We start from the raw sequence: 336,217 nt of genomic DNA, 5'->3' as shown, positions 1-336,217 counted from the left end.
AATTGAGGAATTGAGGAATTGAGGAATTGAGGAATTGAGGAATTGAGGAATTGAGGAATTGAGGAATTGAGGAATTGAGGAATTGCAGCCATCTGGTGCCGGCGTGCAATTCCTAATTTCTCCAGTTCTCCAGTTCTCCAGTTCTCCAGTTCTCCAATTCTCCAATTCCTCAATTCGGCCGGTCATCCAACCCGCGCACGCGCCTCCAGATACCGGCTGATTGCGGCATTGAGCTCGCCGCCGAGGATGAAGATCGCCGAGACGATGTAGAGAAAGACCACCGCGATCATGATCGAGGCGAGGCCGGCATAGGTCGTCACATAGGACGAGAAATGGTCGAGATAGGTGGCAAACATCGTCGAGCCGATCAGCCATGCCGCCAGCGTGAAGATGATGCCCGGCACCAGCGAGACGAAACGGCGCTTGCCGGCCGGCAGCCAGTAATGGACGGCAAACAGGCCGCCGATGATGACGGTCGAGGCAATGACGTAGCGCCACAAAGTGATCGTGCCGGTATAGGGTTTGATCCACTCGAAATGGGCTTCCGCCAGCCGCGCCAGCAACGGCGCGAACACCAGGAGCACGCTGATCGCCAGGAACCCCGCGGTCGCGATCAGCACGAAAAAGATGCTCTGCACCCGGCGATAAATGATGCCGCGCGTCTCCGTGACCCGATAGGCACGGTTGAGCGATGTGCGCAGCGCCTCAATGCCGTTCGAGGCAAAGTAGGCGGCAAGCAGCACGCCGTAGGTCAACAGGTCGGTGCGCCTGACGGTCAGCACGTTGAGCACCTCATGCGCGATCGGCTTGGCGATCTGGTCCGGCCAGGTGTCGAAGACCAGATGCACGGCCGTGTCGGCGAAGGCCTGGGCGCCGAGGAAGCTGCCCAGCGTCGTGGCGAAGATCAGGAACGGAAACAGCGCCATCAGCGAGGTGATCGCCAGATGGCTGGCCATCGCCCAGCCGTCATCGGTGTTGAAATGGCCGAGCGCGTCGTAGAGCACGCGGCGCAGGGCGACAATATTCCGCAGCAAGAACGCGCGCTCCCCTTCGATTGTCTCGACGCCGCGAATATGGGAAGGGAATGCGGCAAATGGCAACCCTTCGTCAAACCACGAATTCGCAAGCAGCAGAGTTGCGCGCCATCATCGTCACCGGTGCTTCTTCCGGCATCGGCGCCTATTGCGCCCGTGCTTTGAAGGCCGAAGGCTGGCGGGTGTTCGCGACGGCGCGCAAGCCGCAAGACATTGCCGCGCTCGAAGCGGACGGCATCGAGGCTTTTTACCTTGACTATAGCGAACCGGATTGCATCGCCGCCCTGGTGGCGGCGGTGCTCGACCGCACCGGCGGCAGGCTCGACGCACTGTTCAACAACGGTGCCTATGCGCAGGCCGGCGCCGTCGAGGATCTGTCCGTTGCGGCGCTCAAGGAGCAGTTCGAGGCCAATTTCTTCGGCTGGCACGACCTGACCCGCCGGCTGGTTCCGGTGATGCGCCGCCAGGGTTATGGCCGCCTCGTCCATTGCTCCTCGATCCTTGGTCTGGTGCCGGTGCGCTTTCGCGGCGCCTATTCGGCGTCCAAGCATGCGCTCGAAGCTCTGATGCTCTGCCAGCGCCAGGAACTGGCCGGCAGCGGCGTCCATGTTTCACTGATCGAGCCGGGGCCGGTAAAATCCAGGATCGCCAGCAACGGCCTGCCCTGGTTCATGAAAAACATCGACATCGAGAATTCCGTGCACAGCGCCGACTATGCTGCGCAACTGGAGCGGTTGCGCGCCGGCGGCAGCCAGTCGGTGCTGAAACCCGGGCCTGAGGTGGTCTACAAGGTTCTGCGCCATGCACTTCTGTCGCGGCGCCCGCGTCCGCACTATGTGGTAACAGTGCCGGCCAGGATCGGCGCTGCGCTCAAACGCATCCTGCCGGCATCGATACTCTACCGCCTGATGGCCAAACGCGCCTGAACGCGAAAACAACTGGAAACGCAAAAATGGCAACCGTCTTCAACATCCTCGCCATTCTGGTTATGGCCGCCGTGGTGATCGTGCTGGTCCGGGGCCTCATCAACATGATGCGCGGCGGTTCGGGCATCACCTCCAACAAGCTGATGCAGGCACGCGTCATGCTGCAGGCCGTGGCGCTGGTGCTGATCCTGCTGGCCGTGTATTTCACCCGCAAGTGAGGATGTCGGCAGCGGGGAGACGACGTGGTCAAGCTCAACAAGATCTACACCCGCACCGGCGATGACGGCACCACGGGCCTCGGCACCGGCGAGCGGCGGCTGAAATCCGACCTCAGGGTGGACGCCTACGGCACGGTCGACGAAGCCAATGCCTGTATCGGCCTGGCCCGGATCCACACGGCGGACGGCCATCCGGCGATCGACGCCATGCTGTCGCGCATCCAGAACGATCTTTTCGACCTCGGCGCCGATCTCGCCGTGCCCGATGACGGCAAGCCGCTCGGTTACGAGCCGCTGCGGATCACGCCGGCGCAGACCGACCGCGTCGAGAAGGACATCGACCTCCTCAACAAGGATCTGCGGCCGCTCAAATCCTTCGTGCTGAACGGCGGCACACCGGCCGCCGCCGCCCTGCATCTCGCCCGTACGGTGGCGCGGCGCGCCGAGCGGCTGATGGTCGCCCTGGCCCAGGACCCTACCGAACACGTCAACCGCGACGGGCTGAAATACATCAACCGCGTCTCGGATTTCCTGTTTGTCGCCGCCCGGGCGGTCAATGACAATGGAAATGCCGACGTGCTATGGGTGCCCGGCAAGAACCGCTGAACGAACCGGAAAGCGGGAGGGGACCAGCGACCGATGTTCATCCCGCTTTACGACACCAACAGGCTGCGCCACATCAGGCTGCAATATGTGACGATCGGCCTGATCGTCGCCAACGCCGTGGTCTATTGCGCAACAGCGCTCGGCGGCGAGAATTTTACCAACGCCGCCGTGCTCGGCCTCGGCTTCATCCCCTCCGTCGTTCACGACACGGCCGAACTCGACCCTCGCTTTGTCATCATCCCCGAGAGCCTGAGCTACCTGACCTACTCGTTCCTGCATGCCGATATTTTCCATCTCGGCGGCAACATGCTGTTCCTCTGGGTGTTCGGCGACAATGTCGAGGACGCGCTCGGCCATATCCGCTACCTGATCTTCTATCTTCTGTGCGCCGTCGCCGGAGCCGCCTTCCAGGGGCTCGTCGCCTGGGATTCGCAAGTTCCGCTGATCGGCGCCTCAGGCGCCATTGCCGGCGTGGTCGTCGCCTACCTCATTCTCTATCCCAGGGTGAAGGTGTGGGTGCTGGCCTTTGCCCGCATCCCCTTGCGCATTCCGGCCTTCATCCCGCTCATCCTGTGGGTGGCGTTCCAGGTCGTCATGTTCGCGGCCGGCGGCGAGGATCAGATCTCCTGGGCCTGCCATATCGGCGGCATCATCGCCGGCGCGGTTCTGGTGCTGGTCCTACGCAGCCGCGGCGTGCCGCTGTTTGCCCCTGCCGACGAGGACACCGTGGTTCCCACGCCGGACCAGCCGCCGGTTGCCGCTGAACCAGCCGCGTCCGAACCGTCGGCCACCACGACGCGCTGGGGCCGAGGAAACCCTTCTGGCCCAAACTGAACCGATTTGAGCCGCTTTCTGCGTATTGACGTCAAGGGTTGCCCCAACTACGGAAACGTCTCCGTCCGAGCCCAAAGGCTGTTAAGGAGCGGTCCACGATGGGCAAAGGCCAGAATTTCCATCCTGCCAGAATTCCGTCTGGCCGGAATTCAGTCAGGAATGTCGGCTTTCGACAACTCAGAGCGAGCGCAGGCTGCTATAGCGCGCCCAACTAGCGTGAAGAGGTGACAGGCAAATGAAGATCCTTGTGCCCGTGAAGCGGGTTGTGGACGCGAACGTCAAGGTGCGCGTGAAGGCCGATGGTTCGGCGGTGGAGTTGGCCAACGTCAAGATGGCGATGAACCCGTTCGACGAGATCGCGGTCGAGGAAGCGATCCGGATCAAGGAAGCCGGCAAGGCCGAAGAGATCATCGTCGTGTCGATCGGTCCGCAGCAGGCACAGGAAACCCTGCGCACCGCGCTCGCCATGGGCGCCGACCGGGCCATCCTGGTCAAGACCGATGAACAGACCGAGCCGCTGGGCGTCGCCAAGGTGCTGAAGGGCGTCGTCGACGCCGAACAGCCTGGCCTCGTCATCCTGGGCAAGCAGGCGATCGACGACGACTCGAACCAGACCGGCCAGATGCTGGCCGCGCTGCTTGGCTGGGCGCAGGGCACCTTCGCGTCCAAGGTCGTGCTCGAGGGTGACCATGCCAAGGTGACGCGCGAAGTCGACGGCGGCTTGCAGACGGTAGACTTGAAGATGCCGGTGATCGTCACCGCCGACCTTCGCCTCAACCAGCCGCGCTATGCCTCGCTGCCCAACATCATGAAGGCCAAGAAGAAGCCGCTCGACGAGAAGACGCCCGCCGACTACGGCGCCGACGTCAAGCCGCGCCTGAAGGTCATCAAGACCGAGGAGCCGAGCGGCCGCAAGGCGGGCGTCAAGGTCAAGAGCGTCGCCGAACTGGTCGACAAGCTGAAGAACGAAGCCGGCGTTTTGTAAGCGATCGGGAAAGGAACAGACATATGGCAATTCTCCTCATCGCCGAACACGACAACGCCACCCTTTCCGACCAGACCGCCAAGGCGCTGTCGGCGGCGCTCCAGATCGGCTCGGACGTGCATGTGCTGGTGGCCGGCAAGGGCGCCAAGGCCGCCGCCGACGCCGCCGCCAAGCTGAAGGGCGTCGGCAAGGTGCTGCTCGCCGACGCTGACGAACTGGCCGAGCGTCTCGCCGAGCCGACGGCGGCACTGGTCGTCTCGCTGGCCGGCGCCTACGACACCATCATCGCCCCGGCGACATCAGCCGGCAAGAACGTCGCGCCGCGCGTCGCGGCCCTGCTCGATGTCGCGCAGGTCTCCGAGATCATCGAAGTGGTGTCGCCTGACACCTTCAAGCGCCCGATCTATGCCGGCAATGCCATCCAGACCGTCCAGTCGACCGACACCAAGAAGGTGATCACCGTGCGCACGGCTTCCTTCCAGGCGGCGCCCGAGGGCGGCTCGGCCTCGGTCGAGACCGTCCAGGCGGCGGCCAATCCTGGCCTGTCCACCTTCGTCGAGAACAAGCTCTCGGAGACCGATCGTCCCGAACTGACCTCGGCCAAGATCATCATTTCGGGTGGCCGTGCACTTGGCTCTTCCGAAAAGTTCCAGGAGGTCATCCTGCCGGTCGCCGACAAGCTCGGTGCCGCGGTCGGCGCCTCGCGCGCCGCCGTCGATGCCGGCTATGCGCCGAACGACTGGCAGGTCGGCCAGACCGGCAAGGTCGTCGCTCCCGATCTCTACATCGCGGTCGGCATTTCCGGCGCCATCCAGCACCTTGCCGGCATGAAGGATTCCAAGGTCATCGTTGCCATCAACAAGGACGAGGAGGCACCAATCTTCCAGGTCGCCGACTACGGTCTCGTCGGCGATCTCTTCGTCATCCTGCCGGAGTTGCAGAAGGCGCTTTGACGCTTCCGAGCAAACCGTATTAAATTGCGAGGGGTGGGGTAGACGAAGTCGCCCCGCCCTTTTAGTTTGCACCGCACAATAAGCAGGCCACAAAAGGCTTAAAGCAATTCCAGCAGCAGTGCGCAGGGGTTTTTGCGCCGGGAATTGCAGGAAAACAAAAGAGATGGGGCGGTTCGCTTTTCCAGCGAAAAACGCTCCGGACGGGATCGGGTAATGAGCAAGATCGAGACGATCGGCATCATTGGTGCGGGCCAGATGGGCGGCGGCATCGCCCACGTCTCCGCGCTTTCGGGCTACAAGGTCCTGATCTACGATATATCACCCGACCGCATCGAGAAGGGCATTGCCACCATCAGTGGCAACATGGCCCGTCAGGTGGGGTCCGGCAAGCTCGACGAGAAGCTACGCAACCAGGCGATGGCACGCATTGCCTCCGCGCCCACGATGGCCGATCTGGCAGGCGCCGATCTGGTGATCGAGGCGGCGACCGAGGACGAGACCGTCAAGCGCAAGATCTACGCGCAGCTCTGTCCGCAGCTCAATCCCGAAGCCATACTGGCAACCAACACCTCGTCGATCTCGATCACGCGGCTCGCCGCGCAGACCGACCGGCCGGAGCGTTTCATCGGCATACATTTCATGAACCCGGTGCCGGTGATGAAGCTGGTCGAGCTGGTACGCGGCATCGCCACCGAGGATCAGACCTTCGAAGCCGCCAAGACCTATGTGAAGCAGCTCGACAAGACGATCACGGTCTCGGAGGATTTCCCGGCCTTCATCGTCAACCGCATCCTGCTGCCGATGATCAACGAGGCGATCTACACCCTCTATGAGGGGGTCGGCTCGGTGGATGCCATCGACACCGCCATGCGGCTTGGCGCCAACCATCCGATGGGGCCGCTGCAGCTTGCCGATTTCATCGGCCTCGACACCTGCCTGTCGATCATGCAGGTGCTGCATGACGGCCTGTCGGATTCGAAGTACCGTCCCTGCCCGCTGCTGGTCAAATATGTCGAGGCCGGCTGGCTTGGCCGCAAGACCGGGCGCGGCTTCTACGACTATCGCGGCGAGCACCCCGTTCCGACGCGCTGACGGGGTCTCAGCACAGGGTTCGGCGTTTCCGTCAGCCGGTGAACCGTGCTGACGTGATTGCCCCTCACGAGGCCGCGGCGAGCGGCTCAGGCGGTTCTGACCGGTCGTCGGTGATCCTGCCGTCCGGCGCCACGCAAACGCATCCGCGGCCGGCGGCCTTGGCCGCGTAGCAAGCGGTGTCGGCCCTTGCGATGATCTCGTCGGCTTCGCCGCAATCGGCATTGATCGCCGCAAGTCCGATACTGGCGCCGATCACGTGCGGCCGGCCATCCCAGGTGAAGTTCAGGCCGGCTATCGCATCGATGATGGAGCGTGCCGCGATCCGGGCGCCGGCCGTCGAGCCGGATTTCAGGATGACCGCGAATTCGTCGCCGCCCAGACGCGCGACGATGTCTTCGGGACCAAGTACGCCGCGCACGGCCTCGGCGACCCGCTTCAGCAAGGCATCTCCGGCGGCGTGGCCGCCCGTGTCGTTGACCAGCTTGAAATGGTCGAGGTCGATGAACATGAACTGATGGCCGCCGCCTGCCGTCGTGCCGTCCTTGCGCGCCTGGCCGACAAGGTCCTCCATGATGCGGATGAAGCTCGAACGATTGGCCAGCCCGGTCAGCGCGTCATGCGCGGCGGCATGGGCGAGCTGCCGCTGCAGGGCGCGCGCATCGGTGAAGTCCTGGAACACGATGACCAGGCCGCAGAATTCGCCGCGCTCGTTCACGATCGGCGACACCACCTGGCGGATGCTGCAGCGCGTGTCGTCGCGCCGGATCAGCACCGCACGGCTGTTCTGGTCGGAGGGCGCCCCGGCGCCGATCGATGTGCGCGCCACGCCTATGCGCTGCCCCGTCTCCTCGTCGACAGCCCAATAGACATGACCGAGCGTCTTGCCGAGTGCCTCGTCGCCACAAACGCCGGTCAGCTTCTCGGCCACCGGATTCATGAAGGTGACGCGGTTCGCGGCATCGGTGCAGATGACGGCGTCGCCGATCGATTGCAGCGTCACCTTCAGCCGCTCCTTCTCGTCGGCCAGCAGCGCCGCCGAGACGGTGAGCCGTTCTTCGGCCTGCTTGCGTCGGGTGATGTCGGTCAAGCTGCCGATCGCTCTGATCAGTTGCCCATCCGCGTCACGCTCGATAGCCTTGCCGCGGTCGAGGATCCAGATCCAGCGGCCATCCTTGTGGCGCATCCTGAACTCGGCCTCGAAGAATTCCGTCTCGCCCTCGAGATGGGCGCGATCGGCCTCCGCGACGGCAGCGCGGTCGTCCGGATGGATCATCGTCAGCCAGCGGTCGGGGTCGCCATCCAGCTCGCCGTCCTCGAAACCGAGCATCTTGACCCAGGTGGAGGAATAGGTGGTGCCTCCCTTGCGTATGTCGAGGTCCCAGACACCCTGACCGGCGCCGGCCAGCGCGAAATTCCAGCGCGTTTCGGCCTCGGCGATGCGTGCCTCGGCCTGCTTGCGCGCGTCGATATCCTCGATCTGCGAGACGAGATAGAGCGGGTGTCCGTTCTTCTCATCGCGAATGGCGGAGCCGGCAAGTTGGGCCCAGACGGGTGTACCGTCCTTTTTGAGATAACGCTTCTCGAAATGGAAAGCATCGACGGTGCCGGCCTTCAGGCCGGCCATCGTTTCGCGTCCGATCTCCAGATCGTCGGGATGCGTGATCTGGAAGAAGGTCAGCGCCTCTATCTCCTCGCGGCTGTAGCCGAGCATGGCGGCGAACGCGGGGTTTGTCTGCAGTATACGCCCGTCGAGGCTGACGATGGCGATGCCGATGGCCGAGTCCTCCATGACCCGGCGGAACCGCTGTTCGTTCTCGGCAACCTGCCGGCGGTCGCCGGGGATGCGCGCGATGAACAGGGCCGCGAGCATAAGCGCGCCGGCCGTCAATGCGCATGACACCTGAAGGCAGAGCTCGAGCGCCTGTGCGCCAAAGTCCAGCCTCGGCAACATGATCGAGGCCGCCGCCACGGCAAGACCGGCCACGGCCAAGGCCAGCGCCGCATGTCTGTGAGGCCTGATGAGTGCTCGTAATCTCACGATTTATGCCACCCCCGTGGGCAATCGCTTTTTCCCGTTAAAACCCTGAAGGATCGATTTTAAGGAAAGGTTGCGCCCGAGGTACCGGCGATATGGGAAACCGGCAAACAATTGCCGGCATGATTAAGGATCGGTGTGCACGGCGTATGATCCCGGGCTGGCGCTACCAGCGCACGAAAAACCGCCCGCCGAGCGCGCCTAGCAAAGCGAGTGCCGCGATGGCGATCGTGTACCAGGTGGCAACGAAAAGCGGCGAGTCGTCGAAGCAGTGCGCGGCATAGAAGGTCGCCGCCAGCCCGCCGGCGAGCAGCCCGGCGACCGTTCCGGCAAGAACCGGCCGTGTCGGCGCGCCATAGCGCAGCATCCACAGGAAGATGGCCAGCGGGCCGATGCCGATCAGCGGGATGAACCCCATGCAGATCATCATGTTGGAGCCGACCATGCGCGTGCCCCACAGCGCCTGCGGCACCATGAACAGCTCAAGAGCCACCGCAACAGCCACCAGCAGGGGCGCCGCGGCCATCCAGGCCAAGGCCCGCGCCGTCGAGGCGCCAGGCGTCGACAGGACGCGTATAAAAGCGAAGGCGCTGGCGGCGAGCACTATGGTGAAAACGAACTTTGCGAGGAAGCGCATCGTATGCGCGGCCGCCATGAAATCGGGGCGCGGACCGATGGTCATCCAGAAGACCGCGGCAGCGACCACAACGGCCATACCAGCCGCCAGCCACCAGGCCGAACGCAGCGGCATCGCCTTGCTACTGATATCGGCGTCGAGTGCCTTGATGAGATCTTCGGTTCTCATGTCACTGCCGTCCAAACCGCTTGGCTATCGCGGCAAGTCCGCGGTGCAGCGACACCCGCACCGCTGTTTCGCTGATGCCGAACTTGGCCGCCGTCTCCCCGATCGAGTGGCCCTCGACCGATATGGCCGAGACCACCGAACGCTGCGCCGGCGGCAAGGTGTCGAGCGCCCGGTGGACGTCGCGCTCGCTGACCGTCTCGGTCTCCGGCTCGGCGAAAGTCTCGGCGATGTCGTCGACATCGATCTCGATGCGCCGTCCGCGCCGCCGGAATGCGTCGATCAGCTTGAAACGGGCAATCGCATAGACCCAGGGCAACACCGGCGCGTCCTGGCGCCAGGTATGTCGTTTCACATGAATGGCCAGCAAGGTTTCCTGCACGACATCCTCGGGATCGACTCCGCCCTGCACGATCTTGCGCCGGACAAAGCCGCGGATCAGCGCGGCAATCCGGTGGAGAAAATCGGCATAGGCCTTTTCATCTCCCGCGATCGCGGCCCGCATCAGCCGGGAAAGCTCGGCCTCGTCCTTGCCGCTCACAAGAGTTCACTCCCCCGATCTTCGCGCCTCGGCACTGATTTGTTACGTGGCCGGCGAAATAATGTCCAAGCCAATCTACGGGCAAATCACGAAAGTTTGCGGGATGGGCCACGAAATTCTCTGACGGATCCTCTGGTTCCCAGATCGGGCGATGCCATCGGCCTCCGACACGCGAAACCGTGATGGAGCCAAGCACCTTTCAATCTTGACTAACCCATTCATGAATTGCTACTCGGACGCACCCGCAATGCGGGCAACCCGAGGAGTCCCTTATGAAATCCCCTTTTCTTGCCCTGGCCAGCGTAGCGGCGCTTGCAATCAGCCTCACCGCCGGTCCGGCGACGGCCGAAGATGCCGGCATTATCGTCTATAACGCCCAGCATGAAAGCCTGGCCAAGGAATGGGCTGAGGGGTTCACCAAGGAAACCGGCATCAAGGTCACCTTGCGCAATGGCGGCGACAGCGACTTCTCCAACCAGATCGTCGCGGAAAGCGCCTCCTCGCCCGCCGACGTCTTCCTGACCGAGAATTCGCCGGCCATGGCGCTGGTCGAAGCCGCGGGCCTGTTCGCGCCGGTCGATGCCGGGACGCTGGCCCAGGTTCCGCAGGACTACCAGCCGTCGAGCGGCAAGTGGGTGGGCGTGGCCGCGCGCAGCACCGTCTTTGCCTACAACAAGGACAAGTTGAAGGAAGACCAGTTGCCCAAGTCGCTGCTCGACCTTGCCGATCCGAGCTGGAAGGGCCGCTGGGCCGCCTCGCCTTCGGGCGCCGATTTCCAGGCGATCGTCAGCGCCCTGCTGCAGCTCAAGGGCGAGGCCGCCACGGCCGACTGGTTGAAGGCGATGAAGGAGAACTTCACCGCCTATAAGGGCAACAGCACCGTCATGAAGGCGGTCAATGCCGGCGAGATCGAGGGCGGTGTGATCTACCACTATTACTATTTCGGCGATCAGGCCAAGACCGGCGAGAACTCCAAGAACGTGGCGCTGCATTATTTCAAGAACCAGGATCCGGGCGCCTTCGTATCGGTCTCCGGCGGTGGCGTGCTCGCCTCGAGCAAGCACCAGAAGGAGGCCCAGGCTTTCCTGAAATGGGTGACCGCCAAGGGTGGCCAGGACGTGCTGAAGGACGGAACCTCCTTCGAATACGCGGTCGGCAAGGACGCGCAGTCCAATTCGAAGCTGGTGCCGCTGGCCGATCTGCAGGCGCCGAAGGTCGACGCCGCGACGCTGAACTCCAAGAAGGTCACCGACCTGATGACGGCAGCTGGCTTGCTTTAGTTGGCTTTCGTCCTAATAAGGACACCGACCGTGCTCCCGCGGTAATCCCGCGGGAGCGTTTTGTTTTTGAGACCTGTCGATGACGACATGCTCCCTGTCCGGCCACGATCGCGGCCGCTCGATTGCCGCTGCGGCGGCAGCAACGGCCTGGCGTCTCGCGTGATGCAGTCCGCGGTAGACTTTGCGCGCACGGACCTGTCGCCGAAAATACGCCGACGGGCACGTCGTCGGGTCGCGCCGTGGATTGTCATCGCGGCCATGTCAGTCTCTCTGCTCGCCCTGGTGCCGCTCGCCTTCATCATCTGGATCGCGGTGCAGACCGGCTGGGAGACCGTCTCGGCCCTTGTCTTCCGGCCGCGCGTCGGCGAACTCCTGGTCAACACCGGACTGCTGGTGCTGCTTTCCGTGCCCATCGCCATCCTCCTGTCGGTGACGCTGGCCTGGCTGACCGAGCGCAGCGACCTGCCCGGTGCCCGGTTCTGGTCCTGGCTCTGCGTGGCGCCGCTCGCCATTCCGGCTTTCGTGCATTCCTATGCCTGGATCACCCTGGTGCCGGGGCTGCACGGTCTGTGGGCCGGCGTACTGGTCTCCGTCATTGCTTATTTTCCTTTTCTCTATCTGCCGGTTTCGGCGGCACTTCGTCGCCTCGATCCTGCCTTGGAGGACGCCGCGGCGGCCCTTGGTCTCGGACCCTGGCGCGTGTTCTGGCGTGTCGTGTTGCCGCAGCTCAGGTTAGCGATATGCGGCGGCTCGTTGCTGGTCGGACTGCACCTGCTGGCCGAATACGGTCTCTACGTCTTCATCCGCTTCGACACCTTCACGACCGCGATCGTCGACCAGTTCCAGTCGACCTTCAACGGCCCGGCCGCCAACATGCTGGCCGGCGTGCTGGTGACATGCTGCTTCATTCTTCTCGGCCTCGAAGTGCTGGTGCGCGGCGAGGAACGTTATGCCCGCGTCGGCTCCGGCGCCGCGCGGTATCAGCGGCGGATCAGCCTCGGCCGCGCCACCCTGCCCAGCCTGCTGTTGCTTGTCGTCACCACGGTGCTGGCGCTCGGCGTTCCGTTCGTGACCATCGGACGCTGGCTCGCCGCCGGCGGAGCCGACGTCTGGCGCTTCGATGAAATCGGCCTGGCGCTAGGCCAGACGCTGTTCCTGTCACTCGCCGGTGCGCTGCTTGCCACCGTCGCGGCGATGCCGATGGCCTGGATATCGATCCGCGCGCCCGGACCGTTGCAGCGCCTGCTCGAGGGCTGCAACTATATCGTCGGCTCGCTGCCGGGTGTCGTCATCGCGCTGGCACTGGTCACCATCACCGTGCGCATCGCGCTGCCGCTCTACCAGACCCTGTTCACCATCCTTGTCGCTTATGCGCTGATGTTCCTGCCGCGTGCTCTGGTCAGCCTGCGCGCGTCCATCGCCCAGGCACCGGTCGAACTCGAACGCGCCGCGTCGAGCCTCGGCCGGCATCCCCTCAACGCGCTGTGGTCAACGACAATCCGCCTCTCGGCGCCGGGCGCGGCGGCCGGCATGGCGCTGGTGGCGCTGGGCATCATGAACGAATTGACCGCGACCCAGATGCTGGCGCCGAACGGCACCCGCACGCTGGCCATGGCATTCTGGTCCTACAGCGGCGAGATCGATTATGCCTCGGCGGCCCCTTACGCCTTCATCATGGTGGCGATGTCGCTGCCCCTGACCTGGCTGCTCTATGTCCAGTCGAAGCGGATGGCCGGACGATGAGCTTTTTGGAACTCGGCAATCTGCACAAGCATTATGGCCCGGTCGCGGCCCTTGCCGGCGTTGACCTGAACGTCGCCAGCGGCAGCCGCACGGCCATCGTTGGACCTTCCGGCTGCGGCAAGACGACCTTGCTGCGGCTGATCGCCGGCTTCGAGGCGCCGGACCAGGGCCGCATCGTGCTCGACGGGCAGGTGCTGGCCAATGGCGGCGCCGCCGTCCCGGCGCATCGCCGCGGCATCGGCGTGGTGGCGCAGGACGGCGCCCTGTTCCCGCATCTGACCATCTCGGACAATATCGGCTTCGGCATGGGACGGAACGACGACAAGCGCGCCGAGCGCATCGTCGAACTCGCCTATATCGTGGGCCTGGACAAGGCGATCCTAAAACGTCGTCCGCACGAACTGTCCGGCGGCCAGCAGCAGCGCGTGGCGCTGGCCCGCGCCATGGCGATGAAGCCCAGGCTGATGCTGCTCGACGAGCCGTTCTCGGCACTCGACACCGGCCTGCGCGCCTCGATGCGCAAGGCGGTGGCCGAACTTCTGGAGGCGGCCGGCATCACCACCATCCTGGTCACGCACGACCAGGCGGAGGCATTGTCCTTCGCCAGCCAGGTGGCGGTGATGCGCGATGGAAGATTTTCCCAGGTCGGCACGCCGCGCGAACTTTATCTCAAGCCAAAGGACAGGATGATCGCCGAATTCCTCGGCGATGCCATCATCCTGCCGGCGAGCATTTCGGGCGGCTTCGCCAACTCGCCGCTCGGCCGCATCGCCGTCGACACGGCCGACAGCCGCGATATCGCCCGCATCATGCTGCGGCCGGAGCAGATCGGGCTCAAACGCACTTCGCGCGAGGGCATGTCCGGCACGCCCGACATGTTGTTCGGCGAGGTGACGGAATGCGAATTCGCCGGCTCGACATGCACGATCGCGGTGCGGCTTCTGAACAATGCCGATCCGCCGGACGCCGCCGCGATCGGCGGCACGCCGCTGATCCTGCGCAAATCCGGCATGGACGCGCCGGCGGTCGGCGAGATCGTGCGGCTGACCGTGTCGGGCAAGGCGCACGTCTTCGCCTGAAGATCTGACGGTGCCGCACCCGGGCTGCGATGGCGAGACGCGTTTTTCGGATTCGGCCGCGTAGAGCGGCCACTGCTCAACGAGGCTAGCTAGAAAATCAAAGCGCCGGCTCGGGCACTGAAGTCTTGAACACATCGAGACGGGTACCCGTCTCCGACGAGAAGAAGTGCATGTCGTCTGGCGAGATCTTCAGGCCGACGGTGCTGCCCGGCTCGGGGTGCATGGCCTCCGAGGTCATCACCGAGAACGGCGCGCCGTCGAGGTCGACATAGATCACCCGCCCCGCGCCCAGTTCCTCGACCAGATCGACAGAGGCATCGAGCGCGCCCGGCGTTCCCGGCGCCACCAGCCGGACGGCTTCCGGCCTGATGCCCATCGCAACCTTGGTGCCGACCGGCAGGCCGGCGCGAGCCATCGCCAGGCGCCGGCTGCCGCCGAGCAGCGACAGCCCGTCGAGTTCGACAGTGCCTTCAAGGATGTTCATCGCCGGCGCGCCGACGAAGGTGGCGACGAAGCGGCTGGCCGGGCGGGTGTAGATCTCACCTGGCGTGCCGACCTGCTCGACGCGTCCGCCATTCATCACCACCAGCCGGTCGGCGAGCGTCATCGCCTCGACCTGGTCGTGGGTGACGAAGACGGAGGTGGCGTTCAGCCGGCGGTGCAGCTTGCGGATCTCCGAGCGCATCTGCACGCGCAGCTTGGCGTCGAGATTGGAAAGCGGCTCGTCGAACAGGAAGACTTTCGGCTCGCGGATCATGGCGCGGCCCATGGCGACGCGCTGCCGCTGGCCACCGGAAAGCGCCATCGGCTTGCGGTCGAGCAAATGCTCGAGTTCCAGCGTGCGGGCCACCGCCTGGATGCGCTGGTTGCGCTCCGCCGAGGGAACGCCTGATACCTTCAGTGAATAGCCGATGTTCTGCGCCACGCTCATATGCGGATAGAGCGCGTAGTTCTGGAACACCATGGCGCAGCCGCGCTCGCGCGGCTCGAGCTTGTTGACGACGGTGCCGTCGATGGCGATCGTGCCGTCGGAAATCTCCTCCAGCCCGGCGATCATGCGCAGCAAGGTGGACTTGCCGCAGCCGGACGGCCCCAGGATGACGACGAATTCGCCAGAGGCGAAGTCGAGATCGACGCCATGCACGACCTGCGTCTTGGCGTAGTTCTTCTTGACGCCGCGTATTGTGATGGAGGCCATTTTTCTGTCTCCCTGCTATTTCTCGGTGGCGATCAGGCCGCGCACGAACCAGCGCTGCATCAAGACCACGACAATCATCGGCGGCACCATGATGATGAGCGTTCCGGCCATGGCAATGTGCCATTCCGGGGCGCCACCGACATTGGGGATCAGTTGCTTGAGCTCGGTCACCGCCATCGCATGCGACTGGTCGGTGGTGATCAGCAGCGGCCACAGATATTGATTCCAGGCCCACAGGAACATGATGGTTCCGAGCGCGGCCATGTTGTTGCGCGACAGCGGCAGCAGCACGTCGATGAAGAACCGCAGCGGGCCGGCACCGTCCATGCGCGCGGCCTCGGTCAATTCGTCCGGCACGGTCAGGAAGAACTGGCGATAGAGGAAGGTTCCGGTGGCGGTGGCGACAAGCGGCAGGATCAGGCCGCTATAGGAATTGAGCAGCCCCAGGCTCATCGAGACCCGCACCCCCGATACTTTCTCGATCAGCCAGGAAAGCCCGGTCAGGTCCAGAATCGTCTGATAGGGCTCGAGCACGTTGGCAACCACCGCGTAGGTCGGCACGATGCGCACTTCGAGCGGCAGCATCAGGGTGATGAAGATCAGCCAGAAGATCAGCATGCGGCCAGGATAGCGGAAGTACACGAGCGAGAAGGCAGTGAGCGCCGAGATGATCACTTTCCCCGCCGCGACGCCGAACGCCATGATGAAGCTGTTGAGCAGCTTGGGACCGAGATCGGCCGTCACCCAGGCCGTCTTGATGTTGACCCAGAAGTCACTGCCCGGCAACAGCGACATCGGCACATCGTTGACGTCCTTGAGATTGTGCGACGCGGCGATCGCCACGATGGCGAAGGGCGCGACACAGAAAACGAAGCCGGCGAACAGGATCAGATGGGTGAAGAAGTTGAGGAACGGGGTGCGCTCGACCATGTCAATATCACCTGTAATGCACGCGCCGCTCGATGAAGCGGAACTGGACGATGGTGAGGGCGACGATGAGTACCATCAGGATGATGCTCTGTGCGGCCGCGCCCGAATAGTCGAGGCCTTTGAACCCGTCGGAGTAGATCTTGTACACCATCAGATTGGTCGCATTCGCGGGTCCGCCTGATGTCATGATGTCGACGATGCCGAAGGAGTCCTGGAAGCTCTCGGTGATGTTGATGACGAGCAGGAAGAAGATCGTCGGCGTGATCAGCGGGAACTGGATATCCCAGAACCGCCTGAGGACACCGGAGCCGTCCATCGCCGCCGCCTCCATCAATGAGCGCGGGATGGCCTGGAAGGCGGCGAGGAAGAAGATGAAGTTGTAGCCGACATATTTCCAGGAAAAGGCAACGATGATCGAGGCCATTGCATCTGCGCCGTCGAGGCCTGGATCCCAGAAGCCGGGCCAGACCCGGTTGACGACGGCCATGAAGCCGGCTTCCGGCGCCAGGATAAAACGAAACGCCAGCGCCAGCGCCGGAGCGGCGATGCCATAAGGCCAGATAAGCACCACGCGATACAGCCACGAGCCGGCAAGCTGCCGATCGGTCAGGGCGGCTAGCACCAGAGCGATGACCATCGCCAGGCCGGTGCTGATGGCCGCGAAAATCAGGCTGGCGGTGATCGAGTTCCAGTAGTCGGCGTTGGACAGGATCGAGCGGAAATTGTCGAGACCGACCCAGATGTTGCCGCCACCCCAGGGTTGCTGCAGCGTCAGCGACCAGTACACCGCCTGGCCGGCCGGCCAGTAGAAGAAGGTGAAGATCAGCAACAACTGCGGCACCGCGAACAAGATACCGATCGTCGATCTGCTGAAGGTAACGCGTTTTTCCATCGGTCCGCCGAGGCCGCGGAACGGCCAGCCTAGAGCAAGATGAGATTAATACATGAAACGGCCGCCCGTCGAATCTCGCCGGGCGGCCTCGGTATAAGCTTCGCGATCAGGGCAGCGTCTTGCCCGGATAGGTCTGCTGGAAGCGGTCGAGGATGGCGTCGCCATTCTTGACCAGCGTGTCGAGGCCTTCCTGGACGCTGACCTTGTTGGCGAAGATCGCCTGCATCTGCGTGCCGAACTCGGCGCGGATCTGGGTGAAGTTGCCCAGACGCACGCCGCGGGTGATTTCGGTCGGCTCGGATGCGGTCAGGCTGGCGATCGCGGTTTCGCGGCCCTTATAGGGAGCCTTGTCGTAGAAACCCTGGGACTTCAGGTATTCGAAGCCCGACTTGGTGACCGGGATGTAACCGGTGTTGGTCGACCAGAACAGGGCGGTCTTGGGGTCGTGGATGAAGTTGAGGAACGCGGCCGCGCCCTTGTATTCGGCGTCCGACTTGCCGGAGAGCACCCACAGGGAAGCGCCACCGACCAGCGAGTTCTTACGCTCGGTTCCGGCATAGACCGGAAGTTCGGCGACATCCCAGTTCATCCCTTCCTTCTGCGTCTTGCCAACCGTGCCGTGATCGCCGACCGAGGTCATGATCACCTGGCAGGTGCCGGTCGCGAAGGCCTGGACCATGTCCTGGCCGAGATCCTTGGACTTGATCTTGATCAGGCCGGCGTCATACCACTTCTTGAGATCGGTGACGTACTGGACGAATTTGGTCTTGTTGACTTCCAGACGCGCGTCGAGGCCGTCATAGCCGTTGTTCTTGGTCGCGATCGGCTGGTTGTGGATGGCCGAGAACTGCTCCATGATCTGCCAGCTTTCGTTGGCGGAGATGTTGATCGCCATCGGGCACTCGTAGCCGGCGTCCTTCAACGCCTTGAGGTCGGCGCCGACATCTTCCCAGGTCTTCGGCGCCTCGGTCTTGCCGATCTTGGCGAAGGCGTCCTTGTTCCAGTACATCAGCGGGGTCGAGGAATTGAACGGGAAGGACAGCATCTCGCCCTTCGAGGTCGCGTAGTAACGGGCAATGCCGGGGAAATAGTCGGCGTAGTCGATCTTGTAGCCGTTTTCTTCCATCAGCTTGTCGGCGGGCTTGTAGGCGCCCGACAGCATCATTGTGGCGGTGCCGACGTCATAGACCTGAACGACGGCGGGCTGCTTGCCGGCGCGGAAGGCGGCGATGGTGTTCTGTAGCGTGGCGTCGTAATTGCCCTGGCTGGTGCAAACGACTTCATAGTCCATCTGCGAGGCGTTGAAGTTCTTGCACAGCGTGTCGACGACGCGGGCGAGGTCGCCCGAAAGGCCGAACCAGAAATCGAATTTTACCGGCTCCGCGAAGGCAGGAATCGCCAGCGCGGTGCTGAGCGCGCCTGCGGCAAGGGCAGCGAGGCCCCGCTTGATGATCGTCATGGTTTCTTCCCTCTTGAATGACTGTTGACAAGGGTCTTGCGCAAGTCCTTGCCCGCTCTCTTAGAGAAGGTATGTGACAGTTCTGTTGTGGCCTCCCGGGCCTTCTGCCAGTTGGTCTTTCCTCCCCCTCGGCGGTGGCCCCGGCATGAAAACGTCACGCCGGCGCCTTAGCTAGCTAGGGCGGCTGTCAAGGACGTAAAGGTCGTCATGGTTATCCGGCTAAAGAACGATGAAACGCTGATGCGGCAGCCGACGCACATGCCCATCGCCGATAGGCAGGCGATGCGCGGCGGCCCTCGCGACTGCGCCATATATCCGCGGCACGGGTCTCACGCGCCGCCTCGCGGCCAGCCCCTCCCGGCACTCAAAGCCAGCGGCCATTCTGCCCCAGGAGGGCACGCTGTGGTTGCAGGCGGCTTTATCGATCCTCAACGGCCAAGCCTTAATCAGTCATATTTCCTTTTTTATTTCCTGTGGGCTAGGGGGAAATAAGGTGTTGACGGTCTATAATTGCATCGTGAACCAGCACGACTTGAGACTGGTCGTACTCGCCGCGCTGATTTGCGGGATTTCCTGTTTTTCCGCTGTGAACCTGCTTCACCACATCAGCCGCTCGACGGACCGCCACCGGTTGGTCTGGCTGATGATATCGGCGACGTCGACCGGGTTCGGAATCTGGGCCACGCATTTCATCGCCATGCTTGCCTTCACGCCGGGCATCCCCAGCGCCTACGATCCGGGGCTTTCCGTGCTCTCGCTCGCCGCCTCGGTCGCACTGACGGCGGCTGGCATGTGGATCGCCACCTTGCGGGACGAGATCGATTACCATCTCGTCGGCGGCGCCGTTCTGGGTGGCGGCATCGCAGCCATGCACTATGTCGGCATGGCGGCGTTCGAGGTCCAGGGCCGGATCGAATGGAACCTGCTGCTTGTCGCCGTGTCCTTGCTGGCCGGCGCGACGCTTGCGGCAATGGCGCTGCACGTCGTTCTGCGCCGCCCCTCCCTGTCGGCCACATCGGCCGGCGCCGTATTGCTGACACTGGCGATCTGCACCTTGCATTTCATCGGCATGGGTGCGGTCTCGATCTATCCCGATTCCTCTATCGTCATATCCGAATACACGATCGAGCCGACGTCGCAGGCTTTCGCGGCCGCGGCCGCCACGCTGGTGATCCTGGTGCTGTCGGCATCGGCGCTGTGGATCGATCTGCGCTTCCGGCGCCAGAAACTCGAGGTCGACCGCATGCACGGCCTGGCCAATGCGGCCGTGGAAGGCCTGATCGTCTGCGACGGCAGCCGCATCGTCAGCGCCAATGACAGCATGGGCAAGCTGACCGGCACGCCGGCAACGACGCTGAACGGTATGGAACTGGGCGAACTTTTCGACGAACGCGCCGCATTCGACGCGACCAGTCTGGAGGGCCAGCCGCGGGAGGCGGAGCTGAGGGGCCGCGATGGGACCAGAATTCCCGTCGAATTGATCGCCAGGAGCATCGACTATTGCGGCAAGCCGCACAACGTCATCGCCGTGCGCGACATACGCGAACGCAGGAAGGCCGAAGAGGAAATCCTTCGCCTTGCCCATTTCGATCCGCTGACGGGCCTTGCCAATCGCCGCTCCTTCTCCAGCCGTCTCGAAGCCGAAATCGCCTCCATGAACCGTGTCGCGACCAACGACGCGAGCGCCAAAGGCCGGCATCTTGCGCTTCTGCTGCTCGACCTCGACCGCTTCAAGGAGGTGAACGACCTCTACGGCCACGGCGCGGGCGATGCCATGTTGCAGAAGGTGGCAAGCTGCGCGTCCGGTGTTTTGCGCCACGGTCAGATGCTTGCACGCCTGGGCGGCGACGAATTCGCCATCATCGCCCCCAACCTCCCGGACCCGCAGGCGGCGGGCCGCATCGCCAATGCGGTGCTTGCCGCCATGCGCGAGGAAAACCGGGCAGCTGTCGGCGGCGGTCTGGTCTCGGCCAGCATCGGCATCGCGGTCTATCCGCTCGATGCCGAGGACCAGACGAGCCTGATCAGCCATGCCGATACGGCACTCTACCGGGCCAAGACCGAAGGCAGGGACACCTATCGCTATTTCGAGGCCTCGATGGGCGCCGAGGCCCGCGACAAGCGCGTGATGGAACATGAATTGCGCCAGGCCGTCGTGCGCGGTGAATTCTACCTCGTCTACCAGCCGCAGAAGGAGATCAGCAGCGGCAGGATGGTTGGCTTCGAGGCCCTGATCCGCTGGCGCCATCCTGAGCGCGGCGAGGTTTCCCCGGCCATTTTCATCCCGGTGGCCGAGGACAGCGGTGCGATCGGCCAGATCGGCGATTGGGTGCTCGAAGCGGCCTGCGAGGAAGCCGCGCGCTGGGAAAACCCGCTGACGGTCGCTGTCAACGTCTCCGCGGTCCAGCTCCACAATCCCAATTTCAGCCGCAAGGTCCACGAGACCTTGATGAAGACGGGCCTTGCCCCGACCAGACTGGAACTCGAGATCACCGAGACCGCGCTGGTGAAGGACATGCCGCGTGCGCTGGCAACCTTGCGCCAGGTCAAGTCGCTCGGCGTGCGCGTGGCCATGGATGATTTCGGGACCGGCTATTCCTCCCTCTCCAACCTGCGCGCCTTTCCCTTCGACAAGATCAAGATCGACGCCTCCTTCATCAAGGCGGTCGACACGAACGGCCAGGTCGCGGCGATCGTGCGCGCGGTGCTTGGGCTGGGGCGCGGCCTTGGCCTGCCGGTCCTGGCCGAAGGCGTCGAGACGCTTGGCGAGTTGAAGTTCCTGGACGCCGAGGCTTGTGAGATCGGCCAGGGCTACTATCTCGGCAAGCCGGCGCCGATCGAGGCGTTCGACGACCTGACCGGCCACGGCAAGCGCACTCCGGTGCCTGTTGGCCGTCAGGATGGCGGCCTCGTGCTGCTCAACCCAAAGGTGCGCTCGGCCTAGCCTGGGGAAAGCGCTACGCGCTTTTCCATTTGCGTGTCCTGCATTTGCTTGGGTTTACGATCCGAGCGCCGTCTCGACCAGCCGCTTGGCGTCCGGCCCCGACCATTCGGCCGGGCCGTTCATATGGGCGATCAGGCAGCCCTCGCCGTCGATGAGCATGGTGACGGGCAGGCCGAGCGCCAGCCCGCGCGTCTTGAGCTCGTTGAACAGCGTCATCGTCGAATCCCGGTAGTAGCCGAGCGTATGCACACCGGTATCGGCGAGAAACTTCTTCGGCTTCACGTCGTCGCCGGCATCGACATTGACGGCGACGACCTGAAAGGCGTCGCTGCCTTTCTCCTTCTGCAGCGCATCGAGCGCCGGCATTTCGGCACGGCATGGCGCGCACCATGTCGCCCAGAGATTGAGCAGCACCGTCTTGCCGGCATGATCGGCGATCGTCATCGGCTTGCCGTCCGGACCGTTGAAGGCAAGGCTTCGCATCGACTGCGGCGGGTCGGCCGGCAAAAGCGCCGCGACCTCACCGGTGGCCGCGGCCGCGACCTTTTTGGCGCGCTCGCTCTTGGCGGTGCAGGCGACATCGTCCTTGCTCTCGCCGGCGGCCGCCTGGGCCGGTGCGTTGTTGCCAGACCGGCTCTCGCTGACATATACCGCGACCGCGCCGGCCAGCGCTCCCGCCACCAAAGCGGCGAGGATCAGGCGCGGGGCCGGGAAAAATCTGTTTCCGTCTGCCATTTTCTCAAAACTGCTCCGAAGCACGGGTTATAGCCATGAGCGACAAGAAGACCAGCAACCAGATGTGGGGCGGACGATTTGCCTCGGGTCCGGCCGCGATCATGGAAGCCATCAACGCGTCGATCTCGTTCGACCGCAAACTCTATGCCCAGGACATAAGAGGCTCGATCGCCCATAGCGAGATGCTGGCGCAAACGGGCATTATTTCGGCGGCCGATCAAGAAAAAATCGCGCACGGGCTGAACACGATCCTGAAAGAGATCGAAGCCGGCAGCTTCGAGTTTTCGACGAAGCTGGAAGACATCCACATGAATGTCGAGGCCCGCCTCGCCGACCTGATCGGTCCTTCTGCCGGCCGGCTTCACACCGCCCGCTCGCGCAACGACCAGGTGGCTGTCGATCTGAGGCTCTGGGTCAAGGACGAGTGCTTTCGCGTCGCCGAAGCCCTGAAAGGGCTGATCCAGGCCCTGCTGGAACGGGCCGAGGAACATGCGGCGACCGTGATGCCGGGCTTCACCCATATGCAGGCGGCGCAGCCGGTAACTTTCGGCCATCATTGCATGGCCTATGTCGAGATGTTTTCGCGCGACCTCTCGCGCGTCCGGGACGCCATCGAACGGATGGACGAGAGCCCGCTGGGTGCTGCCGCCCTCGCCGGCACCAGCTTCCCGATCGACCGTCATGCGACCGCCAAGGCGCTTGGCTTCCGCGAGCCGATGCGCAATTCGCTGGACAGCGTCTCCGACCGCGATTTCGCGCTGGAATTCCTCGCCATGGCCGCGATCTGCGCCACGCACCTGTCGCGGCTGGCCGAGGAAATCATCATCTGGTCGACGCCGCAATTCGGCTTCATCAGGCTGTCGGATAGTTTTTCCACCGGCTCCTCGATCATGCCGCAGAAGAAGAACCCGGACGCCGCCGAACTGGTGCGCGGCAAGACCGGCCGCGTCAACGGCCATCTGGTCGGCCTGCTGACGGTGATGAAGGGCATGCCTTTGACCTATGGCAAGGATATGCAGGAAGACAAGGAATCGGTCTTCGACGCCGCCGAGACGCTCGACCTGATGCTGGCCGCGACGACCGGCATGGTCTCGGACATGACGGTCAATGCGGCGGCGATGAAGAAGGCCGCCGGCTCCGGCCACGCCACCGCCACCGACCTCGCCGATTGGCTGGTGCGCACGCTCGGCCTGCCGTTCCGCGAGGCGCATCATGTCACCGGCCGCGCGGTGGCGCTGGCCGAAGACAAGAGGGTGAGCCTGGAGAAGCTTTCGCTGGAGGATCTCCAATCGATCAACCCCGGCATCACACCAGACATTTTCTCGGTGCTGGCGGTGCAGAATTCGGTCAAGAGCCGCACAAGCTTCGGCGGCACCGCGCCGTCGGAAGTGAGGAAGCAGATTCGCGCCTGGAAAAAGCGTATCGCCAAGGCGTAATGCCGGATATTACGACAAGCAATATCTGGATATTGCGACCAGCAATTCCGGGGTGCAATACGCCGAGAACTCGGCTAAAAGCGGCGGCTGGCAAAAGTTTCGGACGGATGGATCGATGACCGGAAGCAGGATTTTGGTGACGCTGACGCTTCTGGCTGCGATGGCCGCTGTGACCGCCTGCGGCCGCAAGGCTGGTCTCGACACCCCCTACGAGGCTGCCGTCCAAGCGCGCAAGGACGCCGAAAAGGCCCACCAGCCGGTGCCGCCGGAACCGGAAAAACCGGTCGTGGACAAGAAGTTCATCCTCGACCCGCTGATCTAGCGCCCGCCAACTTCCGGAACCACTCTCGTGAACCATTTCGACTACCGCGACGGCGTGCTGCATGCCGAGGACGTGGCAATCCCTGATATCGCCGCGCAGGTCGGCACGCCGTTCTACTGCTATTCGACGGCGACCCTGACCAGGCACTACCGTGTCTTCACCAAGGCCTTTGCCGGTCTCGACACGCTGGTCTGCTACGCCATGAAGGCCAATTCCAACCAGGCGGTGCTGCGCACCCTGGCCAAGCTTGGCGCCGGCGCCGACGTGGTCTCGGAAGGCGAATTGCGCCGGGCACTGGCCGCCGGCGTCCCAGCCGGCAAGATCCTGTTCTCGGGTGTCGGCAAGACGGCGCGCGAAATGGACTTCGCGCTCGAGGCCGGCATCCTCTGCTTCAACGTCGAATCCGAGCCGGAACTCGAACTCCTGTCGGCCCGCGCCTCGACGCTCGGCAAGGTGGCGCCGGTGTCGCTGCGCATCAATCCCGATGTCGACGCCAGGACCCACAAGAAGATCTCAACCGGCAAGGCCGAGAACAAGTTCGGCATTCCGTGGCAGCGGGCGCGCCAGGTCTATGCCCGTGCGGCAACGCTCCCGGGTATCAAGGTCACCGGCATCGACACCCATATCGGCAGCCAGATCACGGAACTGCAGCCTTTCGACGACGCTTTTGCCTTGCTGGTCGACCTGGTCGGTGCGTTGCGCGCCGACGGCCATGCCATCGACCATGTCGATCTCGGCGGCGGCCTCGGTATACCCTACCGCGTCGACAACAACCCGCCCCCCTTGCCCGACGCCTATGCGCAGATCGTGCGCAAGCATGTCACCAAGCTGGGTATGAAGGTGATGTTCGAGCCGGGCCGGCTGATCGTCGGCAATGCCGGCATCCTGGTCTCGGAAGTCATTTTCGTGAAGGAGGGCGACGCCAAGAACTTCCTCGTCGTCGACGCCGCCATGAACGACCTGATCCGGCCGACGCTCTACGATGCCTTCCACGAGATCAGGCCGGTCGTCCAGCCACCGGCCGACACGCCGCGCATGATGGTCGATGTGGTCGGCCAGGTCTGCGAGACCGGGGACTATCTCGGCCTCGACCGCGACCTGCCGAGACTGAAGGCCGGCGATCTCGTCGCCGTTTCCACCGCCGGTGCCTATGGCGCGGTCCAGGCCGGCACCTACAACACCCGCCTGCTGGTACCCGAGGTGCTGGTCGACGGCGACCGTTTCCATATCGTGCGTCCGCGGCTGACCTATGACGATTTGATCGGGCTGGATTCGATGCCAGACTGGCTGGCATAAGCCGGTATCTCTACACGAGGAGAAAGTCATGCCGCAGAGCAGCCCGGTCACACGCGAGATCATTGCCGCGATGGAACCGCGCATCCGCCCCTATATCAGGCACACGCCGGTGCTGCGCGTCGACATGGCCGATTTCGACCGCCCGCCTCTGGCGGTCGATCTCAAGCTCGAATGCCTGCAGCATTCCGGCTCGTTCAAGGCGCGCGGCGCCTTCACCAATCTCCTGGAGCGGCCGGTTCCCGAGGCCGGCGTCGTCGCCGCGTCTGGCGGCAATCATGGCGCCGCCGTCGCCTATGCCGCCATGCGGCTTGGCCATAAGGCGACCATCTTCGTTCCTGAAGTGAGCCCGCAGGCCAAGCTGGACCGCATTCGCGGCTATGGCGCCGACCTCGTCGTCGGCGGCGCCCGCTATGCCGAGGCGCTGGCCGCCAGCGAGCGTTTCGCCGAGGAAACCGGAGCCTTGCAGATCCACGCCTTCAACCAGCAGGAAACGCTGGTCGGCCAGGGCACGCTTGGGCTCGAGATCGAGAACGACCTGCCTGAGATCGACACGCTGCTGGTCGCCGTCGGCGGCGGCGGCCTGATCGGCGGCATCGCCGCCTGGTATGCGGGCCGCATCCGCATCGTCGCCATCGAACCCGAGGGCGCGCCGACGCTTCATCGCGCCTTCGAGGCCGGCCATCCTGTCGACGCGCCGGCCGAAGGCATCGCCGCCGATTCGCTGGCGCCAAAGCGCGTCGGCGAAATGATGTTCCCGATCGCCGAGGCCTTCGTGGAACGCTCCATCCTGGTCAGCGACGACGACATCATCGCCGCCCAGAAGGCGCTCTGGAACCGCGTGCGCATCATCTCGGAGCCGGGTGGTGCCGCGGCCTTCGCCGCGATCCTGTCCGGCCGCTACGCGCCGGCGCCGGGCGAACGGGTGGCCGTTCTGGTCTGCGGCGCCAACGCAAACCCCGCCAATTTCTGATCGCAACCATTGCGGCCGGCTTCACGTTTTTTCAAACCGCCTCGCCTTTGCCGTGTTTGCTGGTATTCTTCGAGTCGCGGGGCTTGGGCTATCCTGCCCGCCCTACGGCATGATCCCGAAAAATGGTATCCCGTTTTCGGGAACGGATCATGCCCAGAAAAGATAGAGCCCCATCCTAGGGTTTCGGGATGGAACCGGCTTTGGGAAGGGCCGATGACGCAACGACCCATCTTCAGCAACGACCGCGGCCTGGCCGGACGCCTTGCCTTGAGCCGGCTGGCGACGCGGGTCTCGATGACGGTCGAGCGTGGCTGGCCGCTGCTGCTCCCGCTCATCATTGTCGTCGCCCTCTTCCTCAGCGCCTCCTGGTTCGGCATTTTCCCCCGGCTGCCGGATGTCGTGCGCATCGGCCTTCTCGCCCTGTTCGGCCTCGCAGGGCTGGCCACGCTCTATCCGCTGCGCTTTTTCCGCATGCCTGCCGCGGCCGAGATCGATCGCCGCATCGAGGCCGCCAACAAACTGCTGCACAGCCCCGTACAGGTGCAGGGCGACCGGCCCAGCGGCCAGGAAAGCAGTTTCTCGCAGGCGCTCTGGCGCGAGCATCAGAAGCGCATGGCTGGAAAGCTCGACAGTCTCGGCGCCGACCTGCCGCGCACGCGCGTGCCGGAGCGCGACCCCTGGGGACTGCGCGCCGTGGCGGCGCTGCTGCTCGTCACCGCCTTCGCCTTCTCCTTCGGACCGACCGGTGGCCGGCTGAGCGACGGGTTCAGCGCGCACGACAGGCTCGACATCCTGCCGCCGCGCATCGACGCCTGGGTGACGCCGCCGGCCTATACCGGCAAACCGCCGGTTTTCCTGACCGCCGATGCCAACCAGGCGACGCCGACCTTCACCATTCCGGAAGGCAGCGATGTGTCGCTACGCGTGACCGGTGGATCGGGGGAAGAAACGCTTTCCTATGCAGACAAGGACGGCAACGCACGCGCCATCGACCCGTCCGTCCCGCAAGCCGCCGCCACGGCCAAGCCGGCCGCAAGCCCGACACCGTCCAATGTGCGCCAATTCACCGGCAAGCTGACTGGCGACGGCACGCTGACGCTGAAATCGGGCGACGATCAGCTTGGCCGCTGGGCCTTCGCCGTGCTGCCGGACAAGCCCCCGCAAATCCGCTTCGTCGGCGAGCCCAAGCGCGCCGCCAACGGCGCCTTCGAGCTCAACTACCAGATCGACGACGACTACGGCGCCGCCACCGCCAAGGCGGTCTTCGCGCTGGCCGATCCGCAGGCGCCAGGTGCTCATCCGCTCTATGGCCCGCCCGAGATGCCGCTGTCGCTGCCGCGCCGTGGCGGCAAGTCGAACGCCGCCAAGACCACCAAGGACCTGACCGAGCATGTCTGGGCCGGCAGCAGCATCAAGCTGACGCTCGTCGCCACCGACGACGCCGGACACACCGCGTCCAGCGAGACCAAGACGCTCGTAATGCCCGAGCGCCCGTTCGCCAACCCGCTGGCGCGCGCGGTGATCGAACAGCGCCGCCTGCTGGCGCTCGACGCCAACGCCAAGCCGCGCGTGCTCGACCTGATGGATGCCATCACGCTGCGGCCGGAAGATACGTTCGACAATATGTCCCATTATCTCGCCATCATGAGCGCGATGAGCCGGCTGAAACTGGCCGGGAATGACGATCAGTTGCGCGGCGAGGTGGCCTATCTCTGGGAAATCGCGCTCGGCATCGAGGAGGGCAACCTGTCGGCGGCCGAAAAGCGGCTGCGCCAGGCGCAGCAGGCGCTGCAGGATGCCATCAAGAACGGCGCCAGCGACGCCGAGATCGAGAAGGCGATGAAGGAACTGCGCGAGGCGATGAACCAGTTCCTGCAGGAATTCGCCGAACGCGCCAAGCAGAACCCGAATGCACCACAGATGCAGCAGAATGGCCAGGAACTGCGCCAGAGCGACATCGACCGCATGATGGACCAGATCGAGAACCTGGCGAAATCGGGCGATCGCGACAAGGCCCAGCAATTGCTGTCGCAACTGCAAGACATGATGAACAACCTCCAGGCCGGCCGCCAGCAGCAGGGCGGTGAGCAGGACAGCCAGATGCGCCAGCAGATGGACAAGCTCGGCGAGATCCTGCGGCGCCAGCAGGAAATGATGAACGACACCTTCCGCATGGACCAGATGCAGCGCGGCGAGCGCCAGCGTGGCCAGAATCGCGACGAGCAACTTGGCCAGAACGGTGAGCAAGGCCAATCGGGCGAAAACGGCAAGCCTGGCGAGAATGGCGAACCAAAGCCGATGACGCCGCAGGAATTCGCCGATGCGCTGAAGCAGCTGCAGGAAGGCCAGGGCCAGCTGAAAGGCGATCTCGAGCAGCTGAAGAAAGGCCTCGAAGGCATGGGCATGGAACCCAATGAAGGATTTGGCGAGGCCGGCAAATCCATGGGCAGCGCCGAACAGGCGCTTGGCGAGGGCCAGGGCGACGAAGCCGTCGGCCACCAGGGCCGGGCGCTCGAGGCGCTGCGCAAGGGCGCCAAGGACATGATGAAGCAGATGCAGGCCATGCAGGGCGACCAGGGCGGCAGCCAGCAAGGCGGCCGCCAGCAGGACGCCGATCGCGACCCGCTCGGCCGGCCGCGCGCCAGCCAGGGTCCTGATTTCGGCGACTCGGTGAAAGTGCCCGACGAGATCGACGTCCAGCGCGCGCGCCAGATCCTGGAAGCGATCCGCAAGCGGCTGGGCAACGCGCTCAGCCCCGATATCGAGCGCAGCTATCTGGAACGGCTGCTGGAGCTGAAGTAGCGATCGCCGTCCCCCATCCGCTACTCCCGAACGGTTGCAACACCATGCCGAAACTTGGTCCTGTCACGCCCATCCTGCGCATCTTCGATATTGCCAAGGCGCATGAATTCTACGTCGGATTTCTGGGATTCGAGGTGCAGTGGGAACATCGCTTCGACGACGGCGCACCGCTTTACACAGCCGTCGCGCGCGACGGCTGTGTCCTGCATCTGAGCGAACATCATGGCGACGGCACGCCGGGCTCTCACATCCGGATCGAGACGGCCGACATTGCTGGGCTGCACCACGAGTTGACCGCCAGGAAATACCGCTTTGCCAGGCCGGGTTTGGAGCAGACACCCTGGAAGACCAGGGAGGTCACGGTCGGCGATCCGTTCGGCAATAGCCTGACTTTCTATGAGGATGCGGGGGACTGACCCTACCGGTTGACAAATGCCTCGCGGATCGCTTCCTGCATGCCATCGATCGCTTCCCCTGACGCATTCGGGTTGCGGTGCATCACCACATTCGAGGAATCGATATCGCCGAACCCGTCGGCGGGGGTGAGCTCCCGGCAACCGTCCGGAATGTTGCTGCGCGAGATCGGCGCGATCGCCAGTCCCGAGGTGACGGCAAGCTTCAGGCCGCCGGTGGTGTCGCTGGAATAAGCGACACGATAGGCAAGCCCGCGTTGTTCCAGGGACCTGATGGCGAAGTCCTTGCACCAACTGACCCGGTTGTAGAGCGCGATGGGCACGGGACGCTCCTCGTGCATACGGTGCAGTGCCGACGTCACCCAGACGGTCGGGTCGTGCATCAGCACTTCGCCGCCCAAAGGATCCTGCCATTCGAACACCACGCAGAGATCGAGTTCGCCGGCGGCGAGCGCGGCGATCTGCGCCTCCGAATGCGCGTAACGCACGGTGACCTCGACCTTGGTGTGGCGCTTGGCGAATGCGCCGAGCGCGCGCGACAGGATGGCGTGGCCGTATTCCTCGGGAATACCGATGCGCACCGGCCCGCCCAGCGGCGCCGCCGCCATCGACGCAGCCGTCTCGTCGAGCAGCGCGACGATGCGGCGGGCATTGACGATCAGTTCGCCGCCGCGCCGCGTCAGTGCCACGCCGCGCGAGCCGCGCTCGAACAGGCTGTCGCCGACCAACTCTTCGAGCTTCTTCATCTGCATCGACACGGCCGATTGGGTGCGGCCAGCCTGCTCGGCCGCCCTGGTGAAATTGCCGGCTTCGGCGATGGCCACGAAGGTGCGCAGGAGATCGCTGTCGAGGGTTGGGCGCATGGAATCCGCCATAAGAAAATCTGATTGCTGGCATCATTCCAATTCGTTTGCAACATGTCAAACGCCAGTGGATAGTTGCCGCACCCACTGGATATGCGACCGCGAAATCGGCCGCGGACCAATCAAAGAGTCCTCACTCGTGCCCGCTACCCGAAACGGTGGCGGGTTCTTTTTGATCTGGACGGTCGCCGGATCGTACGCACGGGAGCCTGAACGCATGCAGAATAGGATGGTGCGCGGCGTCCTGAGCCTGTGCCTGGGCGTGCTGGTGTTCTCGCTGCAGGATCCGCTGGTCAAAGCCGTGTCGAGCGGCTATCCGGTGACCGAGGTGATGGCGATCCGTTCGATCGTCGCCTTGCCGATCCTGATCCTTCTCGTCCACGCCGACGTCGGGCTGCGGGCCATCCTGTCGCGGCGCTTCGGCCTGCTGACGATACGCGCCTTCATCCAGTTCACCTCCTACACGGTGTATTACCTGGCCATCGCCGCCCTGCCGCTGGCCGACGCCGTGGCGCTCTATTTCATGGCGCCGTTGTTCATCATGGCACTTGCCGGGCCGTATCTCGGCGAACACGTCTCCTGGCGGACGCTGGCGACCGTGCTGATTGGACTGTTGGGTGTGGTCGTGATGGTGCGTCCAGGCGCCGGGCTGTTCGATTGGGCGGCCTTGCTGTCGCTGGGCTCGGCGGCGCTCTACGGCTTCTCGCAATTGATGGCCCGCAAGATCGGCGACACCGAATCGTCCACCGTCATGGCCTTCTACCAGAACGGCGCCTATCTCGTCGGCGCCGCCGTGGTCGCCGGCTCGTTCCATCTTGCCGGCATAACTCACGCCGTCCACCCCAGCCTCGAATTCCTGGTGAGGCCGTGGATCTGGCCGACACCGCCGGATTTCCTGAAGATGGCAGCGTGCGGTTTCGTCGCCTCCGCGGGCATGATCCTGCTCTCGCAGGGCTACCGGCTGGCGCCGGCCAACCGCGTCGCCACTTTCGAATATACCGGCATCCTGTGGTCACCGTTGTGGGGCTTCCTCTTCTTTGCCGAGGTGCCCAGGTCGACGACGGTGATGGGTGCGGCCCTCATCATCGGCGCCGGTCTGCTGGCGCTCAACACTGGGCGGCGCGGGAGCGCGGCACCCGTGCTTGTCGCCAGGGATCCGGCCTGATCAGGCGAAGCAGATCAGTGCCTGCTCGACACGCGAACGGATCTCGGCCAGCGTGAAGGGTTTTTGCACGACATCGAGGATGATTCCGTTCAACTCCTCGGCGCGCTCGCGCTGGTCGGCATAGCCGGTCATCAGCATGATCTTCATCGCCGGGAAAAGTGCCGCGGCCGCAATCGCCATCTCGATGCCGTCCATCTCGGGCATGCGGATATCGGAGACGACGAGATCGTATCCGCCGTTCGCGGCCCGGATCAGCGAAAGCCCCTGGGCGCCGTCGGCGGCGATATCGATTGCGTGGCCGGCGCGTTCGAGCGCGCGGGCTGCGAGGGTACGGACGGACTCATCGTCCTCGACGATCAGAAGCTTTGCCATGGCCGGCATATTTGGCGGCCAAAAGTTGACTTTTCCTGAAAACCGGGGCGCCAGGCCAGGCTAATTTTCCTGAAGCCGTTAAGGCCTTTTTCAGCATTCACCGGTGCGGAGTGCTGGCCTCACACATCGCCTTTCACGACACCCACGAACGGCAATTCCCGAAAGGCGTGCGCGACGTCCATGCCGTAGCCGACGACGAAATAGTCGGGGCAGTCGAAGCCGACATAGTCGGCGTTGAGCGCGGTCTGGCGGCGCATGCGCTTGTCGAGCAGCACGGCGATGGAGCAGCTTTTCGCGCCGCGCGACAGCATCAGGTCGCGGGTGAAGCTCAGCGTCTTGCCCGATTCGAGGATGTCGTCGATCAACAGCACATCACGGCCGGCAACCTCGTTGTCGATGTCGCGCAGCACCCTCACCTCGCCGCTGGTGGTGCCGGCGCCATAGCTGGAGATGAAGATGAACTCGACTTCCGGCGACAAGCCGACATCGTGCATGGCGCGGATCAGATCGGCGGCGAAGATGAACGAGCCTTTCAGCACCGAAATCACCAGCAGATCATGGTAATCGTGTTCGGCGATCTCCTTGGCGAGTTCGAGATTGCGGCGCGCGATCGCCGACGCGGAAAACAGGACTTCGATGTCCTTGTCGCGTACGATGGGCATTGCTGGTCTTCCCCAGTGGTCGCCTACTCGGCGAAAGTGACCAAAACGGTCTTGACCCCGTTCTTAGGCACGTCGAGCCGGCTGGCAAAGCCGAATCTTTCGCCCGATGCCAGCGAACGGCCGGATGTCCCCAACGTATAGCGGATTGTTTGCCCGTCATTGCCCGTCACCCGGATTTCGAGCGGCGGCATGGTCGCGAGGCCCGTTCCGTCATTGGCGGCCTCGCCATCGACGAACAGCACCGGCTTAGGGCCCGAGGCGTCGACGCGGGAGGTGACGCCTGAAATGGTCAGCGCCGACGCTTGCGCGCCGCCGAGGAACGGCGCCTGGCGCATCAGCGCATGGCCGCCCGAGACCCAGAAGGCGGCAAGGGCGGCACCGACGCCGGCGATCCAGAAGATCGGACCGCCGCGCGAGGCCGGCGGCCTCTCCGCCGGCGCTTCCGGCTTGCGCAGCATGTCCATGCCCTCGATGGGCGGGGTGACAATCAGGCGCGGCGGGGGCGAAGCGTTTTCCACCGGTGGGACGGGCCGCGACATGACGACGTAGTCCGCATCGATGACATCGGCCGCCGGACCGCGCACGATCCGCTCCGCCATGGCAATTGCGGGCGGTTCGGTCATGATTTCGCCGGAAACCGGGCGCGCGGTTCGTTCCTCAGCCATGATGGCCCCAGCATTGCAGCACGTTCGCTTTTCGTTTCTTTTGCGTAAACACAAATGGTTAACGCTTCCCCACCGGAGCCCTCGTGACGAGCCGAAACAACCCAGGAATTAACCGCCGGTTAACCATGCGGGCCGATGGTCTTTTTCCAGAACAGGCTGGCTCGCCGCCACCCGGAATCTCAGGTCGTCGAAATTGATTCGCTTCGAAAATGTCGGCCTCCGCTATGGCATGGGTCCGGAAATCCTCCGCGACATCTCCCTGCACATACCGGAGCGCTCCTTCCAGTTCCTGAGCGGGCCTTCGGGCGCCGGCAAGTCGACGTTGCTGCGCCTTTTGTTCATGTCGCTGAAGCCGACGCGCGGGCTGATCACCATCTTCGGCAAGGACCGCTCGCGCATCTCACGCACCGAACTGCCGCACCTGCGCCGCCGCATCGGCGTGGTGTTCCAGGATTTTCGCCTGCTCGACCACATGACAACCTACGAAAACGTCGCGCTGCCGCTGCGCGTGCGCGGGCGCGAGGAAGCGAGCTACCGCACCGACGTCACCGAGCTGTTGAAATGGGTGGGGCTGGGCGAGCGCATGCATGTGCTGCCGCCGGTGCTGTCGGGCGGCGAGAAGCAGCGCGCCGCGATCGCCCGCGCCCTGATCGAGCAGCCCGAAATCCTGCTTGCCGACGAACCGACCGGCAATGTTGATCCGCCGCTGGCGCGGCGCCTGCTCAGGCTGTTCATCGAGCTCAATCGCCTCGGCACCGCGGTGGTGATCGCTACTCACGACCTCGGCCTGATGGAACAGGTCGACGCGCGCCGCATGATTCTGGCCGGCGGAAGGCTGGATACCTATGACTGACCTATCGGCGGACCATTTCGAGGAGCAGGATGCCGAGGCGGTCGAGGCGAGGCCGCGCGCACAACGCAAGATGGCGCCGATCGTGCCGGCGCAGAACATTGCCGGTCGCGCTTTGGTGCTGGTCATCGCCATCATGACCTTCCTGTCCTGCCTGACCTTCGGCGCCGTGACGCTGGTACGCGACACAGCCTCGGTCTGGGAGAACCAGATTTCGCGCGAGGCGACGATCCAGATCAAGCCGGCCGACGGACTCGACATGGAGGCGGCCCTTACCCAGGCCTCGCGGATCGCCGGCGAATTTCCCGGCGTGAAGTCGACCCGGATCATCGACCGCGAAGCGACCGCAAGGCTGCTGGAGCCGTGGCTGGGTTCGGGCCTCAACATCGACGACCTGCCGGTGCCGCGGCTGATCATCGTCACCATCGACGAGACCAGTCCGCCCGACTTCGCCGCCATGCGCGCCGCGATCACGCCGAAACTGCCGAGCGCATCGCTCGACGACCACCGCACCTGGGTCGACCGGCTGGTCGCCATGGCCCGCACCACGGTGACCATAGGCATCGCCGTTCTGGCCCTGATGCTATCGGCGACCGTGCTGACGGTGGTGTTCGCGACCCGTGGCGCCATGGCCGGCAATGGCCACATCATCGAGGTGCTGCATTTCGTCGGCGCCGAGGCGGCCTTCATCGCGCGCGAATTCCGCCGCCATTTCCTGGTCACCGGCATGAAGGGCGCGGCCGCCGGCGGCGCTGCGGCGGTGCTCGTCTTCATCGTGTTTTCCTGGTGGTCGTCGCGCAACATGGCAACGCCGCAGGCCGATCAGGCAACGGCTTTGTTCGGCAATTTCGCCATCGGCTCGGCGGGTTACGCGGGTGTCGTCCTGATGGTGCTGGTGATCGGCGCGCTGACGGCGGCGACCTCGCACGCCACGGTCGTCGCCTATCTCAGCGACATCGACGTTCGCCAGCCCGACGCATGAAAAGAGATACGTTCTTGCTTAGACGGCGTCGATGAAAAGGGGGCGATCACGGATGGAGAATTCGCGTAACGCAAAGTGCATCTTTCACCTATCAAAGGCCGTATTTCGGGATTAACCATATGGTCATGGACGTGCGGGATTCGACCGGAACGGCTGGACAGATGCCAGTGGTGGTTGCCCGTTGGCGCGGCCACCCCCGGATTAGCCGTTTAAAGACCGCTCTGCGGATGTCCGCTCTGTCACTCCTCATTCTCGCGACCTTGTTTGCCGGTGGCTTTGGCTGGTTCGCCAACAAGGTCAGCCATCTGGCCACGCCTGCCAATCCGGCCAAGGCCGATGCCATCATCGTGCTCACCGGCGGGCAATCGCGCCTCGACGCCGCGATGGAGCTGCTGGCGTCCGGCAAGGGCGCGCGGCTCTTGATCAGCGGTGTGCATCCCTCCGCCAGCCGCCGCCAGCTTCAGGCGGCGACCGGCGGCGACAAGAAGCTGTTTTCCTGCTGCGTCGACATCGATCGCGCTGCGCTCGACACGATCGGCAATGCCGAGGAAAGCGCCAAATGGGTGGAAAACCATGCCTATGGCACGGTGATCCTCGTCACCAACAACTATCACATGCCGCGCAGCCTGCTGGAGATGGGCCGACTGCTGCATGGTGCCAAGCTGGAGCCCTATCCGGTGGTCAATTCCAACCTCGACAATGGCGGCTGGCTGACCAAGCCGCAGGCGTTGCGCGTGCTGTTCACCGAATACACCAAATATCTGCTGGCGCTGGCACGTGGCATCGTGCCGGTGAAGCCGACGCCCGACGGCATCGCGCTGGCCGAAACCGCGGCCGGCGGCTGATCCCGCGTCATTCCTTGGCGGCAGCCCCCGAGATTCCCTTGAGACGTGCGATCTCCTGCTCGAGGTGCTGAATGCGCCGGTCGCGCTCGCCAAGTGCCGCTGCCACATCGGCTGCCTCGAAACGCTGCGGTATGTGCTGCGGGCAATTGGCATCCCAGGCCGAGGCGGTCAACAGGATGACCTGCTCGGGCCGCGCTCTGTAGTCCTGAGGCATCAGCCTCGCCGTCAACTCAGGGTCATCCTCGACGACACGGGCCGTACCCCAGATCTTGATGCGCTGGCGCGTCATATAATCGATCAGGAACAGGAAGGCCCTCGGATTGTCGGCCAGATTGCCCTGGGTGATGAACTGCTTATTGCCTAGAAAATCCGCGAAGCCGATCGTCTTTTCATCCAGCACCCTGAGAAAGCCGGCAGGCCCGCCACGGTGCTGGATATAGGGCTGACCATCGCCATTGGCGGTCGACAGGAAGACGCTGGTCTGCATTTCGATGAAAGCGGCAAGGTCCGGTGTGATCGCCGATTGCCAGCCGCCGCGCTCCTCGACGCGGGCATAGGACTGGCGCGAACCCTTGCGCGCCTGGATCGCCTTGATCGTCGGCGTGAAGGCGACATCGCTGGCAAAGGCGTGCATGTTCATCGAAACCTCCTGGCATGCGACATCCCCGGAGCCCGAGCTCCGACGGCGCGAATCATCGCTCGCCCACTGGCGGCGTTTGCACCCCACCCATATGCGACCTTCCATATTGCGAATGTAGATGTCATACTCGCAACCCTCCCTTCCATTTTCCGGAAGAACGATGGATCGCCTCGAAGCCATGTCCCTTTTCGTCGCGGCGGTGGAAGATGGCAGCCTTTCCGCTGCCGCACGCCGTTCGGGCGTTCCGCTCGCAACGGTCAGCCGCAAAGTCTCCGAACTGGAGCGGCATCTGAAGACCCGGCTGTTGAACCGTACGACGCGGCGGCTGACGCTGACCGACGCGGGCCACGCCTATCTCGCGGCCTGCCGCCGCATTCTCGACGAGGTCGGCGACGCCGAACGCACCGCCGGCGGCGAATACAGCGCCCCGACCGGAGAACTGATCATCACCGCGCCGATCGTCTTCGGCCGCCTTCACGTGCTGCCGGTCGTCACCGAATTCCTCGCCGCCTATCCCCTGGTGGATATCCGCCTCACGCTCGGCGACAGGATAAGCCAGCTGGCCGAGGATCATATCGACCTCGCCGTTCGCATCGGCAGGCTGCCGGATTCGCGCATGGTCGCCATCAGGGTCGGCTCGATCGGTCATGTCGTCTGCGCAAGCCCGGCCTATCTGGCCGCGCACGGCATTCCCCGGGTCCCGGGAGATCTTGAGACCCATAGCTGCATCGCCTTCGAAAGCCTTGGCTCACCCGCCACCTGGACCTTCGCGGTGGACAGGGCTGATCTTGCCGTGCCGGTCCGCTCGAGGCTCAGGGTCAACACCGCCGAGGCGGCGATCGATGCGGCGATCAACGGTGTCGGATTGACGCGGGTGCTTTCCTACCAGATCGTCGCGGCAGTACGATCAGGAACACTGCGCTCCGTGCTCAGGGAGTTCGAAGCCGAGCCCTGGCCGGTAAACCTGGTGCATGAGGGCCAGGGCCGGCTGCCGGTGAAACTGCGCGCCTTCCTCGACTTTGCCGCCCCACGCCTGAGGAAACGCCTGGCTCGCGCGACCTGGTAGGATGGGCAGCATCGCACCGTTTCCTTTTTTTGCGCGCTTAGTGTAACCAACGCACACCTCCTCACCGGACCTCCCCCATGCTCTATGTCAGATCGCTGGCGTTCAATTTCGTCTTCTACGTCAATCTGATCGTCCAGATGATCCTCTGGACCCCCTACTATTTCCTGTCGCCGCGCCACCGCGCCTGGTTCGTGCCGAAATTCTGGTCGCGCACTTCGATGTGGCTCTACGACAAGATCGCCGGCACGAAGAACGAGATCACCGGACAGGAAAACCTGCCCGAGGGGTCCTTCATCCTGGCGCCGAAACATCAGTCATTCTGGGACGCGATCGCCTTCTTTCCTTTCCTTCAGGACCCGCTCTACATCCTGAAGCGCGAGCTGACCTGGATCCCGTTCTTCGGCTGGTACATCCTGAAGATGCGGATGATCCCGGTGCATCGCGGCAGCCGCTCCAAGGCCTTGAAAGCCGTGGTCGCCGCGACCAGGGAAGAGATGGCGCGCAACCCGCGCCAGCTGATCATCTATCCCGAAGGCACGCGCCGGGCGCCTGGCGACGAACCGGCCTACAAATACGGCATCGTCGAGATCTACGCGCAGCTTGGCGTGCCGGTGGTTCCGGTAGCCCATGTCGCCGGCCTCTATTGGCCGCGCCGCAAATTCCTGCGCTATCCCGGCACCATAAAGGCGCGGTTCCTGCCGCCCATTCCGCCAGGTCTGGGCAAGGACGAGTTCATGGCGCGGCTGATCGGCGAGACCGAGGCTGCCTGCGACCAGCTTCTCGTCGAGGCATCGCGCGCACCAAACCCACCGGCCTTGCCACCGACCGCGGTCAAGCGCCTTCGGGAGCTCGGCGCGAAGACCTGAAGGCCCAGGCCGTCAACCGTACACCGCCAGCACCGTGGTCAGCACCAGCGTCGCCGCGAAGAAGAGGTTGATGATCCGCGAGGCGACGGGCCTGCGCAGGAAGCGCGCGAACGCCGCACCGGCAAGAAGCCACACGGCGTGGATGACGACGATCATCGCCGCGAGAACCGTCAGTTTCGTCCGCGCGTCGAGTTCGACACCGCCGTCTCTCGACGAGGCGCCGGCGAACACGGCGGCGATCGCCACATAGGCCTTGGGATTGGCGACCGCCAGCAGAAACCCGGCCAGCCATGTCGGGCGCGAACCCTCGGCGGCACGTGCCGCCAGCGGCGGCGCCGTGGCGATCTTGAAAGCGAGATAGAGGATGTAGGCCGCGGACGCGACAACCAGCAACGGCGCCAGCTTCGGCATGGAGGCAAGCGCCGCCATGACCCCGGTCGCCACCACCAGCAGCACGGCGATCGTGCCCACGACGATGCCGCCGGTGTAACGCAGCGAATCGCGCAGGCCGAAGGCGGCGCCGACGGCGGTGACGCTTATCGTCGCCGGCCCCGGACTGCCCATGACGACGGTGGCGGCCAGCAGCAACGCGAGCAGTTGGCGCCAAAGCTCGGGTTGCGAAACAAGCAGGCCGGCCATCCGATCCTCCGCCCATGAGCCTTTCGTGCGAAGGACGGTATGGCAGGGCGTGAGGATCGTCTTGGACGTTCGTGCGTGCTGTCGGCCTCAGCCGCTGGCTTTGTCGAGTTCCGCCATGTCGTCGGCGCTCAACTTCAACGACACCGCCTTGATCAGGCTGTCCATCTGGCTGGGCTTGGTGGCGCTGGCGATCGGCGCGGTGACGCCAGGCCGCGCGATGGCCCAGGCAAGCGCAACCTCCGCCTGCTTGGCCTGGTGCCTCGCCGACACCGCATCGAGCGCCGTCAGGATGCGCATGCCCCGCGCATTGAGGTAGTCTTTCACCCCGCCGCCGCGCTCGCTTTGGCCGAGATCGGCCTCCGTGCGGTACTTGCCGCTCAAGAAACCCTTGGCCAGGCTGAAATAGGTGATGACGCCGATATCCTCGGCCACGCAGAGGTCGCGCAGCGGCCCATCGAAGGAGGAGCGGTCATAGAGATTGTATTCCGGCTGCAGCACCTCGTAGCGCGGCAGGCCGCGCAGGCTCGCCACATCGAGTGCCGCACGCAACTGGCCGGCATCGAGGTTGGAACAGCCGGCATAGCGGATCTTGCCCTTGGCGAGCAGCTTCTCATAGGCGCCGAGGGTTTCCTCGTAAGGTGTGGCCGGATCCGGCCAGTGCGACAGATAGAGGTCGATTGCGTCGGTCTGCAGTCGCTTCAGCGAGGCGTCGACGGCCTTCTCGATATAGGCGGCGGAGAGGTCCTTGTGGCCCTGCCCCATATCCGAGCCGACCTTGGTGACCACGATGACCTTGTCGCGGTTTCCCCGCTCCTTCATCCACTTGCCGATGATGCTTTCCGATTCGCCGCCCTGGTTGCCTGGAACCCAGCGCGAATAGGCGTCGGCCGTGTCGATCGCATTGAGGCCAGCCCCGACGAAGCGGTCGAGCAGGTCGAAAGAGGTTTTCTCGTCGGCGGTCCAGCCGAAGACGTTGCCGCCCAGAACCAGCGGCGCGATGGAAAGGTCGGTGCGACCGAGACGGCGTTTCTGCAAGACGGATCTCCGTGATGATTGGGGCCGGGCGATGCCGCCCGTTGGCTGGGTTCGAGCCTAACCTAGGTCTTGCCAGATCGACGTCAAAGGCCTGGCCGCCTTTTTCCGCAAAGCCAGCGCTTCACAAAAGCGCTATCCGGCGCGCCACATCCTCCAGCCAGTGGTCGCGGATCCCGAGCGCTTGGAGATGTTCCAGCGTGCTCAGCACATAGTCTTCGTTGTTGCCGGATCGGCCAACGGCGCCGCGCACGACGGCCGCCGCGTCAGCCGCATCCAGAGCCCCGGCATATTGCTCATGCTTGCGGTCAACGATATAGGCCACCGCCTCGACCGCGCCGCCGCCGTCCAGACGAACCTTCAGCGTCCGTTCGAGATAGACGCTGGTCACCAGCTCGCGCTCGCGCAGATAGGCGATGACCTCGCCGCGCACTTCGCCCGGCACACGGAAGGCAAGACCGATGCAGGAGCCGCCATGGTCGAGGCCAAGCACCAATCCGGGCCGCTGGCGCGTGCCCCGGTGCACGAAGGAATAGACACAAAGCGAGCGGCGGTAGCCATGCAGGTGGGCGCGCCGTGTCTCGACATGCGCGAAACCCGGCCGCCAGATCAGCGAACCATAACCGAACACCCAAAAATCGCCCATATCGCCGCGCCTGATTGAAAAAGAATGGCAACACCCCACCGGAAACCGGTGTTTTTTCCGTCCGTCCCCGGCTACCTATTCGTCACCGTCGACCTCTGTTGTCGCAACCCGAGAATCCGTACACGACATCCCTGCGTTAATGAGAGCCAAAGCATGACGTCAAGTGACGAACGCCAACCGGGTAACCGTCGCCGCCTGTGGTGGCTTGCCGCGTTCATCCTCGTGCTGTTCGCCATTTACAGCGCCGGCTGGTTCTATCTTGCCGACAAGGTCAGGTCAGAGGCCGATAAGACCGTTGCCACGCTCAACAAGAACGGCATCGAGGCCGGCTGCGCCAATCTCAAGGTCAGCGGTTATCCTCTGAGCTTCACGGTTTCCTGCGACAACCTTGCCTACGAGGACGATGCCAAGAACATTGCCGCCTCGGCCGGTTCCTTCAATGCCGTCGCCCAGATCGTCCAGCCCCTGTCGCCGGTCGCCAATCTGCGCGGTCCGCTCAGAACCTCCGTTCCGGGCATGACGCCGCTCTGGATCGACTGGGACAATCTGCAGGCCAATGTCAAATTGTGGTACCCGCTGCCGCGGCGTATCGCGCTGCAGGCCGAAGGGCTGTCGGGCCAGACCGACCCGGCCGACGACACCGACCCGGTCGAGCTGTTCAGCGCCGGCAAGGCTTCTGGACAATTGCAGCCCAACAACGGCGATCTCGACTATGTCGGCAGCTTTGGCGATCTCGAGATCGATGCCGACGCGATCGGCGGGCGCGTCCTGCCGGCGCTCGATGCCAGCGGCGACGTGTCCCTGAAGAACGGCGTCGCGCTGGTCGGCACGCAGGTCAAAAGCCTGCGCGGCCAGAGGATCGAAATCCGCAACCTCGATCTGTCGTCGGGGACGGCGCGTGTCACCCTTTCCGGGCCGCTATCGGTTGACGTGGACGGCCTGGTCGACGCCGATCTGATGATCAAGATCAAGGATCCCAAGGCCGTGGCATCCATCCTTGCCGGCGCCATACCCGAGCAGAAGAATGCGATCGAGCAGGGTTTTGCCGCCCTGGCGCTGCTCGGCAGCGAACCGTCGATGCCGCTGAAAGTGGTCAAGGGCAAGGCCTCGCTCGGCTTCATTCCGCTGGGCAAGATCAAGCCGGTGCAATAGCACCCATGGCAAGATCGGCGAGGCTCCTGAGTGTTGGCGCGCTGACGCTGGACACGATCCTACGGGTCGACACATTGCCCCACCATCAGGGGAAATTCATCGCTTCCGAAGGCGTCCAGATCGCCTCGGGCATGGCCACCAGCGCGGCCTGCGCCGCGCATCGCCTGGGCGCCGAGGTGTCGCTATGGGCGAGCGCCGGCGACGATCCGGTCGGCGACCAACTGATTGCCGGAATAGGAGCCGAGGGCGTCGATTGCAGCCATGTGCGCCGCGTCAGCGGCGCGCGCTCGGCACTGGCCTCGATCCTGGTCGACGCACATGGCGAGCGCATCATTGTGCCCTTCTACGACCCGCGCGCGCAGGCTGATCCCGCGGCTTTGCCGTTTCCCGACATCACGGCATTCGATGCCGTGCTGGCCGATGTGCGCTGGCCGGGTGCCGCGGCACTTGCCCTGAAGGCGGCGCGCGCGGCCGGCCGGCCGGCGATCCTCGATGCCGACACCGCGCCGCTGACGGTGCTGGAGCAGCTGTTGCCGCTGGCCTCGCACATCGTCGCTTCCGAGCCGGCGGTCCGCATCGTATGCGGCCACGCGCTGGATCTGCAGACCGCCTGCACCGAACTCGCTTCCCGCACCGATGCCTTCGTCGCCGTCACCGGCGGCGCGGCGGGCACATGGTGGTTCGATCGCAAGGCGGGATCATCCCGCCATGTCGAGGCCCCGAGGATCAAGGCGGTCGACACGCTGGCCGCCGGCGATGTCTTTCACGGCGCCTTTGCCGTCGGGCTGGCGGAAGCCATGCCGGTCGAGCAGGCGCTGCGCTTTGCAAGTGCCGCCGCCGCGCTCAAATGCCTGCGCTTCGGCGGCAGGCTGGGCGCGCCGGATCGGGCGGAGACGCTCGCCATGATGGCAGTGACCTGGCCGACACTCTAACAACGCTAAGGGAGTTAAGATTCAGGTCAGGCCGAGTCGAAAATGGCTGATGCCGAGAACCGGAGCGGAGCGTACCTTTGTACGTGAGCACCGGAAGCGCAGGTATCAGCCATTTGCAGGCCGGCCTCACCTGAATATCAGCTCCCTTTGGGATGCTCGACCGCCTGGCGGCCAAAGTCGGGTACGTCGATGTCCTGCCCGGCCTCGATGATCGAGCGGCGCACGGCGCGGGTGCGGGTGAACAGGTCGAAGAGCTTGTCGCCGTCGCCCCAGCGGATCGCGCGCTGCAGGAACGCCAGGTCTTCCGAGAACCGCGCCAGCATTTCCAGGATGGCATCCTTGTTGTGCAGGCACACATCGCGCCACATGGTCGGGTCGGAGGCGGCCAGGCGCGTGAAATCGCGAAAACCGGAGGCGGAATACTTGATCACTTCCGTCTTCGTCACCGATTCCAGATCGTCGGCGGTGCCGACGATGTTGTAGGCGATGATGTGCGGCAGATGCGAGACGATGGCGAGCGTCATGTCGTGATGCTGCGGGTCCATCGTGTCGATGTTGGCGCCGCAGCGGCGCCAGAATTCCGACAGCCGTTCCAAGGCACCCGCATCGGTGCCCGGCACCGGCGTGAAGATGCACCAGCGATTGTCGAACAGGTCGGCAAACCCGGCATCCGGGCCGGATTTTTCGGTACCCGCCAGCGGATGGCCGGGAATGAAATGGACGCCATCGGGCACATGCGGCTGCATCTGCGCGATGACCGAGGCCTTGGTCGAGCCGACATCGGTGAGGATCGCTCCGGGCTTCAGCGCCGGCGCGATCTCCTGCGCCACCGCCCCGGATGAGCCCACCGGCACCGAGACGATGATCAGATCGGCATCGCGCACCGCTACCCTGGCGTCGGTGGTGTAGGAATCGCCGAGCCCCAATTCCTCGGCCCGCTTGAGCGTTGCCGCGCTGCGGGTCGAGATCGCGACATGGCGAGCCAGGCCTTCGCGGCGGATGACACGGGCCAGCGACGAGCCGATCAGGCCGATGCCGACCAGCGCGATCTTTTCAAACATCGGTGATGTCATGGCGTTCCAGCTTCTCGGACGTTCTAGCTTTCAGGCGTTCTGGCTTTTCAGGCGTTCTGGCTTTTCAGGCGTTCTGGCTTTTCAGGAATGTCGTGAGCGCGGCGACGACACCGCGATTGGCCTCCTCGGTGCCGACGGTCATGCGCAGCGCGTTGGGAAAGCCGTAGCCTGAAACGCGCCGCAGAATATAGCCGCGCGCGCTCAGATAATCGTCCGCCGCCGCCGCCGAATGCTTCTGGTCGTCGGGAAAATGAATGAGCAGGAAATTGCCGACGCTCGGCGTCACGCGCAGGCCGAGCCTGGTCATCTCCTCGCTCAGCCAGGTGAGCCAGGTGTCGTTATGCGCCACGCTGCGCTCGACATGAGCGCGGTCGCGGATCGCGGCGATGCCGGCCTCGATCGCCGTCGCATTGACGTTGAAGGGACCGCGCACGCGGTTGATCGCGTCGACGATGTGCATGGGACCATACATCCAGCCGATACGCGCGCCGCCGAGGCCGATCTTGGAGAAGGTGCGGGTCATCACCACATTCTCGGCGCTGCCGGCCAGCTCGATGCCGGCCTCATAATCGTTGCGGCGGACATATTCGGCATAGGCCGCGTCCAGCACCAGCAGCACGTTTTTCGGCAGTCCGGCATGCAGGCGGCGCACCTCCTGGAACGGCACATAGGTGCCGGTCGGATTGTTGGGATTGGCCAGGAACACGATTTTCGTGCGCGGCGTCACCGCTGCCAGCATCGCATCGATGTCGGCGCGCTCGTCGGTCTCCCTGACCACGACCGGCGTGGCGCCCGCCGACTGGATGTAGATCTTGTAGACCATGAAGGCATGTTCGGTGAACATGGCCTCGTCGCCGGGCGCGAGATAAGTCTGCGCCAGCAGCCCGAGGATCTCGTCGGAACCGTTGGAACAGATGATGTTCCGCGCGTTGAGGCCATGCACTTCGGCGATCGCCTCGCGCAGCCGCCTCGCGGTGCCGTCGGGATAGATGTCGAGTTTGGCGGCAACCTCACGCGCTGCCTCGATCGCCTTGGGCGAAGGCCCGAGCGGATTCTCGTTTGACGATAGCTTGTAGACCTTGGCGACACCGGCCGGTGCGGCGCTCTTTCCCGGCACGTAGGCGTCTATCTCCATGATGCCCGCACGCGGGGTTGGACGTGCCTGATCCGGTATCTGGTTCATGTCTTGCAAAATCCGTCGAAAGCGCCTCCATCCGGAAGCCGCAGCGGAAATACAAGCCATGGCCGGCAATGTCGAGAGCCGGCTGTGGTGGCAGCGGCCGCCATTGACGGCGAGCCGGGCGGGTTCTAGAAGGACGAAGACAGTTCCGTGGTGATTTGGCCGGTCGGCTTGCAGCCACGTTAAACAATTCGCTAAAGGGCCGTTTGCGTGACGTAACCGGCTTTGCGAAGGCAATGCCGGTTTTTTATTGTCCGCTGCCGGCCGGACGACCGCATCGGCGCCGCGAATAAGCGGCGACTTCGCAAGAAACGATGCAGCAAGAGAGATTGAGAATGGCCGCTCCGCGCGCAGCAAGGACCAACAACGAGGTCGACAATCCGTCGAGCCTGGTGTTGCGTTTCGGACCCGACAAGCCGCTCAAGCTCGATGCCGGCACACTGCTGTCGCCGTTCCAGATCGCCTACCAGACCTATGGCGTTTTGAACGACGCGCGCTCCAATGCTATCCTCGTCTGCCACGCGCTGACCGGCGACCAGCATGTCGCCAACACCAATCCGGTGACCGGCAAGCCGGGCTGGTGGGAAGTGCTGATCGGCCCGGGCAAGATCATCGACACCAACCGTTTCTTCGTCATCTGCTCCAATGTCATCGGCGGCTGCCTCGGTTCCACCGGGCCGGCCTCGACCAACCCCGCCACGGGAACGCCCTATGGGCTCGACCTTCCGGTCATCACCATCCGCGACATGGTACGCGCGCAGCAGATGCTGATCGACCATTTCGGCATCGAGAAGCTGTTCTGCGTGCTCGGCGGTTCGATGGGCGGCATGCAGGTTCTGCAATGGGCGTCGAGCTATCCCGAACGGGTGTTCTCGGCACTGCCGATCGCCACCGGCGCGCGCCACTCGTCCCAGAACATCGCCTTCCACGAGGTCGGGCGCCAGGCCGTGATGGCTGATCCGGACTGGCATGGCGGCAAATATTTCGAGCACGGCAGGCGCCCGGAAAAGGGGCTGGCGGTGGCGCGCATGGCAGCCCACATCACCTATCTGTCGGAAGCCGCCCTGCACCGCAAATTCGACCGCAACCTGCAGGACCGCGAAGCGCTGACCTTCGGCTTCGATGCCGATTTCCAGATCGAGAGCTATCTGCGCCACCAGGGCATGACCTTCGTCGACCGTTTCGACGCCAACGCCTATCTCTACATGACACGGTCGATGGATTATTTCGACCTTGCCGCCGACCATGGCGGCCGGCTGGCCGACGCCTTTGCCGGCACCAGGACCCGCTTCTGCCTGGTGTCCTTCACGTCGGACTGGCTTTTCCCGACCGAGGAGAGCCGCTCGATCGTGCACGCGCTCAACGCCGCCGGCGCCTCGGTGTCCTTCGTCGAGATCGAGACCGACCGCGGCCACGACGCCTTCCTGCTCGACGAACCGGAACTGTTTGCCGCCATCAACGGCTTCATCGGCTCCGCCGCGCGCGCCAGGGGACTCGCATCATGAGCGTCAACGGCAGCCAGCGTGTCGACCTCGAGGTCGTCGCCAATCTCATCCCGCCGCAATCGCGCGTGCTCGACGTCGGCTCCGGCGACGGCTCGCTGCTCGAATTGCTGCAGGAAACCAAGCAGGTCGACGGGCGCGGCCTGGAACTATCGCAGCGTGGCGTCAACGAATGCGTTGCGCGCGGGCTAAGCGTCGTCCAGGGCGATGCCGACACCGACCTCGAATTCTATCCCGACAAGGGTTTTGACTTCGTCGTCCTGTCGCAGACCCTGCAGGCGACCCGCAACCCCAAGCTGGTGCTCGACGAACTGCTCAGGATCGGCAACCGCGCCATCGTGTCTTTCCCCAATTTCGGCCATTGGCGGGTACGCCTGTCGCTGTTCGTCGAGGGCCGCATGCCGGTGACCAAGGACCTGCCCTATTCCTGGTACGACACACCCAACATCCACTTCTGCACCATCCGCGACTTCGTCAACCTGTGCGAAGAGCTTGGCGCGACGGTGGAAAAGGCGACCGCGCTCGACGCCAACGGCCAGAAGATCGGCTTGTCGATGCCTTGGTGGTTCTGGAATTTCTTCGGCCAGCAGGCGGTGTTCTTGCTGAAGCGGTAGGGCTGTCAGCCCAATCCTATCCAGCCCAATCCTACCCCCAGGACATCCGTCGCCTTGTGCGGATGTTCGACGCCGTCGGCGAACACCACATCCGACAGCGAATTGTTGGTCCGCAGCGCCAGGATCGCCCGATATGCCGGCGAAGCATACCAGTCGCGCACATGCGCCCTGTCAGGGAATTCGATGATGATGAGGTGGCCCGGCCAGTCGTTCTCGACCACCTCCAGATTGCCGCCGTGGATCAGGAAACGGCCGCCGAAAGGTTCCAGCGTGGCATCGATCCTGTGCAGGTACTCGACGATCTCAGGACCCATCGTGGTTTGACGCATATGGGCAATGGCGTAAGCGGTCATGGACGAAACTCCTTTCGATCAAAGCTGAGTTGCCAGCTTCACGATCGCAAATTGCCAAGGAGCACGACGCAATTCGATTACTTCCGAGATAATAAGAACGACATATGCGAATCAGCGTCGATCGTGCGGGCTTTGCAGGTCTCCTGACGCGCGAGGAGTGTTGCGATTGGGGCGCCAAGTCAGAAATTCGTCATTTCGGAAGGTGTTGAACGTCGCATCATGTGATGACACAGGGACATGTTCTTTGTAGCGTCGCGCCGAATAGATGCTGGGCGGGAGCATGGAACCGAAGAATCAGACGTATTCGATCGTTGTTGAAATGGAAAATGCCAAGTCCATCAACGAGGACGAAATTGGCATTTCGTTGACTGCCTTGGCGCGGGAAATAGAACGCACGACGACGAACGGCCATTATCCCAAGCCGCAGCTTATTGTCGTTCACAGCGGACAGAGCACCGACACGCCGCTTCTCCAGCACCGTATCCTCGAACTTGTTCCGCAACTTGCCACGGCCGCGACTATGCTTTTCAGCGCCTGTCCCGGAGGCCGGTATTATGAGGTCAAGAATGCCGGTGCTGCGTTGGCAAATGGCGACGTCGTCATCTTCTGCGATTCCGACACGGTGATCGAAGATGGTTGGCTGTCCGCGCTCCTCAAGCCGATGGAAGACCCCAAGACGATTGCCGTAAATGGCTACACCTATCTCGGCCATGACGATTTCGCCTCTCGGACCTTTGCCCTCCTATGGTTCTTCCCGCTGCGCGACGGTGATCAGCGTTTCGCGTCCAGGCGAGCGATGAACGCCAACAATTGTGCCTTTCGCAGAAGCTGGTTGGCTAGCCACCCCTATCCCGCCAGCAATGGCTTCAAGGTTTCCTGCACGCTGCTGACCAGCCAGTTGCGGGAAAGTGGACATGATTTCGTCAGGGTCAATGCACGGGCGAGCCACTATCCCCCGCGTGGCTGGCGGTTTTTCTTCTGGCGCGCTCTGGTCACCGGCCGCGATGCGGACCGGAAATATGTGGCGCTGGAATCGCCGTCACGTCCCGGTCGCGTGCTGAAAGCGACGAGGCGCTGGTTTTCGATGTCCCGGCGCGTAAGCGGGCGCATCCTTGCGCATGCGTCGCAACTCGGAATGCCGGTCTGGCAAATTCCGTTCGCCCTGGTCGTCGGATTGGCCTTTTGCACGCTGGTTTTTTTCGGCCAGGCGGCCATGGCGCTTGGCCTGGTCCGGGACGAGCCGGAACTCGTGCCTGTTCATGTGGGTCATAGCTGACATGGCCAGGGCTGTGGACATGGCACCCCTCATCACGGTCATCACACCGACCCACAACCGGCGCGAAACGGTGCTCCGCGCCGTCGAAAGCGTGCTTTCCCAGAGCATGCCGCGTTTCGAGCATATCGTCGTCGACGATGGTTCGACCGATGGAACCGCGGCCGCGCTGGCCCGCATCAGCGATCCACGGCTGGTCTATGTCGGCGCGAAATGGCGCGGTGCCAACGCCGCCAGGAATGCCGGCATCGAGCGTGCGCGGGCTCCGGTGGTGACATTTCTCGATTCCGACGACGTCTACCTGCCGCACCGGCTCGAGCGGACCCTGGCCTGGTTCGACGACAATGCCGCGCTTCAGGTGCTGCTCAGCTCCTTTGTCTCCCGGAAGGGCAGCCGCAGCACCAACTGCGTCAATCCCGAGACCTTCGTCAGCCCAATGCTATTGGAGCGGACGCTCGTCGCCCAGACGATCTTCATCGCCGGCTCCGCGATATCAGCCCGCCGCGAGGCCTTGCTGGAGATTGGCGGCTACGACAGCGACATCAACCGGATGCAGGACCGCGAATTGCTCCTGCGTCTGGCGCGACGGTTCGGCGCGCAACTGTCGGGAGATATGGACTGGACGAAATACAATTCGCAGAATTCGATTTCGGGCCGCCGGGCGGGCTACGTCGAGGCCTATGCGAACCTGATGGGCAAACACCCGCATATCGCCCACTCCTACCCGCACATCCCGCCTTACATGATCGCACGGCAGATCATCGCCGACATTCTCAGGGGCCGGATACCGGAGGCGTTCGAGGGTTACATGGCCAATCGCTCTTCGAAGGCGCTCGGCTACTCCTTGCCGGAACTGGTCAGCGGATATGTCCAGGGCCGGCGCTGGCGGCGCGACCTCTCCAACAAGTTCCGCGACGAACGCGGCGCCCGGCCTGCCTGAACCACGGCCAGGCCTAGAGCAATTCCAGGAAAAGCGTGTAACGGTTTTCCCGGGAGAAGCGCGTAGCGCTTCCCCTTGGGAATTGCGTGGAAACAAAGAGTTAGAGCGGTTCGGCGTTTCTATTAAACGCTGAACCGCTCTATCGATCCAGCTCCGGGAAATAGGGATCCGACAGGAACCGCCGGTCCCGCTCACCCAGAAGACAGTCGACCGGCGCGTCCATGTTGACGGGCGTGATTTTGGGCGTGTCCTGAATGCCGCTGACCTCGAGGATCAGCTTGCGCCGGATCGCCGTCGAGAATTCGGCGGCGGCGTGGATCGGCAGCACGAAGGAACCGGGTCCACCGGTCACGCACTGGGCATAATACTGGTCGAGATGGCTGAATGTCGGCGATGGCTTGATCAGGATCGGCAGGCCGTTGATGACGATGCCCTTGGCAATGGCCGCATCGCGCGTCGCGGTGACCGGCGGCCCGATATTGTTCGGCCCGTCGCCGGATATGTCGATGACGCTGCGTTCGCCCACGAAACTGGTGCCGTCGAAAAGCTCGGTCCCGAAGGCAAGCGCAGTTGAAATCGAGGTGCCGCGGAAACTCCGGAAAGGGCGGGTCGCGAGCTTGTCGGCAAAATCGTTGGCACTCTTGGCGCTGTCGATGATCTGCCAGCCGATGACCGCGTCGTCGCGCACCGTGCCGGCCCACTCGAAATAGGCGAGCGCGATGCGCCCGGTATGGCCGGAACGGACGGCCTGGATGAAATCGGCGTGCCGCAGCGCCTCGACATAGCCGGCGCGTTGCAGGGCGAACTCGGTCTCGTCCATCGACAGCGAGATATCGACCGCCAGCACCAATTCGACGTCGACGGCCAGCCTGTCCGGCGCCGAAGGAACCGGAGCGGCCTCGGCGCAAGTCAGGCAGGCAAGCAGGCTCATTGTATCAAGCATGGCCAGCACGAGCGATGTTTCGATCGCGACCGTCGCCTGCGATCACGGCGAAATAAAGCTTGCGGCTGCGCGCCCGGTCGGTCCGAGTGCCGGCCGTGTTATTTCTTGCGCCGGGCAGCGACCGGCGGCGGTTCGATGGCGCCTGCCCTGACGCGGGCGGGTCTAAGCGCCGGCGCCCCGGTATCCTTGACGATCGTCAGCGAGCGCGGAAAGAACTGATTGTTGTGCAGGCCGCGCCCGATATTGATGATCGCCGCACCCTTCAGATGTTTGTCCATGAGCGACAGCACACGCCTGAGGGACGGGCCGTCGAACGCATCCATCGCTTCATCGATGATCACCCATTTCGGCTTTCGCAGCGCAAGCCTGGCAAAGGCGAGCGATCGCTGTTCGTCATCGCCCAACTCACGCTCCCAGCGGGCCGACCGGTCGAGCGAGGACGACAGCCGCTCGAGGCCGACTTCGGCAAGCACCGCCGAAATTTCGGCATCGCTTGCGGGAGCGACACCATAGGGATGGGCTAGCACTTCGCGCAGCGTGCCGACCGGGAAATACGGGACACGAGGCACGAAGATGGGGGCTTCTCCCCCCGGCATGCCGATCTTCCCGCTTCCCCATGGCCACAGTCCAGCAATGGCGCGGAAGAACAGCGTCTTTCCCGCGCCCGGCTCGCCTGTGATCATCACGCGCTCGCCGACGTGGATTTCGACGTGCTGGTCGGAGAGCGTTGTGCAGCCCTCCGGCGAGGCCACCTGGAGTTTCTCGAAGGTCAGGCTGCCATTGGCGTTTTCATCGAAGGCGATACGCTTCTCCTTGTCGTGCAGCACATCGGTTTCATCGAGTGCGATGCGGAAGTCGGCGACCCGCATCAGCGTGGCACGCCAGTCGGCGATGCTGCCGATGTTGTTGATGAACCAGCGCAACGACGAATGCACCTGATTGAAGGCGCCGACCGCCATCATCAGCCCGCCAAAGCTGATATCGCCCGAGAAATAGACCGGCGAGGCAACCAGGATCGGCGCCACGACGGTGATCCAGCCATAGGTGTCGGTTACCCAGGACAGGTTGATCTGGGCGGTGTAGATGCGCCGCATGGCACCCAGCACCGTGCCAAGGTCGAGTTCGAGCCGTCGCCTGGCGTCATTCTCACCCCGGTACAGCGCGATGGCATCGACGTTCTCGTTGACGCGCACCATCGAGGAGCGCAGCTCCGCCTCGCGCGTATAGCGGTCGCTGTTGAGACGGATGAGCGGCCGGCCAACCAGCCAGCTCAGCCAGGAGGCGGTGCCGGCATAGATAAACGCCGCCCAGACCATGTAGCCTGGTATCGCCAGCGCCCAGCCGCCGACATGGAACACGAAGCCCGAAGACAGCTCCCAAAGCACTCCCACGAAAGACACGAGCAGGATGAACGACTGCAGCAGGCCGACACCAAGATCGGTCGACAGGTCCGACAGATGCGCGGCATCCTGCTGCATGCGCTGGTCGGGATTGACGCCGATGGCGCCGGCATTGGCCAGCCGGAAAGCACGCGCTGGCCGCATCCACTGGTCGATCAGGTCCAGCGTCAGCGCTTCGCGCAACTTCAGCCGGATCATCTGGTTGAGCCAGGTCTGGCCGATATTGAGCACCAGCAATCCGCCGGCGATCATGGCAAAGACCATGAGCTGGTGCAGGAAGGCCGCCATGTCGCGGCGCGCGAGCGCGTCGTAGAAGGGCTGGTTCCAGCGGTTGAGCAAGACCTGGCCGATCGACGTCGCGATGATGACGGCCATGATGCCGAGCGACGTCCACAGCAACCACTTGCGAACCGGCGAGCCGATCAGCGCGCGCCGAATCGTCGCCACCTGATCGCGCAGGCTGCTGGCCACGGCCGGCTGAACGGCGGCCTGATTGTCCAATTGATCAGCCATGGCCGAGGTCCTTGCGTTCAGGAGCGAAGCTGAAACCGGATGAAGAGAGCCGACGGCGGCAGCTCCTCAGCCACTTTGCGAGCCCAGCACGACAGATAGGTCGGAAAGACGCCGGGCGATGCAAGTTTCCATAGCGATCACGAAGGTGTCACTTGCCGAGCCGGCAATCCCTCGGTCCGACGGCCAAGCCGCGTCGCGCCATGTGGCGACAGCACCGGCACGAAGACGCGACGGGACGCACGCTGGACCACCGGCACGCCCTGATAAAGCCGCTTCTGCGCCTCCACGACGATGACACCGGAAAAGATCGGCCACAGCCGTCGGCCGGCGCGCTCCAGCACATTGTGGAAGCGCATCATGAAGCGCCGCCGCGATGGCGGGAAGAACAGGGCATCTGACCAGGCGGCCGGCGTGAAATTCGCCTCGCGCAGCAATTCGGTGAGTTGCCCGCGTGAGAAAGGCCGGCCGTTGCCGAACGGCGTGTGTTCGAAGCGCGCCCAGACACCGCGCCGGTTGGGCACGACGATGACAACGCGCCCGGCCGGCGACAACACCCGCCAGATTTCGTTCAGCGTCTCGCGCGGATTCTCGACATGCTCAAGCGAATGGACAAGCAGCATGCGGTCGATGCAGGAATCGACCAGCGGCAGTTCCTCGTCGAAGACCAGCGCCGTCGCCGCCGGCCCGGTCGCCGGCCAGACCACGGCGCCCTGGGTCGCCGGCATGAAGGCGAAGACGCGCTCGGCGTCGGTGCCGAAGCGCTCCAGCCAGGGCAAGGTATAGCCAAGGCCGACCAGCCGCTCATTGGGCACCGTGGCCCATATCGACGACAGCGCCATGGTGATCGAGCGCTCGGCGAACCGGCCGAGCGCTGTCGAATAAAAGGAGCGGAGGTCGACGATGTCGGAATGCATGTCAGGGATGTAGCGGTGATATCGGCCGGATTCAACAAAGGCGCGCCGGTGTGCTCGTCATCTCAAATGACATTCTTCATCCCGTGGTGACATCCGCGCGCCGGCGCCCTATGTCTGCGGCGACAAGCTGGAGTGACGCAATGCCGGTCGAGATCGAACAATTCATGTGCCGCACCGATAATTTCGGCGTGCTGGTGCATGATGCCAAAAGCGGGCAGACCGCGATCATCGACGCGCCCGAGGAAGCGCCGATCCTGGCCGCCGTCAAGCGCACCGGCTGGACACCGACCGTCATCCTGACCACGCACCATCATATGGATCACGTCGAGGCCAACCTGGCGCTCAAGGAGCGCTTCAAGCTGCGTATCGTCGGCCCGGAAGCGGAAAAGGCCAGGATTCCCGGCATCGACGAAACGGTCGAGGAAGGCTCCGTCCTTCATCTCGGCGATGAGCGCATCGAGGTGATCGCCACGCCCGGGCATACCGCCGGCCATGTCTCCTATTATCTGCCGGCATCGAAAGTGGCGTTCACCGCCGACACGCTGTTTGCGCTGGGTTGCGGGCGGCTGTTCGAATGCAAGCCGCCGGTGATGTATGAATCCCTGAAGAAGCTCGCCGCCCTTCCCGCCGAGACCACCATCTATTGCGGCCACGAATACACGCTCGCCAACGCCCGTTTCGCGCTGACCGTCGACCCCACCAATTCGGCCTTGAAGGAGCGCGCCGCCCGGATCGAGGCGCTGCGGGTCGACAACAAGCCGACGCTGCCGACGACGATTGGCGAGGAACTGTCGACCAACCCCTTCCTGCGCTGGCACGACCCGGCAATCCGCAAGCATCTGGGCATGGAAAAGGCCGGGGATGCCGAGGTGTTCGCCGAGATCCGCAAGCGCAAGGACAATTTCTGAGCCTCATGCTAGCCTTCGCCCGATGAACAGCTCGGCGGAAATCATCGCGACACTGGGACTGCAACCGCATCCGGAAGGCGGCTGGTATACGCAGACCTTTCGCGATGAAGCCGGCGGTGCGCGCGGACATTCGACCGCCATCTATTTCCTGCTGGAACAGCACCAGGTTTCGGCCTGGCATCGGGTCAGGGATGCCGCCGAGGTCTGGCATTTCCACGCCGGCGCGCCGCTGGCGCTGTCGATTTGGGAGGAAGGCGGCGCCATCATCGAGCAGGTTCTCGGCATCGAACTCGCGGCGGGCGAACGGCCGCAGATCGTCGTGCCGGCGGGCTGGTGGCAATCGGCGCGCACCTTGGGCGAATGGACGCTGGTCGGCTGCACCGTCGCGCCGGGTTTCGATTTCGCCGCCTTCGAACTGGCCGAGCCGGGTTGGCAGCCCTAACCCAGCAGGAAACCCAGAGTAATCGCAAGCTGGGCGGCGTAATAAAGCACCCAGACGGCAAGACGCATCCAGGCGCGGTGCGGCGAGATTGCGGCTATCAGGAATTTCTCCGCGGCAAGCACCCCGTCGGATGCCATGAACAGGATGGCGCCGCCGATAAGCCAGACATTGCCTGTCGTTAGCACCGACATGCCCATCGACAGGATCGCCACGACGTAGAAGGCGATCGGTATACGCAAGCCGGGACCAACGCGGCGCCAGAGCGCGGCCAGCATGACAATCGCAAACACGGCCATCGCCAGCGCGATTGCCCCACGCCAGGGCTCGGAGCCGAGTACCGACATCCCCGCGCCGCTGCGCAGGAACAGCGCGATATAGACGATATGGGCGAGGAGAAAGCTGCCCAGCCCGCCCAGAAACGCCTTTTCACCGTCCCGCGACAGGAAGGCGTCACCGATGGCGCTGAGCGCAAGCGCGGCGATCAGCAGCAGCGGACCGCCTTGCATTGCCGAGAGCACGGCGAGCATCGTCACCGAGAGCGTCTTTGCCGCCGAGCGGGCAAGCGTTGGCGGCATGCCCGAAGTGAAGGCGTAGATCACCGCCGCCACCAGCGAAAAGATCAGCGTCGCGTTGGCATTGGCATCGATGCCACCCGGGAACGGCATCATCACGCCTTGACCCCACTCTCGGCGACATCCGGCTTGCGCTGGAACAGCGACTTTGCCGCGAGGACCGCGCCCCCGGTGATGAGCAGGCAGGCGGCGAGGATGCGCGGCGACGGCTCGGCGACGCCGGCCGCGATCAGCACCAGCGTCGACAGAAGCGGCGCCGCGTAGCTTGCCGCGCCCAGCACCTGGATGTTGCCGCGCTTGACACCGATGTCCCAGGCATAGAAGGCGGCACCCACCGGCATCAGGCCGAGCCCGAGCACGGCCAGCCACTGGCCGACGCCTTCAGGCAGAACCGTTTGTTCCAGAGCCAGATGGCAGACGAGCGACAGCACGGCGGTCGCCGCGCAGAACCAGGTGACGATGCTTGTCGGCACCGAAGGAAAGCGCCGCGACAACAGCGAATAGGACGACCACAGCACGGCGCAGACCGCGGCCATGGCATAGCCGAAGACATAGCGGGCATCGAAAGCGATGCCGCCCCCCTTGGTGACGATCAGCACGGTGCCGGCAAGGCCGAGCAACGCGCCGACGACATGGTTCCAGGCCAGTTTTTCGCCCGGCATCAGTGCCGACCCAAGCACGATCAGCAGCGGCCAGAGATAGGCGATCAGGCTTGCCTCCACCGCCGGCGCGTTGCGCAACGCGGTGAAATAGAAGAAATGGTAGCCGAACAGGCCGGCAATGCCGATCAGCCACACTTGCGGTGGGATCTTCTGGCTCTTGCCGGCAGCCGGCATGACCAGCCGCGCGATCAGCCCGACCCCGGTGCCGATCGAGAAGGTGATCGCCGATAACAGGAAAGGCGGAACCTTTCCGGACGCGTCGGTAAGCAATGCCAGCAGCGCCCACATGGCGACCGCCGAAAAGCCGATCAGTGTTGCGCGCCCCATCTTGTCTCCAGTGGCGCGCCCCATTCTGTCCCTGTGGCGTGCCTTATTGTACCGCTTCGAACCGTCCGGCGCTGATGGTCAAGGTGCCGATCTGCGTTCCGACCGTGGCGTGGATCGGCGCATATACGCCGGTTTGGCCGAGCGGTGCAAACGTCACCATCATGCGGCTTTTGTTCTTGAGATAGTTGAGCGCCTTGCGGCCCTTGCGATAGCCCGCCACCGGCTCGAAACCCATCTGGCAGGTGACGGTGTCGCCCTTGTAGCCCGGCACCGAGATCGTGCCCTTCGAGACGTAGGTCAGCGTCAGGTCGGCGCGCATCTCGCCATCATAGAACTTGACCTTGCGGCCGCAGACCTGGTCGAGACTGTCGGCATGGATGACGGTGGCGGCCATCGGATCGAGTACCGATGCCAGATCGCCGGCACCGAGCGGCACCCAGGACTTGGGGTCGCGCTTGCCCGGCGCGGGGATGACCTGCGTCGACGTCACGTTGCCATTGGCAAAGCGAATGTCGATCGAGGATGCCTTCTTGCCGGATGTGTAATCGGCTCGGAACGCCTGCGGCACCATCTTTTGCCCCGAGATCGTCCCCTTGGACGAGATCGTGCCACGCGTATCGTCGAACAGCTTGGCCAGACCCGCCGCGGAGACGGTGCCATTGATCGCATAAACGCCATTCTGATAGCTGCTGGAGAAAGTCGATCTGGCGATCGAGAGGCCCAGGAACGACACCGTGTATTCGCCCTTGAAGGATTGCGGCGAGGCCGCCGACGCGGCGGACGGCAAGGCGATGGCAAGCGCGGCGGCAAGCGCGTGAGACGAACGAGGCATGGCGGGATCGAATCCTTGATTTTTGGCCGGAGGCGGGCGACTCCGGTCTGGCGTGTCCCTGTCAGACTGCTTATAGGATGAAATCCGGCCTTAATATGAAACGCCGGGCGCTTCCGTGGGGAAGCCGGAGCTTGACGCCCCGGTGAAATGCAACTATGGAACGCCAACTTTTTCCATAAGGCCGCCTGACCAGAACCGCGCGCCACCCGGCGTGGGCACAAAGGTTTGGCAGTCCCGAGAGAACTGAAGGTTAGAACCATGTCCCGCACCTGCGAACTCACTGCCAAGGCAGTCATGACCGGCAACAATGTGAGCCACGCCAACAACAAGACCAAGCGTCGCTTCCTGCCGAACCTCGTCAATGTGACGCTGATTTCGGAAGCGCTGAACCAGAACGTGCGTCTGCGCATCTCGGCCAACGCGCTGCGTTCGGTCGAACATCGTGGCGGTCTCGATGCGTTCCTGGCCAAGGCCGACGTCAAGGAGCTGTCGCAGCGCGCGCGCCTCTTGAAGAAGCAGATCGCCAAGAAGCTGGCCGAACAGGTCGCCGCGTAACATCGGATAAAGGCGGGGGACGACCGCCCTGGCCAACCTCTCGTTGGCCTCTGGCCAACCTCTTGTTGGCCTCTGGCCAACCTCTTGTTGGCCACTGAGCATCGGCTGGAAACCGTAAGGTGCGACATCCGATGCTCAAAGACGAAGCGAGCATTGCCTCGATCGGTGTGATGCTCCGCTGGTTCCATTACCCAGGATAAAAAAATGTCTTCCTTTTCGCGATACCTGCCTTTCGTGGCCGCCATGGCGCTTGTCGTCGTGGCATCGAACATCCTCGTGCAGTTCCCCATGCAGGGCCAGATCGGCGGCCTGTCGCTGGCCGACCTGCTCACCTGGGGCGCTTTCACTTATCCCTTCTCCTTCCTGGTCACCGACCTCGCCAATCGCCGCTACGGGCCCGCCGTGGCGCGCAGGATCGTCTTTGTCGGCTTCATGACGGCGGTGGCGTGCTCCATCCTCATTCCGCCCTTCCTGTTCCGCCATGGCCTGATCGAATTCGAGACATCGGCCGACCGGCTGGTGCGCATCGCGGCCGCTTCCGGCGCCGCCTTCCTGACCGCGCAGCTGCTCGACGTCACCGTGTTCAACCGGTTGCGCCGGCAGAGCTGGTGGCGGGCACCGATCATCGGCACGCTGGTCGGATCGGTGTTCGATACCGTCGTGTTCTTCAGTGTCGCCTTCTCGGCCGCCTTTGCCTTCGCCGGCCCGAGCGACAGTTTTGCGCTGGAGAGCGCCCCATTGATGGGCGTGTTCCATCTCGACGCCATGCGTTGGGTGTCCTGGGCGCTCGGCGACCTCTCGGTGAAGTTGATCATCGCCGTTGTCGCGCTGATCCCCTATCGGCTGCTGGCCGCCCGCTGGAGCCAGCCGGCCGTTGCCGCGGCCTAGGCCATGATCCCAAAAAGTGGATTCCGGTTTTTGGGAAAGATCATGGTCAGACAAAGCACATGATTCCCTGGATCCAGCTGGACTCCGCAAAAACGCCTGATGGGCAACAGGAACTGCGGCTGAAACGGCGCGGTGCCGAATTCTCGATCATGCTCGGCACCAACGAGTTGATGAACAGCCGCCTCAGCGGCTCCGAGGAGGCGCTGGCGAAACTGTCTTGCCAGAGGATTGCGGGCCATCTCCAGCCGAGGATCCTGATCGGCGGGCTTGGCATGGGTTTTACGCTGCGCGCCGCTCTCGCCGAACTGGGCGGCAATGCGGAAATCGTCGTCGCGGAACTGGTGCCGGCCGTCGTCGCCTGGGCACGCGGCGCGATGGCCGAGATTTTCGCCGGCTCGCTCGATGATTCCCGCGTTACTATCCGCGAGGCCGATGTCGGGAGTTTGATCCGGTCCGAGCACGCAGCCTGGGACGCGATCCTGCTCGACGTCGACAATGGCCCCGAGGGGATCGTCCACAAGAGCAATGACGCGCTCTACAGCGTGGCTGGCCTTTCCGCCGCGCGCAGCGCCCTGAAACCGGGCGGTGTGCTGGCCGTATGGTCGCAGGGGCCGGATGCCGGCTTCACGCGGCGGCTGAAACGGGCAGGCTTCGCCGTCGAGGAGGTCAACACGCGCGCCAACGGCAAGCGCGGCGCGCGCCATGTCATCTGGATCGCCATCAACGGCCGATGACCTTGACGTTGGGTCAGACAGCGGGTCGGCCTCAGGCAATTTCAGCGGGACTTAGTTCGACTGCTGAAGTTCCGCGCCAAGGGCTTCCAGCAGCCCACGGGTCCCTTCCTCCCGTCCCTGGACGGAATCGACACCGTCGAAGAAGGCACCCTGCTCGGTGTAAGTCAGCCTTGTGCCATCCCCTGAAGGCGTCAGTTCCACGGTGGTGAGCGATGCCGACATCGGCTGCGGCCCGACCGCGATCCTGTAGGAAAACACGATACGCTGGTCGGCAACGATGTCCTGGAATTGCGCGTCGAGCCTGATCTCCGGACCACCGCCATAGCTGAAGCGAGAGACCTCGCCCCCGCCGACACGAAAGTCGAAGCTGAACTCGGCAACAGCAAAACCGTCGCCTTCGATCCGCCAGCGCCGCACCGTCGCCTTGTCGGCGAAGGCGTGGAAGACGCGCGCCGGCGATTGCGGATAGGTCCGTTCGATGGTGAAGGTGGAATGGATGACGGAATGCTCGTCTTTCACGGGGCCTATCTGGTTCATTGCTGCTCGTCCTTTTCCTGATTTTTCTTGGGGGATTGGCTTTTTGGGGATGGGTCTGGCTCGGCCAGGATCTGGCCAAGACGGTCGAGATAGCGTTCCGCAGGGATGCGGCGTTCGGCAATCCAGTCGGCGAGCGGGGCAAGCCCGCCCGGTTCGATCCGGCAGGTACGCACCCGCCCGATCTTTTCGCTGCGGATCAGCCCGCAGGCCTCCAATGCCTGGAGATGCTGCAGCACGGCGGCGAAGGTCATGCCGAACGGCTCCGCCAACTGGCTGACGGTGGCCGGTCCGCCGCTCAACCGTTCCAGGATCCGCCGTCGCGTGGGCTCGACAAGAGCGCGAAGAATGCTGTCGATCTCGGAATGGTTAAGCATGGACTTGAGTATTGCACTGGTCGCGCAAACAGTCAAGTCTAGACTAAAGTGTTTTCGTGAGCGTCATCGAGTGACGAGCAGTCGACCCCCACTCCGCCCCTTCGGGCCGGAGTGGGGGAAGGCGCCCGACCAAATCCACACCCTCTGTTGAAAACCCTCAACGTCAGGCTCGTAGTGGAAGCGCCACTCAATCCTGGTGTAGGATAAATTCCAGGTAGAGGTTGCGCTGCAGGATCGAGTGGTTGTCGTCGGAGACCAGCGACACCATCAGCGCGCCGTCATCGCGGGTCCAGACGTCGAGCCCTTCCATATTGTCGATCTGGTAGCCCATGTCGGCTTGCAGCAGCACCGGCCCGTCGGCGACGGCGCCCTTCTCGACGCTCTCCCCATAAATGCGCCGCAGCCGCATCTTGAGCCCGCCCGCCATGGTGAAACTGCGCTCCAGCAGCAACAGGTCGCCATCCGGCAGAAAGGCACCGTCGGTGATGTCGAAATCGTCGTTGCGCTTGACGGTGAAGACGCCCTTGCGCGGGCCACCGATGATGGCGGCGTAGATGTTGCCTGATTTGTCGAGGCTCTTTTCCGAGACCACGACCAGGCCGCCCTGATGCTGGCCGTTGGCATTGGCATGGGTGACGGTCTCGAAGCCGCGATTCTGCCGCAGCTCCCGTGCCGGCACCAGGAAATCCAGCTGCCGGAACGGCGCCTTCATATCCTGAGGATCGATCCTGAACTGGGCGACGCGGTGGTTGCGCTCGAAACCCACGGTGGCGATGCCGTCCTTGACCGCGAGGCCCTCGGCGTCGACTTCCCATTTTTCGTCGATCGGCTGGCCGCTCTGGTCGACCATCTGCTGCATGCGGAAATTCTGGATGCCGACGGGCCGCCTGTCGGCATCACGCGCCACCGTGCCGAAGAACCAGTACCCGGTGTCGGCCACACCGATGAATTCGCTGCCGGCTTTCAGAAACCGGAAGGCCGACAGCGCCCCGAAATCACGCGATGGCGAGGTCATTTCCAGCCCGCCGACGAATTCGAGTGGGCCAAACTGCTTGTCGGCACGGCCGATATGGAATTCGGTGATCGGCCGAGCCGAAACTGCGACAGGTTCGACAGGAGCCGAGCCGGCTGGCGCCGAAGCCATGCCGGCGAGCAGGGCGATGGCGGCGAAAAGCGTCCGCCGAAACCCGCCGCCCGAAAAGATCATCCGGCGCGCCGCATGCCGCCGCGCCGGGTATCCTTCGCGCTTTCCTCGGCAAACAGCGAAGCCAGCTGCTCGGTCATGGCGCCGGCCAGTTCCTCGGCATCGACGATGGTCACGGCGCGCCTGTAGTAGCGCGTGACGTCATGGCCGATGCCGATGGCCAGCAGCTCGACCGGCGAACGCGTCTCGATCAGTTCGATGACGGCGCGCAGATGGCGTTCGAGATAATTGCCCGGATTGACCGACAGCGTGGAATCGTCGACCGGCGCGCCGTCCGAGATCATCATCAGGATCTTGCGCTGTTCGGGCCGGGCAATCAGCCGGTTGTGCGCCCACAAGAGCGCCTCGCCGTCGATGTTTTCCTTGAGCAGGCCTTCGCGCATCATCAGGCCGAGATTGCGCCGCGCACGCCGCCATGGATGGTCTGCGGACTTGTAGATGATGTGGCGCAGGTCGTTGAGCCGGCCGGGATTCGGCGGCTTGCCGTCTTTCAACCACTTCTCCCGCGCCTGCCCGCCCTTCCACGCCCGCGTGGTGAAGCCGAGGATCTCGACCGAGACGCCGCAGCGCTCCAGCGTGCGCGCCAGAATGTCGGCGCAGGTGGCTGCGACCGTGATCGGCCGGCCGCGCATCGAGCCGGAATTGTCGAGCACCAGCGTCACCACCGTGTCGCGGAATTTGGTATCGCGTTCCTGCTTGAACGACAGCGGCTGCATCGGATCGATGACCACGCGCACCAGCCGCGCCGGGTCGAGATAACCCTCTTCCAGATCGAAATCCCAGGACCGGTTCTGCTGCGCCATCAGGCGGCGCTGCAGCCGGTTGGCCAGCCGACCGACGACGCCCGACAGATTGGCGAGTTGCTTGTCGAGGAAGGCGCGCAGCCGGTCGAGTTCTTCCTCTTCGCAGAGTTCCTCGGCGCCCACCGTCTCGTCGAAAGCCGTGGTGTAGACCTTGTAGTCGATTTCCTTCGGCAGATTGGTGAAGGGATTGTCGTTACGGCGCGCCTCGCCCGGCGTCTCGGCATCGGCATCGTCGTCATCGGACAAATCGTCGGCGGTGGCGTCGGAGGCTTCCGTCTCCGCCGATTGCTCGTCGTCGGCTGACGCTTCCGCATCCTCGGACTGCGACTGCTCGGAGCCGGAATCGTCTTCGCCGCCCTCTTCGCTCTGTTCCTCGCCTTGCGGCTGGTTATCGTCATTGTCCTCGGAGTCTTCGGTCTCCTGGTCGTCGCCGAGTTCCTCGGCCATTTCCATGGACGCGAGCATCTCGCGCACGACACGGGCGAAGGCCTGCTGGTCCTCGAGCTTTTCTGACAGGCCATCGAGGTCGGCCTTGGCCTTCTCCTCGACCCAGGGCCGCCAGAGTTCGACCAGCCGCTCGCCGCTCTTCGGCACCGGCCGGCCGGTCAGCTTTTCGCGCACCATCAGCGCCAGCGCTTCCTCGATGGGCGCGTCGGCCTTGTCCTTGACGTCGACGAGATTGGCCTTGGCGTATTTGTCCTCCAGCATCGAGCCGATATTGTCCGCGACGCCCTGCATGGCGCGGCTGCCGATCGCCTCGACGCGGGCCTGTTCGACCGCATCGTAGATGGCGCGGGCAGCCTTGCCTTCGGGCGCCAGCTTGCTGTGGATGCGCACGTCGTGGCAGGCGCGCTTCAGCGCCATGGAATCGCCGAGCCCGCGGGTGATCGCGATGTCGGCCTTCGATGCCTTCTTGGGCAGTTCGGGTAGCCGCGCGCGGCTGCCGGCCAGCGCCGGCCTGTCCTTGGCGAAGCCGACTTCCATTTCCTTGTCGCCGGCAATGGCGCGCATGCAGACGGTGACGGCACGCTTGAAGCTGTCGGCTTCAGACCCCGTCTTCGACTTGTTGCGCGTGTTGTCGCCCGGACCCGCCATCGAGGCTCTGCTTAGCCCAGCACCACGTTGGCAGCACTCTCCGGCAGATCCTGGCCGAAGGCGCGCTGGTAGAACTCGGCAACCACCGAACGCTCCAGTTCGTCGCACTTGTTGAGGAAGGTCAGCCGGAACGCCATGCCGACATCGCCGAAGATTTCGGCGTTTTCGGCCCAGGTGATGACGGTACGCGGGCTCATCACCGTCGACAGATCGCCATTGATGAAGGCCGAGCGCGTCATGTCGGCGACACGCACCATCTTGTTGACGATGTCCTTGCCCTTGGCGTCCCGATAGTGCTTGGCCTTGGCCAGCACGATGTTCACTTCATTGTCGTGCGGCAGATAGTTCAGCGTGGTGACGATCGACCAGCGGTCCATCTGCGCCTGGTTGATCTGCTGGGTACCGTGATAGAGGCCGGTCGTGTCGCCCAGCCCGACCGTGTTGGCGGTCGAGAACAGGCGGAACGCCGGATGCGGGCGGATGACCCGGCTCTGGTCGAGCAGCGTCAGGCGGCCAGACGATTCCAGCACGCGCTGGATGACGAACATCACGTCCGGACGGCCGGCATCATACTCGTCGAAGCACAGCGCCACATTGTGCTGATAGGCCCAGGGCAGGATGCCGTCGCGGAATTCGGTGATCTGCAAGCCGTCCTTGACCACGATCGCGTCCTTGCCGACGAGGTCGATACGGCTGACATGGCTGTCGAGGTTGACGCGCACGCAGGGCCAGTTGAGGCGGGCGGCGACCTGTTCGATATGGGTCGACTTGCCGGTGCCGTGATAGCCCGACACCATGACGCGGCGGTTGTAGGCGAAGCCGGCGAGGATCGCCAGGGTCGTCGCCTTGTCGAAGAGATAGTCAGGGTCGATGTCGGGCACATGCTCCGATGTGACCGAGTAGGCCGGCACCACCATCTTGGACTCGAAACCGAATTTCTCCTTCACCGATACCGTCGTGTCGGGCAGGTTGGCGATGTCGCGATCGACCTTGTTCATATCTCTCAACGTCTCCACGGGCGAAACGTCGCGTTTCGCCGGCAACCCATTTTGTTCGGGGGCGGTCTTAAAGCCTTTTCCAACCTTATGAAAGTTGGAAAACGACACAAACCGTAGGGTCGCTCAGCACAGGCCTGCCTGTTTGAGCACGCGATAAGCCTGAAGCACATCGCGGAACCGGTCTTCCGAACCTCTGTCGCCGCCATTCGCATCCGGATGGTGACGTTTCACCAGTTCCTTATAGCGCGCCTTGATATCCTTGCCAGTCGCCTTTGTATCAAGGCCAAGCGTTTCCAGCGCCTTGGCCTCAAGCGGCTTGGCCTTGCGCTCGCGCGCCTCGCGCGGATCCTTCGGCCCCTTGAACAGGTCGAACGGGTCGCGCATGCGGTTGTAATAGCCGGCGCGGCCGGAGCGCATCTGCGCCATATCGGGCGAGGAGCGCGTCGAGGCGCCGTTGACGCCCATCTTCCAGGTCGGCCGGTGGCCGGTCATGGCTTCCTTCTGGAAGCGCGCGACCTCGGTGTCCGGCACGCCGGAGAAGTAGTTGAAGCCCTTGTTGTACTCGCGCACATGATCGAAGCAGAAGCGGAAATACTCGCCCTCCTTCATGCGCCCGACCGGCGCGCGATGGGTGCCAGCCTCCTTGCAGCCATCCCACTGGCAGATCGGCGCGTGCGCCTCCACCTCGACATCCTTCTTCGGGCGGATGCGAATCTTCTCGAAATATTTGGGATACGGCTTCATCTCACCCATTTATGGGGCGTTCGCAGATGCGAAACAAGAATTGACATTTTCGCGATCATCGCCCTAACCGCTGAATCGCGGCATAAAGCGGGCGACTGGCGGATTTTGTTGCGCGGCGGCGTCCCCTGGTGAAACCGATTTCCGGTTTTCACGCTGGGGCGCCCGCCATATGTGGTGAAGGGAGACGGCGATGTCCATACAGGCGACCATGGAAGACAAGTTGAACAAGGCGTTTGCGCCGCAGCGGCTGGTCATCATCAACGAAAGTCATCTCCACGCCGGCCATCACCATCATGGTTCGGACCATCACGGCAGCTATGACGGCACCGGCGAGACGCATTTTCGCGTCCGCATCGTCTCGCCGAATTTCGCCGGCATGAGCCGCATCGACCGTCATCGCGCCGTCAACGAACTGCTTGCCGACGAGTTGAAGGCCGGCGTGCATGCGCTGGCGATCGAGCCGGCGGCGCCGGGCGAACAGACGCGCTGGTAAGAACCGGTCAGATCACCGCTTCGATCAGGAACGGGCCCGGCCGCGACAGAGCGCTTCCAAGCAGGGCGTCAAACCGCTCGCAAGTGTCGGCGCGGGCGGCTTCCACGCCCATTCCCTTGGCCAGCGAAACCCAGTCGAGTGCCGGATTGTCGAGGTCGAGCATGCGCCTCGCATTCTCGCCGATGGCGTTCACACCGACATTACGCATCTCGCCATGCAGGATCGCGTAGGTGCGGTTGGAAAAGACGATCGTCACCACGTCGAGATTTTCCCGCGCCTGCGTCCACAAGCCCTGGACCGTATACATGCCGCTGCCGTCGGCCTCGAGATTGACCACCTTGCGGCCGGGACAGGCGATTGCCGCACCTGTCGCCAGCGGAATGCCGCCGCCGATCGATCCACCCGTGCCCATCATGTAATCGTGCGGCGCGGCAAAGGCCGACAGTGCGAAGAACCGCCGCGCCGAAGTGACGGCCTCGTCGCAGACGATCGCGTCGGCCGGCAGCCTTCTCGCGACCGACAGTGCGATGGCGTCTTCCGTCAGCCGGCCGTTCGGCGTTGTCTCGTCGGGAAAGGCGCTGGCAGCCACCGTCGGTTGCGACGGCTTGACGCCAAGTTCACCGCGAAGCGCGTCCAGCGCCGCATGCAGGTCCTGGCCATGGGCGGCAAGCGTCAGCACCTGGCAGTCATCACGGACAAGCCGTCCCGGCTTTCCCGGATAGGCGAAGAAGGCGACCGGCTCCTTGCCGCCGACCAGCACCAGAACATCGATATCCCTAAGCACTGCCGTCGCCGCGTCGACCGGATAGGGAATGCGCGTCGGCGCGACATGCCCTCGCCCGCGCTGCATGCGCGCGATCAGGACCTCGCTGAACAGCCTGACATCGCAGGCCGTCGAAATCTGGCCGGCGACCTCGAGCGCATTGGCCCGTGCCGCCCGCCCGCGAACGATCATGCCGACGCGGCCAGGCGTGGAGCGGATCGCGGCGGCCACCGCGCGCACGCCATCCAAGTCGATGGCAGGTGCCGGTGAAAGGACGACCTTGCCGGGCGAGGCTGGGCTGGCATCACCCCAGGCCGCGTCCGCCGGCAGGATCAGCGTGGTGACGCCGGGCGGTGTCAGCGAGGCGCGAAAGGCTGCCTCGGTGGCCGACTGAACGTCGGCCGGGCCTTCGATCCTGCGCACGAAGCTCGACATCGGCGCCGCCAAGCCTTCAATATCGCTGGTCAGCGGCGCGTCGAGCGGCAAATGATAGGAGGCATGGTCCCCGACGATGTTGATCATCGGGCTCCTGGCGCGCCTTGCATTGTGCATGTTGGCGAGCCCATTGGCGAGGCCCGGCCCGGTATGCAGCAACGTAGCGGCGGGACGGTCTGTCATGCGCGCATAGCCGTCGGCCGCACCCGTCACCACGCCCTCGAACAGGCCAAGCACGCAGCGCATCTCAGGCTTGCGGTCGAGCGCGGCGACGAAATGCATTTCGGACGTGCCGGGATTGGCGAAGCACACCGTCACATCATTGGCCAACAGCACGTCGCACAGGACATCGGCACCGTTCATGCAATCAGTCTCCCACTCACGAAGAGCAATTGCACCCACGGATGTCCACACGACAATATCCCGCAACCGCTTTTGGCATGATCCAGTTACAGAAATGGGCGAGCGTAAGCCGGTCAGCCGACCGATTTCAGGAACGCCAGCGCCGCGGTGGTCAGCGCATCGCCATCCCTGCCGAAATCGCGGTTGATCGACATATGCGTATAGGCGCTGCCGTCGAACAGCGTCACCTCGGTGCCTGTGGCGCGCAGGCGCTCGGCAAAGGCCGTGGACTGCTCGCCGCGACCGTCGGCGCGCGAATAGGCGATGAAGGTCGGCGGATGCTTGCGGTCGTCCACATGGCTCGCCGGCGACAGCGCCGCCCATTGCGAAGGATCGGAAAAGACCCGCGCATAGGCCCGCACCATGCCGCCATTCCTGGCGAGCGCGGCGAGATCATAGGCCCGGGTATCGTCGAGGAGCAGGCCGGCGACGCCCGGCAATCCGCCGCGCATGCCGGTCAGGGCAATCAAATGGCAGCCGGCCGAATGGCCCATGCCGACGATGCGGTTGGGGTCGCCGCCATGTTGGGCGATGTTGGCCCTGACATAGGCATAGGCCTTCTCGACGTCGCCGGCCTGTGTGGCGACATCGGCCTGCGGCAGCATGCGGTAGTCGATGGAGACGAAGCAGAAGCCGTTGGCGAGCAGGAAGGCCGGCTTGGCGCCCACCTGGCTGCGTTTGCCGAACTCCCAGGCGCCGCCATGGACGAAAAAGACGACAGGCAGGTTTCTCGCGCCATCGGGCGCGTAGATGTCGAGCTTGGCGGGACCATAGTCGAGAGTTTCGGGGGATGGCTTATCCCGCGCCTCCGCCGTGCCGGCAGGCAACAGGGCGGCCATCGAAGCCAGGAGCAAAGTTCGCCGATCGATCATCATTGGCGAAGAATGCATCCTGGCCGACGACAGTTCCAGTGAAGGATCGGTAAGGTGACGGCTTTAACCGCCGCCGGCCGGCCGGATCCTGACCCTGGCAATCCGGTTCTTGTCGCGTTTCATGACGACGAAGCGCTTGCCATGGAACGTAAAAGCCTGCTTCTCCTCGGGGATCGATTGGGCTTCGTGGATGACGAGGCCGGCGATCGTGGTCGCCTCCTCGTCGGGCAGGTTCCAGTCGAGCGCCCGGTTGAGGTCGCGGATCGGCACCGTGCCGTCGACGACGACGGAGCCGTCGGCCTCCTGCTTGACGCCCTGAATGTCGACATCGTGCTCGTCGGCGATTTCGCCGACGATCTCCTCGATAATGTCCTCCAGCGTCACCAGCCCCTCGACCTCACCATATTCGTCGACGACGATGGCAAAATGCGCCTTGCGGCGCAGGAAGGCGTTGAGCTGTTCCTGCAAGGTGGTGGTGTCGGGCACGAACCAGGGTTTTGACGCGATCTTCATCACGTCGATTTGCGAAAAATCGTTGCCGACTTCGTTCAGCGCGCGCAGCAGGTCCTTGGCGTGCAGCACGCCGACAATGTTGTCGAGCGAACCTTTCCACAAGGGCATGCGGGTGTGCGGGCTCTGCAGGATCTCGCGCACCACCGCTTCCGGCGCATTGTCGGCATTGACCGAGCGCATATTGGTGCGGTGGACCATGACGTCGGAAACTTCGAGCTCTTCGAGGTCGAACAGGCCGCCGATGCGGGCGCGGTCCTCGCGCACCACCAGGCCGTCGCGGCGGAAATCGTCGACCGCGCCACGCAATTCGTCCTGGCTGGAGCGCTGCGGTTCGATGCGCGACAGTTCATAGCCGAACATGGCGAGGAGGCGGGTGCGCACGGCAACGACCAGCACGACGAGAATGGCAAGAACGGCGACGACGACCCAGCCGGTGTCCATCTCAGCCGGCTTTCCGGTTGGCTGGATGGTTTTCCCTGAGGAACGACAGCACTTCCGAGCCCGGCACGTCCTTGGCGATGAAGGCCTGGCCAATGCCGCGCGTCAGGATGAAGGTCAGCGCGCCGCGCGACACCTTCTTGTCCTGGGTGATGAAGGCGAGCAGCGCCTCCGGATCGGGCAAATCGCCCGGAATGTCGGCCATCCGCCATGGCAGCCCGACGGCACGCAAATGCGCCTCGACGCGGGCCGCGTCGTCGGGGCTGGCCAGGTTGAGCCGTGACGAGAACCGGTGCGCCAGCGCCATGCCGATGGCGACCCCCTCGCCGTGGACGAGACGGGTTCCGTCATACTGCGTGGCGGCTTCGAGCGCGTGGCCGAATGTGTGGCCGAGATTGAGCAAGGCGCGGTCACCGGTCTCGAACTCGTCGCGGGCAACGACATCGGCCTTGGCGCGGCAGGCCTCGGCAATGGCCTGCGCCCTCTCCGGTCCGCCGGCGAACACCTTTTCCCAGTTCGCTTCCAGCCAGGCGAAGAATTCCGGCCGGTCGATCAGCCCGTATTTGGCAAGCTCGGCATAGCCGGCGCGGAATTCGCGAATCGGCAACGTGTTGAGCACTTCGGTGTCGGCCAGCACCAGCCTGGGCTGCAGGAAGACGCCGACAAGGTTCTTGCCGCGCGGGCTGTTGATGCCGGTCTTGCCGCCAACCGAGGAATCGACCTGCGCCAGCAGCGAGGTCGGAACCTGCACGAAATTCATGCCGCGCCGCACGATGCCGGCGGCAAAACCTGTGAGATCGCCGATGACGCCGCCGCCAAGCGCGATGACGACGTCGCCGCGCTCCAGCCTGGCGGCCAGAACGCCATCGACCACCTCTTCGAGATGGGCAAAGCTCTTGGTCTTCTCGCCGGGCGGCATGGTGATGACGGTGGGCTGGATGCCACCCTTCTCGAGCCCCGCCTTCAGCGTATCGAGATGCGCGGCGGCGACGTTCTCGTCGGTCACGACGGCGGCGCGCGTGCCGGGCAGCCGTCGTGAAATCTCGGCGCCGGCGCGCGACAACAGGCCGGAGCCGATCAATATGTCGTAGGCCCGGTCGCCCAGCCCGACCTCGACGATGACGGGTTGTTCCGCGCTCACGATTCGACCTCGCCTGCCGCCGCAATCTCGTCAATGCCGAAATGCCGGCACAGCGCGGACACCACTTCGGCCGCGATGATCTCCTTGCGGTCGTCACGGGTCGGCACGGTGACGTCAGCCGTCGCATAGACCGGATAACGTTCGCTCATCAGCCGCTCCAGAACGGCACGGGGATCGGCGCTTTTGAGCAGCGGCCTGTTCTGCTTCTTCGAAACGCGGTCCATCAGAAGGTCGAGTTCCGCTTTCAGCCAGACCGAGACGCCATGGGCGGCAACGGCTTCGCGCGTCTGCGCGTTCATGAAGGCGCCGCCGCCGGTCGACAGCACCTGCGGCCCGTTTTCAAGCACGCGCAGGATGACGCGCTGTTCCAGGGCCCTGAACTCGGTCTCGCCATAGCGCTCGAACAGCTCGGGGACGGTCATCCGCGACACGCTCTCGATCTCCTGGTCGCTGTCGATGAAGGGCAGCGAAAGCATCGACGCCACCTTGCGGCCGATCGCCGTCTTGCCGGCGCCCATCAGGCCGACGAAGACAATGGACCGGCCGCCCAGCCGGCCAAGCAGCGCGGCATGGGTCTCGCCTGGAGGATTTGCCTGTAGCGCGTTCATCAGCTGTTTCTTGGGCCCTCTTTGCCGGCGTATCGACATGAAAAGCCGGTTTGCGTCAAGCTTGCCGAGTGCCTTGGGCTGATATGGACAGAGCACGCTTGCATCAGAAGTTGCTAACAGGGGTCCGCTTCTTCCTTGAATTGGCCGGATTGGCGTCCCATAAGGGCACAGGGTTTGGAAACGCAGAATAAGAAGACGGGCGAGAATTGATGCCGACACTGTTTCGCTTTGTCGTGATAGCAGCGATTCTGGCCGGCATTGCCTATGGTACGATGTTCGCCCTGGTGATGTTCGTCGAGCCGAAAAAAGCCGAGATGAGCGTGCGCATCCCCCAGGAAAAGCTGAACCCCAAGAAAAACTGATCTCGAAACCAAAAACTGACCTCGGAACCTGACCCTTGAAGGCAATGAACAGCGCCGCCCGCATCGAGGCCTTCCTGGAAATGATGAGCGCCGAGCGGGGCGCGGCCGAGAACACGCTGTCGTCGTATCGCCGCGACCTGGAGGATGCCTCACAAGAAATCGGTGGCGGGCTCGCCGGTGCGGCTGCCGCCGATATCCGCGCCTATCTCGACGACATCGCAGCGCGCGGCTTCGCGCCGACCTCGCAGGCGCGCAAACTGTCGGCGATCCGCCAGTTTTTCAAGTTCCTCTATGCAGAAGGCCTGCGCGGCGACGATCCGACCGGCACGCTGGACAGTCCCAAAAAGGGCCGCCCGCTGCCCAAGACGATGAGCGAGGCCGAAACCGGCCGGCTGATCGACCGCGCCGCGCACGAGGCCGGCGATGCCGGGCTCGGTTATGCCGACAGGCTGGCGGCCTTGCGCCTGCACGCGCTGGTCGAGGTGCTCTACGCGACAGGCCTGCGCGTTTCCGAGTTGGTCGGCCTGCCGGTGACCGTGGCCCAGCGCGACGACCGTTTCTTCATGGTGCGCGGCAAGGGCGACAAGGAACGCATGGTGCCGCTATCGGCCAAGGCGCGGGCGGCTATGCGGAGCTGGCTTGACGCTCGCGCCAAGCTGCCTGCCTTCGCCGACAGCCCGTTCCTGTTCCCGGCGGCATCCGACAGCGGCTATCTTTCGCGCCAGGTCTTTGCCCGTGACCTGAAAGGGCTGGCGGCGCGCGCCGGCATTGCCTCGGCCAAGATCTCGCCCCACGTGCTGCGCCATGCTTTCGCCAGCCATCTCCTGCAGAACGGCGCCGATCTCAGGGCCGTGCAGCAACTGCTTGGCCATGCCGACATATCGACGACACAGATTTACACCCATGTGCTGGAAGAGCGGCTGGTGCGGCTGGTCAACGATCATCATCCGCTTGCCGACTAGGCCTCATATCGCTATGTGAGGACGACATTTCACCGCCCGGAGCCTTGGTTTCAACGGTTCCGCGGTCCTTGCCTTCCGACGTATCGGTCCGCTCACGCATGTACAATTACCTCGATTTCGAAAAGCCGGTGCAGGATCTCGAGCTCAAGATCCTTGAGCTCAAGAAGCTTGCCGAGAACGGCGAGGCGGTCGATGTCGCCGATGAGATCACCAGGCTCGAGAAGCGCTCGCGCGACGCGCTGCGCGAACTCTACAAGGCGCTGACGCCATGGCAGAAGGTGCAGGTGGCGCGCCACTCCGACCGGCCGCATTGCGTCGACTACATCAAAGGCCTGTTCAGCGATTTCACGCCGCTCGCCGGCGACCGCAATTTCGGCGAGGACCAGGCGATCGTCGGCGGCTTCGCCCGTTTCCGCGGCGAACCGGTGGCGATCCTCGGCCAGGAAAAGGGTTCCGACACGACAAGCCGGCTGAAGCACAATTTCGGCTCTGTGCGGCCCGAAGGCTACCGCAAGGCGGTGCGGCTGATGGAGCTTGCCGACCGTTTCAAGATCCCGCTTCTGACCCTGGTCGACACCGCGGGCGCCTATCCCGGCGTCGGCGCCGAGGAGCGCGGCCAGGCCGAAGCCATTGCCCGCTCGACCTCCGCCTGCCTGGCGCTCAAAGTGCCGTCGATCTCGGTGGTCATCGGCGAAGGCGGCTCGGGCGGCGCCATCGCGATCGCCACCGCCAACCGCGTCTATATGCTCGAGCATGCGATCTATTCGGTGATTTCGCCCGAGGGTGCCGCCTCGATCCTGTGGCGCGACACGACCCGCTCCAAGGATGCGGCGACCAACATGAAGATCACCGCCCAGGACCTGCTTGAGCTGAAGATCATCGACGCCATCATCCCCGAGCCGATGGGCGGCGCCCAGCGCGCGCCCGAAACGGTGATCGCCGCGACCGGCGACCTCATCGCCAAGACGATGCAGGAATTGGCCGGCGCCAACACGGATTTCCGCGAACAGCGCCGCGAGAAATACCTGGCCATGGGCCGTAGCCTCTGAATTCATGACGGCGGCGAAGCCTTCGGACCCCGTCTGCCCGCGTTAATGTGGCGGCAATGAGCAATTTCGCCACAAAAATGCCGCCCCATTCGGGTCAATGAAAATGCCGCGAGGGGTTGGCCAAGGCTTGCGGTAAGGAATTTTCAAGGTTAACGGGCTTACGGTCCGTGGGTGTTCAGCATGCGGGTCCGGCTGTTTTCAAGCCATGGGCTCGAAGGAAAGACATAGCCGTATCCATGTTTGCCAAGCTCGCCCGCACCGGAGTCCTCATTGCCTCGATAGTCGTTGCCGGCTGCAATGATTCGTCGATGAAGGATTTCGCCCCCGAGGCCAACAAGCCGCTGCCCGACAAGATCCTTGCCGACATGAGAGCCAAGGGCATGGTCCGCACCTCCTCGGTGATGGCGCGCATCTTCAAGGAAGAAGGCAAGCTCGAAATCTGGAAGGCCAAGACCAACGGCCGCTACGACATGGTGGCGAGCTACGATATCTGCAAATGGTCGGGTAAGCTCGGGCCGAAATACACCGAGGGCGACCGCCAGGCGCCGGAAGGTTTCTACACGGTGCGGCCATCGCAGATGAATCCGCGCTCGAACTACCATTTGTCCTTCAACATCGGCTTTCCCAACGCCTATGACCGTGCCAATGGCCGTACCGGCCAGAACCTGATGGTGCACGGCGCCTGCTCGTCGTCGGGCTGCTATTCGATGACCGACGCACAGATCGAGCAGATCTATGCCTTCGGCCGCGACGCCTTTCAGGGTGGGCAGACCGAGTTCCAGATCCAGGCTTTTCCGTTCCGCATGACCGCCGCCAATATGGCGCGCTACCGCAACGACCCGAACTACGAATTCTGGAAGATGCTCAAGGTCGGTTACGATAATTTCGAGGTCACCAAGGTGCCGCCGAAGGTCGACGTGTGCGAGAAGCGCTACGTCTTCAACCAGGTTGCCGCCGACGGCCAGACCTTCGATCCGACCGGCGCCTGCCCGGCGACCACGCAGCCGGATTCGCTGAAGAGCGCCTACAACGCCTATCAAAGCACCTATGACGCGGCCTTCAACAGCGCGCTCAAGGCCAGCGTGCCGCCACCCAAGCCGACGATTGCGGGCATCAAGGAAGCCAGCATCGTCTCCGACTGGTCGAAGCGGCGCGCGCGCGGCGAGCGCGTGCCGATCGATCCGCCGTCGCTCAACACCGACGGTTCGGTGACCGAGACGGCGCGCATGGGCCGCATCGATTCGCCCGCCGGCCGCAAGATGGCGGCACTCGACGCCGAAAAAGCCGCCAAGGAGAAAGCTGAGCGAGAACGGCTGGCGGCGATAGAAGCGGCAAAGGCGGCGAAGGAAGCAGCCAAGGCGCAGGCGATAGCAGAAAAGGAAGCAGCCAAGGCGCAAGCGGTGGCCGCAAAGGAAGCCGCCAAGGCCGCCAAGGAAGCTCCCGTCGCCACCGCGACCATCGCTGCTCCGACGGAAGCCCAGCCGGCCGAAACGCAGGCCGCCAGCGCCGATGAGAGCCGGGTGACGAAGCTGAAGAACAAGCTGCTCGGCATGTTCGGCGGCTGATCGCCGTGGCCAGCGACACCGTCTATGATCTGAAGGGGTTGAACTGCCCTCTGCCCGTGCTGAAGGCGAAGAAGCGGCTGGCAGGCATGCGGCCGGGCAGCCGGCTCTGGCTGGAAACCACCGACCCGCTGGCCGTCATCGACATCCCCGCCTTCTGCTCGGACGCCGGCCACCAGCTGATTGAAACAGCGGCGATTTCCGGTGGCCATCGCTTTCTGGTCGAGCGCGGCGGGCAATAATCGAAAAAATTACAGCCCGGCGATCGCCAGCGGGTTGTTTTCCAGCGCCGCGCGGTCGGGCGTGTCGACCGACGGCCGGTTGGTGAAGGCGGCGAACAGCCGGCGCACATAGTCTTCCGGCATGTCGAGCGTGATCAGCACCAGCCGCGTGCCGCGCTGGCTGTCCGGCCAGGACGGCAGCCGCGCCGGCGGATGCAGGATCTTCTGGACGCCATGCACGACCAGCGGACGCGACGGATCCTCCTTGAGTTCGATGACGCCCTTCATGCGCAGCAGGTGCTCGCCATGTGTCGAGCGCAGCAAATCAAGGAACATCTCTATGGCCGAAAACGGCACCGCTCCTTCATGGACCAGCGAATAGGAGCGTACGCGCTGGTCATGCCTATGACCATGATCGTGGCTGTGCCCATGATCATGGTCTGCATGGTCATGGACGCCATGGTGATGGTCATGGTCGTGCGCGGCTTCCTCGCCGAGCCAGCGCCGCACGTCGGCCGATTTGGTCGCCGGATTGTAGAGCCCGCAGTCAAACAGTGCCGCCACCCCGGTTCTCGTCTCCCCGACATCGAGCAGTTGAGCCGAGGGATTGATCTGCCGCAGGCGCGTCCGCAGCATTTCGAGATCGCCGGGATCATCGACCAGATCGGCCTTGGAGAGCACAATGCGGTCGGCCACCGCCACCTGCTTGACGGCCTCGACATGGGCATCGAGCGTGGCATTGCCGTTGACCGCATCGACCAGGGTGATGACACCATCGAGCCGAAAAGCCTGGACCAGCGCCGGATGCGCCATGATGGACTGCAACACCGGCGCCGGGTCGGCCAGCCCCGTCGTCTCGACGATGACGCGGGCAAGCCGGGCGATACGGCCGGTCTGCAGCCGGTCGACCAGGTCGGCCAGCGTGTCGACCAGCTCACCACGCACCGTGCAGCACAGGCAGCCATCGGAAAGCTGGATGATGCCGTCCGAGGCCTGCTCGACCAGCAGATGGTCGATCGCCACCTCGCCATACTCGTTGATGATGACCGCGGTATCGGCCAGCGCCGGATCCTTGAGCAGCCGGTTGAGCAATGTCGTTTTGCCGGCGCCGAGGAAGCCGGTCAGCACCGAGACAGGAATCGGAAAACCGCTCATTGGTTAATTCGCGACCTTGACCGGCTGGTCGCCTTGCGCGGCGGCACCCACGACTTTCGGGCCCGTGCCGGCGGGTACCGGCTTGTCGGGCCGCCAGGTCGGGATCGGCACGTCGGCATATTCCTGCGTGCCCTCGTCGAGGATCGCTTTCGGCGCCGGACCGGTGGCGCCGCCAAGGCCGACGGCAACCAGTGTCGGCACGTGATCGAGCTTCTCCCGATAGGGCGATTTAGGCTCGTTCTTGGCGGCGGCGGGCGGCGCCTCGGACTGCTCCGCCTTCGTCTTCTTCTTGCAAACCTCGTCATGCATGTCGTTGGGCGAGATCAGGTCACCGTAAGGAGCAAGCGTGGTGACGGTGGCCGGGCCGGCAGCGGCAGGCGCGTCAAAGCCTTCGTCGAGCAGTTTGGCCGCGGTTTCGGCACGGCTGACCGCCGACTTCTCGCCGAGCACGACCGCCACCAGCGTGCGCCCGTTGCGTGTCGCCGAACCGATCATGTTGAAGCCGGACGGGCAGACGAAGCCGGTCTTCATGCCGTCGGCGCCGGGATAGCGGCCGATCAGGAGATTGTAGTTCGGAATGGCTTTCTTGCCGACAGCAAGCCCCTCGATCGAGAACCATGGCGCATATTGCGGAAACTCGCGGCGGATCGCCATCACCAGGATCGAAAGGTCGCGCGCCGTCGTGTACTGGTCGGGCGAGTAAAGGCCGTTCGGGTTGACGAAATGGGTACCGTTCATGCCGAGCCGGGCCGCCTCGGCGTTCATCCTTTCGGCAAAGGCTGCCTGCGAGCCGCCGACATTCTCGCCGACCGCCATGGCTATGTCATTGGCCGATTTGACCAACATCATCTTCAGCGCATTGTCGAGCCGCATCACCGAGCCGGGCTTGAAACCCATTTTGCTCGGCGGTTCGCCGGCCGAGTGTTTTGTCACCTTGATCGGCGAATCGAGCTGGACTTCCCCGGCCGCGATCGCCCGGAAGGTCACATAGGCGGTCATCAGCTTGCTGAGCGAGGCCGGGTACCAGCGCTTGAACGCATCCTGATGCTGCAGGATCTGGCCGCTTTTGAGGTCGAAGACCACCACCGGATTGGCCAGCGCCGGCCCCGCCAGGACCGACAGCATGATTGCGCCAGCCGAGAATAATTTGAGGAAATGCCTGTGCCGCATGATCGAATCCGAAATCGCCTCTTGCCGTGATTGCCCCTGGCTCCGTAAGATTTCGTTACGTGACCGCCAGCATAAGGATCCGACCCTCAAAAACCGGACCGCATTATTGCGGTGCTATTTACCCTATGTGACGCCAACATGGCAAAGCGCCCGACAATCACAATTCCAAAACATCGGGCTGAAGCCGGCTGCACCAACAACGAAATGGAACCATCATGCCAATCCTGAACCGCGCCGCCGAAATGCAGGACGAAGTCGCCGGCTGGCGACGGCATCTGCATCAGACACCAGAACTGAACTTCGATGTCTTCAAGACGGCGGCCTTCGTCACCGAAAAGCTGAAAGAGTTCGGCTGCGACGATGTGGTGACGGGCCTCGGCAAGACAGGCGTCGTCGGCATCATCCGCGGCCGTCAGGGCGAAGGTCCCACGATCGGGCTGCGCGCCGACATGGACGCATTGCCGCTCAAGGAGATCACCGGCAAGCCCTACGCGTCGACCATTCCGGGCAAGATGCATGCCTGCGGTCATGACGGCCACACCGCGATGCTGCTCGGGGCGGCGAAATATCTCGCCGAGACGCGCAATTTCGCCGGCTCCGTGGCGGTGATCTTCCAGCCGGCGGAAGAAGGCGGCGGCGGCGGCAACGAGATGGTCAAGGACGGCATGATGGAGCGCTTCGACATCGCGAAAGTGTTCGGTATGCACAACATGCCGGGCCTGCCGGTCGGCCAGTTCGCCATCCGCCCGGGTCCGATCATGGCGGCGACGGCCGAATTCACCATCACCGTGAAAGGCAAGGGCGGCCATGCGGCGATGCCGCACGGCACGATCGACCCGATCGTCATCACCAGCCAGTTGGTCGGCGCCTTGCAGACGATCGCCTCGCGCAGCACCGATCCGGTCGAGGCCGTGGTGGTGTCGGTGACCAAGTTCCACGCCGGCGACGCCTACAACATCATCCCGGAATCGGCCGAGATCGCCGGCACCGTGCGCACGCTGAAGAAGGAAGTGGCCAAGAAGTCGGAAGAACGGATCCGCGCGATCTGCGCGGGGCTGGCCACCGCCTATGGCGCGACGATCGAAGTCGACTATGACGCGAACTATCCGGTGACCTTCAACCACGCAAATGAAACGATCTTCGCCAGCGATGTGGCCGCCGACGTGGCGGGCGACGCCCAGGTGCATCGCGAGATCCAGCCGGTAATGGGCGGCGAGGATTTCTCCTACATGCTGGAAGCCCGGCCCGGAGCCTTCATCTTCATCGGCAATGGCGAGACCGCCGGGCTCCACAACCCGGCCTATGACTTCAACGACGAAGCCATCCCGCACGGCATGAGCTATTGGGTGAAACTGGCGGAGACGGCGCTGGCCGCCTGACGCCTGTGACCAGGACAGCCGGCCGAATTGCCTTCGGCCGGCCTCTTGGCGAAACGATCCGAAGCGGCTATGTGTCGGGCCGCGTGGTCCCGTAGCTCAGTAGGATAGAGCGGCAGATTCCTAATCTGTAGGTCACAGGTTCGATTCCTGTCGGGATCACCAATGCTTTCGAGGACTTACTGGAAAATCCCGTACTTTTTCAGGCTGGGAATAATTAGTACGGCGAATTCCGCAGGCTCTTGTGGCTTGGGCAGGCCTCCTCGATAATTCGTGTGTTCGCACCGCTTTAGCCCTCGGCCCTTCACGAACAGCGGAGGGCCGACACCAAGACACGTCTGCGACCTATTGCCCGCTCCGAGCGGCAGGCGTTCCTCTCGGGGGGAGACTGGCCACTTCACAGCCAGGTAGCGTTCTACGACAACGGCGATCGTGTTTGGCGCCACCGCCACCATCGCCGGGACACCGTCATCGTGACAAGTTCCGTCCACCGTCACCACCACAACCGCCCCGTGGTCATTCAGCAGAACAACGCGACAATAACCGCCTGCCGACCCCGGCTGCGTGCGGCCGGGTGTGGCGGGCGACTGTCGATAGCAATGTGCATGCCAGCGGATCGAACTGTCGTTCCGCTGGATCAAGCAGCACCTGAATATCGGAAATTCCTCTGCAACAACGACAACGCCATCTACCCTGTGGCTCTTCGCAGCGATGATCGCCTATGCGCTGCTACGCGTCGCAGCCAGTGCATGCTGCATCGCAGAATATCCTGCGCTCCCCCATTGCCTGTTCGAGCGCACGATCCAGGCCATCACCAAGCCGCCACTGGTCAATTCAAGCCGACGAACGGACCGAAGATCCCCAATGGGACGGGCTTCCAATATGTATAAATCTCCTTGCGCAAGAGGCGTGTGCGGCAACCGGCGGGTACCTCGAGCGCGCCGACCGCGCGTGAATATGGAACGAAAACGATAGCGACTTAGCGCTGGGCGCGCCGCCCAACCCAATCCGATACGCCTGCGCCGCTAGTGTCGCCTCGGTGAAGAAGCGAAGAATCGGCGGTCCAGACGTCGGCCCAAATATCGGCTATGATTTTTCCTCTGAAGGAAGAGAGACCCGTTCACGTATGGACTGCTCTGTCTTGCCGACCGCGGACTTGACGATGTCACCGATCTGGTCGGCCACCGTGCCTGCACCGCCGGCTTCCTGCTTGACCGTATCAAAGGCGTCTGCGGCAACCTGCCTGGCCTGGTCGAGACCTTGGTCGAGCATCGCCTTCGAGGTGTCGCGGAGCTTGTCGCGATAGCCACCCAGTTGCTCATCCTCCGTAGCGGTATGAGGCAACATGGCACCTATCGCCGCGCCGATGGCAAGGCCGACCGCCGCAACGGCCAAGGGCTGATCGTTCAACAGCTCTTGTGCCGAGCGGCTGGCTTTCGCAGCCATGTCGCCAGCGGTCGATCCTGCACTGGCAGCATTGCTCGTCAGTCCTTCGGCGGCGCCGCTTGCTGCGCCTGAAATGGCTGCGCCAACGCTGCTTGCGGCCGACGAGAGCGATTCAGCGGTTCCGGAGAGCGTGCTGCCCAAGCCGCCGCCCTCGGCCTCGTCACGCCCGCTGGACGGGGTTGGCGCCGTATAGCCAGTCCGGCCACGGCTGCCGTTCGACGCGCCGCTGCCCAGCATCAGCCAAGCCAGACCCGCGCCCACCATGGTCACCGGCAACGGATTGTCCCTGACCTGTGTTCTCAGGTTGTTGAGCATGGCCGAACTCTCTCCTCCGGAGAAGATGCCGGCGAATTCGTCAAGCAATTGTCCCGGTGTCATTTTGCCTCGAATGGATTCGGCGGTTTCCACCACCCTGGCGCGCGCGGCCTCAGCCTCGCGTTCGAGTTCGGCTGCGGATTTCTCGGTCATCTCACTTGTTCCTTGATCACAGTCGCGTCGCGCCTGAGCTGTTCCTGGGTACGATCGGGAGTAAGTTCGGAAGGCGCCATGCTTGCCATGCCGGTACGCAACAGAATGACGCCAAGAATTGCCACCACCACGCCGACCAACAGGGAGGACCACCCCGCGCCCAGCCCTGCCCGCGTCAATGCGATGACCAGCGCCTGGAGCAGCACGAGCAGAGCCGCGAGCAGGCAGATGGCCCCTCCAAGCACCTCGGCGGCGCCAGCTCCCGTCTTGGTAAGCTTTTCAGAGAGTTCCGCCCGCAGAAGCCTGGCTTCGGTTTGCACAAGCGTGGTGACGTTTTGCGCCAGATCGGTCACCAGAGTGGCGAGGCTGGGATTGTCTTGAGGGTTCATCTGTCTTGCTCCCCATACCGCGTGTCCAGATCGTCAACGCCGCCGCCGAGCCCTTGGACCCCGTCGGGCGACCAGCCAGCAGTTTCGCCGGTCTGGGAGTCGGCACCACCTGAGGCATTTCGAGATGCTTTGGGGCTACCCGGCGGGGAAGCTTTGATGAACCGACCCAGCGCCAATCCGGCCAATACGGACCCGGCAAGCAGGACACCCGGGTTTTGCCGGCCGAAGGACTGCACATCCTCAAGCACTTGGCCGAACGGCTTTTGTTTCAACGAGGAAGAAAGCCGCTCCAGGCCGCCGGCGGCATCCAAGGCGAATTTCGATGCGGTCCTTTCATCGTTGTTGGCCAGGTGATCGCTGGCCGCACGTAGGGCGCCGCCCAACGCCGCCAAGCTCGATCCGATGTCGCGCTGCGTTTCCTCCGCCTTATCGGAGACGACCTGCGTGGCTTCTGCAGCGTACTCGCCAGCCTTGCGGGTCAGTTCGTCGCGAGCATCGTGAAGCAACTCGCTCGCGCGCTCTTTTTCCTGGCTAAGCCGATCGGAAACGTCACTTGTATCCCTGTCGAAATCGGTGGGTTTACGGCCCTGGCCGTCATTGCTTTGCATGGGTCACCTAGTGAAAACCGAGGAAGGAGAGGACCGCGAGCACGACAACGACGAGGCCGATGAGATAGATGACACCGTTCATGGGCACGTTCCTCCTTGGCAGCCCAACTTCATGGACCCTGCGATGTTCCGTCGACGCAGAGCTTTTTGCGATCCAGGAACAATGCAGGAAGATTGGTCCGGAGCGCCGCCAGTCCGTCATCGAGATGAACTGCTTCGGCCCGAAAGGTCTCCTCTGAGCACGCATGCCTTCCAAGTCGATTCTACTGAGCCACCGGCGAAGTACGCTTGAGAGAAATCGTTTGATCAGAGTAGGGTCCATCGTTCCCATCCGAACGCAGGACCGAAATGACCCGCAACCCTATCGAGACGCTGTCCAGCCGCGCGCGGCGCTGGGCGATCGGACTGACCGAGCAGAAAAGCATCACCGGCACCGACGGCGAAGCTGCGTTCGGGCCCTGGTTGGCGGCGGAACTGCGAGAGGAGACGGCATTTCAGAACGCCGAGGTCTGGACCATCGAGGTCGCACCTCAGGACGGCCGTCACTGCGTGGCGATGCTTCTGCGCGGCACCGGTCGCTCGACCGTGCTCTTGACCGGTCACTACGACACTGTCGGGACAAGCGACTACGGACAGTTGGAACCCTTGGCCACGCGGCCCGACGCCCTGACAAAGGAATTGCGCGATTCTCTCGCCGCCGCGAACGCTCCAGCCGCCATCCTGGCGCACCATGATTTCGCGGGTGGCGAATTCCTTGCCGGACGCGGCCTTCTCGACATGAAGGCGGGCCTTGCAGCGGGGCTGGCCGTATGCGCCGAATTTGCCGAAAGCGCAAAGCCGGCTGGAAATCTGCTTTTTATCGCCGTGCCGGACGAGGAGAACAATTCCGCCGGCGCCCGCAAGGCGGCACAGATGCTGCCTGGACTCTGTAAAGAGCGCGACCTTGATTTGCTCGCGGTGATCAATCTCGATGCGATCGCGGATGATGGCGACGGCAGCAAGGGTCGCGTCATCGCTCTGGGAACCGTCGGCAAGCTGCTTCCAGCCGCCTGCGTGGTCGGTGTTCCCACACATAGCGGCTTTCCCTTGAATGGCCTCAATGCCGGCGCGATCGCCGCGGCAATCGCCGCGCGGATCGAATGGGCGCCCGAGCTCACCGACATGTGCGGCACCGGAACCGGCACCCCGCCCAGCCTGCTCGGGATACGGGACGGAAAGACCGGATATGATGTCACGACACCGCGGACCGCCCATGCCACGTTCAATGTGCTGAGTTATCGCCGCGCGCCCAGTGAGGTGCTCGACCGGTTCGACAGCCTATGCGCCGAAGCGGCCTCGCGTCTCTTACAGGAGCTCCGGCGCCGCGTCTCTGGTCAGCACGAAACAGGTCTGCTTGAGGTGGTGCAATCTATCCCCGTCCATCGCTATGACAGTCTGCTGGCGCGTCTCGAAGAACCGGAGCGGCTGCGGCTCGAAGCTGTTTCCGCGTCGATCGCCGCCGGCGACCAGCCCCTGCCCGAGAAGTGCCGGCTGATAACCGAGCAAGCTTGGGAACTCAGCCGTTTGGCCGGGCCAGCCATCGTGTCCGGCTTCGGATCGATACCCTATCTGCCGACGAACCTTTCCGCGCAGCCGGCAGCCGTCCGGCTGCGAGCCGCTGCCATCGAAGTGGCCGACGAGGCAGCGGCACGCCACGGCTGTATGGTCACCTGCGCGGACTATTTCGCCGGGATTTCAGACATGAGCTTCTTTGGCGAAGCGGCCGAACCCTCCCTCGATATCGTCGCCCGCAACACGCCAGCCTGGAAAGACAGCGTGCGCTGGCCTCTCACGCGAGCCCTGGCCAACATGCCGACGATCAATATCGGTCCGTGGGGACGCGATTATCACACGCCGCTCGAGCGATTGCATGTCGGCTATGCGTTCGACGTCTTGCCGCAGCTCATTCGCGATGTCTGCGCCAGGCTCCTTCGGCCCGACGCGTCCTGACGAGCACGAAGCGCACAAAGCTGAAGCGGCCGCATTCGCCGCCCCTTCCGCCCGCGGCCATGACTATTCGGCTGCCTTCCTGTCGAACATCTGCTCGCTCTGCGCGCCAGAGCTTGGCCGCGGCGGCGAAAGCATTGGCTCCTCGCCCATCGGCGCACCGGGCACCAGGGAGAACTCGCCCTTGCCGTCCATCGACGGGCCTTCGCTCCAGCGTCCCTGCGCTGGTGCGACACCTTCGACGAAGCAGTTGATGAAGGCATAGGATACGTCCTGATGCTCTTTCTCCTGCGGGAAGGAATTAGGCACCGGCAGAGACGCGGTCAGGCCGCCCATGTCCTCGATCGCCGCCAGCCACTGCTGCTGATGCATGGTGTCGCGCGCAATGAGGAATGACAGCATATCCTTCATTCCGGCATCGTTGGTCATGTTGTAGAGGCGGGTCGCGAGCACGCGGCCGCTACCTTCCGCGGTAACGTTGGCGACCAGCAGCCGATTGCCTCGTGTCAGCGGAGCTCAATTGGGCGACGGCGACAGCCGCTCCGGCCGGTCGAGGTGGTTCTGCCGACCGGCAGCCCGGGATCATGCAACCTTGGAAAACAGGGCTACGTCACATCGGGCCAAGCCGTAGCGCCACCGGTGATCGGTCGCGGCAACCCGGCTCTGGTAAAACAGGGAAAGCTGGCTGCCTTCGATCATCACCGTTGAATGACCATTCTCGCCTGGCTGGCCTGGTTCGAGCACCGGGCCAATCGACACGTAAGGTCCGGCAACCTCGTCAGCGATGGCGAAAAATACCCGCTGCCGGTTCCCACGAAGGCCGTTTGGCAAGAAGCAAGTGGCGTTCAGAAGCACGCGGCCATCTGGCAACTCGACCAGTTGCGCACCTTCAATGCCCCATTCATAGTCGGGGTCCTCTCTCGTATTGTGATGAGGAACATCAGTGTGATCGAGGATCTTGCCGATCCGCTTCCACGGACCGAACCACGAGTCCGATTGGCTGCGTGCGAGATAGATGTCGGGCTGCGGCACCCTGTTGAATTTCGGCATGGCCGAGTAAACGAGATAGCGCTTGCCACCAATGACCGCCGGATGCGGATCGTAGATGCCATCCTCCTCGGTATCGGGGATCGCAAGAATGGCCGGGCTGAGAACCACCCAATGGAAGCCGTCATTGGAAACCGCGTGCTCGCAGCGGCCGCCGGACTTCATGAATTCGGTCTGGATGAACATGTGGAAGACGCCACTTTCGTGAATGACGCCAGGAGCCGCGACCCCCGTCCCGTTGATGGGAAGCTCGATTGCTTCATGCTCGGCCCAAGGCCCATAAAGGTCGGGCGCCGTCGCATGCAGGATCCTCCACGTCTCGGTCGTCACCGTGCCGCTTGAGCCGAAGACATGCCACAGCCTGCCATCGAAGACGGGACATGGGTCCTTGAGGTCATCCACGCTTTGCGGATGAAACAGCGGAAACACGTTGGTATCGAAGTCGATCTTCATCTTAGCCCCGGAATTTGCCCTTGCCCCGAACCCCGCCCGATGCCGCGGGCGAATCAAATTGGTGTCCGGCACATTTTATAGCCAGCAAGTTCAACACAAATACGGCAAAGGCGGTTCTCCACCAGCAAACCTGTTCGGGGGCAGTTTCGATGACCCCGCCATTTGACACAGCCAGTCTGCCTCCGCACAGCCAGCGCTTTGCATTCGTCCAGCCAAGCGGCGACCGAGGCTCTTCTTTTCACCTTGGAACAACTCACCTGCCCGAAAGTTAGGAGCTGAAACCGAAGTCTAATTCCCCCTCATCCGCGATTAACAAATGTTATTCGCAACACAAACGACCGTCTATAAAAGGAATATCTCAATGGAAGCAGCCTTGGGCAGGGTAACCGTCAGTAAACAAGCTGGCAGGCAAAATCTACTGGTTTGCTTCTCTCACTTAAGGTGGAATTTCGTTCATCAGCGCCCGCAGCATCTCCTCACCCTCGCATCCATGCAGCAGAGGGTTGTCTACTTTGAAGAACCTCTCTTCGAAGAACTTTCGCAGCCGCTATTGCGGACGAGCGAGGTCTCGCCAAACATTCTGATTGCGACACCAGTGCTCCCGGTCGGCACGTCGGCCGCGAAGGCAGATGCCGCGCAGCGGAGATTTGTTCAGCAGACAATCGCTTCCATGCCGCACAGCCGGCTGATCGCTTGGTATTACACGCCGATGGCTCTTCGTTTCACGGAGTACCTCGAGCCAGACATATGCGTCTATGATTGTATGGACGAACTCTCGGCGTTCAAGAATGCGCCGCCCGAACTGGGGCAGATGGAAAAGGCGCTTCTGAACCGTGCCGATCTCGTTTTCACCGGCGGCCTGAGCCTGTTCGAGACCAAGCGCCACCTGCATCACGCGATCTATCCCTTTCCAAGCAGCATCGATGTGAACCACTTTCACAAGGCCAGGAAGCCGGGAAAAGACCCAGTCGATCAAGCCGACATTCCTCACCCCAGGGTGGGTTATTTCGGTGTCATTGACGAGCGGCTGGACGTCAGTCTTGTGGCTCAGGCGGCGGACGCCATGCCCGACGTCCATTTCGTCATGCTCGGCCCGGTGGTCAAGATCGACCCTGCTAGCCTGCCGCAGGCGGATAATCTTCACTGGCTGGGCGGGAAAGCCTACTGCGACCTGCCCGACTATCTGCGCCATTGGGATGCCGGCTGGATGCCGTTCGCGCTCAACGAAGCGACCCGGTTCATCAGCCCGACCAAGACGCCGGAATTCCTGGCGGCGGGGCTGCCAGTAGTCTCGACGGCAATCGTCGATGTGGTGCGCAGCTACGGCGCTGCTGGACTTGTGGAAATCGCCGATAGCGATGATCTGGAAACCAAACTCCGCTCGGCCCTTTCGCGACCGCGTCAGATGCTCCTGCAGCAAGTCGACGCCTACCTTGCGGACACCTCCTGGGAGCGAACATGGAATGCCATGGCAGCTCACATCGAGCGCGCCCATGAACGCAAGAAAGTCATCCCTCTTCGCAGGAGCGCATAGCATGTTCGATTGGCTGGTCGTCGGAGCAGGTTTTGCCGGCAGCGTGCTTGCCGAACGAATAGCCTCGCAGCGTCACGAGAGCGTCCTGCTTGTCGATCGCCGCGGCCATGTAGGCGGCAACGCGTACGATTGCTACAACGAAGCCGGCATCCTGATCCACCGCTACGGTCCGCATATCTTCCACACCAACAGCCAAGCCATCTTGGACTACCTGTCGCAGTTCACCGAATGGCGCTCATACGAGCACAGGGTGTTGGCGGCGGTGGACGGGAAGCTCGTTCCCATCCCGATCAATCTCGACACGATCAACCGCCTTTATGAGCTGGACCTGACCTCGGCACAGTTGGAGGAATTCTTTGCGTCGCGACGCGAGACGGTAGAAGACGTTCGCACGGCCGAGGACGTCGTTGTCAGCACGGTGGGCCGCGAGCTCTATGAGAAATTTTTCCGTGGCTACACAAGGAAGCAATGGGGCGTCGATCCCGGTCAACTGAGCAAATCGGTGACCGCACGAGTGCCGACCAGGACCAACCGTGATGACCGCTATTTCAGCGACAGCTTCCAGAAAATGCCGGCCGGCGGATACACAAGGATGTTCGAACGCATGCTCGACCATCCGAACATCAAGATCATGCTGCAGACCGATTTTCGCGAAATTCGTGAGAAGATTCCGTTCAGGCGCATGATCTATACTGGCCCAATCGACGAATATTTCGAGTGGCAGCTCGGGCATCTTCCCTATCGCTCGCTGCGTTTCGAGCACGTTACACTGGACTGCGAACAGTTTCAGCCGGTCGCCGTCGTCAACTATCCGCAGACGCAAGATTACACTCGCATCACGGAATACAAACATCTGACCGGCCAGCAGAACTCGCGGACCAGCCTGACGTACGAATATCCCACGAATATCGGGGATCCGTATTACCCGGTGCCGCGCGCCGAAAACGAAGCACTGTACAAGCGCTATGAAGCGCTCGCCGCAACTTGTCCCGACGTATGGTTTGTCGGCCGCCTGGCAACATACCGCTACTACAACATGGATCAGGTGGTCGGACAGGCTCTGGCCACTTTCGCCCGCATCCAAAAAAGTGTCCCCGAATGGACGAGCAAGAGGGAGGCGCCGTTGACGGATCTCTCAGTAAGCTCGTCTGCACACGGGAGCTAGAGATTGGGCGCAATTGCCGTGCAATCACGTGTTCGAAGGCATGATCGGCTCTATTTCAGAGAGAAGCGATCCACGCCGTTTGAGCCATCGCTAGTGGGGTTCGACGGCGGGAGACTTGACGAATTCGACACCGGCGACGGGCTCGACGATGACGCAGCTGAACGCGTGGTTAGAACGCTTCGCTCGCAGGGACAACAGCCCACATGGAAAGTTGGGCCTTAGCTACACCACCGGTGGGCTGGTCGGCGCCGCCCAAGCAGTTGGGCTTTCTGAAATCGCGCACTACGGCACGTTGATTGCCTGGGCCGAACAGCTTGGCAAAAGCGATCGTCAAACTCCTCAACGAGACACTGAAAGAGGAAGGTGGCGACGGATGAAGCGCTTTCCAGTTTAAGCGAAGGCGGTGTGAATGAGCGCGCCTTGGAGCAAGCCGCCTAGGTGAAATCGCCCGGCGCTGGGTCGCCGGGCGATTTTCGGCCCGTTGGCCGGTCGGACAACGACGTCGTCGCCGCTTCCATGGTTCGGTCGTGCAGGTGGGTGCATTCGTCGCTGAACGAATTTGCGCAGATCGATTACTGTATTCCAGTTTCGCAGTAGGATCAGACCCTATTATTCCCACCTCTGGCGCGACCGTCGCAGCCAGAGAGACGGAATTCGCCTTAAGGCCGATTGATTGCGCGGCCGTCGTCGCGATCAACTTCGGGTACGTATTCGCCTGCATCGGCATCGAAACCGGTCCACCCGTCGGCCTCGTACATTCTGCGGCGTTCAGCCACATCGACCGATCGGGATTGACCCAAAATCTCCTCGGCATTCGGCACGAGTTCGTCCTCCACCTTGGCCGTCACCAAGGTGCCCCCGCGGCGTACACCTTCCGCATACACGTGTGCATCCCGCTCGGACACGCCCGACTCCGTCAGAGCGCCGATAATGCCGCCGGCTGCTCCGCCAGCCACGGCACCGGCAACCGCCCCGGCGGCGGTGGCGGCGAGCCATCCGGCCGCGACCACCGGGCCGACGCCCGGAATGGCCATGATGCCCAGTCCCGTGAGCAGGCCACCGGCACCGCCGATCACCGCGCCGATTCCCGCACCGCTCCCCGCATCCTCGGCGGCCTCGGAACGGTTTGCGTCATACCAGTCGTCCGAGTTGTTGGCGACGATGCTGATATTGGAATGCGGAACTCCCGTCGCTTCAAGCTCGCCGACCGCATCGGCCGCGTCTTCATAATTGTCGAACAGTCCGGTTACAGTCTTCATGTGATTTCTCCTGATCCATGCTCACTTGCTTGCGGCAACGACGTTGCCCTGGTAGTCGAGCCCAACGTTGAGGTTTTCGCCTCCTTTGGCCGCCTGGCCGCGCCAGATGCCCTGATCGTCCTTGGTAAGCTTCGACACGTTTGAATAGCCCGCATCCTCGATTCGGCTCTTGGCCTGGGCTTCGGTGAAGCTGTTCGCGCCGGGAACGAGAGCGGCGGCGTTGGCAGTGTTGTCGGTCTTCGCCGCCGGCGTTGTCGCTCCCGTGACGGCATCTTGCCCGGCGGCGATCTTTTCGATCGTCTGCTGGTGCATCTTCAGCGTCCCCACAGTTTCCTGGGCGAAAGTCTTGAGCGCGGCGTTGTCACCGCCGCTGGCATAATCTTCAAACAGCTTGACGGCCTCGTCATGTGCCTTGCGCTGCGCGTCGACATAGGCCGGATCGATCGGCGCCTGGGCGTTCTTGAGCTTGTCCAGATCGCCCTGGTGCTTGGCATCGAGCGCCGGCGGTACTTTCAGTTTCTGCTGGCCCGCGACCGCCTCCAGCTTGGCATTGGCTGCGCCGTGGTCCCGGATCATCATCTGGGCAAAATCCTTGATGCGCTGGTCCTGGGCCTTGTCCAGTGCAATCTGGCTCGAGTCGACTTCGAACTTGCCGCCGACGGCGGCCTTGTCGACAAAATCCTGCGCGCTGTCGGCAGCAAATGCAGGCATTGCAAAAGCGACGGAAGCAACTGCGAGAGATGCGAGAAGATATTGTGTTTTCATCAGCTTTGTCCTTGTCAGTGAGCAAATTTGCGTTGCGTCCTAACAAGACAGGATGCGCTTTGTTCCCCATCGAGACGACACGCCGGCCGACCAGCAGCGCCACAATCCGTGAAGAGCCGCCGGGCGTGGGCGAAAAAAGCAACCATGGAAACGAGTGGCTTCGGGACGCCGCCACTCCAACGCCGGATACGCTGGAACAAATCCACGATCGCGGCGTTGGAGGCCGGTCTGCGCGCCTCGGCCTACTCGGGCAGGATTTGTAGACCACGGGGCAGGTATTGGAGGGGCATGTGCGTACGGGCCACTTTAGAAAGCCGATCATCATTCAACCTGGCCGCATCGACCGCGACAGGGTCGTGGTCTCTGTGTCCGATGCCGCCGAAGTGCTGCTGCGGGACTGGCCAAAGCCGAAATCCGAAATGCGTCTTGCCGCGATCAAGGCATGCCTTGCCGTGATGCGTGGCGAAAAGCCTGCCAAGGTCGCAAGACAGGCGTTCATCGTTGCGGCTAGGGACGCCAGGATTCTGCTCGAGCACATCTAGCCTTGCAAACCACCGCCGCGGATCTGGCAGAGTATGGTTCGAAGGAGAGAGGTCATGGCCAAGATTTCAAACCCCACACCTGCCTCTGCCAGAGGTGAGATTCAGGCGGGAACGACGCAAGACAAAACGCCGGGCTTCGATCCCTCCGTTGCTCCGTTGGAAACCGACGCCGAGGCGGCTGACACTAGAAATCCGACCACTGAAGCAGACCCGCCACGTTCCCGCCGGCCAAAATTCGAGAACGAGGCCAGCTTCGCCAACGCGATGCTGCCGGTCGAAAGCGAACCGGAATTACGGCCTCAAAGCAACTGGCCGCTGTTAATCATCGCGGCCGTCGTTTTGGTTGCGGCAGCGGTGTTTCTGCTCGCCAGCATGCTGCGCTGAAAAAGTTCACGACCATCCGAAGCGACGACCTAGTCGCGAAAATCGGGCGCGCTCTTCATGCTGGAAAGTTCAGTCATCGGGCACAGCAGGCGCGGCCGCGCAGGGTCGGAGATGTCGAGCTTGTCCCAAGGGATTCGGTATAGCCCATCGCGGCGGCGCAACCGGAAAAGATCAAGCACCGCCACACCTATAGCCGAGGCCGAAAGACGTTCGAAAGCGGCGTAGATGCCGACGTGGAATTCGGTAACGACGAAATCGTCGCCATCCGGTTCGGCGCGGATTTCCTCGATATAGCCGATACTCTTGCCCCGCTGCGAAAGCACGCGTCGCCCGGCCAGATGTTCGAGGTTTACCATGGTCATCGTCAAGCTCCCGGAATGCGTCCGATGACACGGTCGCGCAGCCAGTCCTGCCAGGCAAAGATCGACGTCTGACGCACATCCACATCGAACTCTATGTCGATGCCGATATCCTTCACCTTGTGCCAGGCGATCCGATGCGGCTCGCCATGGCGCTTGCCACCCAGCCTTGCCGCGAGTTGCGCCATTCGTCGGCCAGGCCATGTACCGAGGCGACGCGCCAATGTGATGGAGCCGAGTTCAATCGCAACGATCCTTGGCGGCTTGCCTCGCCGCAGCTCCGCCACCAGCCCGTCGACCTTGCCGATCTTGACCTGTTCGCGATCGACCACCTGCTTGTCCAGCAGATCACGCAGCAATTTCATCATGTGCCTCCGAGTATCTGCAGCGGGATCGTCACCACGGCCAGCACAAAGCCGAGGGCGATGATGAAGATGACCGCGGCGTTGGAAAGAATGCCGTTGCGATGCTCGCCGACGTAGCGTTTGTCGTTCAGCAGAAACAGGAAGGGCACCACGGTCAGCGGCAGGCTGGCCGCCGTCAGAGCCATGGAAAAGATGGTGAGCCTCAGCGGATCGAGACCAAGCATGATGGGGATAGCGGCAAGAAACAACGATACCGTGTACACCGCGCTGAAGCCTGGATTGTCGCGCGGCTTGCGATCCTCGCCCCATGTCCAGCCGAAACCTTGAGCCACGAGGTAAGCCTGTTGCAGCCCGACTTCGAGCGCAGCGCCGAAACAGGCAACGGCGAGAGAGGCTATGAACAGGACGAAACCCCAAAAGCCGAATACCGGGATCAGCATCAATGGCATTTGATGATAATCGTCCACCTGGTTGATGCCCTGCGTCGCCAGCACGAGAGCGGCCACGATCAGCACGCCGACCGAAATGGTGCCGCCGAAAGTCATCCCCAGTCCCGCTATGGCTCGATTGGCGCCGAGATAGCTTTTGTCCCACTGGTCCTCGATGGCCCCCGAAGAATAGAACATGAACAGGTACGGCGATATCGAGGCGCCAAGAATGCTGACCGCCATGAACCAGTAATTGGCGGCATCGTGGGCCGGCAGCGAAGGCACGGCACCAGCTGCGACCGCTGTCCAGTCGGGCTTCAGCATCACGGCCGCGACGACGAAACACAATGTTACCAGACCGAGGATCGACACACCTTTCTCGATGAAACCGAACGTACCTTTCCAGAGCAGCAGCCATGCCAAAATGGCCACCGGCAGCGCCCACCACCGGAAGCCTATGCCGGTGGCAAATTCGAGTGCGATGGCAACGCCGCCGATCTCGGCGGAGAGCACCATGAGGCTGAGCAGCAAGGTGGCAAGCAACGGCCACACAAAGACGTTGAAGCCGAATCTCTCGCGGATGCCGTCGCAGATCGTGTGATGGCTCACAGCCGCGAACCGGCCGGCCATCTCCACCAGAAAGATGATGCAGATGGTGCCGAGGACCACGGCCCAGATCAACTGGAAACCGAAGGTCGCACCCGCCTGGGCGGCCGTCGCCATTGATCCGACTTCGAGGAAGCCGCCAACGCTGGTGACGACGCCGAGCGATATTTCCACGAGCTTCTTCATGGCTTCGGCGCGAAATACTCTGCATAGGCGGTGGCCAGCGAGCGCGAGGCCAGCCGAAGGTCCTGCTTTGCATTTTGGACCTCCGTTCGATTGCCCGCCTGCAATCCCGCTTCGGCGCGAGCTACTGCGACCGACAGCCCCTTAACCGCTGTCGCCAAGGCAGCTTGCTCGGCAGGTTCGGTCGCTCCGGCCGATCGGATTTGCGCCTCGGCATCAGCCAGCGTCTTGCCGACGGATTGCAGCGTGCCGGCTGTGTATGCGGACGGCGCCGCCCCGCTTCTCCACGCATCGAGCACCATCGACACGGTCTGTGCGGCAGAGGCCGCCGTTTGTGATTGCTGTTCGATCCGTTCGGAAGACGAGCATCCCGCCGAAACGCCCAGAAGCACCATGGCGCACAGATAATCCAGCCTGAGATCACGGCCACTGAAGGTCAAAGCCGGATGCACCACAAGAATAATCTCCCTGCAGCCGAAACAAACCTGGTCGGCATGAATTGATCTAGCGTGCCCCGAGTGCCCGTCAATCGAGGCCGACCGCACGGGTGCCGATCGCAAGAAGAACCGTGACAGGGAACCGCTGGCCACGACGGAAACCAACTCATGGGGAACAAAGGTTGGCTTGTAGGATTGAGCAGGAGGAGCGGTGGGCCGACGTCAGCCCGTCCTGATCTGGATAGCGGTCGTGGCGGTCGTAATCATCGCGGCTTGGTGGTTTGGCAGTCATAGACCGGGCAACGACCGCGGGAGCCAACCGGCGCCTCACGCGATAGACCAGAACGGCTAATCCTGCGCGGCCGAGCCTGAAGGGTTCTCGATCCTGTATTCGTGAACCAGGCCAAGAACCTGACTTCTCACTGCCTCACGCGCTTCGGGCTGAATGAAAGGCATCAGCCGGTCAACGGTTTCAACGACCGCCCGTGGCAGATCCGAAACCGCGTCGGTGAGTTCACTGCCATGCTCATACATATTGTCGGTCAGCTTCTTGTCCAGATCGGAAAGGATGCCCATCACCACACTCCATGTCTGCTCTCCCGCTCTGATAATGGTCGGTCCGGCGGACATGTTCCGCGACGCAGGTGCCGTGGCGGTTGGGCATCGTTCAAGACGAGTGCTTCACCGCAAGGTCGTCTGGCCCGGGTCGTTTCGTCTGGCTTTCGCCGGAATCAGCCTGCCGGCATTGGCACGTAACCCCCTGACGAATTCTTCCAGATAAGGGAGCAATTCGAAAAGCAGGATCACGGCCATGACGCATAGGATATAGCTCACCGGGAGCTGCTGCGATTTCCAGGCGATGTCGAGGTGCGCGGTTTCCTGTCCTGCCCCGAACAGCGCGAGGAACTGTCCCCAGTGGAGGGACACGACGCTGACCAGCCCCATCAGCGGGATCATCTCCAGGAAGCTGTGCACATGCTGCTCGATCGGCGTCACCGTGCGCGCCGTAGTGGCGTAGCGCACGTCCCACATCGCCGTCGCTTCGTGAATGAAGAAGGTGACGATCATGATGGCTATGACCAGGGCGTTCACGTCGAGGAACATGGCAGCGAGTAGCGGTATGCCGACCTCGGCGAACATTAGGAGATGGATCAACGATTCCTTGGCGCCCGTGGTCGATTCGATATGCGAAGCGCGATGGCAGAGCCAGTCGGCAAAACCGGCGACCAACCAAACCGGGAGAAGAAAATACATCAGGATCAGAACGGTGGGATCCGACAGCACAGGAACACCCTCTCGTCTGCGTTCTTGTGAAGATAACGACCCTGCTGAGCCAGCTGCTGCAATTGCGCCGGCTACTATCCAGAGCTCAATCCGCTGGTGCCCCTCTGGCATCGCGCCAAGAAGGCTCACGTTCCGGCCGCGAAGTCGGATCCGGTCAGGATTATTGGCTGACCACCAGACAGGACACGTCGCTTTGCAGTTCGCCTCATGCGCGGCTCAAGGTTCTCGCCGGCGTCACGAAGCTGTACCAGCAACGCCGCTCATCCTAACCGCCAGACGGTTTGGGCGATGCCGGCTGCGTCGGCTGGGTGCCTTGCTGGTCCCCGCCAGTACTCGTCTGTGGTGTCGGATTGGTATCCGTCTTGGGATTCTTGTCGACCGGCTGGCTGTTCATCGTATCCGTCTTGGATTTGACAGGGTCGGCATTGTTGTTGCACGCCGCCAAGGCAAGCAACGCCGACGCCGCACACAGTGACCACAAGGCTCTCATGCTGACTTTTCCTCAATGAGTTCGGGTAAAGCAGCCGACAAGTGACCTATACGGTCGAACCGTACGGAAAGCCCCTGTTTGACCGCACTTCGGGCCAGCAGATGATCCAGTTCCGTATCTTCGATAGGGCTGCGGACCACCTGGCGGATGGCCCTGCACGCCAGCTCGGTCGATACGAAATCATACCTCCTGCCTCTGGCGAGAACATATTGTTCCACCAGCATCTTCACGCGCCTGAGCGCGATTTCATCGGCATAGTGCATTTGGCGGTTCCTCCTGCGCCCGAACTGCCGAACGGGGAGGTTGTTCCAGCTGATTCGAAACATGGCCGTGGCGACACGGAAAGCCCGCGGCTCCCGGCCGGGGAGCGCGCGGGCTGATCAGGCTGAGGGGAACCCGATCGCGCGGCGTCAAACAAGGGGAGCGACGACGCCGCACGGCCCCGAACCTGCATCGAGGCCAGTTGTTCCACTTCGCCATCTTCGCGTTGTTCACGCCCGAAAGCACATCGGAGATTACCTGCGACGGACAGCTAGCAAACCGACCTTACCGCACGGAACAATCGGGCACCCCGCTGGTTCGGCCGGAACGAACTTCGGAGAACACGATGACCAATGCAAATCTGGCCGTGGTGACGGGCGCATCGAGCGGCATCGGCAAGGAACTTGCCAGACTATGCGCAAAGGACGGCTACAACCTGGTCATAGCCGCCGACGAACCTGCGGTCCAACAGGCGGCCGAGGCTCTGGCTTCGCATAATGTAATGGTTGAAGCCATCGAGGCCGATCTGGCATCCCTCGAGGGCGTCGATCAACTCATCACGCGGATCGGCGATCGCGACATCGACCTTCTGTTCCTGAACGCCGGACGCGGACTTGGCGACGGCTTTCTCGACCAGGATTGGCAGAAAGTTCGCCGCGTCATCGACACCAACATTACCGGCACGGTCTACCTCGCGCATGAACTCGGCGCCAGGATGGCACGCCGCGGCCGCGGTCGGATTCTGTTCACCGGATCGATTGCCGGCTTCATGCCCGGCACCTTCCAGGCGGTCTACAACGGCACCAAGGCGTTCATCGATTCCTTCTCGATCGCACTGCGCCATGAGATGCTGGACACCGGCGTCACGGTCACGGTGCTGATGCCCGGCGCTACGCAGACACGGTTCTTCGAACGCGCCGAAATGATGGACACCAAGGTCGGCACCGACGAGAAGGACAATCCGGCCGACGTGGCCAGAACCGGCTACGACGCCATGATGGCTGGCGAGGAACAAGTGATCAGCGGCTGGAAGAACAAGCTGCAGGTCGCGGCCGCGCACGTCACTCCGGCGGGCACTCTGGCTGAACAGCACCGCAAAATGGCAGAGCCGGGTTCGGCATCCAGAGACTGATCTTCCGCTGCCGAGACAGATCGCCAGCCAGTTGAGGGATCGCGGACCAGTGACCGCCACTTCGTCCGAAAGAACCGGCACTACCGATATTTCAGAACGTCCAACTCAGGAGCAACATGATGAAAGCCCTCACATGGCACGGCAAAGGCGACATACGCTGCGATCAGGTGCAGGATCCGACCATCGAGGATGACCGTGACGTCATCATCAAGGTTACCTGCTGTGCCATATGCGGCTCCGATCTGCATCTGATGGACGGGTACATGCCGACCATGGAATCGGGTGATGTGCTTGGACACGAGACCATGGGAGAGGTCGTGGAGGTCGGCCGCGGCCATTCGAAGTTCAAGAAGGGCGATCGCATCGTGGTGCCTTTCAACATTTCGTGCGGCGAGTGCTGGTTTTGCCAGAGGGGGCTGTTCTCGCTTTGCGACCGGTCAAATCCCAATGCCAAGCAAGCGGCCGAGGTGATGGGACAATCGCCGGCCGGCCTGTTCGGCTATTCGCATCTGGTCGGCGGCTATTGGGGCGGCCAGGCTGAATATCTGCGCGTCCCATTCGCCGATGTCGGCCCGATCAAGGTGCCGGAAGGCATGGACGACGAGCAGGTGCTGTTTCTTTCCGACATCTTTCCGACCGGCTACATGGCGGCCGAGAACGCCGGCATCGAGCCGGGTGACACGGTCGCGATCTGGGGCTGCGGTCCGGTCGGTCAATTCGCCATCCAGAGCGCCTGGATGCTCGGCGCCGGACGCGTCATCGCGATCGACAAGGTTCCGGAACGACTTGCCATGGCTCGCGAACACGGCAAGGCCGAGACACTCGACTTCAGCAATTCCAACATCTATGACGCGCTGATGGCGATGACCGATGGCCGCGGCCCGGATCGCTGCATCGATTGCGTCGGCACCGAGGCCGATGCCGGCGCCAGCGCCGACTCCATGCTCGACAAGGTCAAGGCGGCTGCGTTCCTCGGCACCGACAGGCCGCATGTGCTGCGCGAAGCAATCTACTGTTGCCGCAAGGGTGGCACCATTTCGATCCCCGGCGTCTATATCGGCCTCGTCGATCATATCCCCTTTGGCGCCGCGATGAACAAAGGCCTGACATTCCGCATGGGCCAGACCCATACGCAACGGTATCTCGAACCGCTTTTGGCCAAGGTCCAGACCGGCGAGATCGATCCATCCTTCGTGATCACGCACAGGGCCGACCTTGAAGCCGGACCCGATCTCTACAAGGCGTTTCGCGACAAGCAGGACGGCTGCATCAAGGTGGTCATGCGGCCGCATGGCTGAGCATTCATCGGGACGCTTCATCTTCGCTCGTGCCCTCACCTTGACGGGGTCGGTGCCGTCGCGGTTGCGGAACTTTCAATAGCGCCGGCGATTGACCCTGCCGATGAGATGTTTGCCGTTTTCATGAAAGGAACCATCATGGCCAAGGAAGATTCCATCTCGAAACCCGCCGTCCGGTCACCGAACACAGAGGGCTTGCCGCACCCGAGGAGGGATGCCAGCGACACGGATGCCGGCGCAAAGCCGCCGACGCCAAAGACCGCAGGCGCGTCGCGCCCGTCGAGCGTTCCATTGGACAATCCGGTCGCCAACCGAAATTCCGGTCGGCCGCGCCAGGCGGGCACCACACCCCGGCCTACCGACAAGCCGCTGGATTGATCGCGACGGGTTGTCCCTATGTCATGATCTCTTGGTGTCGCGAGGCGATGATGCCAGGCCCGCGACCGCAGCGAGTATGGCAGCTTCGCTTGCGGGTTTTGCCACGAATTTGCAGTTTCGAAACGGGGCGGGAACATCGCGCTCCCCAAAACCCGTTACAAACGCGAACGGTGTGCCGCGAGCCATCAATATCTCAGCGACCGGCAAGCTCGTTTCGCCGTTGAGTTGAATGTCCAGCAACGCCATGTCGACCTTGTCCGCCTCGACAAGCCGAAGCGCGGCGGCAACCGACGAAACAGGGCCGACCACAGGATAGCCCGCCGCTCGCAAGTCAGACGCGACGTCCTCCGCGATCAGCCATTCGTCCTCGACCACCAGAACGCGCGGTCTTTCGCTCACGGTGTGTCCCCATGGTTTGCCGAAAAAGCGATCTGGACCTCAAGACCGTCCTTGTGGAAGGAGGTCTCGACATGGCCGCCGAGCCTGTAGCCGATTTCTCCTTTCAAAAGGTTCAGGCCAAAGCCGTTGTGCAACGGCTCCTTGACGGGAGGGCCGTCCTTTTCGCGCCAGCCAAGCGTGAAACTGTCGCCATCCATCGCCCATCTGACGCCGATCTTGCCTTGGGGCTTGGACAAGGCGCCGTACTTGGCCGCATTGGTGGCCAGTTCATGGATGGCCATGCTGAGAGAAAGCCCCTGTTGCGGGCCAAGTTTTACGTCGTCGCCATCGAGTTCGATACGTTCGATGCCGAACGGTTCGAGTTCCTGATGGAGTAATTCCTTGACCGAAGCCTCCTTCCACCTCTCGCGGGTCAGCAGTCCGTAGGCCCGGGACATGGCATGCAGCCGGCCGATCAGCGCGTCCGCGAACGCTTCCTTCGTATCGGAACTGTCTCGCGTGCGATTGGCGATGCTGGCGATCACCGCCAGCATGTTCTTGACGCGATGGTTGAGTTCCGAGATGAGCACCTGCTGATGCTCTTCCGCCCGCGCCAGGGTAGTAACGTCGACCAGCGTCACCACGACGCCCTGTATCCGATTGCCTTTGTCACGATAAGGGTTGATGCGGACCATGTGAAACAGGCCCCGCGCATCGCGCGCAAGATGATGGTTCAGAGTCTCGCCTGTCTCGAACACCTTGTCGATGTGCTGCTTCAACTCGGGATAATCGAGCTGGCTCGAAAGATCCGTCAACGGCCGGCCGACGTCGGAGGGGCGCAGGCTGAAGAAGGACGAGGCCGCCGGCGTGAAGGTTCGCACCACAAGGCTGCGGTCGAGGAAAATGGTCGCGATCTCGGTGCTTTCGAACAGGTTGCGCAGATCGCTGTTGGCATGATCGAGCTCGTCGATCTTGCTGGTCAACTCCGCGTTGATCGTGTTGAGCTCTTCGTTGAGCGACTGCATCTCTTCCTTGGACGCTTCAAGCTCCTCATTGGTGGATTGCGCCTCCTCATTGACGGAGACGAGCTCCTCGTTCGACGATTTCACCTCTTCGAGGGCCGTCTCGTATTCCTCTATGGTGGATTGGAGACGCTCTCTTGTATCGCGCAGTTCCCGCTCGAGATCGGCGGTGGTATCGCTGTCACGGCTGCCATCGTCCTCATCGGATCGGGCCTGGGTCGGGCCCGACGGCTCGAAGAGGACAAGGTAAAGCGGCTCACCATTGCCCCTTTCGGCCAAGGGTTCGATCGTCAGCCTGATCGGTTGCACGCGTTCGTCTTCTTCCTCGACGGCGAGATTGTCTCGCACCACGGTGCGGCGTGTCGTCGTCGCCTCCCTCAATGCGGCGCGCAGGTCCAGGCGAAGTCCACGGCGCGCCATCGTCAGCAATTGCCGGCTGGGGATGCCTTGCGGCGCTTCGAGGTATCTGCCGGTCCTGGCCGAATAGTAGACGACGTCGCCCTCGGCGTTGACGAGGACATGCGGCGGCGCGAACCGCTCCAGCACCTGCGCCTCAACCGCCTGGCGCAGCGGATAGCCGGCTGCTCCCTTCTTCAAGCCGGCGGCTTCGGCGGGAAAGACGCCGGAATGCGTATCGCCGATCAGGGCCGGCAGCCTGATATGCGGCGAGGCATGCTCCCGTGCCTGGAAGAGGCGATGTTTCTTGTCGACGGTGGCAAACAGGTTTTCGTGCTGCCCGACGCTTTCGGACGTGCCGAGGAAAAGATAGCCACCCGGCTTCAGCGAATAGTGGAAGACAGGAAGAACGCGGCTTTGAATGGCAGGACCGAAATAGATCAGGAGGTTGCGGCACGAAACCAGATCCATGCGCGAGAAGGGGGGATCGCGGATGACGCTGTGCGGCGAGAAGATGCACAGTTCCCGGATCTCGTTGCTGATGACGTAACTTTCGCCATCGCCGTTGAAAAACCGCTGTTTGCGTTCCGGGGAAAGACCCTGCATCAAGGCCTCGGGATAGCGTGCGGCGCGCGCCACCGCCAGGGCCGGCTCATCTATGTCAGTGGCGAATATCTGGACGCGCGGTACGGCCGAAAGCGTTTCCATGTGTTCACGCAACAGGATGCCGATCGAGAACACCTCCTCGCCGGTGGCGCAGCCGGGAACCCAGACCCTCACCGTATCAGTCGCGGTCTTGCCCTCGAACAGCCGCGGGACGATCTTTTTTTCCAGCAATTCGAACGCATCGGGATCGCGAAAGAAGTTGGTGACATTGATCAGCAGATCGCGAAACAGGTTCATCACCTCGCGAGGGTCCTTCTTCAGCCAGTCGATATAGGCGTTGATGGACTGGAGCTGGGCGATCTGCATGCGCCGCTTGATCCGGCGCAGGAATGTCTTGGTTTTATAGCCTGAAAAGTCGTGGCCGGAGTGGCTGCGCAAAATGCCGTATATCTGTTCGCGGACCTCATCCATGTCGGCCGTATGGTCGTCCTCTTCATTTATCAGCCCGTCCAACGAGTCGAAACCGCGGGCGTAAGCCTCGAGCTTCGCCCCAATCTCCTCGGCAGGCACGGCAACATCGACGAGCCCACTGGCAATTGCGCTCTGCGGCATGTCGGGATTGCGCGGACCGTAGCCGCCGGGCGTTTGCGCAACGGTGAGCCCGCCCCGCTCCTTGATGGCCTTGGCGCCCAAGGTTCCATCGGAATCACCTCCCGACAGCACCACACCGACCGCGTATTCGCCCTGGTCTTCGGCCAGTGCGCTGAAGAAGATGTCGATGGGTTTGCGCTCTTGGGTTAGCCCGTGAGGCCGCCGCAGGTGCAGCATGCCATCCTCGATGACCAGAGTGACGTTTTCCGGCATCACATAGACGTGGTCGGGTTCAACAGCCACGCCGTCCTCGACCACCACGACAGGCATCTCGGTGTAGCGGTCGATGACCTCGTGCAGCAGGCTGTTGCGCTTGGGACTGAGATGCGTGATGATCACGAACGCCATGCCGGGCCGGCCGGTGATGCCCTTGAAAAGCCCTTCCATTGCGGGAATTCCACCCGCGGACGCACCGATGCCGACGATGGGGAACTTGGTTGATCGGGCTGTCACGGCATGTCCCCCTTTCGCCCGACCGACATGAAGTCTCTCAATGTCGGATCGGACAGGACATGACCATATAGCGCGCGAGGCCGATGGAACAAGACAGCATGGATGACGTTGACCCCAATATCCGTGGGTGGTTCAATGACAAAGCGATCTGCTGGCTTGAAAATCCTGGCACCGACCGTGCCGGGAGCGCCTCGATTAATCGAAGGTCTCGATAGGCCCGTCCCGGATCGCATGCTGGTGCTTGCGAAACGATTGCAGGCGGCGTTGGATGACAGAAAATTGGAAGGGCCTCCTCTCCATCCTAAACTCCATTCGAAGAAAGGATGACGACGTGCGCGATCTGCGAGGGCTGCGTATTCTGATTGTCGAAGATGAATGGACGATGGCGGGAGATCTCGCACGATTTTTCAGCAACATGGGCGCCATCATCCTTGGCCCCGCTGCAACCGTCGAGCAGGCTTCTGAACACACCGACCAGGCCGAGGCCGCGATCCTTGACGTCAATCTCAACGGCCGGCGCGTGTTCCCGATAGCGGATAAGTTGATGCGCCGCGGCATTCCCTTCGTGTTCTTCAGCGGCGACAACGACATCGCCATTCCCGAACATCTCCGCTACGTCAGCAACTTGCGAAAAGCTTCGGGCAGCAAGGCCGTGTTCAATGCCCTTTTTCCGCCCAAGGCATCTGAACAAGCGGGCATCTCCGTGCTCCCTCCGCCAGATGACGTCTTCACCCTCTTGCCCAAACTGCGCCTCGCGGCGCGTCTTCTGCTGGGAGACGTCAACGCATCGGACCGGCTGGTCGAGAGGACACTCGAGCAAGCGATTCGCACCATCGACCAGAGGCAGCTTGGCCAGTCCACCGAAAACTGGCTCAACGACATCATGCGAGAGGTGGCGAAAGCCCGCGGCGCAGACCTCATGCATTGATTTTGCTCCCGGCCCGAGGTTCGACCAATCGCTTAAGGGCCGCCGCGCCCGCCCACTGCTCCGTAGACCTGTCCCGTGGCGTAGCTGTCTTCCTGCGACGCCAGCAGCACGTAGATCGAGGCCAGTTCGCCGGGTTGTCCTGGCCTGCCCATCGGCGTATCGGACCCGAACTGCGGCAGCTTGTCGGGAAATTGTCCGCCGCTCGGCTGCAAGGGCGTCCAGATCGGGCCTGGAGCCACCGCATTGACGCGAATGCCCTTCTTGGCCACCTGCTTGGCAAGGCTCTTGGTGAAGTTCATTCCGCAAGCCTTGGTCATGGCGTAGTCGACGAGCGACTCGTCCGGATCATAGGCATTGACCGAACTGGTGATAATGATCGAAGACCCCGGGTCCATGTGCCTGAGGGCGGCCTTGGTGATCCAGAACATGGCATAGACATTGGTCTTGAAAGTCCAGTCGAACGCTTCGGTGGTAATGTCGGCAAGGTCCTTCTGAGGATGCTGGCGCGCTGCATTGCTGACCAATATGTCGAGGCCGCCGAGTTGCGTGGCGGCGTCATCGACCAGCTTCTTGCAGAACGCCTCGTCGCGAATATCGCCCGGCAGGGGCACCGCTTTTTGCCCGGCCGCCTCGATCAATTGGACAACTTCCCTGGCATCGGGCTCTTCAGCCGGCAGATAGCCGAATGCAACGTCGGCTCCCTCGCGGGCAAACGCTATGGCCGCCGCACGCCCCATGCCGGAATCGCCGCCCGTGATGAGAGCCTTGCGACCGGCGAGGCGGCCTGACCCCTTGTAGCTCTTCTCGCCATGATCGGGCCGCGGATCCATCTTGCCGGCAAGCCCCGGCCATTGCTGCTGCTGAGGTTTAAAGGGCGGTTGTGGATATTGCGTCGTCGGATCCTGCTTCCGAGGCGGCGCAGCGACCGCGGCATTGCTCGCGGCACTGGCCTGTTGCACCTGCGCGGGAGTTGCAAGAGCCGCCAGTACGCCTGTCGCCATGCCGCCAACCAACTTGCGCCGGGATGGATCCGCGGGCTGCGGGTTGCGATCGTCCGTCATCTGTAACTCCGTGTTCAGGTGGCTGATCCTGCCCGGATCGCTGTTCCGGCCCAGCCCGAAGCAACGGGGCCATCGATTGTTCCAGCGCATGTCAAGATTTTCTGCCACCGGCAAGCCGCCGGGCTGGCGTTCTCAGTCCTTGCGATCGCGCTCAATGAATTTGTTGAAGCGGCTGGCCTTTCCGTCGCTGGTCTTGGCCTGATAAAGGAAGGCTAGGTCATTCTCGTCGAAAATCCGGAAGAACTCGTCCCAATCGATGGGCTCGAATGCTTCCTCTGGCTCGCCGAAGTCGATCCGCAAGATACCGCCCTCGCCTTTGGTGCGGACCACTGCCGGTCGGCCATCGCGCTCCTCGGCCCATTTGCGAATTTCGTCATGATTGATGGTCGTCTCGGACTGCGACATCGAAACCTCCTTTGATCATCGGCCTCGCCCATTGGCGTCATGGCAGGTGCCGGGCGCCCTAACAGCACACCGGCGGCAATGTTCCAGTCATCGTGGCCGACGGCGATACGCGCCTTGGTTCGAAGCCCCGCGAGGGGAACTTTGTTGAAGCACAGGGAACAAACCTTTTGCCGAAAAGTTCGGGGCGCCGAGGTCACTTGTCCGAGGAGTCGTCGTGAAACGCATATTGGTTACCGGAGGCTGCGGCTTCATCGGCCGCTACGTCACACAAGAACTCATCTCCCAGGATTATTCCGTTCGCATCCTCGATGCCCTGCTGGAGCAGGTGCATGCGGGCGAGGCTGTCGCGCTCCCTGCCGGAGCCGAACTGATCAAGGGTGACATCCGTGACCGCGAGGTCGTCATCGAGGCGCTGGAAGGCATTGACGCGGTCATTCACCTTGCGTCTGAAGTCGGCGTCGGACAATCGATGTACGAGATCGCGCGTTATGTCGGCACCAACGATCTCGGCACGGCTACCCTGCTCGAGGCGTTGATCAAACACCCGGTCGAGCGGATCGTCGTCGCCTCCTCGATGAGCGTCTATGGCGAGGGCCTCTATGTCACGCCCGGCGGCCGGCGTATCGAAAACGCCCGGCGCAAGTCGAGCGATATCAAAAGCGGACAGTGGAATCCGCTGTCGCCGGAAGGCGAACCCCTTTCGCCGGTGCCTACGGATGAAGAAAAGCCGGTCGATCTCGCCTCGATCTATGCGCTGACGAAATACGCCCAGGAACGCGCCGTGCTGATCTTCGGCGAAGCGTACGGCATCGATGCGGTGGCGCTGCGCCTGTTCAATGTCTTCGGTGCCGGCCAGGCGCTGTCCAATCCCTATACCGGGGTGCTGGCCAACTTCGCTTCACGTCTCGCCAATGGCCAGCGGCCGATGATCTTCGAGGATGGCGAACAGAAGCGCGATTTCGTTCATGTGCAGGACGTCGCCCGCGCATTTCGCCTTGCGCTGCAGCAACGTCAGGCAAAGGGCCACGTCATCAACATCGGCAGCGGCCGGGCCTATGCGATCAGCGAAGTCGCGCGATTGCTGGCCGAGGCCATGGGAACGCCGAACCGCTCGCCCGAACTGCTCGGCAAGGCGCGCTCCGGCGACATACGCAACTGCTTCGCCGATATTTCCAAGGCACGTGAACTGCTCGGCTTCGAGCCCGGGCAACGATTGGAGAATTCTCTGGGCGATTTCGTTTCCTGGGTGCGCAACACGGCCGCGGTCGATCGTGGCGCCGAAATGAAGCGCGAGCTCGAAGAGCGCGGATTGGTGTCATGAGCCCGGGTGCGCGCAACCGTCGCGAAGCGCCGGTCGCCATCGTCGGCGGCAGCGGCTTCATAGGGTCAAACCTGGCCGACAGCCTGTTGTCGGACGGCGAGCCGGTGCTGGTGATCGACAATCTCAGCCGTCCCGGCGTCGAACAGAACCTTGAATGGCTGGGCCAGAAACACGGCGGCCGCCTTACCGTCGAGACCATCGACGTGCGGGACGCCAATGGCATGGCGTCGGCTCTGATGAGATCAAAGGCGATCTTCCATCTGGCCGCGCAAACGGCCGTTACCACGAGTCTTGTCCGGCCGGACGAGGATTTCGACATCAACCTTCGGGGAACGTTCAACGTGCTGGAAGCGGCTCGACGGAGCGGTGAGCGCATCCCTGTGATCTTCGCCAGTACCAACAAGGTCTATGGCAGCCTTCCCGACGTCGCGGTTCGCGAGGACGGCGATCGCTACATACCTTGCGACAATGCCATCCAGGCCAGCGGCATCGATGAAGCCCGCGGCCTGGATTTCTGCACACCCTACGGCTGCTCCAAGGGAGCGGCGGACCAATACGTGCTCGATTATGCCAAATCCTACGGCATGCCGACAGCGGTGCTGCGGATGAGCTGCATCTACGGACCCCGCCAGTTTGGAACCGAGGATCAGGGCTGGGTAGCGCATTTCCTGCTCAGCGCCCTGACCGGACGGCCAATCACCATCTATGGCGACGGCAGGCAGGTGCGCGACATCCTGCACGTCTCCGATGCGGTCTCCGCCTATAGGGCCGTTTTGGACCGTATCGAGACCACCAGGGGCCAGGCATTCAATCTCGGCGGCGGACCTGAAAATGCGCTCAGCCTGCGTATGCTGTTGAGCGAGATCGGCGACCTGACAGGCCGTGAGCTTTCGATCCGCCACGATGGGGAGCGGACCGGCGATCAGCCCTTCTTCGTCGCCGACACCCGCAAGATCGAGAGCGCGCTTGGCTGGAAGGCACGTGTCGCGTGGCGCGAGGGCATTCGCGACCTTGCCGACTGGCTGCAGCGCCACCGGCTTGAGTCCCGCCCCGAAACCGTGAGGTACGTGGCATGAGAATAGCCCTGGTCAACCCCTACTGGACATATGACGACAGCATATATTTCGGCTGCCGCCAACCGCATCTGCCGCTGGAACTCGGCTACTCGAAAGCCCTGCTCGAAGCGGCCGGTCATGAGGTGCTGCTGCTGGACGGGCAATTGCAGAAGCTTGACAATTCCGGGCTCTGCGACCGTGTGGCCGATTTCGCGCCGGCTATGACGGTCGTCAGCACCGCGCCGACTTACCTGTTCTGGCGCTGCGCACCGCCGGAGTTGCGCGTACCCGCCGACTTTCTCAATCGTCTCGCCGGGCGCGGCGGGCGCACGGTCGCGGTCGGGCCGCATGGATCGGCAACACCGGCGCCGACTTTGCGCAAGCTTGGCGTCGACATCGTCGTGCGCGGCGAATGCGAGGAGGTCGTCGCGGACCTTGCCCGACGCGACGATTGGAGTGCGGTGCCCTCGACCGCCTATCTGCGGGACGCCGAGCTGGTTTGGACCGGCGGCGTCCATGCCAGTTCGTTTGTCGATCACGCGCCGCTGGAATGGCCGTCCGACTGGATCGCCGCTCATTCGCATCACCATCACAGGTTCGACGACCAACAGCATGGGTTCGGCGCCGAGGTCGAGGCGTCACGCGGCTGTCCGTACAATTGCAGCTTCTGCGCCAAGATCGATTTCCGCGACGCCTATCGCCGCCGCAACCACGAAGCGGTGGTGAGCGAAATCGATCGGCTGATCGCCCAAGGTGTCGGCTACATCTACTTCATCGACGAAATCTTCCTGCCGCAAAAAGCGTTGCTGGAGGCATTGGTCGATCGCGACGTGAAATTCGGCGTACAGACCCGCATCGATCTGTGGAAACCCGAGCTGCTTGAATTGCTGGGCGAGGCCGGCTGCGTGTCCATCGAAGCCGGCCTCGAAAGCCTGACGGTGGAAGGGCGGGCGATGTTGGCCAAGCGCTGCCGGCTCGGCACCGAGGAATTGGCCGCGCTGCTGGTCAAGGCCAGACGCCACGTTCCCTTCGTCCAGGCCAATCTGATCGGTGTGGTCGAGGACGACCCTGCCCTTGTCGATCACTGGCGAGCCCACCTGATCGACAATGGCGTGTGGGCCAATGAACCAGTACCGCTTTATCCATATCCGAGTTCGCCCAGCTATCGCGAGCTTTGGGGCGAACCCGACGATCTTGCCTGGGAGCGAGCCCATGACCACTACCTCGCATCATTCCAGAAGTTCAGCGATATCCAGGAAAAGCGCCCGCGTCCTCTGGCGGAACTGGAGGCGGCATGTTGCGGACACTGAGGCCGCGCAAGCGCCGCATCCTGATGACCGTCGACGCCATGGGCGGAGTATGGCGCTATGCGCTTGACCTCGGCCGGGAACTGGTCAACGGCGGTGACAGCATCGTGTTCGCCGGCCTGGGGCCGCAACCATCCAGGCAACAGGCCGAGGAGGCGCAGTCTTTCGCGACACTCATCTGGCTTAATACGCCGCTGGATTGGATGACCCGTGACGCCGGCGATCTCGACGGCTTGCCGCGGGAATTGCGTGCGCCAATGCGTGACCACGGCATTGACCTCGTCCACCTCAACGCGCCGTCGCAAGCGGTGGGATTGGATGCGCCCTGCCCAGTCATAGTGGTTTCGCATTCATGCGTGACGACATGGTTCCATTCGGTCAAGGGACAGGCGTTGGACAGCGCATGGAACTGGCAGAAAGAGCGCAACAGGCGCGGCTTCGACAGGGCGGACGCGGTGATTGCGCCGAGCCGTAGCCATGCCGCGTTGCTCGAGACATGCTATGGGTCAATCGCAGGCCTCCACGTCGTCGGAAATGCCGCACGCCCGGTCCCGAAAGCCGAAAACCGCCAGCCGGTCGTCTTCGCCGCCGCCCGCTGGTGGGACGAGGCAAAGAACGTTGTGGCGGTCGATCAGGCCGCCTCGTTGACGCAATGGCCCATCTTCACAGCCGGTTCGGTTCACGGCCCGAACGGCGAGCGTGCCACCATCAACCGAGCCGTTCCTCTCGGGGCGCTGCCGTATGACGAGGTGCGCTCCCTGATGGCCCGCGCCGGTATTTTCGTATCGCCATCGCTCTACGAACCGTTCGGTCTCGCGGCGCTGGAGGCGGCGATGTCGGGAACGCCCCTGGTGCTCTCGGACATCCCGACCTATCGCGAACTATGGGATAAGGCCGCGGTGTTCTTCGACGCGCGCGACGCGCATGATCTTGCCGCCTGCCTAAATCATCTGTCCAACGATGCCGAACACAGGCGAGAGCTCGGCCAGGCAGCCCTTCGCCGCAGCCGCAGGTACACGCTGGCGAGGCAAGCAGCGGCCATGCGCGATCTCTACGAAAAGGCGGCGCTGGCCGTGGCGGAGCGCTGATCATGCGCTTCCTGTTCTACACCCACTCGCTCGTCTCCGACTGGAATCACGGCAATGCCCATTTCCTTCGGGGCGTTATGCGGGAATTGGTGGCGCGCCGGCATCAGGCCATCGCTCTGGAGCCGGCGGATGGTTGGAGCCGGTCGAACCTGCTGGCCGAGAAGGGATCCTACGCGATCGAACGTTTCCGCAAGGATTTCCCCGAATTAATGCCGGTGACCTATGATTCCGGGTTCGACCACGAAGCCTGGATCGCCGAGGCCGACGTGGTGATCGTCCACGAATGGACCGACCCGGAGCTTGTCGCTCGTATCGGCCGTGCCCGGGCCGGTGGCGGCAACTTCATCCTTCTGTTTCACGACACGCATCACCGGGCCGTGTCGGCCACCGAAGCAATCTCTGCACTCCGTCTGGAGCATTATGACGGCGTTCTCGCTTTTGGCGAAGCCTTGCGCGAGAGTTATCTGCGCGCCGGCTGGGGCAAGCGTGTCTTCACCTGGCATGAAGCGGCGGACGATCGGCTGTTCAAGCCGCACCCGGAAATCCACCGCACTTCCGATCTGGTCTGGATCGGAAACTGGGGCGACGACGAGCGGACCGCTGAACTCAAGGAGTTCCTGATCGAACCGGTCCGCGATCTCGGCCTTGCGGCCACTGTTCACGGTGTCCGCTATCCCAGGCCGGCACTTGCCGATCTGGCGGCCGCTGGGCTGCACTACGAAGGGTGGATCGCCAATGCCGACGTGCCCAAGGCGTTCGCCGCGCATCGTGTCACGGTGCACATTCCGCGGCGCCCCTACCGTGAAAGCCTGCCCGGTATTCCAACAATCCGCATGTTCGAGGCACTCGCCTGTGGCATTCCGCTGGTTTCAGCGCCCTGGTCCGATGTCGAGCAGCTTTTCAGACCCGGCATCGACTTCCTGTTTGCCGAGGATGGCACACAAATGCGGCTACACCTTCAGGCGGTGTTGGCCGATTCCGATCTTGCGACCTCCCTGGTGAACTCGGGGCTCGAGACCATCCGCACCCGACACACCTGCCGCCACCGCGTCGACGAGTTGTTCGACGTGCTCTCGCAATGCGCGAACCGGCACACCGCCCACCCGACCGCCGCAAAGGAAGCCGCCGCATGAAGATCGCATTCTATGGATCGAGCCTTTTGTCGTCCTACTGGAATGGTGCCGCGACCTATTACCGTGGCTTGCTGAAGGCGCTTTCCCAACAGGGCTACGACATCACCTTCTATGAGCCCGACGTCTATGACCGGCAGAAGAACCGCGACATCGAGGCGCCGGAATGGTGTACCGTCGTCGTTTACGAGGCGACCCGGCATGCGATGATGCAGGTGGCGGCGCGTGCCGCCGAGGCCGACATCGTCGTCAAGGCGAGCGGCGTCGGCTTCGAGGACGAAGCGCTGCTGCGCGCCCTGCTCGATCACGCCCGCAGCGACGCGCTCTTCGTCTTCTGGGACGTGGACGCGCCGGCCACGCTCGCCCAGCTACGCGACGAGCCGGACCATCCGCTGCATCATGCGCTGCAGGAAATCGACCTTGTGCTGACCTATGGCGGCGGCGACCCCGTGGTCTGGGCCTATCGTGCCATGGGTGCAAACGAGTGCGTGCCAATCTACAATGCGCTCGATCCCGAAACGCATCATCCGGTCGCCGGCAATGCGCGGTTTGCCTGCGATCTGGCGTTCCTCGGAAACAGGCTGCCGGATCGTGAAGCGCGTGTCGAATCGTTCTTCCTCGATCCTGCAAGCCAGCTGCCGAAACAACGTTTTCTCCTCGGCGGATCGGGCTGGGGCGACAAGCCGCTTCCCGCCAATGTCGGCTGGCTCGGCCATGTCGGCACCCGCGATCACAATGCCTTCAATGTCACGCCAAAGGCGGTGCTGAACATCAGCCGCGACAGCATGGCCGCGAACGGTTTTTCGCCGGCCACGCGTGTCTTCGAGGCGGCAGGCGCCGGCGCCTGTCTGATCACCGATGCCTGGCTGGGCGTCGAGCTGTTCCTGAAACCCGGCGAGGAGATCCTTGTGGCGCGAGACGGCGGCGACGTCGCGGAGATCATGCAGGCGCTGACCCCCGTTCGGGCAAAGGCAATCGGCCAGGCCGCGCTTCGCCGTGTTCTCGCCGACCATACCTATGCATTGCGCGCGGCCGTGGCCGATGCGGTCTTCAGACGGCATTTGACGCACGGCACCGTGGAGGCGGCCGAATGACCAAGAAACTGGACATCGTCTTTCTCGGCCTTTCGCTGTCCTCGTCCTGGGGAAACGGCCACGCCACCACTTTTCGAGGTCTGCTGAAAGGCCTTTGCGAACTCGGCCACCGCGTGACTTTCCTGGAGCGCGATGTGCCGTGGTACGCAAATCACCGCGATTTGCGCGATCCGGATTTCTGCGCCTTGCGCTACTACGAAACCGTACAGGAACTGCAGCGCGACTACGCCCGGTGCCTGCAACAGGCCGACGTCGTGGTCATCGGCTCTTTCGTGCCGGAAGGGCGCGCGGTGATCGACATCGTCGCTTCGCTTTGCAAAGGACAACTCTGCTTTTACGATATCGACACGCCGGTAACTCTGGCGAAGCTGTCGGCTGACGATTGCGACTACCTGAGCTGGCGCCAGATCCCCTACTTCGACATCTATTTCTCTTTTGCCGGCGGGCCGATGCTTGTCGATCTGACGCAAACCTTCGGCGCACGCCGCGCCGAACCGCTCTACTGTTCGGTCGATCCGGAACGGCATCACCGCACCGCCGATCCGATCCGCTGGGACCTCGGCTATCTCGGCACCTACAGCGCCGATCGGCAGGCTACGCTCGATGCGCTTCTGCTCGAGCCTGCACGGCGCATGCCGGACCGCCGTTTCGTCGTGGCCGGATCGCAATATCCCTCCGAGATCGACTGGCCCGATAATGTCGAGCGCATCGAACACTTGCCGCCGGCCGATCACGCCGCGTTCTATAGCCGTCAGCGCTACACGCTGAACGTCACACGCCATTCTATGATTGCAGCGGGATGGTCGCCCAGCGTGCGCCTTTTCGAAGCCGCCGCTTGCGGCACGCCGATCATCAGCGACCGCTGGCCAGGCCTCGACAGTTTCTTTCCCGCGTCGACCATCCACACAGCCAAGAAGCCGGACGAGGTCGTCGCGATCCTGTCCGGAGAGTCGGCCCATACACGTCTCGCCATGGCCGACCGGGCACGCGAACTCGTCCTTGCGTCCCACACCGGTGTGGCCAGGGCTCGCGAATTCGTCACGGCGCTTACGCAAAGGGGGGCGGTAGTCCTCGATCTCGATATCGGAAGTGCAGCATGACTGGCAGACAGGAGAAAATCGCGATGCGACAAACAAAAAAAGCGCAAGGGGCAAAGACGGTGCTTGTCGCCGGTGGCGCGGGCTTCCTCGGTTCGCATCTTTGCGACGCATTGTTGCGCGATGGCTGGCGCGTGATCTGCGCCGACAATTTTCTCACCGGTCGCATGGATAATATCAACGCGATCATTGACCAGCCCGGTTTCCGGTTGATTGACCAGGATATCTGCCGTCCATTGGATCTTGGTGAGCCGGTGGATCGCATCTTCAACCTGGCATGCGCCGCCTCGCCGCCGCGATATCAGGCCGATCCGATCCACACCACGCGAACTTGCGTCATCGGAACGCTGAACCTGCTCGAACTCGCAGCCCGCAACGATGCCCGATTGCTGCAGGCTTCCACGAGCGAAGTGTATGGCGATCCGGAACAACATCCGCAGAGGGAAGATTATGTCGGCCATGTGAACTGCACCGGCCCACGCGCCTGCTATGACGAGGGCAAGCGCACGGCCGAGACACTTTGCTTCGATTATCTCCGAGCCGGCAAGGCCGACGTTCGTGTCGCGCGCATCTTCAACACCTACGGGCCGAGAATGGATCCGGCGGACGGTCGCATCGTCTCGAACCTGATCATGCAGGCGCTGGAGAAGCGGCCGCTGACGATCTTCGGCGACGGCATGCAGACCAGATCCTTCTGCTACGTCTCCGATCTGATCGATGGATTGAGGCGCCTGATGGATATCGATCCCAATCCGGGCAAGCCGATCAATCTGGGCAATCCCGGCGAGTTCACCATTGTGCGACTGGCGGCATTGGTGAAGGCGATGACCGGCACCAAGTCGGATATGACCTTTCTGCCGCTGCCGCAGGACGACCCTCGACGCAGGCAGCCCGACATCTCGCGCGCAAAAGCGCTGCTCGGTTGGACACCGAAAGTACCTCTCGACGAGGGCCTTGCGCGGACAATCAGCTATTTCGCCACGGTTGAAGGCGGTCCGATCGGCAACCAAATAGCAGATCGCACCACAAGGGCGAGGCCCACGCCAGGCGGGCTGCAGAACTTGCCTGCCTGACCGCAGCCGTGTCGACATCCTGCGGAACATCCGCTCAAGTTTGTGGTTGGGCGAGAGGACCAGACATGGAGGAGTCCTCATGCAACCCAAGCGATCCACAGCCGATATCGACAAGATGGCGCAACGGGAGACGGCTGCCTATTTGCGGCGAGCTTCGATCACCTATCTGGAGTGCTGCATCAGCCTGATGATGACGCATCTGCAGCGCGAAGAAGTGGCTACTATTCTCGAGCAGGAAGCAGACATGCTGCGACGACTGGATTGACGGGCCCTGTCATGCCTCGGTCTCGGCCAGGAAGCGTGTCAGTCCTGCCTTATACCGGTTTGCCATCTTCGCCAGCCTCGCTTTTTCCGCTCCACTCTCTGATTGGGCAGCCATGCTCCACAGCCCCAGCTGAAATGCCAGATAGCAAGGTTCGAAATAGCCGATTAGCCCGGCGTCGACGTGGTCGCGCATTCCGCCGATCAACGTCGCCGCTTCGCTCTGCGACAAACCATATTCGGCGCAAGCGCCGGCAATGTCCCACTCTATCGGCTGGCAGCCGATCAGATCGTGTCCCCGGCAATGGTCGACAGCATCGGTCTTGACGAGCGTGCCATCGGAACCGACCAGAAACTCCCAGGGATGAAGCCTGCCGTCGATCTCGACCCGTTCCGGCACGTGCGCGGGAGCCTGCTTCGACAACCAGGTCCGCAGTCCCGCCGCCTGGTTTTCGCCCAAAGCCTCGGAAACATTGTGAACGGCCATCTGCCCAAGGGCAGGCAATGACGCACCCGGTTCGCGGGTTCGCAGATAGGTCGCCCGCCAGGCCAGGTAGCGTGTGAGCTCCGCGACAAGTCTCTGCCTGGGCAGCGGCAGCTGATCCATCGTGGTGCCGTCGGTCCACCGTTCGACCAAAAAACCGTGGCAGAGGCCGACGACTTGCGGTCCGAGTCCGGCCTGATGCAACATCTTGGCGACGCGTGTCTTACGCGGCCCGGTTTCGCCAAGGCCGACAAATTTGACATGCCAGCGATCTTGACCCGCGGAGGCCAGGAACTTTCGCCGTTCGGTGCCGCGTGCGCTCGGTGGCCAGAGCTTTTCGCCGGCGTAGTGAAAGGTCCGCCACGCGCCGCCAGATATTTCGGTCAAACGCACTTCCGGTCTGCCGACCGCCTCGGCCACCCAATCGCGCAGCGTTGGAATTCGCGAGCTTTCGGGGAAAGTGCGTTCAAACGTCATCGCCACGTGTTTGCGGCAGCGCATCCATGTCTCCCGAATGTCCTGCGACGCTTCGGCCCCCGGCTCGCCCGAGTGGCTGGGGAACAGGTGAATGCGGCCTGTTTCGATCCCCAGCTCCCGCAGCCAGGTGACGACCGCGTGGATCGAACTTCCCGACAGGCCGGGACCTTCGTCGACGACAGCGAAACGAGCCGACGGCTCGTTTCTCCAGACAGCGATCAACCGTGGATCGGCCTCGACGTGCCGACGGAAAGGATGGCCGACCGGACGCAGGCTGATTGGCGCCGGCGCACCGAGCGCGGCCGCCACCATGGCCGCAAGCCCCAGGCCGATGCCGCGGATGCCGATCACGCATGTGTTCGCATCGAGACCTGATTCCTGCGCCGCGCCCAGATAGCTTTCGGGATAAAGCGCATAATGCGCGTAACCCTCGGCCGATCCGGTCAAAATCTCCGCCTCGCAATCGAGCGCGGCGAGCATCTGGAGCAGTCGCGGGTCGATGCCACCGCACACGGCGAAACCGCTTCGCCACGACTCCGCCACCTCTGCCGCGAGTTCGACCAGCAACCTAGCGCCTCGCTGTCGCGAAGGCGAATTGGTGTCGACGCCCCGGGCCTTGAATTCGGCATCGGCGAGCCCCCGAACCAGTTCCGACACGCTGACGAAGAGCTCGACCAGAGCAACATGGCGCTTGATGCCGCGAGACATGCGACCGAGGTTTTGGGCCAGTTCAATCGTGGCCTCTTGAAGCTGTTGCGCACTCTCGCTCCGCTTGTGGTCGCCGTAGACGATCATCGATCGATTTCCAATGCTTGCCGTGCGGGCAACGCGGCGGCTGCAGCTTCGATCCATGCTGCCCCATGCAATCTTTCGGCCAGTCCCGCAATTTTTCCGCGGCCCGAGGAACATTCCGGCGCGATGGCGGTTCGGCGCAAGGAACTTACCTTTGAGCAGCATAGGACGGCGGTTTCGTGGGATCGAAAAAGGTTCGTGTTGGCATCGCCGGAGTCGGCAATTGCGCATCCTCCCTGGTGCAGGGCCTCTCCTATTATCGTCACGCAAAAAGCAACGAACCGATCCCGGGCCTGATGCATGCCGATCTCGGCGGCTATCACGTCGACGACATCGAAATTGTCTGTGCGTTCGATGTCGCCAAAAGCAAAGTTGGCCGCGACGTCGCGGAGGCGATCTACGCCGCCCCGAACAACACGTTCCGCTTTGCCGACGCACCGACGACCGGCGTTCGCGTCGAGCGTGGGCCGACGCTTGACGGGATCGGCAAATATCTGCGCGACGAGATCGAAGAGGCACCCGAACCGGTTGCCAATGTCAGCGATATCCTTCGCGACAGAGGAGCCGATGTGCTGGTCTCCTACCTGCCGGTGGGTTCGGAGGAGGCTACGCGCTTCTATGCCGAATGCGCGCTCGAGGCTGGCTGCGCCTTCGTCAATTGCATACCCGTTTTCATCGCTTCGCGTCCAGAATGGCGCCGGCGCTTCGAGCAACGCGGGCTGCCGCTGGTCGGCGACGACATCAAGAGCCAGGTCGGCGCGACAATCGTGCACCGGCTGCTGGCCAATCTCTTTCGCGAGCGCGGCGTGCGCATCGATCGCACCTACCAGCTGAATTTCGGCGGCAACACCGATTTTCTCAACATGCTGGAACGCGAGCGGCTGGAATCGAAGAAGATCTCCAAGACGCAATCGGTGACCAGCCAGCTCGATGTTCCCCTCGAGCCGGGCAACATTCATGTCGGACCAAGCGACCATGTGCCTTGGCTCACCGACCGAAAATGGGCCTACATCCGCGTCGAAGGAACAACCTTCGGCGGCGTGCCGCTGAACGCCGAGCTCAAGCTGGAAGTGTGGGATTCGCCCAATTCAGCCGGCGTGGTGATCGATGCGGTGCGCTGCGCCAAGCTGGCGCTCGATCGCGGCATCGCCGGCGCGCTGACCGGTCCTTGCAGCTATTTCATGAAATCGCCTCCCGAACAGTTCACCGACGCCGAGGCCCGCCAGCGCACCCTCGCTTTCATCGACGGCAAGGACGAGCCTTTGCTGGATGCCGCGGAATGACGACGACGTTCTTCTTGGTCCGCCATGCGGCGCACGACAATGTCGGCTCCTATCTTGCAGGGCGCATGGCCGGCGTTTGCCTTGGCGAAGCCGGCAAGGCTCAAGCCGCACATCTTGGCGGCCGCATGGCCCGAGAGACGATTGCCGCCATCCTTTGCAGCCCGCGCGAGCGCACGCAGGAGACGGCGGTGCCCATCGCGCTCGCTTGCGGTGTCGGTGAAATCGCGATCTGCGCCGAACTCGACGAGATCGACTTCGGTGACTGGTCGGGAAAGACTTTCGACGAGTTGAACGGCGATGCCGGTTGGCGCGCTTGGAACGACCAGCGGCAGGAGGCCAGGACGCCCAGCGGCGAGACCATGCTTGATGTCCAGCAGCGCATCGTCTCGCTGATGAACGGCGTCCGCGAACTGCATCAGAACCAATGCGTCGCGCTGATCAGCCACGCCGATGTGATCAAGGCCGCCGTCTGCAAGGTGCTCGGCTTGCCGGTCGGCGACTGCTTTCGCTTCGACATTGATCCAGCCTCGATCACGACGATCGTATGGGGCGACTGGGGCTCGAAGCTCCTGCGATTGAATGAAGCGGCCTGACGAGGAGATGCCTGATGAGGATGGTCATTTTCGGTCTCACCGTCACGTCTTCATGGGGGAACGGCCATGCCACGCTGTGGCGCGGGCTGATCCGCGCCCTCGCCCGGCTGGGCTGGTCCATCACCTTTTTCGAACGCGACACTCCCTATTACGCCGGGACCCGCGATCTGGATCAGCTCGACGGCGGCAATGTCGTCATCTATCCGGATTGGGAGGACATCCGCCGCGTCGCGGAGCGGGCGATGAAGCAGGCGGATGTCGTGGTCGTCACGTCCTACTGTCCCGACGCCGTTGAGGCTTCCCGCTTGGCGCAGCAGGCAAGTCGCGGACTGCGGGTCTTCTACGATCTCGACACCCCCGTCACGCTGGCCCGCGTCGAGCAAGGTGAGCGTCCGCCCTATTTCGGACCTGAGGGCCTTGCCGACTACGACCTCGTCCTGAGTTACACCGGGGGCTCGGCGATCGAGGCGCTGAAGACGGTCCTGGGTGCGCGCCACGTGATGCCGCTCTACGGGCACGTCGATCCGGACCGACACCGGCCGGCACAGAAGCGGGCCGAATTCGCCGGTGATCTGTCCTATCTCGGGACCTACGCGGCAGATCGCCAAGCAGGCGTCGAAAAGCTGCTGGTCCGCCCGGCCGCACGCCTCCCCGATCAGCGCTTCATCATCGGCGGCGCGCAATATCCGCAGGAATTCCCGTGGAGCGACAACATCTTCTTCGTCAGGCATCTGCCGCCCGCCGACCATCCGGCGTTCTTCTCGTCATCGCGGCTGACGCTTAACGTCACCCGGGAAGCGATGGCGCAAAAAGGCTGGTGCCCGTCGGGACGGCTCTTCGAAGCGGCCGCGTGTGGGGCCGCCATTGTCACCGACGTATGGCCGGGGCTCGCGGAATTCTTCGAACCCGGCCGCGAAGTCCTGCTGGCGCACGACACGGATGACGTGGTCGCGGCATTGCAACTTCCGGAGTTCGAACTCGACGCCATCCGAAGGCGTGCCCGCGAGCGGGTCTTGAGCGAGCACACTTCCGCGAAGCGTGCAGCGGAGCTGGATGGAATCCTGGCCGATGCCGCACGAGATCCGGTCGGCGAACCGATGAAGGAAGCAGTCTGATGTTGGGCATCGTGCCCGCTGCCGGACGCGGCAGCCGCATTCAACCGCTCGGCTTCTCGAAAGAGCTGCTGCCGGTTGGCAGCCGGCTCGACGGCCAGACCGAACGTCCCTGCGCCGTAAGCGAGTATCTGGTGCGGCGCATGGTCCAGGCCGGCGTCGACAAGATCTGCTTCATCATCGGGTCGGGCAAATCCGATATCCTCGAATACTATGCCGCGGGCTACGGCGACGCGGCGGCACTCTTCGTGGTGCAGCCCCAACCCGTCGGACTCTGCGATGCGATTTTCCGAGCAGCGCCGCTCGTCGCGCCCGACGAGGTGGTCCTGGTCGGTCTTCCTGATACGATCTGGTTTCCGGAGGACGGTTTCTGTCAGTTGCCTGACGATCAGCTTTCATTTCTGCTCTTCCCTGTGGATAGCCCGGAATTCTTCGACGCGGTCGTTTCCGATGATGACGAGCGGGTCATCGAAATCCAGGTCAAGCGGCAGGATGCCTCGACAAACTGGGTTTGGGGGGCGTTCAAGATGCCCGGCCATATCCTGCACCGGCTTGCGGCACTCTGGCGCGAGCGGGATGGCCGTGATGAATATATCGGCACATTGATCAACGCCTACCTTGCGGCCGGAGGTGTAGCCTATGGCGTCAAGGCCGGGTCCGCTTATGTCGATGTCGGCACGTTCAACGGCTATCGAACCGCCCTGCGGCTGCTTGAAACCGGCGTCCCGCCAGCTCATCACCAGCCTGCCACGATCATGCCCGGCGCGCTTTCGCATGTACCCGTCGTTCCGGGCGAAGGAGCTTGACCATGTTGCATTCCCATGCCGAAATCCGCCGACGCATCGACGCGCTCGGGCCGTGGTTCCACAACATGGAACTGGCCGGCGTGGAGACCGCGCCTGACCACTTTCTGGGCAATTACCCGCTGATCAAGTGGCGCAAATTCGCCGATGCCATACCCGCCGATCTGGCCGGCAAGACCGTGCTGGATATCGGCTGCAACGCCGGCTTCTATTCGATCGAGATGAAACGGCGCGGCGCCACCCGTGTCCTCGGCATCGATTTCGACGAGGCCTATCTGGCGCAGGCACGCTTTGCCGCCGAGATCGCGGACTGCGACATCGAATTCCAGAAACTGTCGGTCTACGATGTTGGTGCCCTGCGCGAGACGTTCGACGTGGTGCTGTTCATGGGGGTGCTCTACCATTTGCGCCATCCCCTGCTCGCGCTCGACCTGATCCGTGAGCACGTCGCCGGCGACCTGATGATCTTTCAGTCCATGCAACGCGGCAGCGCGGACCTGCCCGAGCTGGAAGAGAACTATCATTTCTGGACACATGATTTGTTCGACCGGCCGGATTTTCCCAAGCTGCATTTCATCGAACACCGCTACGCCGACGACCCGACCAACTGGTGGATCCCGAACCGGGCTTGCACCGAAGCAATGCTGCGCAGCGCCGGTTTCGAGATCGTTCTACATCCCGAGCAGGAGGTCTATTTCTGCCGTGCCGCCGGCGACCCGGCCGGCGGCGGCGCGATTTACCCGTCGAAAGGAAAGTTCCATGATTGAAGCCGCGATGATCTGGAACGAGCCTAACAACAAATCGCATTGGGATCCGGAGCTCGATCCCGATTGGAGCCGCTTTGCCAAGATGGCAATCCTGTCGGCGGACGCGATCGGGTCCGAGAACTCGGCTTTGACAAAAGTGCTTGGCGGCATCTCGCCGATAGATCCCGGCTTTATCACGCGCATGAAGGAATACGGCGTGCTGGGCCATGTCGACGCCGTCGCGGTGCACGGCTTTCCTCTCGACTGGAACCTGTGGCAAATCCAGGAATGGCCGCAGAAGATCGGTGAGATCGCGACCGTCACCGATCTTCCAATCTGGGTCAGCGAGGTCGGCGTATCGACCTTCGGAGCCGAGGAAGTACAGGTCTGGGGGCTCAAGCGCACCGCCGAATTGCTGCTCGGTAACGCACCGCGCATCCAGTGGTACAGCCTCTATGACCTTCCGCGTGAATGGGAGGCAACGACGCGGCATCGCGAAGCGGAGGGATCCTCCTATTATCGTCATTTCCACATGGGGTTGTTGCGCCAGGACGGCACGCCGAAGCCGGCCCTGGAGGAATTCCTGCGCTACACACCCGCGATGGGGCTGGTGCAGTGGTTTCATTTCGAGGACCCGCGACTGGACGATGCCGTCGCCTGGATGAAGCGGCTCGGCGTCACCAACTTGCGCACGGGGTTGTCCTGGGCCGACAGCTTCAGGCCGAATGCGTTGGAGTGGTTCGATCGACAGATGGAAGCACTTGCCGATTTCGAAGTCACGGTCACCTTCTGCTTCACGCCTGAACATCGCGGAATGATGCCTCACCACACCAGCCCCCCGTTGGTGCCCGAGGAATTCGCCGAGTTCTGCGCAACGATGGTCCGCCGCTACGCGCCCGGCATGACGACCGCCTCACGCCCGGCGCAACGGATCTCGGCTGCGTGAGGCTCTCATGCGACCCGGTCCACGATCATTGGATGTCCTGACCGAAGTCGAAGCTCACGCATCCGACATCAATCCACTGCCCTTGGGGTTCGGCTGGCCATGACGCTCACCGTCCTCAATGTCGCCTATCCCCTTGCGCCCGTCGGACCGGATGCGGTCGGGGGTGCCGAACAGGTGCTGTCGATGCTTGATCGGGCACTGGTCGGCGCGGGTCATCGGTCCATCGTCGTCGGCTGCCGGGGCTCCAGCGCGAGCGGCACCCTTGTGGAGACACCTTCTGAAAACGGCGTGCTCGACGAGGCCGCCAAGAGCCGCGCGCAGCAGGCTCATCGCGCCGCGATCGCTGCCGCCCGCGCCAGTTGGCCGATCGATGTCGTTCATCTGCACGGCATCGATTTCGATGCCTATCTGCCAAGCGATGGCCCGACCTTGGTGACCCTTCACCTGCCACTGGACTGGTATCGGGCGGAGGCACTGCGCCCGACGCGCGACGACCTGTGGCTTCATGCGGTTTCGGCCGCCCAGCAGCAAACCGCGCCATCAGACGCCAGACTGGCCGCGCCAATTCCGAATGGCGTCGATATAGACGCGCTGAACCTGTTGCAGCCGAAGCGCGACTTTGCGCTGGTTCTCAGCCGGATCTGCCCGGAAAAGGGCATTCACCTGGCGCTGGACGCGGCCAAGCAAGCAGGTGTGCCGCTGGTTATCGGCGGCAAGGTTTATTCCTATGAAATACACATGCAGTACTTTCGTGACGAGGTCCAACCTCGCCTCGATGGCCGCCGTCGCTTCCTTGGTCCGCTCGGTTTCACTGCCAAGCGGCGCTTTCTCAACGCTGCGCGCTGTCTGATCATTCCAAGCCTTGCCGCCGAGACCAGCTCACTTGTCGCCATGGAGGCGCTGGCCTGCGGCACACCGGTGGTCGCCTTTCCGAATGGTGCGCTTCCCGATGTCATCGAGCACGGCAAGACCGGGTTTCTCGTCGATACGATCGACGAGATGGCGCAGGCCATCGTTGCGGCGTCCAGCCTGGACGCCGAGACATGCCGGGCCGAGGCGCGGCGGCGGTTTTCGCTGGAACGAATGATCTCGTCTTACATGAACGCTTATCAAGCGCTGGCACGACTTGGCACCGATGCCGGGCACCTCGCCGCCACACCGTGAGCGAGCTTGTGTTGCGCAGCGAGATCATCGATGACCCGGCGCAATTCGATGCGCTGGCGCCGCATTGGTGGAAACTGTGGGGGCAGAGCACCTCAGCGACGCCGTTTCAATCTCCGGCCTGGCTGGTGCCATGGTGGCGCACATTCGCGCCCGGCGACCTGGCGACGGTCGCGGTCTGGCGCGGAGGCGACCTGATAGGGCTGGCGCCGCTCTATCTCGAGCACGGGAACACCGGCTCGAAACTGCTCCCGGTCGGCATTTCGCTCAGCGACTATCTGGACATCCTGTGCGCCCCCGGCATCGAGGCTCGGGTCCTCGCCGTCATTGTGGAAAAGATCCTCTCGATCGGCTGGTCGCAATGGATCCTGCCGGATTTGCCTGAAGGCGGTGCCGGTCTTGCGATTGCGCATCCCGATCTGAAGGCGGGGCTGCCGACCACTCATGGCCCTTGCCCTGTGCTCGCCATCGCCGGCGACGAAACCCTTGCGGGCTGTGTCCCCTCCCGGCGCAGGCGCCAATTGCGACGGGCGTTCCAAGCCGCATCTAGACGCGGCCGGATCGCGTTGTCGTCGGCAGGCGGCAATCCTCAAACGTTCCTCGATCAACTGATCCGCCTGCATGAAGCGCGCTGGGCCGGACATGGAGGCGGCGTGTTGGCCGACGTCGCGGTCGAGCACTTCCACAGGCGCTCACTTCCCTTGCTCGACGCTCACGGACTGGTTCGATGCTGGCTGTTCGCGATCGATGGCAGGACCGTCGGCGCCTATTACGGCTTCCACCATCGCGGTCGTGCCTATGCCTATCTCGGGGGCTTCGAACCTGCCTATGCCGATGAGAGTCCGGGCGCGATCCTGATCGGCCACGCGATCGCGGAGTCGATCCGCGAAGGTGCGCGCGAGTTCGATTTCCTGCGCGGTCAGGAGGCCTACAAATATACCTGGGGTGCCGTCGACAGGTGGACGATGCGCCGGGTCTGGACGCGGAGTTGATACCATGACTGCAACCAGGTCGAAAAAATCCGCACAGCGCCACACAGCAATCAGGTCGACCGTCGAAGACTGCATGGCGGATGGTGTTTGCGCGGAAGCCGTCGTCGCCCGGCTGGCGCTTCATCTGCCGACGGCGGTGGACGCGGCGGAACTGGCGGAGATCGCGCGGGATATGGTTCCCTTGGATTCGCGAGACGCAGAAAGGCTGCAAGAGGTAGCCGGGCTGCTTCGCCGCAAACCAGGCGTCTTTGCTACGTTGCGAGCGACAGGCGCCGCCGTTCGGCACGCACGCGACGACGAAGAGACGGATGCCGCCGTCGTCATGCGGCTGGCTTCGAGTTTCGACACGGCAGCAGCGATTTCGGAGATAGCAAGTGTCCAACTCGCATCCCTCGGCGATGAGGATAGGCTGTCAACCACGACGGAGGAAGTCGCTGCATGGCTCAAAGAGCAGGACTTCACCGGAACCGAGCGGAATATCCTGGACATCGGCTGCGGCATCGGCCGTTTCGAGCTTGCGCTTTCCAAATCCTTCAACCGGATGGTTGGCATCGACATATCCTCGCGGATGATCTCCATAGCCTCGGAGCGGTGTGCCGCGCTGGGCAACGTAGACTTGCGGCAAACCTCCGGTCTCGATTTGACCGAATTCGACGATAGCAGTTTCGATTGCGTGCTGGCGGTTGACAGCTTTCCTTATCTGGTTCTGGCCGGCATGGCCGAGCGGCATTTCGATGAGATCGCACGCGTTCTGAAACGGCGGGGCTGGCTGGCCCTGCTGAACTATTCCTATCGCGGATCGCTTTTTTTGGACCGCGCCGATGTCAGCCGTCTGGCGGAAGCTCACCAATTGCGGGTTGTCATCAATGGCGAGAAGCCGTTTCGGTCATGGGATGGCGACGCCTTCCTGCTTGCTCGTGGCGACGGAACATTACCGCGCGCCGCCAGTTCGGGCGTCGAACCAGAGGCACTTGAAAGTGCCACCGATCCGAAGGAGGACATCATGGCATCCGGCCGCAAAAAACATTTCGGCCTCGGCAGCCAAGGCAAGGGTACCGGTGCCGGCGCAATAACCAACGGACAAGATCGAGGAAAACGCGGTTCTGTCCGATCGTGACATGAAGCAGCATAGCGATGAGCGCGGACTGGACGGCAATCGAATCAAGTCCGACCAATATCAGGATCACGTCGCGAACCAATTGCCGAAGGATGGAGCGCCGTGACGCCGCATTCCTGGCCCGCCGCGATGCGAGGCCAGAGAAATAAATATGTGCAAGGGTCGCCGGCAACCCTGCAGGCGGTGGACATCGCCTTGTAATGTCGAGCATTTGTCACCACACTAGCGCCAAGGGACCGTTTTATATCAAGGGAATATGATGTCTCGTTCGAGCGACGATCCCGTGGACCCGCATGTGGGCTTGGCGATGGATCAGGAGATTACGTCTCTCCTGTCTGCTATAGAGCAGGAAAAGATTCCGGACCGGCTGACCAAGCTGGCGATAGAATTGCAAAACGCGCTTGTCGAGAGGCGTCGGCGTGACGTGAAGAATTGATTATCCGCGGCTGTCACCCTCGATATCGAGTTGACCATCCGACAGATGATTTCGTCTTTCAATCAATGTCTGGAGCGAACTCTCCCCAAGCAACTCGAGAATATTGGCGCGGGCACGGTTCAGCCGACTTTTGACCGTCCCTACTGCGCAGCCGCATATCTCGGCCGTTTCCTCATAGCTCACTCCCAGAACGCCGATCAGCATCAGAACCTCGCGTTGGTGTTCGGGTAGCTTTTGAATGGCGCCGTGGACTTCCTTGCTCTGAACGCTCCATTCCTGGGTGGCTTCCGAAATCGGCCTGGAAGACGCACAGTCGAGCAGGCCCGGCGCTTCCCGGGCAGCAATCTTGATCCGGGTGTAGTAAGTGTTGCGCATGATGGTGAAGAGCCACGACTTCATGCGTGTGCCGGGTTCGAACTTGTCGATGTTTGCCAGCCCCTTGGTCAACGTCTCCTGCACGAGGTCGTCGGCATCGTCGGGAACGCGGCAGAAGGTACGCGCGAAAGCCCGCAGCGCGGGGATGAGCTCAACGATGGAAACTTCATTGGTTTCCTTATCAGCCAGAATGTAGCCTCCGGATGACAATGGTCCAGCTCCTAGAAAGAATGTACGAACGCAGCCCCAGCTAAATGCATGGAACTTTGGTTCGTTCCTCGTGCTTGAGACAACTCTTCAGAATTCGTGAAGGCGGTCTTCAGAATTGGTGCAGGCGGAATATCTCACCAATCGGCCGGTACCACCGCTGCAACGGCGACGGTTCCTTCGACCATGCATGCGTGCCGCTCCCGTTCTTTTATGGGAACAAAGCCGCGCACCGGCAGTTTCACGCCCAGAGCACTTCAACCTTCCGGCATCAATCGAGGATCTGTCATGGCCAAATCCGCCCGTCGCTCCGCTCGCCAATCGGCAAGTGGACTGGAACCGGACAGCGCGCGCGGAAACGGCGGGGAATTACACCAGATCGCCGGAGGTGAGACGCCCACTCTGACCACCGCGCTCGGAACACCCGTCTCCGATGATCAAAATACACTGCGGATCGGCGAACGCGGACCGTCGCTAATCGAGGACTCTCATTTTCGCGAGAAGATTTTCCACTTCGACCACGAAAGAATCCCGGAAAGGGTCGTCCATGCCCGCGGCTACGGGGCGCATGGTTACTTCGAGACCTACGAGTCACTGGCCCAATACACACGTGCCGATATTTTCCAGAGAGCCGGCGAAAAGACACCGGCTTTCGTGCGGTTTTCGACGGTTGCTGGCAACAAGGGCTCATTCGATCTCGCCCGCGACGTGCGCGGTTTTGCGGTCAAGCTCTACACGAAGGAAGGCAATTGGGATCTGGTCGGCAACAACATTCCGGTCTTCTTCATCCAGGACGCAATCAAGTTTCCCGATCTCATCCATGCCGCCAAACAGGAGCCGGACCGGGCTTTCCCTCAAGCCCAGACCGCGCACGACAATTTCTGGGACTTCATCAGCCTGATGCCGGAATCGATGCACATGGTGATGTGGATCATGTCGGATCGCGCGATCCCGCGCTCCTTCCGCTTCATGCAGGGCTTTGGTGTGCACACGTTCCGCCTCGTCAACGCGAAGGACGAATCCACCTTCGTCAAATTCATCTGGAAGCCAAAGCTCGGCATGCAATCGGTGGTCTGGAACGAAGCGGTCAAGATCAATGGCGCCGATCCCGACTTTCATCGTCGCGATCTGTGGGACGCCATCCAGTCCGGCAATTTCCCGGAATGGGAGTTGACGGTACAACTGTTTGATCAAGATTTCGCCGATAGCTTCGACTTCGACATTCTGGACCCGACAAAGATCATTCCGGAAGAGGTACTCGAACCAATCCCGGTCGGGCGGCTGGTGCTCGACCGCATGCCGGATAATTTCTTCGCAGAGACCGAGCAGGTTGCCTTCATGACGCAGAATGTGCCGCCCGGAATCGACTTCTCCAACGATCCGCTTCTGCAGGGCCGCAACTTCTCCTACCTCGACACCCAATTGAAACGGCTAGGCAGCCCGAACTTTACCCATCTCCCGATAAACGCGCCGAAGTGCCCGTTCGCCCATTTTCAACAGGATGGGCACATGGCCATGCGCAATCCGGTCGGCCGCGCCAACTACGAGCCGAATTCGTGGGGGCTCGGGCCGCGCGAGGATCCGCAACGCGGCTTCCGTTCCTTCGCCGATGCCGAAGAAGGGCAGAAGGTGCGCCTGCGCGCGGAAAGCTTCGCCGATCACTACAGCCAGGCCCGGCAATTTTTCAACAGCCAGACACCACCGGAGCAACGCCACATCGCCATGGCGCTGACGTTCGAATTAAGCAAGGTCCAGGCACCAGCGATCCGGGAACGCATGGTGTCGCATCTGCTGAACATCGACGAAACCCTGGCGACCACCGTCGCCGACAAGCTCGGCATTCGCAACATGCCCGAACCCGCGGAGGCAGCCGTTCCGACGCGCGACGACCTGCCGCCGTCGCCGGCGCTCAGCATCATCGAAAACGGACCCGACAGTTTCAAAGGCCGCAAAGTCGGTGTCCTGCTTGGCAATGGAGCCGACATCGCGCTGTTCGAAGAACTCCGTTCCGCGATCGAAGCGGAAGGGGCGGTGCTGGAGGTGGTTGGGCCCAAGGTGGGCGGCGTCGAGGCGGCTGACGGCACTCACATCGAGGCCAGGCACATGATCGACGGCGGTCCATCTGTGTTGTTCGACGCGGTGGTGCTGCTCCTCTCCGAGGAAGCAGCCGAGATGCTGGTCAACGAGGCAGCCGCGAAAGACTTCGTGTCCGATGCCTTTGCGCATTGCAAATTCATCGGCTTCACACCGGGAGCCCAACCTCTCCTGGCCAAGGCGGGCGTAGCTCCCGATGCCGATGAGGGGCTGATCGAGCTTGATACCGCAGGTTCCGTGAAGACGTTTATAGAAGCGTGCCGCAAACTGCGGCTGTGGGCACGGGAGGCCGCCGTCAAGCTTTGATGCGGAGAGCAATGCGTTGTCACACCGGCGCATGGCTGCAAGTCCCGGTATGCAGCCATGCCCAGGCCCTATGGTTGGCGGGCCTCTCTGGCGGCCTGTTCTCGCTGCCGTCCCAGCACCTCGTCGGTCCCGACCAGCTTCTTTGCTCCGCCTGGAATTGCTGTGGACACCACCGCGGGCGGGTCGCTTGCCGGAAAAGAATCCTCCAACCCTGCCTGCAGTTGATCCTCGAGGGTCTGCGGTTCTTCTGAGCGGCCGGGCGTCCTGCGTGTATCTATCTTCTCCAGCGGCTGTTTCTTCTTTGGCGACTCATTGGCTTCCCGGATCAAGGCATAAAGCTGCTCGATCGCGAATTCCTTGATCGTTTCGATATCGGACCGATCGTCCTGCGTCGCCTCTATCTGGTCGACCATGGCCTTCTCGAACCGCCCAAGGCTTTCACCGCCGCAGGCGTGGGATAGGCGCAGCAATGCCTCGTGCAGCATCATCGGGGTGAAGTAAGCCGACGCTTCAAGCCTGAGTTGTCGCAGACGATCCGGAGTGGCAGCCTGGAATTTTGACATGGACGGTGTCCTTTCTCTCACGAGCGTGTCAACGACAGTTGATCGCCGATGTTCCACCACGCCTGGACATACTTGATGTCCAGCGACCTACCGGAACCAGCTTACCGCCCTCTGGAGAGTCCATTATCTGCGTGACTGGTCATGAGAAGCCGGTTCTCCTGCAAGGGGCCCGACGACGCCTCCAACATGTCACGATTTCTTGTGATGAAGGAACCAACTCGGGATTGACCGGTTCGGACGTCATCCACCGGAGCAATCCTGACATGGCAAATGCAGCAGAAATTCTCGTCGATACACTCATCGCCTGGAACGTGGAGGTGGTGTTCGGCTTGCCAGGAGACGGCATAAACGGCGTCATGGAGGCGCTGCGCACCCGCCAGGACAAAATTGTCTTCGTGCAGGTCCGGCACGAAGAGTCGGCCGCCTTCATGGCATGCGCCTACGCCAAATGGACAGGAAAGCTAGGCGTCTGCCTGGCGACCTCAGGTCCCGGCGGAACGCATCTTCTGACCGGCCTTTATGATGCCAAGCTCGATCAGGCTCCGGTGCTTGCGATCACTGGCATGCAGTTCCACGATCTCATCGAGACGTTCACGCAACAGGACGTCGATCTGACGCGCGTGTTCAACGATGTCTCCGTCTACAATGCCCATGTCTCCGATGCCGCGCATATGGAAAACGTCGCCAGCCTCGCCTGCCGAACCGCACTGGCGCGCAAGGGCGTCGCCCACCTTTCGATTGCAAGTGACGTCCAGGAGCAAGAGGGCGATCCCTCCAAGCGCAGCCAGCGCAATCGCCCGGCGCACACGCCGCAGCAAATGTTCGTCGGCCACAGCATGCCGCTGGACGCCGAACTCGACGAAGCAGCCGCCATTCTGAATAATGCCTCGCGAGTGACGATCCTGGCGGGACGCGGCGCCATCGGCGCGACCTCGGAACTCGAACATACCGCGCATCTGCTGCAGGCACCTGTCGCGAAAGCGTTACTGGGCAAGGCGGTGCTGCCGGACGACCATCCTCACACGACGGGTGGGATAGGCATCCTCGGAACCCTGGCTTCACAAGAAGCGATGGAAACCTGCGACGCGGTGCTGATCGTCGGTTCCACCTTCCCCTATATCGAATACTACCCGAAGCCCGGCCAGGCCCGTGGCGTCCAGATCGACTGCGATGCGCAACGGATCGGCCTGCGCTTTCCGGTCGAGGCCGGTCTTGTCGGCGACGCTGCCGAGACATTGCGCGCGCTCAATCAACGTCTGACGCAGAAGCCATCCGGTGAATTCCTGCAGCGCTCCCAGGAAACCATGAGGAAATGGCGCGAGATGATGAGACAATCGGAAGACGCGCAGGCGCAACCGTTGAAACCGCAAACGATTGCCCGTGCGTTCGGACAAAGACTGGCCGGCGACACCGTGCTGGCCACCGACTCCGGTCAGAACACGGAACTTGCCGCCCGCCATGTCGATCTTCGCAGCGGCCAGGCATTTGGCGTATCCGGATCGCTGGCATCCATGGCCTGCGGCCTTGCCTACGCTATCGCCGCCGGCATAGCATTTCCCGGTCGACCGATCGCAGCTATCGTCGGTGACGGCGGTTTTGCCATGCAGCTCGGCGAATTCTCGACAGCGGTGCGCTACAAGATCCCGCTGAAGATTCTAGTCATCAAGAACAACATGCTCAACCAGATCGCCTGGGAGCAGATGATGTTTCTGGGCAACCCGCAATTCGGTTGCGAACTGCAGCCGATCGATTTTGCCAAAGCGGCGGAAGCGATGGGCGGGAGCGGTTTTCGCATCGAGCGGGCCGATCAGATCGAGACCGTTCTCGACGAGGCCTTTACAACCGAAGGTCCGGTTGTGATCGAAGCATTGGTCGATGCCTATGAGCCGCTGATGCCGCCCAAGATGCCGTCCGACTATGCAAAGAATTTCCGCCAGGCCTTGCCACAGACGCCAGGGCACGAGCGCATCGAAGAAAATATCGCCCGGGAGCCGGCGAAGTCGATGATGGATGCCTAGAGCAATCCGGTCGAACCCAGTTTCGCCGGAAGTGCTCCAGAGCCGCGAAATGCACCCTGGAGGGCGATGCCTCAAAGGCGGACCATGAGCTTCGACGCACTCTTCTCGACCTCTATCTGCTATGGCAACGGCGCCCCGCAAGCCGGATGGACGCTGGCGTTTCCGATTACATTTCCGCTCGCGGCCGTTGTGTCCCTGTACATCGCTGGCGCCAGCCGGCTCTGGCGGCGGAGCGCACGCGGACGTCCTTTGCGATCGCGGCAGGCCCTGCTGTTTTTCGCCGGCTGGGCCGCACTGGCGGTTGCGCTTGTAAGCCCGATCCATGCGTTGGGCGAACATGTGTTTGCCGCTCACATGCTCGAGCACGAACTGCTGATGGCCGTCGCGGCACCTCTGCTGGTCGCTTCCCGCCCAACGGCGGCGATGATGTGGGCGCTGCCCGCGCGGATGCGCCAGACGGTCGGTGCGTGGCCGCAAACGAAATCCATGTCCCGGTTGGAGAGCCGGTCAAGGTCGAGCTCGATTCGCTCGATGTCATCCATAGCTTCTGGGTGCCAAGCCTTGCCGGCAAACGGGATCTCATTCCAGGCAGGCCAAGCGACCTCACGCTTATTGGTTCGGCGCGAACAGCTCTTGCTGGCGGACAAGTTCGTCCGCGATCGGCTGGCGCAGGCGTCGCGTGCCATCCGCCTGAATGACCGAAAACAATCCCACCTCCGCATGTCTGGAGTTGTCCCACCCGGGGTAGGCGGTTATGGGATACAGGCAAATACCCTCGATCGGTGCTTCGAGGCTCATCGCGGCACGCACCTCGTCGCAGACATAGTGGAACCAGGCCGGCCCGCCGGATCCCTCCGAGCCGGTCTCGGCAATGAACATCGGCTTGCTGTATCGATGAGCGACCTCGATCAACATCTCCGACAGAGCACGGTACTCGTGATGCCCCATCGGAATCGTCGGCCCGCTTAGGTACCATTGATTGTGCGGGTAGAAGTTCAGGCCCACGACATCGATGACATCTTCGCTCCCGCCCAACTCAGGTTCGACGCGGCCCAGCAACATGTCGTAAGCCTCGAACTGTCCCAGTCGGGCGTTTTCGGCCCGGCGCCGTTCGCCGGGGCTGCGGTCGCGAGGCGCGATATGGATGAGCGGCTCGGCCCAGACAAATCTGCATGCCGGATCGACCTGCCGCATTGCACGAACACCGGCGATGGCAGCCTTGACGAGGTGCCGCTTGAACCATCCTCGCTTGTTGGGACCCACGCGCGGGAAATAGCCGACTTCCACAGCCCAGGCGAAGAAGGAGATCTCGTTGATTGGACACAACAAAGGCGATGTTCCGGTGATCGAGCGGTGTACCCTCACCGCTTCCGCCGCGAACGAGGCATAGGCATCGATGAAATGGATGGACCCCTGATCGACATGGTCCGGGGATCCGTAATGGAAGATGTCCCAGATGACCTGGACACCTGCCGTCTGCGCAGCCTCGACCATGGGCGCCCAACTTGACCAGTCATAGGTTCCGGGAACGGTTTCGATCAGGTGCCAGCGCAGCCCGTCGCGGATAGTGCGAAGGCCGAGTTCGGCGCAGCCGCGGTAGTCGCTCAAGGCATGCAAATTATGCGAGGTCGCACGAATAAGGTCGAGGCGGACGCCGTCCTTGCGCCGGTGCGAGGAGCACTCGAAGCCCGCCATGAAAAAACTGGCGAAGCGCGAGTCTCCCGAAACCGACGCGGCCACTTCGTGCCCGTGCGCGCCTCCCACTTCGTTCATTCGAAGTCTCCTTTGGACGGTCCTTTTCGAACTCGGCTGCCCTGTTCCGACCCGAATTGCCTTGGCGAAACGCCGAATCCGATCGGGCAGCCGCATCCCATTGCTCAGCCCAGCAGACCTCGCGTCCTGCCTGACCGGATAGTGCAGAACCGACTGGCCGAGCCTTTGTTCCTGTGGTGGCCCCCGCGAGCTGGGTGGCGATTGGCGACATCAGGAACAAGAAGGCTCGAGCCAAGTTCGGGGCGATGCAGCACCGGCGTCGCTTAATTCGACCGGCTGCTCGGCAAACAACAGAGGCACGGGATGATATGACCGTTCAAATTCGACTTTCCGATATCGACCATGCCAGGCGTGAGGATCGTGGCGACGGCGCTTGGAGCATCGCGCCGGATCTCGCCTATTTGCGGCTGGCAATCGTCAATGTCGTGTTCTTCGGCGCACCAGGCAGCGGCGATCGCAAATGGGTGCTGATCGATACCGGGTTGCCGACGTCCCGCAGCAGCATCCTTGCTGTCGCGGAAAAGCGGTTTGGGACTGACGCGCGGCCGGCCGCCATCATCTTGACGCATGGCCATTTCGACCATGTGGGAACGGTTCTGGACCTGGCGACTACGTGGGACGTGCCCGTCTTCGCGCACCCGCTCGAGCGCCCCTATCTGGACGGGACCACATCCTACCCGCCGCCGGACCCCTGGGTTGGGGGTGGACTGATGGCACTGCTTTCGCCGCTCTTTCCCCGCGGGCCGATCGATCTTGGCAACCGTCTGGAACTCTTGCCGGCCAACGGGTCGATCCCCGGAATGCCAGGATGGCAATGGCTGCACACGCCAGGACACGCCCCGGGGCATATCTCGCTCTGGCGCGAGGAAGACCGCTCGCTGATCGTGGGTGATGCTTTCATCACCACAGGCCAGGAATCCGTCTATGAGGTCGCCGTTCAGGATCTCGAGATGCACGGTCCGCCACGCTATTTCACGCCGGACTGGGATGCCGCGGAAAGATCCGTGAAGCGTCTGGCCGCGCTGAAGCCGCAGATGGTCATCAGTGGGCACGGGGCGGCGGCGGCTGGCGTGGGCATGCAACAGGCTCTCGACAGTCTGGCTGATCGGTTCACGGAGTTCGCCGTCCCGCCAAAAATGAAATTCGTGCGCGAGCCAGCAACGGCGAGCAGCTGAGCTCTGTCAAAACCGCGGCACTCCGCTGCTCCCGACATCTGTCAAAAGCGCGCCAACTTTGCTGCTTGGTCGGTTAGGACAGGTGTCGGGGAACAAACCCTGGAGGCGCCAGTTAGGGCGTCGTTGGACGGCGGGCGGCACCCGGCGAAGTTCCACGTCAGGGAAGACTGGAAATGGAAAACGCGAAGAGCGCGTGCCCTTACGACGCGTCCTCCCCGAGATGCGTGGCGGAACCGCCGTTGTTGCCATCCAGCCTAAAGCCAGCGCGCTCGCTGCTCTGGATCCCCACCGCGGCATGCCTGCCCGGTTGCGCTGGGGGCGTGCTCGACCCGCAAGGGCCAATTGGCGCGGGCAATCGCACCATCCTTTTGAATTCGCTGGCGGTGATGCTGGTGATCGTCATCCCGACGCTGATTGCGCTGCTGGCCTTCGCCTGGAAATTCCGCGCCTCCAACAGCAATGCCCGCTACGACCCGGAATTCACCTATTCAGGGCGGATCGAGCTGATCGTCTGGTCGATCCCGACGCTCACCATCCTCTTCCTTGGCGGACTGATCTATTACGGTTCCTATCACCTCGACCCGCGCAAACCGATCGCCTCGGCGCAGCCACCACTCGATATCCAGGTGGTGGCGCTCGACTGGAAATGGCTGTTCCTCTATCCCGAGCAGGGTGTCGGAGCGGTCAACCAGCTGGTCATCCCGGCCGGCGTTCCGGTGCATTTCAAGCTGACCTCGGCCAGCGTGATGAACACGTTCTTCGTGCCTCAGCTTGGCAGCATGGTCTATGTCATGAACGGCATGCAGACCGAGCTGCATCTGCAGGCCGACCGCGAGGGCAGCTATTTCGGTCAGTCGGCGCATTTCAGCGGCGACGGCTTCTCGGACATGAACTTCAGCGTGAGCGCGGTTTCGGCCGATGCCTTCACTCGCTGGGCGTCGTCGCTGCATGGGGGCGGCGGCGTGCTCAACGCCAGCGCCTACCGCGAGCTCGCCCGGCAAAGCACAAACGTGCCGCCCGCCTCGTTCGGCCACGTTCAGCCTGGGCTGTTCGAGGCGGTTGTTCAGCAGACGCTGCCGCCGGGTCCGGGACCCGCCGAAAGTGCCAGCAGCGGCGAGCCACAGGCGAGGCCGAGTGCGTTACCCTCGGCGCCGGCGCCAACCATTGCGCACCACCAGCAGGCGGAAGGGGGAGAATGACGATGCTCGGCAAGCTCGATTGGTCGGCAATTCCGTTCGACCAACCCATCCCCCTCGGTGCGGCCTTCGCCGTGTTCCTCGCGGCGGCAGCGGTGCTCTGCTGGATAAGCCTCAAGGGATATTGGCCCTATCTGTGGAGCGAGTGGATAACTTCGGTCGACCACAAGCGCATCGGCGTGATGTACATCGTGCTGGCGATGCTGATGCTGCTGCGTGGCTTCGTCGATGCCATCATGATGCGCACGCAGCAGGTGCTGGCGATCCACGGGCCGGGCTATCTTCCTCCGGAGCATTACGACCAGATCTTTTCGGCGCACGGCACGATCATGATCTTCTTCGCGGCGATGCCTTTCATGATCGGCCTGATGAATTTCGTCGTGCCGCTACAGCTTGGCATCCGCGATGTCGCCTTTCCGACGCTCAATTCAGTCAGCTTCTGGCTTACGGCGACCGGAGCCCTGCTGGTCAATATCTCGCTTGTCATCGGCGAATTCGCGCGCACCGGCTGGTTGCCCTACGCGCCCTTGTCGGAAACCACCTACTCGCCGGGCGTCGGTGTCGACTACTATCTGTGGTCGATCCAGATCTCCGGCGTCGGCACGCTGCTGACCGGCGTGAACCTGGTGACGACCATCCTCAAGATGCGTGCGCCGGGAATGGGGTATCTGCGCATGCCGATGTTCTGCTGGACATCGCTGGCATCCAACCTGCTCATCGTCGCAGCCTTCCCGATCCTCACCGCCACGCTCGCGATGCTGACGCTGGACCGCTATCTCGGCTTTCATTTCTTCACCAACGAGGCCGGCGGCAACCAGATGATGTTCGTCAACCTGATCTGGGCCTGGGGGCATCCCGAGGTTTACATCCTGGTACTTCCAGCCTTCGGGATCTTTTCCGAGATCTTCTCGACCTTTTCGTCAAAGCCGCTGTTTGGATACCGTTCGATGGTCGCGGCGACGATGTTCATCTGCATCGTCTCGTTCATGGTCTGGCTGCATCATTTCTTCACCATGGGCGCCGGAGCAGACGTCAATGCGGCCTTCGGCATCGCTACCTCGGTCATCGCCGTCGGCACCGGCGTAAAAATCTACAATTGGCTCTTCACCATGTATGGCGGGCGCGTTCGCTTCGACACGCCGATGCTGTGGGCGCTGGCTTTCGTGACCACCTTCACCATCGGCGGCATGACCGGCGTTCTGCTTGCCGTCCCTCCCGCCGACTTCGTGCTGCACAACTCGCTTTTCCTCGTGGCACATTTTCACAACGTCATCATCTCGGGCGTGCTGTTCGGCGCTTTCGCCGGCTTCACCTACTGGTTCCCCAAGGCATTCGGCTTCCGGTTGCACGAAGGCTGGGGGAAGGCGGCATTTTGGGTCACCTTGGTCGGCTATATGCTGGTCTTCGTGCCTCTCTACATCGTCGGCCTGCTTGGCATGACGCGGCGCCTTCAGCACATCGACATGGATCTTTGGGCGCCGTGGCTGGTGGTGGCCGCGTTCGGCGTGCTGGTGATGATCATCGGCGCCGCACTGCAGATCATGCAGCTGGTGGTTTCGATCCGGCATCGCGACAAGCTTCGCGACGAGACCGGCGACCCGTGGGACGGACGCTCGCTGGAATGGTCGACTTCCTCCCCTCCGCCCGCCTTCAACTTCGCGCGGCTGCCACATGTCGAGAACGAAGAACCCTACTGGAGCATCAAGCAGCGGGGAATCAAGGAGCAGAGCGCGGAGACGGAGACCGCGTACGATCCCATCGAGATGCCGCGCAACAGTCCAACGGGCTTCGTCACCGCCTTCTTCAGCACGCTGATCGGCTTCGCGCTGATCTGGCACATCTGGTGGCTGGCGATCGTCGGCTTCATCGGCGCTTACGCCACCTTCGTCGTCTTCGCCTGGCGCGATCATGGCGACTATGAGATCTCCGCCGACGAGGTCGCACGTATCGACCGGCATCGGCAGGCCGCGCAGCTTGCCTGGCTGCGCAACTGGGAGCGCCCGGCATGAGCGATCACGCCTTCACCATCAGCGCTGACAGCCGGATACGCGACCCCTATCGGCTCAATCGCGCCGGCGGGCATGGCACAGGATCCGCGACAGGCCACGGACAGGGCGGCCCTGCCTCGAAATTCGTCACCGTGGCCTACGGGTTCTGGATCTTTCTCCTGTCCGACATCATCATGTTCTCGGCCTTCTTCGCCGCCTATGCCGTGCTTGCCAAGGCAACCGCCGGCGGGCCGACGGGCAAGGATTTGTTCGAACCCGCGCGCGTTGCGGTTCAAACGGGCGTTCTGCTTACGTCGAGCTTCACCGGCGGCCTGGCAACGCTTGCGAGCCACCGCAGATCGATGGCTGCCACTCAGTTCTGGCTGCTCATAACGGGCTTGCTCGGGGCGGCCTTCCTGTTCCTGGAAGTGCAGGAATTCGCGACGATGATCGGCGAACAGGCAGGCCCCTCGCGCAGCGCGTTTCTTTCAGCCTTCTTTGCGCTCGTTGGTTGCCACGGAACCCACGTCGCACTCGGCCTGCTCTGGCTAGGCACCATGATGGCGCAGCTGTGGGTCAAGGGTTTTCGACCCGATATTTTGCGGCGGCTCCACTGCTTCGGGCTCTTCTGGCACGCGCTCGACATCATCTGGGTTGCCATCTTCACCCTGGTTTATCTGTTGGGAGCATCGCCATGACCGAGGTCGGCAACGAGAGCGGGACCAGCGAGACGCCAGACCGCCGCGATTCGGCACCGGGGGAGGAGCGCATAACCGAACACGAAATGGCGGGGGGCCTTTCGGGCTACCTGCTCGGCTTCGGCCTGGCCATCCTGCTGACGATCGCTTCGTTCTTGGCGGCTCAGACCAATCTGATCTACCAGCCGGCGGTGATCTCGGCCCTGGTGGTGCTCGCTGTCGCGCAGATGGGCGTGCATCTTGTCTTCTTTCTGCACCTGACGACCGGACCGGACAACACCAACAATGTCCTGGCCCTCGCTTTTGGCGTGTTGATCGTAGCACTGGTGGTGTTGGGCTCGGTCTGGATCATGGCCCACCTCGATCAGAACATGGCAGCCATGACGGCCCATCAGGCCGGAGCGATGCCCTGAGCGAGCTGCACGCCGGACGCGCCTTGGCCTGACTTGGGTTCGCTTCGCGAAGGGCCTCGAACGGCGCCCCCTTGCAGAACAGCGCGTCACGCGTTTCACGCGGGAACATTGGTTTCGGCAGCAAGTTCGAAAGCCATCGCACACAACAGGCACGCGGAAGATGGGCGCCCAGATCAATCACTTCGTGAAGGATATCCTCATCGAGGTCGCTGAAATGCTTCCGTCCGTGACTCCAAGACATAAAACGCCAACCGACGAACTGCCCATCGAAGCGGCGAACTTTCCCCATGATCTGGAACCGGTGATCCGAGCGAACCCATCATGGGCGGCGCCGGGCCGCACGCAAGGCGCCGAGCACCGTGCGGACGGCATCGACGCCTGAGCCGCGGGACTGGGTGGACGGCCTGAAGATCAACCGGCCGTTGCGGAACTCGAAGCCCTGTGCGTTTTTCAAGCGCCATTTTGATGCCGCCGCTTTCTCGCGGAAGCTGATCGCGATCGCTTCGGGCCCCACATCGACTTTGCTGACGCCAAGTTCAGCCGCGGCTATGCGCAACCTGGTCAATTCCAGCAAATCCGCTACTTCGCCGGGCATATCTCCAAAGCGGTCCTCGAGCTCTTCGCCGAATGCCTCGAGGTCCGTCTCGCAAGCCATGCGAGACAGCCTCGCATAGAGGCTGACGCGCACCGTCGGCTCGTTGACGTAGCTTTCGGGAAAGGCTCCCTTTCCCGCGCCGTTGATGTCGGCAAGCTGCCTGTCGTGATCGGTCCCTCCCCCAGCCAGCGAGACCGCCCGCCCCAGCAGATGTTGATAAAGGCCTGCTCCGATCAGCTTCATGTGTCCGGCCTGATCTTCGCCGAAGAGGTCTCCTGCCCCGCGCAGGTCGAGGTCCCTTTGGCTGATCGCAAGGCCGGAGCCAAGCCGATCGAGCGCAATCATCGTCGAAAGTCGGGCGCTTGTGCCTTCGGCCAGTTCGACGCCAGGCTCGGTCAGAAGAAAGGCAATGGCCTGCACCGCTCCCCTTCCGACCCGGCCGCGAAGCTGATGCAACTGTGCCAGACCGAACCTGTCCGCCCGCCAGATCAGGATGGTGTTGGCCCGCGGCACGTCGAGGCCACTCTCGATAATGTCGGTGCTCAACAGGACGTCGCCGTCGCCGTCAGCGAACCCGACCATGATTTCGTCCAGCTGTCTCCCTTTCATTTCGCCATGCGCCGTCTTCACCGCGAGTTCCGGCACCAGTCTGTTTAGCTGCTGGCGAACCGGATCGATGTCCTCGATGCGCGGAACCACGAAGAAGCTCTGTCCGCCCCGGCGGAGTTCGCGCAAAAGGGCGGCTCGTACCGAAGCTGGATCGAAGGGGGCAAGGATGGTGCGAACGGGGCGTCTTTTGGCCGGCGGAGAATTGAGGACGCTGACCTCCTGGATGCCCGACATTGCCGATTGCAGCGTCCGCGGTATCGGCGTGGCGCTCATGCTCAGCGTATGAAGGCAGGGCGCCATGTTTCGCAACGCCTGCTTCAGCTTGACACCGAACCGGTGTTCCTCGTCGATCACCAGCATTCCGAGATTGGCGAATCCGACGCTCTTGGCCGCCAGGGCCTGGGTACCCACAACCACCGCGACCTGACCGCTCCGCAGCCTCTCCTTCACCGCTCTCGCCTCCGCCGCTCCGACCATTCTCGAGAGGTGGGCAACCTCGAGGCCCGTTCCCGCGAATCTTCGGCTGAACGTTTCATAGTGCTGGCGTGCCAATACCGTTGTCGGTGCTATGACCGCAACCTGCTTCCCGCAGAGGGCCACGGCGGCGCAGGCCCGCAGGGCCACCTCTGTCTTGCCGAAGCCGACGTCGCCGCAGACAAGCCGGTTCATTGTTCTCCCCGACGACAGATCGTCGAGCACGTCGCGAATGGCGGCAGCCTGGTCGGGAGTCTCGGTATAGGGAAACCGCGCCGCGAACCGGGCCAGGTCGGCGCGAGAGGGTTTTATGATCGCGGCAGGCTGGCTGGACCTGGCTTTGGCAATGTCCCTCAAGCGCTTGGCCAGCCTGTCGACGTCGCGCAGCGCCGCCTTGCGGCGGCTGAGCCATCCGTCGCTGTTCAAGCGATCGAGCGGCACGGCACCGGGTTCCGAGCCGTAGCGCCATATCCGTCCAAACTCACCGACCGGTACCAGCAAGGAAGCTCCGTCATGATATTCCAACCTGACGACATCCTGCTGCTGACCGGCCAACTCGACCTGTTCGACCGCCGCCAGCACGGCCAGGCCATGGTCCTCATGAACGACGGCGTCGCCAATGCGCAACTCGGGTTCCAGCAGGGAGGTGGCCGCACTGCCATTTGCCTTCATGACGTGGCCAAAGACGTCGCCCGAGGCCACCACCGCGATGCCTGATTGCTCGTCGACAAAGCCTTCGTCGAGAACGATCTCGGCCTTGAGAAGAGAGCCCCTTGGGGCCGAACGGATCCGCGGCCAGTCAGCCGCTTCCTCCATTCGCCGGCCGAGCTTCCGATCGAGCAGACGATCCGCTCGCTGCAGGTCGGAGGCATCGCCCATGAACGTCACAGTGAAACCCGACCTTGTCTGCCTCTCCACAAATTCGGCGAACTGATGCCCGGGTCGCGCCTGCCGGAAGAATTTGGGAACTCGGGCGGCAGAAACGGCAAGGCTCTTGCCGTGGCGTTTGCGGACTGCGACGTCCCATTCTTCACGCGACAGGTAAAACTGTTCCGGCAAGGGCTTGGCGGGCGCGGCGACCTCCTGCCTCGCGCCACGTGCGTCTTCGATCAGGTCCAGGAAGCGGTCGAGCGGCGCGCCTTCGAGACCTTCCGCGATGGAGACACATGCGCTGGACGTCACATCGAACACCGACGGCATGCTGCCGTACAATGCGACGAGGCGTTCTTCCATCGACGTCGCGCGCATGGCCGCCAACTCGGGATGATCCCCCGTTGCGAAAATCAGCTCGGATGCCGGTCCGACGGTGACCGCGTCTCGCGACTGTTCGCTAAGCTGGCTGATGGGGTCATAGGTCTTGAGTTCCAGGATGCAGCTATCTGGACCGATGACGACACGAACCGGGTGATCGGCGCCAGCGGGGAATATGTCCATGAGGTCGCCCCGAAAAGCTATCTCGCCCGGCTCGTCGACCCTCTCGTCGACACCGTATCCAATCGCCTCGGCTCTCGTTCGGAAACCATCCGGGTCGAACTTTTGTCCAGGTTCCAGAATCGTGAAACCGCCCGCAATGACCGGTGCGGGCGGGATCCGCTGAAGAGTGGTCTCGATCGACAGAATCACGATGCGCGGACGTTTGGGCTCGCTTGCGATCTCACGCAGAGCACGAAGCCTCCGCCCCATATTGGCGCGTGTCGGCCATACCCTGTCGTAAGGCAGGCAATCCCAGGAAGGCAGGAAGATGGCGTCCGCGCCGGGCAGAAACTGACGCAAGGCCGCGGCGATCTCTTCGGCACTGCGTTCCGAGGCGGCTATGTAGACGATATGCTTGTTTGGACCGCTGTCCAGGGAATCGGCCAGCGCCGCCGCGATTGCGGCGGAAGGCGAGACGCCCTGTTCTCCCGCGAGGTCCCTGTCAGTCGACGGGTGATCGGTTTGTTCGATGATTTCCGTCCGCGAAATAGGTCTGTTCACTGAGATCTCACCTTGCCATCGGTGGGGAACGTCAGTGGAACCACCCCGTTCCTGAGGCGCGGATTAAAGTGTTGCAGGCGGCGGCAGCCCGTGCGGCCTTGCGTTCCAAGGACGGCCAATTGAGCCTTGGCAGGCCACCAGTTCGCGGGCGTCTTTTTCGCTGATGCTGGTCTCTTCCATAGCGAACTCTCCGAAGAGTGCGACTTAACCTCGAATGCCTGCCGGCGGAGCGAGGGTAGGTATGAAAACGTACAAGCTGTTGGTGCGTTTGCTACACAGGCCGCGGCTTTGCTCGCGTCTCCTGCTTATTCGGATTCACCGCCATCCGGAACTTTTGGCGTGGATAAAAGTTCGGTGTGCAAAATCAGCTAGGTAGCCATTTTGTCCCCTACTTCATCCTCGGATGTCCTTATCCGCAAGCTTGAGACCATCTCGGAAATCCGAGAGGCTGAAATTGCGGTTTTGAAAAGCATACCGATTCAGGAGAAAGACTTTTCCGCCAACCACGACCTGGTGCGTGAGGGCGAGCGTCCTGTTTACTCGTTTGTCGTTCTGGATGGTTTGATCGGCTCCACCAAATACACGAGCGAAGGAAAGCGACAGATCACTTCCTTCTTCGTGGCCGGGGACATTCCTGATCTGCACGGGCTGCATCTGTCGGTCATGGATTGCAATTTCTCGACCCTGACACCGGCCCGAGTGGGCTTTATGCGACATGACGTTCTCCGCAGCATTTGTGACCAGCACCCTCGTATCGCCGCCGCTTTCTGGCGGTCGACGCTGATCGACGCCGCGATGTACAGGGAGTGGGTCACCAACGTTGGAAGACGTGAGGCCTATACCCGCATGGCTCATATTTTGTGCGAACTCATATTTCGCTTGCGGGCAGTCGGACGCATTGAGGATCACATTGCGGATATTCCGATAACCCAAGCCGCACTTGGCGATGCATTGGGGTTGTCCACGGTCCACGTCAATCGAATGCTTCAGGAATTACGTCGTGACGGCCTCATCGCGACCACAGGCACGAGAATGCATGCGATCGACTGGCCCCGCCTCACTCACGCAGGAGATTTCGACACGACCTACCTGCACCAAAAGAACCCGGCAGATTAGTGGTGACGGAAGCTCTCCCATGGCACGATTTTTCTTTGACACCGGCGATCGCGATTTGGTCTTGCTGGATGAGATAGGTGTCGAATGCGGTGGCCTCGAAGAGGTACGCCGAGTCGGATTCGAAGGCCTTATCGATCTTACGAGAGACGCATTGAAAAGCGTTGACGGTCAGAAAGTGTTTGTCGAGGTGCGTGATGAAAATGGCGACAAAGTCCTGCGGCTAAGCCTCTCGCTTCAGATCATGTTGATGAGATGAATTCCGCCGATTTTCGCGGCACCGCCGATCAGCCCCTCCTCATCCAACCAGCTTCAGATGCCTATCGGACGGCATCCAGCGAGACGACGTATCTCGAAAGCCCCGAGCCGTAGGACCACGCAGTGCTCGGTCGCGTAGCATATCCCGGTGCAAGCGGGCGGGCGCTTTAATCTATGTAAATGCGCCGGGTCAGTGACCGGATTAGTTGGGTCTGTGCGTGCCGAGGGACAATGCACCCTTGCTTCGCACGCAGCAGGACCCGGCAGATGACGGGTCCGAGCATCAGCCCGGAGCAAAACATGACGATTGTCGCTTGTTGGACCCTCCACCCCACCAGATGGGGCCGACACGAAACAGGGCCTATCGATCTTCAGGATCACTGCGATGACTGAACACCATTCCGACCTCAACGCGTCCGGTCCGGTCCTTGCGGAGCAGACACAACCCGCTACCTATCCTGGAGGTTTGTCTTTACCAGGTTCTGGCGAACAGACGAACCTGGTGGACCTTGTTCCGGCATTGCGGGCATTCGCCCGTTCGCTCAGTGGCAGCATCGATGAAGCTGACAACCTTGTCCGAGAGACACTGATCAAGGGGATTGCAGATCTCGATGGTGTTGATGGAGGCCGCGTGAAGCCCTGGATCTTCGCCACCATGCGCAGGGCGTCCTTGGCCAGGCTTGAAGACATGGACTCACAAAGTCGAGGAAGGGCTAGTTGCTTGTCGGAACCTTTTGCCTCCGAGGCTCTGGAACAGATGGGAACCGGCCCCGGGATAGCACGTGCCATAGACCTCCTGGCGGATCAGGAGCGGCAGGCCATCGTCTTGGTTTGCATGCTCGGGCTGTCCTATGAAGACGCCGCCGACATCTGCGACTGCGACACAGCCACCATCAAGGGCCGGATACAGGATGCGAGGACAAGAATGGTTGTCCAGTCGGGTGCCCCCGCGGAAGCCACACCTGAACAATCGAATGGATGATGAGCAAAGCGCGGCAGTGTTCAAGGCAGAAATTCGAGCAAAAATTCGGAATGGCTGCCAGGCAGCCAATGCATCGCTCGCCCTGAGGTAGCCGATCGCTCAACCGCAGGTTTGTTGTGCATGGCAGGGAACCATGAGGGGTCCGCCGAGTTCGACCCTCGGTCAAGCTCGGGTTCCCAAGATGGAAGAAATCGGCAAGGCGCAACAGAAGGCCATAGCCCGTCTCATACGTCAGTGGATCGCATCGGACGCCAGCCGTCGCCAGCTTCGCCAGTTGCTGGATCTGCCGACGGACGCGGACATGCCCCGCGAGCATCGGTCATTGCTCGACGAACTCGACCGAAAGCTCGACGACTAGGTGGTGCATGCTGCTTGGACAACTCCCACAGGCATCCGGTTGCGGAGTCCGAAGGCCCCTGCAACGGCAGCTCTCAGAGACGAGGCGAAAGCTCACCTGCCCAGCGGTTGTCGCGAAAGCTGTTCGAGCTCGTTCTCGTCCGTGATCCCGGCTTGGTAGTAAGCAAGGATGCGCGATGCGCGCCGTTCTCTCTCGGTTTCGGTCTCGTTTTTGAGGTTGCTGCGTGCAAGGACGCGGCTCAGGACCGCAAGTTCCGATGGGGTATAGGCATCCCTATGCATTGCGTCCCGCCTCCGCGCCGTAAAATCCTGCAATAGGGATTCCCCGGCGCGCCCTAACGTCACACAGGACAGAATGTTCCATGGTTTGCATGAAGGTATCGCCGGTGTCGGCTGAGTCCCGCCGCGACTTCGCGGCGGAGTCAGCGAAGCCCGCCTCGGAAGGCCGAGACGGGTTGAAGCTGCTTCGCCAGCTTCGAAGGCCAAGACAATGAGGGAGGATTGTAGACCTGTCCCCGAACCTTGAAGTGCAGCGAATGTTCCCGGGTGGAGGCTCTTGTTGGGTTAGCCTCGGCGGCGGCCGCCTCCGACGCGGGCATCTTCGTTTCTGCTCAAGCTTTATCCTGATCTCCAGAAGCTTGCTGGATTTCCGTCATCACCTGCCGAGGATCGACATTCTCGGCCAATTGCGGCAGCTCCTCATCGGCTGGTGTCGAGACATTCAGGCGCTCCGTCAAGGCAGCCACCATTTCGATGAGCCGCGTGGTTTCGTGCTCGTTAAGAAGGCTGATCTGCAGATCCAGCTCCGCTCGGCGCTCGCTGTGTTCGGCCATTCTGTTCTGGTTGATCAGCACGAAAGTGGACAGGAAGATCGCCTCGACCGAGGCCACCATGGCCAGGATCACAAAGGTCGGGTCCCAAGCTGGAATGGCCGGTATCAGGCCTAGGTTCGCAAGCATCCAGGCGAGGAGAATTGCTAGGTGCAAATAGACAAAAGGCATGCTTCCCGCAAAGCGCGAAATCGCGCCGGCAATGCGCACCTGAACCCCCTGGTGTTCCTCCTGTTGTCGCCTGTGGTCGACCAAAGCCTGTATGTTCTGGTGAAGGATCGACTGCATGTCGGCGGGATGCTGATCGTTCATTTTAAAAGCCCGGTTTGGCGGCCAATATCATCCCAGCGCCGACCATCGCCGGCCTGGCACGCCCGGCGAGGCTGCATCGCCTGAATTCGCCGGCTCACGGCCGCCGGTCTCTTGAGACGAGGAGTGCCGTCCTGCAATCGTGTCCACCATGGCGATCACCGCCTCCGGGGCGCTCTGATGAACCATATGGCCGGCGCCCTCAACAACATCGAGGAGGGACCCACCGACCTCCGAATGCAGGCGTCGTGCCTCCCCCTCGGCGTCGAACAGCCGGTCTCCAGACCCCGCCAGGATGCCCGTCGGGACGGCAATGTCCGTGTAGCTGGGCTTCCTTAGCAGGGCTGCCCCCAGCATCGATGCCGATTCCGAACACACCGCGCGCAGTTGGGAAGGGCGGCTGGCGGCATCCTTTGCGAGAACGGCGAAGTCGGCAGCGACATCCGCCGGATGAAAGATCTTCTGCATCGCCCAAGGCCAGGCAAGCCTCACAAGCAACGGCAGCAAGGTGTGGCGAAACGCAGTGCCGACGACCGGGAGAGCCGGCAGGGCGGCCAGCGCAAGATCAAGCCGGGGCGGTGGATAGTAGTAGCCGGAGACCAGCACGATGCCGGCAACCGAAGGAGAATGCCTGCGCGCCAATTCGAGGGCTACCCAGGCGCCCCAGGAATGTCCAAGCACGAGATAGTTCTCGATGCCCAGCCTGCCGACGGCGGCATGTATGAGATCGGCTTGGTTACGGGCGGACCACCGCCGGCCGCGCGACCGCGTGCTTCGGCCGAAGCCCGGCCGATCAAATGCGAGTACCCGGTAGGTCTTTGCCGCCCGATCGAAGATACCGCTCGACTTGAAATCCTGCGCCATGGATCCGTTTCCATGCAACAAAATGAGCGGCATGCCGGTGCCGGCTTCGATAAAATGCAGGCGAAGACCTTCAATCTCCATGAAATGGCCGTGCGCCCGGCCAAAAAGCGCACGTTTGGCGCGGGCGTGATTGTACCCGGCAAGTGCCGACAATGCGGCGACGAGCAGCACGGTCGAGAGCTTCGGTCTGTCTCTGTGGAACGCCATGCACTGCCTGCCAGGAACTGTCTTGCTCGGTGCCCCGCCGCGCCCCAACCTTCGGAAGGGCAGCTTGTTCCGCTAGACAACGACACTGCCTATGGCTGGCTCAAACGGCTTGAAACGCGAACTCTCTGAGGCATCGGATGCGGCGATGGCAGCATGTTCAAACGCGATGGCCATCTGATTCAGCGCTTTTACAACGTCACCGATGGCGTACAGATCGTCGACGGAAGTCTGCTGGTGAGGTAGCTCTTCGCAACGTCGCGCCGACGGCCAAGGCGGTCCCTGCCCGCTGGCTGTTTTGCGGGCCGGCTTCCGAAACCTGGCGTCTGAAATACGAAAAGCCCGCTACCCCACGTGGAGTAGCGGGCTAAGCCCGCAACGCGATCAACAGTGAATTCTCCACGCCTGAAAGGCGGTGGCTTCATGTTACGGCTTGAAACCGGATTGGTTCGCCCGTTGGCGGAGAGGGTACCATTTCACGTCACCAACCTGTGCTGGCGCGCCCTAAAGGCATGTGATTTCCGTCGCCCTTACAATGACGTCGTCCTGTTCAAACTGGTCAGCGAGCTTCCCTTTCAATGTTTGCCAGAAGGCAGCGTCCAATGTTTCCGCCATGATCTCAAATAGCACCACCTCATCATGGCGAGTTGCCCCTGCTTCATCATTCCAGGTGCCACTTGCCGGCGACCGCGTGTAGGCGGTGACCCCGCCGAACTTTTCGGTAAGTTGTTCCTGGAGGTGCTTGTAGACCTCGCGCGGAAAAGGATTTCCGAGATTATCGTTCAATGGGAGCAGGATCTCTATCAGTACCATTTTGAGGCCTGTGTGGACTGGCCCACGCCGAACGCAGCCCGTCATGCCGACTTGCGGCGCTTGATCCCTTCACGAGCCAAGCTCTTCTTCAGAACGGATGCCAGGTCGACAACATTCTCTTCCGGACGCGGCGCCGCCTTGGGAGGCTTCTTGCCTTTCCGCTTCGCGTCGATCATTGCGATTAGCGCGTCCTCATAGGTGTCCTCAAACTTCGAGGGATCGAATTTGGTCACCTTCTTGTCGATCAGCAAGCTTGCGATTTCGAGAAGGTCCTCATCATACGTGGGACTCTTCAAATCGTCGAATACGGCTTTTTCCGAGGTCATCTCGTTGTGAGTACGAAGCTCGGTCAGCAGCATTCCCTTGCCGTACGGTTGGATCACGACCTCGCGGCCACGCTGGTACAGAACCACGCAGGACCGCGCCGCGACACGCTTCTTGGCCATGGCATCGCGGAGAACGGAAAAGGCTTCGATCGAGGCGCCATCGGCGGGAATGAGGTAATAGGGTTTCTCCAGGTAGCGCGTGTCGATGCTTGAGATGTCGACGAACTCACCCACCTCGAGGGTGTGGGCCGATGTCAGTTTGAGCTTCTTGATCTCCTCCGGCTCGACCTTGATGAAATCGTCCTTCTCGACCTCGTACCCCTTCACTTGATCTTCGCTCTCGACCCTGTCGCCAGTTCCCTCGTCAACGTAAGCGCTGTTGACCGGGAGGCCGTCTTTTCTGTTCAGAATTTTGAAGTGGATTTTCGACGCTTCGCTGGTCGCACTCACGAGTTTCACGCCGCAAGACACCGAACCGACCTTCAGAAAGCCCTTCCAGACCGCGCGGGGAGCCGCCATGTCTTTTCTCCGCTCTTCAATCCTTCACGTAGGCGCCGGGTTGCCGACCTGACCTGGGCGCCTTGGCGTCCTTGGAATGCTCCGCGACGGCCGGCCCGGCGCCGGATGTTTTCTGCGTGGCGGGGCTTGGTGTCGGCCGACACGACGAATTCTGACCATCAGATTGATGCCTCTTGTCTTGTGAGAATTCGCTTTGGTGGTCGCCTCCATCTTTGTTCGAGTATTTTGTGGCGCCGGTTTCGCGGCGGTTTTCATTTCCAGCCATGATCGATCCTCCCGAGGGATGATCATGAACTTGGTTCCGGTCAACAAAGTTCCCTGTTCGTCACGATGGCGTCCGAACGATCGAACGGGTCCCGTATCAAACATTGTGTTGAATGTTCTGAGGTACCGTGGCCGCCAGCCAAAAGCCGGCCATGAGGGCAGCACGAAGAACGCGATGAGCTGCAAGGCATCGGCGATGACTGCCGTGCCGTGATCAAGAAAACCTGCCGACCGGGACCGACGTGCAGTTTTCACGGCCGTTGCCAAAAGATCAATGATTGGTGCCTGCATACTGCCATCTGATGATTGAACGTCCAGGCGTCTTGCTGGTGCCGAAGGTGTGTGCCGTGATCGTCCCGTCTGGCTTCAGACGACTGCCAAGAAAGGGAACCTCTTTTGTGGGCGGGAGTTAGACGACGTATGCCGGCTTCGAGCCGCTGGCGTGGACAACGAAACAGATCTTTGGCACCAGCCTGTAAGACAACGAGGTCAGCAAGGCGACTTGCCCCTAGCTATTGGACACGAGGTGCTGGCGCGGACGGCTGCTTCAACACATCAATGTGAGCTTGCCTCTTCATGCGGTTTCGCTCGGCGCTTAGAAGCTCTTCCTCGCCCGTTAGGCCGTTTAGGAAAAGCTTCAGGACATGGGACGCGAGTGTCTGTGCCTCCTGGCTGTTGAGCGGAATGCCCCTCTCTTTGCAGGCGGTCCGACAGACGCGGGCGAGCATTTCCAGTTCGCCGCACATGACGACTTGACCAGGAAACAACATGGCTTCCTCCATCTCTCAGATGTTGCATTGGCGCTGCAACATGACTCCGTCCTCCCTTTGTGTCGTTAAGAAATGATGGAGGTGGCGATTTGGTCCGAAATGGTACAGTCTTTCGTTGGAACGTTCGTGCTTTTGGACGGTTGGAGACGCGGCAATCTTTCCCTCGAGACTGCCATAGAAGAGCCCGCTCCGCCGGCCCTCAGCGTGAGCGGGCTCTTGCTCAGCTGGCAAGATTGGAAGTTCTCACGCTACGTCAGAATGGTATGCGCGCGCCTCTAGCTCGATCGAGCGCCGCCAGACCAGTCGGGGTGAAGGGGGGCACGGTCTCCCAACTATGCCAAGTCGCGGATGTAGGCGGGGTGGTACGAACGACGAACGCGGAACGCTGTACGAAAGTCACAACAATTTGTACATGTTATGACCACGCAATCGTACAGAGACTGGCATTGGGAATAGGAAAGGTCGAAGGATAAATTCCTAATCTGTAGGTCACAGGTTCGATTCCTGTCGGGATCACCTGCTTTTTGAACTTTACGATGGTTACGTGCAGTAAGTCGGTCGGTCGACGCGGCCCGCTTCCTCACTTGCCGATATAGGCGGCCAATTCGTCAGGCGTCCCGATCGGGAATGCCTGTTTGAGATAGTCGAGGAACGCGGACACCCGGGCGCTTAGCAGCCGCCTGGACGGGTAGAGCGTCCACAAGGTGATGTCGCCTCCCTCAACATCACCCCAATGCACCAGCGAGCCCTCGGTTATATCGTGGCTGACAAGCGACACGGGGAGGCGGCCGGCACCGACGCCTGCTCGCACCGCATCCCGGACCATAATCAGCGATGACAGAGCGAGGACCGGCTGGACCGCGATCGTTGCCCGGCCGGTGGGCGTCTTCACGGCCCAGGTCGGTTGATCGCCGGCCGAGCGCACGACCGCGGGAGCGGGGCGGTGTCCGGACGGCCGGGCAAGGTCAGGGCTTGCCACGACCACCAGCCGATCGCGCAGGAAGACTCGTCCGACGAGGCTGTCATCCGGATCCGGATTGACCCTGATCACCAGATCAAATCCCTCCTCGATCATGTCGACGGAACGATCTTCCGTCGAGACCTCGAGCCTCACTTCCGGAAATTTCAGGGCGAACCCGGCGGCGATCTTTCCCATCGCGGTCTGCGAAAAAACAAGCGGCGCGCTGATCCGCAACCTGCCTCGCGGCTTCTCACCACCCGAGGCGATCGCTACAGCAGTCTCGTCGAGCTCGGTAAGCAAGCGACCCGCACGCTCATATAAAGCGCGCCCTTCCTCAGTCAGCTTGAGCATGCGTGCGCCGCGTTCGAACAGGCGCAGGCCAAGGCTGGCCTCGAGATCCGCGACCCGACGCGACAGCGTCGCCTTCGGGCGGGCGGCGGCGCGCGCCGCGCGCCCAAAGCCGCCGTGGCGCGCCACGGTGACGAAATCAGCGAGAGCAAGCAAATCCATGTGTTCCACCACTGATACGTTGTGTCCAAAATTCGCATCTATTGGCCCATGTGTGAACCACTCATATTCGGGTCGTCAAGCAACCCAACCCGGAGAAAACAACCATGACAATCCTCGTTACCGGAGCCACTGGCCGTGTCGGCCGCCAAGTCGTCCAGCAACTCGTCAAGCGCGGCGCCGATGTGCGCGTCCTAGTTCGCGACACCTCGAAGGCTGATTTTCCGGCCGTTGTAGAGGTCGTCCAAGGTGAACTGCTCGATATCGGATCCCTGCGCAAAGCGTTTGCCGGCGTCAACACGCTGTTCCTGCTCAACGCGGTGTCGGGGGACGAATTCACCCAGGCGCTCATCACCCTGAACATTGCCCGAGAGTCAGGCGTCGATCGGGTTGTCTACCTGTCGGTGATCCACAGCGATCACTTCGTCAACGTTCCGCATTTCGCGGTGAAGGCCGGCGCGGAGCGGATGATCGAACAGATGGGTTTCAGCGCCACGATCCTGCGCCCGGCCTACTTCATCGACAATGACCTCATGATCAAGGACGTCATCTTCAACCATGGCGTCTATCCGATGCCGATCGGAGCCAAGGGCATCGCCATGGTCGACGCCCGCGACATTGCCGAGGTCGCGGCCATCGAACTAATCCGTCGTGACCAGGCCCCAGGCAAGCTGCCGGTCGAAATCATCAATCTGGTCGGCTCCGATACGCTGACTGGTTCGGATGTAGCCACGATCTGGTCGGATGTCCTGGGTCGTCCGGTTGCCTATGGCGGCGATGATCCAGCCGGCTTCGAGCAGAATCTGGCGAAAATCATGCCCACATGGATGGCCTATGAGATGCGCCTGATGGCGGAGCGTTATGCCACCGACGGGATGCTTCCAGAGGCCGGCGACGTCGAGCGTTTGACAGAAATCCTGGACCGCCCGCTGCACTCATACCGCGACTTCGCGACTGAGCTTGCCGCATCATGACCGTCAACCTGGGACTGCCTCTTGCGAGGCGCCCCCCCCTTCCGAGGTAGCTACCATGCAAAATTCCCAAACCGATAACAGCCCCAATGCCCGACCCAGGATATTGCTCCTTGGAGCGACCGGCGGCACCGGGCGCCTGATCGTAGGTCAGGCGCAAGAGAGAGGCTACGATGTCACCGTGCTCGTGCGCTCTCCCGAAAAGGCGGGCGATCTCCAGGGCGCAAAGCTCATCGTGGGAGATGCCCGCGATCAGGAGGTCCTGCGGCAAGCGCTAAAGGGCCGCAACGCCGTCATCAGCGCGCTTGGCACTCCCGCTAGCCCATTTCGCGAGGTGACCCTTCTCTCATCCGCAACGCGGACGCTCGTGAACGCAATGAAGGCCGAAAACGTCACCCGCCTTGTCGCCATCACGGGCCTGGGCGCCGGAGACAGCGCGGGCCATGGCGGCTTTCTGTTCGACAACCTGGTTTTCCCGCTGCTTTTGCGCAAGGTCTATGCCGACAAGAACCGTCAGGAAGCTATCGTCAGGGACAGCGGTCTCGACTGGGTTCTCGTTCGCCCCTCCGTGCTCAACGACAAGCCCAGCCGAGAGACGATCCGCGCGCTCACCGATCTCTCGGGTTTCCATGGCGGAACCATATCGCGAGCAAACGTTGCCAGCTTTGTCTTGGACCAGGTGCACAACGACACATGGCTGCATCGTTCCCCGTTGATAACCTGGTGAACGCCATTCAGCGTGCGATCGGTTGTGGTCCCTCTGCCGAGATGACCACGGCCGCCAGACCGCCTCAGCCAACCTTGACCACGAAATGCTTGGTCACCGGCTCGATGATCTTCCAGGTGCCCTTGAAGTCGGCTTCCACCACGAAGGCGTCCCCAGGACCGACTTCGACCGGGGTGCCGCCATCGGGCGTGATGATGATGCGGCCGGCGATCATGTGCACGAATTCATAGTCGGTGTAGGTCGCATGATAGGTGCCCGGCGACGCCCGCCACGTGCCCGATATCACCTTACCATCCGCGGTCGTATGTTGGACGGCGGTCTGCATGGTCGGCTGGCCCTCGACCGCGATCCAGCCAGGCAGATCGCCGGCTTCCGCGTGCTCGACCGCGCCGAATTTGAGGATGGTCTTGTTCGTCATGCCGGGCTCCGTTTGCTTCACGTGTCGCAGAGGTCGGATAGCCGATGCACTTGACGGGAGCAATGCCGTGCAAAGCAAAACAGGCGCGGCCGCGCATCCGGGCAGACCGCCGGCTACCCGCGCCGACCCGGAGTTGCTAAGGCTTGTGCGGCGCCGAGACGAGTTCAGCCTTGCGTTGCGCCGTCTCCAGCCCGAGGCCGATGAAAGCGCGCGCGTGCTTGGCGAGCGCCTTGTTGTCGGTCCACAGATTGCGCCAGATCGCGGTCTTTTTCGACAGGTTCTCGTCGACGATCTCCGAGGAGAAGGATTCGAAGCTGAGATCGTCGGCGTAACCGATCGCGGTCAGTGCATCGAAAATCGCCGCGAAATCGATATTGCCGGTGCCGAGAAAGCCGCGGTGGCTCTCGCCGATATGGACATAGCCGATCTTGGCCGCGGCATGGCGGATGGCGAGCCCCACATCGGCCTCTTCGATGTTCATGTGGAAGGTGTCGAGATGCAGGAAGATGTTGTCCGAACCGGTGTCCTCTATGAAGGCCAACCCTTGCGCTGATGTGTTGAGCAGGTTGCTTTCGAAGCGGTTGACGATTTCGAGATTGAGCGTGACGCCGGCGGCCTTCGCGGTTTCGGCAACCTCGGCCAATGTCCCGGCGCTGCGGTTCCACTGATCGCGCGTCGGCGCCTCGACCTGCAGGCCATGGCTGGTCGAAAGAATGCCGGCCACCTTGCGGCCGCCAAGGTCGCGCGTCAGCGCGATGGTGTCGTTGAGAATCTCGACGCCGCGCGCGGCGACCGCCTTGTCGGCGCTCGATATGTCGCCGTCGGTTGGCAATCCGATGCTGATCGCCACGCCGAGGCCAAGGTCGGCGATACGCTTGGCAAGCCCGCCAATATCGACATTGGCGGGATCGAGATAGGAAAATTCGATCAGGTCGAATCCGGCCTCCCTGGTGCTGGCCAGCGTGCGTTCGAGTTCGCTCTGCGCCGAGCTTGCCGACCAGACGAAAGAATGGATTCCGATGCGCGACATGATCGTCTCCGATGTACAGAAGTGAGAAAGGCGCGGCCGGATCGAACCGGCCGCGCCTTCGTTGGATGGATCAGCGGGCCGCGGTCCAGCCCTTGTAGTCCTTCAGGTTCTCGGCCGTGATCAGCTTCGGGTCGAGCAGCACGGTGGCCTCCGCCGGCTTCTTGCCGGCGAGCAGTTCCGCCGCCATGGTCAGCGACTGGCCGGCCATCACATAGGGATCCTGCGAGGCCGAGGCCTTGATCATCGATTTGCCGGAAGACAGTTCCTTCTCGATATCCGGCGCGCCGTCGACCGCCGTGAAGATGAACTCGGAGCGGTTAAGCTGCTTGGCGGCAAGCTCGGCGCCGATCGCCGTCGGATCGTTGATGGCGAACACCGCGTCGATCTTGTCGAAACGGGTCAGCAACGACTGGAACACCTTCAGGCCGCCGTCGCGCGAGCCTTCGGCGTTCTGGTCGTCCGACAGGATCTTGATGTCGGGATGCTGGGCAAGCACGTTCTTGCAGCCCTTCACCCGCTCCAGGATCGACGATGACGCCGGCCCGTTGAGGATGACGTAGTCGCCCTTGCCGCCGGTGTGGTCGACCAGATACTGGCAGGCCTCTTCACCGGCCTTGACGTTGTTGGTCATCACCGTGACGTCAGCGCCCGGCGCCGAAACGTCGAAGGCCGCGACGATGATGCCGGCGGCCTGCGCCTTCTTCACCGCCGGCGCGATCGCCTTGGCGTCGACCGCATTGAGCATGATCACGTCGACGCCGGCGGCGATGAAGGAATCGACCTGCGAGACCTGCTTGTTGAGGTCATAGTCGGCCGACACCGATGTCACCTCGACCTTCGGATTGATCTTCTTGGCCGCGTCCTCGATGCCCTTGATGGTGGCGACGAAGAACGGGTTGCCGAGCAAGCCGACCGAGATACCAACCTTGTTGAGGTCCTTGGCCGATGCCGGCGCGATCGCGACGGCCGCGAAAGCGGCGCCGCAGAGCAGTTTGGCGATGGTCTTCATTACGCTTACTTCCTCCTGATGCCCCGCGCCTCTCGCGGTGCGTTACACAAGCCGGTCTTTGATGCCGGCGACCAGGTCACTCACGTTCTCGCCCCTGCCTGGAGCCGGTAGCGGTCGAGGGCGACCGCCACGATGATGACCAATCCCTTGATGATGTACTGCCAGATGTCCGAGACACCGGCCAAGATGAGCCCGTTGGAGAGCACCGCGATGATCAGGCCGCCGATCAGCGTGCCCCAGATCGAGCCGACGCCGCCGACGAAACTGGTGCCGCCGAGGATGACGGCGGCGATGGCGTCGAGTTCGTAGCTTTGCCCGAGTTGCAGGCCGTTGGCGGCGTAGAGCCGAGCCGCCGACATGGCGCCGCCGAGGCCGGCAAGCAGGCCGGAAACGCCATAGACGAAGAGCAGCACCAGCGGCACCTTGATGCCGGTCAGCCGGGCGGCCTCGGCATTGCCGCCGACGGCATAGATCCAGGTGCCGAGCACCGTGCGTTTCAGCACCACCCAGGACAGCACCACCACCGACAGCGCGATGATGACCAGCCAGGGGATGCCGAGCACCGAACCGTTGCCGATGAAGTCGAACGGCAGGTCGGAATTGAACACCGTCGTGTCCTGCCCGAGCAAGCGGGCAACGCCGCGCACGGCGGTCAGCGAACCCAGAGTGACGATGAAGGGCGGCAGCCTGATATAGGCGATGAGCAGCCCGTTGATCAGCCCGAAGCCGAGCCCGACCAGGATGGCCGCCGGCACACCGAGCAGGCCCCAGTCCGGCACCAGCGACACCAGCACCGCCACCATGGCCGCGGCGGCGAGGATCGAACCGACCGACAGGTCGATGCCGCCGGTCAGGATTACGAAGGTCATGCCGGCGGCCAGCACGATGTTGATCGACGATTGCTGCGTGACGATCAGCAGGTTGGTGCCGGTGAGAAAGCGCGGGTTGATGAACTGGAAGCCGGCCGCCAGCAGCACCAGCACCGGCAGCATGCCAAGCGCCGCAAGCGCGGTGCGCAGCCGCCGGTTCCTGGCCACCGCCTGGTCCACACTCTTCGTCCCGGTCGTCCTGTCTGTCATCGCTGAGACGCTCCCGTCGCAAGTTCCATGATCGCTTCCTGGCGAAGCGGTTCGCCTTCCGACGCCGTCACCTCGCCAGCGATCGCACCATCGCGCATCACCAGCACGCGGTCGGCGACGCCGATCACCTCGGGCAATTCGCTTGAGATCATCAGGATGGCGATACCCTTGTTGGCGAGATTGTCGATCAGCCGGTAGATTTCCGACTTGGCGCCGACGTCGACGCCGCGTGTCGGCTCGTCGAGGATGACGACCTTCGGCTCGGTTTCGAGCAGCCGCGCGAGCAGCACCTTCTGCTGGTTGCCGCCCGACAGCGAGCCGGCATTGGCTTGCGCGGAGCCGGTGCGGATGGAGAGGTCCGCAATGGCCTTCGCCGCACGCCTGTCCGCAGTGGTGAAGTCGCGCAAGCCGCCGGCCCGCGCGTCCCTGGCCAGCACGCCCATGCTGATATTGTCGGAAATCGACATGTCGAGGAACAGGCCGAGTTCCTTGCGGTCTTCGGTGAGGTAGGCGATGCCGGCATCGAGCGCCTCGCCCGGCGAGCCGATGGTTATGGGCCTGCCGTCGAGTTCCATCGTGCCGGCGCTGCGCTTGTCGGCGCCGAAGATCAGCCTGGCGAGTTCGGTTCGGCCAGAACCGACGAGACCCGCCAGCGCCAGCACCTCGCCGTGATGGAGGTCGAACGAACAGTCCTTCAGCAGGCGCCCGTCGGACATGCCGCGCACCGAGAGCGCGACAGCGCGCTTCTCGCCCGGCGGGCGATGGTCCTTCTTGTAGAAGGCCGAGAGATCACGGCCGACCATCATCGACACCAGCCGCGAGGCGCTGAGGTCGGCGCGCTCCAGCGTCCCGACATAGCCGCTGTCGCGCAGCACGCTGACGCGATCGGCGAGTTGGTAGACCTCTTCCATGCGGTGGCTGATATAGATGATGGCGATGCCTTGCGTCTTCAGCGTCGCGATCACCTCGAACAGAAGGTCGGTCTCGCGCGAGGTCAAGGACGTGGTCGGCTCGTCCATGACGATGATGCGCGCATTGGTCGAAAGCGCCCGGGCGATCTCGACCAACTGTCGTTCGCCGAGCGACAGGCTGGAAACCAGGGCGCGCGCCGAGAACGAGACGCCGAGCCGCGCGATGATTTCGCCAGCGCGACGGTTGCACTGGTCACGGTCGACGATGCCGAAGCGGCGGGGTTCATTGCCGAGGAAGATGTTCTGCGCCACCGTCAGGTTCGGCGCCAGCGACAGCTCCTGGTAGATCACCGCGATGCCTGCGGCGCGCGCCTTGATCGGATCGCCGGTCGCGGCGGGCGCGCCATCGATGAGTATCTCGCCCCCCGCATCCGGCCGATAGGCGCCGGACAGCACCTTCATCAACGTCGACTTGCCGGCGCCGTTCTCGCCCATCAGCGCGTGCAGTTCGCCGGCATGGACGCTGAGCGAGACGTCCTGCAGGGCACGGATCGCACCGAAGGTCTTCGAGATGTGGCGCATCTCCAGCACCGGCTGGCGCGTCGCCTGCGTCTGCACGGCCGCGCTCATCGCGCACCACCCGCAGCCTTGACGGCGGCGCCATGTCCGGCAGCGACGCGATCGCGCCAGGCATCGCGATAGCCGGCGAGGCCACTGAATTCTGTCGCCCGCACCGGCTCCGGCGGCTCGGCGGCGAAGTCATGACCTTCGCTCTCGAAGGCGAGCGCTGCCGCACCCGTGGCGCTGCCTTCCAGCGAGGCGCCTTGCAGGAAGGTCTGGCCGGGACGCAGTTGCGCCAGCAGCCCGGCAAGCAGGCCGCCCGTGTTCAGCCCGCCATCGACGATGACGGTATTCTGCGAACTAATGAGATCGAGGCAGAGATCGATCATCAGCGCCACGTAAAGCAGCGCCACCGCCGCGCTCTGCCCGTCACTGGGCTTACCGCCGATGATTTCGCCGCGATGGCTCGGCATTGGCCCGCCCGGCGCGAAACTGGGCAGCGCCATGAGGCGAGCATCGAGCGCCTGCTGTATCGAGCCAAGCGGGATCGCGCCTTGCCAGCCGCCGCTGATGACGGCGAATTCGCGCCCGCCCATGAAGCGGATGGTCGGCACCGGACCGCCGTCGACATCGACATTGACCAGCATGTCGCGCTCACGGTCGAGCGCTTCGAGCGGGCAGTCGGGATTGAGCACGACGACCCAGGTGCCGGTCGAGACGACGGTCAGCGGTCCAAGGCCTTGCCGGCGGTAGGCATGCAGTGCCGCATTGGAGTCGTGGACGCCATTGTGGATCGCGATCGATCGCTTGGTATCGCCGAAGCGCTGCTCGCCGATGACGGCGCCGGCACGTTCGAAAGCCGGCATCCGGCCGCGCCAGCCCTGGGCGTCGACCAGCGAGGAGAAATCACGTTCGCGCGGCGCCCACAAATGCGAATGGCACCCGAGATAGGAGACTTCCGAAACCGGCCGCCCGCCGAGGCGCCAGCTCCAGTACTGGGGATAGCCGAGGATCGATGTCGCTGCCGTAAAGGCATCGGGATCGACCTCCTGCAGCCACAGCATGTGGCGGCCATAGTTGAAGCCGAGCGGCAGGCGCGGCGAAAACGTCTCGGCGAAATCCGGGATGCGGCGGTCGATCCGCGCCGCGATCTCGGCCGGTGGCTCCTGTTCGTAGTCGAGGATCGGATGCGTCAGCGCCTTGTCGCCGACAAGGGCGAAGGTGCAACCATGGCCCGACACCATCACCCCTTCGACACCATGGTTTTCGACCGCGTCGGTGACGGCACCGAACGCCCAGTCATGGAGGGCGGCTTCGTCAAGCACGCTGAAGCCGCCTTGGTGCGTCCATTTCGGCTGCGTCCTGCGTTCGTCCAGGATGCGGCCGTCCTGGCCGAAGACGAACAGCTTCGAATTGGTCTTGCCGAAGTCCAGCACCGCCACGTTCACGGCGTCGCTCCCGAGGTAGCAGCAATCCGCACCATGACGCCGGCATCCTCCAGCATGCGCGCATCGGCATCGGAGAGGCCGTCATCGGTGACCAGCGTGCCGATGCGCGACAGCGGCAGCGCGACGTTGCGCGCGTGGATCGAGAGTTTGCGGCTGTCGGCCAGCACCACGATCTGGTCGGCGCAGAGGCTGAGATCGACAATGGAGCGGACCAGCAGCGGATGCGATTCCAGCAGCCCTTCCTGGTTGAGCCCTTGCGTGCCGAGAAAGAATTTCGAGGCATAGAAAGGCGTCGCCTGGGTCGGCGAATGGATGATGCCGGGTTCGCGGTGCAGATCACCGCCGGCGACCGTCAGGCTGCAATGGCCATGGTCGCTGAGATAGGCAGCGAGCGGCATCGAATTGGTGTAGAGCCGGATGTTGCGGTCGGCGAGCTTGACGCCGAGATGGAAGCAGGTCGAGCCGCCATGGACGATAACCGCGTCGCCGTCGCGCACCATGGTCGCGGCGACGGTTGCAATCTGCCGCTTGGCCTCGACGGCGAGGTCCCGGTTCTCGTCATAGGGCCGGGCATAAGCGACGCCCGCATGCGAGGCGCCATCGAGCGCCGATATGCCGCCATAGACCTTGCGGGCTTCACCGGCCTCGTCGATCCGGTCGATATCGCGCCTGACCGTGGCTGCCGAAACGCCGAGCCGCTCCTGCAACTCGCGCACGGAGGCGAACGGGCGATCCCGGAGCAATTCGACGATCTGACGCTGGCGGCCGAAGTCGCTCAACTCTTTCCTCCCTGATGCCATTTTTCTACGGCAACTGGTGCAACTTACTCAACATTAGTCGGATTGCAAGCTTGTTTTGACGACAGTAGATCACCATTGACGTAGATCACTCATATCTGCGATACCAACGCCAGCAGCGGCCCGGCGACGGGATTTCGTGCAGACGTTGGAGGAAAGGCGCCGTGGCAACCCAAGCTGATGCACAGGAACTGGCTTCCCTGCGGGCGCTCTCGGCCAGCATCGGGCTCAATCCCCATATGACACAGGCGGCGGGCGGCAACACTTCGCTCAAGGCCGGCGACACGCTGTGGATCAAGGCCTCGGGCACCTGGCTGAAGGATGCGCTCAGCGACGACATCATGGTGCCGGTGGCGATGGCGCCGCTGCTCGAGGCGGTCGAACGGCGCGATCCAGCCGCCGACAAGCCACAGGCCTTCGCCATCGAAGACCTCAATCCGCGTGGCCTGCGGCCGTCGATCGAAACCACCGTGCATGCCTTGATGCCGCAACGCGTGGTTTTGCATGTCCACTGCGTCGACACGATTTCGCTTGCAGTGCAAGCCGATGGCGAGACCGAGGTCGCCAGGCGGCTCAGCGGCATCGAATGGGCCTGGGTACCGTATTTCCGTCCGGGCCTGCCGCTTGCCCGCGGCATTGCCGAGAAGCTGCGGCCTGGGGTCGACGTGCTCATCCTTGGCAATCACGGGCTGGTGGTCGCGGCGGAAACCGTCGCAGGGGCCGAGGCTTTGCTGCACCGCGTCCGGTCGCTCCTGGCACGGCAGCCGCGCGCGACCGCCGCGCCGGATATCGCCGCCTTGACGGCGCTAGCCGACGGCTACCGATTGCCGGCGGATGTCGAGGCGCACGCGGTCGCCCTCGATCCGGAAAGCCTTGGCATGGCCGAGGCCGGCAGCCTTTATCCGGACCATGTCATCTTCCTTGGCCAAGGCTCGGTCGTTGCGAGGTCGGGCGAAGACGTGGCCGGCGTCACCGCGCGGCTCGGCGCGGCGCCCCCGGCAATCCTGTTTCCCGGTGCCGGCGTGCTGATGCGCGGCGACGCCAGCGCAGGTGCCGACGCCATGCAACGCTGCCTCGCCGACGTGACCGCGCGCGTCGACAGCAAGGCGCGGCTGAACTATCTCACCGCCGCCGAGAATGACGAACTGGTCAACTGGGACGCCGAGCAGTATCGCCAGATGCTCAACGCCGCCAACACGGCCTGACAAGGACGGACGACATGACGCCACTTGTCGTCGGCATCGATATCGGCACCTCCGGCGCCCGCGCCGTCGCCATGCGCCAGGATTTTTCCATTGCCGGCCAATCCGCCGTGCCTCTCGACAGGTTTGGCCAGAACCCTCGCGACCCCTCGGTTTGGTGGCAAGCGGTCCAGGCGGCGCTGGCGGAACTGCTTTCTGGCGTCGACCGCGCCGCGATCCGCGCCGTCGCCATCGACGGCACGTCGGGCACGCTGCTGCCGGTCGACATTGATGGGCGGCCTCTGGCCGAGCCGCTGATGTACAACGACAAGGTCGATGACGCCGCCATCCTGGCGGCGATCGTCCGCGAGGCGCCGGAAGCGAGCGCCGCCCACGGGGCGACTTCAGGCCTCGCCAAGGCTTTGCGGTTCCAGCATCAGCCCGGCATAGCGGCGGTGCTGCACCAGGCCGACTGGATCGCCGGCAACCTGTCCGGCCGCTTCGATGTCAGCGACGAGAACAATGCGCTCAAGACCGGCTATGACGTCGAGCAGCGCCGCTGGCCGGACTGGATCGCGGCCACCGGCATGCACATGGATCTGCTGCCTGATGTCGTGGAGCCGGGTGATGTCACCGGAACCCTCACCGCGGCCGCCGCCGAGCTTTTCGGCCTGCCGCGCGATGTGGTCGTGGTTGCCGGCACCACGGACGGCTGCGCCTCGTTCCTGGCGACGGGTGCGACAGCGGCCGGCGACGGCGTCACCGCGCTGGGGTCCTCGCTCACCATCAAGATCCTGTCCGAGCGGCCGATCTCGGCGCCGCGCTTCGGCATCTACAGCCATCGTCTTGGCGACAGCTGGCTGGCGGGCGGCGCCTCGAATTCCGGCGGCAAGGTGTTGGCCCGGCATTTTCCGCTCGCGCGGATCATCGAACTGAGTGCCACGATCGACCCCACGACCGAAACCGGCCTCGACTATTATCCGCTTGGCACGGCCGGCGAGCGGTTCCCGATCGCCGATCCGGCCTTGCCGCCGCGTCTCACCCCACGGCCTGCCGACGACGCCGATTACCTCAAGGCGATGTTCGAGGGCATGGCGGCGATCGAGGCGCTTGGCTACGGCAGGCTGGCCGAACTTGGCGCGCCCGCCCTGACATCGGTCAGGAGCGTCGGCGGCGGCGCGGCGAACCCGGTATGGACGGCGATCCGGCAGCGCAAGCTGGGCGTCGCTTTCCTGCCGGCCCTCTCGGACGAAGCGGCCGCCGGTACGGCACGGCTGGCGCTGAAGGGTGCAAGCGAGGCAGGGCTTCAATGAATGTGAAGAGGGCCGAACAGCTCGATGGCATCGCGGCGCTGGCGGAACGCTACGAAGTCTTCCTTCTCGACCAGTTCGGTGTGCTGCATGACGGCCAGACCCCCTATCCCGGCGCGGTGGCGGCACTGTCCACGCTGAAGCGCGCCGGCAAGACGGTGGTGCTGATTTCCAATTCCGGCAAGCGTGCCGGTCCGAACGAGGACCGCCTGCTGAAGCTCGGCTTCGCGGCCGGCAGTTGGGACCATTTCGTGTCCTCCGGCGAGGTGGCGTGGCGGCGTTTCCACGAAATGGCGGCGACCGGGGCGTTGCGGCCCGGCACCAAATGCCTGCTGATCAGCCGCGACGGCGATCGCAGCGCGATCAAAGGCCTGCCTTTCGCGCTGACCGAAGCCGGCGAGGATGCCGAACTCGTGCTGATCTCGGCCAGCGAAGGCGACCGCCACGACCTCGACCACTATCGCCGGCTGCTGGCTCCGGCAGCGGTGCGGCAAGTGCCGTGCTACTGCACCAATCCAGACAAGGTCATGCTGACGGCGGTAGGGCCCCGCTTTGGCGCGGGCGAGATCGCCGATCTCTACGAAAGTCTCGGCGGCGGCGTCACCCGCATCGGCAAGCCCTTTCCGGCGATCTTCGATGCCGCGCTCGCCCTGGCAGGCGAACCGGAGCGCGCCAGCGTGGTCTGCGTCGGCGACAGCGTCGAACACGATATTGCGGGCGGCAACGGTGTCGGCATCGCCACGGCGCTGGTGTCGGGTGGAATATTGGCCGACACGGCCGACCTCGCCGCCGTTTTCGACGGGCACAAGGTCTGGCCCGACTACATCACGGGATCGTTCAGCTTTCGCTGACCGCTTCGAGCATGCGCCTTGCGCTTTCCTCGTCGGTGATCAGGATCGTCGGCGCAATCAGGTTCATCGCTCCCAACAAGGCCTCGATCTTCTCCGCGCCACCCGAGGTCAGAATGCGGATCGGCGCCTTGCGCAGCCGGTCGACATCCACTGACATCACATGATTATTGACGGGATGGTCGACCAGATCGCCATTGCGGTCGTAGAAATGGAACAGCAGGTCACCGACGGCGCCGCGCGCCAGCAGCGCCTCGCGGTCCGCTTCCCTGAGGAAACCGCCGCGCGAGAAGGTGGTGGCCGAAGCAATGCCGCCGACACTCAGCAGAACGGCATCGAGCGCGTCGGCCATCTCAAAAACCTCCTGCAGGCCGCAGCGTTCGATCAGCGCGATCTTGGTCTCGACGCTGTCGACGACGGCTGGCGTCGGCATCAGATAGCCGTCGCCCTGGAAAATCTGGGCAAAGCGCCAGGCGAACTCGGCTGGGTTGACCCGGCGCGCGACGCCAACGCCGCCAAGCAGCGAAATCACCTTGAAATCGGTCAGCGATTTGGCGCTGATGAACGGCAAGGTGTGGAACAGCGTATTGCCCCAGCCGACGCCGACCTGCATGCCGGACTTCATCGCATCTGACAGGAACATGCCGGTCTTGGCGGCGATCGCCGGGATCGGATCGGCATTGGCCGCGGTCAACGGCGCCACCAGCGCCTGCTGCAGGCCGAAGGTCCTTTCAAGCGCGCGCTCCAGCCGCACGATCTCCAGAAGCTCGCTCTCGATTGTGATCTTGACCTCGTTGCGCGACCTGGCCTCCGCCAGCATGCGCACGATGGTGACGCGGCCGACGCCAAGCACATCGGCGATCTCGTTCTGCGTCATCTGCTCGACGAAATACATCCAGGCGGCGCGGATCCTGAGGCGGTCTGTCCGGCTCTCGCTGACGACCTGCTCGGCCGCTTCGGCTCCTGCTCGCCTCTCGTCGGCCCGCCTTTCCTCAATTTGTCGTCCCCTGGCCAAATCATTCCTCCCCCGCGGCGACGGGCGCGTGGCCGCCGCCGATTCTGCGTGCTGGTCTAGTATCGCCTATTGATCTACCAATCGATAGGAACAATGTAGAGGTGGTGGCCGGCCCACCGCGGCTGGTCCCGCACGGCACATTCGAGGCAAACCGCGATGCTCCGACAAATCTCCGAAGACGTTCGCGTCAACCTTAAGGACCGGCTGCGGGAAGTCCGCGACATCATCCGCCAGAGCCGCCATGACGGCGCCAGCGAGGCCAGCCTGCTGCGCGAAGCGACCAGCCATCTGCCGCCATTTCCGGGCAAAGGCATCGAAGGCCTGCTCAGCCATGCCGCCAGTGCCGTCGACGAAGCGCTGTCGATCGCCGAATCCTTCGTCCCGCACGAACGCCCGATAAGGGTGGACGGAACGACGGTGAAAGGTCTCGGCACCTATTTCCCGGCCGGGGACGAAGAACAGCAGTTGAGCGCCGAGCGCCTGTTCCGGCGCGACATGTATTACCTGACCAAGGCGGTGCTTGCCGGGCTCAAGATCGACAATGCCCGTATCCATGAAGCCGGATTCGCCGCTGTCCATGCGGCCATGCGCAAACGGCGTGCCGAGATGTTGGCCGCGCTTACCGCGCCCGATGCTGGATTGCAGGCCATCGCGGCGACGTGTTCGGCGTTGCTGGTCGAGTGCCTTGGCCAGCGCCCGATCCGTTTTGGTGACGCCGCCCCGGACGCGGTGGCAATGGGTGACAAGGCGCTCGAGGTAAGCTGCCTGGCGCCGGTCGTCCTGGCCTGCGGCCTGGCGACAACCGGCCGCGATGGCGCGCCGGAGCCCGATATGCTTGAGATCGCGATCCTGGCCGCCGACATCCGTCGTGACCGCATCGTCCAGGCCTGTGCCAAGGCGAGCCCGGTCGACGAATTGACGCCTGTCTTCGCCACCTTGCTTGCCCACTTGCCGTAAGCTCCAGCAGCAGCGGTCGCGGAAACTACTCCCCGGCCGTCATGGCCATGATCGTCTTCTTGGCGCGCTGGATCGAGGCCGGGCTCATCGACAGCTCGGTCAGGCCCATGTCCAGAAAGGCCGGAATGAGATCCGGCCGGCCCGCCGCCTCGCCGCACATGCCCACCATGATGCCGGCGGCGACGCCGGCCTTGGCCGTCAGCTCGATCGCCGACATGACCGCCGGATTGGTGACGTCGTTGAGCTTGGCAACGGTCGGGTTGAGCCTGTCGGCGGCCATGATGTACTGGGTGAGATCATTGGTGCCGATCGAGAAGAAAGCCACCTCCTTGGCCAGTGCCGGTGCGATCAGCACCGCGGCCGGGGTCTCGATCATCACGCCGAGATCGAATGTCGCGTGCGGCACGCCTTCGGCCTTCAGTTCGGCGGCGCATTCATCGACCAGAAGACGCGTCTGCCTCACCTCGCCGATATCAGACACCATCGGCAGCATCACCTTGATGTTGCCGTGCACGGCCGCCCTCAGCAGCGCCCTGAGTTGACGCTTGAAGATATCGGGACGGTCGAGGCACATGCGGATGCCGCGCCAGCCGAGGAACGGATTTTCCTCGTCGGGAAACTCGATGCCGGCGATCGGCTTGTCGCCGCCGATGTCGAGCGTGCGCACGATGACCGGATAGGGCGCGAAGGCCCTGGCCAGCGCCGCATAGGTCTCGGCCTGCATGTCTTCCGACGGCAGGCGCATATGGCGCATGAACAAAAGCTCGGTGCGGAACAGGCCGACGCCCATGGCGCCCGCCTCCTGTGCTGCTTCGATCTCCTCCAGCGAGCCGATATTGGCCGCGACCTCGATCACCCTGCCGTCAGCCAGCTTCGGCGTCACCGTCTTGAACGCGGTCAGGCCGGCACGCTCCTTTGCCGCCGCTTCGACACGGCCGGCGAAATCGGCGCGCGTCGCCGCGTCGGGATCGATGATCACCTGGCCACTGTTGCCGTCGAGCGCCACCTCTCGCGCCGTGCGCAAGGCGTTGACCTGGTCGCCAAGCCCCAGCACCGCCGGAATGCCGTGCGAACGGGCGATGATGGCGATATGCGAGGTGGCGCCGCCATGGCCGCACACCACGCCGCCGATGCGTTTCAGCGGCGCGCGCGCCAGATCCCAGGCGCCGATATCATCGGCGATCAGGATCGCACCCTGCGGGATGTTTTCGAGGCTCACGTCGTCCTGTCCGAGCAGCACCAGGCAAATCTGCCGCCCGACCGCGTGGACGTCGTCCGCCCGCGCATTGAGATAATGATCGTCGACGGCGCTGAAATCGGCGGCGATGGTGGAAGCGCCGGTGATCGTGGCCGAGATCGCGTCATTGCCGCCCTTGATCGCCTTTTCGGCCTCGCCGGTCAGGCTGTCGTCGGCGGCGATATCCCTGAGTGCCGCGACGATGCCGCGGTCTCCCGCCGACAGACTATCCTGCGCCAAGGCCCGATCCATGCGCGCCTGGACGGCGGCGACGGCGGCGCGGAACCTGTCGATCTCGCCGGCGATTTCTTCCGCCTGCAGCATACGGCCCTGCCCGGCGATGTCAGGCGGGAAATGCGCGAAGGCCGGCCCGATGGCGACGCCCTCGCTTGCGGCAACGCCGCGCAAACCACCTGCATCCTCCGATGCCGCCGGCACGGATTCGGTCGCCGGCGCCAGCGCCGTATCCTTGCCTGCGTCATTCGCCGGGGTGTGGGTTTCTTCGTCTTCCAGACCCGCCTTTGGGTTCTCGAGATAGCCGATCAGCGCCTCGATCGCCTCGATGGCGTCGGCGCCGTTCGCCCGCACGGTGACTTCCTGGTTTTCCTTGACCGCCAGCAGCATCAGCTTGACCGAGCTCTTGGCGCTGACCGCCTTGCCGTCCTTGACCAGTTCGACGTCGGATTCGAAACCCTTCGCGAGCTTCACGAAGCGCGTGGCGGGGCGGGCGTGCAAACCTTCATGCACTCTGACGATGGTCGAGCGTTCCATGGCAAATACTCTGCTTTTTTGGGCGCCAAAGCCAGACTGGGCGGGGCGCGAGTGCTTTCAGGCGGCGATTGTGATGATCGCGTCTGTCTTCAGGGCGGCGACAAGCGCCTGGGCATCGACCGGCGATGCGCAGATCTCGCCTGGCCTCTCGGCCTCCGGGGCGCCGTTGAACGAGATGACGACGTGGCCCATTTCGAGCACCTTGCTCCAGGCGCTGGAGCCGACCGCGGTTATGACGGCTGAAACCGGGCCGATGGTGATCGAAGCGCCCTTCGCGGGCGCTCCGTCACTCGGGCCTTGCTCCGTCCTGTGCAGGACGGAGACTTCGGCAAGCTCGGGCGGCGAGCCATCCGCGAACAGGATGACCACGCCTCCTTCGGCAAGGTCCGCCACTTCGGGTCCGATTGCAGTGACCCGTGTCTTGAGAAGAACCGACATATGGCGAACCTCGTTGTTGTTGGTTTTTTCAGAACACGATCAGGGAGACGACCCAGGCGATCAGCACCGAGACCGGACCCATGATCTGACGGCTGATGAGCACCGCCGGAACGCCGATTTCGATGGTCTTGGGCTTGGCCTCGCCGAGTGCCAGGCCGACGGGGACGAAGTCGCAGCCGACCTGGGTGTTGTAGGCAAACAGCGCCGGCAGGGCCATTGCCGGCGAAATCGTACCGTTGGCGATCTGCGGGCCGATGATGGCGACGCCGATGACCTGCGCGATGACGGCGCCTGGCCCCAGGATGGGCGACAGGAAAGGCAGGCCGCAGATCGCCGAGATGACCAGCAGACCGACGATGTTGTTGGCCAGCGGACCCATCGGCTGCGCCAGCACGTCGCCGATACCGGTATAGAGGATCAGGCCGATGAGCATGGTCACGAAGGCCATGAACGGCAGCACGTTGCGGATGACCTGGTCGATGGTGCGGCGGCCGGCATTGAAGAAAATGCCGACGACACGACCCATGACGCGGCCGATCGTGCTGATGAAACCGATCAGCCCGCCCTCGCTGGGCAGCGCCGCCGGGGTCGCGGTGTTGTTGGTAGAACTCATCGATGCTGCTCCCCCCGCAGTGGTGACCGCCTCGGAACCGTCGGCCATTGTGACGTCGGCCGGCTTGACGCCCGAAACATAAATATCCTCGGTGATGAACTGCGCGAGCGGCCCGGACTGACCGACCGGTGTCAGGTTGACGGTCGGGATACGCTTGCGCGGGTAGACGCCGCAGCGTGCGGTGCCGCCGCAGTCGACGACGACCACCGCCATTTCGCTTTCGATCGGCGGCGCCTTGAAGCCGTCGACGGCTTCGGCGCCGGTCATGTCGGCGATGAGTTGCGCCACCGGATGAATGCCGCCACCGGTGACGGAAACAACCTTGCTGCGCTGTTCGGTCGGCTCGATCACGAGCGGACCGCCCCACCCTGTTTTGCCCCGGGTGATCCTTACGGCTTTGTATGTCTTGGCCATGATGTCCTCCCCGCCCTTACAGCTCGACGCCCTGGCGGCGTGCCATGATGGCGGTGATGCGCTCGGTCAGCATGCCCTTGAGCAGAATGACGACGAGGCCGACGATGGCGTACCAGATTGCCACCTTGACGTGGTAACCGGCGACGACGGCGCCCTTCTTTTCCAGTTCCAGCAGCGCGACCAGAATGCCGCCCCAGACGAAATATTCGCCGGGGTTGATGTGCGGGAACAGGCCGAGCGGCGGATGCACGTAGGACACGGCCGCGTCATAGAAGGCGGGCTTGTGCTTCTCTTCCAGGAACGATCCGAACGTATAGGCCATCGGATTGGTGAGGAAGAACACCGCAAGCAGCGGCAGCAGCGTATAGCGCGTCAGCGCGATCCTGCCGGCGCCACGCGCCAGGCCATGAACGCGCTCTTCGCCGACCAGTTCGGTGACGGCGTAGAAGGCGGTCATCAGCACCACCAGCGTCGGAATGATGCCGGTGACGAAACCGGCGAACACTTCGCCGCCCTTCTGGAAGATGCCGATGAAGTACTTGCCGATGGCGGTCAGCCAGCCGAGCTGCTCTTCCTGCTGGACGTCCTTCAGCTTTTCCTTGAACTGGTCGACGGTAATCGGCCCGCTGTCGGCTTGCGCCAGGACAACGAGATGGTCGGAAGCATGCTCGACGGCAAGCTTGCCATGCAATGCAGCATCCGAAACCATGGCACTCGCGACATGCAAATTGTGCACGGCCATGTCGGCATGCTGCGCCAACAACGAAAATACAGACATTTCTCCTCCTTATGCCGGCCCGCCGGGTGATCCCGGTCGGCGCACGGCCTCCTCTATGCCCTTGCTACGTTCAAACCGGACAGGCCCGGCTTCTTCCCCGGCTCCGACCGTGCTTTGTCGATCTGTTCGATCGCCCGCTTCACGGCCTCGGCCACACCGGGTTCCCCCTCCCCCATGATCGCAGGGTTGGACCGGAGTCGATCGAGGGGAACACCCTCGAATTCTTCATGTCGCTTGAATTTGGTGAAGACGGAACGGCCGCTCATCACCATCATGCGGCGCACGATCAGGTCGGGCGTAACCACGACCAGCGCGATCGTGCCCTTGGCAAATCGGCCGCGAAAATTGCCGGCGCCGACGAAGCCATCCTTGTATTGGTCGGTGACGCCACGGAAGACATCCGAATAGTGCCGCATCTGCAGCCAGACGCCGAGCGACTGCAACGCCCACACAATAACCAGCAGAAGCAGTCCCCACTGCCAAATCGCCATTCGGTTCTCCTCCCGAGCCTCAATTGAAGTGCACCTTGGACCGGCGCGCGACAACAGCAAAGTGAGAACATTTGTTTCCGTGAATGTCAATATGTATGATATTGGCCGTGGCCACGGTCATCCACAGGGCCGCCGCACGATTTCGGCGGCGGCACGTCTGTGCTAGCCTGTGATGAAACGGGATGCATGCAATGGAACTGCCCTTCAGGGATGAACTGGCCCTCATGCCCGACCTGCGCCACAGGTTGCGGCAGTTGCGCTGGTTCCGTGCCACCTTTCGCGGCAGCGCCAAGGTCGTTTCTGACACATTCGGCGTGCGCTTCGAAATCGACGAGGCCAAGCTGACCCGGGCTTTTCTCGACTGGGTCGAGGTCATGGAGGCGCAGAAGCGCTTTGCCGCGATCGACCGCGCCGACTTCATCGTCTTTGCCGCCGGCCTCGTGCTGCGCGAACTGATCAAGCAGGCACCGGCCAGGGAGATCTCCGGCCTTACCCACCTTATCGAAACGGATCAGAATGCCAGCACGCTGGACATCATCCGCTTCTGGCCGGAAGGCTTTCTCTACACCAACTACTGCGTCTCGGTGATTTCGGCGATCCATGAGCAGGAATTCGGCTCGGCGCCCAGCATCGACAAATGCGCCGACGACCTGCGCACATGGTGGTCCTATCGCGAGAACGTCACCGAGATGCCGGCCTATGCCGTGGCATTCCTCGACCGCTTCCTGGGCGCGGAACCGAACTGGATCACGCCCGATCGCGCCCAATCCCGGCAGGCCATGCAGAGGGCGCTGGGGTCTTCCCGCGCCAGCGATGCGTTGCGCCAGCTTTGAGCCATCGCCGGTTCTCATGTCTCCCAAAAAACGCCGCACTATTGAACATTTGATTTTTTGCCGATAGCGATGTGCGAAATTTGACTTGAGGAGACGAGCGCGTGGCGCGAGCAAGGCCTATCATTTTCGATTGCGACGGCGTGCTGGTCGACAGCGAGCCCTTGGCCGCCAGGGCCTACGAGCGCGTCTACGAAAAGCACGGCATGCCGGGCGTTGACGGCGGCATCATCGCCCAGTGCGTCGGCATGAAACAGGCCGACATCATCGTCAGGATCAGGGAATTGACCGGCCATCAGTTTCCCGCGGCTGCCGACGGCGATATCTGGACCGAGACAAAAACTCTGTTTTCGCAGGAATTGAAGCCGACACCGGGAATCGCCGCATTCCTGGAAACGCTCGAAGGCGATCGCTGCGTTGCCTCATCATCCTCCGTCGAGCGCATAAACCACAGCCTGGCCATCACCGGACTGGCGCGGTTTTTCGGCGATGCCATCTATAGCTCCTCGATGGTCAAGAACGGCAAGCCGGCACCCGACATCTTTCTGTTCGCCGCGGCAAGGATGAGTGTCAATCCGGCCGACTGCATCGTCATCGAGGATTCGCCCTTCGGCATCCAGGGCGCGGTCGCCGCCGGCATGACGGCGATCGGCTACACCGGTGGCGGCCACACCTATCCGGAGCATGCCGCGCGGCTGATGGCCGCCGGTGCCGATTTCGTCTGCGCCGACTGGCATGAAGTTAGCCGGCAATTGGTTGGACTCGGTGTCCCTGCCTGAGTAAGGAAAGCTAGAGAGGATGGTTTGGCGGCCAGTCGCTGCGTGGAATTTCGGCGCCGACTCGGAAGTTGAATGACAAGACCCTCGTCGCATCGGCATCCACCTCGCATCGGAAGCTCAGTTGGTACCATGTGGTTGTCGTGCTGAAAGCCGCTTCGGAGCGGTCGAGTACATTACCGGTCTTCAGCGGGATCGTCGGCAGCCATTTGGGAGAATAGTCGGCACCCTGCAGCTCCTGGTCCAGCACGTTGGCGCAAAGGGTCGCAACGCGCTGACTGCGAGGCACGCCACTCATGGAACTCGTGGCCAACGCGTCGCCGGTAGCGCCCTGCGAGTAGAGTTTCCGAACCCCCGGAAGACCGGAGTACATCGGTGATCCAGCACCTGCGTCGTTCGTGGAATTTGAGGCGGTGGCCTTCCCGGGCCGGGACTTCAGGGCCTTTTCGGACTTGAACTTCATCGTCTTGACGGCTTTGGCTTTCGGCTTTTCGGGCGCGGGTCCGGGCTTGGCGTCGCTTTCGGTCGGCAACGGCTTTGGCGTTACGGCTGCTTGTTGATCGGCGGCTTGTGGCACAGCCTGCTGTTTGTCCGCGTCCTGCGTGACCTGCTTTTCCTCACTCGGCGTGGGCTTGGCGTCCGTCGGCTGGGTTGGCGGATTCTCGTCGGCCTTGCTCGCATCCGGCCGCTGCTCCGCGTTCACCGTCGCGGCAGGCTTGTTCTCGGCAGGCTTGTTCTCGGCAGGCTTGGGCATGACAGGAGGCTTCGCAGCGTCATCCTTCGCAGGCGACGGCGCATTGTCCTTGGCCGCGGTCCCATCCAGGGATTTCTTCGGCCCTGTATCTTTATCGCCATATTGAAAAACGCGCTTCAAAGCCGTGTCGTCAGGTTGTTTGCGCGGCTGTTCGGGCGGCTTTTCAACTTTCTGCTCGGGTGGCTTCTCAGCCTTCGATTCCGGTGGCTTCTCGGCTTTGGGCGGCTGCGGCTTCGGTTTTGGCTGATCGGGCGGGGGCACGAGCGCGACGCTTATCGGTTGCTCCTGCTGTGGCTCCTGAGAGGTTTTTGACAGGCCGTAGATGAAGAACGATGCGACAAGCGCATGCAGGATCAGCGATGCGGCCAAGCCCCAAAGCAGATTCCGGCGCCATTCGCGTGTCTCATCCTTCATCCTTTCCGATGTGGAATGAAATAGCGGCGGCTTCAAGCATAGGCTTGGAATTGACGCGATTTAGCCGCTGACAGCTTGGTGATCGCAGGCAGGCTAGGGTCGAATTCCGTCCAGAAACCGGTCCTGCAACCGGGTCTCCCCAAACCAGTTCAGCCGGTTGATGCTGACGAAACCCGCATCGATCGCCTCGTTTTCATCGCCCGGTTCGCTTGCATGGGCCCGGCCGCGCGGCACGGTGATGACCGTGCGATCTCCATCGGTCTCCACGATCTCGGCCTTGCGGCCGATCTTGTCGCGGCCGATGCGCGGTTGCCGGATTTCGGCCGGCAGCACGGTCGGCAGGTTGACGCTGAGCCAATGGCCTTCCCTCGCCCAGTCGGCGCGCGATTGCCACAATGAGCCAATCAGCGCGCCGAGCCATTGGTCGTCGCCATCGCTGAACTCAGGATTTTTCACACGCGAAAAACCGATTGCCGGCGCGCCCCAGAAGCTTGCCTCCCGGGCAATGCCAAGCGTGCCGGAATAGGCAATATCCTCGGCGACGTTGCGGCCGTCATTGACGCCCGCCAGCACCAGATCCGGTTTTGCTTCCCGTGCGAAAAGCCACGTCATTGCACTCACCACGCAGTCGGCCGGTGTGCCCGAGCAGGAATACCAGTTCGTCTTGATGCGTTGCATCGTCAGCGACCTGGCGATCGTCAGCGACGAGCCGGCGGCGGTGCGCTTGCCGTCGGGGGCGACCACCCAGACATCGTTGCTCAGCCCGCTGGCGGCATTGACCAGCCGAGACAGGCCGGGGGCTTCGATGCCGTCGTCGTTGCAGATCAGGATTCTCATTTTTTGCTCCCTTGCCCCACCGTGACACGGTGGCCTGTGCGGCATTGCGTGAGCAACGACGGGATATGGCTTTTCAAGTCGCCGAGCAGATCGGGCCCGCAGGAATGGCTCAGCGCCGTGGGGCGTCCCGCCTTCTCCCAGATGCCGACATTGCCCGACAGTGTCGGATGGGTGGGCATGCGTATCCAGTCCGCCCGACCGGCTTTGTTGAGGAGCTGACCCGGAGAGCCCGGCGGCAGATGCCCGGTGAGCAGCACCGGGTATCCGGCCTCTCCAGCACGCGGCAACAGCCTGGAGGACGGGCCGGCTTCGCCCATGCCGTCATCGGCCAGCAAGGGCAGCGCCGGCAAGGGCTCGCCATCGGCCCAGTCGGCTGCCTCCCGCAAGCGGCGCCGCAGAAACCCGGAAACGCCAGGCAACAGGGATGCTCCGGCGTCCATCTGCGCCTCCAGCGATGAGCGCATGCCGGCATGGATGGCGAATGGCCCCGGCAAGGCCGCGATCAATTCCAGCGAACGGCCCGACAGCGGCGTCGGCAGGAGGCATCCCCGTGGGTGGCGCGCCACCCATTCGGAAATTTCTCGCGCCCGGACCGCCCCCGGCACGGGATCGGCGCCGTAGGAAGCGTCGAAGACCAGAAGGTCGCAGTGCGGGATCGTGTCCATGACGAACACATTGCTGTCCGGCACCACATCGGCCGAATAGGCAATGCGGCTTTCCCCGTCGTCGACTGCGAACCAGACGCCACCCACGACATGACCTGAACGTCCCGTGCTGACCACGAGATTGCCACTGGTGAGCGTGTCGCCCGGCTCGAAGAGTTCGATACGGTCTTCGGGCAAGGGAAATCGGCTGAAGTCGCCCGGTTCGGCATAGGCGGCAAGCGTCGCCGGCGCCTCGCCGCGGGTCTCCGCCGTCATGAAGATCGGGCCGGCATAGCCACGCGCCAATAACCAGCTCAGCGCGCCGACATGATCCTCATGGGCATGCGAGACAAACACTGCATCGATGTCGTCGACCGGCCCTTCCAGCGCCGGATAATATTCAGCCCCGGAAGCGCCGACCTTGATGCCGATATCGAGCAGGATAAGCGTGCTTCCGCTCCGGACGGCGAGGCTGGTGCGGCCTTTTTCCCCAAAGCCGCCGAGCAGGTCGAGCATCATCACGATGCAGCCCCCGTCGCCGGGATGAGCCAGCCGGATTTTATCCGCAGACGCGCCTCGGTTCCGCTCTCCAGCGTCACGGGATCGGCTTGCTCGAAATGCAAGGTGAGGTCCGGACCAGCGGCGGGTGTGAATTCGATGCGCGCCGCGCCGCCCTGGTATATCGCCCGCTTGACCCGGCCGTCGAAGCCCGTGGCATCGGCCGAGACTTCGAGGTCGGCGGAGCGGCAGCAGATCTTGGCGCCGGCGCGCGGCCGCTCGCCGGGCCGGCAGCGAACCACAATCTCGGTTCCGAGAACCCTAACCTTGCAATGCCCGCCTTCTTCACCCGTCAAGACATCCGCCGGCAGCAGAATGCCTTGCGAAATGAACGACGCGACCATTTCGTTTGCCGGCTCATGATAGAGCTCGCGCGGCGTGGCAAGCTGCGCCAGGCGGCCATGATCCATCACCGCGATGCGGTCGGCCAGCGCCATCGCCTCGGCCTGATCATGGGTGATGTAGACGATTGTCGTGCCGGTGCGCTTGTGGAAAGCGGCGAACTCGTCCTCCATCGAGGCCCGCAGATGCACGTCGAGATTGGCAAGCGGTTCGTCGAACAGCACCAGCGAGGGTGCAGCCACCAGGCAGCGCGCCAATGCCACGCGCTGGCGCTGGCCGCCGGAGAGATTGGCGGGCCTGCGCTCGCCCAGCCCCTGCAGATTGACCAAGGCCAGCGCGTCGTCCACTTTTTGACGCGCAACCGCCTTGTCGAGCTTGGCCACCTTCAGCGAATAGCCGATGTTCTCGGCGACGCTCATATGCGGCCACAGCGCGTAATTCTGGAAGACGATGCCGACGCGCCGCTTTTCCGGCGCGACACTGCCGCCGCTGTTCGAAACGACATCGCTGCCGATGCGGATTGCGCCCGAGGTCACCTTTTCGAAACCGGCCACCAGCCGCAGCAACGTCGTCTTGCCGCAGCCGGACGGGCCGAGCACCGCCAGGAATTCGCCGTCAGCGACGTCGATCGAGACATCCTTCACCGCGTCGAAATCGGCGAAGCTCTTGGTCACATGGTCCAGGCTCAGTCGCGCCATGGCAGAACTCCGCTCGGAAGATGAGGGGCAAGCAGGTTGGTCACCAGCATCAGCACGAAGGTGACCGCGACCGTGATAACGGATATCGCCGCCGCGTAATTGGAATCGCCGCCTTGCTCGAAGGAGAACATCACCACGCCGATGGTCTCCGAGCCCGACGACCACAGCAGCGCCGAGACGGTGAGTTCGCTGAGCGCCGTCATGAAGATCAGAAGGCCGCCGGCGACCGCCGCCGGCGCCACCAGTGGAAAGACGATGGTGCGCAAGCGTGTGAACAGGCCGGCGCCCGCCACCTGCGCGGCCTCTTCCAGCGCCCGGTCGATCTGGTGATAGCCGCTGATGGTCGGCCGCAGCGCCAGCACCAGGAAGCGGGCGAGATAGGCATAAAGGATAATCCAGACGGTGTTGTAGAGCTGGATCCCGGTCAGTGGGATCGGCCGCAGGAACAGGAGCAGCGAGGCGATCGCCAGCACCACGCCTGGCAAGGCATAGGGCAGTTCGACCGACAAATTGAGCAGCCGCACCCAGCGCTGCTTGCCCCAGGCGATCAGATAGCCAACCGGCACCGCGACGATGACCGCAAAGAAGGCGGCGGCGATCGAAAGCCAAAAACTGTTGAAGAAGGCGCGGTTGGCGGCATCATGCTCGAAAAGCACGAAACGATAATTGTCGAGCGTCGCCGTCTTGGCGGTGAGCGCGATGCCGTAGCCCGGCACCAGCGAGGTCAGCACCAGCCCGAACAGCGGCAGGACCAGCACCAGCACGATGAGCAGCCACATGCCGGCCTGGACAACGGGCCGCCAGCGGCCAAGTTCATAGGGCTCGGCCGGCAGCGACGTCGAGGAGATGCGATAATCGCGGCGACGGCTCATCACCTCCTGGGCGAGAATACCGGCCATGGCAATGACGCCGATCAGCACCGACAGGAACGCGGTCTCGCCGAGCACGGCCGGACCGCCGCCGGCCAGCTTCTGATAGATGAGCGTCGGCAGCACCAGATAATTGGCGGGGATGCCCAGAAAGGCCGGAATGCCGAAATTGCCGACGCAGGAGACAAAGGCAAGTGCGGCGGCCGCCATGATCGACGGCGTCATCAGGGGCAGCACGATGGTGACCAGCACGGTGAACCAGTTCGCGCCACCGGCACGCGCGGCTTCGACCAGTTCGCGCGGCAGCTTGCGCAGGCCCGCGCGCACCAGCAGGAACACGAGCGGGCCATATTGTACGCCAAGCAGCAGGATGATACCCGAGGTCGAATAAAGCGGGTTCTTCGTGCCGAGCGGCGGCGCCGCCCCGAACAGTTTTAGGAACGGGCTTGCCGGGCCGAACAGCTGCAGCCATGCCAGCGCCGTCACCTGCGGCGCGATCATCAGCGGCGTGACGTAGCACAGCACGAGGGCGCTTCGGCCACGCATGTCGGTCAGCGAGACCAGCACGGCCACCAGCGTTCCCGACAGTACCGCCAGAAGAGTGCCGCCGATGCCGACGACCAGCGTGTGCCAGGTCGCGATCCAGGTTGCCGGGTTTTTCAACCCGGCCTCTACCGCCACGGCCGACAAGCTGCCGCCGGGCGCCACGATCTCCTTGACCAGGCGCAGCATGGGCAGCAGCGAAAGCAGCACGATGCCGACGGCCACCGCCGCCGTCAGGACCATTTCCTGGCCCCGGCTCTCCCTGATACGTGTCGGCATGATTGCGTTTCCTGGGATCGATGCGCGCGGGCTTTGCCCGAAGCGGGCGGGATGCCGCTGACCGGCATCCCGCTGCGACCGGCGGCTCAGCCGCCGAACAGTTCCTGGAACTTCGCCTTGTCGGCGTCGGTCTTGGCGACGATCGCCTTGGTGTCGAACGGCATCACCTTGACCTTGACGCCCTCCGGCAGCCAATCGGGGCGGCCGACCGACGCACGCGCCGGCAAATAGCCCATCGACAAGGCCAGCTTCTGGCCCTCGTCCGAAAGAATGAAGTCGACGAACTTCTTGGCGCCGTCGACGTTCTTGGCCGTCTTCATGATGGCGACCGGCTCGGTCACGGCGGGCACGCCTTCGCTGGGGAACACGAACTCGACGGGCGAGCCCTTCTTCTTGGCGTTCATCGCCATGAAGTCGACGAGGACGCCGTAAGGCTTCTCGCCCGAGGCCACCGACTTCAGCACCGCGCCATTGCCGCGTACGCTGACGGTGTTGTTGGTCTTCAGCTTCTGGAAGAAATCCCAGCCATAGTCGGTATCGCCGGCGAAACCCGAAAGCAGGTACGCGGCCGCACCCGAATAGAGCGGGCTTGGCATGACCAGGCCGTCGGCATAGGCTGGCTTGGCGAGATCGGCCCAATGCTGCGGCTTTTCGGCGGCGGCGGTGTTGTAGACGATGCCGGTGGTGATCAGTTTGCTGCCGAAATAGGTCTTGTCGGCGTCATAGGCATCCGTCTCGATGCCGTCGAGCTTGGCCTCGGGATAGGCCATCAGCCGATCGTCCTTCTTCAGCAGTTCCATCGAGACCGCGTCGGCGATCAGCAGCACATCTGGCTGCGGGCTGCCGGCAGCGAATTCGGCCGCCATCTTGGTCAGGATGTCGCTGGTGCCCGAGCGATAGATGGTGACGTCGATGCCGGGCTGCGCCTTCTTGAAGGCGTCCACGGTCTTGGCTGCGTCCGCCTCGGGTTGGGATGTGTAGAGCGTCAGTGTTTCGGCATTTCCCACGCCGGCAAACAAAGTAGCCGCGAGCGCCAGCTGGCTGGCCAGCAGCTTGATGAATAGCGTCTTCATGAGACCTCCTGTCTTGTCTGTGCATGACGGTCCGGCCTCTGGCCAGCACCCCGTCTCTTCCTCCCTGCACGGCGCATATGACTGGTGGATGACACTGCGCGTGAAAGGCACAAAATATGTTCATATGTTCAATGTCAATTACAAATGATCAGGACTATGCGATAGTTGGGCTGCCGTTGACCGCACCCGGTTGACAGACGGGCGGCGTTTCCCGGATCAGAACAACGCTGCGGATCATGCCACATGAGGGACGATGATTATGCCCACGGAAAAGCCCACATCGGCTCGCCTGCCGATGGTCTCGTCGGACCTCAACGTCAAGACGGCATGGCTCTATTATGTCGAGGGTTTCACGCAGGAGCAGATCGCCGAGAAGCTCGATGTCTCCAGGGTGAAGGTCATGCGCACGCTGGCCGCTTGCACCGCCGAAGGCATTGTCGTCACCATGATCAACGCGCCGACCGCCGAACAGGTGGCGCTGGAGCGGGAACTGGAGAAACGCTGGGGCCTCAATGCCGCCGTCGTCATCCCCACACCTTCGGCCCACGACCATCTGGAGAAGGCCATTGGGCACGCGGTGGCCGCCTATCTCGGCGAGCAGATGCAGGACGGCATGACGCTGGCGATCGGCGGCGGCGCGACACTGCATGCCAGCCTCGGTTTCCTTGCCCGGCGCCAACTGAAGCACGCCTCGGTGGTCGCGCTTGTCGGCAGCTTGCCGCATTCGCAGTGGATCAACCCGTCGATCGTCGCCGCCAAAGTCGCCGATGTCTTCGAGGTCGACAGCTACCAGATCACCGCGCCGGTGATGGTGGACGACCCCTCGCTGCGCGAACTGCTTTGGGCACAGCCGACCTTGCAGGATGTGCGCCGGCGCGCGGCCGCGGCCGACATCGCATTGCTCACCGTCGGCGATATGTCGCCCGACGCCACCATCTTCCGGCATGGCATCGTGCCCTCATCGCTGATTGCGCCTTTGAAGGCGAAAGGCGCGGTCGCCAACATGCTGTGCTATTTCGTCGATGCCACGGGCACACTCGTCGACCACGAGGTCAACGGCCGTGTCATGGCGATCGATCTCGACGTTGTCGGACGGGTACCCAATGTCGTGCTGGCCGCCGGGGGAAAGCGCAAGGTGGCGGCTATTCTCGCCGCGCTGAAGGCCGTCAGCACCAATGTGCTGATCACCGACAGCGACACCGCCATGGCGCTGCTGGCCAAGGCCGGTCGAGACGCTTCCGGGGTTTAAATCAACCCGCGTTCGCGCAAAAAGTCCTCGACGCCGACATGGGTCATGGATTCGAATTCGGCGACCGCTTCGGCCACGCGTCTGCGCTGCCCTGCCAGCAACGTGAACACCTGCTTCATCTCGCCCGAAACGCCGAAACGGCTCCACCGCTCCGCTATATGCATGGGCAGGCCAATATCGGCACAGAACGAATCGAGGCTGTCATAGCCGAGACTGACGACAAGCTGCCTGGTCTCTTCCGCCGACATGCGCGGCTCGAAGGCGTGGTCATGCAGGCGCTGCGCCACCAGCTTGATGTCGGAAGGCGACGCGCCCATGACCTTGCCGAACAAGGTTTTCATGTCAGATGGGTCGAATGCAGGCATAGCGGCCTCCCTTGCTCGCGATCCACTGGGGAAGATGGGTCAAGGGCCGACGCCTGGCAAGTCGTTTCTGTCGTGAGCCGGCGCATCATTTGGCGCCGGCTCGCGACTGTGGTCTACACCAGCATGCCCATCGGGCTCTCGATCAGCTTCTTGAAGGCGACCAGCAGTTCGGCGCCCAAGGCTCCGTCGACGGCACGATGGTCGGTCGACAGCGTCACCGACATCACCGTGGCTATCTTGATCTCACCGTTCTTGACCACCGCCCGCTCCTCGCCGGCCCCGACCGCCAGGATCGTCGCATGCGGTGGGTTGATGACGGCGGCGAAATCCTTGATGCCGAACATGCCGAGATTGGACACCGCCGTCGTGCCGCCCTGATACTCCTCCGGCTTCAGCTTGCGGCTGCGCGCCCGGCTCGCCAGATCCTTCATCTCGTTGGAGATGACAGACAGCGTCTTTTCGTCGGCATGGCGGATGATCGGCGTGATCAGGCCGCCGGGGATCGAGACGGCGACCCCGACATCGGCATGTTTGTGCTTGACCATGGCGCTCTCGGTCCAGGAGGCATTGGCATCCGGCACTGCCTTCAGCGCCATCGCCATCGCCTTAATCACCATGTCGTTGACCGACAGCTTGTAGGCCGGCGCCTCGCCCTTGTCGGTCTTCTTCACCGGGGCCGCCGCATTGAGCTGCGAGCGCAGGGCCAGCAGCGCGTCGAGTTCACAGTCGAGGGTCAAGTAGAAATGCGGGATTGTGGTCTTGGCTTCGACCAGGCGCCGCGCGATGGTCTTGCGCATGACGTCATGCGGGACCAGCTCGTAGGAGCCTTGCTCGAACAGCTTCAGCACCTGATCGTCCGACATCGCCTTTACGGCCGGCGCGGATGCAGCGGAGGCGGGAGCTTCCAGTGTGACTCCTGGAGTCTCTTTAGCACCGCCCTTGGCGATCGCTGCCTCGATGTCCGCCTTGACCACACGGCCATGCGGACCGGTGCCGGAGATGGCTGAAAGCGTGAGGCCCGCCTCGCGCGCCAGGCGGCGAGCCAGTGGTGTCGCGCGCGCACCCGCCGGCGATTGGTTGATCTCCCCTCTCGTGGGGGAGATGGCAAGTGGCGGCGAAGAGGGCAGGCCAGAGGGGGGCGCCTCGCTCCCTGCGGTTGGCGGGACAGCGCCCGCCTCTGTCGGCTTCGCCGACATTTCGGGGGAGATTTGCGCCTTGGCCCCATAGACCTCGCCATCGGCATAAATCCAGGCAACCGGCGCGCCGACTGGAATATCGACGCCTTCCTTGCCGGTCACGTCGCGAAGCACGCCGCTGGCAGGCGCGTCGATCTCCATCGCCGCCTTGTCGGTCTCGATCTCGAACAGCACGTCGCCCTTCTTGACCTGCTGGCCTTCGGTGGCGAACCAGCGCGAGATCTGTCCGGTCGCCATGTCCATGTCGACCTTGGGAAGAATGACTTCGGTCGGCATGTCTCAGCGAACCCCTTTCACGAGGTCGCGCGCGGCGGTGATGATGTCGGGAACCTGCGGCACCGTGGCCTTTTCCAGCTCCGGATTGTAGGGGATCGGCGTTTCCGCGCCGCCCAGCCGCACGATCGGCGCGTCGAGATAGTCGAACGCCTCGCTCTCGGCGATCATGGCGCTGACCTCGGCGCCGATACCCAGCGTCTTGACCGCTTCATAGACGCACATCAGCCGCGACGTCTTCTTGACGCTGTCGATGACGGTCTGCTTGTCCATCGGCCGGATGGTCCGGAGATCGACCACTTCGACGTCGATGCCTTCGGCTTCCAGCACGGCTGCTGCGTCGAGCGCCTTCTGCACCATGATCGAGGTGGCGACGATGGTGAGGTCGCGGCCCTCGCGGCGGATATCGGCCTTGCCGATCGGCACGGTGTAGTATCCCTCGGGCACCGGACCTTTCGCCTTGTAGAGCAGCTTGTGTTCGAAGATCATCACCGGATCGGGATCGGCGACAGCCGCCAGAAGCATGCCCTTGGCATCGTAGGGCGTCGCCGGCTGGATGACTTTCAGCCCCGGCACATGGCCGAGCCAGGCTTCCAGGCTCTGGCTGTGCTGGGCCGCCGCGCCCGTGCCGGAGCCGGCGGGGAAACGCATCACCACGGGCACGGAAACCTCGCCGCCCAACATGAAGCGCATCTTGGCCGCCTGGTTGACGATCTGCTCCATGGCGAGCGTGGCGAAATCGGAAAACTGGAATTCGAAGATCGGCCGCATGCCGGTGACGGCGGCACCCACGGCGACGCCCGCGCCGCCCAGTTCCGAGATCGGCGTGTCGATGACGCGCTCCGTGCCGAAGCGCTCGACCAGATCGCCGGTCACCTGGAAGGCGCCGCCATAGACGCCGATATCCTCGCCCATCAGGAAGACGCGCTCGTCCATGTCCATGGCGATCGCCATGGCTTCCTGGATCGCCTGGGCGTAGCTCAGTTCACGCACCATCGCGTCCATCACGCCTGCTCCGTATACACGTAATTCCCGGTCTCGCTGATATCAGGCGACGGGCTCGCCTTGGCGAACTCGATGCCGTCGGCGATCTCTTGCGCCACCGTCTCGCGGATGGCCTCGATGCCCTTGTCGTCGATGAAGCCGAATTCCCGCAGCTCGTTCTCGAACAGCGTGATCGGGTCACGGTTCGACATCCAGTCCTCGATCTCTTCCTTGGTGCGATAGCGATTGCGGTCGCTCTTGGAATGGCCGCGATGGCGGTAGGTCTTGGATTCGATCAGCGTCGGACCTTCGCCCGCGCGCGCCCGCTCGACGGCCTTGTAGGACGCCTCGGCGACCTCCGAAAAAATGTTGCCGTTGACGATGACGCCGGGCATCGAATAGGCGGCGGCGCGTTCGGCGATGTTCTTGACCGCGGTCGATCGGTCCGTCGATGTGGACATGCCATAGCCATTGTTCTCGCAGACGAAAATGACCGGCAGCTTCCAGACCGCCGCCATGTTGAGCGCCTCGTGGAAGGCGCCTTCATTGTTGGCGCCATCGCCGAAGAACGAAACTACGACCTTGCCGGTCTTCATCATTTTGGAGGAGAGCGCCGCCCCGACGGCGATCGGAATGCCGCCGCCGACAATGCCGTTGGCGCCGAGATTGCCCTTGGCGACATCGGCGATATGCATCGAACCGCCACGACCCTTGCAGTAGCCGGTGGTCTTGCCGAAGAACTCGGCGAACATGCGCTTCACCTCGGCGCCCTTGGCGATGCAGTGGCCATGGCCGCGATGCGTCGAGGTGATCTGGTCGTCCTCGCCAAGCGGCATGCAGATGCCCATGGCGCTGGCTTCCTGGCCGATCGACAGGTGCATGGTGCCGTGGATGAGGCCGCGCGTGTAGCTCTCCTCCGCGCCTTCTTCGAAGCGGCGGATGAGGTACATCTTGTAGAGCACCTGCTTGAGCTGCTCGGCGCTGTACTGGCGATACACGAAGGGCAGGTTGGCGCGGCTGTCCGCGACGGCTTTGGCTGTGGCCATGATCACGCCTCCACGGTTCCGTAGACGAGCTTATCCTGGCGGGCGCGCAGTTCGGCGATCTTGGAACCCGCCGCCGGGGCGGCATTGGCGTAGGTGATGAGTTCGCCCTTCTTGATCGGCGCCGTCACCGAACCGCCCTGCAGCAGGCCGCAGGGAATGGCTCGTGCGGCATGCGCTTCCGGTGCCGTCATGATCCAGGCGCGGTAGCAATATTCGCCGATCGCATCGAGCTTCTCGCCGGGCTGCATGTCCTTCTTGGCCACGGCGGCCACTTCGGCCACCGGCTTGGCCAGCGGCACCATATCGGCCTTGCCGTAGAGCACGACGCGGGCACAGGTCAGCGGCACTTCGAGCGACGTCAGGTGATAAGGGCGATGGAAGGTGAAATACGGGCCCTTGCCCATCTTCAAATCTTCCATGCGCTCCGAAATGCGCGGGTGCGACATGTCGGCGACGACGAAAACGCCGGGCGCGACACCCTTGCCGATCGAATAGTCGACGACGCCGACCCTCGACAGCACGCCGCCATCCTTCTGCGGCACCAGCACCTTGTTCAGTTCGCCGAGCGTTGCCGCCGGGCCATGCATGCCGGCCTTGTCGGGAACCAGCCCGGTGGCATTGGCGATCGCCGCCATCTCGACCATGGTCTTGGAGCCGTCGACGAATTCGACCAGCATACGCACATTCATGTGCCTGCGCCTGGCCTCATCCTCATAGGCGGGCGGCGTGGCGTCGATGTTAAGCGGATTGTTCTTGCCCTTGCCGGCGGCGACGATCGGATGGCCCATCGCCGAGACGAATTCGATCAGTTCCATGCAGGAGGACGGCTCATCGCCGGCGCCCAGCGAATAGGTGACGCCGAGCCGATCGGCCTCGCTCTTCAGGTAGGCGCCGATGGTGACGTCGGCCTCGACATTCATCATCACCAGATGCTTGCCGTGTTCCATGGCCCGCAAGCCGATCTCGGCACCGACGGCGGGGACGCCGGTCGCGTCGATGACGACGTCGATGAGGTCGTTGTTGATGACCAGGCTGGCGTCGTTGGTGACCGCCACCTTGCCGGCCTCCATCGCGGCCGTCATCGCCGAAGCGTTCGACACTTCGCGCGCGTGGCCGGTTTGCTGGAAGGCGATGTCCACCGCGCGGCTTGCCGCGGGCAGATTCAGCTCCGAGATCGCGCCGATCTCGATGCCGGACATGTGGGCGACGCGGGTGACGATGTCGGTTCCCATTTCGCCCGACCCAATCAGGCCGATGCGGATTGGCTTGCCCGACTTGCCGCGTTCATCGAGATCGCGGGCAAGGCCCGTCAACGAAATATTGGAAGCCATACCGCTCATTCCTCCCATAGTGCAGGCTTGTTCGATTGCATGACGGGTTATTGAACATCTGTATTTCTGTCAAGACTAATGTCCAAATCTGCGTGCTTTTGCAGCACTTTCACAACCGGACGAAAAGGCCTTCGGAGAGCCGGCAAACCACGACTTTCCGCGTTGCCATGGCCAGACAGCACCCCAACGGCGGCTCACGGGCGGCGCGGCGTGTGGCGCACAGGACACTTGTGAGGAGCCCTCACCCTGCGTAAAAGCGTTGGGCAGTGAACATCCATCGGTCAGGGGCTCTCCGATGAACGTCCAACAACGGGTTAGACATGTGCCGCCGGCGGGCGATGGACCGGCCTATGCGATTGCCGGCATCTTCGCCGCGGAATTGAAAGTACCGGCCGTCGGCCTCGACGATAATTTCTTCGACCTCGGCGGTGATTCGCTGATGGCGGAGACTTTGGTGCTTGCCGTGCAGAAGCGGTTCGGCGTGAAATTGCAGACTTCCGTCCTGCTCGAAGCGCAGACACCGCGCGAATTCGGCCGGTTGATCGCATCGCTGGTCCCGGAGCATCCGGCCCGCGAGCTGATCGTGCCGGTGTCCGGCGGCATCGGCCAGGAGCCGATCGCGATGATCCACGGCATCAGCGGCTCGGCCTTGTTCGCCAATCGCTTCAGCAGGCGCCTGAAAGAGAAGTACGCGATCATGGCCGTGCGCGGCATGGGCACCGAACCCGGCGAGACGCCCTATTCCACCATGGCCGAAATTGGCACCAACTATTTTGAAGCCTTCACCTCGGTGACAGGCATGCACCCCGACGTCATCGGCGGCATCTGCGTGGGTGGCCTGCTGGCGATCGAGGTCGGCCGGCTGAGCCACGAGGCGACCGGCAAGCGGCCGGCGATCGTGCTCATCGATCCACCGTCGCCAGGTTCGGCCTGGCTGAAGCCGATGCCCGACGATCGCCTCACCGAGAGGCGGCGCCGCGATATCGCGCGCAAGGTGATCTACTGGCGCCTGCTGCGCGACACGCTGAAGACGGTCGGCCTTGGACAGACACGTCTGGGGCGCCATCTGCGCAAGAAAGCCTACAAGAGCGCGCTGTTGCAGGCCGCGGCCGGTTTTGTGCCCTCGTCCTATCCCTGCGACATCCTCATCCTCGCCAGTTCGGAATGGGGAGCCACCACCGTGAAGGATTACAAGGGCTGGGCGTCCGACAAGGCCAGTGTGAAAACGGTCGTCATGCCGGGCACGCATAACAAATTCCGCAAGGCCAACATGGATGCGATCGACGCGGAAATTCTCGCATTCCTCGACGACAGGCAGACAGCGGCGCGCGAAGTCCAGCACAAGCAATGAGTTTCGGCCGGCAGATACTGGAGGCCTTCGCCGCCCATGGCGACAAGGTCGCGATGGTCAGCGACCGGTCTGATATCACCTATGCCCAGGCTCTGACGCAGAGCGGGCTTCTTGCCGCCAATTTCCGCGCATCGGGCATCGGGCCAGGCGACCGCGTCGGGCTCGCCATGGTCGACAACATCGACGTGGTGCTCTCCATCCTCGCCTGCTGGACAATCGGCGCCACCCCTGTCGTCATCGACTTTCGAACGCCCAGGAGCCAGCGAGCCAGGCAGGCCCGCGACTTCGGCATGAGAATGGTTTTCGAAAGCCGCGCCATGCCGGGCGACGAGGTCTATCCGAGCGCCCTTTTCGACGCCGGCTGGAAATCGGCCTCGGCGCCGGGACTCGACGCCGGCGCCCCGGTGGACGATGCCGCCCCCGCCTTCCTGATTTTCTCCTCGGGCACGACGGGCGATCCAAAGGCCTACACGCAGTCGCACGAAGCGCTCGCCAGGCGTATCGCGGCGCGGCGGGGGGTGGTGGAGGGAACCGCCAAGCGATTCCTGACGCCGATGGCCCTGTCTTATTCGGCAATGCGCCACCAGGTCCTGGGCTATCTGCTTTACGGCGGCGTCGTCAGGTTCTTCCCGCCCTTGTTCACCCCCTCGGAACTCATCGAGGCGCTGCTGTCGTTCCATGCAAGCGGCACGGCGCTGGCGCCATCGGTGATTGCACGGATGGTCAAGGAAGCCGGCGAACGCGCGACCCACCTGCTTCCCGAGCTTTCCGTGCTCTACAGCATAGGCGGGCCGGCCAGGGGCGAAGACAAGATCGCGGCCTACCGCTATCTCTCGCCTGGATACCGGATAAGCTACTCCTCGAGCCTGACCGGCATCATATCCTCGCTGTCGGGCGGGGATATTCTGACAAAACCCGAAAGCGCTGGCCGTCCGGTGGCCGGCGTACAGGTCGAGATCCTGGGCGCCGATGGCAGCGTGCTGCAGCAAGGTGAGCGCGGGCTGATCAAGGCGCGGACGCCAACCATGGCATCCGCCGTTCTGATGCCCGGCAACCGCCTTTTCGTCGATCCGCGGATCATGGGCTCCGACTGGGGCATCCCCGGCGATATCGGATTTCTGGACGCCGACGGATTTGTCACGATCGTCGATCGGGAGGCCGATATGATCGTTCGCGGCGGCGTCAGCGTCGCGCCGCAGGAACTTGAAAAACTGATCCGCACCCATGCCAAGGTGCAGGACGTCGCCGTGGCCGGCTTCCCGGACGAGACCATGGGGCAGGAAATCGCCGCCTTCATCGTCTCCGACCGGGGAACGGTCGAGGAATTCCAGGCTTTCATGCGCGCCAACATCGCGCCCGACCGGCGGCCGCGCGAGATACGGCTCGTCGCGTCACTGCCTTACAGCGGCAACGGCAAGCTGCTGCGCCGCCAGCTGGTCGAAGCGCTGGCGCACAAAGGACCTTAGAAGAACCGTCCAATGCCGGCGAGCCATGGCGCCGGCCAGGGCTGGGACGCCAGCATGTCGAAAACCGAATAGACAAAGGCCGTCGCGGCGGCCGCGATCATCAGGGGTGACCGCCACGACTTCGTCCCAAGCACCGTGATGCTGCCGGCAACGAAAATGAAGGTTGCCGCCAGGTGCCCGACCAGCAGGATGAGAACGGCCAGGGCCAGGCAAAGGCCGATGATCGCGAGATTGCCTTTCATGGTGGGTTCCGAAACCGGCGACCATTCGCCTGGTGTCCCGTCACGCGCGGATAGGACAGGCGTGGCTCGCCTCCGCCATCGCAGGGTCGTTTGCACTGTCGTCACCAGTGAAAACACCATCAGCAATCCAGCCGTGATGATCGGGAAGATGGCGGCCTCGAAGGGAAAGCCGGTCGCGGCGGTCACCAGCGCGGCAAACGCCAGCAATGTCATCGTGGCGCCTGCGACAAGGTCGGGCAGCGCGGGCGGCAGTGGGCCGCCGGGATTTCTGGCCCTGATCCATGACAGCGTCTGCCTGACGACGCCGACCACGGCCAATCCAAGCAGGATGAGCACCAGTGGCTGGGCGAGCCACGACCAGCCGGAAATCTGATAGGCGAGAAAGAAATAATTCTCGAGGCTCGGCCCGAGCACGAACCCCAGCGAGAAAGCCGAGCGCGGCCAGTTGAGTTCCTTCATAGCCATGCCGACGGCGCCGACGCCGATGACCAGCGCAAAGTCGAAGGCGCTCATATTGGTCTGGTAAGCGCCGACCACGATGAAGGTCACCACCAGCGGCACCAGTATGGCGGCCGAAACCTGCGCCACGCGCGCCAGCGGCCGGGTTAGCACAAGGCAAGTCACCGCGCCGACAATGTTCGCCACGGCGATGCTGAACACCATCGACATCGTCAGCGCGGCGTTCTTGCCCAGCATGTCGGGGCCGGGAACCAGCCCATGGACGACAAAGGCGCCGAGCAGGATGCTCATCGAGGCCGAACCGGGCACGCCGAAAGCGATGGTCGGGATCAGCGAGCCGCCTTCCTTGGCATTGTTGGCGCTCTCGGGAGCGATGACGCCCCTGACATTGCCCTCGCCGAACTTCGGCCCGGAGCCCGGGCGACGCGACGCATAGCCATAGGCGATCCAGTCCAGCACCGCGATGCCGACGCCGGGAACCGCGCCAAGCAAGGAGCCGATGGTGCTGCACCGCAGCACCAGCGGCCATTCCCGCAGCGTATCCCTGATGCCTTGCCACATCCCGGCATAGGTGGGCCGCTCCGCATTGCCCTGGATGGAGCCGCGCAGCAGAAGCGAGGCCAGCTCCGGCAGGCCGAAAAGGCCGAGAAACACCAAGGCAACCGGCAGGCCGTCCCAGAGATAGATTTCCCCGAAGGTCCATCGGTCGATGCCGGCGATCTTGTCGATGCCGACAAAGGAGGCGAGCATGCCGAACATGGCCGCCGCCAGCCCCTTCAGCGGCTGGCTCCCCGCCAGCATCGCCACGATGGAGAGGCCAAAGGCGCAGATGGCGAAGAAGTCCGGCGTCTTCAGATAGAGGACAAGCGGCCGCATCACGGGTATTGCCGCGGCAAGCACCAGGGCACCGAACACGCCACCGATCATCGACGCGGAATAGGAGGCGCCGAAGGCCCGCGCGGCTTCGCCCTTCTTGGCCATGGCATGGCCGTCGAGCACCGTCGCCGCCGCGCCGACCGAGCCTGGAACCCCGAACAGGATGGCGGGGATCGTGTCGGAGGTGGTGTTGACCGATCCCATGCCGAGCAGGAGCGCGAAGGCGGCATAGGCGTCCATGGTGTAGGTCATCGGGATCAGCAGGGCCATCGCGAACAGCCCGCCAATGCCCGGGACGACGCCGACGACGAGACCGACGAAAACACCGGTCACCAGCATCAACATGCGAAACGGCTGCGCCATCTCGACGATGGCGGTGAGGATCAGATCCACCGTTGAGCCTCGCGGAGAATCTACTTCACCAGATTTCTGGCGGTCTCGAACACATCCGGTCCCGCGTTCAACTGCTTCGACACGAGCCGGCTTATGTCCTCGCCGCTGGTGGCGTTGACGGTCATTTCGCTGAGCTTGCCGATGTCGGCCAGGAACGCCGGATCCCGCACCATCTCCATATATCCCTTGCGCAACGCCTCTACTGTCTCCTTGGGCGTGCCCGGCGGGACGACCAAGGGATGATGGAACTGCAGGGTCGTCTCGATGAGCGCGGCCGCCTCGCGGACCTTGGCATCCTCGATCTTGTCACTGAACCGCTCAAGCTTCGCCTCGCCAACGGCCGTGCCTGAGCCGAACGTTCCAATGAGATTGAGCGTGTCGCGGTTTCCGGAGATGTTGTAACTGGAAACGCCGCACATTCCGGCGATTTCGCCCCGCTGCATCGCCAGTTCGATATCGGCGGTACCGTCAAAGCCCGTAACGATCTTGAACTTCGCCTTCAGCCCGTTCTTGGCCAGCGCGGCGAAAATGTAGGTCACGCTGCTCTTGCCGGTCGCCCCGATCAGGAAATCGGACTGCAGGAACTTGTCCATCGTGTCGATGCCGGAGCCCTTGGCAGTCATGCAATAGGCAGGCTCGTTGACGAGCGAGCCGATCCATTGCAGCGCAAGCGGATCGAAATTGGCGTTTTGCGGATCAAGCACCGGCGCATAGGACATGGCTTCGCTGACCGAAGCGATGACGCTTCCGTCGGCCGGCTCGCTGCCCAGCACCATCTTGGTGAGCTTCAGGCTGCCGCCGCCGGGTACATTCTGGACAATGATATCCGGACCGCCCGGCAGGAACCGGCCAAAATGGCGGGCGATCAGCCGCGATGTCTGGTCATAGCCCCCGCCGGGACCATAGCCGACCTTGATCGTGATTGTCTTGAATTCGACCGCTTGCGCCTGCGCGCACATCGCCAAGGCAACGCCGACGGCAATGAAGGCGCGCAACGCGCGCAAGATCACAACAAACATATCAACCCCCGTGCAGAACCCGGATGGCGTTTTAGCGCTCCGATGGCTCGATTGATAGCGCCCGCGACCAGATCGGGTTGAAATACAGCATGCGTGTACGGACAATCCGGTGGTCGCGAAATTCTCGCGGTTCGAGACCGGAGTTGTGGGAAGATGGGCTTCGTCTTATGGAGCAAGCATCTGATTTTGGAGCAATGGCGAAGTATATGAGTTGGAAGCCGGCCAAGGGCCTTGTTGATCTGCTGAACCACAACTGGCCTGTCAGAAAGGCCAAGGCTTTTCGCAACGCCTTGGTTGAGCGTGATTTTCGCGCGCGCGGCATTCCAGAAGGCCTGAAATTCGCAGAGGAACTGCGCCAAACCGGCTCCCGACGCTTCTGCTTTGTCATTGCCTTCAATACGCCCTGGGTCATCGATGCGCTCACCCGCGCCTGGCAATTGTATTCGTCGGGAATGACGCTGGTCGTCATCGACAATTCAACCGATCTGTCGGCCAGGGTGCATATTGCGGATATCTGCCGGGTGCGAAAAATCACTTATTTCGGTTTGCCTCGGAACCGGGAAAGCCATCCCAATCGGTCGCACGGCATATCCATGAACTGGATCTTCCACAACATCGTTCGGTCATTGCGGCCGGAGCTTTTCGGGTTTCTGGATCACGACTGCTTTCCGATCGTCCCCGTGGACATTGCCGCGATGATGGAGGGAAAAGTCGTCTATGGCTCAAAGCGCCCGGCGCAGGCGGACCCCGAAGCCTGGTTCATGTGGGCTGGCTTCTGCTTCTTCCGCTTCAGCGCCGTGCAAGGACTGGACTTGGACTTCACACCGCGTTTTATCAGCGGGATGGATACCGGCGGCGGAAACTGGACGCTGCTGTATCGCGGGCTCGGCGAGAACGATGTTTCCGATGCGCGGAAGACGGCAGCCGATCTCGACCTTGGCGGGATAGAAGCGGACCATCGCATGCTGGGCGGAGCTTTTTTTCACGTCGGCGGCGCCTCGCATAGAAAACTGGTCATGACCCGGCAATACCGGCGGCTGATCTCCGATCATGTGTGGGAGACCCACCTTGGCGGCGGCGAAAGCCGCCTCGTCAACGACCCTTGACCGGCTCGGGCCGGCCGGCCCCAAAATCGTGAAAATGGACGACCACGCCATCGGCTTCGATGAAGATCACGGCATAGGCGGGCGGCTCGTGGCCCAGCCGCCAGTTGTCCGAAAAATCGAGTGCGCTCTGGTGGTTGGTGCTGCGCAGCGTGCTGACCGGTATGCCGCGCCAGCTGCCGGCGATCAGCCTGTGGACATGGCCGGCGAAGACGTGGCCGACATTACCGTGGCGCCGCAGAACGTCATGGAAGGCATCGGCCTCGGCGAGCATGACCTCGTCAAGCACCGGCATGTGGATCCGGAACGGCGGGTGATGCATGAAGAGGAAGACCGGCTGGTCCCGCGCTTCTTGCAGCTTCTCGTCCAGCCAGGCCAGCCGGGCCGCGCACAACCGGCCCTCGACATGGCCGTTGTCCAACGTGTCGAGCAGGATCAGCCGGCCTTCGCCGCCATCGAAGACGCTCTGGACAAAACCTTGTTCGGCTGGCGCTTCCGGGAACATTTCGAGAAATAGCGCCCTGTCGTCGTGGTTGCCGAGCATCAGTCGGCACGGCGGCGCGAAGCCCGCCAGCGCCTCCCGCAATGCCGCATAGGCGGCGCGCTCGCCATCATTGGTCAGGTCGCCCGATATCACCACCAGATCGGCGTCGGCATGGTTCCGGCCGATATCCGCCAGGCAGGCCTGCAGCCGGTCGAGCGGATCGGAGCCATGGAGAAGACCGCCCGGCGTCATCAGATGCGGATCGGAGAGCTGGATGATTTTCATGGAACCGCGCACTGCCTTCCTGCCGGCGCCCATGGCATCGGCCGGAAGGCGGTCTGTCTCGACCAGCTCTACTGTGCCGTCCAGCCGCCGTCCATCGGCAAGGTCGTGCCGGTGATCTGCTTGGCCGCATCCGAACACAGGAACAATGCCAGAGCCGCAAGCTCCTCGACGGTGACGAATTCCTTGGTCGGCTGCGCGGCCAGCAGCACGTCGTGCTTGACCTGTTCCTCGGTCATGCCGCGCGCCTTCATCGTGTCGGGGATCTGCTTTTCGACCAGCGGCGTCCAGACATAGCCGGGCGCGATTGCGTTCACGGTGATGCCGTTCTGCGCGACTTCCAGCGCCACCGTCTTGGTCAGGCCAGCAATGCCATGCTTGGCCGAGACATAGGCCGACTTGAACGGCGAAGCGACCAGCGCGTGTGCGGAGGCCGTGTTGATGATGCGGCCCCATTTGCGGCTCTTCATGCCCGGCACCACGGCCTTGATGGCGTAGAAGGCGGCCAAAAGGTTGATGCGGATGATGGCTTCCCACTTGTCCTCGGGAAATTCCTCGATCGGCGCCACATGCTGGATGCCGGCATTGTTGACCAGTATGTCGAGACTGCCGAACGCCGCTTCGGCGTCATGGATCATGGCGGTGACGGCGGCGCCGTCCATCATGTTGGCATCGGAGTAGCGGCACTTGACGCCGAAATCCTTCTCGATGCCGGCGCGCTCCTGCTCGATGGCAGCCGCGTCGCCCAGGCCGTTGATGGTAACGTTGGCGCCTTCGGCGGCAAAGGCGCGGGCGATCGCGAGGCCGATGCCGCTGGTCGAGCCGGTCACAAGCGCATTCTTCGAAGACAGGGAACCCATGGGGAGATCTCGCAAGAGGTGGGAGGGGACTGTTGAGGGACATAGTTTGTGCGACGCAACATGACAATGCCACGGCCATGTGTCGGCTCGATTACAGCCCCGCGACGGTCCTTGCCGGCTCCGAGACAGGGCGTCGCCGAGGTGACACGGCATTGTCATGCTGCCATGCAACATATTTGCCAGCGCATTCGCGCGGGGTCATTTTCGAACCGTTGGGGGCACCTGGATGGATATCGCCGATGTCGTGAAGCGCGCCTATGCGATGCCGCTCACCAATCCTTCCTTTCCGCCGGGCCCTTACCGCTTCTTCGACCGGGAATATATCATCATCACCTACCGCACGACGCGCGAGGCGCTCGAAGCCGTCGTGCCGGCGCCGCTGGAAATCGACGAGCCGCTGGTCAAGTACGAGTTCATCCGAATGCCCGACTCCACCGGCTTCGGCGACTACACCGAGACCGGCCAGGTCATCCCGGTGCGCTACAAGGGCCAGCATGGCGGCTACGTCCATTCCATGTATCTCGACGACGACGCGCCGATCGCCGGCGGGCGTGAGCTGTGGGGGTTCCCAAAGAAGCTCGCCAATCCCAAGATCGTCCATGAGGGCGAGGTGATCGTCGGCACGCTGCATTATGGCAGCGTTCTGTGCGCCACCGGCACGATGGGCTACAAGCACCGGGAAGCCGATCACGATTCGGTGCTCGCCTCGCTCGCCGCCCCCAATTTCCTGATCAAGATCATCCCGCATGTCGACGGCACGCCGCGCATCTGCGAACTGGTCCGCTACTACCTCACCGACATCACGTTGAAGGAAGCCTGGACCGCGCCCGCCGCGCTCGACCTGCGGCCCCATGTCATGGCCGACGTGGCGAAGCTGCCCGTGCTCGACATTGTGTCGGCCGTCCACTTCAAGGCCGATCTGACGCTCGGCCTGGGCGAAGTCGTGCATGATTACCTCGCTGACCACAGCCGCCCCGCTGCCAGCGCAACCCAGCTGGAGAAAGTCAGTGCTTGAGCGTACCCGCAACAAGGCAGCCGCCGCCACCATCGAGGAAATCACGGCGCAGTATGACCGTATCGCGCTGGTCTTCCAGGGCGGTGGAGCGCTCGGTGCCTATCAGGCAGGCGTCTATCAGGCGCTGGCCGATGCCGGCTGCGAACCGAGCTGGCTTTCCGGTGTCTCGATCGGGGCGATCAATGCCGCGATCATAGCCGGCAACGAGCCGAGCCGCCGGCTGCAGCGGCTGGAACAGTTCTGGCAGACGATCTCCGGCCGCAAGATCTGGTCCTATACGCCCGAAGGCGACATCTACCGCGATATCCGCAACCAGACCTCGTCGCTGATGACCATGACGATGGGCCAGCCCGGCTTCTTCAAGCCGCGCAATCCCAACCCCTGGTTCCAGCTGTCGGGCGCGGATGGGGCCACCAGCTTCTACGACACCGCCGAGTTGAAGGACACGCTGGAGAGCCTGATCGATTTCGACGTGCTGAACGACGGCAAGAAGCGGCTGAGCGTCGGCGCGGTCAACGTCAGGACCGGCAACTTCGTCTATTTCGACACCGAGAAAGTGCGCATCGGACCGGAGCACATCATGGCGAGCGGCGCGCTGCCGCCGGCCTTCCCATCGATCCGCATCGAAGGCGAATATTACTGGGATGGCGGCATCGTTTCCAACACGCCGTTGCAATATCTGCTCGACCAGGAAGAGGACCGTTCCTCGCTGGTCTTCCAGGTCGATCTGTTCAGTGCCCGCGGCGTGCTGCCGCGCGGCATGGCCGACGTATTGTCGCGCCACAAGGACATCATGTATTCCAGCCGCACACGGCAGAACACCGACAATTTCGAGCGCATCCATGCGCTGAAGATGAAGCTGCTCGACGCGCTGAAGCGCGTGCCGCCGGAACAGCTCAGGGAAGGCGAGCAGGAGTTGATCGCCGACTACTCCAATGCCGGCGTCGTCAACATCGTCCACCTGATCTACCAGCACAAAGGCTACGAAGGCCACGCCAAGGACTACGAGTTTTCGGGCACCTCGATGCGCGAGCATTGGGAGATGGGCCTCGAGGACACCGAGCGCACGCTGCGTCACAAGAAATGGCTGATGCTGCCGACCAATGCCGACGGCGTCACCATCCACGACCTGCATCGCGAGGATCCGACCTGAACGTTCAGGCCGGAAACGCCTTGGCTTGGAATATCGAGCCAGGCTCAGAACCTTAGATTGGCGCCGGCTCTCAGCAACAGCCAGTAGAACAGGCCGGTCGCCGCCGCCGCGATCAACAGCGCCAGCTCGAAGCCGCCCGGCGTCTGCGTGAGCGGCAGGCCGGCGGTGTTCATGCCGAACATGCCGACGATCAGCGAGCCCGGCAGAAGCAGCGCGCTCATCACCGCCAGCGCCTTCAGGCTGCGGTTGGATTCGTCCGCGAGTTCGGCCGCGACCTCCTCCTGCAACAGCCGCGCCCGGTCGTTGACCATGACGACCTCGCGGTCGAGCCGCTCCAGACGCGTGGTGAGCCGGCGCAAGGTCTCGTGCGCCGCTTCCGACAGTTTCCAGTCCGAGCGGTCCTCGTCCTGGAAAAGCGCCGCCAGCGCCGAGATCGGCCGGTGCAGCGAGACCGCGAGACGGCGCACGTCCTTCAGCCGCTGCCTTTCGTCGGCAAGCCGCTCGGTCACCAGATGGTCTTCCACCTCGTCGAGCCGCTTGGTGGCGGCGGCGAGCCGCAGGCTGGTGCCGCTGCAGAAGGCGAGCACGATCGTCTCGAAGAGCCCGAATGCGGTGGCGGGCCGCAGTCCCGCGGCCAGCGCCTCATGCACCTCCTCGACCGCCGCCAGCGAATGGCGGCGGCCGGTCACCAGCAGCCGCTCCGAGACCGCGAAGCGCAACCTGCCAATGGTGGTCGACTGACGCGCGATCTCGCTGTGCAGATCGGCGGAGATGCCGTGGACGACCCCATCCTCATGCGCCAGCGCGGGACTGTCCTCATGGCCTTCGAGGATCGCATGGGCCGAGGCCGGCAAGGCGCAGGCGTGGCTGACCCAGGAATGGGCGCGCTGGTCGACGAGATCGACATGCAGCCACACCCAGCCCTTTGGCATGGCGAGTGCGGCATCGATGTCGCGCGGGGCAAGCGCCACGGCCTGCTCGCCCGGCGCGCCGCGATAGGCCCAGACCAGCCCGGGCGCCGGATGCTGGTCGTCGACGGCAAGCAGGGCCAGTTGCGAAGCGTCGTTCATGACTGCCGCCGATCGTTAGGGAGAACATCCCCCGAAAGCGAGGCGGCGCCAAACTGGCGCCGCCGGTAGTGCATCACTTGCGTAGACCGCTCAGAACACCTGACGGAAGACGATGAACAGCACGAAGGCCAGCGTGATCGAGCAGGGCAGCGTCAGCACCCAGGCCAGCAGCAGGTTGCGAACCGTCGACCATTGCAGGCCCGAGCCATTGGCCGCCATTGTTCCGGCGACGCCGGACGACAGCACATGGGTCGTCGACACCGGCAGGCCCAGGCGGTCGGCCATGCCGATGGTCACCATGGCGACGAGTTCGGCGGCGGCGCCCTGGCCATAGGTCAGGTGGCTCTTGCCGATCTTCTCGCCGACGGTGACGACGATGCGCTTCCAGCCGACCATGGTGCCGAGCCCGAGCGCCAGCGCAACCGCGATCTTCACCCAGAGCGGGATGAACTTCGTCGCGTTGTCGACGGCCTTGTGATAGTCGGTCACCGCTTTCAGGTCGGCGGCCTCCATCGGCAGCAGCTGCTTCTTGTCGATCAGCTTCAGCGCCTCGCCGATCAGGTAGATGTCGTTGCGGGCGTTGCTGACCAGATCGGTCGGCACCTTCTCGACCGACGCATAAGGCTGCAGCCCGGCGGTGGTGTTGTGGATGTAGGTCTGCAGCGCGACCGTCGTCTGGTCGCTCCAGGTGCGGGTGCGCACGGCATCCTGCACGGCCGCCTTTGCATCCGTGACGGTGACGCCTGGCTTGACATACTTGCCCAGCGCCTGCTCGACCCCGACCGAAGCGGTCTTATAGGCCTCGAGATAGTTGATGTCGGGGGTGCGGTTGAGCGCGAAGGCCGTCGGCACGACGCCGATCAGGATCAGCATGATCAGACCCATGCCCTTCTGGCCGTCATTGGAGCCATGCGCGAAGCTGACGCCCGTGCAGGTGAAGATCAGCAGTGCCCGGATCCACAGGGGCGGCGGGGTGTTGCCCTTCGGCGCCTCGTAAAGGGCCTTGTTGCGCACCAGAAGCTTCATCGCATAGAGCAAGGCGGCGGCGGCAAAGAAGCCGACAATCGGCGAAACCAGCAAGGTCGTGCCGACATTGGTCGCCTGCGACCAGTCGACGCCGCTGGTGGCGCTGCCGGCCGGTGCCATGAACTGGTTGGCGAGGCCGACGCCGATGATCGAACCGACCATCGTGTGCGAGCTCGACGCCGGCAGGCCGAGGAACCAGGTGCCGAGGTTCCAAAGGATTGCCGCGACGAGCAGCGCGAACACCATCGCGAAACCGGAAGAGGAGCCGACCTGCAGGATCAGTTCGACGGGCAGCAGCGAGAGGATGCCGAAGGCAACCGCGCCGCTGGAGGTAAGAACCCCGAGGAAGTTGAAGAAGCCCGACCACATGACGGCGAATTCGGCCGGTAGCGAGCGCGTGTAGATGACCGTCGCCACCGCGTTGGCGGTATCGTGGAAGCCGTTGACGAATTCGAAGCCGAGCGCGATCACCAGGGCGATGCCGAGCAGGATCCACGGCACGGTCTTGGCTTCCGCCAGGTCCTGGCTCAGCGCGTAGCCGACATAGACCACGCCGACCAGCACCAGCACGCCGAAGGCGGGCAGGAACCATTTGGCGCCACTCGATTGTTCAAGCGGATGATCCGGTCTCGGAATCCCCGCCTCGTTTGAAACTATATCCACCATGTCCCACTCCTTTTGCATTGCAGCAAAGAACCGGGAATGACGCTATGTCCGCACGATGAACCCTGTGTGACGACCAGGAATGGCTTGGCTGGAGCAAGCCGGGCCGACGGGTTCTCACGCCGGACCCGAACGTGTCTTCAGAATGGCCGAGAACAGTGGATCGAAGGCGCGGCTGATCGGCGCCGCCGCAGCGCCCAGCGCGATCGACCAGGGATCGGTGGTGCCGAGTTGCAGGCGCGGCAAGGTCCGGCCGGGCCGGTCGGCGATGGACGGTAGCAGCGGATGCATGGCCTCGACGAGCCGGCGCGCCAGCGCTTCGGGCGCGCCGCTGGTCAGGATGACGGTTTGCGGATCGAAGATGGTTTCGATGAGATGCACGCTCCAGCGCAGGTCATGCGCCGCACCCTCGATCCAGTGCATGATCTTCACATCCCCCGCCTCGGCCAGCGCACCGATCTTTTCGTAGAGGCGCTCGTCGGCGGGATCGAGACCAAGATGCTGGTAAAGCGAGGCCAGCGACGCGCGATGTTCGAGCGGTGTCGAGCCGGGGCCGGCCGGCGACAGCAGGGCCATGCCGATTTCGCCGGCATTGCCATGGCCGCCGCTGTACAGCTCGCCGTTTAGGATCAGTCCGGCGCCAATACCATAGCCGACATAGAGGCACACTGCGTGGTCAACACCATGCGCGGCACCCACGATGCGCTCGGCCGTCGCGCAGGCGGCGGCGTCGTTCTGCAGGCCGACATTCAGGCCGGTGCCCGTTGCCAGCGTGTCGAGCAGCGGGAACTTCTGCCAGGCCGGCATCATCCATTTGTCGTCCGAATTCTTCAGTCCGAACGGGCCGGGCATGGCGACGCCGAGGCCCACAAGGCGTTTTTCCGACTGCGAGGAGATGCCGGTCAGCTCGCGTCGTACGCCATCGATCAGACCGAGGATCACCTCGACGCCCTTTGACGGCTCATCGAAAGGCAGGTTCGCCTCGGCGCGCGCCAGCACGCTGCCCATCAGATCGACCGCGACCGCCCGCGTCAGATGACGATCGATCTGCAGGCCGATGGCGAAGGCGCCTTCCGGCACCAGCCTGTAGGGGGTCGACGGCTGGCCCCTGCCCTTGCGCACCGCATCGAGCGCGACGACCAGACCGTCGCTTTCCAGGTCCTCGATGATGTTGGAGACCGCCTGTTTGGTGAGCTGCGTCGCCCGTGCCAAATCGGCCCGCGAGAGGGCGCCATTGAGACGCAGCGCCTCGATCATGACGCGGCGGTTGTGGGCGCTCGTGCCTTCCTGGTTGGTGCCGCTCTTGGCGCGGATCGGGCTGATGTCGTCCACCGGCGTTTCCCCTCTTGACTCCACTAGAATATTGATCGACTAATTAAGTCAAGCGAATTGACTTAATAGAAACACAAGTCACGCGACATCAACCCGGGAAGGCAGGGAACGCCGGCCCGTCACCTTCGGAAATGGGAGAAGAAGATGCTGAAATCGATTGGTAGGACGCTTCTGGGCGCAGTCTTCATCGGAGGGCTCACTGTCCCTCACGCCTTCGCCGAGACGACGCTCAACGCGCTTTTCATGGCACAGGCCGCCTATAGCGAGGCCGACGTGCGCGCCATGACGGATGCCTTCACCAAGGCCAATCCGGACGTCAAGGTCAATCTGGAATTCGTCCCTTATGAGGGCCTGCACGACAAGACCGTGCTCGCTCAAGGTTCGGGCGGCGGCTATGACGTCGTCCTGTTCGACGTCATCTGGCCGGCCGAATACGCCACCAACAAGGTGCTGGTCGATGTGTCTTCCAAGATCACCGACGACATGAAGAAGGGCGTGCTGCCCGGCGCCTGGACCACCGTTCAGTATGACGGCAAGTCCTATGGCATGCCCTGGATTCTCGACACCAAATACCTGTTCTACAACAAGGAAATTCTGGAAAAGGCCGGCATCAAGACCCCGCCCAAGACCTGGGAAGAGCTCGGTGCGCAGGCCAAGATCATCCAGGACAAGGGCCTGCTGAAGACGCCGATCGCCTGGAGCTGGTCACAGGCCGAGGCCGCCATCTGCGACTATACCACGCTGGTCAGCGCCTATGGCGGCGACTTCCTCAAGGACGGCAAGCCCGACTTCCAGAATGGCGGCGGCCTGCTGGCGCTGAAATACATGGTCGACAGCTACAAGTCGGGCCTGACCAATCCCAATTCCAAGGAATTCCTGGAAGAGGACGTTCGCAAGGTCTTCGAGAACGGCGATGCCGCCTTCGCGCTGAACTGGACCTACATGTACAACATGGCCAACGACCCGAAGGACTCGAAGGTGGCCGGCAAGGTCGGTGTCGTGCCGGCGCCGGGCGTTGCTGGCACCAGCGAAGTGTCGGCCGTCAACGGCTCGATGGGCCTCGGCGTCACCGCGGTCTCCAAGCATCCAGACGAAGCCTGGAAGTACATCGAGTTCATGACCTCGCAGGCAACGCAGAACCAGTACGCGAAGCTGTCGCTGCCGATCTGGGCCTCGTCCTATGACGACCCGGCCGTCACCAAGGGCCAGGAGGAACTGATCGCCGCCGCCAAGCTCGGCCTGGCAGCCATGTATCCACGCCCGACCACGCCGAAATACCAGGAGCTGTCGACCGCGCTGCAGCAGGCCATCCAGGAATCGCTGCTCGGCACGGCTTCCCCGGAAGATGCGCTGAAGACCGCCGCGCAGAACAGCGGTCTCTGAGCTGATATCCTTGATACGGGCGGCGCCATGGCGCCGCCCGTGCTATGTCCAAATCCAGACGAATAAAGAGAGGCGCCTCCAATGTCGGGCACCTGGATGACAACCCGCGCGTGGCTGCTGATGCTGCCCCTGCTCGTGGTCATGGTCGCCGTCATCGGCTGGCCGCTGGTCGACACGGTCGGCCTCTCCTTCACCGACGCCAAGCTGGTCGGCACCGGCGGCAATTTCGTCGGCTTCGACAATTATTCCAACATGCTGTCGAACTCGAATTTCTCGCGTACGCTGGTGACCACGACATTATTCGCGGTGGTTTCGGTTGCCGCTGAAATGGTGATTGGCGTGGTGGCCGCGCTTCTGCTCAACCAGCAGTTTCGCGGCCGCGCCGTCCTGCGCGCCTTGATGATCCTGCCTTGGGCGCTACCAACGGTGGTCAACGCCACGCTGTGGCGGCTGATCTACAATCCCGAATATGGCGCGCTCAACGCGGCCTTGACGCAACTTCATCTCATCGACGCCTATCGCTCCTGGCTCGGCGAGCCGGGAACGGCACTCGCCGCCCTGATCGTCGCCGATTGCTGGAAGAACTTTCCGCTGGTGGCGCTGATCGCGCTCGCCGCCCTGCAGGCGGTGCCGCGCGACATCACCGCCGCCTCGCTGGTCGACGGTGCGGGACCTTTCAACCGCTTCCGCTTCGTCATCCTGCCCTATCTCGCCGGCCCGCTGATGGTGGCGCTGGTGCTGCGCACCATCGAGGCCTTCAAGGTCTTCGACATCATCTGGGTGATGACCCGCGGCGGCCCGGCCAACACCACGCGCACGCTCTCTATCCTGGTCTACCAGGAAGCCTTCTCCTTCCAGCGTGCCGGCTCGGGAGCGTCGCTGGCGCTGATTGTCACCTTGCTCGTCACGCTGCTTGCCGTCGCCTATGCGGCCCTGGTCCGAAAGACCGCCGGGAGCGCCGCCTGATGGAACGCAGGAGCCTCGCTTTCACCATCTTCATCCACGCCTGCGCGCTGCTGCTCGCCGCGATCATCCTGGCGCCTATCGCCTGGCTGTTCATCATGAGCATTTCGCCGGCCGCCGACCTCGCCGCCAAGCCGCTGCGCTGGTGGCCGCAGGTCGCCGATTTCTCGCGTTACCAGCAATTGCTGTCGACGGCCGAAAACAGCGCCGGCGCCGCCTTCACCGCATCGCTGCGCAACAGCCTGGAAATATCCGGCATGGCGACGCTGGCCGCGCTCGCCTTGGCCATCCCCGCCGGCTGGGCGGTGTCGCGCACACCCGCGATCGGCTGGTCGCTGTCGATGGTCATCGCCACCTACATGCTGCCGCCGGTGGCGCTCGCCGTGCCGCTCTATATGGGCCTGTCGCATCTCGGCCTGCTCAACAATGTCTTTGGCCTGGCGCTGGTGTATCTGACCATCCTGGCGCCCTTCACCACATGGCTGATGAAATCAGGCTTCGATTCCATCCCGCGCGAGATCGAGGCGGCGGCGATGATCGACGGCGCCGGCCTGTTCCAGACATTGCGCATCATCACGCTGCCGCTGGCGGCACCGGTGATGGCGACATCGGCTTTGTTTGCCCTGCTGCTGGCCTGGGACGAATTCTTCTACGCGCTGCTGTTCACCTCCGACCAGCGCGCCAAGACATTGACGGTTGCCATCGCCGATCTGGCCGGCGGCCGTGTTTCCGACTACGGGCTGATCGCGACCGCTGGCGTGCTGGCGGCCTTGCCACCGGTGCTGATCGGCCTCGTCATGCAGCGGGCGCTGATCTCGGGCCTGACCAGTGGCGGTGTGAAAGGATGATGATGACCGCAGCAAGAAACCGGCCGGCCGGACTGGCCGCCATCGACCGCGAAATGGCACGCCAGCATGCGGACGCCATCACTTCGTTCCGGCAGAACGCGGCCGAGGCGCAAAAGGCCGCCAGCTCCATCAAGCGGACCGGCCGCCTGCTCCTGCTCGGCATGGGCGGCTCGCATGCCGTAGGCCGTGCGGTCGAGCCGCTTTATCGCGCGCTTGGCGTCGATGCGCTGGCGCTGCCGCTGTCCGAACAGCTTGGCCAACCGTTGCCGCTCGAGGGGCGCACCGTGATCGTTACCTCGCAATCCGGCGAGAGCGCCGAGGTCGTCAGATGGTTTTCGCAGGCCGGCGGCGGCCCGGACATTTTCGGCCTGACGCTCGAAGGCGGTTCATATCTCGCCCGCACCGCGCCTTGCCTGGTCGGCGCCGGCGGCACCGAACTGGCTTTCGCCGCGACCCGCAGCCTGACCGTGACCCTGGCCCTGCACCTCGCCATCCTGGCGGCTCTGGGCGAGGATCCCGCTCCTGCCCTTGCCGCGCTCCGGGCTCCGCAGGATTGCGACATTGCGTCCGCGCTCGCCGCGCTGGGCAAAGTGGAGACCATCGTCACCTCCGGCCGCCGCCTGCAAGGCGTCGCCGAAGCCCTGGCGCTTGGCCTGACGGAACTGTCGCGACTGCCCTGCTTTTCCCTCGAAGGCGGCCAGTTGCGGCACGGCCCGATGGAGATGCTCGGCCCCAAAATCGGCGTCATCCTGTTTCGCGGCAACGACCCGACCTCCGGACTGGTGACCGCGATGGCTACATCCGTGGTCGAGGCCGGTGCGCCGCTGGTCGTCTTCGACGCGTCCGGACAGGCTCCGGTCGGCGGTGCCGTCACGCTCTCGTTCGAACCGGCCGAGGGGATGGCCGCGATCTTCGCCATGCTGCCGGTGGCGCAGCGCCTGATGATCGCCTTCGCCGACAGCCGCGTCGACAACGCCGGCACGCCCGTGCGCACCACCAAGATCACCAGGAGCGAGTGATGCGTCCGCTGGCGGTGATCGGCAACGTCAATGTCGACCTGATTGTCGGCCCCGTCGCGCCATGGCCGAAGGCGGGAACCGAGACCGTGGTCGATCATGATGAATTGCGCGTCGGCGGCCAGGCCGGCAACACCGGGCTCGCCTGGCAGGCGCTGGGCGTCGATTTCGCGATTGCCGCCAATGTCGGTGACGACCAGTTCGGCCGCTGGCTTCGCGAAGCGTTCGGACCGCGCGCCGAAAAATGGACGATCCGTCCCGAAGGCACGACCTTGTCGGTCGGCATGACCCATCCCGATGGCGAACGGACTTTTCTGACCACGCGCGGCCACCTGCCGCGCCTTGGCCTCGGCGATGTCCTGTCCGTTCTCGACGGCAGCGCGCTCTCCGGCGGCTACGCGCTGCTCTCCGGCTCCTTCCTGACAGAGGATCTCACCCGCGACTATGACGCGCTTTTCGACTGGGCCGACAGCCACGACATTTCGGTGGCGCTCGACACCGGCTGGCCGATCGACGGCTGGACCGAAGTCAATTGCAGCGCGACAAGAGCATGGCTGTCGCGCTGCGCGCTGGCGCTGTTCAACGAGGTCGAGACGGTGACCCTGGCTGGATTACCAAGTCCTGAGGAAGCGGCGCGCGAAATCCGATCCAGCATGAGAAAGGGTGCGATCTTCGTGGTCAAGCGCGGGCCGCGAGGGGCGATCGCCATTGGCCCGGACAGCGCCCTCGTCGAGGCCGCCGCGCCCGATGTCAGGGTGGTCGACACGATCGGCGCCGGCGACGTCTTCAACGCCGCCTTCCTGGCTGCTTTTGCCGAGGGACGGAAGCTCTCCGCCTGCCTTGCCGCCGCGACGCAAATTGCCTCGCGCGCCATCTCTACCTTGCCCCGCAACTATGGCGGGCCGATGCAATTCGAGGGATCCATGCATGAGCGCGCTTGAAATCCGTGGCGTCCGCAAGAGCTACGGCAGCGTCGAGACGCTGAAAGGCATCGACATCGCGCTGCAAAGCGGTGAATTCCTGGTGCTGCTCGGCTCGTCGGGCTGCGGAAAATCGACGCTTCTCAACATCATCGCCGGCCTTGCCGAGGCGACCAGCGGCGACGTGCTGATCGGCGGCCGCTCGATCCTCGGCGTCCATCCCAAGAACCGCGACATCGCCATGGTCTTCCAGTCCTACGCGCTCTATCCGAACCTGACGGTCCGCCGCAACATCGGCTTCGGGCTGGAGATGCGCGGCGTCGCGGCCGACGTGCGCGACAAAGCGGTGAACGAAGCGGCAAGGCTGCTGCAGATCGAAACCCTGCTCGACCGCAAGCCGAGCCAGCTTTCCGGTGGCCAGCGTCAGCGCGTCGCCATCGGCAGAGCGCTGGTGCGCAAGCCGCAGGTCTTCCTCTTCGACGAGCCGTTGTCCAATCTCGACGCCAAGCTGCGCCTGGAAATGCGCACCGAATTGAAGCGCCTGCACCAGATGCTGCAGACCACCGTCGTCTACGTCACCCACGACCAGATCGAGGCGATGACGCTGGCGAGCCGCATCGCCGTCATGCGTGACGGCAGGATCGAGCAGCTCGGCACGCCCGAGGAGATCTACAACGACCCGGCAACGCTCTATGTCGCGGGCTTCGTCGGCGCGCCGTCGATGAACATGTTGAACGCGGTCGTCACCGGCGGCAAACTGGCCATCGCCGAGACCGATGTGCGGATCCCCTTGCCGGCCCGCTATGCGAACGCGGCGCGTGAAGGTGCGCAGGTGGTCATCGGCATCAGGCCGGAAGCGCTGCGTACGGCGACGGGAGCCGCGACGGACCTGTCATTGCCGGTGGAGATCGAGGTCGTCGAACTGACCGGACCCGAACTGGTCACCACGGCCCGGATCGGCGCGCAGCGGCTGACCGCCTCCCTGCCGCCGCGAGCCCAGGTCGCCAAGGGCGAAAAGCGCAACCTCACCTTCGACGAGGCCGCGCTTCGCTTGTTCGATCCCACGACGGGAAAGGCCCTGTAAGCGCCATCGATTGAATGACCGCGGCGGCCTTCGCCCATTCAGGGAAGCCTATTGGGCGATGTCGAGAAGCGACGATACAAGCAGATCCCGTTCGTCCTTCGACAGCACGTCGGAATCGAACAGGTTCATGCTGCGCAGCCCCTCGATGGCGAGATAGCAGACCAGCAGCGATTTCAGGTCTGGCGCCTCGCCCTTCAGCCGTTCGAACAGCTGCCGCTTGAATGTCTTGATCGGCGTCATGAAATCGGGATCCTCGGCGATCGCCGAAAAAATCCAGGACGCTGATGGCTGCTTTTCCTCGCAGTCCTCGGCTGACAATCTGATGTAGACGGCAAGGGGATTTTTATCTTTGTCGTTGCTGCCGGCCGTTTCCAGCGCTTGCTCGAAATCGCGCAGATAGCCTTCGACCAGGCCCTGCATCAATTTTGCCTTGGTCGGGAAATTGTAGAGCAGCCCACCCTTCGATACGCCGGCGCGGTTGGCGACGGCATCGAGCGACAGGCTGCCGGGTCCGGATTCCCGGGCGACATCAGCCGCCGCGGCGAGAATTTTCTCGCGCGAGTTCGGTCGTTGGGCTCTCATGGCGCCTCCCATCGCAAGCTTAGGCCCAATTGACAAGACCGTCCAGACGGTACAGTAAGACCGCCACTATTTGTAATCGGGACCAGCAGTCGATATGTGTCCCGATGTCCGCGCTTCGCGCCGGATTTTCGACTGAGGGGACTTCCTTGTTCAAGCGCATACTCCGTGTCTTCATCATTATTGTCGTCCTTGCCGTGCTCGTCGTCGTGGTCGGCGGCATCGTCGGCTTTAACTTCCTGCGCGACAACGGCATCAAGCAGTATTTCGCCACCATGAAGCCGCCGGCGGCGACCGTGTCGACGACCATCGCCAAGCCGTCCAACTGGACACCGGGCGTCGAGGCGATCGGTACGGTGCGGGCCGTGCGCGGTGTCGACCTGACGGTCGAGACCGCCGGCATCGTCAAGGAAATCCCCTTCCACGCCAATCAGAAAGTGGCGGCCAACGCGGTGCTGCTGCAACTCGACGACGCCGTCGAGCGCGCCGACCTCGATGCGCAGAAAGCGCAGGCGGCGCTTGATCAGACCACGCTGACCCGCGCCATCGAACTGACAAAGCGTGGTGTCGGCTCCGACTCGACGCTGGACACGGCGCGCGCGGCGGCATCCGCTTCGGCGTCCCAGGTCACCAGGCTGCAGGCCGTTCTCGACCAGAAGCAGCTTACCGCGCCTTTCGCCGGCACGGTCGGCATTCCGAAGATCGATCTCGGCCAGTATCTGGCACCCGGCACCGCGGTGGTGACGCTGCAGGACCTCGACACGATGCGGGTCGACTTCTCGGTTCCCGAACAGCAGCTACCGCTGCTCAAGATTGGCCAGACGGTCCGCCTGGGCCTGGGCGGCAGCGACGACATGCCCTTTGCCGGCGCCATTCGCGGCATCGATCCCAAGATCGACCCCTCCAGCCGGCTGGTGAACATCCGGGCGGAAGTTGCCAATCCCGAAGGCAAATTGACCCCCGGCCAGTTCGTGCGGGTGCGTGTCGAACTGCCCGAGGAGCAGAACGTGCTGTCGTTGCCGCAGACGGCACTGACCACCAGCCTCTATGGCGACTACATCTTCGTGGTGCAGCCGGCGAAGCCCGCCGAGGCCCCGGCGCAGCCAGCCAAGGCGGAAGAGAAGCCGGTCGCGGCGGCCACCGATAAGCCGGCGGACGCGATGAAACCGGCAGCCGATGCCATGAAGCCGGCGGCTGACGCCACCAAGCCGGCGGACGCAGCCAAGCCAGCAGCAGCCGACCCGGCCAAGCCGACGGCGGAAGGTGACAAGCCCGCGCTGGTCTTGTCGCAGGTCTTCGTCAAGCCCGGTCGCCGCAATCAGGGCATGGTCGAGATCGTCGAAGGGCTGAAGGCTGGCGACGAGGTCGTCACCGCAGGCCAGAACCGCCTCTTCAACGGCATGTCCGTCGCCGTCGACAACACAATCGATCCGACCAAATCGGCGAACAAGCAGGCCGACCAGCAATGAGCTTTTCCGATCTCTTCATTCGCCGGCCCGTCCTTTCGACGGTCCTTGCCTGCATGATCCTGCTGCTCGGTTTCCAGGGTATCTTCAACCTGTCGATCCGGCAGTATCCGAAGGTCGACGAAACCGCGATCACCATCACGACGGCCTATCCGGGCGCCAGCGCCGATCTGATCCAGGGCTTTATTTCCGCCCCGATCGCGCGCGCCGTCGCCTCGACCGAGAACATCGACTACGTCACCTCGTCCAGCCGTCCGTCCTCCAGCACCGTGACGGTGCAGATGAAGCTCGGTTCCAACCCCGACGTCGCGCTGACCGAGGTGCTGTCCAAGGTCCAGGGCGTGCGCGGCACCTTGCCGGACGCCTCCAAGGACCCGGTCATCGTCAAGGGTACGGGTCAGCAGTTCGCGATGATGTACATCTCGATGCAGAACCCGAACATGACCAAGGAGCAGCTGACCGAGTATATCGAGCGCGTCATCAGGCCTCGCATGTCGACGGTCGAAGGCGTCGCCGACGTGCAGATCTTCGGTGCCCAGGAATACTCGATGCGCGTCTGGATCGACCCGGTCAGGCTTGCCGCGCGCGGCGTGACGGCGGCCGAAGTGCTGGCGGCGATCAACAACTCCAACTTCCTGTCGGCGCCCGGCAACACCCAGAACGAATATGTCGTTTCGTCTATCACCGTGCGCTCGACGCTGCAGACACCAGAGGCCTTCGCCGAGCTGCCGTTGCGTTCGACCGACGGCAATGTCGTGCGGCTGCGCGACGTGGCGCGCGTCGAACTGGCCGCTGCGAACACCGACACCAGGGTCTCCTTCAACGGCAAGCCCGGCACCTTCCTCGCCATCTTCCCGACCCCGGCGGCCAACCCGCTGACGACCGCGGCGGCGCTCACCAAGCTGGTCCCGCAGATTCAGGACACGTTGCCGAAAGGCATGACGATCGAAGTCGTCTACGACGCGACCGGACAGATCAGCGCCTCGATCGACGAGGTGTTCAAGACCATCGCCGAGGCGGTTGCCATCGTCGTCGTCGTCATCCTTCTGTTCCTTGGCTCGTTCCGTTCGGTGCTGATGCCAATCATCACCATCCCGCTGTCGCTGATCGGCGTCTGCTTCCTTTTGTTCGCGGTGGGCTATTCGATCAACCTTCTGTCGCTGCTGGCCATGGTGCTGGCGATCGGCCTCGTCGTCGACGACGCCATCGTGGTGGTGGAGAACATCCACCGCCACATGGAAGAAGACCACATGCCGCCGATGCAGGCGGCCTTCAGCGGCATGCGCGAGATCGCCTCGGCCATCGTGGCCATGACCATGACGCTGGCCGCCGTGTTCGCGCCGCTGGCCTTTACCGGCGGTCTGACCGGCGCCCTTTTCCGCGAATTCGCGGTGACGCTCGCCGGATCGGTGGTGCTGTCTGGCATCATTGCAATCACCATCACGCCGATGATGTCGGCGCGCCTTCTGAAGCCTGGCAATGCCGGCCGGTTCCAGCGCATCGTCGACGGCACTTTCGCGCGCGTGGAGCACGTCTATGAGCGCGCCGTCACCGGGTCGCTGAACTATCGCCCGCTGACGCTGCTCATCGTGCTGGCCCTTGTCGGCGTGACCGGCTTCATGTTCACCAAGACCTCGACGGAACTGGCACCGGAAGAAGACCAGGGCTTCCTGCTCTCGCTGGTTACGGCGCCGCGCTATGCGACTTCCGATTACACCGAGACCTACGTCAATCAGATCCTGGGCCTGGTGAGGGACATTCCCGAAACCCGGGCGCAGTTCTCGGCCGTCGCCTTCGGCGGCACGACCAACAGCGCCTTCGTCGGTTTCGCCTTCAAGGATTGGGCGGAGCGGAAGCGCAATTCGAAGGAGTTGCAGGCCGACATTACGGCCCGTATCGCTAAGGTGGCGGGAGTCCAGGCCTTCGTCTTCGCTCCGCCGACGCTGCCGGGCTCGGGCGGCGGCTTGCCGATTTCCATGGTGGTGCGCTCGACCGGCGATTCCGCTCAGGTCTACGAGGAAGCCGAGAAGATCAAGAACAAGGCGCAGGCCTCGGGCCGTTTCATCGTCGTGCAGAATTCGATGGCCTATGACGCGCCGCAGGTGACGGTGACCATCGACCGCGACCGTGCCGCCGCGCTCAACCTGCCGATCGCCGATATCGGCCGGACGCTGACCTTGCTGGTGGGCGGCGCCGAAGTGGCGCAGTTCGACCGCGACTCCAACAGCTACGACATCATTCCGCAGGTGCCGCAGGAGTTCCGCGACAACCCCGAAAAGCTCGGCGAGTACTTCGTGCGCAGCGTGACCGGCGAGATGGTGCCGCTGTCGGCGGTGGTGACGATCTCGAACAATGCCTCGCCGGCGGCGATCGAACAGTTCAACCAATTGAATTCGTCGACGATCTCGGCGCTGCCGCTGCCCGGCGTCACCACGGGCGACGGTTTGAAAGTGCTTGAGGACATTGCCAGGGAGAGCCTGCCCGACACCTTCTTCATCGACTATTCCGGCCAGTCCCGGCAGGAGAAGGAACAGGGCAACACCATTCTGATCGCTTTCGGCGCGGCCGTCATCGTCATCTACCTGGTGCTGGCGGCGCAGTTTGAAAGCTTCCGCGACCCGCTGATCATCATGATGGCGGTGCCATTGTCGATCTTCGGCGCGATCGTACCGCTCAATCTGGGCCTCGGCACGCTCAACATCTATACCCAGGTCGGCCTGATCACGTTGATCGGACTGATCACCAAGCACGGCATCCTGTTGGTCGAGTTCGCCAACCAGCAGCGTGAACTGCATGGCATGCGGCGGCGTGACGCCATCATCGCCTCGGCCAAGGTGCGCCTGCGGCCGATCCTGATGACGACGGCGGCGATGGCTCTGGGCGTGGTGCCGCTGATCGTTTCCAGCGGTGCCGGTGCCGCGGCCCGCTATTCGATGGGCCTGGTCATCTTCACCGGCATTCTGGTCGGCACCATGTTCACGCTCTTCGTCGTGCCCATGTTCTACACCTTCATCGCCAGCAAGGACCTGCCGCATCTCGCGGAAAAGCCGGATCCAAAGCTTATGCCGGCGCTGCCGAACTGAGCCACGAAGGCGCAAGAAACAAAAAAAGAGGCCGGGATTTTCCGGCCTCTTTTTTTGGCAGTCGCTCCACGGCTCCGGCACGATCGGCCGGAGGCAGCAAACCTGCCGCTACTTGACGATGACGATGCTGGTGTTGGCCGGCCCGAAGGTCTCGACGAGTTGGTAGAAGTCGGCGGCATTGTCGGGATGCAGCCGCACGCAGCCATGCGAGGCCGGCTGGCCAAGGCGCTTGATGGCATAGGTGGCGTGGACCGCGTAGCCGCCGCTGAAAAAGACCGAATGCGGCATCGGCGCGTTGTCGTACTTCTTCGAATACCACATCTCATGCATGCGGGTCGGCTTGAACGAGCCGGTCGGCGTCACATGCGTCCTGTCGCCGGTGGAAACCTTCCAGGCGAAGGTCGGCCGGCCGTCGACCGAGACTTCCATCACCTGCTGCGACAGCGAGACGCGCGCCACGACGGTGTTGGCGGCGTGGGCGGCGTGGGCGTCGAACAGAAGTGCGCTGCCCATGAGCGCGGCGGCGGCAACGTTGATGAGCTTGGCGGAAATGGTGGTGTGCATGATGTCCCCTCTCTCTGCCGGTCGAGCCGGCTCCAATTCGATGGCTGGCTTATCCCCCTCGCGTGTTTCGGACATATTTCGCTGAATGCTCGTTTGCGTTTCGAATTTGTTTCCCCTGGTCAACAGGACAGGCAATCGAAGCGCGCCAGTGTGGTCGCCATCGGCGGTCCGGGACGACGAGGCACAAAGGTATCCGCCTCGAAACGAAAGTTCGCATTGCCTATACGTGAAAGAGACAGGCTCTATTTCGAAACCAATCTGCAACAAAGCGCGGCTCCGGCGGCATGATCCGGATACGGATTGGACGCAAAAGTTGACGCAACGAAAGCAAACAGCAACGATCACGGGAACGAAAACGAACACGCGGTCCTGGCTCTTCAGGATCAACATCGCGGCGGCAGCCATCGGCGGCGTCGGCACAGTTGCCGGCGATCCCGCGGCGAGGCTGGCAGCGATAAGTTCGAGTGAGATTTCAACCCTGCACGTTTCCCTGTTTTGCGCCTTGGTCTGGATTGTTTCCAGCCTGCGCATCGCCCGGTTGAAGGCCCTCTGGCGGGTTGGCCTTCGGCTGCTGGCATTGCGCGGCCCCTCCGGCAACTTGCTGCCGAGAGGACCGAAGGCCCGCGCCGCGACGGGGGGCTCCGTGGGCGGCGCGGGCACTTCGGGAGTTTCCTGAAGCGACCCGCGACAGATTCATTTTGGGGATTGGGACGATGAAAACAAAATTTGCGGCTTCCGTGCTTTCCGCGCTGCTCTACGCACAGGGTCTGCTCGGCTTTGCCGCTCTCGCCACCGTGCTGCTCAAGGAGCGTGCTCACGCAAGCGAACTCGTCACGAGCGGCGAAATGCCCTCGGGCCCGTCATTGCTGGTGGTGCGCTGAACCTCGTGACATCGGCGTGACGATGGAAAGGCCGATGTTCATCCGGAAAACCAGCGGGAAAAGAGGACCGTCAGTCGGCGAACTGCCGTGGCGGATCGAACCTGTAGCCGGCGCCGCGTATGGTGGTGATGGTTTCGGTGTCGAGCTTGCGGCGCAGCCGCACGATGCGCGAATCGATCGAGCGATCGAAGGCGTCGGCATTCTCGGCGGGCGCGGCGGCGATAATGTCGTCACGCGTCAGCACCTTGCGCGGGCTCGCCAGGAACAGCCTGAGCAGCGCCACCTGGCCGGGCGAGAGCTGCTCCTGCGTACCGGAGCGATGCATGACGATCGCCGATCTCAGATCGACGGTCGCGTTCTCCAGCACAATCAGTTCCTGGGTGCCCCTGCCGCGCCGCGAAAGCAGGCCGCCGACGCGCGCGGCAAGTTCCCTGACATTGAGCGGACTTTCGACGACGTCGGCGGCGCCAAGCTCAAGCGCCAGCACCTTGTCGAGGAGATCGGCGGGTCGGCAGATCAGGATGAAATCCGGTCCACCCTCGCCGCCGCCACCTTGATGGCCATAGCGCCTGAGCAGATCTCGACCCTCGGCCTGGCTGAGGCTGTCGCCAACGACGACGACGTCGATGCCGCCGCCCGCCAGCAGCGATTCCGCCTCCCAGGGTTGCCGCGCCTGGCGCACGTCATGGCCGCGCCGGTCGAGATGGTCGGCAAGCTCGGTCGCCACCACCTCGGCGACGGAAACAAGCGCGATGACGGCTCTTGCGGCCATGTTTTCCAACCGTTCCCTGGCAACCGGATATGAGTGCTGGACATCATGTTTATACCCAATCTACTTTCCACTGAAAGTGGGAGCGAGAGCATAGTGCGGGCAAGAATTGTCATCGTCGAGGACGAGCCCGACCTGAGGGACGCGGTGGCCGAATATCTCGGCGCCTCCGGCTACGACGTGGCCACCGCCGAAAACGCGGCCGCCGCGCGCGCCCTCGTCGAAACGCAGCCCTTCCATCTGGCAATCCTCGACATCGCCATGCCGGGCGAGGACGGCCTGTCGCTCGGCCGCTGGCTGCGCTCGAAAATGCCGATCGGCATCATCTACGCGACCGCCGCCGGCACCGCGCTCGATCGCATCGTCGGGCTGGAACTCGGCGCCGACGACTATATCGTCAAGCCCTATGAACTGCGCGAAGTGCTGGCGAGAGTCCGCAGCGTGCTGCGCCGCGTCCCGCAGCCGACGGAGCTGCCGGACAGGAAAGCCAGGACGGATCGGCGCTCCGTCGCCTTCGGCCCCTTCCAGGCCGATCTCGACGGCAGGCTGGTCACGGGCGCCAACGGCATGGTGATCGACATGGCCAAGAGCGAGTTCGACGTGCTGGAAGTTTTCCTGACCCGCGCCAACCGGCTCTTGACCCGGGCCGCGATCTCGGAGGCGATCGGCTTCACCGAGGACCCGGAATCGTCGCGCGCCGTCGACATCCGCATCATGCGCCTACGCAAGAAGATCGAGAGCGACCCGGCCAACCCAAGATTCCTGCGCACGGTGCGCGGCGAAGGCTATATCTTCTCGCTGCCGACCGGCGACGGCAACTGAGCGTCGGACCCACGGGGTTTCCGCTTCGCAGCCGTTGCCAGACGATCGAAGTGGCGTGACTCTGGGAATGACGGCTGACAATGACGGGCGACACGGCAAGCACGGATATGCAGGGTTTCAGGCAGGGCGCGGCGATGGCGGCCGTGCGCGTCGTGCGCCGGCTGCGCGAGGCCGGCGACTGGCAGCGCGAAATGGACGGCATATTGGAAACGCTCTGCCGTGCCATGGAGTGCCAACGCGGCATCCTGTTTCGTCTGCGCGAACTGCCCGGCCAGGGTTTCGCCCAGTCTGTCGCCGCCTACTGGATCGACCCCGATTTCGGCGGCGAACTGGCCTCACCGACCGTCATCATGCAGTCGATCGTCAATTCGGATCCGCTGCTGGAGCGGCTGGCCGAGGATGAGCGGCAGGGCAAGATTTTCGCCGGGCATACGCGCGATCTCGAAGGATTCCTGAGGGACGATTTCGAAAAGCAGAACATCAAGTCGTTCCTGTCGGTGTCGGTCTTCGCGCACGGTCATCTGTGGGGCACGCTCGCCGTCAACGACTGCGTCGAGGAGCGTGAATGGACCGACGAGGAAGAGGCGACGCTGCACATCATCGCACTCGCCATCGGCGACGCCATCGAACACTCGCCCTCCGACGCCCATGCCAGCGAAGTGATCCGCCGCACCATGCTGCAGGCCTCGCTGGACGCCATCATCGTCATCGACGAGGCCGGGTCGATCATCGAATTCAATCCGGCCGCGGAAAAGATGTTCGGCTTTCCGCGCAGCGCCATCCTCGGCAAGGACCTGCTCGACACCATCGTGCCGGTCTACTACCGCAAGGGCTATATGTCTGGCGCCGATTACATGTCGGGCCGTGGCGCACCGATGGTCGGCCAGCGGCTGGAAACCGTCACCCAGAATGCCGCCGGTGAGGTGTTCCCGATCGAACTGACGGCGACAGAGATGCGGGTCGCCGACCGTCGCCTCATCTTCGGCTCGATCCGCGACTTGCGCGACAAGCTGCGCGCCGAGGAAGAGATCAACCGCCAGCGCGAGAAGCTGCACCAGAACGAGAAAATGGCGGCAATGGGCTCGCTGCTGGCGGGCGTGTCGCACGAACTCAACAACCCGCTGGCCGTGGTGGTCGCACAATCGACGCTGCTGCATGAATTCGCATCCGACCCCCAGACCAAGGTTCGTGCCGAGAAGGTGCGTGCCGCCGCCGAGCGCTGCGGCCGCATCGTCAAGAGCTTCCTGTCGATGGTCCGGCTCCATCCGGCGGCGCAGGCCGAGACCGATCTCAACCAGGTGATCCGCGCCGCTCTCGAGGTGACCGCCTATGGCGCGCGCTCGAGCGGCATCATCATCGATACCGATTTCGCGCCGGGTCCGCTGCTGGCCATGGCCGATGCCGACCACGTGACCCAGGTGGCGGCCAATTTCCTCATCAACAGCCAGCATGCGCTGGCCGGCATCGCCGGCGACCGTCTGATCAAGGTGCGGACGTTTCGAAGCGAGCGCGGCAATCCAGGCTTTTCCGTCGAGGACAACGGCCCCGGCGTGCCGGAAGCGATCCGCAACCGCATTTTCGAATCCTATTTCACCACCAAGCCGGTCGGCGTCGGCACGGGCATCGGCCTGTCGATTTCGAAATCCATCATCGAACGGCACAATGGCAATGTCTGGTTCGAGGAAGTACTACCCAGGGGCGCGCGTTTCGTCGTTCAGTTGCCGGCCATATCGGCAGGTATCGCCGCCGCCGGCGAAAGCCAGCCACGATCGAGCGGCCTTCGCCATGCCCTGATCATCGATGACGAGCCTGACGTCGCCGGTTCGTTGTCCGACATCCTCGAATTGATGGGCATCAAGTCGCGGACCGCGTCGATCTGGGAATCGCGCGAAGCCACCCTGAGCGGCCACATGCCGCCCGACATCGTCTTTTCGGATCTGCGCATGCCCGGGATATCGGGCATTTCGATCTACCGGGAACTGCTTGCCGAGCGGCCCGATCTGGCGCGGCGCTTCGTGCTGGTCACTGGCGACCTGATCGGCGCCAAGGCGGAAATCGAAGCCTTGCCGGCGCAGCAGCGGCCACAGATCCTCGAAAAACCATTCAGCACGCTGGATGTGCGCAGCGTGCTTTCGACCATTGCCGAGCAGGCAGTGTCGCAAGGATAAAAAAGAGGCCCCCGGCCGACAGGGCGGCGGGAGCCGAGGGGAGCGCTGGAGGAAGCGCTCGGGGAGTCCAGGGCATGATCCCCAAACGGGAACCTGTTTTTTAAGATCATGCCCGGGCCAGAAACCCGGAGGCGGAAATCAAAAGATGTTCGGCGTGCCGGTCAGCGGCGCGGCGTTGGCGATCATGCGGATCGCGCGGGCCTTGTGCGTTCCGGACTGCTGGGCAATGGCGCGCAGGCAGTCCACGTTCTCGGCGCCCCAGGCCTGCCCCTTGCAGGCGAAATCGATCGCCGGCATCGGCAGGCGGGCGGTCGTGGTTGTGGTCGGTGCGCCTTCGACGATGTTGGCCGGCGGATTCAACGAAGCGAAGGCTGGGCCGACCGTCGGCGTGAACGCCATGCCGGCGAAGGCGCAAGCAGCCAGCGCCATGAACATTGCCATCGGGTGGTCGCTGGCGCGCTGGCGAAGCGCCAGCTTCGGGCGGCGGTCAGAGCGCTCTGGAGCCTGAAAGCGGTTGCCGCTGGTGATCTGGACTTTCGCATGCATCGTCGTCCCCTTCGTTGATTTTCTTTTTGCGATGAAACGAATTTAATCGCGCTCTGTAACGACGCAAAGGTGACGACAGCCCGAGCATGTAACCGGATTGAAACATGAATACGGGCAGAATCGGTCAAAATCGGTCATTGGCCATTCCGATTCGGGGTAGCACGTTGCGCTGTCCGTGCGCCTCCGTGGGCGGCGGGGGCGTCGGCGAGGCTTTTCTTACCGACAAAGGCCCTGTCCGCAGGGTCTGTCCGGAGAGCACGATTTGCGGCGTGACCCGGCGGCGGGTGGAGGTTTTGGGACCCTGGCTAACACCCGGATTCTTCGGGGTTTTCAGGGCCAACCGCGATGCGAAATTCTGCTAAAACCGGCGTCTGGATTTTCAATGGTGAATCGTCTGATTTCCACAAGCCGTTGCATTTCAATGAAAAATGTGATTTTATTGAATGATCATTCAATAAAAAGAAGAGACGTTTCATGAACCCGCACCTCCGTGACGTGGCAATCCCGAACGATTGGGACCGGCGGGGACTACCGGGCTGGAGTTACCATTCCGCCGCCCTTCTCGAACTGGAGAAGGAGCATGTCTTCCGCAATCATTGGCAGATCGCCGGGCATGTCTGCGACATACCGAACGCCGGCGACTACCTCACCATGGACGTCGTTGGCGAGCGCGCGCTGATCGTGCGTGGCAAGGACGGCGTCGTGCGCGGCTTCAACAACATGTGCCGCCACCGCGGCAGCCGCGTCGTCGCCGACAGCCAGGGCAATTGCAAGAACGCGCTGGTCTGCCCGTTCCATGGCTGGGTCTACAATCTCGACGGCACGCTGCGCGGCGCAGCCCGCCCGCGCTCCTTCCCCGATCTCGACAAGACCGAGTTCGGCCTGATGCCGCTCCATCTCGAAGTCTGGATGGGCTTCATCTTCATCCGCTTCCGCGATGGCGGCCCACAGCCCTCCGTCGCCGAACTGCTGAAGCCGATCGAACCGGAATTTGCCCATTACAAGGCCGCCGACATGGTGCCCTCCTGGGGCACCTGGACCCAGAAGACACCGGTCAACTGGAAGTCGGTGCGCGACGTTGACAATGAAGGCTATCACGTCGCCATGGCGCACCCGGCGTTGCAGGATCTCTACGGCGCCACCTATTTCGACGAGCCTTTCGTCAACGGCGTCTCGCGTTCCTTCGCCAGCTACAACCCGCATGCCGGCCGCCGCTGGAGCGTCAAGAACTACGTCAACATCGCACCGGAGCCGACGCATCTGCCGGACCATCTCAGGAAGGCCTGGGTCTATTACGGCATCTTCCCCAACGCCGTTCTGTCGGTGATGCCGGAATCGGTGCAGTTCTATCAGGAGTTCCCGCTGTCGACGAGCGAGACCCTGCTGCGCGGCGCCATCTACCGCTACGGGGACGAAAGCCGCGAGCAGGCCGCCGCCCGCTACCTCTCCTTCCGCATCGACCGCGACACCATGTCGGAAGATGTGCAGCTTTCGGTCTGGTCGAACGAATCCATGCTGTCCGAGGCCTTCGAGGGCTTTTACCTCTCCGACCTCGAATATGGCGTGCGCACCCACCACGACCATTTGCGCCGGCAGATTCCGGTGCTCGGCCTGGAGACCGCGCCTGAGGAAAAGGACATGTGGAATCTGAACGACGCGCTGCGGTCGCGAGGGTAACCCCTTCCTTCTCCCCGTAGAACGGTGAGAAGGAAGCATGTCACCCCCGCCACACGCCCTCTTTCCTCAGATCGTCCATCGTCCGCGAAATACCCTCGCGCAAAATGCCGACCATGTCGTCGATCTGCTCGCGCGTGATTATGAGCGGCGGCGACATCACGCACATGTTGATCAGCGGCCGCACCAAAAGACCGAGCTCGTGGCAGTGCGCATCGATGCGTTTGCCGACATTCTTGTCGAGCTGCAGCGGATCCTTGCTTTCGCGATCGGCGACGCATTCGACGCAGCCCATCAGCCCCACGCCGCGCACCTCGCCGACCAGCGGCAGCTCTTCCAGCGTCTTCAGCCGCGCCTGGAAATAGGGCGCCACCGCCTGCGTGTGGGCAAGCACGCTTTCTTCCAGCAGGTCGAGATTCTTCAAGGCCACCGCGCAGCCGATCGGATGCGACGTATAGGTCAGGCCGTGGCCGAACAGTGCGTCGGGATGATTGGAACGGCGCAATTCTTCCAGCAGCCGCTCGGAAATGATGACGCCACCGAGCGGGAAATAGCCCGAGGTGACGCCCTTGGCGAAGGTGATCATGTCGGGATCGATGCCGAAAACATCACCCGACGCAAAGACGTGGCCAAGCCGGCCGAAGCCCGTCACCACCTCGTCGGAGACATAGAGGATGTCGTTGTCGCGGCAGACCTCGCGGATACGCTTGAGATAGCCGTCCGGCGGTATGACGACGCCGCCAGAGGCCTGTATGGGCTCGCCGACGAAGGCGCCTATTCTGTCGGCGCCGACACGCGCGACCGTGTCGCGGAACTGGTCGACGAGGAAATCGGTGAAGGCGGCAAGGCTCATGCCTTGCGGGCGCCGGAACGGATCGGGCGAGGCGAGCTTTACCACCAGTTCGTCGGCGCCGTCCATCCAGTCGCGGTCGCGCGGGCGGCCATTGAGCGAGGCCGACAGATAGGTCGAGCCGTGATAGGCGCCGCCACGGCTCAGGATCAGCTTCTTTTCGGGCCGGCCGCGGACATTGTTGTAGAACTGCATGAAACGCAGCGCCGTCTCGACGGCCGAGGAACCGCCGGTGGTGTAGAAGACATGACTGAGATCGCCCGGCGCATGGCCGGCGATGCGCATGGCAAGCTCCGCCGACGGCGCGTTCATCGTGTACCAGGGCGTGTTGTAGGACAGCGCCATCGCCTGATCGTACATCACCTTGGCCAGTTCCTCGCGGCGATGCCCGACATTGACGCACCACATGCCGGCCGGGCCATCGATGAGCCGCTTGCCGGTGCTGTCGGTGATGTAGATGCCGTCGCCCTCGCCGATCAGCGCGCGTGCCTCGGCGCCGACCGAACCGGCATAAGGCCAAGGCTGGATGAGATGCCGCTTGCCCAGTTCAATGGCATCGTCGCCTCCGGGCGCTGCCGTTTCGGTCGCCTTCAGGTCTCTCATCGCCGCCATGCTCGCCTCCACATCTCTTGACGATTTTTTCTCGGACATGAAATCAGAAGAAAATCCCAGAAATAGGGGCTTTCCGCATCAAATCTTGAATGTCCGTTCAATCAACATCGCAGAAATGGCGCTTGATTTCAATCCGCTGATGCGCGCATGATGAAAGAAAGCCGGCAAGGGGAACAACAGTCGGCGTCATCAAAATGGGATGCCGCATGGCGCAAGAGTCCAGGCCAGCAACCAAGATCATGCCAGGAGCGCTGCCCCCCGGAGTCGGGCAATGACGGCGGCCGCGGAAGGGGCGCCCCCGTTGCGCATGACGCGGGCCAGACGAAATGCCCTTCTGCAATCCGAGCCCGTACAGGGCTTTGCCCTGATCAGCCCAACCTTCCTCTACGCGCTCATCCTCCTGGTCCTGCCGATCCTGGTGGTCATCGCCCACTCCTTCTGGACGCAGCATTACCTGACCATCGACCGCACCTTCACGCTGGAAAACTACCGCGTCGCACTGACCGAGCCGATCTACCGCGATCTCCTGTGGCGCTCGCTCTACATCTCGCTGACGGTCAGTTTCTTTACGGTCCTCCTCGCCTACCCGATCGCCTACTTCATTTCCTTCCATGGCGGCCGTCACAAGAGCCTCTGGCTGTTCCTCATCACCATCCCGTTCTGGACCAGCTATCTCCTGCGCGTCATGTCGTGGAAGGTCATCCTGGGCTATAATGGCGTCTTGAATTCCGGGCTGATGGGCCTCGGCATCATCGACGAACCGTCGACCGCCCTGCTCTACAATTCGAGCGCCGTCATCATCACGCTCACCCATGCCTGGGCGGCCTTCGCCATCCTGCCGATTTTCGTATCCCTGGAGAAGGTGGACCGCACGCTGGTCGAAGCAGCCACGGACCTTGGCGACGGCCCGTTGCGCTCGTTCCTGCGCGTGACCTTGCCGCTGTCGGCGCCAGGCATCATTTCAGCCGCGCTGATCGTCATGATCCCGACGGTCGGCGACTACGTCACGCCGAAGCTCGTCGGCGGCAAGGACGGCGTCATGATCGCCAATGCCATCCAGGCGCAGTTCGGCAAGGCCGCCAACTGGCCGCTCGGTGCGGCACTTTCCGTCACCACCATGCTGATCGTCTCACTGATGGCCGGCGCCACGGTGCTGATCATCCGCGCCTTGCAAAGGATGGCTCGATGACAGCGCGGTCTCGTTTCCTGCCCGGCGGCTGGCTGTCCGCCTATGCGTTCCTCTACATCGTCTTCCTCTATCTGCCGGTCATCTTCCTGCCGATCTTCTCGATCAACACGGCGCCCACACCGAAATTCCCGCTCACCGGCTTCACCCTGCAATGGTACGAGGACCTGCCGCGCACGCCGGCGCTGCTCGACGCTGCCTGGAACAGCCTGATCGTCGGCGTGTCGGCTTCCGTGCTCGCCACCGTACTCGGCATCCTCGCGGCCCGCTCCATCACCCGCTACCGCTATCCCGGCCGCCGTGCCATCAACGGACTGATCATGGCGCCGCTGGTGCTGCCCGAAGTGATCGTTGCCATCTCCATGCTGCTGGTGATGCTGCAGCTTGGCTTGAGCCTGTCGCTGTTCACCGTCGTGCTCGGCCATGTCCTGGTCTGCATCCCCTATTCGATGACGGTGCTGACCTCCGGCTTCGAGGGTTTCGACCGCAGCCTGGAGGAAGCCTCCGCCGATCTCGGCGAGAGCGCCTTCGGCACGTTCCGGCGTGTGACGCTGCCGATGGTGGCGCCGGCCATCATCTCCAGCCTGCTCGTCTGCTTCACCATTTCGCTGGACGAATTCATCATCGCCTTTTTCCTGACCGGCACCGAGGCGACGCTGCCGATCTACATCTGGGGCCAGTTGCGTTTTGCCTCGAAACTGCCCGGCGTGCTGGCGCTCGGCACGTTGCTCTTGGTCGCTTCTTTCCTGTTGATGACGATCGCCGAAATCCTGCGTCGCCGCGCGGCCAGACGCACCCAGAACGAGGGAGGCCTCTATGCCTGAGCAGCCGCAACGATCCATGATCGAGATCAAGAACGTCACCCGCAGCTACGGAGCGTTCAAGGCGCTGGACGACGCCTCCCTGACCATCAGGGAAGGCGAGTTCTTCTCGCTGCTTGGCCCCTCCGGCTGCGGCAAGACCACGCTCTTGCGCATGATCGCCGGGTTCGACAACCCGACCAGCGGTTCGATCGCGGTCGGCGGCCAGCCCATGGAAGGCATCCCGGCCAACCGCCGGCCGACCAACATGGTTTTCCAGAGCTACGCCATCTTCCCGCACCTCAATGTCGAACAGAATGTCGCCTACGGACTGAAGCGGCTGAAGCTGCAGGGCGGTGAGGAAAAGCGCCGGGTCGAGGAGGCGCTGGCGCAGGTCTCGCTCACCGGTCTCGGCAAGCGGCTCGCCACCGAACTCTCCGGCGGCCAGCGCCAGCGTGTGGCGCTGGCCCGCGCACTGGTGATGCGGCCCAAGGTGCTTTTGCTCGACGAACCGCTGTCGGCGCTCGACAAGAAACTGCGCGAGCAGATGCAGGTCGAACTGCGCCGCCTGCAGCAGGCCGTCGGCATCACCTTCGTGCTCGTCACCCATGACCAGTATGAGGCGCTCGCAATGTCCGACCGCATCGCCGTGATGTTTGGCGGCAAGATCGCCCAGGTCGCCTCGCCCAAGGAAATCTACCAGCGGCCGGTCAACCGTCAGGTCGCCGATTTCCTGGGCGGCATGAATTTCGTCAAGGCTGAGATCGTCGAGGAGAGCGGCGCCTCGCTGGTCGTGGACACGCTGGGATTCGGCCGCATCAAGACCGACAAGCCGAAGGCTTTCGTGCGCAATGGCGGCGGCGCGACGCTCGGCATCCGGCCGGAGCGCCTGCGCGTGCTGTGGGACAATGCGACAGCCAAATTCGAGGTCGCCGGCAAGGTGGTCGAGCGCCACTATTTCGGCGAGATCACCCATCTGATCGTCGAAATCCCCGGCCTGGAAAAGCCGCTGTCGGTGACCGAGACCAACGATTTCGGCGCCGACGACATCCCGGTCGGCACCTCGATCCGCCTCGCCTATGATCCGGAAGCGTTGGTGGCGATGGCCGACTGAACATCGACGATGATCTTCAGCGCCGCGATGCGCCCGGCAACGATCGCGCCTTCGACATAGCCCGGGAATGACGGCGACAATTCCGACGATGCGAAATGCAGCGGCGGCGCGCCGGCAAGAATGGTGCGCTCGGCATCCCTGGCCGTCACATCGACGATGAGGTCGCTATAGGCACCACCGCTCCAGCGGTCATGCGTCCAGTCGCGGGCGCTGAGGTCGAGGACATCGTTTGCCGCGGGGCCGAACGCGTCCACCAGCCTTGCCGTTACTTCCGCCTCCAATGCCGCGTCGCCGAGCGCGTGCCAGCGCTGCGCCAGGGGACCACCAACGAAGACGATGACCGCGGCATGGTCACTGTCCTTGCTGCCATCGCAAACAAAGAGTCCAGGCAGATCGCGCCACATGACCATGCCGCTCAGGCCGCGCTCGCGCCAGAATGGCTTGCCGTAGCGCACCAGCATCTTGATCACCGCGCCGCTTTCCCAGACGGTCAGCGCATTCGCCAGGGCATCAGGTAAGGCGGGCGCGAATTCGAGCTTGGCGGCCGTCGCCGGCGGCAGGGCGATCAGCACCTCCCGTGCTTCGACGGCCCCCGCCGTCGTGGCGATACGAACGCCCTGCGATCCATGCTCGATCCGCGTTGCCGCTTCGTTCAGCCGCAGCCGGTCGCCGAGCTCGCCGGCCAAATCCTCGGCCAGCGATTGCATGGTCTCGCGCAGGAAATACTGCAGCTCGAACACCTCGTTTGTGATGCGGCGATCATTGTCGATCAGGTACCAGAGCGGCACCTTGTCCGCCGCCAGGCACCACAGCCCTTCTACGAGCGACCGGAAAGCCGCCTTGGTATCGGCCGTGTCATGCTGTTGTTCCAACCAGGCCGCGACAGTCAGTCCGGCAATTGCCGGGTCGTCCGGATCGGTGCTGTTCATGCGCTCGCGGATCGCCATCGACGCATGATAGGTACGCTCGGCTCTCGCCGGGGTCAGCGATGGATGGGTGATGAACTCGCCATCGACATAGGTCTCGACGAGCGTCTTGCCGTGCGCCATGGCCAGCGCCATCACCTCAGGCATATCCACGCACAGGAACTGACCGCCGCTGTCGATCAATTCGCCCAGCTCGTTGCGGACAGCCTCGACCCGCCCGCCGACACGATCGCGCGCTTCGAGCAGCACAAAATCGATGCCGGCCTGTTTCAGTTCGAGCGCGGCCGACAGGCCGGTAAAGCCGGCGCCGACGATGACGACGTCGGTTCTTTCGGTTTTGTCGTTCAATAGCCGGCCTTGATCTTCTCGAACTCGTCGACCATCCGCTTCTTCAGTTCCGGCGCAACCGGCTGCTGGAACAGGGTCTTGTCGAGGAATTTGTCGATGTCGTCGAAGCCACGCTCGGCCAGCACCTTGTGGTCGATCGTCGCCATGCCGGCACTGTTGCCATGGCCATAGCCGAAAGTCGTGACCATGTATTTCGAGATATCGGGCGCATTGACCGCGCTCAGGAAATCATAGGCCTGGTCGAGCTTTCCCGGCGCGTCCTTCATCAGCACGTAGCCGCAGACCCAGGTCGACATCCCCTCCTTCGTATCCCTGTTCATGGCGACGGGAACGCCTTGCCCGCTCATCGCGATCAACGTCTGGCCCCACCCCCAGGCGAGGTCGACCTCGTTGCCGGAAAAGGCCTGATCGATGTCGCTCGAATCGGTCCAGTAGAGACGGACGTTCTTGTGCACCTGGCGCAGGAAGTCGGACGCCTCCTTGAACTGGGCGTCGGTCATCTTGGTCCAGTCCTTGAGCCCGATGACCAGGCTCGCCAACGCATAGGCGTCGTCGACATTGTCACCGATGGTGACGCGCCCCTTGAATTTCGGATCGGCCAGGATCCGCAGCGACTTCGCCTCGTCGGCCGTCACATTGTCGGTGCGATAGAGCAACGCCGTATTGCCCCAGTCGAACGGCATGAACCAAGCCTTGCCGTCTTCGGTGGTGGCGAGGTTCTTCATCGCCATGATGCCGGGATTGAGATCCTTCCAGCCGGCGATCCGGGACGTATCGAGCGGCTGCAGCATGCCAGCGTCGCGCCATTTCGACACGCTTTGCGAACAGGGATGCGCGATGTCTGCCTTGAAGCCGGCCCGCATCTTCTCGAACGCCTCGTCCTCGTCGCCGAAGAAGGCGAAGGTCGGCTCGGCGCCATGTTTGGCGGTGTAGGCGGGATGCAGCAACGGGTCCTCATAGCCGGACCAGTCGAACACGACGAGCTCGCCGCCTTCCGCGAAGGCATAGACCGCGCCGGCGCCCATCATGCAGGCTGCGGCGACGACAAGGCGGCGAAGCATGGAATTCATGGCGCGAAAACTCCCTCATCGCGAAAGATGTCGGGGCGAGGTTAGGCAAATTCACGCGCTTTGGCGAGCCCATCCGCCGGCGTCGCCGACAGACGGATGGGCTCTTCGAACGGAGGGCTAGTACCCCGCTTTGATCTTCTCGAATTCGGCAATCATCTTGAGCTTGAGATCGGACGGCAACGGCGACTGGAACAGCGTCTTGTCGACGAATTTCTGCACGTCGTCATAGCCTTTTTCCTTCAGGATCGCCTGGTCGACGCCAGCCATGCCCTTGGCGTTGGCCTGGCCATAGCCCCAGTCCTTGACCAGCACCTTGGCGATCTCGGGATCGTTGACGGCGTTGAGATAATCGTAGGCCTTCTCGACATTGCCGGGCGCGTCCTTGAACAGCACATAGCCGCAGACCCAGGTCGAGATGCCTTCATTCGTATCCTTTACGGACTTGATCGGCACGCCGGCGGCGACCGACTGAACCGTCGCGTCGTTCCAGGCCCAGGCGAGATCGACCTCGCCCCCGGAGAGCAGCTGGACGACGTCGGTGGTGTCGGTCCAGTAGGAGCGGACATTCTTGTGCACCTCGCGCAGGAAGTCGGACGCCTGTTTGAACTGGTCGTCCGTCATCTTGGTCCAGTCCTTCAACCCGATGGCGAGCGCCGCCAGCGCGTAGGCATCGTCGACATTGTCGCCGATCGACACCCGGCCCTTGAACTTCGGATCGGCAAAGGCCTTCAGCGACTGCACATCCTTGGCGTCGATCTTCGACGAGTTGTAGGTGAGCTGCGTGTTGCCCCAGTCCCAAGGCATGAACCAGGCCTTGCCGTCATCGGTCGTGGCGAGATTTTTCATCGCCATGATACCGGGGTTGAGATCCTTCCAGCCCGTGATCTTCGAGGTGTCGAGCGGCTGCAGCAGGCCGGCCTCGCGCCACTTCGTCACGCTCTGCGAACAGGGGTGGCCAAGGTCTGCCTTGAAGCCGGAGCGGACTTTCTCGAACGCCTCGTCCTCGTCGCCGAAGAAGGCGAAGGTCGGGGAATCGCCGTTCTTCTCGACATATTTCGGATGGAAGCTCGGGGCCTCATAGCCCGACCAGTCGAACACGATCAGGTCCTTGTCGGCGGCGATCGCCAGGGCGGCGCCGGAAGTCGCCAGCGTCGCGGCCAGCGCAAATGTCAGGGTCAGGCGTCGTGTGAATGTCTTCATCGCTGTTCCATCCTCTGTGGTGTTCTGTTTTTATGATCCTGTCGTGCCGGCGGCCTTCCGCGGGTAATGTTTGGGGAACGCCGCCGACAGGAATTCATTGGCCGCCTGCAAGGCGGTCTCGCGGGTGGTGTCCTCGGTTCCCATCATCAACCGCAGCCACAAGCCTTCCAGCATGGCGCTGAGCGCCAAGGCCATGACCGGCGGCTCATAGGCATAGGAGCCGCTCTGCTTCAGCGCGGCGCAGAGCTCGATGAAGATATCCTGGTAGACCACGTCGCGCGCGCTGCTCAGTGCCTGGTAGGTCGGCCGCGACTTGGCCTCGCCCCAGAAGGCGCACCAGGCGGCGAGCTTGCGCTTGTTGCAGATCAAACGATCAAAATCTGCCGCGACCAGCGCCTGCAACTGGCGGGCGGGGTCGTCCCCCGCTTTCTGCAGCGCATTGCGCCAGTGCGCTGAGTATTCATCATACATATACTGCAAGGTGGCGACGAGCAGCTTTTCCTTGCTCTCGAAGTGGAAATTGACGATGCCGCGCGACAGGCCGGCGCCGTCGGCGACATCGGCCATCGTCGTCTCGGAATAGCCGCGCTTGGCAAGCGAATCGATCGTCGCCTCGATGAGCTGAAGCTGCCTGACCTCTTTGGAGGCCTTGCGCCCGCGCTTCTCGGCGTCGACTTTGCGTGCCGGTTCGAGCAGGGCGTCCCTGGCGTCTGCCGTCTTCATGCGTGTGATGGCCTCCAGCATCGCCGGCTATCCCTTTGCATCCGGCTTCCATCCGCGAAGATGAGTGGGACGGTGCTCGCCACTGTCAAGCACCTTCTGCATGGCCTCCCAGGTCTTGATGTTCTTGTCGACATAGGCAGCGCCCACCACGGCGGTAACGGCCGGATAGAGCGGCCCTTTCAGCCTTTCCAGCTCCCCGCGCGCGACCTCGCGATACCAGGGATTGCGGTCCCTGACGGTGATATCGGCAAAGCCCGCGCCACGCATCGCCTTGGCATAGCGCGCCGGTGAAGCCATGGCGAAGGACAGCCCCTCGGCCGCGACATAGGCCTTCATCTCGGGCGACGGCTCGCCGTCATGCGAGATCATCCAGTTGGAGGCTGCGAAAACACCCCCCGGCTTGAGCACGCGAAATATCTCGGCGAACAGGGCGTCCTTGTCAGCCACATGCAGCAGCGCATCCTTGGAGAAGACGACATCGAACGAGCTGTCGGCGAAAGGCAGCAATCCCGGCGGCGCCTGAACGAAGCTGGCGCGCCCGCCAAGGCCACGCGCGGCGGCGCGCTGTCTGGCCGCCGCGATCACCGGCCGTTCGACATCGAAACCGGTGGCATGCGCAGCGCCGTGATGCTCGACCAGATGCAGCGTGATGCCGCCGCAGCCGCAACCGATATCGAGGATCGTCCTGCCCTTCAGCGAAAGGCCCTCGACCACCCGGTTTACCTCCTCGGGCCCGCCTGGCGACAGATAGCCTTCGCCCCACAGCGCCTCGAGGAAGCGGATGGCGGTGTCGTCATATTCCGGTTCGGCCTCTGCCGCTTCGATCATCAGCCCTCGGTCCCCAATCGACGGAATGCTCGTTCGAACGCCGGCAAAGCGTAGCGTACATGCGCGAAAACGCAACACCGTTTGTTGAACATTCATTCAGAATGGCTGGACAGAATGGCCGAGGCCGTGCCAAATTCCGCGCATTCGGGAACAGATCACGCAAAAATGAACAGCGGATCGCCTAAGCGAATCCAGGAAAACCGTGAGCGGTTTTCCCGGGAAAAGCGCGCAGCGCTTTCCCTTGGGAATTGGGCGAAAGAGGGAGGACCGGGGCCAAAATGAAAGCTTGGGATGCGATCATCATCGGCGGCGGACATAACGGCCTGGTCAACGCCTGCTACCTGCAGCGCGCCGGTCTCGACGTGCTGGTGGTCGAGAAGAATGACTGGGTCGGCGGCGCGGCCACCAGCCGCGAGCTGACGCCGGGCTTCCTCTACTCCAACTGCTCCTATGTCTGCTCGCTGTTCCGCCCCGAGATCATGCGCGACCTCGAACTGCCGCGCTTCGGCCTGCAGGTCATCTCCTATGAGGGCGGCGCGGTGTTCACGCGCGACGGTGACTACCTCGCCAACTACCGCGACCACGACGCGCACCGGCGCGAATTCGCGCGCTTCTCCAAAAGGGACGCCGAGGCCTATGACCGCTACGCCCGCGACGTGACGCGGCAATGCCGCTTCATCCAGCCGCTGTTGATGCGCACCGCGCCTGACCCGACCAGCCTGCGCCCGCGCGACCTCGGCGAACTCCTCTATCTCGGCAAGAAATTCGCCGGACTGTCATCGGAGGAAATGGCGCTGACCCTGCGCTTCTGGACCATGTCGATCTCGGAATTCCTCGACGAATATTTCGAGACCGACGTCATCAAGGCGAACTTCGCCTTGTCTGGCATCATCGGCACGGCGCTCGGGCCGATGTCGCCCGGCACCGCCTATGTGCTGCTTCACCATTACATGGGCGAGGTCGATGGTTCCGTTGGTGCCTGGGGCTATGCACGCGGCGGCATGGGCGCGGTGACCAAGGCTCTGACGGCCTCCCTCAAGGCATCGGGCGGCACGATCCGCACCGGCGCCGAGGTCGACCATGTGCTGGTGAGCCGAGGCAAGGCCAGGGGCGTGGTTCTGGCCGGCGGCGAGGAAATCTACGGCAAGCTGGTCGTCTCCAATGCCGACGTGAAGCGCACCTTCCTGAAACTCGTCGAGGAGAAGGAACTTCCTGACATCTTCCTGCGGCGGGTGAAGAACTTCAAGATTCGCGGTTCCTCCGGCAAGGTCAACATCGCGCTCGATTCGCTGCCGGAATTCCCCGCTCTGCCGATGGATTCGCCCGTCTATCGCGGCGACATGCATTTCACCGATTCGATGGAGCGCATGGAGCGCGCCTATGACGACTGGAAGGCTGGCCGCTGGTCGGCCGATCCCTTCCTCGACATGGTCATTCCGACGACGCTCGATCCGACCATGGCGCCGCCGGGCAAACACTTCATGAGCTGCTTCGTGCAGTATGCCCCGCCAAAGGTGAACGGCCGCGACTGGACCGATGCCGATCGCGACGGTTTTGCCGAGAGCGTGATCGCGCAGATCGCTGAGTATTCGCCCGGTTTCCGCGACCGCATCATCCACATGGAAGTACGCACGCCGCGCGAGATCGAAGCCGAGGTCGGCCTCACCGAAGGCAATATTTTCCAGGGCGAACTGACCTTCGACCAGCTTCTGTTCAATCGCCCGGTGCCGGGCTACGCGCAGTATCGGTCGCCGGTTGGCGGGCTCTATATGTGCGGCTCCTCGACCCATCCCGGCGGCGGCGTCATGGGCGCGCCCGGCCGCAACGCCGCTGCCGAAATCCTGCGCGACCTCGCCAAATCCACCTCGCATATGAGCCTGGCCCATGACGTTATTTGATGGCATCGTTATCGGCGGCGGCCACAACGGGCTTGTCGCCGCCGCCACGCTGGCGAAGGCCGGCCGCAAGGTGCTGGTGCTGGAAGCCGCAGCTGAACTCGGCGGCGCGGCGCGCACCCAGGAATTCGCGCCCGGCTTTCGCGTTTCCTCGATCGCGCATGTGCTGAACCGGCTGCATCCCGATGTGATGAAGACGCTGGAGCTGGAAAAGCACGGGCTGCGGATCGCCCGTGCCGACTTCATCCCGTCCGTTGCGCTGTCGAAGGACGGCCCGGCGCTTGTCCTGCATGGTGCCTATGGCGAGGTGCTGACCGGTGCCAGTTCCGCCGAGCAATCGGCCTGGAAGGAATTGCGCGCACAGCTGTTGCGCTATGCCGGCATATTGAAACCGTTCCTGGCGCGGCGCCCACCCGATCTCGGCGGCATGTCGCTGCTGGAGACCGCTTCGCTCGGCCAGACCGCATTGGCGCTGAAGAAACTCGGCAAGGAAGGCATGCGCGACTTCCTGCGCGTGCTGTTGATGAACGTCGCCGACCTGCTCGACGAACAGCTCGCCGATGACAGGCTGAAGGGCCTGCTCGCCTTTGACGCCACGCTTGGCAGCCATCTCGGCCCGCGCTCGCCGACCTCGCTGCTCGGCCTCTATTATCGTCTGGCCGGCGAGACCGGAGGCGCGGCCGGAGCGCAATGGCTGCCGCAAGGCGGCATGGGCGCGGTGGTCGCCGCGATCCGCGCCGCCGCCGACAAGGCCGGCGTCACCATCCGCACGTCGGTGCCGGTCGCAAGTATCCTTGTCGAGAAAGGCCGCGCGGTCGGTGTGGCGCTCGACACTGGAGAAGAGCTGCGCGCCAGCACCATCGTCTCCGCCATCAACCCGGCAACCACCTTCCTCGACCTCGTCGGACCGCGTGAGATTGACACGGGTTTCACCCGCAAGGTCAAGAACATCCGTATGAAGGGCGATGTCGCCAAGCTTCATCTGGCGCTCGACCGGCCGCCGCGGTTCACTGGCGCCGATGCTGCCGACCACAAGGGCCGACTTGTCATTGCCCCCTCGCCCGATCATGTCGAGCGCGCCTTCAATCCGTCGAAATATGGCGAATTCTCGCCCGAGCCGGTGATGGAGGTCACGCTGCCCAGCCTTGCCGACGCCTCGCTGGCGCCCGGCGGCGCCTGCGTGTTGTCGGCCGTGGTGCAATACGCGCCCTATCAGTTGAAAGAGGGCTGGGATGCCGGCAAGCCTAAATTCCTCGCGGCGATCATGGCCCAGTTGGAAGCCTACGCGCCCGGCATCGGCAAAACCGTGCGCCATGCCGAGCTTCTGACGCCAGCCGATATCGAAAAGCGTTACCGCATGCCCGGCGGCCACTGGCATCACGGCGAATTGCAGGCCGATCAGATGCTGATCTCGCGCCCCGTCTCCGGCTGGTCGGGTTACGACACGCCGCTCGACGGGCTGTTCCTCGCCGGCGCCGGTTCGCATCCCGGCGGTGGTGTTTCGGGTGCGCCCGGTTTGAACGCGGCGCGGCGCATCATCGCGATGAAGGGGTAGACCATGGCCCAGGCAACCAAGAAAAAGCCCCTCGCGGCTGCGCCAGACCTTATCGCCGCCGCCCGCATAGCGGCGCAATCCCACTTTCGCACACTGCGCCTCGGCACGCCGTTCCAGCCGCGCCTCGACGCGTTGGCCAAGACCCAGGACTGGTACAATTGGGCCGGCTACCGCGCGCCGCATTCGCTGTGGGACGAGGAGCTCGAATATTTCGCCATTCGCAGCCAGGCGGCGCTGTTCGACATCTCGCCGATGACCAAATACCGGATCGAGGGGCCGGATGCCGAAGCCTTCCTCGACCGCGTCACTTTACGCGATGTCACCAGGCTCAGGCCCGGCCGCGTCCACTACACCGCGTGGTGCGACGACGAAGGTTTTGTCCTGGACGACGGCACGCTTTTTCGCTTGTCGCCGACACGCTTCCGGCTCTGTTCGCAGGAGCGGCATCTGCCTTGGCTGTTGGACAGCGCCCTCGGTTTCGAGGTGACCGTCGAGGAGGAAACAGAAGCCGTCGCCGGGCTCGCCTTGCAGGGCCCGACCTCGTTCGCGGTGCTGCGCGATGCCGGCTTCGCCGGTGTCGACAAGCTAAAGGTCTTTGATCTCGCCGAGTTCGAACATGATGGCGCCACCGTCACCATCTCGCGCACCGGCTTCACCGGCGATCTCGGCTACGAACTCTTCGTTGCGGCCGACAAGGCGTTGAGCCTGTGGGACCGGCTGATGACATCAGGTGAACCGCGCGGCATCCGCGCCATCGGCTACACCGCGCTCAACCGCGCACGCCTCGAAGCCGGGCTGATTGTCGCCAATGCCGATTTCACCACCGCCGAACACGCCATCCGCGCCGACCGCCTGCGCATGCCCGACGAGATCGGCCTCGGCTTCATGATCGATCTGGAAAAAGGCCATTTCAACGGCCGCCGCGCCATCCTCGAAGCGAGGACAAAACGCAGGCTGCTCCATGTCCTGGTCGGGCTGGAGATCGAGGGCAACATTCCGGCCGAACACGCCATCGTCTACTACAGGAAGAGCCAGGAGGTCGGGCTGGTCAGCGCCGCAATGTGGTCGCCGATGGCCAAGCGCAACATCGCCATCGCCTCGCTGGCGCGGCCTTATGGTGATACCCTCGTGGAAGACCTCTGGGTCGAGATCTACGCCATGCGTGAATTGCAGTATCAGAAGCTGATGAAACGGGCCAAGGTGGTGGCGCGGCCCTTCATCAAGCTCGACCGCCGCACATCAAATCCACCGGCGGATTTCTGAGCATGGCCGAGGATGTGGAAGGCGAAGCCGCCGAACAGTGGGAACTGGTCAACACGCCGCTCGGCGAAAAATGGTCGGGCCGCACCCGTTATGCCGCCGCCATGTTCTTCTACAAGCGCGAAGAGATGAGCGCCGAGACGCTCGAAGTCTACCGCATCTGCGCCCGGCTCGATTCGGAAAACCCGCTGCCGATCATCCGCGACCGTGGCGTTGGCAAGGACTGGCTGGCGCGCATGGGGTTCGACACCTAGCTGGCTCAGCCGATCGTGCGCTCCAGCATGTTCAGCCAGTTGCGGTAGGCGATCTTCTCGATCAGCGCACGGCCGAAGCCACGCGCCGCCAGCGCATCGACGAGTTTCGGCAGGCCGGCGACGTCGCCGATGACGGCCGGGATCATCGCGCCGTCGAAATCCGAGCCGAGACCGACCCCATCCTCGCCCAGCGCCTGCAGCAGGGAATCGATATGGCGCACCATGATGTCGAGGCTGGTGTCGGCATTCATGCGGCCATCCTCGCGCAGGAAGCCCGTGGCGAAGTTCAGCCCGACCATGCCGCCGGACTCGCGGATCGCGCCGAGCTGCCAATCGGTGAGATTGCGCGAATGGCCGCAAATCGCATGCACGTTGGAATGGGTGGCGACCAGCGGCGCATCGCTGATTTCAGCAACATCGCGAAAGCCCTTCTCGTTGAGATGCGAGAGGTCGATCATGATCTTCAGTTCATTGCACGCCCTGACCAGCGCCTTGCCGGCATCGGTCAGGCCAGGCCCGGTGTCTGGCGAGGACGGAAAACGGAACGGCACGCCGTGGCCGAATGCATTCGGCCGGCTCCAGACGATGCCGAGCGAACGCAGGCCCGCGGCATGCAGTACGTCGAGCAGGGTGAGCTCGGGGTCGATCGCCTCGACGCCCTCGATGTGGAACACCGCGGCGATCGTGCCTCGCGCCATGGCGGCGCGGACATCGCCGGCACTGCGGCAAACGGCCAGCGCCCCGGCCCGCTCCAGCCGAAACAGGATGGAGGCCATCGCGATCGTCGAGTTGAGCGCATCGGCGCGCGGAACCTCGGGCGGCAGCGGCTCGCTGTCGCTCGGCGCCAAAGGCACGGCGCTGCGCCGCGCTTTCTCCACCGGCGGCGGGAAAATGGCGAACATGCCGCCGGCAAATCCGCCGGCCTTGGCGCGCGGCAGGTCAATATGGCCGCCCGATTTCCCTTCGATGAACAGCTTTTCGACGTCGGTGTTCTTGGACTGATAGAGCCTCAGCAGCGTGTCGTTATGGCCGTCGAAGACGGGGACGAGATCGGATTCGGTCATGGGGGGTCATTCGGTTGGTTCATCGGCGCGGGAGCGATATATCATACCCACTTAGGCAAGATGTGCCACCCGCGCAAATGACAAAGCCTGCCCGACCCTATTGCTTCAACACGTCGGCCCATTCCGGATGGCGACGGAATTGCGCGTTGGCGAACGGGCAGAGCGGGATGATCTTCTTGCCCGCCGCCCGCGCATCCTCGACGGCGCGGGTGACGAGCCGAAGCCCGGCACCCTGACCGCGAAAGGCGTCCGGCACTTCCGTGTGGTCGATGATGAGCTGATGCTCGCCGATCTTGGTGAAGGTCATTTCGGCCTCGGCGCCGCCGGGGCCGCGCAGCACGTAGCGACCCTTGGAGCCGCGATCTTCCAGTTCGATCTCAGGCAGTTGATCGGGCATCTCTAAGCTCCTTGCGCGGCACCGGCAAAGAGCCGCCGCGCCGCCTCGATTTCGTTTGGCCGCACCTCGTGCCCGCCTTCGTGCCACTCCACTGTGACATCGGCGCCGTCGGCGCGCAAATAGGCTTCGAGCCGCGTCGTCAGGTTAGGCGGGCAGATCGGATCGCGCCTGCCCGCCGTCACTAGGATGGGGCGGCCAGCGAGGCTTCCCTTCACCTGCGGTTCGAACGGAATGAGCGGATGCATCAGCACCGTGGCGTCGAACAGGTCGGGCGCTTCGAACACCAGCGAAGCCAGGATGTTGGCGCCGTTGGAATAGCCGAGACCGAGCACAGCCGATGGCTTTGCCACCCCGACATGGGCCACCCCGACATGGGCCGCTTCGACATGCGCCTTGACGAATTCAGCCATCTTACCCGTCGCCCGCGCCAGATCGTCCATGTCGTAGACGCCTTCACCGGTGCGGCGGAAGAAACGCGCCGCCCTATGTTCGGAAACATCGCCGCGCGGCGAGACAATGGTGGCCTGGGGCGCGAGATCGCTCCCCAGCGAAACAAGCTGGCTCTCGTCGCCGCCCGTGCCATGGAAGACAAACAGCAGCGGACCGCCCGGCGAACCGGGCAGTACCTTGTGAATGTAAGCGTCCTTGCTCATCGCCTCAGCCCTCCAGCTTCTGCAGATGCTGTTCAAGATAGGGCCGCAGGTGCTGGTGCTGCGTGGGCAGCTTCAGCGCCTCGCCCAGATGCGCGGTATCCTCGTCCTTGTCGAAACCCGGCTCATTGGTTGCGACTTCGAACAGCACGCCGCCCGGCGTGCGGAAATAGATCGCCCAGAAATAGTCCCGGTCGATCACCGGCGTCACGCCATAGCGTGTGTCGATCAGTGCCTTGCGCACTTCGAGCTGCTTGGCGCGGTTCTCGACGGCGAAGGCGACATGGTGAACCGAGCCGGCGCCGAGATCCGCAAACGGGGCAGTCGGCAGCGATTCAATGTCGACGACATCGGCGCCGTTACCATTCTTCACCGCGAGCCGTTTGACATTGCCGGACGTGGCGACCTCCTCGTAGCCCATGAATTTCAACAGCTCCTCGGTGGCGCCGCCGTCCTTCAGCCTCAGTGAAACCGAGTGAAAGCCACGGATCGCCTCGTCGGCGGGAACGGCGCCCTTCATCCATGGGGCACGGCTGTCCGCCTTGTCCTCGACGAGGGCGAAACCGTCGCCGTCCGGGCCGGCGAATCCGAGCCGCTTCTCGCCGAAGCTTTCCTCACGCGAGACACCGGTTATGTTTTCGTCAGCGAAGCGCTTTTCCCAATAGCCGAGCGTGCCTTCGGGCACGGAGTAGACCGTGGTGCCGACCTCGCCGACACCATGGCGGCCCTTGCCGATATTGGGAAATGGAAAGTAGGTCATAACCGAACCCGGCGTGCCGAGCTCGTCGGCATAATAGAGGTGATAGACGTCGGGCGCGTCGAAATTGACTGTTTTCTTGATCCGGCGCAAACCGAGCTTGTGCGTGAAGAAATCATTGTTCTGGCGCGCATCCCTGGCCATCGACGTGACGTGATGCAGCCCTTTGATCTGGTCGAGCATGATCCTGCTCCTTCCCTTAGTGCTTTGTGCGGCCCTTGCCGCTGTCCAGGCCAATATGAGGACACGATCGGCGGCGGCAAAGGCGGCAAACGCAGAATGGACTGTGCTTTAAAAGTGAACAATAAAAAGCGCCTTGTTCACCAATCAGATAACGGGGCGTGGCCTTGCGCGGTTGATGGAATCGGGTTCCATGTGCACATTCGAATGGACCGGGAGGGTAAAGCAAGTGACTGGAAAAGGCAGGCGGCCCAATGTCCTCCTCATCACCTGCGACCAGTGGCGTGGCGACTGCCTGTCGGCTGCCGGCCATCCCCAGGTGAAGACGCCCAACGCCGATGCGCTGGCCGCCGAAGGCGTGCTGTTCAAGCGCCATTACGGCGGCGCGGCGCCGTGCTCGCCGGCGCGTGCCTGCCTCTACACCGGCCTCTACCAGATGAACAACCGTGTCTGCCGCAACGGCACGCCGCTCGATGCCCGCCACGGCAATATCGCGCTGGCCGCGCGCAGCGTCGGTTACGATCCGACCTTGTTCGGCTATACCGACGTGTCGCTCGACCCGCGCCAGCTGGCGCCAGCCGATCCACGGTTGCGCAGCTACGAAGGCGTCCTGCCCGGCTTCACGGCGCGCCAATTGCTGCCCGAACATCAGAAGCAGTGGCTGTCCTGGCTGAAGCAGCAGGGCATCGATGACAGCGCCGGATATCCCGACATACATCGTTCCGTGGGCGAGGCGGATGGCGCGGTGACGGAAGCGCCTCCCGTCTACTCGAAGGACCAGACGCCAACGGCCTTCTTGGCCGGCGAATTCATTCGCTGGCTGAGCGAGCAGGAGGAGGCGACGCCATGGTTTGCCCATCTTTCCTTCATCAGCCCGCATCCGCCCTTCATCGTACCCGAACCGTTCAACACCCAATACGATCCGGCCGATGGCCCCGCATTTTTCCGCGCGGAAAGCTGGCGTGCCGAGTCTCAGAGCCACCCCTACATCGCCTATGATCTTGGCCGGCAAAAACGCGCGAAGTTCCGCCCTGGCGCCACGGGCAAGGTACACGACTGGAGCGAGGATGATTTCCGCCGCATCCGGGCAATCTATTACGGCATGATCTCAGAGGTCGACGCGCAGCTCGGCCGCCTTTGGCAAGCGCTGAAAACCCAAGGCGCCTGGAACGACACCATCATCGTGCTGACCTCCGACCACGCCGAAATGATGGGCGACCACTTCATGCTGGGCAAGGGCGGTTATTTCGACGGCAGCTACCACATCCCGCTGATCATCCGCGATCCACGCCATCGCAAGGCTGCCGGCAGCACCGTCGATCGCTTCACCGAGGCCGTGGACATTTTGCCGACGCTCATCGATCTCCTCGGCGTGGCTCCCGAACCGCATCTTGACGGGTGCTCGCTGAAACCCTTCCTGAGCGGCGGAACGCCCACCGTCTGGCGCGACGCCGCGCATTGGGAGTTCGACTTCCGCTCGATCGCGGACGGTGAGGCCGAACAGCACTTCGGCATCGCCTCGCGCCAGTGCAACCTCGCTGTCGTCCGTACAAAGAAATTCAAATACGTGCATTTCGGCGGCGGCCTGCCGCCCCTGCTTTTCGACATGGAGGCCGACCCCGGCGAGTTGAAGAACCTCGCGCGCAGTCCGGCACATCTGTCCACCCGGCTGGAATTCGCCGAAAGGCTGCTCGCATGGCGGGCCGAGCATCTCGACCAGTCGCTGGCGCTGGCGGAACTGACGGGAAATGGCGTGGTTGGCCACGTTGGCACGGCAAATAGGCAGTAGGGATTGTGCCTACTGCCTATGCTGCCTACTGCCTAACTCTCACTTCACGATCAGACGCTGCTCGTCGCGCTTCTGCGCGTAGGAGTTCTTGTCGTAAGCCGCTTGCTTCTCGAGCTCTTCCTTGGTGAAGCTTGTATAGAGGTATTTTTTGCCGTTCTTGTCGGTCATGAACTTCAGATTGTCCATGCCGACCGCGACCTCTTTCTCCCCGATACCAAGGAAGCCGCCGACATCGATGATAACCGCGTCCGCCTTTTTATCCGGCGCCAGCACCACATCCCCGATCTCACCAACCTTGGCATCGTTGGCGCCGTAAACGGTGGTGCCCTTCAGGTCGTCGGCCCTGATCTCTCCGACCGGCATGGCGGTCAGCGTTGACTTGTCGATAGCGGCGGTCTGCGTCTGGTCGGGAGCCGTGGCGTCAGCCGGCGCAGCTGCCGTCTTGTCCGCCGGAGCCACGGCTGGAGCGGTCGTGGTGGCCGATGGCGCGGTGGCGGCCGGCTCGTTGGATGCCGTCGTGGCCGGCGCCGGATCATAGGCCTTGCGGTTGAAGTCCGGCTGCGCCTGCAGCTCTTCCTTGGTGGTCTGCGCCACCAGCCAGCGGTCGCCGTTCTTTTGCGCCCACTTCGCCTTGGCGAAATCATAGGCGACGTTCTTCTCTCCGATGCCGAGGAAGCCGCCCACGCCGATAATCAGCGACTGCGCCTTGCCTTCCTTGGTCAGCACGATGTCATTCACGTCGCCGATCTTCTGGGCGTCATCGCCGGTGCCGTTGTAGACATTTTCACCGATGATGTTTGTGGCCAGATTGCCATCAGCCTGTTTGACCGGCTCAGCGTTCGCCTCGGCAGGCTGCTGTGCGGTGTCGGTCGATGTGGCCGGCGCCTGTGCGGTGGTCGACGTGGCCGGCGCCTGGGTGTTCGTTGCTGCGGCCGGGGCCGGCGCGTAAGCCTTGCTGTCGAACTCCGGATGGGCCGTCAGTTCGTCCTTGGTGGTCTGCGCCACCAGCCAACGGTCGCCGTTCTTCTCGGCCCATTGCAGCTTGTCGTAGTCAAAGGCGACATTCTTGGTTCCAACGCCAAGGAAGCCGCCGACGCCGATGACGACGGATTTCGCCATGCCGTCCTTGTCGAAGACGACGTCGGTGACCTTGCCGATATTCTCGGCATTGTCGCCAGTGCCATTGTAGACGGTTTCGCCGATGATGTTGGTGACGATGCTGCCTTCGGCGCGCGGCACCGGCGCGGTCGCGGCGGGCTCCTGGGCGGCAGGCTGGTTCGCGGGGGCCGTCGTTGTAGCGCTCTGCGCGAAGGCGCCGGTTGCAACCATCGTCGCAAGGGCGGTCGTGGCTAAAAGGGTGCGGATCATGATAATCTCTCCTCGTGATTTCTTCGCACGCCGCAGCCGGATCGGAACCCCGGGGACGCGGCATCTCTACAGGTTCACAACGTCGTGACCATGTCGTTGTTCCGACAAAACCGCGATGTCTGAAGGCAAAACCCACGATGCGGATTTGATCGCCTGTCGCCGCAACCTGGAGTCCGGCCCCGGCGCCGACGGAACCTTTTCCTGGTTCGCCACGTTTCAGCCTCCGGCTGGAGGTAGCCCGGCCGGTTTTAATTGAGCAGCGGAGAGGGGCATGAAATTCGCAGCGGTGCTGAACCGGGACGGCGGCACCTTGCGCACCACCGATCTCGCCGCCTTTTCGGACCGGATGCGTGAGACGCTGGAATCGGCGGGCCACTCTCTCACTATCGACATCGTTGCCGGCAAGGACGTCGTGGAAACCCTCGACAGCGCCGCGTCGCGCCACACCGTCGACGTCGTGCTCGCCGGAGGCGGTGACGGCACCATCTCGGCAGCGGCCGCCAGGCTGATGGGGAAGAAAAAGGCGCTCGCAATATTGCCGGCCGGCACGATGAACCTGTTTGCGCGCGGCCTCGGCATTCCACAGTCGCTCGATGCAGCGCTGAAATCCTTCGCCGACGGCGAAATCGTCGCCGTCGATATGGCAACGGCCAATGGCCAGCCTTTCGTCCATCAGTTCTCGATCGGCATGCATGCCAAGATGGTGCAACTGCGCCAGGGCATGGAATTCGGCTCACGCCTGGGCAAGATCAGCGCTTCCGCCAAGGCAGCCTGGGCAACGATCAAGAATCCGCCGGCAATGAACGTCACGCTCGGCATCGGTGAAGCGGAGATGAGTGCCCGGATATCCGGCCTCGGCGTGACCAACAATCTCTTCGGCGAAGGCCACTTGCCCTATGCCGACAATCCGGCCGGTGGCGTGCTCGGCATTTACGTCACGGTGGCGCAGCAGCGCGCCGAGCTGGTCAAGTTCCTGTTCAACGTGGCGCGCGGCAAGTGGCGTGACAACGAACATGTCGAAATCCACCAAGCCGACAGGGCGACCCTCAAAATCCATTCCGGCGGCAGGAAGTTCCGCGCCGTCCTGGATGGCGAACTGGTCAAGCTCGATCGGGAAACGACGATCGACATCAAACCTGGAGCGCTCAATGTGCTGGTACCGGCCAGCGTCGCCCAGGTGAAGGCTGCCTGATGCGGTGTGAAGCCACCAAGGTGCTGTCCTCAGCCGGAGGGCGCCGGACCGGTGCTCGGCGGCGTGGGCAAATGTTGCTCATCGCTGTTCGGCGCCTTGATCAACACGCCGTAGATTTCGGCGACGCCCCAGGCGACGAGCACCAAGAGCAGTCCGGCGATCAGGATTCGGAACCCATGCCAGCCCCACCGCCCCTGACGCGCTTTATTTTCGGGAATGTTCCTGGCCATGGCGGGTCCTCGTCTGGTGTCGCGTCGGCTGACGCGATCGGCAAATCACGCTCGGGTAACGGTCCCTCGCAGAGATGGTTCCGGCTGCAGGGCCGGCGACGACAAGGACATCAAGGCTAAGTCATGGGAACCTGGTTTGAATAGCAGGGTGGAAACAGCAGCCGGTCTGCCGGCCGAGGTTGCGCGCGCCGTGCAGGACGTGCACCGGCTGGCCGTGCTGCACTGGCTTGAGATGCTGGATACGGCGCCCGACCCGGATTTCGACCGCATCGGCGGGTTTGCCGCCGCTGTGACGCGCACGCCGATCGCCCTGGTCACACTCGTCGACCTCGGTCGGCAATGGTTCAAATCCTGTCGTGGCATGCAAGAAGCGCAGACCCCGACGGCCACCTCCTTCTGTGCACACGCCATCGCCGCTGGCGATGAGCCGATGGTGGTGACTGACGCAGCGGCCGACCAGCGTTTCCAAGCCAACCCGCTGGTGACCGGCAAGCATCATGTGCGCTTCTATGCCGGCGTCCCGATCATTGTCGCGGGAGCGCGGATCGGAACCCTGTGCGTCATGCACCGCAAGCCGTGTGCTCACCCGTCCCGGTCCAAGCTCGACCAGTTGAAAACGCTCGCCGGCCTCGCCGGCAGCATGTTCACCCTGAAGCACGCGACCCGCACCGGCGCTGTCGCCGAAGCCGCCCTCGCGCGCGAGGAAAAGCGGCGCGCCATCGCGCTCGATGCTGCTTCGCTGGCAAGTTGGGCTTGGGACATCCGCACCGACGTCATCGACTGCGACGTCCGGTTGCCGGAATTGTTCAACCTGCCGCGCTCGACCCGGCTGCGGGCGCGCGACATTCTGACAGCCATAGATCCCCGCGACGTCTACCAGACCCAAACCAGCTTTCGTGACGCGTTGACCGGCAGTGACGACTATTTTGGCGAATACCGCGTGAAAGGCTTCCATCCGCCACGCTGGGTGGCCACACGCGGACGTGTCATCGAGCGCGATGACGACGGCAAGCCGACGCTGATCTTTGGCGTCAACTACGACATCTCGGAACGCAGGCTCGGCGACGAACGGCAACGGCTCCTGCTCAGGGAACTCAACCACCGCGTCAAGAACACGCTGGCGACTGTCCAGGCGCTGGCGACGCAGACCGTGCGCCATGCCCGCCAGCCGAGCGAATTCCTCGAGGCGTTCAGCGCGCGGCTTCAGGCCCTGGGCATCGCCCATGGTCTGTTGTCCGATCGTGAATGGCGCGGCATCGGCATCCGCGAACTCGTCCAGATCGAAACCAGGCCTTTTGATCCCGCCGACCAGCCGCGCTTGACGATCTCCGGCGCCGACGTGTTGCTCTCGCCCGATCAGGCCGTCGGTCTTGGGCTGATCCTGCACGAACTGGCCAGCAACGCGCTGCAATATGGATCGCTGTCGGTTGCATCAGGCAAGGTTGATCTCGGCTGGAAGGCGCAAGGCAGGAAAGGCGAGCGGCGCCTGGTGCTGACCTGGCGTGAAAGCGGCGGTCCCGAAGTTGCCCCGCCCGAGCGGCAAGGGTTTGGCTCGATCCTCATCCGGCGCAGTCTGGCCAAGGTCATTTCGAGCGAAGTGACCCATGAATTCCGGCCCGACGGGGTCTTCGCCGAAATATCGATGCCGCTGGAAGATCTGTCGAAGTGAGGAGGGGTAGGCCTGTCGCTACCCTTCCCCGGCATCCGGATGGTCGGTATCGGACTTCACGTTCTCGCGATAGATGGCGTAGGCGGCAAGCGCAACGGCCGGACCCAAAATGATCCCCAGCCCGCCTTTTCCCTTGAGCCCGCCCTTGAGCAATGTCGGCAGCACGGCGAGCGCGGCTGTAATGCCCATCGCTTTCATGTCGGCCTTGCGCCGCCTTGCCTCGCGGCGGACCTGCGCGCCCGACATCACGCTGTGGACCAGAACAACGAGACCCGCGATCACCAGAAAGCCTACACCGAAACCAATAGCGGCGGCCAGCGATCCATAGCGGGCCGCTGTCCAGATATAGGCGGCACCGACCAGGAAGCCGAGGCCGCAGAATGCCGCCAGCAGGGCGATCGCATAGACGATGGCTGCCGAGCGCGCGCGCCGCACGGCAGCCATTGTTTCACCCGAGGCGAAACCCGAGAGCAGGGTAGCCAGCAATCCCATCCGCGCGGAACTAGCGACGCGCGAGCAGCGCGAACAGGAAGCCGACGCCGGCGGCTATTGCCAGCGACGTCACCGGCTTCTCGCGCACGCTTGCCAACATCTGCGCCTCGATGTCCCTGGCATTGCCGCGCAGGCTGTCGAAGGCGGCTTCACCTTGGGCGCGCAACTGCTCCACGCCTTCGGCCGCCGCGCGGCGCGCCGTGCCGTAGCCATGTTCACCGGTCTTGGCCAGCTGTTTGGTGAGCTTGTCGATGTCGGCTTTCAACTGCCTGATGTCAGCTTCGAGATCCGGATTCGTCCGGGCTTCGTTGACGGTCTTCCCTGCAGCGGTTGCCATTGCTTAACTCCTTGTGATTGCTCGGTTTCAAACGCGCCTTACGTCTCAAGGTTCCGATACCGGGACAAACTACCCGAAAACCGGCCGTGAACACCCGATCCGCCGCCCGGCAAGAAGCACCGCCTCAGATCAGCGGCCGGCGGCCCTCGCCCAGCCCTTCCCAGCCGGCGAGCTTTTTCAAGCCTTCATTATCTACGACGCCACAACCGCCGTCGCGCCAGACGATCAGCTGGCGATCCATCAGTTTGCGGATAGTCTTGTTGGTGTGAACCAGCGACAGGCCAAGTGTATCGGCGATGTGCTGCTGCGTGATCGGGATCTGCACGGACTGCTTGCCGTTCAGTCCGACGACCTTGGCGCGGCTGGCGATGAAGGCGATGAGGTAGGCAGCGCGCTCAATCGCGCTGCGGCGACCGAGACTGAGCAGGTTCTCGTCCAGCATGCGCTCTTCGCGCGAGGCGATCCAGGTGATGTCGTAGGCGAGGCCCGGATGGTTGCGGTAGAGCTCATGCAGGTTATCGCGTTCGAACACGCAAAGCAGCATGGGCGACAGGGCCTCGACGGAATGCTGCATTTCCCCCATGACGCTGCCTTGCAGGCCGATGAGATCGCCAGGCATGAGATAGTTGAGGATCTGCCGGCGGCCATCATGCAACAGCTTGTATCGAAACGCCCAGCCGGACAGCACGGTATAGAGATGGGCGCTGTGACTCCCCTCCACGAGCACCGTTGCCCCCTTGTCGACCGCGAGTTCCCCCTTCTTGAACTTGCTGATGAAGGCCAATTCCGGTTGCTCGAACTCCCGGAACACCGGCAGCGGCCGTAATGGGCATTGCTCGCAAGGATATTGGCGGCTTGAAAAAGCACGCCCGATCTGGCTTGGCATTTCGACCCCTCTGCGAAAGTCCGCCGGTTGGCGGATCCGTCCCAAGCACTTGCCCGGGATCGGCGCTTCATCGCCGGGCGCATGTCTTTTTTAAATGACAACGCACCCAATTGCGATCATGACTCCCCGCGTTTCAAGGAGCAATTGCCTGTGCCTCGATTACTTGATGGATTGCGCATTCTTGTCCTGGAGGATGAATTCCTCATAGCCATGGATGTCGAGCAACTCTGCCGCGACCACGGGGCCGGCGAGGTGGTGGTTGCCCGCGACCTGACCGAGATCGATGGCCGAGAGGTCGCGACGCAATTCGACGCGGCCATTGTCGACCTGATGCTGGGCGGCGCCTCGACGCTGGAATTCGCGGCTGGGCTGCGTGAGACCGGCGTTCCGTTCGTGTTTGCGTCTGGCTATTCGGATGCGGACGAGATCAAGGCATCCTTCCCCGGGGTGAGACTGGTGACCAAGCCCTATTCAGGCGAAGACCTCGTCGAGGCCGTGGCGCTGGCCTACGGTCGCGGCGTCCCTGGCTGAGACCCCAGGTCCGGATGGCCGCTATCCGGCTCGAATTTCAATGCGCCGCCGTCCCCGTGACCTGAGCCGAGATCGCATCCGGACCATACTCGTCCTCGCCCGAGATTTTCAGGATTTCCTGCAGGCGTGTGCGGGCCCTGCTGACGCGGCTCTTGATGGTTCCGACGGCGCAGCCGCAGATTTCGGCGGCCTCTTCATATGAGAAGCCCGACGCGCCGATCAGGATGATGGCTTCGCGCTGATCCTCGGGCAATTGTTCGAGGGCGCCGCGAAAATCCTTGAGGTCGAGCTGGCCGTGCTGGGCCGGATGCACCGCGAGCCGGGCCGTCATGATGCCGTCGCTGTCCTGCACCTCACGGCCGCGCTTGCGCATCTGCGAATAGAACTCGTTACGCAGGATGGTGAAAAGCCATGCCTTGAGATTGGTGCCGGGCTGAAAGCTCTCATGCTTGTCCCAGGCCTTGACCAGCGTTTCCTGGACGAGGTCGTCGGCCTTGTCGGCGTTCTGCGTCAGCGACACGGCAAAGGCCCGCAAGCTCGGGATTGCCCCAAGCAGATCGGTCTTGAAGCCTTGGGAGACCGCAGCCATCTCTCAGTCCTTCTTCTGCGCGGGTTCGGCCTGTTCCAGCTGACTGAGCAACTGGGCGAAGCGATCCGGCACATTGTCGGAGACCAGCTCGTCGTAATATTGTTTGAGTTTGCGCCCGATTTCGGAGTTCGGCCCCAGCGGGTCGCCGACGCCGTTCCGGCGCCTGCCCGTGGCGCCAGCCAAAATATCTTTCGTCATTTCCTTCATTTTGCCCTTATAGTTCCAGACACCAAGCCGCTCTATCCAACTCAACACAAGGCAAGCGGCACCCTCGTCTGGTTGCCCATCCCGACCTTCAACGCAGTTCCCGTCTATTCGTTCCATAACGGGCGGAACTTTTTCGGAAAACCCGCGTTGTATTAGCGGGGCATGCGACAGCCTGACCTGCAATCCGTGCAATCACGTCATCTGAGGGAGACGTCTCATCATGAGTTTATCCGCCACCATCGCACCGCACCTTCCGTTCCTGCGCCGCTTCTCGCGTGCCGTCTCGGGATCGCAAGAGAGCGGCGACGCGCTGGTCGCCGCGATGCTCGAAGCCATCATCGCCGACGTCGACATCTTCCCCGAGGCCTCGAGCGACCGGATCGCTCTGTACAAGGTTTTCGCCAAGCTCTTCACCTCGGTTGCCATCCGCGTTCCGCAGGAACAGACACAATCGGCCTGGGAACAGCGCGCCGCGGCCAACCTCAATGCGATCGCGCCGCTCCCCCGCCAGGCCTTCCTGCTGGTTGCCGTCGAAGGCTTCAGCGAGGACGAGGCGGCCGAGATCCTGGACGTCGGCGACCAGCAGTTCTCCGAACTACTGGCCCAGGCGAGCAGCGAGATTTCCCGCCAGGTGGCGACCGACGTGCTGATCATCGAGGATGAGCCGCTGATTGCCATGGACATAGAGGAGATGGTCGAGAGCCTCGGCCACCGCGTGGTTGGAACAGCGCGCACCCACGCCGAAGCGGTGACCATGTTCGGCAAGACGCGGCCGAAGATGGTGCTGGCCGACATCCAGCTTGCCGACGGCAGTTCGGGCATCGAGGCGGTCAACGAGATCCTGTCGTCGACCTCGGTACCGGTGATCTTTATCACGGCCTTTCCCGAGCGCCTCCTGACGGGCGAGCGTCCCGAGCCGGCCTTCCTGGTCACCAAACCGTTCAATCCTGACATGGTCAAGGCGCTGATCAGCCAGGCGTTGTTCTTTGACCGCCAGGCGAAAGCCGCTGCATAGTTTTCGTCGCTTTCCAGCCCAAACTCACTCCATCAAAGGCTGTCCGATGCGATGCATCGACGGCCTTTCTGGCGTCGGGAACCGTCATCCCCTAATTTTGAGGCCCGCTCCGCCGCCAACGGTTTGCAAGCCTCGTCTTTTTGGGCAAATGGTGGAACAAACTGCATCGACCGACGTTTTCATCGCACAGTTCGGAAGGAGAAGAACCATGCTTTACTGGGCGCTCGTATTTCTTGTCGTGGCGATCATAGCCGGCGCGCTCGGTTTTGGCGGCATCGCCGGCACGTCCGCAGGGATAGCGCAGATTTTGTTCTTCATCTTTCTCGCTTTTCTGGTCATTTCGCTTCTGGCCGGCCTGTTCAAGCGGGCGTGAGCGAGTGATCCATCGAGCGAACACTGGAAGCCGCACCCCTCAAACGGTTTCCAGCCACCGCCGGGCGGTGTCCTTCAATGGATACCGTCCGGCGGACCGCTTTAGGGAGTGGTATTCGGGGGGACTTCATTGGGAACCCATTCGACAGTGAGCCGTTCAGCCTGAATTGGTGGACGGATTGACCGATGCGCTCCAGGACTTCAGATCGAACGGAAGCCGCACGGGACGATGAAGTCATCGCCATGCACCCTGCCGAAAGCGGCATGCAGCTTGGCCGGGCCCTTCTCCACGCACTGCACAATGCCGGTATTTCCGTCCTTTATCAGGATCGCGAGATGAAGACCGTATGGGCCCGCAACATGCGCGCGCCCTGGGCTTCCGACGATGCCGACGTCAACGGCATCCTGCCCATGGCGCAGGCCGACCGCATCGGCGCCGCCAAGCGCGACGTGATCACGACCGGTGATCCGCAACGCCTTGAAATCAGCGTCCCGGTCGAGAATGGCGTACGCTGGTTTCAGATCTGGGTCGACGCCGACCGCGGCGACGATGGCGATGTACAAGGTGTCGTCACCACGATGGTCGAGACGACCGAGCAGAAGCGGCGCGAACAGACATTGACGACGCTGCTGCGGGAAGTCAGCCACCGCTCGAAAAACCTGCTGGCGATCATCCAGAGCATCGCGGCCCAGACGGGTCGCTATTCCGATGACATTGGCGACTTCCAGACGCGGTTTCGCGGCCGGTTGCAGTCGTTGGCCTCTTCCCAGGATCTGGTGACGTCCTCCAACTGGCGAGGAGCAGCCCTTCAAGAACTGGTGGCGAGCCAGGTCGGCCGTTACGGGGCGAATCCGTCGCACAGCCTCCGCTTCCGTGGCGCCAATCCCTACCTCAATCCCAACGCCGTGCTGCATATCGGTCTGGCAATCCATGAGCTCGCCGTCAACTCCGTCAGCTACGGCGCCCTGTCCCGGCCGGGGGGCTTCGTCGAAGTCACCGCCGACCTCAATGCCACCACCACCGGGGAGGTGGCCCTGTCGCTGACATGGGCTGAAGCGATAGGAGCCAACGGCGATGGTGGCGGCCAAAAGCGATTCGGCAGCGTCGCGCTGGAGCGCGTGGTGCCAGCATCCCTGAACGGAACCGCGAACCTCGATATCGGCGATGGCCACCTCGAATACCGCCTTGTCGTTCCGCACAGCAATTTCGAAACGCCCTGAGCGCCAGCAACGACTCGTAACCGGCTGTTCACCATAAGGGCGGATGCTGTTTTTCCCAGAGACCGCCGGAACTGGCCCTGCCTTCGGACATTGTGCGGCAGGACTTGCAGCGGGCTACGGGAGGAATGTCTTGACGGTTGCCGACATCAACAGACTGGAACAGGCCGCCCGTGTTTCCATGGGAGAATTTCTCGACGCCGAAGCCTCCGTGGAACCACCGCCCGAGGCAGGCCAAGGGTTGATGAGGGGCATCATCCCAGCAATCGCCGCGATCATGGTTCTGGTCATCCTCTGGCAATTGATTTGATCTAGCTCCCGACCCTCTTCGCCTTTGAGAGTATCGTTGGGATGCGCCGTTGGCATGCCCGGTCGGCAGGCCTTGGCGTGTCCGGATCTGTTTCACCAGGCTGCTGTGCGTGTAGCCCCGTTGGAATGGCAGGAACTTTTTGGCGATGTTGTCCGTTATTGCGGCCAGAGGAACATTCGTCATGGAACACATAGCCGCGTTGTTACTGGTCATCGGCTGCTCGAACACGATGGCCGAATGTCGGGAATTGCAGGTCCCTGTCAGTGTTTTTGAGACTGCTGACGCGTGCACCGCCGAACGCCCCTTCGCAATGGGCGACGTTCAGGGGCAGGCGGAGCATGTCATTGCCAAATGCCTCGCGGTCGATCCCGCCTTGGAGGACGACTACGATCAGATTGTCTGGAAGGTGCGGCCAGATGGTAGTCTTGACGCTTCGTTGGCCATATCCAACCTCGTCATGGCGTCGAACACGATCCGCCCAGAAAAAGACTACCTTAGCCAACAATAAATTGCAGCAGCAAAGGCCGTCGTTTCGTGCTAAATGGCGGTTGGAGCTTACCAAAGTGTGGACACAAGTGAGGAGTGACTTATGCGGAAAATACTTATTGCCATGGTTGCGGTGGTTGCTGTCAGCGGCTGTACCTCGACCGAGAAGGACGTCGTCGGCGGCGGCTTGATCGGCGCGGGCGTGGGTGGATTGGTCGGCGGCGGCAAGGGCGCGCTGATCGGCGCTGCCGTCGGTGCCGGGTCGGGCCTGCTGGTCCGCAACCTGCGCAACGGCTACTGCCAGTATCGCGATCATCGCGGCCGGATCTACACGGCCCGCTGCAACTGATTCGCGATAGCGGAATACAGATCCGGGGGCCGCTTTCCGGCCTCCGGATTTCCTGGCTTTCCATCTGCCGATAAGCAGGCATCAGCCGATCAACGGAATTCTGATCTCCACCTTCAGGCCGTCGGCCTCGTAATCGCGCTTGATCGTGCCGCGCAATTCGCGCGTGACGTTGAGGTCGATCAGCTTGGTGCCGAATCCGGTCACGGCCGGTGCCTCGACTTTGTTTTTCCCGGCTTCCCGCCAGTTAAGCGCCAGGGTTCGCTCGCGCCCTCGCCCTTCCAGCGACCAGTCCACCTTGAGCGCCCAGTCCCCCTTGGATGAATTGGCGGAATTACCGGCCTCGCCATATTTCAGCGCATTGGTGGCCAGTTCGTGAAAGGTCAGGCCAAGCGCCTGCGTCGTGGTTTCGTCGAGCAGCACTTCCGGACCAGACAGGAGCCCTTCCGGCAGCTCCTTGCCGAACACCTGGCCAAGCTCGATGCGCAACAGGTCGGCAAGGTCGGCTTTCTGCCAGCGCGAGCGCGTCAGCATGTCCTGCGACGCGGCCATCGCCTGCAACCTGGCCGAGAAGGAAGCGGAGAACTCGTTGACGTCGGTCGCCCGCGAAGCCGTCTGCCGGGCGATCGCCAGCACCCTGGTGATCGAATTCTTGATGCGGTGCTTCATCTCCTGCAGCATCAGATCCTTTTCGAGCAGGCTCTTTTCCGTCGTCTCGTGCAAAGCCGATACCGCGTCATAGGCACGCTCCTGATAGCGCGCCACCAGCGCGATGGCGCCGGCAAGCAGCAGGCCGAACAGCCCCAGCATCACCGGGATGGCGCGCGAAGACGGTTGCGAGAAGGCACTGGTCGGCCTGAACAATACGGTCCAGGGCCGTCCCGCCACGGTGATCTTGCGGGTGACCAGCAGCGGGTCTCCCAGGGATGACACCGGTGGCGTCTCCGAGCGGAACAGCAGATTGTCGCCGCTCACCGCACCGTCGTAGATCTCGGTGTTGACCGGCAGCAGCGGCGCACGGCTGAGCGCGATCTGGAACAGGTCCCGAGCCCGGAAGGCCGCGTAGAGAAAGCCGGCGGTCGAGGACCGTGATGCGTTGATGACCTCCGGCGCCGTTTCGACATTGAGCCGCACGAAGACCAGGAACCCGGTGAAGGTTTGCGCGGCCCCCGTGCCCTGGCCGAGTTGCACCAGCCCGCTTGCGTGCTGCTGGTCGTCGGCCATCGCCTTTTCGATCGCCGCGCGCCGCACCGGCTCACTGAACATGTCGTAGCCGATGCTGGCCTGGTTTGACGGATCGAGCGGCTCGAAAAGCGCGATCGGCGCGCGCGAGGGCTGGGTGGTATCGGGATAGACCGGGTGGCTGGCGCCGAAATCGTGGAGGATATCGCGTTCGACCGCCGCCTCGTCGCCGGTCTTGACCAGTCGCAGGAACCCGATGCCGCGCAGGCCGGCGAAATTGCTGTCGACATCCAGCGCCTTGAAAAAGGCCTTGAACTCGTTCTGGGAAATATCGCCGTTGCGCGCGTCGAACAGGGCCTGCGTCGAGCGCAGCAGCGACAGATGCAGGTCGATACGGCTCTCGATCCGGTTGAGGGCGTCATCGGCTGCCCCCTCGAACTTGATGCGAGCGGCCTCCTGCGTCGCGAAATAAGCGAATCCCGCCATGGTCATGCTGATCAATGCGACGGCGATGAACGCGACGATTGGAAAAAGCTTCTTCAACGGATGATGCGGTCCATGAGCAAAACAGGACCTTTATGGGCAAGTCGACGGGCCAACACAATGGTCAGGCCAAGCCATCGTGATCACTGGCATATCACGTGAACGGGCGCCCGGGCGGCCCCGCCGGCCAGCGCTCGCGGCTCAGGCGGCGATCTTCAGAGCACCCGGCCCGGGTATGGCACCTGGAGGACATTTGCCCAGGATGATCATGCCCAGCACCTCGTCCTGGGTGACGTCAGTGGTGCGGGCCGTGCCCACGACCTGCCCGTTCTTCATCACGCAGACGCGGTCGGCCAGTTCGAACACGTCATGGATGTCGTGGCTGATCAGGAAGATGCCGATGCCGTCGGATTTGAGCTGCCTGACAAGTTCGCCGACCTGCGCCGTTTCCTGGGGGCCGAGCGCCGCCGTCGGCTCGTCCATGATCAGGATGCGGGCGTTGAACAGGATGGCGCGTGCGATCGCCACCGACTGCCGCTGACCGCCCGACAGCTTGATCACCGGCTCCTTGAAGCGCTGGAAGCGCGGATTGAGCCGGCCCATTACCTTGCGCGCCTCGGCCTCCATGGCGACGTCGTCGAGCGTGCCCCAGGCGGTCATCAGCTCGCGGCCGAGGAACAGATTGGCGGCGGCATCGACATTGTCGGCCAGCGCCAGCGTCTGGTAGATCGTCTCGATACCGTATTTCTTGGCGTCGCGCGGGTTGGAGATCGCCGCCTCCTCGCCATTGACGAAGATCTGGCCGGCGTCGCGCTTGTAGGCGCCGGACAGGATCTTGATCAGCGTCGACTTGCCGGCGCCGTTATGGCCGAGCAGCGCCACGACCTCGCCGGGAAAAAGATCGATCGAGGCATCGTCGACGGCGCGGATGCCGCCGAAGGCGATCGAGATGTTGCGCATGTCGATCAGCGGCGTGCCCGTGGGGGCGGTTGTGGGGGCGGTTGCGGGAGCGGTTTTGTCAGCCATGATCGTACCCCTAAACCCGCTTGCGATAGACGGTGTCGAGCCACACCGCGATGACCAGCACGGCGCCGACGACGATGCTTTGCAGCGGCGAGTCGACGCCGAGCAGCACCATGCCCGACTGCAGCGACTGCATCAGCAATGCGCCGAGCATGGCGCCGATGATCGTTCCCGAGCCGCCGGCGAGCGAGGTGCCGCCGATGACGGCGGCGGCAATGACGAGCAGCTCATCCAATGTTCCAAGCACATTGGTGGAGGAGTTCTGCCGGGCCGACGAAATGGCGGCCGCGATCGTGGCCAGCACGCCCATGATCATGAACACCTTCATGGTGATCCAGCGTGTGTTGATGCCGGCGAGATTGGCCGCTTCCGGATTGCCGCCGATGGCAAAGACATAACGGCCGAAACGGGTGCGGTTGGTGATGAAGGTCATGACCAGGCCGACGGCGACCGCCATCAGCACCGGGATCGCAATGCCGTGGGCGATGAACAGCCCGCCCTCGGGCACGGTGATGTTGTTGGCGGCCGCGTAGCGGTTCACGATGCCGATCGGCCACGGATAGGAGTTGGCCAGCCAGACGGCGCCCATGATGACGGCGCAGGTGACGGCGCCCATCAGCGTCTCGGCCCAGATCGGCCGCAGCGGGAAGCGGAAGCGCTTGCGCTGCACCCGCCCGTTGAACAATGCGAACACGACGGCCAGGCAGGCGACGATGCCCACGACCCAGCTCCAGGTTGCGCCGATCGATCCGGCCGGTCCGCCGCCCATCAGCTGGAAGGTGGCATCCAGCGGCGCCACCGTCTGGCCTGACGTGACCCACCAGGCGGCCCCGCGCCAGACCAGCAGGCCACCCAGCGTGACGATGAAGGCCGGCACTTCGAGATAGGCGATGACGAAACCCTGGAAGGCGCCGATCAGAAGGCCGAGCGCCAGGCCGATGACCAGGGCCAGGACCCATATCCATGGATTGCCGAGTTCAAGCCCGACGAACCGAACCAGGAAATGCACCTGCGCAAAGCCCATGACCATGCCGATCAGCCCTTCGGCGGAACCGACGGACAGGTCGATGTTGCGCATGACGATGACCAGCACCATGCCGCAGGCCATGATGGCGACCGCGGACGTCTGCACCGACAGGTTCCACAGATTGCGCGGCGTGAGAAAGGTGCGGCTGTCGAAATCGAGCGGATTGACGCCCAGACGCAGGCTCGAAATCACATGCAGCGCGACCCAGATCAGCAGCAGGGCGCCGACCATGCCGAGCATCCGGGTGTCGATCTCGGTCGCCTTCAGGAACCGGGCGACAGCGCCGAGTTCCGAGGCGCGCGCGGTGTCGGCCTGCGGATTGGACGTCGTATCGGTCATGATTTTCTCCCACCGGCTGGCCGTCTGACGCGGATGCCGAACCCAGCCTAGAAGCTATCCGCGTGACGCGGAAACACAAATCTTTTTGAGAAAACGCCGCGGCTTTGGGGGCCGCGGCGCCTTCATTTCTTCAAGCGGTCAAACTCAGTTGCAGGCCGCGACGCTGCCGGCTGCGACGCCCGCGCAGACTTCGTCCTTCTTGATCCAGCCGGCGTCGATGACGAGGTTGAGATTGTCCTTGGTGATGGCGACCGGGGTCAGGAACAGCGACTTGACGGTGTTGCCGCCAGGCGTCGTGAAGTCCTTCACGCCGGCGATGTCGGTCATCTTCTTGCCGTCGGCGAGCTGCGAGGCGATCTCGGCGGCGTTCTTGCCGAGTTCACGCGCATCCTTCCACACCGACACGGTCTGGGTGCCGAGCGCGATGCGGTTGAGCGCGGCGTGGTCGCCGTCCTGGCCGGAGACCGGCACGGTGCCGGCGAGCCCCTGCGCCGTCAGCGCGGCGACGACGCCGCCGGCGGTGCCGTCATTGGCCGCGACCACCGCGTCGACCTTGTTGTCGTTGGCGGTGAGGAACTGCTCCATGTTCTTCTGGGCGTTGGCGGGCAGCCAGCCGTCCGTATAGGCTTCGCCGACATTCTTGATCTTGCCGGAATCGATGGCTTCCTTCAGCACTTCCATCGAGCCCGAGAACAGGAAATCGGCATTCGGATCGGCACCCGAGCCCTTGATGAAGACGTAGTTGCCTTCAGGCTTCACCTTGAACACTTCGCGGGCCTGCATGCGGCCGACTTCCTTGTTGTCGAAAGTCAGGTAGAAGACGTCCTTGTTCTCGATCAGGCGGTCATAACCGACGACCGGAATGCCCTCGTCGAGCGCCTTCTGCACCGCCGGGCCGATCGCCGAGGCATCCTGCGCCAGGATGATCAGCGAATTGGCGCCCTGCGAAATCAGGCTCTCGACGTCGGTCAGCTGCTTGCCGGGGTTGGACTGCGCATCGGCGGAAATGTACTTGTCGCCCGCGGCCTCGATCGCCTTCTTCATGGCGGCCTCGTCGGTCTTCCAGCGCTCTTCCTGGAAATTGGACCACGAAACGCCGATGACCTTGTCCTTCGCCTGCGCGACCGAAGCCAGCGTCAGCGACATGGCGACACCCGCCAGGATGGCGGCTGTGAATCTCTTCATGATATCCTCCCTGCGCCGCGTATGGCGCGACCAAACTGACCCGAGGGCCGGCACAAAGGCTCTATTTTTTCGAGCCTCGAAAAAACACTGGTCCATCGCCGGAACACTGTCAACATCGATCCTGATGGATTTTGAGGTGCCGAGACCCTTTTTTCGAGTCTCGGAATAAATAATGACAGCTCCAGATGCATCTGCCAGTATTCTACCCCGTTGCCGGCGATGTTCGAGGGGCGTCAAGAGCCGCGGCAACGGGGGAGGATGTGGGAAGCATGTCGGTCGGAATCCGCCACGACGATCTGCGCCGGCGCAACCGCGCAATGGTGATTGGAGCCGTGCGCCGGGGCGGTCAGCCCTCGCGCACCGAGATCGCCGCCACCACCGGCCTCAGTCACTCGACCATATCGGCGATATCAGCCGACCTGATCGGCGAGGGTATCCTGACCGAAGGCAAGCCGAACGAGGCCGGCTCACTCAAACGCGGCCGGCCGCAGGTTGGCCTCGGCCTCAACCCCGAGGCCGCGGCTGTGATGACCGTGGTGCTGTCGCTGAATTTCCTGTCCGTCGCCGTCATCGATTATGCCGGCCAGGTGATATCAGAGGAACAGCGCCGGCTGGACACGCTGACCATGTCGCGTGAAGCTCTGATCGGCGAATGCACGGCAATCGTGCGCCGCCGCCTCGAGGATCCCGATCTCGATGTCAGCAGTGTTGCCCGCATCGCGCTGGCGATCCAGGGCATTACCGACACCGAGGCGCGTGCCATGTTGTGGTCGCCGATCACGCCGCGGACGGACATTGCCTTCGCCGACATACTCGAAGCCGAATTCGGCATCCCCGCCACCATGGAGAACGACTGCAACATGATGGCGGTGGCGCTGCGCTGGCGCGACCCCCAACGCTACCGCGACGACTTCATCGCCATCCTGCTCTCGCACGGCATCGGCATGGGCCTGGTGCTGAAGGGCGAGCTGTTCACCGGCACCCATTCGTCCGGAGGCGAGTTCGGCCACATGATCCATCGCCCGGGCGGCGCGCTCTGCCGCTGCGGCCGGCGTGGCTGCGTCGAGGCCTATGCCGGCAACTATGCCATCCTGCGCAACGCCAGGCAGCTTGGCGAGGACACCGAACCGGTCGCCGATGTCAGCGACGCACAGATGCGGACACTCGCCGCGGCCGCACGGGAAAGCGACGGACCGGAGCGCGAAGCCTACCGCAAGGCCGGTGAAGCGTTGGGATACGGTCTCGGCAGCCTGTTCGCCCTGATCGATCCCGCACCCGTCGCCATGGTTGGCGTCAGCGCCGCCGCCTTCGACCTGATCGAGCCGGCCTTGCGCGAGGCCATCGCCCAGACCGCCGGCGGCCAGCATTCGGGATCGATTTCCTTCGACACCGAGCCGAACGAACTGCCGCTCATCCGCGAAGGCTGCGCCATGCGCGCCTTGACCTTCGTCGACCAGGAGATTTTCGCGCCGGGCGTGCAGGCGAAAACAGGTTCAGGGAAGAACGTGGCCTGAGCGGACCTGGCGCCGAAGTCGCGAATTGCATCAACGTTGGAGGTTGACCGAAGCCGTTTGAGCTACTCACCAACGGATGCGATCCGATCGGAGACCTAATCCTCGCGGATCGCGTAGCCCGCGCCGCGGATGGTGCGGATGACGTCGGGCATGCGGCCATTGTTGACCGCCTTGCGCAGCCGGCCGACATGCACGTCCACCGTGCGCTCGTCTATATAGATCGTCTCGCCCCAGACATTGTCGAGCAGCTGGCTGCGCGAGAACACCCGGCCGGGATGGCGCATCATGAATTCCAGCAGCCGGAACTCGGTCGGTCCGAGCCGGATCTCGCTCTTCTTGCGATAAACCCGGTGCGATTCACGGTCGAGCACGATGTCGCCGACCTTGAGCACGCTGGACAGCACTTCCGGCTTGGCGCGGCGCAGCAGCGCCTTGATGCGGGCCATGAATTCCGGCGTCGAGAACGGCTTGACCAGATAATCGTCGGCACCCGTCGACAGGCCGCGCACGCGATCGCTTTCCTCGCCGCGCGCCGTCAGCATGATGATCGGCAACCGCTCGGTCTCGGGCCGCATTCGCAGGCGCCGACAGAGTTCGATCCCGGACACTGCCGGCACCATCCAGTCGAGCACCAGGAGATCGGGGACGTTTTCCTGCAGCCGGATTTCGGCTTCATCGCCGCGCGTCACCACTTCGACCTGGTAACCTTCCGATTCCAGATTGTAGCGGAGGAGCACGCCAAGCGGTTCCTCGTCCTCGACCACCATGATGCGCGGCGCGATCATCGGCCTGTCACCCTGTTATACCGCCGGCGCCGACATCGCGGTCTCGTCCTGCTTAGGGCGATTGGCGGGCAGCTGCGTGCCGGTCAGCACATAGTATGCATTTTCAGCGATGTTGGTCACGTGGTCGCCGATGCGCTCGAGATTCTTGGCGCAGAACAACAGATGCGTGCAGGCGGTGATGTTGCGCGGATCTTCCATCATGTACGTCAGCAGTTCGCGGAACACCGAGGTGTATTTGACGTCGATGCGCTCGTCGTCATTCCTGAGTTTGGCCAGTGCCGACGCATCGCCGGCCGCATATTCCTCGACCACGCCATGCACCTGGATCAGCACCAGTTGCGCCATGGCGTCGATGGAATGCGAAAGGTCGCGCGGCGTGGCGCTGAGACCGACAGTGCCGACGCGCTTGGCGATGTTCTTGGCAAGGTCGCCGATGCGTTCAAGGTCGCCGGCCATGCGGATCGAACCGACGACATGACGCAGATCGTCGGCCATCGGCTGCCGCTTGGCGATCAGCGTTATGGCGCGGTCGTCGAGTTCGCGCTGGCGCGCATCCATGATGGCATCGTCGGAGACGACGCGCTGGGCAAGAGCGTTGTCGGAGTTCAGCAGCGCCTTGGTGGCGCCGCCGACCATCGAGCCGGCGAGGTCGCCCATGTCGCTGATCAGCCTGCTGATCTGTCCGAGATCTTCGTCGAAGGCTGCAACCGTGTGTTCGGCCATGATCCTGGTCCTCGTATGCGTGCGATCAGCCGAAGCGGCCGGTGATGTAGTCCTGGGTGCGCTTCTCGCGGGGCGACGTGAAGATCTTCTCGGTTTTGTCGAACTCGATCAGCTCGCCCAGATACATGAACGCCGTCTGCTTCGACACGCGCGCCGCCTGCTGCATGTTGTGGGTGACGATGACAATCGTGTAGTCGGCTTGCAATTCGTCGATCAGCTCCTCGATCTTGGCGGTCGACAGCGGATCGAGCGCCGAGGCCGGCTCGTCGAGCAGAATGACTTCCGGCTTCACTGCCACGGTGCGGGCGATGCAAAGCCGCTGCTGCTGGCCACCGGAAAGGCTGAGGCCGCTGGCGTTGAGCTTGTCCTTGACCTCGGTCCACAATGCCGCACGCTTCAGCGCCTGCTCGACACGGCCATCCATCTCGGCCTTGCTGATCTTCTCATAGAGCCTGACGCCGAAAGCGATATTTTCATAGATCGACATTGGGAACGGCGTCGGCTTCTGGAACACCATGCCGATCTTGGTGCGCAGCAGGTTGAGGTCCTGCGAGCGGTCAAGAACGTTCTGGCCATCGAGCAGCACCTGGCCCTCGGCGGTCTGCTTGGGATAGAGCTCGTAGATGCGGTTGAAGACGCGCAGCAGCGTCGACTTTCCGCAACCCGAAGGGCCGATGAAGGCGGTGACGCTGCGCTCGGGCAGCGACAAGGTGATATCCTTCAGGGCCTTCGACTGGCCGTAGTAGAAATTGAGGTTCTTGACCTCGATCTTGGATTTGGCGGCTGCCTCTGTGGCGATCGTCATGTCTGGAGACAACATCTGGCTCATTTGTCCTCTCTGCGTCCGGTCAGGCTGCGCGCAAAGATGCTGAGCGCGAGAACCGTCAATGTGATGATGAGTGCACCGGTCCAGGCCAGTTGCTGCCATTCCTCATAGGGGCTGAGAGCGAACTGGAAGATGGTGACAGGCAGGCTGGCCATCGGCGCGTTGAGATTGCTCGACCAGAACTGGTTGTTGAGCGCGGTGAACAAGAGCGGCGCCGTCTCGCCGGAGATGCGGGCGATGGCCAGCAATATGCCGGTGACGATACCCGACATCGCGGCGCGATAGGCAACCGAGCGGATGACCACCCAGCGCGGCGCACCGATCGCGGTGCCGGCTTCGCGCAAGGCATTGGGCACCAGGTTGAGCATGTCCTCCGTGGTACGCACGACAACCGGGATGACCAGGATGGCAAGTGCTACGGCGCCGGCGATCGCCGAGAAGTGCCCCATCGGCCGCACCATCAATTCGTAGACGAACAGGCCGATGATGATCGACGGCGCCGACAAAAGGATGTCGTTGATGAAGCGCACCACGGTGGTGAGCTTCGAGAAGCGGCCATATTCGGCCATGTAGGTGCCGGCCAGCACACCGATCGGCGTGCCGACGATGATGCCGATAATGGTCATCACGATGCTGCCGTAGATGGCGTTGAGCAGGCCGCCGGCGTCGCCGGGCGGCGGCGTCATTTCCGTGAAGACCGCAAGATTGACGCCCGAGAGGCCCTTGTAGAGCAGAGCGCCAAGGATGAGCGCCAGCCAGGCAAGGCCGATGCCGGCGGCGATGACGCACAGCGTCATCATCACGCCATTTCTGCGTTTGCGGCTCTGGTGAAGCGATGCGGCTGTCGACATCGGTCAGGCTCCGGTGCGGGCGTCTATGCGCATCAGCATGTAGCGGGCGATGGCAAGGATGATGAAGGTGATGACGAACAGGATCAGGCCGAGCGCAACCAGCGAGGAGGTATAGAGATCGCCGACGGCTTCGGTGAATTCGTTGGCGATGGTCGCCGAGATCGTCGTTGCCGGCGCGAACAGGGAGGTGCTGATCCGGTGCGCGTTGCCGATGACGAAGGTCACCGCCATCGTTTCACCGAGTGCGCGGCCAAGCGCGAGCATCACGCCGCCCATGATGCCGATGCGCGTGTAAGGAATGACGACGCGCCGCGTGACCTCCCAGGTCGTGCAGCCGATCCCGTAAGCCGATTCCTTCAGCACCGACGGCACCGTATCGAAGACATCCTTGGTGATCGAGGTGATGAAAGGCAGGATCATGATGGCCAGGATCATCGCCGAGGTCAGCAAGCCGATGCCATAGGGGGGGCCGGCGAAGAGATTGTTAAGGCCCGGAATGCCGTGGAACACGCTGATGATGAAAGGCTGCACCGTCGTCTGCAGGAACGGTGCCAGCACGAACAGGCCCCAGATGCCGTAGATGATCGAGGGGATGCCGGCCAGCAATTCCACAGCCATGCCGATCGGGCGCCGCAGCGGGCGCGGGCAAAGCTCGGTGAGGAAGATGGCAATGCCGATGCCGAGCGGCACGGCTATCAGGATGGCGATCGCGGACGTGATGATGGTGCCATAGATCGGCGCCAGTGCACCGAATTTCTCCGTCACCGGGTTCCAGCTTTCGGTGGTCAGGAAGGAGAAGCCGAAGGTCGACAGCGCTTGCCAGGAACCGGCAAACAGCGAGATCGCAACACCGCCGAGCAGGACCAGCACCAATATCGCGGCGGCGCGGGTCATTCCATGGAAGATCGAATCGGTCAACGCGAACCGTCGAACGGTTGCATCGCGCGATCCTTTAACGGCTGGCAAGGCTTCCTGGACAGCGCTCATATCAAGCTCGGCTCTTTCAGGTTGATGAGAAAGGAGCGCCGCTGATGCGGCGCTCCTTCGAGAATATTACTCGCCGGCGTAGACGGGCTTGCCGTCGGCCTGGATGTCGGCCTTCCACGAAGCCTTGATCAAGTCGACGACGCTGTCGGGGATCGACACGTAGTCGAGCGCCTTGGCGGTTTCCTTGCCGTCCTTGTAGGCCCAGGCAAAGAACTTCAGCGCTTCGCCGGTGGCAGCGGCATCATCCGGAGCCTTGTGAATCAGGACCCAGGTCGAAGCGGCGATCGGCCAGGTGGCGTCGCCGGGTTCGTTGGTGATGATGACGTTGAAGTTCTTGGCAGTCTTGAAGTCGGCGTTCGAAGCGGCGGCGCCGAAGGATTCGAGCGACGGCTCGACGACCTTGCCGGCGGCGTTCAGCATCTTGGAGTAGGAGAGATTGTTCTGCTTGGCATAGGCGTACTCGACATAGCCGATACCGCCGTCCGTCTGCTTGACGGTGTTGGCAACGCCTTCCGAACCCTTGGCGCCGACGCCCGTGGGCCATTCGACGGCGGTGTCCGAACCAACCTTTTCCTTCCAGTCCGGCGAGAGCTTCACCAGATAGTCGGTGAAGTTGAAGGTGGTGCCCGAGCCGTCCGAACGATGCACGACGGCGATCGCGGTCGACGGCAGCTTGAGGTCGGGGTTCAGCGCCTTGATCGCGGCATCATCCCAGGTGGTGATGGCGCCGAGATAGATCTGGGCAATCGTCTTGCCGTCGAGGACGAGTTCGCCCGGCTTGACGCCGGAAAGGTTGACGATCGGCACGATGCCGCCCATCACCATCGGGAACTGCACGAGGCCGTTCTTTTCCAGATCGGCGTCGGACATTGGCTTGTCGGTGGCGCCGAAGGTCACGGTCTTGGCAATGACCTGCTTGATGCCGCCGCCGGAGCCGATCGACTGATAGTTGAGGCCGATGCCGGTGTCCTTCTTGTAGGTGTCGGCCCATTTGGCGAACACCGGATAGATGAAGGTCGAGCCGGCGCCGGAAAGGTCAGCTGCCATTGCCGCGGAAAGGGTGAGGGTGGACGCCGCAGCCATTGCAATCGCAACGGCCGCCGAGCGGATGAAATGTCTCATGTGGCCTGCTCCTGTTCGGAAGGTGGTCTCTCGGCGCCATTTCCTCCGGCGCCCGCTGAGGCCAATAGCCTTCGATTATAACAGTCGCATGACAGTTTCGTGTCAGCCCGGTAACGCGTCGCCGGCACCGGGAAAGGCGATGATGCCAGACGTTCGCCGAGCGAGCCGGGTTTACCGCCGGAATCAGGGGCTTGAGCCCGTCCGAGGTTAGGCAGCGCCCGCGATTTGACGGGACTTGCCAAAGTGAAGAAAATCCGGACGGGAGCGCGTTGCTCCAAGCCAGAGCGTATCATGGCCGGGCCATCGCCAAAAACAGGTCCGTTGGGGTAGAGTGACGCTGTTTCTTGCTGGCGGTCGCTGCTCCCGCCCGTAACCGAGAAGAGCGGATTCGATTTCGCCATTGTCCCGGCTGGTCACTGTCTTTGATATGGCGCGATCGCACCATAGTCATTGCACGCGGCGGTAGCGGCACATCCCCGCTGATTCCCTGGATTTGCCTCGTGAACCCGGCAATCCGAGCGACGCGGGTGCTATCCCGCGTTGCGATGGGCCTCGCGGCCGGCGCCGACCCAGCGCTCGACCTTCTCGAGCAGGGCCCTTGGGCTGATCGGCTTGGGCAGATAGTCGTCCATGCCTGCCTCCAGGCAGCGTTCGCGATCGCCCTTGAGCGCATGCGCGGTGACGCCGACGATCGGCACATGCGTGCCCGTCTCCTGCTCCAGGCGGCGGATCGCGGCCGTCGCTTCGAGACCGCTCATCTCCGGCATCGAGACATCCATCAGGATCATACACGGATTGAGCTTGCCGAAGGCGTCCAGCGCCTTGCGGCCATTGCCGACGATCTCGAAACCATAGCCGGTCTCGCCGAGGATCTGGGTGAAGACCATCTGGTTCACCTCATTGTCCTCGGCCACCAGTATATCCAGCCTGTGCCCGTCGCCGCCAATGGCGGGCAGCCTGGGCCGAACCGGCGGCGGCTGCAATTGCGCGCGCTGCTCGGACAGCGCCAGAGGCGGCGGCCGGGAAGCCTCGATCGTCTCGCCCGCCGGCTGCCGAACGGCCTGGCCGCCCGTGGTGTGGCGATGGCGCTGGATGGTCGCGACCAGGGTCTCCAGGAGCACCGAAGAACGCGCCGGCTTGATCAGCTGTGCATCGATGCCGAGATCGCGATAGCTGGTGTTGGCAAGCGACTGGTCGACCGAGGTCAGCATGATGATCGGCGTGTCGGCGAGGCCCTCGGTGTTGCGCACGATGCGCGCCATTTCGGCGCCGCTCATCCCGGGCATCTGGTAATCGAGCACGACACAGTCGACCGGCACGCCATAGGCTGCCGCGGCGATCAGCACCTTGAGGCCTTCGGCGCCGCTTTCGGCCGCGCAGGAATCGAACGTCCACGAGGTCATCTGCTCGGTCAGGATGGCCCGGTTGACGGCATTGTCGTCGACGATCAGCACGCGTGCGCCGGTCACGTCCACCGGCGTGATGCGTTGCCCGTTCTGCTGCCCGGCCCCCGGCAGCGTCACCGTGAACCAGAAGGTCGACCCCTTGCCTTCGGCGCTCTCGACGCCGATGTCGCCGCCCATCAGGTCGACCAGCCGCGAGGTGATCGCAAGGCCAAGCCCGGTGCCCTCGTGGCGCCTTGTCGACGACGTGTCGACCTGGCTGAATTTCTCGAACACCAGTTTCAGTTTTTCCTCGGGGATGCCGATGCCGGTATCGGTGACCGAGATCGTCAGCCTGGTTCCCGTCGGAACCCGTTCGCCGGTCACATCGACCAGCACGTGGCCTTCATCGGTGAACTTCACCGCATTGCCGAGCAGGTTGGTGACGATCTGCCGGATACGGCCGACATCGCCGATGAACAGGCTTTCGAGCCGCGGCTCGATGCGCACGATGAGTTCGAGATCCTTTTCCTTGGCCCGTGTCGACACCAGCGTCGCCACGTCCTCGATCGCCTCGGCAAGATTGAAAGGCGCCGGGTCCAGCACCAACTGGCCGGCATCGATCTTGGAGAAATCCAGGATGTCGTTGATGATGGTGAGCAGCGCGTTGCCCGATTTGACGATGATGTCGGTGAACGTCTTCTGCTTCGGATCGAGATTGGATTTGGCGAGCAGCTCGGCCATCCCCAGCACGCCGTTCATCGGCGTGCGGATTTCGTGGCTCATATTGGCGAGGAATTCAGACTTGGCGCGGTCAGCGAGCACGGCGCGCTGGCGCGCCTCGCTGAGTTCGGCCTCGCGCTGCTTCAGTTCGGTGATGTCTGTAGTCGAACCGATCAGGTAGAGGGAACCGTCGGAGGCGATCATTGCGCCCTTGCGGGCGAACTGATGCCTGACGCTGCCGTCGGGCAGGCTCACCGTTTCCTCGATCTCCTGGGTCTCACCGGTCCGCAGCACGGCGAGATCGCTGGCCACGAAGGCCTCGCCATCCGGCCCGAAAATCTCGACGTCGGTCTTGCCGATCGCCTCCTGCTTGCTGAAGCCGGTGAGATCGCACCAGCCCTTGTTGACATAGAATTGCCTGAGATCGGAGCGCTTGGCGTAGATCGACACCGGCACGTTGTCGATCAGGCTGCGAAACACCTCGTTCTCGCGCATGCTGTCTTCAAGCGCCCGCTCGCGCGCCTTGACGTCGGTGATGTCGGTGCTGGAGCCGACCAGATGCACTGATCCGTCCGTCGCCACGAGGCGGCTCTTGCGCGTCATCAACTGCCGCACCGTTCCGTCGCGATGGGTGACCGGCTCCTCGACCTCGCGCACATTGCCGTTCACCACGACATCGGTGTCGTCCTGGCTGAAGCCCTCCGCTTCCTCGCCGCTGAACAGCTGGCGATCGGTCCGGCCGATGACATCGTCCTTGGCGAGGCCGGTCAGCGCGCACCAGGCCTTGTTGACGAACTCGATGCTCAGATCCTGCGCCTTGATGAAGGCGGCCACCGGCAGCTCGTCCATGACGTGCCGGAAGAGATCGATCTGGCGCATCGAGTCGCGAAGCGCCGCCTCGCGGCTCTTTATCTCGGTGATGTCGACACGCACGCCGATGAACGTGCCGTCATCGGTGCGCATGTCGTAGACCTGGTACCAGCGGCCGTCGGCATTGAGGCGCTCATAGGATGAATTGGGCAGGCGATAGCGGGCGAGAATGCCATCCAGCCAGGCATCGCGATCGGTGTCATAGAGCGCGTCGATCCGCGGATCGCCGCTCGAGCGGAAATAGCCGGCCGAATGACCGAGCGCGAGCGCGTCGCGGAAGGTGCGGCCCGACTGCCATGCCGGCTTCAACGCCGGCAGCGTGTCCTGCAGCTTGTGGTTGGCGAAGACGAAATTGTCGTCACGGTCGTAGATGATCACGGCGGCCGGCAGCGATTCCAGCACGCTGGCGAGATGCTTGCGTGCGTCCTGCGCCTCGATCTCGCGCCGCTTCATGTCGGAAATGTCGAACAGGAAGCCGGCTACATAATTGCGGCCGCTCGCCATGCCGATGCGGTTCTTCCTGACGATGCGCGAACGGTTGGCGCCGTCCGCCTCGAAGCTTTCTTCCACTTCGTACTGCCGCCCGCTGGCCAGCACGTCGCGTTCGCTGCTTTCAAACAGCGCGACTTCGGCCGGCCCGAGAAAATCGCCGCCCGCCTTGCCAAGCATGGCTCGCGGGGTCTGGCCGAACAACGACGCGAATGCTTCGTTGACGAAGACGAAGCGCAGATTGTCGTCCTTGACGAAGATCGGATCCTTGACGCCGTTGATCACCGCCTCCGCCAGCCGCGCCTTTTCCAACGCCTCGGCGAGTTCGGCCTCGCGGTCCTTCATGTCGGTGACATCGACATAGGAGATGAGGCGCTTGCCGGCGCCCAGCGGCGCCATCGACGAGATCAGCGTCCGGCCGTCATTGCGCGGGAATTGCCGCGATCCGGCCTTGCCGGCTCTGATTTCGGCCTCGCGCTCGGCAATGTGCCGCTGCCATGCCGCGTCTTCGGAACCATACGGGTCGATGTCGCGGCTGGCTTCCATAAGGTCGCGGAAGCTGCACCCGATCTCGGCGCGCCGGGCATCGATCTGCCAGAAATCGTAAAAGGCACGGTTGATGATTTCGGTGCGCATGTCGGCATCGACGACAAGGACGCCGATCGGCATCTGGTCGACCATGGTGCGCAGATCCGCGAAAGTCTCGGCGATCTTGGCATTGGCATTCTCGATCTCGGCGTCCCGGCGCTTGACCTCGGTGACCTCATAGTAGGTCAGCAGGCGTTTGCCTTCCGAAAGAGGCGTGACGGAGAACATCATGGTCCGCCCATCGGCGTGGACGAACTCCCGAGGCGCGACGGAACCGCCACGAATCTCCTCGATGCGCGTGGCGAGGTAGCGCTGCCATTGCGGCTCGTCGATGTCACCATAGATGCCGTTGCGGCGGTTGAGTTCCATCAACAGGCTGAACGGAGCGCCGACGCTGACGGTACCGTCCGGGATCCTGGAAAGGTCGCGATAGGCCTTGTTGACGATCAATGTGTCGAGGCGAGCATCGAGCAACACGACGCCCATATGCATGGCATCCATCGTCCGCTCGAGATCGGCAAGATGCTGGGCGGGCTCGCCCCCCGCCGCCGGCTCCATGTCCTCGAAGGCGCTGGCCAGTGCCGTGACGTTGCGACCGATGCCGCGATAGCCGGAGAATTTTCCTTCATCGTCGAACCGTGGGAAACCCGACGTCAGCACCCAGCGGCAGTCGGCACGACCACCCTTCAGCTCGTAGACGAAGTCGCGGAACGGCCGGCGTGCCTGCAGATCCTCCAGATGCGCCGACGCATCGCGTTTGCCCTTCAGGACCTGGCTGAGAAAATCGAAACGGAACCGGCCAAGCACGGCAGCGGGATCAATACCCGTCGCCGCCTGGTAACCTTGTGAAAGCCAGGAAAAGCGCAATTCTGCATCGGTTTCCCAAATCCAGTCCGAGCCCGCTTCAAGGAGCTGGCGAAACGCGTCGATGTCCTCACGGGACGATCCATCGCCGCCGTGCGCGGCCGCCTTGCCGGGTCCGCGCTTGCCGCGCGCGCCGATTGCTTCATCCGCTTCCGCCATGCTGTCCCCACCCCGAAAATCAAGGCCGAACCCTCCCTCCGCGGTTCGTCGGCGGAATGTGCCGCAGAAGCATTAACGATCCGCTAACCTTAATGACGCAACCGACCTATTCCTCCTGCGTTATTCCGCCCGGTTGTCGCATGGAGCAAGGCCGCGCTATAAGCAGGCCAGGGGTGTTGCTTATGTCTGGACGGATCGGGCCTTTTTTGCTGGGCGTGGCGTTGCTTTTCGGCAGCGGTTGTTCGCGCAGCTATGACGGCACGGTGATTATCCCGCGGCCGCTCGACGCCAGGCGCTTCTGGGACCGGCCGCCGCCCAATGTCGACTACCAGCCTCAGATCGACAACGGTGCCTTTCCCGGGCCGCCGCAGCCACTTGGACAAGTATCCGAGCGCAAGGCCGGGAAGCCTGCCGTACACAGGCGATATCGAACCAGGGTATCACAGCCCTCGGCACCGCCGTCGGCGCCCGAGAAACAATTGGCATGCAGGAATGTGAGCGCGCCCGGCCAAAGGGTTCGCATGGTCTGCGATTAGTTACACGCCTCTCGCCGGAGTTGCTCTCCAGGCCCCGCCACAAGCTTCTGGGGGAGACCTGTCCCTAAAGCGACGCCGCGCCTTTTCTCGGTTCCTTTGCCCCGAGCTTGTCGAGCGCCAGCCGGACCTGGCGCAGATCGTCCTGCCAGCCGTCATCGCCGCCCATCGGGCTCTCCGACGCCGCCCGCTGCAGCCCGCGCGCCTCGGATTCGATCTTGCGCAATTCGGCGATTTTCTGATCGGACGTCAGCGCGCTGTCTTCGACGATCTCCAGAACCCTCATTTCCCTGAACGTGGCCATGGCGTTTCTCCTGCCTGATGTCGACCACAACGTTGGCAGCACGCCCCTGTTCCAGTTGGATCGTGGCTCCAGCAGGCGGGCGGCAGGTTTCATCGAGACGCCGCTCGAAAACGCTTGCCATCATTCAGCCGGAAAGAAGGCTGGACCGACAACGCGGACCGTTCGCTTGTCGGCCTCGATCGCCTGCAGCTGGGCGGCACCAGAAACCTCGGTATCCGATTTTGGGATTGCCGCGACGTCGCCGAGGTCCGGCTTGGGCTGAGGCAAGGGGATGATGGCGTTGGTCATGTTCGTCGGCGTCACCGTCCTCGCCCTCAGTTCCGCAACCCGCTGGTAATAACGCTTGACCTCGCAGGCCTTGAAATCGGCGTCGTCACGGTAGCGGAAAGCGGTCGGCAGTTCGGTATACGGCTTGCGCGTATCGAGCGACACCATGCTGTCGGTTTCCTGGCTGATATCGCTCAGCGTGTAGAGATCGACCGCCGGATCGTCGCAGATGTATCGGCATTGATCGGCCATTTCCTTCAGATCGCCGCTGCCGGCGAATTGCGACTTCGGCGCGGGGAAGAAATATCCATCCGACAGGCGGACACAAAACAACATCGCATTGCCGCCCGATATTGCCCCGGCCGCCGATTGAGTCTTCGATGCCGGGCGCTCCTGCCTGGCCTGCGATGAACAGCCGAGGGCCGCGAACCGCGCCTGCAGGCCTGAATTGTCCCGCCCGGAATTGGACGCGGCCGCGATCTGGCGTTGCACCTCTGTCCGGTTTCGAGCCAAGTCGGCGCAAGCGTTGAAGAAGCCGCCCGCTGCGCTTTGCGCCGTGCATTTGCGTTGCCTCTCCAGGCCCTGGATTGCAGCAAGCTGGCGGCGAAGCTGAGCCTGTGCCGGACTGACGCCTCCTCCGCGGCCCGCGGAGAGCAATTGGCTTTTGATCGCACCGCAACTGTCCGCATAGGAAGAGGTCGTGCCGAACGCAGAGGCAGCCACCATCGCCAGCGCGATCATCATGAAGACATAGAAACGGGTCATCTGAACGCCATGATCCTTGTTGCCGATAGTCCGGAACCACGCTCTTTCGACTTGGGAAAAATACCACTAAATGAGCAGTACCTAATATTTTAAGACTATTGGCCGGAAAGACTTCTATCTAGTGTAATATAGTCCCGCCTGTAAATTCGATATTACATTTTTATTTCAAGATTGAGACGACCCGGAAAACAACTGAGATAGGCCCGCAGGCCAAGGCCGACGCATCGGGCCATGCGACAAATCCTGCCTTACCGGTGTCCGGCCTTGAAACCTTTGCCCGGCCTGCTGCGTTGAAGGGCAGAGGAGAACGCAGATGTCGATCCACTTCACGGTTTCGGAACTGACAAGAAACCTTTTTCACTCTCTAGGGCTGGATCACGAGCGGGCGCCACGGCCGCTCAATCCCGAGCAAAGCCTGTTGCTGGAGTGCTATCTGGCCGGGCAGATCCCGGAATCGGCCTGGAGCGACTATGTCTTCGAGGCGCCGGATCTGGCACGGCATGCCGCGGTACGGCGGCTCAGCCATTGATCGGCGGCGATCAGGAGGAAGACGCCCGACCCGGTTCTCCAGTTCACCCGAGCTGCAGCTACTCCATGCAGGCGTTTTGGGCATACCGCTACGGCTTGGGCGAAACGAATTGCTGCGTGAACACGTTGCCGGCAATTCCTTGAGACAGCTTCGGCGATAAACTCAGCGGCGTGCAACTGGTGACGGCGGCAACGGCCGCATCGATGAACGACTTGCGCGCCTTTTCGTCCCCCGCCACCTTGGCGGCGGTCGCCCGCGGCGGACCGATCAAGGTCCCGTCGCGCTTGAAACTGAAGCTCAGCGTCACGGAGGAATCTCCGGCACCGGCAGGTGGTGTCCAGCACGACTGGATCGCTGCCCCGACATCAGCCATGGTGTTGAGCGTTGCGGCAGCCGATGTGCACACGAAACCTGCCGACATCACAGCCGCAATCATCAGTTTGGCAACGCGTTTCATCGCAAACCTCATCGTCACGAACAGCGCGGCAACCCGTGCGGACTGCTGGGATCGATGGTAGAGCCGGCATGGACAATGGCAATATCCCTTGCCGAAAAGTTGTTCGAATGGGCCGACGGCAAAGCCGCCCTGGCGCCTGGCTGAGCCATATCCCGAAAAACAAAAAGGCCGGCATTGCGCCGACCTTTCCTTTCCGCCTCGATCATGCGCCAGTACATCCGTGGTCGCGGGTCGAAAGCGAATTGCCTCCAGTAGACAGCTTATTGGTAAACGAAACCTTAACGTGCCTGCTGTTCCATCGCGCCGTGCGGATAGCCGTGAAGGCCATCATCTTTTGCGACCGGACGGAGCCTAGGCGACGGCCCTGAACTCGGCTTCCGGCATCGTCCCAACGCCGGCACATTCCGGGCACGCCAAGGTCTTTCCGGGGCAACCACCTTGATGCGTCCCTTGCGGGCAGCAATATCCTCTCGACGCACGCCATCTGGAGCAATCGAAAACTTTGCCGCCGCCATGGCAGTGCGTGCATGTCACTTTCAAAACGGTCATTCCAAACTGTACCCGACCCAAAATCCGCGTCGCCGCGGAACCTATCCCCACAGCGCAAGTACCAGAGATCGCAGGGCTTTCAAGCGCCGCAGCCTGACTTAAATTGGGTAGATTCGAGAACAGAACGTCAGGGCTCTCGCAGGCATTGCGCGGTCCCGAGGCAAGCCCATACAAGCACTGGCCCGAAGGAGTCCGACTGCCTGGAGATCAACGACCGTCGATGTTTGGTACGCCCAAGGGGAATCGAACCCCTGTTCCCGCCGTGAGAGGGCGACAACTTGGACTTTCCTGCACACCTGCGCATGCTCTTACACGTTTGATTTGCAAGAGCAATGTGCGCTATTGTGTGTATGCGACCATCTGCATTTTAGCGGGTTCGTTGCAACGAAATCAGCAACGAAAACTCCCGGAGGCAGAATGGCGCAGCGCCGCAGCGTTCTTTCAAGTCGGACCAGTCGGGCGGCCCTTCCCTACTCGGACGCTCCCGAATGGGAGATCATCAATCCTGGCCTGCGGCTGGGGTATCGACGAGGCCGGGGAAGCTATGGCCGCGGCGGCGCATGGCTGGCTGCATCACGCTCGAGCGACGGGGCTCGCGTTCAGGCCAAGCTGGGGCGCGCCGACGACGTCGTAGCGGCCGACGGCTCAACCATCCTGTCGCATGAGCAGGCCAAAGAGGCGGCGCGCGCCTGGCTGAAGGTGCTGAAAGGTGGCAGCAACGCGCCCGCGGCGTTAACGGTCAACGACGCTCTCGACCGGTATTTTGAAGCGCGGAGCGCCGAAGGTATGAAGTCGATCGGCGATGCCAAGACCCGGGCCGCGTTCCACATTCGGCCAAAGCTGGGTTCGGCGAAGGTAGCCGACTTGACGATCGAAAAGGTGCGCGCCTGGCGGGATGGCATGGTGACAGCGCAGAAGCGGCTGCGGACAAAGAAATCCGCGAGCAAAGCGAACACGGTTACAGTCGATCTAACGGACCCCGAGATGATCCGGCGCCGGCGGGACACAGCAAACAGGACCCTCACTACCCTGAAGGCTGCTCTCAATTGGGCTTTTAACAATCGGCTCGTGACCGATGACACTGCGTGGCGTCTGGTGAAGCCTTACCGCGGCACGACGGCCGCGCGTGTCCGGTTTCTGTCGCCTGCCGAGCAGAAGGCGCTCATCGCCGCCAGCAACGGCGCCATTCGGGATCTCGTGTCTGCCGCTCTGGTGACCGGCGCGCGTTTCGGTGAACTGGCTCGGCTGCGTGTGTCGGACTACGACGTCGCGAACAAATCGGTTTTCGTCGCAGAGAGCAAGAGCGGCAAGCCGCGCCACATCCCGGTGCCTGCGGGCGGCGCTGAGCTATTCGAACGGCTCGCCAGCGACCGTCCTGGCACCGACGCACTGCTCCGGCAGGAAAGCGGCGCAGCATGGGCGCCGTCTACCTACAATCGACCGTGGAAGGTTCTGCTCGCCAAAGCGAGGCTCTCCGATGTCACGCTGCACGAAATCCGACACACCTACGCCAGCACGATGGTCCGCAACGGCGCACCGCTGATCGTCGTCGCCGAAGCGCTTGGCCACAGCGACACCAGAATGGCAGAGAAGCACTACGCGCATCTGGCGCCGTCTTATGTGGCAGACATCATAAGGCAGCTGGCACCTGATATCTGACGCTCTTATGCCGTTTCAGCGCCTTACAACAGTCCACCCCTGAAATTGTGGTATGTAGTCGGTGGCGCGCGACTTTACCTCGCCACCCTGAGTAATCCAAGTAAGTAATTCGCCCTGCGCCATCAGAGAAATCTTGTCGGTGGTCTTGATAACACCTGCCTCAAGTTCCGCCACGCGTCTAACCAAATTGTTGAATTCCTCCATTGTCGGAACGTCAACTCCACCTTGCTTATCTGAGGCATTAACGCTTATAGACATTGCTTCCTCCATTCGTATTACGTTTCCAGGATCTAATATACTGAACAAGAGGATTTAGGAAGCGAACCGCCAGACCTCTCGAAAAAGTGATCACTAATCGGAGCAAAAATATTCTTGACTGAAACGAGTTAAGTTTGCTGGAATCTTGCACTTCAGCATAGGCTTTCGCACGCCACACCGTCGCCGTCCCGATCCAGCCTCCCACCCCACGAGCAGTTCTGCAGGTACCATTGAGCTTCGTCGCAGGAACCAATTTGCTTGCACGTTCGCCGCGGCTCGCACGAATAGCCGCTCTGCGCGACGAGCTTGCGGTTGACGATGCCGAGCGGCTGGCGCGATGGCGCCGCGCCGTCGGCATGCACTGCGCGCCACTCCCAAGGCGCCTGAAACTTGCCGACCCACACACCTATCTTGGCCGCCTCGGCAGTCGCCTGTTGGGCGCTGTAGGCGCCATGGCTGTAGCGCGGCCAATCCAGAGCCTGGCCGTGCTCGACCATCCAGGCGGCGACGCTGACGTCATCAGCGCGCCGGCAGTCCCCAACGAAGCGGTGATAGCGGTCCCAATCGACGAACGTGCATTGCGCCGGCCTCGAGGCAGCCAGGAAGGTGTCGAGCGCTTCGGCCGATCGCCGGCCACACGGATATTCGAAACCCTTGGCGTCGTCGCAATATTGGTTGCTCTCCGGCGCGTCGATGCCGTTGAAGCGGATGCGCTGTCCGTGGATTTCGATTGTGTCGCCGTCAATCACTGAAGCGACACCCACGATCGGCGCCGGCTTCGGCCCCGTCAAGTTCGACAGGTTTAGCTCCGGCAAACGATCGCTGTGATGCATGAGCGTCTGCGCGGCCAGGGCGCCGGCCGCAGCGACAGTTACGAATACCAGCCGCTTCGGAATGCTCGCAAGCAAACGCGCCCGTCGCCGCTTGCGCCATTGATCAGACTGGTTGTCGTAGCGGGATTGGCCCACGTTCAGCTTCCGCCTATCTCGTCGACCTTGCTGTCGTAGTCACGCCCCACCAGAAGTAGAATGAAGCCGCCAAGGAAGGCGACGGCCGTCGCGCCGATAGCGATCAGGGGCCACATGCCCGGCTGGCCGAAATACCACCACCATGCCAAGCCGTTCAGGATTGGTGAAAGCACAAAAAGCCATGCGCCGTGGACGCCATCTGCGTTGAGGTGCGGGCGCGAGTAGATTTGATATCGGATGGCCAATCCCAATCCCTCTTGCTTAATTAGCGCCGCCGGGGCGGCTCTCGGCGGACCGCTTGCCGCAGTTCGAACCGTCCGAGGCAGTGCTGCTGTCCGTCGGGCAGTTGCCCTTGGAACCGGCCGCGACGGTGGCGGGCGGCCTGCTGCGATAGGCCGCTGCTATAGCTGCCGCTCGCTGGCCATCGCCTTCGATGTGGGTGTTCTGACTGTTTGGATTGAATGGGTCGACCGTCTGCATGAGCGCATTAGCGTGATTTGCGTCTCCAGCGGCCAAAGTGACACCATCGTAATGGTTTAAGTAATCGGCTGAACAACCTGACAGAAATACGGCAGGCAAGATCACTGCCTCGAGAAAAAAGCGCATCAACTATCCCCGATTATTGATGAGTATGCGCGCTTTCTAATTTCTTGTCGAATCTGGCTCCCCCAGGGAACATGAAGCGGGAGCTGGCTCCGCTTCGATACGGCTGTGACCCGGCACCTCATGCCACATGACCTGTCTTAGATCACGCGTGTCGACGCTCTGGCCACATTCAGCGCACGTATAGAAGTGATCGACGCCGTCGTTGGCGGGCTCGCCGCCATGCAACCTGCCAAGGATCGGCGGGCCAAGGTCCGACAACTCCGTCCATTCTGGGTCTGGGAGCTCGTCGGAGCCAGCCAAGCTGTACTCGTAAACGGCGGCCTGCGCCTCATCCACCACACGGAACCAGTGATCCTGTAGCGCCCTCGGCGAGACCCTTTTACCACCAGCCGCCGCTTCGGCGGCCTTCATGGGATCATCCGCCACGACTACGCCAAATGGCACAACCGTGTCGTCATCGATCTCTTCAACCTGGTACTTCGTCATCGTCGCCACTCCCGTGGGTGGCAACGTGGCGCACTCAGCTTTGTTGCATCGGGCATGCCGTTTGCAGTTTCGGAACTATTTTAGCCAAAGCTGATTGAATCGTCGTTCCACGAGTTCAGTGCATGCGTTTGAAGTTCATTCGGCCGATGGAGCCCGAACTGTACGACGACCCTCCCAAGGGTGATGAATGGATTCACGAGATCAAATTCGATGGCTACCGCACCCAGGTCATCAAGGATGAAGACGGCATCAGGTTCTACACCAAGCGCGGCTTTGACTGGACCGGCCGATATAGGTTCCTCGCCGAAGAAGCCGCCGGCATCGAGGCCGACACCTTCATCTTCGAAGGCGAGACCATCATGATCAATGATGCCGGCCTGTCGGACTTCCACGCCCTGCAAGCGGCGGTCAGTGGCCGCCGGCCGTCACCTGATCTGTACCTAGTCGCGTTCGATCTCCTCCATCTCAACGGCCACGACTTGCGCTCCATGCCCGTGGAAGATCGGCGCGAGATCCTGCATGGCGTGATCCTGGGAGGCGGACGCATCCAGTTCAGCGAGGCTATGCCTGGCACTGGCGACGCCGTCTTCCACCTCGTCGACAAGGCCAATCTCGAAGGGATGGTGTCGAAACAGGAAGGCAGCGTCTATCGCAGCGGGCCGACCAATCAGTGGCGCAAGATCAAGTGCTTTGAAGAGAAGGATATGGATATCATCGGCGTGAAGCGGGAACCGGGTAACGCCGCACAGGTGCTCATGGCGGACGCCGGCCGGTACAGGGGCGGCGCTTTCATCGCGTTCAAGGCCGACAAGCGAAAGGCCCTGTGGGACCGCGTGCAAGGCAAGGTCGGCGGGCCAGTGCCAAAGGGCCAGAAGAAGGACAAGGCCGAATGGCTGAAGCCCGGTCTGGTCGGCCGGGTCAGAACGCTGAAGGGCGAGGAGGATCTCCGCCACGCAAAGCTGGTGGACTTCTGGGAAGATAAACGAGGGAAAGGTGGCACAGTATAGGGTAGAGGTCATGGCCGGTTCATCGGTCGTGTCGACTGCTATGGTCATGGCATCGTTGCCATTCAAAGCGGCTGAGGTTCACCTTGGTCAGCCGGTCACTTTCAGGTGCGCGGAAAATGACTGGCTGCGCGTGACCGAGACGAAGGGAGAAAAGCGGACCTTCGCTTACGTTGTCCGGCCGCATGACCGTAAGGAGTGAGGATCAATGCCTGTCGCCAAGAAAGACCAGGAGCGCGCCAACTATGCCTGGATGTACGGCGTCCAGGCGCGCAAGGACGGCAAGGAGCGCGCCGTGCCCGAGTTTTGGCAGGAGCAGGCCGACGCGTGGCTTAAGGGGTTCGATGGAGAGCCTTTGGACGGAGCCGTTGCCCAGAAGCCTGTGAGCAATAGCATCGAGGCGGAGTTCGACGAAGTTGCCGTGAACAAGTCGGGAACCTAACGAGCCGTTCGAACTTATCGCGGCATGAGCACGCGTGCCATCGACTTTCTCTACAAATGGATGGACGAAAACATCCCTGAGGGAGCTTCCGCCGATCCGGGCCTGCTCACCGATCTTGCGGATCAAGCTATTGCCGACGCGATAAAGGCCGGCATCCCGCCCCGCGAGATCGACGAGGAGGTCGACAGCGTCTTCGCCGTTATGGCGGAGGCTGTCAGCAATCAAGAGGGCGGCGCGATAGAATAGCCGTCCCAATGTAGACTCTGGCCGGGCGCGTCCCTATCTTTTAGCGATGTGCGGACGTGTTTTTGTCAAGACCACAATCCCCGACATGGTTCGCCGCTTCGAGTTCGCTCATCCTGGCGAGGTCGAACGGCTGGGAAACAGCTTCCCACTTTGGAACGGCGCGCCGAGCCTGACCTATCCGATCATCGTCCGTGAGGAACTATCGACCAGCATGGCGGGCTTTGTCTCGGCGCGCTGGGGTCTGGTGCCGGGCTGGGCGCGGGATGGTGGCGGCCGGCCGCCGCCCGTCAACGCCCGCTGCGAGACCATCGCCAGCAATGGCATGTTCCGCAAGGCCTACGCGTCCCGCCGCTGCCTGGTGCCTGTCGACGGCTATTTTGAATGGCAGAAGCTCGACGCCTCGGGGAAGAAGAAGCAGCCCTACGCCATCGCCATGAAGGACGATCAGCCCTTCGCCATGGCAGGCATCTGGGAAGAGTATGCCGACAAAGTGACGGGCGAATTGATCCGGACATTCGCCATCGCAACTTGTGAGCCAAACTCCCTGATGGCGACAATCCACGACCGCATGCCGGTCATCCTGGCGCCGTCGGATTACATGCGCTGGCTTGGGCCTGAACCGGATCCTCGCGACCTGATGAAGCCGTTCCCCTCGGATCTGATGAAGATGTGGCCGATCGACAGTAAGGTCGGCTCGCCGCGGAACAACACTCCCGACATCATTGACGAGCTCGGCCGCGGGCCTACTGATCTGTTTGACGTTTGACGGCCGCATCACGCTTCGGAGCGTCGACCCTGTCGAGAAAGGTCTGAAGGGCCAGCATCATGGTTCTGGCGCCTTGCTTACTAAGGGCGAACTGGGTGACGCCGTCCTCCGTCAACAGCCCGACGATGCATCTGGTCGGTCTCGGCTCATCGCCATCCATGTCGATCGTGCAACCACGAACTGCCGGCAACATCTGGGTTTTTGGTCGCTTCGCCATCTTGCCTCACAAGTAACGCTCGCCGTCATCCCGGTGCTTGAAACAGAACCAGTGCGACTCCTGCCGAGCCCGAGCAAAGCCGAAGCCTCCGTGCTTCAAACAGCCTGCGTGCTCACACATGTGGCCCAGCACTCTGGCACGCTCTCGCGGCGCCGGCGTCATGCCGTCGGCAAGTTTGGCAGGCTCGTCACTCATGCATCATAGATTCCACAAGACGGCTTGACGGGCAAGGAATTTGTTCCTTATTCGTTCTCATGACGCGTGGTGGATAAGGGCCAGATGGCGGACACGGCCGAGGACAATTTCAGGATCGAGGTTTGGGACCGGGAGGAAAAGACCCATCTCGAAACAATATCTCGATCGCCGGACGCGATGGTCAGTCAGGCGGCTTGGCAGGCAGCGATCCGGCGCCGGCCAGGCATGCTGCTGATCCACTACAACAGCCGCCACGTCATGGAAAAAATCGTAACGCCTGGCGAAGTGAAAATCCCACCACAGACGATTATCGATGGCAGCATTCACGCGGGTCTGGACGTCTCGCTCGGGGATTTGCGCGAGTGGCACACGCTGCGGGCATGGTGCAAGAATTGCTCCCATCATGCCCCGGTAAAGGCGGCAGCGCTGATCCGCCGATATGGCAAGGACGCGCTATTCAGCACGGTTGAACGAGCGCTTGTCTGCACGAGTTGCAATCGTGGCGGGCCAGTGCGGCTGGAGATTCACAAGTTGCCACGGAACTAGGCTCACGCGTGGCCTCGTCGATGCAGACGATGTGTTCGTCGCACGGCGCGGTGTTCTGCTCGCCGGCGTAGAGAAAAACCGTGTGACCGCAGCCTTTCATCATCCCGCAGAAATTGGCGATTTTGTTGGTGAAGGCGCAGGAACTGAAGGCGTCGGTGACGTGAGTGTGTCGGGCGCCGTTATAAAACTACGCTTCGGCTCCAGCGTTTTCTCATCGCATCCGGGTCCAAGCCAGCCATTAAGACCGCATGGCGAGTGGTTCGGGCTTGGCGGCGGCTGCGGCGCTGACCTTACAACATTTCAACGGTCAATTGACCATCGCCAGCAAGAACGTCGGAATTGCTCCCCTGCGAGTTGCCTTGCAGATTGATGGTCAGCGTGCCGCTCGCGGTCACCGAAATGACGCCCGATACGATGTGGGAAACGTTGCCGCTGATAGCCTGCTGTGCCCTTTGAATGAGACTCGCTCGGCTGTCGTTGAAAACAGCGGTGGCCGTGCCTGATTTGGTGAGAATAGTCAGGAAATCGCCAGCCGTCGCACCCTTGCTGGTGTTGATCATGCCATGAACAAGGAAGCGCTCACCCTTATTGACGTTGAGCGATCCCGAGGTTGCGACCGTCGTGTTGCCGCTCGTTACTGTCACTGCGCCGTTGGTCGCGGAAACGACTTTTCTGTTCCCTCCCAAACGTGAATTCACCCCGGATGACGTGTCTAGATAGGGCGCAATAGTTGCGCCTGTATAGACTCCATAGGTGCGGATGTCTCGGGTCTCGCCGCCTGTGCTCGTCCCTGAAATTGCCACGGTGCGAGAGGGGCGTTCCTGCTCGGGGCCTTCGATCTTGAAGTAGTTCGAACTAATTATCTGGATACCATCCCACTCGCCATTTGTGGCCTTGTCGGTGCCCTGGTTCATCAATCTTACGTTCGGCCCGATGGTTGAAAAATCGCAAGTGTCGAGCTTTATGGCAATGGTGTCCGTGTTCGTAAGCTGGATCTTGTAGATCAGCATGTCGGCTATGACGGACTGCGGCGAATTCTTCAGGTCAATGCCGAACTCAAAACAGTTGATATGGCCACCGCGCACCTGAACCAAAGGCCGCGTTGTTGTGTGTCGCGTGCTGACGCCGGTGATCACACCGACCAATTCAGGGCGATCAATCTTTATGCCTTCCGACCCCTCGCCGTCGCCATAAATGCCAACCTGGCAGCTGTAGATACGAGGGCATTCGATATTGAGGTCGGACGGGAATGCGCCAGAGGTGTTGGTCAGGTATAGCCCGTAGCGCATCAAATTGAAGCTGCGCTTGTCGGTGAACCCCAAGTCGCGGCGCCCATTGATACAGGGGCGGATGATGCTCAGGTTGTGAACATCGGTAGCCTTGATGCCGTCCTGCCAGCCTGCCGAGAGCGTTTCTCCCCGAATGTCGAGGTCTTTCAGCAGACAACGAGGCTGGTTGCGGTTGTTCACGCTATCGGTGTTCGAATATGTGACCTTGAGCCCGGCGCCGGTTTCCTGGCCGAGCGTCGTGATGGTCAGGCTCAGGATGTGGGTCGCGTGTTCAAAATTGTCCTGTGTGATTACAAGCCCGTCTGTCGCACTGGTCCCGAAGACGATCCGGCTTGCCCCGAAAGCGCCCGACATCACGAAATCAAGATTCGAAACGGAAAGCGTCGCATTGCAATAGAAGCCGGGGCCGTCAGAGATGACCATCGGCAGGCCGGTCAGCTTGGCCACGTCCAACATCTTTTGCAATGCCGTGGCGTTGTTGGTGCTGGTGCCGGCCGTGCCCGTCCAGTCGGAAATCGCCTGGAACATTTCCGGGGTGTGAAACGCGGTCGACCTGACCCACGCGCCTACTGTCGACGCAATCGCCGTCGCCTTGACGACATACCCTTCCTGGGTATCGGCGGTGACGAGGGCCGAATAGTTACCGGCCAGAAACCGCCAGATCGAGCCGTCGAAAAGCGCGGTCGTGTCCTTAGTGGTGTCGAGCGCCTTCAGCGCCGCGCGAGTGGCGACGTAGACCGGCGCCGCAAGCGCAAGCCGGGCGCTATCGACGGCCAACGCCACATAGGCCGTATTCCCCGCGTCGCGCTGCAGGAACGTGGACGCAGCCGGCGTCGGGAAGCCGCTCGGCACCGGACCGGTCGCTCCGGTTGGTCCCGTAACGCCTGTCACCCCGGTAATACCGGTCGCACCGGTCAACCCCGTGACACCGGTAGGCCCGGTCGGGCCGGTGACACCGGTCGGTCCCGTCGCCCCGACGGCGCCGTTGCTGCCGTTCGTTCCCGCCGGGCCGGTTGCGCCCGTCGCTCCGACCGCGCCCGCGGCGCCAGACGGCCCTGTGGCACCGGTCAGGCCCGTCGGGCCGGTCGCACCGACGCCAGCCGGTCCGGTAGGCCCTGTCGGGCCGGTAGCACCCTCGCCGGTGATCAGCGCCAGCGTCGCCGGCGTGAGACTGTCCGGCGTGACGCTCTGGTTCTGCAGCTTGCCATCGGACCGCCGAACGTCGGCCAGTGCGTCGATCGTGTCGCCGGCGGCCCGAGTAAGCTCGGCAAGGTCCGCCTGCAATTGAGTTCCGGGAAATGGGTTTTGCTGCTGTTCCTGTTGGAATGCTACGTATGAATAGGTGAGCTTGGGTTTCGTCGGAGAGGCCATTCGGATGCACCAGAACGTCGCTTCCAGATAGCACCGCGGCGCTCGAGCCAGGCTCCGCGCGACACGTTTTGAGATGCTGGTTGGAAGTCGGTTGACGTTGGCTCCGGCGATCCCGAAGCGGTTGGTGCAGATACCCGAGTTCTGCGCGGTTCCGGCAAATCGACAATATCACGGAGCCGATGAAAATGGAACCTAGACGCTCTACTTTGCCGGGCCAGAGTGACAATCACCAGTTTACTGATCTTGTCGTCTTGTAAGCCTGGGTTGAATATGCATTATCGCCCTCATGCCTTGGGGAGGGGCTTGGGGGATGAACAGTTTTCAATGCGCAGCGCTCAGCGCTGCCATGTTGCTTTGCGGGTGCGCCACACCGCCTGAAAAAATTACCGCGAGCTATGTTTCGCCGATTTTATACCAAAATCTGACGTGCGAGCAGCTGGCTCTGGAAGCCACGAACATATCAAGGCGAGCCGCCGAGGCTGCAGGCGTCCAGAACAAAAAGGCGGGCCAAGACGCAGCCGTTGTTGCCGTTGGCGTCATCATCTTTTGGCCGGCGCTATTCTTCGCGAATGGTGATGGAGCCTCCGCAGCGGAAGTCGCTCGGCTGAAGGGCGAGATGCAGGCGATCGAAGATGCATCGACCGTGAAGAAGTGCGGGATCGTGTTCCAGAAGCCTACACCACCCGCTCCGAAACCACGCAACTACCCTTGATTGTGGATGGACGACCCGAACGCAGTTGGCCTTACCGGTTGGTCTGCGGACCGAACATCGTCCCTCCTGCTTCCGCCGCGGTGCGGCCCAGCGCTTCGCCGATCCCGATCCTGGCGCCGCGGTTGTTCGCGTTTCGGATAAGCTCGACCGCCTGCGGGTCGATGAACATGTCGGCCAAGGCTTGAGGTTGCTGCGCCGCCGGCGAGCTTGAACTCTTCGGTGCTGCCGATATTGTGGCCGATTTAGATAATCGGGGGTGGGGCGTGGGTGAATTTATCGGTTCTGTTTTGCCACTCTCCGTGTTTTTTGGCGGAGCTCAGGCTGTGAACGTCTACGAGTTCGGGGGTCGGTACACGCTCGCCGCAGTCTTCGTCGCGACATGCTTCTACGCGCTCTACCGCAGCATGGTTCACATGCAGATCCAGCTTCACGAGGCCAACAAACGTCTTTGGTATCTGGCGAACCCTGGCCGACCTAGCGAAGACAATCCGTACCAGTAAGGGCGCGGCGGGGTGCTTCACGATCGAACCCTATTCCCCCGTGACCGCAGGAATAGCTCCCTGGCGCGCCAGGACCGCAAGTACAGCGTTCGTTACCGGGTCAGTCGATCCTGCGGCCACTTGGTTGCCGACATACGCCTGACCGGGCCCCGACATCAGAACGCGACCAGCGACACGCGGCACAGCCATGCCGGCAATAGCACCGGGAATGCCGGCGACGACACCGCCGATGCCGGCGGACAACGGTATGCCGACGTTGCGGATTGCCGCGCGCGCAGCGGTACCGGAGTTCGGCAGCTTGCTCATGACGGCTTGCCCGGCTTTCGCCAGATCGGTGAAATCACTTCCTCCGGTGGAGAAACCTTCCCGGTTGCCTGATGCTGCGGCCATGCGCAATTGCGGAGGCGAGATGATCCCGAGGCCAGCGTCTCCGCCCCCACCAACGGATGCACGCTGCAGCACCTTCATGTTGCCGTACTGACCCCGGAGTTCACCCCAGCGCGCGGCGTCGGCCGGACTGATCGACCGGTCCATAGCGCCGTCGAGTGCATCGCGAAGGCCACGAAAGGCCGCGGCCAGGGTCTGATTGCCCGTAGAATTGGAGGCTCGCGACAGATCGGAGCGGATCGTCTGGTATTCCGCGCCCGGCAACTTGCCGCCGTTCGCCTGAAGGCGCTGGACGATGTCGTCGGCCAGTCCGTTGATGATTGGCTTCTGTTGCGCCTCGAGCAACTTGTCGTAGCGGTTGAGCGTGGTGCCGATATCGTTGCCTAGCTGCGGGTCCGCCGTGAGCGTGTTCCGCTGCGAGATCGATTCGAATTCCTGGCCGAGTGTATCCCGCAAAGCGGCCATGTTGTCGGGCGTAGCCCTGCCGGATCCGCCGGCCTTGCGCATAGCCGCGTCGGTGAAAGCTTCGCCCTGCTTTTCGGCCATGTTCGCGGCTTTCGATCCGCCCAGCTCGCTTTCGGCGTAGCGAAGCGCGTTGCTGCCAGTGCGCTGGCCGGCCGTGACAGGAACGCCTTCGCGGGCGAGCACGTCGACTGCGGCTTCACGTTCGGGCGTCGACGCGAACGGACTGATGATCTTGCGGGCTACGCTGCCGAGTGCGGACGTCACGTAGGGCGCCGCGCCGCCGACGGCTGCGCCGATCGTGCCGCCAGTCAGCAAACCACGTAGCCGGCCCATGAAATCGCCGTCCGCTGAGCCGGCCCCGTGCGCACCGCCATAGATCGCACCGTCAGCCGCGCCGCCGAGTGCAATTCTGCCGAGCGTGCCGCCCGCACGGGCCGCATTCAAGCCGAAACCGGCGCCGCCAGTCACGGCCGCCTGGGCCAAACCGCCGCCGGCCTCGCCGGCGAGATAAGACTTTGGGTTGTCGGTTTGCGCCTTGGCGGCATCGCCGCGCATCTCCGACAGCACCTGATCGCGTGGAATGCCCGAAAACGTGCTGGCGAGATAGGACGCCAGTTCGTCACCGAAGCCGAACGTCGTCGCATCGGCGGCACCCATCGCTGCTGAACCGGCCTTGCCATATTGCTGGGCCTCGCCCGTTTTCGGGTCGTAGCCTTCCACGCCGGGCGGGACGTACGTCGGAACGCCTTCCGGTTGGCTGACGCCCTGTGGCGCTTGCGGCTGCGAAACGATGCTGAAGCCTGGCGGCAGATCATCAGCGGGTGGTTGCGCCACTTGCGCGCCATAATGCTGGTCTTGGGCCTTATGGAGCGTTTCGGCGTACATGTCCGCATGGGCTGGCGTGTCGAACTTGCCAAGGTTCTGCCCGGTGCTGCCGTACAGGTCCGCAGCGGCGCCGTCGCTCATGATCTTGCCGTCAGGCGACACGGTCGGCACCAGGATCTCGCGACCGCCGTCATCGCCGAACGACATCGATCGCACGGTGCTGTAGGAGCCATCGGCGTTTTTGACGATCGGGCGTGCGTTCAGATCGATGTTGCCCTGTTCCAGCATACCGGGAAACGGCCCCATGGGGCTGGCCGGCGGAACGCTGCCGGGCTGGGAAACGATGCGGAAACCGGGCGGGAGGTCATCAGCCATTACATCGGCTCCCATTTGCCGCCGCGACGCACCATCTTGTCGCCGGCTGAATTCTGAATGATCGTGCCGTCAGCAGTGCCAGGCAGGCCGGATCGTTGGGCTGGTGCGGGACCACCGACTAGCGCGCCCGTTTTGAGATCGTAGCGCTGGCCGTTGCCGGGGCCATCGATGATGTCGCGATAGATGTTCGACACGCGTTTCAAATTGTACTGAAGCTGTTCGGTGTTCTGCGACGTGTTCAGGTTGCCGATGGCCGCCTGCAGCATATGGTTTTCTGCGTCGGAAACAGCACCAAGGGCGCCGCCCGTCGGGGACGCTTCGCGCATCGCCTGCAGTTTGTCGAAGCCGGCATTAGCCTTGACGGTGTCGATCAAGGCGCTCGTGTTGAACGCCGGGGTTCCTGGCACGGCACCTGTGACCGCGGCGCCCACACCCGTGTTCAGCATCGGGCTTGCATCGATATTCGCCAGCGCGCGATCGATGTCATCGACGACGATGTCGGCCGACGCATTGCGCGTCTGGCTCTTGGCGGCGACCTGCGCGGCGCTGTCGGCATCAGCCTTCGCGGCGGGTCCGCCCGGAATCGGCTTCATGCCGGTGACGTTGCCCTGACCGTCGCGAATAACTTGCATCCCGGCCGGGATGGTGCCGATGTCGTTGTTGCCGCCGACGTTGATCGTTTGGCCCTTTGCAATGACGGGCTCCTGGCCGATCGCATCGAGCCGGGTTGCGATACGCGGGCCATTCGGCGTAACGACGTTCTCGACCGGCGTGTTGCCGAAGGCCGCAGCCTCCTGCGCACTTTGCGGCATCTGGCCGAGAATGGCCGCTTTCAACTGATCGTCGGTCAGCGGCTTCACGCGACCCTGATCTGCCGGCAGTTCGCGGGTAACGCCGAAGCGGCCTGCGACGTCCTGCGGAATTGCGGGACGGATTTCACCTTCGCCCACCGGCTTGTAAAAGTCCGCAAGGCCGCCAAGCTGGCCGACCTCGAGCGCACGGGCATTGTCGTCGGCGTTGTTGGCGCGCGACGTTGCCGCCGTGATATCGTCGCCGCGGCGCTTCGTGGCATCGTTCTGGTTTTGCGCGAAGAAGCTTTGGGTCGGGTTGATCCCGCCGGTAGCCAGCATGTAGCTATCCGCTCGCCGTTGATAGTCGGGCGCGGCCTGGTTCGCCGGATTGGTGATGTAGTCGAACTGCTGGGCAAGCTGACTTGCAACCTGCTTTTTTGCATTGGCTTCGGCCCAGCCGGCAGCGTCCGCGCCGCTCGGCGGCTCGAACAGCGAAGCGAGGTTCGACGCCGCTTGAGCAAACTGCGGATTGTTGAAAAATTGCGAAGATCGTATGGGCACTTAGTGTCTCCACTCGGTAACGGGGCGGGCTGTGGGGTTCCAACGATCGTCAAGAATGTCGATAAACAAAGGATCGCCTCGCAGCCGGATTTGGTTTTGGTGGAATAACAAGGCGAGCTCTGCCGCGAACATATTGGCGAAGTCCATTCGGTTGGCCCGATCGTCTCCGGGCGAGGCCGACAGCAGATACGTTGCGCATCCCAAGGCGTAATCGATATGCCCGGACGGGATGATGCCAGCCGCCATTTGCTGGATGTGAGGGGCGGCTGACCTCATTGCGGCCTGCAATGCAGGGGCCACGTCCTTTGCAACCGTCGGCAAGTCGGGGTGCCAAGTCGCGGCGTGGATGAGAGAACGCAACGCCAACACTCCACACGCAAGTGCGAGGTTGGGTTCAGCGGCGCGATTGAACAGCGCTAGCGCATGCTGGAGGCTGTCGCGGGCGATCTGGTCTTGTTGATTAGGTAGCGGCTCGGAAGGCTGCATCGCGTAATCCTCGAAACTTCCACGCCAGGCGAAGCAAAACTTCGCATCAGGATTTCGGCTGTGGAGAGGTTCCGTTGACGTTTTGCAGGCTCCGCCTGCGGCGATGCGAACTGCCCGAGTTTCCGCGTGTTTTCCGGCGGCTCTCAATTTACCCGATTTCGGCAGCGATGGCCAGCCCATCCGGTGCTTTTTGGAACGCTTGCTACGGACTGACAGGATGTCCAAAAGTTCGGGAAAATCGCAAATTTCTGCTGGGTGTCGCCGGCGTTCTGGCCCTGGCGAAGCGACTAATGCCAGGGGTATGGCACCCGGGCGGCCGGCCCGATGGTCGACCCTCGCTGTGGGCAGCGATCGATGCGCACAGTCGGCCCCATGTACATTAACGTACACTTTCTGGACGACGGGCCGTTGACTGTACACTTCGCGTACACTAATGGTGTGGACACGATAGTTAAAGACGAAAGGGTACGGAAGTGGATGGCAAGGTGATTGGATACGCGCGGGTGAGCTCGACAGGGCAGGACTATGACACCCAGGTCGAGCGGCTGAAGGCCGCCGGCGCCACCAAGGTGTTCAATGAGAAGCAGTCCGGTCTAGATCGTGAGCGGCCCGAACTGGCGAAGTGCCTGGACTACGTCCGCGAGGGAGATACGCTGGTGGTGACCAAGCTAGACCGGCTGGCGAGATCGGCGGGACACCTCCACGAGATCGTCGAAGGGTTGAACGCCAAAGGTGTCGGCTTCAGGGTGGTGGACGACGCTTCGCTTGATACAACCACGCGAACGGGAAAGCTGGTGTTCGGCATCCTCGCCAGCATTGCAGAATTTGAGACGGCGCTGCGCAAAGAGCGGCAATTGGAAGGCATCGCCAGGGCAAAGGCTGAAGGCAGGACCGGCGGCCGACCGGCTCTGGTAACCCCCGAAGTCAAGGCCGAGATCGCCAGGTTGAGCGCTGACGGGATGAGCATTCGGAAGGTTGCTGCTCAGGTCGGCTTTAGCAAGGCGACCGTCCAGAAGGCCTTAGCCGCCGCCACTGCCGGCAAAACCTGAAAGTCCGTAGCGAGGATAAACGAAAAAGGGCGCCGCGTTGGCGCCCTTTTCTTCGGATTGTGCGATTTCGCGAAGCTCGCTTTTAGCCGGCCGCGTGCCGACCCTCATTCCATTCGTCGCACATCGCTCTCATCCGTTCGGCCAATGCGATCGGCACGAGGCCGTCGACTGTCACGCGGCCTATCTCACGGGTGTAATTGCGCATGACGGGATCATCCCATTCGAGAATTTCGAACGATGCTTCGTCGCTGATGATCGGCTGTTTGGTGGTGAAGGAGATTACGTTCGTCACGGTGCATTACCTCGCTAAAGGGTTGAATCCAGGGGTTAGCGAACCGCACGACGGTTCCGCGCGGTTTTAGGCGATGCCTTGGACATGCCGCGCGGCCCCTGGACCAACTATCAGCGGGTTGAAGCCTGTCGGATGCTTCCCAACCGCGTGCGTGGGTCGCTAAACCCATACACAATAAAGCGCAATCCGAAACTATAATCAAGGTTAATCAGGAAAAATGTTTCATGAATTCTTGTGTTGATCAGTGTAGAACTGCTCAACATACAATCGACATACAATCAACGGCAAATTCATACTTCGACTACTTCTTGACAAACCGCGAGCCACGCAACACACTTTACTCGTCATGGTGCCGAAAGGCTGAACAATGAAGACTGATGCCTCCACACTCCTGACCCAGGAAGAGGTCGCCGAGCGACTGCGCTGCTCCGTAGCGAAGGTGAAGCGGCTGCGGTTCACCGGGCAACTGGCCTACCTCCCCGGCCGGCCCGTGCTGATCGAAGCAGCCGATCTGGAAAAATACCTGGAAGGCATAAAGCGCCAGGCGAAACCGATCGCTACGAAGCCGGAAAAGAGTGCGAAGCCAGCGCTCGAGGATCCTGCCGTACTCGCGAGACGTATCTTCATGGCTCGCCAGAATTCGCAGTTCGAAAGAGAACGGCGAGCGAAGGAAAAAGGAAAATAGCAATGCACCGCCACAGGTATGCCTTGGACCAACTCGGTGCGGCAAAATGGTCTTGGCTGGACGCCAATCAAGTTCCGGAAGCCGATGCGGCCATGCTTTTAATGCAGACAGTGGTCCCGCTGGACGAGCTATCCGACTGGCACGCATGGTGCCGGACACTTAGATCGGCGCATGCGGGCGAGCCTGGCATGAACTTTGTTGAAATCTGGAGCGTGCCGGTTCTCAGTAGGGGCCGATACTCATCGCGACTCCAAGTCCTGCACGTGCAATTGCCTGCCTCGCTGGGCTTAGAGGCTATCAACGCGCATCGTCGAAAACGGGGGTTGCCCGAAGTCGACCCGAATGCCGCCTAGCGGCCCCGAGGCCTAATCGAACGCACTTTCCCTGTTGTCCGCTTCAGCTTCCGCAGGATTCACAACCTCGCGAGCGGCGCGCTTAAGCCGATCAATCTCCGCCTGTAGCTCGTCGCCGGTCATCTCGCTCGGGTCCTTGGCTTTCTTGCCGCCCGAAGACTTGTCGACCAGCACCCCATTTGCGCGAAGCAATGCGACGCCGGCGGTCGCTACCGCTGGCGGTGGCGACTTCTCATCCTTGCAAACGCGAATCAGGCCATTAACTGCCGCCTCTAGCCCTTCGGTTCGCAGTCTGAGATCGACGCGTTCGAACAGTTGCTCCGGCGTTTCTGTCTTCGTGCTCATCCAAATGCTCCTGGATCGGGGTTTTCATTTTCGGCAGTAACGCGGGCCAGATCCGCTTTGCGGTCCGCGATTAGCCTCTCCAGCTCGATGACTTCGGCGCTCGGCGCCGGCCGCGGCCGGCTGACCAGATCGCGGAGATCTGCGGCGCTTTTCCGATCGGCTCGTTTCCGCTGGCGAGCAGCGGCCGGACCGGGCTGGTGGGTTTTCTGCCAGGCATCGTATCGCTGGCGTTGCTCCGGGCTCATCGCGGCTACTCGCTTTGCTCGCTTCGCGGCCGCGCGATCGAGCGCCTTCAGCTTGCGGTCAAGTTTCGCCATTGCGTTCGGTGCGTCTCGATTCGGCCATACGGGCTTATGATACCCGTTGCCGGATGGCACCCGCCCGCCATGCAAATAGCAACGGCCGTTTTCCATTCCGATTTGCCTGCAGGGTTGCCCGTCGCTCTTCTTTCTCGCCCCACACTTGGGAGCAAGGTGCCGCTTCGCGTTCCACGCGCGGATTGCTGCGCGGCCGACGGCAATCTGCGCCAGGCTGCCGCGCCACCCGCCCGGCTTGTGCGTGCCGACGCGTCTCACGGCAACGTCCACAATACGCGCCGGTGAGTTATCGCCGAGCCGATATCCACCTTCGCACTTCCACCTTGCTTGTGCGTTCCCAAACCGGGCGTGGGGAGGCGCTTGCGCAAAGCGCGCTCTCCCCCGTAGGGGGTAAGTTTGCGCAGCAAGTTTGCGCACTTTGCGCAGCCTTGGCCGGCAAGGGCTTTGCGGCAGTTTGCAGCAGTTTGCGCAAAATAAGTCTGCGGCAGCTTGCGCATCAACAAAATCAATGGCTTAGATGGGTAGTTTGCGGCAGGCCACGGGAGGTTTGCTGCAGGAAGGTGATATTTGCGCAAGGTCCTAAATCCTGTTCTCAATCGAATGCGGCGTCAGTTTTGGGCGAGCTAGCGGACATTTTGTCCGGAACGAGAACGTAGCCTTTGACCGCCCGGCGCGAGCCGTCGCGCCCGATCTCTTCGTGCCGGATGGTCCCGTTCTGCTCCATCCGGCCGATCGCGGCTTCCACCTCGGATACGCTGAACGCCTGGAGCACATCGGGAGAGCGGCGCTTGAGAACCTTCGGCGCATAGTTCGCGCTGGTCCGCCCCGTCGCAAGTGCAACTCCTGCGCACTCGTTTATGGCCGCGGCGACGGCCGCCTCTACAGCATCAGCCAGGTCGGGAACGGCCGATGCCGGAAAACCAGCCGGTCGATCGGCGGTCGACATTCCAGCCACCACGTCGAACGCTCCCCGGTCCCACCTGATTTTAAGGACCGATCCCTTGGGGCCGTAGTTGAGCTTCATTGTTTCAAGTTCGCGGATCTTGCCGCGCTCGGTCTTATCCGGGTACCTCAGATAGAGCCGCGACCGGACGGCGTTGCTCCACTGCGTCGAGCCCGACGTGCCTGTGCCGCTGGTCTTTCCCGAGACTGAAGGGTGGCCAAGTGCAATCACGCTACCGCCGATCTCGCTGGCGAGACGCCCCAGGCAGGTTTTGACGAACGAATTGACTTGGGCTCGGGCAATCTCGTCACCGACGTAGACATCTGACAGCGTGTCGACGATCACGACGTCGGCGCCCCAAGCGACCGCGTCGTCGCGCAGCCGATGCCAAGCCGGCGTGAGCTTTGTTGTTCCCATCGCCTTGTCCCATACGCCCAGGGCATTGTCGTCGTGCTTGCGCGAGGAGATCCGCAGGTTTGCCAGATCGGAATAGTCGACGTGCAGCATTCCGTTGATGTCGGCCTGGCGTCGATGAAGCTCGTCTTCGGAATCCTCACAGAAGAATGCCATCACTCGAGCCGGACGCGTTTCCTGGCCAAGGAAGGATTTTCCTGTGGCAGCACACGTCGCGTACTGGTGTATCAGCAGAGTTTTGCCAACGCCGCCGTCGCCATAAAGCAATGTGGTTTCGTGCCGTGGGATCCAGCCCTCCACCTCCCATTCACGTGCTCGGATCGGCTTGCCGGTCCAACTCGCGGGATCGATCCAGGAAATTGAGCCAGGTGTGGGCGCCTCGAGCCGAATGGGTGATGTTGCTACCGCCGCCTGCCTCTCGTCGGCAAGCTTGCACAGGTCCACCGCGCCGGATTGATGCGCATCTTCGATCCGGCTGAATCTCTCTGGTTCCACGGCGCGGATGGCCACCAGGAAATCCGCGTTCTTTACCAGCCTGTCCGCCTGCCAGGATTCCGGCCGATCGCCCTCGACGTGATCGAAAAAGCGCGCTGCCTCCAGCGCCTCCCACACCAGCCCGACGCTGCGGCCGATCGCGGGCAGTGACGTGGCCCAAGTTGCGCCACGCTCGAAAGCCGGCAATGGGTTGCCGGCCAGTCTCCGGCAGAGCCAGGTCAGCGCCTCGGCTTCAGAGGGGCGCCGGATCGATGCATCCAGTTCTCCAACGGGCGCGAAGGGTCGTCCGCCACGAGAGCCGTAAAGCGGGCTGCCTCCGTACGTGATGTCGCCATCAGCATCGATAGAGCCAAACTCGACGACGAGCGAGGCGGGGGTGTGCGTCCATTCCGCCCCATAGTCCTCTATTCCGTCCGCAAAAATAGCCAGGTCTTCCTCAAGATCGCGGTCGAGCTCGGCAGACGTTACGCGCCACTCGTGATCGGAACTCGGCCTGCAAGGCACGATCTGCGGCGCCCACTCCGCGCGCCGTGCCATCACGGCGCGGAGCACAGCAACCGCCGGTGAATACGGAGGCTTGAGTTCCTTGCCGGAGCCAGCCTTTGACGAGGCCAACCGGAAGCCCATCGAGGCCGCCTTTTCGGCAATCGCCGGTACCAGCGCATCGAGCCTGCCGCTTTCCAAGATGGGCAGCGCGTCAAACGGAATATCTGGCAATGAGGATCGCACGCGGGAGCCGGATACGTGCACACCCGAAACGACGATCTGCTGCCCCGTTGCCAGGAACTCGACGGCATGTTGTCGGCCGCTCGCGACGTCGACCAGGTGAAGGCGGCGTTTCCCCAACGTCGTGGCGAGCCGCATAAGGACCATGCAGCTGGTGGAGTTTTCGCGCCAACGCATCGGGAGTTGATCAACGGGTCGGTCTAGCGCGTCAGCGGTCAGGCGTTTGATCGCATCCACCAAGGAACGAGCGCGCTCGGCTTCCGCACCTGTTTCGGAGCGGTCAATTTTGATGTCGATGTCGAGCGCACCGACACCGCCCGTGGTCAGGCAGATGCCGGCATCCGGCCAATTTCGCCAAGTAGCCACGTCTGCGGCTGTCGGCGTCCGGTTCCGCCAATCGGCCATGGCTCTCCATTTGTCGCCCACAAGCTCGCCTGGCACCTTCCCGTCAGACGTTTTTTCGACAACCGTCTTGGTCGCCTTGTCCCATGTCGTGAATCTGACGCCAGGCGGTAAGCACGGCCGCAGGAGCGGCAGATAGCCGCCGGCTGTCAACCGATCGATCTCGGCCGAGAAGGGAGAGCGGTGTGCGGCTGCAGGGGCGATTTCCGCTGCTTCTATCGGGCCGAAAGGCGGCCGGTCCGAAGGCTTAATTGAAGCCAGAAATTGCTGAAACTTGTCAGCGTGCGCATGTGGTGCTATGTTACCGCTTGTCATTATTTCGACCTTCTCGCCGGCGAGCGTTTCCAGACGCTGCCGGCGTTTCTGTTTTCGATTCCCCCAGGTCGATTGGTCGTCAGGTATATGGGCCGCACTAAACGGCCGGTTCGCCCGCCTTCGGCGTGAACCAATGGTATCCGTCCATCATGAGTCTGAAATCAGCGGATTCACGGAGCGCCTCGAGCGCTGCGCGAACGTTTGGCCCGGTGTTGGCGCGCTTCTCAGGCGGCAGATTCAGCGCGATCTCGAAAAACATGTCGCCCGGCTGGCCCTGTTCGTTGGCGCCACGTGCGACGAGCCACTGCATTCCAGGCGTCATTCCGTCGCCTGGCCGTAGGTCCGCCACCGTCGCAGGGCGCAGATCGCAGAAGACCCAAGGGCGATCGGTACGGACCATCCGCCCGCAGCCCGTGCTACGGCGCTCACGGCGAGACACTGACGCGAGGGTCAAAGGGCGCCAACGCAGCGGTCGAGAAAAGCGTCGGCGTCAACACGACGCACTAAGGTCCGGCCGCGAACTTTCGCGGGCACGATGTCGCCATCCTTGAAAAGCTTATAAACCGTGGAGCGGCAGACCCGCAGGTAATCCGCCGTCTCGTCGACTGTAAGGGCCGCAGACTGTGCGGTAGATGCTCTCGGCTTCTGCTTGTGCACGGATAACGCCTCCAGTTCGTCAATAAGACTAGGTGACCGTCACTATACAGCAGCAGTTTTTACTTTCAACACGGCCTAATTTGTATGTCGGAGAAACTTGATATACTTATTTCGACATACGTAAAAACGCCTGAAGGCCAATTTTCCTTGTTTATCAACGGGCTGACCGTGAAATCTGCTTGACGCGCCGTCGGCGAAAATATTTTTCGCTTGCCCTCAGCATTCCGGCTGGGCGAGCCGAGCAGCGGCGCTTGGCGGGTCCACCGCCGTCAGAGCGAAGCAAGACTGCCGGTCCGATTCAACGAAACCTGCAACGAAACTGGCCGTATAATGCTAAGTGCTTGATTTATTTGGTACGCCCAAGGGGAATCGAACCCCTGTTCCCGCCGTGAGAGGGCGGTGTCCTGACCGCTAGACGATGGGCGCGCTCAAGAAGGGGCGATATAGGCTGGCGGCCGGCAAAAAGCAACTGGGCTTTCCAGACTTCGTGGACTTTGCCGAACCACTCTGATCAGCCCTGCCGTTTCGGCTCGATCAGGTCCCACAGATTGCCATGGAGGTCGGCGAAAACCGCCACGGTGCCATAGGGCTCGAAACGCGGCACCTCGCGGAATTCGACACCCTTGTCCAGCATCATAGCGTGGTCGCGGGCAAAGTCGTCGGTTTCGAGGAACAGGAAGACCCGGCCGCCGGTCTGGTTGCCGATGCTTTTCCTCTGCGCGTCGTCGGACGCCTCGGCAAGCAGCAGCCTGGCGCCCTGCCCGTTTGCCGGCACCACGGTTACCCAGCGCTTGCCGCCACCGAGATCGACATCCTCGAGCAGCGCAAAGCCGAGCCGCCCGACATACCAGGAGATCGCATCGTCATAGTCGGCGACGATCAGCGCCACGGTGGCGACACGGCGATGTCCGGTGAAGCCGGTCATGTCAGCGGCAAACTTGTTTGCTGCATCGCCGCCCGCCTATTTGTTGCGGATCGCGAACTGGCCGAGCAGTCGGCGTTCGCCGAGATCGTAGAGGAAGATGGCGCGGCTGCCGTCGGCGAGTTCGGCGTCGATCGAGAGACGATCGCCCGACAGCGACTGGCTGATCACCCTGGCGCCAATCGGCAGCACGATATCGCCGCTGGCCGGTTCGCCCGCCGGAGTCTGGATGTCGCCGGCCAGCGGCGGTGTCACCGACGGCGCCTTGCGGGCTTTGTAGACAATAGCGCCGATCACCACCATAAGAGCGACAAACAAAAGGCCGAGATTGATGACCATGAAGCGGATAAGCTTGCCGCGCAGTCTGTCGACCTCGGGGTCAAGCGGCTTTTCCTGCTCTTCGTCGGCATCGGGCCGGGCCATGGCAAATATTCCGGAATGGTTTTTCGATGAGCGCTCATAGCGAAGAGGTCCCCGAATTGATAGAGGACCTGTTGACAGAGGCCGCGCCCACCGTGCTGGTCGCCGGCGCGGACGCGGCCGGCCAACGCCTCGACCAGTGGCTGGCATCAGCCCTTGGCCCGGACATGTCGCGCAGTCGCGTGCAGATGCTGATCAGGCAAGGCGCCGTCGTCATTGACGGCAAGCGGGTCGACGAAACCAAGCGCAAGATGAACGCCGGCGAAAGCGTGTCGGTCGTCATGCCGGAACCGGAGCCGGCGCAGCCCCAGGGCGAGAACATTGCGCTCGACGTGCTCTACGAGGACGACGAACTGATCGTCATCAACAAGCCGGCGGGGCTTGTTGTGCACCCTGGCGCCGGCAATTGGACCGGCACGCTGGTCAATGCGCTGATCCACCATTGCGGCGACAGCCTGTCCGGGATCGGCGGGGTGCGCCGGCCGGGGATCGTCCATCGCCTCGACAAGGAGACCAGCGGCGTCATGGTGGTCGCCAAGACCGACCGCGCCCACAAGGCGCTGTCGGAGGCCTTCGCCGACCACGGCCTGACCGGCGACCTCGAACGCGCCTACCTGGCGCTGGTCTGGGGCATACCGCAGAGACCGACCGGAACGATCGATGCGCCGCTTGGCCGCGCCGCCGACCGTATCCGCCGCGCCGTCGTGCCGGAAGGCCGCGACGACGCACGCCACGCCGTCACCCGCTTTGCCGTGCAGGAACGTTTCGGCGAAGACCAGCGGGAGTTCGCCACCGCAAGCCTGGTCGAATGCCGGCTCGAAACCGGCCGCACCCACCAGATCCGCGTCCACATGGCCCATATCGGCCATCCCGTCGTCGGCGACCCGGATTACGGCCAGGCCTTCCGCACCAAGGCAAACAGGCTGCCCGACCCCCTGAAAAGCCAGGTCAAGGCATTTTCCCGGCAAGCTTTGCACGCCTGGCTCCTTGCATTTCGGCACCCCACTACCCATCTAACGATGAGGTTCGAGGCGCCGATACCGGGGGACATGGAGGAACTCGTCGGCGGCTTCCGCAAACTCTGAACCTGCCATCAAAAAACCTGAGTGGCATTGTTCACTTCAACGTGACACACTGTTTCGTGTTGAACAAATGGCTGTCTTTTCTGGTTTTGTTCCTGTATAAGTTCTGATGTCGCGAGCGAGCCTTTTGGTGCTCGCGTCACATGCCCGCCGCGTTTCGGGGGCATCACTCCAATAGAGAGGGGGCGCTATCATGGCCCAGTCATTACCCAGTATCGTTTCCGGCGAAGGCGGCCTCAGCCGCTATCTGGAAGAAATCCGCCGCTTTCCCATGCTTCAGCCGCAGGAAGAGTACATGCTCGCCAAGCGTTATGCCGAGCATGAAGACACCACGGCCGCTCACAAGCTCGTCACCAGCCATTTGCGGCTCGTCGCCAAGATCGCCATGGGCTATCGCGGCTACGGCCTGCCGATCGGCGAGGTGATCTCGGAAGGCAATGTCGGCCTGATGCAGGCCGTCAAGAAATTCGAACCCGAGCGTGGTTTCCGCCTCGCCACCTATGCCATGTGGTGGATCAAGGCCTCGATCCAGGAATACATTCTGCGCTCGTGGAGCCTGGTCAAGATGGGCACGACCGCCAACCAGAAGCGTCTGTTCTTCAATCTCCGCAAGGTGAAGGGCAAGATCCAGGCGCTGGACGACGGCGACTTGAAGCCCGACCAGATCGCCGAGATCGCCACGCGGCTGAACGTTTCCGAGGCCGAAGTGGTGTCGATGAACCGCCGCCTGTCCGGCGACGCCTCGCTCAACGCGCCGATCCGGGCGACGGAAGGCGAGTCCGGCGAATGGCAGGACTGGCTGGTCGACGACCACGAAAGCCAGGAAGAGATGCTGATCGAGCAGGACGAGCTGGAAAACCGGCGCGGCATGCTGTCGGGCGCTCTGGCCGTGCTCAACGACCGCGAGCGGCGCATCTTCGAGGCGCGTCGCCTCGCCGAGGAGCCGCTGACCCTGGAAGAACTGTCGGCCGAGTTCGACATCAGCCGCGAGCGCGTTCGCCAGATCGAGGTGCGCGCCTTCGAGAAGGTGCAGGATGCCGTCAAGGCCGCCGCCAAGCGCCAGATGCAGGCGCTGCGCACGATCGAGGCACAGCCGGCGGCTTAAGGCCGGAATCGGCCAGGACATGTCAGGGCGGCGTCAGGAAACTGGCGCCGCCTTTTTGTTTGGCGAAGCCGACGACACGGCCCTTTCTCCCCGTCACTTTACGGGGAGAAATGTCCGGCAGGACAATGAGGGGCGGCACCGAGATTGCGCGATTGCCACCGGCGCAGCAACTGCCAAACATCATCGCCAAACGTCGGCGCCGCCCCTCATCCGGCTGCGCCACCTTCTCCCCGTATAGTGACGGGAGAAGGAACTAAACCTCACAACCCATCCAGCGGAAATTTCAGATATCGCCGGCCATTGGCTTCCGGCTCCGGCAGCCGCCCGCCATTCATGTTGACCTGCAACGCATGCAGGATCAGCCGCGGCATCGGCAATGTGCGGTCGCGCGCCTCGCGCAGGGCAACGAACTCGGCCTCGGTGCGTGCGGCGACGAGATGGACGTTGGTGGATTTCTGTATCGCCACGGTACTTTCCCACAGTGGCTCGCGGCCACCGGCCTGGTAATCGTGGCCGACGAAGACGCGCGTCTCGTCGGGCAGAGCCAGTATATCCTGGATCGAGCGCCAGAGCCGCGTGGCGCTGCCGCCGGGAAAATCCGTCCTCGCCGTACCGCTGTCGGGCATGAACACCGTGTCATGCACGAAGGCCGCATCCCCGACCACATAGCTGATCGACGCCAGCGTATGCCCGGGCGAAAACAGCACCTTGACCGGAAGGGTTCCGATCCGGAACATCTCGCCCTCGGCGAACAACCTGTCCCACTGCGCGCCGTCGGCGGGAAAATCCGGCCAGTTGTAGATGACCTTCCACAGCGCCTGGACGTCGACGATCCTGTCGCCGATCGCCATCGGCGCTCCGGTCTTCTGTTTCAGGTGATGCGCCGCCGAGAAATGGTCGGCGTGGGGATGGGTATCGAGAATCCACTCCAGCTCCAGCCCGTTTTCCCCAATGAAATCGAGCAAGCCATCCGCGCTCTTCGTACTCGTCGCGCCGGACTTTTCATCGAAGTCGAGGATAGGGTCGATGATGGCGCATCGCTTCGTCGCGGGATCGGCAACGATATACTGGATGGCCCCAGTCGGCTTGTCATGGAAGCCGCTGACCTGCGGCTTCGCCAAAGCTATATCCACGTCCGGCTTCCCCAAGCTTTCCCGGCAGGAAGGATTTTCTCCCCCGGCACCCCACCGGAGCATGGTTGTCCGCCCCGGCGAACCAGTCAAGCATGACTTGGCCCACAGGAGCGGAAAACCCGAAAACCGTTCCGACGCGCTGGCTTCAGGCGGAAGGCTGCTTGGTCTTCCTGAGATAGGGCAGGATGGTGTCGTAGGCGCCGAAGCGCTTGATGGCATCCTCGTTGGAAACGGCGGCGGTGATGATGACGTCCTCGCCCTGCTTCCAGTTCGCCGGCGTCGCCACCTGGTGCTTGGCGGTGAGCTGCATGGAATCGACCGCGCGCAGGATCTCGTCGAAGTTGCGCCCCGTCGTCATCGGATAGGTCAGCACCAGCTTGATCTTCTTGTCCGGTCCAATGACGTAGACCGAGCGCACGGTGGCGTTGTCGGCGGGCGTGCGGCCTTCCGAGGTCTCACCGGCGCCGCCTGGCAGCATGTCATAGAGCTTGGCGACCTTGAGGTCCTTGTCGCCGATCAGCGGATAATGCACCGAATGGCCGGTCGCCGTCTTGATGTCGTCCTGCCATTTGCCATGGCTTTCGACCGGGTCGACCGAAATGCCGATGATCTTGACGTTGCGCTTCTTGAACTCGCCCTCGAGCCCCGCCATCGTGCCAAGCTCGGTCGTGCAGACCGGCGTAAAATTCTTCGGATGGCTAAACAGGATCGCCCAGCCGTCGCCGATCCAGTCATGGAATTTGATGGCTCCCTGCGTCGTCTCGGCGGTGAAGTCCGGCGCGATATCGTTGATACGAAGACTCATGACCTATCCCTACCCCTTGTGAAATGTAGCCGGCATTCTTTCAGCCGCCCGGCCCCGGCGCCTAGTCGTAGCACCGCTGCATGACGGATTAAAAGCTGGAGATGACGGCTATTCGGCCGGCGGGTAAAAATTTTTCCCCGCTGCCGGGGATCGAGGCGAAAAATAAGGCGTGATCTCGGGCAGGAGACAAACGGCGGGATCGGCGAGGCTTCAGGCCTTGTTGATTGCCAGCGTCGCCGTCAGATCCTCCATGCGTTGCGCCAGGGCGCCAAGCGCGTTGGTCAGCACGCTGTCGCTCTTGTCGGCCTTGGTCAGCGCCTCGTCGCGCGTCTTGCGCAGGGTCAGCACTTCGCTTTCCATGCCCTTGACGCGCTTCTGCAGTTCGGAAAGCTCGTCCATCACCATGATGCCGGCCATGACGGTCAGCCGCTGGTCGCCGATCTCGCCAAAAGAATCCTTCAGATGGGAAACGTAGCGGTCGAAGCGCTCGGCGAGATCGATCAGATGCTCTTCCTGGCCCTCATCGCAGGCCATGCGGTACTGCTTGCCGTCGATTGAAACCGTGACCTGTGCCATCGGGCCAGCTCCTATCTGTCCAACACGGCGCGGATGGTTTCCATCGCGGTCACCAGCCGTCGCGAGACTTCCTTGTTGGCGTCTTCCAGGCGTTCGGCGCGGGCTTCGGAATTGTCGAGCTCCTGCGCCAGCCGCGAGCGATCGGCATTCATCCGCTGCACCTCGGCCTCGGCTTCCGAATAGTCGCGTTCATGCTTGAGCTTGGCCGCGACGGCGTTTTCCAGCCCCTCGATGGCCTTGCTCAGCCTGGCGATCACTTCCTTGAGCGTGGTTTCCCCGGTCATGGCCTTCGTCCTGTGCCCTGCCCATCACCGAATCGTTCGCGTTCAGAACGCGTTATGTCGGAAACATTAGGCACCGGGTGAAGGCGACGTCAACAAAGCTCTCGCGACTGTCCCCCGCTAACGCTAAAGTAGGCCCGCCGACGGCATCACAAGACCGGCAAATCTGCACCCGATTTGTTGACTAAAAGCCCGCGCCTGCTATGTGTCGCGCACCCTTTTCAAGGGCTCTCCCAAGCCCGCAAACCCCCACCTCGGAGGAACCATGACGTCGCGTGTACAACATGACCGGATGGCCAATGCGATCCGCTTTCTCTCCATGGACGCCGTCGAGAAGGCTCAGTCCGGCCATCCCGGCCTGCCGATGGGCTGCGCCGATATCGCCACGGTGCTGTTCACGCGCTTCCTGAAATACGACCCCAAGGCCCCGCACTGGGCCGATCGTGACCGCTTCATCCTGTCGGCCGGCCATGGTTCGATGCTGCTCTACTCGCTGCTCCATCTGACCGGCTACGAAGACATGACCATCGACCAGATCAAGCACTTCCGCCAGTTGGGCTCGAAGACCGCCGGCCATCCCGAATATGGCCACGCCACCGGCATCGAGACCACGACCGGCCCGCTCGGCCAGGGCCTCGCCAATTCGGTCGGTTTCGCGCTCGGCGAGCGCATCATGAACGCCGCCTTCGGCAACGACCTTGTCGACCACTACACCTATGTGCTGGCCGGCGACGGCTGCCTGATGGAAGGTGTTTCCCAGGAAGCCATCGCGCTTGCCGGCCACCTCAAGCTCAACAAGCTGATCGTCTTCTGGGACAACAACAACATCTCGATCGACGGTCCGGTGTCGCTGGCCGACAACACCGACCAGGTCGCGCGCTTCCAGGCCTCCGGCTGGAACGCCAGCCATATCGACGGCACCGACCCGGAAGCGATTGCCTATGCCATCGAGGCGGCGCGCCATTCCGACAAGCCGACGATGATCGCCTGCAAGACGACCATCGGCTTCGGCGCCCCGACCAAGGCCGGCACCAACAAGGCGCACGGCTCGCCGCTCGGCGCCGACGAGATCGCCGGCGCGCGCAAGTTCTTCAACTGGGACTCGCCGCCCTTCGAAATCCCCGCCGACATCCTCGACGCCTGGCGTACCGCCGGCAAGGCCGGCGCCAAGCCGCGCACCGACTGGGAAGGCCGCCTCGCCAAGGCCGATCCGAAGCTGAAGGCCGAGTTCGAGCGCCGCCTTGCCGGCAAGCTGCCGGCAAATTTCGACGCCGTCATCGCCGACTACAAGAAGAAGCTCTCGGCCGACAAGCCGAAGGTCGCCACCCGCAAATCCTCGGAAATGGCGCTGGAGGTCATCAACGGCGCTGTGCCCGAGACCATCGGCGGCTCGGCCGATCTGACCGGCTCCAACAACACCAAGACCAGCCAGACCAAGAACATCACACCGGACGACTACGGCCAGCGCTATGTCCATTACGGCATCCGCGAGCATGGCATGGCGGCCGCGATCAACGGCTTGACGCTACATGGCGGCCTCATCGCCTATGGCGGCACCTTCATGTGCTTCTCCGATTACGCTCGTCCGTCGATGCGGCTTGCCTCGCTGATGGGCATCCGCTCGATCTTCGTCATGACCCATGATTCCATTGGTCTGGGCGAAGACGGCCCGACCCACCAGCCGGTCGAGCACATGGCGGCATTGCGCGCCATCCCCAACCATAACGTCTTCCGTCCGGCCGACGCGGTGGAAACCGCCGAATGCTGGCAGATCGCGCTCGAATCCGAAAAGACGCCGTCGACCCTGGCGCTGACCCGGCAGAACCTGCCGACCGTGCGCACCGAGTTCACCGAAAAGAACCTCAGCAGCCAGGGCGCCTATGAACTCGCCGGCGCCAGCGGTGAAGCCGCGGTGACGATCTTCGCCACCGGTTCCGAGGTCGAGATCGCGCTCGGCGCCCGCGACCTCCTGGAGAAGCATGGCCATCCGACCCGCGTCGTCTCGGTGCCTTGCTTCGAGCTGTTCGATCAGCAGAGCGACGCTTATCGCAAGAAGACGATCGGCAACGCGCCGGTCAAGATGGCGATCGAGGCCGGCATCCGCCAGGGTTGGGATCATCTCATCGGCTCGGACGGCATCTTCATCGGCATGACCGGTTTCGGCGCCTCGGGCACCATCGAGCAGCTCTATCCGCATTTCGGCATCACCGCCGATGCGGCCGCCAAGGCGGCGGAAGCCCGCCTGCACGGCAAATAAGGGCTGGTTCCCACGCCATGACGTCGTCCCCGGGGCGACGTCATGGGCCTGGACCAACCTAATCGATTTAAATCCATGCCCTCGATGGCTGGATTCTTCGCCCGTCCGCCGCTATGAAGCTGCGGACCAATCGTCTGCCTTCCAGCTCCCAGGGAGAGAACAATGACCGTCAGAGTTGCCATCAACGGATTTGGCCGCATCGGCCGCAACATCCTGCGCGCCATCCATGAATCCGGCCGCAAGGACATCGATGTCGTCGCCGTCAACGATCTCGGCCCGGTCGAGACCAACGCCCACCTGCTGCGCTACGACAGCGTGCACGGCCGCTTCCCGCATGAAGTGTCGGTTTCCGGCGACCAGATCACCGTCGGCAAGGAAAAATTCAAGGTCACCGCGATCAAGGATCCGACCCAGTTGCCGTGGAAGGAACTCGGGGTCGACATCGCGCTCGAATGCACCGGCATCTTCACCGCCCGCGACAAGGCCGCCGCGCACCTGACCGCCGGCGCCAAGCGCGTGCTGGTCTCGGCGCCCGCCGACGGCGCCGACCTGACCGTCGTCTACGGCATCAACCACGACAAGCTGACCAAGGACCACATCGTCATCTCGAACGCGTCCTGCACCACAAACTGCCTGGCGCCGCTGGCGGCCGTCCTGCACGAGACGGTCGGCATCGAAAAGGGCATGATGACGACGATCCATTCCTACACGGGAGACCAGCCGACGCTGGACACCATGCACAAGGATCTCTACCGCGCCCGCGCCGCCGCCCTGTCGCAGATTCCGACCTCGACCGGCGCCGCCAAGGCGATAGGCCTCGTCCTGCCCGACCTCAAGGGCAAGCTCGACGGCATCTCGATCCGCGTGCCGACCCCCAACGTCTCCGTCGTCGACTTCAAGTTCATCGCCAAGCGCGCGACCACGGTGCAGGAGATCAACGAAGCGGTGATCGCTGCTTCCAACGGCAAGCTGAAGGGCATCCTCGGCGTCACCCATCATCCGAACGTGTCGATCGACTTCAACCACGATCCGCGCTCTTCGATCCTGGCGCTCGACCAGACCAAGGTGATGGACGGCAACTTCGTCTCGGTGCTGTCGTGGTACGACAATGAGTGGGGCTTCTCCAACCGCATGGGCGACACCGCGGTCGCGTTCGGCAAGACCATCGCCTGATTCAGGATCCGTCTTCTCGACACTTGAAACGCCCGGCTTCGTCCGGGCGTTTTCGTTTGCCGAAGCAGCAACGCGAAAATCAGCGGCGCGGGGCAAAAAACCACCCTCCCGCCTTGCACTGGTCACGCCTTCGCCCCACTCTCCCGTAAAGCCAGCAGGCAGAGGAATTCGAGGGGCAAATCACGGATGGAGCATGCGATCTATCTCGTTACGCTGGTCGGCACGGCGCTGGTTGTCGCCGCCGCGTTTTCGAGCCTGATCGCCTTCCGCTTCGGCGCCCCGCTGCTGCTCCTGTTTCTGTGCATCGGGCTCGCCACCGGAACCGACGGCCTCGGCATCCAGTTCGACAATGCCCGTATCGCCTATTTTGCCGGCTCACTGGCGCTCGCCGTCATCCTCTTCGATTCCGGCTTCGGCACGCCGCTCAACGCCTTGCGGCAGGCGGCCGGGCCGGCCCTGTCGCTGGCGACCTTCGGCGTGCTTCTCACCACCGGACTGTTCGGCGCCGCCGCCTATTATCTGCTCGACCTCAGCTGGCTGGAATCCTTCCTGCTCGGCGCCGCCGTCGCCTCGACCGACGCGGCGGCGGTGTTCTTCCTGCTGCGCGCCGGCGAGATCAATCTGCGCGAGCGCGTGCGCTCCACGCTTGAGGTGGAATCCGGCACCAACGATCCGATCGCCATCTTCCTGACCATCACGCTGGTCGAGATCATCGCCGCCCACGCCAATCCCGAAGCCAATGTCCTGGTCACCAATCTGATCCTCGGCTTCCTCGTCAACATGGGCCTCGGCGCCATCGTCGGCGCGCTTGGCGGCCTCGCCATCGTGCGCCTGGTCGATCGGCTCAACCTCGACCATGGCCTGCTGCCGATCTTCGTGCTGACCCTGTCGCTGATGGTCTTTGCCGCCGCCGGCGCGATTGGCGGCTCCGGCTTCCTGGCGGTCTATATAGCCGGCCTGATCGCCGGCAATTCCGACATCCGCGCCGTCACCATTCTGAAGCGCTTCCAGGACGGCATGTCGTGGCTGGCGCAGATCATCATGTTCCTCATCCTCGGCCTGTTCGCGACGCCTTCGCAATTTCCGGCGATCATGGTGCCTGCGATAACGCTTGGCCTTTTCCTGATGTTCATTGCCCGCCCTGTCGCCGTGTGGCTCTGCCTGATCCCATTCCGCCTGCCGCGTCCCGAAGTTGCCTTCGTCTCTTGGGTCGGCCTGCGCGGCGCCGTCTCGATCCTGCTCGCCATCACGCCACTGCTCGGAGGGCTGGAGAACGGCCGCACCATCTTCAACGCCGCTTTCATCATCGTTCTGGTGTCGCTGGTCATCCAGGGCTGGACCGTCGGCCCGCTGGCGCGTCGCCTCGGCCTGATCGTGCCGGCGCGGCTCGGACCGCTGGACAAGGTCGAGCTGGAACTGCCCGGCTCCGCCCATCACGAACTCCTTGCCTATCGTGTCGCGCCGGGCAGCCCCGTAGCGCGCGGCGAGCGCATCCCGCGCTGGGCGCGGCCCTCGCTGGTGCTGCGCGACGGCCGCTCTATGCGTTTCCAGGACATGGGCCGGCTCGCAGCCGGCGACCAGGTCTACATCTTCGTGCCCGACCGCTATCCGCGCCTGCTCGACAAGCTGTTCGCCAGCCGGGCGGTCGTCGACCCGGAGGATGCCGATTTCTTCGGCGCGTTCGCCGTCGACCCGGCTCGCTCCGCCGCCGAACTGGAAGCCGCCTACGCGCCCGGTCTCACCGAGGCGGAGCAGAAACAGACCGTCGGCGCGCTGGTCACGGCGCGGCTCGGCGGCCATGCCGAATATGCCGACCGCGTGCTGCTCGGCCCGATCGAACTGATTGTGCGCGACGTCGACGACAAGGGCAAAATCACCGGGCTCGGCCTGTCCTTCGAGCCGACCGCGCCGGTGGCACGCGTGCCGGTCTTCCTCAGCGCCGGCGAGATGGGCGACCGTCTGAGTGCCTTTATCCGCAACTGGCGCAAACCGGCCGAGGCGCGGGTGACGACAGGGACGGAGGTCCCCGAGCCTGCGGTCGAGAAGGCGTCGACCGAAAGCTGACAGGACGATCGTTTGCACAGCTTGACATATGCCGGTTGGTCTTCACGGACTATGTTCCCGCCCGTCTCAAAATTTCGCATCCGACCCCGGCCAAAGCCTTGCATCGTCATTGATGCGAGGTATGGTCCCGGCGATTTCTAATGCATGTCGCCCAAAAGTGACCTCGGTTTGGGAGAACGACATGCATCAAAACAACGATCTGAAGCGCGTCGCATGAATCGGCTTCGACGCGACACGCTTTAAGGGAAAGGGACCGGCATGGCTGCCTTCAAGACTCTGGACGATATCGGCAACATCAGCGGCAAGCGCGTGCTGGTTCGCGTCGATCTGAACGTTCCCGTCGCCGACGGCAAGGTCACCGACGCCACCCGCATCGAGCGCATCGCGCCGACCATCGCCGAATTGTCCGGCAAGGGCGCCAAGGTCATCCTGCTTGCCCATTTCGGTCGACCAAAGGATGGCCCCTCGCCCGAATTCTCGCTGGAGCCGATCGCCAAAGCCACCGCGCAGGTGCTCGGCCGCCCCGTCGGCTTCGCCTCGGATTGCGTCGGCGACACGGCGGGCAGCGCTGTCGCCGCCATGGACAAGGGCGACGTGCTGCTCTTGGAAAACACCCGCTTCTACAAGGCCGAGGAGAAGAACGACCCCGCCTTTACCGAACGGCTCGCCGCCAATGGCGACATCTTCGTCAACGACGCCTTTTCGGCGGCCCACCGGGCGCACGCCTCGACGGAAGGTCTGGCGCGCCTGTTGCCCTCCTTTGCCGGCCGCACCATGCAGGCCGAACTCGAAGCGCTGGAGAAGGGCCTGGGCAATCCGGTGCGTCCGGTGGTCGCCATTGTCGGCGGCGCCAAGGTCTCGACCAAGATCGACCTGTTGATGAACCTGGTGAAGAAGGTCGACGCGCTGGTCATCGGCGGCGGCATGGCCAACACCTTCCTCGCCGCGCGCGGCACCGATGTCGGCAAGTCGCTGTGCGAGCATGATCTTGCCCCGACCGCCAAGCAGATCATGATCGAGGCGGCCGAGGCCGGCTGCGCCATCATCCTGCCGGTCGACGGGGTCGTCGCCAGGGAATTCAAGGCGGGTGCGGCCTGCGAGACCGTCGCCATCTCCGACGTGCCGGCCGATGGCATGATCCTCGATGTCGGCGAGAAGACCGTGACGACGATCGGCGAGTGGATCGACCGTGCCGCGACGCTGGTCTGGAACGGTCCGCTCGGCGCCTTCGAGATCGAGCCGTTCGACCACGCGACGGTGGCGGCGGCCAAGCACGCGGCGGCGCGCACCAATGCCGGCAAACTGGTCTCCGTCGCCGGCGGCGGCGATACGGTGGCCGCCCTCAACCACGCCGGTGTCGCCGACGATTTTACTTATGTCTCGACCGCCGGCGGCGCCTTCCTGGAGTGGATGGAAGGCAAGCCGTTGCCCGGCGTCGACGTGCTGAAGCGCTGAGTCCTGTAGGCGCCCCCGGCAATCCGATCAACTCAAGGAGAGCCGGCGGCGGCGCCGGCGACTTTCAATCGATTCGAGCTTCCCGGCGCCATTCCTTTGGCGGTAGAGTTCCGTTAAGCGCGGAACAGACCCTTGAGGAGAAACAAAATGAGCGAACGTCTCGAAGACATTGCCGCCGCGATCGTGGCCAACGGCAAGGGCCTGCTGGCCGCCGACGAAAGCTCCGGCACCATCAAGAAGCGCTTCGACGTCATCGGCGTCGAATCGACCGCCGACAGCCGCCGCGACTACCGCGAGATGATGTTCCGCGCCAAGGACGCGATGACCAAGTACATTTCCGGCGTGATCCTCTATGACGAGACCATCCGCCAGAAGGCCGCCGACGGTACGCCGCTGGTCGATATCATCAAGGCGGCAGGCGCCATCCCCGGCATCAAGGTGGATGCCGGCGCCAAGCCGCTGGCCGGCTTTCCCGGCGACACCATCACCGAGGGCCTCGACGGCCTGCGCGAGCGCCTTGCCGACTATTATAAACTCGGCGCCCGCTTCGCCAAATGGCGCGCGGTGATCGACATCGACACTGCCAAGGGCGTGCCGTCGGCGACTTCCATCGGTTCCAACACCCACGCGCTGGCCCGCTACGCCGCCCTTTGCCAGGAAGCCGGCATCGTGCCGATCGTCGAACCGGAAGGGCTGATGGACGGCGCCCATTCGATCGACACGTGCTACGAGATCAGCAAGATGACTTTGCTTAAGCTCTACAACGAGCTCTACGCGGCACGCGTGGTTCTGGAAGGCACGATTTTGAAGCCCAACATGGTGCTGTCGGGAAAGAAGTCGGGCACGGTGGACAGTCCCGAAAAGGTCGCCGAAATGACCATAAAACTGTTCCGCGAGACAGTGCCGGCGGCGGTGCCGGGCATCGCCTTCCTCTCCGGCGGCCAGGAGGACGAGGAGGCGACCGCCAACCTCAACGCCATCAACGCCATCGGTCCGCATCCGTGGAAGCTGACCTTCTCCTATGGCCGCGCGCTGCAGGCCGCGCCGCAGAAGGCCTGGAGCGGCAAGGCCTCGAACATCGCCGCCGGCCAGGCCGCCTTCACCCACCGCGCCCACATGAATTATCTCGCCGCGCTCGGAAAATGGCAGCCAGCCTTGGAAACGGCCGCCTGAACCAGCCTCTCTTTTCGCAACCGGACCCGGGCCATGTGCCCGGGTTTTGTTTGCAGCACCCAAGGATTGGGCCAGAGCTTGGGATAGCGCCCGACCATCCTTATGTCCTCTCCGGTGTTTTCGGCGGCGATGTCGGATTACGCCCATCCCGAACGTCCTTGGGGGTGATCGACAGGGAGAGGCATATGCATCGCAACAAGGTCGTTTCGCGTGAAGACTGGTTTCTGGCGCACAAGGCCCATCTGGCCCGGGAGAAGGAACTGACCCGGCTTCGCGAGCGTGTCGCGGCGGAGCGGCGTGAATTGCCTTGGCTGAAGATCCGGAAGGACTATGTCTTCGAGACGGAGCAGGGACCGAGGAAGCTGGCCGATCTCTTCGCCGGCCGCAGCCAGTTGATCGTCTACCATTTCGTGTTCGCGCCGGGCTCGACGCATCACTGTGAGAGCTGTGCCTTCGTCGCCGACCACATCGATGGGGCCAACCAGCACCTCAGGCATCATGACGTGTCGCTTGTCGTGATCGCGCGCGCGCCGCTCGCCGAGCTGCTGCCTTACAAGCAGCGCATGGGCTGGAAATTCGACTGGATGTCATCCTACGCCTCGGATTTCAACTTCGACATGCAGGTGTCCTTCACCGACCGGCAGCTCGCGTCGGGCGAAGCTGTCTACAATTTCCAAACACCTGTCACGACGTCGAAGGATCTGCCCGGCACCACCGTCTTCTACAGGGACGAGACCGGCGACATTTTCCTGACCTTCATGTCGCGCGCTCGCGGCAGCGAGCAGTTCATCGGCGCTTATCAATATCTCGACATGGCGCCGAAAGGCCGGGACGAACCCGGTCCCTACAGGACATCGATGGATTGGGTACGACTACACGACGAGTACGAAAACAGGTCGCGGTCTGGCGGCGCATGACCGAAGGTCATCTCCGGGTGATGCAGCAATCCGTTCACCCCGGCCGCAACATGCGCTAAGGCTGCCGCTGGTCATTTTACGGTTAGTCCATGCGTTTCCCGACCATCCTCACCTGGCTCGCTTTCCCCGTCTATGTCTGGCAGGGTTTGGGCGTGCGTCGCCGCACTTCGCGCATGCTGCCGGCGCAGGGACCGGTCATGCATGAGATCGCGGGCAAGGCCCCGGTGATCTCGCTGCTGGTGCTGGGTGATTCCTCCGCCGCGTCGGTCGGCATCGGCAATTCCGAAAACGGCCTTGCCGCGCAGCTCGCCACGCTGATTGCGCAGCGCACCGGCAGCGCCGTGCGCTGGCGCGCCGCCGGCTTCAATTCGGCGACATCGGGCCAGATCCGCGACCATGTGCTGCCCAACCTGTCGGCTGATCCGTGGACACATATCGTGCTCGCCATCGGCACCAACGACACCAAGAATTTCCATTCCGTGCCGCGCTTCAAGAAGGAGTTCGGCGGCCTGCTCTACGCGTTGCGCGCCAAATGGCCGGAGGCGCGCGTTGTCTGGTCGCCGGTGCTGGAGTTCACGCGGGCGCCGGCCATGCCGTCGCTGCTCGGCGAGATCCTCGAAATCCGTGCCACAGCGATGAACCGGATGGGTGAACGGCTGTGCTTGGAACGCGGCGCGCTGCCGGCGCCACGCCTGCCGATCACCAATCCCGAAGCCGGTTTTGCCTCCGACGGGTTTCATGCCTCGGAGGCCGGCTACCGGGCCTGGGCCGAGCATCTCGTCGGCCCCGCGCTTGGAGACTGAAAGCCGACGGTAGGTGCTGGCCTATGTCAGATGCCCGAGCACGGCCGCCAGCGAGATCGCCGCCATGGCGAGCAGCGCCAGCTTCCAGAAATCGCCGCGACGCTTGAGCCCGGGCCAGCCGAGCGGCTTGATCAGCTGGATGACCATGAACCCGACGATGACAAGGGCGAGGAGTTTCGTCATGCCGCCTTTGACCAGCAACGCCGCCACCTGTCAAAGCGGTTCGTTCGGTCTCCGGAAAGAAAAGACGCCGCGATCCCGAACCGGGACGCGGCGCCGCTTTAACCGCGCAGCGATCTACTTCAGCGGCTTGAGGCCGGCCTCGATCGAAGCACGCTTCGGTTCGAGGAAGGGCGGCAGGGCGAGGCTTTCCCCCAGCGTTTCCAGCGGCTCGTCGGCGGTGAAACCCGGCCCGTCGGTGGCGATCTCGAACAGGATGCCGTTCGGCTCGCGGAAATAGAGCGAGCGGAAATAGTAGCGCTCGACCTCGCCGCTCGACGGCAGCCGGAATTCCGCCAGGCGCGCCGTCCATTGATGCAGCGTCTCCTGGTCGGGCGCCCTGAAGGCGACGTGGTGAACCGCACCGGCGCCCTGCCTTGCAGGTTCCAGCCCAGGCTGCACGGCGACATGAAGCTCCGCCGCCGGCCCGCCCGCGCCCATTTCGAACACGTGGACCTGGCCCTCGCCGTCGGGCGAGGCATAGTCGCGTATCTTGCGCATGTTCATCACTTTGGTCAGCACCGCCTCGGTGTTGGTGCTGTCGGGGACACTGATGACGATCGGCCCGAGCCCGCGGATCTGATGTTCGGCCGGCACCGGGCTTTGCGCCCAGGGATGGCTGCCGCCCCGTCCGCCATCGCTGACGAGCCGCAGCCGCTGGCCTTCGGGGTCCTCGAAATCCAGCGATTTGTAGCCGCCGATATCGGCAATATCGCCTGTCACAATGCCTTCGCTGGCAAGGTGCTGCTTCCACCAAGCAAGGCTCTCCTCGCCGCCGACCCTGAGGCTGGTCCGCGCGATACTGTGCGTGCCGCGCCGTTCGCGGCCGATTGGCCAATCGAAGAAAGTCAGGTCGGTGCCCGGCGTTGCCTCGCCGTCGGCATAAAAGAGGTGATAGGCCGAGGTGTCGTCCTGGTTTACCGTCTTCTTGACCAGCCGCAGGCCCAGTACCTTGGTGTAGAAATGAAGATTGCCGGGCGCATTGGCCGTGATGGCAGTCAGATGGTGTAGCCCTGTCAGTTGCATGCTCATGGTCGTCTCCCTTGTTTTTGGGGAAGAAATCTTCTCCCTCCATATCAGAACTCCGGTCACGCCGCTGAAGGCCGCTTATCCCGACAGTCCGTCATCCGAGGATGAACAATACGACCTCGATTAGCTCTCTCCGAGTGAACAATCCGCGACCGCTTGCCGCGTCACGACAGGAACGGAACTGCCATCGCTGGAGCTGACATCCTCCTGACAGACTGCTGTCAGGAGGGGTATGCGATACTGCCTCCAGTTAGAGAGAGGAGACAGGTCATGAACGGTTACACCATTCTGCGTGGCATGCAGCACTATGTCGGCAAGATCCGCACGATGCGCAACGAGATCCGCACCCAGCGGTTCATGAACGCGCTGCCCGCCGACATTCGCAAGGATATCGGCTGGCCCGACATGTATGCCCGAGCGTCGCCATCACGGCAATTGAGGCAGAATTTTCAAGCCGGCGGTTGGAGGCTGATCCGTCAGCACCCAGATATCAGGTCCGGCGCGCGAGGGATGGAGCGAGCTCATGCCCGACAGCAAGACAATCGGCTTTCTTTTCATCGAGGGTTTCGCCGACTGGGAATATGGGCTTCTGGCGGCCTCGGCGGTTGAATGGTTCGAGGCCCGGGCGGTGTCCTTGACGCCTGGCGGCAAGCCGGTGACCGGAATCAGCGGCTTTCGACTAACACCGGACCGCTCGGCCAGCGTTGATGAGAATGCCGATCTCGATGCTATCGCCGTCATCGGTTCCGACCAATGGGCGGCGAAGGCCGCGCCGGATGTCGCTGGATTGCTAAGCGCCGTCGCAACGCGCGACGGTGTGGTCGGCGGCATCTGCGCCGGGACGCTGGCCCTGGCCCGCGCCGGCCTTTTCGAGAACGCCAGGCACACCAGCAACGGCCGTGACTGGATCAACCGCCACGAAGCCGGCTATGCCGGCGACGGCAATTATCAGGACGTACCGCATGCCGTGGCCGATGGCAAAATCGTGTCCGCGCCGGGTTCGGCGCCCGGCACCTTTGCCCTTGCCTTTTTGCAATCGCTCTATCCCGAAAAAAGCAGCGATCTCGCGCGGATGCGGGCGCTGTTCGCCAAGGAATATGCTGAAGCCTCCTGACAGTATGCTGTCAGGAGCGGCGTGCGATGGTGACAATGCGCATGGCCGGCCGAGAGGACGATCGATGAAAAGCTGGAACGACAGGCTGAACACGCCTGGTATCAATGGCGTGAAACCAACGCCGCGCACGATGAGCGACGTCGTCGAGGGCCAGCCGATGCTGGTGCCGACCGCGCGTCAGGTCGATGATTTCATCCGCTCGATCCCCGAAGGCGTCGAGATGGATGTTCGCGCGCTGCGCACCGCGCTGGCCGTCGAGCATGGCGCCGAAGTGACATGCCCGGTCACGATAGGCTATCATCTGCGCACGGTTGCCGAAGCCGCCAACGAGGATCTTGAGCGCGGCATGACGCTGAGCGACGTCGCCCCCTTCTGGCGCGTGCTCGATGAGAAGACGCCGACAACGAGGAAATTGTCCTTTGGCGCGGAATTCGTTGCCGCGCAGCGCAAGCGCGAAGGGCTGAAACCATAATGCATGCCGTTTGGAAGTGGATCCGGTCCGGGAGCCACGGCATGCATAGGGAAAACACTGGGGAAGCAAACGATGCGCCGCGCCGACAGGCTCTTTCAGATCGTGCAGCATCTGCGTGGTGGCCGTCTGGTCACCGCCCAGAAGCTCGGCACATGGCTCGAGGTTTCCGAGCGAACGATCTATCGCGACATAGCCGACCTGCAGTCGACCGGAGTGCCGATCGACGGGGAGGCTGGCGTTGGCTACATGATGAGGGAGGGTTTCGACCTTCCGCCGCTGATGTTCACGCGTGACGAGATCGTGGCGCTGGTCGCCGGCGCCCGTATGGTGCGCGCCTTCGGCGGTGCCGCCATGGCGCGCGCCGCCGACGAGGCGCTGGTCAAGATCGGTGCCGTGTTGCCCGACGCCGAGAAGGACCGCATCGCCCGCACCGAGATCCATACGCCGATGTGGGTGGTCAGCGACGCCGCCCGCGAGGCGATCGACCTGATCGAACGCGCGGTCGAAAAGCGCCAGGTGCTGACCATCGACTATTCCGACGAGGCCGGCCGCGGCACCGCGCGCGACATCAGGCCGCTCGGCCTGTGGTTCTGGGGAAAGGTGTGGACGCTGGTCGCCTGGTGCGAGATGCGCGACGATTTTCGCGCTTTCCGCATCGACCGCATCGCCTCGGTTGTCATCGCCGGCCGCATCTTCAAGCCGGAACGCGGCAAGCAGCTCGCCGATTTCTACCGGGCGGTGGAGCGCAGCGAGGACTACGGCATGGCGCCGGATCGGGCGGCGCGAAGCTGAGGTTTGCCGGATCGCACAAAAAAAGCCCGCTCGAAGCGGGCTTTTTTGTCGAACAGGCGAAAAACAGCCTATTCCTCGTCGTCCGTATCGGTGTCCTTCGACTTGAGCGCCGACAGCTTGGCGAAGACGGCGTTGGCGTCGAGCTCCGCGTCCTCGTCCTTCGGCTTCTCCGGCGCCGGCACCAACCGCTCGGTCAATGCCGCCGGCAGTAGCGTGTCGCCGACCGGCTGCGCCTGTTCGCGGCCACGCGAGGCGCGGTTTACTTCCATGTCGAGGTCGATCTGCGAGGCGAGACCCAGCGTCACCGGGTCCATCGGCTGCAGATTGGCTGAATTCCAATGCTTGCGTTCGCGGATCTGCTCGATCGTCGACTTGGTGGTGCCGACGAGGCGCGAAATCTGCGCGTCCTTGAGTTCGGGATGATTGCGCACCAGCCACAGGATGGCATTCGGCCGATCCTGGCGCTTCGACAGGGGCGTGTAGCGCGGGCCCTTGCGCTTGGATTCCGGCACCCGCACCTTGGGGTCGGAAAGCTTCAGGCGCTGGTTCGGGTCTTTCTCGGCGCGCGCGATCTCGTCGCGGGTCAGCTGGCCGGTCATGATCGGGTCCATGCCCTTGATGCCTTGCGCCGATTCGCCGTCGGCGATCGCCTTGACCTCAAGCGGATGCAGCCCGCAGAACTGCGCGATCTGCTCGAAGGAGAGCGCGGTGTTGTCGACCAGCCAGACGGCGGTCGCCTTGGGCATCAGCAGCGTATTGGCCATGTGCAAAAATCCTTCTCGTTCGCCCGCGTTCCCGCGCGGGCGGTGGTTTAGAGCCACCAAAATGGGAAATTCGCGGCCTGTATAACCGTTCCCTGCCTGCTTCGCAACGTTTTTGGATACACCCGCCTGAACCGCGCACCGGTCGCTAGCGGAATGGCTCCGTGCCCTTGAGCAGCGCGACAAGCTGGCTCTGTTGGCGTGTTCCGGTCTTGGCGAATATCCGTTCGAGATAGGTTCGCCCGGTCTTTACGGTGATGTTGGCGCTTGCCGCCGCCTCCATCAGGGTTCGCCCTTGCGAAAGCGCCGAAGCCAGGCGCGCCTCGGCTGGCGTCAGGTCGAACAGTCCGGTGAGCAGCGTTGGCGACGGCACCATGGAACTGGCGTTCACCGCCGTCGCCGCGACCAGGATGTCGGCACCCGAGAATATCTCGTGTGCGGAACGGCGCAGCGGCAGAACATGAAGGATCAGTGGCGACCTGTCGGCGGCGGCCGGAACGGGGATGGACCGTACCGAGGGTTCGGTTTCCCCGCGCGCGGCCAGGACGGCCTGCTGAAACAGGCGATTGGCATCAGCATCGGCGATTGCCATGCCGCCAAAAGCGACCGGCAGGAAGATCGAGCCCATGCTCTCGAACAGCGTATTGGCAGCGAGCACATACCCCCTCGACGAGAGAATGGCCGCCGGCAGCCCCATGGCGGTCATGACGGCAACGGTTCCCTTGGCGCGCTCCAGACCAAGCCGTGCGGCGATCAGGCTGGCGCGCGCCATGGCCGGCCGCAGACTATCGAGCACATCGAAACTCGCCGCGTCGTAGCGGCCCCCGCCAAGCTTGCGCTGGAAGACAAAGATAGCCAGTTCGCCGCTCGGCATCGGGATCGCGGTACAGGTATGCGCGCCAATCCCGAGCGCGCGCAGACGAACCCGGATCGGATCGTTCTCGATTTCCTCGGCTGTCAGGAAACCTTCGACATCGACGAAACTCGCCGGCTGTACCGCGCACATGCGCGAGACCGCCGTGGAGAACTGCAGCGTATCGCCCAGAAGGAATTCGCTCAGCAACTCCTGCAGCAGCGGCACCGTCCTTCCGCGTACCGGCTGCTCATCGGCAAACAGGAACACGGCGCCGCCCACCGATGCGGATACGCTATTTATGCCTTCCAGCACCTCCGGCCATAGGTCCGGAACGAAAGCAGCCTCGTAGATCTTGTCGTTAAGATCATCCAACATGGGCGTGGAAGCCTCTGGCGATGCCTGTCTGCCGGCGTGATGACCACGCCCTCACGCAGCCGCCGGTCCCCGCGCGGCAAGATGCCATGTTGAAAACAGAGGTCAAGCCGCCTGATGCTTGACAGGGATGACAGTGGCTCAAGCCGACTACCCCCAAAAGACAAAACCCGCCGGACAGGGTCCAGCGGGCTCGGAACCGGCGACGACAAGCGTGCGCGGCGGCTCTGCATTGCGACCCCTGCCTTGCGGCGGGGTCGCGCTTGCAATCAGATCGCCTGGCGGGCGATCCGTTCGATGTCGGCGCGGTTGATGCCGAGGTCGCTGAGCTGACGTGCGTTGAGGCGGTTCAACTCGCGAACGGTCTCGTTGTACATGCGCCAGTTACGAAAAGCGCGGATCGGGTTCATGGTAGTCCTCCTGAATTGGGTTCGTTTCGATGATGCTCAAATAGTGATCATCGATGAGGACTTGAACGGCTGATTTTGCATGGCAATGATGCAAATGCTGCATTGCACCATTAAGCTTCTGTTCATCTTGTGGGCAGGGGACGACGGGCGCTGAACCCGGCCGTGTCGAGATTCAGGTCAGGCCGAGCCGAGAATGGTGGCTTCCGAGAACCGGAGCGGAGTACTTAAAGTACGTGAGCACCGGCCTACGCCGGCCGAAGCCTTATCTTACTCCCTCGCCACTATCATGAATGCTTCGGCCGGCGAAGGCCGGAAGCGCAGGAGGCCGCCTTTCGCAGGCCGGCCTCGCCTGAATATTGGCACGTCCTAGCCGACGTCGAGCACGATCTTGCCGATATGATCCCCGTCCTCCATCCGCTCGTGCGCGCGCCAGGCATCGGTGAGTGGGTAGATCATGTCCATGACCGGCGCCACCTTGCGGGTGCCCAGCAGAGGCCACACCTGCGCCTCCAGCGCCGCCGCGATCGCCGCCTTGAATTCGACGGTGCGCGGCCTCAGCGTCGAACCCGTATGGGTCAGCCGCTTGACCATGATCTTGGAAAAGTCGGCGCTCGCCACAGCGCCGGCCTGGACGGCGATCTGCACGATACGGCCCTCGACCGCCGCGGCCTCGTAATTTCGCTGGACATAATCGCCGCCGACCATGTCGAGGATGACATTGGCGCCCCGGCCTTCGGTCGCCTCCTTGACGGCGGCGACGAAATCCTGCTCGCGATAGTTGATTGCCCGGTCGGCGCCGAGTTTCAGGCAGGCGTCGCATTTCTCCTTGCTGCCGGCGGTGGTGATGACATAGGCGCCGAAGGCCGAGGCAAGCTGGATCGCCGTGGTGCCGATGCCCGACGAGCCACCATGCACCAGCAGCGTCTCACCCTTCTTCAGCCCGCCCCGCTCGAACACATTGTGCCAGACGGTGAAGTAGTTTTCCGGCACCGCCGCCGCCTCGGTGTGGGTAAAGCCGGCCGGCAGCGGCAACACGCTGCCGGCATGCACCTTGACATATTCGGCATAGGCGCCGCCGGGCGTGAGCGCGCAGACCCGCTCCCCGATGCGCCAGCGCGATATCTCGTCGCCAAGGGCCGCCACCTCACCCGAGGCTTCAAGGCCCGGCAGGTCCGATGCGCCGGGCGGTGGTGGATAGGCGCCCTTGCGCTGCTGGACGTCGGGCCGGTTGACGCCGGCGACATGCACCTTGATCAGGATTTCGCCGGGGCCGGGCAGCGGCACGTCGCGCGTCTCCGGCTTCAACACCCGCGGCCCGCCCGGTTCCGAGATCGCGATCGCCGTCATCCGTGCCGGAATTTTCTGTCCGCTCGCCATGAAGTTTCCCGTCTTTCCTCGCCAGCTTTTACCGGCTGTTTGCATCGACACCTCTGCCCTATGTATGCTGATTGCCAAATCAGGCAAATGGCCAATCTGGTCTGGCGGAGGAGGAGCGACGATGGCGATCTTCGACGACGAACCCAAGAAAAAGGCACGCCCGCACGAGATCGGGCAGGATCTGTCGCTGCTGTCCGTCGATGAACTGTCCGAGCGCATCGGCATTCTGCGCGACGAGATCGCCCGGCTTGAGGCCGAACGCGAGACCAAGGACAAGACCAAGTCGGCCGCCGAGGCGCTGTTCCGCCGTGGATAATTGCTGACGTGGCCGTCCGCCGCCGAAAAGCCCGAATACGACTGTCTTCAAACCTGCGTCCCTCCCAGCCCTCAGCCGGATCAAAAAATGCTCGCAGCCTACAGACCGATTCTTTCCCTGCTTCGCGGCACCGCCTTCCTTCTGGCGGCATCGGGACTGCACGGGCTGCTGTTGCCGCTGCGCGGTCAGGTGGAAGGGTTCTCGACCGCTTCGCTCGGCCTGATGGGCACGGCCTGGGCCGGCGGCTTCGTCACCGGCTGTTTCTTCGCGCCGCGCATCGTGCGCCGTGCCGGACATGTGCGCGCCTTCGGTGCCTTTGCCGCGTCCGGCGCCATCGTGGCGTTGCTGACCGGCCTGGTCATCGATGAATATGTCTGGATCCTGCTGCGCGCCTTCACCGGTTTCACCATGGCCGGCGCCTTCATGGTCATCGAGAGCTGGCTGAACGAGAAGGCCACCAACGAAAACCGCGGCACCGTGTTCGGCCTCTATATGATGGTCACCTATGCCTCGATCATGGGCGGCCAGATGATCGTCGCCGGCGGCGACGTGAAATCGGCGTCGCTGTTCATGATCACGGGGATCCTGTTCTGCCTGTCGCTGATCCCGACCGCCGTGTCGACGGCATCGCATCCCAAGCCGCTGCAGGACGTCAAGCTCGACGTCAAGGGGCTCTACGCCAACTCGCCGGTGTCGGCGATCGCCTGCCTCCTGATCGGCATCGCCAACGGCGCCTGGGGCACGCTTGGCGCGGTCTACGGCGCCCGTATCGGCATTTCCACGGCCGAGATCGCCTTGATGATGAGCCTGGTGGTCGTCGCCGGGGCCGCAATGCAGCTTCCGGCCGGGCGCCTCTCCGACAAGACCGACCGGCGCTTCGTGCTGGCCGGTGCCGCCTTCGGTGCAGCGCTGTTCGCGCTCCTGATCTTCCTGTTCGAACCGCGCTCCGGCGTCTTCGTCATCGTCTTCACCGCCGCCTACGGCGCTTTCGCCTACACGCTCTATTCGATCGCCGTGGCGCATGCCAACGATCACGCGCGGTCGGAGGATTTCGTCAAGGTCTCCGGGGGTCTGCTGCTGCTTTACGGCTTCGGCACCATGATCGGCCCTTTGCTGGCCGCCGCCCTGATGAGCTGGATGCGCCCGGAAGGCCTGTTCCTGGCCACCGCCTTCGCGCATCTGTCGCTGGCGGGCTACACGCTGCTGCGCATCAGCCGCCGCGCGCCGGTGCCGATCGAGGATCGCGATGCCTTCAAGACACAGCCGGCCGACCGCTCGGTGACCCCAGAAGCATTGCGGCTCGATCCGAGAAGAAAAGCAGAAGCAAACAGTTGAGATTTGAAAAACTTTGCCTCACAAATGAGGCATGATGTTTTCCGACGCCTTCATGGCGATCGCCGATCCCAATCGGCGCCATCTTCTGGAAGAACTTCGACGCGGTCCGAAGACCGTCAACGAGTTGGCGTCCGGGTTGCCCGTCTCACGCCCGGCCGTATCGCAGCATCTGAAAGTGTTGCTCGACGCTGGATTGGTCAACGCCAAGGCTGAAGGCACAAGGCGTGTCTATACGGTGAGCAACGCGGGTTTCCTGAAACTCAACATCTGGCTCGATCAATTCTGGGAAGCTTGACCGTTTTCTGGCCGCGGTGCTCGCCCGCCCGGTCAGGATTGCGAATTCACGAAGGCGCCGAGCGCATCGAGCAGCTCGCCCGTTCCATGCTCGCGCGTGGCTGACGTGTCATGGCCGTCGAAGAAGGCGCCCTGCTCGGTCATCACCAGCCGCGTGCCACCGTTTTCCGCGACAAATTCGATGGTCGCCAGCGACACCGAGACGCGGGTTTCGCCAAACAGCAGCTCATAGCAGTAGACGATGCGCTGGTCCGGCACGATGTCCTGATAGACCGCGTTGAAGAAATGCATCTGTCCATCGCTGGGGCAGCCGGCATTGACCTCCTTGCCGCCGACGCGGAAGTCCATTTCGTGCCGGCTTGGCGCCGGGTCATGGGGATCGACGAACCAGCGCCGCTTGGCATCCGGGTCGCTGAAGGCGGAGAAGACCTTCGCCGGCGCCACCGGATAACTCCGCTCGACGACAAAGGTGGAATGGACAACGGATCGTTGGCTCACTGAACTCTCCTTCATGTTTCGTCCTTGGTCTCGGCCAGGAAATCGCCGAGCCGATCCAGCCGGCGCTCCCAGGAGAGGCGCCGCTCGTTGATCCAGTGCTCGGCCGCTCGCAGCGCCTTCGGTTCGATCTGGCAGGTGCGTACGCGCCCGACCTTTTGCGTGCGCACGAGGCCGCTCGCCTCCAGCAGATTGAGGTGCTGGACGACCGCCGACAGCGACATCGCCAGCGGCTCGGCCAACTGGCTCACCGAGGCGGGGCCGCGAGACAGCCGGTTGACCATCTGCCGCCGCGCCGGATCGGCGAGCGCCTGGAACATCAGGTCGAGCTGCGTGGGATCGTGCAGCATCGCGGTCAGCCGTTGTTGTAGGGGAAGAACTTGAAGTAGGGCTGCGCCTCCTCGATCACCCTGGTGAAGGCGGCGCGCTGCATCAGCCGGTCGTGATAGCGCTTCACGGCGGGATAGTTGTCGCCGAACGGCTCGACCTTGTTGGCATAGAAGAGCGCCGGAGACGCCGCGCAATCGGCCATGGTGAAGGCATCGCCCACGGCCCATTCCCTCGACCGCATCTCCTGCTCGATGATGGCGTAGGAATTGCGCAACTGGCCGCGCGCCTGTTCGACGCCGAATGGATCGGTCTTGTCCAGCGGCCGCAACCTGTCGCCGACGATCTTCTGCATCGGCTCCTGCACATAGAAATCATAGAAGCGGTCGGCCTGGCGGATCGCCAACGCAAGGTCGATGTCGGCGGGCACGAGGTCGACCGGTCCCGGATAGTGCGCGGCCAGATACTCCACGACAATGGTCGATTCCAGCACCGTGCGGTCGCGTGCATCGTCGCGCAGCGCCGGCATCTTGCCGGTCGGCGAAATCTTCAGGAAGGCCGCTCGCGACCGCTCATCGCCGAGATCGACGATGACGGGCGCAAAGGGCGTGGCGTTCTCGTAGAGCGCGATCAGCGGCTTCCAGCAGAAAGAGGCCAGCGGATGGAAATGCAGCGTCAGGGACATTATTGGACTCGTCTGTTTCCGTGGCAACACTGAAGCATTCACTTAACTATTGCGGTGAGCCTCGCTCGTCAAGGCTCACCCGCAAAGTCTCACCCGGCAAGTCTCATCCGGCAGATCTCAACTGGATCGGACGTGGTCAACGATGGCCGCTTCCATCTCGGGCCAGTCATCCGCGTGCAGTTCGTGACCACCGCCCTCGACCCGAAGGAGTTTCGCGCCCGCAACAGCCTGGGCCAAGGCCTCGCCATGCTCGACCGGAAAGATCGGATCCGACGTGCCGTGGATGACCAGAAGTGGCGCCGCTATTTCGTGCAGGCGGCCCTTCCACTCGTCACTGCCCTTGAGCATGAAATGATTGGTTGCGCTAAGGAAGCCGCCGGACCTGGCATAATCCCGTTCGATGAACGCTCTCGTCGCGGCCTCGTCGAACGGATGGGCGGTGCTGGCGATCGCCCGCGCATCACTGACCATGAAGTCTATGACCTCCCGGCGGCCGGCCCAGTCGACTTTGGCGCCAGCGGCCGAATGTTCCAGATAGGCATCGGTCGTTTGTGGCAGGTGTGACGTGTCGATCCCCACGGGCGAACTGCTGATCACGGTCAGCGACGCGACGCGCAAGGGGTGCCTGAGCGCGACGCGCTGCGCGATCATGCCGCCCATCGACATGCCCGCGACATGCGCCTTGCCGACCCCGTGGCTGTCGAGAACGGCAATCGCGTCGTCGGCCATGTCGTCGAAACTATAAGGCGGCTGGCCCACCGGATATTTGGTCGACCGGCCGGTGTCGCGATTGTCATAGCGGATCACATACAGGCCAGCATTCGCCAGGTTCCGGCAGAAGGCCTCCGGCCACCAAAGCATCGAAGCCATGGCCCCCATGATCAACAGCAGCGCGGGATCCGCCGGATCGCCAAACGCTTCGGATACGATCTCGGGACGGTCTTTGCTCGTCATTTCGTGTCCTCCTCTTCTGCTTGCATTTTGCAATCGGTTGCACGATAATAAAACCGATACGATAATGCAACTGGTTTTGCGGAGAGAATCGAATGCCCCTCGATCGCCGGTCCGGCTGTCCGATCAATCTCTCACTCGAGGTGTTCGGCGACCGTTGGAGCCTGATCATCCTGCGCGACATGATTTTCGGCGGCAGGCGCCATTTTCGCGAGCTGCTCAACGGCTCGATCGAAGGCATTGCTTCCAACATCCTCGCCGACCGGCTGAAGCGGCTGATGGAGCTCGGTATGCTGACCAAGGCCGACGACCCCAGCCACAAGCAGAAGGCGATCTACAGCCTGACCGAGATGGCCATCACCCTGGTGCCCATCCTTGCTCATCTCGGCGCCTGGGGCCGCATCTGGCTGCCGACCAGCGAGGAACTCTCGATCCGCGCCGAACTGCTGGAAAAGGGCGGACCGCCAATGTGGGAGAAATTCATGGACGAGTTGCGCCATGAGCATCTCGGCACCCCCCTTGATACAGCGCCCGGCCCTTCTGTCCGCGCGACGCTGCAGGCCGCCTATCAGGCGGTGGTTGCCGCGAAGGCCCTCAACGCCAGCCCGGCCGCCTGACCAACTATTTTCCCCGTTGAAAGGCCGGCTCTGCTACAAGGGGCCAAAATCACACTTGACGGGATTGGATAGACTCTTGGTTGAGAACTCTAGGGACACTGCCCGCGCGCGTGCCGATCTGCGCTTCAAGAAGCAGGAAGAGGCGGCTACGGTTCGTCAAAAAGCCATGGCCGAATATGTCGCGGAGAGCGACGCCCGCAAGGCCAAGACCGACAAGCTGCGGGCGCTGCGGCTCGCCAAGGAAGCCGAAGATCTGGCCAACACGCCTGCCGCGCCTGCCAAGAAGCCGGCCCGCGCCAAGAAAAAGTAACGCCCCACCTCTCCGGCAATTTTCCTCACCCTCAATCGAACGATCGTGACGCCATCCGACAGGCGCGCCTTCGTCCCGCTGCTTCACAGGAAGCAATTTCAACCGAAACCGGGATTGCCTCATCAGGCCGACCGCCCATGATCGGGCTGTTCAACAGGAGATTGCCATGACCGCGCTGTCGCTCGAAAAGGCCGTCGAGATCATCGATGCCGCCTTCGCCAGGGGCGCCGATCTCAAGCTCAAGCCGCTCGGCGTCTCGGTGCTCGACGCCGGCGGACATCTGGTCGCCTTCCACCGCCAGGACGGCGCTTCGTTCCTGCGCCCACAAATGTCGGCCGGTAAGGCCTATGGCGCGCTGGCCATCGGCATGGGCTCGCGCAAGGTCGAGACCTTCGCCAAGGAGCGCCCGCATCTGGTTGCCGGCATTTCCGACGTGTCGGGGGGACGCGTGCTGCCGGTCGTCGGCGGCGTGCTGATCCGCGACAAGGCCGGTTCCGTCATCGGCGCCGTCGGCATTTCCGGCGACACGTCCGACAATGACGAGGCGGCCGCGATCGCCGGCATCGAAGCCGCCGGTTTCACCGCCGATCCGGGCTGAACCTCAGTTCAAATTGATGTCGCGACTGGCCGACCGCATCGATACCGCGAATCCCGCCAGCACGTCGAACAGCGCGATGATCGTCAGCGTGAAGAAGATGGAGTGCGCTGCACCCTTGACCAGCAGGAACTCGACCAGGAAAGCGACGAAGACCAGCGTCGACAGGAGATGATCCATGATCGAGGCGCTCGTCGTGCGCGCCGACTTCACCATCTCAAGGAACAGGAAGATGAGCCCGATCAGCACGATCAGATCGCCGAGCGTCATCGAGAACACCCCGCCCGACATCATCCTGAATGAGAAGATCTCGCTCGCCCATGGATCGTCGCCGCCGCCGAATATTCCAAGCAGGCCGAGATTGTAGAGCACGAAAGGCACGATCAAAAGCGGGACGGCACCGAACATCTGGCGTCTCCATATGGGGGCACCCTCTGTAAAAGACGCTACGGGCACGGCGTCAAGATTTTTCGTGCGTGGCCGCAAACACGGTCGAAGACCGGATGCAACAACCATGTCAGCCGGGTGCGGAGCAAAGCAGCCTGCCCGCGCGCTGGCGCCAACGCAAAAAGACCGGCCAGAGGCCGGTCTTTTGTAACTCCACCGCTCGGGGAAAGCTGGTCTCAGCTTTCCTTGGGCGTCAGCACCTGGCGACCGCGATACATGCCGGTCTTCAGGTCGATGTGGTGCGGGCGGCGCATTTCGCCGGAATTCTTGTCCTCGACATAGGTCGGGGCCTTGAGGGCGTCGGCCGAGCGGCGCATGCCGCGCTTGGACGGAGAGGTTTTGCGTTTCGGAACGGCCATGGATATGCTCCACTACATGGTCAAAAGCCCCGCCCGCCCTCGTGAAAGGGCCATGTCGGGGCCTAAATCTGAGAAAGTCGGGTGCCTATACACGCCTGACACCGTTTTGGCCAGCGCTGCGGTGAATCTTTTTTGTACCGGCTAGTCGAGACAGCCGACATAGGCGCCTGACCGGCCAGCGCGCCGTTCGATCAAATTGGCGAGCCGTCTGAGGCCGGGCCCGGGTTTTGCCGGATTGCGGGCGATCGGATTGGGCAGCGTGACGGCGAGAAGCGCCGCCTGCCGTCTGGACAACTGCTTTGCCGGAATGCCGAAATAGTGCTGGGCCGCCGCCTCGATGCCGTAGATGCCCGGCCCCCACTCGGCAATGTTGAGATAGATTTCCATGATGCGCCGTTTCGACATCACCGCGTCGAAATAGACGGCCAGCGGCAGTTCGACGACCTTGCGCACGCTGCCCAGCGGCCGCGACCAGAGGAAGAGGTTCTTCACCGTCTGCATGGTGATGGTCGAGGCGCCGCGCGTCGCCTCGCCGGCCAGCGCATCGTCGACGACGCCCCTGAGTTCGCCGAGATCGACACCGCGGTGGAAGCAGAACTGCCCGTCCTCCGACATGATGACCGAATTGGCCAGCACCGGCGCCACATCGTCGATCGAGACCCAGCGCCGGTCGTAGCCGGAGAAGGTCGCCAGATCCTTCAGCATCAGAGTCGACACCGGATGCACGAAGGACGGCAGGTAGAGAAAGGTCAGCACCACCGGGACAAGCGCCAGCACGGCGGCCACGACGATGCCGCGCCGGACCCAGCGCTTGAGACCGCGGCGGTTCACGCCTCGCGATCTCGTCGCCATGTCCAGCTTTTCGGTTTCATGATCGACGATCGGTTCCGCCAAGCCGCCCAACCCGTGCCTCTCCTTGCTCCGGCATAATGGCGCTTGCCTTCTTGCGCAACGTCTGAGTGTCGGCTACCGGTCCCGGCCATGACGAATGACGACGAAATGGCGTTCGAAATGGCGCTCATCAGACGGGCCGCGGCCGTCGAGGTGATGCTGCGTCGGTTGCTCGACGACCGTCCACTTTCGGGAGAGATCGTACGGCCCGATCGTCTGATGGCGGCGATGCGCCACGGCGTCCTGAACGGCGGCAAGCGCCTGCGCCCCTTCCTGGTCATGGAGAGTGCGGCGCTGTTTTCGGCCGATGGCGAGGCGGCGTTGCGCGTCGCGGCCGCGCTCGAATGCGTGCATTGCTATTCGCTGATCCATGACGATCTGCCGGCGATGGACGACGATGATTTGCGCCGCGGCCAGCCGACCGTGCACAAGGCCTTCGACGAGGCGACCGCGATTCTTGCCGGGGACGCGCTGCTGACGCTCGCCTTCGACATTAGCGCCGACGAGGCGACCGCTCTGCCGGCGGAGCGGCGGGCAGCCCTTGTGCTGGCGCTGGCTCGCGCCGCCGGCGCCGGCGGCATGGTCGGCGGCCAGAAGCTCGATCTCGAAGCCGAGCAGGCGCGGCCGGACGAGGCTGGCATCATAACGCTGCAGGCGATGAAGACAGGCGCACTGATCCGCTTCGCCTGCGAGGCGGGCGCAATCATCGCCGGCACACAATCGGAAGACCGCGAGCGGCTGGGCGAATTCGGTTCGGCGATCGGCCTTGCCTTCCAGCTCGCCGACGACCTGCTGGACTTGACGGCCGACGCCAGGCAGATGGGCAAGGCGACCGGCAAGGATGCCGCCGCCGGCAAGGGAACGCTGGTGGCACTGCACGGCGCGGATTGGGCACGCAAGCAGCTCGACGGTCTCGTCGGCCAGGCCCACGCGCTGCTCGAACCCTATGGCGACAAGGCGGTACTGCTCAAGGCCGCCGCGACTTTCGTGGCAACCCGCAACAGCTGACGACAGGCCCATATCGGTTGCGCATGGTCGACCGCTCGGCGTCACCGCATCGATCCGATCCGCCGCGACACGCCAGGGCATGCATTGACCTGCGGTGCGCCAACGAAATCTTAATGTAAATGAAGCGTAATCCCGACCATTAAAATAATGCGTATGTGTTGGGGTTGCGCATGCCGGAATATTCTTCCTTCATCCGGTCCGTCCGGATACGTTATCTCTCCGGATTGTTGGTTTTCGCGCTGGCTTCAGCCGCCATCATGGTTGCGCTCAACCGCGTCAATTCCTTGCGCCATGAAATCGATGCGCTGAGCAGCAATCTCGTCGTTTTTACTCGCGACCTGCGCAACGCCACCAGCTTCGCCGAGACAACCAGTTCCGCCTGGCGGGTCGAGACGCGCGATGCGCTGACAGCCTCGGCGCGCGACCATTCCGAGCGTCTGACCGGCGAGATCGAAACCCTGACCGCCCAGTTCGCCGCGATCCGACCACGTCTGTCGGCCAAGACCATCAACGAACTCTCGGCTGCCTCCGTCAACGGCGATCTGTTCTGGTCGCCGCGTGACATGGTCCGCAACTTCAACCTGATGTCGGTGGCGCAAAAGACCGACGAATGGAGTTCTCGCGAAATCCGCAACCAGAACGACCTGTTCGTTCAGCCCATGTTGGTGCGTGTCCGCACCGCGATGGACGACGAACGCCATCTGGCGGACGCCTCCAGCGACCGGCTGCTTTTGTGGGCGAGCGGCCTTTTGTTCGCCGTGCTCGCCATCGTCGCCTTCTGGATCTTCCGACCGATGGAGCAGGCGATCCGCCGCGCCTTTGCCCAGTCGGCCGAATCCTTGTTCAAGGCCGAGGCGGCCGACCGTGCCAAGTCGGAATTCCTGGCCAATATGAGCCACGAGATCCGCACGCCGATGAACGGCGTGCTCGGCATGGCCGAATTGCTGGCCAAGACCGAGCTGACCCCACGCCAGAAGACCTTCACCGACGTCATCGTCAAATCCGGCAACGCGCTGCTCACCATCATCAACGACATCCTCGATTTCTCGAAGATCAACGCCGGGCAGCTGACGCTCGACCCTGCCCCCTTCCGCCTCTCGGAGGCGGTCGAGGATGTGGCGACGCTGGTCTCCGCGCGCGTCGCCGAAAAGAACCTGGAACTGATCGTGCGTGTCGACCCCAGGCTGCCGGCCTATGTCGTCGGCGACGCCGGTCGCTTCCGGCAGATCGTCACCAATCTGGTCGGCAATGCGGTGAAATTCACCGAGAAGGGCCATGTGCTGATCGATGTCGGCGGCGAAACCGTCAACGACGTCGTCCAGCTCAAGCTGCGCGTCGAGGACACCGGCATCGGCATCCCGGCCGAGAAACTGCAGAACGTGTTCGAGAAATTCGCTCAGGTCGACGGCTCCTCGACCCGCCGTCACGAAGGCACCGGCCTCGGGCTCGCCATCGCCGCCCGTCTCGTCGACCTGATGGCCGGCAAGATCGGCGTCGAGAGCGAGATCGGCCGCGGCTCCGTCTTCTGGTTCGCCGTGCCGCTGCCCGTCCACCGCGCCGAGGCGCGCGATGCGATCGTTCCGATGGATGTCACTGGCGCGCGCGTGCTTGTCATCGACGACAATCCGGTCAACCGCGAGATCCTGCTCGAACAGCTCAGAAGCTGGAGCTTCGACTGCGCCGCCGCCGAAAGCGGCGCGGTGGGGCTCGCCTTCCTCGATCGCGCCTGCCAACTCGGCGCCAGCGTCGACTGCATCATCCTCGACTATCAGATGCCCAGCATGAACGGCGCCGATGTCGCCCGCGCCATCGCCGCCGACAGCCGGCTGTCGGCCATCCCGATCGTCATCCTGACCTCGGTCGACCAGGTCGATTTCGGCAAGATGATCATCGACTTCGGCATTGCAGCGCACCTGACCAAGCCGGCGCGCTCCGCTGTCCTGCTCGGCACGGTCATCTCGGTCATCCAGAAGGCACGCTCGCAGGGCGGCAAGGCGCAGTTCATTCGCGAACCGGTCCAGTCATCCCCCCAGCCGCCGGCACCTGCCTTCACCGTCATCCGCGGTCCGGCGCTGCCGGTTGCCGCCGCACCGGAATCGGCCGCCGCGCCGAACAGCCCGATCGACATCCTGATCGCCGAGGACAATGACGTGAACCAGATGGTGTTCGGCCAGATCCTCAACGGACTCGGCCTGAGCTACCGCATCGCCGGCAATGGCCGCACCGCGGTCGAGATGTACCGCTCGCTGCATCCGAGGCTGGTTCTGATGGACGTCTCGATGCCGGAAATGAACGGCTACGAGGCGACACGCGCCATCCGGGCGATCGAGGCTTCGTCAGGCGGCCACATCCCGATCATCGGCGTCACCGCGCATGCGCTGAAGGGCGACCGCGACAAGTGCATCGAGGCCGGCATGGACGACTATCTGCCCAAACCCGTCTCGCCCGATCGCCTCGGCGCCAAGATCGGCACCTGGTTGAGCGAAACGGTGGTGGCCAAGACCGCGTGAGAGGCATCCGGTCGGGCCGCCGGATCAGCGCGGCCGACCGACCGGGATGATTTCCGCGGAGGTGTCCGCATAGGGTTCGCCCTGCCAGCCGCCTAACCATCGCTCCACCAGCAGGCCGGCTTCATCCAGCATCCCGGCAAGATCCTCCTTCCTGGGGAAAGCGATTTTCGATTCAGCGCCCAGAACCGGTCCGCCGCCGGGCATTTCATAAAAGGTCGAATAGGTGACCACCGCGGTGGCGGCATCATAATCGGCATCATACCAAGCCCTGACGATGCCAAGGCTGGGGTGCTCCACCATCCGTTCGGAGCGCCGCAGCGTCCATTCCAGCCATGCCTCCACGGCGGGATTTCGCGTATCGAAGATGAAGCGCCCACCGGGAGCGAGATGTTCGGCGATGGTGCGCAGCACCGCGCGCTGATCCTCTTGCGTCAGGAAAACCTGGAACGCGTGACCGGTCAGCAGCACCAGATCGAACCGTCGTCCGACCCGCACCGTCCGCGCGTCGGCCATGACCCAGTCGACCTTGTCACCACCGGGCCTGTGCCGCGCGACATCGAGCATGGCCGATGCCGGATCGACGCCGGTGACGCTGCACCTCCCGGCCATTTCAGCGGCCAGCTGACCGGTGCCACAACCAAGATCGAGAACCGAACCGCCATCCCGGGCAAGACGGATGCAATAATCGAAATCGGCGCGGCCATTCTGGTTCTCGATGTCGTAGAACTGAACGAAATCGGGATCATTGTAGATCGGATCGGTCATGCCGCCGCCTATAGCCCAAATGTCTGCCATGCGCGACAGGCGCAATCCACGACATCGATGACGCTGTGGCCTTCCCTGGCACCCATAACGTTAGCCAGCGGCCTCCAGACGATAGCGGCGCATCCAGTCGAGAGTTGTCTCGTCGGCAAGTTTCGCGACACCTGGCCGCACCGCCTCGGCATCAGGCGTTTGAACGCCGAGAGCCTCGCAGATGCCGAGCAATGCCGCGGCGGGATCGGCGGAAAGGCGTTCATAGCCAATCCGCAGCGGGGTCAGGCCTTGCTCGGCAAACCAGGTGTTCCAGGCCGCGTCATAGGCTTCGAGCTCGGCAAGCTCACCTTTGATCCGCTCGAAATCATATTGGGGTTCTTGTGCCGGCCCGACCCTTTCGATCTCGGTGCCGTCAGGCGCAATGTGCCAAAGACCGGTCTGCTGTGCCTTGATCAGCGAGACAGCCTGCGCGAGCTTGTTCTCGCGCGAAAGGTGTATGTAGAGAACGCGGCCAAAGGCTCTTTCGAAACGCGCTGTGTCTGACGCAAGCCCGGGATAGACCTGGTCGAGGATCGCCGACAGCTCACCCAGGTTTTCGCGCATCAGTCGCAGGCCGAAGACATCTGTCCCGCCCTTGCCGGCGGCGATCGCGGCTTTGAGATAGGCAATATTGAATTCACGCTCGCCTATCGTATCGCGACCGGGCAGCTTCCATTCCTCGGCCCACTCGGCCACGTCCTGTCGCCGATAGAAGGAGTGAGGAGCGCCTGATCTACCGGTGGATTCCAGCAGCTTGCACAGCAAAGTGCTGCCGGTTCTCGGCGTGCCGCAGATAATGTATGCCTCGAACATCCCGTTGCCCTTGTCGTTCATCGCAGGCAGGGCGACCCCGGCCAGTCCGCCACCGCCTATAATTGAAATCGTAGCTGGATGCGACGGGCGCATTCCAATGGAGAATGCACACTGGTGTCGACTTCGAGATCGTAGCGTATCCCCTCGTGCACGCGTTCGAACTGCCAGCGCGCCAGCCCCGGCAGCCTGTCGGCTCGCAGCGCTTCGCGCGCCTCGAGCACATTGAGGGGCGCCATGACGCCGACCAGATGCAGGTCGAAGTCCGACAGCAGGTCGATATATTCCTGTATTTCGCCATTGCAGAGCACGTCATCGACAATAAGATTGTTGCCCTGCCCAGCCATGGCCGCAACGGCATGGCGCATGCCGCGCAGGGTTTTCTCGCCCACCGGCCCAGTCCTGATGACGACCGAAGGCTTGCCGTCCTGCCGAACGGTTCGTAGGCAAGGCCGTCGGCATGGTCCTGCAAGGCGTCGGGCAGCATCTCGAGAAAGCTGTCCATCTGAACATGCAGAAACGGCTCGGTGGTTATCCCCTGCAATGCCTTGGCTGTCGAAGACTTACCAGCACTGCCGACGCCGTTGAGCAGAACGATCCTGGCTCTCATGGTAAGGCCTCTTTCGGACATGAGCCGGCTACCGGTTCCGCACCACCACGCAGGCGCCGCCGACGCTTTGCAGTTTCTGGCAGATGACATTGGCGGCGGCGCGGTCGTCGATTCCGATCCTGACGGCGTAGATGCCGCGCCGGCCGATCGGCGTGCGCACCCGGCTGACCACCGGATCGTGACCGCTGAGCAATGCCGGAAAACGGCCCCGCACCCTGAGCCACTGGCTGATCGCGGCACTGCGGCGGAAATTGCCCGCCACCTGGACGCCCCATGGCTTGATGTTGATCGAGGCCATCGCCACGGTCTTCGACATAATCACCGGCAGCTTGCGGCAGGCAGTCGCGAAATCCAGCTTGGCATCGAGTGGTTCGACTTTACCGGCATAGGCCCGGTCGGTGAACTTGTCGACCGGCTCGCCCATAACGTCGAAGACATAGCTTTCCGTCTCCATCGGCAGGAAGCCGCCGGAATTCAGCCAGCGCGACACCCGGCTCTCGCCGGCGTTGTAGGCGGCGGCGGCCAGGCCAAGATTGCCATAACCGGCCTTCATCTCGGCCAGATATCGAGCCGACGCCGGGATCGCCTGGTTGATGTCGAAGGAATTTTCGAGCCCCCGCATCTTGGCGGTACCCGGCATGAACTGGGCTATGCCTTCGGCGCCGACGGGGCTCACGGCATTGGGATCGAAACGGCTTTCCTTCCAGATCAGGCGGGCCAAGAATTCCCTGGGAAGACTGTTCTGGTCGGCATTGGCCTGGATCAGGTTGCAGACCCTGTCGATCAGCCTCTGTTTGGCCGATTGCGGCGGATCGGCCTGAACAAGTGTCGACCAAACCAACCCACAGAGCAGGGTCAGCGCTACCCACGGGAAACGCTGCATCTGGCCTACTCTGCCGCGGCCTTGCCGCCCTGACCGAACCGTTGGTCAATGTAGTCGGCGACCATTTTCTCGAAATCCGCCGCGATCGACGGTCCGCGCAGCGTCGCCGCTTTCTTGCCGTCGATGAAGACCGGTGCGGTCGGCGTCTCGCCGGTGCCGGGCAGCGAAATGCCGATATCGGCATGCTTGGATTCACCCGGGCCGTTGACGATGCAGCCCATCACCGCGACCTTGAGGTTCTCGACGCCCGGATATTTCTCACGCCACACCGGCATGTTCTTGCGCAGATCCGCCTGGATGTTCTGCGCCAGTTCCTGGAACACGGTGGAGGTGGTGCGGCCGCAGCCGGGGCAAGCGGCGACGATCGGCACGAACTGCCGGAAGCCCATCGTCTGCAGCAACTCCTGCGACACCTGCACCTCGCGGGTGCGGTCGCCATTGGGCTCCGGCGTCAGCGAGATGCGAATGGTATCGCCGATGCCTTGCTGCAGGAGGATGCCCATGGCGGCGGAAGAAGCGACGATGCCTTTCGAGCCCATGCCGGCTTCGGTGAGGCCGAGATGCAGCGCATGGTTGGAGCGGGTGGCGAGTTCGGTATAGACGGCGATCAGGTCCTGCACGCCGCTGACCTTGGCCGAGAGGATGATTTTTTCACGGCCCAGGCCGATCTCTTCGGCCATCTCCGCCGACAGGATCGCCGACTGCACGATCGCCTCGCGCGTCACCTCCTGCGCCGTCAGCGGAAAACCCTTGTCCTGATTGTCGTCCATCAGCCGCGTCAACAATTCCTGGTCGAGCGAACCCCAATTGACGCCGATGCGCACCGGCTTGTCATGTTTGATCGCCATTTCGACGATGTCGGTGAACTGCCGGTCTTTCTTGTCCTTGAAGCCGACATTGCCGGGGTTGATGCGGTACTTGGCCAGCGCCTCGGCGCAGGCCGGATGATCGGCCAGCAGCTTGTGGCCGATATAGTGGAAATCGCCGACCAGCGGCACGTTGATACCGAGCCGCTGCAGCCGCTCATGGATGCGCGGAACCGCGGCGGCACTCTCGTCGCGGTCGACGGTGATGCGCACGATCTCCGAGCCGGCGCGGTGCAGCGCCGCCACCTGTGCGACCGTCTGGTCGACATCGGCGGTGTCGGTATTGGTCATCGATTGCACGACGACCGGCGCGCCGCCGCCGACGACCACGCCGCCGACATCGACGCCGACCGAAGTGCGGCGGGGGAAAGGAAAGGAAAAATACCCGGTCATGCCGGCAGCCTTTGTGTCTCTGGAGCGCTATGCGTCTCTCTGAAGCCCGTGCGTCCGCCTGGACGCACAAGCCGGGTCCGATGCGCTGAAGTCCGGCATGAGGTGGAGGAGCAAAGATGGCTTGTCAATGGCGACAGGTCGCCACTGGCCGCAATTGGCGCCGGTCGGACCCTGAAACGGCGCACGACCCGGCGGTGGCCGGGCATATCGGCCCTGACAAATATTAGTTTCGGCTTTGTGGGAATCGCTGAAATTAAAGCCACTGCACCGGCGGCTGGCGCCGCCGGCAACGAAGACCGCCAAGTGGTGAGCGGCTATATCAGGTGAGGATCAATGCGTGGTTGGTTGCGCCCTCAGTTTCTCAATCGCATCCTTGAGTGCCAGCTTGCGTCGCTTGAGATTCACGATTTCGAGGTCGTCCACCGACGGGTGGTTCATCGCGTCATCGATTTCGCGTTCGATGTCGCCGTGTTTCCGCTGCAACTCATCAAGATGGGATGCAAGAGACATGATTGGTTCTCCCTTTCATGGTTTCCTCGATTGCAGCCGTCAAAGGCACGTCCACCGCAGGTCGTATCTGTGACGGCACAATGACAGTGTGCCACCATCGGACAGCGATGTCGAATGCTGCGTGGTAGCATTCCACGACAATGTGAAATGTGATAAGGGCTGCAAGCCGGTGGCAGAAATTGCCGCCCCCGCCCAATCAGGCCCAGTTTTGGGCGCCGCAGACGTGCAGACGGTAGAGAATGTCCGATCAGGAACAGGCCGATACTCGCCTCGAATTTTCCCGGCTGAAGCAGGAACACGCCGATTTCGATGCCGCGATCAACGCGATGATCGCCACGAACTGCGACCCGCTGCAGATCCAGCGCATGAAAAAGAAGAAGCTGGCCCTCAAGGACCGGCTGATGAAGCTGGAAGACAGGATCATTCCAGATATCATCGCCTGAGCCCGATCTGGCCCGTCGCCATTCGGGCTCAATACCCTTCCGTCTTGAGCAACTCGATCCGGCTCGACCCGCCGTCATCATCGGCATATTCACGTGCAACGATCATGTCCGCGACCGCCATTAGCAAGGATCTTCCGGTCGTCTTGCGCCGGCCGGATTGAACGCTGGCGGACTGGCAACCCCAAAGGCACGGACGATCACGCGACTGTGAACAGCCGATTTGGGCGCGGCGGGAATAAACCGGCGCTGCGACAAGTCTCCTGTACAGGCGCCACTTCCGGCGTTGAGGAGTTCGGCATGCCCTGTCATTGCGAGCACAGCGATCATGGCAGCGGCATAGGCCGTGACCGTGCGCTGGCGAGCAGGATCGGCAGCCTCTTCTCCGTGACGCTTGACACTGGTGACGCGGATGAATTCACTTTCAGCAAGGCAGGCGCCTTTGCCTGCTTCGGGGGACTTTGTCCCCATGGGCAAGGCAAGGTCGCCATCGCCTCGTGAGACGGCACGGCCAATCCTTTCCGGAGTGCCGGATCATGGTGCTATTTTGAACGAAAAGGCTTTGGCAGAGCGCTTCAACGAGGTGGTGCTGCCGCATCTCGGCGACGCGCTGGCGCTGGCCCGCTGGCTGACCGGCAATGCCACCGATGCCGAGGACGTCGTGCAGGATGCCTGCATCAAGGCCCATGCCGGCATGCCAGGCTATGCCGGCGGCAATGCGCGGGCCTGGCTGCTTACCATCGTGCGCAACACCTCCTACAGCTGGATGGCGCGCCACCGGCCGCGCGGCATGATGGCCGTTGGCGATCTCGGCGATCTCGACGACATCGCGGCCGCCCATGGCACCAGCCTGCCGGACGAAGACGGCCCCGAGGCGAGCCTGATCGCCAGGGCCGATACGGCCGCCGTCGAGGCTGCGATCGCTGCCCTGCCGCACCCGTTTCGCGAAACTCTGGTGCTGCGCGACATCAACGGCCTCAGCTATCGCGAGATAGCGGCCATGCTCGACGTGCCGATGGGTACGGTGATGTCCAGGCTTGCCCGCGCCCGCGGCCTGCTGGCCTCTGAACTGGGGAGAGCGCCATGACCGGCCATGACGACGGACTGCCCAATGACCCCGAAGGTATCGGACTGATGATCCACGCCCTTGTCGATGGAGAACTCGATGCGGCGGCCGCCCTTGCGGTGGAGCGTCGCATCGCCGCCGACCCCCGGCTTGCCGCCGAGCATGCCCGCATCCTTGCCTTGCGCGGCGCGGTCAGCCGCTTGCCGCGCCCGGACGTCGGCGACGCCTTTCTGGCCCGCATCGCGGCAATCGGCGCGCCGGCCACGCAGGCGCGGGACGAGGAGCCGCAGCGGGGCACGCCGTCGGCGCTGCCGGGATTGATCGCGGGTGCCGGCCCGGGCCAGAGACGGGAAGCGGGGGCGCGTCCTTCGCAGGTGCGGCCTTCGCCAAGGACGCGCCGCTTCGGCTCGTTCGACTGGCGCGCCATGGCCGCGTCGATCATGATCAGCGCCGTGCTGGCCAGCGGCGCGACGCAATGGGTGATGCAGAGCGGCGTGGACGATGGCTTTGCCGCGGCCGTCGCCAGCGGCCATCGCCGCAGCCTGCTTGCCGCGAGCCCGATCGACATCGTTTCCTCCGACCGCCATACGGTCAAGCCTTGGCTCGACGCCAGGATCGGCGTCTCGCCGCCGGCACCCGATCTCGCACAGGACGGCTTCGCGCTGATCGGCGGCCGGGTCGAGGTGATCTCGGGCCGGCCGGTACCGGCGCTGGTCTACCGCCATCGCGAGCACCTGATCACCCTGGTCGCCGAGCCGCGGCAGGGCGGCAAGGCCACCCAGCCCGATGACGTTTCCTCCGGTGGCTTCTCGATGGTGCACTGGAGCGACGGCGCCTTCTCCTACTGGGCGATTTCGGACATGGAGCGGCCCGAGCTCGACGACTTCGTCGCCCGCTTCCGCAAGGCGGCGGTATGAGCTGGATGCGGCCGCCGGCATCTCGCCGATGGCCTGAAATCCTTGCGGCCCCGCGCGAATTCCGCTAAGGCGCGCCTTTGTCGCCGGGGAGCAAAGGCTTGAACGATCAACGCGCCGACGTCGCCATCATCATGGGCAGTCAATCCGACTGGGCGACCATGCGCCAGGCAGCGGAGACGCTTGAGGCGCTTGGTGTCCCCCACAGACGGCTGATCATTTCGGCGCACCGCACGCCCGACCGGCTCTATGAGTTCGCCAAGGGCGCCAAGGCGGCCGGCTACAAGGTGATCATCGCCGGCGCCGGCGGCGCCGCCCATCTGCCCGGCATGACGGCGGCGATGACGCCGCTGCCGGTGTTCGGCGTGCCGGTGGAATCGAAAGCGCTGTCGGGCCAGGATTCGCTGCTGTCGATCGTCCAGATGCCGGCCGGCATTCCTGTCGGCACCCTCGCCATCGGCAAGGCCGGCGCGGCCAATGCCGCGCTGTTGGCGGCGGCCGTGCTGGCGCTTAATGACGACAAGCTGGCCCAGCGGCTCGACGCCTGGCGCGCTTCGCAGACCGCCAAGGTCGCCGCCGAACCGACGGACACGCCGTGAGCCTGCCCGCCGGATCGACGATCGGCATCATTGGCGGCGGCCAGCTCGGCCGCATGCTGGCGATGGCGGCCGCCCGCCTCGGCTACCGCACTATCGTGCTGGAGCCGCAGCAGGATTGCCCGGCCGCCCAGGTGGCCAACCGGCAGATTACGGCCGCCTATGACGATCCGGCAGCACTTGCCGAACTGGCGGCGGCCAGCGCCGTCGTCACCTACGAGTTCGAGAACGTGCCGGTGACCGCGGCAACCGCGCTCGCCGCCAAAGTGCAGGTCTATCCGCCAGCGCGTGCGCTCGACGTGGCGCAGGACCGGGTGAGCGAAAAGACATTCCTCAACAGCATCGGCATCGCCACCGCCGATTTCCGACCGGTCGACACGGACGACGAGTTGACAACGGCGCTCAAGGCCTTCAGCGGCAGCGGCATCCTGAAGACGCGGCGCATGGGCTATGACGGCAAGGGCCAGCGCGTCTTCCGCAACATGGAAGCCGGCGGCTTCGCCGGGACCTGCGAGGCGATGGGCAGCGTGCCGCTGATCCTGGAGAGCTTGGTGCCGTTCGAGCGCGAGATTTCCGTCATCGCCGCGCGCGGGATCGATGGCGCGGTCGCTGCTTACGATCCGGCCCAGAATGTGCACCGCGACGGCATTCTGCACACCTCGACCTTGCCGGCCGCTGTCGCGCCCGCGACCGCGCGCGCCGCGAAGGACGCGGCGACGAAAATCCTGTCCGCGCTCGACTATGTCGGCGTCATCGGTGTCGAGTTCTTCGTGCTGGCTGACGGTTCGCTGCTGGCCAACGAGATCGCGCCCCGCGTCCATAATTCCGGCCACTGGACGGAAGCCGCCTGCGTCGTTTCGCAGTTCGAGCAACATATCCGCGCCATTGTCGGCCTGCCGCTCGGCAGCCCCGACCGCCATTCCGACTGCGTGATGGAGAACCTGATCGGCGACGATGTGCTGCGCGTACCGGCCCTGCTCGCCGAGCCCAACCTGATGCTGCATCTCTACGGCAAGGCCGAGGCGCGGCCCGGCCGCAAGATGGGCCATTTCACCCGCATCGGCTCGCGCACTTAATTCGCGAACACCTATTGCACCTCGTCGCTGTCCTCGCCGGGACTGGCGCAACTCACATCGCCTTCCTCGCAATTGGCCGAGGCGGCGAGCTGCTTGATGCGATCATTGGTCAACCTGGTCAGGCATTGCGACACCGCCATCGCATGGATGGAACCGCCCTGGCTGGCGGCGGCGGTATGGGCGCATTCGGCGTCGCGGAAGGCGATCCAGGCCCGTTGCGCCGCCTGCAGCAATCTCTTGGCATCGGCGTCATCGGAGCCGATCAGGTCCTGATAGTCCTTGTTGAGCCTCGCGTCGGCGGCCTGATAGTCCTCGCCGGCACAGATGTTCATCATTTGCTGGCTGTCGTCGGAGCGGTCGCATTCCTGCGCGCGTGCAGCCGCCCCTGCCGCCAGGACGGCGAGACCGGCGAACAGGAAGATTCGGCGCATCTTTGTCCCCAAATCAGTTGATGGTCGCGGCATCATCCCAGCCCGCCCATGGCCACGCAATGCCACGCGGCCGACTTGGCGGATATTTGATGATATAGGGGGCGCGGAGCACGCTTGCCGCTGACTCACGGTTGACATGGGCAAGGCTCCTCGTTTATGAGCCACCCACCGTTCAAAAGGCGCGTCTTCTGGCGCGCCTTAAAATTTCGACCCGGAACCGGGTCCACACCGACAGGCAAGACCATGAAGATCAAGAATTCGCTCAAGGCGTTGAAGGCGCGTCACCGCGACAACCAGCTGGTTCGCCGCAAGGGCCGCGTCTACATCATCAACAAGACCGCCCCGCGCTACAAGGCGCGCCAGGGTTGAGTTTTCGGCCGGAGGCTTTTCTCGCCTCCGCCCATTGATGCTTGTCGGCCAACCGAACTTCTCACGCTAAAATCACTTTGATGTTCCGCCGCCCGGGATTAAACTCGGGCGATGTGGATTCTTTTTACGTTTTTGACGACCTTTGTTATTTCCGGCGTCGTTTCCCTGCCGACGCGGGCCAATGACCAGCCGATCGCGGCGGCGGTGCCGGATGGTCAGCCGGCCCCCTCCGATGCCCAGCCCGCGGCGCCGGACGCCCCAGCCCCGCCGATGACCAAACAGGCACGGCTCGACAAGCTTTTCTCCGACCTGAAGCGCGAACGCAACGAAAAGGCCGCCGAGCGCATTGCCGGCAGCATCTGGACCGAATGGTTCCGGTCCGGCAGCGCCTCGATCGACCTGATGATGCAGTGGTCGCAAAAGGCGATGAACGATCAGAAGTTCGATGTCGCGCTCGATTTCCTGGACCAGGTGGTGACCTTGCAGCCAAGCTACGCCGAAGGCTGGAACCGCCGCGCCACCGTGCATTTCATGATGAAGAACTACGGCAAGTCGATGGCCGATATCGACCGCACGCTGCAGCTCGAGCCACGCCATTTCGGCGCGCTGTCGGGCTTGGCCCAGATCATGGCGGAGACCGGTCACAAGCAATCGGCGCTCGAGGCCTGGCAGAAGGTGCTCGCCATCTATCCGATGATGCGCAGCGCCCAGAACCAGGTCGCAACCCTGTCGGAAGAGCTTGCCGGCGAAGGAATCTGATTCTTCTAACGGAGTAAGGGAATAGGGAAGTAGGCAAAGAAATCGGCGGTGCAGACTGCGCTGGGGAACATATCCCCTACTCCCCTACTCCCCTACTCCCCTACTCCCCTAC

General features: G+C 63.1%; 345 protein-coding genes, 2 tRNA genes, 5 pseudogenes and 1 riboswitch. Of the genes and pseudogenes, 168 read left to right on the top strand and 184 right to left on the bottom strand.

Translation table 11 applies throughout. From position 1 onward, the window contains the following. Window positions 1-182 precede the first annotated feature (182 nt). A complete protein-coding gene (locus FJ948_RS23180; protein ID WP_027031240.1) occupies window positions 183-1,034 on the bottom strand; it encodes a YihY/virulence factor BrkB family protein in 852 nt (283 codons plus the stop codon). Between the two features lie 59 nt (window positions 1,035-1,093). On the opposite strand from FJ948_RS23180, the gene FJ948_RS23175 reads away from it, so the two are divergent. From FJ948_RS23175 to FJ948_RS23145, 7 genes are all read left to right on the top strand, one after another. Further along, window positions 1,094-1,960 (top strand): SDR family oxidoreductase, encoded by an 867-nt coding sequence (locus FJ948_RS23175; RefSeq protein WP_140708499.1) that lies wholly within the window; start codon window positions 1,094-1,096, stop codon window positions 1,958-1,960. Window positions 1,961-1,986: 26 nt separating this feature from the next. Beyond that, entirely contained in the window at window positions 1,987-2,178 is a 192-nt protein-coding gene (locus FJ948_RS23170; protein WP_140708497.1) for a twin transmembrane helix small protein, read from the top strand. A gap of 24 nt (window positions 2,179-2,202) precedes the next feature. Then, window positions 2,203-2,784 carry a cob(I)yrinic acid a,c-diamide adenosyltransferase gene (locus FJ948_RS23165; protein ID WP_140708495.1) on the top strand — a complete coding sequence of 194 codons (582 nt, stop codon included), beginning with the start codon at window positions 2,203-2,205 and terminating at the stop codon, window positions 2,782-2,784. A 33-nt stretch (window positions 2,785-2,817) separates the two neighbouring features. Further along, a complete protein-coding gene (locus tag FJ948_RS23160; protein WP_140708493.1) occupies window positions 2,818-3,618 on the top strand; it encodes a rhomboid family intramembrane serine protease in 801 nt (266 codons plus the stop codon). Window positions 3,619-3,853: 235 nt separating this feature from the next. Next, complete coding sequence (locus tag FJ948_RS23155) at window positions 3,854-4,603, top strand: electron transfer flavoprotein subunit beta/FixA family protein (RefSeq protein ID WP_140708491.1); 750 nt, start codon at window positions 3,854-3,856, stop codon at window positions 4,601-4,603. A gap of 23 nt (window positions 4,604-4,626) precedes the next feature. Next, window positions 4,627-5,556 (top strand): electron transfer flavoprotein subunit alpha/FixB family protein, encoded by a 930-nt coding sequence (locus FJ948_RS23150; protein ID WP_140708490.1) that lies wholly within the window; start codon window positions 4,627-4,629, stop codon window positions 5,554-5,556. 213 nt (window positions 5,557-5,769) lie between these two features. Beyond that, window positions 5,770-6,648: a 3-hydroxybutyryl-CoA dehydrogenase gene (locus FJ948_RS23145; RefSeq protein WP_140708488.1), complete on the top strand. Its 879-nt coding sequence runs from the start codon at window positions 5,770-5,772 to the stop codon at window positions 6,646-6,648. A gap of 64 nt (window positions 6,649-6,712) precedes the next feature. Here FJ948_RS23145 and FJ948_RS23140 read toward each other — a convergent pair whose 3' ends face one another. The 3 genes from FJ948_RS23140 to FJ948_RS23130 all read right to left on the bottom strand — a co-directional run bounded on the left by FJ948_RS23140 (window position 6,713) and on the right by FJ948_RS23130 (window position 10,026). After that, the gene (locus tag FJ948_RS23140; protein ID WP_246677588.1) at window positions 6,713-8,632 is read right to left on the bottom strand and encodes a PAS domain S-box protein; all 1,920 of its coding nucleotides are present in this window, start codon (window positions 8,630-8,632) and stop codon (window positions 6,713-6,715) included. Window positions 8,633-8,849: 217 nt separating this feature from the next. After that, the gene (locus FJ948_RS23135) at window positions 8,850-9,488 is read right to left on the bottom strand and encodes an NrsF family protein (protein ID WP_140708486.1); all 639 of its coding nucleotides are present in this window, start codon (window positions 9,486-9,488) and stop codon (window positions 8,850-8,852) included. Window position 9,489: 1 nt separating this feature from the next. Next, on the bottom strand, window positions 9,490-10,026 hold the full coding sequence (locus tag FJ948_RS23130) for a sigma-70 family RNA polymerase sigma factor (RefSeq protein ID WP_140708484.1): 537 nt from the start codon (window positions 10,024-10,026) through the stop codon (window positions 9,490-9,492). 272 nt (window positions 10,027-10,298) lie between these two features. Here FJ948_RS23130 and FJ948_RS23125 point away from each other — a divergent pair, with 272 nt between their 5' ends. From FJ948_RS23125 to FJ948_RS23115, 3 genes are all read left to right on the top strand, one after another. Next, window positions 10,299-11,306: an iron ABC transporter substrate-binding protein gene (locus FJ948_RS23125; protein WP_140708482.1), complete on the top strand. Its 1,008-nt coding sequence runs from the start codon at window positions 10,299-10,301 to the stop codon at window positions 11,304-11,306. A 162-nt stretch (window positions 11,307-11,468) separates the two neighbouring features. After that, entirely contained in the window at window positions 11,469-13,049 is a 1,581-nt protein-coding gene (locus FJ948_RS23120) for an iron ABC transporter permease (protein WP_181173782.1), read from the top strand. Further along, a complete protein-coding gene (locus tag FJ948_RS23115; RefSeq protein WP_140708478.1) occupies window positions 13,046-14,128 on the top strand; it encodes an ABC transporter ATP-binding protein in 1,083 nt (360 codons plus the stop codon). The genes FJ948_RS23120 and FJ948_RS23115 overlap by 4 nt, the downstream gene beginning before the upstream one ends. A gap of 97 nt (window positions 14,129-14,225) precedes the next feature. Here FJ948_RS23115 and FJ948_RS23110 read toward each other — a convergent pair whose 3' ends face one another. From FJ948_RS23110 to FJ948_RS23095, 4 genes are all read right to left on the bottom strand, one after another. Next, window positions 14,226-15,326: a sn-glycerol-3-phosphate import ATP-binding protein UgpC gene (locus FJ948_RS23110; protein WP_140708476.1), complete on the bottom strand. Its 1,101-nt coding sequence runs from the start codon at window positions 15,324-15,326 to the stop codon at window positions 14,226-14,228. A gap of 15 nt (window positions 15,327-15,341) precedes the next feature. Further along, on the bottom strand, window positions 15,342-16,256 hold the full coding sequence (locus tag FJ948_RS23105; protein ID WP_140708474.1) for an ABC transporter permease subunit: 915 nt from the start codon (window positions 16,254-16,256) through the stop codon (window positions 15,342-15,344). A 7-nt stretch (window positions 16,257-16,263) separates the two neighbouring features. Next, on the bottom strand, window positions 16,264-17,148 hold the full coding sequence (locus FJ948_RS23100) for a sugar ABC transporter permease (RefSeq protein ID WP_140708472.1): 885 nt from the start codon (window positions 17,146-17,148) through the stop codon (window positions 16,264-16,266). Between the two features lie 106 nt (window positions 17,149-17,254). After that, entirely contained in the window at window positions 17,255-18,607 is a 1,353-nt protein-coding gene (locus tag FJ948_RS23095; protein WP_140708470.1) for an extracellular solute-binding protein, read from the bottom strand. Between the two features lie 493 nt (window positions 18,608-19,100). Between FJ948_RS23095 and FJ948_RS23090 the strand changes: the two genes are divergently transcribed. After that, a complete protein-coding gene (locus tag FJ948_RS23090; protein ID WP_140708468.1) occupies window positions 19,101-21,551 on the top strand; it encodes an EAL domain-containing protein in 2,451 nt (816 codons plus the stop codon). Window positions 21,552-21,605: 54 nt separating this feature from the next. Here FJ948_RS23090 and FJ948_RS23085 read toward each other — a convergent pair whose 3' ends face one another. Beyond that, a complete protein-coding gene (locus tag FJ948_RS23085; protein ID WP_140708466.1) occupies window positions 21,606-22,286 on the bottom strand; it encodes a TlpA disulfide reductase family protein in 681 nt (226 codons plus the stop codon). Between the two features lie 35 nt (window positions 22,287-22,321). Between FJ948_RS23085 and argH the strand changes: the two genes are divergently transcribed. The 6 genes from argH (at window position 22,322) to FJ948_RS23055 (ending at window position 29,528) form a co-directional block, all read left to right on the top strand. Next, window positions 22,322-23,722: an argininosuccinate lyase gene (gene argH, locus FJ948_RS23080; RefSeq protein ID WP_140708464.1), complete on the top strand. Its 1,401-nt coding sequence runs from the start codon at window positions 22,322-22,324 to the stop codon at window positions 23,720-23,722. 115 nt (window positions 23,723-23,837) lie between these two features. After that, window positions 23,838-24,044: a hypothetical protein gene (locus tag FJ948_RS23075; RefSeq protein WP_140708462.1), complete on the top strand. Its 207-nt coding sequence runs from the start codon at window positions 23,838-23,840 to the stop codon at window positions 24,042-24,044. Window positions 24,045-24,071: 27 nt separating this feature from the next. Then, on the top strand, window positions 24,072-25,340 hold the full coding sequence (lysA, locus tag FJ948_RS23070) for a diaminopimelate decarboxylase (RefSeq protein WP_140708460.1): 1,269 nt from the start codon (window positions 24,072-24,074) through the stop codon (window positions 25,338-25,340). A gap of 28 nt (window positions 25,341-25,368) precedes the next feature. Next, complete coding sequence (locus FJ948_RS23065) at window positions 25,369-26,310, top strand: threonine/serine dehydratase (protein WP_140708458.1); 942 nt, start codon at window positions 25,369-25,371, stop codon at window positions 26,308-26,310. Window positions 26,311-26,523: 213 nt separating this feature from the next. Beyond that, complete coding sequence (locus tag FJ948_RS23060; protein WP_140708456.1) at window positions 26,524-29,112, top strand: TIGR02302 family protein; 2,589 nt, start codon at window positions 26,524-26,526, stop codon at window positions 29,110-29,112. Window positions 29,113-29,156: 44 nt separating this feature from the next. After that, window positions 29,157-29,528 (top strand): glyoxalase superfamily protein, encoded by a 372-nt coding sequence (locus tag FJ948_RS23055; protein ID WP_140708454.1) that lies wholly within the window; start codon window positions 29,157-29,159, stop codon window positions 29,526-29,528. 2 nt (window positions 29,529-29,530) lie between these two features. Here FJ948_RS23055 and FJ948_RS23050 read toward each other — a convergent pair whose 3' ends face one another. Beyond that, window positions 29,531-30,388 carry a LysR substrate-binding domain-containing protein gene (locus FJ948_RS23050; protein WP_140708452.1) on the bottom strand — a complete coding sequence of 286 codons (858 nt, stop codon included), beginning with the start codon at window positions 30,386-30,388 and terminating at the stop codon, window positions 29,531-29,533. 217 nt (window positions 30,389-30,605) lie between these two features. Here FJ948_RS23050 and FJ948_RS23045 point away from each other — a divergent pair, with 217 nt between their 5' ends. Next, entirely contained in the window at window positions 30,606-31,553 is a 948-nt protein-coding gene (locus FJ948_RS23045) for a DMT family transporter (RefSeq protein WP_140708450.1), read from the top strand. On the opposite strand, the gene FJ948_RS23040 is transcribed toward FJ948_RS23045, so the two are convergent. From FJ948_RS23040 to FJ948_RS23030, 3 genes are all read right to left on the bottom strand, one after another. Then, window positions 31,554-31,925 (bottom strand): response regulator, encoded by a 372-nt coding sequence (locus FJ948_RS23040; protein WP_181173781.1) that lies wholly within the window; start codon window positions 31,923-31,925, stop codon window positions 31,554-31,556. Between the two features lie 119 nt (window positions 31,926-32,044). Continuing rightward, window positions 32,045-32,587 (bottom strand): hypoxanthine phosphoribosyltransferase, encoded by a 543-nt coding sequence (gene hpt, locus FJ948_RS23035; protein ID WP_140708446.1) that lies wholly within the window; start codon window positions 32,585-32,587, stop codon window positions 32,045-32,047. A gap of 23 nt (window positions 32,588-32,610) precedes the next feature. Continuing rightward, the gene (locus FJ948_RS23030; RefSeq protein WP_140708546.1) at window positions 32,611-33,255 is read right to left on the bottom strand and encodes a hypothetical protein; all 645 of its coding nucleotides are present in this window, start codon (window positions 33,253-33,255) and stop codon (window positions 32,611-32,613) included. A 190-nt stretch (window positions 33,256-33,445) separates the two neighbouring features. Here FJ948_RS23030 and ftsE point away from each other — a divergent pair, with 190 nt between their 5' ends. The 3 genes from ftsE (at window position 33,446) to FJ948_RS23015 (ending at window position 35,929) form a co-directional block, all read left to right on the top strand. Beyond that, the gene (gene ftsE / locus FJ948_RS23025) at window positions 33,446-34,105 is read left to right on the top strand and encodes a cell division ATP-binding protein FtsE (protein WP_140708444.1); all 660 of its coding nucleotides are present in this window, start codon (window positions 33,446-33,448) and stop codon (window positions 34,103-34,105) included. Beyond that, window positions 34,098-35,084, top strand: coding sequence for an ABC transporter permease (locus tag FJ948_RS23020; protein ID WP_140708442.1), 987 nt, complete (start codon window positions 34,098-34,100; stop codon window positions 35,082-35,084). Before ftsE ends, FJ948_RS23020 begins: the two co-directional genes overlap by 8 nt. 119 nt (window positions 35,085-35,203) lie before the next feature. Then, entirely contained in the window at window positions 35,204-35,929 is a 726-nt protein-coding gene (locus FJ948_RS23015; protein ID WP_140708440.1) for a YdcF family protein, read from the top strand. 7 nt (window positions 35,930-35,936) lie between these two features. On the opposite strand, the gene FJ948_RS23010 is transcribed toward FJ948_RS23015, so the two are convergent. Then, window positions 35,937-36,569 (bottom strand): pyridoxamine 5'-phosphate oxidase family protein, encoded by a 633-nt coding sequence (locus FJ948_RS23010; protein WP_140708438.1) that lies wholly within the window; start codon window positions 36,567-36,569, stop codon window positions 35,937-35,939. Between the two features lie 160 nt (window positions 36,570-36,729). Between FJ948_RS23010 and FJ948_RS23005 the strand changes: the two genes are divergently transcribed. Both FJ948_RS23005 and FJ948_RS23000 read left to right on the top strand, forming a co-directional pair. Then, window positions 36,730-37,635, top strand: coding sequence for a LysR family transcriptional regulator (locus tag FJ948_RS23005; protein ID WP_140708436.1), 906 nt, complete (start codon window positions 36,730-36,732; stop codon window positions 37,633-37,635). 77 nt (window positions 37,636-37,712) lie between these two features. After that, on the top strand, window positions 37,713-38,501 hold the full coding sequence (locus FJ948_RS23000; RefSeq protein ID WP_140708434.1) for a 1-acyl-sn-glycerol-3-phosphate acyltransferase: 789 nt from the start codon (window positions 37,713-37,715) through the stop codon (window positions 38,499-38,501). A 12-nt stretch (window positions 38,502-38,513) separates the two neighbouring features. Here FJ948_RS23000 and FJ948_RS22995 read toward each other — a convergent pair whose 3' ends face one another. The 3 genes from FJ948_RS22995 to FJ948_RS22985 all read right to left on the bottom strand — a co-directional run bounded on the left by FJ948_RS22995 (window position 38,514) and on the right by FJ948_RS22985 (window position 40,818). Continuing rightward, entirely contained in the window at window positions 38,514-39,140 is a 627-nt protein-coding gene (locus FJ948_RS22995) for a LysE family translocator (RefSeq protein WP_140708432.1), read from the bottom strand. Between the two features lie 87 nt (window positions 39,141-39,227). Then, window positions 39,228-40,175 (bottom strand): aldo/keto reductase, encoded by a 948-nt coding sequence (locus FJ948_RS22990; RefSeq protein WP_140708430.1) that lies wholly within the window; start codon window positions 40,173-40,175, stop codon window positions 39,228-39,230. A 121-nt stretch (window positions 40,176-40,296) separates the two neighbouring features. Then, entirely contained in the window at window positions 40,297-40,818 is a 522-nt protein-coding gene (locus FJ948_RS22985) for a gamma-glutamylcyclotransferase (RefSeq protein ID WP_140708428.1), read from the bottom strand. A 153-nt stretch (window positions 40,819-40,971) separates the two neighbouring features. Here FJ948_RS22985 and FJ948_RS22980 point away from each other — a divergent pair, with 153 nt between their 5' ends. Beyond that, window positions 40,972-41,970 (top strand): DUF2125 domain-containing protein, encoded by a 999-nt coding sequence (locus FJ948_RS22980; RefSeq protein WP_140708426.1) that lies wholly within the window; start codon window positions 40,972-40,974, stop codon window positions 41,968-41,970. 5 nt (window positions 41,971-41,975) lie between these two features. Next, a complete protein-coding gene (locus FJ948_RS22975; protein WP_140708425.1) occupies window positions 41,976-42,902 on the top strand; it encodes a sugar kinase in 927 nt (308 codons plus the stop codon). Between the two features lie 137 nt (window positions 42,903-43,039). Here FJ948_RS22975 and FJ948_RS22970 read toward each other — a convergent pair whose 3' ends face one another. Beyond that, window positions 43,040-43,975, bottom strand: coding sequence for a prephenate/arogenate dehydrogenase family protein (locus FJ948_RS22970; RefSeq protein ID WP_181173780.1), 936 nt, complete (start codon window positions 43,973-43,975; stop codon window positions 43,040-43,042). A 64-nt stretch (window positions 43,976-44,039) separates the two neighbouring features. Beyond that, the gene (hisC, locus tag FJ948_RS22965; protein ID WP_140708422.1) at window positions 44,040-45,158 is read right to left on the bottom strand and encodes a histidinol-phosphate transaminase; all 1,119 of its coding nucleotides are present in this window, start codon (window positions 45,156-45,158) and stop codon (window positions 44,040-44,042) included. 137 nt (window positions 45,159-45,295) lie between these two features. After that, a riboswitch (SAM riboswitch) is annotated at window positions 45,296-45,373 on the top strand. Between the two features lie 117 nt (window positions 45,374-45,490). Between hisC and FJ948_RS22960 the strand changes: the two genes are divergently transcribed. Next, the gene (locus FJ948_RS22960) at window positions 45,491-46,660 is read left to right on the top strand and encodes a homoserine O-acetyltransferase (RefSeq protein ID WP_140708421.1); all 1,170 of its coding nucleotides are present in this window, start codon (window positions 45,491-45,493) and stop codon (window positions 46,658-46,660) included. Beyond that, on the top strand, window positions 46,657-47,271 hold the full coding sequence (metW, locus tag FJ948_RS22955) for a methionine biosynthesis protein MetW (protein WP_140708420.1): 615 nt from the start codon (window positions 46,657-46,659) through the stop codon (window positions 47,269-47,271). Before FJ948_RS22960 ends, metW begins: the two co-directional genes overlap by 4 nt. 5 nt (window positions 47,272-47,276) lie before the next feature. Here the strand turns inward: metW and FJ948_RS22950 are convergent, their stop codons facing one another. Then, window positions 47,277-47,624 (bottom strand): DUF1330 domain-containing protein, encoded by a 348-nt coding sequence (locus FJ948_RS22950; RefSeq protein WP_140708418.1) that lies wholly within the window; start codon window positions 47,622-47,624, stop codon window positions 47,277-47,279. A 280-nt stretch (window positions 47,625-47,904) separates the two neighbouring features. On the opposite strand from FJ948_RS22950, the gene FJ948_RS22945 reads away from it, so the two are divergent. Together FJ948_RS22945 and FJ948_RS22940 are read left to right on the top strand one after the other, a co-directional pair. Next, entirely contained in the window at window positions 47,905-48,900 is a 996-nt protein-coding gene (locus FJ948_RS22945) for a glycosyltransferase family 2 protein (protein WP_140708417.1), read from the top strand. 1 nt (window position 48,901) lies between these two features. Continuing rightward, a complete protein-coding gene (locus tag FJ948_RS22940) occupies window positions 48,902-49,837 on the top strand; it encodes a glycosyltransferase family A protein (RefSeq protein ID WP_181173779.1) in 936 nt (311 codons plus the stop codon). A gap of 139 nt (window positions 49,838-49,976) precedes the next feature. Here FJ948_RS22940 and FJ948_RS22935 read toward each other — a convergent pair whose 3' ends face one another. From FJ948_RS22935 to FJ948_RS22925, 3 genes are all read right to left on the bottom strand, one after another. Beyond that, window positions 49,977-50,780 carry a DUF1194 domain-containing protein gene (locus FJ948_RS22935; RefSeq protein ID WP_140708414.1) on the bottom strand — a complete coding sequence of 268 codons (804 nt, stop codon included), beginning with the start codon at window positions 50,778-50,780 and terminating at the stop codon, window positions 49,977-49,979. A gap of 98 nt (window positions 50,781-50,878) precedes the next feature. Further along, window positions 50,879-52,693, bottom strand: a complete 1,815-nt coding sequence (locus tag FJ948_RS22930; protein ID WP_140708413.1) for an ABC transporter ATP-binding protein/permease — start codon at window positions 52,691-52,693, stop codon at window positions 50,879-50,881. Between the two features lie 137 nt (window positions 52,694-52,830). Continuing rightward, window positions 52,831-53,607, bottom strand: a complete 777-nt coding sequence (locus FJ948_RS22925) for a methyltransferase domain-containing protein (RefSeq protein WP_140708412.1) — start codon at window positions 53,605-53,607, stop codon at window positions 52,831-52,833. A 140-nt stretch (window positions 53,608-53,747) separates the two neighbouring features. Between FJ948_RS22925 and gloB the strand changes: the two genes are divergently transcribed. Next, entirely contained in the window at window positions 53,748-54,515 is a 768-nt protein-coding gene (gloB, locus tag FJ948_RS22920) for a hydroxyacylglutathione hydrolase (protein ID WP_140708410.1), read from the top strand. A gap of 22 nt (window positions 54,516-54,537) precedes the next feature. Further along, entirely contained in the window at window positions 54,538-54,957 is a 420-nt protein-coding gene (locus FJ948_RS22915; protein WP_140708395.1) for a cupin domain-containing protein, read from the top strand. Here FJ948_RS22915 and FJ948_RS22910 read toward each other — a convergent pair. Genes FJ948_RS22910 through FJ948_RS22900 form a run of 3 tightly spaced genes read right to left on the bottom strand, consistent with a single transcriptional unit; the run spans window position 54,954 to window position 57,350 of the window. After that, window positions 54,954-55,628, bottom strand: a complete 675-nt coding sequence (locus FJ948_RS22910; RefSeq protein WP_140708394.1) for a lysoplasmalogenase family protein — start codon at window positions 55,626-55,628, stop codon at window positions 54,954-54,956. The two genes, FJ948_RS22915 and FJ948_RS22910, sit on opposite strands and share 4 nt — an antisense overlap. Then, on the bottom strand, window positions 55,625-56,518 hold the full coding sequence (locus FJ948_RS22905) for an EamA family transporter (RefSeq protein WP_140708392.1): 894 nt from the start codon (window positions 56,516-56,518) through the stop codon (window positions 55,625-55,627). The genes FJ948_RS22910 and FJ948_RS22905 overlap by 4 nt, the downstream gene beginning before the upstream one ends. A 43-nt stretch (window positions 56,519-56,561) precedes the next feature. Further along, a complete protein-coding gene (locus tag FJ948_RS22900) occupies window positions 56,562-57,350 on the bottom strand; it encodes a DUF3108 domain-containing protein (protein WP_140708390.1) in 789 nt (262 codons plus the stop codon). Window positions 57,351-57,608: 258 nt separating this feature from the next. Here FJ948_RS22900 and rpmB point away from each other — a divergent pair, with 258 nt between their 5' ends. The 3 genes from rpmB to FJ948_RS22885 all read left to right on the top strand — a co-directional run bounded on the left by rpmB (window position 57,609) and on the right by FJ948_RS22885 (window position 59,527). Then, window positions 57,609-57,905, top strand: coding sequence for a 50S ribosomal protein L28 (gene rpmB, locus FJ948_RS22895; RefSeq protein ID WP_140708388.1), 297 nt, complete (start codon window positions 57,609-57,611; stop codon window positions 57,903-57,905). Between the two features lie 204 nt (window positions 57,906-58,109). Next, a complete protein-coding gene (locus FJ948_RS22890) occupies window positions 58,110-58,793 on the top strand; it encodes a queuosine precursor transporter (protein WP_140708386.1) in 684 nt (227 codons plus the stop codon). A 59-nt stretch (window positions 58,794-58,852) separates the two neighbouring features. Next, window positions 58,853-59,527, top strand: a complete 675-nt coding sequence (locus FJ948_RS22885; RefSeq protein WP_140708384.1) for a hypothetical protein — start codon at window positions 58,853-58,855, stop codon at window positions 59,525-59,527. A gap of 51 nt (window positions 59,528-59,578) precedes the next feature. On the opposite strand, the gene FJ948_RS22880 is transcribed toward FJ948_RS22885, so the two are convergent. From FJ948_RS22880 to FJ948_RS22855, 6 genes are all read right to left on the bottom strand, one after another. Further along, on the bottom strand, window positions 59,579-60,064 hold the full coding sequence (locus FJ948_RS22880; RefSeq protein ID WP_140708382.1) for an SRPBCC family protein: 486 nt from the start codon (window positions 60,062-60,064) through the stop codon (window positions 59,579-59,581). Further along, window positions 60,061-60,438: a metalloregulator ArsR/SmtB family transcription factor gene (locus FJ948_RS22875; protein WP_140708544.1), complete on the bottom strand. Its 378-nt coding sequence runs from the start codon at window positions 60,436-60,438 to the stop codon at window positions 60,061-60,063. The genes FJ948_RS22880 and FJ948_RS22875 overlap by 4 nt, the downstream gene beginning before the upstream one ends. A gap of 187 nt (window positions 60,439-60,625) precedes the next feature. Further along, window positions 60,626-61,645 (bottom strand): esterase-like activity of phytase family protein, encoded by a 1,020-nt coding sequence (locus FJ948_RS22870; RefSeq protein ID WP_140708380.1) that lies wholly within the window; start codon window positions 61,643-61,645, stop codon window positions 60,626-60,628. Then, a complete protein-coding gene (cobT, locus tag FJ948_RS22865; protein ID WP_140708378.1) occupies window positions 61,642-63,540 on the bottom strand; it encodes a cobaltochelatase subunit CobT in 1,899 nt (632 codons plus the stop codon). Before cobT ends, FJ948_RS22870 begins: the two co-directional genes overlap by 4 nt. Before the next feature lie 11 nt (window positions 63,541-63,551). Further along, the gene (gene cobS, locus FJ948_RS22860) at window positions 63,552-64,538 is read right to left on the bottom strand and encodes a cobaltochelatase subunit CobS (protein WP_140708376.1); all 987 of its coding nucleotides are present in this window, start codon (window positions 64,536-64,538) and stop codon (window positions 63,552-63,554) included. 123 nt (window positions 64,539-64,661) lie between these two features. After that, complete coding sequence (locus FJ948_RS22855) at window positions 64,662-65,291, bottom strand: J domain-containing protein (protein ID WP_140708374.1); 630 nt, start codon at window positions 65,289-65,291, stop codon at window positions 64,662-64,664. A 181-nt stretch (window positions 65,292-65,472) separates the two neighbouring features. On the opposite strand from FJ948_RS22855, the gene FJ948_RS22850 reads away from it, so the two are divergent. Then, the gene (locus FJ948_RS22850) at window positions 65,473-65,775 is read left to right on the top strand and encodes a BolA family transcriptional regulator (RefSeq protein ID WP_140708372.1); all 303 of its coding nucleotides are present in this window, start codon (window positions 65,473-65,475) and stop codon (window positions 65,773-65,775) included. Window positions 65,776-65,782: 7 nt separating this feature from the next. Here FJ948_RS22850 and FJ948_RS22845 read toward each other — a convergent pair whose 3' ends face one another. The 5 genes from FJ948_RS22845 to FJ948_RS22825 all read right to left on the bottom strand — a co-directional run bounded on the left by FJ948_RS22845 (window position 65,783) and on the right by FJ948_RS22825 (window position 70,947). Continuing rightward, window positions 65,783-67,336 (bottom strand): acetolactate synthase large subunit, encoded by a 1,554-nt coding sequence (locus FJ948_RS22845; RefSeq protein WP_140708370.1) that lies wholly within the window; start codon window positions 67,334-67,336, stop codon window positions 65,783-65,785. Window positions 67,337-67,449: 113 nt separating this feature from the next. After that, complete coding sequence (locus tag FJ948_RS22840; RefSeq protein ID WP_140708542.1) at window positions 67,450-68,247, bottom strand: alpha/beta hydrolase; 798 nt, start codon at window positions 68,245-68,247, stop codon at window positions 67,450-67,452. Window positions 68,248-68,310: 63 nt separating this feature from the next. Beyond that, on the bottom strand, window positions 68,311-69,201 hold the full coding sequence (locus FJ948_RS22835; RefSeq protein ID WP_140708368.1) for an HlyC/CorC family transporter: 891 nt from the start codon (window positions 69,199-69,201) through the stop codon (window positions 68,311-68,313). A gap of 1 nt (window position 69,202) precedes the next feature. Further along, window positions 69,203-70,339, bottom strand: a complete 1,137-nt coding sequence (gene aroB / locus FJ948_RS22830; RefSeq protein ID WP_140708366.1) for a 3-dehydroquinate synthase — start codon at window positions 70,337-70,339, stop codon at window positions 69,203-69,205. Next, window positions 70,336-70,947 carry a shikimate kinase gene (locus FJ948_RS22825; RefSeq protein WP_140708364.1) on the bottom strand — a complete coding sequence of 204 codons (612 nt, stop codon included), beginning with the start codon at window positions 70,945-70,947 and terminating at the stop codon, window positions 70,336-70,338. The genes aroB and FJ948_RS22825 overlap by 4 nt, the downstream gene beginning before the upstream one ends. A 209-nt stretch (window positions 70,948-71,156) precedes the next feature. On the opposite strand from FJ948_RS22825, the gene FJ948_RS22820 reads away from it, so the two are divergent. From FJ948_RS22820 to FJ948_RS22800, 5 genes are all read left to right on the top strand, one after another. After that, window positions 71,157-71,309 (top strand): histidine kinase, encoded by a 153-nt coding sequence (locus FJ948_RS22820; RefSeq protein ID WP_140708362.1) that lies wholly within the window; start codon window positions 71,157-71,159, stop codon window positions 71,307-71,309. Window positions 71,310-71,353: 44 nt separating this feature from the next. Beyond that, window positions 71,354-72,271 carry a site-specific tyrosine recombinase XerD gene (locus FJ948_RS22815; RefSeq protein ID WP_140708360.1) on the top strand — a complete coding sequence of 306 codons (918 nt, stop codon included), beginning with the start codon at window positions 71,354-71,356 and terminating at the stop codon, window positions 72,269-72,271. Between the two features lie 98 nt (window positions 72,272-72,369). Beyond that, a complete protein-coding gene (locus FJ948_RS22810) occupies window positions 72,370-73,320 on the top strand; it encodes an acetyl-CoA carboxylase carboxyltransferase subunit alpha (protein WP_140708358.1) in 951 nt (316 codons plus the stop codon). Between the two features lie 236 nt (window positions 73,321-73,556). Continuing rightward, window positions 73,557-74,885 carry a murein L,D-transpeptidase family protein gene (locus tag FJ948_RS22805; RefSeq protein WP_140708356.1) on the top strand — a complete coding sequence of 443 codons (1,329 nt, stop codon included), beginning with the start codon at window positions 73,557-73,559 and terminating at the stop codon, window positions 74,883-74,885. Between the two features lie 5 nt (window positions 74,886-74,890). Beyond that, entirely contained in the window at window positions 74,891-75,124 is a 234-nt protein-coding gene (locus tag FJ948_RS22800) for a sulfurtransferase TusA family protein (protein WP_181173778.1), read from the top strand. 9 nt (window positions 75,125-75,133) lie between these two features. Here the strand turns inward: FJ948_RS22800 and FJ948_RS22795 are convergent, their stop codons facing one another. Both FJ948_RS22795 and FJ948_RS22790 read right to left on the bottom strand, forming a co-directional pair. Continuing rightward, window positions 75,134-76,258: a GTP-binding protein gene (locus tag FJ948_RS22795; protein WP_140708352.1), complete on the bottom strand. Its 1,125-nt coding sequence runs from the start codon at window positions 76,256-76,258 to the stop codon at window positions 75,134-75,136. A 3-nt stretch (window positions 76,259-76,261) separates the two neighbouring features. After that, window positions 76,262-77,428, bottom strand: coding sequence for a D-alanyl-D-alanine carboxypeptidase family protein (locus FJ948_RS22790; RefSeq protein ID WP_140708350.1), 1,167 nt, complete (start codon window positions 77,426-77,428; stop codon window positions 76,262-76,264). 215 nt (window positions 77,429-77,643) lie between these two features. Between FJ948_RS22790 and FJ948_RS22785 the strand changes: the two genes are divergently transcribed. Both FJ948_RS22785 and FJ948_RS22780 read left to right on the top strand, forming a co-directional pair. Continuing rightward, window positions 77,644-78,807: a M20 aminoacylase family protein gene (locus FJ948_RS22785; RefSeq protein ID WP_140708348.1), complete on the top strand. Its 1,164-nt coding sequence runs from the start codon at window positions 77,644-77,646 to the stop codon at window positions 78,805-78,807. Window positions 78,808-78,892: 85 nt separating this feature from the next. Next, window positions 78,893-78,969 (top strand) — tRNA-Arg (locus FJ948_RS22780). 921 nt (window positions 78,970-79,890) lie between these two features. On the opposite strand, the gene FJ948_RS22775 is transcribed toward FJ948_RS22780, so the two are convergent. Genes FJ948_RS22775 through FJ948_RS22765 form a run of 3 tightly spaced genes read right to left on the bottom strand, consistent with a single transcriptional unit; the run spans window position 79,891 to window position 81,715 of the window. Further along, the gene (locus tag FJ948_RS22775; RefSeq protein WP_140708346.1) at window positions 79,891-80,718 is read right to left on the bottom strand and encodes a DUF3618 domain-containing protein; all 828 of its coding nucleotides are present in this window, start codon (window positions 80,716-80,718) and stop codon (window positions 79,891-79,893) included. After that, entirely contained in the window at window positions 80,715-81,107 is a 393-nt protein-coding gene (locus FJ948_RS22770) for a phage holin family protein (protein WP_140708344.1), read from the bottom strand. The genes FJ948_RS22775 and FJ948_RS22770 overlap by 4 nt, the downstream gene beginning before the upstream one ends. Further along, the gene (locus tag FJ948_RS22765; protein WP_140708342.1) at window positions 81,104-81,715 is read right to left on the bottom strand and encodes a hypothetical protein; all 612 of its coding nucleotides are present in this window, start codon (window positions 81,713-81,715) and stop codon (window positions 81,104-81,106) included. The genes FJ948_RS22770 and FJ948_RS22765 overlap by 4 nt, the downstream gene beginning before the upstream one ends. Before the next feature lie 348 nt (window positions 81,716-82,063). On the opposite strand from FJ948_RS22765, the gene FJ948_RS22755 reads away from it, so the two are divergent. Continuing rightward, entirely contained in the window at window positions 82,064-83,704 is a 1,641-nt protein-coding gene (locus FJ948_RS22755) for a M20/M25/M40 family metallo-hydrolase (protein WP_140708339.1), read from the top strand. Between the two features lie 63 nt (window positions 83,705-83,767). Here FJ948_RS22755 and FJ948_RS22750 read toward each other — a convergent pair. Then, window positions 83,768-84,190, bottom strand: a pseudogene (locus FJ948_RS22750) (manganese catalase family protein); the annotation flags it as partial. 93 nt (window positions 84,191-84,283) lie between these two features. Next, window positions 84,284-85,201: a hypothetical protein gene (locus FJ948_RS22745; RefSeq protein ID WP_181173777.1), complete on the bottom strand. Its 918-nt coding sequence runs from the start codon at window positions 85,199-85,201 to the stop codon at window positions 84,284-84,286. 361 nt (window positions 85,202-85,562) lie between these two features. On the opposite strand from FJ948_RS22745, the gene FJ948_RS22740 reads away from it, so the two are divergent. The 3 genes and pseudogenes from FJ948_RS22740 to FJ948_RS22730 form a co-directional block, all read left to right on the top strand. After that, window positions 85,563-86,735, top strand: coding sequence for a glycosyltransferase (locus FJ948_RS22740; protein ID WP_140708337.1), 1,173 nt, complete (start codon window positions 85,563-85,565; stop codon window positions 86,733-86,735). A gap of 1 nt (window position 86,736) precedes the next feature. Beyond that, window positions 86,737-87,900, top strand: coding sequence for a UDP-galactopyranose mutase (gene glf / locus FJ948_RS22735; protein WP_140708335.1), 1,164 nt, complete (start codon window positions 86,737-86,739; stop codon window positions 87,898-87,900). A 235-nt stretch (window positions 87,901-88,135) separates the two neighbouring features. Continuing rightward, window positions 88,136-88,338: pseudogene (locus FJ948_RS22730) on the top strand (DUF892 family protein); the annotation flags it as partial. 221 nt (window positions 88,339-88,559) lie between these two features. Here FJ948_RS22730 and FJ948_RS22725 read toward each other — a convergent pair. Both FJ948_RS22725 and FJ948_RS22720 read right to left on the bottom strand, forming a co-directional pair. Then, entirely contained in the window at window positions 88,560-89,159 is a 600-nt protein-coding gene (locus tag FJ948_RS22725; RefSeq protein ID WP_140708333.1) for a general stress protein, read from the bottom strand. Between the two features lie 21 nt (window positions 89,160-89,180). Next, window positions 89,181-89,924 carry a DUF4142 domain-containing protein gene (locus FJ948_RS22720; protein WP_140708331.1) on the bottom strand — a complete coding sequence of 248 codons (744 nt, stop codon included), beginning with the start codon at window positions 89,922-89,924 and terminating at the stop codon, window positions 89,181-89,183. Between the two features lie 290 nt (window positions 89,925-90,214). Between FJ948_RS22720 and FJ948_RS22715 the strand changes: the two genes are divergently transcribed. Beyond that, window positions 90,215-90,466: a DUF982 domain-containing protein gene (locus tag FJ948_RS22715; protein ID WP_140708329.1), complete on the top strand. Its 252-nt coding sequence runs from the start codon at window positions 90,215-90,217 to the stop codon at window positions 90,464-90,466. A 54-nt stretch (window positions 90,467-90,520) separates the two neighbouring features. After that, window positions 90,521-90,850, top strand: a complete 330-nt coding sequence (locus FJ948_RS22710; protein ID WP_140708327.1) for a hypothetical protein — start codon at window positions 90,521-90,523, stop codon at window positions 90,848-90,850. A 29-nt stretch (window positions 90,851-90,879) separates the two neighbouring features. On the opposite strand, the gene FJ948_RS22705 is transcribed toward FJ948_RS22710, so the two are convergent. The 8 genes from FJ948_RS22705 to FJ948_RS22670 all read right to left on the bottom strand — a co-directional run bounded on the left by FJ948_RS22705 (window position 90,880) and on the right by FJ948_RS22670 (window position 95,265). Continuing rightward, window positions 90,880-91,212, bottom strand: coding sequence for a hypothetical protein (locus FJ948_RS22705; protein ID WP_140708325.1), 333 nt, complete (start codon window positions 91,210-91,212; stop codon window positions 90,880-90,882). A gap of 2 nt (window positions 91,213-91,214) precedes the next feature. After that, complete coding sequence (locus FJ948_RS22700; RefSeq protein WP_140708540.1) at window positions 91,215-91,574, bottom strand: hypothetical protein; 360 nt, start codon at window positions 91,572-91,574, stop codon at window positions 91,215-91,217. After that, window positions 91,574-92,794 carry a divalent metal cation transporter gene (locus tag FJ948_RS22695; protein WP_140708323.1) on the bottom strand — a complete coding sequence of 407 codons (1,221 nt, stop codon included), beginning with the start codon at window positions 92,792-92,794 and terminating at the stop codon, window positions 91,574-91,576. Before FJ948_RS22695 ends, FJ948_RS22700 begins: the two co-directional genes overlap by 1 nt. Continuing rightward, window positions 92,791-93,246: a hypothetical protein gene (locus FJ948_RS22690; protein ID WP_246677586.1), complete on the bottom strand. Its 456-nt coding sequence runs from the start codon at window positions 93,244-93,246 to the stop codon at window positions 92,791-92,793. Before FJ948_RS22690 ends, FJ948_RS22695 begins: the two co-directional genes overlap by 4 nt. Window positions 93,247-93,576: 330 nt before the next feature. After that, complete coding sequence (locus FJ948_RS22685; RefSeq protein WP_181173776.1) at window positions 93,577-93,804, bottom strand: hypothetical protein; 228 nt, start codon at window positions 93,802-93,804, stop codon at window positions 93,577-93,579. Between the two features lie 105 nt (window positions 93,805-93,909). Further along, complete coding sequence (locus tag FJ948_RS22680) at window positions 93,910-94,641, bottom strand: diguanylate cyclase (RefSeq protein ID WP_348643013.1); 732 nt, start codon at window positions 94,639-94,641, stop codon at window positions 93,910-93,912. 136 nt (window positions 94,642-94,777) lie between these two features. Then, window positions 94,778-95,002 carry a hypothetical protein gene (locus FJ948_RS22675; RefSeq protein ID WP_140708319.1) on the bottom strand — a complete coding sequence of 75 codons (225 nt, stop codon included), beginning with the start codon at window positions 95,000-95,002 and terminating at the stop codon, window positions 94,778-94,780. After that, window positions 94,999-95,265, bottom strand: a complete 267-nt coding sequence (locus tag FJ948_RS22670) for a hypothetical protein (protein ID WP_140708317.1) — start codon at window positions 95,263-95,265, stop codon at window positions 94,999-95,001. The genes FJ948_RS22675 and FJ948_RS22670 overlap by 4 nt, the downstream gene beginning before the upstream one ends. A 344-nt stretch (window positions 95,266-95,609) precedes the next feature. Between FJ948_RS22670 and FJ948_RS22665 the strand changes: the two genes are divergently transcribed. After that, window positions 95,610-96,395 (top strand): SDR family NAD(P)-dependent oxidoreductase, encoded by a 786-nt coding sequence (locus tag FJ948_RS22665; protein ID WP_140708316.1) that lies wholly within the window; start codon window positions 95,610-95,612, stop codon window positions 96,393-96,395. Window positions 96,396-96,514: 119 nt separating this feature from the next. Beyond that, window positions 96,515-97,693 carry a zinc-dependent alcohol dehydrogenase gene (locus FJ948_RS22660; protein ID WP_140708534.1) on the top strand — a complete coding sequence of 393 codons (1,179 nt, stop codon included), beginning with the start codon at window positions 96,515-96,517 and terminating at the stop codon, window positions 97,691-97,693. Window positions 97,694-97,728: 35 nt separating this feature from the next. On the opposite strand, the gene FJ948_RS22655 is transcribed toward FJ948_RS22660, so the two are convergent. The 3 genes from FJ948_RS22655 to FJ948_RS22645 form a co-directional block, all read right to left on the bottom strand. Further along, the gene (locus tag FJ948_RS22655) at window positions 97,729-98,004 is read right to left on the bottom strand and encodes a hypothetical protein (protein WP_140708314.1); all 276 of its coding nucleotides are present in this window, start codon (window positions 98,002-98,004) and stop codon (window positions 97,729-97,731) included. An 88-nt stretch (window positions 98,005-98,092) separates the two neighbouring features. Beyond that, window positions 98,093-98,470, bottom strand: coding sequence for a response regulator (locus tag FJ948_RS22650; RefSeq protein WP_140708312.1), 378 nt, complete (start codon window positions 98,468-98,470; stop codon window positions 98,093-98,095). Beyond that, a complete protein-coding gene (locus FJ948_RS22645) occupies window positions 98,467-101,577 on the bottom strand; it encodes a CheR family methyltransferase (protein WP_140708310.1) in 3,111 nt (1,036 codons plus the stop codon). The genes FJ948_RS22650 and FJ948_RS22645 overlap by 4 nt, the downstream gene beginning before the upstream one ends. A 331-nt stretch (window positions 101,578-101,908) precedes the next feature. Here FJ948_RS22645 and FJ948_RS22640 point away from each other — a divergent pair, with 331 nt between their 5' ends. After that, complete coding sequence (locus FJ948_RS22640) at window positions 101,909-102,505, top strand: response regulator (RefSeq protein ID WP_181173775.1); 597 nt, start codon at window positions 101,909-101,911, stop codon at window positions 102,503-102,505. Between the two features lie 32 nt (window positions 102,506-102,537). Here FJ948_RS22640 and FJ948_RS22635 read toward each other — a convergent pair whose 3' ends face one another. Further along, the gene (locus FJ948_RS22635; RefSeq protein ID WP_210242281.1) at window positions 102,538-103,566 is read right to left on the bottom strand and encodes an SDR family oxidoreductase; all 1,029 of its coding nucleotides are present in this window, start codon (window positions 103,564-103,566) and stop codon (window positions 102,538-102,540) included. Between the two features lie 132 nt (window positions 103,567-103,698). Next, complete coding sequence (locus FJ948_RS22630) at window positions 103,699-103,971, bottom strand: hypothetical protein (RefSeq protein WP_140708306.1); 273 nt, start codon at window positions 103,969-103,971, stop codon at window positions 103,699-103,701. 214 nt (window positions 103,972-104,185) lie between these two features. Between FJ948_RS22630 and FJ948_RS22625 the strand changes: the two genes are divergently transcribed. From FJ948_RS22625 to FJ948_RS22585, 9 genes are all read left to right on the top strand, one after another. Further along, the gene (locus tag FJ948_RS22625) at window positions 104,186-105,292 is read left to right on the top strand and encodes an NAD-dependent epimerase/dehydratase family protein (RefSeq protein WP_140708304.1); all 1,107 of its coding nucleotides are present in this window, start codon (window positions 104,186-104,188) and stop codon (window positions 105,290-105,292) included. Further along, a complete protein-coding gene (locus FJ948_RS22620) occupies window positions 105,289-106,368 on the top strand; it encodes an NAD-dependent epimerase/dehydratase family protein (RefSeq protein WP_140708302.1) in 1,080 nt (359 codons plus the stop codon). Before FJ948_RS22625 ends, FJ948_RS22620 begins: the two co-directional genes overlap by 4 nt. Continuing rightward, entirely contained in the window at window positions 106,365-107,657 is a 1,293-nt protein-coding gene (locus tag FJ948_RS22615; RefSeq protein ID WP_140708300.1) for a TIGR04295 family B12-binding domain-containing radical SAM protein, read from the top strand. Before FJ948_RS22620 ends, FJ948_RS22615 begins: the two co-directional genes overlap by 4 nt. Beyond that, complete coding sequence (locus FJ948_RS22610) at window positions 107,642-108,742, top strand: glycosyltransferase family 4 protein (RefSeq protein ID WP_140708299.1); 1,101 nt, start codon at window positions 107,642-107,644, stop codon at window positions 108,740-108,742. Before FJ948_RS22615 ends, FJ948_RS22610 begins: the two co-directional genes overlap by 16 nt. 2 nt (window positions 108,743-108,744) lie before the next feature. Then, entirely contained in the window at window positions 108,745-109,875 is a 1,131-nt protein-coding gene (locus tag FJ948_RS22605) for a glycosyltransferase (protein WP_140708297.1), read from the top strand. Next, complete coding sequence (locus tag FJ948_RS22600; protein ID WP_140708295.1) at window positions 109,872-110,966, top strand: glycosyltransferase; 1,095 nt, start codon at window positions 109,872-109,874, stop codon at window positions 110,964-110,966. The genes FJ948_RS22605 and FJ948_RS22600 overlap by 4 nt, the downstream gene beginning before the upstream one ends. Then, window positions 110,963-112,066, top strand: coding sequence for a glycosyltransferase (locus FJ948_RS22595; RefSeq protein WP_140708293.1), 1,104 nt, complete (start codon window positions 110,963-110,965; stop codon window positions 112,064-112,066). Before FJ948_RS22600 ends, FJ948_RS22595 begins: the two co-directional genes overlap by 4 nt. A 23-nt stretch (window positions 112,067-112,089) precedes the next feature. Then, window positions 112,090-113,136, top strand: a complete 1,047-nt coding sequence (locus FJ948_RS22590) for a UDP-glucuronic acid decarboxylase family protein (RefSeq protein ID WP_140708291.1) — start codon at window positions 112,090-112,092, stop codon at window positions 113,134-113,136. A 79-nt stretch (window positions 113,137-113,215) separates the two neighbouring features. Further along, window positions 113,216-113,401, top strand: coding sequence for a hypothetical protein (locus FJ948_RS22585; protein ID WP_140708289.1), 186 nt, complete (start codon window positions 113,216-113,218; stop codon window positions 113,399-113,401). Window positions 113,402-113,410: 9 nt separating this feature from the next. Here FJ948_RS22585 and FJ948_RS22580 read toward each other — a convergent pair whose 3' ends face one another. Continuing rightward, a complete protein-coding gene (locus FJ948_RS22580; protein WP_140708287.1) occupies window positions 113,411-115,153 on the bottom strand; it encodes a hypothetical protein in 1,743 nt (580 codons plus the stop codon). A 176-nt stretch (window positions 115,154-115,329) separates the two neighbouring features. Here FJ948_RS22580 and FJ948_RS22575 point away from each other — a divergent pair, with 176 nt between their 5' ends. The 9 genes from FJ948_RS22575 (at window position 115,330) to FJ948_RS31025 (ending at window position 123,903) form a co-directional block, all read left to right on the top strand. Further along, window positions 115,330-116,433: an inositol-3-phosphate synthase gene (locus FJ948_RS22575; RefSeq protein ID WP_140708285.1), complete on the top strand. Its 1,104-nt coding sequence runs from the start codon at window positions 115,330-115,332 to the stop codon at window positions 116,431-116,433. Continuing rightward, window positions 116,430-117,026, top strand: coding sequence for a histidine phosphatase family protein (locus tag FJ948_RS22570; protein WP_140708283.1), 597 nt, complete (start codon window positions 116,430-116,432; stop codon window positions 117,024-117,026). The genes FJ948_RS22575 and FJ948_RS22570 overlap by 4 nt, the downstream gene beginning before the upstream one ends. Before the next feature lie 14 nt (window positions 117,027-117,040). After that, the gene (locus FJ948_RS22565) at window positions 117,041-118,141 is read left to right on the top strand and encodes a glycosyltransferase (protein WP_140708281.1); all 1,101 of its coding nucleotides are present in this window, start codon (window positions 117,041-117,043) and stop codon (window positions 118,139-118,141) included. Beyond that, window positions 118,141-118,944, top strand: a complete 804-nt coding sequence (locus FJ948_RS22560) for a sugar phosphate nucleotidyltransferase (protein ID WP_140708279.1) — start codon at window positions 118,141-118,143, stop codon at window positions 118,942-118,944. Before FJ948_RS22565 ends, FJ948_RS22560 begins: the two co-directional genes overlap by 1 nt. Window positions 118,945-118,946: 2 nt before the next feature. Then, window positions 118,947-119,708, top strand: coding sequence for a TIGR04290 family methyltransferase (locus tag FJ948_RS22555; RefSeq protein ID WP_140708277.1), 762 nt, complete (start codon window positions 118,947-118,949; stop codon window positions 119,706-119,708). Further along, window positions 119,701-120,633: a beta-xylosidase gene (locus FJ948_RS22550; RefSeq protein WP_140708275.1), complete on the top strand. Its 933-nt coding sequence runs from the start codon at window positions 119,701-119,703 to the stop codon at window positions 120,631-120,633. The genes FJ948_RS22555 and FJ948_RS22550 overlap by 8 nt, the downstream gene beginning before the upstream one ends. Window positions 120,634-120,732: 99 nt before the next feature. Further along, window positions 120,733-121,797 carry a glycosyltransferase family 4 protein gene (locus FJ948_RS30755; protein ID WP_140708273.1) on the top strand — a complete coding sequence of 355 codons (1,065 nt, stop codon included), beginning with the start codon at window positions 120,733-120,735 and terminating at the stop codon, window positions 121,795-121,797. Next, window positions 121,794-122,786, top strand: a complete 993-nt coding sequence (locus tag FJ948_RS22540; protein ID WP_140708271.1) for a GNAT family N-acetyltransferase — start codon at window positions 121,794-121,796, stop codon at window positions 122,784-122,786. The genes FJ948_RS30755 and FJ948_RS22540 overlap by 4 nt, the downstream gene beginning before the upstream one ends. A gap of 4 nt (window positions 122,787-122,790) precedes the next feature. Continuing rightward, complete coding sequence (locus FJ948_RS31025; RefSeq protein ID WP_181173773.1) at window positions 122,791-123,903, top strand: class I SAM-dependent methyltransferase; 1,113 nt, start codon at window positions 122,791-122,793, stop codon at window positions 123,901-123,903. 436 nt (window positions 123,904-124,339) lie between these two features. On the opposite strand, the gene FJ948_RS22525 is transcribed toward FJ948_RS31025, so the two are convergent. Further along, window positions 124,340-124,903 (bottom strand): sigma-70 family RNA polymerase sigma factor, encoded by a 564-nt coding sequence (locus FJ948_RS22525; RefSeq protein ID WP_140708530.1) that lies wholly within the window; start codon window positions 124,901-124,903, stop codon window positions 124,340-124,342. A 306-nt stretch (window positions 124,904-125,209) separates the two neighbouring features. Here FJ948_RS22525 and FJ948_RS22520 point away from each other — a divergent pair, with 306 nt between their 5' ends. Next, a complete protein-coding gene (locus tag FJ948_RS22520; RefSeq protein WP_140708267.1) occupies window positions 125,210-127,321 on the top strand; it encodes a catalase in 2,112 nt (703 codons plus the stop codon). Between the two features lie 68 nt (window positions 127,322-127,389). On the opposite strand, the gene FJ948_RS22515 is transcribed toward FJ948_RS22520, so the two are convergent. Further along, window positions 127,390-127,884 (bottom strand): hypothetical protein, encoded by a 495-nt coding sequence (locus tag FJ948_RS22515; protein ID WP_140708265.1) that lies wholly within the window; start codon window positions 127,882-127,884, stop codon window positions 127,390-127,392. A gap of 263 nt (window positions 127,885-128,147) precedes the next feature. Between FJ948_RS22515 and FJ948_RS22510 the strand changes: the two genes are divergently transcribed. Then, complete coding sequence (locus FJ948_RS22510) at window positions 128,148-129,902, top strand: thiamine pyrophosphate-dependent enzyme (RefSeq protein WP_140708528.1); 1,755 nt, start codon at window positions 128,148-128,150, stop codon at window positions 129,900-129,902. Between the two features lie 66 nt (window positions 129,903-129,968). After that, window positions 129,969-130,319: pseudogene (locus tag FJ948_RS22505) on the top strand (cytochrome c oxidase assembly protein); the annotation flags it as partial. On the opposite strand, the gene FJ948_RS30740 reads toward FJ948_RS22505, so the two are convergent. Continuing rightward, a complete protein-coding gene (locus tag FJ948_RS30740) occupies window positions 130,253-130,444 on the bottom strand; it encodes a hypothetical protein (RefSeq protein WP_246677589.1) in 192 nt (63 codons plus the stop codon). The pseudogene FJ948_RS22505 and the gene FJ948_RS30740 sit on opposite strands and share 67 nt — an antisense overlap. Here FJ948_RS30740 and FJ948_RS22500 point away from each other — a divergent pair. Continuing rightward, a pseudogene (locus tag FJ948_RS22500) lies at window positions 130,376-130,513 on the top strand (cytochrome c oxidase subunit II); the annotation flags it as partial. The gene FJ948_RS30740 and the pseudogene FJ948_RS22500 sit on opposite strands and share 69 nt — an antisense overlap. Here FJ948_RS22500 and FJ948_RS22495 read toward each other — a convergent pair. Next, window positions 130,512-131,675: a beta-glucosidase gene (locus FJ948_RS22495; RefSeq protein WP_140708263.1), complete on the bottom strand. Its 1,164-nt coding sequence runs from the start codon at window positions 131,673-131,675 to the stop codon at window positions 130,512-130,514. The pseudogene FJ948_RS22500 and the gene FJ948_RS22495 sit on opposite strands and share 2 nt — an antisense overlap. Window positions 131,676-131,983: 308 nt before the next feature. Here FJ948_RS22495 and FJ948_RS22490 point away from each other — a divergent pair, with 308 nt between their 5' ends. The 6 genes from FJ948_RS22490 (at window position 131,984) to FJ948_RS22465 (ending at window position 137,527) form a co-directional block, all read left to right on the top strand. After that, window positions 131,984-132,850 (top strand): MBL fold metallo-hydrolase, encoded by an 867-nt coding sequence (locus FJ948_RS22490; protein ID WP_140708526.1) that lies wholly within the window; start codon window positions 131,984-131,986, stop codon window positions 132,848-132,850. Window positions 132,851-133,092: 242 nt separating this feature from the next. Continuing rightward, window positions 133,093-134,049 carry a ubiquinol oxidase subunit II gene (gene cyoA / locus FJ948_RS22485; RefSeq protein WP_246677584.1) on the top strand — a complete coding sequence of 319 codons (957 nt, stop codon included), beginning with the start codon at window positions 133,093-133,095 and terminating at the stop codon, window positions 134,047-134,049. A gap of 2 nt (window positions 134,050-134,051) precedes the next feature. Next, the gene (gene cyoB, locus FJ948_RS22480; protein WP_181173785.1) at window positions 134,052-136,055 is read left to right on the top strand and encodes a cytochrome o ubiquinol oxidase subunit I; all 2,004 of its coding nucleotides are present in this window, start codon (window positions 134,052-134,054) and stop codon (window positions 136,053-136,055) included. Beyond that, window positions 136,052-136,732, top strand: coding sequence for a cytochrome (ubi)quinol oxidase subunit III (locus tag FJ948_RS22475; RefSeq protein WP_140708257.1), 681 nt, complete (start codon window positions 136,052-136,054; stop codon window positions 136,730-136,732). Before cyoB ends, FJ948_RS22475 begins: the two co-directional genes overlap by 4 nt. After that, window positions 136,729-137,145, top strand: a complete 417-nt coding sequence (gene cyoD, locus FJ948_RS22470) for a cytochrome o ubiquinol oxidase subunit IV (RefSeq protein ID WP_140708255.1) — start codon at window positions 136,729-136,731, stop codon at window positions 137,143-137,145. Before FJ948_RS22475 ends, cyoD begins: the two co-directional genes overlap by 4 nt. A gap of 160 nt (window positions 137,146-137,305) precedes the next feature. Further along, window positions 137,306-137,527: a hypothetical protein gene (locus tag FJ948_RS22465; protein ID WP_140708253.1), complete on the top strand. Its 222-nt coding sequence runs from the start codon at window positions 137,306-137,308 to the stop codon at window positions 137,525-137,527. Here the strand turns inward: FJ948_RS22465 and FJ948_RS22460 are convergent. Further along, entirely contained in the window at window positions 137,465-140,797 is a 3,333-nt protein-coding gene (locus FJ948_RS22460) for a DEAD/DEAH box helicase (protein ID WP_181173772.1), read from the bottom strand. The genes FJ948_RS22465 and FJ948_RS22460 overlap by 63 nt on opposite strands. 381 nt (window positions 140,798-141,178) lie before the next feature. On the opposite strand from FJ948_RS22460, the gene FJ948_RS22455 reads away from it, so the two are divergent. The 4 genes from FJ948_RS22455 to FJ948_RS30380 all read left to right on the top strand — a co-directional run bounded on the left by FJ948_RS22455 (window position 141,179) and on the right by FJ948_RS30380 (window position 143,508). Next, window positions 141,179-141,913, top strand: coding sequence for a Crp/Fnr family transcriptional regulator (locus tag FJ948_RS22455; protein ID WP_140708249.1), 735 nt, complete (start codon window positions 141,179-141,181; stop codon window positions 141,911-141,913). A 19-nt stretch (window positions 141,914-141,932) separates the two neighbouring features. Continuing rightward, window positions 141,933-142,169 carry a hypothetical protein gene (locus FJ948_RS22450; RefSeq protein WP_140708247.1) on the top strand — a complete coding sequence of 79 codons (237 nt, stop codon included), beginning with the start codon at window positions 141,933-141,935 and terminating at the stop codon, window positions 142,167-142,169. A 384-nt stretch (window positions 142,170-142,553) separates the two neighbouring features. Beyond that, a complete protein-coding gene (locus FJ948_RS22445; protein WP_140708245.1) occupies window positions 142,554-143,150 on the top strand; it encodes a sigma factor-like helix-turn-helix DNA-binding protein in 597 nt (198 codons plus the stop codon). Between the two features lie 181 nt (window positions 143,151-143,331). After that, a complete protein-coding gene (locus tag FJ948_RS30380) occupies window positions 143,332-143,508 on the top strand; it encodes a hypothetical protein (RefSeq protein ID WP_181173771.1) in 177 nt (58 codons plus the stop codon). 610 nt (window positions 143,509-144,118) lie between these two features. On the opposite strand, the gene FJ948_RS22435 is transcribed toward FJ948_RS30380, so the two are convergent. The 6 genes from FJ948_RS22435 to FJ948_RS22405 all read right to left on the bottom strand — a co-directional run bounded on the left by FJ948_RS22435 (window position 144,119) and on the right by FJ948_RS22405 (window position 149,877). Next, window positions 144,119-144,649: a DUF1003 domain-containing protein gene (locus tag FJ948_RS22435; RefSeq protein ID WP_140708241.1), complete on the bottom strand. Its 531-nt coding sequence runs from the start codon at window positions 144,647-144,649 to the stop codon at window positions 144,119-144,121. Window positions 144,650-144,676: 27 nt separating this feature from the next. Next, window positions 144,677-145,717: an alpha/beta hydrolase gene (locus FJ948_RS22430; RefSeq protein WP_140708239.1), complete on the bottom strand. Its 1,041-nt coding sequence runs from the start codon at window positions 145,715-145,717 to the stop codon at window positions 144,677-144,679. A gap of 501 nt (window positions 145,718-146,218) precedes the next feature. After that, window positions 146,219-146,527, bottom strand: coding sequence for a hypothetical protein (locus FJ948_RS22425; protein ID WP_140708237.1), 309 nt, complete (start codon window positions 146,525-146,527; stop codon window positions 146,219-146,221). A gap of 41 nt (window positions 146,528-146,568) precedes the next feature. Continuing rightward, window positions 146,569-147,372 carry a Ku protein gene (locus FJ948_RS22420; RefSeq protein ID WP_140708235.1) on the bottom strand — a complete coding sequence of 268 codons (804 nt, stop codon included), beginning with the start codon at window positions 147,370-147,372 and terminating at the stop codon, window positions 146,569-146,571. Window positions 147,373-147,388: 16 nt separating this feature from the next. Further along, on the bottom strand, window positions 147,389-147,637 hold the full coding sequence (locus tag FJ948_RS22415) for a hypothetical protein (protein WP_140708233.1): 249 nt from the start codon (window positions 147,635-147,637) through the stop codon (window positions 147,389-147,391). Window positions 147,638-148,986: 1,349 nt separating this feature from the next. After that, window positions 148,987-149,877, bottom strand: coding sequence for a LysR family transcriptional regulator (locus FJ948_RS22405; RefSeq protein WP_140708229.1), 891 nt, complete (start codon window positions 149,875-149,877; stop codon window positions 148,987-148,989). Between the two features lie 104 nt (window positions 149,878-149,981). Between FJ948_RS22405 and FJ948_RS22400 the strand changes: the two genes are divergently transcribed. Continuing rightward, window positions 149,982-150,848, top strand: coding sequence for an NmrA/HSCARG family protein (locus FJ948_RS22400; protein ID WP_140708227.1), 867 nt, complete (start codon window positions 149,982-149,984; stop codon window positions 150,846-150,848). A gap of 55 nt (window positions 150,849-150,903) precedes the next feature. Continuing rightward, complete coding sequence (locus FJ948_RS22395; protein ID WP_140708225.1) at window positions 150,904-151,572, top strand: SDR family oxidoreductase; 669 nt, start codon at window positions 150,904-150,906, stop codon at window positions 151,570-151,572. A 64-nt stretch (window positions 151,573-151,636) separates the two neighbouring features. Here the strand turns inward: FJ948_RS22395 and FJ948_RS22390 are convergent, their stop codons facing one another. The 7 genes from FJ948_RS22390 to FJ948_RS22360 all read right to left on the bottom strand — a co-directional run bounded on the left by FJ948_RS22390 (window position 151,637) and on the right by FJ948_RS22360 (window position 158,807). Next, window positions 151,637-151,990 (bottom strand): cupin domain-containing protein, encoded by a 354-nt coding sequence (locus FJ948_RS22390; RefSeq protein ID WP_140708223.1) that lies wholly within the window; start codon window positions 151,988-151,990, stop codon window positions 151,637-151,639. A 136-nt stretch (window positions 151,991-152,126) separates the two neighbouring features. Next, window positions 152,127-153,020, bottom strand: a complete 894-nt coding sequence (locus tag FJ948_RS22385; protein WP_140708221.1) for a sugar phosphate isomerase/epimerase — start codon at window positions 153,018-153,020, stop codon at window positions 152,127-152,129. Window positions 153,021-153,090: 70 nt separating this feature from the next. Further along, complete coding sequence (locus tag FJ948_RS22380) at window positions 153,091-154,029, bottom strand: ABC transporter substrate-binding protein (protein WP_140708219.1); 939 nt, start codon at window positions 154,027-154,029, stop codon at window positions 153,091-153,093. Window positions 154,030-154,109: 80 nt separating this feature from the next. After that, window positions 154,110-155,108, bottom strand: a complete 999-nt coding sequence (locus FJ948_RS22375) for a ribose ABC transporter permease (protein ID WP_140708217.1) — start codon at window positions 155,106-155,108, stop codon at window positions 154,110-154,112. Then, window positions 155,105-156,649 (bottom strand): sugar ABC transporter ATP-binding protein, encoded by a 1,545-nt coding sequence (locus FJ948_RS22370; RefSeq protein ID WP_140708215.1) that lies wholly within the window; start codon window positions 156,647-156,649, stop codon window positions 155,105-155,107. Before FJ948_RS22370 ends, FJ948_RS22375 begins: the two co-directional genes overlap by 4 nt. After that, a complete protein-coding gene (locus FJ948_RS22365) occupies window positions 156,646-158,028 on the bottom strand; it encodes a carbohydrate kinase (protein ID WP_140708213.1) in 1,383 nt (460 codons plus the stop codon). The genes FJ948_RS22370 and FJ948_RS22365 overlap by 4 nt, the downstream gene beginning before the upstream one ends. Beyond that, entirely contained in the window at window positions 158,025-158,807 is a 783-nt protein-coding gene (locus FJ948_RS22360; RefSeq protein ID WP_140708211.1) for a DeoR/GlpR family DNA-binding transcription regulator, read from the bottom strand. The genes FJ948_RS22365 and FJ948_RS22360 overlap by 4 nt, the downstream gene beginning before the upstream one ends. 182 nt (window positions 158,808-158,989) lie before the next feature. On the opposite strand from FJ948_RS22360, the gene FJ948_RS22355 reads away from it, so the two are divergent. From FJ948_RS22355 to FJ948_RS22345, 3 genes are read left to right on the top strand one after another with little or no spacing between them, the layout of a single operon-like run. After that, entirely contained in the window at window positions 158,990-160,030 is a 1,041-nt protein-coding gene (locus FJ948_RS22355) for a class II aldolase/adducin family protein (RefSeq protein WP_140708209.1), read from the top strand. Between the two features lie 14 nt (window positions 160,031-160,044). Beyond that, a complete protein-coding gene (locus FJ948_RS22350) occupies window positions 160,045-161,319 on the top strand; it encodes an FGGY-family carbohydrate kinase (protein ID WP_140708207.1) in 1,275 nt (424 codons plus the stop codon). Then, a complete protein-coding gene (locus FJ948_RS22345) occupies window positions 161,316-162,167 on the top strand; it encodes a TIGR01459 family HAD-type hydrolase (RefSeq protein ID WP_140708205.1) in 852 nt (283 codons plus the stop codon). Before FJ948_RS22350 ends, FJ948_RS22345 begins: the two co-directional genes overlap by 4 nt. On the opposite strand, the gene FJ948_RS22340 is transcribed toward FJ948_RS22345, so the two are convergent. Further along, window positions 162,154-163,179 carry a sugar-binding transcriptional regulator gene (locus tag FJ948_RS22340; protein ID WP_181173770.1) on the bottom strand — a complete coding sequence of 342 codons (1,026 nt, stop codon included), beginning with the start codon at window positions 163,177-163,179 and terminating at the stop codon, window positions 162,154-162,156. The two genes, FJ948_RS22345 and FJ948_RS22340, sit on opposite strands and share 14 nt — an antisense overlap. A 156-nt stretch (window positions 163,180-163,335) precedes the next feature. On the opposite strand from FJ948_RS22340, the gene FJ948_RS22335 reads away from it, so the two are divergent. Next, window positions 163,336-164,136, top strand: coding sequence for a hypothetical protein (locus FJ948_RS22335; protein ID WP_140708203.1), 801 nt, complete (start codon window positions 163,336-163,338; stop codon window positions 164,134-164,136). Between the two features lie 25 nt (window positions 164,137-164,161). Here the strand turns inward: FJ948_RS22335 and ptsP are convergent, their stop codons facing one another. Genes ptsP through FJ948_RS22310 form a run of 5 tightly spaced genes read right to left on the bottom strand, consistent with a single transcriptional unit; the run spans window position 164,162 to window position 168,878 of the window. After that, on the bottom strand, window positions 164,162-166,144 hold the full coding sequence (gene ptsP / locus FJ948_RS22330) for a phosphoenolpyruvate--protein phosphotransferase (protein WP_140708201.1): 1,983 nt from the start codon (window positions 166,142-166,144) through the stop codon (window positions 164,162-164,164). A gap of 57 nt (window positions 166,145-166,201) precedes the next feature. After that, window positions 166,202-166,582, bottom strand: coding sequence for a PTS glucitol/sorbitol transporter subunit IIA (locus tag FJ948_RS22325; RefSeq protein ID WP_140708199.1), 381 nt, complete (start codon window positions 166,580-166,582; stop codon window positions 166,202-166,204). A gap of 28 nt (window positions 166,583-166,610) precedes the next feature. Further along, a complete protein-coding gene (locus FJ948_RS22320) occupies window positions 166,611-167,609 on the bottom strand; it encodes a PTS glucitol/sorbitol transporter subunit IIB (protein ID WP_140708197.1) in 999 nt (332 codons plus the stop codon). Window positions 167,610-167,625: 16 nt separating this feature from the next. Further along, window positions 167,626-168,387, bottom strand: coding sequence for a PTS glucitol/sorbitol transporter subunit IIC (locus FJ948_RS22315; RefSeq protein WP_140708195.1), 762 nt, complete (start codon window positions 168,385-168,387; stop codon window positions 167,626-167,628). A 53-nt stretch (window positions 168,388-168,440) separates the two neighbouring features. Then, window positions 168,441-168,878: a transcriptional regulator GutM gene (locus FJ948_RS22310; protein ID WP_140708193.1), complete on the bottom strand. Its 438-nt coding sequence runs from the start codon at window positions 168,876-168,878 to the stop codon at window positions 168,441-168,443. A 191-nt stretch (window positions 168,879-169,069) separates the two neighbouring features. Between FJ948_RS22310 and FJ948_RS22305 the strand changes: the two genes are divergently transcribed. Next, window positions 169,070-169,711, top strand: a complete 642-nt coding sequence (locus FJ948_RS22305; RefSeq protein ID WP_140708191.1) for a hypothetical protein — start codon at window positions 169,070-169,072, stop codon at window positions 169,709-169,711. Window positions 169,712-169,812: 101 nt separating this feature from the next. Then, the gene (locus tag FJ948_RS22300; RefSeq protein WP_140708189.1) at window positions 169,813-170,487 is read left to right on the top strand and encodes an HAD family phosphatase; all 675 of its coding nucleotides are present in this window, start codon (window positions 169,813-169,815) and stop codon (window positions 170,485-170,487) included. A 10-nt stretch (window positions 170,488-170,497) separates the two neighbouring features. On the opposite strand, the gene FJ948_RS22295 is transcribed toward FJ948_RS22300, so the two are convergent. The 6 genes from FJ948_RS22295 to FJ948_RS22270 all read right to left on the bottom strand — a co-directional run bounded on the left by FJ948_RS22295 (window position 170,498) and on the right by FJ948_RS22270 (window position 177,495). Next, a complete protein-coding gene (locus FJ948_RS22295) occupies window positions 170,498-171,652 on the bottom strand; it encodes a DUF930 domain-containing protein (protein ID WP_140708187.1) in 1,155 nt (384 codons plus the stop codon). A gap of 93 nt (window positions 171,653-171,745) precedes the next feature. Next, window positions 171,746-172,489 (bottom strand): 5'/3'-nucleotidase SurE, encoded by a 744-nt coding sequence (locus FJ948_RS22290; protein ID WP_140708185.1) that lies wholly within the window; start codon window positions 172,487-172,489, stop codon window positions 171,746-171,748. Then, complete coding sequence (locus FJ948_RS22285; RefSeq protein WP_140708522.1) at window positions 172,486-173,652, bottom strand: MBL fold metallo-hydrolase; 1,167 nt, start codon at window positions 173,650-173,652, stop codon at window positions 172,486-172,488. Before FJ948_RS22285 ends, FJ948_RS22290 begins: the two co-directional genes overlap by 4 nt. Beyond that, window positions 173,652-174,731, bottom strand: coding sequence for an ABC transporter ATP-binding protein (locus FJ948_RS22280; protein WP_140708183.1), 1,080 nt, complete (start codon window positions 174,729-174,731; stop codon window positions 173,652-173,654). The genes FJ948_RS22285 and FJ948_RS22280 overlap by 1 nt, the downstream gene beginning before the upstream one ends. Then, complete coding sequence (locus tag FJ948_RS22275) at window positions 174,719-176,422, bottom strand: iron ABC transporter permease (protein WP_140708181.1); 1,704 nt, start codon at window positions 176,420-176,422, stop codon at window positions 174,719-174,721. The genes FJ948_RS22280 and FJ948_RS22275 overlap by 13 nt, the downstream gene beginning before the upstream one ends. 86 nt (window positions 176,423-176,508) lie before the next feature. Beyond that, complete coding sequence (locus FJ948_RS22270; protein WP_140708179.1) at window positions 176,509-177,495, bottom strand: ABC transporter substrate-binding protein; 987 nt, start codon at window positions 177,493-177,495, stop codon at window positions 176,509-176,511. A 259-nt stretch (window positions 177,496-177,754) separates the two neighbouring features. Between FJ948_RS22270 and FJ948_RS22265 the strand changes: the two genes are divergently transcribed. Next, on the top strand, window positions 177,755-178,744 hold the full coding sequence (locus tag FJ948_RS22265; RefSeq protein WP_140708520.1) for a sugar-binding domain-containing protein: 990 nt from the start codon (window positions 177,755-177,757) through the stop codon (window positions 178,742-178,744). Here FJ948_RS22265 and FJ948_RS22260 read toward each other — a convergent pair. The 5 genes from FJ948_RS22260 to FJ948_RS22240 all read right to left on the bottom strand — a co-directional run bounded on the left by FJ948_RS22260 (window position 178,741) and on the right by FJ948_RS22240 (window position 183,939). After that, entirely contained in the window at window positions 178,741-179,109 is a 369-nt protein-coding gene (locus FJ948_RS22260) for a hypothetical protein (RefSeq protein ID WP_140708177.1), read from the bottom strand. The two genes, FJ948_RS22265 and FJ948_RS22260, sit on opposite strands and share 4 nt — an antisense overlap. 113 nt (window positions 179,110-179,222) lie before the next feature. Next, entirely contained in the window at window positions 179,223-180,581 is a 1,359-nt protein-coding gene (locus FJ948_RS22255) for a pyruvate dehydrogenase complex dihydrolipoamide acetyltransferase (RefSeq protein ID WP_140708176.1), read from the bottom strand. A gap of 3 nt (window positions 180,582-180,584) precedes the next feature. Then, the gene (locus FJ948_RS22250) at window positions 180,585-181,583 is read right to left on the bottom strand and encodes an alpha-ketoacid dehydrogenase subunit beta (RefSeq protein WP_140708174.1); all 999 of its coding nucleotides are present in this window, start codon (window positions 181,581-181,583) and stop codon (window positions 180,585-180,587) included. After that, window positions 181,583-182,608 carry a thiamine pyrophosphate-dependent dehydrogenase E1 component subunit alpha gene (locus FJ948_RS22245; RefSeq protein WP_140708172.1) on the bottom strand — a complete coding sequence of 342 codons (1,026 nt, stop codon included), beginning with the start codon at window positions 182,606-182,608 and terminating at the stop codon, window positions 181,583-181,585. The genes FJ948_RS22250 and FJ948_RS22245 overlap by 1 nt, the downstream gene beginning before the upstream one ends. A 2-nt stretch (window positions 182,609-182,610) precedes the next feature. Then, window positions 182,611-183,939: an NAD(P)H-dependent oxidoreductase gene (locus FJ948_RS22240; protein WP_140708170.1), complete on the bottom strand. Its 1,329-nt coding sequence runs from the start codon at window positions 183,937-183,939 to the stop codon at window positions 182,611-182,613. Window positions 183,940-184,234: 295 nt separating this feature from the next. Here FJ948_RS22240 and FJ948_RS22235 point away from each other — a divergent pair, with 295 nt between their 5' ends. Together FJ948_RS22235 and FJ948_RS22230 are read left to right on the top strand one after the other, a co-directional pair. After that, window positions 184,235-185,290, top strand: coding sequence for an acyl carrier protein (locus tag FJ948_RS22235; RefSeq protein ID WP_140708168.1), 1,056 nt, complete (start codon window positions 184,235-184,237; stop codon window positions 185,288-185,290). Beyond that, window positions 185,287-186,756: a class I adenylate-forming enzyme family protein gene (locus FJ948_RS22230; RefSeq protein ID WP_140708166.1), complete on the top strand. Its 1,470-nt coding sequence runs from the start codon at window positions 185,287-185,289 to the stop codon at window positions 186,754-186,756. Before FJ948_RS22235 ends, FJ948_RS22230 begins: the two co-directional genes overlap by 4 nt. Here the strand turns inward: FJ948_RS22230 and FJ948_RS22225 are convergent. Further along, the gene (locus FJ948_RS22225) at window positions 186,753-188,726 is read right to left on the bottom strand and encodes a tripartite tricarboxylate transporter permease (protein WP_140708164.1); all 1,974 of its coding nucleotides are present in this window, start codon (window positions 188,724-188,726) and stop codon (window positions 186,753-186,755) included. The two genes, FJ948_RS22230 and FJ948_RS22225, sit on opposite strands and share 4 nt — an antisense overlap. A gap of 20 nt (window positions 188,727-188,746) precedes the next feature. After that, window positions 188,747-189,745, bottom strand: a complete 999-nt coding sequence (locus FJ948_RS22220; RefSeq protein ID WP_140708162.1) for a hypothetical protein — start codon at window positions 189,743-189,745, stop codon at window positions 188,747-188,749. Window positions 189,746-189,951: 206 nt separating this feature from the next. Here FJ948_RS22220 and FJ948_RS22215 point away from each other — a divergent pair, with 206 nt between their 5' ends. Further along, on the top strand, window positions 189,952-190,851 hold the full coding sequence (locus FJ948_RS22215; RefSeq protein WP_140708518.1) for a hypothetical protein: 900 nt from the start codon (window positions 189,952-189,954) through the stop codon (window positions 190,849-190,851). Here the strand turns inward: FJ948_RS22215 and FJ948_RS22210 are convergent. Together FJ948_RS22210 and FJ948_RS22205 are read right to left on the bottom strand one after the other, a co-directional pair. Continuing rightward, window positions 190,838-191,617, bottom strand: a complete 780-nt coding sequence (locus FJ948_RS22210) for a phosphodiesterase (protein ID WP_140708160.1) — start codon at window positions 191,615-191,617, stop codon at window positions 190,838-190,840. The genes FJ948_RS22215 and FJ948_RS22210 overlap by 14 nt on opposite strands. A gap of 68 nt (window positions 191,618-191,685) precedes the next feature. After that, the gene (locus FJ948_RS22205) at window positions 191,686-192,474 is read right to left on the bottom strand and encodes a 3-hydroxybutyrate dehydrogenase (RefSeq protein ID WP_140708158.1); all 789 of its coding nucleotides are present in this window, start codon (window positions 192,472-192,474) and stop codon (window positions 191,686-191,688) included. A 226-nt stretch (window positions 192,475-192,700) separates the two neighbouring features. Between FJ948_RS22205 and FJ948_RS22200 the strand changes: the two genes are divergently transcribed. Both FJ948_RS22200 and FJ948_RS22195 read left to right on the top strand, forming a co-directional pair. Beyond that, window positions 192,701-193,489 carry an acetoacetate decarboxylase gene (locus tag FJ948_RS22200; protein WP_140708156.1) on the top strand — a complete coding sequence of 263 codons (789 nt, stop codon included), beginning with the start codon at window positions 192,701-192,703 and terminating at the stop codon, window positions 193,487-193,489. Then, window positions 193,482-194,642 (top strand): patatin-like phospholipase family protein, encoded by a 1,161-nt coding sequence (locus FJ948_RS22195; protein WP_140708154.1) that lies wholly within the window; start codon window positions 193,482-193,484, stop codon window positions 194,640-194,642. The genes FJ948_RS22200 and FJ948_RS22195 overlap by 8 nt, the downstream gene beginning before the upstream one ends. Window positions 194,643-194,686: 44 nt before the next feature. On the opposite strand, the gene FJ948_RS22190 is transcribed toward FJ948_RS22195, so the two are convergent. The 3 genes from FJ948_RS22190 to FJ948_RS22180 form a co-directional block, all read right to left on the bottom strand. Beyond that, window positions 194,687-195,712 carry a transporter gene (locus FJ948_RS22190; RefSeq protein WP_140708152.1) on the bottom strand — a complete coding sequence of 342 codons (1,026 nt, stop codon included), beginning with the start codon at window positions 195,710-195,712 and terminating at the stop codon, window positions 194,687-194,689. Window positions 195,713-195,802: 90 nt separating this feature from the next. Then, window positions 195,803-197,404: an inorganic phosphate transporter gene (locus tag FJ948_RS22185; protein WP_140708151.1), complete on the bottom strand. Its 1,602-nt coding sequence runs from the start codon at window positions 197,402-197,404 to the stop codon at window positions 195,803-195,805. 114 nt (window positions 197,405-197,518) lie between these two features. After that, window positions 197,519-198,733 carry an ROK family transcriptional regulator gene (locus FJ948_RS22180; RefSeq protein WP_140708149.1) on the bottom strand — a complete coding sequence of 405 codons (1,215 nt, stop codon included), beginning with the start codon at window positions 198,731-198,733 and terminating at the stop codon, window positions 197,519-197,521. Window positions 198,734-198,877: 144 nt separating this feature from the next. Between FJ948_RS22180 and FJ948_RS22175 the strand changes: the two genes are divergently transcribed. From FJ948_RS22175 to FJ948_RS22150, 6 genes are all read left to right on the top strand, one after another. Next, window positions 198,878-200,116 (top strand): extracellular solute-binding protein, encoded by a 1,239-nt coding sequence (locus tag FJ948_RS22175; RefSeq protein ID WP_140708147.1) that lies wholly within the window; start codon window positions 198,878-198,880, stop codon window positions 200,114-200,116. 81 nt (window positions 200,117-200,197) lie between these two features. Then, window positions 200,198-201,082, top strand: coding sequence for a sugar ABC transporter permease (locus tag FJ948_RS22170; RefSeq protein ID WP_140708145.1), 885 nt, complete (start codon window positions 200,198-200,200; stop codon window positions 201,080-201,082). Beyond that, a complete protein-coding gene (locus FJ948_RS22165) occupies window positions 201,082-201,927 on the top strand; it encodes a carbohydrate ABC transporter permease (protein ID WP_140708143.1) in 846 nt (281 codons plus the stop codon). Before FJ948_RS22170 ends, FJ948_RS22165 begins: the two co-directional genes overlap by 1 nt. Then, a complete protein-coding gene (locus tag FJ948_RS22160; RefSeq protein WP_140708141.1) occupies window positions 201,924-202,946 on the top strand; it encodes an SIS domain-containing protein in 1,023 nt (340 codons plus the stop codon). Before FJ948_RS22165 ends, FJ948_RS22160 begins: the two co-directional genes overlap by 4 nt. Continuing rightward, entirely contained in the window at window positions 202,946-203,884 is a 939-nt protein-coding gene (locus FJ948_RS22155; protein WP_140708139.1) for a PfkB family carbohydrate kinase, read from the top strand. The genes FJ948_RS22160 and FJ948_RS22155 overlap by 1 nt, the downstream gene beginning before the upstream one ends. Then, window positions 203,871-204,947, top strand: coding sequence for an ABC transporter ATP-binding protein (locus FJ948_RS22150; RefSeq protein WP_140708137.1), 1,077 nt, complete (start codon window positions 203,871-203,873; stop codon window positions 204,945-204,947). Before FJ948_RS22155 ends, FJ948_RS22150 begins: the two co-directional genes overlap by 14 nt. Before the next feature lie 48 nt (window positions 204,948-204,995). Here the strand turns inward: FJ948_RS22150 and FJ948_RS22145 are convergent, their stop codons facing one another. After that, window positions 204,996-205,529: a TetR/AcrR family transcriptional regulator gene (locus FJ948_RS22145; protein ID WP_140708135.1), complete on the bottom strand. Its 534-nt coding sequence runs from the start codon at window positions 205,527-205,529 to the stop codon at window positions 204,996-204,998. A gap of 146 nt (window positions 205,530-205,675) precedes the next feature. On the opposite strand from FJ948_RS22145, the gene FJ948_RS22140 reads away from it, so the two are divergent. Together FJ948_RS22140 and FJ948_RS22135 are read left to right on the top strand one after the other, a co-directional pair. Further along, window positions 205,676-206,995: an efflux RND transporter periplasmic adaptor subunit gene (locus FJ948_RS22140; protein ID WP_140708133.1), complete on the top strand. Its 1,320-nt coding sequence runs from the start codon at window positions 205,676-205,678 to the stop codon at window positions 206,993-206,995. Continuing rightward, window positions 206,992-210,075: an efflux RND transporter permease subunit gene (locus tag FJ948_RS22135; protein ID WP_140708131.1), complete on the top strand. Its 3,084-nt coding sequence runs from the start codon at window positions 206,992-206,994 to the stop codon at window positions 210,073-210,075. Before FJ948_RS22140 ends, FJ948_RS22135 begins: the two co-directional genes overlap by 4 nt. Window positions 210,076-210,183: 108 nt before the next feature. Here FJ948_RS22135 and FJ948_RS22130 read toward each other — a convergent pair whose 3' ends face one another. After that, window positions 210,184-210,639 carry a L,D-transpeptidase gene (locus tag FJ948_RS22130; protein ID WP_140708129.1) on the bottom strand — a complete coding sequence of 152 codons (456 nt, stop codon included), beginning with the start codon at window positions 210,637-210,639 and terminating at the stop codon, window positions 210,184-210,186. A 313-nt stretch (window positions 210,640-210,952) separates the two neighbouring features. Here FJ948_RS22130 and FJ948_RS22125 point away from each other — a divergent pair, with 313 nt between their 5' ends. Then, entirely contained in the window at window positions 210,953-211,315 is a 363-nt protein-coding gene (locus FJ948_RS22125) for a hypothetical protein (RefSeq protein WP_246677583.1), read from the top strand. 37 nt (window positions 211,316-211,352) lie between these two features. Continuing rightward, a complete protein-coding gene (locus tag FJ948_RS22120) occupies window positions 211,353-211,520 on the top strand; it encodes a hypothetical protein (protein ID WP_140708128.1) in 168 nt (55 codons plus the stop codon). Window positions 211,521-211,590: 70 nt separating this feature from the next. Here FJ948_RS22120 and FJ948_RS22115 read toward each other — a convergent pair whose 3' ends face one another. Continuing rightward, window positions 211,591-212,292 carry a response regulator transcription factor gene (locus tag FJ948_RS22115; protein WP_140708126.1) on the bottom strand — a complete coding sequence of 234 codons (702 nt, stop codon included), beginning with the start codon at window positions 212,290-212,292 and terminating at the stop codon, window positions 211,591-211,593. A gap of 45 nt (window positions 212,293-212,337) precedes the next feature. On the opposite strand from FJ948_RS22115, the gene FJ948_RS22110 reads away from it, so the two are divergent. Then, a complete protein-coding gene (locus FJ948_RS22110; RefSeq protein ID WP_181173769.1) occupies window positions 212,338-213,111 on the top strand; it encodes a response regulator transcription factor in 774 nt (257 codons plus the stop codon). 80 nt (window positions 213,112-213,191) lie between these two features. Continuing rightward, on the top strand, window positions 213,192-215,279 hold the full coding sequence (locus FJ948_RS22105) for an ATP-binding protein (RefSeq protein WP_181173768.1): 2,088 nt from the start codon (window positions 213,192-213,194) through the stop codon (window positions 215,277-215,279). A 138-nt stretch (window positions 215,280-215,417) separates the two neighbouring features. On the opposite strand, the gene FJ948_RS22100 is transcribed toward FJ948_RS22105, so the two are convergent. Together FJ948_RS22100 and FJ948_RS30375 are read right to left on the bottom strand one after the other, a co-directional pair. Beyond that, window positions 215,418-215,825 carry a hypothetical protein gene (locus FJ948_RS22100; protein WP_140708124.1) on the bottom strand — a complete coding sequence of 136 codons (408 nt, stop codon included), beginning with the start codon at window positions 215,823-215,825 and terminating at the stop codon, window positions 215,418-215,420. Window positions 215,826-216,130: 305 nt separating this feature from the next. Further along, a complete protein-coding gene (locus FJ948_RS30375) occupies window positions 216,131-216,301 on the bottom strand; it encodes a hypothetical protein (protein WP_181173767.1) in 171 nt (56 codons plus the stop codon). On the opposite strand from FJ948_RS30375, the gene FJ948_RS22095 reads away from it, so the two are divergent. Continuing rightward, complete coding sequence (locus FJ948_RS22095) at window positions 216,300-217,502, top strand: aromatic ring-hydroxylating dioxygenase subunit alpha (protein WP_140708122.1); 1,203 nt, start codon at window positions 216,300-216,302, stop codon at window positions 217,500-217,502. The genes FJ948_RS30375 and FJ948_RS22095 overlap by 2 nt on opposite strands. A 40-nt stretch (window positions 217,503-217,542) precedes the next feature. Here the strand turns inward: FJ948_RS22095 and FJ948_RS22090 are convergent, their stop codons facing one another. Then, on the bottom strand, window positions 217,543-218,961 hold the full coding sequence (locus tag FJ948_RS22090) for an aminotransferase (RefSeq protein ID WP_140708121.1): 1,419 nt from the start codon (window positions 218,959-218,961) through the stop codon (window positions 217,543-217,545). 271 nt (window positions 218,962-219,232) lie between these two features. Between FJ948_RS22090 and FJ948_RS22085 the strand changes: the two genes are divergently transcribed. Genes FJ948_RS22085 through FJ948_RS22075 form a run of 3 tightly spaced genes read left to right on the top strand, consistent with a single transcriptional unit; the run spans window position 219,233 to window position 222,061 of the window. Beyond that, the gene (locus FJ948_RS22085) at window positions 219,233-220,150 is read left to right on the top strand and encodes an ABC transporter permease (RefSeq protein ID WP_140708119.1); all 918 of its coding nucleotides are present in this window, start codon (window positions 219,233-219,235) and stop codon (window positions 220,148-220,150) included. Next, on the top strand, window positions 220,147-220,971 hold the full coding sequence (locus tag FJ948_RS22080; protein ID WP_140708117.1) for an ABC transporter permease: 825 nt from the start codon (window positions 220,147-220,149) through the stop codon (window positions 220,969-220,971). The genes FJ948_RS22085 and FJ948_RS22080 overlap by 4 nt, the downstream gene beginning before the upstream one ends. A gap of 16 nt (window positions 220,972-220,987) precedes the next feature. Then, complete coding sequence (locus FJ948_RS22075) at window positions 220,988-222,061, top strand: ABC transporter ATP-binding protein (RefSeq protein WP_140708510.1); 1,074 nt, start codon at window positions 220,988-220,990, stop codon at window positions 222,059-222,061. Here the strand turns inward: FJ948_RS22075 and FJ948_RS22070 are convergent. The 5 genes from FJ948_RS22070 to FJ948_RS22050 all read right to left on the bottom strand — a co-directional run bounded on the left by FJ948_RS22070 (window position 222,025) and on the right by FJ948_RS22050 (window position 227,156). Beyond that, a complete protein-coding gene (locus FJ948_RS22070; RefSeq protein ID WP_246677582.1) occupies window positions 222,025-223,335 on the bottom strand; it encodes a flavin monoamine oxidase family protein in 1,311 nt (436 codons plus the stop codon). The genes FJ948_RS22075 and FJ948_RS22070 overlap by 37 nt on opposite strands. Beyond that, window positions 223,332-224,405 carry an extracellular solute-binding protein gene (locus FJ948_RS22065; RefSeq protein ID WP_140708113.1) on the bottom strand — a complete coding sequence of 358 codons (1,074 nt, stop codon included), beginning with the start codon at window positions 224,403-224,405 and terminating at the stop codon, window positions 223,332-223,334. The genes FJ948_RS22070 and FJ948_RS22065 overlap by 4 nt, the downstream gene beginning before the upstream one ends. 117 nt (window positions 224,406-224,522) lie before the next feature. Continuing rightward, a complete protein-coding gene (locus FJ948_RS22060) occupies window positions 224,523-225,605 on the bottom strand; it encodes an ABC transporter substrate-binding protein (protein WP_140708111.1) in 1,083 nt (360 codons plus the stop codon). Window positions 225,606-225,635: 30 nt separating this feature from the next. After that, complete coding sequence (gene betI / locus FJ948_RS22055; protein ID WP_246677581.1) at window positions 225,636-226,328, bottom strand: transcriptional regulator BetI; 693 nt, start codon at window positions 226,326-226,328, stop codon at window positions 225,636-225,638. Between the two features lie 27 nt (window positions 226,329-226,355). Further along, window positions 226,356-227,156, bottom strand: coding sequence for a methyltransferase domain-containing protein (locus FJ948_RS22050; protein WP_140708107.1), 801 nt, complete (start codon window positions 227,154-227,156; stop codon window positions 226,356-226,358). A gap of 278 nt (window positions 227,157-227,434) precedes the next feature. Between FJ948_RS22050 and FJ948_RS22045 the strand changes: the two genes are divergently transcribed. From FJ948_RS22045 to FJ948_RS22030, 4 genes are read left to right on the top strand one after another with little or no spacing between them, the layout of a single operon-like run. After that, window positions 227,435-229,054 carry an NAD(P)/FAD-dependent oxidoreductase gene (locus FJ948_RS22045; protein ID WP_140708105.1) on the top strand — a complete coding sequence of 540 codons (1,620 nt, stop codon included), beginning with the start codon at window positions 227,435-227,437 and terminating at the stop codon, window positions 229,052-229,054. Next, a complete protein-coding gene (locus FJ948_RS22040; protein ID WP_140708103.1) occupies window positions 229,041-230,606 on the top strand; it encodes an NAD(P)/FAD-dependent oxidoreductase in 1,566 nt (521 codons plus the stop codon). The genes FJ948_RS22045 and FJ948_RS22040 overlap by 14 nt, the downstream gene beginning before the upstream one ends. Window positions 230,607-230,609: 3 nt before the next feature. Further along, a complete protein-coding gene (locus tag FJ948_RS22035) occupies window positions 230,610-231,869 on the top strand; it encodes an aminomethyltransferase family protein (RefSeq protein ID WP_140708101.1) in 1,260 nt (419 codons plus the stop codon). A 2-nt stretch (window positions 231,870-231,871) separates the two neighbouring features. After that, window positions 231,872-232,120 (top strand): hypothetical protein, encoded by a 249-nt coding sequence (locus tag FJ948_RS22030; RefSeq protein WP_140708099.1) that lies wholly within the window; start codon window positions 231,872-231,874, stop codon window positions 232,118-232,120. Window positions 232,121-232,125: 5 nt separating this feature from the next. On the opposite strand, the gene FJ948_RS22025 is transcribed toward FJ948_RS22030, so the two are convergent. The 4 genes from FJ948_RS22025 to FJ948_RS22010 form a co-directional block, all read right to left on the bottom strand. After that, window positions 232,126-233,184, bottom strand: coding sequence for a dipeptidase (locus FJ948_RS22025; RefSeq protein ID WP_140708097.1), 1,059 nt, complete (start codon window positions 233,182-233,184; stop codon window positions 232,126-232,128). Window positions 233,185-233,281: 97 nt separating this feature from the next. Continuing rightward, on the bottom strand, window positions 233,282-233,581 hold the full coding sequence (locus tag FJ948_RS22020; RefSeq protein WP_140708095.1) for a GNAT family N-acetyltransferase: 300 nt from the start codon (window positions 233,579-233,581) through the stop codon (window positions 233,282-233,284). Window positions 233,582-233,583: 2 nt separating this feature from the next. Next, window positions 233,584-234,234 carry an alpha/beta hydrolase gene (locus tag FJ948_RS22015; RefSeq protein ID WP_140708093.1) on the bottom strand — a complete coding sequence of 217 codons (651 nt, stop codon included), beginning with the start codon at window positions 234,232-234,234 and terminating at the stop codon, window positions 233,584-233,586. Window positions 234,235-234,238: 4 nt separating this feature from the next. Then, entirely contained in the window at window positions 234,239-235,171 is a 933-nt protein-coding gene (locus FJ948_RS22010; protein WP_140708091.1) for a VOC family protein, read from the bottom strand. A gap of 226 nt (window positions 235,172-235,397) precedes the next feature. Between FJ948_RS22010 and FJ948_RS22005 the strand changes: the two genes are divergently transcribed. After that, window positions 235,398-236,957 (top strand): alkaline phosphatase family protein, encoded by a 1,560-nt coding sequence (locus FJ948_RS22005; protein WP_140708089.1) that lies wholly within the window; start codon window positions 235,398-235,400, stop codon window positions 236,955-236,957. A 39-nt stretch (window positions 236,958-236,996) separates the two neighbouring features. Here FJ948_RS22005 and FJ948_RS22000 read toward each other — a convergent pair whose 3' ends face one another. Beyond that, window positions 236,997-238,325, bottom strand: a complete 1,329-nt coding sequence (locus FJ948_RS22000; protein WP_140708087.1) for a PRC-barrel domain-containing protein — start codon at window positions 238,323-238,325, stop codon at window positions 236,997-236,999. A gap of 271 nt (window positions 238,326-238,596) precedes the next feature. Here FJ948_RS22000 and FJ948_RS21995 point away from each other — a divergent pair, with 271 nt between their 5' ends. Further along, window positions 238,597-239,517: a diacylglycerol kinase family protein gene (locus tag FJ948_RS21995; RefSeq protein ID WP_140708085.1), complete on the top strand. Its 921-nt coding sequence runs from the start codon at window positions 238,597-238,599 to the stop codon at window positions 239,515-239,517. 29 nt (window positions 239,518-239,546) lie between these two features. Here the strand turns inward: FJ948_RS21995 and FJ948_RS21990 are convergent, their stop codons facing one another. Next, complete coding sequence (locus FJ948_RS21990; RefSeq protein ID WP_140708083.1) at window positions 239,547-239,747, bottom strand: hypothetical protein; 201 nt, start codon at window positions 239,745-239,747, stop codon at window positions 239,547-239,549. A gap of 136 nt (window positions 239,748-239,883) precedes the next feature. Here FJ948_RS21990 and FJ948_RS21985 point away from each other — a divergent pair, with 136 nt between their 5' ends. Further along, window positions 239,884-241,416 (top strand): HWE histidine kinase domain-containing protein, encoded by a 1,533-nt coding sequence (locus FJ948_RS21985; protein WP_140708081.1) that lies wholly within the window; start codon window positions 239,884-239,886, stop codon window positions 241,414-241,416. Window positions 241,417-241,434: 18 nt separating this feature from the next. Here FJ948_RS21985 and FJ948_RS21980 read toward each other — a convergent pair whose 3' ends face one another. The 3 genes from FJ948_RS21980 to FJ948_RS21970 form a co-directional block, all read right to left on the bottom strand. Beyond that, window positions 241,435-241,908, bottom strand: coding sequence for a hypothetical protein (locus tag FJ948_RS21980; protein WP_140708079.1), 474 nt, complete (start codon window positions 241,906-241,908; stop codon window positions 241,435-241,437). Window positions 241,909-241,918: 10 nt separating this feature from the next. Further along, window positions 241,919-242,245, bottom strand: a complete 327-nt coding sequence (locus FJ948_RS21975) for a DUF883 family protein (protein WP_140708077.1) — start codon at window positions 242,243-242,245, stop codon at window positions 241,919-241,921. Between the two features lie 124 nt (window positions 242,246-242,369). Then, window positions 242,370-243,131 (bottom strand): Crp/Fnr family transcriptional regulator, encoded by a 762-nt coding sequence (locus tag FJ948_RS21970; RefSeq protein WP_140708506.1) that lies wholly within the window; start codon window positions 243,129-243,131, stop codon window positions 242,370-242,372. A 150-nt stretch (window positions 243,132-243,281) separates the two neighbouring features. Here FJ948_RS21970 and FJ948_RS21965 point away from each other — a divergent pair, with 150 nt between their 5' ends. Then, window positions 243,282-243,662, top strand: a complete 381-nt coding sequence (locus FJ948_RS21965) for a response regulator (RefSeq protein WP_246677580.1) — start codon at window positions 243,282-243,284, stop codon at window positions 243,660-243,662. A gap of 37 nt (window positions 243,663-243,699) precedes the next feature. Here FJ948_RS21965 and FJ948_RS21960 read toward each other — a convergent pair whose 3' ends face one another. Beyond that, entirely contained in the window at window positions 243,700-244,251 is a 552-nt protein-coding gene (locus FJ948_RS21960) for an RNA polymerase sigma factor (protein WP_010911883.1), read from the bottom strand. Window positions 244,252-244,254: 3 nt separating this feature from the next. Beyond that, on the bottom strand, window positions 244,255-244,458 hold the full coding sequence (locus FJ948_RS21955) for a NepR family anti-sigma factor (RefSeq protein WP_140708075.1): 204 nt from the start codon (window positions 244,456-244,458) through the stop codon (window positions 244,255-244,257). Between the two features lie 220 nt (window positions 244,459-244,678). Between FJ948_RS21955 and FJ948_RS21950 the strand changes: the two genes are divergently transcribed. The 6 genes from FJ948_RS21950 (at window position 244,679) to FJ948_RS21930 (ending at window position 248,208) form a co-directional block, all read left to right on the top strand. Continuing rightward, window positions 244,679-245,473: a response regulator gene (locus FJ948_RS21950; protein ID WP_140708073.1), complete on the top strand. Its 795-nt coding sequence runs from the start codon at window positions 244,679-244,681 to the stop codon at window positions 245,471-245,473. Window positions 245,474-245,681: 208 nt separating this feature from the next. Next, a complete protein-coding gene (locus FJ948_RS21945) occupies window positions 245,682-245,846 on the top strand; it encodes a DUF1328 domain-containing protein (protein ID WP_027031438.1) in 165 nt (54 codons plus the stop codon). Between the two features lie 185 nt (window positions 245,847-246,031). Continuing rightward, entirely contained in the window at window positions 246,032-247,066 is a 1,035-nt protein-coding gene (locus FJ948_RS21940; protein WP_140708071.1) for a PAS domain-containing sensor histidine kinase, read from the top strand. Between the two features lie 130 nt (window positions 247,067-247,196). Beyond that, entirely contained in the window at window positions 247,197-247,373 is a 177-nt protein-coding gene (locus tag FJ948_RS30370; RefSeq protein WP_181173766.1) for a hypothetical protein, read from the top strand. 181 nt (window positions 247,374-247,554) lie between these two features. Next, window positions 247,555-247,881 (top strand): hypothetical protein, encoded by a 327-nt coding sequence (locus tag FJ948_RS21935; protein WP_140708069.1) that lies wholly within the window; start codon window positions 247,555-247,557, stop codon window positions 247,879-247,881. 81 nt (window positions 247,882-247,962) lie between these two features. Beyond that, complete coding sequence (locus tag FJ948_RS21930) at window positions 247,963-248,208, top strand: YMGG-like glycine zipper-containing protein (RefSeq protein ID WP_027037064.1); 246 nt, start codon at window positions 247,963-247,965, stop codon at window positions 248,206-248,208. An 81-nt stretch (window positions 248,209-248,289) separates the two neighbouring features. Here FJ948_RS21930 and FJ948_RS21925 read toward each other — a convergent pair whose 3' ends face one another. The 4 genes from FJ948_RS21925 to xylF all read right to left on the bottom strand — a co-directional run bounded on the left by FJ948_RS21925 (window position 248,290) and on the right by xylF (window position 253,444). Then, on the bottom strand, window positions 248,290-249,930 hold the full coding sequence (locus FJ948_RS21925) for a CHASE domain-containing protein (RefSeq protein WP_140708067.1): 1,641 nt from the start codon (window positions 249,928-249,930) through the stop codon (window positions 248,290-248,292). A 141-nt stretch (window positions 249,931-250,071) separates the two neighbouring features. Continuing rightward, the gene (locus FJ948_RS21920; RefSeq protein WP_140708065.1) at window positions 250,072-250,896 is read right to left on the bottom strand and encodes an ATP-binding cassette domain-containing protein; all 825 of its coding nucleotides are present in this window, start codon (window positions 250,894-250,896) and stop codon (window positions 250,072-250,074) included. Window positions 250,897-250,906: 10 nt separating this feature from the next. Next, the gene (locus FJ948_RS21915) at window positions 250,907-252,259 is read right to left on the bottom strand and encodes a sugar ABC transporter permease (RefSeq protein WP_140708063.1); all 1,353 of its coding nucleotides are present in this window, start codon (window positions 252,257-252,259) and stop codon (window positions 250,907-250,909) included. 144 nt (window positions 252,260-252,403) lie between these two features. After that, on the bottom strand, window positions 252,404-253,444 hold the full coding sequence (gene xylF / locus FJ948_RS21910; protein ID WP_140708061.1) for a D-xylose ABC transporter substrate-binding protein: 1,041 nt from the start codon (window positions 253,442-253,444) through the stop codon (window positions 252,404-252,406). Window positions 253,445-253,713: 269 nt separating this feature from the next. Between xylF and FJ948_RS21905 the strand changes: the two genes are divergently transcribed. Next, window positions 253,714-254,958 carry an ROK family protein gene (locus tag FJ948_RS21905; RefSeq protein ID WP_140708059.1) on the top strand — a complete coding sequence of 415 codons (1,245 nt, stop codon included), beginning with the start codon at window positions 253,714-253,716 and terminating at the stop codon, window positions 254,956-254,958. Between the two features lie 95 nt (window positions 254,959-255,053). Here FJ948_RS21905 and phoB read toward each other — a convergent pair whose 3' ends face one another. From phoB to FJ948_RS21855, 9 genes are all read right to left on the bottom strand, one after another. Beyond that, a complete protein-coding gene (phoB, locus tag FJ948_RS21900) occupies window positions 255,054-255,743 on the bottom strand; it encodes a phosphate regulon transcriptional regulator PhoB (RefSeq protein WP_006328038.1) in 690 nt (229 codons plus the stop codon). Window positions 255,744-255,758: 15 nt separating this feature from the next. Continuing rightward, window positions 255,759-256,466: a phosphate signaling complex protein PhoU gene (gene phoU, locus FJ948_RS21895; protein ID WP_140708057.1), complete on the bottom strand. Its 708-nt coding sequence runs from the start codon at window positions 256,464-256,466 to the stop codon at window positions 255,759-255,761. A 25-nt stretch (window positions 256,467-256,491) separates the two neighbouring features. Next, window positions 256,492-257,295: a phosphate ABC transporter ATP-binding protein PstB gene (gene pstB, locus FJ948_RS21890; protein WP_140708055.1), complete on the bottom strand. Its 804-nt coding sequence runs from the start codon at window positions 257,293-257,295 to the stop codon at window positions 256,492-256,494. Further along, window positions 257,292-258,143 carry a phosphate ABC transporter permease PstA gene (gene pstA, locus FJ948_RS21885; protein WP_140708053.1) on the bottom strand — a complete coding sequence of 284 codons (852 nt, stop codon included), beginning with the start codon at window positions 258,141-258,143 and terminating at the stop codon, window positions 257,292-257,294. Before pstA ends, pstB begins: the two co-directional genes overlap by 4 nt. A gap of 3 nt (window positions 258,144-258,146) precedes the next feature. Next, a complete protein-coding gene (gene pstC, locus FJ948_RS21880) occupies window positions 258,147-259,130 on the bottom strand; it encodes a phosphate ABC transporter permease subunit PstC (RefSeq protein ID WP_140708051.1) in 984 nt (327 codons plus the stop codon). 66 nt (window positions 259,131-259,196) lie between these two features. Continuing rightward, on the bottom strand, window positions 259,197-260,252 hold the full coding sequence (pstS, locus tag FJ948_RS21875; protein WP_140708049.1) for a phosphate ABC transporter substrate-binding protein PstS: 1,056 nt from the start codon (window positions 260,250-260,252) through the stop codon (window positions 259,197-259,199). Between the two features lie 530 nt (window positions 260,253-260,782). Continuing rightward, the gene (locus FJ948_RS21870) at window positions 260,783-265,327 is read right to left on the bottom strand and encodes a PAS domain-containing protein (protein ID WP_140708046.1); all 4,545 of its coding nucleotides are present in this window, start codon (window positions 265,325-265,327) and stop codon (window positions 260,783-260,785) included. Between the two features lie 600 nt (window positions 265,328-265,927). Continuing rightward, window positions 265,928-266,164 carry a hypothetical protein gene (locus FJ948_RS21860; protein ID WP_140708042.1) on the bottom strand — a complete coding sequence of 79 codons (237 nt, stop codon included), beginning with the start codon at window positions 266,162-266,164 and terminating at the stop codon, window positions 265,928-265,930. Window positions 266,165-266,284: 120 nt separating this feature from the next. Continuing rightward, on the bottom strand, window positions 266,285-267,196 hold the full coding sequence (locus FJ948_RS21855) for a DUF2865 domain-containing protein (RefSeq protein ID WP_140708040.1): 912 nt from the start codon (window positions 267,194-267,196) through the stop codon (window positions 266,285-266,287). Between the two features lie 313 nt (window positions 267,197-267,509). Between FJ948_RS21855 and FJ948_RS21850 the strand changes: the two genes are divergently transcribed. Next, window positions 267,510-267,725: a hypothetical protein gene (locus FJ948_RS21850; RefSeq protein ID WP_140708038.1), complete on the top strand. Its 216-nt coding sequence runs from the start codon at window positions 267,510-267,512 to the stop codon at window positions 267,723-267,725. An 88-nt stretch (window positions 267,726-267,813) separates the two neighbouring features. On the opposite strand, the gene FJ948_RS21845 is transcribed toward FJ948_RS21850, so the two are convergent. Beyond that, on the bottom strand, window positions 267,814-268,182 hold the full coding sequence (locus tag FJ948_RS21845) for a hypothetical protein (RefSeq protein ID WP_140708036.1): 369 nt from the start codon (window positions 268,180-268,182) through the stop codon (window positions 267,814-267,816). A 966-nt stretch (window positions 268,183-269,148) separates the two neighbouring features. Here FJ948_RS21845 and FJ948_RS21840 point away from each other — a divergent pair. After that, window positions 269,149-270,390: a site-specific integrase gene (locus FJ948_RS21840; RefSeq protein WP_140708034.1), complete on the top strand. Its 1,242-nt coding sequence runs from the start codon at window positions 269,149-269,151 to the stop codon at window positions 270,388-270,390. Window positions 270,391-270,405: 15 nt separating this feature from the next. Here the strand turns inward: FJ948_RS21840 and FJ948_RS21835 are convergent, their stop codons facing one another. The 5 genes from FJ948_RS21835 to FJ948_RS30725 all read right to left on the bottom strand — a co-directional run bounded on the left by FJ948_RS21835 (window position 270,406) and on the right by FJ948_RS30725 (window position 272,708). Continuing rightward, the gene (locus FJ948_RS21835; RefSeq protein WP_140708032.1) at window positions 270,406-270,648 is read right to left on the bottom strand and encodes a hypothetical protein; all 243 of its coding nucleotides are present in this window, start codon (window positions 270,646-270,648) and stop codon (window positions 270,406-270,408) included. 152 nt (window positions 270,649-270,800) lie between these two features. After that, window positions 270,801-271,616, bottom strand: coding sequence for an excalibur calcium-binding domain-containing protein (locus FJ948_RS21830; protein ID WP_246677579.1), 816 nt, complete (start codon window positions 271,614-271,616; stop codon window positions 270,801-270,803). Window positions 271,617-271,618: 2 nt separating this feature from the next. Continuing rightward, window positions 271,619-271,867, bottom strand: coding sequence for a hypothetical protein (locus FJ948_RS21825; RefSeq protein ID WP_140708030.1), 249 nt, complete (start codon window positions 271,865-271,867; stop codon window positions 271,619-271,621). A 10-nt stretch (window positions 271,868-271,877) separates the two neighbouring features. Further along, complete coding sequence (locus tag FJ948_RS30730) at window positions 271,878-272,222, bottom strand: hypothetical protein (RefSeq protein WP_246677578.1); 345 nt, start codon at window positions 272,220-272,222, stop codon at window positions 271,878-271,880. 36 nt (window positions 272,223-272,258) lie between these two features. Continuing rightward, a complete protein-coding gene (locus FJ948_RS30725) occupies window positions 272,259-272,708 on the bottom strand; it encodes a hypothetical protein (protein ID WP_246677577.1) in 450 nt (149 codons plus the stop codon). A gap of 122 nt (window positions 272,709-272,830) precedes the next feature. Between FJ948_RS30725 and FJ948_RS21810 the strand changes: the two genes are divergently transcribed. From FJ948_RS21810 to FJ948_RS21795, 4 genes are all read left to right on the top strand, one after another. Further along, window positions 272,831-273,715 (top strand): ATP-dependent DNA ligase, encoded by an 885-nt coding sequence (locus FJ948_RS21810; protein WP_140708028.1) that lies wholly within the window; start codon window positions 272,831-272,833, stop codon window positions 273,713-273,715. Window positions 273,716-273,920: 205 nt separating this feature from the next. Beyond that, window positions 273,921-274,154, top strand: a complete 234-nt coding sequence (locus FJ948_RS21805; RefSeq protein ID WP_140708027.1) for a hypothetical protein — start codon at window positions 273,921-273,923, stop codon at window positions 274,152-274,154. Between the two features lie 24 nt (window positions 274,155-274,178). After that, on the top strand, window positions 274,179-274,400 hold the full coding sequence (locus FJ948_RS21800; RefSeq protein ID WP_140708025.1) for a DUF768 domain-containing protein: 222 nt from the start codon (window positions 274,179-274,181) through the stop codon (window positions 274,398-274,400). Between the two features lie 46 nt (window positions 274,401-274,446). Continuing rightward, complete coding sequence (locus FJ948_RS21795; protein WP_140708023.1) at window positions 274,447-275,166, top strand: SOS response-associated peptidase; 720 nt, start codon at window positions 274,447-274,449, stop codon at window positions 275,164-275,166. Here FJ948_RS21795 and FJ948_RS21790 read toward each other — a convergent pair. Further along, on the bottom strand, window positions 275,144-275,383 hold the full coding sequence (locus tag FJ948_RS21790; RefSeq protein WP_140708021.1) for a hypothetical protein: 240 nt from the start codon (window positions 275,381-275,383) through the stop codon (window positions 275,144-275,146). The genes FJ948_RS21795 and FJ948_RS21790 overlap by 23 nt on opposite strands. 279 nt (window positions 275,384-275,662) lie before the next feature. Here FJ948_RS21790 and FJ948_RS21780 point away from each other — a divergent pair, with 279 nt between their 5' ends. Beyond that, on the top strand, window positions 275,663-276,124 hold the full coding sequence (locus tag FJ948_RS21780) for a hypothetical protein (RefSeq protein ID WP_140708017.1): 462 nt from the start codon (window positions 275,663-275,665) through the stop codon (window positions 276,122-276,124). Window positions 276,125-276,414: 290 nt separating this feature from the next. Here the strand turns inward: FJ948_RS21780 and FJ948_RS30940 are convergent, their stop codons facing one another. After that, window positions 276,415-278,784 (bottom strand): collagen-like protein, encoded by a 2,370-nt coding sequence (locus FJ948_RS30940; protein WP_140708015.1) that lies wholly within the window; start codon window positions 278,782-278,784, stop codon window positions 276,415-276,417. Window positions 278,785-279,094: 310 nt separating this feature from the next. Here FJ948_RS30940 and FJ948_RS21770 point away from each other — a divergent pair, with 310 nt between their 5' ends. Then, window positions 279,095-279,496, top strand: a complete 402-nt coding sequence (locus tag FJ948_RS21770) for a hypothetical protein (protein WP_140708013.1) — start codon at window positions 279,095-279,097, stop codon at window positions 279,494-279,496. A gap of 31 nt (window positions 279,497-279,527) precedes the next feature. On the opposite strand, the gene FJ948_RS30365 is transcribed toward FJ948_RS21770, so the two are convergent. After that, the gene (locus tag FJ948_RS30365; RefSeq protein ID WP_181173765.1) at window positions 279,528-279,674 is read right to left on the bottom strand and encodes a hypothetical protein; all 147 of its coding nucleotides are present in this window, start codon (window positions 279,672-279,674) and stop codon (window positions 279,528-279,530) included. Window positions 279,675-279,759: 85 nt separating this feature from the next. Here FJ948_RS30365 and FJ948_RS21765 point away from each other — a divergent pair, with 85 nt between their 5' ends. After that, complete coding sequence (locus tag FJ948_RS21765) at window positions 279,760-279,996, top strand: hypothetical protein (protein WP_140708011.1); 237 nt, start codon at window positions 279,760-279,762, stop codon at window positions 279,994-279,996. 30 nt (window positions 279,997-280,026) lie between these two features. On the opposite strand, the gene FJ948_RS30360 is transcribed toward FJ948_RS21765, so the two are convergent. The 3 genes from FJ948_RS30360 to FJ948_RS21750 are packed head-to-tail and all read right to left on the bottom strand — an operon-like array spanning window position 280,027 to window position 283,886. After that, window positions 280,027-282,048 (bottom strand): hypothetical protein, encoded by a 2,022-nt coding sequence (locus FJ948_RS30360; protein ID WP_181173764.1) that lies wholly within the window; start codon window positions 282,046-282,048, stop codon window positions 280,027-280,029. Continuing rightward, window positions 282,048-283,400, bottom strand: coding sequence for a hypothetical protein (locus tag FJ948_RS21755; protein WP_140708009.1), 1,353 nt, complete (start codon window positions 283,398-283,400; stop codon window positions 282,048-282,050). The genes FJ948_RS30360 and FJ948_RS21755 overlap by 1 nt, the downstream gene beginning before the upstream one ends. Further along, window positions 283,401-283,886, bottom strand: a complete 486-nt coding sequence (locus FJ948_RS21750; RefSeq protein WP_140708007.1) for a hypothetical protein — start codon at window positions 283,884-283,886, stop codon at window positions 283,401-283,403. Window positions 283,887-284,359: 473 nt separating this feature from the next. On the opposite strand from FJ948_RS21750, the gene FJ948_RS21745 reads away from it, so the two are divergent. Beyond that, the gene (locus FJ948_RS21745) at window positions 284,360-284,935 is read left to right on the top strand and encodes a recombinase family protein (protein WP_140708005.1); all 576 of its coding nucleotides are present in this window, start codon (window positions 284,360-284,362) and stop codon (window positions 284,933-284,935) included. Window positions 284,936-285,017: 82 nt separating this feature from the next. On the opposite strand, the gene FJ948_RS21740 is transcribed toward FJ948_RS21745, so the two are convergent. Then, window positions 285,018-285,227, bottom strand: coding sequence for a hypothetical protein (locus FJ948_RS21740; protein ID WP_140708003.1), 210 nt, complete (start codon window positions 285,225-285,227; stop codon window positions 285,018-285,020). 367 nt (window positions 285,228-285,594) lie between these two features. On the opposite strand from FJ948_RS21740, the gene FJ948_RS21735 reads away from it, so the two are divergent. Next, window positions 285,595-285,912 (top strand): helix-turn-helix domain-containing protein, encoded by a 318-nt coding sequence (locus tag FJ948_RS21735; protein ID WP_140708001.1) that lies wholly within the window; start codon window positions 285,595-285,597, stop codon window positions 285,910-285,912. Window positions 285,913-286,277: 365 nt separating this feature from the next. Here FJ948_RS21735 and FJ948_RS21730 read toward each other — a convergent pair whose 3' ends face one another. The 8 genes from FJ948_RS21730 to FJ948_RS21695 form a co-directional block, all read right to left on the bottom strand. Beyond that, window positions 286,278-286,610, bottom strand: coding sequence for a hypothetical protein (locus FJ948_RS21730; RefSeq protein ID WP_140708000.1), 333 nt, complete (start codon window positions 286,608-286,610; stop codon window positions 286,278-286,280). Beyond that, a complete protein-coding gene (locus tag FJ948_RS30455) occupies window positions 286,607-286,927 on the bottom strand; it encodes a hypothetical protein (protein ID WP_140707999.1) in 321 nt (106 codons plus the stop codon). The genes FJ948_RS21730 and FJ948_RS30455 overlap by 4 nt, the downstream gene beginning before the upstream one ends. A gap of 254 nt (window positions 286,928-287,181) precedes the next feature. Further along, window positions 287,182-287,502 carry a hypothetical protein gene (locus FJ948_RS30350; protein WP_181173762.1) on the bottom strand — a complete coding sequence of 107 codons (321 nt, stop codon included), beginning with the start codon at window positions 287,500-287,502 and terminating at the stop codon, window positions 287,182-287,184. Between the two features lie 17 nt (window positions 287,503-287,519). Continuing rightward, on the bottom strand, window positions 287,520-290,222 hold the full coding sequence (locus FJ948_RS21720) for an AAA family ATPase (protein ID WP_140707998.1): 2,703 nt from the start codon (window positions 290,220-290,222) through the stop codon (window positions 287,520-287,522). Window positions 290,223-290,319: 97 nt separating this feature from the next. Beyond that, entirely contained in the window at window positions 290,320-290,532 is a 213-nt protein-coding gene (locus tag FJ948_RS21715; RefSeq protein ID WP_140707997.1) for a hypothetical protein, read from the bottom strand. 698 nt (window positions 290,533-291,230) lie between these two features. Next, window positions 291,231-291,305 (bottom strand) — tRNA-Glu (locus FJ948_RS21705). Between the two features lie 85 nt (window positions 291,306-291,390). Beyond that, window positions 291,391-291,804 carry a VOC family protein gene (locus FJ948_RS21700; RefSeq protein ID WP_140707996.1) on the bottom strand — a complete coding sequence of 138 codons (414 nt, stop codon included), beginning with the start codon at window positions 291,802-291,804 and terminating at the stop codon, window positions 291,391-291,393. A gap of 36 nt (window positions 291,805-291,840) precedes the next feature. After that, on the bottom strand, window positions 291,841-292,224 hold the full coding sequence (locus tag FJ948_RS21695; protein WP_140707995.1) for a fimbrial protein: 384 nt from the start codon (window positions 292,222-292,224) through the stop codon (window positions 291,841-291,843). A 26-nt stretch (window positions 292,225-292,250) separates the two neighbouring features. Between FJ948_RS21695 and FJ948_RS21690 the strand changes: the two genes are divergently transcribed. Beyond that, a complete protein-coding gene (locus tag FJ948_RS21690) occupies window positions 292,251-293,306 on the top strand; it encodes an RluA family pseudouridine synthase (protein ID WP_140707994.1) in 1,056 nt (351 codons plus the stop codon). 190 nt (window positions 293,307-293,496) lie between these two features. Further along, the gene (gene rpoH, locus FJ948_RS21685; protein WP_015315375.1) at window positions 293,497-294,408 is read left to right on the top strand and encodes an RNA polymerase sigma factor RpoH; all 912 of its coding nucleotides are present in this window, start codon (window positions 293,497-293,499) and stop codon (window positions 294,406-294,408) included. Window positions 294,409-294,430: 22 nt separating this feature from the next. On the opposite strand, the gene FJ948_RS21680 is transcribed toward rpoH, so the two are convergent. From FJ948_RS21680 to FJ948_RS21660, 5 genes are all read right to left on the bottom strand, one after another. Then, a complete protein-coding gene (locus tag FJ948_RS21680; RefSeq protein WP_140707993.1) occupies window positions 294,431-294,631 on the bottom strand; it encodes a hypothetical protein in 201 nt (66 codons plus the stop codon). Between the two features lie 37 nt (window positions 294,632-294,668). Further along, a complete protein-coding gene (locus FJ948_RS21675; protein ID WP_140707992.1) occupies window positions 294,669-295,541 on the bottom strand; it encodes an MBL fold metallo-hydrolase in 873 nt (290 codons plus the stop codon). Between the two features lie 145 nt (window positions 295,542-295,686). Further along, on the bottom strand, window positions 295,687-296,346 hold the full coding sequence (locus FJ948_RS21670) for a peroxiredoxin (RefSeq protein WP_140707991.1): 660 nt from the start codon (window positions 296,344-296,346) through the stop codon (window positions 295,687-295,689). A 210-nt stretch (window positions 296,347-296,556) separates the two neighbouring features. Continuing rightward, entirely contained in the window at window positions 296,557-296,922 is a 366-nt protein-coding gene (locus FJ948_RS21665) for a cell division protein ZapA (RefSeq protein WP_056575728.1), read from the bottom strand. Between the two features lie 11 nt (window positions 296,923-296,933). Further along, on the bottom strand, window positions 296,934-297,206 hold the full coding sequence (locus FJ948_RS21660) for a DUF4164 domain-containing protein (protein WP_140707990.1): 273 nt from the start codon (window positions 297,204-297,206) through the stop codon (window positions 296,934-296,936). Between the two features lie 262 nt (window positions 297,207-297,468). Here FJ948_RS21660 and tkt point away from each other — a divergent pair, with 262 nt between their 5' ends. The 7 genes from tkt to FJ948_RS21625 all read left to right on the top strand — a co-directional run bounded on the left by tkt (window position 297,469) and on the right by FJ948_RS21625 (window position 307,045). After that, on the top strand, window positions 297,469-299,460 hold the full coding sequence (tkt, locus tag FJ948_RS21655; protein WP_140707989.1) for a transketolase: 1,992 nt from the start codon (window positions 297,469-297,471) through the stop codon (window positions 299,458-299,460). A gap of 162 nt (window positions 299,461-299,622) precedes the next feature. Then, window positions 299,623-300,633 (top strand): type I glyceraldehyde-3-phosphate dehydrogenase, encoded by a 1,011-nt coding sequence (gap, locus tag FJ948_RS21650; RefSeq protein WP_140707988.1) that lies wholly within the window; start codon window positions 299,623-299,625, stop codon window positions 300,631-300,633. A 186-nt stretch (window positions 300,634-300,819) separates the two neighbouring features. Next, window positions 300,820-302,697, top strand: coding sequence for a potassium/proton antiporter (locus FJ948_RS21645; RefSeq protein ID WP_140707987.1), 1,878 nt, complete (start codon window positions 300,820-300,822; stop codon window positions 302,695-302,697). A 258-nt stretch (window positions 302,698-302,955) separates the two neighbouring features. Next, window positions 302,956-304,152 (top strand): phosphoglycerate kinase, encoded by a 1,197-nt coding sequence (locus tag FJ948_RS21640; RefSeq protein WP_140707985.1) that lies wholly within the window; start codon window positions 302,956-302,958, stop codon window positions 304,150-304,152. A 147-nt stretch (window positions 304,153-304,299) separates the two neighbouring features. Beyond that, window positions 304,300-305,325, top strand: coding sequence for a class I fructose-bisphosphate aldolase (locus FJ948_RS21635; RefSeq protein WP_140707983.1), 1,026 nt, complete (start codon window positions 304,300-304,302; stop codon window positions 305,323-305,325). A 185-nt stretch (window positions 305,326-305,510) separates the two neighbouring features. Further along, the gene (locus tag FJ948_RS21630; protein ID WP_140707982.1) at window positions 305,511-306,242 is read left to right on the top strand and encodes a thioredoxin family protein; all 732 of its coding nucleotides are present in this window, start codon (window positions 305,511-305,513) and stop codon (window positions 306,240-306,242) included. A gap of 89 nt (window positions 306,243-306,331) precedes the next feature. Beyond that, window positions 306,332-307,045, top strand: coding sequence for an SGNH/GDSL hydrolase family protein (locus FJ948_RS21625; protein ID WP_140707980.1), 714 nt, complete (start codon window positions 306,332-306,334; stop codon window positions 307,043-307,045). 21 nt (window positions 307,046-307,066) lie between these two features. On the opposite strand, the gene FJ948_RS21620 is transcribed toward FJ948_RS21625, so the two are convergent. Further along, window positions 307,067-307,228: a hypothetical protein gene (locus FJ948_RS21620; protein WP_140707978.1), complete on the bottom strand. Its 162-nt coding sequence runs from the start codon at window positions 307,226-307,228 to the stop codon at window positions 307,067-307,069. Window positions 307,229-307,342: 114 nt separating this feature from the next. Then, entirely contained in the window at window positions 307,343-308,296 is a 954-nt protein-coding gene (locus FJ948_RS21615; protein ID WP_140707976.1) for a ring-cleaving dioxygenase, read from the bottom strand. Between the two features lie 267 nt (window positions 308,297-308,563). Between FJ948_RS21615 and FJ948_RS30345 the strand changes: the two genes are divergently transcribed. The 4 genes from FJ948_RS30345 (at window position 308,564) to FJ948_RS21595 (ending at window position 310,671) form a co-directional block, all read left to right on the top strand. Beyond that, window positions 308,564-308,902 carry a hypothetical protein gene (locus FJ948_RS30345; protein ID WP_181173786.1) on the top strand — a complete coding sequence of 113 codons (339 nt, stop codon included), beginning with the start codon at window positions 308,564-308,566 and terminating at the stop codon, window positions 308,900-308,902. After that, complete coding sequence (locus FJ948_RS21605) at window positions 308,817-309,407, top strand: DJ-1/PfpI family protein (protein WP_140707974.1); 591 nt, start codon at window positions 308,817-308,819, stop codon at window positions 309,405-309,407. The genes FJ948_RS30345 and FJ948_RS21605 overlap by 86 nt, the downstream gene beginning before the upstream one ends. 64 nt (window positions 309,408-309,471) lie before the next feature. After that, on the top strand, window positions 309,472-309,879 hold the full coding sequence (locus tag FJ948_RS21600; RefSeq protein ID WP_140707972.1) for a hypothetical protein: 408 nt from the start codon (window positions 309,472-309,474) through the stop codon (window positions 309,877-309,879). Window positions 309,880-309,951: 72 nt separating this feature from the next. After that, window positions 309,952-310,671 (top strand): YafY family protein, encoded by a 720-nt coding sequence (locus FJ948_RS21595; RefSeq protein ID WP_013529238.1) that lies wholly within the window; start codon window positions 309,952-309,954, stop codon window positions 310,669-310,671. A 68-nt stretch (window positions 310,672-310,739) separates the two neighbouring features. Here the strand turns inward: FJ948_RS21595 and FJ948_RS21590 are convergent, their stop codons facing one another. The 4 genes from FJ948_RS21590 to FJ948_RS21575 all read right to left on the bottom strand — a co-directional run bounded on the left by FJ948_RS21590 (window position 310,740) and on the right by FJ948_RS21575 (window position 314,447). Next, window positions 310,740-311,435 (bottom strand): DUF1013 domain-containing protein, encoded by a 696-nt coding sequence (locus tag FJ948_RS21590; protein WP_015315358.1) that lies wholly within the window; start codon window positions 311,433-311,435, stop codon window positions 310,740-310,742. A 145-nt stretch (window positions 311,436-311,580) separates the two neighbouring features. Further along, a complete protein-coding gene (locus tag FJ948_RS21585) occupies window positions 311,581-312,663 on the bottom strand; it encodes a helix-turn-helix transcriptional regulator (RefSeq protein ID WP_140707970.1) in 1,083 nt (360 codons plus the stop codon). A gap of 266 nt (window positions 312,664-312,929) precedes the next feature. Beyond that, window positions 312,930-313,070 (bottom strand): DUF1127 domain-containing protein, encoded by a 141-nt coding sequence (locus tag FJ948_RS21580; RefSeq protein ID WP_064987068.1) that lies wholly within the window; start codon window positions 313,068-313,070, stop codon window positions 312,930-312,932. Between the two features lie 366 nt (window positions 313,071-313,436). After that, a complete protein-coding gene (locus tag FJ948_RS21575; protein WP_140707968.1) occupies window positions 313,437-314,447 on the bottom strand; it encodes an NAD(P)H-quinone oxidoreductase in 1,011 nt (336 codons plus the stop codon). 121 nt (window positions 314,448-314,568) lie between these two features. Here FJ948_RS21575 and FJ948_RS21570 point away from each other — a divergent pair, with 121 nt between their 5' ends. From FJ948_RS21570 to FJ948_RS21560, 3 genes are all read left to right on the top strand, one after another. Continuing rightward, window positions 314,569-314,763: a DUF1192 domain-containing protein gene (locus FJ948_RS21570; RefSeq protein WP_140707966.1), complete on the top strand. Its 195-nt coding sequence runs from the start codon at window positions 314,569-314,571 to the stop codon at window positions 314,761-314,763. An 87-nt stretch (window positions 314,764-314,850) separates the two neighbouring features. Beyond that, entirely contained in the window at window positions 314,851-316,098 is a 1,248-nt protein-coding gene (locus FJ948_RS21565; RefSeq protein WP_140707964.1) for an MFS transporter, read from the top strand. A gap of 31 nt (window positions 316,099-316,129) precedes the next feature. After that, window positions 316,130-316,393, top strand: a complete 264-nt coding sequence (locus FJ948_RS21560; RefSeq protein ID WP_140707962.1) for a metalloregulator ArsR/SmtB family transcription factor — start codon at window positions 316,130-316,132, stop codon at window positions 316,391-316,393. A gap of 32 nt (window positions 316,394-316,425) precedes the next feature. On the opposite strand, the gene FJ948_RS21555 is transcribed toward FJ948_RS21560, so the two are convergent. The 4 genes from FJ948_RS21555 to FJ948_RS21540 all read right to left on the bottom strand — a co-directional run bounded on the left by FJ948_RS21555 (window position 316,426) and on the right by FJ948_RS21540 (window position 318,853). Next, entirely contained in the window at window positions 316,426-316,890 is a 465-nt protein-coding gene (locus FJ948_RS21555; protein ID WP_140707960.1) for an SRPBCC family protein, read from the bottom strand. An 11-nt stretch (window positions 316,891-316,901) separates the two neighbouring features. Beyond that, window positions 316,902-317,237 (bottom strand): metalloregulator ArsR/SmtB family transcription factor, encoded by a 336-nt coding sequence (locus tag FJ948_RS21550; RefSeq protein WP_140707958.1) that lies wholly within the window; start codon window positions 317,235-317,237, stop codon window positions 316,902-316,904. Window positions 317,238-317,242: 5 nt separating this feature from the next. Next, window positions 317,243-317,899 (bottom strand): glutathione S-transferase family protein, encoded by a 657-nt coding sequence (locus FJ948_RS21545; RefSeq protein WP_140707956.1) that lies wholly within the window; start codon window positions 317,897-317,899, stop codon window positions 317,243-317,245. A gap of 117 nt (window positions 317,900-318,016) precedes the next feature. Further along, the gene (locus tag FJ948_RS21540) at window positions 318,017-318,853 is read right to left on the bottom strand and encodes an alpha/beta hydrolase (RefSeq protein ID WP_140707954.1); all 837 of its coding nucleotides are present in this window, start codon (window positions 318,851-318,853) and stop codon (window positions 318,017-318,019) included. A gap of 92 nt (window positions 318,854-318,945) precedes the next feature. Between FJ948_RS21540 and FJ948_RS21535 the strand changes: the two genes are divergently transcribed. From FJ948_RS21535 to FJ948_RS21525, 3 genes are all read left to right on the top strand, one after another. Then, the gene (locus FJ948_RS21535; RefSeq protein ID WP_140707952.1) at window positions 318,946-319,467 is read left to right on the top strand and encodes a helix-turn-helix domain-containing protein; all 522 of its coding nucleotides are present in this window, start codon (window positions 318,946-318,948) and stop codon (window positions 319,465-319,467) included. A gap of 76 nt (window positions 319,468-319,543) precedes the next feature. After that, window positions 319,544-319,777: a hypothetical protein gene (locus FJ948_RS21530; protein WP_135863133.1), complete on the top strand. Its 234-nt coding sequence runs from the start codon at window positions 319,544-319,546 to the stop codon at window positions 319,775-319,777. Window positions 319,778-319,943: 166 nt separating this feature from the next. Further along, window positions 319,944-320,375, top strand: coding sequence for a heme-binding protein (locus FJ948_RS21525; RefSeq protein ID WP_140707950.1), 432 nt, complete (start codon window positions 319,944-319,946; stop codon window positions 320,373-320,375). Window positions 320,376-320,378: 3 nt separating this feature from the next. On the opposite strand, the gene FJ948_RS21520 is transcribed toward FJ948_RS21525, so the two are convergent. The 3 genes from FJ948_RS21520 to FJ948_RS21510 form a co-directional block, all read right to left on the bottom strand. Further along, window positions 320,379-320,780, bottom strand: coding sequence for a hypothetical protein (locus FJ948_RS21520; RefSeq protein WP_140707948.1), 402 nt, complete (start codon window positions 320,778-320,780; stop codon window positions 320,379-320,381). Window positions 320,781-320,995: 215 nt separating this feature from the next. Beyond that, window positions 320,996-321,178: a 50S ribosomal protein L32 gene (gene rpmF, locus FJ948_RS21515; RefSeq protein WP_008834724.1), complete on the bottom strand. Its 183-nt coding sequence runs from the start codon at window positions 321,176-321,178 to the stop codon at window positions 320,996-320,998. 141 nt (window positions 321,179-321,319) lie between these two features. Further along, on the bottom strand, window positions 321,320-322,081 hold the full coding sequence (locus tag FJ948_RS21510) for a transglycosylase domain-containing protein (protein ID WP_140707946.1): 762 nt from the start codon (window positions 322,079-322,081) through the stop codon (window positions 321,320-321,322). A 78-nt stretch (window positions 322,082-322,159) separates the two neighbouring features. Here FJ948_RS21510 and FJ948_RS21505 point away from each other — a divergent pair, with 78 nt between their 5' ends. Next, window positions 322,160-323,077: a polyprenyl synthetase family protein gene (locus FJ948_RS21505; RefSeq protein WP_140707944.1), complete on the top strand. Its 918-nt coding sequence runs from the start codon at window positions 322,160-322,162 to the stop codon at window positions 323,075-323,077. A gap of 170 nt (window positions 323,078-323,247) precedes the next feature. Then, window positions 323,248-325,587: a response regulator gene (locus FJ948_RS21500; protein ID WP_140707942.1), complete on the top strand. Its 2,340-nt coding sequence runs from the start codon at window positions 323,248-323,250 to the stop codon at window positions 325,585-325,587. 24 nt (window positions 325,588-325,611) lie between these two features. Here FJ948_RS21500 and FJ948_RS21495 read toward each other — a convergent pair whose 3' ends face one another. The 7 genes and pseudogenes from FJ948_RS21495 to FJ948_RS21470 all read right to left on the bottom strand — a co-directional run bounded on the left by FJ948_RS21495 (window position 325,612) and on the right by FJ948_RS21470 (window position 330,454). Then, complete coding sequence (locus FJ948_RS21495; RefSeq protein WP_140707941.1) at window positions 325,612-326,352, bottom strand: class I SAM-dependent methyltransferase; 741 nt, start codon at window positions 326,350-326,352, stop codon at window positions 325,612-325,614. Between the two features lie 90 nt (window positions 326,353-326,442). After that, complete coding sequence (locus tag FJ948_RS21490) at window positions 326,443-327,216, bottom strand: Stf0 family sulfotransferase (RefSeq protein WP_140707939.1); 774 nt, start codon at window positions 327,214-327,216, stop codon at window positions 326,443-326,445. 35 nt (window positions 327,217-327,251) lie between these two features. Beyond that, window positions 327,252-327,584, bottom strand: coding sequence for a hypothetical protein (locus FJ948_RS30935; RefSeq protein ID WP_281405370.1), 333 nt, complete (start codon window positions 327,582-327,584; stop codon window positions 327,252-327,254). Between the two features lie 98 nt (window positions 327,585-327,682). After that, window positions 327,683-327,802 (bottom strand): annotated as a pseudogene (locus FJ948_RS30930) (chloramphenicol phosphotransferase); the annotation flags it as partial. 28 nt (window positions 327,803-327,830) lie between these two features. Beyond that, window positions 327,831-328,685 carry a lytic transglycosylase domain-containing protein gene (locus tag FJ948_RS21480; RefSeq protein ID WP_140707937.1) on the bottom strand — a complete coding sequence of 285 codons (855 nt, stop codon included), beginning with the start codon at window positions 328,683-328,685 and terminating at the stop codon, window positions 327,831-327,833. Window positions 328,686-328,690: 5 nt separating this feature from the next. Then, window positions 328,691-329,944, bottom strand: a complete 1,254-nt coding sequence (ispG, locus tag FJ948_RS21475; RefSeq protein ID WP_140707935.1) for a flavodoxin-dependent (E)-4-hydroxy-3-methylbut-2-enyl-diphosphate synthase — start codon at window positions 329,942-329,944, stop codon at window positions 328,691-328,693. 330 nt (window positions 329,945-330,274) lie between these two features. Next, window positions 330,275-330,454 carry a YdcH family protein gene (locus FJ948_RS21470; RefSeq protein WP_127278461.1) on the bottom strand — a complete coding sequence of 60 codons (180 nt, stop codon included), beginning with the start codon at window positions 330,452-330,454 and terminating at the stop codon, window positions 330,275-330,277. A 239-nt stretch (window positions 330,455-330,693) separates the two neighbouring features. Between FJ948_RS21470 and FJ948_RS21465 the strand changes: the two genes are divergently transcribed. From FJ948_RS21465 to FJ948_RS21440, 6 genes are all read left to right on the top strand, one after another. After that, a complete protein-coding gene (locus FJ948_RS21465) occupies window positions 330,694-330,897 on the top strand; it encodes a YdcH family protein (RefSeq protein ID WP_140707933.1) in 204 nt (67 codons plus the stop codon). Window positions 330,898-331,194: 297 nt separating this feature from the next. Further along, a complete protein-coding gene (locus tag FJ948_RS21460) occupies window positions 331,195-331,395 on the top strand; it encodes a hypothetical protein (RefSeq protein ID WP_140707931.1) in 201 nt (66 codons plus the stop codon). 46 nt (window positions 331,396-331,441) lie between these two features. Further along, window positions 331,442-331,981 carry a sigma-70 family RNA polymerase sigma factor gene (locus FJ948_RS21455; protein WP_140707929.1) on the top strand — a complete coding sequence of 180 codons (540 nt, stop codon included), beginning with the start codon at window positions 331,442-331,444 and terminating at the stop codon, window positions 331,979-331,981. Continuing rightward, on the top strand, window positions 331,978-332,877 hold the full coding sequence (locus FJ948_RS21450; RefSeq protein WP_140707927.1) for an anti-sigma factor: 900 nt from the start codon (window positions 331,978-331,980) through the stop codon (window positions 332,875-332,877). Before FJ948_RS21455 ends, FJ948_RS21450 begins: the two co-directional genes overlap by 4 nt. Before the next feature lie 98 nt (window positions 332,878-332,975). After that, the gene (gene purE, locus FJ948_RS21445) at window positions 332,976-333,473 is read left to right on the top strand and encodes a 5-(carboxyamino)imidazole ribonucleotide mutase (protein WP_140707925.1); all 498 of its coding nucleotides are present in this window, start codon (window positions 332,976-332,978) and stop codon (window positions 333,471-333,473) included. Beyond that, window positions 333,470-334,546 carry a 5-(carboxyamino)imidazole ribonucleotide synthase gene (locus FJ948_RS21440; protein ID WP_140707923.1) on the top strand — a complete coding sequence of 359 codons (1,077 nt, stop codon included), beginning with the start codon at window positions 333,470-333,472 and terminating at the stop codon, window positions 334,544-334,546. Before purE ends, FJ948_RS21440 begins: the two co-directional genes overlap by 4 nt. An 11-nt stretch (window positions 334,547-334,557) precedes the next feature. Here the strand turns inward: FJ948_RS21440 and FJ948_RS21435 are convergent, their stop codons facing one another. After that, complete coding sequence (locus FJ948_RS21435) at window positions 334,558-334,977, bottom strand: lysozyme inhibitor LprI family protein (RefSeq protein ID WP_140707921.1); 420 nt, start codon at window positions 334,975-334,977, stop codon at window positions 334,558-334,560. Between the two features lie 243 nt (window positions 334,978-335,220). Here FJ948_RS21435 and ykgO point away from each other — a divergent pair, with 243 nt between their 5' ends. Together ykgO and FJ948_RS21425 are read left to right on the top strand one after the other, a co-directional pair. Beyond that, window positions 335,221-335,346, top strand: coding sequence for a type B 50S ribosomal protein L36 (gene ykgO / locus FJ948_RS21430; protein ID WP_006327841.1), 126 nt, complete (start codon window positions 335,221-335,223; stop codon window positions 335,344-335,346). Between the two features lie 111 nt (window positions 335,347-335,457). Next, window positions 335,458-336,105 (top strand): hypothetical protein, encoded by a 648-nt coding sequence (locus FJ948_RS21425; protein WP_140707919.1) that lies wholly within the window; start codon window positions 335,458-335,460, stop codon window positions 336,103-336,105. Window positions 336,106-336,217 lie beyond the last annotated feature (112 nt).

Origin of the sequence: Mesorhizobium sp. B2-3-12, assembly GCF_006442205.1 — a bacterium.
GTDB lineage: Bacteria > Pseudomonadota > Alphaproteobacteria > Rhizobiales > Rhizobiaceae > Mesorhizobium.
The sequence above is the reverse complement of the archived record's forward strand: the minus strand, read 5'-3'. Positions and strand labels throughout refer to the sequence as shown.

Bases quoted from the DNA above. Each gene is read 5' to 3' on its own strand.
- FJ948_RS22015 (WP_140708093.1), bottom strand. From the start codon at position 234,234: ATGAGCAAGGACGCTTACATTCACAAGGTACTGCCCGGTTCGCCGGGC.
- FJ948_RS21495 (WP_140707941.1), bottom strand. From the start codon at position 326,352: ATGACCGATCCGATCTACAATGATCCCGATTTCGTTCAGTTCTACGAC.
- metW (WP_140708420.1), top strand. From the start codon at position 46,657: ATGAGCGTCAACGGCAGCCAGCGTGTCGACCTCGAGGTCGTCGCCAAT.
- FJ948_RS22010 (WP_140708091.1), bottom strand. From the start codon at position 235,171: ATGCTCGACCAGATCAAAGGGCTGCATCACGTCACGTCGATGGCCAGG.
- FJ948_RS22605 (WP_140708297.1), top strand. From the start codon at position 108,745: ATGCGCTTCCTGTTCTACACCCACTCGCTCGTCTCCGACTGGAATCAC.
- FJ948_RS22495 (WP_140708263.1), bottom strand. From the start codon at position 131,675: ATGAACGAAGTGGGAGGCGCGCACGGGCACGAAGTGGCCGCGTCGGTT.
- FJ948_RS21505 (WP_140707944.1), top strand. From the start codon at position 322,160: ATGACGAATGACGACGAAATGGCGTTCGAAATGGCGCTCATCAGACGG.
- FJ948_RS22115 (WP_140708126.1), bottom strand. From the start codon at position 212,292: ATGGCCGCAAGAGCCGTCATCGCGCTTGTTTCCGTCGCCGAGGTGGTG.
- FJ948_RS23105 (WP_140708474.1), bottom strand. From the start codon at position 16,256: ATGGTCGAGCGCACCCCGTTCCTCAACTTCTTCACCCATCTGATCCTG.
- FJ948_RS22840 (WP_140708542.1), bottom strand. From the start codon at position 68,247: ATGATCGATCGGCGAACTTTGCTCCTGGCTTCGATGGCCGCCCTGTTG.
- FJ948_RS21990 (WP_140708083.1), bottom strand. From the start codon at position 239,747: ATGGCCAGGAACATTCCCGAAAATAAAGCGCGTCAGGGGCGGTGGGGC.
- FJ948_RS22315 (WP_140708195.1), bottom strand. From the start codon at position 168,387: ATGTCTGTATTTTCGTTGTTGGCGCAGCATGCCGACATGGCCGTGCAC.
- FJ948_RS22030 (WP_140708099.1), top strand. From the start codon at position 231,872: ATGGCCGAGGATGTGGAAGGCGAAGCCGCCGAACAGTGGGAACTGGTC.
- rpmB (WP_140708388.1), top strand. From the start codon at position 57,609: ATGTCCCGCACCTGCGAACTCACTGCCAAGGCAGTCATGACCGGCAAC.
- FJ948_RS22375 (WP_140708217.1), bottom strand. From the start codon at position 155,108: ATGACAGACAGGACGACCGGGACGAAGAGTGTGGACCAGGCGGTGGCC.
- FJ948_RS22950 (WP_140708418.1), bottom strand. From the start codon at position 47,624: ATGACCGCTTACGCCATTGCCCATATGCGTCAAACCACGATGGGTCCT.
- FJ948_RS23095 (WP_140708470.1), bottom strand. From the start codon at position 18,607: ATGACGATCATCAAGCGGGGCCTCGCTGCCCTTGCCGCAGGCGCGCTC.
- FJ948_RS21645 (WP_140707987.1), top strand. From the start codon at position 300,820: ATGGAGCATGCGATCTATCTCGTTACGCTGGTCGGCACGGCGCTGGTT.
- FJ948_RS21860 (WP_140708042.1), bottom strand. From the start codon at position 266,164: ATGGCCACGTTCAGGGAAATGAGGGTTCTGGAGATCGTCGAAGACAGC.
- FJ948_RS22970 (WP_181173780.1), bottom strand. From the start codon at position 43,975: ATGACATCACCGATGTTTGAAAAGATCGCGCTGGTCGGCATCGGCCTG.
- FJ948_RS21435 (WP_140707921.1), bottom strand. From the start codon at position 334,977: ATGCGCCGAATCTTCCTGTTCGCCGGTCTCGCCGTCCTGGCGGCAGGG.
- FJ948_RS21795 (WP_140708023.1), top strand. From the start codon at position 274,447: ATGTGCGGACGTGTTTTTGTCAAGACCACAATCCCCGACATGGTTCGC.
- gap (WP_140707988.1), top strand. From the start codon at position 299,623: ATGACCGTCAGAGTTGCCATCAACGGATTTGGCCGCATCGGCCGCAAC.
- FJ948_RS22935 (WP_140708414.1), bottom strand. From the start codon at position 50,780: ATGCTTGATACAATGAGCCTGCTTGCCTGCCTGACTTGCGCCGAGGCC.
- ptsP (WP_140708201.1), bottom strand. From the start codon at position 166,144: ATGGAACGCTCGACCATCGTCAGAGTGCATGAAGGTTTGCACGCCCGC.
- FJ948_RS22035 (WP_140708101.1), top strand. From the start codon at position 230,610: ATGGCCCAGGCAACCAAGAAAAAGCCCCTCGCGGCTGCGCCAGACCTT.
- cobT (WP_140708378.1), bottom strand. From the start codon at position 63,540: ATGGCGGGTCCGGGCGACAACACGCGCAACAAGTCGAAGACGGGGTCT.
- FJ948_RS21500 (WP_140707942.1), top strand. From the start codon at position 323,248: ATGCCGGAATATTCTTCCTTCATCCGGTCCGTCCGGATACGTTATCTC.
- FJ948_RS22995 (WP_140708432.1), bottom strand. From the start codon at position 39,140: ATGGCCGGCCTGCTTGTTTCGCAACCCGAGCTTTGGCGCCAACTGCTC.
- ispG (WP_140707935.1), bottom strand. From the start codon at position 329,944: ATGACCGGGTATTTTTCCTTTCCTTTCCCCCGCCGCACTTCGGTCGGC.
- FJ948_RS22100 (WP_140708124.1), bottom strand. From the start codon at position 215,825: ATGCATGCGAAAGTCCAGATCACCAGCGGCAACCGCTTTCAGGCTCCA.
- FJ948_RS22245 (WP_140708172.1), bottom strand. From the start codon at position 182,608: ATGGCCACAGCCAAAGCCGTCGCGGACAGCCGCGCCAACCTGCCCTTC.
- FJ948_RS21620 (WP_140707978.1), bottom strand. From the start codon at position 307,228: ATGACGAAACTCCTCGCCCTTGTCATCGTCGGGTTCATGGTCATCCAG.
- FJ948_RS22870 (WP_140708380.1), bottom strand. From the start codon at position 61,645: ATGATCTTTTCGGGCGGCGGGTTTCGGCGGACGCTTTTCGCCGCCATC.
- FJ948_RS22905 (WP_140708392.1), bottom strand. From the start codon at position 56,518: ATGGGGCGCGCAACACTGATCGGCTTTTCGGCGGTCGCCATGTGGGCG.
- FJ948_RS23100 (WP_140708472.1), bottom strand. From the start codon at position 17,148: ATGGAAAAACGCGTTACCTTCAGCAGATCGACGATCGGTATCTTGTTC.
- FJ948_RS22020 (WP_140708095.1), bottom strand. From the start codon at position 233,581: ATGCCCGATCAACTGCCTGAGATCGAACTGGAAGATCGCGGCTCCAAG.
- FJ948_RS23145 (WP_140708488.1), top strand. From the start codon at position 5,770: ATGAGCAAGATCGAGACGATCGGCATCATTGGTGCGGGCCAGATGGGC.
- FJ948_RS21870 (WP_140708046.1), bottom strand. From the start codon at position 265,327: ATGGCGGAAGCGGATGAAGCAATCGGCGCGCGCGGCAAGCGCGGACCC.
- FJ948_RS22580 (WP_140708287.1), bottom strand. From the start codon at position 115,153: ATGATCGTCTACGGCGACCACAAGCGGAGCGAGAGTGCGCAACAGCTT.
- FJ948_RS22880 (WP_140708382.1), bottom strand. From the start codon at position 60,064: ATGAACCAGATAGGCCCCGTGAAAGACGAGCATTCCGTCATCCATTCC.
- FJ948_RS30940 (WP_140708015.1), bottom strand. From the start codon at position 278,784: ATGGCCTCTCCGACGAAACCCAAGCTCACCTATTCATACGTAGCATTC.
- FJ948_RS22190 (WP_140708152.1), bottom strand. From the start codon at position 195,712: ATGAACGACGCTTCGCAACTGGCCCTGCTTGCCGTCGACGACCAGCAT.
- FJ948_RS22875 (WP_140708544.1), bottom strand. From the start codon at position 60,438: ATGCTTAACCATTCCGAGATCGACAGCATTCTTCGCGCTCTTGTCGAG.
- FJ948_RS22670 (WP_140708317.1), bottom strand. From the start codon at position 95,265: ATGCACTATGCCGATGAAATCGCGCTCAGGCGCGTGAAGATGCTGGTG.
- FJ948_RS22660 (WP_140708534.1), top strand. From the start codon at position 96,515: ATGAAAGCCCTCACATGGCACGGCAAAGGCGACATACGCTGCGATCAG.
- FJ948_RS30755 (WP_140708273.1), top strand. From the start codon at position 120,733: ATGACGCTCACCGTCCTCAATGTCGCCTATCCCCTTGCGCCCGTCGGA.
- FJ948_RS21790 (WP_140708021.1), bottom strand. From the start codon at position 275,383: ATGGCGAAGCGACCAAAAACCCAGATGTTGCCGGCAGTTCGTGGTTGC.
- xylF (WP_140708061.1), bottom strand. From the start codon at position 253,444: ATGAAGAGATTCACAGCCGCCATCCTGGCGGGTGTCGCCATGTCGCTG.
- FJ948_RS23135 (WP_140708486.1), bottom strand. From the start codon at position 9,488: ATGAGAACCGAAGATCTCATCAAGGCACTCGACGCCGATATCAGTAGC.
- FJ948_RS22630 (WP_140708306.1), bottom strand. From the start codon at position 103,971: ATGTCGCAGTCCGAGACGACCATCAATCATGACGAAATTCGCAAATGG.
- FJ948_RS23015 (WP_140708440.1), top strand. From the start codon at position 35,204: ATGGTCATGGACGTGCGGGATTCGACCGGAACGGCTGGACAGATGCCA.
- FJ948_RS22350 (WP_140708207.1), top strand. From the start codon at position 160,045: ATGACGCCACTTGTCGTCGGCATCGATATCGGCACCTCCGGCGCCCGC.
- FJ948_RS22450 (WP_140708247.1), top strand. From the start codon at position 141,933: ATGGCACGATTTTTCTTTGACACCGGCGATCGCGATTTGGTCTTGCTG.
- FJ948_RS22710 (WP_140708327.1), top strand. From the start codon at position 90,521: ATGGCCAAGATTTCAAACCCCACACCTGCCTCTGCCAGAGGTGAGATT.
- FJ948_RS22415 (WP_140708233.1), bottom strand. From the start codon at position 147,637: ATGGCTGGAAATGAAAACCGCCGCGAAACCGGCGCCACAAAATACTCG.
- FJ948_RS22560 (WP_140708279.1), top strand. From the start codon at position 118,141: ATGTTGGGCATCGTGCCCGCTGCCGGACGCGGCAGCCGCATTCAACCG.
- FJ948_RS22765 (WP_140708342.1), bottom strand. From the start codon at position 81,715: ATGCAAAGCAATGACGGCCAGGGCCGTAAACCCACCGATTTCGACAGG.
- FJ948_RS23170 (WP_140708497.1), top strand. From the start codon at position 1,987: ATGGCAACCGTCTTCAACATCCTCGCCATTCTGGTTATGGCCGCCGTG.
- FJ948_RS21575 (WP_140707968.1), bottom strand. From the start codon at position 314,447: ATGGCGAGCGGACAGAAAATTCCGGCACGGATGACGGCGATCGCGATC.
- FJ948_RS21450 (WP_140707927.1), top strand. From the start codon at position 331,978: ATGACCGGCCATGACGACGGACTGCCCAATGACCCCGAAGGTATCGGA.
- FJ948_RS22135 (WP_140708131.1), top strand. From the start codon at position 206,992: ATGAGCTTTTCCGATCTCTTCATTCGCCGGCCCGTCCTTTCGACGGTC.
- cyoD (WP_140708255.1), top strand. From the start codon at position 136,729: ATGACCGAGGTCGGCAACGAGAGCGGGACCAGCGAGACGCCAGACCGC.
- FJ948_RS22900 (WP_140708390.1), bottom strand. From the start codon at position 57,350: ATGCCTCGTTCGTCTCACGCGCTTGCCGCCGCGCTTGCCATCGCCTTG.
- FJ948_RS23110 (WP_140708476.1), bottom strand. From the start codon at position 15,326: ATGGCCTCCATCACAATACGCGGCGTCAAGAAGAACTACGCCAAGACG.
- FJ948_RS21660 (WP_140707990.1), bottom strand. From the start codon at position 297,206: ATGACCGGGGAAACCACGCTCAAGGAAGTGATCGCCAGGCTGAGCAAG.
- FJ948_RS21930 (WP_027037064.1), top strand. From the start codon at position 247,963: ATGCGGAAAATACTTATTGCCATGGTTGCGGTGGTTGCTGTCAGCGGC.
- hisC (WP_140708422.1), bottom strand. From the start codon at position 45,158: ATGAACCAGATACCGGATCAGGCACGTCCAACCCCGCGTGCGGGCATC.
- FJ948_RS22260 (WP_140708177.1), bottom strand. From the start codon at position 179,109: ATGCCTGCATTCGACCCATCTGACATGAAAACCTTGTTCGGCAAGGTC.
- FJ948_RS22095 (WP_140708122.1), top strand. From the start codon at position 216,300: ATGAACCCGCACCTCCGTGACGTGGCAATCCCGAACGATTGGGACCGG.
- FJ948_RS23065 (WP_140708458.1), top strand. From the start codon at position 25,369: ATGCCGCAGAGCAGCCCGGTCACACGCGAGATCATTGCCGCGATGGAA.
- FJ948_RS22775 (WP_140708346.1), bottom strand. From the start codon at position 80,718: ATGACCGAGAAATCCGCAGCCGAACTCGAACGCGAGGCTGAGGCCGCG.
- pstS (WP_140708049.1), bottom strand. From the start codon at position 260,252: ATGAGACATTTCATCCGCTCGGCGGCCGTTGCGATTGCAATGGCTGCG.
- FJ948_RS22280 (WP_140708183.1), bottom strand. From the start codon at position 174,731: ATGGCGCGACTGAGCCTGGACCATGTGACCAAGAGCTTCGCCGATTTC.
- FJ948_RS22145 (WP_140708135.1), bottom strand. From the start codon at position 205,529: ATGAGAGCCCAACGACCGAACTCGCGCGAGAAAATTCTCGCCGCGGCG.
- FJ948_RS21855 (WP_140708040.1), bottom strand. From the start codon at position 267,196: ATGACCCGTTTCTATGTCTTCATGATGATCGCGCTGGCGATGGTGGCT.
- pstB (WP_140708055.1), bottom strand. From the start codon at position 257,295: ATGAGCCAGATGTTGTCTCCAGACATGACGATCGCCACAGAGGCAGCC.
- FJ948_RS22220 (WP_140708162.1), bottom strand. From the start codon at position 189,745: ATGTTTGTTGTGATCTTGCGCGCGTTGCGCGCCTTCATTGCCGTCGGC.
- FJ948_RS22380 (WP_140708219.1), bottom strand. From the start codon at position 154,029: ATGAAGACCATCGCCAAACTGCTCTGCGGCGCCGCTTTCGCGGCCGTC.
- FJ948_RS21570 (WP_140707966.1), top strand. From the start codon at position 314,569: ATGGCGATCTTCGACGACGAACCCAAGAAAAAGGCACGCCCGCACGAG.
- FJ948_RS21750 (WP_140708007.1), bottom strand. From the start codon at position 283,886: ATGCAGCCTTCCGAGCCGCTACCTAATCAACAAGACCAGATCGCCCGC.
- FJ948_RS30725 (WP_246677577.1), bottom strand. From the start codon at position 272,708: ATGACGAAGTACCAGGTTGAAGAGATCGATGACGACACGGTTGTGCCA.
- FJ948_RS22685 (WP_181173776.1), bottom strand. From the start codon at position 93,804: ATGGGCATCCTTTCCGATCTGGACAAGAAGCTGACCGACAATATGTAT.
- FJ948_RS22075 (WP_140708510.1), top strand. From the start codon at position 220,988: ATGATCGAGATCAAGAACGTCACCCGCAGCTACGGAGCGTTCAAGGCG.
- FJ948_RS21625 (WP_140707980.1), top strand. From the start codon at position 306,332: ATGCGTTTCCCGACCATCCTCACCTGGCTCGCTTTCCCCGTCTATGTC.
- FJ948_RS21605 (WP_140707974.1), top strand. From the start codon at position 308,817: ATGCCCGACAGCAAGACAATCGGCTTTCTTTTCATCGAGGGTTTCGCC.
- FJ948_RS22230 (WP_140708166.1), top strand. From the start codon at position 185,287: ATGAGTTTCGGCCGGCAGATACTGGAGGCCTTCGCCGCCCATGGCGAC.
- FJ948_RS23075 (WP_140708462.1), top strand. From the start codon at position 23,838: ATGACCGGAAGCAGGATTTTGGTGACGCTGACGCTTCTGGCTGCGATG.
- FJ948_RS22170 (WP_140708145.1), top strand. From the start codon at position 200,198: ATGTCGGGCACCTGGATGACAACCCGCGCGTGGCTGCTGATGCTGCCC.
- gloB (WP_140708410.1), top strand. From the start codon at position 53,748: ATGCCGGTCGAGATCGAACAATTCATGTGCCGCACCGATAATTTCGGC.
- FJ948_RS22745 (WP_181173777.1), bottom strand. From the start codon at position 85,201: ATGAAGATCGACTTCGATACCAACGTGTTTCCGCTGTTTCATCCGCAA.
- cobS (WP_140708376.1), bottom strand. From the start codon at position 64,538: ATGAACAAGGTCGATCGCGACATCGCCAACCTGCCCGACACGACGGTA.
- FJ948_RS22185 (WP_140708151.1), bottom strand. From the start codon at position 197,404: ATGGTGGATATAGTTTCAAACGAGGCGGGGATTCCGAGACCGGATCAT.
- FJ948_RS21905 (WP_140708059.1), top strand. From the start codon at position 253,714: ATGTCGGTCGGAATCCGCCACGACGATCTGCGCCGGCGCAACCGCGCA.
- FJ948_RS21980 (WP_140708079.1), bottom strand. From the start codon at position 241,908: ATGGGATTGCTGGCTACCCTGCTCTCGGGTTTCGCCTCGGGTGAAACA.
- FJ948_RS21580 (WP_064987068.1), bottom strand. From the start codon at position 313,070: ATGAACCCGATCCGCGCTTTTCGTAACTGGCGCATGTACAACGAGACC.
- FJ948_RS22795 (WP_140708352.1), bottom strand. From the start codon at position 76,258: ATGAGCGGTTTTCCGATTCCTGTCTCGGTGCTGACCGGCTTCCTCGGC.
- FJ948_RS22635 (WP_210242281.1), bottom strand. From the start codon at position 103,566: ATGACGGACGATCGCAACCCGCAGCCCGCGGATCCATCCCGGCGCAAG.
- FJ948_RS22325 (WP_140708199.1), bottom strand. From the start codon at position 166,582: ATGTCGGTTCTTCTCAAGACACGGGTCACTGCAATCGGACCCGAAGTG.
- FJ948_RS21465 (WP_140707933.1), top strand. From the start codon at position 330,694: ATGTCCGATCAGGAACAGGCCGATACTCGCCTCGAATTTTCCCGGCTG.
- FJ948_RS22390 (WP_140708223.1), bottom strand. From the start codon at position 151,990: ATGACGAACAAGACCATCCTCAAATTCGGCGCGGTCGAGCACGCGGAA.
- FJ948_RS21720 (WP_140707998.1), bottom strand. From the start codon at position 290,222: ATGACAAGCGGTAACATAGCACCACATGCGCACGCTGACAAGTTTCAG.
- FJ948_RS21715 (WP_140707997.1), bottom strand. From the start codon at position 290,532: ATGCAGTGGCTCGTCGCACGTGGCGCCAACGAACAGGGCCAGCCGGGC.
- FJ948_RS22960 (WP_140708421.1), top strand. From the start codon at position 45,491: ATGGCCGCTCCGCGCGCAGCAAGGACCAACAACGAGGTCGACAATCCG.
- cyoB (WP_181173785.1), top strand. From the start codon at position 134,052: ATGCTCGGCAAGCTCGATTGGTCGGCAATTCCGTTCGACCAACCCATC.
- FJ948_RS22175 (WP_140708147.1), top strand. From the start codon at position 198,878: ATGCTGAAATCGATTGGTAGGACGCTTCTGGGCGCAGTCTTCATCGGA.
- FJ948_RS22975 (WP_140708425.1), top strand. From the start codon at position 41,976: ATGGCAAGATCGGCGAGGCTCCTGAGTGTTGGCGCGCTGACGCTGGAC.
- FJ948_RS22025 (WP_140708097.1), bottom strand. From the start codon at position 233,184: ATGACCGAATCCGATCTCGTCCCCGTCTTCGACGGCCATAACGACACG.
- FJ948_RS21810 (WP_140708028.1), top strand. From the start codon at position 272,831: ATGCGTTTGAAGTTCATTCGGCCGATGGAGCCCGAACTGTACGACGAC.
- FJ948_RS21970 (WP_140708506.1), bottom strand. From the start codon at position 243,131: ATGCCAAGCCAGATCGGGCGTGCTTTTTCAAGCCGCCAATATCCTTGC.
- FJ948_RS22515 (WP_140708265.1), bottom strand. From the start codon at position 127,884: ATGTCAAAATTCCAGGCTGCCACTCCGGATCGTCTGCGACAACTCAGG.
- FJ948_RS22555 (WP_140708277.1), top strand. From the start codon at position 118,947: ATGTTGCATTCCCATGCCGAAATCCGCCGACGCATCGACGCGCTCGGG.
- FJ948_RS21770 (WP_140708013.1), top strand. From the start codon at position 279,095: ATGAACAGTTTTCAATGCGCAGCGCTCAGCGCTGCCATGTTGCTTTGC.
- glf (WP_140708335.1), top strand. From the start codon at position 86,737: ATGTTCGATTGGCTGGTCGTCGGAGCAGGTTTTGCCGGCAGCGTGCTT.
- FJ948_RS23175 (WP_140708499.1), top strand. From the start codon at position 1,094: ATGGCAACCCTTCGTCAAACCACGAATTCGCAAGCAGCAGAGTTGCGC.
- FJ948_RS22615 (WP_140708300.1), top strand. From the start codon at position 106,365: ATGAGAATAGCCCTGGTCAACCCCTACTGGACATATGACGACAGCATA.
- FJ948_RS22080 (WP_140708117.1), top strand. From the start codon at position 220,147: ATGACAGCGCGGTCTCGTTTCCTGCCCGGCGGCTGGCTGTCCGCCTAT.
- rpoH (WP_015315375.1), top strand. From the start codon at position 293,497: ATGGCCCAGTCATTACCCAGTATCGTTTCCGGCGAAGGCGGCCTCAGC.
- FJ948_RS22610 (WP_140708299.1), top strand. From the start codon at position 107,642: ATGTTGCGGACACTGAGGCCGCGCAAGCGCCGCATCCTGATGACCGTC.
- FJ948_RS22980 (WP_140708426.1), top strand. From the start codon at position 40,972: ATGACGTCAAGTGACGAACGCCAACCGGGTAACCGTCGCCGCCTGTGG.
- phoB (WP_006328038.1), bottom strand. From the start codon at position 255,743: ATGATCGCGCCGCGCATCATGGTGGTCGAGGACGAGGAACCGCTTGGC.
- FJ948_RS30730 (WP_246677578.1), bottom strand. From the start codon at position 272,222: ATGCGCTTTTTTCTCGAGGCAGTGATCTTGCCTGCCGTATTTCTGTCA.
- FJ948_RS22595 (WP_140708293.1), top strand. From the start codon at position 110,963: ATGACCAAGAAACTGGACATCGTCTTTCTCGGCCTTTCGCTGTCCTCG.
- FJ948_RS22945 (WP_140708417.1), top strand. From the start codon at position 47,905: ATGGAACCGAAGAATCAGACGTATTCGATCGTTGTTGAAATGGAAAAT.
- FJ948_RS21670 (WP_140707991.1), bottom strand. From the start codon at position 296,346: ATGAGTCTTCGTATCAACGATATCGCGCCGGACTTCACCGCCGAGACG.
- FJ948_RS22915 (WP_140708395.1), top strand. From the start codon at position 54,538: ATGAACAGCTCGGCGGAAATCATCGCGACACTGGGACTGCAACCGCAT.
- FJ948_RS22740 (WP_140708337.1), top strand. From the start codon at position 85,563: ATGGAAGCAGCCTTGGGCAGGGTAACCGTCAGTAAACAAGCTGGCAGG.
- FJ948_RS21565 (WP_140707964.1), top strand. From the start codon at position 314,851: ATGCTCGCAGCCTACAGACCGATTCTTTCCCTGCTTCGCGGCACCGCC.
- FJ948_RS22665 (WP_140708316.1), top strand. From the start codon at position 95,610: ATGACCAATGCAAATCTGGCCGTGGTGACGGGCGCATCGAGCGGCATC.
- FJ948_RS23020 (WP_140708442.1), top strand. From the start codon at position 34,098: ATGACTGACCTATCGGCGGACCATTTCGAGGAGCAGGATGCCGAGGCG.
- FJ948_RS22940 (WP_181173779.1), top strand. From the start codon at position 48,902: ATGGCCAGGGCTGTGGACATGGCACCCCTCATCACGGTCATCACACCG.
- FJ948_RS23115 (WP_140708478.1), top strand. From the start codon at position 13,046: ATGAGCTTTTTGGAACTCGGCAATCTGCACAAGCATTATGGCCCGGTC.
- FJ948_RS22785 (WP_140708348.1), top strand. From the start codon at position 77,644: ATGCCAATCCTGAACCGCGCCGCCGAAATGCAGGACGAAGTCGCCGGC.
- FJ948_RS21425 (WP_140707919.1), top strand. From the start codon at position 335,458: ATGTGGATTCTTTTTACGTTTTTGACGACCTTTGTTATTTCCGGCGTC.
- FJ948_RS23040 (WP_181173781.1), bottom strand. From the start codon at position 31,925: ATGGCAAAGCTTCTGATCGTCGAGGACGATGAGTCCGTCCGTACCCTC.
- FJ948_RS22590 (WP_140708291.1), top strand. From the start codon at position 112,090: ATGCGACAAACAAAAAAAGCGCAAGGGGCAAAGACGGTGCTTGTCGCC.
- FJ948_RS21595 (WP_013529238.1), top strand. From the start codon at position 309,952: ATGCGCCGCGCCGACAGGCTCTTTCAGATCGTGCAGCATCTGCGTGGT.
- FJ948_RS22205 (WP_140708158.1), bottom strand. From the start codon at position 192,474: ATGGGTTCCCTGTCTTCGAAGAATGCGCTTGTGACCGGCTCGACCAGC.
- FJ948_RS22435 (WP_140708241.1), bottom strand. From the start codon at position 144,649: ATGAACGATCAGCATCCCGCCGACATGCAGTCGATCCTTCACCAGAAC.
- FJ948_RS22705 (WP_140708325.1), bottom strand. From the start codon at position 91,212: ATGACCATGGTAAACCTCGAACATCTGGCCGGGCGACGCGTGCTTTCG.
- FJ948_RS21480 (WP_140707937.1), bottom strand. From the start codon at position 328,685: ATGCAGCGTTTCCCGTGGGTAGCGCTGACCCTGCTCTGTGGGTTGGTT.
- FJ948_RS21520 (WP_140707948.1), bottom strand. From the start codon at position 320,780: ATGTTCGGTGCCGTCCCGCTTTTGATCGTGCCTTTCGTGCTCTACAAT.
- FJ948_RS22445 (WP_140708245.1), top strand. From the start codon at position 142,554: ATGACTGAACACCATTCCGACCTCAACGCGTCCGGTCCGGTCCTTGCG.
- FJ948_RS22395 (WP_140708225.1), top strand. From the start codon at position 150,904: ATGCAAAATTCCCAAACCGATAACAGCCCCAATGCCCGACCCAGGATA.
- tkt (WP_140707989.1), top strand. From the start codon at position 297,469: ATGACGTCGCGTGTACAACATGACCGGATGGCCAATGCGATCCGCTTT.
- FJ948_RS21960 (WP_010911883.1), bottom strand. From the start codon at position 244,251: ATGGCTGCGGTCTCCCAAGGCTTCAAGACCGATCTGCTTGGGGCAATC.
- FJ948_RS23055 (WP_140708454.1), top strand. From the start codon at position 29,157: ATGCCGAAACTTGGTCCTGTCACGCCCATCCTGCGCATCTTCGATATT.
- FJ948_RS22835 (WP_140708368.1), bottom strand. From the start codon at position 69,201: ATGGACACCGGCTGGGTCGTCGTCGCCGTTCTTGCCATTCTCGTCGTG.
- FJ948_RS22520 (WP_140708267.1), top strand. From the start codon at position 125,210: ATGGCCAAATCCGCCCGTCGCTCCGCTCGCCAATCGGCAAGTGGACTG.
- FJ948_RS22000 (WP_140708087.1), bottom strand. From the start codon at position 238,325: ATGATCCGCACCCTTTTAGCCACGACCGCCCTTGCGACGATGGTTGCA.
- FJ948_RS21920 (WP_140708065.1), bottom strand. From the start codon at position 250,896: ATGGCTGACAAAACCGCTCCCGCAACCGCCCCCACAACCGCCCCCACG.
- FJ948_RS30455 (WP_140707999.1), bottom strand. From the start codon at position 286,927: ATGGCGAAACTTGACCGCAAGCTGAAGGCGCTCGATCGCGCGGCCGCG.
- FJ948_RS22270 (WP_140708179.1), bottom strand. From the start codon at position 177,495: ATGAAGACGCTATTCATCAAGCTGCTGGCCAGCCAGCTGGCGCTCGCG.
- FJ948_RS22310 (WP_140708193.1), bottom strand. From the start codon at position 168,878: ATGGCGATTTGGCAGTGGGGACTGCTTCTGCTGGTTATTGTGTGGGCG.
- FJ948_RS21585 (WP_140707970.1), bottom strand. From the start codon at position 312,663: ATGTTGGATGATCTTAACGACAAGATCTACGAGGCTGCTTTCGTTCCG.
- FJ948_RS22295 (WP_140708187.1), bottom strand. From the start codon at position 171,652: ATGAAGGATGAGACACGCGAATGGCGCCGGAATCTGCTTTGGGGCTTG.
- FJ948_RS22425 (WP_140708237.1), bottom strand. From the start codon at position 146,527: ATGGTACTGATAGAGATCCTGCTCCCATTGAACGATAATCTCGGAAAT.
- FJ948_RS21780 (WP_140708017.1), top strand. From the start codon at position 275,663: ATGGCGGACACGGCCGAGGACAATTTCAGGATCGAGGTTTGGGACCGG.
- FJ948_RS21535 (WP_140707952.1), top strand. From the start codon at position 318,946: ATGCCCCTCGATCGCCGGTCCGGCTGTCCGATCAATCTCTCACTCGAG.
- FJ948_RS22040 (WP_140708103.1), top strand. From the start codon at position 229,041: ATGACGTTATTTGATGGCATCGTTATCGGCGGCGGCCACAACGGGCTT.
- FJ948_RS21995 (WP_140708085.1), top strand. From the start codon at position 238,597: ATGAAATTCGCAGCGGTGCTGAACCGGGACGGCGGCACCTTGCGCACC.
- FJ948_RS22490 (WP_140708526.1), top strand. From the start codon at position 131,984: ATGACCGTTCAAATTCGACTTTCCGATATCGACCATGCCAGGCGTGAG.
- FJ948_RS23155 (WP_140708491.1), top strand. From the start codon at position 3,854: ATGAAGATCCTTGTGCCCGTGAAGCGGGTTGTGGACGCGAACGTCAAG.
- FJ948_RS21540 (WP_140707954.1), bottom strand. From the start codon at position 318,853: ATGACGAGCAAAGACCGTCCCGAGATCGTATCCGAAGCGTTTGGCGAT.
- FJ948_RS22155 (WP_140708139.1), top strand. From the start codon at position 202,946: ATGCGTCCGCTGGCGGTGATCGGCAACGTCAATGTCGACCTGATTGTC.
- FJ948_RS31025 (WP_181173773.1), top strand. From the start codon at position 122,791: ATGACTGCAACCAGGTCGAAAAAATCCGCACAGCGCCACACAGCAATC.
- FJ948_RS22700 (WP_140708540.1), bottom strand. From the start codon at position 91,574: ATGAAATTGCTGCGTGATCTGCTGGACAAGCAGGTGGTCGATCGCGAA.
- FJ948_RS22255 (WP_140708176.1), bottom strand. From the start codon at position 180,581: ATGCCGACCGAAGTCATTCTTCCCAAGGTCGACATGGACATGGCGACC.
- FJ948_RS23150 (WP_140708490.1), top strand. From the start codon at position 4,627: ATGGCAATTCTCCTCATCGCCGAACACGACAACGCCACCCTTTCCGAC.
- FJ948_RS22550 (WP_140708275.1), top strand. From the start codon at position 119,701: ATGATTGAAGCCGCGATGATCTGGAACGAGCCTAACAACAAATCGCAT.
- FJ948_RS22090 (WP_140708121.1), bottom strand. From the start codon at position 218,961: ATGGCGGCGATGAGAGACCTGAAGGCGACCGAAACGGCAGCGCCCGGA.
- FJ948_RS22755 (WP_140708339.1), top strand. From the start codon at position 82,064: ATGACCCGCAACCCTATCGAGACGCTGTCCAGCCGCGCGCGGCGCTGG.
- argH (WP_140708464.1), top strand. From the start codon at position 22,322: ATGAGCGACAAGAAGACCAGCAACCAGATGTGGGGCGGACGATTTGCC.
- betI (WP_246677581.1), bottom strand. From the start codon at position 226,328: ATGAAGACGGCAGACGCCAGGGACGCCCTGCTCGAACCGGCACGCAAA.
- FJ948_RS22430 (WP_140708239.1), bottom strand. From the start codon at position 145,717: ATGGCGTTCCACAGAGACAGACCGAAGCTCTCGACCGTGCTGCTCGTC.
- FJ948_RS22060 (WP_140708111.1), bottom strand. From the start codon at position 225,605: ATGAAGACATTCACACGACGCCTGACCCTGACATTTGCGCTGGCCGCG.
- FJ948_RS22065 (WP_140708113.1), bottom strand. From the start codon at position 224,405: ATGAATTCCATGCTTCGCCGCCTTGTCGTCGCCGCAGCCTGCATGATG.
- FJ948_RS21945 (WP_027031438.1), top strand. From the start codon at position 245,682: ATGCTTTACTGGGCGCTCGTATTTCTTGTCGTGGCGATCATAGCCGGC.
- FJ948_RS23045 (WP_140708450.1), top strand. From the start codon at position 30,606: ATGCAGAATAGGATGGTGCGCGGCGTCCTGAGCCTGTGCCTGGGCGTG.
- FJ948_RS22150 (WP_140708137.1), top strand. From the start codon at position 203,871: ATGAGCGCGCTTGAAATCCGTGGCGTCCGCAAGAGCTACGGCAGCGTC.
- FJ948_RS21735 (WP_140708001.1), top strand. From the start codon at position 285,595: ATGAAGACTGATGCCTCCACACTCCTGACCCAGGAAGAGGTCGCCGAG.
- FJ948_RS23125 (WP_140708482.1), top strand. From the start codon at position 10,299: ATGAAATCCCCTTTTCTTGCCCTGGCCAGCGTAGCGGCGCTTGCAATC.
- FJ948_RS22160 (WP_140708141.1), top strand. From the start codon at position 201,924: ATGATGATGACCGCAGCAAGAAACCGGCCGGCCGGACTGGCCGCCATC.
- FJ948_RS22770 (WP_140708344.1), bottom strand. From the start codon at position 81,107: ATGAACCCTCAAGACAATCCCAGCCTCGCCACTCTGGTGACCGATCTG.
- FJ948_RS22675 (WP_140708319.1), bottom strand. From the start codon at position 95,002: ATGAGAGCCTTGTGGTCACTGTGTGCGGCGTCGGCGTTGCTTGCCTTG.
- FJ948_RS22335 (WP_140708203.1), top strand. From the start codon at position 163,336: ATGCTCCGACAAATCTCCGAAGACGTTCGCGTCAACCTTAAGGACCGG.
- FJ948_RS22695 (WP_140708323.1), bottom strand. From the start codon at position 92,794: ATGAAGAAGCTCGTGGAAATATCGCTCGGCGTCGTCACCAGCGTTGGC.
- FJ948_RS22085 (WP_140708119.1), top strand. From the start codon at position 219,233: ATGACGGCGGCCGCGGAAGGGGCGCCCCCGTTGCGCATGACGCGGGCC.
- FJ948_RS22215 (WP_140708518.1), top strand. From the start codon at position 189,952: ATGAGTTGGAAGCCGGCCAAGGGCCTTGTTGATCTGCTGAACCACAAC.
- FJ948_RS21850 (WP_140708038.1), top strand. From the start codon at position 267,510: ATGTCGATCCACTTCACGGTTTCGGAACTGACAAGAAACCTTTTTCAC.
- FJ948_RS22620 (WP_140708302.1), top strand. From the start codon at position 105,289: ATGAGCCCGGGTGCGCGCAACCGTCGCGAAGCGCCGGTCGCCATCGTC.
- FJ948_RS22210 (WP_140708160.1), bottom strand. From the start codon at position 191,617: ATGAAAATCATCCAGCTCTCCGATCCGCATCTGATGACGCCGGGCGGT.
- FJ948_RS23050 (WP_140708452.1), bottom strand. From the start codon at position 30,388: ATGCGCCCAACCCTCGACAGCGATCTCCTGCGCACCTTCGTGGCCATC.
- FJ948_RS21460 (WP_140707931.1), top strand. From the start codon at position 331,195: ATGCCCTGTCATTGCGAGCACAGCGATCATGGCAGCGGCATAGGCCGT.
- FJ948_RS21490 (WP_140707939.1), bottom strand. From the start codon at position 327,216: ATGAACGACAAGGGCAACGGGATGTTCGAGGCATACATTATCTGCGGC.
- FJ948_RS21940 (WP_140708071.1), top strand. From the start codon at position 246,032: ATGCGCTCCAGGACTTCAGATCGAACGGAAGCCGCACGGGACGATGAA.
- FJ948_RS22200 (WP_140708156.1), top strand. From the start codon at position 192,701: ATGGATATCGCCGATGTCGTGAAGCGCGCCTATGCGATGCCGCTCACC.
- FJ948_RS22720 (WP_140708331.1), bottom strand. From the start codon at position 89,924: ATGAAAACACAATATCTTCTCGCATCTCTCGCAGTTGCTTCCGTCGCT.
- FJ948_RS21800 (WP_140708025.1), top strand. From the start codon at position 274,179: ATGAGCACGCGTGCCATCGACTTTCTCTACAAATGGATGGACGAAAAC.
- FJ948_RS21590 (WP_015315358.1), bottom strand. From the start codon at position 311,435: ATGGCCAATACGCTGCTGATGCCCAAGGCGACCGCCGTCTGGCTGGTC.
- FJ948_RS22290 (WP_140708185.1), bottom strand. From the start codon at position 172,489: ATGAGAATCCTGATCTGCAACGACGACGGCATCGAAGCCCCCGGCCTG.
- FJ948_RS22825 (WP_140708364.1), bottom strand. From the start codon at position 70,947: ATGAACGCGCTACAGGCAAATCCTCCAGGCGAGACCCATGCCGCGCTG.
- FJ948_RS22405 (WP_140708229.1), bottom strand. From the start codon at position 149,877: ATGGATTTGCTTGCTCTCGCTGATTTCGTCACCGTGGCGCGCCACGGC.
- FJ948_RS22925 (WP_140708412.1), bottom strand. From the start codon at position 53,607: ATGCATTCCGACATCGTCGACCTCCGCTCCTTTTATTCGACAGCGCTC.
- FJ948_RS21630 (WP_140707982.1), top strand. From the start codon at position 305,511: ATGCATCGCAACAAGGTCGTTTCGCGTGAAGACTGGTTTCTGGCGCAC.
- FJ948_RS22850 (WP_140708372.1), top strand. From the start codon at position 65,473: ATGTCCATACAGGCGACCATGGAAGACAAGTTGAACAAGGCGTTTGCG.
- FJ948_RS22285 (WP_140708522.1), bottom strand. From the start codon at position 173,652: ATGATGCTCGACCTGCTCGGCGGCTTTGGGGAAAAAGGCCGCACCAGC.
- FJ948_RS21545 (WP_140707956.1), bottom strand. From the start codon at position 317,899: ATGTCCCTGACGCTGCATTTCCATCCGCTGGCCTCTTTCTGCTGGAAG.
- FJ948_RS21640 (WP_140707985.1), top strand. From the start codon at position 302,956: ATGGCTGCCTTCAAGACTCTGGACGATATCGGCAACATCAGCGGCAAG.
- FJ948_RS22130 (WP_140708129.1), bottom strand. From the start codon at position 210,639: ATGCACACCACCATTTCCGCCAAGCTCATCAACGTTGCCGCCGCCGCG.
- FJ948_RS21700 (WP_140707996.1), bottom strand. From the start codon at position 291,804: ATGACCGGCTTCACCGGACATCGCCGTGTCGCCACCGTGGCGCTGATC.
- FJ948_RS22565 (WP_140708281.1), top strand. From the start codon at position 117,041: ATGAGGATGGTCATTTTCGGTCTCACCGTCACGTCTTCATGGGGGAAC.
- FJ948_RS22890 (WP_140708386.1), top strand. From the start codon at position 58,110: ATGTCTTCCTTTTCGCGATACCTGCCTTTCGTGGCCGCCATGGCGCTT.
- FJ948_RS21840 (WP_140708034.1), top strand. From the start codon at position 269,149: ATGGCGCAGCGCCGCAGCGTTCTTTCAAGTCGGACCAGTCGGGCGGCC.
- FJ948_RS23010 (WP_140708438.1), bottom strand. From the start codon at position 36,569: ATGAACATGCACGCCTTTGCCAGCGATGTCGCCTTCACGCCGACGATC.
- FJ948_RS21615 (WP_140707976.1), bottom strand. From the start codon at position 308,296: ATGAGCATGCAACTGACAGGGCTACACCATCTGACTGCCATCACGGCC.
- FJ948_RS22855 (WP_140708374.1), bottom strand. From the start codon at position 65,291: ATGGGTGAGATGAAGCCGTATCCCAAATATTTCGAGAAGATTCGCATC.
- FJ948_RS22600 (WP_140708295.1), top strand. From the start codon at position 109,872: ATGAAGATCGCATTCTATGGATCGAGCCTTTTGTCGTCCTACTGGAAT.
- FJ948_RS22385 (WP_140708221.1), bottom strand. From the start codon at position 153,020: ATGTCGCGCATCGGAATCCATTCTTTCGTCTGGTCGGCAAGCTCGGCG.
- FJ948_RS30740 (WP_246677589.1), bottom strand. From the start codon at position 130,444: ATGGATGACATCGAGCGAATCGAGCTCGACCTTGACCGGCTCTCCAAC.
- FJ948_RS22985 (WP_140708428.1), bottom strand. From the start codon at position 40,818: ATGGGCGATTTTTGGGTGTTCGGTTATGGTTCGCTGATCTGGCGGCCG.
- FJ948_RS23160 (WP_140708493.1), top strand. From the start codon at position 2,818: ATGTTCATCCCGCTTTACGACACCAACAGGCTGCGCCACATCAGGCTG.
- FJ948_RS22570 (WP_140708283.1), top strand. From the start codon at position 116,430: ATGACGACGACGTTCTTCTTGGTCCGCCATGCGGCGCACGACAATGTC.
- FJ948_RS22400 (WP_140708227.1), top strand. From the start codon at position 149,982: ATGACAATCCTCGTTACCGGAGCCACTGGCCGTGTCGGCCGCCAAGTC.
- FJ948_RS22510 (WP_140708528.1), top strand. From the start codon at position 128,148: ATGGCAAATGCAGCAGAAATTCTCGTCGATACACTCATCGCCTGGAAC.
- FJ948_RS21550 (WP_140707958.1), bottom strand. From the start codon at position 317,237: ATGCTGCACGATCCCACGCAGCTCGACCTGATGTTCCAGGCGCTCGCC.
- FJ948_RS22885 (WP_140708384.1), top strand. From the start codon at position 58,853: ATGATTCCCTGGATCCAGCTGGACTCCGCAAAAACGCCTGATGGGCAA.
- FJ948_RS22790 (WP_140708350.1), bottom strand. From the start codon at position 77,428: ATGCGGCACAGGCATTTCCTCAAATTATTCTCGGCTGGCGCAATCATG.
- FJ948_RS21525 (WP_140707950.1), top strand. From the start codon at position 319,944: ATGACCGCGCTGTCGCTCGAAAAGGCCGTCGAGATCATCGATGCCGCC.
- FJ948_RS22250 (WP_140708174.1), bottom strand. From the start codon at position 181,583: ATGGACGCGATGGTGCGTGAACTGAGCTACGCCCAGGCGATCCAGGAA.
- FJ948_RS22320 (WP_140708197.1), bottom strand. From the start codon at position 167,609: ATGGCCAAGACATACAAAGCCGTAAGGATCACCCGGGGCAAAACAGGG.
- FJ948_RS30360 (WP_181173764.1), bottom strand. From the start codon at position 282,048: ATGGCTGATGACCTCCCGCCCGGTTTCCGCATCGTTTCCCAGCCCGGC.
- FJ948_RS22240 (WP_140708170.1), bottom strand. From the start codon at position 183,939: ATGGCTTCCAATATTTCGTTGACGGGCCTTGCCCGCGATCTCGATGAA.
- ykgO (WP_006327841.1), top strand. From the start codon at position 335,221: ATGAAGATCAAGAATTCGCTCAAGGCGTTGAAGGCGCGTCACCGCGAC.
- FJ948_RS22475 (WP_140708257.1), top strand. From the start codon at position 136,052: ATGAGCGATCACGCCTTCACCATCAGCGCTGACAGCCGGATACGCGAC.
- FJ948_RS21975 (WP_140708077.1), bottom strand. From the start codon at position 242,245: ATGGCAACCGCTGCAGGGAAGACCGTCAACGAAGCCCGGACGAATCCG.
- FJ948_RS22165 (WP_140708143.1), top strand. From the start codon at position 201,082: ATGGAACGCAGGAGCCTCGCTTTCACCATCTTCATCCACGCCTGCGCG.
- FJ948_RS30380 (WP_181173771.1), top strand. From the start codon at position 143,332: ATGGAAGAAATCGGCAAGGCGCAACAGAAGGCCATAGCCCGTCTCATA.
- FJ948_RS21695 (WP_140707995.1), bottom strand. From the start codon at position 292,224: ATGGCCCGGCCCGATGCCGACGAAGAGCAGGAAAAGCCGCTTGACCCC.
- FJ948_RS21835 (WP_140708032.1), bottom strand. From the start codon at position 270,648: ATGTCTATAAGCGTTAATGCCTCAGATAAGCAAGGTGGAGTTGACGTT.
- FJ948_RS23060 (WP_140708456.1), top strand. From the start codon at position 26,524: ATGACGCAACGACCCATCTTCAGCAACGACCGCGGCCTGGCCGGACGC.
- FJ948_RS22265 (WP_140708520.1), top strand. From the start codon at position 177,755: ATGCCCACGGAAAAGCCCACATCGGCTCGCCTGCCGATGGTCTCGTCG.
- FJ948_RS22275 (WP_140708181.1), bottom strand. From the start codon at position 176,422: ATGCCGACACGTATCAGGGAGAGCCGGGGCCAGGAAATGGTCCTGACG.
- FJ948_RS21955 (WP_140708075.1), bottom strand. From the start codon at position 244,458: ATGAAGGAAATGACGAAAGATATTTTGGCTGGCGCCACGGGCAGGCGC.
- FJ948_RS22820 (WP_140708362.1), top strand. From the start codon at position 71,157: ATGCCGACACTGTTTCGCTTTGTCGTGATAGCAGCGATTCTGGCCGGC.
- FJ948_RS21470 (WP_127278461.1), bottom strand. From the start codon at position 330,454: ATGTCTCTTGCATCCCATCTTGATGAGTTGCAGCGGAAACACGGCGAC.
- FJ948_RS21805 (WP_140708027.1), top strand. From the start codon at position 273,921: ATGCCTGTCGCCAAGAAAGACCAGGAGCGCGCCAACTATGCCTGGATG.
- FJ948_RS22305 (WP_140708191.1), top strand. From the start codon at position 169,070: ATGGAACTGCCCTTCAGGGATGAACTGGCCCTCATGCCCGACCTGCGC.
- FJ948_RS21560 (WP_140707962.1), top strand. From the start codon at position 316,130: ATGATGTTTTCCGACGCCTTCATGGCGATCGCCGATCCCAATCGGCGC.
- FJ948_RS21690 (WP_140707994.1), top strand. From the start codon at position 292,251: ATGAGCGCTCATAGCGAAGAGGTCCCCGAATTGATAGAGGACCTGTTG.
- FJ948_RS22110 (WP_181173769.1), top strand. From the start codon at position 212,338: ATGTTTATACCCAATCTACTTTCCACTGAAAGTGGGAGCGAGAGCATA.
- FJ948_RS22810 (WP_140708358.1), top strand. From the start codon at position 72,370: ATGTACAATTACCTCGATTTCGAAAAGCCGGTGCAGGATCTCGAGCTC.
- FJ948_RS23000 (WP_140708434.1), top strand. From the start codon at position 37,713: ATGCTCTATGTCAGATCGCTGGCGTTCAATTTCGTCTTCTACGTCAAT.
- FJ948_RS22045 (WP_140708105.1), top strand. From the start codon at position 227,435: ATGAAAGCTTGGGATGCGATCATCATCGGCGGCGGACATAACGGCCTG.
- FJ948_RS22370 (WP_140708215.1), bottom strand. From the start codon at position 156,649: ATGAGCGCGGCCGTGCAGACGCAGGCGACGCGCCAGCCGGTGCTGGAG.
- FJ948_RS22465 (WP_140708253.1), top strand. From the start codon at position 137,306: ATGGGCGCCCAGATCAATCACTTCGTGAAGGATATCCTCATCGAGGTC.
- FJ948_RS22120 (WP_140708128.1), top strand. From the start codon at position 211,353: ATGAAAACAAAATTTGCGGCTTCCGTGCTTTCCGCGCTGCTCTACGCA.
- FJ948_RS23085 (WP_140708466.1), bottom strand. From the start codon at position 22,286: ATGGCAGACGGAAACAGATTTTTCCCGGCCCCGCGCCTGATCCTCGCC.
- FJ948_RS21915 (WP_140708063.1), bottom strand. From the start codon at position 252,259: ATGACCGATACGACGTCCAATCCGCAGGCCGACACCGCGCGCGCCTCG.
- pstC (WP_140708051.1), bottom strand. From the start codon at position 259,130: ATGAGCGCTGTCCAGGAAGCCTTGCCAGCCGTTAAAGGATCGCGCGAT.
- FJ948_RS21730 (WP_140708000.1), bottom strand. From the start codon at position 286,610: ATGAGCACGAAGACAGAAACGCCGGAGCAACTGTTCGAACGCGTCGAT.
- FJ948_RS21845 (WP_140708036.1), bottom strand. From the start codon at position 268,182: ATGAAACGCGTTGCCAAACTGATGATTGCGGCTGTGATGTCGGCAGGT.
- FJ948_RS22105 (WP_181173768.1), top strand. From the start codon at position 213,192: ATGACGGGCGACACGGCAAGCACGGATATGCAGGGTTTCAGGCAGGGC.
- FJ948_RS22930 (WP_140708413.1), bottom strand. From the start codon at position 52,693: ATGGCTGATCAATTGGACAATCAGGCCGCCGTTCAGCCGGCCGTGGCC.
- rpmF (WP_008834724.1), bottom strand. From the start codon at position 321,178: ATGGCCGTTCCGAAACGCAAAACCTCTCCGTCCAAGCGCGGCATGCGC.
- FJ948_RS21600 (WP_140707972.1), top strand. From the start codon at position 309,472: ATGAAAAGCTGGAACGACAGGCTGAACACGCCTGGTATCAATGGCGTG.
- FJ948_RS30345 (WP_181173786.1), top strand. From the start codon at position 308,564: ATGAACGGTTACACCATTCTGCGTGGCATGCAGCACTATGTCGGCAAG.
- FJ948_RS22345 (WP_140708205.1), top strand. From the start codon at position 161,316: ATGAATGTGAAGAGGGCCGAACAGCTCGATGGCATCGCGGCGCTGGCG.
- pstA (WP_140708053.1), bottom strand. From the start codon at position 258,143: ATGTCGACAGCCGCATCGCTTCACCAGAGCCGCAAACGCAGAAATGGC.
- FJ948_RS22815 (WP_140708360.1), top strand. From the start codon at position 71,354: ATGAACAGCGCCGCCCGCATCGAGGCCTTCCTGGAAATGATGAGCGCC.
- FJ948_RS22845 (WP_140708370.1), bottom strand. From the start codon at position 67,336: ATGAACGGTGCCGATGTCCTGTGCGACGTGCTGTTGGCCAATGATGTG.
- FJ948_RS21635 (WP_140707983.1), top strand. From the start codon at position 304,300: ATGAGCGAACGTCTCGAAGACATTGCCGCCGCGATCGTGGCCAACGGC.
- FJ948_RS22420 (WP_140708235.1), bottom strand. From the start codon at position 147,372: ATGGCGGCTCCCCGCGCGGTCTGGAAGGGCTTTCTGAAGGTCGGTTCG.
- FJ948_RS21950 (WP_140708073.1), top strand. From the start codon at position 244,679: ATGAGTTTATCCGCCACCATCGCACCGCACCTTCCGTTCCTGCGCCGC.
- FJ948_RS22725 (WP_140708333.1), bottom strand. From the start codon at position 89,159: ATGAAGACTGTAACCGGACTGTTCGACAATTATGAAGACGCGGCCGAT.
- hpt (WP_140708446.1), bottom strand. From the start codon at position 32,587: ATGCCCATCGTACGCGACAAGGACATCGAAGTCCTGTTTTCCGCGTCG.
- FJ948_RS23120 (WP_181173782.1), top strand. From the start codon at position 11,469: ATGCAGTCCGCGGTAGACTTTGCGCGCACGGACCTGTCGCCGAAAATA.
- FJ948_RS22235 (WP_140708168.1), top strand. From the start codon at position 184,235: ATGAACGTCCAACAACGGGTTAGACATGTGCCGCCGGCGGGCGATGGA.
- FJ948_RS23005 (WP_140708436.1), top strand. From the start codon at position 36,730: ATGGATCGCCTCGAAGCCATGTCCCTTTTCGTCGCGGCGGTGGAAGAT.
- FJ948_RS22050 (WP_140708107.1), bottom strand. From the start codon at position 227,156: ATGATCGAAGCGGCAGAGGCCGAACCGGAATATGACGACACCGCCATC.
- FJ948_RS21665 (WP_056575728.1), bottom strand. From the start codon at position 296,922: ATGGCACAGGTCACGGTTTCAATCGACGGCAAGCAGTACCGCATGGCC.
- FJ948_RS30375 (WP_181173767.1), bottom strand. From the start codon at position 216,301: ATGAAACGTCTCTTCTTTTTATTGAATGATCATTCAATAAAATCACAT.
- FJ948_RS21935 (WP_140708069.1), top strand. From the start codon at position 247,555: ATGGAACACATAGCCGCGTTGTTACTGGTCATCGGCTGCTCGAACACG.
- FJ948_RS22585 (WP_140708289.1), top strand. From the start codon at position 113,216: ATGCAACCCAAGCGATCCACAGCCGATATCGACAAGATGGCGCAACGG.
- FJ948_RS22805 (WP_140708356.1), top strand. From the start codon at position 73,557: ATGTTTGCCAAGCTCGCCCGCACCGGAGTCCTCATTGCCTCGATAGTC.
- phoU (WP_140708057.1), bottom strand. From the start codon at position 256,466: ATGGCCGAACACACGGTTGCAGCCTTCGACGAAGATCTCGGACAGATC.